Here is a 456,655-nt window from a genome sequence, read left to right as displayed (position 1 = left end):
TCTTTGCGCAATTGGTCCAGCACCTCCCAGGAGGCGGAGCCCAGCAGCCGGATCACGATCTCCCGGTCGGAGAACGAGGTGTAGTTATAGGGAATTTCTCGCAGTCGGGCAGGCTCGGCGGCCTGCGTCTGCAAGGCCGCCAGCGCGATCGGTACATTCATGGGGGTCTACCTGGGGTGGGGGCGCGATTTTAAGCCACCGGCCTACGGCTTGCCGGGCCAGGGCTGCCAGGCTGAGCCGAAGCAGCCCTGCCAGAGCCTCAGAACAGCACGCGGCTGCGCAGGGTGCCACTCACCCGGGCCAGCTTGTCCAGCGCCAGGTCGGACGAGGCAGCATCGATGTCGATCACCACATAGCCGATCTTCTCGTTGGTCTGCAGGTACTGGGCCGACACATTGATGGCGTTGTCCGAGAAGATGCGGTTGATCTCGGACAGCACCCCTGGCACGTTGCGGTGGATGTGCAGCAGACGGTGCTTGCCGGGGTGGGCCGGCAGCGCCACCTCGGGGAAGTTGACCGACGAGGTGCTGGTGCCGTTGTCGCTGTACTTGACCAGCTTCTCGGCCACCTCCAGGCCAATGTTGGCCTGCGCCTCCAAGGTGGAGCCGCCAATGTGCGGGGTCAGGATCACGTTGTCCAGCCCGCGCAGGGGCGACTGGAACTCGTCCTTGTTGGTGCGCGGCTCGACCGGGAACACGTCGATGGCGGCGCCCAGAAGCTTCTTGGCCTGGAGGGCCGCAGCCAGCGCCTCAATATCCACCACCGTGCCGCGCGCGGCGTTGATGAGGATGCCGCCGGGTTTCATGGCAGCGATCTCGGCGGCGCCGATCATGCCCTCGGTGGACGGCAGCTCGGGCACGTGCAGGCTCACGATGTCGCTCTGGCCCAGCAGGTCGTGCAGGTGTTGCACCTGCCGCGCATTGCCCAGGGGCAGCTTGTTGACCACATCAAAGAAGGCCACGTGCATGCCCAGCGCCTCGGCCAGCACCGACAGCTGCGTGCCGATGGAGCCGTAGCCCACGATGCCCAGGGTCTTGCCACGGATCTCGTAGGCGTTGTCGGCGCTCTTGAGCCAGCCGCCCCGGTGCGCCACGGCGTTCTTCTCGGGCACCCCGCGCAGCAGCAGGATGGCTTCGGCCAGCACCAGCTCGGCCACAGAGCGGGTGTTGGAGTACGGCGCGTTGAACACCGCAATGCCCCGCTCGCGCGCGGCGTTCAAATCCACCTGGTTGGTGCCAATACAAAAGCAGCCCACGGCCACCAGCTTGTGGGCCTGGGCAAACACCTCTTCGGTCAGCTGCGTGCGCGAGCGGATGCCTACAAAGTGCACGTCGGCGATCTTGCGCTTGAGTTCCTCGTCCGGCAGCGCACCGGACACCGTCTCGATCTGCGTATAGCCCGCCGCCCGGATCACATCCACTGCGGAGGAGTGGATGCCTTCGAGCAGCAGAAACTTGATCTTGTTCTTGTCGAGCGAATTGGTGGCCATGGCGATGAAGGAGAAGGGGTGAAAGAAGGAAACGTCCGGCGCGCGGCGGCGCGAACGAACCGAGGGTGTCCACGCAGGTGAACAGTCACCAGCATGGTGCATTGCACAAAACCTTGCAAGCCTCGGCAAATGCGCCACACCTTGTCACAAAAAGGTCACAATCGCACCCCTCACGGGTAACCCAAGGGGTTTCCCCGGTTGATGCATGGCGCGAGGTCATGCGACAACGACATATCAATGTCACAAAGGCTGCATAGCATCCGGCCCTTGTGCTTTTCGTCATCCTCGGAGGAAATATTCATGAAAACGAAGCTTCTGGCGGTCTGTGCTGCTGTTGCCATGTCGGTCTGCGTGCCTGCACAAGCGCAGGCTCCCATTGAGATCCAATGGTGGCACTCGATGAGTGCAGCGCTGGGCGACTGGGTCAATGACCTGGCCAAGCAATACAACGCCAGCCAGACCCAGTACAAGGTGGTTCCCACGTACAAGGGCCAGTATGACGAATCGATGACCGGTGCCATCGCCGCGTTCCGCGCCGGCAATGCTCCCCACATCCTGCAGGTGTTCGAAGTGGGCACCGCCACCATGATGGCCAGCAAGGGCGCCATCGTGCCTGCGGCCAAGGTGCTGAACGACGCAGGCTTCAAGTTTGAGCCCACCGAATACGTGTCCGCAGTGGCCGGCTACTACACCGCCCCCAATGGCCAGATGCTGAGCTACCCGCTCAACAGCTCCACCACCATCTTCTATTACAACAAGGACGCCTTCAAGAAGGCCGGCCTGGACGCCGACAAGCCGCCCAAGACCTGGCCCGAAGTGTTTGCTGCTGCCTCCAAGCTGAAGGCCAGCGGCCACAGCTGCCCGTTCACCACCAGCTGGGTGAGCTGGACGCAGCTGGAGAGCTTCTCGCTGTGGCACAACACTCTGTTCGCATCGAAGAACAACGGCTTTGATGGCAACGACGCCCAGCTGCAGATCAATACCCCCCTGCACGTGCGCCACTTCGAGAACCTGGCCAAGGCCTCCAAGGAAGGCAGCTTCGTCTACAAGGGCCGCAACAACACCGCCGATGCATCCTTCCCCTCCGGTGAATGCGCCATGATCACCGGCTCGTCGGGCCTGTACGCCCGCGTGGCCAAGGAAGCCAAGTTTGCCTACGGCATCTCCACCCTGCCCTACTACCCTGACGTGAAGGGCGCTCCCCAGAACACCGCCATCGGTGGTGCCAGCCTGTGGGTGATGGCCGGCAAGAAGCCCGAGGAATACAAGGGCGTGGCCAGCTTCCTGAACTTCCTGAACGACACCAAGGTGCAGGCCGCCAGCCACCAGCGCACGGGCTACCTGCCTGTGACCATGGGCGCGTACAAGCTCACAGAGGCCTCCGGTTTCTATGACAAGAACCCCGGCACCGATGTGGCCGTGACGCAGATGATCCGCAAGGCCACCGACAAGTCGCGCGGCATCCGCTTGGGCAACTTCGTGCAGATCCGCTCGATCATCGACGAGGAAACCGAACAAATCTGGTCGGGCAAGAAGTCGCCCAAGGAAGCCCTGGACACCGCCGTGACCCGTGGCAACGAGCAGCTGGCCCGCTTCGCACGCGCCAACAAGTAAGCACGGTCCACCATCTGTCGATGCCACCTGGCCACCCGGCCGGGCGGCATCGAAAGCCCGCCGCCCCGTCAACCCACTTGGTTCACGGGGCGGCGGGGTTTTCTTTTTGAGAGTTTCGTCATGGAAAAACGCGTACTTTTCCGCTCTGCGTGGCTACCCTGGGTGCTTCTGGCTCCCCAGCTGGTCATCATCAGCGTGTTCTTCTTCTGGCCCGCAGGCCAGGCCCTGGTGCAGTCGTTCCAGATGCAGGACAGCTTTGGCATGTCCACCGAATGGGTGGGGCTGGACAACTTCAAGGCCCTGTTTGAAGACCCGGGCTATCTCGCCTCGTTCAAGACCACGGCCTTCTTCTCGATCCTGGTGGCGGTGGTGGGCATCGGCCTGTCGCTGATCCTCGCGATCTTCGCCGACCGCATCATCAAGGGCGCCATCGTCTACAAGACCGCCCTGCTGCTGCCCTACGCCGTCGCCCCTGCGGTGGCAGGTGTGCTGTGGATGTTCATGTTCTCGCCCTCGTTGGGTGTGGTGGCCTACATGCTGCGCCAGTCGGGCTTTGACTGGAACCACATGCTCAACTCCGACCACGCGATGACGCTGATCGTGATTGCAGCGGTGTGGAAGCAGATCTCCTACAACTTCCTGTTTTTCCTCGCAGGTTTGCAGTCCATCCCCAAATCGCTGATCGAAGCCGCCGCCATCGACGGTGCGGGCCCCTGGCGCCGGTTCTGGAGCATTCAGTTCCCGCTGCTGTCGCCCACCACGTTCTTCCTGCTGGTGATCAACGTCGTGTACGCGTTCTTCGACACCTTTGCCATCGTGGACTCGACCACCCAGGGCGGTCCCGGGCGCGATACCTCCATCCTGGTCTACAAGGTCTACCACGATGGTTTCAAGGCCATGGACATGGGCGGCTCGGCCGCGCAATCGGTGGTGCTGATGGCCATCGTGGTGGTGCTCACCGTCATTCAGTTCCGCTACGTTGAGAAAAAGGTTCAATACTAAAAATGGTCGAACGCAGCCCCTATCTCACAGCGTTCTCGCACCTCATCATGGTGCTGGGCGTGATCATCGTCGGCTTCCCGCTGTACCTGGCCTTCGTGGCCTCCACCCATACCGCACAGGACATCGTTCAGGTGCCCATGCCCATGGTGCCCGGCAGCAACTTCTGGCAGACCTACCACGACGCGCTGTTTGGCGGCGGCGCGGGTGCGGGCTCCACCGCGCCTGTGGCCCGCATGATGTGGGTGAGTTTTGTCACCGCCATGGTCATCACGGTGGGCAAGATCGCCATCTCGCTGCTGTCGGCGTTTGCCATCGTGTACTTCCGCTTCCCCTTCAAGGGCATCTGCTTCTGGCTGATCTTCATCACGCTGATGCTGCCCGTGGAAGTGCGCATCGGGCCTACCTACCAGGTCGTATCCAACCTGGGCATGCTCAACACCTACGCGGGCCTCACGGTGCCGCTGATCGCCTCGGCCACCGCCACCTTCCTGTTCCGCCAGTTCTTCCTGACGGTGCCCGATGAGCTGGTGGAGGCCGCACGTGTGGACGGCGCCGGTCCGATGCGCTTTTTCAAGGACATCCTGGTGCCGCTGTCGCGCACTTCGGTTGCCGCACTGTTCGTGATCCAGTTCATCTACGGCTGGAACCAGTACCTGTGGCCGCTCTTGGTGACCACATCCGAAGACATGTACCCGGTGGTCATCGGCATCAAGCGCATGCTGGCCGGTGGCGACGCAGGCAACGAATGGAACATCGTGATGGCCACGGCCCTCCTGGCCATGCTGCCGCCTGCCTTTGTGGTGGTGGTCATGCAACGCTGGTTCGTCAAGGGCCTGGTGGACACCGAAAAATAAGACAAAACTCCTGCAAGCGCTTGTTCAATAAGCCCCTGTAGCTATCAAATTCATTGCACATATGGCATCCCTCTCTCTCCGCAACATCGTCAAGCGCTACGGCGTGGGCCCCAAGGCCAACCAGGTCATCCACGGCGTGAACGCCGAGGTCAAGGACGGCGAGTTCGTCGTCATCGTCGGCCCCTCGGGCTGCGGCAAGTCCACCCTGCTGCGCATGGTGGCGGGCCTGGAAGAAATCTCCGGCGGCGAACTGCGCATTGGCGACCGTGTGGTCAACGACCTGGAACCCGCCCAGCGCGACATCGCGATGGTGTTCCAAAACTACGCGCTGTACCCCCACATGACGAACTTCGAGAACATGGCCTATGGCCTGAAGATCGCCAAGGTACCCAAGGAAGAGATCAAGGCGCGCGTCGACAAGGCCGCCAAGATCCTCGAACTGGGCCACCTGCTGGAGCGCAAGCCGCGCGAGCTGTCGGGCGGCCAGCGCCAGCGCGTGGCCATGGGCCGCGCCATCGTGCGCCAGCCCCAGGTGTTCCTGTTTGACGAGCCGCTGTCCAACCTGGACGCCAAGCTGCGCGCCCAGACCCGCCTCGAAATCCAGAAGCTGCACCGCGAACTGGGCATCACCAGCCTGTTCGTGACACACGACCAGGTCGAGGCCATGACGCTGGCCCAGCGCATGATCGTGATGAACGCGGGCAACATGGAGCAGTTCGGCACGCCCGAAGAGGTCTACCACACGCCCGCCTCCACCTTCGTGGCCAGTTTCATCGGCTCGCCGCCGATGAACCTGCTCAAAAACGCACCAGGCGCCAAACCGGGCACCATTCTGGGCATCCGCCCGGAGCATCTGGATGTGCGCAGCGAGGGTTGGGCCGTTACCGTCGAAACTGTGGAGTTGCTGGGTGCCGAGCGCCTGATCTACGGCCGCATCAACGGCGAACAGATCATCGTGCGGGTAGAAGAAGGCACCCACGCGCCGCAGCCGGATGCGGTGATCCACGTCGTGCCCCGTCCCGACCGCCTGCACGCTTTCGATGCCACCACCGGTAAACGCATCCCCGACTGAGCCCGTGCAGCCGCCTGAAGCCGCCGGCACCGGGCACGGGGTTCTGGCCACCGTGCCGGTGCTGGCCTCGCTGCACCTGGCAGAGACCCGGCAGTTCTACGTCGAGCGGCTGGGGTTCACCGCACTGCTAGAGATGGATAACTACCTGATCCTGCAGCGCGATGGCTGCGAGCTGCACTTTTGGCCCTGCACCGAGCGCCATATAGCAGAAAACACTTCGTGCTACGTACGTGCAGACACTGGGTTGCTGCATGCGGATTTCACGGCACGCGGCCTGCAACTGGCACCTCCCACTGTCCAGCCCTGGGGCATGAAGGAGATGTATGTCATCGACCCCCATGGCAATCTGCTGAAATTTGGTGAACCCGCATGAGCGCACCCTCGTCTACCCTCGCCCCCTGGCCCTACCCCCGCTGGATCGCCCACCGCGGCGCGGGCAAGCTGGCCCCTGAGAACACCTTGGCCGCCTTCCGGCTGGGTGCCCAATACGGCTACCGCATGTTCGAGTGCGACGCCAAGCTGAGCAGCGACGGCGTGCCCTTTCTGATGCACGACGCCACGCTGGAGCGCACGACCAACGGCCACGGCACCGGCGGCGACCGGCCCTGGACCCAGCTTGCCCAGCTGGATGCAGGTGGCTGGCATTCCCGCAGCTACGCGGGCGAGCCCCTTCCCACACTGGAGAACCTGGCGCGCTACTGCATTGCCAACGGGTTTTTCCTGAACATCGAGATCAAGCCCACACCAGGCCAAGAAGAAGTGACTGGCCGCGTGGTGGGTGAATACGCTGCGCGGCTGTGGCAAGGCCAGGCTGTGCCGCCCTTGTTCTCGTCGTTCAAGCCCGAGGCACTGGCCGGTGCCATGGCCACCGCCCCCCACATACCCCGCGCGCTGCTGATCGACGCGCTGTGGGACGGGTGTTTGGACAAAGCCCAGGCGCTGGGCTGCGTGGCCATCGTGTGCAACCACGCGCTGTGGGACCAGGCCCTGGTGGACCAAGTGCACGGCCTGGGCATGCGTACGCTGAGCTACACGGTGAATGACGACTGGGCAGCGCAGCGCCTCATCGCGCTGGGCACGGACGGCATCATCACCGACCGAGTGGATTTTTTCTCGCCTGCCAAGCCATAGGGCACCACTTCACCAAAACACCCCCCATCCCAATCCAGCGGCCACCGTGGGCCGGCCTCACCGGGCCACCGGTGGTGTCGCGCTTAGCGCCTCAGGGGGTCAATCCATCTTCGCGCCGGACTTCTTGACAGCATCCGCCCAGCGTGGCATCTCGGCGGCCAGGAACTTGGCAAAGTCGTCCGCGCCCAGAAACGCCGGGTCTGCGCCCTGGCTCACCATGCGGTTGCGCACGTCGGGCATCTGCAGCACCTGGCCAAAGGCGTCACTGAGCTTGTTGACCACGTCCTTGGGCGTGCCTGCAGGCGCCAGAAAACCGTAGAAGCCCACCACCTCAAAGCCCTTGATACCGCTCTCGATCACCGTGGGCACCTCGGGCAGCGCGGGGTTGCGCTCCTTGCTGGTCACGGCCAGGGCGCGCACCTTGCCCTGCTTGTGGTACGACGCAGCCTGCGGAATGCTCTCGGCCATGAACTGCACCTGCCCGCCCATGAGGTCGGTGAATGCCGGCGCGCTGCCCCGGTAGGGGATGTGCACCATGAACAGGCCCGTGGCGGTCTTGAACATCTCGGGCACCAGGTGGCTGATGCCGCCATTGCCCGCCGAGCCAAAGTTGACCTGACCAGGCCGCGACTTGGCATAGGCCATGAACTCCTGCAGATTCTTGGCGGGCACGCTGGTGTTGACCAGCAAGGCCAGCGGCTGCATGGCCGTGCGCGCCACGGGCACAAAGTCCTTGAGGGTGGCATAGGGCAGGCGGCTGTACAGCGCGGGGTTGATGACCATCACCCCGGTGTTGGCCAGCATGATGGTGTGGCCGTCAGGGGGCGCTTTCATCACCTCCTGCGCGCCCACGGTGCCACCGGCTCCGGCTTTGTAGTCCATCACCACCGGCTGGCCCAGCACGGTCTGCAGCTTGTCGGACAGCAGGCGCGCATGCTGGTCCAGCGGCCCGCCGGCGGGGAAGCCCACCACGATACGGATGGGCTTGGACGGAAACGCCTGCGCATGCACGGCGGCAGCAAAGGCCAGGCCTGCGGCCAGGGTGATGCAGGTACGCAGCAGCTTCATGGGGTTGTCTCCAGCATTGGTTGTGGGTGTACGGGGGTGTTCGCTAGTTCCGTCAGAGCGGGCCATGGCAACCGTCCTGGAAGGTGTAACGAGGCTATCAGACACCAGGGCGCGACAGCCCTCCAGATCACCTCTCGCAAACCCTCAAAACACGTGACGGCTTGCTGAAAGCTTCAAGCCTTCCAGCCCCGCACCAGCACCCACTGGCAAGTGGCGCAGGCCACCACCAGCGCGGCATAGGTGAGCATCTTGCCGTCACGCCCCCACAGCACCAGCCCTGCCGCGAGCACCGCCACCCCCACGGCAAACAGAATCGCCCACCGCAGCCACACAGACATTGCAGAGGCACTGCGCGAGCCCACCATGCGGCCCGAAAGCAACAACACCAGCGCCATGGCGGCAGCGGGTGCAACAAAGTTGAGAAGGTGGTTGGCGATGTCCAGCGGACCCATGGAATTGACCCAAATCAAGGCTTGAACAAGCAAGGCCGCCTGTTCGGGCCAACAATTTTATAATTGCGGCTTATGGCAGTCTGGGCCCTCGGCATCAACCACACCACCGCGCCGCTCGATCTGCGCGGCCGGTTTGCGTTTGCGCTCGATCAGATTGCGCCCACGTTGCAGGGTTTGCGCCAGTCGCTGGGCAGCAACACCCGGCACCCCGGCGTGGAAACCGCCATCATTTCCACCTGCAACCGCACCGAGATTTACTGCGCTGCCGAGGCATCGGCCATGGACCACACGCTGGGCTGGTTGGCCCAAAGCGGTGGCGTGAGCCCCGCGCTGCTGCGCTCGCACTCCTACACCCTCGAAGACAGCCTCGTCGCCCGCCATGCCTTCCGCGTGGCCAGCGGCCTCGATTCGATGGTGCTGGGCGAGGCCCAGATCCTGGGCCAGATGAAAGACGCTGTGCGCGCCGCCGAAACAGCCGGCGCTTTAGGCACCACGCTCAACCAGCTGTTCCAGCGCAGCTTTGCGGTGGCCAAAGAGGTGCGCACCAGCACCGAGATTGGCGCCCACAGCATCAGCATGGCCGCCGCCGCCGTGCGCCTGGCCAGCCAGCTGTTTGAAGACCTCTCCAAGATCCGCGTGCTCTTCGTCGGCGCGGGTGAAATGATCGAGCTGTGCGCCACGCACTTCGCCGCCAAGAACCCCAAGGCCATCGCCATTGCCAACCGCACGCTGGAGCGCGGCGAAAAGCTCGCCACCCGTTTCGGTGGTGAGGTGATGCGCCTGGCCGACCTGCCCGAGCGCCTGCACGAGTTCGACGCCGTCATCAGTTGCACCGCCAGCAGCCTGCCCATCATCGGCCTGGGCGCGGTGGAGCGCGCGCTCAAGAAGCGCCGCCACCGCCCCATCTTCATGGTGGACCTGGCTGTGCCGCGCGACATCGAGCCCGAGGTGAAAGCCCTGGGCGACGTCTACCTGTACACCGTGGACGACCTGGCCACCGTGGTCCAGACCGCGCAGGCCAACCGCCAGGCCGCCGTGGCGCAGGCCGAAGCCATCATCGACGCCGGTGTGCAAAGCTTCATGCACTGGATGGAGTTGCGTAGCCCCGCGGCGGCCGAGGGCGGCGTGGTGCCGCTGATCCAGCAGCTCAACGCCCAGACGGACGAATGGCGCGCGCTGGAAATCGCCCGTGCCAAGAAGCTGCTGGCCAAGGGCGAGGATGTGGACGCCGTGCTCGAAGCCCTCTCGCGCGGCCTCACGCAAAAGATGCTGCACGGCACCCTGGCCGAGCTGCGTGCGGGCGATGCCGAGATGCGCGCCCAGACGGCCCAGACCGTCTCACGCCTGTTCCTGCGCTCGCAAAGCAAGACCCCCCACAACAACGGCCTGTAGCGGCGCTCGCCCGCTCCGCAGCCGTTCCGATTTGAGTCAAATCGGCCTCAAGCGCTTGATATACAAGCGCTACCAGCTACCAAATCTGTAGCAAATCCTTTTCCCAGAATTCCATGAAACCCTTTCTCCGAAGCCAGCTGGAGCGCTACGCACAACGCCTGGGCGAGCTCGACTTCCTGCTCTCGCGCGAAGACATCATGAGCGACATGGCGCAGTACCGGCGCATTTCCGTCGAACATGCCGAGGTCACGCAGATCGCCGGCCGCTACGCCCGCTACCAGCAGCGCGAGGCCGACTTGGCCGGTGCGCGCGAGATGCTGGCCGACCCCGACATGGCCGAAATGGCGCAAGAAGAAATCACCGGTGCCGAGGCTGAGCTGGTACAGCTGGAGGACGAACTTCAGCGCCTGTTGCTGCCCAAGGACCCTGACGACGCGCGCAATGCCTTCGTCGAAATCCGCGCGGGCACGGGCGGCGATGAATCCGCCCTGTTCGCCGCCGACCTGACCCGCATGTACACCCGCTATGCCGCCACCGAGGGCTGGAAGGTGGAGATCATGAGCGCCAACGAAAGCGAGCTGGGCGGCTACAAGGAAATCGTGCTGCGCGTGGAGGGCGACCACGTCTACGGCGCGCTCAAGTTCGAATCCGGCGGCCACCGCGTGCAGCGCGTGCCCGCCACCGAGACGCAGGGCCGCATCCACACCAGCGCCTGCACCGTGGCCGTGATGCCCGAGCCCGATGAGCACCAGGCCATCACCCTGAACCCGGCAGACCTGCGCATCGACACCTTCCGCGCCAGCGGCGCGGGCGGCCAGCACATCAACAAGACCGACTCCGCCGTGCGCGTGGTGCACTTGCCCACCGGCATCGTGGCCGAATGCCAGGACGGCCGCAGTCAGCACAGCAACAAGGCCAAGGCGCTGCAGGTGCTGCAGGCGCGCATCCAGGAGAAAGAGCGCAGCGAACGCGCCGCCAAAGAAGCCGCGCTGCGCAAGGGCCTGATCGGCAGCGGCGACCGCAGCGACCGCATCCGCACCTACAACTTCCCGCAGGGGCGCCTGACCGACCACCGCATCAACCTCACGCTGTACAAGCTGCTGGCCGTGATGGAAGGCGACCTGGGCGATGTGCTGCAGGCCCTGCAGCATGCCCGCGAGGCCGAGCAGCTGGAAGAGCTGGAGATGGGCGCCACCGGGTGAGCCAGGCCAGAATTTGAGACAAATTGGCTGGTAGCGCTAGAGTCATATGCCTGAAAAGCTATCAAAACAATAGTGAACCACACCACCTCTCCCACCCTCGCCCAGGCTTTGGCGCAGGCCCACACCCTGGGCCTGGCGCGTATCGACGCGCAACTGCTGCTGCTGCACGCCGTGGGTCGGCCTGATGCAGGCCGCGCCTGGCTGCTGGCGCACGACACCGACGCCATGGACGAAGCCGTGCACGCCCAGTTCATCGCCCTGTGCCAGCGCCGTTTGGCGGGCGAGCCGGTGGCCTACCTCACCGGCCGCAAGGAGTTCTACGGCCTGCCGCTGCAGGTGGACGCGCGCGTGCTGGACCCGCGCCCCGACACCGAAACCCTGGTGGACTGGGCGCTGCAGGTGATCGCCCCGCTGGCATCGCCCCGCGTGGTGGACCTGGGCACCGGCAGCGGTGCCATCGCCCTGGCGCTGCAAAGCCAGCGCACCGACGCCCAGGTGCTCGCGGTAGATGCCAGTACCGATGCGCTGGCTGTGGCGCAGGCGAATGCGGAGCGGCTGGGCCTGCCCGTGCAGTTCCAGCCAGCCAACTGGCTGGCGGGCGTGGAGGGCCCCTTCGATGCCATCGTCTCCAACCCGCCCTACATCCCCAGCGCCGACCCGCACCTGGCGGCCCTGACCCATGAGCCGCTGCAGGCCCTGGCCAGCGGCGCAGACGGCCTGGAAGACATCCGCACCATCGCGGCCCAGGCGCCCACCCACCTGCGCCCCGGCGGCTGGCTGCTGCTAGAGCATGGCTACGACCAGGCCCAAGCCGTGCAGGCGCTGCTGGCCACCCAGGGGTTTACGCAGGTACACAGCCGCAATGACCTCGCTGGCATTGCGCGTTGCACGGGCGGGCAGTGGCCTGCGGCGCAGACAGTGAAATAATCCACCCCATCGCGGGCTCCTAGCCCCCCCTGCCCGCCAGCCCCTTTACCAGGAGTTTTCCCCATGAGCGACACCCAACAACGCATCGACGCCCTCGTCAAATCCAGCGATATCCTGCTGTTCATGAAGGGCAGCGCCAGCTTCCCCATGTGCGGTTTCTCCGGCCGCGCCATCCAGATCCTGAAGGCCTGCGGCGTGGACCCCAAGAGCGTGGTCACCGTCAACGTGCTGGAAGACGACGAAATCCGCCAGGGCATCAAGGAATACAGCAACTGGCCCACGATCCCCCAGCTGTACGTGAAGGGCGAGTTCATCGGCGGCTCGGACATCATGATGGAGATGTACGAATCGGGCGAACTCAAGCAGGTGCTGGGCACCGAAGGCTGATCGACGCAGCCGTTGCGCCACCCGCCATCAGGCCGCCTTCGGGCGGCCTTTTTGTTTGCCCGCAACAGTGGCACCAATCAGGGGCTTTTCCGATGGAGCAGCGGGCATGTTGTGTGCTTGAATGATTGCGTGACGTAACCCTCACAGGAGCATGCAATGACCAGCCATAGCCTTGTTCCCCAGTCTCCCGCCCTGCGCCTGCCGGTGGCCCAGATGCGCAACGTGTTCCATCCGGGTGATGTGGAACGCAAGCTGGCCCGGTTGCAAGAGTCGGGCAACCAGCGCGAATACGAAACCCTGCGCACCGTGTACGAACGCATGCTGGAGCGTGGCCCGGAGCGTTTTCAGGTCAAGCCCTCTGGCGTGCCCGACATGGCCAGCCTGTACGAGCAGTTGCCCAACTTCACCGAGGTGCTGGACGATGTGAAGCGCCACGTGGCGCTGGCACAGGACAGCAGCGATGGCCTGGAAGTTACGCCCATGCTGTTGCTGGGCCCGCCCGGCATTGGCAAGACCCACTTTGCACGCCACCTGGCCGAGCTGCTGGGCACGGGCATGAACCTGCTGCCGATGAGTTCCATGACCGCTGGCTGGCTGCTGTCGGGCTCGTCCGCACAATGGAAGGGCGCGCGGCCTGGCAAAGTGTTCGAAGCGCTTGTGGAGGGCGAATACGCCAACCCGGTCATCGTGGTGGACGAGATCGACAAGGCCAGCAGCGATGCGCAGTACGACCCACTGGGCGCGCTGTACAGCCTGCTCGAATACGACACGGCGCAGAGCTTTACCGACGAGTTTGCCGAGGTGGCCATCGACGCGAGCCAGGTGATCTGGATCACCACAGCCAACGACACACGCGGCATTCCCGACCCCATCCTGAACCGCATGAACGTGTTCGAGGTGGAGGCGCCCACGCTGGAGCAGGCCCGCACCATCGCCCGCAACCTGTACCAGGGTATCCGCGCAGGGCATGACTGGGGTCGCCTGATCGACCCCGAACCGCTGGACGACGTGCTCGACCACCTGGCCCAAATGCCCCCGCGCGAGATGCGGCGGGCGCTGATGACCGGCTTTGGCAACGCGCGGCTGGACCGCCGGTCTACCGTGGAGATCACCGACCTGCCCAAGGCGGCCACGGGGCGCAGCCGCATCGGCTTTGTGCAGTAAGTAGCGCGGTCGCCTGCTGGTGCCGCCTCCCCCGCCACGCCAAGCAAAGGCTTGGCGCGGGGTTGGCACCACCCACCCAGGCAGCATCAGCAGGCCGGCGCACAAGGTGCGCAGATACACTTGGTGGCCCGTGCACACACACCGTGCACCGGCTCCACCCTCGTCCCATGACCCTGTCCCAAAGCCTCTTCGTGATCGGGCTGCTGATTGCAGCCAGCGCCTTTTTCTCCATGGCCGAGATTTCGCTCGCGGCCGCCCGCCGCCTGCGCCTGCGCCAGATGGCCGACGAAGGCGACGCGCGCGCGGACCGGGTACTGCGCATGCAAGAGCAGCCGGGCGACTATTTCACGGTGGTGCAGGTGGGGCAAAACGCTGTGGCCATCCTGGGCGGTATCGTGGGCGAAGGGGCATTGAGCCCGCATTTCAGCGAACTGTTTGCGCTGTGGATGTCAGGGCCCACGGCCGAGCGGGCGGGGTTCCTGGCCTCCTTCCTCATCATCACCTCGCTGTTCATCCTGTTTGCCGACCTGTTCCCCAAACGCCTGGGCATGGCCGAGCCCGAACGGCTGGTGATACGGCTGGCACAGCCCATGGCCTGGTGCATGACGCTGTTGCGGCCGCTGGTGTGGTTCTACAGCCGGGGGGCGGATGCGCTGTTCCGCCTGTTGGGCTTGTCATCGTTGCGCGACGACCGCATCACCTCCGACGACATCCTAGCCATGATGGAGGCCGGTGCCCGCGCCGGGGTGCTGGCAGCGCGCGAGCAACAGGTCATCACCAACGTGTTTGAGCTGGACACGCGCACGGTGTCCAGCGCCATGTCGCCGCGCGACCGGGTGGCGTTCTTCCTGCGCGACGAGCCCGACTCGGTGATCCGCCTGCGCATTGCGGCCGAGCCGTTTTCCACCTACCCGGTCTGCGAGGGCGACATCGACCATGTGGTGGGCTATGTGGATGCCAAGGACCTGTTTCAGCGCGTGCTGAACAACCAGCCCATTTCACTGGCCGACGACAGCCTGGTGCGCAAGGTGCTGATCGTGCCCGACCGGCTGACCCTGTCGGAGGTGCTTGAGCAGTTCCGCCAAGTCCACGAGGACTTTGCCGTGATCGTGAACGAGTACAGCCTGGTGGTCGGTGTGGTCACGCTCAACGATGTCATGAGCACCGTGATGGGTGACCTGGTGGGCCCGGCGGACGAAGAGCAGATCGTGCGACGGGATGAGAACTCCTGGCTCATCGATGGGGTCACCCCCATTGAGGATGTGCTGCACGCCCTGTCGCTGGACGAGCTGCCGCACACCGGCGAGTACGAAACCCTGGCGGGCTTCCTGATGGTGATGCTACGCCGCGTGCCACGCCGCACTGACAGCGTGAGCTGGGGTGGCTACAAGTTTGAGGTGCTGGACGTGGACAGCTATCGCATCGACCAGGTCATGGTCTCCAGGCTGGGCGGGGCCCCTGGTGCATCGGCCCCGAGCCCGTCAGCACCGACGGGAACCGCTGTGGAGTGACCAAGGTGCGGCCCGTGTCACAGCCACGCTGATCGTTCTATGCGGCCGGCGACTGCGGCCGATCGGCAAACAGCCACTTGCGCTGCGCTCCAAAGACGGCATCGGGGTAAGGCGACCGGCCGCGGCTGCCGTTGTAGCGGCCCAGGGCCATGAACAAATCGCCCTGCTCACGATCGATGTAGTGACGCAGGATGACGCAGCCAAAACGCAGGTTGGTCTGCATGTGAAACAGCTTACCCGGGTCGCCATCGCCAATCACGCGCGTCCAAAAGGGCATGACCTGCATGTAGCCCCGCGCTCCAACGCTGGACACCGCAAACTTGCGGAATCCGCTTTCTACCTGGATCAGCCCCAAGACCAGGGATACATCCAGCCCGGCGCGCTTGGATTCGTACCAGACCGTCTGCAAAAAATCGCGGCGTACTTCCAGGTCCGGTTTGCGCGGCCGCAGGCGATCACTCTGCGTGCCCAGCCACCGCAGGTAGTGCAGGCGCGCTTCAGTGGTAAAAAACTCCGGCTCGGGCGGCGCCTGGTTGGCAATGGCAGAGCTGAGTGCGGTGCGCACCGAGTCCATCAGGGGCTCCTCCAGCTGCCCGCCAGCGTGCGCCACCTGCGGAGCGCCCAGCCAGGCGGCGGGCGCTGCCAGCGAAGCCAGCGACAACAGGCAGCCGCGCCGCGACAGCCCCGCAGGGCCGCCCGAGGCCGCGGCCGACGGAGCGATGGAGGAGGCGCCGCTCATGCTCATACGGCCATGCGGCCCTTCACATGGGCCAGGATGTCGGCCACGGCCACCTTGGTGGCGGCGGTGTCACGGCGGTGCTGGTACTCGACAACGCCCTCTTTCAGGCTCTTGTCGCCAATGGTCACGCGGTGTGGCACGCCGATCAATTCCCAGTCGGCAAACATCGCGCCGGGGCGCTCGCCACGGTCGTCCAGGATCACGTCCACGCCCGCGGCCAGCAGGTCGGCATACAGTTGCTCGGCCGTGGCTTTGACGGCCTCGCTGCGGTCCATGCCCACGGGGCAGACCACCACCGTGAACGGCGCAATCGCATCCGGCCAGATGATGCCGCGCTCGTCGTGGTTTTGTTCAATGGCGGCAGCGGGCAGGCGCGTCACGCCAATGCCGTAGCAGCCCATCTCGAAGAATGCCGGCTTGCCGTCGTCGCCCAGGAAGGTCGCGTTCATGCCCTTGCTGTATTTGGTGCCCAGGTAGAACACATGGCCCACTTCGATACCGCGCTCGATCGCCAGCTCGCCCTTGCCGTCCGGGGAGCGGTCGCCCGCCACCACGTTGCGCAGATCGGCCACCATGTCAGGCTCGGGCAGGTCGCGGCCCCAGTTGACGCCGGCGATGTGAAAGTCCACTTCGTTGGCGCCGCAGATCCAGTCGGCCATCACAGCGACTTCGCGGTCTGCCACGATCTTCAAAGGCTTCTTCAAGCCGATGGGGCCCAGATAACCCGGCTTGCAGCCAAAGTGGTCCTCAATTTCGCCCAGCGTCGCAAAGCGGAAGCCCGCCAGTCCTGGCACCTTGCCAACCTTGATCTCGTTCATATCGTGGTCGCCGCGCAGCAGCAGCAGCCACACCTGGGTCTTGACGATCTCACCCGCTTCGTTGGTTTCGTCCGTGGCCAGCACCAGTGACTTGACCGTGGTGTTCAGCGGAACACCCAGCAGTTCTGCCACATCGGCACAGGTGCTCTTGCCTGGGGTGGCTGTTTTGGTCAGCGCCTGCGTGGCAGCGCCGCGTGGTCCGGCGGGGGCCAGCGCCTCCGCCTTTTCCATGTTGGCGGCGTAGTCGCTCTGCGGGCAGTAGACGATGGCGTCTTCGCCCGTAGCGGCAATCACCTGGAACTCTTCCGACAGGTCCCCCCCGATGGCGCCGCTGTCAGCGGCGACGGCACGGTAGGTCAGGCCGAAGCGGTCAAAGATCCGCCGATAGGCAGCAGCCATCACCTGGTAGCTGGCCTTGGCGGCCACTTGGTCGCGGTCAAAGCTGTAGGCATCCTTCATGATGAACTCACGTCCGCGCATGAGGCCAAAACGGGGGCGGCGCTCGTCGCGGAACTTGGTCTGGATCTGGTAAAAGTTCTTCGGCAGCTGCTTGTAACTCTTGAGCTCTTGACGGGCGATGTCAGTGATCACTTCTTCGCTGGTCGGCTGCACCACGAAGTCGCGACCATGGCGATCCTGGATGCGCAGCAGCTCGGGGCCCATTTTCTCAAAGCGCCCGGTTTCCTGCCAGAGCTCAGCGGGCTGCACCACGGGCATGGTCAGCTCGACAGCACCCGCGCGGTTCATCTCTTCACGCACGATGGCTTCCACCTTGCGGATCACGCGCAGGCCCAGAGGCATGTAGTTATAGATGCCAGCGCCCAGCTTCTTGATCAGCCCGGCCCGCGTCATGAGTTTGTGGCTGACCACTTCGGCGTCCGCCGGAGCTTCCTTGAGGGTGGAAATGAAGAATTGGGAGGCTTTCATCGGGAATCGATTGCAGGCAGAACGGGGCTGTCCACTTGCTGCGCGCTAGGCGCCGTGCATAATGGACACAGTTTAAAAATTTGGGGTTTGATTATGCTTGACCGGGACGGCTTTCGGCCGAACGTCGGCATCATCCTGCTCAACCAGAAAAACCAGGTGTTTTGGGGCAAGCGCATTCGCACCCACAGCTGGCAGTTCCCGCAGGGTGGCATTGACCGGGGCGAGACCCCCGAGCAAGCCATGTTCCGCGAGCTGCATGAGGAGGTGGGATTATTGCCCAACCACGTTCGCGTGGTGGCCCGCACCCGGGACTGGTTGCGCTATGAGGTGCCTGACCGGTACATCCGCCGCGATGCGCGCGGCCACTACAAGGGCCAGAAGCAGATTTGGTACCTTTTGCAATTGATGGGGCACGACTGGGATCTGAACCTGCGTGCTACCAATCACCCGGAGTTTGACGCTTGGCGGTGGAACGACTACTGGGTTCCACTGGATGTGGTGGTCGAGTTCAAGCGCGGTGTCTATGAGATGGCGCTCACCGAACTGGCCCGCTATCTGCCGCGACACGAGCAGCGCAACCGCTATTTGCGCAGCGGTTTACGCACCCGCGAGGGTGAACATGCGGGCGTCGCCAACATGTTCCGCACAGGCTCCATGCTGGTCAACCCTGGCATGGAACTCCCCCCAGGTGCCAGTTTTGATCCTGATCCTCAAAACAGCATGCCGGGAGAACTCGACGGCATGCCATCGGTATCAGACACACCGCGCTGACCCTGACATCGCACTATGAAAAACGCCTGCATCTGCAGGCGTTTTGTTTTGATGGGCGAATCCGCTCAGTCCTGAATCGACAAGGATTGATGCGCGCACCCAGTCTCTATGCGCCTTGCGCCAACACGAGATTGTCTCGGTGCACCATTTCCGGCTCAGCCATGTAGCCCAGCAGTTTCTCAAACTCCGTCGACGGCTTGCGGCACAGAAGGCGGGCTTCCGCCGCTGCATAGTTGGCCAAGCCGCGTGCAATCTCTGCCCCAGACCCGTCGCGCACGGCAATCACGTCGCCGCGCGAAAAGTCCCCCTCCACCGCCGTCATGCCGATGGGTAGCAGGCTTTTGCCTTCGTCGCGCACCTTGGCCGCAGCCCCAGCGTCCACCACCACAGACCCACGCAGTTGCAAATGGTCCGCCATCCACTGCTTGCGGGCCTGCTTTTTCTGTGTCTGGGCAACCAGCAAAGTACCCAACGCCTCACCACTCACCAAACGGACCAATACGTCGGATTCGCGTCCCCAGGCAATCACGGTCGATGCGCCAGAGCCTGCAGCGCGCTTGGCCGCCAGAATCTTGGTGATCATGCCGCCCTTGCCAATGCTGGAGCCCGCGCCGCCCGCCATCGCTTCCAGAGCAAGATCACCCGCCTTGGCCTCATGCACAAACTGCGCAGACGGATCACGGCGCGGGTCGGCGGTGTAGAGCCCCTTCTGGTCTGTGAGGATGATCAGGGCATCGGCTTCCACAAGGTTGGCCACCAGCGCACCCAGCGTGTCGTTGTCGCCAAACTTGATCTCGTCATTGACCACCGTGTCGTTTTCGTTGATCACCGGCACCACGCCCAAACGCAGCAGCGTGAGCAAGGTGGAGCGCGCATTGAGATAGCGCTCACGGTCCGCCAGATCGGCATGGGTAAGCAGTACCTGCGCGCTGCCCATCCCCTGCTCGCGCAGCTTGGTTTCGTACATCTGCGCCAGCCCCATCTGCCCCACCGCTGCAGCAGCCTGCAGCTCGTGGATTTCCTGGGGTCTTGTGGTCCAGCCCAGGCGCTTCATGCCTTCGGCAATGGCACCGCTGGACACCATCACCACCTCGCGTGGGGCACCCCCAACACCGCGCACCAGCGCGGCCAGTTGGCGACTCCACTCACCGATGGCGGTTTCATCCAGTCCACGCCCTTCGTTGGTCACAAGGCTGGAGCCCACCTTCACCACGATGCGGCGGGCATCTCTCAATACGCTGGAAACCATTTTGATGTCTTTGATGCCGATAGCGCTACTGCTTCATGCCTGAGTAGCTATTAAAAATGTAGCAATTCCTATCCTCTGAGCGCCGATGCGTCAGGCTGGCGCATCGCCGGCGAAACGGGGATCCACCTCCACCGGCTCGTTCTCCGTGCGCTGCTCGGACTGCACATGGCGGAAGATGGCGTGAATCAGCGGCTCGCAGCCCTCACGCGTAAGGGCCGAGATCTCAAACACCGGCCCCTTCCATTTGAAGCGCTTCACAAAATCCTTCACGCGCGCCTCACGCTCATCAGCGGGAACCATGTCCAGCTTGTTCAGCACCAGCCAACGCGGCTTGTTGTAAAGCTGCTGGTCGTATTTCTTGAGCTCGTTCACGATGGCCTTGGCCTGAGCCACCGGGTCCACAGCATCGTCAAACGGTGCCAAGTCCACGATGTGCAACAGCAAACGCGTGCGTTGCAGATGGCGCAAGAACTGGTGGCCCAAGCCAGCGCCCTCAGAGGCTCCCTCGATCAGACCGGGGATGTCGGCTACAACAAAGCTCTGCTCAGGCCCCACTCGCACGACGCCCAGGTTGGGGTGCAGCGTGGTGAACGGGTAATCCGCAATCTTCGGTCGCGCATTTGACACGGCCGTGATGAAGGTGGACTTTCCGGCGTTGGGCATGCCCAGCAAGCCCACATCGGCCAGCACCTTCAGCTCCAGCTTCAAATTCTTTTTCTCGCCCGGCCAGCCCGGTGTTTTTTGACGCGGGGCACGGTTGATTGCGCTCTTGAAACGCATGTTGCCAAAGCCGCCATCACCGCCTTTGGCGATGGTGATGACCTCGCCCGGGGTCAGCAGCTCATACAGAACTTCACCCGTCTCGGCGTCGGTGATGATGGTCCCGACCGGCATCTTGAGTGTGATGTCCGTACCCGCTGCGCCGAACATATCGGAGCCCATGCCATGCTCACCCCGTTTGGCCTCGTGACGGCGCGAGTAGCGATAGTCCACCAGGGTATTCAGGTTGGGATCGGCCACAGCAAACACATGCCCCCCGCGCCCACCGTCACCACCATTGGGACCGCCGAACTCCTTGTATTTTTCGTGCCGGAACGACACGCAGCCATTGCCACCATCACCTGCGGCAATGTCAATAAAGGCTTCGTCGACGAACTTCATGGGGTATCCAGTTTACAAAAGAGGCCGTACTGTCGGCTGCTGACCAATTGTGGCGGAACAGCAGTGGCCATTCCAGGCGCCACAGACCAAATGCGCACCAGCGACGCGTGCAGACCAAACAACAAAGCCCCGACAAAGCGGGGCTTCGATGGTTGCCGGAGGAGTAATCCTCAGGCGGGAGTCACATTGACCGTGGACTTGGACAATGCACCCTTGGTACCGAACGACACGTGGCCGTCCACCAGGGCAAACAAGGTGTGATCCTTGCCAACGCCGACATTGGTGCCGGGGTGGAAACGTGTGCCACGCTGGCGCACGATGATCGAACCAGCGCTGATCAGTTCACCACCGAAGGCCTTGACACCCAGCATCTTTGGCTTGGAGTCACGCCCGTTTCGCGTAGAGCCGCCGCCTTTTTTCTGTGCCATGACTAGCTCCTTCGATTAAGCAGCAATCGCACCGATTTGCAGCTCAGTGAACTGCTGGCGATGGCCTTGGCGTTTTTGATAGTGCTTGCGACGGCGCATCTTGAAGATGTGCACTTTGTCGTGCTTGCCGTGGGCCACGACAGTGGCTTTCACGGTTGCGCCGGACACCAGGGGCGTACCAACCTTCAGTTCAGCGCCGTTGCCGACAGCCAGAACCTGGTCGATCACAATTTCCTGGCCTACGTCCGCAGCAATCTGTTCTACTTTAATTTTTTCGCCGGAAGCAACGCGATACTGCTTGCCGCCGGTTTTTATGACCGCGTACATGTTGACCTCTTGATATGAGTTCTGCAGACGAATTTCCGCAGAGCCCGCGAGTATAGCGCATCTGGCATCACCTCGCCAGCACCACGCGCATCAGTCAATTCGGCGTGACCAACACGCCACCGCACTCGTCAGGCATGTGGCGGGCCTTCCTATAATTCGGGCACTTTCTGTGACCACCATCTTGACTGACCATACCGCCCCCGCAGCTTCCCCCCTCACGCTCGTTGCACAAGACATGCACGAGGTCGACAAGGTCATCGGTCAGCGCTTGACATCGAGTGTCCCCCTGGTGGCGCAGATCTCGCAATACATCATTGCAGCTGGCGGCAAGCGTCTGCGCCCCGCTCTGCTGCTGATGGTGTGCGGAGCCTTGGGCTACCGTGGCACACATCGACACAGCCTGGCGGCAGTGGTCGAGTTGATTCACACCGCAACACTGCTGCATGACGATGTGGTGGATGCATCCACCCTGCGCCGTGGCCGCCCCACAGCCAACGAAACCTTTGGCAACCCTGCCAGTGTTCTCGTGGGCGACTTTCTGCACACACGGTCATTCCAGATGATGGTCGAGGCTGGAAGCATGCGCATCATGGAAATCCTCTCCGAGGCCACGAACGTGATTGCAGAAGGCGAAGTGCTCCAGCTGATGAACATGCACGACGCCTCACTGGATGAAGCGGGCTATCTGCGTGTCATCCGCTCCAAAACAGCCAAACTTTTTGAAGCCAGCGCCCGCCTCGGCGCCATCCTGGCCAACAGCCCCCCCGATGTGGAAGAGGCATGCGCAACTTACGGGCAGGCACTGGGTACAGCATTCCAGATCATTGACGATGTGCTGGACTACGACGGCGACACTGCCGAGATGGGCAAAAATCTGGGTGACGACTTGAGAGAAGGCAAATCCACCCTCCCCCTGATCGCCGCCATGGAACGAGGCACCCCAAGCCAGGCGGAAATCGTTCGCCAAGCCATCGAACAAGGTTCGACCGAACGATTAGAAGAAGTCGTGAGCATCGTCCGCTCGACAGGCGCCCTGGACGTTACCCGCGCCGCAGCCTTCGCTGAAGCGCACCGCGCCATGGCTGCCGCCCGACTATTACCCGCGAATGCCTATTCGGAGGGTTTGCTAGAATTGGCAGCCCAATTGCTGGGGCGGCGAAATTAAAAGACGCACCAGATCACTCGCGGGTGCTTTTACAAGCTGCGGGGTGTAGCTTAGCCTGGTAGAGCGCTACGTTCGGGACGTAGAGGCCGGAGGTTCGAATCCTCTCACCCCGACCATATATCGCAGTATGGTCACCTACCAAAATCCCACCCGTTTGTGGCGCCGTTGCCAATATGCGCCGCTGTACAGCCCATGGTTGATCGGTGATGATAGGATGGTTTCTTTTCCACACCTAACACATTTCCGGTTACATGGCCGCTGTTGATACTGCCCTCAAAGAAGCCTCTGCAGTAGCCCTGCCCGGGCTCGGCCGCGCCCTGATGTCTGCGGGCAAGCTGACTCAGAAGTCAGCAGAAGACATTTACAAAAAATCACAAATAAGCCGTACTAGTTTCATTGCCGAGCTGACGGGCTCTGGAGCTGTTTCTGCAGCGGATCTGGCGCACACGGTATCTGCGGTTTTCGGTGCCCCCCTGCTCGACTTGGACGCCATTGATCCTTTGCGCCTGCCGAAGGAGCTCCTTGATAACAAGATATGCCAAGCATATCGCGTGGTGGTCCTGAGCAAGCGCAACAACCGGCTGATCGTCGCAACAGCCGATCCGACTGACCAAGAAGCTGCAGAGAAAATCAAATTCACCACCCAAATGGGTGTGGATTGGATTATTGCGGAATATGACAAACTCAGCCGGCTCGTAGAAGCCACCACCAAATCCGCCAGCGAATCCATGGATACGCTAATCAGCGGAGGAGGTGACTTCGCTTTCGATGACGTCTCTATTGAAGATGCGCCTGAAGAAGCGGATACAGGAACAACGGAAGTTGAAGATGCACCTATCGTCAAGTTCCTGCACAAAATGCTGCTCGATGCCTTCAATATGCGCGCCTCCGATTTGCATTTTGAGCCTTACGAACACCAATACCGCGTCCGTTTCCGTATTGACGGAGAGCTGCGCGAAATAGCCTCCCCACCGATCGCCATCAAGGACAAGCTCGCGTCCCGTATCAAGGTGATTTCGCGCCTGGATATTTCCGAGAAGCGCGTTCCCCAAGATGGTCGCATGAAGCTCAAGGTGGGGCCGGATCGCGTGATCGATTTTCGGGTAAGCACTTTGCCCACCCTGTTTGGCGAAAAAATCGTGATCCGTATTTTGGATCCGAGCAGCGCCAAGCTCGGGATCGATGCGCTTGGCTATGAACCCGTGGAGAAGGAACGATTGCTCCAGGCGATTGGTCGTCCTTACGGAATGATCCTGGTCACCGGCCCTACAGGCTCTGGCAAGACGGTGTCCTTGTACACCTGTCTGAATCTGCTGAACAAACCTGGGGTCAATATTGCGACGGCCGAAGACCCCTCTGAAATCAACTTGCCGGGCGTCAACCAAGTCAACGTGAATGAAAAGGCCGGCCTGACCTTTGCCGTAGCGCTGAAGTCGTTTCTGCGCCAGGATCCCGACATCATCATGGTGGGTGAAATCCGGGATCTGGAAACTGCAGATATTTCCATCAAGGCGGCGCAGACAGGTCACTTGGTGCTTTCCACGCTGCACACGAACGACGCGCCCACGACGCTCACGCGGATGCGCAACATGGGTATAGCGCCGTTCAACATCGCTTCCAGCGTGATTTTGATCACGGCGCAACGTTTGGCGCGCCGATTGTGCCCCGTGTGCAAGGTTCCCGCCGATATCCCCCATGAGGCTTTGGTGGATGCGGGATACGAAGAACACGAGATTGATGGTTCCTGGGTGACCTATCGACCAGTGGGTTGCTCGGCCTGCAATAACGGCTACAAGGGCCGACTCGGCATCTATCAAGTAATGCCTATTTCCGAGGAGATCCAGCGCATCATTTTGCGCGACGGGAGCGCATTGGAAATTGCAGAGCAGGCACGCAATGAAGGTGTTCGTTCGCTGCGCGAATCCGGGCTTTACAAAGCCAAACTGGGCCTCACTTCTCTAGAGGAAGTTCTGGCCGTCACCAACGAATAGCATCCACGGACGAGGGCATCATGGCGACCGCAGCATCAGCTAAAGATATCAAAGATTTTGTCTTCGAGTGGGAGGGCAAAGACCGCAACGGAAAAATTGTCAGAGGCGAAATCCGTGCCGGTGGAGAAAATCAGGTTCAGGCGACGCTGCGTCGCCAAGGGGTTTTCCCTACCAAAATCAAGAAGCGCCGCATGCGTTCGGGCAAAAAAATCAAGCCCAAGGACATAGCGCTGTTTACGCGTCAGCTGGCGACTATGATGAAGGCTGGAGTCCCGCTGTTGCAGGCTTTCGATATTGTCGGTCGTGGCAATACCAATGCTAGCGTCACCAAACTGCTCAATGATGTTCGGTCCGATATCGAGACTGGAACATCTCTCAACGGGGCATTCAGAAAGTACCCGATGTACTTTGACAGCCTATATTGCAACTTAGTTGAGGCGGGCGAGGCCGCGGGTATTTTGGAAGCCCTGCTGGATCGGCTGGCCACATACATGGAGAAAACCGAGGCGATCAAATCGAAGATCAAGTCGGCCCTCATGTACCCCATTTCCGTGGTGATTGTGGCTTTCGTGGTGGTGACGGTCATCATGATTTTCGTCATTCCAGCGTTCAAGGAGGTCTTCACGTCTTTCGGAGCCGATCTCCCAGCCCCCACACTTTTTGTTATGGCCATCAGCGAGGTATTTGTCAAATGGTGGTGGCTGATATTTGGCGTCATCGGTGGAGGCTTTTTCTTTTTCATGCAGGCATGGCGCCGCAATGAAAAGATGCAGATGTTCATGGACCGGCTTCTGTTGCGGATGCCCGTGTTTGGTGCCCTGATCGACAAATCCTGTGTCGCACGCTGGACCCGGACGTTGTCTACCATGTTCGCGGCGGGTGTACCCTTGGTGGAGGCCCTTGATTCAGTGGGCGGAGCTGCAGGTAATTCGGTGTATTCCCTGGCGACGGACAAGATCCAGCAGGAAGTCTCTACAGGCACCAGCCTCACCGCAGCCATGGGCAATGCCAATATTTTTCCCTCCATGGTGCTGCAGATGTGCGCGATTGGCGAAGAATCTGGCTCTATCGACCACATGCTTGGCAAGGCTGCCGACTTCTATGAAGCCGAGGTGGATGACATGGTGGCTGGCCTGTCCAGCCTGATGGAGCCCATCATCATCGTGTTTCTGGGCACACTCATCGGCGGTATCGTGGTATCGATGTATCTCCCCATCTTCAAGCTCGGTCAGGTCGTGTAATGGTGTTGGACGCGTGGTGGGACGCCGTTTTCGGCGGCGTGATTGGGTTGCTTTTCGGCAGTTTTCTGAATGTAGTTATTTACCGCCTTCCCAAAATGATGGAGAGGCAGTGGGCGGCAGAGCTCGCGCAAGTCGAGGCATCCAACCAGGGCAAAGAGCTGCCCGAGGACACGCAGCCCACCTTTAACCTCATGACACCTCGGTCCCGCTGCCCGGCTTGTGGGCATGTGGTGCGCTGGCATGAAAACATTCCTGTCTTAAGTTATCTGTTTTTGTGCGGACGGTGCTCGTCCTGCAAAACACGCATCAGTCCCCGCTACCCGATGGTCGAACTGGCAACGGGAGCGCTGTTCTTTTTCTGTATCCACCGCTGGGGCGCAACGCCTGCGGGGTTGGCATGGTGCGGCTTTTCGGCGGCCCTGATTGCTCTGGCGTTCATTGACTGGGACACCACGCTTTTGCCCGATGACATCACCTTGCCTTTGCTCTGGGCAGGGTTGCTGGCGTCCGCCCTGCAATGGACGAACGTACCGTTGTTTGCTTCCGTCATGGGCGCTGCGGCAGGGTACCTGTCGCTCTGGCTGGTCTACTGGGGCTTCAAGTTGGCGACAGGCAAAGAAGGCATGGGCTACGGCGACTTCAAGCTGTTTGCAGCATTGGGCGCATGGTTTGGCTGGCAGGCGCTGGTGCCGATCATTTTGATGTCTTCGGTGATTGGCGCCATCATCGGGATCGCAATGAAAACTCTCAGCAGCTTGCGTGAGGGTGGCTACATTCCGTTCGGCCCCTTCCTGGTGGGTGCAGGGCTCACCGCGATGGTGTTCGGCCCCAACGCCATTTTGGGTACAGTGCTCGGTCTTCTGGGGCTCTGACGAACTCTCATGGCAACCCACCGACAGCCCTTGCGCCTGGGTCTGACCGGCGGCATCGGTAGCGGCAAGAGCACCGTAGGCCAGATGATGGCGTCCTTGGGTGCAAGCCTCATCGACGCCGACCAGATCTCCCGGGAGGTGACTGGGCCGGGCGGTGCGGCCATGCCTGCCATTCGAACTACCTTTGGTGAAGCATATGTTGATGCATCGGGTGCGCTGGATCGTGCGCGCATGAGGCAACTGGCCTTCAGTGAACCGCAGGCGCGCAGCCAACTGGAGGCCATCGTGCACCCCTTGGTGGCCTTGCAAAGCCAGCAACGGATTCAACAGGCCATACAGTCTGGCTGCCGATGGATCGTGCACGACATCCCGCTGCTGACGGAGTCCGGGCGGTGGGCGCGCCAGCTCGACGCCGTGGTCGTGGTGGACTGCACAGAGCAGACCCAGATAGCGCGAGTCATGCAGCGCAGCGGTCTCTCTGCCGAAGCTGTGCAAGGCATCATCGCCTCACAAGCTACGCGCCCAGCGCGCAGGGCGGTGGCCGATGTGGTGATTGCCAACGAAGCACATTGCTCCCTGGAGCAGTTACAGGCTGAGGTGCGGCAAGTGGCCACACTGTTCGGGCTATGATGCGTACGAAACCGTTTGTGCTTTCACCCCATGCCGTGCGCCACCGGCGTCAGAATACTCCCTGAGCCTCCAGGAACCCGCCAGCGTGATCCTTTACGAATACCCCTTTAACGAGCGTCTCAGAACCTATCTGCGGCTGGAGCAGCTGTTCCGCCGCTTGGGGGAGTTGATCCCCCGGCCTCACGCGCTGGACCACCATTTCGCCTTGGTGACGATTTTCGAGATCATGGATGTGGCCGCCCGGGCCGATCTGAAGTCGGATGTGCTCAAGGACATCGAAAAGCACAAGCACCAGCTCGACACGTACCGAGGCAACCCCTCCATTTCTGAAGCCGCACTGGACGCGGTGATCAGCCAGTTGGACCGGTGCTTCGTGGCACTCAACACCCAAAGCGGCAAGTCGGGCCATGCACTGACGGAAAACGACTGGCTGATGAGCATTCGTAGCCGCATCGGCATTCCGGGCGGAACCTGTGGCTTTGACCTGCCAGCCTATTACGCGTGGCAACACCACCCCCCGGCGGTGCGTCAGCAGGCCCTGGAGGAATGGGCCTCCACGTTGGCGCCCCTCGCCGAGTCGATCTATGTGCTGCTCAAGCTGCTGCGCGATTCAGGCGTGCCCCAAAAGGTCGCTGCAGAGCGCGGACAGTTTCAGCAGAATCTGCCCCAGGGCCGCACCTTCCAGCTGCTGCGGCTTCGCATCGACCCAGCGCTGAACCTGATCCCGGAAATCAGTGGCAACCGTTTGATTGTCTCGGTGCGGCTCATGCGGCTGGAAGGCGATGGACGCCTGCACGCCTGCAACGAAGATGCGGCGTTTGAACTGACCCTGTGCGCGTAGGCCTTAGCCAGCCCAAGCCCAGAGACTGAATCGCGCCAAAGCCCGCTAAAGATCGGGCGGGTCGACTTGAGCAAGAGGATCACCCCAGGATGCCCCACTCCCCAGCCCCTTCCTCGCAGGCACGCATCGTCACCTGCCCCAGCTGCGGCGGAGATAGCGTGTACAGCGCCGCGAATGTGTACCGTCCGTTTTGCAGCGAGCGTTGCAAGCAGATAGACCTTGGCGCGTGGGCCAGCGAAAGCTTTCGCATGCCCACCGAAGCGCCGCCAGACGACGCCCCCCATGGCGACCCGCGCCAGCAGCATTGACCAAGGTCATAGGCGCCATTCAAGAGCGATTTCGCCAAAAACCAGCGGTAGCGCTAGTGCTGTATGCCTGAGGAGCTACTAATTCAATAGCAAATCAGTCCCACACAGGCGGGAGTCTCACTCCACCGCGGACTGCAGACCCCGCTCCTCAGCCAGCCATTGCAACACCGGATAGGCACCGGGCAGCACCGGGGACACCGTGATCGGCATTTGCTGCCAGGCCATGGCCTGGCCTTCACGCATCTCGAATTCGCCAGTCCACTCCCAGACCTTGCACCAGTGCAGCCGCACCAGTGCGTGGGGGTAATCGTGTTCGGTCACTTTCCAGACGCTGGCCGGGCCGATGGTCACGCCCAGCTCCTCGATCAGTTCGCGGCGCAGCGCCTGCTCCACGGTCTCGCCCGCCTCCAGCTTGCCACCCGGAAACTCCCAGTACCCCGCGTAGGGCTTGCCCGGCGGGCGGGTGGACAGCAGCATCGCGCCGTCTGCGCGCAGCAGGATGCCCACGGCCACTTCGGTGTGTTTGCGTTCGGCAGTGGCCGGGACGCTGTCTGGAGCGAGATGTTCAGCCGCCATGTCGCCCCGCATAGTCACGCGCAAACTGGTACGCCACACGGCCGCTGCGCGAGCCACGCTCCAGCGCCCAGACCAGGGCCTCAGGCCGCGCCTCCTCAATGGCCTGCGCGGGCACACCGAACGACGACAACCACTGCGCCACGATGGTCAGGTACTCCTGCTGGCTGAACGGGTAGAAGCTGACCCACAGGCCAAAACGCTCCGACAGCGAAATCTTCTCCTCCACCACCTCGCCCGGGTGCACCTCGCCGTCTTCGGTGTGGGTGTACGTGAGGTTGTCGGCCATGTACTCCGGCAGCAGGTGGCGCCGGTTGCTGGTGGCGTAGATCAGCACGTTCGGTGTGGCGGCCGCCACCGAGCCGTCCAGGATCGACTTGAGCGCCTTGTAGCCTGGCTCGCCGTCCTCAAAACTCAGGTCGTCGCAGAAGACGATGAATTTCTCGGGCCGGTCAGACACCACGTCCACGATGTCCGGCAGGTCGGTCAGGTCGGCCTTGTCCACTTCAATCAGGCGCAGGCCTTCGGCTGCGTAAGCGTTCAAGCAGGCCTTGATCAGCGACGACTTGCCGGTACCACGCGCGCCAGTCAGCAGCACGTTGTTGGCGGGCTTGCCCTGCACAAACTGCTGCGTATTGCGCTCGATCTTTTCTTTTTGCGGATCGATTTCCTTGAGGTCTGCCAGCCGCATCGCCCCCACGTGGCGCACGGGTTCCAGCGTGCCATGCCCACTGCTGCGCTTGCGGTAGCGCCAGGCAATGGATGCGGACCAGTCGGGTGCTCCCAGCGGCTGGGGCAGCACCGACTCGATGCGGGCCATGAGCTGCTCGGCACGTTCGACCAAGCGTTCAAATTTTTCGTTCATTGTGGCGACATGCGCTAGTGGAATATGCCTCAACAGCTATCACAAAGATAGCAAAACCCAACTCACGAGCGGTAGTCGGCGTTGATGGTCACGTACTCGTGGCTGAAGTCGCAGGTCCACACCGTGTCCGCTGCGGTACCGCGCCCCAGTAGCACCCTCACGGTGATCTCGCTCTGCTTCATCACCCGCTGGCCGTCTTCTTCGCGATAGGCAGGATTGCGCCCCCCTTGCAGCGCCACATGCACATCGTCCAGGTACAGGTCGATGCCGGTCTGGTCCAGGTCTTCAATGCCGGCGTAGCCCACGGCGGCCAGGATGCGGCCCAGGTTGGGGTCGCTGGCAAAAAAGGCCGTCTTGACCAACGGCGAATGGGCAATGGCGTAGGCCACCTTGCGGCACTCGTCGCCAGTCTTGCCGCCTTCGACCCGCACTGAGATGAACTTGGTCGCCCCCTCGCCGTCCCGCACGATGGCCTGCGCCAGCTTTTGTGACACCGAGAGCATCGCAGCCTTGAGGGCCCGGCCGTCCGCGCTGTCGAGCGAGGTCACGGGCGCATGCGCTGCCTTGTTGGTGGCAACGACCACGAACGAATCGTTGGTCGATGTGTCACCGTCAATGGTGACGCGATTGAAAGAGCCGTCAGCCAGATCACGCGCCAGTTGCTGCATGACGGCGGGCGCCACGCAAGCGTCCGTGGCCAGGAAGCCCAGCATGGTGGCCATGTTGGGGCGGATCATGCCCGCGCCCTTGCTGATGCCCGTGATGGACACCGTAGCGCCACCGATCTGCACCTGCGCAGAGAACGCCTTGGGCAGTGTGTCGGTGGTCATGATGCCCTCGGCGGCACGGGCCCAGTGGCCGGGCTGCGCATCGGCGATGGCGGCGGGCAGTCCCGCTTCGATGCGGTCGTTGGGCAGCGGCTCCATGATCACGCCGGTCGAGAACGGCAGGATCTGCTCGGGCGCCACGCTCAGCTGACGAGCGAGCGCAATGCAGGTGGAGCGCGCACGCGCCAGGCCGTCAGCCCCGGTACCTGCATTGGCGTTGCCCGTGTTGATGACCATGGCGCGAATGGGCTGGCCGCTGCTCAAATGCTCACGGCTGATCTGCACCGGCGCTGCGCAAAAGCGGTTCTGCGTGAACACGCCAGCCACGCTGGCGCCCTCGTCCAGCAGGAACACGGTGAGGTCCTTGCGGTGGGCCTTGCGGACACCGGCTTCGGCAACACCGATGCGCACGCCCGCGATGGGGTGCAGATCGGCAGCAACGGGGGCGACTAGATTGACGGGCATGAAGGTCTTTCTCAAAAAACTGCGGCCGATTATCCGGAAAACCGTGGCGCGCCAATGAAAACACGGGCCGAAGCCCGTGTTGTCTGGATCAGGAAATCAAGCCAGCTTGCCGTGGCACTGCTTGTATTTCTTGCCGCTGCCACAGGGACAGGGGTCGTTGCGGCCCACACGCATACCTTCGGGCAGCCCTTGCTGGGCCACGGTCTGTGCATCCACCGTGGTCTCCACCTCGCCAGTTTCGGTGGGTGCGGTATAGGTCACGTTGGCAATGCTCTCGGCGCGCTGTTCCATGTCTTGCGCGGCCTGGTCGAGCTGCGCCTGCGACTGCACCTGCACGGTCATGAGGATCTTGGTGACCTCGTTCTTGACCTGGTCGATGAGCTGGCGGAACAGCTCGAAGGCCTCGCGCTTGTACTCCTGCTTGGGCTGCTTTTGCGCATAGCCGCGCAGATGGATGCCCTGGCGCAGGTAGTCAAGTGCGCTAAGGTGATCGCGCCAGTTGGAGTCAAAGTTCTGCAGCAGCACCACACGCTCAAACTGCGTGAAGTTTTCGCGGCCCACCTGCTCGACCTTGGCATTGAAGGCAGCGTGCGCGGCCTGCAAGACCTTGTCCAGGATCTCGTCGTCGGTGATCGCATTGGCGCCCTGCACTTCCTGCTGCAGCGCGATTGGCACCTGCCATTCTTCTGCGAGCGCCTTTTCCAGCGCGGCCAGATCCCACTGCTCTTCCACCGATTCGGCAGGCACGTACTGGCGCACCAGATCGGTCATGCAGTCTTCGCGCATGGCCGCAATCACATCCGACAGGTCAGACGCGTCCAGGATGTCGTTGCGCTGCTGGTAGATCACCTTGCGCTGATCGTTGGCCACGTCGTCGTACTCCAGCAACTGCTTGCGGATGTCGAAGTTGCGGGCCTCCACCTTGCGCTGGGCCGACTCGATGCTGCGGGTCACGATGCCAGCTTCAATGGCTTCGCCATCGGGCATCTTCAGGCGGTCCATGATCGCCTTGACGCGGTCGCCCGCGAAGATGCGCATCAGCGAATCGTCAAGGCTCAGATAGAAACGCGACGATCCTGGGTCGCCCTGGCGGCCCGAACGGCCACGCAGCTGGTTGTCGATGCGGCGAGACTCATGGCGCTCGGTGGCGATGATGCGCAGGCCACCCAAGGCCTTGACCTTCTCGTGGTCCACCTTCCACTGCTCGCGCAGCGCGGCCACCTTGGCGGCGCGCTCGGACTCGGACAGGGATTCATCGGCCTCGATGGCCGCCACATCCTTCTCGATGTTGCCGCCCAGCACGATGTCGGTACCACGACCAGCCATGTTGGTGGCGATGGTGATCATGCCCTCGCGCCCCGCCTGGGCCACGATGTCGGCCTCACGGGCGTGCTGCTTGGCATTGAGCACCTGGTGGGGCAGGCCTTCCTTGTTCAGCAGCTGGTCGATGATCTCGGAGTTCTCGATCGACGTCGTGCCCACCAGCACGGGCTGGCCGCGCTCATGGCATTCGCGAATGTCCTTGATGGCGGCTTCGTACTTCTCGCGCGTGGTCTTGTAGACGCGGTCCAGCTGGTCGTCGCGCTTGCTGGGCCGGTTGGGTGGGATGACCGTGGTTTCCAGGCCATAGATTTCCTGGAACTCGTAGGCTTCGGTATCGGCCGTACCCGTCATGCCGGCGAGCTTGTTGTACAGGCGGAAATAGTTCTGGAACGTGATGGAGGCCAGTGTCTGGTTCTCGGCCTGGATGTTCACGCCTTCCTTGGCTTCCACGGCCTGGTGCAGACCTTCACTCCAGCGGCGGCCCGACATCAGGCGGCCGGTGAACTCGTCCACGATCACGATCTCGCCGTTTTGCACCACGTAGTGCTGATCGCGGTGGTACAGGTGGTTGGCCCGCAGCGCCGCATACAGGTGGTGCATCAGCGTGATATTGGCCGGGTCATACACCGATGCGCCTTCGGCGATCAGGCCATGCGAGGCCAGAATGCGTTCGGCCGTCTCGTGGCCTTGCTCGGTCAGGAACACCTGGTGGGTTTTTTCGTCTAGCGTGAAGTCGCCGGGCTTGGTCACGCCCTCACCCGTGCGGGGGTCGGCTTCTCCCTCTTGGCGCACCAACAGGGGCACCACCTTGTTCATGGCGATGTACATCGCCGTGTGGTCTTCGGCCTGGCCGCTGATGATGAGCGGCGTGCGGGCCTCATCGATCAGGATGGAGTCCACCTCGTCCACGATGGCGTAGTTCAGCCCGTGTTGCACGCGGTCCTGCGCTTCGTAGACCATGTTGTCGCGCAGGTAGTCAAAGCCGTATTCGTTGTTGGTGCCATAGGTGATGTCGGCACGGTACGCAGCCTGCTTTTCTTCACGGGGCATGTTGGGCAGGTTGATACCCACGGTGAGGCCCAGGAAGTTATACAGGCGCCCCATCCACTGCGCGTCGCGGTTGGCGAGGTAGTCATTCACCGTCACCACATGCACGCCCTTGCCCGAGAGGGCATTGAGGTACACCGGCAGCGTGGCTGTCAGGGTCTTGCCTTCGCCGGTGCGCATTTCGGCGATCTTGCCGAAGTGCAGCGCCATGCCACCCAGCAGCTGCACATCAAAGTGCCGCATCTTCATGATGCGCTTGGAGCCCTCGCGCACCACGGCAAACGCCTCGGGAAGGATGCTGTCCAGCGACTCGCCCTTGGCCACGCGGTCCTTGAACTCCTGCGTCTTGGCCCGGAGCTGCTCGTCCGACAGCTTCTCGTACTCAGGCTCCATCGCATTGATGCGGTTCACCGTCTTGCGGTACTGCTTGAGAAGCCGGTCATTGCGGCTGCCGAATATTTTGGTGAGGAAGTTGGTGGCCATGCGAACAGGACCGCCTGTCCCGCTGCCATCAGCGCGTCAGGCGACCGAAATCCCTAAGATGAATTGAGTTCAGATGGGTCCTGCGACCGGTATTGCAAGCATTGCAACGGCGGGCAGAGAACGCCGGACCCGCGATTTTACCTGCCCGTTGCCGGGGTAGCCGGCTGTCCCGCCAACGGGGAGGGCTGAACGGCGGCGACCTGCGCCCCGGTGGCCGTACCGCCCGCATTCAGAAACTTCTGCGGGTCCTGGAAAACCCCCTGCACCAGCACCTCAAAGTGCAGATGGGGGCCCGTGGAGCGACCGGTGGTGCCAATCTCTGCAATCTTTTGCCCGCGGCGCACGATATCGCCTTGTTTGACCAGGACGCGCGACGCATGGGCATAGCGTGTCACCAGCTGGTTGCCATGGTCCACCTCGATCATGTTGCCGTAAGCGGGGTGGTATTCCTGGGTCACGACCACGCCCCCGGCGGCCGCCAGGATCGGCGTTCCAGTATCTGCCTGGAAATCCAGCCCCGTGTGCAAGGCCGACTGCCCCGTGATGGGATCGACCCGCCAGCCAAATCCCGAACCTGCCACGCGCCCCGTGACGGGCGCATGGGTCGGGATCATCTTCTTGCGGATGTGCTGATCAAACAGACGGGACTCCAGCACCGTCATTAGATCCACACGCTGGTTGGTCAGGCGTTCCAGATCGTCCAGCGTGGCCTGCAATTCTTCCATCGACAGATTGCGAGCACTGACCAGGGCCCCACCGCGCGCATCCTGCTTCGGGATGTCCGCAGGCGCCATGCCTGCCAAACCCAACACACGGTCCCCCAGGGACTCCAGCTGCACCATGCGCGCCTGCATTTCACCCACGCGCCGGGCCATGGCGTCCAGGTTGGCGCGCATGAATCGGTCACGCTCGGCAAACTCATCCTTGACCACAAGGCGCACCAGCGAGCCCACGATAGGCCACCCTTCACGCGCCCCTTTCAGAAAAACCCAGTGGTAGAGCCCTGCAGCCACCACCATCAGGCACAGCGACACAGCAAGCCCCGCCAGGACCAAGCGCGTGCCAGACAAATGAATGGCCCGGCTGCGCGCCAGTCTGGCGTCCGTGATAATCAAATGCACTGCCAATACTCCACGCCCGAAGACGCCACACCATGAATCGCCGCCACTACGCCGTCACCCTGCAGCAAGCCAGCGAGGAATCCCCCACGCTGGCAAAGCTTACAGCGCTGACACGCGACTCCAGTGATCGGCTCAAGGCCATTGAATTGCTGATTCCCGCCGCGTTGCGCCCAGCGGTTCAGGCAGGCCCCATTGACGGGGACAGCTGGTGCCTGCTGGTCAAGAGCAATGCTGCGGCGGCAAAAATACGCCAACTGCTGCCTGCTTTGCAGGCGCATCTGCGCAGTCGGGGGTGGGAGGTTAACGCGATTCGCCTGAAAGTTCAAACCTGACGGCCAGGGCGTCAGTGCCAGGGAATGCAAAAAGCAAGAGAAATGGTGCCGGTTGTCGGAATCGAACTGACGACCTACCGCTTACAAGGCGGGTGCTCTACCAACTGAGCTAAACCGGCGAAGGCAGTATTTTATCCTGTAAAAACCGCCCGAAATTTGAAACTGCAGCTATTTGATGCGCTTCAGCGAGGGGCGTGCTCCACCTTGAGCAGGCGGCGGCCGAGGAGCGTCGCCCCCATCATCCTTGTGGCCATCTTCCACACCCACCAGCTGCACCACACGGTCTTCGGCAGGCACGGCAGCAGTCGCCTCTTCTGTTTGCACCGGCGCGGGGGACGCAGCAGCAGACAGTGCAGAGGGAGCACCCTCCGCAGAAGTCAACAGATCCACCGGTGGCGGGAACGCCATACCTTGACCGTTCTCACGGGCATAGATAGCGATCACACGCCCGACCGGCACCAGAATTTCGCGAGGCTTACCACCAAAACGCGCCTTGAACTCAATGAATTCATTGCCCAGTTGCAGCGCGCTGGTCGCATCAAAACTGATGTTCAGAACGATCTCGCCATCCTTCACATACTCGCGCGGCACCTGCACGGAGTCGTCCACACGCACCGCCACGTAAGGCGTGAGCCCGTTGTCGGTACACCATTCGTACAGGGCGCGAATGAGATAGGGGCGCGTGGAGGTCGATTCCTGTGCGGTCATGGATGGCGGTACTACAGCTGCTATGGAAAGAGGGAAGTCTGCAGGCCGCTGCTTACTTGCGCATGACCTTTTCGGACGGCGTCAGCGCTTCAATGTAAGCCGGGCGCGAGAAGATGCGCTCAGCGTACTTGAGCAGCGGGGCCGCATTCTTGGACAGATCAATGCCGTAGTAGTCGAGGCGCCACAGCAGCGGCGCGATGGCCACGTCCAGCATCGAGAAGTTGTCGCCCAGCATGTACTTGTTCTTGAGGAACACCGGGGCCAGCTGCGTCAGGCGGTCACGGATGTGGGCGCGCGCCTTTTCCAACGCTTTCTCATTGCCCTTGGTCGCACGCGATTCGAGCGTGTTCACATGCACGAACAATTCCTTCTCGAAGTTGAGCAGGAACAGGCGCACGCGGGCGCGGTCCACCGGGTCACCAGGCATCAGTTGCGGGTGAGGAAAACGCTCATCGATGTACTCATTGATGATGTTCGACTCGTACAGGATCAGGTCGCGCTCGACCAGGATCGGCACCTGGCCGTACGGGTTCATCACGCTGATGTCTTCGGGCTTGTTGTACAGGTCCACATCGCGGATTTCAAAGTCCATGCCTTTTTCAAACAGAACAAAACGGCAGCGGTGGGAGAAGGGACAGGTCGTACCCGAGTAAAGCACCATCATGGTGGGAGGCTCCTAAAAATCAAAAGAGTGGGACGCCAAAAGCGCCCACTCTGTAATAAATCCGACGGCACCCCGCAGGGTGCTAGCGATGGATCTGGCGTTTACTTGACGTCCTTCCAGAACGCAGCGTTCAAGCGCCAGGCAATGATCGTGAACACGCCCAGGAACATCAGCACCCAGACGCCCACGCGCCAACGGGTGTTCTGCGCGGGCTCGCCCATCCACTGCAGATAGTTCACCAGATCGCCAATATTTTGATCGAATTGCAAAGGCGTCATCGTGCCAGGCGTGATCTGCTCCCAGCCCTTGAACACATGGGTCTTGTGGCCGTGGCTCTCGTGTTCTTCAAACACGGGACGACGTTCGCCCTGCAACTGCCACAGAACATGGGGCATACCGACGCTGGGGAAAGCCAGGTTGTTCCAGCCGGTGGCCTTGGTGTCGTCGCGATAGAAGGTGCGCAGGAAGGTGTACAGGTAGTCAGCCCCCGTGCCGCCGTGGCCTGCACGCGAACGTGCGATCACGGTGAGGTCGGGCGGATTGGCACCAAACCATTCCTTGGCCTGCTTGGGATCGATCGACGCCTTCATGGTTTCACCCACCTTGTCGGTGGTGAACAGCAGGTTGTCCTTGATCTGCTGCTCGGTCAGGCCGATGTCGCGCAGGCGATTGAACCGCATGTAGGCTGCCGAGTGGCAGCTCAGGCAGTAGTTCACGAACACCTTGGCACCGTTTTGCAGCGAGGCCAAGTCGTTGGTCTTGTTGGGCGCCTTGTCCCAGGCAATGGTGTCGCCACCCGCCGCATGGGCAGCACCGGCGACCAGACCCACAGCGGCGATCAACGTGAGGATGATTTTCTTCATTGTTGTTATCTCCAGGCTCAGTGCGCCACAAAGGTCACGCGGTCAGGCACGGGCTTGGTTTCACCGATGCGGCTCCACCAGGGCATCAGCAGGAAGAAGCCGAAGTAGAACAGCGTTCCGACTTGCGACACCCGCTCGCCGATCGGCGATGGTGGCTGCACACCCAGGTAGCCCAGGATCAGGAAGATGATCACAAACACACCGTACAGGTACTTGTGCCAGTCAGGACGGTAGCGGATCGACTTGACAGGGCTGTGATCCAGCCAGGGCAGGAAGAACAGGATGATCACAGCGCCACCCATCACCACCACACCCCAGAACTTGGCATCGATGGACAGCATCATGGCGATGACCACCACGGCCGCACCGGCGATACCCGCCTTCACGAAGCTGGGCAGCTTGGCCTTGAGCACGCCAAAACCGGCGCCAGCGACCACGCACAGCACGAGCACGTACATCATCTCAGTGGTGATGGCACGCAGCATCGAATAGAACGGCGTGAAATACCAGACCGGGGCAATGTGGGCCGGGGTCTTGAGCGGATCCGCAGGGATGAAGTTGTTGTATTCGAGGAAGTAGCCACCGAATTCGGGAGCAAAGAACACCACAGCCGTGAATGCCATCAGGAACATGCTCAACGCGAAGATGTCATGCACCGTGTAGTAGGGGTGGAAGGGCACGCCATCGAGCGGCTTGCCGTTGGCATCCTTGGGAGCCTTGGGGCCCTTGATTTCCACACCGTCGGGGTTGTTGGAGCCCACGTCGTGCAGCGCCAGCAAGTGCGCTACCACCAGACCCAGCAGCACCAGGGGCACGGCAATCACGTGGAAGCTGAAGAAGCGGTTCAGCGTCGCATCGCCCACCACGTAGTCGCCACGGATCAGCAGGGCCAGGTCCGGTCCGATGAACGGAATGGCGGCAAACAGGTTCACGATCACCTGGGCGCCCCAGTAGGACATCTGGCCCCAGGGCAGCAGGTAGCCCATGAAGGCTTCAGCCATCAGGCACAGGAAGATCGCGCAGCCGAAGATCCAGACCAGCTCGCGCGGCTTGCGGTAGCTGCCGTAGATGAGGCCACGGAACATGTGCAGATACACCACCACGAAGAACGCCGAGGCGCCCGTGGAGTGCATGTAGCGGATCAGCCAGCCCCAGGGCACATCGCGCATGATGTACTCGACCGAGGCAAACGCCAGGTTGGCGTCCGGCTTGTAGTGCATGACCAGGAAGATGCCGGTCACGATCTGGATCACCAGCACGACCAGCGCGAGCGAGCCGAAGATGTACCAGAAGTTGAAGTTCTTCGGAGCGTAGTACTCCGACATGTGCACCTTGTAGGCGTCAAAGGCCGTCGGGAACCGGTTCTCGAACCAGTTGGTGACCTTGGCGCCCGCAGAGGCGTTCGGCGAGATTTCTTTGAATTCGTGGGCCATGTCGTTCTCCGTCAAGCCTTCTTGTCTTCACCGATCAGCAGGCGCGTATCGGACAGGTACATGTGCGGAGGCACCTCAAGGTTGTCGGGTGCTGGCTTGTTCTTGAAGACGCGGCCTGCCATGTCGAACGTGGAGCCGTGGCAAGGACACAGGAAGCCGCCCTTCCAGTCGTCGGGCAGCGAAGGTTGTGCACCGGTCTGGAACTTGTCCGACGGCGAGCAACCCAAGTGCGAGCAAATGCCCACACCCACAAAAATTTCCGGCTTGATGGAGCGCGCCTCGTTGCGGGCGTACTCGGGCGTGAGTTCAGAGGGCTTGCGCTCCGACTTGGGATCGGCGAGCTGGCCGTCGAGCTTGGGCAGCTCTGCCAGTTGCTCGGGGGTGCGCTTAATGATCCAGACGGGCTTGCCGCGCCACTCCACAGTGACCTTTTCTCCAGGTTTGAGGGCGGAGATATCCACCTCGACAGCAGCACCAGCGGCTTTGGCACGCTCTGAGGGCTGGAAAGTACTCACGAAAGGAACGGCGGTTGCCACGCCGCCCACCGCACCAGCACATGCTGACGTGATGATCCACGTCCGCTTGCTGGAGTCGATTGGAGTGTCACTCATGGGGATCCTCGATGAACATCGCTAGATTGGGGTCAACCGCGAATTGTAGCGGAGTGAAAATGGTTATTTCCAAGTGGTTTGCTGCCTTGACAGAGGGGCGAACCGGGCGATACTCGCCCATCACCGTTTTACCAGGAGAAACTACATGGGGATGATGCAAGAGTTCAGGGAGTTCGCGGTCAAGGGCAATGTGATTGACCTCGCGGTGGGCGTCATCATTGGCGGTGCCTTTGGCAAGATCGTGGATTCGGTGGTAGCGGACCTGATCATGCCCGTGGTAGGGCTGGTCTTTGGCAAGCTCGATTTCTCCAACCTGTTCATCGTGCTGGGCAACGTGCCTCCGGGCACGGGCACCACGCTCGACGCCCTCAAAAAAGCCGGTGTGCCAGTGTTTGCCTATGGCAACTTCCTGACCGTGGCGGTCAACTTTGTGATCCTGGCGTTCATCATCTTCATGATGATCAAGCAGATCAACCGCCTCAAGCGCGAAGCCCCTGCCGCCCCCGCCGCGCCGGTGGCCCCTCCCGAAGACATTGTGTTGCTGCGCGAAATTCGCGACAGCCTGAAAAAGTAAACCCTTGGGCCAGCGGCCTTAGTGGCCGCACAAAACGCCACCGCTGCGCTGCCTCCACCAGCCGCCGGTGGCGTTGGCTTTTTTGGGGTCGCGCCGCCCGCACACCCGCGTCCAGGCTGGCACAATTTTCAGCGGTTCATTTGATATCGATCAGCGCTGGGCCCCAAGGCTTCAGCGGCTGACGTCATCCACACAGCGCCCGCGCCATGCGCACCGCCTCGATCAGGCTGGAGGCATCTGCAACGCCCTGCCCTGCAATATCAAACGCCGTGCCATGGTCGGGGCTGGTTCGCACCAGGGGCAGGCCCAGGGTCACGTTCACGCCCTTTTCCACCCCCAGGTATTTCACCGGGATCAGGCCCTGGTCGTGGTACATGGCAACGACCACATCGAACTCGCCCGCGCGCTGCGGGGTGCTGCGCGCGCGCATGAACACCGTGTCAGGCGCAAACGGGCCGTGCACATCCAGCCCCTGCGCGCGCGCCGCCGCGATGGCCGGGGCGATCACCTCCAGCTCTTCGCGGCCAAACAATCCGCCCTCGCCCGCATGGGGGTTCAACCCTGCCACACCCACGCGGGGCATACGGCCCAGGCTGCGCTGCAAGGCGGTGTGGGTGATTTGCAGCGTCTGCAGCACGTTGTCCTGCGTCACCGCCGCAATCGCGTCGCGCAGCGACACATGGATGCTGACGAGCACGGTGCGCAGCTCGTCATTGGCCAGCATCATGCGCACGGGCATCCGCGCCAGCGGCACCCCCTGGTGCGCAGCAGCCTCTGCCTGCAAGAGCTCCGTATGTCCCGGGAAGTCCACCCCTGCGGCCGACAAGGCCTCCTTGTGCAAAGGGGCTGTCACCAGCGCTGCCACCTCCCCACGCAATGCGGCACGCGCCGCCCAGACCACGCTGTCCGCCGCGGCACGGCCGGCGGCGGCGCTGATCTCGCCCCAAGGCTGGGGCCCCGGGATCCCAGGCAGTTGGAGCACGGGGATGCAGCGGGGCGGAGCATCCGCTGCTTCGCCCGGTGACCCAATCTGCGCCACAGGCACACCGGGCACACCAGGGCGCGTGATGGCGTCCGCAGCGCGTCGCACAGTGGCCAAGTCACCGACTACAAAGCAGTGGCGCAGCGCATCGGGCGCATCGCGAAAGGCCTTGGCCACGATCTCGGGACCGATGCCGGCGGGATCTCCCTGGGTGATGGCGATGGGTTGCATGGGTTTGGAGCCAAAAGTGCTTGTAGCGCTAGTTTTTCATGCGCTATCAGCTATGAATAAATGAGCAAAATGGACCGGATATCCGCACGATGTGATTGCTTGCCGTGCGGCGTCTTGCCATGGGCTAGGCGGGGTTGTCGATCTCGATGAACTGGTGGCTCAGCCCGCACTGGTCTGCCACATGCGCCGCCACGGCGGGGGCGCCATAGCGCTCCGTGGCATGGTGCCCGGCGGCAATAAAGCCCACCCCCGTCTCGCGCGCCAGGTGCGCCTGGGGCTCGGAGATTTCGCCGGTGATGAAAACATCCGCCCCTGCAGCAATGGCCGACTCGAAATACCCTTGCGCGCCGCCCGTGCACCACGCCACGCGGCGCACGGGGCGCCGTGCAGCGGCACCACCGCCCACCTCACCCGGCGACACCAGGGTCACGGGGCGGCCGAGCGCCTGGGCAACATGGTCGGCCACAGTCTGGACATTCTCGAAAGCCGCGGGCGCTGCAAAGCCCAGGTCCTGCTCGCCAAACCGCGCATCGAAGGCAAAACCCAGCACCCGGCCCAGCTGTGCGTTGTTGCCCAGTTCGGCATGGGCATCGAGAGGCAGGTGGTACGCAAACAGGTTGATGTCGTGCGCCAGCAGCAGCTGCAGCCGCTGCTTCATCCAGCCCGTGATGCGGCCATCCTGCCCGCGCCAGAACAGGCCGTGGTGCACAAAAATTGCATCGGCCTGCGCGGCAATGGCGGCTTCGATCAGCGCACGGCTGGCAGTGACGCCACTGACCACTCGCCGGATCTCAGCCTTGCCCTCGACCTGCAGGCCGTTGGGGCCGTAGTCCTTGAAGCGCTCGGGTTGCAGCAGGCTGTCAAATGCCTGCAAAAGTTGACTGCGGTGAATGCTCATGCCGCTATTGTGGCGCGCCGTTCGCGCCCCCACATTCGGAGACAATCCTGTGTGAGAGGGAGCGCCCAAGCCGCCACGGCGAACCTGCAGCGTCCACCTCCATCGCCCACACCCTGTACTACCACCGGCAAGCACCTTTCATGAAGCGACTCTGGCTGTTGTTTTCCCAGTCCGTGACGGTCCTCGTTGCGGCCTACTTTGTTGTTGCCACGCTCCAGCCTGACTGGCTGGGCCGGGGCACCACGCGCTCCGGGGCCGGTATTGCGCTGCTGGAGGCCCCTGCCACGCCGCCGTCGCAGCCCGCGGCGGGCAGCTTCAGCGGTGCGGCGCGCAAGGCGGCGCCGGCCGTGGTCAGTATCAACACCAGCAAAGAAGTGCGCCACCCGCGCAGCAACGACCCCTGGTTCCAGTTTTTCTTTGGTGACCAAGGCAGCCAGGCGCAGGCCGGCCTGGGCAGCGGCGTGATCGTGAGCCCCGAGGGCTACATCCTCACCAACAACCATGTGGTGGAAGGTGCTGACGAGATCGAGGTGACCCTCACCGACAGCCGCCGCGCCCGTGCGCGCGTGATCGGCACCGACCCCGACACCGACCTGGCCATCCTCAAGATCGAACTGGACAAGCTGCCCGTCATCGTGCTGGGCAACTCCGACGCCCTGGATGTGGGCGACCAGGTGCTGGCCATCGGCAACCCCTTCGGCGTGGGGCAGACCGTGACCAGCGGCATCGTGAGCGCGCTGGGCCGCAGCCAGCTGGGCATCAACACGTTTGAAAACTTCATCCAGACCGACGCGGCCATCAACCCCGGCAATTCGGGCGGTGCGCTGGTGGACGTGAACGGCAACCTCATGGGCATCAACACCGCGATCTACTCGCGCTCGGGCGGCAGCATGGGCATCGGGTTTGCCATTCCGGTGTCCACAGCCCGCATGGTGCTCGATGGCATCGTGAAGGACGGCCAGGTCACACGTGGCTGGATTGGCGTGGAGCCCAACGAGCTGTCGCCCGAACTGGCAGAAACCTTTGGCGTCAAAAAGGCCACCGAGGGCGTGATCATCACCGGCGTGCTGCAGGACGGCCCCGCCGCCCAGGCTGGCATGCGCCCGGGGGATGTGATCGTGAGCGTGGACGGCAAGAGCGTGGGCAATGTGTCGCAGCTGCTGACCGCCGTGGCGGCACTCAAGCCGGGCCAGGCTGCGGCGTTTGACGTACAACGGGCCGATAGGCGCGTGGAGCTGAGCATCAACCCAGGCGTGCGCCCCCGGCCACAGCGCAATGTGAGGCGCTGAGCCCCTTCAGCGAGCCCGGCTCTGCGCGGTCATCGCCGGGCGGGTACAAGCCATCACCACTGCCGATTGGGGGCGAAACAGGCGAAGGTCGTCGGCTTTGGGGCCCCTCTGCAGGGCCAAGCCGGGGTGAAGAACAGGCCAACCGGAAGGGGCCAGATGCGGGTGAGGAGTGTCCCTTCCTCTGAAGGGCTGCAGCCCTCACAGCACTATAAAAAACATAGCTGCCAGCGCATATCCCACTAGCGCTTGCAGCTATTTTTATTGTTTTCTCTCTCTCGTCGCCCAGGCAGAGCCCCACGGACGCGATCTGTGCATCACCCCCAACGCAACCCCACCAGCCTGCGGGGCTGGCAGGTCAGGATGCGGAAGCGGATTCCCCGGGCTCTTCGGGCGCCTGGGTGTGCTTGATGAAGATCTGCGCGGCCCAGATGCCCACCTCGTACAGCAGGCACATGGGCACGGCCAGCGACAGCTGCGACACCACATCGGGCGGTGTCACGACGGCGGCCACCACAAAGGCCAGCACGATGAAATAGCCGCGAAACTCGCGCAGCTTTTGCACGCTCACGATGCCCATGCGGGCCAGCACCACCACGGCAATCGGCACTTCAAACGCCATGCCGAACGCCAGGAACATGGACAGCACAAAACTCAGGTAGGCCTCGATGTCAGGCGCGGCCGTGATGCTCTTGGGGGCAAAGCTCTGAATGAACGCGAACACCTGGCCAAACACCAGGTAGTAGCAAAACGCCACCCCGATGAAGAACAGCAGCGTGCTGGACACCACCAGCGGCAGGACCAGTTTTTTCTCGTGCGAATACAGGCCGGGCGCCACAAAAGCCCAGATCTGCCACAGCACAAAAGGCAGCGCGAGCAGGAACGCCGACATCAGCAAGATCTTGAGCGGCACCATGAACGGCGAAATCACCGAAGTGGCGATCAGCGTGGCCCCCTTGGGCAGGTGGGCCACCAGGGGGGCGGCCAGAAAGTCGTACAGCGCGCCGGGGCCCGGGAAGAAGAACAGGATCGCCGCCGCAATGGCGATGGCGATCATGGCCTTGACCAGGCGATCGCGCAGCTCCATGAGGTGCTGTACGAACGGCTGCTCGGTGCCGGCGAGTTCGTCTTCTTTGGTGGGGGTTTCGGACATGGTGGGTTTTCGTGGGCGTCAAGGCCGCCCATGCGGCGCAGGGGGCGCGGCAGGCTGCGTCAGTGGAATTTTTGGGGGCGGTAGCGTGCTACGCGGGCTGCGCCAGACTGTGCCTTGGTGCGCACACCGCTGCGCGCCTTGTACCACTGGGGCACCGCGCCGCGCTTGAGGCGCCAGTTCTTGCCAGGGTGCTTGTAGGCAGGCACCACAGCCGCCTGCTCACGCAGATCGGCGTTGCTGCTGGAATCGATGGCTTCGGACCAGTCCTTCTCGAACTCGCTGGCGCTGGTCTGGATGGTGTTGTGCACGTCGCGCGCGGCGTTCTCCACCGTGTCCTTCATCTTCTTGAGCTCGTCGAGCTCCATGGACCGGTTGACCTCCGCCTTCACGTCGGAGACATAGCGCTGCGCCTTGCCCAGCAAGGTGCCGACGGTGCGGGCCACGCGGGGCAGCTTCTCGGGGCCGATGACGATCAACGCCACGGCACCGATCAGCGCCATTTTGGACAGACCAATATCAATCATGGATCAAGCGCCCGTACAAGGCAGGCAAAGGCTGCAGGTCAAAGGCACCCGCTCAGCTCTTTTGCTTGGCTTCGACATCGATGGTGGTCTTGTCGGCAGCCTGGCTGTTGGCCACCTGGCCAGCGGGGGGCGTGGCCGCAGCAGGGGCGTCCGAAGCGCCGTCCTTCATGCCGTCCTTGAAGCCCTTGACGGCGCCGCCCAAGTCGGAGCCCATGTTCTTGAGCTTCTTGGTACCGAACACCATCACAACGATCAACAGCACGATCAGCCAGTGCCAGATGGAAAAAGAGCCCATGAAATATCTCCTAACGAATTGCAATCATTTTAGACGGGGGGCGTGACAGGAGTTCAATGCCGGGACATGCCGGCACCTCTGTATCTGCCCCGATCGTCAGCCTGGTTCAGCCTTTGAGCCACGGGCGGGGGCCGCCCATCACGTGGATATGCAGGTGGTGGATTTCCTGCCCACCTTCAAGCCCCGTGTTTACCACGACGCGAAAGCCACCATCCGGGTACGGGTTGCAGCCCTGCTCCAGCGCCAGCTTCGGCGCCAGCGCCATCATGCGCCCCAGCACCCCGGCATGTTCCGGGGTGACCTGTGCCATGGAAGGGATATGCAGCTTGGGCACCATCAAAAAGTGCACCGGCGCCCACGGGTGAATGTCGTGGAAGGCGAAAATTTCTTCGTCCTCATAAACCTTCTTGGAAGGGATCTGGCCCGCGATGATTTTGCAGAAAAGGCAGTTCGGATCGTGCATGGGGGGATCGGAGCAAAGGGAATCTGGGGTACAGGCGCGGATCAACCCTGAGGGTGCCTCGCGCGCGAGCGAGGGATGTTCTGCATAACCCTCGCGAGTCGGTGTAGTGCGGATCGGGATGGGCCGCAAGGCGTCTTTTTGCAGCCAATAGCTGTGCTATTGGCCAAAAAAGCAACGCAGCGGACCGCCCGAGACCGCGCTATTACGGACCGCAGGGAGTTATGCAGGACATCCCTAGGCATTGTCAGCGATCTTGATGCTGGGGCGCACGCCCACGTCCTTGCGGTGCGCGTGCAGCCACTCCTGCCCCGCTGTGCGGCCCAGCGCAAACAGCTTGCGCACAAAGGCCAGGTCCGCACGCAGCTTGCTGTCGGCCCCGAAGGGCGCCAGCACCGAGCCACCATCGATGCGGTGCATACGCACGCTCTTGTAGCGGCGGGCGTCGAGCTTGCCCTCGGCGAGCAGGCGGCGAACGAACTCGATGGCGCGCAGCTCGGCCAGCAGGCTGGCGTTGAAGGTGACTTCGTTCATGCGCTCCATGATCTCGGAGGCGCTGCTGGGCACGTCCAGATGCTCCACGGGGTTGATCTGCACCAGCAGGATGTCCGAGGTATCGGTCTGGTAGATTAACGGATGCAGCGCAGGGTTGCCGGAATAGCCGCCGTCCCAGTACGCCTCACCCTCGATCTCGACCGCCTTGAACAGCATGGGCAGGCAGGCCGACGCCATCACCGCATCCGCACTAAGCCGGGGCCCAAAAAAAATCTCGCCCCGGCCGGTGCGCACGTTGGTGGCACACACAAACACCTTGGGGCCGACGACGCCGGTGCGGGCGGAGCACAGCAGGCTGAAATCCACTTCGCGCTCCAGCAGCTTGCGCAGGGGGTTGATCCCCAGCGGATTGGTCTGGTAGGGCGAGAACCACTGCGACATCATGCCCACCAGCGGATTGGCGGCAGACAACGGCGTACCCCAGGTCAGGCTGCCCAGCGCGCCCACCCCTTCCCACAGGCGGGTGAGCGATTCGCGGGCCAGGGTGCAGCCTGCGAGGTGGGCGTCTTCGGGGTCCTTGTGCTGCTGCGCTGCCTGCGCAAACCCGTGCGCCAGGGCCACCGCGTTCATGGCGCCTGCGCTGGTGCCACTGACACCATCAAACTGCCACTGGCCGTCCTCCAGCAGCGCATCCAGCACGCCCCAGGTGAGCGCGCCGTGCGAGCCACCGCCCTGCAGCGCCAGATTCAGACGCGGGCGGGGACGGGCAGCTTCATGCATCCACGGCCTGGCTCTTGTTCATGGCGACCATGCCACGCACGATGCGGTAGAGGAACCAGATGGAGATCAGGCCCCAGGCGATCCAGCCGGGCAGGACGAACAGCAGCCACAGCGGCGCAGTGACGATGTAAAGCACGCCCGCCCAAATCACCGTGCGGATGCGCCACGAGAAATGGTTGGCCTGCCAGGTGCCTTCGGCATCGCCCTTTTTCACCAAGTCGATCACCAGCGCCACGATCAGCAGCGCTGCGCCGGGCTGCGCGCCCGGGATGACCGCCCCCAGCGCCACGATCAGGTGCAGCACATAGCTGACCCAGCCGATGGCCTTGAGGTCTTCGGCCTTCTGGTCGTTGGTCTGCACGTCGATGATCTCGCTCACGGTGTACCTTCTTCGGCAGCGCGTTCCGCCACCTTGCGCAGGGCCTTTTCCTCGATGCCGCTGGTGCCTTCGCGGCGCTCCAGCTCGGCCACCACGTCGGCGGGGGTGAGGCCATAATGGGCCAGCGCCACCATGGTATGGAACCACAGGTCGGCCACTTCATAGACGATCTTGGACTTGTCGGCGCCATGGTCCACATCCTTCGCGGCCATGACCACCTCGGTGGCTTCTTCGCCGATCTTCTTCAGGAAGGCATCGGGCCCCTTGTGCAGCAGGCGCGACACGTAGCTGGTGGCCGGGTCGCCGCCATTGGCGGGCTTGCGGCTCTCGATGACGGCGGCCAGGCGCGCCAGGGAATCGTGGGAACTCATGGTCTTGTCGTCCATTGCCATTACTTGTAGATGGATTCGGGGTCTTTCAAGACCGGATCGACCGCGTGCCAGGCACCGTCCTTGAGCACGCTGAAAAAGCAGCTGTGGCGGCCCGTGTGGCAGGCGATGCCGGGCTCGTGGCCCTGCTGGGTGACCTTGAGCAGCACCACGTCGTTGTCGCAGTCCAGGCGGATTTCGTGCACCGTCTGCACGTGGCCGGACTCTTCGCCCTTGAACCACAGCTTTTTGCGCGAGCGGCTGAAGTACACGGCACGGCCCAGTTCAGCGGTTTTCGCCAGGGCCTCGCGGTTCATCCACGCAAACATCAGCACGTCGCCCGTGCCCTGCTCTTGCGCAATCACGGGCACCAGACCCTGCGCATCCCATTTCACTTCGTTGAGCCAGTTCATGGGGGCCATTGTCGGTGATCCGTGTGGCGCACCAGTGCCAACCAGGGCGCGCACCTGCACTTTTCAAGTGTTTTTGACTACAAGCGCAAGTATTACATGCGCTTGCAGCTATCAAATCAGGAGCAAAGCCGATCACATCCGCACGGGGATGCCGCGCTCTGCCATGCGCTGCTTGGCCTGGCCCACGGTGTATTCGCCGTAGTGGAAGATGCTGGCGGCCAGCACCGCGTCGGCGCCGCCGGTCTGGATGCCGTCGGCCAAGTGGTCAAGGTTGCCCACACCGCCCGAGGCGATCACGGGCACGCTGACAGCGTCACTCACCGCGCGGGTCAGTTCCAGGTCAAAACCCGCCTTGGTGCCGTCGCGGTCCATGCTGGTCAGCAGGATCTCGCCCGCACCGCGCTGCGCCATCTCGGTGGCCCAGGCAATGGCGTCCAGGCCGGTGTTCTTGCGCCCACCATGGCTGTACACGTCCCAGCCCGCACCCACGGGCTGGCCGTTGGCGGCCAGGCGTAAGGCGTCCTCGGCCGAGCGGCGCTTGGCGTCGATGGCCACCACGATGCACTGCGCGCCGTACTTGGCCGACACCGCGTTGATCACCTCAGGGTTGGCAATCGCGGCCGAGTTGAAGCTGGTCTTGTCCGCGCCGGCATTGAGCAGGCGGCGCACGTCGTCCACGGTGCGCACGCCACCACCCACGGTGAGCGGAATGAACACCTGGCTGGCCACGGCCTCGATGATGTGCAGGATGAGGTCACGGCCATCGCTGGTGGCGGTGATGTCCAGGAAGGTGAGCTCGTCAGCGCCCTGCGCGTTGTAGCGCGCGGCAATTTCGACCGGGTCGCCTGCGTCGCGCAGCTCGACGAAATTGACGCCCTTGACCACACGGCCTCCGGTGACGTCCAGGCAAGGGATGATGCGTTTGGCGAGCATGCAGTCCTTAGCCGTTCAGTTCGTCGGCACGTGCTTGTGCCGCCGCAAAGTCCAGGTCGCCGCTGTAGATGGCGCGGCCGCAGATCACGCCCTCCACGCCCTCGTCTTCGACGGCGCACAGCTGCTCGATGTCGGCCATGTTGGACAGGCCGCCCGAGGCGATCACAGGGATGCTCAAAGCCTGGGCCAGCTTCACCGTGGCGTCGATGTTGATGCCCGACAGCATGCCGTCGCGGCCGATGTCGGTGTAGATGATGGATTCGACGCCCCAGTCCTCGAACTTCTTGGCCAGGTCCACGACCTCGTGGCCGGTGAGCTTGCTCCAGCCGTCGGTAGCCACCTTGCCGTCCTTGGCGTCGAGCCCCACGATGATGTGGCCGCCGAACGCGCTGCAGGCGTCTTTGAGGAAGCCGGGATTCTTCACGGCCGCCGTGCCGATGATCACGTAGCGCAGGCCGCCGTCGATGTATTTCTCGATGGTGTCCAGGTCGCGGATGCCGCCGCCCAGCTGCACGGGGATGTCGTCACCCACCTCTTTCAGAATGGACTTGATGGCGCTGTAGTTCTTGGGCACGCCCGCAAACGCACCGTTCAGGTCCACCAGGTGCAGGCGGCGTGCGCCGGCATCCACCCATTTGCGCGCCATGGCGGCGGGGTCTTCACCAAAGGTGGTGGATTGGTCCATATCGCCTTGCTTGAGGCGTACGCAGTGGCCGTCTTTGAGGTCGATGGCGGGGATGAGCAGCATGGTGGTGAAGTTCGGGTGAAAAAGGGCGAGACGCAGCTCGGCCCGAACGGGTGGGGGTTAAGGGATCAGGGATTCCAGTGCAGAAAATTGCGGTACAGGGCCAGGCCGTGCTCCGCGCTCTTCTCCGGGTGAAACTGGGTGGCAAAAATATTATCGCGCGCAACCGCGGCAGCAAACAAACCGCCGTAGTCGGCCTGCCCTGCGCAATGGGCAGGATTTTGCGGCACAGCGTAGAAACTGTGCACGAAGTAGAAATAACTGTTGTCCGGCACGCCCGCCCACACCGGGTGCACGCCGCCGCCGTGGTGGGCGTGGGGCATCTGCCGCACCTGGTTCCAGCCCATCTGGGGCACCTTGAAGCGGCTGCCGTCGGGCTGGGTGCGGCCTGCCAGGTCGAACTTGAGCACGTCGCCAGGGATCAGGCCCAGCCCAGGCGTGTCACCCTCGGCGCTGTGGTCCAGCAGCATCTGCATGCCCACGCACACCCCAAACATCGGCTTGCTGGCAGCGGCTTCGAGCACCGATTCCTGCAGACCGGACTCGCGCAACTCGCGCATGCAGTCGGGCATGGCGCCCTGCCCTGGCAGCACGATGCGCTGGGCGGAGCGCACGTCTTCGGGGCGCTGGGTGACGACCACGGTCCAGCCCGTGCCCTCGGCGGCGGCCTGCACGGCCTGCGACACGGAGCGCAGGTTTCCCATGCCGTAGTCCACGACCGCCACTGTTTTTGCTTCCATATTCATAGCTGCTAGCGCATACAAATCAAGCGCCTACGCCTGATTTGGCTGAAAAATTCACAGAGAGCCCTTGGTGGAGGGGATGACACCGGCCGAGCGCGGATCGCGCTCCAGCGCCGCACGCAGCGTGCGCCCGAACGCCTTGAAGATGGTCTCGCACTGGTGGTGTGCGTTGACGCCCTTGAGGTTGTCGATGTGCAGCGTCACGCCCGCGTGGTTCACAAAGCCCTGGAAGAACTCGAACACCAGTTGCGTGTCGAGCTGGCCGATGCTCCCGGCCGTGAACTTTACGTCCATGTGCAGTCCGGGGCGGCCCGAAAAATCGACCACCACGCGCGACAGCGCTTCATCCAGCGGCACGTAGGCATGGCCGTAGCGGCGGATGCCTTTCTTGTCGCCCACCGCGCGCGCAAAAGCCTGGCCCAGGGTGATGCCCACGTCTTCCACGGTATGGTGGCCGTCGATGTGCAGGTCGCCTTCGCAGTCGATGTCGAGGTCGATCAGCCCGTGGCGGGCGATCTGGTCGAGCATGTGGTCAAAGAAGCCGATGCCGGTGTGCAGCTTGGCCTGGCCGGTGCCGTCGAGGTTGATGCGCACACGGATGCGCGTCTCGGCGGTGTTGCGGCTGACCTCGGCAATGCGGTCGGCCATCGGATCGGCCGATGGGGCGGAGGGTACGAGTGCGGAGGAAGTCATAGGGAGGCTTGGAGTGCGGCCAGCATCTGCGCGTTGTCTTCGGCATTGCCTACCGTCAGGCGCAGGCAGTTGGCCAGCAATGGGTGCATTGTAGAAACGTTCTTGACGAGCACCTTGCGGTTTTTCATGCCCTCGTAGGCCTTGGCGGAATCCGCCACACGGATCAGCACCATGTTGGCCTCGCTGTCCCAGCACTTTTCGACCCCCGGCATCTGGCGCAGCGCGGCGATGAGCGTGGTGCGTTCGACACGGATCTCGGCGGCCTGGGCGGCAAAAACCTCGGAATGTTCCAGCGCAAACAGGGCGGCTTCGCAGTTGAGCACGCTCACGTTGTAGGGCGGGCGCACCTTGTCGATCTCGCTCACGAACGCCGAGGGCCCGATGAGGTAGCCCAGGCGCACGCCTGCGAGGCCAAACTTGCTGAGCGTACGCATGAGCAGCACGTGCGCATTGCGCGCAGGCTCGGCACGCATGCGGTCGATCCAGGTGCGGCTGGCAAAGGGCTGGTAGGCCTCATCCATGACCACGATGCCGCCCTGCGCGCCCGCAGCGTCGATGATGCGCTGCACCGCGCCCTCGTCCCACAGCGTGGCCGTGGGGTTGTTGGGGTAGGCGATGTAGGTGATGGCCGGGCGGTGCTGTTCGATGGCGGCCAGCAGGGCAGGCTCGTCCAGCTCGAAATCAAGCGTGAGCGGCACGCCGACAAAGTCCAGGCCCTGCAGCTGCGCCGACAGCGGGTACATCACAAAACCGGGCATGGGTGCCAGCATGGTGGCGCGCTGACCTGTGCCCGGCTGTGCGCAGGCCAGGGCCAGCAGGGTGATGAGTTCGTCCGACCCGTTGCCCAGCACGATGCCATAGCCCTCGGGCATGCCCGCGTACTGCGCTAGGGCCGCCTTCAGGTCAGCAATGCGGTCGCCGGGGTAGCGGTTGAGTGCCACCGAACCCAGGCGCTGGCCCAGCGCGGCCTGCAAATGCGCGGGCAGGCGGAAGGGGTTCTCCATCGCGTCCATCTTGAGCATGCCGGTGGACGGCTGCACGACATAGGAATGCATCGCGCGCACGTCAGGGCGGATGCGGGCCAGGGCCTGGAGGGGGGACGACGCGGGAGTAGTCATTCGGTGGTGTCCAGTTCGTTGGGGGTGACAAGGAAAGGGTTGATGGGGCGCACGGCGTCCATCGGCTGATCGTGCGGCAGTGCCTCGGTCAGCAGGTAGCGGCAGCCTTGCTGGTGGGCGGACGAGAGGATGAGCGCGTCCCAGTAGCCCAGGCGGTAGCGGTCCTGCAGGTCCCAGGCGCCGTCCACGGTGTAGGAGTCCAGGTGCGGCGGCAGCCACACGCGCAGGCGGCGCACCTGGGCGCGCACCTGCTGCAGCACCTGCGGGCCATCAAAACGCTGGATGGCCTGGTTGTACAGCTCGTTGAGCACCTGCGAGCTGATGCGGCCGCTGCGCGTCTGCCAGCAAAAGGCGATCCATTCGCGGGCCCGCGCCTGGCGCTCGGCATCGCGGTCGTCCACGCTGGCGAGCAGGATTTCGGTATCGACAAAGATGGGGACGGTGGCCATGTGTTCTGCCCCGTTCAGCGCAGAAACAGGGTTTCGCGCGGCACATAGGGCCCGCTCGAAGCACCCCAGCTTTCAAAACTCAGCGCCTCGCGCATGGCCTGGGCATAGGCGTCTTCCTGGCGCATCTTTTCGGCCAGCCATTCACCGAGCAGGCGGGACACGCTGCTGCCGCGCTTGGCGGCTTCCACGCGCACCCATTCGGCAACGGTGTCGTCCATGGTCACGGTGATGTTTTTCATGGGTTAAATATTACACGAACTTCGTGCACCACGAACTTCGTGTTGATTAAAACATCACATTCAAGCCGCCTTGCGGGGTGCCCCGCTTTGCAGCATCTGGCACGCCATGTCCCCCACGGTGCGCAGCGCCTCCAGGTGGGCGGGCGTCCAGTCGCCTCCCACGCCGATACGCAGGCAGTTGCGAAACCGTCCGCTGGCACTGAACACCGTGCCGGGTGCGATCAGGATCTGCCGGGCCAGGCAGGCTTCGTGGAGCTGCACGGAATCGAGCGCGCGCGGCAGCTCCAGCCACAGCAGCAGGCCGCCGGGCGGGTCACTCACGCGGGTACCCTGCGGGAAGTGCGCGGCAATCACATGGCGCACCTCGTCCATGCGCGCCGCCACGGCCGCGCGCAGCTGGCGCATGGCGGCGACGTGGCCCGCCTGGGTGATGAGATCGGCCAGCGCCAGCTCCAGCACAGCGGACTGGCCACCCGCCTGCAGGTCCTTGATGGCGCGCAGCTTGTCGGCCCAGCGGCCAACCTCCAGCCAGCCCAGGCGCAGGCCCGGCGCCAGCGTCTTAGAGAACGAGTCGCACAGCATCACATGGCCGGTGGTGTCGTACGACTTGACGGTGCGCCGCATCTCGTCCACCTCGACCAGGTCGTTGTAGATCGCGTCCTCGATCACCGCCATGTCGTGCCGCGCCGCCATCTGCGCCAGGCGCTTGCGCTCGGCCTGGGGCATGCAGCTGCCCAGCGGGTTGCTGAGCGTGGGCACCACCATCACGGCCTTGACGGGCTGGGTGTCCAACGCCAGTTGCAGCGCATCCAGCGAGAGGCCGTTGCGCGGGTGGGTGGGAATCTCCAGCGCCTTGAGGTGCAGGCCCTGCAGCACCTCCAGAAACGAAAAATGCGTGGGTGACTCCAGCGCCACCACGTCGCCCGGCTGCGTCACCGCGCGCAGGCACAGCGCAATGCTGTCCATGCAGCCTCCGGTGATCACGATGTTCTCGGGGTCCAGGCTGCAGCCCAGGCTGACGGCATAGCGCGCCAGCGCGCGGCGCGCGTCCTCATGGCCCGACGAACCGGGGTAGGTGCACAGCAGGTTGCGGTGGCGCTGCGCGGCTCGCACCACGGCGCGGCGCACGCGGTCAGGGTTGAACAGCTCGGGGCCAGGCGTTCCGCTGCTGTACGAAATGATGTCCACCGGCTGGTTGCGCCCCAGGATGCGCTGGCCCAGCCAGTCCACCGACACCTCGCGGGGGCGGCGCATCGGGCGCGGCGTGCTGGGCTCGGGCAGGCTCACCGGCCGCGCCGCCACAAAAAAGCCGGAGCGCGGGCGCGCGGTGATCAGGCGCGCATCTTCGAGCCAGTGGTAGGCCTGCACCACCGTGGTCTGCGCCACGCCGTGCTGGCGCGCCAGCTCACGCACCGAGGGCAGCTTTTCGCCGCGCGCCAGGGTGCCGTTGCGGATCAGCTGCGCGAGCTGTTCGGCGATTTGAAGGTACAGCGGGGGTGCGTCATCGGTGGCCATACTGCATTCTGTACTGGCACTTTGGCCGGCAGACAGTACAGAGACGGCCCAGTGCGTACAGTACAGATGGGCCGGTTCGCTGTTCTGTACTGGGCCAGATCGCACGCGCCTGTGGCTGGTGGCCCACGGCAGCTGGCCGCACAGTGAAGGCATGAACACGCTGCACACCCCCACCCCACCGTCGCCCACGCTGCCCACCCAGCCTGCGGTGCCCCTCACCCTGCAATGGAAGCGCCAGCCCCTGCCGCCACTGCAGGCCGTCCAGGTGCTGGACTTCCGCGCGGGCGAGATCGCCCTGCTCGAAGTCGAACAGGGCCGCGTCTGGGTGACCTGTGATGGTCTGCTGGAGGATTATTTTCTGGAGGCTGGGCAGCGCCTGTCGTTCGCCGGACCGGTGCGGCTGCGCGTCAGCGCCGAAGGCCGCCGACCTGCACGGCTGAACTGGGCGCAGCACCGGGCCGTGGAAGGTGCCGCGTATCCGCCAGCGCCCTCTACAACCGCAGCGCCGGCCGCAACCCCTCAGCCCAGGACAGCAGCCCCCACGCAGGGCGCCCTGCCCCGGGGTGCCATCAGCGCGGCTTGACGGGCGTGGTCAGCCGCATCTCTGCGGCTTGCGCGTGGGCCTGCAGGCCCTCGCCATAGGCCAGCTCGGCGGCGATGGTGCCCAGCACCTGGGCACCGGCCTCGCTCACCTCGATGAGGCTGCTGCGTTTCTGGAAGTCGTACACGCCCAGCGGCGACGAGAAGCGCGCCGTGCCGCTGGTGGGCAGCACGTGGTTGGGGCCTGCGCAGTAGTCGCCCAGGCTTTCGGAGGTGTAGGCCCCCAGGAAGATCGCGCCCGCGTGGCGCAGCAGCGGCTCCCAGCGGTGTGGGGAGGTAGAGCTCACTTCCAGGTGTTCCGGTGCGATGCGGTTGCTGATCGCGCAGGCTTCTTCCATGTCCTTGGTGAGGATCAGCGCGCCGCGGCCGGTGAGGCTCTTGGCGATGATCTCGGCGCGCGGCATGGTAGGCAGCAGGCGGTCGATCTCGCGCTGCACGGCGTCGAGGTAGGCGGCGTCGGGACACAGCAGGATGCTCTGCGCCAGCTCGTCATGTTCGGCCTGGCTGAAGAGATCCATCGCCACCCAATCGGGCGGCGTGGTGCCATCGGCCAGCACCAGGATTTCGCTCGGGCCCGCGATCATGTCGATGCCCACGGTGCCGAACACGCGCTTCTTGGCGCTGGCCACGTAGGCGTTGCCGGGGCCGGTGATCTTGTCCACCTTGGGCACGGTGGCAGTGCCGTAGGCCAGCGCGGCCACGGCCTGGGCGCCGCCGATGGTGAAGGCGCGCGTCACACCGGCCACGTAGGCGGCGGCCAGCACCAGCTCGTTGCGCTCGCCCTTCGTCGAGGTGCCCTCGCCCGTTCCGCCCGTGGCCACGCTGCCGCGCACGGGCGTGGGCACAACCATGATGATTTCCTGCACGCCCGCCACATGGGCCGGGATGGCGTTCATCAGCAGGCTCGACGGGTAGGCGGCCTTGCCGCCGGGCACGTAGATGCCCACACGGTCCAGCGGCGTGACCTTCTGGCCCAGCAGCGTGCCGTCTTCGTCGCGGTAGCTCCAGCTCTCGCCCGAAGCCTTCTTCTGCGCTTCGTGGTAGCTGCGCACGCGCTTGGCGGCGGCCTGCAGCGCGTCGCGCTGGGCCTGCGGGATGGCGTCGAACGCGGCCTTGAAGTCGGCCTGGGTCAGCTCCAGCGCGGCCATGTTGGGCGCAGAGAGGCCGTCGAAGCGGGCGGTGTACTCCAGCACCGCCGCGTCGCCGCGCTTTTGCACGTCGGCCAGGATGTCGGCCACGCGCTGCTCAATGGCCGCGTCGGTGTCAGCAGACCAATGCAGGCGGGCTGCAAAATCAGCCTCAAAAGTGGCCGCAGCGGTGGACAGACGGGCGGGAGCAGCTACCAAAGTCATAGTGTCAGTCGTTGGGTGGAGGTCAGTTCTTTTCGGCCGGTATGGCTGAGGCAAACGCATCGATGATGCGGCGCAGTGGCGCCTGCTTGAGCTTGAGCGCGGCCTGGTTCACGACCAGGTAGGAGCTGATGTCCATGATGCGCTCGACCTCGACCAGGTTGTTCGCCTTGAGCGTGTTGCCGGTGGAGACCAGGTCCACGATCGCATCGGCCAGGCCTGTGAGCGGCGCCAGTTCCATGCTGCCGTAGAGCTTGACCATGTCCACGTGCACGCCCTTGCTCGCAAAAAAGTCGCGCGCAATGCCGGTGTACTTGGTGGCGACCTTGAGGCGCGAGCCCTGCTTGACGGCCTGTGCGTAGTCGAAGTCGTTGCGCACGGCCACGCTGACGCGGCATTTGGCAATGCGCAGGTCCAGCGGCTGGTACAGGCCCTGGCCGCCGTGCTCGATGAGCGTGTCCTTACCAGTCACGCCGATGTCGGCGCCGCCGTATTCCACATAGGTGGGCACGTCGGTGGCGCGCACCAGCACCACGCGCACATTGGGCTGGTTGGTGGGCAGGATGAGCTTGCGCGATTTTTCGGGGTCTTCGAGCACCTCGATGCCTGCAGCGGCCAGCAGCGGCAGGGTTTCGTCAAAGATGCGGCCCTTGGAAAGCGCCAGGGTGATCATGTTGCTGCTGCTCATGCTTTTACTCGTTCGATGTCAGCGCCGATGCCGCGCAGTTTGGCTTCCATGCAGTCGTAGCCACGGTCCAGGTGGTAGATGCGGTCCACCACGGTTTCGCCGTCGGCCACCAGGCCCGCGATGACGAGGCTGGCGGACGCGCGCAGGTCGGTGGCCATCACGGTGGCGCCGGACAGGCGAGGCACACCCTCGATCACTGCCACCTTGCCATCCACCTGGATTTTGGCGCCCAGCCGAACCAGCTCGTTGACGTGCATGAAACGGTTTTCAAAAATCGTCTCGGTCACCGTGGCCGTGCCCTGGGCAATGCAGTTGAGCGCCATGAACTGGGCCTGCATGTCGGTGGGGAAACCGGGGTACTCGGTGGTGCGAAAGCCCTGGGCCTTGAGCGTGGCGCCGCCCGCGCTTTGCACTCGGATGCCGCCGTCCACGGCCTGCACGGTGGCACCGGCCTCGCGCAGCTTTTCGATCACTGCGTCGAGGTGGTCGGCACGGCCATGGCGCAGCACCACATCACCGCCCGTGGCCGCCACGGCGCACAGGAAGGTGCCTGCTTCAATGCGGTCGGCCACCACGCGGTGGGTGCAGCCGTGCAGCTTCTCAACGCCCTGGATGCGGATGCGACTGGTGCCGTGGCCTTCGATCTTTGCGCCCATGGCGATCAGCATCTCGGCCAGATCCGAAATTTCAGGCTCTTGCGCGGCGTTTTCGAGCACCGTCTCGCCCTCGGCCAGCGCAGCGGCCATCATGAAATTTTCGGTGCCCGTCACAGTGACCATGTCGGTGGTGATGCGGGCGCCCTTCAGGCGCTTCCACCCTGCGGGCAGCTTGGCGATCATGTAGCCGTGCTCGACCACGATCTCGGCCCCCATGGCGGCCAGGCCCTTGATGTGCTGGTCCACCGGGCGCGAGCCAATGGCGCAGCCGCCGGGCAGCGACACCGTGGCCTCGCCAAAGCGCGCCAGCAGCGGGCCCAGCGCCAGCACGGAAGCGCGCATGGTCTTGACCAGTTCGTAGGGCGCCTCGGGTGTGCTCAGCGCGCTGGCGTTGATGCGCACCGTGCCGTCGTCAGCCCGCTCCGCCGCCACGCCCATGTTGCGGATCAGCTTGAGCATGGTGCTCACGTCCTGCAGCTGGGGCACGTTGAGCAGCGTCACGGGCTCTGCCGTGAGCAGGGCGGCGCACAACTCCGGCAAGGCGGCGTTCTTGGCGCCGGAGACCAGCACCTCGCCTTGCAAGCTGCGTCCGCCGCGAATCAGGAGTTTGTCCATCTCAAATCACCAAAATAGGGGTCAAAAGTGCCACTTGCGCTAGTGGAATATGCGCCAGAAGCTATCAAAACGTGAGTGCCAGTGGGTGTGCAGGCGCTATGGCGCCTGGGCGGCCCATTCGGCCGGGGTGAAGGTTTTCATCGACAGCGCATGCACCTCGTCGGTGTGCATTTTCGCGCCCAGCGTGGCATACACGCGCTGGTGGCGCTGGATGGCGCGCTTGCCCTCGAACTCGGCCGAGACAATGGTCGCGTACCAGTGGCGGCCGTCGCCTTCGAGCGTGATGTGTTCGCAGGCCAGGCCAGCGGTGATGAGGTCTTTGAGTTGGTCAGCGGTCATGGTGGGGCGCTCGGGATCAATGAGGACTGACGCAAATCGGGATGCAGCAACCGCCTCGCCCTGGAGGGGAGCGCTTGCCTGAACCTTGTTTCGCGTAAGTCATGTCAGTTACGGATTTTGTAGCCCGTGCGCAGCAGGTGCACGGCCAGCGCGCTCACGGCCAGCCAGGCGATGCCCACGATGCCCAGGCTGAGCCAGGGCGAGGTATCGCTCTGGCCGAAGAAGCCGTAGCGAAAGCCGTCGATCATGTAGAAGAACGGGTTGAGGTGGCTCACGGCCTGCCAGAACGGAGGCAGCGACTGGATCGAATAGAACACGCCCGACAGGAAGGTCATCGGCACGATGATGAAGTTCTGGAACGCGGCCATCTGGTCGAACTTGTCGGCCCAGAGCCCCGCAATTAACCCCAGCGTGGCGAGCAGCGCCGCGCCCAGCAAGGCAAACGCCAGAATCCACAGCGGCGCCGCAAACTCGGGCCGCGCAAACGCCAGCGTGACGATGAACACGCCCAGGCCCACTACCAGCCCGCGCACGATGGACGAGCCCACGTACGCGCAGAACCACGCCCAGTGCGATAGCGGCGTGAGCAGCACAAACACCAGGCTGCCCATGATCTTGCTCTGGATGATGCTGGACGAGCTGTTGGCGAACGCGTTCTGCAGCACGCTCATCATCACGAGACCTGGCACCAGGAAGGCCGTGTAGCTGATGCGGTCGTAGACCTTCACATGGTCTTCGAGCACATGGCCGAAGATCAACAGGTACAGCACGGCAGTGAGCACGGGAGCCGCGACGGTCTGGAAGCTGACCTTCCAGAAGCGCAACACCTCTTTGTAGAACAGCGTCTGCCAGCCGGTCATAGCGCAACGCCCTCCAGTGGGATGTTGGACGCCGATGTACCGGACATCACCTGCAGGAACACATCCTCCAGATCGGGTCGGCGAATCTCCATGTCCTGCACCTCGACCCCGGCCACGCGCAACGCAGCCAGGTGGTTTTCGATCTCTGCCGCGTCATGCGCGGGTAATTGCACGATGCGACCGGTGACCCGCGCCACGGCGGCCAGTGCGGGCGGCAGGGCCGTGTCGGTCTTGAACTGCAGCACGCTGCCCGAGGCGGCCTTGAGCAACTCGCTGGTGCGGTTGAGCGCCACCACCTGCCCCGCCTTGAGCATGGCGATGCGGCCGCACAGGGCCTCGGCTTCTTCGAGGTAGTGGGTGGTGAGCAGCACGGTGTGCCCCTCTTTGTTCAGGCGGGCGATGAAGTGCCACAGCGTCTGGCGCAGTTCCACATCGACACCGGCCGTGGGCTCATCCAGAACGATGATGGGCGGCTTGTGCACCAGGGCTTGTGCCACCAGCACACGGCGCTTCATGCCGCCCGACAGCTGGCGCATGTTGGCGTTGGCCTTGTCGGCCAGGCCCAGGTTTTCGAGCAACTCGTCGATCCAGGCGTCGTTGTTCTTAACGCCGAAGTAGCCCGACTGGATGCGCAGCGCCTCGCGCACGTTGAAAAATGGGTCGAACACCAGTTCTTGCGGCACGATGCCCAGCTTGCGGCGGGCATCGGCGTACTGGGCCTGCACATCGCTGCCCTGCACCAGCACGCGGCCGCTGGTGGCACGCGCCAGGCCTGCGAGGATGCTGATCAGGGTGGTTTTGCCGGCACCGTTGGGGCCGAGGAGCCCGAAGAACTCGCCCTCCTCAATGTCTAGGTTGACCTGGTTCAGTGCCTGAAAAGGGCCTTTGGGCGTGGCAAAGGTCTTGGAGATGGCTTGGAAGGAGACTGCGGGCATGAAGCCTTCGATTTTAAGGCCTCAGCCCTCTGCAGGCGGGGCGGCCGCTTCAATGGCCCCTGGCGGGCGCTGTGGGCCCTCAGTTTCATGGCTTGGGTGGGCAAAGCCACCCGGGACCCTGAAAATTATTTCGTATCAAGGTGCGGCGACCAGCAGCGCATCCACCCCATACAACCCAGCCATGCCCGCCAGACCAGCGGGCATGCCTTGCACGGCAAACTGCTTGCCCTCGGACAAGACTTCGCGCCGGCATTCGAGCAGCACGGCGAGGGCCGAGGTATCGAACACCGTCAGCGCATGGGCGTCCACCACCACCGCGCTGTCGCGGTGCACCCGCAGGCCCTGCTTGAGCATGTGCAGGCAGGCGGTAGCTTGGCGGTGGGTGAGTTCGGGAGGCAGCACCAGCATGGCGAGGCGGCCGTCAGCCTTTGGCAGTGCCCGCATTGGTCTTATTGCGGGCGGCCAGTGTGTCGATCAGGCCTTCAATGCCCTTGGCATTGATCTCCTGCGCGAACTGGCCCCGGTAGGTTTCCACCAGCCAGACACCCAGCACATTCAGGTTGTAGATCTTCCAGCCTGCGCCATCACCAGGAGTCTTTTCGAGGCGGTAGTCGAGCTGGATGGGGTCGCCCCGGCCCACGATTTCGGTGCGCACCAGCACGTCCTTGTCTTCGGCCGCCGCGCGCAGGGGCTTGACCTGGATGCTCTGGTCATTGACCTGGGCCAGCGCGCCGGCATAGGTGCGCACCAGCAGGATCTTAAACTCGTCCTGCAGGCGTTTTTGCTGCTCGGGCGTGGCCTGGCGCCAGCCGGGGCCGACGGCTGCGGCCGTCATGCGGCGGAAGTTGACGTTGGGCATCACCGTTTTATCGACCAGGGCGATCACCTTGCTCAGGTCCCCGGCCTGGATGGCCTTGTCGGACTTCACCGTGTTGAGCACATCGGCGGATAGCCGCTTGATCAGCGCATCGGGCGCCTCGTCGGCCGCGAGGGCAGACAATGGCAGGCTGAGCACGGCACTGGCTGCAATGCAAAGGGCGGCACGGCCCAGGGAACGTCGGTTCATCATCTTCTCGGCTTTCATCGGTGCGGGCTTGTGCCCGTCAAATCATTGTGGAGGTGCAGGCCCACTGGCATGCGTCGCAGCGGTTGCGGATTGCAAGCAAGTGCAACAGGGCCAGACCCAGGGCTGCGCATCGGTGCATGTGCCCCGCCCGGCATGCCATCAGCGCGCAGGAGGTTCCTCGGGCAGCACGCCATTGCTGGCGCCGCCGTCGTCCTTGCCGTCTGCATTCGGCGCCTCACCGGCGTGGCTGCGCACCTGCAGGTACACGTCACGCGTAAAGCTGTACTTGTCCAGGGCCGCACTGTCGAGCACAGAGCCCGCGCGCAGCAGGTTGGAGCGCACCTCGACGGCGCGCAGCGCATACAGCGAGTTGCGGGCCGAGACCGGGTCCACATAGCTCACCACGTTGCCCTTCATGTCCACCGGCAGCGCGAATGTGTCGCGCACGGTGGAAGGCCCCAGGATGGGCAGCACCAGATAGGGGCCAGTACCCACGCCCCAGCGCCCTAGGGTCAGGCCGAAGTCCTGCTTGTAGCGGTCGATGCCCAGCTCGCTGGCGATGTCCAGCAGCCCGCCCAGGCCCATGAACGTGTTCACATTGACCCGCATGAAGCTGGACGCAGCGGCTTCACCGCGCAGCTGCAGCACGTTGTTCACAAACGACCAGACGTCGCCCAGGTTCCCGAAGAAATTGCTGACCCCCGTGCGTACCGGTGCGGGCGTGACCTCCTTGTAGGCCGTCGCCACGGGCTTGAGCACCATGGCATCGACCTGTTCATTGAAGTTGGTCATGCTGCGGTTGTAAGACTCCAGCGGATCGCGGGGATCGGGGTTGGCCACCGTGGCGCACCCGGTGAGCAGCACAGCCCCCAGCAACAAGGCCAGGCTGGCTGCCAGGCGGGACATCGACAACCTGCCGCCATCAATGCGGGCGCGGAGTGTATGGAGTGAATGCATCATTTTTTCCCACCTGTCCCTGCAGGTTTTGCGCCGTCTTCGGCTTTGCTGTAAAGAAATTGTCCGATAAGGTTCTCAAGCACCACCGCCGACTGGGTGGACGTGATCGTGTCGCCCGCCGCCAGATTTTTTTCGTCGGCACCTGCCTCGATCCCGATGTACTGCTCACCCAGCAGGCCGCTGGTCAGGATCTTGAGAGAGCTGTCCTTGGGAAAGGCATAGCGGTCTTCCATGGCCAGCGTGACCCGCGCCTGGAAGGTCTTGTCGTCAAAGGTGATGGACTCCACACGCCCCACCACCACACCCGCGCTGCGCACCGCCGCCTGGGGCTTGAGACCGCCGATGTTGTCGAACTTGGCAGTGACACGGTAGCCCGAGTGGAATTGAAGGCTCAGCAGGTTGGCCGACTGCAGCGCCAGAAACACCAGTGCCACCGCGCCCAGCATCACAAAGAGCCCTACCCACAGATCGTTTTTGGAGCGTTGCATATGTTTGATTCCTAGAACTGCCAGCACCGCCAGCGTCAGATACTGAACATCAGTGCGGTGAGCACGAAGTCCAGTGCCAGCACCGCCAAAGACGCCATGACCACGGTGCGCGTGGTGGCGCGCGACACACCCTCAGGGGTGGGTTTGGCTGCATAGCCCTGCAGCAGCGCCACAAAAGTTACCGTGAAGCCAAAGACCACACTCTTGAGCACGCCGTTGCCCAGGTCTTTCCAGACATCCACCCCGCCCTGCATCTGGCTCCAGAACGCCCCGGGGTCAATGCCGATCATGAGCACCCCGACGATCCAGCCGCCGATGATGCCCACCGCACTGAACACCGCGGCCAGCAGCGGCATGGTGATCACCCCTGCCCAGAAGCGAGGCGCCAGAATGCGCTGCACCGGGTCCACCGCCATCATCTCCATGGCGCTGAGCTGCTCCCCTGCGCGCATGAGGCCAATTTCTGCTGTGAGCGACGTGCCTGCGCGACCCGCAAACAGCAGCGCCGTGACCACGGGGCCCAGCTCGCGCACAAGACTCAATGCCACCAGCAGGCCCAAGGCCTCTGACGAGCCATAGCGCTGCAGCGTGTAGTAGCCCTGCAAGCCCAGCACAAACCCAACGAACAGGCCCGACACGGCAATGATGGCCAGCGAATAGTTGCCCAGAAAATGCACCTGGTCGCGCACCAGCGAGGGCCGCATCAAGGTCGCACCCAGGAGCCGCACCAGCCGCCCAAACAACCGCGCGCCCATGCCGATGTCAGCCAGCTTGTGGCGCACAGCAAAACCGACGTCGGAGGGCTTGTACCAACTCACAGCGCACGTCCTCCTGCAGGTCCGAAATCCTCGGCAACGGCCGGGCCGGGGTAATGGAACGGCACCGGGCCAGTCGGCAGAGCGTTGACAAACTGATGCACCAGCGGGTCACGGCTGGCGAGGACCTCCTCAGGCGTGCCCTGCGCCGCCACAACGCCTTCGCCCAGGATGATCACATGGTCCGCCAGGCGGAAAGTCTCCTCCAGGTCATGCGACACCACGATGCTGGTGAGGCCCATGGCGTCGTTGAGCTGACGGATCAACTGCGCAGCCGTGCCCAACGAGATGGGGTCCAGGCCCGCAAAGGGTTCGTCGTACATGACCAGTTCCGGGTCCAGCACGATCGCTCGGGCCAGCGCCACGCGGCGCGCCATGCCACCCGATATCTGGCTGGGCATCAGGTCGCGTGCACCACGCAGGCCCACCGCATGCAGCTTCATCAGCACCACATCGCGGATCAGTTCCTCGGACAAATCGGTGTGCTCACGCAGCGGAAAGGCCACGTTCTCAAACACGCTGAGGTCGGTGAACAGCGCACCGAACTGGAACAACATGCCCATGCGCCGGCGCGCAGCATACAAAGCCTGTACGTCCATGCGCCCTACGTCCTGACCGTTAACCAACACCTGGCCACTCTGGGCCCTGTGCTGCCCCCCAAGCAGGCGCAGCACCGTCGTCTTGCCCCCGCCCGATGCGCCCATCAGCGCCGTGACCTTGCCGCGCGGCACCGCCAGGGTCACGTCGCGCAGGATCACGCGGTCACCGTACGAAAACGTGACGTTGCGCAACTCGGCAAGAAATGTGGACTCGGCCATGCAAGAAATGGATGTCTGATCTGAGGCCTGCCAAAACAGCATCCGCCCCCGGAAAATGGAGCGCAGATGGTAGCCGAAGACACAAACATACATTCATGCATGTTTGTAAAGAAAAAGCACAACCGCCAGCGATCCCGACCGAGCGAGACCGAGGCAAGCCCGGATTGACAGAACCCCTGATTGTGCCAACAAAGCGTCCAGAAGGCTGACGCCCGGCCATTGCCCCACCGTCAAAGGCCCCGTCAACACAAACGGCGCCCGAAGGCGCCGTTGCTTGGAGGGTGCGAAAAACCGCAGGATCAGCGGGGCAGGTCCGAATATCCCATCAGGAACTCGTCCACCGCACGCGCGGCCTGGCGGCCTTCACGGATGGCCCAAACCACCAGTGACTGACCCCGGCGGATATCGCCCGCCGCAAACACCTTGGGCACGTTGGTGGCATAACCGCCGTCAAAGTCCGTGGTGGCGCGGGCATTGCCTCGTGCATCCTTCTCGACGCCGAAAGCCTCCAGCACCGGCGCGACCGGACTCACAAAACCCATGGCCAGCAACACCAGATCGGCTTGGTAGTGTTTTTCGGTGCCAGGAATCTCGACCAGCTTGCCGTCCTTGAACTCGACCTGCACCGTAGTCAGGCTCTTGACCTTGCCCTTTTCGCCCGTGAACTCCTTGGTGGAGATCGCGAACTCGCGCACGCAACCTTCTTCATGGCTGGAGCTGGTGCGCAGCTTGAGTGGCCAGTAAGGCCACGTCAGGGGGCGGTTTTCCACTTCAGGGGGCTGGGGCATCACCTCGAACTGGGTGACGCTGGCTGCACCATGGCGATTGCTGGTACCCACGCAGTCGCTGCCGGTGTCGCCGCCGCCGATCACAATCACATGCTTGCCCGTCGCCATGATCTGGCCCTTGAGCTTGTCGCCCGCGTTGACCTTGTTCTGCTGGGGCAGGAATTCCATGGCGAAGTGAATGCCGTCGAGCTCACGGCCTGGCACAGGCAGGTCGCGCGACTGCTCAGCGCCACCGGTGAGCAGCACGGCGTCAAACTCCTTGTTCAGCTGTTCGGGCGTGACGGTTTCCTTGGCCCAGTTGGTGACCTTGGAATCCTTGCCCAGGCCGTCCTTCGCGGCGCCCACGAATACGCCGGTGCGAATCACCACACCTTCGGCTTCGAGCTGCTTCACGCGGCGGTCGATGTGCGACTTCTCCATCTTGAAGTCGGGGATGCCGTAGCGCAGCAGGCCGCCCACACGGTCGTTTTTCTCAAACAGCGTGACGCTGTGGCCAGCGCGGGCCAGTTGCTGCGCAGCCGCCAGACCTGCGGGGCCGGAGCCCACCACAGCCACCTTCTTGCCCGTCTGGTGCTTGGCGGGGCGCGGCTGCACCCAGCCTTCGGCCCAGGCACGGTCGATGATCGCGTGCTCAATGCTCTTGATGCCCACAGCGTCGTCGTTCACGTTGAGCACACAGGCAGCCTCGCAAGGCGCGGGGCAGATGCGGCCGGTGAACTCAGGGAAGTTGTTGGTGCTGTGCAGCACCTCGATCGCGCTCTTCCAGTCCGCGTGGTACACGAGGTCGTTGAAGTCGGGAATGATGTTGTTCACCGGGCAGCCGTTGTTGCAAAACGGTGTGCCGCAGTCCATGCAGCGCGCGCCTTGCACCTTGGCCTGGCTCTCATCGAGCCCGACGACAAATTCCTTGTAATGCTTCAGGCGCTCGGGCACGGGCTTGTAGCCCTCTTCGATGCGCTCGTATTCCATGAAGCCAGTAGTTTTTCCCATGACGATGTCCTTGTCTATGAATGCTGTGCGAAGGGGGTGGCGACGCCTTACTTGGCGGGGGCCACTTCTTTTTTGGTAGCAGCTACCGCTGGTGTAGCGGACTCCTCTAGCACTTTTCGTTCATAAATTTCAGCCAACGCACGCTTGTACTCGGTCGGGAAGACCTTGACGAACTTGCTGCGCGATGCGGCCCAGTTGTCCAGCAGCTCGCGCGCGCGCTTGCTGCCCGTCCAGCGGTTGTGGTCTTCCAGCAGCTTCTTGAGCTGGGCCTCGTCCGTCTGGCCGTTGTGCCAGATCGAGCGGGGGACCGTAGCTTCCTGCTCGGTGGCGGGCAGGATGCGCTCCAGCGTCACCATCGACAGGTTGCAGCGTGTGTCGAACTGTCCGTCTTCGTCGTACACATACGCTACTCCGCCGCTCATGCCTGCTGCAAAGTTGCGGCCGGTCTTGCCGAGCACCACCACCGTACCGCCAGTCATGTACTCGCAGCCATGGTCGCCCGTACCTTCGACGACGGCCGTGGCACCCGACAGACGCACCGCAAAGCGTTCACCAGCCACGCCACTGAAGAAGGCCTCACCGGTGGTAGCGCCGTACATCACGGTGTTACCCACAATGGTGTTGCGCACCGCCTCGCCCCGGAAGTCGATGCTGGGGCGCACGATGACACGGCCACCCGACAGGCCCTTGCCCGTGTAGTCGTTGGCGTCGCCGATCAGGTACAGCGTGATACCGCGGGTGAGGAACGCGCCGAACGACTGGCCGCCAGTGCCTTCCAGCTGGATGCGGATGGTGTCGTCAGGCAATCCTTCGGGGTGCACACGGGTGACCGCGCCGGACAGCATCGCACCGACCGAACGGTTCACGTTGCGCGCCACCTCGATGAACTGCACGCGCTCACCCTTTTCGATGGCAGGCTTGCTGCGCTCGATGAGCTTGCGGTCCAGTGTGTGCTCGATGTTGTGATCCTGCACGTCCACGTGGAAGCGGGGCACATCGGCGGGCACGTTCGGCTGGGCAAACAGGCGGCTGAAGTCCAGGCCGCGTGCCTTCCAGTGTTCCAGGCCCTGGCGCATGTCGAGCAGGTCGGTGCGGCCGATCAGGTCGTCAAACTTGCGGATGCCCAGCTGGGCCATGATCTGGCGCACTTCTTCCGCGATGAAGAAGAAGTAGTTCACCACGTGCTCAGGCTTGCCCGAGAACTTCTTGCGCAGCTCGGGGTCTTGCGTGGCCACGCCCACGGGGCAGGTGTTCAGGTGGCACTTGCGCATCATGATGCAGCCCTCGACCACCAGCGGAGCGGTGGCGAAGCCGAATTCGTCCGCGCCCAGCAGCGCGCCGATGGCGACGTCGCGGCCGGTCTTCATCTGGCCGTCGGCCTGCACACGGATGCGGCCGCGCAGGCGGTTCAGCACCAGCGTCTGCTGGGTTTCGGCCAGGCCGATTTCCCACGGACCGCCCGCGTGCTTGATGGACGACCAGGGCGAAGCGCCCGTGCCGCCGTCATGCCCTGCGATCACCACGTGGTCGCTCTTGCACTTGGCCACGCCTGCGGCGATGGTGCCCACGCCCACTTCGGAGACCAGCTTGACGCTGATGCCTGCGTGCGGTGCGACGTTCTTCAGATCGTGGATCAGCTGGGCCAAGTCCTCGATGGAGTAGATGTCATGGTGCGGCGGTGGCGAAATCAGGCCCACACCCGGCACGCTGTGGCGCAGCTTGCCGATGTAGTTGGACACCTTGCCGCCAGGCAGTTGACCGCCCTCGCCGGGCTTGGCCCCCTGGGCCATCTTGATCTGGATCTGATCGGCGGACGACAGGTACTCCGCCGTCACGCCGAAGCGGCCCGACGCCACCTGCTTGATACGGCTGCGCAGCGAATCGCCGTCCTGCAGGGGCAGATCGACCTCGACGTTCTCGGCGCCGATCACGCTCTTCAGGGTGTCGCCCTTCTTGATCGGGATGCCCTTGAGTTCGTTGCGGTAGCGTGCCGCGTCCTCGCCACCTTCACCGGTGTTGCTCTTGCCGCCGATGCGGTTCATGGCCACGGCCAGTGTGGCGTGCGCCTCGGTGGAGATGGAGCCCAGCGACATGGCGCCCGTGGCGAAGCGCTTGACGATTTCCTTGGCAGGTTCGACCTCATCAATCGAGATCGCCTTGGACGGATCGATCTTGAACTCGAACAGACCGCGCAGCGTCATATGGCGCTTGCTCTGGTCGTTGATGATCTGTGCGTATTCCTTGTACGTGTTCCAGTTGTTGGCGCGCGTGCTGTGTTGAAGCTTGGCAATCGCGTCAGGTGTCCACATGTGGTCTTCACCACGGGCGCGCCAGGCGTACTCGCCACCGGCGTCCAGCATGGTTTCGAGCACGGGGTCGTCGCCAAACGCGGCCTTGTGCATCCGGATGGCTTCTTCGGCGATCTCGAACACGCCGATACCTTCCACACGGCTGGCGGTGCCGGTGAAGTACTTGCCCACGGTTTCCGTGTTCAGGCCGATGGCCTCGAACAGCTGGGCGCCGCAGTAGCTCATGTAGGTGCTCACGCCCATCTTGGACATGATCTTGGACAGGCCCTTGCCGATGGCCTTGACGTAGTTGTAGATGGCCTTGTCGGCCGACAGGTCGCCGCCCAGGTCCTTGTGCATTTCGGCCAGGGTTTCCATGGCCAGGTACGGGTGCACAGCCTCGGCGCCGTAGCCAGCCAGCACGGCGAAGTGGTGCACCTCGCGCGCGGTACCCGTTTCGACCACCAGGCCGGCCGTGGTGCGCAGGCCTGCGCCCACCAGGTGCTGATGGATGGCCGACAGCGCCAGCAGCGCGGGGATGGCCACCTGCGTGGCGCTCACGGCACGGTCGCTGATGATGAGAATGTTGGCACCGCCCTTGATGGCATCCACGGCCTGCGCGCACAGCGAGGCCAGCTTGGCTTCCACGCCCTCACGGCCCCAGCTCAACGGGTAGGTGATGTCGATGGTCGCGCTCTTGAACTTGCCTTGCGTGTACTTCTCTATGTCGCGCAGCTTGGCCATGTCGGCAAAGTCGAGCACGGGCTGGCTCACTTCGAGCCGCATCGGTGGGTTGACCTGGTTGATGTCCAGCAGGTTGGGCTTGGGGCCGATGAAGCTGTTCAGCGACATCACGATGGCCTCGCGAATCGGGTCGATCGGCGGGTTGGTCACCTGGGCGAACAGCTGCTTGAAGTAGTTGTACAGCGGCTTGTTCTTGCCCGACAGCACGGCCAGCGGGCTGTCGTTGCCCATGGAGCCGATGCCTTCTTCGCCGTTTTTGGCCATGGGCGCCATCAGGAACTTGATGTCTTCCTGGGTGTAGCCAAAGGCCTGCTGGCGATCCAGCAACGGCAGGCTGGCAGCTGCAGGGACCGCGGCGGCTTCGCCCGTCTCGATGCTGTCCAGCTTGATCCGCAGGTTTTCGATCCACTGCTTGTAGGGCTTGGTGTTGACGATGTTGGCTTTCAGCTCGTCGTCGTCGATCATGCGGCCTTGTTCCAGGTCGATCAGGAACATCTTGCCGGGCTGCAGGCGCCACTTGCGCACGATCTTGTTCTCGGGCACAGGCAGCACGCCCGACTCAGAGCCCATGATGACCAGATCGTCGTCGGTGATGCAGTAGCGCGAGGGGCGCAGGCCGTTGCGGTCCAGCGTGGCGCCGATCTGGCGGCCATCGGTGAACACGATGGAGGCCGGGCCGTCCCAGGGCTCCAGCATGGCGGCGTGGTATTCATAGAAGGCGCGGCGGCGCTCGTCCATGGTGGTGTGCTGCTCCCAGGGCTCTGGGATCATCATCATCACGGCCTGGCTGATGGGGTAGCCGGCCATGGTCAGCAGTTCGAGGCAGTTGTCGAACGTAGCCGTATCGGACTGGTCGGCAAAGCTGATGGGGTAGAGCTTTTGCAGGTCAGCAGCCAGCACGGGCGATGCCATCACGCCTTCGCGGGCCTTCATCCAGTTGTAGTTGCCCTTGACGGTGTTGATTTCACCGTTGTGCGCCACATAGCGGTACGGGTGGGCCAGCGGCCACTCGGGGAAGGTGTTGGTGGAGAAGCGCTGGTGCACCAGGCCGATGGCCGAGACGCAGCGCTCGTCGGACAGGTCCTTGTAGTACACGCCCACCTGGTCGGCCAGCAGCAGGCCCTTGTAGACCACGGTGCGGCTGGACATGGACGGAACGTAGTATTCCTTGCTGTGCTTGAGCTTGAGCGCCTGGATGTTGGCGCTGGCCGTCTTGCGGATCACGTACAGCTTGCGCTCCAGCGCGTCCTGCACGATCACGTCATTGCCACGGCCGATGAACACCTGGCGCAGGATGGGCTCCTTCTTGCGCACGGTGGGGGACATGGGCATGTCCACATTCACCGGCACATCGCGCCAGCCCAGCAGCACCTGGCCTTCGGCCTTGATGGCGCGCTCCATCTCCTGCTCGCAAGCCAGACGCGAGGCATGCTCCTTGGGCAGGAAGATCATGCCCACACCGTATTCGCCAGCCGCTGGCAAGGTCACGCCTTGCTTGGCCATCTCTTCGCGGTACAGCGCGTCAGGGATCTGGATCAGGATGCCGGCGCCGTCGCCCATCAGCGGGTCGGCACCCACCGCACCACGGTGGTCGATGTTTTCCAGAATCTTCAGGGCCTGCGTCACGATATCGTGGCGCTTGATGCCCTTGATGTGGGCCACAAACCCGAGGCCGCAGGCGTCGTGTTCGTTACCCGATGAATACAAACCGTGTTGTTGCAGATGCTGGATCTCGGCAGCCGTGGTCATGGCGCACTCCTATATTTTTCGCAGGGGAGCCGAGGTTAGTGCATTGCAGCATATTTTGGCAAGCAATTTAATTGGGGTCAGATTCCTATTAAGCAAACCAGAACTCACACAAGCATATTATTGGGGACATATTAAAATCAATAGCAATGAGGCCAATGATTTCAAGCGCCCTCGTCGGTTTTTGCATGACTTTTTGCCATTCGAGGCCTGCCAGGCATTCCCCGAGTCACGCGGCGCGGGGTCTGCTGTTGCAGGCCCGCAAGAAACTCGGTGTCGCCCAAAGCCCACCCGCTGAGTGCCGAGTCGGTCAACGCCGTTTGCACCGACGCCCCCAAGCCCGCCTGCACCAGTGCGGCATAGGCGGCCTCGCGCGCAAACGGGGTGTTGCCCAAAGCCCAATACAGCGCATGGGGCGTCAACCACCGGTCGTTACGCAAGCCCAACCAGTGTGCGTGGCTGGACCAGGCGTAGTCAGCGGGCTGCTGCACCAATTCGGCCCGTACAGGGTTGAGGTCCAGGTACACCATGCACGCCAGCAAATACCGTTCCGGCTGCAATACCGTGGAACGGTAGCGCCCCTCCCACAAAGTACCAGTGCGGGCATGCCGGCGGTTGAAGTACTGCACATACCGGCGCCCCACCGCCTGCATCATCTGGGGCAGTCCGTCTTGTGAGGCTGGCGTAACCAGCAGGTGAAAGTGGTTGTCCATCAGCACATAGGCATGGACGGCCACGGCATATTTCTGCGCGTTGTCCATCAACAGCGCCAGCAGCGCGTCGAAATCTTCCACTCCGCGGAAGATCGGCTGGCGGTTGTTACCCCGCAGGATGACGTGGTGCAAATGACCCGGCAGGGTCAGGCGTGGCAAACGGGCCATGGGTCTTGATCAGGAATAGGGGAGTTACGATCATAGACCTGTCCCCTATTTCTCGTCGATGCAAGCTGGCAACGCCCATCATCCGCCACGAAGATAGCGAGGCGCGTGCTTGATTCTGGCCTGCCCTTGCGCGCCTTTTGGGCACGCGTCAATGCGTAGCCAAGTTCTCCACTGGGTCTACCACCACACCGATGCCAAACCGCGCCCCCATGACATGTTCCAGGCCAAATTCGCCGAGAAGCGCCCGCAACCGCTCGGCCGCGCTGCGTTTTTTCTGTCCGGTGTAGCGCGCGATGATGAGTTCATTCTTCATGCTGTGCTCCCATCCCACCAGCTCGGTCACAGTGACCTGGTAGCCATTGGCCTCCAGGTACAGGCAGCGCAGCACATTGGTCACCTGGCTGCCGAGTTCGCGGGTGTGCAAGGGGTGACGCCACAGTTCCGCCAGGGGCGTTCGCGCCAACTGCAAGGCCTTGCCTTGGCGCAGGCAGGCTGCCATCTCCGCTTGGCAACAGGGCACCAGAACCATGGCCCGGGCCTTTTTTTGCAGCCCGAAGGCAATCGCGTCGTCAGTGGCGGTGTCGCAAGCATGCAAGGCGGTGACCACATCGATCTGGTCGGGCAACTCACGGGCATCCGCAGACTCGGCCACGGATAGATTGAGAAACGACATCCGCTCAAAATGAAGCCGCTGCGCGAGCGCCCGCGACTTCTCTACCAGTTCCGCCCGGGTCTCCACCCCGTAGATATGCCCGTGGCCCAGCGCCTTGAAATACAGGTCGTACAGGATGAAACCCAGATAGGACTTGCCCGCGCCGTGGTCCGCCAACGTGGGCCCACCGCCTTGGGCGGACAGCTCCGTGAGCAGGGGCTCGATGAAGTTGAACAGGTGGTACACCTGCTTGAGCTTGCGGCGTGAGCCCTGATTGAGACGGCCATCCCGGGTGAGGATGTGCAGCTCCTTGAGCAGCTCTACCGATTGGCCAGGGCGCAGTTCCTGCAGCTCAGCACTCTCGTTCTTGGATTTGCCCGCATCGCGAATTCGCTTGTCGGTCGTCACTGCAGATGGGTTCTTTTTGTTCATAAACCGGGGCCTTGTGCTGGCGGATTGTCATCGCTGGCGGCAGTGGCGGTTATGTTCGCACCGCCTTTGTCATGGGGGCCCACGTCCAGCGCCAGCCAACCGGCCATGCCCATCTCTTCAAGTACTTCCATGTTGCGCTCGAAGATGGTTTCCGCCTCGGGAAAGACCGACACCGCCCGATCGATGCTGGCCTCGCGCAACAAATGCAGCGTGGGGTATGGAGCGCGATTGGTGCAATTGGTCACGTCGTCCGCATCGGTGCCGGCGAACTGAAACTGCGGGTGAAAGCTTGCGACCTGCAGCGTGCCCTCCAACCCGAGAACGTGCACCACGTCCTCCACGTCACCAAGAAAGTCATTGAAATCCAGGAAATCCTGCATGCAATGCGGCATCACCAGCAAGGTGGTGTCCCTGACTTCTGCGGGTGTGTTTGCGAGCGCCTGAAGTTCTTCGCGCAACACCTCCAGCACATCCTCCCCGGTCGTGGCCAAGCTCACCACGTAGTGAATTTGCCCTTTGACATGCACCGACTTGGCAAATGGACAGAGATTCAATCCAATGACGGCTCGCTCCAACCACCGGACAGTGTCCTGGACGTAGGTATCAGTGGATACAAAATGGGGGAGCGCCTTAGCGGCATTGGTGGAGGAAGATGTCATGGGTGCGCGCAGAAGCGCAGGGATAGAGGTGGGATTTTATCGGCGTGAGTTGTTGGCAGATCTAGCGATCGCGGCGGTCCAATCTGGAAGCCTCATGGACTCCTCAGTGCACGCTCACATCGGCGGGAGGGCAGCGGAGGAAAAGAATAGATACGCAAGCCCACACAGCAAATACGCTTCAGGCGGCCACATCTAACGGAGCCTGAAGTCGCGCGACACCAGCGACGCCCCCCCAAAAAAAAAACAACGCATCTCGCTCCACCTCGGAACCGGGCGCTATTCCTGCAGGAGTCGGCGCCCTGTCAGGCGCTCATGCTCCCGCACCGCAAAGCGGTCCGTCATCCCGGCAATGAAGTCGGCCACCGCCCGCGCTCGCCCATAGCTATCGCCCTCCAGGGCTCGCGCGGTAAAGGCAGCTTTCATTTCGTGAGGCTGGGCCATATAGGCATCGAACAACTCACGCACGATTTCTTGGGCATGGCCCGTAGTCTCCATGACCCGGGGATGCCGGTACAGATGCTTGAAGAGGAACCGCTTGAGTATGGTAGAGCGCTCGCGCATCTCACCACTGAAGCTCACCAGAACTGGAAGCTTCCGTACCTCATCGGGATGGGCTGGTGCATGCTCGTGCAGCGCGGCTTTTGTGGTGTCAATGACGTCGTACACCTGCGCACTCAGCATCCGCCGTATCGCCTCATACAACAAGCGGCGCTGCATTGATGGCGTGGCGAGGCCGGGATGCTCCATCTGGGCTGCCGAACGGTACGCATCAAACAAGGGCACTTCTTGCAGCTGCGTCAGAGTAATCAACCCAGAGCGCACGCCGTCATCTATATCGTGTGCGTTGTAAGCAATCTCGTCGGCCAAATTGCACAACTGCGCCTCCAGACTCGGCCGCTCATTGTGCAGGAAGCGGGCACCAACACCATTGGGCTCCTCACTCTCCAACTGCAAAGCATGAGTGCGCGAGCAGTGTTTGAGAATCCCTTCTCGGGTCTCGAATGTGAGATTGAGTCCGTCATACAACGGGTATCGTTCTTCCAGCTTGTCCACCACTCGCAAGCTCTGCAAGTTGTGTTCAAAGCCTCCAAAGTCTGCCATGCAGCCATTCAAGGCGTCCTGCCCTGCATGCCCGAACGGGGTATGTCCCAAGTCGTGGGCTAACGAGATGGCCTCAACCAAGTCTTCGTTAATCTGTAGCGACCGTGCGATGGATCGCCCGAGTTGCGCGACTTCTAACGAATGAGTTAGCCGGGTCCGAAATAGATCCCCCTCGTGGTTGAGGAAGACTTGCGTCTTGTAGACAAGCCGTCGGAATGCCGTGGAATGGACAATTCGGTCGCGATCGCGCTGGTATTCAGTTCGGGTAGGCGCGACCAACTCCGAAAAGCGACGCCCGCGCGTTGCTGCAGCATCGGATGCGCAAGATAACAGGCTAGATTTTTGAATCATTCCTCCCTGCCAAGCCCCGAAAGAGTTTGGACCAGTACTGCCAAGGAAACCGAATTCTCAAGACTCGCGCTCATTCGCAACATGCGTCAATCACTTCGCGCACGAGAGCATCCGGAGCGGCTCGCAGTATCGCGCGACCGACCCCATCAATCAGCACATAGCGGATCTCTCCAGCGTCTGACTTCTTATCAATCCGCATCAACTCCAAATACCGGCCCGCGTTATCTGATGCACTAATAAGGGGTGCAACGGTTGGTAACCCCGCTCGTCGAATCAACGTCTTCAAGCGTGAAACAAAGCTGGCATCCACCAGTCCCAAACGCATAGAGAGTTCTGAGGCCATAACCATTCCCGCCGCCACGCCCTCCCCATGCAGCCAGACGCCATATCCCATTCCGGCTTCGATAGCATGGCCGAATGTATGTCCAAAGTTGAGGATGGCGCGCACACCGGATTCCTTTTCATCCTGGCTCACGATCCCTGCCTTAATCTCACAGCTACGCCGTACAACATGAGCCAGTGCATCCTTATCCTTTGCCAGCACAGCATCTATATTATTTTCCAACCAATTCAAAAAATTTGCATCAGCAATGGGACCATATTTAATTACCTCGGCCAAACCAGCGCTTAATTCACGAGATGGCAAGGTATCCAACACTTCCAGATCACAAAGCACTAATTGAGGCTGGTAAAAAGCCCCTATCATATTTTTACCCAACGGATGGTTTATAGCAGTTTTACCTCCTACAGACGAATCAACCTGTGCCAGCAAGGTCGTTGGAAGCTGCACAAAAGGTACTCCCCGCATATACGTAGCCGCCGCAAACCCAGTTAAATCACCGACAACCCCACCACCAAGAGCAAATAGAACCGTCTTTCGATCACACTCCCAAGTCAAGAGTGCTTCGAATATTTTGTTGAGCGAATCCCAATTTTTGAACAACTCTCCATCGGGGAGTTCGATCACATGAACTTCATCAAACACGCCTTTCAAAGAGTGCACAATTTTATTAAGATGTAATTTCGCAACAATTACATTCGTCACGATAACAGCCACTTTGAATGATATTTTTATATCCCCAAGAGCTCGAGCCAAATTCAATCCAGACCCAACAAAAATATCATAACCTTTATAAGGCAAATCTATTTTAATAGAATTCATTTTGAAAAATCAAAAGGATTTAAAAACAAAAAAAGGCCAATTATTGGCCTTTTTTGAGAGCATATCAGAATTTATGGACAAGCCACAGCGCCACCATCTTTAATGGTTAGCGTCACAGTTTGCTTGACAAGCTTGGAGTCAAAAATATCGATAGCAATTGTTTTGTCAGCAGTGACACAACGTGTCGTTAATGAAGAGGCTGGTACTACAGCAGTTAACGTGTTAGCAGTAATGGAGAGTGTGGTAAAAAATCCTTGATCAGCCGGACTGACCAGTGGAGTATAAGGTGCAGTACCACCTGCAATCAAATAGGTTAACGTAGTAGCTGTTGGACTTTTCTCATCTATCGTCTGATTTGAGGGCGACACCTGCAAAACATTGGAGTTAACGGTGACCGACACGACAACTGACTGCCCAGCAGCATCCGTGATCTTAATATCGGATGTACCCAGAGAAACCAAGCCGACCGATACCGAATTGCCAGAAATGCTTGCCGTAGCAACGGCAGTGTTAGTTGAACTCACAATGTACGGAGCCACGCCACCACTGATAACGACTGTGTTCGAGGTGCCTGCAGGCCCAGTGATTGTTGCAGGAGAAGTTGTCAATGTACTAACCTGCACGGTAACCACAACGCTCAGAGTAGCGCCAACTGCATCAGTGATCAAAACTGTAGCCGTTCCAGCCTTTGGCAAGCCTACGACTGTTACAGCCGAGCCTGAAATAGAAGCACTCACGACGCTTGCGTCGGAGCTATTCACCGAGTAAGGAGCAACCCCACCCCTCACGTTAAATTGCAGCGATTGGTTTGGACGCAATGTAATTGCCGTACCAGCACTGCTCACAAGTGGAACAGCTTTGGCAGTTACAGTAATTTTCACTTGTTGAACAGGCAAACTTTCATCATACACAGTCAGAGTCGACGTGCCGTCACTATTCCCCGAGATAAACAATATCCCATCTGTCGACAACGTGGCGCTCACCGAGGCGTCGGAGCTGATAACTCCATAAGGTCCCTTGCCTCCACGGACCTCAATACCGGTAGAGCCACTTGCCCCCACAGGAAGGCTAATAGTATCGACGGGAGGATAGACCCTCAGAGTGGCCGATGGCCCATTGGGCGTGCCACCGCCGCCGCCACCACCACATGCCACAAGTAGAGCGCTCGCTACGGCAACGAGCATGGATTTAAGAAAGTTTTTCATAATCAATCAAGAGGTTATTGCTTATTTTCTAGGCCCATTGTCAGAGATAACCTTGGGAGTGATAAACACCAACATTTCACGCTTGGTGGACTCTTTTGTTCGGCTCTTGAACAGATTTCCAACAACAGGAACATCACCCAACAACGGAATCTTGTTCTCTTGGTTAGTCTCCTCCATTTCGAAGATTCCACCAATTACCACAGTGCCGCCATTTTCAATTAAAATTTGGGTCTTTACATGCTTTGTGTCAATCGCCACACCTTGGGTCGTGGTCTCCCCTCGACTGTCCTTATTAACATCCAAATCCAATATTATATTTCCTTCTGGTGTAATTTGTGGAGTGACCTCTAGTTTAAGTACCGCTTTTTTGAACGCTAGAGTAGTGGCACCATTGGGCGCCGTGATGGCATAAGGATATTCCGTACCCTGCTCAATCAACGCTTTTGTTTGATCAGCAGTGATGATACGGGGGCTTGAAACAATACGCCCCTTACCATCCGCCTCCATAGCAGACAATTCCAATGTCAAGAACCTATTTGCCGCAGAATTAAAAATAGAAAGTGCAAAACTGCCAACACTTGCCACATTGGATAAGCTAGCAGGTAAATTCACAAAATTACCGCTCGTGTTTGTTACCCCACCAGCTCCGCTTGAAGCAACTGCATTGTTGTAGGAAGTACCAAATGCGACACGATTATCGCCGCCAAGCCCATATCCACCATCACCTCCTCGATTAGCTCGTAAATCTGTAGCTCCCAAGCGCACACCCAGCGAACGCCCGAAAGTGTCGCGAGCCTCAACGATCCTGGCTTCAATGAGAACTTGCCGCACAGCAACGTCTAAGCTCGCCAATAGAAGACGCACCTCTTCCAATTTATTGGGCGTGTCCGTAACAAACAACTGATTGGTTCTTGGCTCGGAGATGGCACTGCCTCGCTCCGATAAGAATCGAGTGCTCGTAACTCCTGCCGCACCATTACTGGTAGTGAGCTGCGTAAGAATATCAGCAGCCTTAGCATAGTTAAGTTGATAGGCCTGCGTCTTTAGGGGTTCAAGCTTTTGAATAGCTTGGGCAGCTTCAAAGTCCTTTTTCGTGCGTGTGTCAATTTCGTCTTTGGGCGCAATCCAGAGCACAGATCCAGTCTTTCGCATTCCAAGACCTTTAGCATCCATGATGATTTGCAGAGCTTGATCCCATGGGACATCTTTTAATCGCAGCGTCAGTGCACCGGTTACCGTATCAGAAGTCACAATATTAAAATTAGTGAAATCTGCAATGACCTGCAACAAAGATCTCACCTCAATGTTCTGGAAATTTAATGATAGTTTTTCACCAGAATATCCAGGGCCTTGCGTTAACTTGCTGAGATCAATTTTTTTCTGTCGAATTTCAACGACAAACTGGTTATCACTTTGATAAGCGCTGTGCTCCCAATCACCGCTGGACTCAATCAACATCCGCACGCGTTCCCCCGACTGCGTCGTAGTTACTGTCTGCACAGGAGTACCAAAATCAGTAACGTCAAGACGACGACGCAACCCCTCAGGAAGGGAGGACCGCATAAAATCCACAACGATACCTTTGGCCTGTTGTTGCAGATCCACCCCTACCTGACTATTATTCAGATTAACTATCACCCTCCCCGCTCCGTCGGAACCACGGCGAAAATCAATATCCCTAAGGGGCAATATATCGACATTTCTATTCTCAGAAAACGCAGGGCTTGGCGCCAATGTGGCCGCAGATACCGCTGCAGTGGATTCCAATGAAAGAAAAAGTGAATTCCCCTTCAATTCGGTTTTGTATGCCGCAGGCACTTTCAAATTCAAAACAACCCGCGACCGCTCAGCAGCCTGTACTATATTAATAGATCTCAGATTGCCAAGATTAACTTCGTACAGAGACTTACCGGAGGAATTGGTCACACCTTGGAGATCTAACGCTATTCGAGCAGGTGATTGCGTTGCGAACCCCGTGGGAGAGATTGCAACAGGTTCAGTAAAATCAATTTTTAATGTTTCGACACCAGCCTGAACGCTGGCGGATACTGCACTAATTGCCCCCTGCGCAGATGCCGCAAAAGATATAAAAATAGCTGAAATGCCAACAGCAGCGCTACGGCAATAAGTCAGAAATTTGCTACTATTTGGTTTCATTTTTTAACCTCTTGCAGATCAAGCGACGTTAAGCGCTCTACCCAGTCCCCAGTTGCATCCTGAGCTATTTCACGCAGCTGAACCGAGCTTTCCGTGATTTTAATAACTTTGCCGTAATTTTGCCCGATATAATTCCCAACTCTTATTTGATAAATCAGATTGTCAACTTTTACCAATGCGGTAGGCACGCCGGATTTATTCAAACTTCCGACCATTGCGATCGAATCTAGTGGAAAAGCCTCTAGAGACTCCTTTCGGCGAGTCATTTCTGGCGCAATCAAAGCAGCATTTGATGCCACTTGATTAGTGTCACGCTTTAGTGCTTGAGTTAACTTGATCTGATTGAACGGTTCTACAGCACCTTCTTGAGTGTAAGGCTCGGGAATGAATTTTTTGGGCTCAGTCAAAGGCTGAACGCTAGGCTTAGTTGTAGCTCTCTGTTCAGCCATCCACGATCTTAATTCATCTTCACCCGAAGGCGCACAACCAGTTAGTGCTAGTGACCAACCCACAAAAAACAAGCTAAGGTGAGCCTTTGTCATTTAGCCCCCCCAGCTTTTTTTTGCGCCTGAATCTCCTCCGGATCCAGATACCTGAACGTTCGGGCAGTTGCATCCATCATCAACATGTCACGAGACCCAGGGGTAATCGATATATTATTGAGCGTTACAATGCGAGACAGATGCGCCACATCCGATGCAAATGCTCCAATATCATGATATTTACCTGTGACTCTTATAGAAATTGGCAGCTCGGCGTAATAATCCCTTGCAACAACTTGACTTGGACGAAAAAGCTCAAACTGAAGACTACGCCCCAAACCAGACTGATTTATATCAGATAATAGTGCTGCCATTTCAGCTTTACTCGGAAGTTGTTTTTCTAGCTGGATCACGTACTGTTGAATCTGCTCTCTCTGCTTCTTTAGAGCATCTAGGCTCACAGCCTTCACAAGTTTCTTCTGGTAGTCCGTTCGCAACGCCACCTCTTTGTTGCGCTCCCCATCCAACTGGACTTCAAAATCTTGCAGAAAGGCGAACCAAGAGACAGCCGCAACGGCACCAGCAATTAAAATACAGAGAATACTTTTTGGTAAGAACGGCCAAGCCGACGGATCTCTACCATCCAGATTCTTAAACTGGCGCTGTATAGCGTCTAACCGCTCAGCTGTACTTATTGATTTTTCTTTTACATTTGCCTTCGCCATGCTATTTACCTCCCGGCAAAGACGCTGCGGCACTCGCTGCAGCTATAGATTTCTGAGCATCACTAGCCCGTACCAACTGAAATCTCAAGTTAAAAGACGAGACTCGCCGTTGATCTCGCTGACTCAAAGCCACAGTACTAGCAGTAATTTCAGCCAACTCCGGTTTGGCAAGCCATGGCGTGTTGCTTGCCAAATTACGCAGTAACTCAGAAACTCGTTCATTGGACTGCGCCATGCCTTGCATGGTAATCGTTTGTCCAGCCTGCCGGATCGCCGTCACGTAAACCCCATCGGGCAGTTGTTTTACAAGTTCGGTGAGCAGATGAACCGGCAAATTTCTATCTGACTGCAGATCTTCAACAGCCTTCTGACGCGCACGTAGTGAGGCAATCTCATCCTCAATCGTGGCAATTTCTTTGATCTGCCCCTCCAACACCTTAATCTCCTGCTGGAGGAAAGCGTTCTTATTCTGCTGATCCGCGATCATAATTTGAAACCACCAATAGATGGCTCCGGCAATAGCGAGACCCAACAGAAACGACGCAAACATCGTCGCCTGGAATGCCTCCTTGCGACGTTTACGCGCCTCTTCACGGTGAGGTAATAGATTGATGAGGATCACTGCAGAAACCTCCGCATAGCGAGACCGCAAGAGGTCAGGTAAGACGGCGCTTCTCGCACCATTTTTTTCAGTCGCACGGAACTTCCGATTTCCATACCGTCAAATGGATTGACAGCACTGCACGCAAAACCGGTTTGCTGGGTGACAGCCTCGGTTAGCCCTGGCAGTGGGGCCGAGCCGCCAGCCAGCATAATATGGTCCACACGGTTGTGGGGCGTGCTGGTGAAGAAGAATTGGAGGGCTCGGCCAATCTCTTGGGCCATGCTGTCAACAAAAGGACGAAGAACCGCTGATTGATAGTCTTCCGGCAAATCACCGCTGCGTTTTTTACTCTCGGCTTCTTCCACAGAGAAACCATATTGCCGAACAATCAGTTGGGTCAGCTGGGCGCCGCCGAAGGCTTGGTCGCGGTCGTACAGAACCTCTTCGTTCCGAATCACCTGCATACTGGTCGTCAAGGCGCCCACCTCGAAAAGCGCCACCATCGCATCGACGCCTTTATTCGGCAGCGCTTCAATGAGACGCCCTGCAGCCAATCGCGATGCATGGGATTCAATATCGACCACCACGGGCTTCAACCCAGCAGCCTCCGCCAAGCCCTGTCGGTCCTGGACTTTTTCGCGCCGGGAGGCAGCAATCAGAACGTCAACGTCCCCGGGCGCGTTTTTGCTGGGACCAATAACGCAAAAATCTAAGCTCACCTCGTCGAGCGAAAATGGGATGTACTGGTTGGCTTCGGATTCGACCTGAACCTCAAGCTCCTGCTCCGTCATTCCACCCGGCAGCGTAATCTTCTTGGTGATCACAGCGGAGGGGGGCAATGCCAGTGCCACGTTTTTGGTTCGAGTGCCGCTCTTCTTGACCAGTCGACGCAATGCGTCGGCCACTTCGTCAAATTTTTCGATGTTGCCATCGGTGATCCAGCCTCGCTCCAGCGGCTCGATCGCGCAACGCTCTAGGACCAGACTACCTGCCTTATCGCGCCCTAACTCCACCAGCTTGACACTGGAGGAGCTGATGTCGATTCCCAGCAGCGGAGCAGACTGGCGATTGAACAAAGACCCCATTGAGATCAAGATTGGTCCCCTGTAACTTGCCAAAATGAGGCAACAAAACTTAACACTTCACATGAATGCTATCAGTAAGATAGTTCTCCGGCAAAGATTTTTCCCCCTGTAACGCCCGAAGAGCGTTGCCAAAAGCAGACGAAATTTCAGAGCACTGCAATACCGCTTGGCTACTACGGGAAGCCTTTCAGCGACACCTTGCCAAGTACGAAATCGGATTTCCAGCCCCAGCGGCGGACATTTTTATAATGGGTGGTCTTACCCCATCGGAGCGATATGCCGCCCTCCCCCTCGAAGTCCTCCGACAAGTCGGACTCCTCTCCTGCTCGCACCCGTCCCAGTTGGCTTCGCTGGTTGGTTCGCATCGCTCTATGGATCACTGGACTGGCGGCGGCCGCGGCCGTGGGCTTGGCGCTCACAATCGCTGTGGCTCTGTCGGTGGCCTACCCCAACCTGCCGGACATCTCTGACTTGGCGGACTACCGCCCCAAATTGCCGCTGCGGGTGTACTCTGCGGAAGGGGCCTTATTGGGCGAGTTTGGAGAAGAGCGTCGCAACCTCACGCCCATCGACGAGATTCCGCAGGTCATGAAAGACGCAGTGCTGGCGATCGAAGACTCTCGCTTCTTCCAGCACGGTGGTGTGGACTACAAAGGCGTGCTGCGTGCGGGCCTCGCCAATCTGGGCCGTGTGAAAAGCCAGGGCGCCTCGACGATCACCATGCAGGTTGCGCGAAATGTTTATCTATCATCAGAAAAAACATTTACTCGCAAAATTTACGAAATCTTACTGACTTTCAAATTGGAGCATTTGCTGACCAAGGATCAGATTCTTGAGATTTACATGAATCAGATTTTCCTTGGCAATCGTGCGTATGGATTTGCGGCAGCCTCCGAGGCTTATTTTGGAAAACCGCTGAAATCCGTTTCCATTGCTGAAGCAGCAATGCTTGCGGGCCTGCCCAAGGCACCATCTGCCTACAACCCCATCAGCAATCCCAAACGTGCCCGCGCTCGACAGCAGTACATCATCGAACGGATGGAAGAGAACGGCTTCATCACTGCGCAACAAGCAGAGCAAGCCAAGAAGGAAGAGTTGAAAATCCGTACGGGGCCCGACAACACGCGCATCCACGCGGAATACGTTGCCGAAATGACCCGCCAGCTAATCTTCGCCCAGTACGGCAACGAGGCCTACACACGCGGCCTTAACGTGTACACCACCCTCAATGCGGCGGAGCAAGAGGCCGCCTATGTGGCCCTGCGGCGCGGGATCATGGACTACGAGCGGCGCCAGCAGTATCGGGGACCAGAGAAGTTCGTCGCGTTGCCCACAGCAGCCCAGGAAGTGGAGGACGCCATTGATGACGCCCTTGCCAACCACCCAGACAACGGAGACGTACTCTCCGCTGTGGTGCTGGAAGCATCCACCAAACGCATCCTGGCCGCACGAGCCAATGGGGACTCACTGGAGATCACCGGCGATGGACTCAAACCAGCGCAGTCGGGGCTCAGCGACAAGGCGCCGCCCAACATCAAGATCCGGCGCGGCGCCGTCATCCGAGTGGTCAAGACACCAAAGGGCGCATGGGAGATTACACAGCTGCCCGAAGTGGAAGGGGCTTTTGTAGCCCTTGACCCCCGCAATGGCTCCATCCGGGCATTGGTAGGTGGATTTGACTTTGACAAGAACAAGTTCAACCATGCAGCGCAGGCATGGCGCCAGCCTGGTTCGAGCTTCAAGCCGTTCATCTATTCAGCAGCGCTCGAAAAGGGCTTCACGCCTGCCACCGTGATCAACGATGCCCCGCTGTTCTTTGATGCGGGTATCACCGGCGGCCAGCCTTGGGAACCCAAAAACTACGACGGCAAGTACGACGGCCCCATGAGTATGCGCACAGGCTTGGCGAAGTCCAAAAACATGATCTCCATTCGGATCCTGCAAGCCGTAGGACCCAAAACCGCGCAGGAATGGGTGGGACGATTTGGATTCGACCCAGAAAAGCACCCGGCCTACCTGACCATGGCGCTGGGTGCGGGCTCGGTCACGCCCCTGCAAATGGCATCCGCTTATTCCGTGTTTGCCAACGGGGGCTACCGCGTCAATCCTTGGCTGATTGCCAAGGTGACTGACCACAAGGGGCGAGTGATTTCAGAAATCACGCCACCGGCGCTCAACGAGCAGCCCCGGGCCATCGACGCACGCAATGCCTTTGTGATGAGCAGTCTGTTGCAGGAGGTGACCCGCACCGGCACTGCAGCGCGGGCCCAGGCCACTCTCAAGCGCCCCGATCTCTATGGCAAAACCGGCACTACCAACGATTCGGTGGACGCGTGGTTCGCAGGGTTCCAGCCCACCATCGCGGCTGTCACCTGGATTGGATATGACACGCCACGCAATCTGGGCAGCCGCGAAACCGGTGGCGGGCTCAGCCTGCCCGTATGGATCAGCTTCATGGAGCGTGCGCTGAAGGGCGTGCCAGTGATGGAGCCTACAGTGCCGCCCGGTGTCGTGAATGTGGGCGGTGAGTGGTTCTACGACGAGTACGCACGCAATGCGGGTGTTTCAAGCGTGGGTGTGGACGACCGGTCCGCGTCTCCCGCAGTAGCGCCCCAAGCACCTCCGCCTTCTGAAGAGCGCAGCCGCATCCTCGACTTGTTCCGAAACTGAGCGCCGCATACTCCGCCGCGCCCCTCCTCAGCTGGGCGGGCGCGGAGTAAGTTACGGGGCAAACTGCAGCGACATCCCGGACTGTTGCGAGGCATCGCGCGTGAGGCATGCAAAAAATTCTCCGGCGCCTTTGGTGTCCTGCCAATGGCTGCCATCAAAACGATAGTGATAGCCGCCAGACCGGGCGGCCATCCAAACCTCGTGCAGCGGTTTTTGCAGATTGATCACGATCTGGCTGCGGTTGGGAAATGTCAAGGTCACCATGCCCCCCGAGCGCTGGCTGTCCACATCGGCATCCGAGGTGTCATTGATGCGATCACAACTGCGTTCGACGGCAAGCAGCAGTTGTTCGGCGTGGTCCATGAATTCGAGGTCGGTCATTACAATTTGCGCATGTTGAAAGCTCCCCAAATTCTAGTCAGGACGCTTGTCCTTGCTGCCAGTGCGGCAGCCCTCGTCGGCTGCGGTCAGCGGGGGCCGTTGTATCTGCCCACCGGCCCTGCGGCAAGCCAGCGTGCCACGCTACCGCAAACACTCACCCCGGGCAACGACGCCAGCAGTGCGCCAACGCCCGCTGCCACCGCCTCCCAGCCACGCTGACGCACCCAGCCGCCTGCGCAGGATCGCCAGGCAATGCGGTTTCGCTTGATTTCCATCAAGCACAAACTCTAGGGGTACTCGTACAGTCTGCGCTTTATTGCACCGCAGGATGGCCATGGCCCTGGAACTCTACCGCGACAAAAATCATGCTTGCCTGATGTTCACCGACCTCATTGAGGAGGATGGGCAGGCCGTGCAGGCCAATCAGTTCTTGATCGTGGACGACGACACCGGCGCGATCATCGACCCGGGCGGTAATCTCGCGTTCAACGAGCTGTTCATGGGGATGACCAAACATTTCCCGCCCCACAAGCTGTCGTACCTGATTGCCTCGCACGCAGACCCAGACATCATCGCCTCGCTGGACCGCTGGATGACCAGCACCAAGGCCAACCTGGTGATCTCGCGCGTCTGGGAGCGCTTTGCGCCGCACTTCACCAAGGTGGGCAAGACAGAAAACCGGGTGATCGGTGTGCCGGACGGCGGCGGCCATCTGCCCCTGGGACGCCATGAGCTGGTGCTGCTACCCGCGCACTTCATGCACTCCGAAGGCAATTTCCACTTCTACGATCCGGTCAGCCGCATCCTGTTCACGGGCGACCTGGGGGTGTCCATGATGTCGGGGGCCGAGGCCCGTGTCCCGGTGACCGACCTCAAGGCGCACATCCCGCGCATGGAGGGCTTCCATCGCCGCTACATGGTGTCCAACAAGATCCTGCGCCTGTGGGCGCGCATGGCCCGGCAGCTCGACATTGCCATGCTGGTGCCGCAGCACGGCGCCCCCATCATGGGCAAGGAAGCCATCAACGACTTCTTTGAATGGATCGAGAACCTGATGTGTGGCATTGACCTGTTCGATGACCGCGCCTACCAGATTCCCACCGGGTACATCGACCCAGTGACCCGGCAAATGCGCCCAGCGCTGCGGGCAGTCAACGGTTAAAAATCAGCCAAATCGGCTGCTAGCGTATTGAAAATATGCGCTGAAAGCTATCAATTTGGTAGTAATCAACCTCAAGACGATCGTGCGGCTGTCCGTCTTGCCGCAGCAACTGCCGGTGTGGCCGACCGCTTGCGCAGTCGTTGCCAAAACCGCCAGCCCAGCAGCGCGCCGAGGATGCCGGCGTAGACCGCCACTTCGCCAAAGTTATTCTTGCCAGCACGCATCCAGAAAAAGTGGAGCACCGCCAACCCGGCCACCGCATACACGGTGCGGTGCAGCGCCTGCCAGCGTTTGCCACCCAGTGCCTTGATCGCACGATTGAATGACGTGGCGGCTAGCAGGGCCAGCAGCACCAGGGCCAATGTACCCACCAGAATGAATGGCCGCTTGGCGATGTCGTGCAGGATGTCCGGGATGTCAAAACCCATGTCGAACCAGCTGTAGCTCAGCAGGTGCAGCACGCCATAGAAAAACACGAACAGCCCCAGCATGCGCCGAAACCGAGCCAGCTGAGGAGTGGAGGTGATGACGCGCAGTGGAGTGATGGCCAGCACCAGGCAGAGCGCCCGCAGCGTCCAGTCACCGGTTGCCCGGATCAATGCCTCCGCAGGATTGGCACCCAGCTGGTTCGCCACCGCCGCATAGACCAGCCATGCCAGCGGCAACAGGCACAACACAAACACCGCCGGCTTGGCGACGGGGTGGAGCAGTAGTTTTCGCATCGCGATCAAGAGAAGACCACAGCCTCATACACCGCCAACGATGGCGGCGAGACCAGGGCCATCAGTAAAACTTCTTGAGGTCCATGCCGGCGTAAAGCTGGCCAACCTGGGCTTCGTAGCCGTTGAACATCAGCGTCTTGCGCTTCTTGGCAAACAAGCCGTCTTCGCCAATGCGTCGCTCGGTCGCCTGGCTCCAGCGGGGGTGGTCCACATTGGGGTTCACGTTGGAATAGAACCCGTACTCCTGCTGGGCCGCCTTGTTCCAAGCGGTGCCGGGTTCCTTTTCGACAAAGCGGATCTTCACAATGCTCTTGGCGCTCTTGAAGCCGTACTTCCATGGCACCACCAGACGCACCGGTGCACCGTTCTGGTTGGGCAGTACCTCGCCGTACATGCCAAAGGCCAGCAAGGTCAGAGGGTGCATGGCTTCGTCCATGCGCAGGCCTTCCACATAAGGCCAGTCCAGCACGCGCGAGCCGACGAATGGCATCGTGGCCTTGTCGGCGAGGGTCACGAACTCGACGTACTTGGCGCTGCCCTGGGGCTCCACCCGCTTGATCAGCTCGGCCAGCGAGTACCCCACCCACGGGATGACCATGGACCAGCCTTCCACGCACCGCAAGCGGTAGATGCGCTCTTCCTGCGCGCTGAGTTTGATCAGGTCTTCAATGCCGTATTTGCCGGGCTTCTTGACCAGGCCCTCGACCTCCACCGTCCACGGACTGGTCTTGAGGGTGTGCGCATTGCGGGCGGGGTCGGCCTTGTCAGTGCCAAATTCGTAGAAGTTGTTGTAGGTGCTCGCGTCCTTGTAGTCCGTGAGCTTCTCCATGGAAACCGCACCTGCCACCGCCGACTTGGCGCCCACCAGAGGCGCCAGCTTGCCGGGACGCGTGACCGCCACCTGCTGCGCCAGGGCCTCACGGCCCGCCCACGCCGCCATTGCCGCACCAGCGGCACCGCCTGCCATCAGCTTGAGCATCTGGCGGCGGTCTTCATAGACCGAGCGGGGGGTGATTTCGGAGGAGTGTGGGTGGTGAAAACCCGAATCGCGCGAGGGGATCAGCATGGTGGCTCCGGTCATGTGGGGTGAGACAGCTGCAGCGGTAGAGCAGAACAACTGTTAGTTCGTTCCCTGGACCGCTCAGGTTACACCGAAGACGCAATAGTTGTTGCGCGCCACCGAATGCCCGACATGCCTGCCGCGCCTGCCAACAATCTCGCGGGGAGTCGTTAGCAGGCCTTGAATCATCACAGCGTGCCGTAGCTGTGCAGGCCGCTCAGGAACATATTGACGCCCAGGAACGCGAACGTTGTCACCGCCAGGCCAACCAGCGCCCACCAGGCGGACACGGTACCGCGCAAGCCTTTCATGAGCCGCATGTGCAGCCACGCCGCGTAGTTGAGCCAGACGATCAGGGCCCAGGTTTCCTTGGGGTCCCAGCTCCAGTAGCCGCCCCAGGCCTCGGCGGCCCACAGCGCACCCAGCACCGTAGCGATGGTGAAGAACGCAAAGCCCACCGCAATGGACTTGTACATCACGTCATCCAGAATCTCGAACGAAGGCAGACGCGCCGCGATGCGCTTGCGCCCCAGCAGGATGCCCGCAACGATCAGCGCAGAAATGCCGAAGTACACCATCCAGTAGCTGCCGCCATTCTCCGTCGCCCCCTGGCGGAACACGATGGGCTCGAAACACAGCACCACGCCCAGCAGCCACAGCGGCGCCAGCTTGTACCAACGGGTTTCGGTGGCCTGCTGCTTGATGAGGTAGGCAAACGCCACCATGGCCGACAGCGCAAACGTGCCGTAACCGATGAAGTTGGCGGGCACATGCAGCTTCATCCACCAGCTCTTGAGCGCAGGGACCAGCGGCTGGATCTCATGCGCTTCGCGCACCACGGTGTACCAGAGCAGGAAGCCCACCGCCGCGCTCACCACCAGCATCACGAAGCCGCCCAGGGCGCGCGTGTCGTATTGCTCTTCGTAGTACAGATAGAACGCGGCCGTCATCCAGCAGAACAGCACGAACACTTCGTAGAGGTTGCTCACCGGGATGTGGCCAATGTCCGGGCCGATGAGGTAGCTTTCGTACCAGCGCACCAGGGTGCCAATGAGCGCCATGGCCACCGCCACCCACGCAATGCGCGAGCCCAGCATGCTCATGGTCTTGCCTTCGCCACGTGCAAACATCCCCACCCAGTAAAACGCCGTGCTGATGAAAAACAGCATGCTCATCCACAGGATGGCCGACTGGCTGGACAGGAAATACTTGAGGCCGAACACCGTGTCGGCCCGCGCCAGGCTGCCTGCCCCATCTTGCTGGTACAGGCCAATGGCCATGAGCGCCACGGCCGCCACCACCAGCATCAGAACGCGCAGCGGGCGCCAGAACCAGCCCAGCCAGATGGTGCTCGGAATGGCGCCCAGCAAAATGCCTTTTTCGTAGACATCCATGAAGGCCCCGTAGCGCTGCAGCGCATACAACGCCCCCACGGCCACGATGGCGGCAAACAGCCAGTCAAACCAGTTGCGGCGAGCGAAGAACCCCTCGTTCAGGGTGATCGTGGTGACGGTCGAGGAAGAAGTCGCGGTATTCATGCGGTGCCTTCGCGGGGCGATGCCCCGATCAGTTTTTGTGCGAGCTGGACAAACTCCTGGTCGCCGTCCATGGTCTTGCGGTTGGTGGACAGGGCCATGGTGGCGTGGGTACGGCCATCCTGCGGGGCCACCCAGACCCACACGCGCCGCTCGCGCACGTAGAGCATGGCAAAAACGCCCAGGATCAGCAAGGCGCAGCCCAGATAGACAACATTCTTGCCAGGGGCTCGTGCCACCTGGAACACGCTGGCCTGGACCTGGGTGAAGTCCTTGAGTTCAAACGCTAGCGGCGCTGGGTAGATCTGCGCATCGCTGAGCGAGAGCACGGCCTGGGTCATAAAACCCCGGGTCTGCTCGTCCTGCGGCAGCGGCGGCAGGCCCTCACGCTGGCGGGTCAACTGGGCCAGCTCGAACAGCGTACCGTTCAGGATGCGCACCAGTACCTCGCCTGCGCGCGACCGCTCCGCCTCGGGCACATTGGCTTCCATGAAGTCCGAGATGGCCTGCAGCCCGCCGGTGGGCTTGCCATCGACCACACCACGCCCCGCGAACAACGCGAGTGCACGCACGGCAGACTGCTGCAGTTGCTCGGCCAGGTCGGGGCGCGAGGCGTCCATGGCCTGCGACACATAGCGGCGCACCGCCTGCTCCCGGGCCTGGGGGTCAGCCAGGGCGGCCTTCATGCGCATGAAACCGTCCATGCTGCCCTTGTCATCCGCCGGTACCCGCAGGTAGCGGAAGGGCTCTGCCGGGGACTCGCGCACCCCCAGCAGGAACACGGGCACGCCGTCGCCAGTGTCCACCGGCAACATGTAGTTATGGAACTCCCGCGCCTGGCCGGCCGCATCACGCAGCTTGTAGCTCACGCTGGGGCCCACGTTGCGCAGTTCTTTTTTGGTGACGGTTTTGTTGGCGGCGCCCAGGCGCGATTCCACCGATTCACGCAGATCCACCTTGCGCACGTCGGCACCGCTGCCGCCCGGGCCAGCGCCGCCAAAGTTCTCCACATTGATGGTGCGCAGCGCCGTGAATTCCAGCGTCAGCGTATCGCTGCCAGGGCCTCCGCCCTTGTTGGTGAGCTGCGTGGAGTTGCCCACCACCCCTTCGACATCGAAAGGCTTGGCCCCCGCCACCATGGGTACGGCGCGCAGCTTGAGGTGCGAGCCGCCGTCGTCAAAGCTCGACTGGTAGATCTCGATGCCCTTGTAGCTGGCCGGGTGGTTTACCTCCACACGGGCGGGCGTTTTCTCACCCGTGGCCTTGTCGTGGATGATGATTTCGCTGGCGAACAGCTTGGGCATGCCCGTGGAGTAGTGCTCCACGATGAACTTCTTGAGCTCGATCGCAAACGGCAGGTCCTGCAGCAGCACGCCATCGGACTGGCTCAGGATGGCGGTGCTCGACTGCGTGCCCTCGGCCACCAGCAGGTTGCCCCGGAAGGTAGGGTTGCGCTCGGACAAGCGGTGCTCGGGCTTCACATCGGCGATCAGCCCGCCCCCGGCGTAGACCGACTTGCCGCCCAGCAGCATCTGCGCCCGCACGATGAGGTCGCCATCCAGCAGCCCCCCCACACACACCAGCACGATGGCGCTGTGCGCCGCGATGTAGCCGATCTTGTTGGCCGCCCCCGCCTTGGCCGCCACCATCCAGCCGGTGCCTGGGCCGGCGGCGGTGTCGCGCTGCTGCAGGCGCACCTTCCACCCGCCCCCCGCCAGCAGCGTGCCAATGCGGCGTGCCTCGGCCTCGGCAGAGTCGCTGAGCGCAGCCTCCGCCTTGTGGTGAAACGCCTTCAGGCTTTGCTCGCGGATGTTCTCTTTGTAGACCTTGAGGTCGGTGAGGATCTTGGGCGTGTTGCGGGCAATGCACAGCGAAGTGCTGATGACCAGAAACGCCAGGATCAGCAGGAACCACCAGGCGCTGTACACCGCGTTGAGCTGGATGGCGCCAAACAACTCGGCCCAGAACGGTCCGAACTGGTTGACGTAGTTGGCCGAAGGTTCGTGCTGCTTGAGCACCGTGCCGATGACCGAGGCGATGCAGATCACCGTCAGCAGCGAAATGGCGAACCGCATCGAAGACAGCAGCTCGACCCCGGCGCGCAGGGCCTGGGAGCCGGACTTCATGCGAAGGCCCTGGGTGTTGTCGGACATGGGTGGGTGCGGTGTCTGCGAAGCGCGAAAGAAAAAGGGCGGGACCATCGCTGCGATGGACCCGCCCTTTTTGGGGTTGTTATTGGCGGTAGGTTCCGTGCCGCCCGGTCAATCAGGCCGGGCCATGACAAATATCAAGCAATCAATCAACGCAGGCCGGCGATGTAGTCCGCCACGGCCTTGATTTCCTTGTCATTGAGCTTGGCGGCCACCTGGGTCATTTGGATGCTGTTGGCGCGCGAGCCGTCGCGGAACATGTTCAGCTGCGACACCGTGTAGTCGGCGTGCTGGCCCGACAGGCGGGGGTACTGCGCAGGGATGCCAGCGCCATTGGGGCTGTGGCAGCCAGCGCACGCGGCGATCTGGCGGTCGGCAATGCCGCCGCGGTAGATGCGTTCACCCATGGCCACCAGGTCCTTGTCCTTGGCAAAGCCGGCCTTGGCGGGCTTGGACGTGAGCCAGTAGGCGATATTGCGCATGTCGTCGTCCGACAGGGCCGTGGCGAAGCCCTTCATGATGGCGTTGTTGCGCTTGCCGGACTTGAATTCCTGCAGCTGCTTGACCAGGTATTCGGGGTGTTGCTGCGACAGCTTGGGGTTGGCCGCGATGGCCGAGTTGCCGTCTGCGCCGTGGCAAGCCGCACACACCGCAGTGAAGCTGGCCTCGCCTTTGACGAGATCCGGCTTGGCCGCTTTGGGTGCGTCACCCGCTGCAAAGGCCGAAAAAACAGGTGCTGCCAGTGCGGCAGCCGTCAGCAATGAGGCGAGCAACTTCATATCGAGGGTGTGTGTTTATGTGCGCAAAACCTCGCGATTCTACAATGATGGTTCTTTCTCTCCCAACTCCCCATGACGACACCCCCCTCTGCGCCAGTTGCTGGCTCTCTCCCGCCCGCACCTGACGCCAAAATCGCCATGGGCTGGATGCACACCGCCAGGTTCCTCACCACGGCGGCGCAGCTGCACCACCTGCCGCCCATCGACGTACCCGAAATCGCTTTCGTGGGCCGTTCCAACGCGGGCAAATCCACCTGCATCAACACCCTCACCCAGCAAAAGCAGCTGGCGTTTGCCTCCAAGAAGCCGGGGCGCACCCAGCACATCAATTTGTTCTCGCTGGGCAAACAGGGGGTGATGGACGCGGTGCTGGCCGACTTGCCCGGCTACGGCTACGCCGCCGTGTCGCGCTCGGACAAGGTGCGCTGGCAGCAGGTGATGGTGAACTACCTGGTCAGCCGCCCCGGCCTCACGGGCATCGTGCTGCTGTGCGACCCCCGCCTGGGCCTGACCGAGCTGGACGAGGCGTTGCTCGAAGTGGTGCGCCCCCGCGTGGAAGAAGGACTCAAGTTCCTCATCGTGCTGACCAAGGCCGACAAGCTCACGCGCGCCGAACAGGCCAAGGTGCTGTCGATTACGCGACTGCACGCCGGCGGTGGCGAGGTGAAGATGTTCTCGGCCCTCAAAAAGCAAGGGGTGGATGAAGTGGCCCAGTTGCTGTGGCAGTGGGCGCACCCGGTCAAGCCCCTCGCCGAAGAGCCCCCTGCGGCTGCGGCCAGTAGCGGCCCCGTACAGCCTTCGCCCACCAGCGAATCCGAGACCAACTAGCCGCAAGCGCAATTGCATCATGCGCTGGCAGCTACAGAATGCATAGCGCCATGATCCAAGATTGCCCTGTTGACCTCCCCCACGGAATCACCTTGCACTGCCGCGTGAGCGGCATCCCCGGGCGCCCGGTGCTGCTGTTCCTGCACGGGTTCCCCGAGGGGGCCTTCATCTGGGACGAACTGCTGCTGCACTTTGCCCGCCCCGAAAACGGCGGCTACCGCTGCGTGGCGCCCTACCTGCGCGGGTTTGGCCCGTCCAGCAGCCCGCAGGCGGTGGACGCGTACCGCGCCAAGCACCTGGTGCAGGACCTGGTGGCACTGATCGCCCACGAATGCCCCGGCAGCGCGCTGGAGTGCCTGATTGCGCATGACTGGGGCGGCGCCGTGGCGTGGAACCTGGCCAACCAGCAGCCCCAGCTGATGAAGCGCCTGGCCATCATCAACTCGCCCCACCCCGGCGCATTTGTGCGCGAGCTGTCGCACAACGCTGCGCAGCAGGCGGGCAGCCAGTACATGCATTTCTTGTGCAGGCCTGATGCCGAGGCCCTGCTGGCCGAAGACGACTTCCGCCGCCTGTTCGCCTTTTTCAACGCCCCGGACGGCAGCGCCCCCGCATGGCTGACCGATGAGGTGCGCGCCCAGTACCGGGCCTTGTGGCAGCAAGGCTTGCAGGGTGCCTGCAACTATTACCGCGCCAGCCCCATCCGCCCGCCGCGCGAGGGCGACCCGGGCGCCCAGGCCATCACCCTGCCCGAGTCGATGTTGACGGTGGACGTGCCCACGCTGGTGTTCTGGGGCATGGACGACCCGGCCCTGCTGCCCGGCCTGCTGGACGGCCTGCCCGGCTGGATTCCCCGGTTGCAGGTGCAGCAGGTAGAGCAGGCATCACACTGGGTCGTGCACGAGCACCCCGAGCGCGTGGTCGCGGAGCTCCAGCGTTTTTTGCTATCCAAACAATAGCTATCAGCGCATGATTTACTAGCGCATCAAGCCATTTTTGCTGATATTTCAGCGGGAATACACGGAGGGCTCGCCCTCCGGGCGGGTCTTGAAGCGCTTGTGCACCCAGTAGTACTGCTCGGGCATGGTGTCGATCACGGTCTGCAGTTCGCGGTTCATACGGGCCGTGTCGGCCTCGGCATCATCGGTGGGGTAGTTGGCCCAGGCGGGCGAAACCTCGGCCACGTACCCGGTGGGTGTCATGCGCGAATACACGCCCACCACCTTGGCCCGGCCCAGTCGCGCAAACCGCGACAGCGACGGAATGGTGGCCGTGTTCACCCCGTAAAAAGGCACGAACACCGAATCATTGCGCCCGTAATCCATGTCGGGCAGCAGGTACAGCAAGCCCCCTTTGCGCAGGCTGGCGATGATGGGTTTGACGCCGTCCGAACGGTTGAGCATGCGCACGTCACCAAAACGCTGGCGCCCGGCCATGAACCAGGCATCCACCGCTGGATCGGGGTGGGTGGCAAAGATGGAGGTGAACGCACGGCCACTGCGCAGCGGCAAGGCCAGCCCCCCCGCGTCCATGCCGTAGAAATGCGGCGCAAACAAAATGGTGGGCATGTCGCCCTCCAGCTCGTGCACCGCGCCCGTCAGGCGCACACGCTGCTCCACCACCGAACGCGGCGCGGCCCACAGCCAGCTGCGGTCCAGCCAGGTCTGGCAAAACGCGACAAAACTGGCCCGGGCCACGGCGCGGCGGCGCGCCTCGCTCCAGTCAGGAAAACACAGCGCCAGATTGCGCAAAGCCACCTTGCGGCGGGGCGCCACCAGCACAAAGGCCACCTGCCCCAGCAGCCAGCCCATGCCGCGCAACACCGGCAGCGGCAGCAGCGCCAGCACCCGCATGAACCCCACGCCCAAACGCCCTGTGAGGCCCTTCATGCTGCGCCCCCTGCAGCAGGCTCCGCCGCAGCAGCCTCGCCACGCGGCTGCTTGTAGCGGCCATAGCCCCACAGGTATTGCTCGGGGCATTGGCGGATGAGATGTTCCATGGCCTGGTTGATTTGCAGCACGGCCTGGTCCATCTGGTCGGACAGCGGCTGGGGCAAGGGCTCGAAATGCGTGACATATCCACGGCCCCATGGCAGACGCTCGCAACGCGCCAGCACCACGGTCGCGCCGGTCTGTTGCGCCAGGCGCACGGCCAATGTCATGGTGTAGGCGTCGCGCCCAAAAAATGGCGCCCACTGGCCCTGCCCCTCGGGCGGCACCTGGTCAGGCAGCAGGCCCACGGCCTCACCCCGGCGCAGGGCCTTGATCATCTGGCGCACACCCGCCAGCGTGGTGGGCACGGCCAACATGCCGGGGCGGTTGCGGGCGGTCTCCATCACCTTGGCCAGCCAGGCCTGGCGCGCCGGGCGGTACAGCACGGTGATAGGGCCACGCTCCGCGCTCCAGCGGCGCGCTGCGGCCTGGGCCGAAAGCTCAAAACAGCCCTGGTGCGGTGTCAGAAACACGATGCCGCGGCCGGCTGCGTACGCCTGCTCCACACAGGCTTCGCCAGTGAGTGCGCAGGGCATCGTCGCGCCCATCCACAGGCGTGGCAGTTCGGCCACCATGCGGCCCGCATGGGCCACGGCAGCGCGCACATCGCCAAACGCATAGCCCGCCAGTGCCGAGTTAGCGAGAAACCGGCGCCGGTAGGTGGGAGACGCCACAAACGCCACCCAGCCCATGGCCGCGCCCATGACGTGCAGCAACCACAGCGGAAATACGGAAAAGAATCGAAAGACGACTGGCATTAAAATAAAGGGGTCGCTGAGTTAAATGAGCAACTTGCAGGGCGACGTTAAAAAAATCTGCTAAAGCGTTCGCCAGATCTCCTTCGGGGTGAGGGCAACGCCCCAAATGCCGGAACACAGGAGTTTATTCAAATGGCGAACGACTTTCTCTTTACCTCGGAATCCGTCTCCGAAGGCCACCCCGACAAGGTGGCCGATCAGATCTCGGACGCGATTCTCGATGCGATCTTCAAACAAGACCCCCGCAGCCGGGTCGCCGCTGAAACGCTGACCAACACCGGCCTCGTGGTGCTGGCGGGCGAAATTACCACCAACGCCCACGTGGACTACATCCAGGTGGCACGCGACACCATCAAGCGCATCGGCTACGACAACACCGACTACGGCATCGACTACAAGGGCTGCGCCGTGCTGGTGGCCTACGACAAGCAGTCCAACGACATCGCCCAGGGCGTGGACCACGCCAGCGACGACCACCTGAACACCGGCGCTGGCGACCAGGGCCTGATGTTCGGCTACGCCTGCGACGAAACGCCCGAGCTGATGCCTGCGCCCATCTACTACGCCCACCGCCTCGTGGAGCGCCAGGCCCAGCTGCGCAAGGACGGCCGCCTGCCCTTCCTGCGCCCGGACGCCAAGTCGCAAGTGACGATGCGCTATGTGGATGGCAAGCCCCACAGCATCGACACCGTGGTGCTCTCCACCCAGCACCACCCCGACCAAAGCGAAACGCAAACCAAGATGAAGGCCTCGTTCACCGAAGCCATCATCGAAGAGATCATCAAGCCCGTGCTGCCCAAGGAATGGATCCAGGACACGCGCTACCTGATCAACCCCACCGGCCGCTTCGTCATCGGCGGCCCACAAGGCGACTGCGGCCTGACTGGTCGCAAGATCATTGTGGACACCTACGGCGGCGCCTGCCCCCACGGTGGCGGCGCGTTCAGCGGCAAGGACCCAACGAAGGTGGACCGCTCGGCCGCCTACGCTGCCCGCTACGTGGCCAAGAACATCGTGGCCGCCGGCCTCGCCCGTCAGTGCCAGATCCAGGTGGCCTACGCGATTGGCGTGGCCGAGCCGATGAACATCACGGTCTACACCGAAGGCACGGGCGTCATCCCCGACGACCAGATCGCCAAGCTGGTGCGCGCACACTTCGACCTGCGCCCCAAGGGCATCATTCAGATGCTGGACCTGCTGCGCCCGATCTACGAAAAGACCGCCGCCTACGGCCACTTCGGCCGCGAGGAACCCGAGTTCAGCTGGGAGAAGACGGACAAGGCTGCTGCGCTGCGCGCAGCAGCGGGCCTGTAAAGGTCCCGAGCGAAGCGAGCTTGTCCGGCTTTCGGCGCAGGCTCATATCGCGCAGCGATGTGAAAGGCCGCAAGGCCCGTGCCGCAGCCAACGCACGGGCAAGGCTGTAAAGCCCGCAGCGCGAGTCGCGCGGTATCGGTCTTCGTGCCCTGTTCATATCGCGCCAGCGATGTGAGCGCAGACCCAAACACCGTCAGAGCCGCCCCGCCTCCCAAGCCGCAACGCCCCGCGTTGCGGCTTTTCTTTTGGCGCCTCACCGCAGCACGCCAGCGGCACTCTCCTACACCTGCCGCCCGCCTGCGCTGACGGCGCACCTCACCGCCCACCGGTATCGTTCCTGCACACCTTCCGCAGCCCCGAGCTGCCTCAACATCCACTGCAAGGAGCGACCACCATGCTGAAGTACGCCATCATTTTTGCCCTGATTTCCCTCGTGGCCGGGGCCCTGGGTTTCAGCGGGGTGGCCGCAGGCGCGGCGGGCATCGCCAAGGTGCTGTTTGTGCTGTTCCTGGTGGTTGCCGTGGTGTTTGTGGTGCTCGCCGCCATTGGCGTGGGCGCAGCACGCAAGGTGCTCAAGTAAGGCCACGCGCCGCCCTCCACACCACTGCACAGCCCACCATGACTGATACCACCAACATCTTCGAAGCCCTGCGCGAAAGCCACGAGCGCCAGCGCGCGCTGTACAGCGCACTCACCAACACCAGCGGCGACACGCCGGAGCGGCGCGATCTGTTCGATCAGCTCAAGAAGGAGCTCGCCGCCCACGCCCAGGCGGAGGACCGCCACTTCTACATCCCGCTGATGGCGCACGACGCAGGCATTGACCTGTCGCGCCACGCCATTTCCGAGCACCACCAGATCGATGAGCTAGTGGAGTCGCTCGAAGAAACCGAGCCCTCCAGCCCTGCATGGCTACCCCTGGCCAAGAAGCTGGCCGAGAAGGTAGAGCACCACCTGAAAGAAGAAGAACACCGCTTCTTCCAGATGGCGGGCAAACTGCTGACGGAAAAGCAGAAAACCGCGCTGGCGGCTGACTACCGGGCGGATTACGAAGAAGCCCTGGCCGCGACGGCCTGACGCCTAACGTCCAGCGCCCGCAAATTAGGCGGCGTTTTCGGCCTGGACCACGCAGTTGCGACCGCTGGACTTGGCCTTGTAAAGCGCCGTGTCCGCACGCTTGATCAGGGCGTGGCTGTCTTCCTTGTGGTCCCAGGTGGCCACACCAAAGCTGGCGCTCACATGGCCCACGGCGTCAAACGGCACACCCGCGATACGGGCCCGCACCGCCTCGGCCATGGCCATGGCGGCATCCACCGGGGTTTCCTTGAGCAGAATGATGAACTCCTCGCCCCCGAAGCGCGCGGCGCAGTCGGACGAGCGCAGCAGTTCGCGCACGCGCAGCGCCGTGTTCTTCAGCACCACATCGCCCGAGTCATGCCCGAAGGTGTCGTTGATGCGCTTGAAAAAGTCGATGTCGAACATGACGACCGACAGCTGGCTCTTCTTGACCCGCGTCTCGGCCATGTCGGCCTCAAGCCGTTCGAAAAACCGGCGGCGGTTGACCAGGTCGGTGAGGAAGTCCTTGGTGGCCAGGTCTTCCAGCTTGCTGTTCAGCCGCGCCATGGGCTCGATCACCAGCGACGACAGCGAGAGGTTCAGGCCGACAAACAACAGCACAAAGCTGCCCACCAGCGCTGCCATCACGGTGTTGAAGGTCTGGCGCGCTTTCTCCAGCGGGAAGTACATCGGCACCTTCACCACCTGGATGCCCACGGTTTCGTTCATGCCCCAGCCAAAGCCGTTCTTGTCGCCATAGACCTTGAGCATGGTGGGGGGCGCCACGGCGGGCGTGCTGTGGCAAGCCATGCACTGGGGCTGCTTGATGGTGATGGGGCGGGCCACGTACATCGCACGGTGCATGCCCTCGCCCACCTCGCCAGTCACTTCTTTCTTGAGGTCAGCCCGGCCTTCGCGGAAGTCACTGATGATGCGCTCTTCCCACTCGTTGGCGCGGTCCCGCAGGTTGGTGGGGTTGAGCACCGCTTCCTTGTACTCATAGCCCGGAAACCGGTTTTGCAGCCGGCGCAGCGTCTCGGTGGCGGCATAGGCGGGCACGGTCTGCGGCAGGAATTTCTCGGCCAGCGTCACATCCAGGTGCGGCTTGACCAGCTCGGTGGTGTAGTCGCGGATGGCCATGGCGGCGTGCATCATGATCTGCGAGTTGTGCTGCACCTCCTCGATGGCCGATTGCTGCAGGAAGCGGTGCACATACGCGCCCGCGCCCAGCACCGCCAGCAGCAGCACGCCCGCCAGCACCAGGTTGAATTTGAGCCGCAAAGACATGGTTCTCCCTCAGGTCCGGCACAGGGCCGGTATTTCAGTGAGGCAGTCCTGGCGCCGGAGCACCCGACCGCGCGCGACCACCGTTCGTGGAACACAAAGTTTGCGTTTGTGCCAGATTTGGGCGCGGCGGTCCAATGTTTTGTGCGCGAGGAGGCCGCGCTACAACCCTCGGGCACTGAGCGACAGCTGCCGCCGGTAGGCCGGGCGCACCCGGTACAGCTGCGCAGGCCGGTGGGCGCCGCCTGTCTGCAGCGCACCGGGCACGGGCTCCAGCATGGCCAGCTCGTCCACCTTGCGGCGAAAACTCACCTTGTTCACCGGCTCGCCCAGCACCGCTTCGTACACCGCCTGCAGCTGCGGCAGCGTGAAGGGCTCGGCGCACAGGTGCACGGGCAGCGACGAATACTGGCTTTTACTGCGCACGCGCAACACAGCGGTATCGATGATCTGGCGGTGGTCGAAAGGCAATGGCGGCAGCGCATCCACCGCCACCAGCTCCACCCGCCCCGCAGCCTGCGCCAGCACGGTGGCGGGCACCAGGGCGCAATAGGTCACCGCCACCGACCAGCCGCGTGGGTCGCGCACCGCACCGGTGAAGGTGGCCAATTGCTCCAGGTACGGGCTTTCGAGCCCGGCCTTGTCCCGCAGCACCCGCGCGGCGCTGGCCTGGGCGTCCACATCGTCCTGTGCATGGATGTAGCCGCCGGGCAGCGCCAGCGCCTGGGCAAAGGGCTCGCGCTCGCGCCGCACCAGGGCCACCTTCAGCGTGGATTGCTCCAGGGTCAGCAGCACCACGTCTACGGTGCAGATCACGGCGGGAATGCTCTCGGTGGTCACGGGGCTTTAGTTCATTGCAACTTTGAACGAACAAGGCTACCACCAAGCCAGTCCGCAGGAAAGCGGCTCGATTCATCCATTACCGTTCTCATCTGAAACATTGGCTTGCAAATTACTTAGTTGCAAAATTAATCTAACAAACCTAAACTGCAGTCACAGCGAAGGAGAAAGACCATGGCCACGCGCACCACCCAGCTTTTGGTGATCGACCCCCAAAACGATTTCTGCGACCTGCCCGCCAGCCACCGCCCCGCATGCAGCACGCCCAGCCTGCCCGTGGCGGGCGCCCACGCCGACATGCAGCGCCTGGCGGCCTTCATCCGGTCACAGGGCGACCAGCTCGACGCCATCACCGTCACACTCGACTCGCACCAGCGTTTCGACATCGCCCACCCCGGCTTCTGGCAGACCGGCGCGGGGGCGGAGGTGACACCCTTCACTCCCATCACCGCCGCCCAGGTGCGTGCGGGCGACTTCATGCCGCGCGATGTGGCCGCCCTGCCCCGCACGCTGGCCTACCTGGACGCACTCGAAGCCCAGGGCCGCTACACGCTCATGGTCTGGCCCGTGCACTGCGAGGTGGGCAGCTGGGGCCACGGCATCCACGCCGATGTACTGGCCGCCTGTGGCGACTGGCAACTGCAGCGCCAGCGCGCGGTGCACAACGTGTTCAAGGGCACCAACCCCTGGACGGAGCACTACAGCGCCATCGAGGCCGAGGTGCCCGATGCGGACGACACCAGCACCGCGCTCAACACCGTCCTGCTGCAGTCGCTGGGCCAGGCCGATGTGCTGTTGATTGCAGGCGAGGCCAGCAGCCACTGCGTGCGCTCGACCACCGAACACATCGTGCAGCACCTGCCCCACCTGGTGCCCGGCTGGCAGGCCAGCCACATCGTGCTGCTGACGGACGGCATGAGCCCCGTGGCGGGATTTGAAGCGCAGCACCAGGCGTTTCAGGACGGGATGCGCAAGGCCGGTGCGCAACTGGCATCCATGCACGAAATCAGCCTGTAGCGCTTTTACTTATTACCCTGGCAGCTATCCATTCAGGAGCAAATCATGGCCCCCGTCATCACCAGCCTGCTCGACACCGACCTCTACAAGTTCACCATGTGGCAGGCGCTGCTGCACCGGCATCCACAGACGCAGAGCGAATACCGCTTCGTCTGCCGCAACCAGCCGATTTACCCGCTGGCCGAGCTGTTGCCCGAGGTGAACGCAGCGCTGGACCACCTGTGCACCCTGCGCTTCAGCGAAGACGAGCTGGCCTACCTGGGCGGCCTGCGGTTCATCAAGAGCGACTTCATCGACTTTCTGCGCATCTTCCAGTTCCAGCGCAGCTTCATCCGCGCCTGGGCCGAGGGTGACAAGCTGCACATCGTGGCCGAGGGTCCGCAAGTGCAAGTGATGGGCTTCGAGATCTTTGTGCTGGCCATCGTGAACGAGCTGTACTTCCACCGCTTCAACGCCAGCGCCGCCCTCGCGAGCGGCCGCGAGCGGCTCACCGTAAAGGTGCAGCAACTGCTGGACCTGGCACAGCAGGCCACGCTGCGCCACCCGTTTGAGCTGTTCGACTTTGGCCTGCGACGCCGCTACAGCGGCGCGTGGCAGCGCGAGGTGGTGCAAACCTTTGCCACGCAGACGCCGCAGTGGTTCAAGGGCACCAGCAACGTGCTGCTGGCGCGCGACCTGGGCCTGGTACCCATCGGCACCATGGCGCACGAATACCTGCAAAGCTACCAGGCACTGGGCGTGCGCCTGCGCGATTTTCAAAAGGCGGCGCTCGAAGACTGGGTGCAAGAGTACCGGGGCGACCTGGGCATTGCGCTGACCGACACCGTGGGCATGGACGCCTTCCTCGCCGACTTTGACCTGTACTTCGCCAAGCTGTTCGACGGCCTGCAGCACGACTCGGGAGACCCGGTGGCCTGGGGCGAGAAGGCGCTGGCGCACTACGCCAAGCTGCGCATCGACGCGCACACCAAGCGACTGGTGTTCTCCGACGGCCTCACACTGACCAAGGCGCTTGCGCTGTACCGCCACTTTGGCGACCGCACGCAGCTGGGCTTTGGCATCGGCACTCACCTCACCAATGACATGGGGGATGCCCCGGAGATGAAGCCGCTCAACATCGTGATGAAGCTGGTGCGCGCCAATGGGCAGCCGGTGGCCAAGCTGTCGGACACGCCCGGCAAGACGCTGTGTGACGATGAAACCTACCTCGCCTACTTGCGCCAAGTTTTTGGCGTGGAAGGCTGACACCATGCTCCGCATAACCATCGCCCAGCTCAACCTCACCGTCGGCGACATCGAAGGTAACGTGGCCCGCATGGTGGCCGCCGCGCAGCAGGCCGCCCGCGAGCAGTCCGACCTCATCGTGTTCAGCGAACTCGCGCTGTGCGGCTACTACCCCGGTGACATGCTGGACGAGCCGCCCTTCCTGCAACGCGTGCAGGACGGCCTGGCGGCGTTGCAGAAGGCATCGGCCGAGCTGCCCGCGCTGCACTGGGTGGTGGGCGCGCCCACGTCCGCCACAGGCCCGGGCAAGCGCCTGCACAACAGCCTGCTGGTGCTGCAGGGCGGCACCGTGCGCCTGCAATACGCCAAGCAGCTGCTGCCCACCTACAACATCTTTGACGAACGCCGCCACTTCGAGCCCGGGCCAGACGTGGCCAAGGTGCTGCGCATTGGCGGCACGCAGGTGGGCCTGCTGGTGTGCGAGGACGGCTGGAACGACCATGGCACCGACTACGCCACCAACCCCTTCGAGCGCCTGCGCGACGCCGCGCCCGATCTGGTCATCAGCATCAACGCCAGCCCCAGCCACGTGGGAAAGCGCGAGCAGCGGCACCAGATCTTTGGCGGCTCGTCGCGCCGCCACGGCCTGCCCATCCTGTACGTGAACCAGGTCGGCGGGCACGACCAGGTGGTGTACGACGGTGCATCGTTCGCGGCCGAACCCGAGGCAGGCATCGTGTTCGAGGCGCCGCGTTTTGTGGAGGACCTGCGTACGCTGCGGTTTGACAACGGCCGCTTCCTCACCGCCGATGGCAACGCGCCAGTGCGTGTGCCCGCCGAAGGCCTGCCCACCATGGAGTTCTACCGCCAGCAGATCCTGCTGGGCCTCAAGGACTACGCACGGCGCTGCGGCTTCAGCCAGGTAGTGGTGGGCAGCTCGGGCGGCATCGACAGCGCACTTACGCTGGCATTGGCTGCGCAGGCACTCGGACCTGAGAACGTGGTGGGCGTGACCATGCCCTCGCGCTACTCCAGCAGCGGCTCGGTCGATGACTCGGTGGCGCTGTGCCAGAACCTGGGCGTGCAGCTGCACACCCACCCGATTGCCGAGCTGGTGGCGGGGTACGCGCAGCAGTTCGAGGGCAGCTTCGGCCAGCCGCTCTCTGGCCTGCCGCTTGAAAACCTGCAGGCCCGCATCCGTGGCACGGTGCTGATGGAATACTCCAACGCTTTCGGCCACCTGCTGCTGACCACGGGCAACAAGAGCGAAATCTCGGTGGGCTACTGCACGCTGTATGGCGACACCAACGGCGGCCTGGGGTTGATTGGCGACCTCTACAAGACCGAGGTGTTTGCCCTCTCGCGCCATGTCAACGAACAAGCGGGGCGCGAGCTGATCCCGCAGGCCATCATCGACAAGGAGCCATCGGCCGAACTTGCCCCAGGCCAGCGCGACGTGGACAGCCTGCCGCCCTACCCCGTGCTGGACGAAGTGCTCAAGCTGCTCATCGAAGGCGAGCGCCTGTCGGCCCCCGAACTGGCCGCCGCACAGGCGTTCGTGGCGCAGCTGCAGACCGACGGCGCAGGCCGCGCCCTGGTGCAGCGGGTGCGCATGATGGTGGCGCGCAACGAGTACAAACGCCGCCAGGCCCCGCCCATCCTGCGTGTGCGGCCACGCGCATTTGGCAGCGGTCGGCAGATGCCCATCGCCGCAAGGTATGTGTGACAACCCCCTGAGCCGCTTCGCGGCTTCCCCCTTCTCTCACGCTGCGCGTGGGAAGGGGGACGACGCCAGCGCGGCGGGGCGGCTCTTGCGCGGCGTCCGCTGGCGGGGGCCGCGCCGGTACCAAGCGGCGCGCCCCATTCCCCAAAGGGATTCACTACTAAAATCGTAGCTATAAGCGCATGATGGACGAGCGCAAGAGGCCAAAAACCTCAAAATTTTGGAGACCCATGTACGACACCGCCCTCCTCATCGGCCGCTTTGAACCCGTGCACAGCGGCCACCTTGCCCTGCTGCACGAGGCCCTGCGCATGGCGCCCCAGGTCATCGTGGTGGTGGGCTCGGCCTGGCAGGCCCGCTCGCCCAAGAACCCCTTCACCTGGGCAGAGCGCGAGGCCATGCTGCGGGATGCACTGCCCCCTGCCGACCGCAGCCGTGTGCGCGTGCTGCCCGTGCGCGACTATTACAACGAAGCCGTGTGGGTGCAGGCCGTGCGCCGCAGCGTGGCGCGGCACACGCAGCCCGGCGACCGCATCGCGCTGGTGGGCCATTTCAAGGACGCGACCAGCAGCTACCTGCGCGCCTTCCCCAGCTGGGCGCTGATCGACCTGCCCCGCCAGGGCAGCATGGACGCCACCACCATCCGCGACGCCTACTTTGGCGCCACGGCCGACACGGTGGACCAAGCCCTGGCGCCACTGGCCGCGCAAATCCCGGCGAGCACGATGGCCCAGCTCCAGGCCTTTGCGCACACCCCGCACTACGCCGCGCTGCAGGAGGAGTGGCGCATGCTGCGCGGCTACCGCCAGGCCTGGTCTGCCGCGCCCTACCCGCCTGTGTTCGTGACGGTAGACGCCGTGCTGCGCTGCCAGGACCAGGTGCTGCTCATCCGCCGCGCCCACGCGCCCGGCAAAGGCCAGCTGGCCGTGCCCGGCGGCTTCATCGAGCAGCGAGAAACCGTGTGGCAGTCCTGCCTGCGCGAGCTGGTGGAAGAAACCCACTGCCACCTGCCCGAGGCCACCATGCGCGCCGCGCTGCAGTCGGTGGCCGTGTTCGACCACCCCGACCGCAGCCAGCGCGGCCGCACCATCACGCACGCACACTACTTTGACCTGGGCGATGCGCCCTTCCCGGTGGTGCAGGCCGATGACGATGCTGCGCTGGTGCAGTGGAGCCGCATCGACCAGCTGGCAGGCCTGGAAGAGGAATTCTTCGAAGACCACTTCCACATGCTGGACCACTTTCTGGGGCTGACGAAGCTGGACTGATCCGCTCCACCCGTTTTTGCATCCAAACGGGCTCAAGCGCTACAGAATCATGCCTCTGCCGCTATATTTTATATAGCACTAGGTGCCAGCCCGCTCCAGCATGGCGTGCAGCAGCACGTTGCACCCGGCCTCGATGTGCTCGGGTTTCGCATCCTCGATCTCGTTGTGGCTGATGCCGTCCTTGCAGGGGATGAAGATCATGCCGCTGGGTGCGAGCTTGGCCATGTAGACGGCATCGTGCCCGGCACCCGAGACGGCGGGCATATGGCTGTAGCCCAGCTTGGCGGCGGCGCGGCCCACGGCCTGCACGCATTCGGGCTGGAAGAGCTGTGCGGGGTAGCTGGACACCATTTCGATGTGGACCTGCACACCGTGTTCTTGGGCCACCTGGTCGGCAAAGGCCTTGACCTCGGCGGCCATGGCGTCCACCAGCGCGTCGGTGCTGTTGCGCAGGTCGATGCTGAACTTGACCCGGCCGGGGATGACGTTGCGGCTGTTGGGGAAGACTTGCACCATGCCCACGGTGCCGCGCCCGTGCGGTGGGTGGCGGTGGGCGGCGGCGACTACGTCTTGCATGATGCGTGTGGCGGCCAGCATCGCGTCCTTGCGCAGGGCCATGGGGGTGGGGCCTGCGTGGGCTTCCATGCCGGTGACGGTGCAGTCAAACCAGCGGATGCCCAGCACGCCGCTGACCACGCCGATGGTCTTGTCGTTGTCTTCCAGCACGGGGCCTTGTTCGATGTGGGTTTCGAAGTAGGCGCCGATGGGATGGTCGCCGGGCTCCTGGTCTCCGATGTAGCCGATGCGCTCCAGCTCACCCTTCACCGTCTTGCCTTCGGTGTCGGTGGCAGCGTAGGCGTGCTCCAGCGTGAAGGCTTTGGCGAACACGCCGGAGCCCATCATCACGGGCACGAAACGCGATCCTTCTTCGTTGGTCCAGAAGGCCACTTCGATGGGGGCTTCGGTTTCGATGCCATGGTCGTTCAGGGTGCGCACGACTTCGATGCCGGCGAGCACGCCGTAGTTGCCGTCGAACTTGCCGCCGGTGGGCTGGGTGTCGATGTGGCTGCCGGTCATGATGGGTGGCAGGTTGTTGTTGCGGCCGGGGCGGCGCATGAAGCCGTTGCCGATCTTGTCGATGGTGACGGTCATGCCTGCCTCGCGCGCCCAGCGGGTCACCAAGTCACGGCCCTGCTTGTCCAGGTCGGTGAGCGTGAGGCGGCACACGCCGCCCTTGGGTGTGGCGCCGATCTGCGCCAGCTCCATGAGCGAGTCCCAGAGGCGCCGGCCGTTGATGCGCAGGTTTTCGATGTTGGGTTTGACTTTGGTGTCCATGGTGTTCTCCAGATGCATTGCAGCGCTTAGCGCGCCACCGCCGAGGGGGCCAGGTCCTGCGCACGCTTTTGCACGGCCTGGAAGTTGGCGCCAAACGCCGGGCGCTTGATGTAGCGGCCCTTGCCCTGCTCGGCCCGCAAGTCGCCATTGGCAAACACCACGCGGCCCTGGCTCACGGTGTGGCTGGGGATGCCGCGCACGGTGCGGCCTTCAAAGATGTTGAAGTCGCCCTTGCTGAACTGGGTCTTGGCCGAGAAGGTCTTGGTGCCTTGCGGGTCCCACAGCACCAGGTCCGCATCGGCACCTTCACCGATGTAGCCCTTGCGGGGGTAAATGTTGAACAGCTTGGCTGCGTTGGCCGAGGTGATGGCCACGAACTCGCTGGGCGTGAGGCGCCCGGTGTTGACGCCGCCGTCCCACAGCGCGGCCATGCGCTCTTCCACGCCGCCCGTGCCGTTGGGGATCTTGGCGAAGTTTTCTTTGCCCATGGCCTTTTGCGCGGCGCAGAAGGTGCAGTGGTCCGTCGCCGTGGTGTGCAGCTGGCCCGACTGCAGGCCGCGCCACAGCGCCTCCTGGTGGCCCTTGGGGCGGAAAGGTGGGCTCATCACATAGGCGGCGGCCTTGGCAAAGTCGGGGTCGCGGTACACGCTGTCGTCCACCAGCAGGTGGCCCGCCAGCACCTCGCCGTACACACGCTGGCCACGTGCGCGGGCACGGGCAATGGCGTCGGCGGACTCCATGCAGCTCACGTGCACCACGTAGATGGGCACGCCCAGTACATCGGCAATCGCGATGGCGCGGTTGGCGGCCTCGGCCTCGACCATGGGCGGGCGCGAGAGCGGGTGGCCCTCGGGGCCGGTGATACCCATCTTGGCGACCTCCTGCTGTAGCAGGTACACCAGCTCACCGTTCTCGGCGTGCACCGTGGGCATGGCCCCGAGTTCGAGGGCTCGCTTGAAGCTGTTCACCAGCGTTTCGTCGTCGCACATGATGGCGTTCTTGTAGGCCATGAAGTGCTTGAAGCTGTTCACGCCCTCTTCCTGCACCAGCGTGCCCATGTCGGCGCGCACCTGCTCGCTCCACCAGGTGACGGCGACGTGGAAGGAATAGTCGGCCGCCGACTTCTCCGCCCAGCCGCGCCATTTGCGGTAGGCGTCCATCAGCGGCTCCTGCGGGTCGGGGATCACGAAGTCGATGATGCTCGTGGTGCCGCCCGCCAGCGCGGCGGCCGTGCCGGTGAAGAAGTCGTCCATGGTGACGGTGCCCATGAACGGCAATTGCATGTGCGTGTGCGGGTCAATGCCGCCGGGCAGCACGTACTGGCCGCTGGCATCCAGCGTCTCTGCGCCCGCAGGGGCCTGGGCCGCAGCGTCCTCCCCCACGGCCACGATGCGGCCATCGACGCACAACACATCGGCGCGCTGTTCACGGTCGGCGTTGACCACGGTGCCACCGCGGATCACAAGGGCTTGGCTCATGGGGGGTCTCCTTCAGGGATACGGATCAATTCAAAAAAACGGAACCTGCACTGGCACCAGGCCCAGGCAGGGTCCAGGGCATCACTTCTTCTTGGCCGTCAGGTAGTAGTAGGTGCCGGCCACCGCCAGGCTGAAGAACCAGCCCGAGTCGAACAACGACAGCCAGATGGGAGGCATGCCCGCCTTGTCCACCACACCCGACACGGCCAGGTAGCCCGGCAGGCAGGGCAGCACGCCCAGTGCAAACGCGATCAGGGCCTGCAGGTTCCAGCCGTTGCTGTACTCGTATTCACCGCCACGGCGGTACAGGTCGTCCACCTTCAGTTCGCTCTTGCGCACCAGGTAGTAGTCCACCAGCAGGATGCCCGCGATGGCGCCCAGCAGCGTGCCGTAGCCGCCCAGCCAAGTGAACAGGTAGCCGCCCGATGTAGCCAGCAGCTTCCAGGGCATGAACAGCAGGCCGATGCCCGCAGCGATCAGGCCGCCCATGCGGAAGCTGATCTTGGACGGCGCGCACTGGCTGAAGTCATACGACGGCGACACCAGATTGGCGGCCACATTGGTCGTGAGGTTGGCGAGCAAGATCACCAGCAGACCCAGGCCTGCGGCCACGCTGCCCATCTGCGTGAGCAGACCATCAGGGAACAGCTGGGCCTTGCCGTACAGGATGGCCGAGGCAGAGAAGCCGATAACGCCCACCATGGAGAACAGCGCCATGGGAATGGGCAGGCCGATGGCCTGGCCCACCACCTGGTCCTTCTGCGATTTGGCAAAGCGGGTGAAGTCCGGGATGTTGAGCGCCAGCGTGGCCCAGAAGCCCACCAGGCCCGTGAGCGCCGCCCAGGTCTTGGGGCCACCCTCGACCACCTTGGCGGGCAGGTTGAAGAGCTGGCCCGAGGGCACCTTCATCATCAGCACCACAACCAGTGCGATGGACGCAATGATCATCAGCGGCGCCGCAATCACCTCCAGCATGCGGATGGACTCCGGCCCCTTCCAGATGAACCAGATGTGCACCGCCCAGAACGCCAGAAAGCAAATGAACTGCGAGGTGCTGATGGTCTGTCCATCGGCCGGTCCCGCCAGATTCATACCCAGGATGTTGAGGAACCCATGCAGCGCCAACGCGCCAAAGTAGCAGTTGATGGAGAACCAGCCACATGCCACCAGCCCGCGCAGCACAGCGGGCAGGTTGGCGCCTTTCACGCCAAACGATGCACGCGCCAGCACCGGGAACGGCACGCCGTACCGGGGCCCTACGCGCCCGATGAGCACCATGGGCACCAGCACGATGCAGTTGGCCAGGAACACCAGCCACACGGCCATCTGCCAGGTAAAGCCCTGGTCCAGCATGGAGCTGGCCATGGTGTAGGTGGGCACACACACGACCATGCCCACCCAGAGTGCGGCAAAGTCCTTCCACGTCCAGTGTCGCTGCGCGGCGGTGGTGGGGAGCAGATCTTCATTGGCGAGCGTGTTGGATGCATCGCCGGGCATCAGCCCCGCCACATGGGCCGCGCTGCCGGTACTGTTGGTCATGCCTGTACTCCTGTCAAAGACGTCGTTGGGGTTGCACACAACCCGCTGTCTGTTCCAGCGCCCTCACGCTGGCAGATGGCGGGCAAAGGGAAGCGAGCGATGCTAGAGATCACGCAAGAACTGCACCAGATGCAGTGCAGCATGCGTTGCAAATCGGCACCACAACGGGTGCTGCCGCAACGCCTTGCGGGGCCTGTGGCGCACGCGCGCAGGGGCACATATCAAGCGGCTGCAGACACGCGCTGCGGGTTGTTGGGGTGCGTGGTCCAGTTCGCGTATTCGCCCGTCACCTTCTTGCCGGTGCGCACGTCCACCTCGCCCGGCTCCAGCGCGCGCATGGTGATGCACTCGGGCACGGGGCAGATCGACACGCACAGGTTGCAGCCCACGCACTCGGCCTCGTTGATCTCGAACTTGCGCACGCCGCCCTCTTTGGTGAAGGTGATGGCCTGGTGCGAGGTGTCTTCGCACACCACATGGCAACGGCCACACTGGATGCAGGCATCCTGGTTGATGACGGCTTTTTCGATGTGGTTGAGGTTGAGGTTCTTCCAGTCCTTCACGGTAGGCACGGCCTGTCCCTTGAAGTCGTCGAGCGTGGCGTAGCCGTGTTCGTCCATGAAGTTGGACAGCCCATCACACATGTCCTGCACGATCTTGAAGCCGTACACCATGGCCGCCGTGCACACCTGCACCGTACCGCAGCCCAGCGCGATGTACTCGGCCGCATCGCGCCAGGTGGTGATGCCGCCAATGCCACTGATGGGCAGGCCGGCGGTCTGTGCATCGCGCGCAATCTCAGCCACCATGTTCAGCGCGATAGGCTTGACGGCAGGGCCGCAGTAGCCGCCGTGCGAGCCCCAGCCGTCCGTGCTCGGGCTCATCACCATGCGGTCCAGGTCCACGCCCATGATGGAGTTGATGGTGTTGATGAGCGACACGGCATCGGCCCCGCCCGCCTTGGCCGCACGCGCCGGGTGGCGCACGTCGGTGATGTTGGGCGTGAGCTTCACGATCACGGGCAGCTTGCTGTAGTGCTTGCACCAGGCCGTGACCATCTGGATGTATTCAGGCACCTGGCCCACGGCCGCGCCCATGCCGCGCTCGCTCATGCCGTGCGGGCAGCCGAAGTTGAGTTCGATGCCGTCGGCGCCGGTGTCTTCCACCAGCGGCAGGATGTTCTTCCAGCTCTCTTCCACGCAGGGCACCATGAGCGAAACGATCATGGCCCGGTCCGGCCAGTTGCGTTTGACGCGCTTGATCTCTTCCAGGTTGGTGTGCAGCGGCCGGTCGGTGATCAGCTCGATGTTGTTCAGGCCGATCACGCGGCGGTCTTGCGACATCAGCGTGGAGTAGCGCGGGCCGTTGACGTTGACCACCGGTGGGTCTTCGCCCAGCGTCTTCCACACCACGCCGCCCCAGCCCGCTTCAAAGGCGCGGGTGACGTTGATCTCTTTGTCCGTGGGTGGTGCGGAGGCCAGCCAGAAGGGGTTGGGGCTTTGGATGCCCAGAAAATTGCTGCGAATGTCTGCCATGGGGTGCTCCCGTGAAAACTGGGGTGAAGGGGTTCAGGCCACTTCAGGCCATCTCAAGCCATCAGTGCGGCGTGGATGGAGACCGCGGCGACCTTGCCGTGCTCCACCGCTTCCACCGTGAGGTCGCGGCCGCCCACGCGGCAGTCGCCACCGGCCCACACACGCGCCAGGCTGGTCTGGCCTTCAGCATCGGTGGCGATGCGCCCGCCCTCCAGTGCAATGCGGCTGCCCACGGGATCGGCCACAAAGGTCTGGCCAATGGCCTTGAGCACCATGTCGGCTTCGAGCGTGAAGGTCTCGCCGGTTTCCACCAGCTTGCCGCCGCTCAGTGCCGTGGCCGCGAAGCGCACACCCTTCACCACGCCGTTTTCGCTCAGCACCTCCTTGGGTGCGGCCCAGTGGCGGATGGTCACGCCATTCGTCTGCGCCCATTGCTGCTCCACGGCCGATGCCGACATGGCCTCGGCGCCCCGGCGGTAGACGATGGTCACTTCTTCCGCGCCCAGCTTGCGCGACTGCACGGCGGCGTCCACCGCCGTCATGCCGCCGCCGATCACCACCACGCGGCGGCCCACGGGCAGGGTGGAGAGGTCGGTGCTCTGGCGCAGCTCGGCGATGAAGTCCACCGCATTGCGCAGGCCGGTGGCCGTGGGTTCGGCCACGCCCAGCGCGTTCACGCCCTGCAGGCCCAGGCCCAAGAACACGGCGTCGTAGGCGCCCAGCAGGCTGTCGAGCGTGATGTCACGGCCCAGTTGCTGGCCGGTGCGCACCTCGATGCCGCCGATGGACAGCAGCCACTCCACTTCCTTCTGCGCGAAGTTGTTGGTGGTCTTGTAGCTGGCCAGCCCATATTCATTGAGGCCGCCGAGCTTGGGTCGCGCCTCGAACAGCACCACGTCATGCCCGCGCACGGCCAGGCCATGCGCACAGGCCAGGCCCGCAGGCCCGGCGCCCACCACGGCCACGCGCTTGCCGGTGGCGGCTGCACGCTGGAACAGCGGAGCACCGGGCTGGGCAAAGAAGGCGTCGGTGGCGTAGCGCTGCAGCGAGCCAATCTCCACGGGCTTGTCTTCGTTGGTGTTGCGCACGCAGGCCTGCTCGCACAGCACCTCGGTGGGGCAAACGCGGGCGCACATGCCGCCCAGGGGGTTGGCCTCCAGGATGGCGCGGGCGGCGCCCCGGTTGTTGTCCTGCGCAATGCGGTGGATGAACGACGGAATGTCGATGCCCGTGGGGCAGGCCGTGGCGCAGGGGGCGTCGTGGCAGTAGTAGCAGCGCTCGGCCTCGATCAGCGCCTGCGCCCGGGTGAGCGGCGGGTGGGCGTCGCCGAAGTTGACGGCGTAGTCGGCCAGGTTCAGGCGTGCGGCATGAATGCCGCAGGCACGGCTTGCGGGTGTGTCCATCAGGTTTCCTCCGAGAGGGTGAGGGTGGGGGTCTGGGCGCCTATAGGGCGTGCAGGCGCACGCCGCGCAGCGCTGGAGCGCCAGCCAGTGGCGCCAACCAATGCGGCACCAGCGTGAAGGCTGGTACCCGCAAACTTCGGAGGTTTCATCGTGGTCCTCGCTGTGGGGTGCAGGTGCCCGCTGCTTTGCGACGGCGGTGCCCTGCGTTGTGGGTCAATTTACCAACCCGTAAAAATTTACCAATTGGTAAAATCCCTACAGCAAACCGCGTGCCAGCCTCCAGCCAGCCAATTGCCAGTTTTCAGGCCCCGGCTTGTTCCACAATGGTGCAATGACTGCAGCCCGCCCGTCCCCTGCCCCCCCGCCCCCGCGTCCCCGCAAGGCGGCCCTCCCGCCCGCCCACGACGAGTCCGCCCCCCGCGCCCCCACGGCCTCGCGGCTGCTCAAGGAGCAGGGCATCCTTACCGAGGCAGAGAATCAGTTTGCGCAATTCGGCTTTGAGGGCGCATCGCTGGAGAGCATTGCCGCCGCCATCGGCATCAGCCGCCACAACCTGCTGTACTACTTCCCGAGCAAGGAAGCGCTGTACCAGCGGGTGCTGGACGATGTGCTCACCCAGTGGCTGGCGGGTATGGAAGACCTGTCGCACAGCGATGACCCCCAGCAGGCGCTTCGGCGCTACATCCGCGCCAAGCTGCACTATTCGCGCACCCGCCCCCAGGGCGCCAAGGTATTCACCAAAGAGGTGATTGCGGGTGCACCACGGTATGGCACGGCCATCACCGAACGCGTGGCGCCGCTGCTCAAGACCGAGGTGCGCACCTTCGAGCGTTGGGCGCGCGAGGGCCGCATTGCCAAGGTCAACTTCACGCACCTCATGTTCATCATCTGGTCGGTGACCCAGGCCTATGCGGAGCAGGAGGCCCAGTTCGCCCTGCTGCTGGGCAAGCCCGCTCTGACCGAGCGCGACTACGAAAAGGCCGAAGGACTGATCGTGCGCATGGTGCTGAGCGCGCTGGCGCCCGATGCGGTGGTCTAAGCCAGCAAGGCGCACCAAACGCTATATAAAAGATAGCTACCAGCGCAATGAATATATGCGCTTGAGTCCAATTTCTCCACTTATTGGCGTCAAGCACCCAATGTTTTCAGCCGCCGGTACAGCGATCGCTCGCTGATGCCCAGCCGCCGCGCCAGGGCTAAACGGCTGCCCTGGTGGGCAGCCACGGCCTGGCGCAGGGCCTCGTCGTCGGGCAAGGGGCGGCGGCGTGGCAGCCCCGCTAACGCAACCGATACAGGCAGCACCCCTGCGCCCTGAGCCACCGCACCCGCGAGTGGGGGCAGACCACAGGCAAGCGCTTGCTGCACATGCTCCGCGCCGATGCTGTCGCCATCGCACAGCAAGGCGGTGCGCTCCAGCAGGTTGCGCAGTTCCCGCACATTGCCGGGGTACGGCTGCGCCTCCAGCAAGGCCAGCGCAGCGCCAGACAACTGCAGCGCACGGGGCGGGGGCGCCACGCGCTCCAGCAGCGCGCGTGCCAGCAAAGCGGTATCCCCCTGGCGTTCGCGCAGCGGTGGCAGGTGGATGGGGAAGGTGCTCAGGCGGTAATACAGGTCTTCGCGAAAGTGCCCTGCGGCCACCATGTGCTGCAGGTTGCGGTGCGTGGCTGACACCACGCGCAGGTCGGCATGCCGCAGCTCGGTGCTGCCCACGCGGCGGTAGGTGCCGGTCTCCAGCAGGCGCAGCAGCTTCACCTGCAGCGGCTGCGGGATGTCGCCCACTTCGTCCAGAAACAGCGTGCCACCGTCTGCCGCCTCCACCAGCCCCGGCCGGGTCTGGGCCGCGCCGGTGAACGCCCCTTTCTCATGCCCGAACAGCTCGGACTCGAACAGCGCCTCGGGCATGCTGGAGCAGTCCACGGGCACCAGCGCCCGCCGCGCGCGCAGGCTACCCTGGTGCACGGCATGGGCCACCAGCTCCTTGCCCGTGCCCGACTCGCCCAGAAGCAACACCGCAGCCCGCGAGGGTGCCACCCGCGCCACCAGCCCTAGCATCTTCTGGAACGCGGGCGAACGCCCAATGAGCCCCCGCGCGGACGGCACCGGCTGCGCCGCCACCGGCAAAGGCACCATCTTTTCCACAAAAAATCCCGTTGTGCCCTCCGCCCCCACCACCGGTGTCAGCTCGATCTGCACATATTCCTCACCCTGGGCCGTGTGGTGCACATGCAGCACCCGTTCGCATTGCCCCGAGGCGCGCGCCTGCGCCAGCGGGCAGGACTCGCCCGCCTGGTCACAGGGCACGCTGGCATGGTGGGACACAGCGTGGCAGGTGCGCCCCACCACGCTGCCACCCGCGCCGCCAGCCGTAGCGAACAGGCGGCGATAGGCGCCATTGGCCGCCAGGATGCGATAGCGGCCGTCCAGCAGGATGTGCGGATCTGGCAGGCCCTCCAGAAAGGACACCAGTTCTGCGGGTGGTGCGGGGAGGTGGGGCATGGAAAAACCTTCGTACATGCAAGGGCCCTGACGGTGCACCGGTTTCGGCAGCGGGCCTTTGATCTATGCCATGCGGACTGCAATGGATGGCAGTTGGCAGCCGGTTTGGCAGACAGGGTGGCAGTGAATCCGGCCGCTGCCGGGCCTGCGGCGCACCTGCCGACCCGACATCGCGCGCGCAACCCATTGAATTCACGAGCTTTTCAGGCAGCACGCGCCATGGCGGGCCGGTCTTGCGGGTGATGGCACGTCGTTTGCGGTAAGGCATGGCGCCCGCAGCGTTGCGAGCGGTGGCCGTCACCCCGTCTAGCCGCCGCTCGGCGCCACGGCTAGTCCTACCTCTCTCTGAAAGCACCCCATGGCCCTCCACCCCGCTACTCCCAATAGCCCCCTTCCAGACACCGACGGCGATCCCTCCGCAGAGCGTCGGCAGCTGGTGCTGCTGACGGCGGCCACAGGCTGCGTGGCGGCGGCAGGGGTCGCCGTGCCCCTGGTGTCCAGCCTGGCCCCCAGCGAGCGCGCGCGGGCCATGGGCGCCGGCGTGGAGGTGGACATCAGCGACCTGCAGTCCGGCGGCGTGAAGACGGTGGAATGGCGCGGCAAGCCCGTGTGGATCATGCGGCGTACGCCCGAGATGCTGGCCGCCCTGCCCCAGCAAGACGCCGCACTGGCCGACCCCGCCTCGCGCAAGGACCAGCAACCCGAGTACGCCCGCAACCCGCAACGCTCCATCCGCCCGGAGGTGTTTGTCACCGTGGGCATCTGCACGCACCTCGGCTGCTCCCCCACCGCCGTGCCCGCAGGCACCTCCAACCCCAGCGTGGGCGACCAGTGGCAGGGCGGCTTCTTTTGTCCCTGCCACGGCTCCACCTTCGACCTGGCGGGCCGAGTCTTCAGGAACAAGCCCGCGCCCACCAACCTGGAGGTACCGCCGCACCGCTACGTGTCCGACACCCGGCTGCTCATCGGGGACGACGCTGCCTGAGCGACAGGCGGCGGCCTGGGGCGGCACATTCCCGGTTCAGCTTCGCGTCACACCTGCTTCTGTTGCCACAGCACATCCAGCACATGCTGGGTGGCGCGCTCCACCGGGCCCGCGCGGTGGGCGATGCCCAGGGGGCGCCACAGCCGGGGCTGCACCGGCAGCATGCGAATGCGCGGGTCCAGCGGCGTGGCGGTGGATGCCTCGTGCGGCAGCAGCGTGGCCCCGTAGCCGGCGGCCACCAGGCTCTTGATGGCATCGTTGTAGTTGAGCTGGATGCGCGCCTTGGGCAGCTCGCCCGCCAAGGCCAGCCAATCGTTCGTCAGGCGTGACAGGCTGGTGCCGTCATCGTTCAGGATCAACGGCTGACCCGCCAGCCACTGGGGCGTGACCCTGCGGGGCGCCGCCCAGGCCGAGGGGACGAACGCCATCACCGGGTCGCGCCGCCACGGCATCACCGTCACCCCGCGCACCGAGGCCATGGGCAAGGCCACCAGACCCACATCCAATGCCCCCAGCGCCAGCCGCGACACAGTCTCCCGCGACGTGAGCACCAGCACCTGCACATCGATGCCGGGGTGGTACTGGCCCAGCACTTCCAGCGCCTGGGGCAGCAGGTGCGCGATGGCGCCGGTGGACGCGCCCAGCCGCACCCGCCCCTCCAGCCCTTGCACCTGGCGCCGCACCAGGTCCATGGCCTCGTCGGCATCGGCCAGCAGACGCCGCGCCCGCTCCACCAGCACCTCCCCCGCGCCGGACGGCCGCACCTCGCCCCGCTTGCGCACCAGCAACGGCGCACCGATCAACGCCTCCAGGTCGGCAATGTGCAGGCTGACCGTGGGCGGCGCCAGGTGCAGCGTGCGGGCAGCTTCAGCGAAAGACCCGAGGTCAGCGATGGTGACCAGGGTACGCAGCCGGTCGAGATTGAGCTCGCGCATAACGTTCAGCGGAACTGATCTTGATGTTTGTGAAATTCAACTTTTCAAAGTTTAGACCGGCGCTGAAGATTCCCACATCCCATCTCCCACCCCTGCCAGGAATCCGCACCATGACCACCCAGCCCCTTGTTTTTATTGACGGCGACCAAGGCACCACCGGCCTGCAAATCCACCAGCGCCTGCACGGCCGCACAGATCTGCAGCTGCTGACACTGCCCGAAGCCGACCGCAAGAACCCCACCTGCCGCGCCGAAGCCATCAACAGCTGCGACATCGCCATCCTGTGCCTGCCCGACGCCGCCGCCCGCGAAGCCGTGGCCGCCATCCACAACCCCTCGGTGCGCGTGATCGACGCCAGCTCGGCCCACCGCACGGACGCGCAATGGGTTTACGGCTTTCCAGAGATGGATGCGGCGCAGACTGCGCGCATCTCCAACGCGCAACGCGTCAGCAACCCCGGCTGCTACCCCACAGGCGCCATCGCCCTGCTGCGGCCCCTGGTGCAGGCCGGCTTGCTGCCCGCCGACCACGCGCTCAACATCCATGCGGTGTCGGGTTACTCCGGCGGTGGGCGTGCCCGCGTGCAAGCGCACGAAGGCCCCGAGGCAGCCCATGCGCCCACCTTCCAGGTCTACGGGCTGCAGCTGGAGCACAAACACACGCCCGAGATCGCGCAACACGCCGGGCTGTCGCAGCGGCCGTTTTTTCTACCCTCGTACGGCGCCGTCCGCCAGGGCATCGTGCTGACCATCGGGCTGCATCTGCGGCAGCTCGCGCCCGGCACACAAGGCGAACACCTGCACGCCTGCCTGCAGCAGCACTATGCCGACGCCACCTTTGTCGAGGTGATGCCCCCCGCCTCCACCGAAGCGGCCGAGCATCTGGACCCGCAAGCCCTGAACGGCACCAACCGGCTGCAGCTGGGTGTGTTCAGCAACGCCCGCCACGGTCAGGTGTTGCTGACCGCTGTGTTTGACAACCTGGGCAAGGGTGCCTCGGGGGCGGCGGTGCAGAACCTGGATCTGATGCTGGGTGCTGCGGCCTGACGGACTTGGACAGAACAGGGAGACAAAGCCTTCGCCCCCATGTTCTGAGGGGGTGTCTTGAAATGGCCACAAATGCCCGTATCATTAGCACTCACCGCAGACGAGTGCTAACACCGCACTCCCTGCTGGCAGTTTGGTGGCCCCGGATGGCCGGGGCTGATTGAGTCCCTCAGCTTTTTACTGAAAACAGGAGCATTGCAATGAACCTTCGCCCTCTGCACGATCGCGTGATCGTCAAGCGTATTGAAAGCGAAACCACGACCGCTTCCGGCATCGTGATCCCTGACAACGCCGCCGAAAAGCCCGATCAAGGTGAAGTGTTGGCCGTTGGCCCCGGCAAGCGCAACGACAAGGGCGAAGTGCTCGCCCTTAACGTGAAGGTCGGTGACCGCGTTCTGTTCGGCAAGTACTCGGGCCAGACCGTCAAGGTCAAGGGCGACGAGCTGCTGGTCATGAAGGAAGACGACCTGTTTGCAGTGGTTGAGAAGTAATTTCTCTCCCCTCTGAATCACTCATCTTTTCATAGCTGCTGGTGCTTTTTGAATAAGCGCCAGCAGCCAATTTGAATCAAATTTTCAGGAGCTCCAAAATGGCAGCAAAAGACGTAGTTTTCGGCGGCGAAGCCCGCGCTCGCATGGTTGAAGGCGTGAACATCCTGGCCAACGCGGTCAAGGTCACGCTGGGCCCCAAGGGTCGCAATGTGGTGCTGGAGCGCTCGTTCGGCGCCCCCACCGTGACCAAGGACGGTGTGTCCGTGGCCAAGGAAATCGAACTCAAGGACAAGCTGCAGAACATGGGCGCCCAGCTCGTGAAGGAAGTGGCCTCCAAGACCAGCGACAACGCTGGTGACGGCACCACCACCGCTACGGTGCTGGCACAAGCCATCGTGCGCGAAGGCTTCAAGTACGTGGCCGCTGGCATCAACCCAATGGACCTGAAGCGCGGTATCGACAAGGCTGTGACGGCCCTGGTCGCCGAGCTGAAGAAGGCTTCCAAGCCCACCACCACCTCCAAGGAAATCGCCCAAGTGGGTTCGATCTCCGCCAACTCCGACGAAACCATCGGCAAGCTGATCGCTGACGCCATGGACAAGGTTGGCAAGGAAGGCGTGATCACCGTGGAAGACGGCAAGTCGCTGGACAGCGAACTGGACGTCGTGGAAGGCATGCAGTTTGACCGCGGCTATCTGTCGCCCTACTTCATCAACAACCCCGAAAAGCAATCCGCGATTCTGGACAACCCCTTCGTGCTGCTGTTCGACAAGAAGATCAGCAACATCCGCGACCTGCTGCCCACGCTGGAACAAGTCGCCAAGGCCGGCCGCCCCCTGCTGATCATCGCCGAAGAAGTCGAAGGCGAGGCCCTGGCTACGCTGGTGGTCAACACGATCCGCGGCATCCTGAAGGTTGTGGCTGTGAAGGCTCCTGGCTTCGGCGACCGCCGCAAGGCCATGCTGGAAGACATCGCCATCCTGACGGGCGGCAAGGTCATCGCTGAAGAAGTGGGCCTGACCCTGGAAAAGGTCACCCTGGCCGACCTGGGCCAAGCCAAGCGCATCGAAGTGGGCAAGGAAAACACCATCATCATCGACGGCGCTGGCGCTGCCGCTGACATCGAAGCCCGCGTCAAGCAAGTGCGCGTGCAGATCGAAGAAGCCACGTCCGACTACGACCGCGAAAAGCTGCAAGAGCGCGTGGCCAAGCTGGCTGGCGGCGTGGCCGTGATCAAGGTGGGCGCTGCCACCGAAGTCGAAATGAAGGAAAAGAAGGCCCGCGTGGAAGACGCACTGCACGCTACCCGTGCAGCTGTGGAAGAAGGCGTTGTGGCTGGTGGCGGCGTGGCTCTGCTGCGTGCCAAGCAAGCTGTGGGCGACTCGATCAAGGGCGACAACGCTGACCAGGACGCCGGTATCAAGCTGGTGCTGAAGGCTGTGGAAGCTCCTCTGCGCGAAATCGTGAACAACGCCGGTGGCGAAGCCTCGGTGGTGGTGAACGCAGTGTTGGCTGGCAAGGGCAACTTTGGCTTCAACGCTGCCAACGACACCTACGGCGACATGCTCGAACTGGGCATTCTGGACCCCACGAAGGTCACCCGCACCGCTCTGCAAAACGCTGCCTCCGTGGCATCGCTGCTGCTGACGACCGAAGCCATGGTGGCAGAGGCTCCGAAGGAAGAAGCCGGCGCTGGCGGCGGCATGCCCGACATGGGCGGCATGGGTGGCATGGGCGGCATGGGCATGTAATTGCCTGGCCCCTGCGCAGCAGCCCCGTGCTGACTGCGCAGCCCACTACACAAAAGCCCGCAGGCCTTACGGTCTGCGGGCTTTTGTTTTTCTATGGGGCCAACTCGGGACACTGGCCTGCCATGGGTTTACTCCCCGCTGGGTTGCACCCACCAGTAAATCAGCACCAGGGTGCCGATACCGGTGAGAGACAGCAGCTGCCACCAGCCCGACCGGCCAATGTCATGCAAACGGCGAGCCCCCACGGCCAGCGCGGGCAACAGCAGGGCCAGCGCGGCAACGCCATACAGCACCTGGCTGATCATGGTGGCAATCACCAGCACCCCGAACTGGAACAACGCAAACCACCAGAACTCGGAGCGTGGCGCACGGCCCGAAAACCCTGCGTACTGCGCGAAGCAGCTTTTGACAGCCGAAACAAAATCCATAGCGAATTCCCTCTCTTGAACAATCGTTGCTCGGTCACGGGGTATCCCCGCGTGGCCATGATAGAAGGGCGTTGCGACAAGTCCAGCCAGCTCGACACACACAGCGGCCACGCTGTGCCGCCCGCGCCACGGACCTGCATAGTCATACGCTCTTATTTTGATAGCTGTCAGCGCATATTGCACTAGCGCATGGGGCGCTTTTTGGCCGAAAACCCAGCGCTAACGATCCCTCAGGCCGCCTTGCGCAATGCCTTGGTGTCGCGCGCCAGCTGGGTGATGCGGGCCCAGTCGCCCGCGCGCACCGCATCGGTGGGCGTAAGCCATGAGCCGCCCACGCAGCGCACATTGGGCAGTGCCAGGTAGTTGGAGGCAGTGGCGTTGGTGATGCCACCCGTGGGGCAAAAGCTCACCTGGCCAAACGGGCTGGCCCAGGACTTGAGCAGCGGGATGCCGCCCACGGCCTCGGCCGGGAAGAGCTTGAGGAACGAGAACCCATCGGCCAGCGCCGCCATGATCTCGCTGGACGTGGCCACACCGGGCAGTAGCGGCAGGTTCAGGCCCTTGCAGGCGCTGCCCACGGCCGAGGTGTAGCCGGGGCTCACGGCAAAACGCGCACCGGCTTCGCTCGCGCGGCGCGCGTCATCGGCGTTGAGTACCGTGCCCACACCCACCACAGCTTCGGGCAGATGGCGGGCGATGGTTTCGATGGCGGGCAGACCGGCAGCGGTGCGCAGCGTCACCTCCAGCACCTTCACGCCACCGGCCAGCAGGGCCTCGGCCAGGGGCAGCGCGTCTTCCACGCGGTCGATCACGATGACAGGGATCACCGGGCCATGGCTGGCGATGTCGAGGGGATTCATGGGGGTGGAAGCAGGGGTTACAGCCATGTGCAGGCTCCTTGTTCGGCACCGCCTGCGTGGCGGCGAAAGTTGGTGAAGAGTTCGCGGCCGAAGCCGATGGGTGATGGGGCGCTGCAGGGCTCCGGGGCGCGTGCGGCCCACTCGGCATCGTCCACCAGCACATCGAGCGTGCCAGCCACCGCATCCACCCGCACGATGTCGCCATCACGCACCTTGGCCAGCGGGCCACCGGCCAGGGCCTCGGGCGTGACGTGGATCGCGGCCGGTACGCGGCCCGAGGCGCCGCTCATGCGGCCGTCGGTGACCAGCGCCACCTGGAAGCCCTGGTTCTGCAGAACCGCCAGCGGGGGCGTGAGCTTGTGCAGCTCTGGCATGCCGTTGGCCTGCGGGCCCTGAAAGCGCACCACCGCCACCATGTCCTGGTTCACCTCGCCCGCGCTGAAGGCTGCGAGCAGGGCTTCTTGCGAGTCAAAAACTCGCGCTGGGGCTTGGACGATGTGACGGTCTTCGGGCACGGCCGACACTTTGATGACCGCGCGGCCCAGACGGCCTTGCAGCAGGCGCAGCCCGCCGGTGGGTGAGAAGGGTTCGCTCACAGACCGCAGCACCGAGGTGTCGCCCGACACGGCGGGTGCGCTCTTGCCGCCATCGGCAATGCCGCCCGCGTTCACGCTCATCACATCAGGGTGCATCAAGCCGCCGGCCAGCAGCTCACGCAGGATCCAAGGCGGGCCGCCTGCGGCCTGGAACTGGTTCACATCGGCATCGCCATTGGGGTACACGCGGGCCAGCAGGGGCACCACCGACGAGAGTTCGTCAAAGTCCGTCCAGTCGATCAGGATGCCCGCACTGCGCGCAATCGCCACCCAGTGGATCAGGTGGTTGGTGGAGCCGCCCGTGGCCAGCAGGGCCACCATGGCGTTGACGATGCAGCGCTCGTCCACCAGCTTGCCGATGGGGGTGAAGCGGTTGCCCCGCTTGCCGATGTCGAGCACCGTGCGCAGCGCCTGGCGCGTGAAGGCCTCGCGCGCCTCGGTGCCAGGCGACTCGAACGCTGCACCGGGCACATGCAGGCCCATGGCTTCGAGCAGCATCTGGTTGCTGTTGGCCGTGCCGTAGAACGTGCAGGTGCCAGGGCTGTGGTACGCGGCCGATTCGGCCTTGAGCAGTTCGTCACGGCCCACCAGGCCCTGTGCGTACTGCTCGCGCACCTTGGATTTTTCCTTGTTCGACAGGCCTGTGCCCATGGGGCCTGCGGGCACAAACACGCAGGGCAGATGCCCGTAGTGCAGCGCGCCGATCAGCAGGCCGGGCACGATCTTGTCGCACACGCCCAGCAGCAGTGCACCATCGAACACATCGTGGGACAGCGCTACCGCAGTGGCCATGGCAATAGCATCGCGGGAGAACAGCGACAGCTCCATGCCGGGCGTACCCTGCGTCACACCATCGCACATGGCAGGCACACCACCGGCCACTTGCACCGTGGCACCGAGCTGGGCGGCCTCATCACGCAGGATAGCGGGGTAGCCCTGGTACGGCTGGTGCGCCGAGAGCATGTCGTTGTAGGCCGTGACGATGCCGATGTTGGGCGCCTTCTCGACCGTGACCTTGAACTTGTCCGAGCCCGGCAATGCCGCGTAGGCGTGGGCCAGGTTCGCACAGCCCATGCGGTCTTGTGCGGGCTTGCGGGCAAGCATGGCGTCAACGCCGGCAAGGTAGGCGCCGCGGGTGTCTGCGCTGCGCTGGACAATGCGCTCGGTCACGCGCGCTACAACTGGGTGCATGGAAGTCTCCATCGGTGGGTGGCAAGGCCCCGGGGCGATGTGCCCGGCGCCTGTTATCTGAGGCCCTAGAATGTAACTCGATAACCACCCCGCTTCAACCCATGTCCCTGCAAACCTTGCCTTTGCCGCCATCCGAACTGGGCGAATCGCCCTTCTGGCACCCCACGGAAAAATCCCTTTACTGGTGTGACATTCAAGGACAAGCGGTGCATGCATGGCACCCCGAAAGCGGCCGCCACTGGCAATGGCGCATGCCCAGCGAGCCCGGCTGCTGCGCGCCAGCGGCGGATGGACGATTGGTAATCGGGTTACGAAACGGTTTCTATCTTCTGGACACGACCAAGGACGGCGATGATCCCACCGCCCTCACCTGCCTGGCCCTGCTGCCGCCGGAGCAGCACGACACCGCGGTCCTGCGCTTGAACGACGGCCGATGCGATACCGCAGGCCGCTTCTGGGCAGGCTCGGTCATCACGCCCCGCACAGCGCCGAATGCCGCGCTGTGGCGCCTGCAGGCCGATGCCAGCAGCGCCACCGGCTACTGCGTGCGCCACATGGCAGGCGACAACTTCACCGCCAACGGACTGGCCTTCAGCCCCGACAACTGCACGATGTACTGGTCCAACACACCCGAACACCGCGTTGACCAGTTCGACTTTGATGTGTCTACCGGCGAGATCACCAACCGCCGCCCCTGGGTGCAGTTCGACCGCAAGGTGGACGGCCAGCCCTACGGCGGGCGGCCCGATGGGGCTGCGGTGGATGTGGAGGGGAACTACTGGGTGGCGATGTACGAAGGCGAGTGTGTGTTGCAGCTTTCGCCAGCGGGTGAGGTGCTGCAGCGCATTGCCGTGCCGGTGCAGTGTCCGACCATGGTGTGTTTTGGAGGAGAGGATTTGCGGACGCTGTTCATTACATCGGCGCGGGCGGGAAGGCCTCTTCAAGAACAGCAGGCAGCGGTTGCAGCGGGGTCGCTGTTCAGCATGCAGGTCGAAGTGGCTGGGCTGCCGGTGAATTTCTTCAAGGTGTGAAAAGCGCCGAGCAACTGCTCACAGTGGGACACAAAGGCCAGCGCTCCATCACCAGCCCGCCAACGCGCCGATCTCCTCGCGCACGATCCGATAGCTGAGGCGGTCACTGACCAACCTTGCACTCAGGCTCTCGTAAAACGCAATGCCCCGGGCGTTGGACGACTTGACCGACCAGTCGATACGGCCACAGCCGTTGTCCAGCGCGTATCGCGCCACCCATTGCATCAAAGCCAAGCCAATACCTTGGCTCCGATGGTGCGGAGAAACAAACAGCTCTTTGAGTACACACTGCCGCTGGTGGGCGGGCTCGGGCTCCACCAACGAATACACCAGGTAAATGGCGGCAAACCCCAACAACTCGCCGCCGAGCTCTGCCGTCACCAGTCGAATCTGAGAGCGGGGTCCGCACAGGTTGTCCAACAGGTGGTTGCGCACAAGGACCCGGTCGAGCGCACGGCCCGGGTGGTAGTGATCATGCAGCGCAAGCAGCAAGTCCACCATCTGCTCCTGTTGCGCCGGGGTCAGCAAACCGACTTCCATGCTTCCTCTCCTGCTGGACCGGATGGTTCCGATGGGGTGAGCTTACGTCGTCAGGGCGACTCGCTGCCGGTCAGCCCTTCTCAGCCCCCAGCCCCAGCGCTCCCAACACGTCATAGCACGCCCCCATGTTGTGATAGTCCACCTTCCCCGCGTTGCTCTTCTCGCGGGTGGTGTTGCGGTTGTTGCGGCGCAGGATGCGAAACCACGCGCCATGTTCGTGGTCCACAAAGTGGGCCCAGCAGTAGGTCCAGATGCGGTCGTACCACTGCCAGTAGCGCGTATCCCCCGTGCGCACAGCAAGCACCGCTGCAGCCGCCATGCTCTCGGCCTGCACCCAGTGGTATTTGCCGTCGTCGCAGATGCTGCCGTCGGGCGCCATGCCGTAGTACAGGCCGCCGTGCTCGGCATCCCAGCCCCCCTCCACAGCGGTATCGAACAGGCGCTGCGCACACGGCAGGTGCCATTCGGCGGGCAGCAAGGCGTCGAGTTGCAGCAGCAGCTTGGCCCATTCGGTCTGGTGGCCGATCTGGTAGCCCCAGGGGCGGAAGATGTTGCTGCGGTCATGGCGGTTGTAGTCCCAGTCCACGGACCAGTCGACATGGAAGTGCTCCCACACCCAACCTTCGGCAGCGGGCGCAAGGGCGCGGGTGGACAACGCGGCCTGCCGCTGGCAGATGCCTTGTGCGAGCTGCTCGGCACGCTCGATGTAACGACGCTCGCCCGTGGCGCGGAAGGCGGAGATCATGGCCTCGCAGGCGTGCATGTTGGCGTTCTGGCCTCGGTAGCTGGTCACCTGCCACTCGGGGCTTGCCTCGTCGGCATACAGGCCTGCGGCGGGCTGCCAGAAGTGCTGTTCGGCAGTTTCAAAAGCCTCAGCCAGCCAATCGCGGGCCTCGGGCACTCCGGCCTCGTAAGCGCGGGCATACGCCAGCATCACAAAGGCCATGCCGTAGCAGTGGCGCGTGGCGTCTTGCACGGTGGTGCGGCCATCCTGCCAATCGATCAGCCAGGCGTAGCCGCCCGTGGCAGGGTCGAGGAACCCGGTGCGCAGGAACGTGAGCGCGTGCCGCATGCCCGCCTGATAACGCGCCTCCCCCGTGGTGCGGTAGAGCATGGCGTGCGTGACCACAAAACGGGTGGCGCTGACGAGATGGCGGGTGTGCGTGTTGTAAACCGTGCCGTCGTCCAGAAAGAAGTGGAACTGCCCGCCGCTCGGATCGGCGGCCACGGGGTCGTAGAACGCCATGGTGTCACGCAGATGCTGGCGCAAAAAGGCAGCGGAGCGGAAGTCCGGATAGGGCGGAATCGCCATGGGGAGTGTCTCCTGATGCGTTAGCTGTCGACCAGAAACTGTGCCGGCTTCTGCCGGCAGGGCGCCCGGTCTTCCGCCAGAGCGACCCCGAGGACTTTGCTGTGCCGTGAAGGTCAGGCAGGGCTGCGCAGCAAGCCCAGCAGGCCAGCGGTGGAGCCATCGAGCCCCGCCACATCACCGCTCTCCAGCCGGGCCTCCAGGTCCTTGGCCAGCACCTTGCCCAACTCCACGCCCCACTGGTCAAAGCTGTTGATGCCCCACAGGCTGCCGCTCACAAACACGCGGTGCTCCTGCAGTGCAATCAGCGCGCCCAGCGATGTGGGGGTGAGTGATTCGAGCAGCATCAGGGTGCTGGGGCGGTTGCCCGGAAAGTGCCGGTGGCCGTCGTCGCTGGCCTTGCCCACCATCAGCGCCTGCGTTTGCGCCAGGGCGTTTGCCAGCAGCTTTTGCTGGTGACCGGGCAGCGGGTGCGAGGCCTTGCGCACGGCCACGATCTCCAGCGGCAGCACATCGGCGCCCTGGTGCAGCATCTGGAAGAACGCATGCTGGCCGTTGGTGCCGGGCTCGCCCCACAGCACGGGCGATGTGACGCAGGCCAGCGTGCTGCCGTCTTGCGCCACGCGCTTGCCGTTGCTCTCCATCTCCAGCTGCTGCAGGTAGGCCGAGTAGCGCCCCAGCGCGGCGTGATACGGCGCGATGCAGCGGCTGGTGAAGCCGTGGAAATTGCGGTACCAGACATCGAGCAGACCCAGGCGCACCGGAAGGTTCTGCGCCAGCGGTGCGGTGCGGAAATGCTCGTCCATGGCGTACGCGCCCGCAAGGAAATCTCGGAAGCCTTGGGCACCGATCGCGATGGCAATCGGCAGGCCAATGGCCGACCACAGCGAGTAGCGGCCGCCCACCCAGTCCCAGAAGCCGAAGGTGGTGGTGATGCCGAGGGCCGCCGCGGCCTCGATGTTGGTGGTAAGCGCCGCAAAGTGGCGGGCCACATCGCGCCCGCCCTGGGCACCAAACCACGCCAGTGCCGAGCGCGCGTTGGTCATGGTCTCGGCCGTGGTGAAGGTCTTGGACGCGACCAGGAACAGCGTGCTCTCGGGCCGCAGGCCCTTGAGCACGTGGTGCAGCTCGTGCCCGTCCACGTTCGACACAAAGTGAAAGCGCTTGCTGGGGATGCGGAACTCTTCGAGCGCGCGCACGGCCATGTGCGGACCCAGGTCCGACCCGCCGATGCCAATGTTCACCACGTCGGTGATGGCGGCATCGCTGCGCACCTGCTCGGCATACTGCAGCATCGCATCAAGCGTGTGGTGCACGTCGGCCAGGCGCTGTGCGGTCTCGGGCACATCACCGGGCAGGGCCACGCCTGCAGGGCGGCGCAGCAGCGTGTGCAGCACTGCGCGGTTTTCGGTGGTGTTGATGGCCTCGCCTGCAAACATCGCATCGCGGTGTTGCACCAGGCCGCAGTCGCGGGCCAGATCCAGCAGCAGGGCTTCGGTATCGCGGTCCCACAGGTTCTTGGACAGGTCAGCAAACACATGCGGAGCCGACTGGCTGAAGGCTGCAAACCGCTGTGCATCCTGCGCAAACGCCTGGCGCATGTCCAGGTGCTGGCCGTGGGAGGCGTAGTGGGCGGCCAACTGGGGCCACAGCGCAGACTGGTCGCAACGGAGAGGCATGGTCATCAAACGGGTAAGGTGAAAAAAGCGCCGAAATAGTAACTTGATTACACGACAAAGTGGCCTATTAACAGGTTCTTTTGGGTTACAAGCAGTAGATACAAGGCACTCCTCTTTAGAAAATCATGTAACGTGATTACAATCCCACGCAACAAAACGAACCACCCCATCACGGAGACACCATGAGTTTTGACCTCGTCCTGTTCGGCGGCACCGGCGACCTCGCCTGGCGCAAGCTCATGCCCGCATTGTTTCAGGCCTTTCGGCATGGCACGCTGCCTGAGGGGGGGCGCATCATCGCGGTGGCACGTGATGACCTGAGCGACGAACAATACCGCAGCCTGATCCAGTCGCGGTTCGACAGCGTGGAGCTGGCCAAGCGCCCCAGCCCGGACGAGTTTGCACGCTTCGCCGCGCTGCTGCACTACCTGCGCATGGACTTGTCCAAAACCCAGGACTACGAGCGTCTGGCCGAGACGCTGAAAGCGCGCGGCGCCGACTCGGTGGTGATGTATGTGGCCACAGCCCCCAGCCTGTTCACCAATGTGTGTGAGCAGATCGCCGCCGTGGGCCTGAACGGCCCCACCACCCGCGTGGTGCTGGAAAAGCCCCTGGGCCACGACCTGCAGTCCAACCGCGCGATCAACGACACGCTGCGCCGCGTGCTGAAAGAAGAGCAGGTCTTCCGCATCGACCACTACCTGGGCAAGCCGTCCGTTCAGAACCTGTTTGCGCTGCGTTTTGGCAACGCGCTGTTCGAGCCCCTGTGGCGCCGCGAAACCATTGCCAACATCCAGATCACGATTGCCGAGGAGCTGGGCGTGGAGTCGCGCGGCGCGTTCTACGACCAGACCGGCGCGATGCGCGACATGGTGCAGAACCACGCGCTGCAGCTCTTGTGCGCGATTGGCATGGAGCCCCCCATCAACTCCAGCGCCAACGCGATCCGCGACGAAAAGCTCAAGGTGCTGCAGTCGCTCAAGCCCTGGACGCTGGAGACCATCGGCCAGCACGTAATCCGTGGGCAGTACGCGGCCGGCAACCACCAGGGCCAGCCCGTGCCCGGCTACGCGCAAGAGAAAGGCGTGGCCGCCAGCAGCACCACCGAAACCTTTGTGGCGCTGCGCACCGAGATCAGCAACTGGCGCTGGGCGGGCGTGCCGTTCTACATCCGCACCGGCAAGCGGCTCGCGGGGCGCGATGCGCACATCGTCATCAACTTCCGCCCCGTTCCCCACCCCATCTTCAAGACGCCCGCAGGCGCCGCCAACCGGCTGGTGATCAATTTGCAGCCCAAGGACGGACTGGAGCTGCACCTGATGGCTCAGGGCGCCGCCCAGCACCAGACCGAGCCCGCGCTGTCGCAGGTGCACCTGAACCTGGACTTTGACCAGCGCTTTGGCACCGAGCGCGTGGGCGCCTACGAGCGCCTGCTGCTCGACGTGATCGCCGGCCGCCTGAACCTGTTTGTACGCAGCGACGAGCAGGAAGAAGCCTGGCGCTGGGTGGAACCCATCCTGCAATACTGGAAGAACGACCCTGCAGGCCCCCGACCCTACCCTGCAGGCAGCTGGGGCCCGCGTGCGGCCAGCGCGATGATTGCGCGCGACGGGTATTGCTGGAGCGAGGAGATGTGAGGCCAGCGGCCGCCTCGCGTCTTGGCTTCTCTTTTCACCGTCACCACCCGCCAATCCGGCGTGGCCCATCCTGCGCCCGACGCACCGGGGCTTGTTGATACCCCTCGCAGGGCCCCGTAGACAGGCGCTTGGCGCGCACTACGCACCCGCCAGCTGCGCCCGGGCTTCGCGCCTGAAATCAGTGGGACGTTGGCCGGTGCGCTTCTTGAAGAAGCGTCCGAAGTAGGCCTCATCCTCAAAGCCCAGTTCGGCCGCAATCTGCTTGACCGAGAGGGATGAATACACCAGCTCCCGCTGGGCCTCATGCACCACGCGGGCGTTGACCACCTCCTGGGCGGAGACCCCCAGCACCTCGCGGCACAGCCGCGAAAGCTGCCCCACAGAGATCCCGAGCGCATCCGCATACGCGTGCACCGGTGTGTGCTGGCGCACGTTCGTGTCCAGCAGGGCGCGAAACCGCTCGATCTGCACCGCCTTGCGCGAGGGCACCGCCTCGGGCAGCGCTGCCGAAGTCTGCGCCAGGCGGGCAATCTGCACGAACAGCGCCACCAGCAGGGGCATGCCTGCAGCGCGCACACCGCCGTCCACATGGGCCTCCTGCCCGATTACCTCGAACAGGGGCTGCAGCGCCTGGGCATGGCGCCCCGCCGGATCCACTGGCAGCACCAGGGGGCGGCGGATGTGCTCCAGCAACTCCGGTGCCGCCAGCGCGGCCAGTGACTCCAGGGGCTTTTGCGCAGCCGTGATCACCGGGCCGTCCGTGCCCGGGTGAAAGCTGAACCCATGCACGGTGCGCGCAGGCACCACCACCAGGCACGGAGGATGAAGCGGCCAGCGTTTGCCATCCATCAGCGCGCTACCGCCTTCACCGCCTGCCGTCAGGTACAGCACCTGAATCAGCCCTTCGTGAAAGTGCAGGTCGATCTCCCAGCCAAACAGGCTGGAGCGCTCCGGCACCCGCTCCAGATGCACCAGATCGGCCCAGGCAGGCGCGGCGTCCTGCGTGCCGTAGAGCGCGAACTGGCGCACGGTGCCGGGTTCGGTTCTCATGGTTTCTACCCATCCTTAATTGCCATCAATGCACGAATTGTCCTGCTCATGGCCCGGTTTGTCGATTGAGGAAGGAGGCATGTTGCGGGATGCTTCACCCCATCACAACAAGGAGACAGCAGCCCATGAACCACAGCGACAACCGCATCGCCCCCGATGACTTTTCTCCCGCGCAAGGCGCTGACTGGCTGGGCCTGAAGGGGCGCGTCTGCGTGGTCACCGGCGCGGGCAGCGGCATCGGAGCGGCTATTGCAGAGTCATTGGCAGCGGTGGGAGCGCGGGTAGCCCTGGTGGACCGCGACGGCGATGCGGCCCGGCAGATGGCCGCGCGACTGGACACACAGGGAGGCCATGCACTCGCCGTGGCCTGCGACATCACCGACGAAAGTGCCGTGTCCGCCGCAGCCGCACACGTGCGCGAAAGCCTGGGGCCCGCCGCCGTGCTGATCAACAACGCGGGCCTGCTTCGTCCGGGCAGCCTCGACAGCGTATCGCTGGCCGACTGGAATGCCGTGCTGGCCGTCAACCTCACGGGTTACCTGCTGTGCTCGCGGGCCTTTGGGCAGGACATGCTGCATGCGGGCCGGGGTTCACTGGTGCATGTGGCCTCGGTATCGGCCCTGCACCCGCAGACCGCCAGCGGCGCCTACAGCGCCAGCAAGGCGGGGGTGCTGCTGCTGTCGCGCCAGTTGGCAGCCGAGTGGGGACCCCGGGGCGTGCGCAGCAATGCCATCTGCCCTGGAATGATCCGCACCGCGCTGTCTGCCCGCTTCTATGAGGAGCCAGGCTTCGAGGCGCGGCGCGCAGCAGCCACGGCCAGCCGCCGCGTCGGCGAGCCCCGGGATATTGCCGAACCCGCGCTGTTCCTCGCCAGCGACCGATCGGCCTACATGAACGGCGCAGAGCTGCTGGTCGATGGCGGCCTGGGCTGCATGTTGATGGACATGGTGCCGCGCCCGGGCTTCAACCGCACACCGGCCCCAGCCACCTGACGCGCACCGCCCCGCACGGCGCCCCTCACCACAACCCACGCACCAAGCGCCACCGGTGCAGGCCGCCGCATGGGCAATGCCCAGCGCCCCCTGCACATACGCCCCTCAACAAGGAGACTGCAACATGAACCCTGCCAACCCTTCCTCCAGCGAGGAACTGACATGCGACCTGCTGGTCGTGGGCTCCGGCGCCGGCGGCCTGTCCACCGCCATCGCGGCCAGGAAACACGGACTGGATGTCATCGTGATCGAAAAGGCAACCTGCTTCGGAGGCACCACTGCCTTCTCGGGCGGGGTGCTCTGGATACCCGGCAACACGCAATGCGCCGCCCCGGACACCCGCGAGGCCATGCGCACCTACATGAAGGACCAGACGGGGCCGTTCTACCAAGCTGATGCGGTCGACGCCTTCCTGGACCATGCGCCCGAGATGGTGGCCTGGTTCGAGCGCGAGACTGCCGTGCGCTTCGTACCCACGCTCTACCCCGACTACCACCCCGACGCACCAGGGGGCGCTGCCATTGGCCGCTCCATACTGGCCGCGCCCTATGACGCGAGCCAGCTGGGTCCAGAGCTGGCACGGCTGCGCCCACCGCTGTCCACGATCACCTTCGTGGGCATGATGTTCAACTCGTCGAACGCCGACCTGAAGCATTTCTTCCGCGCCACCAAATCGGTGGTGTCGGCTGCCTATGTGGCACGGCGCCTGGGGGGCCACCTACTGGACCTGCTGCGCTACCGCCGGGGCGTGCAAGTGACCAGTGGCAACGCCCTGGCTGCGCGCCTGGCCAAGACCTGCTTCGACCTGGGTATTCCGATCCACACCGAGGCCGAAGCGCGCGAACTGCTGCAAGCGGGCGACCGCGTGACCGGCGCACGCGTGCACACGCCCCGGGGCGAACGGCGCATCCGCACCCGCCGGGGCGTGGTGCTGGCCTGCGGCGGCTACCCCCACGATGTGGCCCGCATCACCCAGCGCTACCCGCACCTGGCGAGCGGTGGCGAGCACCTCTCGCCTGTGCCCGCAGAGAACACCGGCGATGGCCTGCGCCTGGGCGCGCAGGTCGGTGGGCAAGTGGATGAGCGCTTTGACGGCGTGGGCGCAGCCGCCTGGATGCCGGTGTCGCGCGTGCCCCTGAGCCAAGGCCGCACGGGGGTGTTTCCGCACCTGCTGGACCGCTACAAGCCCGGCATCATCGGGGTGCTGCGCAACGGGCAGCGTTTCACCAACGAGTCCCATTCGTACCACGACGTGGGCGCTGCCATGATCGAGGCCTGCCGCGACCAGCGCGAGACCGCCATGTGGCTGCTGTGCGACCAGGCCACGCTGTCCAAATACGGCCTGGGCTATGCCAAGCCCGCGCCCATGCCCGTGGGCGGCCTGATTCGCAAGGGCTATCTCTTCAAGGGCCGCACGCTGGCCGACCTGGCCCAGGCCGCTGGCATCGACCCCGAGGGGCTGGAAGCCACCGTGCGCGAGTACAACGCTGGCGCGCGCACCGGCGAGGACCGCCAGTTCGGGCGCGGCACCACGGCCTTCAACCGCTACCTGGCCGACCCCGACCAGCAGCCCAACCCCTGCGTGGCCCCCATCGGTGCCGGCCCTTACTACGCCGTCAAGGTCGTCATGGGCGACCTGGGCACCTTCGAGGGCCTGCGCACCGCCACCGAAGGCCAGGTGCTGCGTGCCGACGGGCAGGCCGTACCCGGGCTGTACGCCGTGGGCAACGACCGCACCAGCATCATGGGCGGCAACTACCCTGGTGCCGGCATCACGCTGGGGCCGGCCATGACCTTTGGCTGGATCACCGGCTGCCACGTGGCGGGCGCATGGCCGCCAGGCCAGCGCACAGCGCCCACCCGCAAGGAGGCCTGCCATGCCGCATGAGCCCTTGGCCAAGCCCCTGGTGGACCACCGCATCTACACCATCCGCCTGCGCAAGATGGGCGAGTTCTTGGAGGTGTTCAACCGCATGGCCATGCCCGTGCTGATGGACACGCTGGCACACCCCGTGGGGTTTTACGTCAGCCAGGTCGGCCCCTTGAACCAGTTCGTGCACCTGTGGGCCTACGAAGACCTGGCCGACTACGAGCGCCGCTGCCAGGCCCGCGACAGCCACCCAGCGTTTCCCGCCTACCTGGCAGCGTCCGAGCACCTGATCGTGGCGCAGGAAACGCGCCTTGTCCGCGCAACGCCCATGCCGGGCTGTAGGACGCACCAGCCCTGAAGCAACACCCGCCCTGCCCCATTTGCGCCCACCAGCCACCACAGACAACATCAACGGAGACAAACCATGCACATCCCATCCCTTCGCACCTTCATCACCCGTCGCAACCTGCTGCTGCGCGCCAGCGCCGCAGCCTGCCTGGCCGCCACCACGGGCGCCAGCCTGGCCCAGCCCCCAGCGTGGCCGAGCAAGCCCATCCGGCTGGTCGTGGGCTTTCCGGCTGGCGGCACCACCGACGTGATGGCCCGCGTCGCAGGCGCGGCACTGAGCAAGTCGCTCGGCCAGCCCGTCGTGGTGGACAACAAGCCGGGGGCCAGCGGCAACCTGGGCGTGATGGAAACCAGCAAGGCCGCACCCGATGGCCACACGCTGATGGTGGCCCCCATCTCGGTGCAGACGGCCAACCCCTTCCTGTTCAAGCCTGCACTGAACCCCGAGCGCGACCTGCGCCCCGTGGCCAGCCTGGGCTACGCCCAGCTCTACCTCGTGGCCAAGAAGGGGCTGCCTGTGCAAAGCGCCAACGACCTGGTGGCCATGGCCAAGGCGGCGCCTGGCAAGCTCAGCTATGCCTCCGGGGGGGCTGGCACCCAGATGCACCTGGTGGGCGAACTCTTCAAGCAGCAGGCGGGGTTTGACGCCGTGCATGTGCCCTACCGGGGCGCGGCACCGGCGCTGCAGGACATCCTGGCCGGGCAGGTGGACTACTACTTCGACCCGGCCACCGGCTTCCAGCACATCCGCGAAGGCCGCGCACGACTGCTGGCCGTGACGGGCACCAAGCGCTCGGCCTTCTTCCCGGAGGCCCCCACCCTGACCGAGCTGGGTATCAAGGGCGTGGAGCTGGGCAACTGGTTTGGCGTGTTTGCGCCCGCAGGCACGCCCAGCGACATCGTGAACCGACTGGCCAGCGAGATCGCCAAGGCGGTCGCCCTGCCGGAGGTGAAAAGCCGCTTTGCCGACCTGGGGGCCGAACCCATCGTCCAGGACGCCACCACCTTCCAGCAGACCATCGGGGCAGAAACGCAGCTCCTGTCAGCGCTCATCAAGGAACGCCGCATCGCCGTAGACTGAGCGCAGGGCAACGAAGGAGAACCTGCACCGGTCAGGCCGGCCCGACCAGCTCAATCGGCAACCCATCCGGGTCGGCAAAAAAAGTGAACAACGCCCCGGTGAACGGGTCCGTGCGCACCGGCTCCACGGCCACGCCATGTGCCGCCAGGGCCGCGACACTGGCCGCCATGTCGGCCACGCGCAGGGCCAGGTGGCGCAGGCCACAGGCCTCGGGGTAGGACGGGCGCGCAGGCGGTTCAGGAAAGGAAAACAGCTCCACCTGCGTGCCATCGGGCAGTTGCAGGTCGAGCTTGTACGACTGCCGCTCGGCGCGGTAGTGCTCGTGCACCACCTGCAAGCCCAGCACCTCGGTGTAGAAGCGGCGGGAGCGGGCGTAGTCGCTGGCGATGATGGCCACGTGGTGCACGCCGGTGGGCCGGAGCATGGGCGGTGGTGCGCTGTTGCTGCTCATGCGTCCGAGCCCGCAATGTCCAGCGCGCGCGATGCGCCAAACAGCGCGGGCGTGGCGCTGGGGTCGATGACCCAGCAGGGAATGGTCGCCAGATAGGACTGGAAGCGCCCTTTGGATTCAAGCCGTGCGCGGAACGGGGACTGGTCAAACCACGTGCCCAGTCGCGGCACCATGCCGCCGCCCAGGTACACGCCACCGCGCGCACCCAGCGTGAGCGCCAGGTTGCCCGCCACACTGCCCAGAAAGCCGCAGAACAGCTCCAGCGCCTCCAGCGCCAGCGGGTCGTTGGCCTGCAGCGCCAGCTCGGTCACCTGCGCGGCGGAGCTGACTTCCTTGCCACCGCGCTGGGCCAGCCGGCGCAGCGCGTGGTACAGGTCCACCAGCCCGGCACCACACACGGCGCGTTCGGCCGACACATGGCCGTAGCGCTCTTGCAGGATGCCCAGCACATCGAACTCGCGCTGGGTCTGCGCGGCCAGCGTGACATGGCCGCCCTCGCCGGACAGCGGCACCCCCAGGCTCGATCCGGGCGGAAACACCAGGCCCGACACCCCCAGGCCCGTGCCCGGGCCCAGCAGCGCAATCGCAGCGCCCGGCACGGCCACACCGCCGCCCACGGGGCGCAGCTGCTCGGGCGTGAGCAGGGGTAGCGCCAGCGCGAGTGCGGTGAAGTCGTTGATGACCACCAGCCGCTCAAAACCAAAGGCCTCGCGCACGGCGCGCTGCGAGAAGCTCCAGCTGTGGTTGGTCATGCGGATGGCGTCGCCCGTGACCGGGTTGGCGATGCCAAACGCCGCCTCGCGCGGGGTGGCGATGTTCACTTCGGCCAGGTAGGCCGCCAGTGCGGCGTCCACCGTGGGGAACTGTGCGCAGGGCAGCACACGGGTGTCGTGCAGGGGGCCATCGGGCTGGTCTTGCCAGGCCAGGCGAATGTTGGTGCCGCCAATGTCGGCCAGCAGGCGCAGGGGTGTCATGCGGTGTTTTTAAGCAAAAACAGCTGCTAGCGCCAGTAGAACATGCGCTAACAGCTATTGTTTCAATAGCAACCAGTGTGCTGTCCCGCAAATAGCTGCACGAAATGAAATCGATGACATCGCGCCCAGAGAAAGGCGCAAACCGCAGTGATAGCCGTCGCTATCGCGAGGATTTGCAACGCAGCCCTGGGGGTGAGGACGCGATTTCATGTGCAGCTATTTGCGGGACAGCACACTACATGCAACGATCCGGCGGCACTTGCGCCGCGCGGCTCATGCCAGCCGATTCTCGCTGCTGGCGTCAAACCAGTGGGCGTTGGCGGGCTCTACCGCCAGGCCCACGGCGTCGCCGGGCTGCACGCGGGTCTGGGCATCGGTGCGCAGCGTGACGCTGCCTGCGGCCGTGTCCACCATCACATAGGTGTCGGGGCCTGTGGGCTCGACCACGCTGACGCGGCCGCGCCACGGGGCCGTCTCCTGCATCACCAGGTGCTCGGGGCGCACGCCCAGCAGCACCTCGTTGGCACTGGCGGGGGCGGCCAGGTTCAACGCTGCGCCCTGGATGCCAAACTGCCCCCCCGTGGCCGCGCCGCGCAGCAGGTTCATGGTGGGCGAGCCGATGAAGGTGGCCACATAGGTGTTGGCCGGGCGGTTGTAGATGTCGTCCGGCGTGCCCAGCTGCTGCACCACACCGCCCTTCATCACCGCGATGCGCGAGCCCAGCGTCATGGCCTCGACCTGGTCGTGTGTGACGTACACGCTGGTGATGCCGCTGGCCTGGTGCAGGCGCTTGATTTCGGCGCGCATCTCCACGCGCAGCTTGGCGTCCAGGTTGGACAGCGGCTCGTCGAACAGGAACAGTTGCGGCTGGCGCGCCAGCGCCCGCCCCATAGCCACACGCTGGCGCTGGCCGCCCGAGAGCTGGCTGGGCCGGCGGTCCAGCAGGTGGCTGATCTGCAGCATGGCGGCCACTTCGTCGATGCGCTTTTGGCGCTCGGCCTTGGGCATCTTGCGCATCTCCAGCGCAAAGCCGATGTTGTCGGCCACGCTCAGCGTGGGGTACAGCGCATAGCTCTGGAACACCATGGCGATGTCGCGGTCGCGCGGGGGCATGCCCACCACGTTCTTGCCGCCAATGCGGATCTCGCCCTCAGTGGATTCATCGAGCCCCGCAATGATGTTGAGCAGCGTGGACTTGCCGCAGCCCGAGGGGCCGACCAGGATGAGAAACTCGCCGGGCGCGACGTGGATGTCCACCTTGCGCAGCACCTCCACGCTCTTGTCGCCCTTGCCAAAGCGCTTGTTGATGCCTGCAATGTCGAGTGATGACGCCATGATTGATGAGAGCCTGTTATGCACTTTTACGTGCCCACGAAAGCCGAGGAAAGGCCCGGCAACTAGGCGCAGGACGCGCCGCGGTATGGATACCGCAAGCGGTCTGCAACAACGTGGCCGGGCCTTTCCCCGGCTTTCCCGAAGGGTTGGGCCCACAGGCCAGCGCTCGCGGCGTTGCAGTCCTTGCCAAGGTCCCGACCTTGGCGGCAGACTGCGCCTTGCGATCACAGGCCTGAGGGCCCAACGTGGGCGCGTAAAAGTACATAACAGGCTCTCCTACCCTTTGACCGCGCCAGCCGTCAGCCCGCGCACAAAAAATTTACCCGCCAGCACATAGATCACCATCGTGGGCAGGCCCGCGATGATGGCGGCCGCCATGTCCACGTTGTAGGCCTTCACGCTGCTGCTGGTGTTGGCCAGGTTGTTCAGGCCCACGGTGATGGGCTTGGACTCGGTGCCCGAGAACACCACGCCGAACAGAAAATCGTTCCAGATGTTGGTGAACTGCCAGATCAGCGTGACCATCACGATGGGCGTGGACAGCGGCAGCACGATGCGCCAGAAGATCTGCCAGAAGCTTGCGCCGTCCATGCGTGCGGCGTTCACCAGCTCCTTGGGGATGGCCGCGTAGTAGTTGCGAAAGAACAGCGTGGTGCCCGCCAGCCCCGCCAGGCAGTGCACCAGCACCAGCCCGGTGATGGAGCTGGACAGCCCCAGCCAGCCCAGCACCTGGCTCATGGGCAGCAGCACGACCTGGAAGGGCATGAACACGCCAAACAGCAGCAGGCCAAACAGCGTGTCGCTGCCGCGAAACTTCCACAGGCTCAGCACATAGCCGTTGAGCGCGCCCCACACGGTGGAGATCAGCACGGCCGGCACGGCCATGGCCACCGAGTTCCAGAAAAACGGGCGCAGGCCGTTGCAGTCCACGCCCGTACAGGCGCTCTGCCAGGCCGTGCCCCAGGCCGACCAATTCAGCGCCGCGGGCAGTGCCAGCAGCGAGGTGCTGCGAATCTCCTCGGCGTCCTTGAACGAGGTGACCAGCATGGCGTACAGCGGCAGCAGAAAGAACGCGGTGGCCAGGGCCAGCACGCCATAGACCAGCAGGCGACCCACGGACGGAAACACAGAGGGCTTAGCGGTCATGGGGTTTGCTCCGCAGTTCGCTGTAAAGGTAAGGAATCACCAGGGCCGCCACGGTGGCCAGCATCATGGTGGCGCTGGCCGCGCCCAGGCCAATCTGCCCGCGCGAGAACGACATGGTGTACATGAAGGTGGCGGGCACATCGGTGGCAAAACCGGGGCCACCCGCGGTCAGCGCCATCACCAGGTCAAAGCTCTTGATGGCCAGGTGCGACAGCACCATGAGCGTGGAGAAGAACACCGGCCGCAGCGCGGGCAGCACGATGCGCCAGTAGATGCGCGGCAGCGAGGCACCATCGACCTGCGCGGCCTTGATGATGCTGTCGTCAATGCCGCGCAGCCCGGCCAGGAACAGCGCCATGGCGAACCCGGCGCTCTGCCAGATGCCTGCGATGACCACGCAGTAGATCGCCATCTCGGTGTCCACCAGCCAGCCAAATTCAAAGTTCGTGAAGCCCCAGTCGCGCACCATCTTTTCGATGCCCAGGCCGGGGTTCAGCAGCCACTTCCAGGCCGTGCCGGTCACCACGAACGACAGCGCCATGGGGTACAGGTAGATGGTGCGCAGCGCGCCCTCGGCGCGGATCTTCTGGTCCAGCAGCACGGCCAGCACCACACCAATCACGAGCGATCCGCCCACATAGCCCACGCCAAAAATGCCCAGGTTCTTCAGGGCGACCCACCAGCGGTCCATCTCCCACAGGCGCTCGTACTGCGCCAGGCCCGCCCATTCGTAGTTGGGCAGCATGCGCGATGCGGTGAGGCTGAGCACGCCGTTCCACACCATGAGGCCATAGATGAAGGCAAAACCCAGCACAAACGCCGGGGTCACCACCAGCCTGGGCAACCAGGTTTCAAAGGAATTCTTCATTGCTTGCGAATCTCTCTTGCGTACGCACTGCACACGCTGCGCGCGCGGTACGCGGTGTCTCGATCAGTCACTGAATCACCGTTTCACTCATTCACACATTCACTTTGTGTCACATGAAAAAAGGGGGGTGCGCACAGAGCACCCCCCAATGAACAAAGTGTCTACCTCAAACTAACTCGCTACTCACGCTCTCACTTAGAACCTGTTCAAAATCTGTTCGGGGATCGCATTGGAGTGCAATCGGGATGAGCGGATGCTTCGGATGCGCTGCATGGGCTCGTGCCCATGCAAGCAGCCGGGGCGTCCAATCGCCCGATTTCACTCCAACCCTTCGGGCAAGTGCCTTGCCGGGCGGTCTGCGGCGTTGCGGCGCTTGCCGATAGCACGGGCTATCGGCTGCGCACCGCGCCTTGCATCCCATCCCGGCAAGGTACTTGTGCGACCCCGAAAAGATCTTGAGCAGGTTCTTACCACCACACCTCGTACTGCACGCCCACCAGCGTGCGCGAGGTCTTGCCATTGGCACCAAAGGTGCTTGCGTTGGCCACAGCCGCCGCCTGGTTCCAGTTGGCCTTCGTCACGTACAGACGCAGCTCAGGACGCGACCAGAAGTCTTCATTCAGTGCCAGGGCACCCGCCAGCGTGACCTTGGACAGGCGCTGGTCCGGACCACTGCCCTTGCGGGTGGTGGTGGACAACTCCACCAGGCCCTTGAAGTTCTTGGTGAACGCGTATGAGCCACGGCCGCCCAGCGAGAAGTCCTTGGTCTCCACGCCGGTCAGGTCAGCCTTGTTGGTCTGGTAGCCAATGAGGGCCTGGCCGCCAAACGGGCCGCTTTGCCAGTTGATGGAGTCGGCGATGCGGGTGGCGCGCTTGCCTGCGCTGGTGCCCTCGATGGCTTCAAACTCCCCGTCGATGCGGGCGTGGCCACGCGATGTCTGCAAGTACAGCGTGTTGGTGATGCTGGGCAGCAGGAACTCCTTTTGCGTGTGCATCAACGAGATGCCAGAGCCCGAGCCACCGCCCACCTGGTTCTTGCCGCCCACGGCGGTCAGCAGCACCCGCAGCTTGCCGCCGGGGTTGGTGTTGATCTCGGACAGGTCGGCGTTGATGCGGTGTGCCTTCACGTTGTTGGGCAGGCCGCCGTCAAACTTGTCGCCAGAGAACACGCCCACGCCCAGCTTCATGCCACCCACAGGCACGTCGGTCACACCGGCGCCGATGTTGTCGCCGTAGTTCAGCAGGAAGTAGTCGACGATGTGCACGTCCTGGATCCGCAGGCGGCGCTGGCCCACCCAGAACTTGGCTTCGGGCGAGAACGAGAAGCCGCTCATTTCCACAAACGCCTGTTCGGTGCTGATGTCGCCACTGCCCCACTTGGCGGGCATGTAGTTCACCTTCCAGTTGATGCCGCCGGCCTCGAAGCCCTTGGCAAAGTTGACTTCGATGCCGTTGTCGCCTTCGTTGCCCAGGCGGTATTTCTGCAGCTCGCCGCCCAGCGTCAGGTTGCCCTTGACGCCGTCGGAGTGGTTGAACACCGGGCCACCGCGGGAGTAGCCGTTGAACTCAAAGCCTGCTACGTCCATAGCAAAGGCGCCATTCGCGCATGCGGCGGCCAAAGCCACCGCCGTGAGGCGGTTTCTTGTCTTCATGATGGGATCCCTCTGGGGTTGGTTTTAGTGCGTGCGGGTGCGTGTGTCGTACACGGCTTACTTGGTCTTCGCGGCGGCCGCGATCTTCTTCATGGCGTCGGCGACGCTCACCTTGTCGTCGTTCCAGAACTGGCTGACGACATCCTTGATCGCCCCTTCGGTGGCAGGCGCAATCGCCATGCCATGTGCCACGCTGGGCACCAGGCCACCGCTCTTGGCAGTGTCGGCAAAGTCTTTGCTGGACAGCTTGGCGCAGTCGTCAAACTTGTCCATCTTCTGTCCGGTGCGCACAGGGATCGAGCCCTTGTTGAGGTTGAACACCTCCTGGAACTCAGGGCTCATGATGGAGCTGGCCAGGTCGCTCTGCGCCTTCTGTGCTGCTGCGTCCTTGAGCTTGAACAGGATGAACGAGTCCACGTTGAAGGTGAACGCGTTGGCCGTGCCCGGTGCCGCTGCACACTGGAAGTCCTTGCCCGGCGCCTTGTTGGCCGCGATGAACTCACCCTTGGCCCAGTCGCCCATCAGCTGGAAGCCCGCCTTGCCCTGAATGAGCATGGCCGTGGCCAGGTTCCAGTCGCGGCCGGGAGCGCCCGGGTCGGTGTAGGTCTTGATGCGGCGGAAGGTCTCCAGCGACTTCTTCATGGTGTCGCTGTTGATGGCCTTGTCGTCCAGTTTGACCAGAGCGTCCTGGTAGAACTTGGCACCGCCCACGCCCAGCACCACGGATTCAAAGGTCGTGAAGTCCTGCCAGTTCTGGCCGCCATGGGCCACGGGGACCAGGCCTGCGGCCTTGAGCTTGTCGGCAGCGGCAAAGAACTCGTCCCAGGTCTTGGGCATGCTGGCAACGCCCGCCTTCTTCAGCGCATCGGAGCTGGCCCACAGCCAGTTCACGCGGTGCACGTTGACCGGGGCAGCCACATAGCTGCCCTTGTACTTCATCACGTCGGCGACCACCTTGGGCAGCACGTCGTCCCACTTCTCGGTCTTGGCCAGCGCATCGACATTGGCCAGCACGCCTTCGGACGCCCATTCCTGGATGGCCGGGCCCTTGACCTGGGCGGCCGAGGGCGGGTTGCCCGAGATCACGCGGCTCTTGAGCACCGTCATGGCGCTGTCGCCACCGCCCCCAGCCACGGCAAAGTCGCGCCAGGTGTGGCCCTTGGACTGCATGATCTTCTTGAGCTCGGCGGCCGACTTGGCCTCACCGCCCGATGTCCAATAGTGCAGGACCTCGACCTCCCCCGCGCTGGCAGACATCGCGGCCGCCAGGCCCACCGCCAATGCGGCGATCTTTGTCATCTTCCACATACCCTTGTCTCCTCGACGTTGTTTTCAGAACCCGTTGCTGCGCCGTGATACCGGTGCCGTTCAGCGCAGTCGGTACTTTAATTACAATAATTAATTTAATTCTCAGGGCTTTCCCTGAGAGTCGCAGCGGCCCCACAGAGGGCCCGTTGCAGGGGCCTTTGTTATGCTCAATCCATGGCCACGATACTGATTGTCGAAGACGACGCCCTCCTGCTCGACGCTCTCACCGGCCAGCTCAAGCAACTCGATTACAGCGTCTGCACCGCCAGCAGCGTGGCGCAGGCCATGGCGCTTTTGCAGACGCAGGCGGTGGACGGCATCATCCTGGACCTGGGCCTGCCCGGCGCCGACGGCATGGAACTGCTGACCTGGGCCCGCGCGCACATTGCCGGCCTGCCCGTGCTGATCCTCACCGCCCGCGACGGCGTCGACGACCGCGTGCTGGGCCTGAACGCCGGGGCCGACGACTACATCACCAAGCCCTTCAACATGCAGGAGCTGCAGGCCCGCCTGCAGGCCATGCTGCGCCGCGCGCGCCAGCCCGCCTTCACCCAGGCCAGCAGCGCGGCGGGTGTTGCCAGCACCACCATCGGCCCGCTGGTGCTGGACCACGCCAGCCATGCCGCGGCCCTGAATGGCGACCTGCTGGAGCTGACTCAGCGCGAATGGGAGCTGCTGGAGCTGCTGGCCCACCGCTGTGGCGAAGTCGTCACGCGCGACGACGTGCTGGCAGCCTGGCGCGCCAGCCCGCCCGAGCCCGGCCAAACCGCCGCCCCGCTGAACTCCAATGCACTGGAGGTGTATGTGCACCGACTGCGCAAGAAGCTCGACCAGTCCAATCTGGTGATCCGCAATATCCGGGGGCTGGGGTACATGCTGAATAAGCCGTAGATGGCACACCCCCCTGAGTCGCTGCGCGCCTTCCCCCCGCTCTCGCTTCGCTGCGCTACGCGGGCAGGGGGACGATGCCCTCGCTGCGGGGCGGCCCTTGCTCGGCATCCCGCGCCCGGGCCGCGTCAGTGTCACGCGTTGCGGGCTTTCACTACCTCCCGCAGTGGGGTTCGCTGACATGCGCCACGTACCTGGGGTCTCTCTTCAACGCAAGCTGCTGCTGTGGCTGCTGCTGCCGCAGCTGGTGCTGTGGTTGTCGGGTGGGTTTCTGGCGTGGCGCATTGCGCTGCAGAACGGCGAGAAGGGCATTGACCAGACGCTGACCCAGTCGGTGCGGGCGCTGGCGCGGCAGATCAAGCCGATTGGCGATGGGCTGCTGGTGGACTTTCCGAAGGCCGCGCAGGACATCCTGGAACAGGACCCGGCCGACCGCATCACCTACATGGTGTCGTCCCCGCCCGGCCGCTTTCTGCTGGGCAACGCGCAGCTGCCAGCACCGCCCGCCCAGGTCGATGTGGCGGTGGGCGAGGCGTTTTTGTACCAAGCCCGAGTGGACGACAAACCGGTGCGCGTGGCCTTGCTGGATGTGGACTACGGCACCGCCTCCACCCGCCAGCGCCTGCGCGTGCAGGTGGCCCAGAGCCTCACGGTGCGCGAGCGCATTGCGCAGGAACTGCTGGAGCGCATGGTGTTCCCCATGGGCCTGATGGGCCTGGCCCTGAGCGCCGTGGTGTACGCCGGCGTGCTGCGCGGCCTGCAACCCCTCAAGCGCCTGGAGGCGCAAATTGAGCGCGCAGGCGCGCAGCCCCACACGGGCACCACGCCGCTGCCGCCCATCGAGCTGACCTCTGCACCGCAGGAAGTGCATTCGCTGGCCAGCACCATCAACCGCCTGCTGGAGACCGTGGCGCGTGGCCAGCAAAAGGAAAAGCGGTTTCTGAACGACGCTGCCCACCAGCTGCGCACGCCGCTTGCCGGCCTGATCGGCCAGACCGAGTTGGCCCTGCATGAGAGCCACGAACCCGCAGTGCAGGCCCGCCTGCAAAAGGTGCTGTCGGCCGCGCAACGCAGCGCGCACCTGGTGCACCAGCTGCTGCAGCTGGCGCGCTCAGAGTCGAACGTGGAGATGCAGTCCATCGACCTCGCCGCCCTGGCCCGCGAGGTGGCCCGCGAATGGGCCGCCCGCGCCCTGGCCCAGGGCATGGACCTGGGCTACGAGGGCGTGGACCACCTGCCCGCGCAGGGCCACCCGCTGCTGCTGCGCGAAGCGTTGAACAACCTCATCGACAACGCGCTGCACTACGCGGGCCCCGGCGCCACGGTGACGGTGCGCGTGGGCCATGAAGAGCCGGGGCATTGGGCGCTGCTGGTGGTGGAGGACGATGGACCAGGCGTGCCGGCCGAGCATCTGGGCGATCTGTTTGCGCGGTTCTGGCGTGGGTCGGACAAGGCGGGGGGGTGCGGACTGGGGCTGTCGATCGTGGAAGAGATCGCGCTGCGGCACGGGGGGCGGACGGTGGCAGAGGGGGTGGTGCCGAAGGGGTTGCGGGTGGGGATGCGGCTGCCTGCGGGGTGATTTTCTGGTGTTTTTGGCTGGGTGCGCTAGTGCTTCATGCCTTGGCAGCTATGATTTTTATAGTGAACTCCAGCACGTCCGGGTGGGAGATTTCCGGTCGACGTTGACGGTCTAACGGACTGTTGTTGGGCGCAGCGCGTCTGTGGAGGCTTGTGTGCTTATCGGGTTGCTTGCCTGGGCTCAGGGCGGAGGCCGGGAGTCGCCCGGCAGGCGAGTAACTTTCTCTTGTCTCGCCAAGAGAAAGTCACCAAAGAGAAAGCGACCCCACTGTCTGCGTCCCCTGCGCTTCGCCACGGGGAAACCTGCGGTGCTCGGGTTTGGCGAGGTCTCGCTCAACTCGCGCCGCTGCGCGTCGCTCAGACACACGCGAGCCCTGATCCGCCTAACCCTGCGCTCCTCGGCGCATCCACAGGGGCACAGGGGACAGAACAGCCACACGGGCCTTTGCTGCGCTCGGCCCCATCTCGCGGGCGCAAGCGCCACGCGCTGCGCGGCCTGGGCCGAGCGCAGCAATGGCCCGTGGGGCTGTTTGGATGTTCGGCTGCCCCACCCCTGCTGGCTGCGCCTGCGGCGGGGCGGTTGCGGGGTGAGCATGGGCGTCGAAGCGCCCATGCTTCGTGAACTGACTCGCCGTGGATGTCAGAGCGGCGCGCGCCAGCGCAAAGCGAGTTCCACGGCGCACCCCACAACCGCCCCGCCGCAGGTTTGCCCCATAGCGAAGCGAAGGGGTCGCAGACTGGGGGTCGCCTTTTCTTTGGTGACTTTCTTTTGGCGAAGCAAAAGAAAGTTACTCGCACGCCGGGCGACTCCCGGCCTCCACCCTCAACCGAGGCATGCTGCGCGATGTGCTCCCCAGAGCCCCCCAAAAACAAAAACGGCCAGCGCCCGCAACCCAGGCACCAGCCGCTCAAAAAAGAAACCCGAGCTCAAGCCGCGAGGATCAGCTTCTCCAGCTTCACAGCGTCCACTGCAAACGCCCGAATCCCCTCAGCCAGCTTCTCGGTCGCCATCGCATCCTCATTCAGCGCAAACCGGAACCCCGCCTCGTCATAGTTCACCGCAGGCAAGTCCATGCCCTTGGCAGCCTCTGCATCCAACGCCCGCTGCAACGGCGCATCACTCGCAGCCAGCTGCGCCAACAGCTCGGGCGCAATGGTCAGCAGGTCGCACCCGGCCAGCGCCGTGATCTGCCCCACATTGCGGAAGCTCGCGCCCATCACCTCGGTGGCAATGCCAAAACGCTTGTAGTGGTTGTAGATCTGCGTGACAGACTGCACGCCCGGGTCGTTGGCGCCTGCGCGCGCGGCCTCGTCCCAGCTCGCGCCTGCCTGCTTTTTGTACCAGTCGTAAATACGGCCCACAAAGGGCGAGATCAGCTGCACCTTGGCCTGGCCGCAGGCAACAGCCTGGGCAAAAGAGAACAGCAGCGTGAGGTTGGTGTGGATGCCCTTGCGCTCCAGCTGGGCGGCGGCCTGGATGCCCTCCCACGTGGCCGCGATCTTGATGAGCACGCGGTCGATGTGGATGCCTTCGGCCTGATACAGCTCGATGATGCGCTCGGCGCGCGTGACGGTGGCGCTGGTGTCAAAGCTCAGGCGGGCGTCCACTTCGGTGGAAACACGGCCGGGCACGTGGGTCAGGATCTCGCAACCAAAACGCACCAGCAGGCGGTCGATCACCTCGTCCATGGCGCGCCCTTGCCACTTGGCGACGGTGTCCTTGAGCAGCGGCGCGTATTCGGGCTTTTGCACCGCCTTGAGAATCAGCGAAGGGTTGGTCGTGGCGTCCTGCGGACGGAACTGGGCCAGTTGCAGAAAGTCGCCGGTGTCGGCAACCACGGTGGTGAACTGTTTGAGGGCGTCGAGTTGGTTCGTCATGGCGCCATTATTCCGCATTGGTCCGGGCGCCTTCGGTACTACCAACCACTGATACGCCGTGGGCACCCAGGCTCAGCTGCACCGCGTCGCCCACAGCCAGCACATCGTCCAGGTCGGACGACACCACAAAGATGTGGCCCAGCGCGGTCTCGAAGGTGTATTCGTACACGGCGCCCAGGTAGGCCCGCTTGTCCAGCCGCGCGGGCAGCAGGCCCTCGCCCTGGCGGTGAATGCGCCAGGCCTCAGGGCGCACCGCCACCTTCACCGGGCCGCTCTTCACCGCCATGCGAGGGCGCAGCACCAGTGGGCCGAGCGCCACCGTGCCGTCAGCGTCGGCCACGGCCGGGAACAGCATGGCCTCGCCCATGAAGCCCGCGACGAATTCGCTGTGCGGGGTTTCATACAGCGCGCGGGGCGAGCCCTTTTGTGCAATCAGGCCCTGGTTCATCACGATGATCTGGTCGCTCACCGCCATGGCCTCGGCCTGGTCGTGCGTGACGTAGGCCACCGTGAGCGACAGGCGCTGCTGCAGCGCACGGATCTCTTCGCGCATCTCGCGGCGCAGGCGGGCGTCGAGGTTGGACAAGGGCTCGTCAAACAGCAGCACCTCGGGCTCCAGCACCAGCGCACGGGCCAGGGCCACACGCTGCTGCTGCCCGCCCGAGAGTTCACTGGGCAGGCGGTCGTCATAGCCCACCAGGCCCACGCCGCGCAGCGCCTCCACGGCCTTGGTGCGCGCCTGCTCCTTGGGCTGGCCCGACATGCGCAGGCCGTACATCACGTTCTCCACCACATTCATGTGCGGGAACAACGCGTAGCTCTGGAACATCATGCTCACATTGCGTTGCGCGGGGCCCAGCGTGGTCACGTCCTGGCCTGCGATGAAGATCTCGCCCGAAGTGGGCGATTCCAGCCCCGCAATCATGCGCAAGGTGGTCGTCTTGCCGCAGCCCGAGGGGCCGAGGATGGTGGTGAGCGTGCCGCGCGGCACCTCAAAGCTGATGCCCTTGACGGCCAGGGCCGCGCTGCTGTCGCTGCCGTAGCGCTTGGTGATGTTGCGGAACACGATGCCCGCGTCATTGTTGTTCATGGCGTGTTTTCTTTTTTGTCAGAGGGGTCAGTGCCCAGCGGGAGCGGCTCCACGGCGGCCCAGTTTGCGGTCACCCACCAGCAGCTGAATGAGTCCGATGGAGGCCGACATAAGGACGATGAGCACCGTGCAGTACGCCAGCGCCACGCCATAGTCGCCATTGCCCACGCGGCCGATGATGTAGGTGGTGGCCAGCTCGTTCTCGGCGGTGACCAGGAAGATCACCGCGCTCACGGTGGTGATGGCTCGCACAAAGCTGTAGACCAGTGCAGCCACCAGGGCGGGCTTGAGCAGCGGCAGCACCACATGGCGCAACGTCTGTACGCTGCCTGCGCGCAGCATGACGGACGCCTCATCGAGCGACCGGTCGAGTTGCTTGAACGCCGCCGTGCCCGCACGCACGCCCACCGGCAGGTTACGGAACATGAAGCACAACACGATGATGAGGGCGGTGCCCGTCAGCTCGAACGGCGGCACGTTGAACGCCAGGATGTAGCTCACGCCCAGCACCGTGCCGGGAATGGCAAAAGCCAGCAGCGCTGCAAACTCGAACGCGCCCTGCCCCCGGAACTCGGTGCGCGCCAGCAGCCACGCAATGCCGATGCCCAGCGTGGCCGTGAGCGGCGCCGAGATGGCGGCGAGCTTGAGCGTGGTGAAGAACGAGTTCCACGCCGTGCCCGCCCACACCACACCAAACTCGCCCCATTCCACGCTGAACGCGGTACGGAAATGCGCCAGCGTGATGGTGTAGTCGCGCCCCCAGGTCTGCACAAAGCCACCGGCCAGCGCAAACAGGTACACGATCAGGGTGAACGCCATCCAGGGCAGTGCAATCGAGTGCACCACGCGGCGCACACCGGTGGGCAGCGGCATGGCGATGCCCGCATCGCCCTTGCCCGAGACGGTGGTGAAGTTCTGCTTGCCCAGCAAGCCGCGCTGGATGGCGAACACGGTGAGCGCAAAGAACGTGAGGATCCAGGCCAGCGACGCGGCACGGCCTTGGTCGTACTGCGCACCCACGATGGCAAAGAAGATTTCGGTGGACAGCACCGAGAACTGCCCGCCCACCACGATGGGGTTGCCGAAGTCGGCCATGCTTTCGATGAAGCCCACCAGGAACGCATTGGCCAGGCCCGGCTTGAGCAGCGGCAGGGTCACGGTCATGAAGGTGCGGTGCGGGCTGGCACGCAGCGTTTGCGCGGCCTCTTCCAGGCTGGGCGCCACGCCCTGCACCACGCCACGCATGATCATGAAAGCAATGGGTGTGAAGGCAAAGGTCTGCGCCACCCACACGCCCAGCCAGCCGTAGAACCAGCGCGACGGCGTGATGCCAAACGCGTATTCCAGAAACTGGTTGAACACGCCTGCGCGGCCAAACAGCAGGATGAGCCCCAGGCCCACCACAAACGGCGGCGTGATGATGGGCAGCAGCGCCACGATGTTCAGCGGCCGCGCATAGCGGCGCGATGCGCGCTCGGCCATCAGGGCCATGAAGGTGCCCAGCAGCGTGGTGCTGGTGGCGGTCATCAGCCCCAGGAACAGCGTGTTCCAGGCCACACCGCAGCGCTGGCCGCCCGCCAGGCACGACAGGCTGAAGTTGCGCTCGTGCGCAATGCGCTCCCACACCACGGCCAGCGAGAACGGGCCGTCCTCCAGAAAAAACGCAGCCGACAGCGCCTTGAGCACCGGGAATACGATGAACAGCGCGAGCAGGCTGCCACAGCCCACCACCGCAGCCGCCACGAACAGATCGCCCTTGAAGAAGCCCCGCCGTGCCACCCCAAAAGACAGCAGCACCAGCAGCGCCGACAGCACCACAAACCCGCCCCAGCCCATGCCGGGCTGGCGCGCGCCCAGTTCGCCCAGGCTGGTGTTCATCCATTCAAACGCCCAGCCGCGCGCACCAATCGCAAAGCCGCTGAGCAGCAGGGCCACCAGCCCCAGCGCACCCCCCGCCACCAGCAGGGCACCCTGCTTGCGCCCGGCGGGCAGGCACGCCCCCAGGCCCGCCACCACCAGCCCGGCGAGGCCCAGCCACAGCCAGGGGCGCCCGAACAAGGCCGCCTGCATCAGCCCGTTGGCCGCCTGCTCGCTGCTGAAGACCTGGCCCACCGCCAACAGGCCATTGGCGTCCTGCTGTGCATACCAGGGGAACACCAGGTACCCCAGTACGCCCATGGCCAGCCAGACCCACAGGGGCCGGTTGACCGAGGCACCGGGAGTCCTGGTCCGGAGGGTTGCGTGCGCCGCCGCTGCTGCCGACACCACCACCCCTTAGCGCGTTGCGTTTTGCACGTCTTTTTCCCAGCGCGCAATCAGGCGGCGACGCTCGGCGCTGGCGCCGTATTTGGCGTAGTCGTAGTTGATGAGCTTCATCTTGGCCGGATCGGTCATGCGCGGGTCTTTGGGCACCTGCGTGTTGCTGGGCAGCTGGAACTGCTTGGCCGCCAGGCCAAACTGCTGACCACCCGGCGTGAGCGCCCATTCATAGAACTTCTTGGCGGCCTCGGTGTTGGGGCCGTTCTTGACGATGCTCATGGAGCCCACCTCGGCGCCGGTACCTTCAGAAGGTGTGACCGAGCCCACAGGGAAGCCATTGACCGCCTCGGTGGTCACGTCGTGCACGAAGCTCACGGACACCGTAGTCTCGCCGCGTGCAACCGCCTTGACAGGCGCCGTGCCTGAACGGGTGTACGCGCTGATGTTGGGGTGCAGGGCCTTGAGGTATTCAAACGCCTTTTCCTCGCCCATGATCTGCACCAGCGTGGCGATCATGGTGTAGGCGGTGCCGCTAGAGGCCGGGTTGGCCATCTGAACCTCGCCCTTGAATTCGGGCTTGAGCAGGTCGGCCCACGACTGGGGCGGGTTGAGCTTGCGCTTGGCCAGCAGCTCCTTGTTGTAGCCAAAACCCAGCGGGCCCAGGTACACGCCCACGGTGCGGTACTTGGAATCGCCCGCCTGCTTTTGTGCCCAAGGGTACAGCTGCGCCAGCTGGGGCGACTTGTATTCGAGCGTCAGGCCCTGCTCGGCCGCCTGCAGATGCGGGTCGCCTGTGCCGCCAAACCAGATGTCGGTCTTGGGGTTGGCGCGCTCGGCGTTGAGCTGCGCCAGCGCCTCGCCCGAGCCCTTGGCCGTCATGTTGACCTTGGTGCCAGTGGTCTTGGCGTACACCGTGGACATCAGGTTGCACCACTCGGCCTGCACCGAGCAGATGATGTTGACCTGGCCCTGGGCCCAGCTGCCCGATGCAGCGGCCACCAGGGCCGCACCGGCCAGAAGTTTTGTCAGCAAGGGTTTGCGCATGGAAGGCTCCTCAGTATCTGGATAACGTGATGGAGGATGCTATGCGTGCAGGGCCCGCCCAGGCCAGGGGGGAAACGCCCAGGGTCGGTGCAAGCAGGTTGAAAGGCAGGGATTGCGCGGACCCCATACCTTTGGGAACCGAGTTACATTAAACGCAGATGGCCCCACCACCGCGCGCACAGCCGGTAGATGAAGCGTCCACCCAAGCCCTTTCCAAGGCCCCCTGCGCAGCCTGCCCTGCCTTCACAGACTGACATGCTCGACCGCATCACCGCCTCCCTGCCCTCGCTGGCCCCCGCCGAACAGCGCGTGGCCAAGCTGGTGCTGACCGACCCCCGCACCTTCGCCCGCCTGCCCGTGCGCGAGCTGGCCGAGCGCGCGCATGTGAGCAAGCCCACCGTGGTGCGCTTTTGCCGCAGCATGGGTTACGACGGGCTGGCGGACTTCAAGCTCAAGCTGGCAGGCAGTGTGAGCGAAGGCGTGCCCTTCATCCACCGCAGTGTGGATGCAGACGACAAGACCGGCGACGTGCTGGTGAAGGTGGTGGACAACGCCGTGGCAGCGTTCCTGCAATACCGCAACGCGGCCAGCACCGTGGCCATCGAACGTGCGGCCGAGGCCATTGCCGACACGTGGAAAAAAGGCAAACGCATCGAGTTCTACGGCGTGGGCAACTCGGGCATCGTGGCGCAGGATGCGCAGCATAAGTTCTTCCGCCTGGGCGTGACCTCGATTGCCAGCAGCGACGGCCACATGCAGGTGATGAGCGCCACCCTGCTGGGGCCAGGCGACTGCGCCGTGATCATCTCCAACTCGGGCCGCACCCGCGACCTGATGGACGCGGCAGACATCGCCCGCCGCAACGGCGCCACCACCATCGTCGTCACCGCCAGCGGCTCGCCCCTGGCCAGCACCTGCCACATCCATCTGGCGGCCGACCACCCCGAGGGCTACGACCGCTACAGCCCCATGGTGTCGCGCCTCATGCACTTGCTCATCATCGACGTGCTGGCCACCTGCGTGGCGCTGCGCATCGGCAGCTCGCTGCAACCGATCCTGCAGCAGATGAAGGAAAACCTGCGGGCCAAGCGTTACGCGTAAATCCTGGCCATCAGGCCAGGCCGGCCCACGCCTTCTCAATCGAGCGTGACACCCGCGTCGCGGATCACCTTGCCCCACTTGGTCGTTTCGGCCGCCAAAAAGGCGTCGCACGCCTCGGGCGTGGTGCCTTCACCAAAGGTGCCCATGGTGTCGAGTTTGGCCTTGGTTTCATCACTCTGGATGATGGCGTTCACGGCGTCCGACATGCGCTTGACGATGTCGCGCGGCGTCCCTGCGGGTGCAATCATGCTGGCCCAGGTACTGCCCAGCATGCCGGGCACGCCTTGCTCGATGAAGGTCGGCACGTCAGGCAACATGGGCAAGCGCTTTTCGCTGGCTACGCCGATGAGGGTGATGCGACCTGCCTTGGCGGGCTGGATCAGGTTGGGCGGAGGGTCGAGGAACAAGGGCACCTGGCCGCCGAGCAAGTCCGTCAACGCCGGGGCTGCGCCGCGGTAGGGAATGTGGACCATGAAGGTCTTGGTCAGTGACTTGAGCAGCTCGCTGGTGAGGTGCGCGGCAGAGCCTGTGCCTGATGAGGCAAAACTCACCTTGCCTGGGTTGGCCTTGGCATAGGCCACGAGTTCCTTCACCGTCTTGAACGGTGCATTGGGCGCCACCGCCGCCACCAACGGAGAAACACCCAGCAGCGACACGCCCATCAGGTCCTTGCGCGGGTTGTAGGGCAGCTTGGGGTAGAGCGTGGTGTTGGCGGTAAAGGCCGGAATGACCACACCAAAGGTGTGACCGTCCGGGGTGGACTTGGCGACGGCATCCACGCCGATGATGCTGTTCGCGCCGGGTTTGTTGTCGATGACAACCGACTGACCGAATTGCTTTTGCAGGCCTACCGTCAGCAGACGCGCCATCTGGTCGGTAAACCCGCCCGCCGTGTACGGCACGATGATGCGAATCGGGCGGCTGGGCCAACTGGTTTGGGCCAGTGCTGGCAATGCCGCACTGGCCAGCGCTGCGCCGGTGGCCTGGACAAGCCTGCGACGGGAAAGGAATGTGGTCATGGTTTTGTCTCCTGCTGATTTATAGGTATAAAAAGCAGCCTCAGCGCTCGTCGAACAAGCGCTAAAAGCTATATTTTTTTTATAGCACTCAGATCCCATCGAATGGGGTGTGCCTGTGATCTGCGGGGCTCAGACGGCCTTGACCAGTTCAGGCACGGCCGTGAACAGATCCGCTTCCAGCCCGTAGTCGGCCACGCTGAAGATCGGTGCCTCAGGGTCCTTGTTGATCGCCACGATCACCTTGGAGTCCTTCATACCCGCCAAGTGCTGGATAGCACCCGAGATACCGGCCGCGATGTACAGCTGCGGCGCCACGATCTTGCCCGTCTGCCCCACTTGCCAGTCGTTGGGCGCGTAGCCCGCGTCCACCGCCGCGCGGCTGGCACCCAGGGCGGCGCCCAGCTTGTCGGCCAGGGGTGTCATGACTTCGTCGAACTTTTCCTTGCTGCCCAGCGCACGACCACCGGAGACGATGATCTTGGCAGCGGTCAGCTCGGGGCGGTCGCTCTTGGCGATTTCGCTGCCCACGAAGCTGCTCTTGCCTGCGTCGGCCGTGGCGGCGGCGGTTTCAACTTGTGCGCTGCCACCGGTGGCGGCCGCGGCGTCAAAGCCGGTGGTGCGCACGGTGATGATCTTGACGGAATCTTGGCTTTGCACGGTGGCAATGGCGTTGCCGGCGTAGATGGGTCGCTCGAAGGTGTCGGCGGCAACCACCTTGGTGATGTCGCTGATCTGGGCCACATCGAGCTTGGCCGCCACGCGGGGGGCCACGTTCTTGCCGCTGGCAGTCGCGGGGAACAGGATGTGGCTGTAGTTGGATGCGATGGCGAGCACTTGGGCGGCGACGTTTTCTGCCAGGCCGTGTTCCAGGCCAGGGGCGTCGGCGTGGATGACCTTGGCAACACCGGCTATTTTGGAGGCGGCTTGTGCGGCAGCGCCGGCGTTGTGGCCGGCCACCAGCACGTGCACGTCGCCGCCGCAGGCCACTGCGGCCGTGACGGTGTTCAGCGTTGCGCCCTTGATGGACGCGTTGTCGTGTTCAGCAATAACGAGTACCGACATTTAGATCACCTTCGCTTCGTTCTTGAGTTTTTCGACCAGGGCGGCCACGTCGGCCACCTTGATGCCTGCGCCGCGCTTGGCAGGTTCGGTCACCTTCAGGGTCTTCAGGCGCGGAGCCACGTCCACACCGAGGTCTTCGGGCTTGACGGTGTCCAGCTGCTTTTTCTTGGCCTTCATGATGTTGGGCAAGGTGACGTAGCGGGGTTCGTTCAGGCGCAGGTCGGTGGTGATGACGGCTGGGAGGGTCAGGGCCAGGGTTTCCAGGCCGCCGTCCACTTCGCGGGTCACGCTGACCTTGTCTGCAGCCAGTTCGACCTTGCTGGCGAACGTGGCCTGGGGCAGGTCTGCCAAAGCAGCCAGCATCTGGCCGGTCTGGTTGGCGTCGTCGTCGATGGCTTGTTTGCCCAGGATGATGAGCGAGGGTTGCTCTTTGTCCACCAGGGCCTTCAGGAGCTTGGCCACGGCCAGGGGCTGCAGTTCCACGTCGGTCTCGACCAGGATGGCGCGGTCGGCGCCAATCGCCATGGCTGTGCGCAGGGTTTCCTGGCACTGGGCCACGCCGCAGGAGACTGCGATGACTTCGGTCACCAGGCCTTTTTCTTTCAGGCGCACGGCCTCTTCAACGGCGATTTCGTCAAAGGGGTTCATGCTCATCTTCACGTTGGCGATGTCCACACCCGTGTTGTCCGACTTCACGCGGACCTTCACGTTGTAGTCCACCACGCGCTTGACGGGAACGAGGATTTTCATGGTTGGGTCTTTCTGAAAAAACAGGAAATCGATCAGTGCGACAGCGCGCGGTGCAGGTCGCGCAGCTCGCGCTTGAGCACCTTGCCAATCGCGCTGCGCGGCAGCTCATCAATGAAATGCAACGCAGCCAGCCGCTGCGTCTTGCCCGCACGGGCGTTGTACCAACCCATGATCTGGGTGGCGTCTTCGGTGGCACCCGGCCGGCGGCATACAAAGGCCACCGGCGTCTCGCCCCATTGTTCGGAGGGTACGCCGGTCACGGCCACGTCCTCCACGGCGGGGTGCTTGCGCAGCTCGGCTTCGAGGTCGCTGGGGTAGATGTTGAAGCCGCCGCTGATGACCATGTCCTTGCGGCGGTCCAGCAGGGTCAGAAAGCCCTGCGCGTCAAACCGGCCCACGTCGCCTGTGCGGATGAAGCGCTTGCCGGTGGCATCAAACCACTCGGCCTCCCGCGTCTTGTCGGGCTGCCGGTGGTAGCCGGTCATCATGCCGGGCGAGTGGCCCACCACCTCGCCGGTGGCACCGGGCGGCAGCTCATGGCCCTCTTCGTCAATCAGGCGGATGTCGCTGGTGGATGCGGGCTGGCCCACAGTGTGCAGCTTGTCCGGGTGCTCGTGCGCCGCCAGGATGCAGGTGCCACCCCCTTCGGTCATGCCGTAGAACTCGTACAGCGCGCCCGGCCAGCGTGCCAGGATGTCGGCCTTCAGCTCGGCACGGAACGGCGCACTGGTGCAGAACTTGGCGCGAAAGGACGACAGGTCGAATTCACCAAACTGCGGCAGCGCCATGATGCGCTGGTATTGCACCGGCACCAGCATGGAATGCGTGGCGCGGATCTGCTGCGCGGTCTGTAAGTAGCGCAGCGCATCGAACTTTGCCATCAACCGCATGCTGCCGCCCCAGCACAGGCCGGGGAAGAACGACACCAGCGTGGTGTTGGAATACAGCGGCGTTGCCAGCAGCGTGACACTGTCCGGGCCGTAGCCCTGCGCCAGGCCGCGCACCAGATGCGCCCAGCGCATGCCGTGCGATTGCACGATGCCCTTGGGATTGCCGGTGGTGCCAGAGGAATAAATGATGTTGAACGGGTGCTCGGGGCCCACGTCCACCGGCTGCGGCACCGCGCCTTCAGGCGCAAGCCACGTGACCCACGGCGTGCCCGCACCCGAGTCGTCCAGCGCCACGAGGACCAGCGCACCGGCGCCTTCCATCACGGCAGGCGGGACCGCCGCCCTGCCCTGCGCATCGGCAAACAGCATGCGCGCCTGGGCATCGCCCAGCATGGACGCCATGGCCTCGGCAGTGACGGAGGGTGCCAGCGGTGCCACTACCACCCCCGCACGCAGGGCGCCCAGGTACACAGCGGCATAACGCACCGACGACGCGGCGCATACGGCCACCACATCGCCCGACTGCAGGCCCGCCTGCTGCAACGATGCGGCCACGCGGTCTACCAGGGCATCGAGTGCAGCCCAATCCAGCGCGGAGTCGTCATCGGCCAAGGCACTGGCCTGCGGGCGCTGCCGCGCGTTGTCACGCAGCAGATCGGAGACCCGGCGGAATGGGGGCAAAGGGGCAGAGGCAGTTGCGTTGGTCATGGCCCAACTTACTCGAAGACAATGCCCTTGTCGCGGATCACCTGGCCCCACTTGGCGTAATCGCCACGCACGCGCTTGGCCATCTGGTCCGGGCCCTGGTGGTTGGCGATGGCACCGGCGTTGAGCAGCTTGTCCTGCACCTCCTTGTCGGCCAGGATGGCTTTGACTTCGGTGCTGATGCGATCAACCACATCCTTGGGCGTACCGAGCGGGGCCATCAGGCCGCCCCACGACACGGCATCAAAGCCCTTGAAGCCCTGCTCGGCAATGGTGGGCACGTTGGGGATCACACCCACGCGCTGCGGCGAGCCCACGGCAATGGCGCGCAGCTTGCCCGTCTGGATATGGGGCAGCGCTGCCACGAGGTCGGCATACATCATGGGCACCTGGCCGCCCAGCGTGTCGGTGATGGCGGGCACACCGCCCTTGTAGGGCACATGCTCCATCTCGAATTGACCCAGCTGCTTGAGCAGCTCCATGCTCAGGTGGCCAAAGCTGCCCACGCCCGAGGAGGTGTAGTTGAGTTGCCCCGGCCGCGCCTTGGCGTGGGTGATGAGCTTTTGCAGATCGGTCACGGTGGGCATCTGCGCCGGGTTGACCACCACCACGATGGGCAGGTCATACACCGTGGCCACCGATACGAAATCCTTGGTGGTGTCGTAGCCCGCCTTTTTGTACAGGTGCGGAGCCAACAGCGTGGGCGTGGCCAGCATCATGAGCGTGTAGCCGTCACCAGGGGTCTTGGCGATCTGCTGCGCGGCAATCGAGCCCGAAGCGCCCGCGCGGTTCTCCACCACCACGGGCTGCTTCAGCCGCTCAGCCAGCTTCTGGCCGACGATGCGCGAGGCCGTATCGGTGGGCCCCCCTGCCGGGAAGGGCACCACGAGCTTGATCATCTTGTTGGGCCAGGCCTGAGCGTGTGCTGGGACCGTGCCCAACAGGCCCATGACCGACACTGCAGCAGCGGCTGACAGCACGGTGCGACGGGAGAAAGCAGCAGGGAAAAGAGATGGTTTGTTCATGGCGAAAACGTCTTGTCTTTCAGTGGTCCTAAGCGCTGCGTAGGCCCACGCCGTCCGAAACTGGCGAGGCCGAAGCGAGAGCAGCCGCGCAAGGGCCGCCCCGCCGCGCTGGCTGCGTCCCCCTGCCCGCATGGCGCAGCCATGCGAGAGCGGGGGGAAGCCGCGCAGCGGCTCTGGGGGTTAAGGCAACGCTGAACAAGTCCTCCCGCGCGGCGCATCCCTGGCTCAAGACGGTCTGCGGCGTTGCAAATACTCGCCATAGCGATGGCTATGGCTGCGTTTTGCGCCTTGCAGCCCATCCCGATCCAGGGCCCGCCGCATCGCGAGGACTTATTCAACGTCGCCTCAATCAAGCTTTGCGCCAGATACTTTCACGACGCGCTCCCATACAGGCGCGTCCTTCTTGAACTGGGCGTTGAACTGCTCGGGGCTGCTGCCCACGGGGATGAAACCCATTTGCTGAATGCGGTCGCGCACTTCGGGTATCGCGATCACGGCCTGCAGCTCAACGCCAAGCCGGGCTACGACTTCGGGCGGCGTCTTCGCGGGTGCGCTCATGCCCACCCAGCCCGTCACCTGGAAGACCTCGTCCTTGATACCCTGCTCGGCCATCGTGGCTACTTTGGGCAACGCGTCCATGCGCTGCGCGCCGGTCACGGCCAGTGGCTTGAGGCGGCCCGATTCGATGTAGGGCCGGGCCGACTGCAGGCTGGCAAACGCCATCTGGAACTGCCCGCCCACGAGGTCCTGCAGCATGGGGGCCTCGCCCTTGTAGGCCACATGGTTCATGTCGGCCTTGTGCTTGTCGGACAGCCATGCACCCGCCAGGTGGGCGTACGAACCCATGCCCCACGAGCCATAGGCGATCTTGCCCTTGTTGCGGTCGATGTAGGCCATCAGCTCCGCTGCGTTGTTGACCGGCAGCTGCGGGTTGACCAGCAGCACCACCGGCGCCAGCGCGATCTGGGTGATGAGGGCCTGGTCCTTTTGCGGCTGGTACGGCAGGCGGTCGTACAGAAACTGGTTGATGAGCATGGTGGTGCCCAGGGACACCAGCAGGGTGTAGCCGTCGGCCGGCGACTTGAGCGCCTGGTCGGTGCCGGTCACCCCGCCGGCTCCGCCGCGGTTGTCCACCAGCACAGGCTGACCCAGACGGGCCGAGAGCTTCTCGCCCAGCGCGCGGGCGGTGATGTCGGTGGCGCCACCGGCCGGGTACGGCACGATCAGCTTGATAGGCTTGGCAGGCCAGGCGTCCTTGCCCGCCTGGGCCAGGGCCGAGCCCAGCAGGCCGGTGCTGATGAGGGCGGCCAGGCCCTGCAGGACCCTGCGGCGGGGAATACGGAAGAAGTTCATGTTTGTCTCCGGATGGCAATAGGAAAAGGTCGATAGCGCTTGTTCCGCAAGCGATTTTCGCTATTATTTTTATAGCTATTAAAGCGGGGGAAGTGTGAGCACACCCTTGTCGCGCAGGGCCTGAAGCTCGGCCTCGGGCAGTTGCAGCAGCTGCTGCAGCACATCGCGCGTGGCGTCGCCCAGGGTGGGCGGTGCGTTGCGGATGGGCAGGCGCTGGCCGTCCAGCCGATAAGGCGGCGCGAACACATGCGTGGTGCCCGCCACGGGGTGGGGCATTTCCCGCAGCAGGCCGCCACGCCGCGTACGCTCGCTAGTCAGCGCCTCATGCAGGCCGGCCACGCGGCCGCAAGGGATGCCTGCAGCGGTCAGGCGTTCGAGCAGCACATCACGCGGGAAGCTGGCAATCAACGCCTTCATCTCGGGCAGCAAGGTCAGTCGATTGCGGGCACGCTCGACATTGGTGGCAAAACGGGGGTCTTCCACGATGTCCGGGCGCATCACCACCTGGCGGCAGAACTTGTCGAACTGGCTGTTGTTGCCCACGGCGATGATGAGCGGACCGTCCTGTGCCTCGAACATGCCGTAGGGCACGATGGACGGGTGGGCGTTGCCGTAGCGCTGCGGGTCGTGGCCCAGCAGCATGGCGTCCAGGCCGTAGTAGCCGGTGATCATCAGACCGCAGTCATACAGCGCCATCTCGATATGGCGGCCCTTGCCCGTGCGCTCCCGCCGGAACAGCGCGGCCAGCACGGCCTGCGCCGCATACATGCCGGTCATCATGTCCACCGCGGCCACGCCAAACTTCAGCGGGGGCTGGCTGGCCTCACCGTTGATGGCCATCAGACCCGCCTCGCCCTGGATCACCAGGTCATAACCGGGGCGCTTGGCCTCGGGGCCGGAGCTGTCGTAGCCCGCCACCGAGCAGTAGATGAGGTCGGGCTTGATGGCCTTGAGCTGCTCGTAGCCCAGGCCCAGCTTCTCGGCGCCGCCGGTCTTGAAGTTCTGGACTACCACGTCGCACTGCGGCAGCAGGTCGCGGATGATCTTCACGCCTTCGGGCGTCTGCAAATCCACCGTGATGGACCGCTTGTTGCGGTTCATGCTGTTGTAGTAGGTGGTCTCGGTCTTGCCGATGCGCATGCCCCAGTCGCGGGTGTCGTCACCCCGGCCGGGGTGTTCCACCTTGATGACGTCGGCACCAAAGTCGGCCAGTACCTGGCCGCACAGCGGGCCCGCAAACACACGCGAGAGGTCGAGCACGCGCACGCCTTCGAGCGGGAAGTCTATGCCCTCGGGCAATGGGGGTGTGGGGGTGGTGGAGGTCATTGCGTAGTGTCTTGTGTACCCGCGCCAGCGGCATTGACCTGGCGCAGGCGGGCGAAATCGGCCGGGCGTTTTTCCAGAAACGCACTAATGCCTTCGCGGGATTCTTCGGTGGCTTGCGACTGCACCATGAGCTGTGCTTCCAACTCCAGCTGATCGTCCAGTGGCTGGACGTAGGCACTGCGGCACAGCGCCTTGATGCGGCCCATGGCCAGGTCCGGCCCGGTGGCCACCTGCGCGGCCAATGCCAATGCCTGCGTCAGCGCCTCACCCGGTTCGGCCAGTCGGTTGACCGGGCCCAGCGCATGCAGTCGCTCGCCAGAGATGCGTTCGCCGGTGAGGCACAGCTCGGTCAGCACCTGGCGCGACACGAACTCGGCCAGGAAGGCAGTGGCGCCGCCGTCGGGCGTGAGACCCACCTTCACATACGCGACCGAAAACACGGCGTTACGCGCAGCCACCAGCATGTCGCAGGCCAGCGCCAGCGACAGGCCCGCACCAGCGGCAGCGCCCTCCACCGCTGCAATCACCGGCTTGCGGCAATCGCGCACGGTGCGGATCAGGTCGTGCAGGCCTTCGAGCTTGGCGCGGCGCTCTTCAATGGGCAGCTCACGGCGCTTGGCCAGCTGGCGCAGGTCACCGCCCGCGCAGAAGTGCCCATCCTCGCCCGTGAGCACGATGGCGCCGACGGTAGGGTCGGACTCGGCCTGCGCCAAGGCCTTGGTCAGCGCCGCGTAGAACGCGGGCGACAGCGCGTTGCGCGCGGCGGGGTTGTTGTTGGAGAGCACGAGCACCGCGCCCTCACGGCGTTGCAGCAGAGGCAGTGGCTGCTCCATGGCTTCAGCTCCGACCCAGCGCGATAAAGCGCGCCAGGTGGTGGTCTTCATCGCCAAACTGGTGGTCCACCATGATGAGGCGCTTGGCGTAGTGGGACAGGGGCAGCTCCCACGTCATGCCAATGCCGCCGTGCAGCTGAATGCTTTCTTCAGCCACCAACGCTCCGATGCGGCCCATGGTGACCTTGGCGGCCGACAGCGCGCGCTCGCGCTCGGTGCGGTCGGTGCTGTCCATCGCGGCCGCTGCGTTGATGACGGCAGAGCGCGCCTGCTCCACTTCCAGCAGCAGGTCGGCCATGCGGTGCTGCAGGGCCTGAAAGCTGCCAATGGGCACGCCAAACTGCTTGCGGGTCTGCAGGTATTCCAGCGTATTTTTCTTGGCGACTTCCATCGCACCCAGCGCCTCGGCACACACGGCCAGAATGCCCCAGCCTACCGCGTGCTCCAGCGTCGCGTAGCCCTGCCCTTCTGCGCCCAGCAGTGCTCCCGCGCCGACATGAACGTTTTGCAACGTGACTTCAGCCACGCGGCCACCATCGATGCGCCCCATGCCACGGCGGCTCAGGCCCGCGGCATCGGCGGGCACCAGGAACAGCGAGATACCCTCTTCATCGTCCACGGCGCCCGAGGTGCGGGCACTGACCAACAGCAGTTGAGCCTGGTCGCCATGCAGCACCACGGCTTTGTGGCCGGTGAGCAACCAGCCGTCGCCACTGCGCACGGCGCGGGTGGTGACGCGGTTGAGCGCATAGTACGCACCGGGCTCTTCATGCGCCGGGGTGGCGACCGTACTCCCGTCGATGATGCTGGCGAGGTGCTCCTTTTGCGCTGCGCTGCCCGCCAGGCCCAGCGCCCGGCCCACCACCAGCGCGCCGACGAAGGGCTCCACCACCAGGCCGCTGCCCAGGGCTTCAAACACCACGGCCACATCAAAGCCTGCGCCGCCGAAGCCGCCATCGGCTTCGGGGAAGAGTGCGCCAATCGCGCCCAGCTCGGCAAAGCGGCTCCACAGCGCCGCGTCCATGCCGTTGTCGCCGTAGGCGATGTGGTTGCGCGTCTCGATCCCGTACTGCTCGGCCACAAAACGATTCAGGGTGTCCGCCAGCATGCGGCGGTCTTCGGTATGTTCAAAGTTCATCGCGGCAGCCTCACAAACCAAGGATCATTTTGGAAATGATGTTCTTCTGAATTTCATTGGAGCCGCCAAAGATCGACAGCTTGCGGTAGTTGAAGTAGTTGGCCGCTGCCGTCGCCGCCTCTTTGGGCCCCACGGGTTCGTCGGCATAGCCTTCGTACTGCGCTTCTTCGATGAAGGGCAGCGCGTACGGTCCCACAGCGCGGCGGATGAGCGACAGGATTTCCTGGCGGATCTCGGTGCCGCGAATCTTGAGCATGGAGCTTTCCGCCCCCGGCACGCCACCACCTGCCACGGCGGCAATCACGCGCAGGTTGGTGGTCTTCATGTTCTCCAGGTCAATCTCGACCTGGGCCATGCGGGCGGCAAACAGCGGGTCCTGGTCCAGCGGCTGGCCGTTCTTCATTACCTTGGCGGCCACCACCTTGAGCTTGGCCAGTGCAGCAATGCAAAAGCCCACGCCTGCAATGCCGGTGCGCTCGTAGGTCAGCAGGTACTTGGCATACGTCCAGCCCTTGTTTTCCTCGCCCACCAGGTTTTCCACCGGCACCTTCACGTCGGTGAAGAACACTTCGTTGACTTCCTTGTCACCATCCAGGGTGCGGATGGGGCGCAGCTCCACGCCGGGCGATTTCATGTCCACCAGCAAAAAGCTGATGCCCGACTGGGCCTTGGCTTCGCGGTCGGTGCGCACCAGGCAGAAGATCATGTTGGCGTGCTGGCCCTGGGTGGTCCAGGTCTTCTGGCCGTTGACGATGTAGTGGTCACCCTGGCGTACCGCCGTGGTCTTGACCGAAGCCAGGTCCGAGCCCGCGCCGGGTTCGGAGTAGCCCTGGCACCACCAGTCCTCGCCGCTCAGGATGCGCGGCAGCCAGTATTTCTTCTGCGCCTCGTTGCCAAACTTGATGAGCACCGGGCCCAGCATGTTCACGCCAAAGGGCACGATGCGCGGGCCACCGGCCAGGGCGCATTCGGTGTCGAAAATGAACTTCTCGACCGCACCCCAACCGGGGCCGCCGTATTCCTTGGGCCAGTGGTTGGCCAGCCAGCCGCGCTCGTTGAGGATGGCGTGCCACTCGTCCTGGTCTGCCTTGGACAGGCGCTGCCCGGCCTTGACCTTGGTGGCGATGCGTTCGGGCAGCTTGGCTTTCAAGAAAGCCTGCACCTCGGCGCGGAAGGCTTCTTCTTCGGGGGTGAAATTCAGGTCCATTGACGGTTTTCCTCAGTCATCCATGGCGCTGTGCGCCTGTCTAGGGCCTTCGCACCGGCGCGCCCCACGCGGGGGACGCCGAGCAAGGGCCGCCCCGCAGCGAGGGCGTCGTCCCCCTCCCGCAGGAGAGGGGGAAGCGGCGCCAGCCGCTCAGGGGGTGTTTCAATAAATTTCGAAGAGGCCTGCAGCGCCCATGCCGCCTGCAATGCACATCGTCACCACGCCGTACTTGGCCTTGCGGCGGCGGCCTTCGAGCAGCAGGTGGCCCACCAGGCGGGCACCGGTCATGCCAAAGGGGTGGCCAATGGCAATCGCCCCACCGTTCACGTTCAGCCGCTCGGACGGAATGCCCAGGCGGCGCTGGCAGTACAGGGCCTGCGAGGCGAAGGCTTCGTTCATCTCCCACAGGTCAATGTCCTGCACCGTGAGGCCGTGGCGCGCCAGCAGCTTGGGCACGGCAAACACGGGGCCAATGCCCATTTCGTCGGGCTCGCAACCGGCCACCGCAAAGCCACGGAACGCGCCCAGGGGCTGCAGGCCCCGGCGCTCGGCTTCTTTCGCTTCCATGAGCACGCAGGCGCTGGAGCCGTCGGACAGCTGCGAGGCGTTGCCTGCGGTGATGAACTGGCCCGGACCTTTCACCGGCTCCAGCTTGGCAAGGCCTTCCAGCGTGGTGCTGGCGCGATTGCAGTTGTCGTGCGTGGCCGTCACTTCGCGGTAGGTGACCTCGCCGGTCTCCTTGTTCTTTTCCATCATGCGCGTGGCGCAGGGCACGATCTCGTCCGCGAACACCCCGGCCTGCTGTGCGGCGGCGGTGCGCTGCTGGCTCTGCAGCGAAAACAGGTCCTGGTCTTCGCGGCTGATGCCGTAGCGGTGGGCCACGATGTCGGCGGTATCGATCATGGCCATGTAGAGATCGGGCTTGTGCTCTTGCAGCCAGGGGTCGATGTCTGCCGGGTTGCCGGGGCGGATGGCCGAGATGCTCTCCACCCCACCCGCCACCATGGCGGGCACGCCTTCGGCCACGATGCGGCCTGCCGCAATCGCCACCGACTGCAGGCCCGACGCGCAGAACCGGCTGGCCACCATGCCCGCCACCGACAGGGGCAAGCCCGCACGCAGCGCGGTCTGGCGGCCGATGTTCTTGCCGGTGATTCCCTCGGGGTAGCCGCAGCCCATCACCAGGTCTTCGATCAACTCGGGGTCGATGCCCGAGCGCTCCACGGCCGCCTTGACGGAAAAGGCCGCCAGCTGCGGGCCGGGTGTGGCGTTGAACTCGCCCCGGTGCGACTTGGTCAGCGGGGTGCGGGCGGTGGAAACGATGACGGCTTCACGCATGATTTGCTCCTGATTTGATAGCTTTTTGCGCTTATTCATAAAGCACTAGAGGCCAATATGACTCGAATACGGTGGACTGATGGAAAACGCTTCGCGTGCAATGCAGGTCAGGCTGTCTCTGCGCTATGCAGCTTTGTTCAGGCTGTCGAAATTGCGCCCCTCGGCCACCAGCTTTTCCAGCAGCGGCGCGGGCTGCCAGAACAGCGGGTCTTCCTGGGCGAACTCGCGGATATCGGCCAGCACCTTGTCCAGCCCCGTCATGTCGGCCCACTTCATCGGGCCGCCACGGTGGCGCGGAAAGCCGTAGCCCGCGACAAAGGTCACGTCCACATCCAGCGGGCGCAGGGCAATGCCTTCGGCCACTACTTTGGCGCCTTCGTTGACCATGGCGGCCATGTAGCGGCGCATGATCTCGTCGGCGCTGAAACTGCGGGGCGTGACGCCTTTCTTGGCGCGCTCGGCATCCACTATGGCCAGCACTTCCGGGTCGGGCTGGCCCGTGCGGGCACCGTCGGGGTACAGGTAGAACCCGCGCCCGGTCTTCTGACCAAACCAGCCGCGTTCGCAGATGCGGTCGGCAATTTCCACGTACCGGGCCTTGGGGTCGCGCGTGGCAGCGCGGCGCTTGCGCGTGGCCCAGCCAATGTCGCCACCGGCCAGGTCTGTCACCTGGAAAGGGCCCATGGCAAAACCAAAGCCGCGCACGGCGGCGTCGATCTCGTAGGGGCTTGCGCCGTCTTCCAGCAGGTAGTCGGCCGCCTGCTTGTAGACGGCCAGAATGCGGTTGCCGATAAAGCCGTCGCACACGCCCGCGCGCACAGGCACCTTTTTCAGCTTGCGGGCCAGCTCGAATGCCGTGGCCACCACGTCGGGCGCCACCTTGGCGGGCACCACGATCTCCAGCAGCTTCATGATGTTGGCGGGGCTGAAGAAGTGCAGGCCGATCACATCCTGCGGGCGGCCGGTGGCAGCGGCAATGGCGTCGATGTCGAGGTAGGAGGTGTTGGTGGCCAGCACGGCACCGGGCTTGCACACGCGGTCCAGCTCGCGGAACACGGCCTTCTTGACCTCGATGTCTTCAAACACGGCCTCGATCACCAGATCGACATTGGCGATGTCGGCATAGCTGGTGCTGCCGGTGTAGCGCGCCATCACGGCGGCCTGGGCGGTATCGGTCATGCGGCCCTTGGCCACCAGGGCGTTGTAGACCTTTTCGACATTGGCGCGGCCCCGGGCGATGGACTCGGCATCGCGCTCGATCATGGTCACCGGCAAGCCGGCATCGAGGGCTGCCACGGCAATGCCCGCGCCCATGGTGCCGCCGCCGATGACGGCAATGCTGGCCACGGGGCGCGGCTGCGCGGCCTGTGCCTCGGGCACCTTGACCACTTCGCGCTCGGCAAAGAAAGCGTGGATGAGCCCGGCGCGTTGGGGGCTGTCCAGGCATTCCATGAACAGGGCGCGCTCGCGGGCCATGCCTTCGTCAAACGGCAGTTGCAGCGCGGCCTGCACGCATTCGATGATCTTGAGGGGAGAGAACAGGCCGCGCGACTTTTTGGCGGTCTCGGCCTTCTGTGCGTCCAGCCAGGCCAGTGCAGCTTGCGGCTCGGCAATGGCCAGATCACGCGTGCGGCGCACGGGAGCGTTGGCCGCCAGCAGTTCCCGCACATAGGCCAGGCCTGCGGCCTGCGGGTCGGTGCCTTCCACCAGCTTGTCCACCAGCCCGGCTTGCAGCGCGGCCTGGGCCTTGAGGGGTTGACCACTGAGCATGAGGGTGGTCGCAGCCTGCACGCCCATGAGGCGCGGGGCACGCTGCGTGCCGCCCGAGCCGGGCAGCAGACCCAGGTTCACCTCGGGCAGGCCCAGCGTGGCGGCGGGCAAGGCCAGCCGGTAGTGGGCCGACAAAGCCACCTCCAGCCCGCCGCCAAGGGCTGCGCCGTGCAGCACGGCCACCACGGGCTTGTTCAGGTTTTCGATGGCGCGGCAGACCTCGGGCAGGATGGGTGCTACCGGTGGCTTGCCGAATTCGCGGATGTCCGCCCCGGCAATGAAGGCCTTGCCCGTGCCCACCAGCAGCACGGCGGCCACGGCGGCGTCGGTCTGCGCCTGCTGCATGGCCGCCAACAGGCCCTGGCGCACGGCGGCGCCCAGGGCGTTGACGGGCGGGTTGTCGATGGTGACGACCAGAACATCGCCATGCAGCGCGGTGGTAACAACGGAAGATGCGGCAGCGGCGGCGTGCATACGGGGAAGTCTCCTGGTCAATGGCTGTGCCTGTTGATGACCGACGGATTGTTGATGCGCGAAGTAATCTTGACAATTACATAGCCCATTGACAGACTGTCAAACTTCTTTTGACAAACTGCGGCAAGCGAGCGTTCAGGCGCCGCCCCACCTATCCCGCCTATGGAACTCACCTCCCTCACCGTGCTGGTCGACATCCTTGATGCCGGCAACCTGAGCCAGGCCGCGCGCAACCTGAAGATGACGCGTGCGAATGTGAGCTACCACTTGCACCAGTTGGAAAAATCGGTGGGTGTGCAGCTGGTGCGCCGTACCACGCGCCGGGTGGAGCCCACTGAGGTGGGCCTGCGCCTGTACGCCCATGGCCGCGCCATTCAGAACGAAATGCTGGCCGCGCGCGAGACGATTGCCACGCTGGGCCAAGGCCTGCAGGGCCGCGTGGGGCTGAGCGTGCCCAGTGGCTACGGGCAGATGGTGATGTCGGACTGGCTGATCGACTTCAAGCGGCTGTACCCCGGAATCGTGCTGGACGTGCGCTTCGAAAACCGGGTGGACGACCTCATCCGCGATGAGGTGGACATCGCCATCCGCGTGATGCCCGAGCCCCCACCCACGCTGGTGGCGCGCGACCTGGGCAGCGTACGCTACATCGCCTGCGCATCGCGCGGGTACGCCGAGGCGCACGGGCTGCCCCAGGACTTCGAGGCTCTGCAGGCTGCGCCAGTGATCACCGCAGGGGTGGTGGGCAAGCAGCTGCGCCTGCGCGGGTACCGGGGTGACCAGCGCCAGGAAGCCATGCTGGAGCCCACCCTCATTTCGGAGCACTTTCCGTTTCTGCGCCAGGGCATCCTGGCAGGGCTGGGCGTAGGGCTGGTACCGGATTACGTGGTGCAGGACGCCGTGACCAGCGGCGAAGTGCTGACCACACTCGACGACTGGCGGCTGAGCATTTTTGGCACCCAGATGTTCATGCTCTACATGCCCAACCGCCACCAGACCCGAGCGGTGCGCACCTGCATTGACTACCTGCTGGGGCGGGCCCTGCCGGTAGCCGGCCAAGGAGTGACTGCGGAGCCAGGATGAGCATCTTCTGCGCGTTTACAAGCAAAAATAGCCGCAAGCGCAGGTATTCATTGCGCTAGCAGCTATTTTATTAATAGCAATCGCTACTGTGCCAGTAGCACTGCGGGATGAGTCCCTCCGCCGCGCGTCAGCACACCCGCGTGGCGGCTGGCATCAGATGCGCCCTTCCTCCACCGCATGGCACGCAATGCGGATGCCGCCAATGCTCAGGAGCTGGGGGCGCTCGGTGCGGCAGCGGTCATTGACATGCGGGCAACGGGGGTTGAACGCACAGCCGGGCGGCGGGTTCAACGGGTTGGGTACCTCGCCCTGTACCGGTGTGCGCGCCTTGCCGGTGTCGTGCATCTTGGGGATGGCATCGAGCAACATGCGCGTGTAGGGGTGACGCGGCGTATCAAACAGCGTGTGTTTGTCGGCCAGCTCCACCAGACGGCCCAGGTACATCACGCCGACCTGATCGCTCACGTGGCGCACCACGGCCAGGTTGTGGCTGATGAACAGGTAGGTGAGCTGCCGTTCGCGCTGCAGGTCCTTCATGATGTTGAGCACCTGGGCCTGCACCGATACGTCGAGCGCGCTGGTGGGCTCGTCGCACACCAGGAACTCGGGTTCGGTGGCCAGGGCGCGCGCAATCGAGATGCGCTGGCGCTGCCCGCCCGAGAACTGGTGCGGGTACTTGACCATGTCCAGCGGCGACAACCCCACGGACTTGAGCAACTCGCCCACGCGGGTTTTGAGCTGTTCCTTGTCGGTGATGAGGCCGTGTTCTTTCAGCGGCTCTCCGATGATGTCCTCCACCAGCCAGCGCGGATTCAGGCTGGCGTACGGGTCCTGGAAGATCATCTGGATGCGGCGGCGCATGGCCTTGGCATCGTTGCCCTTGAAGGCGGCGTGCGCGTCCTGGTTGTCGAAGGTGAGGCCGCCGCGGGTGGGCTCGTACAACCCCACCAGCAGGCGGGCCACGGTGCTCTTGCCGCAGCCGGACTCGCCCACCAGGGCCAGCGTCTTGCCCTTCTCGATCTCGAAGCTCACGCCATCCACCGCATGCAACAGGGTGCGAGGCTTGCGCTCGATCACACGGTTGAGCCAGGGAGCGGAGACGTCAAAGGTCTTGGCCAGGTCGTGCGCCTGGACCAGGGCCTTGCTTTTCGTTGCTGCGGCACTCATGCGGTCACCTCGGCTTGGGTCGCGGCACCAGCGTGCAGCCAGCAAGCAGCGCGTGTAGCGCCTGCATCCATCAGGTCGGGGCGGTCGGTCATGCAGCGGTCAAAGGTCTTGGGGCAGCGGGGGTTGTAGGCGCAGCCACGGGGAATGGCGTTCAGGCGCGGCATGGCGCCGTCGATCTGGTTCAAACGTTCACGGTCCATCGTCATGTCGGGGATGGAGGCCATGAGACCGCTGGTGTAAGGGTGCGATGGCTGATTGATCACATCGTGCACCGGACCGATCTCGGCCACGCGGCCGGCGTACAGCACGGCCACGCGATCACAGGTTTCGGCAATCACGCCCATGTCGTGGGTGATCAGCATCACGGCCGCACCGCGTGATTTGCAGATGTTCTTGAGCAGCGTGATGATCTGCGCCTGGATGGACACGTCCAGCGCCGTGGTGGGCTCATCGGCCACGATGAGTTTGGGCTCGGCCGCCAGGGCCAGGGCGATCACCACGCGCTGGCGCATTCCGCCGGAAAACTGGTGCGGATAGTGGTCAATGCGCTCTTCAGCCGCGGGAATGCCGGTGTCCTTGAGCAACTGGATGGCGCGCTGGCGGGCCTCGGCGGCGTTGACCGGCAGGTGCGCCAGGATGGTTTCGGTGAGCTGTCGGCCCACCGTGTACAGCGGGTTCAGCGAGGTCAGAGGGTCCTGAAAGATGGCGCCAATGCGGCGACCACGGATGTGGCGCATTTCCTCATTGCTGAGGTTGTCGATGCGCTGGCCCTCCAGCAGGATCTGGCCCGAGGCCACACGGCCCGGCGGCTCCAGCAGGCCGATGATGGCCGCGCCGGTGAGTGACTTGCCGGCGCCGGACTCCCCCACCACGCCCAGGATCTCGCCGGGCGCAATGGAGAAGGAAATGTCGTCCAGGGCGCGCAGGGTACCGCGGCGGCCCGGGAATTCGACAACGAGGTTTTTGACTTCGAGAAGGCTCATGGAGATATCGCTTTTCTTGTTCTTGTTGTGGCTCAACGCAGGCGCGGGTTCAGGGCATCGCGCAGCCAGTCACCCAGCAGGTTGACCGACAGCGCAATCAGCACCAGCATGGCGCCAGGAAACACGGTGATCCACCATTCGCCGGAGAACAGGTAGTCGTTGCCGATGCGGATCAGCGTGCCCAGCGAGGGCGAAGTGGGCGGAGCGCCCACCCCCAGGAAAGACAGCGTGGCCTCGGTGATGATGGCCGTGGCCACCTGGATGGTGGCCAGCACCAGCACGGGCCCCATCACGTTGGGCAGCACATGCTTGCGCATGATGCGCAGCGGCGGGACCCCCGTCACACGGGCCGCCTGCACGTATTCCTTGTTGCGCTCCACCAGCGTGGAGCCGCGCACCGTGCGGGCATATTGCACCCAGCCGGTGAGGGAGATGGAGAGGATCAGCACCCCGAACGCCAGCGACTCGTGCGCATTGGGAAACAGCGCACGGCCCACGCCAGCAATCAGCAGCGCGACCAGGATGGCAGGAAAAGAAAGCATCACATCGCACAGGCGCATGAGCACAGCATCCACCCAGCCGCCCCGGAAACCGGCAAGCAGGCCGAAGGCCACACCCACCACCACGGAGAGCAGCACCGAGGCAATGCCTACCACGAGGGAGATGCGCGCACCGTAGATCAGCGCGGACAGGATGTCACGGCCCTGGTCATCGGTGCCCAGGGGGTATTTCATAGAGCCCATTTCGCTCCACGCCGGGGGCAGCCGCGCGTCGCTCAGCTCCAGCGTGGTGAGGTCGAACGGGTTGTGGGGCGCCACCCATCCGGCGAACACCGAACAGAACAGGCAAATCAGCGCAATGGCGGCGGCCAGCATGGCGACCGGCGATGTGCGGAAGCTGTAGCCAACGTCGCTGTCGAACCAGCGGGCAAGGGTAGTTTTCATTGTGGGAAACCAATCAACAGGCAACAACACGCGCAACGGGTAGCTGCAGGTGTTGTTGCGGGCTTGAATCAGCCGGTGGCGTTGTCGTTGTTGTAGTCGTCGTATCGATCAGGCGGGAACAAGCAGGATTACTTGCTCACGGTGATCCACTTGAAAGGCATGTAGTTGTCGGCCATCTGCACCAGCTTGACCTTCTTGCTCACACCCCAGGCCAGCGCCTGCTGGTGCAGCGGCAGGTGCCCCACGTCGGCGGTGTGCACATCGAAGGCTTCCTTGATCATGGCATCGCGCTTGGGCTTGTCGGTCTCGACCAGGATCTTCTTGGTCAGTTCGTCCAGCTTGGGGTTGCAATACGCACCCAGGTTGAACTGGCCCGCTCCGGTCTTGTCGTCGGGGCAGATCATCAGCGCATTCAGGGCGTTGTGCGAGTCGTAGGTGGTGGGGGTCCAGCCCAGCATGTAGAAGCTCGTGTCACGGCGCAGCACCTTGGGGAAGTACGTGCCCTTGGTCTCGGCCGCGAGGTTGATCTTGACGTTGATGCGCGACAGGTTGGCGGCCACCGTCTGGCAGATGCGACCGTCATTCACATAGCGGTCGTTGGGACAGTTCATGGTGACTTCAAAACCGTTGGGGTAACCGGCTTCAACCATCAGCTTCTTGGCGGCTTCGACGTCATAGGGCAGGCGCTTGACATCCGGCTGGAAGCCGTTGATGCCGGGGCCCACCATCAGCGCGGAGGGGTTGGAGGCGCCTCGCATCACAGTCTTCTTGATGCCTTCGATGTCGATGGCCTGGTAGAAGGCCTGGCGCACGCGCTTGTCCTTGAAGGGGTTCTTGCCCTTGACGTTGGAGTACAGCAGCTCGTCGCGCTTCTGGTCCATGCCCAGGAAGATGGTGCGCAGCTCAGGGCCAGTGATGGCGCGGGCATTGGCGCTGCCGTTGATACGCTCGATGTCCTGCACGGGCACAGGCTCCATCACGTCCACTTCGCCCGACAGCAGGGCCGCCACGCGCGTGGCATCGTTGCCGATGGGCGTGAACACAACTTCGGTGGCGTTGCCTTCGATCTTGTCCCAGTAGGCGCCATTGCGCACGAACACCGTGCGCACGTTGGGCTGGCGCTCACGCAGGCGGAAGGGGCCGGTGCCATTGGCGCGGAACGACGCCGCGTTCTCGATGCCCTTGCGGCGGTCTACCGGGGTTGTGGCCTGATTGGTCTCGCACCACTTCTTGCTCATGATGTAGGAAGTGGTGATCACGTCTGGCAGGATGGGCTGGGGAGCCATGGTGTCGATCTCGACCGTGTGGTCGTCGATCTTGCGCACCTGCTTGATGTCGCTGTTGGTGGCCTTCATGTCAGAGCCATCGCCCTTCATGCGGGCGAAGCTAAACACCACATCGTCGGCCGTGAACGGCGTGCCGTCGTGGAATTGCACACCCTTGCGCAGTTCGAAGCGCCACACGGTGGGGGCAATCTGCTTCCAACTGGTAGCCAATGCGGGCGCAAGGCTCAGGTCCTTGTTGCGGCCCACCAGGGGTTCGTAAACGTTGCTGGTCACGCTCAGCTGCAGCGACTCGTTGAGTGAGTGCGGGTCCATCGACAGGGCATCGCCCTGGTTGGCGATGCGAACGGTCTGTGCCTGAGCTACCAAACTCGTCGCAGCCAGCGCAGCGAAGAGAGCGGTCACAGCGACTTTTTTCTGGAATTTCATGGAAATCTCCTGGTAGTGAAAGGGTGGGATGGAAGGGTACGAAGACTTCCGGTGGGTGAGCGGTGTGTGCGTGGAGAAGTCAGACGCCCGCGCCTGATCAGAGCGCGGGCAGCGGCATGGCCTGCTCGATCAGGCTGGCGTGCAGCGCAGCGCCCAGCGGCAGGATGTCATCGTTAAAGTCATACCGACTGTTGTGCAAGGCGCTGCCGCTCGATCCTGTGCCTTGGCCAATGCGCAGGTAGGCCCCCGGCTTGTTCTGCAGCATGAAAGAGAAGTCTTCAGCGCCCATGCTGGGCTCCAGGTCGCGCACCACGTGGTCGGCCCCCAGCAGCGACTCGGCCACATCGCCCGCGAAGATTGCTTCGCTTTCGCTGTTGATGGTGGCGGGGTAGATGCGTTCGTAGTGCACCGTGGCCGTGGCACCGAAGCCGAGCGCAATGGCGCTGCACAACTCCTTGAGGCGCTTTTCCACCATCTCCTGCACCAGCGGGTCGAAGGTGCGCACGGTGCCCACTAGCGTGGCCGTGCCAGGCAGCACGCTGAAGGCACCCAGGTCGCCTGCCTGCATCGCGCACAGGCTGACCACCGCACTGTCGATGGGCCGCACATTGCGCGAAACGATGCTCTGCGCAGCGGTGATGATGTGGGCCGCGACCAGCACAACGTCCACCGTCTGGTAGGCGTGCGCGCCGTGGCCGCCACGCCCAGTGATCTCGACCGTGAAACGGTCGGCGGCTGCCATCATCGGACCGGCATTGATCCCCACGGTGCCGGGTTTCATTGCGGGCCAGTTGTGCATGGCAAAGATGGACTGCACGGGGAAGCGGTCAAACAACCCGTCTTCCATCATCACGCGGGCACCGGCAAAGCCCTCTTCGCCCGGCTGGAACACCAGCACGGCGGTGCCATCGAAGTTGCGGGTTTCGGCCAGATAGCGCGCAGCGCCAATCAGCATGGCGGTGTGACCGTCATGGCCGCAGCCGTGCATGAGGCCCTGCTTGCAGGACTTCCAGGCGAAGTCGTTGTGCTCGGTCAGCGGCAGGGCATCCATGTCGGCGCGCAGGCCCACCATGCTACCGCTGGCGCTGCTGCGCCCACGAATGACGCCCACCACACCCGTGCGCCCGATGCCTTCGTGGATCTCATCCACACCGCAGAGCTTCAGCGCTTCCTTGACGCGCTTGCTGGTGTAGATCTCTTCGAAACCCAGCTCCGGATGGGCATGCAGGTCACGCCGCAGTGCCGTCAACTCAGGGTGGTATTGCGCGATGTGAGCGAAGGCGCGGCCACCAGCTTTCAAACGGGGGCCTTGCATCAATGGCCTCCTGCCTTGCCAACGCGCAGTCGAGGATCGACCGCGAAGTACAGCAGGTCAACCACCAGGTTGATCACCACAAAGATCAACGCAATCAGGCACAGGTAAGCGGCCATCACGGGAATGTCAGCGAAGGTCACAGCCTGGATGAACAGCAGGCCCATGCCTGGCCACTGGAACACCGTCTCCGTGATGATGGCAAAGGCGATCAGGCCACCCAGTTGCAGACCTGTGATGGTCAGCACGGGCACGAGAGTGTTCTTGAGGGCGTGGCCAAAATGGATGGCCCGATTGGACAGGCCACGAGCCCGGGCGAACTTGATGTAGTCGGTGCGCAGCACCTCCAACATTTCGGCCCGCACCAGCCGCATGATCAGCGTGAGCTGGAAGATGGCCAGCGTGATCGCAGGCAGGGTGATGTGGTGCCAGCCCTTGGCCTTGAGCAAGCCGGTGCTCCACCAGCCCAGCTGCACGACCTCACCCCGACCAAAGCTGGGGAACCAGCCCAGGTGTACGGCAAACACCAAAATCAACAAGATGCCGATCAGGAAGGTGGGCAGGGACACTCCCAGCAGGGACAGTGTCATGAACAGCTGGCTGGTGAAGGTGCCGCGCTTGAGGGCGGCATACACGCCCATCGGCACGCCAATGACCAGCGCGAGAAGGGCCGCTACCAGCGCCAACTCGAGAGTGGCCGGGAAGCGCTCGGCAATCAGGCGCGACACCTTGGCACCTTGGCGCAGGCTCAGTCCAAACTCACCCTGCGCTGCATTCACCAGAAAGTGCCAGAACTGCACAAAGAAGGATTTGTCCAAGCCGAGGGCGCTGCGCAACTCGCGGATCTGCTCGGGGGTGGCGTCCTGGCCCAGCAGGAACACCACGGGGTCTCCCACGTACTGGAACAGCATGAAGGAGATGAAGGCCACCGTGACCATGACAATCACAGCCTGTATCAGGCGGCGCAAAATAAAGGCAAGCATCAGAGAGTCGAGTGAGTGTTCGATGGAAGTGCCGCCGCCACTTTTGGTGGCTGAGGCACTGCGGGTCAATACATCGTCAGATATACCAAAGAAAGCAAGGGCCGCACGGCCCTTGCTTTCAGTCTGTCAAGAATAAATCAGTTCACCTTGACCGTGCGCATGTCCACGCGGTTATCGGCACGGTGCACCAGTTCGATGTTCTTCTTCATGGCCCATGGGATCACCTGGTCATGCAGAGGAATGTGGGACACGGTGTCGTTGGACAGTTGCAGCGCCTCGGTCAGCATGCGGGCGCGCACCGGTGCATCGGTTTCGGCCTTGATGCGGTCCACCAGATAGTCCATGCGCTGGTTGCTGTAGCGACCCACGTTGTAGTTGCCGTCACCGCCTTGGCCCACCGTGCGCACCAGCGATTGCAGGCTGTACAGCGCGTCGAATGTCGGCACGCCCCAGCCCAGCATGTAGATGCTGGCTTCGTAGCGCTGGATCATCGGGAAGTAGTTGACCAGCGGCAGCGTGCGCAGCTTGGCCTTCACCCCCACGCGCGCCCACATGGCCGTCACAGCCTGGCAGATGGCTTCGTCGTTGATGTAGCGGTTGTTAGGGCAGGCGAAATCCACTTCAAAGCCATCGGGGTAACCCGCCTCGGCCAGCAGCTTCTTGGATGCATCAACGCTGTATGGGAAACGCTTGCCAACAGCCTCTGTGTAGCCAGCCACTTGCGGCGCAACGATGGTGCCGGTGGGCTTGCCCAGGCCGCGCATGATGTTGCGCGAGATGGTTTCTGCATCAATCGCCTGGTAGAGCGCCTTGCGCACCCGCACATCCTTGAGCGGGTTCTTGCCCTTGATGTTCGAGCCCGGGAGCTCTTCCCGGAACTGGTCCATGCCGAGGAAAATTGTGCGGTTCTCCACACCATCAATCACCTTCAAGTCAGGGCTGGCGCGCAAGCGACCCAGATCCTGGGGTGACGGGTCGAGCACCAGATCCACTTCACCCGACAATAGTGCAGCAATGCGTGTGGCTGCAGACTTGATGGGCGTGTAGACGATCTCGGTCACATTGCCGTCCATCTTGCCCCACCAGTTGGGGTTGCGCTTGAACACCATCTTCACATCAGGCTGCCACGACTCCAGGGTGTAAGGGCCTGTGCCCATGGCGTTGCGGTGGGCAAAATTTTCGTCGGTGCCCTTGATGTCTTTGGGCTCAACCGACTTGTTCTTTTCCGCCCAGGCCTTGCTCATGATGCGCAACTCGGTCATCTGACGCAGCAGAACCGGATTGGGCGAAGACAGGATGACGTCAAAGTTCTGCGCATCCACCTTCACCACTTTGCTGATGCCCTGAACGTAGGGGGTGAAGTTGGACGTTTTGGCCATGGCCCGCTGGATGGAGTACACCGCATCGTCGGTGGTCAGCGGCGAACCATCATGGAACTTCACGCCCTGACGCAGCGTGAAGCGCACCTGCGTGGGGCTGATCTCCTTCCAGGCCGTCGCCAGCACGGGTTCCACATCGAACGTCTTGCTGTTGTAGTACACCAGGCTTTCATACACATTGGCATGAAGGCCGTTTTGCAGCGCATTATTTTGGGAGTGAATGTCCCAGGTCGCGATTTCCCCCTGACTGGCCCATTTGAAGGGCTTGGCCTGCAATGACGGCGCAAACAGCAGCGCGGCAGCAGCAGCCACCGACAAAAGACTGTGGTTGAGTTTCATGGAACCCTCTTGATTAAAAGTTTTACTATGCAGTAAAGGTTGCTCTATAGCCAACGGGAAATCCCTGAATCCCCGATGCCATGAAGGGCCTATAACTGCGCTGGCAACGCTTTCGTCATGCAAGGTTGGTGCCAGCTAAAACTTTGCTTTCGCGAGTACCCATTGGCACTCATGCGGTTGCTCACGAGGGCGATATCGCCTCGGCACCTTTTCAATAAACCATGGGCCGATGTACCGACGTTGGGCCTCCTAACCGCGGTTCTTGAGCCCCTAGTCGCTACGGGAACACCGGGCGCATGGAGGCAACCGGCCGCAAAACACAGCCAAAGCTCCGCATGAGCGTTCCTCCCTGGAACGCCAACCAGGGAGTCAATTGGAATCAACCCAAACACACCGACAAAGGCTCTCTCAGGGACAAAACAAACAAGCAAACAACCCGAGAAATGAAAAAAGCCGCCCGAAGGCGGCTTTTGAGCTTATGTATCAACAACTGGCCAAAGCCAGCTGACGATATTAGAAGCTGTGACGGATACCGAAGTCGTAACCGTTGGAGTTGCTGTTCACACCAGTCACAGCGCCGTTCAGAGCTTGTGCAGCGCCGTTCTTGTTGCTCAGGTGAGCGTACGTTGCGTACAGAGCCGTGCGCTTGGACAGGTTGTGCACGTAGCCCAGAGCCAGCTTGTTCGTACGGGGATCAGCACCAACGGTGTCGATCTTGTAGGTGGAGTAGGCCAGACGAACTTCGCCAGCGCCCACGGGGATCAGACCACCGATCAGGAAGCCCTTGCCGTCGTTGCCGCCGCTGATCTTGTCTTGGTTGTAGTGAGCCATGATCTTAGCCATGCCCAGGTCATATTGACCACCCAGGTTCACAGCCTTGATGTTGCCCGTCAGGAACTTGGTTTCGGAGAAAGCGATAGCGGCGTTGATAGGGCCGTTAGCGTAACCAGCGCGCAGTGCCAGGCCGTTGCCGTCCTTCTTGTTGGCAGCGTTGCTGTTGTTCTCACCCATGTAGTACTGGGCTTGGCCGTAGAAACCGCCCAGGTTGCCAGGCAGGAAGTAGCCGATGGAGTTCGAAGCGCGGATGGTGGTAGGGCCGCCCAGGCTGGAGTTCAGGGTTTGGGTGGTGCCCACGCCGTTCGTGCCGAACGGATCGAACACGGTCAGGTTCCAGAATTGGGGGGTGTAGTCACGGCCCAGACGCACTTCACCGAAGCCGCCGTTCAGGCTGACCGTCGAACGACGGTTGAAAGTCAGGCCGCCGCCAGTGCTGGTAGCTGCTTGGTTGTTGGTGTTGGTAACGCCGCCGGTACCGTTGTCATTGTTCAGACCAGCTTCGAGCCAGAACGAAGCGGACATGCCGCCACCCAGGTCTTCAACGCCGCGGAAACCCAGACGGCTGCTGTTGTAGCCGGAGTTCGTCAGTTGCGACTTGTTAGAGACGCTGCCGGAACCGTAAGCGTAGGTTGCATCAACCACGCCGAACAGGGTCACGGAAGATTGAGCCATTGCAGCGCCGGAAGCAGCCAGCACAGCCAGGGCAATCAGGGATTTTTTCATTGCGAGTTACTCCAAGGTTAAACATCGGGCTCCGGTACGGGGGGTCTATGGTGAAAGCACCTGCACAGTCCCGCCGGTTTCCCGGGCCAACCTCCTGGTGGGGAAGTTGCTCTTATTGCACCAGACCCGGCCGGGTTTCGCAAAGGAATTCACCCACAATCGCCCCGAAAGGGGAAATTCGTTGCAGTGTTGCAACATTTCAGTGCGCACGGGCAAAATCACGATTGCTGCATGCAACTCCTGTGCCTTGCCTTGCGGTTTTTTGTATCCAAGTGCAATTTATGTTTCGACGCCATTGCCATCCGAGAGCTTTCCATGGACGCTTTTTTGACTGCCGCAGACAACGCGCTGCGCACACTGTTTGCCCAACCCCGCGCTTCCGAACAGACACCGGCACACGGCGTGCCCGAGGCGTCGCTGGATCCTGCGCAGAAAAAGCTGGCGGGAGCCCTGATGCGCGTGAACCATGTGGGGGAAGTGTGCGCCCAGGCACTCTACAGTGCGCAGGCGGCCGTCACCCGTGACCCCGCCCTGCGGGACCACCTGCAGGCAGCGGCGCGCGAAGAGACCGACCATTTGGCATGGACACAACAGCGCCTGGACGCACTGGGCGCACGCCCCAGCCTGCTCAACCCTCTGTGGTTCGCAGGGGCTTTTGCGCTCGGGCTGGTGGCTGCCAAGGTCAGCGACCGGGCCAACCTGGGTTTTGTGGTGGAGACGGAAACCCAGGTGGCCGCGCATCTGCAAAGCCACCTCGACAGGCTTCCCGAGCAAGACCAGGCGTCAAGGGCCGTGGTCGCCCGGATGAAGCAGGACGAGGAGCGGCACGCAGACCAGGCCCGCGCCGCCGGTGCGCTGGAATTGCCCGCCCCGGTGCGTCTTGCCATGAAAGGCGCCGCGAAGGTCATGACCACCACGGCGCACTATCTTTGAACCCCAAGCTGGCTCACGCAGGCAGCAGGCGCACCAAAACATACGCGCCGCAACCCGCTCAGCTTGGCAGTCCAGACCACTACACGCCGCCCCCTCAAGCCTCCAGCACTTCGAAGCCGGTGGTGATTTCGGCTGTCTTGCCCAGCATGATGCTGGCCGAGCAGTACTTGTCGTGGCTCATGGAAATCGCACGCTCCACGGCGGCCGGGGGAATGCCCTTGCCCGTGACGGTGAAGTGCATGTGGATCTTGGTGAACACCTTCGGGTCGGTCTCGGCACGTTCCGTCGTCAACTTGACGCTGCAGCCGCGCACGTCATGGCGGCCGCGCTTGAGGATCAGCACCACGTCATAGGCGGTGCACCCGCCCGTGCCCGCCAGCACGGTCTCCATGGGCCGGGGCGCCAGGTTCTGGCCTCCGTTGGCCGGGTTGGCGGCATCGGGAGCGCCATCCATGGTCAAAACATGGCCGCTGCCGGTCTCGGCCACAAAACCCATGCCAGAACGGGTTCCCGCCCCGCCGGTCCAACTGACTGTGCATTCCATTTGTGTTTCTCCTGTGTGACACGTGGTTTTTTTCGCACGGAAAACCGAAACGAAAAGAATTTGATGCGAATTTTGCTGCATCGCAACAAGACTCGCGCTAAACTTCGCCCATGCGCTGCCGCTTTCGAACAGAAAGGAACCGGCAGGCGGCAAGAAGCCCGGAACCCGGCACTTGCCTCGCACCGATTGTCTCCTCCATCTCCTCAAAGGATGGATTAGCCCCAGGCCTCACGGCCCGGGGCTTTTTTTTGCCCGCTCGCACCGACCCACGGCAGGCTGCCGTCCCGGATGCCTCGGCCCCTCGCCAGGGCGACGCCCTATGATGTGGGCCCCCGCCCGCCGCCCTGCCCCGGTGGGGCTCTCCTCCCGCACCTGCCATGACCCAGCACCTCACCCCCGCCGACTACCTCAAGAAAATCCTGACTGCCCGCGTGTACGACGTGGCGGTGGAGTCGGCGCTGGAGCCCGCCAAGAACCTCAGCCGCCGCCTGCACAACAAGGTACTCCTGAAGCGCGAAGACCAGCAGCCCGTGTTCAGCTTCAAGCTGCGGGGCGCTTACAACAAGATGGCGCACCTCACGCCCGAGCAGCTGCAGCGCGGCGTGATCTGCGCCTCGGCCGGCAACCACGCCCAGGGCGTGGCCATGAGCGCCCACCGACTGGGCACGCGCGCCGTGATCGTGATGCCCACCACCACGCCGCAGCTCAAGATTGATGCCGTGAAGACGCTCGGTGGCGAGGTCGTGCTGTTTGGCGAGAGCTATTCCGACGCCTACGGCCATTCCGTCCAGCTGGAAAAGGAACAGGGCCTGACCTTCGTGCACCCGTTCGACGACCCGGACGTGATCGCTGGCCAGGGCACCATCGCCATGGAGATCCTGCGCCAGCTGCAAAGCCTGGGCAGCAACCAGCTCGATGCCGTGTTCGTGGCCATTGGCGGCGGCGGACTCATCTCGGGTGTGGCCAACTACATCAAGGCCGTGCGCCCCGAGATCAAGGTGATCGGCGTGCAGATGAACGACTCGGACGCCATGATCCAGTCGGTGCAGGCCCATGAGCGCGTGACGCTGGCCGATGTGGGCCTGTTCTCCGACGGCACGGCCGTGAAGCTGGTGGGCGAGGAAACCTTCCGCGTGGCACAGGGCCTGGTGGATGACTACATCACCGTCGACACCGACGCCGTCTGCGCCGCCATCAAGGACATTTTTGTGGACACGCGCAGCATCGTCGAACCCGCCGGGGCGCTGGCTGTCGCTGCCATCAAGCAGTACGTGGCCCAGCGCAAGACCAAGGGCGAGACCTACGCGGCCATCCTGTGCGGCGCCAACATGAACTTCGACCGGCTGCGCTTCGTGGCCGAGCGGGCCGAGGTGGGCGAGGAGCGAGAAGCGCTGCTCGCTGTCACCATTCCGGAAGAGCGCGGCAGCTTCCGCCGCTTCTGCGAGGTGGTCGGCGGCCTGCCCGGCGGCCCGCGCAACGTGACCGAATTCAACTACCGCATCAGCGACGCCGCCCGCGCCCATGTGTTCGTGGGCCTGACCACCAACGGCAAGGGCGAATCGGAAAAGATCGCCAAGAACTTCAACCGCCACGGCTTCGAGGCGCTGGACCTGACGCACGACGAGCTGGCCAAGGAACACCTGCGCCACCTGGTGGGCGGGCACTCGGCGCTGGCGCAGGACGAGCGCCTGATGCGCTTTACCTTCCCCGAGCGACCCGGTGCGCTGCTCAAATTTTTGAGCCTGATGCAGCCGACCTGGAACATCAGCCTGTTCCACTACCGCAACCAGGGCGCGGACTATGGTCGCATCCTGGTGGGCATGCAGGTGCCGCCCGAAGACAAGGCGGCCTTCGACGCCTTCCTGGCCACGCTGGGCTACCCCTATGTGGAAGAAACGCTGAACCCGGCCTACCGCCTGTTCCTGCGCTCCAAATAATGCCCAAAATGGCTGCAAGCGCTAGTTGAAAATGCCTTGACAGCTATCAAATCAGAAGCACCAAGCCTCCACTGCAGACCATGCAAGCCCTGCGCCACTACCTGCTGGCCGTGCAGTTCTTCACCCGCATCCCCGTCACTGGGCGGCTGGCGAACTGGGTGGGCTACAGCCCGGCCATGCTGCGGGCCAGCGCGGCGCACTTTCCGGGCATCGGCTGGCTGGCGGCGCTGCTGTCCACGGCCGTGTATGCCGCGCTGCACTGGGCGCTGGCGCCCAACCCGCTGGCCCCGGCCGTGGCCGCAGTGTTCTGCACCATCGCCACGGTGCTGATGACCGGCGGCTTTCATGAAGACGGCCTGGCCGACGTGGCCGACGGCCTGGGCGGCAGCTACGACCGCGAACGCGCGCTGGACATCATGAAGGACTCGCGCATCGGCGCCTTCGGGGCCATGGCGCTGGTGCTGGCGTTACTGGCCAAGCTCAGCCTGTTGGCGCTGCTGGGGGCGCACAGCCTGCCGGTGGCACTGGCGGCCCTGGTCGGCGCACACGTGTTGTCGCGCTTTTGGCCCCTGCTCATCGTGCGCAGCATGCCGCATGTGGGTGACACGGCGCGCTCCAAAAGCAAGCCGCTGGCCGACCAGATCTCCGGCCAGGCACTGGTTGCGGCGTTTTTATGGTGTTTTCCGCCCCTTGCGCTAGTCGGATATGCCCAGACAGCTCTCTTTTTGGTAGCACCCATCGCTCTCAGCGCGCTCTGCGCGGGCTGGATGGCGCGCTGGTTCGCCCGACGGCTGCAAGGCTTCACCGGCGACTGCCTGGGCGCCACGCAGCAGGTGAGCGAGATCGGGTTCTACCTGGGCGCGGCCATCGCACTGCGATGGCTATGACGCCCCCCCCTGCCTCCACCAGCAGCCGCCTGTGGCTGGTGCGCCATGCAGCCCCGCTGGTTCCCCCGGGCACTTGCTACGGCGCGTGGGACGTGCCGGCCGACGCGCAGGCCACCCGCGCTGCGGCAGAGCGCTTGGCAACGGCCCTGCCCTCGGGGGGGCGCGCTGCGTGCGTGGCGTATTCCACGCTACAAAGATGTGAGCTTCTGGCGCATGAATTACAAGCGCTCAGACCGGATTTGACCTTCACTCCCGACGCCCGGCTGCGCGAGATGGACTTCGGCCGCTGGGAAGGGCAAAACTGGGACGCCATCGGCAAAAGTGCCATCGACATCTGGGTGGCCGGGTTCGCCACCCACACACCCGGCGGGGGCGAAAGCCTGGCCCACATGCTGCACCGCGTGGCGGCAGCCCTGCAGACCGCCCAGGCGTGGCGCACTGAACAGGGCGTGAAGGAGGTGGTGTGGATCACCCACGCCGGAGTGGCCCGCTGCGTGGCCTGGTTGCAGGAGCGGGGTGAGAGCGCCCTGCCCCGCTCAGAGGACTGGCCGGTAGTGGCACCGGGCTGGGGGGAATGGGAAATCAGGGAGCTGGCCTGACGCCACGTGCGGCAGGCCAACAAAAAGAACGTCAGTTTTTCAGCGGCATGTCCAGCGTCACCGTGGCAGGCCCGCCCATGCTGGCCCCCAGTTGCGCCTGGCGGGGGCCCAGGGCCTGCAGCACCAGCCCCTCATCCACAGCAGCGCCAACACGGAAGGGCTTGGCGGGCTTGCCGTCCACGGCAATCAGTGCCGCCCCGCCCCCGCTGCTGCGCCCCGACAGCACGCCGATCAGCGTGAACCGGCTTGCGGTAGGCGCCACCGGTGCTGCCACGCCAGGGGCGGCAGGTGCCGCACCCAGCAAACGCGCCAGCGCCTGCGCATCCATGGCCACCGGGGCAGGCGCCACGGCCGGCGCGGTGGATGCGGACGAAGGCGCCGACAGACGCAGCCCCCAATAGACCACGCTGGCGCCGGCTGCTGCCCAGAGCACCAGAGTCCCCAGGCGGACGCCCCATTTGCTGTACGTATTGGTCACCATGCGGAGATTATGATTCAGGCGATTCGACCATCCGAGAGACCGCCAGCAGTGAACACTTCTTTCTCCCTCCTTGTGCGCTCCGCCCCGCGCCGCGTTGCCAAGTCCGTGGCCCGTGGTTTCACCCTCATCGAACTGATGGTGGTGCTGGTGATCATCGGCGTGCTGGCCGCGCTGATCGTGCCCAACGTGCTCGAACGTGCCGACGATGCCCGCGTGACGGCCGCCCGCACCGACATCACCAACATCATGCAGGCGCTCAAGCTCTACCGCCTGGACAACCAGCGCTACCCCACGGCCGAGCAAGGCCTGCAGTCGCTGGTCATCAAGCCCACTGTGGGCCCCGTACCCGGCAACTGGAAGCTGTACCTGGAGAAGCTGCCCAACGACCCTTGGGGCCGCCCTTACCAATACCTCAACCCCGGCATCAAGGGCGAGATCGACGTGATGTCGTTTGGCGCCGATGGCCAGTCGGGCGGCGAAGGCAAGGACGCCGATATTGGCAGCTGGCAGTAAAGAGATGTGGTCCCCACGGTCGTGCACTGGCGTGTCACTCCCTGCTCCCCGCAGCAGGCTCGCCCCGCGCTTCGCTGGTGCATGGGGCTGGGCCTTGCTTGGGGCGGCCCGGCGCTGCGGCCGTGCGCCTGGTGGATGCGCCGTCACCGTTGCGACCGCCCATCGCGCAGCTTCATGAACCGCTCGCGCGGATTCACCCTCCTGGAGCTGCTGGTGGTCATCAGCATCATGGCGCTGGCCACGGCGGGCGTGGGGCTGGCGATGCGCGATGGCGGACAGACGCAGCTGGAGCGGGAAGCCGCACGGCTGGCGGCGCTGCTCGAATCCGCGCGTGCACAGTCCCGCGCAGGGGGCATCCCCGTGCGCTGGCGCGCGCTGCCGGGGGGCTTCCGCTTTGAAGGGCTGCCGCGCAGCGCGCAGGCCGCTCTGCCCAACCAGTGGCTGGACCCCGGCACCGTGGTGCGCGGGCCGGCAGTGCTGCTACTGGGCCCCGAGCCCCTGATCGGCCCGCAGCAGGTGCTGATCACTCACCAGTCCTCCCCCGACCGCACCCTGCGCATTGCCACCGACGGTGTGCGCCCGTTTTCCGTGGATGCGGTGCAGTGAGGATGCGCCGCCCTCTCATCGGCCACCGGGGTTTCACGCTGGTGGAAGTGCTGGTGGCGCTGGCCATCGTAGCCATTGCCCTCATGGCGGGGCTGCAGGCCACGACGGCACTCACGCGCAACGCCCTGCGGCAGTCCGACATCGTGCTCGCGCAGCTGTGCGCGGAGAACGAGCTGGTCAAGGCCCGGCTCTCGCGCCAGATGCCCAGTGTGGGTGACAGCAACCTGACCTGCGAACAGGCCGGGCGCCAGCTGCAGGTGGTGACCATCGTGCGGCCTACGCCCAACCCGAGTTTTCGGCGCATCGATGCGCAGGTGCTGGACGGGGACAACTCCATCCTGCGCCTCTCCACCATCATTGGAAGGTATTGATGCCCCCCCTGAGTCGCTTCGCGCCTTCCCCCCGTGAGGGGGACGCACCCGGTGGCCTGGCAGAGCCAGTTCCACGGGTGCGCTGGCCTCGCGTCGCGCCAGTTTTGAAGGTCCCGCGCGGCTTCACGCTCATCGAGCTGCTGGTGGCCATCAGCGTGATGGCGCTGATTGCCATCCTGAGCTGGCGCGGGCTCGATGGCATGGTGCGGGCGCAGGAGTCCACGCGCCAGCGGGCAGATGAGATGCTGGTGCTGCAGGCTGCGCTGGGGCAGTGGGGTACGGACCTGGACGCCCTGATGCCCGTTGCCAACACCACGCCGCTGGACTGGGATGGCCAGGTGCTGCGCCTCACCCGCCGCAGCAGCGCCGTGCCCGACGAGGGTGCGCTGGTGGTGGCTTGGACCCGCCGCAACAACAACCAGGGCGTGGGCCAGTGGCTGCGCTGGCAGTCGCCGCCGGTGCGCACCCGCGCCGACTGGCGGCAGGCCTGGGAGCAGGCCGCCCAGTGGGCGCGCACGCCGGGCGACGCCGAGCGGCGCTACGAGGTGACGCTGCTGCCGCTCGACAGCTGGCAGATCTTCTACTACCGGGGCGGCGCGTGGTCCAACCCGCAGTCGAGCACGGGCACCCCGTCGGGCGACAGCACCTCAGCCATTCCGGACGGCATCCGCCTGCAGATCACCCTGCCCCCGGGCCAGGCGCTGGCAGGCCAGCTGACGCGCGACTGGGTCAACCCCGTGCTGGGCGGAGGCAGGACATGAGCCCCCACCGGCTCGCGCGTTGGCGGTGCCAGTGGCACAGACGTAAAGAGCACGGCGCCGCCCTGCTCGCCGCCATGCTCACCGTCACGCTGGTCGCCACCTTTGCGGCGGCCGCGATGTGGCAGCAGTGGCGCGCGGTGGAGGTCGAGACGGCCGAGCGCGGCCACGTGCAGTCCACCTGGATCTTGGTCGGTGCGCTCGACTGGTCGCGGCTCATCCTGCGCGAGGATGGGCGCTCCGGCGGGGCCGACCACTTGGCCGAGCCCTGGGCCATCCCCCTGCAGGAGGCCCGGCTGTCCACCTTCCTTGCGGCCGACAAGAACGTGACCCAGGTGGACGATGCCAGCACCGACACCACGGAGGCCTTCCTGTCCGGCCAGATCACCGACCTGCAGGGCCGCCTGAACATCACCAACCTCGCGGAGGGCGGGCAGGTGCAGGCTGTGGCGCTGCGCCAGTTCACCCGATTGTTCGAGCGCCTGGGCCTGCCCGGACAACAACTGAGCACCCTGATCGACGGCCTGCGCCGCGCGCAAGCGGGTGCGGGTGCCGACAACGGCTCCGCCCCCCTTCTGCCGCCCAGCGTGACCCAGCTGGGGTGGCTGGGCCTGACCCCGGCCACGGTGGCGGCGCTCGCCCCGCATGTGACGCTGCTGCCTGTGCGCACCCCGGTCAACCTGAACACCGCCGACATCAACGTGCTGATGGCCGCCATCGACGGGCTGGACAGCGCCACGGCGCAGAAGATCGTGCAGACGCGCGAGGCGCGGCACTTCCGCACCCTCAGCGACGTGCGCGACCTGGTGGGCGCCAGCATCGACATCAACGAAAGCGCCCATGCCGTGGCCTCGTCGTACTTCGAAGTGCGGGGCCGCCTGCGCCTGGGCGATGCGATGGTGGACGAGCGCTCTTTGGTCCGCAAACAGGGCATCGACGTGACCACGCTGTGGCGCGAGCGCGGGGCCTTCGACCGGGAAACCACGCAAACCCTGCAAGGGGCGCAGCGTTGAGAACCTGTTCTGAGGCACAACAACCCTCAACACCGCACCACCCACACCGCCGCCGTGTCACGCCCGCCCCCTAAAATGGCCCGCAAAACCCGCCCATGAGCACCCTGATCCTTTTCCTGCCGCCGGCACGCCCGGGACCCGCCTCCGAGTACGCCTACACGCTCACGGCAGACGGCCATTCCGCCCTCCAGCACGCCACCGCACCCGCTGCCCTGCTGCCCGAGCCCACCCGCCCCGGCGGCGAGGTCGTGGCCGTGGTGCCCGCACGGGCGCTGTCGTGGCAGCGCGTAACCATTCCGGCCGGTGTGCCGCTGGGCGCCGGCCAGCAGACGCCCCGGCTGCGCTCGGTGCTGGAAGGCCTGCTGGAAGACCGCGTGCTGGACGATGCCAGCCAGCTGCACTTTGCGCTGCAACCCGGCGCACAAAGTCGTGCGCAGGCTGGCGAGCCGGTGTGGGTGGCCGTGTGCGACCGCGCCTGGCTGCGCGAACACCTGCAGGCGCTGGAGGCTGCAGGCCGCCGCGTGGCCCGCGTGGTGCCCGAATTTGCGCCCGGCCCCACGGGCAGCGGCCAGCCCGAGCTATGTGCCCTGGGCACGCCCGAAGAGGCCTACGTGGTGCTGACCGGCCATGGCGCCGACCAAGGCGTGGCGGTGCTGCCGCTGACCCCCATGGCCCTGACCCTGGCGCGCGCCGGCCTGCCGACCGCCGACAGTGGTGACGACCCAGCCCTCACGGTCCGCGCCGAGCCCGCCGTGGCTGCACTGGCCGAACGCACCCTGGGCCAGCAAGGCCAACGCATTGCCCTGCACACCACCAGCCAGCGCGCGCTCTATGCCGCCCGCGGCGACTGGGACCTGGCGCAGTTCGACCTCTCCAGCACCAGCAGCACCCGCGCGCTGCGCAAAGTGGGCAGCGCGCTGAGCGCGGCGCTGTATGCCCCGCAGTGGCGTGCAGCCCGCTGGGGCGCGGGCGTGCTGGTGGTGGCGCACGTGGTGGGGCTCAATGCCTGGGCCTGGCAAGAACGGCAGGCGCTGGCCGACAAACAGGCCAGCGTACGCAACACCCTGACCCAGACCTTCCCCAAAGTGCAGGTGGTGGTCGATGCGCCGGTGCAGATGGAGCGCGAGCTCGCCCAGCTGCGGCAGGCTGCCGGCAGTGTGTCGGCGCGCGACCTGGAGCCCCTGCTGGCAGCAGCCGGTGCGGCGCTGCCCGATGGCCGCCTGCCCAGCAGCATCGAATACACGCCCGGCGAGCTGCGCCTGCGTGGCGTGACCCTGGCGCCCGATGAAGAATCTGTGGTGTCTGGCCGCCTGCAAGCCGCCGGCTACCGCGCCCGCATGGACGATGGCAGCCTGTTGCTGCGCACCGAGGTGAGCCCATGACCCGAACCTCCGCCCTCCAGGACCGCTGGAAAGCCCTGGCGCCCCGCGAGCAGAACCTGGTGCTGGTCGCCGGCACGGTGGTGGCGCTGGCCCTGCTGTGGTGGGTGGCTGTCGCCCCCGCGCTCGGCACCTTGCGCGCCGCGCCCGCGCGGCACGCCGCACTCGACGCCCAGCTGCAGCGCATGCAAAGCCTGCAGGCCGAGGCCCAGCAGCTGCAGGCCACCCCCGCCACCAGCCCCGGCGATGCCGTGGGCGCGCTGCGCACCGCCCTCACGCAGCGCCTGGGCAACACGGCACAGCTCAACGTGGCGGGCGACCGCGCCACGGTCACGCTCAAAGGCGCATCGGCCGACGCGCTGGCCCAGTGGCTGGCCCAGGCCCGCAGCAACGCCCGCGCCACGCCGCTCGAAGCACGCCTGACCCGCAGCGCTGCTCCTGCTGCTGCGGCGCCGACTGGCAATGCTCCCGTCACCCTGGGCAGCACGCCCGTGGCCATGCCCCGCTGGGATGGCACCGTGGTGCTGGCCCTGCCCGCCGCACCCGCCCGCTGACCCGCCGCTCCGTCACCGCCCTGAACGACACCCTCCCCACCGTGGCCCGCAACCTCCGTCCGACACGCCCCGCCCCCCGCTCCGCCCCCCGCACCGCGTGGGGCTGGGCATGGGCCGGTGCGCTGGTGGGCGTGCTGCCCGCCGTGGTGGCCTTTGCGCCCGCGCACTGGCTGGCCGGCGGCGTGGCCCGCGCCACCCAGGGGCAGGTGCAGTTGCTGCAGCCACGCGGCACGGTGTGGACCGGATCGGCACAGCTGGTGCTGACCGGCGGCCAGGCCAGCAAAGACAGCGCCGCCCTGCCCGGCCGGGTGGACTGGCAGCTGCGTCCCACCTGGGGCGGTCTGCGCGCCCGGCTGCAAGCGGGTTGCTGCACGGCGGAGCCCCTGCAGGCCCAGGTGCACCTGCGCTGGGCCGGCCCGCAAATCACCCTGGCCGACGGCCAGAGTCATTGGCCCGCCGCGTTGCTGGCGGGCCTGGGCACCCCCTGGAACACGCTGCAGCCGCAGGGCCAGCTGGCGCTGCAGACCCGCGCACTGGCCGTGCAGTGGGCCGCTGGCCGCATGGTGCTGTCAGGCCAGGCCCAGCTGGATGCACGGGCCATGTCCTCGCGCCTGTCCACCCTGCGCCCCATGGGCAGCTACCGGCTGGTGCTGCAGGGTGGCGAGGTGCCCACACTCGCCCTCAGCACGCTCGACGGGGCCTTGCAACTGAGCGGCAGCGGCCAGTGGGTGGGCAACCGCCTGCGCTTTGCGGGCGAGGCCAGCGCCACCCCCGAGCGGGAGGCCGCGCTGTCCAATCTTCTGAACATCATCGGACGGCGCAATGGCGCGCGCTCCATCATCACCGTGGGTTGAATCTATGACTTTCCTGTTTGCTCCACGCCTGCGCTTCACTCTCAAAACCATAGCAGCCAGCGCAATACTTACCTGCGCCAGTGGTCAGATTGGCGCCCAAACGGCGGTGGACACCCGCACCGGCAGCGTGCGCCCCAGTGAACCCGTCACGCTCAACTTTGCCAACGCCGAGATCGAGGCCGTGGCCCGCACCATGGCCACCATCACCGGCCGCAACGTGGTGGTGGACCCACGGGTCAAAGGCCAGCTCAACCTCGTGACCGAGCGCGCGGTGACGCCTGCCGCCGCGTTCCAGCAGTTCCTGGCCGCGCTGCGCCTGCAGGGCTTCACGGTGGTGGAGGCGGCGGGCCTGTACAAGGTGGTGCCCGAGGCCGACGCCAAGCTGCAGGGAGGCAGCGTGAGCGTGGTGCAGGGCAACGCGGGCAGCGCGCCCGGCGGCGGGCAGATCGTCACGCAGATCTTCAAGCTCAACTTCGAGAACGCGGCCAACCTGGTGCCGGTGCTGCGCCCGCTCATCAGCCCCAACAACACCATCAACGTGAACCCTGGCAACAACTCGCTGGTGATCACCGACTACGCCGACAACCTGCAGCGCCTGGCGCGCATCGTGGCGGCCATGGATGTGTCCAACGCCAGCGATGTGGAAGTGATTCCGCTCAAGAACGCGATTGCCAGCGACCTGGCGCCACTGGTGTCGCGCCTGATCGACGGCGGCAGCGCCAACGGGGGCGCCGCCGCTGCGGCCGCGCCCGGTCAGGCCGACACATCGTTCAAGACCACCCTGATTGCCGAGCCGCGCAGCAACTCGCTGATCCTGCGCGCCGCCAACCCGGCCCGCGTGGCCCAGGTGCGCGCCCTGGTGGCACAGCTGGACCAGGCGCCTGCGCCCGGCAGCAGCGCCGCCAGCGGCAACATCCATGTGGTCTACCTCAAGAACGCCGACGCCACCAAGCTGGCGACCACCCTGCGCGCCGCCATGGCAGCCATGGGCGGCAACAATGGCGGTGCGGCCAGCGGCGGGGGTGGTGCCAGCGCGCCCGCACCCAGCACGGGGCTGAGCACCGGCGGCATGCTGTCCACCAACGGCAGCTCGTCCAGCAGCAGTAGCACCGGCGGCCTGGGCTCCAGCGCGAGCGCCATGGGCACCAGCAGTACCAACAACAACCAGCCCTCCACCGGCGGGCAGATCCAGGCCGACCCCACCACCAACTCGCTCATCATCACCGCGCCCGAGCCGCTGTACCGCCAGCTGCGCGACGTGATCGACAAGCTCGACGGCCGCCGCGCGCAGGTGCTGGTCGAGAGCCTGATCGTCGAGGTCTCCGCCAACAAGGTGGCCGAGTTCGGCATCCAGTGGCAAGGCGTTCTGGGCAAGAACGGTGATGGTACCGTGGGCGTGATCGGTACCAACTCCGGCCAGGCGGGCGCCAACATCCTGGGAGTCACGGCCGCGCTGGCCTCGGGCTCCACCACCTCCATCGCCTCGGCGGCCAGCTCGCTGGGCAAGGGACTGAACCTGGCGCTGGCGCCACGCGTCAACGGCCAGTACTACCTGGGCGCGCTGGCGAACTTCCTGCAGAACAGCGGCGACGCCAATGTGCTCTCCACCCCCAACCTGATGACGCTGGACAACGAAGAGGCGCGCATCATCATCGGCAACAACGTGCCCTTCGTGACCGGCTCGTACGCCAACAGCACGGGCAGCAGCACGGTGAACCCGTTCACCACAGTGGAGCGCAAAGACGTGGGCCTGATGCTCAAGGTGCGCCCGCAGATCAGCGAGAACGGCACGGTGAAGATGGCGATCTACCAGGAAGTCTCCAAGATCGACACCGCTACGCTGAGCAACGCCAACGGCCCCACCACCAGCAAGCGCTCCATCGAGTCGAACGTGGTGGTGGACGACGGCAACATCATCGTGATTGGCGGCCTGCTGGAAGACAGCTACTCGCAAGGCCAGGACAAGGTGCCGGTGATGGGCGACATCCCGGTCCTGGGCAACCTGTTCCGCAGCGAGAACCGCACCCGCAACAAGACCAACCTGATGGTGTTCCTGCGCCCCATTGTGGTGCGTGACAACGCCACCAGCGACGCGTTGATGATGGACCGCTACGAGGCCATCCGCGCGCTGCAGCAGACCACCCAGCCCGCGCCCAGCGTGGTGATGAAGTCGGTGTCGGGCGCACCCATCCTGCCCGCACTGCCACAACGCACAGATCCCGGCGCCGCCACCGTGCCTACACAGCCGCTGGCGCCCCTGCCCGCAGAGACCTCGCCACGCTGAAGGGCCGCCACGCATGCGCCACCCCCTGCCCTACGCCTTTGCCCGCACCGCCCAGCTGCTGCTGGAAGACGACGGCCACCAGCTGGTGCTGTGGCACGGCCCCAGCCCCGACGCGGGCGCGCTGTCCGAAGTGCTGCGCAAGCACCCGGTGCAGCAACTGCTTGCGCTCGATGCGCCTGCCCTGGCCCAGCGCATCAGTGCGGCCTATTCGCACAGCGAATCGAGCGCCGCCACCGTGGTGAGCGAGGTTGAGAGCGACGCCGACCTCTCGCGCATGATGCAGGAGCTGCCGGCCGTCGAGGACTTGCTGGAATCAGCCGGCGACGCGCCCATCATCCGCATGCTCAACGCCCTGCTCACGCAGGCCGCGCGCGACGGCGCGAGCGATATCCACATCGAGCCCTACGAGCGCCACAGCAGCGTGCGCTTTCGTGTGGACGGCACGCTGCGCGAAGTGGTGCAGCCCAACCGCGCACTGCACGCCGCCCTGATCTCGCGCCTGAAGATCATGGCCGACCTGGACATCAGCGAAAAACGCCTGCCCCAGGACGGCCGCATCAGCCTGCGCCTGGGCACCCGAGCCATCGACGTGCGCGTTTCCACCCTGCCCAGCGCCCATGGCGAACGCGCGGTGCTGCGTCTTTTGGACAAGAGCGAAAGCAAGCTGAGCCTGGAGGCCGTGGGCATGCAGGGCGACACCCTGCACCGCTTCGAGGGCCTGATCGGTCAGCCGCACGGCATCATCCTGGTCACCGGCCCCACGGGCTCGGGCAAGACCACCACGCTGTACGCGGCGCTGGGCCGGCTCGACGCCACGCGCAACAACATCATGACGGTGGAAGACCCCATCGAATACGAGCTGCCCGGCGTGGGGCAAACCCAGGTCAACAGCAAGATCGAGCTGACCTTTGCCAAGGCCCTGCGCGCCATCCTGCGGCAGGACCCGGACATCATCATGATTGGTGAAATCCGCGACTTCGAGACCGCGCAGATTGCCATCCAGGCCTCGCTCACGGGCCACCTGGTGCTGGCCACGCTGCACACCAACGATGCGGCCAGCGCCGTCACGCGCCTGACCGACATGGGCGTGGAGCCGTTCCTGTTGTCGTCGTCTTTGCTGGGCGTGCTGGCCCAGCGCCTGGTGCGCAAGTTCTGCAGCCACTGCCATGGCGCGGGCTGCGAGCACTGCGGCCAGACGGGTTACACCGGCCGCACCGGCGTGTTCGAGCTGCTGGTGACCACGGACGCGATCCGCGCGCAAATCCACGCCCAGGCGTCAGAGGCCGACATCCGCGCCGCCGCCATGGCCGATGGCATGGCACTGATGCGAGAGGATGGCGAACGCCTGATTGCCGCCGGCATCACCAGCCGCGAAGAAGTGCTGCGGGTGACGCGGGACTGATTTGCTATACATCTGATAGCTGCTAGCGCATGAAGCACTAGCGCTATCAGCCAAAAACACCTGAAATTACCGGATCTGCAACGCAGGTCGGCGCGCCGCCTGGGCGACGGCGGGTGCTGCGGCAACGGGGGTGTTGAACGTGGCCGAGGGCGATGCGCCATCCTGCAGCTTGAACTGGCTGACCGCGCTGTTGAGGTGGTGGGCCTGCTCGCGCAGCGACTCGGACGCTGCGGTGGATTCCTCCACGAGCGCCGCGTTCTGCTGCGTCATTTGGTCCAGCTGGGTGACCGACTGGCTGATCTGGCCGATGTTGTCGCTCTGCTCGGCCGACGAGGCGGTGATCTCCGCAATGATGTCGGACACACGCCGCACGCTGCTCACGATCTCCGTCATGGTCTGACCGGCCTGGCTCACCAGGCGCGAGCCGTCTTCCACCCGCTCCACCGACGAACCGATCAGGCCCTTGATTTCCTTGGCGGCCTCGGCGCTGCGCTGCGCGAGGTTGCGCACCTCGCTGGCCACCACGGCAAAGCCGCGGCCTTGCTCACCGGCACGGGCGGCTTCCACGGCGGCGTTCAGCGCCAAGATATTGGTCTGGAATGCAATCGAATCGATCACGCCCGTGATGTCGGCAATCTTGCGCGAGCTGGTGGTGATCTGGTCCATGGTGGTCACCACCTGCGACACCACGGCGCCGCCGCGTGCGGCCACCTCGGCAGCGGTCGACGCGAAGTCGCTGGCCTGGCGCGAGGCCTGGGCGCTTTGCTGCACGGTGCTGGTCAGCACTTCCATCGACGAGGCCGTCTCTTCCAGGTTGGCCGCCGTCTGCTCGGTGCGGTGGCTCAGATCGTGGTTGCCGCTGGCGATCTCGGAGCTGGCGGTGGAGATGTTGCCCGCCGCGTCCTGCACCTGGCGCACCAGGTCACGCAGCGAGTCCTGCATGCGGCCCATGGCGCCCACCAGCTGGCCCACTTCGTCCTGGTTCATGGCCGCCACATCGCGCGACAGGTCGCCGCTGGCAATGCGTTCGGCCAGCTCTTGTGCCTGCCCGAGGGATTTGGTGATGGAGCGCACGCTGAAGAACGTGAGCGGAATCAGCACGGCCAGTGCCAGCACCAGGCCCACGCCGATCAGCGCGGCCATGGTGGAGGTGCGTGATTCGACGCCCGCACGGGCCTCGTCCATCTGCGCACGGGCCGAGTCCGCGAGGCTGGAGAACAGCTTGTCGGTGGCCTCCATGTGGACCTTCAGGCGATCGGCGTAGGCGCCGCCACCCGCACCGTCCAGCTGCGCGCCTTCGATCTTCTCGAAGATGGGCGAAATGCCGGTTTCGTACTGCTTGATCTCGTCCAGCGATTTGTCGATGGAGGCCACAAAATCGGCATCGCCCGACTGCACCTGGCGCACATCGGCCAGGCGCTTGCGCAGGGAGGTCAGGGTCTTGGCCCAGGACTCGCGCAGGGCAGAGACCTCGACCGAGTTGTTGAAGTTGATGATGATGTCTTTTTCGGTCCGGCGCAGGTCACCCAGGGTGGTGCGCAGCTCGGACATGTCGGTCAGCGTCTGCACGCGCTCTGAAAACAGCACCTGCAGGGTGCCGCGCGTGCGGTCCAGGGCTACGTAGCCCATGGCACCGATGACGACCAGAAGGATCAGGGAGAAGACGGTTCCGAAGTAGAGACGCGTGCGGATGGAGAAGCGGCCGAGAGCATTCATGGCTCTTCCTTACATTTTTTAACAGATAGTCCAGCATAGCAAATTTGGTGCCACACACACCCCCCACCTTCTGGGCCGGGGGTGGGCGGGACTATATGCCGGGCCAGGCCGTCCGCCGCACAGGGTAAGCACGGCCCCGGGGCCCTGTTTCAGGGAATCCTCGGGGCCAGTAGCTGCGCTTATTGCGCCGCTGCCATCACACGGGCTTGAGGGGGATGTACAGCTCGCCGCCGCCCTGCTGGAACTCGGCCGCCTTGGCCTGCATGCCCTGGGCCAGGGCTTCGGCCTCGGCCACGCCCTTTTGCGCGGCAAAGTCGCGCACTTCCTGGGTGATCTTCATCGAGCAGAACTTGGGCCCACACATCGAGCAGAAATGCGCCACCTTGGCCGAGTCCTTGGGCAGGGTCTCGTCGTGGTATTCCTTGGCCGTCTCCGGGTCCAGGCCCAGGTTGAACTGGTCCTGCCAGCGGAAGTCGAAGCGCGCTTGGCTGAGCGCATCGTCGCGCGAGCGGGCGCCGGGGTGGCCCTTGGCCACGTCGGCCGCGTGGGCGGCAATCTTGTAGGCAATGATCCCTTGCTTCACGTCGTCACGGTCGGGCAAGCCCAGGTGCTCCTTGGGCGTCACGTAGCACAGCATGGCCGTGCCCATCCAGCCGATCATGGCCGCGCCAATCGCGCTGGCGATGTGGTCGTAGCCCGGCGCGATGTCGATGGTCAGTGGGCCCAGGGTGTAGAACGGCGCTTCGTGGCAGGTCTTGAGCTGCTCGGTCATGTTGGCCTGGATCATGTGCATGGGCACATGGCCGGGGCCTTCGATCATGGTCTGCACGTCGTGCTTCCAAGCCACCTGGGTCAGCTCGCCCAGCGTGTGCAGCTCGGCAAATTGCGCTTCGTCGTTGGCATCGGACGCGCAGCCAGGCCGCAGGCCGTCACCCAGGCTGAACGACACGTCGTACGCCTTCATGATGTCGCAGATGTCCTCGAAGTGCTCGTACAGAAAGCTCTCGCGGTGGTGCGCCATGCACCACTTGGCCATGATGGAGCCCCCGCGCGACACAATGCCCGTGCGCCGCTGCGCCGTGAGGTGGATGTAGGCCAGACGCACGCCCGCGTGGATGGTGAAGTAGTCCACGCCCTGCTCAGCCTGCTCGATCAGCGTGTCGCGGAAGATTTCCCAGGTCAGGTCTTCGGCCACGCCGCCCACCTTTTCCAGCGCTTGGTAGATGGGCACCGTGCCAATCGGCACGGGCGAATTGCGCACGATCCAGTCGCGCGTGGTGTGAATGTTCTTGCCGGTGGACAGGTCCATCACGTTGTCGGCGCCCCAGCGGATGGCCCACACAAGCTTTTCCACTTCTTCTTCAATGCTCGACGTGACGGCCGAGTTGCCGATGTTCGCGTTGATCTTGACCAGGAAGTTGCGGCCAATCGCCATCGGCTCCACCTCGGGGTGGTTGATGTTGGCCGGAATGATGGCGCGGCCCCGGGCCACTTCGTCGCGCACGAATTCGGGCGTGATGATGCGAGGGATGCTGGCACCCATCGGGTTGCCCATCAGGCGCTTCTCACGGCCTGCGTCGGCCATGTACTGCTCCATCCACTCGCGCTTGCCGTTTTCGCGAATGGCCACGTATTCCATCTCGGGCGTGATGATGCCCTTCTTGGCGTAGTGCATCTGCGTAACGTTGGCACCGGCTTTGGCGCGCAGGGGCTGGCGCTGCAGGGCCGCAGCCTCGGCGCGCAGCTGGGCCAGGCGGGTGGCGTCTTCGCTCTTTTGCCCGTCGTCCAGCGCCACGGGCGCGCGGCCCTCGTAGTGCTCCACATCGCCACGGCCGGTGATCCAGCCGCCACGCACGCTGGCCAGGCCTTGGCGCACATCGATCACGGCGTTCGGGTCGGTGTAGGGGCCCGAGGTGTCGTACACGCTGACCAGCTCGCCGTTGGTGAGCGCGATGTCACGCACGGGCACGCGCAGGTCGGCGTGCAACTGGCCGGGGATATAGGCCTTGCGCGATGCGGGGAAGGGTTCGCGGGTGCGGGCGAGCAGCTCGGCAAACTTTTCAGCGCTGGCCAGTGGGGTGTGAGGGTCGGGGGCGTTCATGGGCAGGTCTCCTGGTTCCGGTGGCGGTGGGGTCTGCTCCGGAATGGACCTGTGCGCCCCTCGGATGGCTGCGCATGGCAGCCCCTGAGGCAAGGCGTGCCCACAGGGACTGCGGGCACGGGGACAAGGAGGTCGGCTCTTCTTCCGCCGGTATGAACCGGATCAAGTTCGTCGGGTTCGCAAGCTCGCCTGAATTCCTTCAGGCCCTTGCATCTCAGCGCATCAGCACACCCCGGAGCAGGCGCGAGTATAGGGCAGAGGAAATAACGGGCCCGCAGAGCCCGCGCATCAGCCGATACATCAGGCCAGGCGGCCGATGAGGATCACTGCAAAAAAGAACACAGCGGCAATCACCGTCCACTTGAGAATGACGAGCCCCAGGCGCTTGTAGCGCGGCTGCCCGGTGCCGGCATAAAACGCAAATGACACGGCGGCCGCCAAAAGCAGCAGCATGGCCAGCCAGCGAAAGATCAACATGGCCAACGGGCCCTACCAGGCACGCGCAGGCTGCGCAAAGCCGGTGGGTGCCTGGCGCTCATCCTCGAAGGTGATCACTTCCCAGGCATCGCGCTGGGCCAGCAACTCGCGCAGCAGCAGGTTGTTCATGGCATGGCCCGAGCGGAACGCGCTGTAGGCGGCCAGCAGCGGCTTGCCGATGAGGTAGAGGTCGCCCATGGCATCCAGGATCTTGTGCTTCACAAACTCGTCGTCGTAGCGCAGGCCGTCACTGTTGAGCACCTTGTAGTCGTCCATGACGATGGCATTGTCCAACCCGCCGCCCAGCGCCAGGCCGTTGGAGCGCATCATTTCCACATCGCGGGTGAAGCCAAAGGTGCGCGCGCGAGCGATATCGCGGCTGTAGTTGCCTTGCCCCAGGTCAAACTCCACGCGCTGGCCGGTGGAGTCCACGGCCGGGTGGTCAAAGTCGATTTCAAAACTGAGCTTGTAGCCGTGGTACGGCGTGAGGCGCGCCCACTTGGCATTGGCACCCTCACCCTCGCGCACCTCCACGGGCCGGGTGACGCGGATAAAGCGCTTGGGTGCGTTCTGCAGCTCCACCCCGGCGCTTTGCAACAGGAACACAAACGAGGCCGAAGACCCATCGAGGATGGGGACCTCTTCGGCCGTGATGTCCACGTACAGGTTGTCGATGCCCAGCCCCGCACAGGCCGACATCAGGTGCTCCACCGTGTGCACCTTGGCATTGCCCACTGCGATGGTGGACGCCAGCCTCGTATCCGTCACAGCCTCGGCACGGATGGGAATGTCCACCGGCTGCGGCAGATCCACCCGCCGGAACACGATGCCTGTGTCCGGCTGCGCGGGCCGCAGGGTCAACTCGACCCGTTGGCCGCTGTGCAGACCCACGCCTACGGCGCGGGTCAGGGTCTTGAGGGTGCGTTGCTGGAGCATCTGCGCATTTTAGTTTCTGCGGCACCGCCCCGCACGTGCCGAGGTCTTGTCGCACCTCAAAGCGACGCGTACGTAGAGCTACCGCCGCGTTTTCACCTACTGTGCAGGCCCCATGGTTCGCCGCACAATTTGGTACAGAGGGCCTTAATAACCACAACATGAACACACGACACCCGCCCCACAGGAGACCCCCATGAGCAAACTCAGTTTCAAGATGAAAGTCATGCTCATGATCGGCACCGCGCTCACGGCGCTGCTGATCATGGCCATCCTGTCGCTCCTCCAGGAGCGACGGCTGATCACCGAGTCCCGCAAGGATCTGCTGACCACCGCCGTCCAGTCCGCACACAGCATCGTGGTCGGTTACCAGGCCAAGGCCGCGAGCGGCGCCATGTCGGTGGAAGACGCGCAGAAGGCTGCCAAGGACGCCCTGCGCATTGCCCGCTACGGCGGCCCCGAGGGCAAGACCGAATATTTCTACATCTGGACCACCGAGGGCATGGGCGTGATGCACCCCTTCAAGACCGAGTGGGACGGGCAGGACATGCTCGGCAAGGTCAAGGATGGTTCGGGCGTGGACATCATCGGCCTGCTGGTCAACGGCATGCGCAGCAGCAAGGACGGCAAGGCCTTTGTACCCACCATGTTCGCGCGCCCCGGCCAGCAGACGCCCGTGCCCAAGCTGCAGTACATCGTCAAAGTGGACGGCTGGAACTGGATGGTGGGCTCCGGGCTGTATACGGACGACGTCGATGCCATGCTGCGCAAGGCCCTGTGGTCGAGCCTTGCACTGGTGGTGGCGGTGTTTGTGGCGGTGGGGGTGATCGGCCTGCTGGTGTCGCGCTCGGTGTTGCGCCAGATTGGAGGCGAACCCACCCACGCCATTGCCATCATGTCCGAGGTGGCCGAAGGCAACCTCGACGCCCAGATCCCAGCCGCCCCACCGGGCTCCATGCTCGACGGCCTGGCCCACATGGTGACCTCGCTGCGCAAGCTGGTGACCGAAGTGCGCTCGGCCACCGACAGCATCGCCACCGCGTCCAGCGAGATCGCCCAGGGCAACAACGACCTGGCCCACCGCACCGAAGACACGGCCAGCAACCTGCAGACCACGGCCAGCAGCATGGAGGAGCTGACCAGCACCGTGAAGCAGACGTCCGACTCCGCGCAGACCGCCAACCAGATGGCCACGTCCGCCGCTGAAGTGGCCGCACGCGGGGGCGAGGTGGTGTCGCAAGTGGTGTCCACCATGCAGGACATCAACGCCAGCAGCAAGAAGATCAGCGACATCATCGGCGTCATCGACGGGATCGCGTTCCAGACCAACATCCTGGCGCTCAACGCCGCCGTGGAGGCCGCCCGCGCAGGCGAACAGGGCCGGGGCTTTGCAGTCGTGGCGGGCGAGGTGCGCAGCCTGGCGCAGCGCAGCGCCGAGGCTGCCAAGGAGATCAAGTCGCTGATCGGCGCGTCGGTCGAAAAGGTCGAGTCCGGCACCGCACTGGTGGGCAATGCAGGCGCCACCATGACGGAGATCGTGGCCAGCGTGCAGCGCGTGACCGACATCATTGGCGAGATCCGTGCGGCCACATCGGAGCAGAGCCAAGGCATCGCGCAGGTCAACACGGCCATGAACCAGCTGGACCAGATGACCCAGCAGAACTCGGCGCTGGTGGAAGAATCCACGGCCGCCGCCGACAGCCTGCGCGAGCAAGCCATGAAGCTCACCCAGGTGGTGGCGCTGTTCCGCGTGAACGGCAGCACCTCCGCGCCCGCCCCGGCCAGCCGCCCCGCAGCCGCGCCCCGCCCCGCCGTGGCCCCTGCCGTGCGTGCGGCAGCGCCCCGCCCGGCTCTGGCCAAGGTGCCGGCAGCCCCTCGTGCTGCTGCGCCTTCACCCGCGCCAGCGGCGGCATTGCCCCCCAAGGCAAGCAGCCCCAAGCCTGCGGCTGACAATAACGATGACTGGGAATCTTTTTGATCACTGAGAGGCCTGGGGCCACCCAGGCCTGAACGCGCGCTGAAGCACGCTACATCAGTAAAAAAGCCCTGCCAGCTTGCGCTGGCAGGGCTTTTTGTTTTACACCCCCATCAAGGGGCGGCGAAGTGCGATCAGCGGGGCTCTCAGTCTGCCTGCTTGCGCAGGAAGGCGGGGATCTCCAGGTCATCCATGCCGCCGGACGACAGGGCATCCACGCGGGCTGCAGCCTGCGTACGGTTGGTGCGCCACACGCTGGGCACCGACATGCTGCCGTAGTCGGCCTGGGCGCTGCCGGCATGGCCGCCAGGAACGCCCACAGCGCCACCCAGCGTGCCCACACCAGCGACGGGCATCTGGTAGGCCATGTTGTCCGTGCCCGTGCGCAGACCACCTTGCACCACCGAGATGGGCTGGCGGCGTGCATTGGCACGCGACAGGCCCGTGGCCACCACGGTCACGCGGATCTCATCGCCCAGGCTTTCATCGTAGGCGGCGCCGAAGATCACATGCGCATCGGTGGATGCGTAGGCGTTGATGGTGTTCATGGCCTGGCGCGACTCGGACAGCTTGAGGCTGCCCTTGCTGGCCGTGACCAGCACCAGCACGCCCTTGGCGCCCGACAGGTCGATGCCTTCGAGCAGCGGGCAGGCAATGGCCTGCTCGGCAGCGATGCGTGCGCGGTCCGGGCCGCTGGCCGTGGCCGTGCCCATCATGGCCTTGCCGGGCTCGCCCATCACGGTGCGCACGTCTTCAAAGTCCACGTTCACCTGGCCGTATTCGTTGATGATTTCAGCGATGCCGCCCACGGCGTTCTTGAGCACGTCATTGGCGTGGGCAAAGGCTTCGTCCTGGGTGATGTCGTCGCCCAGCACGTCCAGCAGCTTTTCGTTGAGCACCACGATCAGCGAGTCCACGTTGGCTTCCAGTTCGGCCAGGCCATCGTCCGCATTCTTCATGCGGCGACCGCCTTCCCAGTCGAAAGGCTTGGTGACCACGCCCACCGTCAGGATGCCCATCTCCTTGGCCACGCGCGCGATCACGGGCGCAGCGCCCGTACCCGTACCGCCGCCCATGCCCGCCGTGATGAACAGCATGTGGGCGCCGGAAATGGCTTCACGGATATCGGCCACCGCTGCCTCGGCCGCGTCGCGGGCCTTCTCGGGCTTGCCCCCTGCGCCCAGCCCGCTGTTGCCCAGCTGGATGACGCGGTGGGCCGAGCTGCGTGTGAGCGCCTGCGCGTCGGTGTTGGCGCTGACAAACTCCACGCCCTGCACGCTGCGGGCAATCATGTGCTCGACGGCATTGCTGCCGCCGCCGCCCACACCGATCACCTTGATCTGGGTGCCCTGGTTGAATTCTTCGGCTTCGATCATTTCGATGGTCATCTTGGAGCTCCTGGTTCTAAATTCGTATGCAATTGCCAATTGAGAGATGGGATCATTTTTCTTGTAGTGCGTGGCGGTCCTGTACATCGCCATCGCTCGCGCGGTATCTGGTGAGGGCTCCCACGCGCTAGCCACAGGGGGTATTTCATGGTCAGAAATTCCCCACGATGAAATCTTTGAAGCGTCCGAACGCGGTCTTCATGGACCCACTCTTCTGAGCCACCTTGAAACCGCGCAGGCGTGCCAGGCGCGCTTCTTCAAGCAACCCCATCACCGTGGCTGCACGGGGCTGGGCCACCATGTCCGCCAGAGCGCTGGAATACTTGGGGATGCCGCGCCGCACGGGCTTGAGGAAGATGTCCTCGCCCAGTTCGATCATGCCGGGCATCACCGAGCTGCCGCCCGTGAGCACGATGCCCGAGGACAACACCTCTTCGTAACCCGACTCGCGCACCACCTGCTGCACGAGCGAGAAGATTTCTTCGACGCGCGGCTCGATCACACCGGCCAGCGCCTGCTTGCTCAGCATGCGCGGGCTACGGTCGCCCAGGCCGGGAACTTCCACCTGCGCCTCGGGGTCCGCCAACAGCTGCTTGGCGTAGCCGCTTTCGACCTTGATGTCTTCGGCGTCCTTCGTAGGGGTGCGCAGCGCCATCGCGATGTCGCTGGTGATGAGGTCGCCCGCGATCGGGATCACCGCCGTGTGACGGATCGCACCACCCGTGAAGATGGCGACATCGGTCGTGCCTGCGCCGATGTCCACCACCACCACGCCCAGCTCGCGCTCGTCGTCGGTCAGCACGGCCTGGCTGCTGGCCAACGGGTTCAGCATGAGCTGCTCGACCTCCAGGCCGCAGCGGCGCACGCACTTGATGATGTTCTCGGCCGCGCTCTGTGCGCCGGTCACGATGTGGATCTTGGCTTCGAGGCGGATGCCGCTCATGCCAATGGGCTCCTTCACATCCTGCCCGTCGATCACAAACTCTTGCGGCTCCACCAGCAACAGGCGCTGGTCGCTGCTGATGTTGATAGCCTTGGCCGTCTCCACCACGCGGGCCACGTCGGCCGACGTGACTTCCTTGTCCTTCACCGCCACCATGCCGCTGGAGTTGAGACCGCGAATGTGGCTGCCCGTGATGCCGGTGTAGACGCGCTGGATCTTGCAGTCAGCCATCAGCTCGGCCTCTTTCAGCGCCTGCTGGATGCTCTGCACGGTGGCATCGATGTTGACTACCACCCCACGCTTCAGACCGTTGCTTGGGGCCACGCCCAAGCCTGCGAGCTTGAGCTCGCCATTGGGCAGAACCTCGGCCACCACAGCCATGACCTTGGCGGTGCCAATGTCCAGCCCCACGACGACGTCTTTGTATTCTCTTGCCATATCAGTCTCTGCCCTTCTCGGTTCTGTCCCGCTGTCCCACCAAGCCCTCACACCGCCCTCTCGGGGCCCACAGCACGCTGCATCCAGTCTGCGTGCTGCGTCTTGCTCTGTCTTGCCTCATGCCATTACCTCTTGCGCACGGCCGTCGCGCCGGTTGCGTCTGCAGTCACTGTGGTCACACCCCGCAGGCGCAGGGCGTAGCCCCCGGCGTGGCGCAGGTCCGCAGACTCCAGCGCGTCCACGCGGCGGCCATACTGCGCGGCCACCTGGGTCAGGGTGCGTACAAAACGCTGCGTGCGCTGCACCACTTCCTGCGGCGTACCGCCTCCCAGCTCCACCACGGCCTCGCTGTCGAGGGTCGCGCGCCAGCCGCCTCGCCCGGTCAGCTGCAGCTCTTCCACGTCCAGGCCCAGAGGTTTGAACACGGGCTCCAGCAGCCCATACATCTGCAGCACCTCGGCCGAGCTGCCTGTAGGCCCCTGCAGGCGCGGCAGGCCCTCCTGCTCCACATCGCCCACATTGGCCTCGAAGACTTCGCCCTGGCTGTTGACCAGCGCTGAGCCGGTGTCCGGCCCCCAGTACGCCACCGCGTCATGCTCCTGCAACTCCACACGCAAGCTGCCGGGGTACACCCGACGCACTTGCGCGCGGCGTACCCAAGGCACCTGCTCGAAGGCCTCGCGGGCGGCACGCAGGTCCACGGTGAAGAAGTTGCCCACCAGATGTGGCGCCACGTTGGCCCGCAGGGTCACCGCGTTGTTGTGCACCAGCTCGCCCTGCACCACGATGCGTGCGATGGCAAAGCCGGGGTAGCGCAGCACCCACCCCACCCCCGCCGCCAGCACGGCCAGGGCGCAGCCCACGAACAGGACCGACGCGGTCAGGTTCATGAGCTTGACGTCCAGGGGTGCGGGCAGCGTCTGATTCATCAGGCAGCCTTTGGTTTTGCGGGCGTGTCGAGGGCCGCATCGGCGAGGATGCGCAGACACAGCTCTTCGTAGCTGATGCCAGAGGCGCGGGCCGACATGGGCACCAGCGAATGACCCGTCATGCCAGGGGATGTGTTCATCTCCAGCAGGAAGGGCTTGCGGTCGCTCGCGCGGATCATCAGGTCGGCGCGGCCCCAGCCCCGGCAGCCAAGGGTGCGGTAAGCCTCCAGCACGATGCGCTGGATCTCGCGCTCTTCGGCCTCGGGCAGGCCGCTCGGGCACTGGTACTTCACGTCGTCGGTGAAGTACTTGTTCTGGTAGTCGTAGGCGCCATCGGGCGCCACGATGCGGATCACCGGCAGTGCGCGCGCGTTGGCGCCCTGGCCCAGCACGGGGCAGGTCACCTCTTCGCCCTCGATGAACTCTTCGCACAACACATCGGGGTCGTACTGGGCAGACAGCTGGACGGCCTCCTGCATGTCCGAATAGCCGCGCACCTTGGTCACGCCGATGGACGAGCCTTCGCGCGGCGGCTTGACGATCAGCGGCAGACCCAGCTCGTCGGGCACGGTGCGCACTACTTCACGCTGTTGACGGTCAGGGGCCAGCCACACGTACCGCGGCGTGGGCAGGCCCTCGGCCAGCCACACCCGCTTGGTCATGACCTTGTCCATGGCGATGGCCGAGGCCATCACGCCGGGGCCGGTGTACGGAATGCGCAGCAGCTCCAGCGCGCCCTGCACCGTGCCGTCTTCGCCATGGCGGCCGTGCAGTGCGATGAAGCAGCGCGCATAGCCGTCGCGCTTCAAGTCGCCCAGCGCGTTCTGTGCGGGGTCAAACGCATGGGCATCCACGCCACGCGAGCGCAGCGCCTGCAGCACGCCGCTGCCCGACATCAGCGACACCTCGCGCTCGGCCGAGTCCCCGCCCATCAGGACGGCGACCTTGCCCAGCGATTTCACATCGATATTCGATTCAGGAAGGGTCATAGTGCGCTCCCTTCATGCGCTTTCAGCTCATTATTTTGTAGCATCTCAACCACCTTGCCGGGCACTGCGCCAATGGAGCCGGCTCCCATGCACATCACCACGTCGCCCGCGCGTGCGTTGTCGGCAATGGCCTGGGGCAGATCGGCCACGTTGTCCACAAACACCGGCTCCACGCGCCCTGCCACACGCAGGGCACGGGCCAGCGAGCGTCCATCGGCGGCCACGACTGGCGCCTCGCCTGCGGCATACACCTCGGTGAGCAGTACCGCATCGGCATGGCCGATCACCTTGACGAAATCTTCAAAGCAATCGCGCGTGCGGGTGTAGCGGTGCGGCTGGAAGGCCAGCACCAGGCGCCGCCCGGGGAACGCGCCGCGTGCGGCCGCCAGCGTGGCAGCCATCTCCACAGGGTGGTGGCCGTAGTCGTCGATGACGGTGAAGGTGCCGCCGTCCTTCGCGGGCAGATCGCCATAGCGCTGGAAGCGCCGGCCCACGCCCTTGAAGCCCGCCAGCGCGCGCTGCACGGCGTCGTCGGGGATGTTCAGCTCCACCGCCACGGCAATGGCCGACAGCGCGTTGAGCACGTTGTGCTCGCCCGCGAGGTTGAGCACGATCTCCATATCGGGCAGCGTGACGCCGTTGCGCCGCTGCACGGTGAAGCGCATCTGGCCCGCCTCGGCGCGCACGTTGATGGCGCGCACCTGCGCGTCTTCCGAGAAGCCGTAGCTGGTGATAGGGCAGGTCACGCTCTGCAGGATGTCGCGTACGGCGGGACTGTCCACACACAGGATGGCCGTGCCGTAGAACGGCATGCGGTGCAGGAAATCGACAAACGCGCCCTTGAGCCGGCCGAAGTCGTGGCCATAGGTCTCCATGTGGTCGGCGTCGATGTTGGTCACCACGGCCATCACGGGCAGCAGGTTCAAGAACGACGCGTCGGACTCATCGGCCTCGACCACGATGTAGTCGCCGCTGCCCAGCTTGGCATTGGCGCCCGCGCTGTTGAGCCTGCCGCCGATGACGAAGGTCGGATCCAGCCCCGCCTCGGCCAGCACGCTGGTCACGAGGCTGGTAGTGGTGGTCTTGCCGTGTGTGCCCGCGATGGCAATGCCCTGCTTCAGGCGCATCAGTTCGGCCAGCATCAGTGCGCGCGGCACCACGGGGATCTTCTTTTCGCGTGCGGCCAGCACTTCAGGGTTGTCCGAAGTGACGGCTGTGGACGTGACCACGGCGTCGGCGCCATCGATGTGCGCTGCCGCGTGGCCTAGGCAGGTCTTGATGCCCAGGTCGGCCAGGCGGCGCAGCGTGGCACTGTCGGCCAGGTCCGAGCCCGAGATGCGGTAACCTAGGTTGAACAGCACTTCGGCAATGCCACTCATGCCGGCGCCGCCGAGGCCTACGAAATGGATGTGGCGAATCGCATGTTTCATGATTGGGCCAACTCCTCGCAGGCAGTCACCACCTCGCGGGTGGCATTGATTTTTTGCATGTTTTTGGCCTTGAGCGCTACATCCACAAGTGTGGGGCGCTCTAATTTCAATAGCATTTCAGACAGCCCTTGCGGCGTCAGGTCGCGCTGCTGCACCAGCCAGCCGCCTCCTGCGTTCACGAGGAACTGCGCGTTGGTGGTCTGGTGGTCGTCCACGGCCGACGGGAAGGGGACAAAGATAGACGCGGCGCCCACGGCGGCGATCTCGGTGACGGTGCTCGCCCCCGCCCGGCAGACGATGATGTCGGCCGCTGCAAACGCGCTGGCGGTGTCGTCGATGAATGGCGTCAGCTCTGCCTCGACCCCTGCAGCGGCGTAGTGGGCGCGCAGGGCATCGATCTGTGCCGCACCGCTTTGGTGGACCACGGTGGGTCGTTGGCCGACCGGCATCAATGCGATGGCCTGGGGCACGATCTCGTTGAGCGCACGTGCTCCCAGGCTACCGCCCACCACCAGCAGGCGCAGCGGGCCACTGCGGCCTGCAAACCGCTCGGCCGGGCCCGGCTGCTGCGTGAAGGCGGTGCGCAGGGGGTTGCCCACCCACTGGCCCTGCTTGAACACCTGGGGGAAGGCGGTGAACACCCGGTCGGCCACACCTGCCAGGACCTTGTTCGCCATGCCCGCCACCGAATTCTGCTCATGCAGCACCAGGGGCTTGCCCGCGAGCACGCCCATCATCCCACCCGGAAAGGTGATGTAGCCACCCAGGCCCACCACCACGTCGGGCTTCACACGGCGCACGACCTGCAGCGCCTGCCAGAACGCACGCAGCAGGCGCAGCGGCAACAGGGCCAGCGTGACGAGTCCCTTGCCGCGCACGCCCGAAAAATCGATGAGCTCCAGCGCAAAGCCGTGCTGCGGCACGATGCGCGACTCCATGCTGCCGGGCGCGCCCAGCCAGTGCACACGCCAGCCGCGTGCGCGCAGTTCCTCGGCCACAGCCAAGCCGGGGAAGATGTGGCCGCCGGTTCCACCAGCCATGATGAGGGCGGTCTTCTGCGTGCTCATACGCGACTTCCCCGCATGAGGAGCTTATTCTCGTAATCGACCCGCAGCACCACCGCCAGCGCCACCAGGTTCATCAGAATCGCCGACCCGCCAAAACTCATCAGTGGCAGCGTGAGCCCCTTGGTCGGCAACGCGCCCAAATTCACGCCCATGTTGATGAAGGCTTGAAAACCGATCCAGATCGCCACGCCCTGCGCCACCAGCCCCGCGAACACGCGGTCCAGCGCAATGGCCTGGCGGCCGATGTGCATGATGCGGCGGGTCATCCACAGGAACAGCACGATGAGCGCAACCACGCCCACCAGACCAAACTCTTCGCCGATCACGGCCATCAGGAAGTCGGTGTGCGCCTCGGGCAGCCAGTGCAGCTTCTCCACACTGCCCCCCAGCCCCACGCCAAACACCTCGCCGCGTCCGATGGCGATCAACGAGTGCGACAGCTGGTAGCCCTTGCCGAGTGCATGCTGTTCGCTGAAGGGGTCCAGGTACGCAAACACGCGCTCGCGGCGCCAGGGCGAGCTGGCAATCATCAGCGCAAAGGCCCCCACCAGCACGCCGGCGATCAGAAAGAACATGCGGGCGTTCACACCGCCCAGGAACAGGATGCCCATGGCAATCACGGCCACCACCATGAAGGCCCCCATGTCAGGCTCGGCCAGCAGCAGCACGCCGACGATGGCCACCGCAGCGCCCATGGGCAACACGGCGCGGAAGAAGCGCTCCTTCACCTCCATCTTGCGCACCATGTAGTCGGCGGCGTAGATCAGCACCGCAAACTTGGCCACCTCGGAGGGCTGGAAGCCCACGGGGCCGATGGACAGCCAGCGGCGCGCGCCATTGACCACCTTGCCCACGCCGGGAATCAGGACCGCCACCAGCATGAGCAAGGCCACGATGAACAACCAGGGCGCCACCCGCTCCCACAGCGCCATGGGCACCTGGAACGCCAGCAGCGCCGCCACAAACCCCACCACCAGGTACATCATGTGGCGTGTCAGGAAATGGGTGGACGCATAGTTGGCAAAGCGCGGGTTGTCCGGCATGGCAATCGACGCCGAATACACCATCACCAACCCCCACGCCAGCAGTGCCACCACCACCCAGAGCAAGGCCTGGTCAAAGCCCAGCACGCTCGCGGGCGTGCTGGACGACTGGCGGTACTCGGTGCCGCCCACGCGCACGGGCAACACATCGGCCGCCTTGCCGGGCAGGCCACCGAACCAGCCGGTCACGCGTTGCAACAGGGTGCTGGCGGGTGCCGTCATTGCATGCCCTCCGCCGACTGGCCCGCATCGTCGGCCATCGCCCGCACGGTCTCGCAAAAGACCTGGGCGCGGTGCTCGTAGTCCTTGAACATGTCGAAACTGGCGCAGGCGGGCGACATCAGCACCGCATCGCCAGAATGGGCGCGCTGCGCGGCCAGTGCAACGGCCTCAGGCAAGGTGTCCGCATCGAGCAAAGGCACGCCAGCGTCCTGGAGCGCAGCGCGGATCAGCGGTGCGTCGCGGCCAATCAGCACCACCGCACGTGCATAACGTGCGACGGGGGCTGCCAGGGGCGCAAAGTCCTGCCCCTTGCCTTCTCCGCCCAGAATGACCACCAAACGCCGCTCCGTGCCCAGCCCCACCAGCGCAGCCGCCGTGGCGCCCACGTTGGTGCCCTTGCTGTCGTCAAAATATTCCACGCCGTGGATGATGGCCACGGGCTCCACACGGTGCGGCTCGCCCCGGTACTCGCGCAGGCCGTAGAGCATGGGCGCCAGCGGGCAACCCGCCGCCGTGGCCAGCGCCAGCGCGGCCAATGCGTTGGTGGCGTTGTGGCGGCCCCGGATGCGCAGGGCATCCGCCGGCATGAGCCGCTGGATGTGCAGGTCCTCTTCGACCTCGTTGCGGCCACGCTTTCGGGTTTCGTCCGCGTCCATGGCGCGCACCAGCCAGGGCATGCCGCTGACCACCTCAATGCCGAAATCGCCCGGACGCCGGGGCATGTCGCCACCAAAAGTGAGGTGCGCGCGCACCTGCGGCTTTTGCAGCTTGGCCTTGACGGGTGGCGGCAGCATGGCCATCACCGCAGCGTCTTCGCGGTTCAGGATCATCAAGCCCGTCTGGCCAAAGATGCGCGCCTTGGCCGCAGCATAGGCCTCGATGCTGCCGTGCCAGTCCAGGTGGTCCTGCGTGATGTTGAGCACCGTGGCGGCTGTGGGTTCGAAGCCCCCTTCACCCCCATTCACGCCATCCAGCTGAAAGCTCGACAGTTCCAGCACCCACACGTCGGGCAAGGTGTCTACATCCAGGTGTTCTGCCAGTGTGTCGAGCAGGGTCGGACCGATGTTGCCGGCCACGGCCACGCGTTTGCCAGAGCGCTCCACCAACTGTCCGGTGAGCGAGGTCACGGTGGTCTTGCCGTTGGTCCCGGTGATAGCCAGCACGGCGGGGGCATACGCGTGCGATGCACGCAGCGCAGCCAAGGCCGTGGCATACAGGCTCAACTCACCGCCAGCGCTGATGTTGCTTGCGCGAGCCGCTTCCAAAACAGGAGCCACTGCCTCGGGGCTCAGCCCTGGCGAACGATAGACCGCGTGCAGGTTCTGCCCCTGCACCAGACTGGCATCGAATGCGCCCGACACAAAACGCACCTGGGGCAGCTCCTGCTGCAGTGCGGGCAGTTGCGGCGGGGCAGCGCGTGTGTCGGCCACGGTAACCTGTGCACCACAACGCACACACCAGCGTGCCATCGCCATGCCCGAGGCGCCCAGGCCCAGGATCAGGATGTGCTGGTCTTGCAGCAGGTTCGCCACGCCTTCGCGCGCCGGGCCTGCAGGCACATCGGGCGAAGTGGGCCCATCGGCCTCAGCGGTCTCGGCAACGTCCGCGCTGTCCGCAGCGCCCGGCTCGGGAGCGGTCACCTCGGCAAAGATCTGCGCCACAAAGTCCGCCGCTGCCTTCGCGGCGGAGACGGCGGGCACGGCCTCGGGGTTCCAGGCGGTGCTGGTGCTTTTGGCTGCGGGCGAAGCGTCTGTGGCCTCCCTGCCTGTCGCGGCAACATCCTGCTGCGGATTCGCCTCAGGCGCTGCGGGCGCTACGGGCAAAGGGGCCTGCATGCCAGGATCGCCTTCGGGAGTGCCGTCCGCACCCACCCCGGCCCCTGCCAACGGGGGCATGGCCTCGGGTGTACCGAGGGGGTCAGGGACAAGAGGATCGTTCGGGTTCATCGCAGTTTCAGCGTGGACAGGCCGATCAGGCACAGCAGCATGGTGATGATCCAGAAGCGCACAACCACCTGCGTTTCCTTCCAGCCGCTCTTTTCAAAGTGGTGGTGCAGAGGCGCCATCTTGAGCAGGCGGCGGCCTTCGCCATAGCGCTTCTTGGTGAACTTGAACCAGGTGACCTGCAGCATCACCGACAGGGCCTCGACCACAAAGATGCCGCCCATGATGGCCAGCACGATCTCCTGGCGCACGATGATGGCGATGGTGCCCAGGGCTCCGCCCAGCGCCAGTGCCCCCACGTCGCCCATGAAAACCTGGGCGGGGTGCGCGTTGAACCAGAGGAAAGCCAGGCCCGCGCCCGCCATGGCGGCGCAGAAGATCAGCAACTCGCCCGAACCCGGAATGTGCGGGAAGAACAGGTACTTGGAATACACCGAGCTGCCGGTGACATAAGCAAACACGCCCAGCGCCGAGCCCACCATCACCACGGGCATGATGGCCAGGCCGTCCAGGCCGTCGGTCAGGTTCACCGCATTGCTGGAGCCCACGATGACGAGATAGGTGAGGATCACGAAACCGAGCACGCCCAGCGGGTAACTCACTTCCTTGAAGAAGGGCAACTGCAGCCCCGCCTTGGGCGGCAGGTCCAGCGAAAAGCCCGACTGCACCCAGCCCACGAACAGCTCCCACACCTTGGCATTGGAGCTTTCAGAAATGCTGAACACCAGGTACAGCGCGGCCATGAGGCCGATCACCGACTGCCAGAAGTACTTCTCGCGCGAACGCATGCCTTCGGGGTCCTTGTTGACCACCTTGCGCCAGTCGTCCACCCAGCCGATGGCACCAAAGCCCAGCGTGACGATGAGCACAATCCACACAAAGCGGTTGGACAGGTCAAACCACAGCAGGGTGGAAATGGCGATCGACAACAGGATCAACACACCGCCCATGGTGGGCGTGCCGCTCTTGGACAGGTGCGACTGCATCGCATAGCCCCGGATGGGCTGGCCGATCTTGAGCGAGGTGAGGATGCGAATCACCTTGGGGCCGGCCACCAGCCCGATGAGCAGCGCCGTCATGGCGGCCATCACCGCACGGAACGTGAGGTACTGGAACACCCGAAAGAAGCCGAACTCGGGCGACAGGCCCTGCAGCCATTGCGACAGCATCAGCAGCATGTGGCACCTCCGGCATAGGCTGGCACCGTACGGGCAATATCAATGCGTTGCGCCATGGTGTCCCTCCCTTGGGTTGATCGGCTTTTGTTGTTGTTCTGGGGGCAGTGCGGCGGCGCTGATCGCCTCGACCACCTGTTCCATCTTCATGAATCGCGATCCCTTGACCAGCACGCTGCCCACCGTGGGCAGGGCGTTGCGCACCGCATCCTGCAGTGCGCTCATATCGTTGAAATGCCGGGCAACACCACCCTGCCCGTCGCCGTACGCCGACGCGGCGTGCACCGACTGCGCGCCCAGCGCAAACAACGTGGGGATACCAGCCTCACGGGCCAGTGCGCCGGCCTCGGTGTGGAACTGTGGCCCCTGGTCGCCCACCTCGCCCATGTCGCCCATCACCAGCAGTTGCGGGCCTGGCAGTTCGGCCAGCACCTGGATGGCTGCGTGCATGGAATCGGGGTTGGCGTTGTACGTGTCGTCCACCACCGTGATGTCGCGGCCCGCGACGGTCACACTGAAAGCGCGCGAGCGGCCCTTGACCGGTGTGAAGTCGCGCAGCCCCTGGGCAATGGCCGCGACGGGTGCACCCGCTGCCAGCGTGCACGCCGTGGCTGCCAGCGCGTTGGTGACGTTGTGGCGGCCAGCGATGTGCAGGCGGGTCGTGATCTCGCCGCGTGGTGTGGCCAGGGTGACCGCCCAGGCGCCGCGCTCCCACGTGGCCTGGGCACAGCGAACATCACCGCCATCACCAAAGGTCACCGTGCGGCGGCCGGGCCGCCCCAGGGCCAGCGACTGCCACAGGCCCGTGTAGGCATCCCCTGACGGGAACACGGCCACGCCATCGGCGGGCAAGCTGGCAAACACCGAGCCGTTCTCGCGGGCCACCGCCTCGACGGTATGCATGAACTCCAGATGCTCGCGCTGCGCGTTGTTGACCAAGGCCGCCGTGGGCTGGGCCATGGCGGCCAGCGTGGCGATCTCGCCAGGGTGGTTCATGCCCATCTCGATCACGGCGGCGCGGTGGCTGGCGCGCAGGCGCATCAGCATCAGCGGCACACCGATGTCGTTGTTGAAATTGCCCTGCGTGGCAAACGCAGCCTCACCCTGCCAGGCACGCAGGACGGACGCGATCATCTGCGTCACCGTGGTCTTGCCATTGCTGCCCGTCACGCCGATCAGCGGCAGGTGGAACTGCGTACGCCAGCCGGTGGCGAGTGCGCCCAGCGCAGCCAGGCTGTCGGGCACTTCGATGCCGGGCAAACCGGCTGCCTCCAGACCACCGTGTGCAATGGCTGCAGCGGCGCCGCCAGCACGGGCATCGGCCAGGAAGGCGTTGGCATCAAAACGCTCCCCCTTGAGCGCCACAAACAGATCGCCCGGCTGCAGGGTGCGCGTGTCGGTGTGCACACGCGCCAGCGGCGTGGCGCCATCGCCCACCAAGCGGGCAGCGGGAATACGCGGCTGCAGCAGTGCCCAGGCTTGCTGCAGTGTCATGACGGGTGCAATGGTGTTCATGCCCATGTGTGGGCTCCTCGGGCCTGCAGCGCAGCCTGCGCATGGGCCATGTCGGAGAACGGCACGCGCACGCCTGCCGTCTCCTGGGTGTCTTCATGGCCCTTGCCGGCAATCAGCACCACATCGGCAGGTGCGGCCTCGGCAATGGCCTGCGCGATGGCGGCCGCACGGTCGGGCTCGGCGCGCACGGTGCCACCGGCAATCGTGCCCTGCAGGATCTGGTGCAGGATGGCGGCCGGGTCTTCGCTGCGGGGGTTGTCGCTGGTCACCAGCACCTGGTCGGCCTGCTGCTGGGCTACGGCACCCATCAGCGGGCGTTTGCCCGCGTCGCGGTCGCCGCCGCAGCCGAACACGCACCACAGCCGCCCGCCACGCTCGGTGGCCAGGGGGCGCAGGGCTTGCAGGGCCTTGTCCAAAGCGTCGGGGGTGTGGGCGTAGTCCACGGCCACCAGGGGTTGGCCCACCGCCACCAGCCGCTGCATGCGGCCCGGCACGGGCTGCAGGCCGGCACAGGCGCGCACAGCGCGGCCCAGCGGCACACCCAGGCTGCGCAGCGTGGCCAGCACCCCCAGCAGGTTCAGCACGTTGTACTGGCCGATCACGCGGGTTTGCAGCAGCTGCCGGTCAGAGCCCTCGGCCACCGTGAAACACAGACCCTGGTCGCCCAGGGTGATGTCCTGCGCCGCCAGGCGCGCAGCCCCCTGGGCCGAGACGCTCCACAGATCCAGGGCACTGCCCTTCAGCTCGCCATGCAATTGGGCGCCTGCAGGGTCGTCCACATTGATGATGGCAGCCTGCAGGCCCGGCCAGTCGAACAGCGCCCGCTTGGCCAGCCAGTAATCGGCCATGCTGCCGTGGTAGTCCAGGTGGTCTTGCGTGAAGTTGGTGAAGATGGCCGCGTGGATGTGCGTGCCGTCGAGCCGGGCCTCGGCCAATCCAATCGACGAGGCCTCGATGGCGCAGGCACCGAGGCCCTGCGCCACAAACTGGGCAAACGCGCGCTGCAACCGCACCGGGTCGGGCGTGGTCATGCCGGTGGAGGTGAGCGCGGGTGGCAGTCCCATGCCCAAAGTGCCCACCAGCGCACATTGATCTTGCCCTGATTGCTCCTCATTCGATAGCGCATTCAGAGCACCTGCGAGCCACCACGCCGTGCTGGTCTTGCCGTTGGTTCCCGTCACCGCCAGCACCTTCAGCTGCTGCGTGGGTTGTGCAAACCATTCGGCGGCGATGGGCCCTGTGGCGGCCTTGAGACCTTGCAGCGCGGCCATGTGGTCGCCCGCAAAAGCGAAGGCCTCGACCCCCGCCTGTTCGACGAGGCAGGCCGTGGCGCCACGCACCATGGCGTCGGCCACATGCGCGCGGCCGTCTGTGGCGGCACCGGGCCAGGCAATAAAGCCGTCGCCGGGCGTGATCTGGCGGCTGTCGGTGTGCAGGGCGCCGGTGACGCGCGTGCGCAGCCATTGCACCGCGTCGCTGGCAGTCTGCAGGGTGTGGAGCGGCGCTTGCATCACAGCGACTCCTCCACGGCATTGGCCACGATCTGCGGCTTGACGGCCATGTCGGGCTGCACGCCCATCATGCGCAGGGTCTGCTGCACCACCTCGCTGAACACCGGCGCGGCCACGGCACCGCCGTAGAACACGCCGTTGCTGGGCTCGTCGATCATCACGGCCACGATGATGCGGGGCTTGTCGATGGGTGCCATGCCGGTGAACCACGCGCGGTACTTGCCCGAGGCGTAGTTCTTGCCCACCTGCTTGCGTGCCGTGCCCGACTTGCCGCCCACGGAGTAGCCCACGGTCTGCGCCTTCTGGCCCGTGCCGCCGGGGCCTGCGGCCATCTGCAGCATCTTGCGCACCTGGTCGGCCGTGCGCTCGGAAAAAACAGGCACGCCCACGGCGGGCTCGGCCGTCTTGAGCATGGTGGCGGGAATCACCCGACCGCCATTGGCAAACACGGTGTACGACCGTGCCATCTGGAACAGGCTGGCCGAGAGGCCGTAGCCGTACGACATGGTGGCCTGCTCCACGGGGCGCCAGCTCTTGTAGGGGCGCAGGCGGCCCGTCACCACGCCCGGGAAGTGCAATTGGGGCTTCTGACCAAAACCGGCGGCCGAGAAGGTCTCCCACATCTCGCGCGCGGGCATCTGCATGGCCAGCTTGGTGGTGCCCACGTTGCTGGACTTCTGGATCACGCCTTCGACCGTGAGCACGCCGTAGTTGTGCGTGTCCGAGATCGTGGAGCCTGTGATGGTGATGCGTCCGGGGTTGGTATCCACCACGGTCTCGGGGCGCACGCGCCCGGTCTCCAGTGCCAGGCCGATGGTGAACGGCTTCATGGTCGAGCCGGGCTCGAACACGTCGGTCAGCGCACGGTTGCGCAGCTGCTCGCCGGTCAGATTCTGGCGCTTGTCGGGGACGTAGCTCGGGTAGTTGGCTAGCGCCAGCAGCTCGCCCGTGTGGGCATCGAGCACCACCACGCTGCCCGCCTTGGCCTTGTGCGCGGCGACCTGGTCGCGCAGCTTCTGGTACGCAAAGAACTGCACCTTGCTGTCGATGGACAACTGCATGTCCTTGCCATCGACCGGGGGCACGGTTTCGCCCACGCTTTCGACCACACGGCCCAATCGGTCCTTGATCACGCGGCGCGAACCGGGCTTGCCTGCCAGCTCCTTGTCGAAGGCCAGCTCCATGCCTTCCTGGCCGTGGTCTTCCACGTTGGTGAAGCCCACCACGTGTGCGGCAGCCTCGCCCTCGGGATACTGGCGCTTGTATTCCTTGCGCTGGTAGATGCCCTTGATGTCCAGGGCGGCGATCTGCTGGCCCACGTCCCAGTCAAGCTGACGCTTGATCCAGACGAAGGTCTTGTCCTCATCCGCCAGTTTTTTCAGCAGGTCGGCCTGCGGCATGTCCAGCAGCTTGGCCAGCTGCTTGAGCTTGGCGCGAACCTCGGGCTTGTCCTGGTCCACGTCTTCGGGGATCGCCCAGATGCTGGCAGCCGGCACGCTGGACGCGAGGATCAGGCCATTGCGGTCCACGATCTTGCCGCGGTTGGCAGGCAGCTCCAGCGTGCGCGCAAAACGCACCTCGCCCTGACGCTGGAAGAACGCGTTGCCAAACACCTGCACATAGGCCGCCCGCCCAGCCAGCCCCAGAAAGCCCAGCCCAATCACCGCCACGATGAACTTGCTGCGCCAGACCGGCGTCTTGCTGGCCAGCAAAGGGCTGGATGTGTAGAGCACGCTGCGGCTCATGGCTGCACCCCGGCGGGTTGCGAAGCGGCGGCCGCTGCCGCTGTAGTGGCAGTTGCGACGCCTTGCGGGTCAGACACGTACTGGGTGATCGCTGGGGTGGCGGTGCGCATGTTCAGCTGCGCGCGCGCGATCTTCTCCACCCGCAGCGGCGTGGCCTGGGCGCGCTTTTCCACCTGCAGGCGCTGGTGCTCCGTCTCCAGACGGCGGGCCTCGGCCACGGCGCGGTCCAGCTCGGTGAACAGGCGGCGCGATTCGTACTGGGTGTGCACCAGATAGATCGCACTGGCCAGCACCGCCAGCAACAGGACCACGTTGAGCCGCGTCATGTCAGACGACCGCCGTGCGCTCGGCCACGCGCATGATGGCGCTGCGCGAGCGGGGATTGGCCTCGACCTCGGCCGCACTGGGCTTGATGCGGTCGAGCGCGATGAACTTCATGGCCTGCGGCGCAGCAAACGGTGCGCGGCGGTCGTAGACCTCCTTGGAATGTTTGGCGATGAACTGCTTGACGATGCGGTCTTCGAGCGAATGGAAGCTGATGACCACCAGCCGCCCACCGGGCTGCAGCACCGAGAGGCTGGCCTCTAGCGCCTGTTGCAGCTCTTCAAGCTCGGCGTTGATGAAAATCCGAAGAGCTTGAAATGTGCGCGTTGCAGGGTTCTGGCCCGGCTCGCGGGTTTTGACCGCGCCAGCCACGAGGTCGGCCAATTCTGCGGTGGTTGCAAGAGGACCCCGTTCTTCGCGCCGAGCAACAATCGCCTTTGCAATGGGGCCAGCAAACCGTTCTTCACCGTAGTCACGTATCACCTCCGCAATCTGACCGACTTCGGCCGTGGCCAACCAATCGGCCACGCTTTCGCCGCGCGTGGTATCCATGCGCATGTCCAGCGGACCGTCAAAACGGAAACTGAAGCCCCGCTCGGGGCTGTCGATCTGGGGCGAGCTCACGCCCAGGTCCATCAGCACGCCCGCAGCACTGGCGGGCGGCAGGTCGGCCAGATGGCGAAAACCTTCGTGCCGAATGGAAAAACGCGCATCGGTGATGCGCGTTGCTTCGGCGATGGCTTCGGGGTCCTTGTCAAAGGCCACCAGGCGCCCCTGGGGGCCCAGCCGGAGCAGGATGAGGCGGGAGTGCCCGCCGCGCCCGAAGGTCGCATCGATCCAGGTGCCGGAAGGCTCCGGGCCTGCGCCGCCCAGGAGAGAGTCCACGGCCTCATTCAGCAGGACGGTGGTGTGTTGCAAGGGGGATGTCACAGTGCGCCTTAGAAGGAAAAGTCCTTGAAGACATCCGGCATCTCACCCTGCATGGCCTTGGCTTCCTGCTCGTCGTAGGTGGCCTTGTCCCAGAGTTCGAAATGGTTGCCCATGCCCAGCAGCATGGTGTCTTTGGAAATACCGGCGGCTTCGCGCAGCTCGGGGGAGACCAGCACACGGCCGGTGGCGTCCATGTCCACATCCATGGCATTGCCCAGGAAGATGCGCTTCCACCACTGGGCGGACATGGGCAGCTGGGCAATGCGCTCGCGGAACTTCTCCCATTCAGGACGGGGAAAGACCATGAGGCAGCCGTGCGGGTGCTTGGTGATGGTGAGCTGGCCCGATGCCGTGGCCGCGAGGACGTCACGATGCCGGGTCGGCACGGACAGCCGACCCTTCGCATCGAGACTCAGCGACGAGGCACCTTGAAACACGGACAGATTCCCAGTTCGGTTTTGCGCCTCGCAGGTCCAGAAACGGACCTTGAGGGCACTTTTCACCACTTAATTGCACTTTTTTGCACTGTAGCAGGAAAAGCACACCGAACAAGGGGGTTGTCCCACAAACTTTTCAATGAAATCAACGACTTAGATGCTTTTTTTCAGACACCAGAACGCTAAAAGTCGTTGAAAAAGAAGCACTTAGAGAGGCCTATGAAAGTGACCTCTCAAGGCTTGACCGAGTGGTCACAGGATGTAGCGCGACAGGTCCTCGTCCTGGCTCAGAGTCTGCAGGCGGGTATCGACGTAGGCGGCGTCGATGGTGATGGTCTGGCCGGCCAGGCGGGTGGCGTCAAAGCTCACCTCGTCCAGCAGGCGCTCCATCACCGTGGAAAGGCGGCGCGCACCGATGTTCTCGGTGCGCTCGTTCACCTCAAAGGCGATGTGCGCCAGGCGTGTGATGCCCTCGGGCGCGAACTCCAGCGTGACGCCCTCGGTGGCCAGCAACGCCTGGTACTGCTTGACCAGCGACGCATGGGTCTGCGTGAGGATGGCTTCGAAGTCCTTGACCGACAGCGATTCCAGCTCCACCCGGATCGGGAACCGTCCCTGCAGCTCCGGGATCAGGTCGCTGGGTTTGGACAGGTGGAACGCCCCCGAGGCGATGAACAGGATGTGGTCCGTCTTGATCATGCCGTACTTGGTGGACACCGTGGTGCCCTCCACCAGCGGCAGCAGGTCGCGCTGCACGCCTTGGCGCGATACGTCGGCGCCACTGCTTTCCTGCCGCGCGGCCACCTTGTCGATCTCATCGATGAAGACGATACCGTTTTGCTCGGCGCTGGCCACCGCTCGGGTCTTGATGTCCTCTTCGTTGACCAGCTTGGCCGCCTCTTCATCGGCGATGAGCTTCAGGGCCTCGGCAATCTTGAGTTTGCGGGTCTTGCGCTTGTCCTGCCCCAGCTGGCTGAACATGCCACGCAGCTGCTCGGTCATCTCTTCCATGCCCTGGGGGCCCATGATTTCGAGCTGGGGGCGGCCTTCGGCCACGTCGATCTCGATCTCCTTGTCATCCAGTGCACCTTCGCGCAGCTTCTTGCGAAAAACCTGGCGGGCCGTGTTGTCAGCGGCGGGTTCGCTGCCTGCCGCTGCGCGGGCCGGGGGGATCAGCACGTCCAGGATGCGTTCCTCGGCGGCATCTTCGGCGCGGGTGCGCACCTTCTTCATCTCGGCCTCGCGCGTTTGCTTCACCGCCATCTCGGCCAGGTCGCGGATGATGGAATCCACGTCCTTGCCCACGTAGCCCACCTCGGTGAACTTGGTGGCCTCGACCTTGATGAAGGGCGCATCGGCGAGTCTTGCAAGGCGGCGTGCAATCTCGGTCTTGCCCACGCCGGTGGGGCCGATCATGAGGATGTTCTTGGGCGTGATCTCCTGGCGCAGGCTGCCTTCCACCTGCTGGCGGCGCCAGCGGTTGCGCAGAGCGATGGCCACGGCACGCTTGGCGCTGGCCTGGCCCACGATGTGGTGGTCCAGCTCGGAGACGATTTCCTGGGGGGTCATGGACGACATACAGGTCTTCCTGGTATCAAATAGGGCCGAAGCGCTGGTGAATCATGCGCCAGCAGCTATAAAAAACAGAGCATTCAGCCCTCGATGCGCTGACCGTGAGGCCAGCGCGGGGCCTGTTCCACCGTCGTACGCTCAGAGCGTCTCGATGGTGTGGTTCATGTTGGTGTAGATGCAGAGTTCGCCCGCAATTTCGAGCGACTTTTTCACGATCTCTTGGGCAGACAACTCGGTATTCACCAGCAGCGCCTTGGCCGCCGAGTGCGCATAAGCGCCCCCCGAGCCAATCGCCACGATGCCTTGCTCGGGCTCCAGCACGTCGCCATTGCCGGTGATGATGAGCGACGCACTGGCGTCAGCCACGGCCAGCATGGCTTCGAGGCGGCGCAAGACCCGGTCGGTACGCCAGTCCTTGGTGAGTTCGATGGCAGCGCGCGTCAGGTGGCCCTGGTGCTTTTCCAGCTTCGCCTCGAAGCGCTCGAACAGCGTGAACGCATCGGCCGTGGCGCCCGCAAATCCCGCCAGCACCTTGCCGTGGTAGAGCTTGCGCACCTTGCGCGCCGTGCCCTTGACCACAATGTTGCCCAGCGTGACCTGTCCATCGCCGCCGATGGCGACCTGGATGCCGGAAGGCGTCTGGCGACGCACACTGAGGATGGTGGTGCCGTGGAACACCGGATGGTTGTCTTGAGATGAATCCATAGCTGCGGCAGATGGGGATCACCAGGCATTTTGCAATGCCGGCCTCGGAACGGATGCCGCGCACGCAGCCTGGCCAACCACGCGACATGCCCTTCCCTACTACCCGCAAGACTGGAATCTGGACCGGAACAGCCCCCCCCAGGAGCGGTGCTGCTAGTTCTTCCGGGGGACCACCCAGGCGTGCTCGTTGATTCCGATCACGTTGAAGAAGATCGCCACCAGCCGCTGCAGGTTGTGGAACTGGATCACATGGCCGTGGCCCTGTTGCTCAGCCGCCCAGTTGAGCACGGAGCCTGCAGCAGCAAAGTCCACCCGGATCAGCTTGTCGCAGGCAATGGTCAGCGGCACGCCGGGCTTGAAGTGCGCCTCGAACGGCTGCAGCAGGGGCGTGGCATCGCCGTCGATATGGCCGCTGAGCTGTGCGACGGGTCCGGTGTCCAAGGGAGCGGGGACCGACGACTCACCGAGATCGGACGCCATGAAATCGCTGTCGGCGGCCAGAGGCGCAGAGCCTGAAGACACACCCTCGTTGTCCGAGTATCCACAACGTGGCGACACCCAGGAGGGCGGAGAGACTTCGTAGGTCACGCAGTAGTCGAGCGCCACCAGTTCAAACTCGTCGGGCTTGCCCATGAGGCGCATGGCTGCCATGCGCAAACGCCACCACTCGGGGCTGTTTGAGCGGTCGCCCGACTGGGTCTTGGCATCGAGCAGGGCATGGAGTTTTTCAACCCCCGAAAACACGATCTGGACATCGCGGTCGGCCCACGAGCTGAACTGGTCAGCCAACAGGGGCACTGCCGCCTCGTCAATCGAAGCAAGGCGTGACCAGGACAGCGTCCAGGGGGACGCCGCACGGGCCAGCGAGGCCTGCAGTGCCGCCACCGAAGAAACCGCCACGGTGGGCGGAGCGTTCCAGCTGAAATCACGGCGCATGGCGGCGGCAGGCTCGGCAGCGGGCGCCACTTCAACGGCCAGGCCCAGTTGCGCCGGGATGGAAAACCACAGCGGCGCCGAGCGGCCATATTGCGCGGCAAAGTCGATGGCCAGGGTGTCAAAACGGTCGTGCTGCCCGGTGGCCCGGTAAAGGTCGAACAGCGTCATCCAGATTTCCAGCTGCTGCGCTGGATCGTCCTGCTGGTGCTGGGCCAGCACCTCCAGCAGGCCAGACTCGGCCCCTGCATGGTCACCATTGGCAAACCGGATGGCGGCTTCTTCAAGATCGGGTTCGTGCACGAATTCCTCCGGTTCGAATGCGGGCGCGGGCGCAGCCGTGGGAGCCGCAGGGCTGAAGGATGCTTCGACGTGTGGGGTGCTGCCGGGCAGCATGGTGGCGTCCGTGCCACCAAAGCGGCCAATGGCCATGCTGTCATCAGCGAACAGAGGCTGAACGGCGGGTTTGGTATCCAGCGGGGCAGACAGGCTCCCGGGCACCGTGGGCGCATAGGCACGGGCTTGCTCTTCCGCAGACGCCTCCGTGCTGGAATCCGGCATCACCCCTGGCTGGGTGGGTGCGTCGGCGCCCTGCTTGCTCTTCCACCACTGCTGGGACATCTGCGCTTCGATCTCGTCGATCTTCTTGAGCGTCACGGCCCGCTCGTCGGGCGATGCCATGCTGCTCTGGAAAAACGAGGGGCGCCCTGCGGCATCTTCCACTCGCTGCCCGTGCAAGACCTCGCGCTGGCGCAGCTTGCGCAGCTGATCGAACTCGCGGCGCCGCACAAAATCGTTGCGGCGCTTGCGCTCGATCATCTCCTTGAGCATCTGCTTGCTGTACTGGCTCTCCCGGTCGTCCTGGAGGGAATCCAGCTCCGTCCAGTTGACGGTCGGATTCTTCACGAACCGCACCACCTTCGATAGCAGGCCGCCAGGGGTGGATTCTTCCTTGCTCATGGCTCAGGGTGCAGAGTGCGCGCGTTGATCAACAGGCGGCTGCCTGCTCAATCCCCAAACATCTTCTGCTTGAGTTCGCGGCGTTGCTGCGCTTCGAGCGACAGCGTGGCGGTGGGACGTGCGATCAGGCGGCCCACACCAATGGGCTCACCGGTTTCGTCGCAGTAGCCGTAGTCACCCGCATCAATGCGGGCAATGGATTGTTCGATCTTCTTGAGCAACTTGCGCTCGCGGTCGCGGGTGCGCAACTCCAGTGCGTGCTCTTCTTCGATGGTGGCGCGGTCGGCCGGGTCGGGCACCACCACGGTGTCCTCACGCAGATGCTCAGTGGTTTCTCCGGCACTGTTGTGGATGTCCTGCTTGAGTTGAACGAGCTTGAGGCGGAAGAACGCCATCTGCTTTTCGTTCATGTACTCGCTGTCGGGCATGGCCATGACTTCAGCGTCGGTCAGCTCGGCGACGGACTTGGTTTTCCAGTTGTTCGCCAGCTTGGGGTCTTTTTTGGCAGCCGTGTAAGTAGGCTGCGCTTGCGCGGTCGTGGGCATGGTGTGTTGATAACTGGCTTTGGCAGCTGTCGAAGCCACCGTCTGTGCCATGGATGGTACGGTCAATTGGGCCAATCGGGAAGAAGGCCGGGTTGTGCGCACGGGTACCTGCGAGCCCGCTTGCAGTGCGGGCGCCGGAGCGGGTGCCGCCACTGCCGGGGGCGCGACCACCTTGGGTGCCGCAGCAGCCTTGGCAGTGGCCTTCGCAGCAACTTTTGGTGCCGCTGGGGCGGCGGCGCTTTTCGCCGCGGCAGGGGTTGCCTTGGTGGCCCCCTTGGATTTGCTGGTGTCGGCTTTCACTTCCTGGTCTCCTCGCAGTACGGGCGGGCCCCAGCTGCATTCGCAGCCAAGGGCGTGTGGCAAGCCTTCCGGGGTCTAGAACCTGTTCACAGGTTCTTGCCGGGGCGCGATTGTATCGACCTGGGCTGACGCAAACGGAAACGTTGCAGATACAACACAAATCGGGCTCCATTGCCCCCTCGGAACCGGCGAACAGGTCAGACCAGGCTTTGCTCCAGCCCCTGCAGGAAGATGTCCTTGGGCAGGTCAATGCCAATAAAGACCATCTTGCTGGTACGCGCCTCGCCCTCGGCCCACTGGGGGCCCAGGTCGCTGCCCATGAGCTGGTGCACGCCCTGGAATATGACCTTGCGTTCAGTGCCCTTCATATTCAGCACCCCTTTGTAGCGCAGCATGCGCGGGCCGTAAATATTGACGATGGCGCCAAGGAAGTCTTCGAGCTTGGCCGGATCGAACGGGCGGTCCGATCGGTACACAAAACTCTTCACATCGTCATCGTGGTGATGATGATGGCCATGGCCGTGCTCATGCTGGTGGGAGGGGTGGCTGCAGTGCTCGCCATGTTCGTGGTCATGGTCGTGGTGGCCATGCCCATCCCCTTCTTCCTTGAGGAAGTCCGGGTCGATGTCCAACTTGGCATTGAGGTTGAAGCCGCGCAGGTCCAGCACCTCCTTGAGCGGCACTTCGCCAAAATGCACGGCCTTGATGGGCGCGCGCGGGTTCATGTGCTTCAGGCGATGGATCAGCGCTTCGGTCTCGTCCTTGGACACCAGGTCGGTCTTGGACAGGAAGATTTGGTCCGCAAACCCCACCTGGCGGCGCGCTTCCTGCCGGTCGTTGAGCTGCTGTGGCGCATGCTTGGCGTCCACCAGCGTGATGATCGAGTCGATGAGGTAGGTTTCGGCGATCTCTTCGTCCATGAAGAAGGTCTGCGCCACGGGGCCCGGGTCGGCCACGCCGGTGGTCTCGATCACGATGCGGTCAAAGTCGATCAAGCCCTTGCGCTTCTTGGCCGCCAGCAGTTGCAGCGTCTCGCGCAGGTCTTCGCGGATGGTGCAGCAAATGCAGCCATTGCTCATCTGCACGATCTGCTCCTTGGACTCGGTCACCAGGATGTCGTTGTCGATGTTTTCTTCGCCGAATTCGTTCTCGATCACGGCGATCTTCTGGCCATGGGCTTCGCTCAAGAGGCGCTTGAGCAACGTCGTTTTGCCCGAGCCCAGGAAGCCGGTGAGGATGGTGACGGGGATCAGTGCCATAAATCTGTCTTTCAAGGGAATCAAATACTTGCGCTGCGCGGCGCAGTGCCCCACCCAGGGGCATCTTTTTCAGTGTACCGAGGCTGTCAAGCCCCTGCTGGCACCGGAAAGCTCACCCCTTGCGCATCACCACCAGCCCCTTGAGGTACTCGCCCTCCGGAAACTCCAGCGTCATCGGGTGGTCGGGCGCGCCGCCCAGGCGCTCCAGGATGTAGCCGTCCACCCCAGCATCCGCTCCGGCCGAGGCCACGATCTTGTGGAACAGGTCGGCGCTGATGCCGCCCGAGCACGAGAAGGTGAACAGCACCCCACCGGGCGACAGCAACTGCAGCGCCAGCCGGTTGATGTCCTTGTAGGCGCGCGCGGCCCGCTCGGCGTGGGCCGCCGTGGGGGCGAACTTGGGCGGGTCCAGGATGATGGCGTCAAAGCGCTGGCCTTCCTTGAGGAACTGGCGCAGCGAGGCATTCACGTCGGCATCGAGGAAGGTGGCCCGGTTCGGATCAAACCCGTTGAGCGCCACATGGGCGCGGGCGCGCTCCAGGGCCGGGCCCGAGGAATCGATGGAGGTCACATGCCCGTCGGCCACAGTGCCCGCTGCACGCATGCCCGCCAGCGCGGCCACGCTGAAGCCGCCGGTGTAGCAAAAGCAGTTGAGCACATGCTTGAAGCCCAGGCGCTGGGTGTAGTCGGCAAACCGCTGGCGGCTGTCGCGCTGGTCCAGATAGAAGCCGGTCTTGTGGCCCTCAGCGATGTTGAGCGTCAGACGCCACTGGTGTTCACGGATCGTGAGTTCGAGCGGCGGCCCCTCACCATCACCTGCCGCACCCGAGGGCCCGCCGCGCAGCCAGCCGGTGGCGGGCTCCAGGCCCTCCAGCGAACGCACGCTGGCATCCGAGCGCTCGTAGAGCTTGGTCAGCCCCGTTTCGCGCAGCAGCGCATCGGCAATCACGCCCTTCCAGCGCTCGGTGCCTGCGCTGGTGAACTGCGCCACCAGCGTATCGCCATAGCGGTCCACGATGAGCCCCGGCAGACCGTCGGATTCGCCGTGCACCAGACGCACGCCATCACTTTGCACATCAAATCGGGCTCTGGCGATGATGGATCGGGCGCAAGCAGCTATAAAAAACGGAGCATCAATGCGCTGTGCTTCGTCAAAGCTCCACACCCGCGCGCGGATGCGCGAGGTCGGACTGAAGGCGGCCCAAGCCAGGAACTGGCCTTCGTGCGATTCCACGCGCACGGTCTCGCCGCTGTCGCCGCCGCCCTTGGCGATGGCCGATTCGAAGATCCAGGGATGGCGGCGCAATAGCGAGCGCTCTTTGCCTGCGCGGAGTCGAAGGGTTTTCATGACCCGGATTGTGCGGGCTGGCGGGCACGGGTGAGCCACCCGCCGATGGAAAACTGCGCGCGAAAGCTACCCACGCCCCTGGTCACACCCCCATCAGGCAGGCCCAGCCAGCCCTTCCCAGCCCGGCAGGAACGCAGCCGATCTGCCTCATTGAAACCGCGTATTTGACAAATATGATTTGCAATCGATAGAATTGCGTAAAGTATCATTTTTATCACAAACACTCCGATGACCACCTCTGCCACACGCCCCAGCATCACCCGCCTGGCCCCCGCGCCCGGCACGGCCCAGGCCGTGATGACCGATCTTCGCGAATTTCTGGCCTTCAAGATAGGCAACGAGGAATACGGGGTGGACATCCTGCGCGTGCAGGAGATCCGGTCTTACGAGAAGCCCACCACCATCGCCAACGCGACCGGTGAGCTTTTGGGCGTGATGAACCTGCGTGGCGTGATCGTGCCCATCCTCGACCTGCGCCTGAAGCTTGGCCAGACCGCCGTGCAGTACGACCACCTGAAGGTGGTGATCGTGCTGCACATCGGCCAGCGGACGATGGGTGTGGTGGTGGACGGCGTGTCCGACGTGCTTACGCTGGAGCGCGAACAGCTGCGCCCCGTGCCCGCCCTGCGCGGCAACGTCAAGCCCGAACACCTGCTGGCCATCGGCTCGGTCGGCCCGCGCATGCTGATCCTGCTCGACATCGAGAAATTTCTGGCCCGCTCCGCGGCAGGCGAAGCCCTGGCCGCCACCCACTGAACGGCCACCCGCACACCCCTACGAACTGGACACACCATGAAATTCAACGACCTGAAGATTTCGACCCGGCTCACGCTGGGCTTTGGCTTGATGGCGCTGCTCATAGGCCTCATGGGCACACTGTCGGTGGTGCTGGCACGCAGCGCTGACAAGGCCTTCCACTCCATCATCGACGACCGCTTCCCCAAGGTGCTGCACCTGCATGTGGCCAAGGAAGACGTGACTGGGGTCGAGCTGGCCCTCACCCAGATGTTGCTGGATACCAGCACCGAAAACGTGCAACGGCACCAGGCCACCATCAACGCCAAGCGACAACAGATCACCCAGCTGTTCGAGACCCTCGCACAGCAGATCACCACCCCCCAAGGCAAGGCAGCGCTGGCCGAGACACTGCGCGCACGCGGCGAGTACGCCGCTCAGTTATTGCGCTACTCCGAACTGGTGGCCGCCGGCCGGATGGACGAAGCACGGGCAGTCCTGACAGGGTCCATGGTGGCGCCGCGCAAAGCCTACTTCGATGCCCTCGACGGTTTGATCGACTTCCAGGAGTCGCTGGCCAAGACGGCACAGGCCGATGCTGTTGCGGCTGTGTCCACACTCAACGTGTCTGTACTGGTGCTCACGGGGCTGGCCCTGGTGGCCGGTGCGGTGATTGGTTTTGGCATCGTGCGCTCCACCACCGGCCCCCTGCGCCGCGCGGTGGATGCCGCCCGCGCTGTGGCAGCCGGTGACCTGAGCCTGCCCATCACCTACCGTGGCACCAACGAAACCGCACAACTGCTGCAGGCCCTGCAGGAGATGCAACAGTCACTGGTGCATCTGGTCGGCCAGGTGCGGACCAACAGTGACAGCGTCTCCTACGCATCGGCCGAAATCGCTCAGGGCAACAATGATCTCTCGGCCCGGACAGAGCAGCAGGCCAGCGCACTGCAGGAAACCGCAGCCTCCATGGAGCAGCTCAACGCCACTGTGCGCCAGAACGCCGAGAACTCCCGCCAGGCCAACCAGCTGGCCCAGACCGCCACCTCGATTGCAGTGCAGGGTGGCGAGGTGGTGGCTGACGTGGTGCGCACCATGAGGGACATCAACGACAGCAGCAACAAGATCTCCGAGATCATTGGCGTCATCGACTCCATCGCATTCCAGACCAATATCCTGGCTCTGAACGCGGCGGTGGAGGCCGCACGCGCCGGCGACCAGGGCCGGGGCTTTGCCGTGGTGGCCACCGAGGTGCGCGTGCTGGCGAGCCGCTCGGCCGAGGCCTCCCGCGAGATCAAGGGCCTGATCGGGACCAGTGTGGAGCGCGTGGAAGCCGGGTCGGCCCTGGTGGACCGCGCCGGTCAAACCATGAGTGAGGTCGTTGCCTCCATCCGCCGTGTCACCGACATCATGGGCGAGATCAGTGCCGCCAGCACCGAGCAAAGCCAAGGGGTGGATCAGATCAACGAAGCGGTAACGCAGATGGACCACGCCACCCAACAAAACGCCGCCCTGGTGGAAGAAATGGCCGCAGCCGCTGCCAGCCTGAACCAGCAGGCGGGCGAACTGGTCCAGACGGTCGCCACCTTCAAGCTGCCTGATTGCCAGGACCAAGCCCAGGTCCCCGTGCAAGAGCCACGCGCTGTCGTGCAACACCGGCCGGTACGCCGCCCCCTGCTGGGTCACGCCCATCTGCCGATGGCGGCCGCCTGAGCGGCGTGACCTGGCAGGCTGCGCCCTCGATGAACCTGGCTACAGCGCCTTGCCAAAGCGCTCCAGGCGCGGCGCCCAGTGGCCCAGCACATCGGCCGACAGCAGCACGCGGTGCGCCTGCCCGATGAGCAGATGGCGTGGCACCAGGCCGATGTAGCGCGAGTCGGCACTGTTGTCCCGGTTGTCACCCAGCACCAGGTATTCGCCCTCGGGCACCTGCAACGGATCGAAGCTGCTGCGCGCAGTCACGCCCTGCAGCCACTGCACACGGCGCTCATGCCCCAGCAGGCGCTCCGTCCAGCGCGTGGCCGTGAGTGTGTGGCCTGGCAGCACCGGCTCCTGCACAGAATCGGGCATCTCGTATTCGGCGGCCTGGCCGTTGATGTAGAGCACCTCGTTGCGCATCTCCACCGTGTCTCCGGGCAAGGCCGCAATGCGCTTGATCAGGCGGGTGCCATCCAGCGGGGACGAGAAGGTGACCACATCGCCGCGCTGCGGATCATCGATGTGCGCCAGGATCATGTCCGTGAGCGGCAGCTTGAGGTCGTAGGCCAGGCGATTGACCAGCACCACGTCCCCCTCCAGCAGCGTGGGCCGCATCGAGCCCGAAGGGATGGGATTCCAGTCGGCCACTGCAGTGCGAAAAACGCCAAAGCACAACAGCAACACGATGAACCACCGGTTCGATTGGATCCATTTCAGCAGCATGAGGACAACTCCAGGGCGCTCCACAGCGGGCGCCACGTTGCTCGGAGGCGCCTGGTTGTCACTTGGTTCCGCCATGCCAGCAGGCGCGCCGCCCTTTGGAGGGACGCCGCACGGCAACTCAGGGGGACTTCTTTCGCGCGCGGGGGTGGGCAGCGTCATACACCTTGGCCAGGTGCTGAAAGTCGAGCCGCGTGTACACCTGCGTGGTCGTGATGTTGGCGTGGCCCAGCAGCTCCTGCACCGCACGCAGGTCGCCACTGCTTTGCAGCAGGTGGCTGGCAAACGAGTGGCGCAGCATGTGCGGGTGCACCGGCGTGGTCAGCCCCGCCTGCTGGCTGCGCTGGCGCAGGCGCAGCCAGATGGACTGGGCCGTGAGCCGTTTGCCGCGCTGGCCCACGAACAGGGCGGTGTCCAGCCGCACAGAGCCCTCGCCCCCAAACGGTGTGGCCCGCAGCTGCAGCCAGGCCTGCAGCGCGGCCGTGGCAGCGGCGCCCACCGGCACGCTGCGCCGCTTGCTGCCCTTGCCGAACACATGGGCCTCGCCGGCTTGCAGGTCCACCCAGCCACGGCCCTGGCGCTGGGTGTCGGCGTTGGGGATGGCATCGAGCCCCGCCAGTTCGCCCACGCGCAAGCCGCAGCCGTACAGCAGCTCCACCATGGCTGCATCGCGCGCCTCGAGCCAGGGGTCGGCGCCGGTGTTGTCGAACTCGGCCAGCCGCACGGCGTCGTCCACCCCCAGCGCCTTGGGCAAAGGCTTGGGCGCCTTGGGGGCACGCACGTCCTGCACCGGGTTGTGCGGGATCAGCCCCTGCCGCCCCGCCCAGATGAAAAAGCCGCGCCACCCCGACAGGATGAGCGCGATGCCCCGCCCGCTGCGGCCGCCGCTGTGCATCTGCGCGACGAAGCGGCGAATGTGAGCGGTCTGCAACTGCAGCATCGGCACATTCACGCTGGCCGCAAACTGCGCCAGTTTTTCGAGGTCGAGGGTGTAGAGCGTGAGCGTGCGCGCGGCCAGCCGCTTTTCGACGCGCACATGTTCCAGATAACGCAGGACGTGGGGGTCGAGCGTGGTGGGTGCCGCGGGCGTTTCAGACATGGGGGCCGTGGCTGAGACGCCGCTGGGTTGGCAATGGCGGCGGGGCTTGCGACTGCTTACTGAAGCCGCAGAAGGGCAGAGCTGGCCAGCTCTGCCATGCGCGACAGGAAGTCGGTGCCCATCGTGGCATCAAAACGCTGCGGGTCGTGCGACCCCAGCACCAGCAGACCAAACGCAGGCGTGGCGCTGTCGATGGCGCCTGCGCGCAGCGGCAGCAGGGCCAGCGACTGTGCAGGCTCACCGGCCTCTTGCGCCAGCCAGCCCGCAGGCTCAAAACCCAGGTTGGGCCCGCAGAACGGCATGGTCAGCGACGACGCAAAGGCCCGCGCGTCCTCGCTCGCGCCCTGGGTGAAGTCGGCGTCGATGTAAGGCGCTGCCACCTCCCACACACGCACCGCCGCCTGGGGCACGTCGAAGAGGGTACGCACGCCATCGACCACGGCCTGGGGCAGGTCGAACGGGTCGCGCACCTGCAGCAGGCTGCCAGTCCATTGGTGCACCTTCTGGGCAATGGCGGCGTTTTCGGTGCTGTTGCGCACCATTTCCATGATGCGATGCTCCAGACCCTTGATCTTCTCGCGCAGCATCTCGGCCTGGCGCTCCTGAAGGCTCACCGCACGCGCGCCGTGCGGGCTGGTGATCTGCACACTGGCCAGCACCTCGGCATGGCGCTCGAAGAAGCCGGGCGTGTTGGTGAGAAACTGGGCGATGTCGTCTTCGGTGATCGGTGGGATGTGGGTAGTCATACGAGCGTGTCGGGAATGTCGATCTGGCCCTCGAACACCGTGGTGGCGGGGCCTGTCATGAAAACGGAATCGGTGTCGGCACCGCTCCACGCAATGGTGAGGCGGCCGCCGCGCGTGTCCACCTGCACCTCGGGGTCGAGCAGCCCCAGGCGGATGCCGCTGGCCACTGCCGCGCAGGCGCCGGTGCCACAGGCCAGGGTCTCGCCTGCGCCGCGCTCGAACACACGCAGGCGCACATGGGAGCGGTCCACGATCTGCAGGTAGCCGGCGTTCACCCGCTGGGGGAAGCGCGCATGGCGCTCGATCAGCGGCCCTGTCTGCGCGACCGGAGCGGTGTCCACGTTGTCCACCAGCTGCACCGCATGCGGGTTGCCCATGGAGGCAACAGCTATCAAAACAGAAGCACCAGAGGCATATTCTTCTAGCGCCAGCGGCCATTTTTGCCCCAAACCCTGCTGCACGGGCGTGAGACCGGTGGTGTCGAACGGCACCTGGGCGGGGTCGAACTCGGGACGCCCCATGTCCACCGTGACGCGGCCGTCGCCCGTGAGGCGGGGCGCGATCACGCCGCTTTTGGTCTGCACGCGGATGGTGTCCTTGCCCGACAGGCCCCGGTCATGCACAAAGCGCGCAAAGCAGCGCGCGCCGTTGCCACACTGCTCCACCTCGCCGCCGTCGGCGTTGTGGATCACGTATTCGAAGTCAATGCCGTCACCAGGAGAAGGCCGCACGGTGAGGATCTGGTCGGCCCCGACACCGAAGTGTCGATCTGCCAGGAAGCGGTATTGGGCCGTGTTCAGCCCCAGGCGGCCCTGGGTCTCGTCGAGCACCACAAAATCGTTGCCCGCGCCTTGCATTTTGGTGAAGCGAATCTGCATGGGATGGGATTATGGCCCCGCCCCTGCGCCAAACCACGTGCGGGCTTACGCTTGGCAGCTTCTCTCGATTCCACCGGCTTTTTCAGGAACCTCGCATGACCGATCTTTCCGCTTTTGCCATCACCCGCAAATGGCCCGCCCGGCACCCCGACCGCATCCAGCTGTATTCCCTGCCCACGCCCAACGGCGTGAAGGTGTCGATTGCACTGGAAGAACTGGGCCTGCCCTACGAGCCCCACCTGGTGAGCTTTGAGACCAATGACCAGACCTCCCCCGAGTTTCTCTCGCTCAACCCCAACAACAAGATCCCGGCCATCCTGGACCCGAACGGCCCGGACGGCCAGCCGCTGGCGCTGTTCGAGTCCGGCGCCATCCTGGTGTACCTGGCCAGCAAGACCGGCCAGCTGATGCCGCAGGACACCGCCGGGCGCTACGAGACCTTGCAGTGGGTGATGTGGCAGATGGGCGGCGTGGGCCCCATGTTTGGCCAGCTCGGGTTCTTCCACAAGTTTGCGGGCAAGGACTACGAAGACAAACGCCCGCGCGACCGGTATGTCGCCGAATCGAAGCGCCTGCTCAAGGTGCTGGACGAGCGCCTGGCGGGCCGCCCATGGGTGATGGGCGACCAGTACACCATCGCCGACGTTGCCATCCTGCCCTGGGTGCGCAACCTCATCGGCTTCTATGGCGCGGGCGACCTGGTGGAGTTTGGCCAGTTCGCCGAAGTGCAGCGCGTGCTCGATGCGTTTGTGGCGCGCCCAGCGGTGGCCCGGGGGCTGGCGATTCCGGCACGTGGCTGACGGCGGGCGCCAGGGCGCCTGGGTTTCTCATCGGCCCTTGATCTTGATCATGCCGCGCAGCCCTGCATCCGGCCGCCACGCACCTACCATGGGCCTCCTCAAAAAAACAGGGAGTGCCCCATGGGATTGACCGTTGATGTTCTTCAGGATCTGGACCTGCACGACCTCCAGGCTGCCGCCCGTGCAGCGCTGCAGGAAACGAACGCCATCGCCTTGATCGAGTTGCTGGAAATGCTGTGGAGCTGCGATGTGGAGGGTGCCAATGCCGTCATCGACGCGGTGCTGGCTCGCCTGCAGCAGCTGCGCGCATTGCGCTAACGGCGGGCCTGCAAGGCAGGCCTGCTCAGCCCAGACGCTCCTGCAGAAAGTCCAGAAAACACGCGATGCGTGCCGCCAGCTGCGTGTTGCGGTAGTACACCGCGCTGATGGGCTGGCGCACCTCCACCGTGTCCTTGGCCAGCACCTGCACCAGGTCGCCACGCGCACGGTCACCGGCCGTCATGAAATCGGACAGGCACACGATGCCCACCCCCTGCAGCGCGAGCTGGCGCAACGTTTCGCCGTTCGACGCGGTGAGGCTGGGCACGATGGGCCAGGCATCGCCATGCTCGCCCCGCAGCGGCCAGTGGTTAAGCGACTCAGGCTGGTGAAAGCCCAGCAGCGTGTGCCGTGCCAGGTCCGCCACGCTCTTGGGCCTGCCCGTCCGCGCCAGGTAGTCGGGACTGGCCAGCACCCGCAGCCGGCTGGTGCACAGGGGGCGCGCATGCAGGCTGGAGTCCTGGAGTTGTCCGATGCGAATGGCCACGTCCGTGCGCCGCTCCAGCAGGTCGATGTACGTTTCGTCCGTGTCCAGTTGCAGCGTGATCTGCGGATACGCCTCGCGAAACGCCGGCACCAGGGGCACCACGGCATGCAGCATGAACGGCGTGGCGGCATTCACCCGCAGGCGGCCTGCGGGCTGTTGGCGGCGCGCAGCCATGTGCTCCTCGGCGTCGTCGATGGAGGCCAGGATGGCGCGCGTGCGCTGCAAAAAGGCCTGCCCCTCCTCGGTCAGCTCAGTGCGGCGCGTGGTGCGGCGAAGCAGCGTGGTGTCCAGCTTTTTCTCCAGCCGCGCCAGTGCCCGGCTGATGCCAGAGACGGTCTGGCCCAGTGCGTCGGCTGCAGCCGTGATCGAACCGCCATCCACCACGGCGACAAAGGCCTGCAGTTCTTCCAGCGTGGTTTTCATGGGTGCTCCTGGCGCTTTGATTGTTGATTTTCAGTCAATTATCAATGGCGACTCACCCTCTTTTTCTGCAAGACCCAAACACCCACACTCCAGAGCCCGAAAGTCTGAAAACTGGAGTGTTCCCATGCCCATTGCCTTGCTCGCGCTGACGCTCAGCGCTTTTGCCATCGGCACGACAGAGTTCGTGATCGTTGGCCTGCTGCCCACCGTGGCGGCAGACCTTTCCATCAGCATCCCCTCGGCGGGCCTGCTGGTCAGCCTGTACGCCCTGGGGGTCGCCGTCGGCGCCCCGGTACTCACCGCACTCACCGGCAAGCTGCCGCGCAAGGCGCTGCTGCTGGCGCTGATGGCGCTGTTCACCGCCGGCAACCTGCTGGCCTGGCAGGCCCCCAGCTACGAGACACTGGTGGCCGCGCGCATCCTCACCGGGCTGGCGCATGGCGTGTTCTTCTCGATCGGCTCGACCATCGCCACCGGCCTGGTGCCGCGCGAAAAGGCCGCAAGTGCGATTGCCATCATGTTCACCGGCCTTACGGTGGCCCTGGTCACGGGCGTGCCGCTGGGCACCTTCATCGGCCAGCACTTTGGCTGGCGCGAGACCTTCCTGGCCGTGTCAACTCTGGGCGCGGCAGCCTTCATCGGCAGCGCCCTCTTCGTGCCGCGCAACCTGGCGCATACCCCGCCCGCCTCGCTGCTGCAGCAGGCCAAGGTGCTGGCCGAGCCGCGCCTGCTGCTGGTATATGCCAAGACGGCCATCGGCTACGGCGGCACCTTCATTCCGTTCACCTTTCTCGCGCCCATCCTCACCGACATCTCGGGGTTCAGCGCGGGTTCGGTGGGCTGGGTGATGCTGGTGTACGGCGTGTCCGTGGCCGTGGGCAATCTCTGGGGCGGCAAGCTGGCCGACCGGCTGGGCCCCATCCCGGCGCTGCGCATCATCTTTGCGCTGCTGGCGGCAGTGCTGCTGCTGCTGCAGTTCACCGCGCCCCACCCCTGGCTGGCTGTGGGCACCGTGCTGCTGTGGGGCGCCGTGGCATTCGGCAATGTGCCGGGGCTGCAGGTGTATGTGGTCAAGCAGGCCGAGCGCTTCACGCCGCAGGCGGTGGACGTGGCCTCGGGCCTGAACATCGCAGCGTTCAACCTGGGCATCGCCGGCGCCGCGTGGGCCGGTGGTCTGATCGTGACGCACCTGGGCCTGCAGCACACGCCGTGGATCGGTGCGCTGGTGGTGCTGGTGTCGCTGGCCCTCACGCACTGGAGCGGTGTGCTGGACCGGCGCAGCGGCATCCCCGTGCGTGCCGCTGGTGTGGTGCCTGTGGGGCACTGAGCCCACGTCAGCCCGCCATCACCCGCACGAAAGCCGGCACCACGCCCAGCAGGTCGTCGCGCCGCTGCACCGCATGCACATCGGCGCGCGGCGCTTTGGCGCCCAGGGGCTTGAACACAACGCGCGGCCCGAACAGCATGCCCAGGGACGAAGGCACCAGGGCCACGCCCAGCCCGGCCGCCACCAGGCTCAGCACGGCGGCCAGCTCCACCGTGGTCTGCGCCACCCGGGGCGCAAAGCCGGCCTGCACGCAGCACTGCACCATGTGCTCGGCATGGGCCGACGAGTCGCGGCGCAGCATCACGAAGGCCTCGCTGCGCAGGTCCTTCAAGGCCAGTGCCTTGCGCGCCGCCAGCGGGTGGCCGGGCGGCAAAGCCGCCACCACAGGGTCGGGCCACAGCAGGGTGCTGGCGAGCTGGTCGTCGTTGACGGCTGTGCGCGAGATGCCCACATCGATGCGTTTGTCGCGCAGGGCCGCCTGCTGCAGCGAAGGCTGCATCTCGTGCAGCACCACATCCACGCCCGGATGGCTTTGTCGGTAGCGCGCCAGCGCCGCCGGAAACGGCCCGAGGAAATGCGAGCCCGACAGCCCCACTTCAATGCGCCCCGCCTGCCCCTGGCCGATGGCCGCCACACGCTGGCGCGCCGTGTCCAGCCGCTCCAGCACCGCGCGTGCATCCACCAGATAGGCCTGGCCTGCCAGCGTCAGCTCCACGCGCCGGCTGGTGCGCACGAAGAGCTGGGCGCCCAGTTCTTGTTCCAGCTGGGCGATCTGCAGGCTCAGCGGCGGCTGCGAGACATGCAGGCGCTGCGCGGCGCGTGTGAAGCTCAGCTCTTCCGCCAGGGCGACGAAGTAACGCAGATGGCGCAGTTCCATTGATACTTTTCAGGTCTTGATCAAGACCAACAATATATTGGACTGCGGATTCGCTTGTTTCCACAATACCTTCACTACAACATCTGGTGGAGACGAACATGACGATCAAGCACAGCCTGCTGGCTGCCACGCTGGCCCTCTCGGGCCTGGCCATGGCGCAAGACAACTACCCCAGCAAGGCCATCACGCTCACCGTGCCCAACCCGCCCGGCGGCGTGGTGGACACCTCGGCCCGCCTGCTCAACGAGCCGTTGGCGCGCGTGATCGGCCAGCCGGTGGTGATCGACAACAAGGCGGGCGGCAGCGGCAACGTGGCCTACGGCGCCGTGGCCCGCGCAAAACCCGATGGCTACAACCTGCTGATCTCGTACTCGGCCTACCACGTGGGCAACCCGGCCCTCACCCCCAGCCTGCCCTGGGAGGCCAAGGACTTCGCCCCCGTCGCGCTGCTCACCGTGGCCACCAACGTGATTGCCGCTCACCCCTCGGTGCCAGCCAACAACCTCAAGGAATTCATCGCCTACCTCAAGGCCAACCCGGGCAAGGTGAACTACGCCTCGCAGGGCAACGGCTCGCTGTCGCACATCGGCACCGAGATCTTCAAGCAGCAAAGCGGCACCTTCATGACCCACATCCCCTACCGTGGCTCGGGCCCAGCGGTGGCCGATGTGCTGGCAGGCCAGGTGCAGGTGTTCATCACCACGCCACCGTCGGTCATGCAGCATGTGGTCAGCGGCAAGCTCAAGGCCTTTGCCGTCACCGGCACCAAGCGCCATCCGGGCCTGCCCAACGTGCCCACCGTGGCCGAGGCCGGCATGCCCGACTTCAAGCTCGAAGCCTGGGTGGGCCTGTTCGCCCCGGCCTCCACGCCACCCGCCGTGGTGGCCAAGCTCACGGCCGATGTGAAGAAGGCGCTGGACATGCCCGAGACGCGCCAGCGCGCCGACGCGGCGGGCATCGAACTGCGCTACCTGCCGCCCGACGCCCTCGGTGAGCTGGTGAAGACCGAAACTGCCTACTGGGCCAAGACCATCAAGGCCGCCGGTATCAAAGCCGACTGACCGGCCCATAGACATCCCCTGCGCGATCCCATTTCCGGCGCTCCGCGCGCCGGGCGGGCAGCGCTTTGCCCATTGACTTCTGAAAGACCACCATGCAACGCACCTACCGCATCGGGCAGATCGTGCCCAGCTCCAACACCACGATGGAGACCGAGATCCCGGCCATGCTGCGCGCCCGCGAGCAGATCCTGCCCGAGCGCTTCAGCTTCCACGCCAGCCGCATGCGCATGCAAAAAGTCACCAAGGAAGAGCTGGTCGCGATGGACCGCGACTCCGACCGCTGCGCACTGGAGCTGTCGGACGGCAAGATGGACGTGATGGGCTATGCCTGCCTCGTGGCCATCATGAGCATGGGCCTGGGCTACCACCGCGCATCCGAAAAGCGGCTGCATGAGGTCACCGTGGCCAATGGCAAGCCCGCGCCCGTGGTGTCCAGCGCAGGCGCGCTGGTCGAAGGGCTCAAGGCCATGGGCACCAAGAAGGTGTCGGTGCTTACGCCCTATATGAAGCCGCTGACCCAACTGGTGGTGGACTACATCGAGCACGAGGGCATTGGCGTGCACGACAGCCTGTCGCTGGAAATTGCCGACAACCTGCAGGTGGGCGCGCAGGACCCCGCCGCCCCGGCCCAGCTGGTGCAACGGCTGGACACGCGCGGCGTGGACGTGGTGGTGATCTCGGCCTGCGTGCAGATGCCCTCGCTGGCGTCCGTGCAGATGGCACAGGACCAGTTGGGCATTCCTGTCGTGTCCGCTGCAGCCTGCACCACCTGGGCGATGCTCAAGCGCCTGGGGCTGGAAACGCGGGTACCCAACGCAGGGGCCCTGCTCTCTGGCGCCTACTGACCTCCCCAAGGGCAAGAGGCCGGTCCGTTGACGAAAGCAGCTGGCGGGCAGGCTGCAGGGCAACGCCGGATAATGGCCCGATGCCCCGCTCCAGCCAACAACTCCACCCCCACCGAGAACCGGTAGCCACCCGCCCCGCTGCCACCGTGCTGCTGCTGCGCGATGTGCCTGGCGGCGGCGGGCTCGAAGTCCTCATGACCCGGCGCTCGGCCACGGCCAGTTTTGCGCCTGGCGCGTATGTGTTCCCCGGCGGTGGCATTGATGCGCTGGATGCAGCACCCGCGACGCACGCCGCCGCCGACCGCCGCCCCACCCAAAGCGACCAGCACCTCACCCAGGCGATTGCCGCCATCCGCGAGAGTTTTGAAGAGCTGGGCGTATTGCTGGCGCGCCATGCAGAAGGCCCCCGCCAAGGGCAGATGGCCGATGCGCAGGACATTGCCGCCATCGACCGCCACCAGCCGTTTGCCGCACAGTGCGCCGCACGCGGACTGCGCCTGGCGGCCGATGGGGTGTACCTGCTGGCCCACTGGACGGCCGACCGTGACCTGGCGCGCCGCTTTGAAGTGCCCTTTCTGGTGGCCCGCATGCCCGACGGCCAGGAGCCCGTGGCCGACGAGGCAGAGCAGTTCGAGCCCGTGTGGGTGCGCCCTGCCGACGCGCTGGCGCGGCACGAGGCGGGGCAGTTCTTCATGATCTTCCCGACCATCCGCACGCTGCAGCGCCTGGCCCAATTTGCCAGCACCCAGGCAGTGCTGGACGCCGTGGCGCACGAGCAGCCCCTGTGGGTCAGCTGCCCGCGCGCAGGCCTGCTGGCAGGCAAGGAAGCGCGCTACATGGAGGACGAAATGCCGTTTGGCGAGCTGGCGCTGGTCTGCCCCGACGGGCAGATCGTGCACCCGCTGGACTGGCAGACCGAGCGCCCCGTGCCGCTGCTGCGCAACGTGATGCGGCTGACCGCGCCCAACCCTGGCGTGATGACCGGCCCTGGCACCAACAGCTATCTGGTGGGCGACCCGGCCACGGGCTTCATCGCCATCGACCCTGGCCCGGCCGATGCCGAGCACCTGGACAAGCTCTGGCGTGCAGCGGGGGGCGACATCCGCATGATTGTGTGCACCCACTCGCACGCCGACCACTCTCCCGGCGCGGCGCCGCTGCAGGCGATGTGTGTGCAGGCCGGCAAGGCGCGCCCGCCCGTTCTGGGCCTGCCGTCGGCCCCCACGGCCCGCGCGGCCAGCCAGTTCGCCCCCGACCGGGCGCTACAAAATAGTGAGCTGCTCGTGCTTGAGGGACTGGCACCTGAAGGCAAAATCACCCACACCCTGCAGGTAGTCCACACCCCAGGCCATGCGGCCAACCACCTGTGCCTGCTGCTGGTGGAAGACGCGCTGCTGTTCAGTGGTGACCACATCCTGAACGGCAGCACCACCGTGATCGACCCGCCGGACGGCAACATGGCCGACTACCTGGATTCGCTGGACCGGCTGGATGCGGTCTGCGCCGAGCGCAGCGTGGAGTTCATCCTGCCCGCGCATGGCTACGTGCTGGGGGGCCCGGTCCTCGGTGCCCGCAATGCCATCGCCAAGCTCAGGGCCCACCGCCTGGCGCGCGAGGCCAAGGTACTGGCCGCCATGCAGGCGCTGCCCCAGGGCAGCATGGACGACTGGGTGCGCCACGCCTATGACGACGTACCGCAGCGCATGTGGCCCGTGGCCCAGCGCTCGCTGCTGGCGCATGTGGAGCGCATACGCTCGCTGCAACCCGGCAACAACTGAGCCACAAGAACACCAAGACCGCCTTCATATTCAATGACCGACAAGAACCCCGACCCCACCCACATCCGCCTGGCCAAACGCGTGGCCGAGCAGCTGAGCTGCTCGCGCAGCACTGCCGAGCAATTCATCGAGGGCGGCTTTGTGAGCGTGGACGGCCAGATCGAGGAAGCCCCCGGCGCGCGCGTGCGCCCCGATCAGACCGTGGCGGTCGCACCCGATGCCAGCCTGCTGGAGCTGACCCCAGTGACCTTGCTGCTGCACAAGCCCGCAGGGTTTGAAGCCGGCCTGGGCCTGCCTGGCTCACCCACCGGGCAGGCGGCCCACGCCAGCCGCAGCCAGGGTGCGCAACAGGCGCTCACACTGCTCAGCGCGGCGTCCCACCTGCCGGAAGATGCCTCGGGCATCCGCGTGCTGCAGCGCCACTTCAAGCAGCTCGAATGCTTCACCCCGCTGCCCACCGAGGCCAGCGGCCTCGTGGTGTACACGCAAGACAAGCGCATCGCGCGCAAACTGGCCGAAGACATCGAGTCGCTGGAGCAAGAGTGCATCGTCGAGGTCAAGGGCGACATCGCGCCCAATGGCCTGCAGCGCCTGTGCCATGGCCTCACGTTCAATGGCCGCCCCCTGCCCCCCATCAAGGTGAGCTGGCAGAACGAAACCAAGCTGCGCTTTGCGCTCAAGGGAATCCGCCCCGGCCAGATCCCGGCCATGTGCGAGGCGGTGGGCCTGACGGTGGTGGGCATGAAGCGCATCCGCATCGGCCGCGTGCCGCTGGCCAAGGTGCCCGAGGGGCAGTGGCGCTACCTGCAGCCTTGGGAGAAGTTCTAAGGCAACGCTGAATAAGTCCTCGCAGTGGCGCGCGCCCTGATTTGGGATGGGATGCAAGGCGCAAACCACAGCGATGCCGTAGCTATCGCGAGGATTTGCAACGCGGCAGACCGCCCAAAGCAGGGGTGCGCGGTGCGCGAGGGACTTGTTCAGCGTTGCCCTAAGGGCTTGCAGGCCCAGCCGCACCCTGCCGATGCGCACCGGACAAGTCAAGCACATATGCTCCTGAAAACATAGCTACCAGCGCTTTTACAACAAGCGCTTCAAGCCTTTTTCATTTGAATTCCTTCGATCCGCACCGCTGCTACACTGCGCAGCACTCTGGAGGGAGTTCATGAACACAAACCAATCGTCTGGCGGCGCTGCGGGGCCGATGTCCACCTTCATGCCGATGAACATCGATGCCCACCCGCTCGAGTTCACGGGTAGCGGGGGCGAGTATTTCCGGGTCTGGATCGTCAACGTGCTGCTGTCCATCGTCACGCTGGGCATCTACACCCCCTGGGCGCGCCGCCGCACCGCCCAGTATTTCTACAGCCACACGCTGGTGGCCGGCAGCCCCCTCGAATTCACCGCGCAGCAGCGCAAGATGGTGATGGGCTTTGTGCTGCTGATGCTGCTGACCATTGCCTACAACCTGGCCGCCAACACCGGGCAGGACACGGCGGTGGGCCTGTTCCTGCTGGCGGGCGCGGCGCTGGCGCCCTTCATCTGGGCCAGCGCCATGCGGTTTCGCCTGGGCGCCACGCGGTGGCGCGGGCTGCGACTGCAGTTCACCGCGAGCTGGAAAGAGGTCTACATCGCCAGCTGGCCTGTGTTTGCGCTGGCGCTGGTGTGGTTTGGCGTGTTTTATGGTCTGCAGCTGCTATCGCCCGACCTGGCCCAGGCGCTGGAGGCCATCGAAGAAGAGGGCAAGAAACAACCCATGCCCCGCTTCACGCCCGCCATGGGCGGCCTGGTGCTGCTGGGCCTGGTGCTGTCGGTGCTGTGCGTGATCCGCACCGAATACAACTTCAAGAGCCTCTTGGTGCTCAAGGCCCAGGTGGGTGCCGAGCGAGGCCGCTGGAAGCCCGTGTACATGGACTTCGTCAAGGTGTGGATGGCCACCGTGGCTGTGTTCATCCTGTGCGTGGTGGGGTTCTCGGCGCTGATCGGCATCCTCGCAGGCAGCTCCATCGCCCTGGTGGCCAGCCAGAGCGACCGCCTGGGCCTGTGGATGTTTGTGGTGATCATCGTGTCCATCATCGCGGGCATCTTCATGCTGATCCTGGCGTCGGCACCGGCCCGCGCATACCGCGAGGCGCGCATGTTCCAGCTGATGTGGAACAACATCGGCGTGAGCCACGTGGCCCGCTTCAAGTGCCACCTCAAGAGCGGCCGCTACGTGTGGCTGCGCATCAAGAACATGCTGCTTACCCTGCTGACGCTGGGGCTGTACCGCCCGTTTGCGCGGGTCAGCGAATACCGCATGAAGTGCGAGTCCGTCACCCTGCACGTCAAGGGCGGCGTGGAGCAGGTGACCGGTGCCATGGTGCGCCAGCAGCAGGGGGGCCTGGGCGATGCACTGGCGGATGCCGCTGGCCTCGACCTCATCGGCTGAACATGTCGGCATCTGCGCACCCAGCCCTCGTCCCCGGGCGCTGGTTCGATGGCCAGAGCAGCAAGGCCCGGCCCGTGGTGGTAAGCCTGCGGCCCACGCCGCAAGGCCCCTCCTTGGTGCTGCACCCGCTCTCACAGCCCGGGGCCGAGCCTGTCGTCTTTGCCTGGAAACAGGTGGGCTGGCCCGAGGCCTGGAACGAGCGCAAGCCGCAGCCCCGCGTGGTCGTCGATCTGCGCGACCATGGCAGCGTGGAGATCGATGCCGTGGCCGAATGGCGCGCTGCCCTGGCAGCAGCGGGCGAGCGCCCCGGCATCGCACAACGCATGCAGACCCGCTGGCCCGTGCTGCTGGGCGTGACGGCCGCCGCCGTCATTGGCCTCACGCTGTTCTACCGCTACGGCACACCCTGGGCGGCCACGCAGCTCACGCGGTTTGTGCCCATCAGCTGGGAGACCAGCGTGGCCGAGAACGTGCTCCAGCAAATGGACAACGGCACCCTGAAGCCCAGCAAGCTGCCTTCGGCCCGACAAGACCAGCTCAAGGCGCGTTTTGATGCCCTGGTGCAGCAGACGCCCCCTGGCCTGCAGCGTTACTCCGGCTACCGGCCGCCTTTGTCCCTGGAGTTCCGATCCGGCATGGGTGCCAATGCCTTTGCGCTGCCCGGCGGCAAGATCGTGATGACCGACGGCATCGTGAAGGCAGCGGCCGACAAGGGCCTGGACGACAACGCCTTGGTGGGCGTGCTGGCCCACGAAGTCGGCCACGTGGTGCAGCGCCACACCACGCGCATGGTGGTGCAGCAGGGCGTGCTCAACATGGGCCTGGGGCTGGCGCTGGGCGATGTGTCTGGCATCGTCTCTACGGGTGCATCCTTGCTGACCGGCCTGGCCTACAGCCGCAGCCATGAGCGCGAGGCCGACTGCTACGCCATCGCCGTCATGCGCCACGCCGCACTGCCCACTGCGCCCATGGGCCAGCTGCTGCTGGCGATTGCGCGCGATGAGGACAACGAAGAGACCCAGAAAAAGGACCTGGGCAAGGGCCCGACCGCCGCAGCATCGGCGCCCTCCTCCGGGGCCAGCACACCCGATGCAGCGCGCCAGCGCAAGGTGGCTCAGGAGATCGGCTCGCACCCTGTCTGGTCGCTGCTGAGCAGCCACCCCGACACGGTGGAGCGTGCGACAGAGCTGGAGCGGGGGCAAGCACCCCATTGCGCAAAAAACTGAACACAGCCCCGCCACAGGGGCGGCGTGCTCACCACACGACCCTTGGCTAGTCAGGGTGAAAATAAAGTGTGAAGCGCGCCGATAAGCCGGATTCTGTGCACCACGGTTGCCCGCAGTGTGACCGCCATTAATCTGGGCCGGGTGTCGCCACCACGGCTCGGTGCTACCTACCCGCCAACTCTGCGGAACCACATCAACGTTGGCCTACTTGGTATTGCTGCGCGTAGAGATTGCCCGTTTCACCCCCAGTGGTCTACCTTGCGGCACTCCCCCGGGACTCGTCTCTGTTGCTCTGATCCTCACCTCACGGTGGGCAGCCGTTAGCTGCTACGCTGTCCTGTGCAGTCCGGACGTTCCTCCAGTGCCTGGTTTCCCAGATTGCACCAGCGGCGGTCTGGCGTGCTTCACGGGTAGGATTATCGCCCAGCGGCCGCGACGCGATCCCAGTCCAGACCAAAGCGCACAAGATACTTGCGCAGCCGGTCCGCGTCATTGACCACCGTGCGCTGCGTGCGCGAGGCCTGGAACAGCAGGCGCCCCGCGTCCGACAAAGTGCGCGATTGGCGGCAGACCTGCAGCACCGCCGCCAGTTGGAGCTGGTCGAAGAGGTCCATGGATTCCACCGCCTCGTCGCCCAGCAGGGCCGCGAGTTCGTCGCGTCCCACCGTCCCTGTTGCAGATGCCAGCCCGCTGCGCGCATCGCTGGCGGGCTGCCACAGCCAGCGCAGGCGGGCGATCTCGGCCTCGACCAGGGGCAGGCCGATGCGACCGCTGTCAGCCAGCGTGGCCAGGCGCGTGACGCTGGCCGACAGGTCGCGAAAGTTGCCGGTCCACAACGCTTCGGGCGACTGGGCATAGCGCAGGTAGGCGGCGCGCGCTTCGTTGGAAAAGCGCACGCTGCGTCCCAGTTCCGTGCCCGCACGCACCAGCAGGTGCTCCACGTTGGGCTCGATGTCTTCGGGTCGCTGGGCCAGGCCCGGCAGCACATAGCTCCAGAGGTTGATGCGCGCAAACAGGTCCTCACGAAAGCGCCCTGCCGCCACCTCGGTGCGCAGGTCACGGTTGGTGCCAGCCACCAGTTGAAAGTCGCTCTCCACCTCGCGGTCGCTGCCCAGGGGGTAGAAGCGTTTTTCCTCCACGGCCTTGAGCAGCATGGCCTGCTCGTCCGGGCCCAGCTCACCAATCTCGTCCAGAAACAACACGCCCTTGTGCGCCGTGCGCAGCAAACCCGCACGGTCGGCCGCAGCGCCGGTGAAGGCGCCCTTTTTGTGGCCGAACAGCGTGGACGCTGCGCCGTCACCATGCAGCGTGGCGCAGTTCACTTCCACGAACTCGCCCTCCACCTGGTGGCGCGACTTTTTCAGCTCGAACATGCGCCGCGCCAGGTGCGACTTGCCCGCACCCGTGGGCCCGGTGAACAGAATGGGCGCACGCGAGCGCACCGCCACGCGCTCCACTTCGTCGATCAGCGCGTTGAAGCGCGCATTGCGCGTGGCAATGCCGCTTTTGAGGAACTGCACCGCATCCTGCTGCTCCGCGCCGAAGCGCTGCGCGATCACGTCGTAGCGCGAGAGGTCCAGGTCGATCAGCGTGTAGCTGCCAGGGTTGCCCATCTGCTGGCGCTTGGGCGGAGAGGTCTGCACCAGCACACCCGGAATGCGGCGCGACTCCACCAGCAGGAACAGGCAGATCTGCGCGACGTGCGTGCCGGTGGTGATGTGCGTCCAGTACTCCTCGCGCTCGGTGTCAAAGCGGTAGGCCTGCGTCCAGTCGTACAGCTGGGCATAGACCTCGCCAAAGTCCCACGGGTCGGCAATGGGCAGCGGCACCAGGTTCACCGTGGTCTCGGGCGAGGCAGTCGCCATGTCAGCGCGCACCTGGTGGGCCAGCTCGCGGTGCGGTGGTGTGTAGAGCAGCTCCAGCCGCTCGATCACCACGTCCTCATGCTGCACCAGCGATACGGTGGGGCGCCATTTCTCCCACCGCCCGGCGCCCCGGCCGGAGTCGAGCTGGGTGCCAAGGAATCCTATGACCACCTTGTTTTTGCGCATTTATTTGTGTCTATTTAACTAGCTTTCATTCTAGTTATTCTGATAAGCGCATACCACACCAATTTCGTAAAACAAAAATATCACCATACAAATCAACAGCTTGCGCAAGTTGAATACCACTCACCACAAGCTGGCACACATCTGGCAATAGAAGAAGCATCCAGCGCAAGCGGTGACCGCTCACAGGCTGGGGTTAGGACAAATGTTCGCCCCACCGGTGCCGGGCGTCCGGGGCCTTCGGGTTCTGTTGATGTTCTGCATGCCGCACATCGCCAACGCTGGGTAGCGGCACGGTCGTGGTGACTACTCCGAAAGGAAGTGTCTGGTTCGACTCCAGGCGTGCCACCACTGGTAGCTCAGTCTGGTAGAGCCCCGCCGAAAGGCGGTTGTCGCAGGTTCGATTCCTGCCCACGGTCGCAAGACATTGTTTGGAAGTACCGGTCGAAAGACCACCCGCCGAACGCGGGGAGAGGCCCTGAGGTTGCGCAGCGACCGCAAGGGATTCACCCCGTCAGCCGGTGGCGGTTTGTGCCAGCGCCCGGCACAGCCCGCGCCCGCAGCCAGCCGCGCTGCCGCCATTCCCGCTGGGGATGGGGGCAGCCACCACGGCGCACTGCACGGCCCAGGCTGCACCCCCTGGCACCCCGCCATCGCTGTAACGGCAACCCGATACGACAACGAAGAAGAGAGAGGAAAAAGAGATGCTGACGAAGATGTTCCAACGCGCCACCGTCAAGAAAAACGAACGCGCACTGCTGCTGCGCAACGGCAGCTTTGACCGCGTGCTGCGCAGCGGCACCTACTGGCTGTTTGCGGGCACCGACCAGTTGCGCGTGGAAACCTTCGCCCTGGAACAACCCGCCTTCACCCACGGCCTGACCGAGTACCTGATGGCGCAAGAGCCCGCGGTGGTGGCCGCCGAGTTTGTGCAGGTCAACCTGTCGGAAACCGAAGTGGGCCTGCGCAGCGAAAACGGCGTGCTGGTCGAGCTTCTGCCGCCCGGCACCCGCCGCCTTTATTGGAAAGGCCTGGTGGAGGTGAGCGTGCACGTGGTGGACCTGCAAGCGGGCGCTGAACTGCCCGCCGCACTGGTGGCGCGATTGACGCAGACCCAGCTGCGCCAGCGCAGCGTGACCGGATTGACCGGTGTGCTGCAGGTGCAGGTGCCCGAGGGCCAGTGCGCGCTGCTGACGGTGGACGGCAAGGTGGAGCGCCTGCTCACGGCTGGCACCTACGCCTTCTGGAAGTACGGCCGCACTGTGGCCGTGGAGCTGGTGGACCTGCGCCTGCAAGCCGTGGAGGTTTCGGGCCAGGACATCATGACCCGCGACAAGGTCAGCCTGCGCCTGAACCTGTGCGCCACCTGCCGCTACACCGATGTGCTGCGCGCTTTTGCCCAATTGCAAAAGCCTGCCGACCACCTGTACCGCGAGCTGCAGTTTGCGCTGCGCGCCGCCGTGGGCACCCGCACGCTCGATGAGCTGCTGGAGAACAAGACGGTGATCGACGACGTGGTGACCGCACACATGGCCGCCAAGCTGTTGCCCTACGGCATGCAACTGGAGAGCGTGGGCGTGAAGGACATCGTGCTGCCGGGCGAGATGAAGACCATCCTGACCCAGGTGGTGCAGGCACAGAAGCAGGCCGAGGCCAACGTGATCCGCCGCCGCGAGGAAACTGCCGCCACGCGCTCGCTGCTCAACACCGCGAAAGTGATGGAGGACAACCCTGTCGCCCTGCGCATGAAGGAGCTGGAGACGCTGGAGCGCGTGGCTGAACGCATCGACAAGATCTCGGTTTTTGGCGGCCTGGACCAGGTGCTCAATGGCCTGGTGAAGATGAGATGAAAGAACCCTATGAAGAAGCAACCGACACCTGTAACCACACCGCTGGAAGCAGCCACACAGGCGGTCTACCAGGCATTTGCCAAATACAGCGCACCAGAGGTGGGCACCCTGGATGTCTGCACTGCCTGCTGCATGGATGCTGACCTGGCGCTGCAAATGAGCCACCTGCCGATGCCCCAACTGACCGAGAAGCACTTCTACCAATACAACGATTCGGCCAAGAGCCAGGTGCAGCCTGCGGATGAAATCAAATACCTGGCCCCACGGCTGCTGGAACTGCTGGCCGAAGGCGCCCGGTTGCACCACTCCACCGAGCTGTACCTGGACCGCTTGGGGCGGTGCGAGCCCGGCTCCTTTTCAGCGACAGAACAGGCTGCGCTGCAGGGCTTTGCGCTGGCGTACTTTGCACAAGGCTTGGAGCAATGGCCTGCGGGCAGCGATTCGCTTTTCCAGGGGGATAACGCCTTCACCATCTTGCTCATGTGGGCCTATGCCCGCGTGCCGCTGGAGCCCTTGCTAGAGCACTGGCTCGATAGCGACAGCGACGCATCGACCCTGCACTTTGTGGACGCGTGCTATTGGGACTATGTGTGGAATGCCAACCAGATGGGCAACGCGTTTGCCGCTGACCAGGCCGAATACAAACGCACCATGGAGGAATGGCTGAACAGGCCAGCCACCAAGGCACGTTGGACGGAAAAGCTCATGCGCCTGGTGGATGCAGGCCCCACCAATTCCTGGTTGCCTGCGGGGGCCGTGGACCATCAGCGCTACCCGCTCCCGGAGCGGATCAGCGCAGTTTTTGACGCGATGACCGCATAACGCCCGTCGCCCTAAAAACGAACAACACAACAAAGAAACAACGAGAAAAGAACTATGACCAATAACTACGAACAACTCGAAATCCCGAACGGTGTGCCCGTAAAGATGTGGACGAACGGCGTGCCTGTGGAGGAAGACGCCAAGAACCAGCTGCGCAACATCGCGCGCCTGCCCATCGTGTTCAAGCATGTGGCGGTGATGCCCGACGTGCACCTGGGGATTGGCGCGACCATCGGCTCGGTGGTGCCCACCCTCAAGGCCATCATCCCTGCTGCGGTGGGGGTGGATCTGGGGTGCGGAATGATGGCGTGCAAGACCACGCTCACGGCCAGCGACCTGCCCGACAACCTGTCAGGCGTGCGAGCAGCCATCGAGCGCGCCGTTCCGGTAGGCATGACGCCCAAGCGCTTTGGCCGCGACAAGGGAAGCTGGGATACGCCGCCCGCTGAAACCGACCGCGCCTGGGCGGGGCTGGTGGATGAGTTCGAGGAAATTTGCGAGGCGCACCCGCGCATCAAGAACACGAACAACTACAAGCACCTGGGAACGCTCGGAACGGGTAACCACTTCATCGAGATCTGCCTGGACGAACACCAGTCGGTGTGGGTGATGCTGCACTCCGGCTCGCGCGGTGTGGGGAACGCCATCGGCACCCACTTCATCGAGCTGGCCAAGAAGGACGCCGAGATGAACCAGCGCAACCTGCCCGACAAGGACCTGGCGTACTTCGAGGAAGGCGCGCAGTACTTCGGTGACTATGTGAAGGCCGTGGGGTGGGCACAGAAATTCGCCGCCGCCAACCGCGAAGTGATGATGGGCCGCGTGATTGCTGCGCTGCGCAAAGTGATCACCAAGCCGTTCGAGACGCACGTGGAGGCGGTGAACTGCCACCACAACTACGTGCAGCGCGAAACGCACTTCGGGCAGGACGTGTTCGTGACCCGCAAGGGCGCGGTGAGTGCCGAGCAAGGCAAGCTGGGGATCATCCCTGGGAGCATGGGGGCCAAGAGCTTCATCGTGCGCGGAAAAGGCAACCCCGAGAGCTTCAACAGCTGCAGCCACGGCGCAGGCCGCACCATGAGCCGCACCAAGGCCAAGAAGCTGTTCACGGTCGAAGACCAGATCAAGGCGACCGAAGGCGTGGAATGCCGAAAGGATGCGGATGTCATTGACGAGATTCCGATGGCGTACAAGAACATCGACGCGGTGATGGCGGCGCAGGAAGACCTGGTGGAGGTGGTTTACACGCTCAAGCAAGTCGTGTGCGTGAAGGGATGAACGTGCAGCAACTGGACTTAGACGGCTCCACTGGCGAAGGCGGCGGCCAGATCCTGCGCACCGGCCTGGCCCTGTCCATGGTCACCGGCCGCCCACTGCACATCACGCGCATCCGTGCGGGGCGGCCCAAGCCGGGGCTGATGCGCCAGCACCTGGCCTGCGTGCAAGCGGCGGTGGCCGTGTGCGGCGGGCAGGCCGAAGGCGCGGAGCTGAATTCGCAAACGCTGGTGTTCACACCCGGCGTGGTGCGTGCGGGCGACTACCGTTTTCAGATTGCCACCGCAGGCAGTTGCCTGCTGGTGCTGCAGACGGTGCTACCCGCGCTGATGCTGGCCGATGGCCCGAGCAAGGTCGAGCTGGCGGGTGGCACGCACAACCCGATGGCGCCGCCGTTTGATTTTCTGGAACGCGCCTTTGCGCCGCTGGTGCGGCGGCTGGGGGTGGGGCTGGAGCTGCAATTGCAGCGGCGGGGCTTCTACCCCGCCGGGGGCGGCGAGCTGGTGGCGCACATCATGCCCGCCACCGCCACCACGCAGCCGCTGGCGCCGGTGGATGTGCTGGAGCGCGGCCCGTTGCAAAACGGCTGGGGCGAGGCACTGGCACCCGGCCTGGCGCGCCACATAGCGACGCGGGAGCTGGAGGCGCTGGGCCAGCGCATGGGTTGGACGTTCGAGGCCGGCCAACTGCGCCAGCCATCCACACGCCAGAACGAGGGCCCGGGCAATGCGCTGATCGCCACGCTGGAGTATGCGCAGGTGACCGAGGTGTTTTGCCAGTTGGGCGAGCGCAGCCTGTCGGCCGAGCAGGTTGCCAAGCGGCTGGCGGACGAAGTGCGCGCCTACCAGCGCAGCACCGGCGCGCTGGGCCCGCACCTGGCGGACCAGTGGATGCTGCCGCTGGCCCTGTCTGTGTGGCGCAGTGGGCAGGCCGCGCGCTACACCTGCACCAAGGTTACGCAGCACACGGTTACCAATGCGCAGACCATCGCGCTAGGCTTGCCGGTTCAGGTTCAGATCACCCCCTCAGAGGATGCAATGCACGTTGAGATATCTCCCGTGCCCTGAAGGGCCAGCGCGGCATGGACCCATACCCTGGCTATATCCATATGACCAGGGCCGTAGAACAAGTGGTTCAGAATGCGCACCACACCCCTTCCCTTTGACCCATCCGACACCTCACAGGAGACGCCATGAAAGTTGACAACATTCTTCAGACCATTGGCAACACGCCCCACGTGCGCATCAACCGCCTGTTCGGCCCCGGCGCCAATGTGTGGGTGAAGTCGGAGCGCAGCAACCCCGGCGGCTCCATCAAGGACCGCATTGCGCTGGCGATGGTGGAAGACGCTGAAAAGTCCGGCGCGCTCAAGCCCGGCGGCACCATCATCGAGCCCACCTCGGGCAACACCGGCATTGGCCTGGCGCTGGTGGCGGCCGTCAAGGGCTACAAGCTCGTCCTCGTGATGCCCGACAGCATGAGCATCGAACGCCGCCGCCTGATGCTGGCCTATGGCGCGCAGTTCGACCTGACCCCGCGCGAAAAAGGCATGAAGGGTGCCATCGCCCGCGCGCAAGAGTTGCAGGCGCAGACGCCTGGCTCTTGGATTCCGCAGCAGTTCGAGAACCCCGCCAACATCGATATCCATGTGCGCACCACGGCGCAGGAGATCCTGGCAGATTTCCCCGACGGCATTGATGTGCTGATCACGGGGGTGGGCACGGGTGGTCACATCACGGGCGTGGCGCGGGTGCTCAAAGCCAAGTTCCCCCAACTCAAGGTGTTTGCGGTGGAGCCCACGGCCTCGCCGGTGATCTCGGGCGGCGCGCCGTCGCCCCACCCCATCCAGGGCATTGGCGCGGGGTTCATCCCCAAGAACCTCGACACCAGCCTGCTCGACGGCGTGATCCAGGTCGATGCCGAACCGGCCCGCGAATACGCCCGCCGCTCTGCGCGCGAAGAGGGCATCCTGGTGGGCATCTCGTCCGGCGCTACCTTGGCCGCCATTGCCCAGAAGCTGCCCGAGCTGCCCGCAGGCGCCAAGGTGCTGGGCTTCAACTACGACACGGGCGAGCGCTACCTGTCGGTGGAAGGTTTCCTGCCGGCCTGATGGCCGCTGGCACGCAGCGCACTCACACCAGGGCCCTTCGGGGCCTTTTTTTTGGGCTGCGCAGCACAAAGCCACGGCCAGCCGTCCTACAGCGGCGGGGCACGCAGGCCAGAACAATCAGTGTTCGCGCCGGCCCACCTCTGCGGTGATTTCGCCGGAGCCCCTTCCAACGATTGCAACTGCCCATGGCCCCGAACTCCGCGACAGACTCTCAGCCTATTGCGTTCAAGGTGCTCACCGTGAACGTGCACAAGGGCTTCACCACCTTCAACCGGCGCTTCATGCTGCACGAGCTGCGCGAGGCCGTGCGCGACGTGGCGGCGGACCTGGTGTTCTTGCAAGAAGTGCTGGGCACGCACCACCGGCACGCCAGCCGTCTGGCCAACTTTCCGCAGGTGCCGCACTACGAGTTTCTGGCCGACTCCCTCTGGTCGCAGTACGCCTACGGGCGCAATGCGGTGTATGACAACGGCCACCATGGCAACGCGCTGTTGTCCAAGTTTCCCATCACGCACTACGAAAATCACGACATCTCGGTGAGCGGGCCCGAACGGCGCGGCATGCTGCACTGTGTGCTGCAGCCTCCCGGGCACCACCTGCCGGTGCATGCCGTGTGTGTGCACCTGGGCCTGCAGGAGTCGCACCGGCAGCACCAGTTGCGCCGCGTGTGCGATCTGGTCAACAGTTTTCCCGCCAATGAGGCCGTAGTGCTGGCCGGCGATTTCAACGACTGGCGCCACCGCGCACACGGCATCCTGCACCGCGAAGCCGGCTTGCAGGAGGTGTTCGTGCAGGCCTTTGGCAGGGCGGTGCGCACGTTTCCCGCGGCGATGCCGCTGCTGGCGCTCGACCGCATTTATGTGCGCAACGCCACCGTGCACTCGCCGCTGGCGCTGCCCAAGAAGCCTTGGGACAAGCTCTCGGACCATGCGCCCCTGGCTGCGGAGATCCTGCTATGAAACGCCTTGCCTTCAGCACGCCCCGCGCCCTGCGCGCACCCCGGTCCTCGCGCTGGGTGCCCGGCAACCATTTTGAGTTGCTGGAAAACGGTGAGGAGTTCTTTCCCCGCGTGTTCCAGGCCATTGCCGACGCCCGGCGCGAGGTGATGCTGGAAACCTTCATCCTGTTCGAGGACAAGATCGGCCAGCAACTGCACGCCGCGCTGCTGGCGGCCGCCCAGCGGGGTGTAGAGGTGCATGTGCTGGTGGACGGCTTTGGCTCGCCCGATCTGTCGGACCAGTTTGTCGGCAGCCTGGTGGAGGCCGGCGTGCACTTTCGCATCTTTGACCCGGGCCGCCGCTTCCTGGGCCAGCGGCTGAATATGTTGCGCCGCATGCACCGCAAGATCGTGGTGGTGGACGGGCACCTGGGGTTCATTGGCGGCATCAACTACTCGGCCGACCATGTGGCCGACTTTGGCCCCGAGGCCAAGCAGGACTACGCCGTGCAGGTGCGCGGCCCCATCGTGGCGCAGATGCACCACTTCACCCGCGAGGCGGTGCTCAGCCGCCAGGAGCGCAAGCGCCACCAGGCTGCCGGCATCACCGGGCGCCCGCACGCGGGCACCGCGCACGCGATGTTTGTGACACGGGACAACCAACAGCACACCAACGACATCGAGCGCCATTACCGCGTGGCCCTGCGCGCAGCGCGCAGCCGGGTCGTGATTGCGAATGCCTACTTCTTCCCCGGCTACCGCTTCATCCGCGAGATGCGGCGCGCCGCGAAACGGGGGGTGGATGTGCGCATCATCCTGCAAGGCCAGCCCGACATGCCCATCGTGAAGACGGCGGCCAGCCTGCTGTATGACCACCTGCAGCGCGCAGGGGTGCGGGTGTACGAATATTGCGACCGCCCGCTGCACGGCAAGGTGGCGCTGGTGGACGAGGACTGGTCCACCGTGGGCTCCAGCAACCTCGACCCGCTGAGCCTGTCGCTGAACCTGGAGGCCAACGTGATCATCCAGGACCGCGCCTTCAACGCCCACCTGCACAGGCGCCTGTCGCACCTGATGGAGCACAGCTGCAAGCAAGTGCAAGCCACCGCGCCCAGCCGCTGGAACGGCCTGCGCCTGCTGCGCAGCTATGCGGTGTTCCACCTGCTGCGCTGGTTCCCCGCCTGGGCGGGCTGGCTGCCCCGGCACGAGCCCAACATCACGCTCGCCAACCCGGGTGCCGCAGAGCCCGCAGGCAGTCCCGCCACCTGAGCGGACAGGCACACACCATGGCCACCCCCACGCTGCACGCGGACACCCAGGTGGGCAGCAACCGGCACACCACCAGTGGCTGGCGCCACTGGTCACAGCAGGTCTGGTGGCCCTGGCTCACGCGGGGGGTCGCCATCGCCTTCTTTGCGGTGGTGGCCGCGCTGATCTTTCGGCAGGCGCGCACGGTGGACTGGCCCGCCGTGCTGCAGGCGCTGCGCGACCTGCCCACCGCCGCACTGGCGCTGGCAGGCGCACTGGCGCTGCTGAGCCACTTCACCTACGGCAGCTTTGACTGGGTGGGCCGCCATTGCAGCGGTCACCGCCTGCCGCGTGGTACCACGCTGGCCATCGCCATGACGAGCTACCCGTTCACGCTCAATCTGGGCTCGCTGATCGGGGGCGTGGGCGTGCGCTACCGGCTGTATGCCCGGCGCGGCGTGGACCCCGGCACCATCGGCCAGGTGGTGGGCACCAGCATCGTGACCAACTGGATGGGCTACCTGCTGCTGGCCGGGGTGTTGGCGTGGATTTGGCAGCCGCCAGCGGTGGCCGGGTGGGCGGTAGCGCCCTGGCAGTGGCGCCTGGGCGGCACGGTGCTGGGCTGCTTGCCGCTGGTTTACCTGGCACTGTGCGCAGTGCGCAGAGGCCGCGCAATCACGCTGCGGGGCCACGCTTTTCCACTGCCGCGCTGGCCCGTGGCGCTGTGGCAAATCGCGGCATCGGCCACCAACTGGATGCTGATGGGCGCCGCACTGTGGACGGTGTTGCAACACCAGGTGCCCTACCCCGCCGCCCTGGCCACCGTGCTGCTGGGGGCCGTGGCCGGGCTGGTGCTGCGCATGCCTGCAGGCCTGGGCGTGCTGGAGGCCATGGGCGTAGCGCTGCTGGCCACCGACGCACTGGGGCAGGAACAGGTGCTGGCGGCACTGCTGGCCTACCGGGCGCTGTACTACTTTGGGCCGCTGGTGCTGGCGGCCTTCGCACTGGGTGTGGCCGAGCTGCGCTGGCGCCAGCGGCCTGCCCAGGAAGCCTAAACACGTCCTGACAACAAAAATTCAGCCAAAACTGCCGAATGCGCTAGTGCAACATGCCTTGATTGCTATCATTTTTATATAGATAGCGCCTCCCACACCCCGGCCGCGTAGGCCGGCGGGGTTCCGCCCGCTGCGCAGACCCCGTATCATCCCGGCCCCACGCCATTGCTTTTCGCCCGATCGACACGGGCCCGCAAGACCATGATCCGACTCTCCGAAATCCGGCTGCCGTTCACCGCTGCCGAAGCCCCCGAGGCGCCCCTCCGCGCCGCCGTCACCCACATCCTGGGCATCTCCGACGCCGACATCGCCCACCTGCACGTTTTCAAGCGCAGCTTTGACGCCCGCAAGGCCGACCTGCTGGCCGTCTACATCGTGGACGTGACGCTGGCCCAGCCCGAGCGCGAGGCCGCGCAGCTGGCCCAGTTTGCAGGCAACCCGCACATCCAGCCCACGCCCGACATGGCCTGGCACCCCGTGGGCCAGGCGCCTGCCAACCTACCCCTGCGCCCGGTGGTGGTGGGCTTTGGGCCCTGCGGCATTTTTGCGGCGCTGGTGCTGGCGCAAATGGGCTTCAAGCCCATCGTGCTGGAGCGTGGCAAGACCGTGCGCGAACGCACCAAAGACACCTGGGGCCTGTGGCGCAAGCGCGAACTGCATGCCGAAAGCAATGTGCAGTTTGGCGAAGGCGGCGCAGGCACCTTCAGCGACGGCAAGCTCTACAGTCAGATCAAAGACCCGCGCCACCTGGGCCGCAAGGTGATGAACGAGTTCGTCAAAGCCGGTGCGCCCGAAGAAATCCTGTACGTCGCCCACCCGCACATCGGCACCTTCAAACTGGTCAAGGTGGTGGAAAACCTGCGCGAGCAGATCATTGCGCTGGGCGGCGAGATCCGCTTTGAGCAGCGCGTGACGGACGTGATCATCGAAGGCCAGGGCGAGCAGCGCCACCTGCGCGGCCTCCAAGTGCTGAACCAGGCCACGGGCGAGACCACCGAGCTGCGCGCCGACCACGTCGTGATGGCGCTGGGCCACAGCTCGCGCGACACCTTTGCCATGCTGTACCAACGCGGCGTGGCCATGGAGGCCAAGCCGTTCTCCATCGGCTTTCGCATTGAGCACCCGCAGGGCGTGATCGACCGCGCCCGCTGGGGCCGTCACGCGGGCCACCCCCTGCTGGGCGCAGCCGACTACAAGCTGGTGCACCACGCCGCCAATGGCCGCGCGGTGTACAGCTTCTGCATGTGCCCCGGTGGCACGGTGGTGGCCGCTACCAGCGAACCCCACCGCGTGGTGACCAACGGCATGAGCCAGTATTCGCGCAACGAGCGCAATGCCAATGCGGGCATGGTGGTGGGCATCGACCCCCGCGACTACCCGCAGGACGCGCAGGCGTTTGAAACCCACCTGGGCCAGACCTATGGCGTGGAAGCCCTGCCCGCCGGGCAGTTCCACCCCCTGTCGGGCAGCGTGCTGCAGCGCCAGCTCGAATCGAATGCGTTTGTGCTGGGCGGCCGTGACTACAGCGCACCGGGCCAACTGGTGGGCGAGTTCATTGCGGGCAAGCCTTCGACCCAGCTGGGCAGCGTGGAGCCCTCGTACAAGCCCGGCGTGGCCCTGGGCGACCTGCACGCCGCCCTGCCCGGCTATGCCATCGAGGCGCTGCGCGAGGCGCTGCCCGTGTTCGGCCGCAAGATCAAGGGCTTTGACATGCACGACGCGGTGCTGACGGGTGTGGAGACACGCACCTCGTCGCCGCTCAAGATTGGCCGTGGCGACAACTTGCAAAGCCTGAACACGCCGGGCCTGTACCCGGCGGGCGAAGGCGCCAGCTACGCGGGCGGCATTCTGTCCGCCGGCGTGGATGGCATCAAGGTCGGCGAGGCCGTGGCCCGCAGCCTGCTGGGCGCAACGGGCTGACCTGCCTCCTGGCGGAGCCGGCCCGTGGCACCGCTTACTTGCGCTGCAAAAAGTCCACGGCCAGCGCCGCCAGCGAGCGGGCGCCCACGGGCAACTGGTCTTCGTCGATGTCGAACAGCGCAGAGTGGTTGGGCGGGGCCTTGGCAAAATCCTTGCCCTTGGGTGGCGCACCCAGGAAGTAGAAGAAGCCCGGCACGACCTTCTGGAACTCCGAGAAGTCCTCCGACCCTGCCACCTTCGGGATCACCATGGTCTTGCCGCCCATGGCCAGGTTCAGCGCGGGCAGCGAGGCCTGCGTGAGCGGCGCGGGGTTGGTGGTCACGGGGTAGGCCACGGGGCCAAAACGCACGCTGGCCTTGGCACCGCTGGCGGCGGCAATCGACTCGGCCGTGGTGGTGATGCGCTTGAGCGCTTCCTGGCGCATGTCTTCGTCAAAGGTGCGCAGCGTGCCCATCATCTCCACCTTGTCGGGGATGATGTTGTAGCGTGTGCCGCCCTGGATCTGGCCGATGGTGACCACCGCCGGCTCCTGGCTGATGTTGAGCTGGCGGCTCACCACGGTCTGCAGGCCCATCACCACCTGGCTGGCGGCCACGATGGGGTCGATGGTGGCCCAGGGCGACGAGCCATGGCCGCCACGCCCTTCCACATGGATGGTGATGTTGTCCGACCCGGCCATCAGCGGGCCGCTGCGGTAGCCCACCACGCCGCCTGGCAGGTTGGAGGTGATGTGCAGCCCGTAGATGGCCTGCACGTCCTTGAGCGCACCGGCTTCGATCATGGCCTTGGCGCCGAAGCTGGGCACCTTGCCGTTGGCGTCGGGCTCCACAGGCGCGCCCTCTTCGGCGGGCTGGAAGATGAACTTGATCGTGCCGGGCAGCTGCGCCTTCATGCCCGCCAGCACCTCGGCCGCGCCCATCAGCATGGCGGTGTGGGCGTCATGGCCGCAGGCGTGCATCACGGGCACTTCCTTGCCCAGGTAGTTGGCCTTGGCCTTGCTCGCAAACGGCAGGCCGGTGTTCTCGGGCACGGGCAGGGCATCCATGTCAGCGCGCAGGGCCACCACCTTGCCGGGCAGGCCCCCCTTGAGCGTGCCCACCACGCCGGTGCCGCCCACGCCGGTCTGCACGTCCATGCCCAGCTTCTTCAGGTGCTCGGCCACGAGCTTGGCCGTGCGCACTTCCTGGCCCGAGAGTTCGGGGTGGGCATGGATGTCGCGGCGCCAGTTGACCATCTTGGGCGCCACGGCCGTCACGGCGGCATCGATGGCCTGCAGGCCGGCGGCGTCCAGGGCCTGGGCCTGGGCGGACGATGCGAACGTCAGCCCGCTGAGAAGCAGGCCGGTGGCCAGCGAGATGGCAGAGAGGGGTTTGTGCATGAGACAGATCCGTGCAGGAAGTGAAAACAAAAAGGAACGCGGCAAAAAGCGCACGTTCATGCTAAGAGCCCACCCCACGCTGCAGACAAGCGAAAATGGCCATCCACAGAGCCAATACCGCCATGCCCCGTTCTTCTGTCCCCTCTGCGACGGCGCCGGTTTTTCGCATCGACATCCCGCTGCTGCCCGAATCGGCGGTGGGCAACGCACTGCAGTTCATCGACCTCTTGCGCAGCGCCAATCTGCTGGCCGGCTTGCGGGGCGGCGCTGGCTCGCCCCGCCTGGCCTGGCGGCTGCTGGATGCCCAAGGCCAGCCGCTGGCGCACCAGCCGGGCCCGCTGGCGGCCTACACGCAGCCCACGGCGGCACCTGCCGAGGGGCCTGCATTCGCCTGGTTCATTCCCTCCTTCCACGCCGCCGACATCCCCGCCATCCGCAGCGTGGCGTCGCGCCACCGCGCCCTCTCGCGCCAGATCGGCATTGCGCTGGATGCCGGGCACAAGGTGCTCACCGTCGGCAACGGGGCCTGGCTGGCGGCGCAGAGCGGGCGCCTGCAGGGCCGCCGCTGCGGCCTGCCGTGGTTCTACCTGGCCGGGTTTGAGCGCGACTTTCCCGACATCGACCTCGATGCAGGCCACGACCTGACCGATGACGGCCCCTGGCTCAGCTGTGCGCTGCCCCACAGCCTGGGAGAAATGGCCATCGCCCTGGTGCGCCACGCACTGGGTGACGCGCTGGCCCAGACCTGCGCCAGCGTGCTGCGGCCCGACCACGAACGCGCCCGGGCTGCGCTGCAGGCCAACGCGCAGCAACACATCCCAGCGACGCGCGACAGCACCCTGGCCCGCGCCATGGCCTGGATGGAGACCCATCTGGACGAGCCCTATTCGCTGGCCCGGCTGGCCGAGGCGGCGGCGGTGAGCCCGCGCACTTTGCTGCGGCACTTTCAGCTGGAGCTGTCGCAGTCGCCGCTGGACCACCTGCACAGCCTGCGCTGCGCACGCGCCAAGGTGCTGCTGGAGGTGACGCTGGAAAGCGTGCCCAGCATTGCCACGGCCTGCGGCTATGCCGACCCGGCGGCGTTCCGGCGCATCTTTGTGCGCTACACCGGCATGGCGCCGGGGGAGTACCGCAAGCGCCACGCCTTGCGCGCGCCGCGAAGGCGCTGGCGGGTGGATCTGACGTGAAAGCCCGGTGTACTCTCGCCTAGCGAGGCAGCGCGTTGCCCGAAGGCAGGCGAAACGCCTCCACCAGCTCGGCCAGCTGCTGCGCTTGCACCCGCAGCCCCTGCGCGGCGGCCGAGGACTCCTCCACCAGTGCGGCGTTCTGCTGCGTCATCTGGTCGAGCTGCGAGACCGCCTCACCCACCTGGCTCAGGCCCGTGGTCTGCTCGCGCGCCGCAGTGCTGATCTCGCCAATGATGGTGGCCACCTGCTGCACCGAGTTCACGATCTCGCCCATGGTGCCGCCTGCCGCGTGGACCAGCTGGGTGCCTTCGTCCACCTGCCGCACGCTGTCGCTGATGAGGCCCCCGATCTCCTTGGCCGCCGTGGCCGAGCGCTGGGCCAGGCTGCGCACTTCGCTGGCCACCACCGCAAAGCCACGGCCCTGCTCACCAGCACGGGCTGCCTCCACGGCCGCATTCAGCGCGAGGATGTTGGTCTGGAATGCAATGCCATCGATCACGCTGGTGATGTCGGCAATGCGGCGCGACGACAGTGCAATGCCGTCCATGGTGCCCACCACGCGGTCCACCGCCTCGCGCCCGCGCTGGGCCACGCTGCTGGCGCCAGTGGCCAGGGTGCTGGCCTGCGCAGCCGCGTCGGCGCTGTGGCGCACGGTGGCCAGCAGCTCCTCCATGCTGGCGGCGATCTCTTCGAGGTTGGAGGCGGTCTGCTCGGTGCGGGCCGACAGGTCGCTGTTGCCTGCCGCGATCTCGCTGCTGGCACCGGCCACCGAGGTGCTGGCCTGGCGCATGCCCACCACCAGCTCGGCCAGCCGTGCCTGCATGCCCCCCAGGCGCGCCAGCAGGGCCTGCAGCTCGTCGCGGTTGCCCGCCTGCGGCGCGGGCACGGGAGAGGTGAGGTCGCCTTCGGCAATGCGGTCGGTCACCTCGGACGCATGGGCCAGGGGCTGCAGGATGGAGCGCGACAGCAGCCAGGCGCAGGCCAGGCTCAGCAGCAAGCCCACCAACGAGCCCGCCGCCAGCAGCGTGATGCCCTGGCTTTCGCTGCGGGCGGCAGCGGCTCGCGCTTCGGCCACACGCTGGCGCTGGTATTCGGCCAGCTTGTCCACGGCAGCGGCGTAGGCGTCTGCCGCAGGACGCAGCTGCTTGGCAATGGCGTCGGGCGGCAAGGCCTCGCCCGCCTTGCGGCGCTTGACGAGGTCGTCCCGCACCGTGCGAAAGCCGTTGCCGGCCTTGTCGATGGCATCGAACAAGGCCTGCGATTCCGGGTCTGCCGCCAGCTCGTCCAGGCGCTTGCGCACTTCGGACGAGCGGGCCGAGGTGGTCTTGCGGTCGGCGTCGATGCGCGCCGCGTAGTCGGGGTTGTTGTCGATCTCCAGCAGCGTTTCGGCGCGGGCGGAGCTGAGCACCACGATGGCGTGCAGCTCCCGCGCCAGCAGCGCGCGCTCGGACGACGCACCGCCCAGGTCGTCCGCAATGTCCTGCAGCCCGGCCAGCCGCCAGATGCCCACCGCCGCCGACAGGGACATGACGAGGCAGACCACACCAAAAGCCAGGGCCAGGCGGACAGCAACACGTGCGTGGGAGATGGACATGGGAGGCTCTCGTGAGGGTGAATGGGGCAACGCGGGACAGCGGCTGGGGGTGGCAGGCGTTGGGAATGTATCGACAAAAGGTTACAAGTCCTTGAGCCGGCCCACAACAGGCCACACCCTGCCGGAGCGCCAAAGCAACAGCCGCAACGCAACAACAAAAAGGCCGCCACAGTGCAAGACTGTGGCGGCCCTCGGTGCCGATCAGGCGTTGCGCCTGAGGCGGTTCGGGTTATTGCTGCTGTGCGTTCTGCAGCGCAGCAATGCGCTCTTCAATGGGCGGGTGGGTGCTGAACAGCTTGCCAATGCCACCGGCGATGCCCATGGCCGCCACGCTCTTGGGCAGCTCGCCGGGGTGCATGCCACCCAGGCGGGCCAGCGCGTTGATCATGGGCTGGCGGCGGCCCATCAGCTGGGCTGCGCCCGCGTCGGCGCGGAACTCGCGCTGGCGGCTGAACCAGGCCACGATCATCGCGGCCACAAAGCCCAGCACGATGTCGAGCACGATGGTGGTCACGTAGTAGCCGATGCCAGGGCCCGAGCTGTTCTCGTCGTTCTTGCGCAGGAAGCTGTCCACCGCGTAGCCGATGACGCGCGACAGGAACACCACGAAGGTGTTCATCACGCCCTGGATCAGCGTCATGGTCACCATGTCGCCGTTGGCGATGTGGGCCACTTCGTGGCCGATCACGGCCTCGACCTCGTCGCGGGTCATGCCCTGCAGCAGGCCGGTGGACACCGCCACCAGGGCGGAGTTCTTGAACGCGCCCGTGGCAAAGGCATTGGGGTCGCCTTCAAAGATGCCGACTTCGGGCATGCCGATCTGGGCCTGGTCGGCGAACTTGCGCACGGTCTCGACGATCCAGCGCTCGTCCGGCGAGCCGGAGCCGTCGATCACGCGCACACCCGAGGTCCACTTGGCCATGGGCTTGCTGATGAGCAGCGAGATGATCGCGCCGCCAAAACCCATGATGAGCGCAAAGCCCAGCAGCGCGCCCAGGTTGAGCCCGTTGGCCGTGAGGTAGCGGTTGACGCCCAGCAGGCTGGCCACCACCCCCAGCACGACAACGACGGCCAGGTTGGTCATCACAAACAAAAGGATCCGCTTCATGGAATGGTTTCTCCGTGGGGTAAACAACAACGAGTGTTTGCTGGCTCAGATGGGGGCCGGGGGCGCCGCTTCAAGCGCCAGTCTCCAGGCGGCGAGGCCGTGGCAGCCCCCCATGGCCGCGATTTCATCGCGCTATGGTAGGTGCAAACCCCGGCCGGGGCCTTATCACACAAGCCTTGGCGGGAATTACGAAACCGCCGCGGCCCGCAAGGGCCGGAACACCTGCGCATCGGCATAGAAGCCCGGCGCTGCATTGGCCGGCCACCAGCCGGGCACGCCCAGCACCGGCAGCGGCGTGAAGGGCTTGCTGGACCATGCCGAGGCCTCCACCTGCCCTGCCAGCCACGCATCCACCTCCGCTATGGAATCAATAGCTGCCGGCGCATGAAATACGTGCGCCACCATGGGTTTTCGCGGAAAAACCAGCTTTTCGAGCAGTGCGTGCCCAAACAGCACCAGCCGGGCCTGGCCCCACAGCGGGCGCAGGTCGATGAACAGGCGCTGCCAGTCCCTCGCCCGGAGCGCATCCCACAGGGCATCCGGCGCCTGCAGCAGCGCGCCGTTTTCATCAAACACCGTGAGTGCATCGCGCAGCGGTCCGCGCACGGCCTGCACGCCATCGGCGGCGATGGCCTGGGCCTGCAGCTGGTTCAGGCGCCGCTTGGTGTGCGGAAACCGCAGCCAGACCAGGCCGTTGAAAAAGTCGTGCAGGTTGTCGCGCGTGGGCACGCGGCGGGTGTCCCAGATGTACTGCTCGTAGGCGGTGCCTTCGGGCAGCGCGGACTGGGGCACAAAGACCACGGGAGCACCCTGCGGCGCTGCGGTCTGCAATGCCTGGTGCACCGATGGGTCATCCTGCAACAGCTGCTGGGCCAGGGGTTGGCCCAGGCCGCGCCACGGCGCCAGCCAGGGGGCGCTCCAGTCGATGGCGTCGAAGGGCGGACTTACACCAGCCGCCACGGCAGGGCTTCACCGGCGCGCAGGGGCTTGAGTTCGGCCTCGCCAAAGGCAAAGCTGTCGGGCGGTGTCCACGACTCGCGGCGCAGGGTGATGGTGCCGGTGTTGCGTGGCAGGCTGTAGAAGTCCGGGCCGTGGAAGCTGGCAAAACCTTCGAGCTGGTCGAGCGCGCCCGCGTTGTCGAATGCCTCGGCATACATCTCGATGGCGGCGTGGGCGGTGTAGCAGCCCGCGCAGCCGGTGGCGTGCTCCTTGAGGTGCGCCGGGTGGGGTGCGCTGTCGGTGCCCAGAAAGAACTTGCTGCTGCCGCTGGTGGCGGCCTGCACCAGGGCCACGCGGTGCGTTTCGCGCTTGAGCACGGGCAGGCAGTAGTAGTGGGGCCGCACGCCGCCGATGAAGATGGCGTTGCGGTTGTACAGCAGGTGGTGCGCGGTGATGGTGGCGGCCGTGAAGCGGTCGGCCTGCATCACGTAGTCGGCCGCGTCCTTGGTGGTGATGTGCTCGAAGACGATCTTCAGCTCGGGGAAGTCGCGGCGCAGCGGGATGAGTTGCTGCTCGATGAAAACGGCCTCGCGGTCGAACAGGTCGATGTCGCTGCTGGTCACCTCGCCATGCACCAGCAGGAGCATGCCGGCCTTCTGCATGGCTTCGAGCGTTTTATAGGTCTTGCGGATGTCGGTCACGCCCGCGTCGCTGTTGGTGGTGGCGCCTGCGGGGTAGAGCTTGCAGGCCACCACGCCAGCGGCCTTGGCACGCGCGATTTCTTCGGGCGGCAGGTTGTCCGTCAGGTACAGCGTCATCAGCGGCTCGAACTGCATACCGGCGGGCACGGCAGCCAGGATGCGCTGCTTGTACGCCAGGGCCTGCTCGGCCGTGGTGACCGGTGGGCGCAGGTTGGGCATGATGATCGCGCGGCCGAACTGGGCGGCGGTGTGCGGCACGACGGTGTGCAAGGGCTCGCCGTCGCGCACATGCAGGTGCCAGTCGTCGGGGCGGGTGATGGTGAGGGTTTGGGGGGCTGCAGTCATGGGTGTGATTGTCCCATTGTGGGCAAGAGGCTCCCAAACGCTCTCATTTTCATAGCTGTCGAGGCATATGAACGTAGCGCTACCGAGCAAAATCGCTCAAAACCGGCGCGCTACGGGCAGGTGGACCGGTTTATTCGGCGGTGATGCCCGCGCGTTTGACGACTGCACCGAACTTCACCATGCGGTCGGCCATCATCTTTTCGAACGCAGCGGGCGGCATCTCTTCCGGCACGATCACGCCACGGTCCTTGAGGTTGGCCACCATGGCGGGCGACGTGGCCACCTGGCGCACGGCCTTGTACAGGGTCTGCACCACAGACTCGGGCGTGCCGGCAGGGGCTGCCAGACCGGTCCAGGAGGTAAGGTTCAGCTCGGGGTGGCCCACCTCGGCCATGGTGGGCACGTCCGGCAGCTGCGGCAGCCGCTGGTCGGCGGCCACGGCCAGGGCGCGCACCTTGCCCGCCTGGATGTGCGGCAGCATGATGACCAGGTTGTCGAGGATGAACTGCACCTCGTTGCCCAGCACGCCCGTGATCAGCGGCGTGCCCCCACGGTAGGGAATGTGCGTGGTGAACACGCCCGTGGAGACCTTGAGCATTTCCACATTGAGCTGGCCCATGCTGCCCACGCCGCCGCTGCCGTAGTTGAGCTTGCCGGGGTTCTTCTTGGCGTAGTCGATGAACTCCTTGAAGGTCTTGAACGGCAGGCTGCTGTGCACCACCAGGGCATTGGGCTGGCGGCCCAGGAGGGCGATGTTTTCAAAGTCCTTGATGGGGTCGTAGCCGATCTTGGGCTGGGTCAGCGGGTTGGCCAGGTGGCTGCTTTGCGACGAGACCACCAGGGTGTAGCCGTCGGCCTTGGAGCGCGCCACATACTGCGCGCCCACCGAGCCCCCGGCGCCAGCGCGGTTTTCCACCACGATCGGCACGCCCAGCACGCGCGACAGCGGCTCGGAATACTGGCGCGCCATGATGTCCACCGACCCGCCGGGCGGGAACGGCACCACCAGCGTGATGGGACGCGAAGGGAATTTGTCCTGCGCCAGGGCGGGCAATGCAGCAAGGCCCGCGAGGCCCAGGCCAGTGGTCAGGAGATGGCGGCGGGAAGTGGTGGCGGTCATGGCAGTCAAGGAACTCAGAAAACGGGTCAAAACAGGTCCAGCAGGTCCAACAGGAACGAAAAGAATCAGGGGTGTGCCAGCACGGCCAGTGCCACGGCTTGTGCGCGGGGCACGAAGGTGGACAGCTCGCAGTACTCGCGTTCGGTGTGCGGGTGGCCGCCCACGGGGCCGGTGGCGCATAGCGTGGGCACGCCCACCGAGGCGGTGAGGCCGCTGTCGGCCGCGCCGCCGGTGAACTCACCTTGCACCTCAAAGCCCAGTGAACGGGCGCCCTGCTGGTACAGCGCCAGCAGGTAGTCGGGCGTGGGCTTCATGGGCAGGGAGCGGCGCGTGGTGGTGATGCGGCCCTGGGTGCGGGGCACGGACTCTTCTTCGACGATGGCGCGCACGCGCTCCAGCAGGTCGTCGGGGTTGGTGTCGGCCGTGAAGCGCAAGTCCACCTCGGCACGCGCGTGAGGGGCCACCATATTGGGCACGATGCCGCCCTGCACCACGCCCACGTTGCAGGTGATGCCCATGGCAGTGTCGGTCAGCGCGTGCAGCGCCAGGGTCTTGCGGGCCAGGGCTTCGATGGCACTGGCGCCAGCGGCGTGGTTGATGCCTGCATGCGCGGCCACGCCCTGGACCTCGAACTCCACCACCATCGAGCCCTTGCGGCTGGTGACCACGTTGCCGCTCACGCGGCCGGGCTCGGCATTGAACACCGCACGCGCGCCCCGCACGCGGGCCATGATGAGGTCACGCGTGGCGGGCGAGCCGACCTCTTCGTCGCACGAGAAGAACAGGTGCAGCGGGGCCTTCAGCCCACCGCAGCGAGCAAGGGCCTCGGCGACAAACACGTTGAGCACCAGGCCCGACTTCATGTCGGCCACGCCGGGACCATAGGCGCGCCCCGCTTCCTCGCGGTAGGGGCGCTTGGCCACCGTGCCATCGGGAAACACCGTGTCCATGTGCCCCATGAGGATGATGGGGGCGCCGCCGGTGTCCGTACCTTCCGCAGGCTTGACCTGCGCGTGCAGCAGCACGCCATAGCCAGGCACGGGCTCGAACTGCACGGGCACACCGGCCGCCTGCAGGCGCTCGGCCAAAGCATGCGCCACCGCCGTCACGCCCGCTTCATTGCGGCTGCCGCTTTCGATGTTGACCACTTTTTGCAACAGGTCTTGCATGGCCTGCTGCTGCCGGGCCAGCCAGTCCAGCACCTGAGCATGCACCGGCAGTCGGGTTTCGTTCGAGGTATTGAGCATCTTTGTCCTTGGGCAATGCCGGGTGGGGGCAAAATTTGGGTCGCAGTGTTGCATGCGACTCCAGGTTTTGCAACGTATTTTGCACGATTGAGTATTTTATGAAATCATCATTGCAAGAAACCACCGCCTTGCTGACGGAGCGGCTGGCCCGCCAGGATGCCGACCTGACCGCGAGCGAACGTGCATTGGCCGAGGCGCTGGGGCGCGACTACCCCCATGCCCTGCTGGAGTCCGCCACCGCCCTTGCTGCGCGCACAGGCACCAGTGCATCGACCGTGGTGCGGCTGTTTGCCAAGCTGGGCTACGGCAGCTATGCCGAGGCGCAGCGCGAGGCACGGGCCGAGGTCACCGCCCTGCTGCAAACGGCCGGGCAGCGCGCCCCCGTCACCATCGGCACCCGGCGCAGCCTGCAGCAGTGCGTGGACGATGCACTGCTACACGACCAGCACAACCTCACCACCACACGCGACGGACTGGACATGGTGGCCTTCGAGGCCATGGTGGCGCGCATCGCGCAGGGCAAGGGCCGCATTTTTGTGCTGGCGCAGATCAACAGCGCCCCGGTGGCCGCCTGGCTGGCGCTGCACCTGAACATGTGCCGCCCCGGCGTGCACGAGCTGGGGGCTGGCGCCGTGGACGCCACCGATCAGCTGCTGTGGATTCAGCCTGAGGACGCCCTGCTGGTCTTCAGCATTCGCCGCTACGCGAGCGGGCCGGTGAAAGTGGCGCAGCGCTTTCGCGACGCGGGCGCCCAGGTGCTGGCCATCACCGACAGCGCCGCAGCGCCCTTGGCCGCGTTGTCTCACCACCGGCTGCAGGTGCGCACGTCCAACGCGTCGCCGTTTGACTCGTACACCGCCGCGTTCTTCCTGTGCAATGCGCTGGTGTCGGCCGTGGCGCAGCTGCGGCACAAGGCGGTGTCCGAGGCGCTGAAACGGCGCGACGACCTGTGGACGGATTTTGAGTCCCAGCTCATCGTGGAAGGCCCCTCGCCAGCCAGTCGGCGGAGCAAGCGCTAGCCTGCGCGCAGCAGACGTTCAGCCCTGGGTGGATTGACCCGTCCTGAATAGCGTTGACACCCAGGACGGTTTAAAACTCCAGCCGGACTATCCGGCCAACGACGCCCGATGCACCGCATCGGGCGTTTGCATTTTCAGCGATAGGTGTGGCCGCTCGCAGTTGTAAATGCGCACCGACTGCTCGACCATGCGTCTGGCCTGGGCGAGATCCGCAGGGCGCTGCAACAAGAGCTCGGTCTTCAGAATGCCGTTGACCCGCTCGGCCAGCGCGTTCTGGTAGCAGTCGTAGCCGTCCGTCATCGAGCAGATCACGCCATGGCGCTTGTGCAGGGCCTGGTAATACGTCGAGCAGTACTGGATACCCCTGTCGGAGTGGTGCACCAGCTGCCGACTGCTCTGTCGCCCCAATAGCGCCATCTTCATGGCCTGCGCCACCTCCTCGGTCTGCAGGCTCTCATGCACGTGCCAGCCGACGATCTTTCTGGAATAAGCATCCGTGACCAGGCTCAGGTAAACAAACTTGCCGTGTGTGGGCAAGTAGGTGATGTCTGCTACCCAGACCTGTTCGCTGGCGCTGGCGCGAACCTGCTGTGGCCCGGCTTTGAGCAGGTTGGGGTGGCGCCTGAAGCGGTGGTGGCTGTCGGTCGTCTTGTGGTACGCCCGCCGGGGCGCCACCAGCAGCCTGGCGTTGCGCAGGACGTCGAACATTGCATCGCGGCCCAAGTCGATGCCTCAGCGCTGCAGCGGCTCCTGCAGCAGGTAGTGCAGCTTACGCGTGCCGATGCGTGGCCGACGCATGCGCTGCTCGCGCACCAACTCCACCACCGCCTGCGCGTTCGCGAGGCGATCGGCCTGGCGGCGCCTGCCCTGGTAATACGCCTGCCGGCTATGGCCCATGTGCTGGCAAGCCCTCTTCACGCTCAACCCTGTGACAAGGTTTTGCGCGAGGACTTGCCCAAAGGCTTTTTTACGACGCGCACCCCGTAGTCCTTGCGCAGCACGTCGATGACGGCTTCGAATAGCCTGGCCTTCTCCTGCGCCTGTGCGAGCTGCACCTGCAGGGCCTTGATCTGCTGCTCGGGCGTGAGAGCCCCAGTGTTCTTCTTGTCTATCGGCATGGCTGCAGATGATGCCGCAGGACTCCAGCCCAGGCGACCGTGCTTGCGCAGCCAGACCAGAACCGTCGAGCGGCCCTGGATACCGTAGCGCTGCTGCGCCTGTTTGTACGTGAGCTCGCCTTTTTCCACCTGCTCCACCGCCGCCAACTTAAAGGCCAGTGTGTAGTCGCGCTGCGTGCGTTTGACACTTGATTCCATGACACATGCCCTTTTTGAAAGGTCCATGTGTCAACGCCGGGTAGGACGGGTCAGATCCATGAAAAAAGCGCTCCGTAGAGCGCTTTTTTTGTAGCCCCCAACCCTTGCGGCACGGGGGTGCAGGCACCGTTCAGTGCTGCAGGATCTTATTGAGGAAGTCCTTGGTACGCGGCTGGCGTGCGTCGGGGTTGTTGAAGAAGTCGTCCTTGGAGCAGTCTTCCAGGATCTTGCCGCCCACGTCCATGAAGATCACGCGGTTGCTCACCTTGCGGGCAAAGCCCATTTCGTGGGTCACGCACATCATGGTCATGCCTTCGTTGGCCAGGCCCACCATCACGTCCAGCACTTCGCCGACCATTTCGGGGTCGAGCGCGGATGTGGGTTCGTCGAACAGCATCACGATGGGGTCCATGCTCAGCGCGCGCGCAATGGCCACGCGCTGTTGCTGACCGCCCGAGAGCTGGCCGGGGAACTTGTCCTTATGGGCGATCAGGCCCACGCGCTCCAGCATCTTGAGGCCGCGCTTCTTGGCGTCGTCCGCGCTGCGGCCCAGCACCTTGATCTGCGCAATGGTCAGGTTGTCCGTCACCGACAGGTGGGGGAACAGCTCGAAGTGCTGGAACACCATGCCCACGCGGCTGCGCAGCTTGGGCAGGTTGGTGCTGGGGTCATGCAGCTTCACGCCATCGACCGTGATCTCGCCCTTCTGGAAGGGTTCGAGCGCGTTGATGGTCTTGATGAGTGTGGACTTGCCAGAGCCCGAGGGCCCGCAGACCACAACCACTTCACCCTTGTTGATGGTGGCCGAGCACTCGTTGAGCACCTGCACCGGGCCATACCACTTGGATACGTTTTTGAGTTCGATCATTTCTTTTTCCTCAATCCAATCTCTTTTGCACCAGCCTCGATCAGCGGATGATCGCGATCTTCTGGTGCAGGCGCTTGACCGCCCAGGACAGCGCATAGCACATGATGAAGTACAGAACCGCAGCGGCCAGGTACGCCTCGATCGGACGACCAAAGTTCTTGCCCGCCACTTCAAAGCCCTTGAGCATGTCGTAGGCGCCAATGGCATAAACCAGCGACGTGTCCTGGAACAGGATGATGGTCTGGGTGAGCAGCACGGGCAGCATGTTGCGGAACGCCTGGGGCAGCACCACCAGCTTCATGTTCTGGCCGTAGGTCATGCCCAATGCCTGGCCGGCGTACACCTGGCCGCGTGGGATGGACTGGATGCCAGCGCGCATGATTTCGCTGAAGTACGCTGCCTCAAAGGCAATGAAGGTGATGACTGCCGACACTTCCGCGCCAATGGGGCGGCCGATGATGGCGGGCACCAGCAGGAAGAACCACAGGATCACCATCACCAGCGGAATGGAGCGCATGCCGTTGACGTAGATGGTGGCGGGCACATCCAGCCACTTCTTGCCCGACAGGCGCATGAGTGCCAGCACGGTGCCGAACAGCACGCCCCCGATGGTGGCCACCAGCGTGAGGATCAGGCTGAAGTACAGCCCCTTGAGCACGAAGTTGGAGATCAGGTCCCAGTTGTAGAAGGAGAAATCGAGATTCATATCAATGCCCCCCTCCGGCCGCGCCACTCACGACCATGCCAGGGATGCGTGCGCGTTTTTCAATGAAGGCCATGATGCGGTTGATCGCAAACGCCGAGATGATGTACAGCGTGGTCACCGCCAGATAGACCTCGATGCCGCGCGAGGTTTCTTCCTGCGCCTGCATGGCGAACATGGTGAGTTCGGCCACCGACACGGCAAACGCCACGGACGAGTTCTTGAAGATGTTCATCGTCTCGCTGGTCAGCGGCGGAATGATGATGCGAAACGCCATGGGCAGCAGCACATAGCGGTAGGTCTGGAAGGTGGTGAAACCCATGGCCATGCCGGCATACCGCTGGCCGCGTGGCAGGGCCTGGATGCCCGAACGCACCTGCTCGGCGATACGTGCCGAGGTGAAAAAGCCCAGCGCCAGCACCACCAGCGCAAAACCGGGAACGCCCCGCAGCACCGGGAACAGGCTGGGCAGCACGTGGTACCACAGGAAAATCTGCACCAGCAGCGGAATATTGCGAAACAGCTCGACCCAGGCATTGCCCAGCCGAACGATCATCGGGCGATCCTGCAAGGTGCGCAGCGTACCGATGAATGAACCCAACACAAGCGCCAGCAGCAAGGCCAGCAGCGAAACGGACACCGTCCAGCCCCAGGCCGACAGCATCCAGTCCAGGTAGGTGATCTCGCCGCCTTTGCCAAAGCAGCCCTGCACCACATCCCGGTCCATGGTGTCCTGGCAGAACACCTGCCAATCCCAACTCATAGGAGCACCCCTTTAATTTTTGGTTTTGCGCTGGGGGACCCACTGGGCCGACCCAACAAAAAAGCCCCTTCAAACCAGCTGGCCGAAGGGGCACAAGCGTTGCAGAGCTTACTTCTTGGCGTAGTCTTCCATGGGCTTGTCGTTAGGCGATGCCCAGGCTGCCTTGGTAGCGTCGGACATCGGCAGGCCGATCTTGGTGTTGGTCGGTGGCACGGGTTGCATGAACCACTTGTCGTACAGCTTGGCCAGCGAGCCGTCGGCGATCTGGCGCTTGATGGAGTCGTCCACAGCCTTCTTGAACGCGGGGTCGTCCTTGCGCAGCATGCAGGCGATGGGTTCCACCGACAGCACTTCGCCCACGATCTTGTAATCGGCAGGGTTCTTGGACTTGGAGATGTTGGCAGCCAGGATGGAGCCGTCCATCACGAACGCGTCAGCACGGCCGGTTTCCAGCATCAGGAAGCTGTCGGCGTGGTCCTTGCCGAACACTTCCTTGAAGTCGATGCCGCCAGCACGTTCGTGCTTGCGCAGGGTCTGCACGGAGGTCGTGCCGGTGGTGGTGGCCACGGTCTTGCCGTTCAGGTCCTTGATCGAGGTGATGCCCGAGTTGGCCTTCACCACGGTGCGCACTTCTTCCACATAGGTGGTCACGGCAAACGCCACGTCCTTTTGGCGAGCAGCGTTGTTGGTGGTGGAGCCGCACTCCAGATCCACGGTGCCGTTGGTCACCAGCGGAATACGGTTTTGCGAGGTCACGGGCTGGTACTTGATATCCAGCTTGGGCAAGCCCAGTTGCTTCTGGATGTCGTGCAGAACGATCTCGCCCATTTCGGTGTGGAAACCCACGTACTTGCCGTTGCCCAGCGTGTACGAAAGACCTGAAGACTCGCGCACGCCCAGCGTCACGCTGCCGGAGGCCTTGATCTTGGCCAGAGTGTCATTGGCCTGGGCAAATACGCTGCCTGCAGCCAAGGCGGTCACGGCAACCGCGAGCAAATGTTTCTTCATAGGGATCTCCTTGTGTTGAAAACGAAAAAGGGGGGGATTTTAGAGACAGGGGCCAGCCGGGGGTAACCGGTCAGGACCGCACTCCAAAAAGGGGTAGCACGCAACCAGGGATATTAGTCAGAACGGGACCTGGTCGGTAGGGTATTTCCAGAAGTCGCGCAACAAGTAACTGACCGGCAGGCTCAGCACGGTGTTGTTGGGCGGAATGGCCTTGTTGAACCACTTGTCGTAAATCGGGTAAATCTCGCGGCTGGTAATCAGGCGGCGCATTTCCTCGTCCACCAGCTTTTTGAACTCAGGGTCGTTCTTGGGCAGCATGATGGCCAGTGGCTCGGTGGTCATGAAGCGGCCCACCACCTTGAGCGCCTTGGGGTCGGGCCGCCCGGCCGCCAGGCCGTACAGCAGCACGTCGTCCATCACAAACGCATCGGCCTCACCCTTCTCGACCATCTCGACCGCCTTGGCATGGTCGGGTGCCTCGACGATGGTGATGCCCATCAGGCGCTCGCGGTTGGCTTGGTCGGCCGCCTTCAGGGGCGTCGTGCCCTTGGTGGACACCAGCTTCTTGCCGTTGAGATCCTCCACCCTGTCGATGGTGCTGGAGGACTTGACCAGCAGCCGCGCGCCGGTGATGAAGTGGGGGATGGTGAAGGCCACCTTCTGGCGCCGCTCGGCGTTGTTGGTGGTGGAGCCACACTCCATGTCGGCCTTGCCCTGCTCGATCATGGCGATGCGGTTGGCCGGCGTGACAGGCACCAGCTCGATCTCCATGTCCTTCTTGCCGGTCTTCTTGCGCACCAGCTCGGCCATGCGCAGGCACAGGTCCAGCGCATAGCCCACGGGCTTGCCCGACTGGCTGTCGATGTACGAGAAAGGCACCGAGGATTCACGGTAGGCAATGACCAGCTTGCCACCGCCAGCCACGCGCTCCAGCACGCTGGCCTGCGCAGACGCACCGACCGCACAGCACAGTGCTGCGAGGCCCCAGGCCAATCCCCAATGCTGAACTTTCATACGATGCCTCTGTGAAGGAATGAACCGGGTTTGCAATCTTCGTGCCACCGTGGGGCCCTGCCAAGGCACACGCTGCTATCCACCGATCCGGCGATGGCGCAGACTGTACGTGTCGTTACGGTGAAATTCCAATGCCGTTTGCGCGCACAACTATGCAAAGTGTTTATGTCCGTATTTACCCTTAGCATGAGGCCGCTTGGGCCTGCAGGTAGGTCCACAGCGCCTGCGCCGTGCCTTTGGGGGTGTCCTTGCCATTGGGCTTTTCGCGGTAGGCACGCACATCCATGGTCATCTGCAGGCCTTCGGTATCGGGGGGCGCGGCGCTGACTAGGCGGCGCGAGCGCAGCTCCTTCTTCACGGCGCTGTGGGGCAAGAAGGCCACGCCATGCCCTTCCAGCGCCATGGCCTTGAGGCCTTCGGCCATATCGGTCTCGTACACGCGCTCCAGGTGAATGGGCGTCTGCGATTGTTTGAGGATGAGTTCGGTCACCCGCCCCAGGTAGGCGCCGGGCGCATAGCCCAGGTAGGGCAGCGGCTGGCCTGCGCGACCGGGCAGGCGGTGCACGGGCTGGCCATCGGCGTCGGCCTTGCTGTAGGGCGACAACACTTCCTGACCCAGGCTGACCATTTCATACCGATCGGCATCGAGCTGAAAGGGCTGCGAGGGGTGGTGGTAGGCGATCAGCAGGTCGCACCCGCCTTCGACCAGGCGCATCACCGCGTCGTGCACATTCAGCGCAATCAGGCGGCTTTTGAACGGGCCGAACTTGTCGTGCAGGCTGGACACCCAGGCCGGGAAGAACGTGAACGCTAGCGTGTGGGGCACGGCGAACTCGATCATGTCCTTGCCTGCGCTGGTGTGCGCGCGCAGCATGGCACGCGTGTTCTGCAGCGACTGGAGCATTTCCAGGGCCTGGTCGTACAGGGTCTTGCCGGCCGGGGTCAGCCGGGTGGGGTAGGAGCTGCGGTCCACCAGATCGGTGCCGGCCCAGGCCTCCAGCGCCTGGATCCGCCGCGAGAACGCGGGCTGGGTCACATGCCGCAGCTGCGCTGACCGGCTGAAGCTGCGGGTTTCCGCAAGACTGACGAAATCTTCAAGCCACTTGGTTTCCATCGGCGCATTATCCGCGCGCGGGCTGGAGCCTGCTGGCCGCAGGCATGAGGGTTTACACAGTGCGGACGCGGCGCACCAATGGTGTGCATGCATAGCAACCCATCGCATAATAGAAAGCGGCGCCTACAGCGCTCCGCGTCGAGGCCCCTGGTGCACAACACTGCCGGGCAGGGCGACCCGCATGCTCCCGTGTTTGTTCTCCTCCTTCCCCTGCCCCATGTCCTCCTCCTCCCCCCAAGGGCCTGCGACCGACGCACTGCCCGGCGCCGCGAGTCCCGAGGCCGAGCCCCGCTCGCTGCGCCTTGAAGACTGGCTCACCGTCATCGTCATGGCGGCCCTCGCACTCATCACATTTGCCAACGTGCTGGTGCGTTACTTCACCAACTCCTCGTTCGCCTGGACCGAAGAAATCTCGGTGTTCCTGATGATCGCGCTGGCGCTCATCGCAGGCTCGGCCGCCGTGGCACGTGACCAGCACATCCGCATCGAGTACTTTGCCGAGGGCGGCTCTGCCCTGCGCAGCAAGCGCCTGTCCATGCTGGGCGCGGCCACTGTGGCCCTGCTGTTTGGCGTCATCGCCGTCCTGAGCGTGCGCGTGGTGTGGGACGACTACAGCTTTGGCGAAACCTCCCCCGGCATCGGCGTGCCGCAGTGGTGGTATTCAATCTGGCTGCCCGTGTTCTCTGCGCTCATCACGGCACGCGCCATTGGGCTGTTCATCCGCCGCAGCCGCGGCGCGGTCAGCGATGCCGCCCCGGCGCACAAGGATGCGCAACCATGATCGCCACGCTGCTGTTTGTGGCCTTTCTGGGCCTGATGTTTGTGGGCGTGCCGATTGGCGCCGCGCTGGGCCTGGCCGGTGCCGCCGCCATCGCGCTGGCCAATGCCGACAGCCAGTGGTTCGGCCTGCTGGCCGTGCCGCAGAACTTCTACGCCGGGCTGGGCAAGTACCCGCTGCTGGCCATCCCCATGTTCGTGCTGGTCGGCTCCATCTTCGACCGCTCGGGCGTGGCGCTGCGCCTCGTGAACTTCGCCGTGGCCATCGTCGGGCGTGGCCCGGGCATGCTGCCTCTGGTGGCGATTGCCGTGGCCATGTTCCTGGGCGGCATCTCGGGCTCGGGCCCGGCCAATGCCGCTGCTGTGGGCGGGGTGATGATCGCGGCCATGTCGCGCGCGGGCTACCCGCCCTCGTTCTCGGCCAGCGTGGTGGGGGCCGCTGCGGCCACGGACATCCTGATCCCGCCCTCGGTCGCGTTCATCATCTACTCGGTGCTGGTGCCGGGCGCCTCGGTGCCCGCGCTGTTTGCGGCCGGAATGATCCCGGGCATCCTGGCGGGCGTTGCGCTGATCGTGCCCGCCGTGTGGATGGCGCGCAAGCACAAGATGGGCGCGCTCGAAGCCACCATGCCCCGCCCCCCATTCTGGAAGAGCCTGCGTGAGGCCACCTGGGGCCTGGCCGCGCCAGTGCTGATCCTGGGCGGCATGCGGGCCGGTTGGTTCACGCCGACGGAAGCCGCCGTGGTCGCGGTGTTCTACGGCCTGTTCGTGGGCATGGTGATCCACCGCACGATTTCTGTGCGCGACCTGTTCCCCATCTTGCGCGAATCGGGCGAGCTGTCGGCGGTGATCCTCATCGTGGTGTCGCTCGCGGGCATCTTTGCGTATTCACTCTCCACGTTGGGCGTGATCGACCCGGTGGCCAACGCCATCGTGAATTCGGGTCTGGGCGAGTACGGCGTGCTGGCGCTGCTCATCGTGCTGCTCATCACCGTGGGCATGTTCCTCGACGGCATCTCGATCTTCCTGATCTTCGTGCCGCTTTTGTTGCCCATCATGCAGCACTACCAATGGGACCCCGTATGGTTCGGCGTGATCCTGACCCTCAAGGTGGCGCTGGGCCAGTTCACCCCGCCGCTGGCCGTGAACCTCATGGTGTCGTGCCGCATTGCCGGTGTGCGCATGGAATCCACCGTGCGCTGGGTGGGCTGGATGTTGTTTGCCATGTTCCTCGTGATGGTGGCCGTGATCGCCTTCCCGCAACTGGCCCTGTGGCTGCCCGCCAAGCTGGGCTACTGACCCCTTGCCGACGAATTTCTAACCAGGAGACTGAAACAATGAAACTGCGCACCTTCCTCACTTCTGCCGTGGCCGCTGCCGCCGCCCTCGCCTTCACCGCCCCAGCCGCCATCGCGCAGACCGCGTACAAGAGCGAGTACCGCATGTCGCTGGTGCTGGGCACGGCCTTTCCCTGGGGCAAGGGCGGCGAGCTGTGGGCCAACAAGGTGCGCGAGCGCACCCAGGGCCGCATCAACATCAAGCTCTACCCCGGGGTGTCGCTGATCCAGGGCGACCAGACGCGCGAGTTCAGCGCCCTGCGCCAGGGCGTGATCGACATGGCCGTGGGCTCCACCATCAACTGGTCGCCCCAGGTCAAGCAGCTCAACCTGTTCTCGCTGCCCTTCCTGTTCCCCGACTACGCTGCCGTCGATGCCGTGACGCAAGGCGACGTGGGCAAGCAGATCTTCACCACGCTGGAGAAGGCAGGTGTCGTGCCGCTCGCCTGGGGTGAGAACGGCTACCGCGAAATCTCCAACTCCAAGCTGGCCATCAAGAGCCCCGCCGACCTCAAGGGGCTGAAGATCCGCGTGGTGGGCTCGCCCCTGTTCCTGGACACCTTCACCGCGCTGGGCGCCAACCCCACACAAATGAGCTGGGCCGACGCGCAGCCCGCCTTTGCCAGTGGCGCCGTGGACGGCCAGGAAAACCCCATCGCCGTGTACCAGGCCGCCAAGCTGCATACCGTGGCGCAGAAGCACATCACCATGTGGGGCTACGTGAACGACCCGCTGGTGTTCGTGGTGAACAAGGACATCTGGGCTTCGTGGACCCCTGCAGACCGCGAGATCGTGAAGCAGGCCGCCATCGACGCCGGCAAGGAAGAAATCGCCATCGCCCGCAAGGGCATGGTCGAGGCCGACAAGCCCCTGCTCAAGGAAATCGCCGCCAACGGCGTGACCGTCACGCAGCTGTCCGCCGCCGAGCGCGACGCGTTCGTGAAGGCCACGCGCCCCGTGTACGAAAAGTGGAAGGGCCAGATCGGCGCCGACCTCGTGGGCTCTGCCGAGAAGGCCATTGCTGCACGCAAGAAGTGACCCTTGAATGGGCCCGTCCGTCACCGGTGCGAGCAATCGCCCGGTGTTTGCCAAAGCCCCGCCATGGCGGGGCTTTTTGTTGGGCGTGCGCGAAAGCGACAGCTGGGGACGCGCCCGCGATTTCACTATCCATTTGATAGCATCCAAGGCATATTGCACTAGCGCTACCAGCCACTTTCACTTTAAACCATCGGGAACTGGGTGCTTGACCGCGTTTTTGCGCAGCTTGTGCTCCACGGCCTCGGCCAGGTCCACGCCCGCGTGGTCCGCGAGCTGCAGCAGGTACAGCAGCACGTCGGCCACCTCATCGGCAATGGGCTCCTTCAGCGCCGGGTCCTCACGCACGGCGAGCGACTGTTCCGGCGTCATCCACTGAAAGATCTCCGCCAGCTCGGCCGCCTCGACCATCAGCGCCATCGCCAGGTTCTTGGGGGTGTGGAACGGCTGCCACTGCCGCTCCGCAGCAAACGCGCGCAACCGGGTCTGCAGCGCCGTCAGATCGACAGACATTCCATTGCTCCTGATTCAATAGCTAACAGCGCATATTCCACTGGCGCTATCGACCTGCACAACCCCAAACCGGTCACACCGGCGTGACCGGCGCCTCACCCGCCAGATGGCGCCGGGCGTTCTCCATGAACCGGTCCACCGAGGCCTGAACGGCCTCGGGCGACCAGCCCGCCACATGGGGCGTGAGCACCACGTTGTCCAGGTCCAGCAGCTCGGCCGGAGGGGCGGGCTCGCTCTCGTACACATCCAGCCCTGCGGCAGCAATGCGGCCGTCGCGCAGCGCGGCGGCCAGGGCGGTGGTGTCGATCACGCTGCCGCGTGCGATGTTGACCACCACGCCCCGCGCGCCGAGCGCCGTCAGCACGTCTGCGTTGACCAGGTGCTTGGTGCCCGCACCGCCCGGCGTGGCGACCACGAGGAAGTCCGCCCATTCGGCCAGCGCGGTGACATCGGCAAAGTAGCGGTAAGGCACATCGGTGCGTGCACTGCGGTTGTGGTAGCCCACCTCGATCTCGAAGCCCAGCGCGCGCTGGGCAATCTTCTTGCCGATGGTGCCCAGGCCGATGATGCCCAGGCGCTTGTACGACACGTTGGGCGGCAACGGCAAAGCGGTGCGCCAGACGCCTGCGCGGGTGGCCTTGTCCAGCGGCAGGATGCGGCGCTGTGCGGCAATCAGCAGGCCCCAGGTGTGGTCGGCCACACAGTCGTCGTTGGTGCCCGCACCCGTAGCCACCACGATGCCCCGGGCCTTGGCGTAGTCCACCGCCACGTTCTCGTAACCGGCGCCCAGCGCGCAAATGAGGGTGAGCGCGGGCAGCGCATCGATCTGCGCCGGGCTCAGGCCCACCGCACCGATGGTGAGCACCACACGCACGCGGCTGCCGTGCTGCGCGATGGCGGTGGCGGCCTGCGGCGCGTCAGGGGCGTAGATCACTTCAAAGGTCTGGGCCATCTGGGCGATGTGCTCTTCAGACAAAAACATGAGGGCGAGAATGACGGGCTTCATGGATGACAAATCGCGAAACAAATGAAAGAGAGAAAGACGCTGCTCAAGCGGCGGCATCACTTTGCTGGAGCGACCACATGCTGGCGTAGCGGCCACCCAGGGCCAGCAGCTGCGCGTGTGTGCCGCGTTCGATGATGCGGCCCGCGTCCATGACCAGGATCTCGTGCGCGTCCACCACCGTGGACAGGCGGTGGGCAATCACCAGCGTGGTCTTGTTCTGCGCCACACCCTGCAGCTCGGCCTGGATGGCGCGCTCGTTGGCGGAGTCCAGCGCGCTGGTGGCTTCGTCAAAGATCAGGATGGGCGGGTTCTTGAGCAACGTGCGCGCAATCGCCACGCGCTGCTTTTCACCGCCCGAGAGCTTGAGCCCCCGCTCGCCCACCATGGTGGCGTAGCCCTTGAGCGTGCTGGCGATGAAGTCGTGGATGCGCGCGGCGCGGGCGGCGGCTTCGATCTCTTCCTGCGTGGCACCGGGGCGGCCGTAGGCGATGTTGTAGGCCACGGTGTCGTTGAACAGCACCGTGTCCTGCGGCACGATGCCAATGGCCTGGCGCACGCTGGCCTGCGTCACGCTGCGGATCTCCTGCCCCGCAATCGTGATGCGGCCCTGCTGGATGTCATAAAAGCGAAACAGCAGCCGCGCCAGCGTGCTCTTGCCCGAGCCCGAAGGCCCGACCACCGCCACGGTCTTGCCCGCCGGAATCTCGAAGCTGACACCGTGCAGGATGGTGCGCCCATCCTTGGGATCGTAGGCAAACACCACATCCTCGAAGCGCACGGTGGGCTGGTCCAGCCCCGCCAGCGGCTGGGCGCCAGGGGCGTCGGCCACCTCGCGCTCCTTGTCCATCAGCGTGAACATCTTGTCCAGGTCGGTCAGGCTCTGCTTGATCTCGCGGTAGATCACGCCCAGAAAGTTGAGCGGGATGTACAGCTGGATCATGAAGGCATTGACCATGACCAGGTCGCCCAGCGTCATGCGGCCATCGACCACGCCCTGCGTGGCGCGCCAGAGCATGGCCACCAGGCCCACGGCAATGATGAGCTGCTGGCCGGTGTTGAGCAGGGACAGCGTGGTCTGGCTTTTCAGCCGCGCACGGCGCAGGCGCTCCAGGCTTTCGTCATAGCGGCGGGCCTCGAAGCCTTCGTTGTTGAAATACTTCACCGTCTCGTAGTTGAGCAGCGAATCCACGGCCTTGGAATGCGCGGCCGAGTCGAACTCGTTGGCCTCGCGGCGGAACTGGGTGCGCCACTCGGTCACCAGCACCGTGAAGAGGATGTACAGCGCCAGCGCCGCCAGCGTGATCCACGCAAACCAGGCGTCGAACTTGATGGCCAGCACCGACAGCACCAGCACCACCTCAACCAGGGTGGCGACCACGTTGAACAGGGTGAACGAGATCAGCGACTCGATGCCGCGCACACCGCGCTCGATGTCACGCGTCATGCCACCCGTCTGGCGCTCCAGGTGAAACCGCAGGCTCAGGGCGTGCAGGTGCTCAAAGGTCTGCAGCGCAATCGAGCGCGCTGCGCCCTGCGTGGCCTTGGCAAACACCAACTCGCGCAGTTCGGTGAACAGCGAGGTGGACAGCCGCAGCGCGCCGTAGGCCACCAGCAGCCCCACCGGCACCACCAGCAGCGCGGCGGGGTCGCCCGGCTTCAGGCTCATGGCATCGACCAGCGTCTTGAGCAGGATGGGCACGCCCACGTTGGCGAACTTGGCGCCCACCATGAAGACGATGGCGGCTATCACGCGCCATTTGTATTGCCACAGGTAGGGCAGCAATCGGTGCAGGGTGACCCAGTCCGACTGGACCGGTGCGGGACTGGCGGCCGTGCCACTGGCGGTGGCACCGGGCGCGCTGGCGGCGGCAGGGGGGGAGGTTTCGCCGTGGTGGCGCATGGGGGACAATTCCGGTTGTTGTTTTTACCGACCTGGCTGATGCCCAGGTGGCTTTTTCAGGGCGCGAGGCCTTGTGAAACCACCGGTTTCCCCAAGGATTGGCTCAGCCCCAACCGAGATTGTGCCCATGTCTGCCGTTTTCAGCCCACCACCCGCCGCATTGCCCACCGACAAGGAGCTGGTGCTCAAGGTCATCCCCATGCCCGCCGACACCAACGGCAATGGCGACATCTTTGGCGGATGGGTGATGGCGCAGGTCGACCTGGCGGGCTCCGTGCTGCCCGCGCGCTACATCCAGGGCCGCATGGCCACGGTGGCGGTCAATGAATTCATCTTCAAGCAGCCCGTGCGCGTGGGCGACATCCTGTCGTTCTTCTCGGCCATCACGCGGGTGGGCAACACCTCAGTCACCGTTGAGGTGGAGGTGTATGCCGAGCGTTTTTCTGCCCAGGGTCAGTATGTGAAAGTGACGGAGGCGCGCCTGACGTACGTGGCCATCGACCACCAGGGCAGGCCGCGCCCGGTGCCCAAGCACAACGCGCCTGCGTAAGCGGATTCGTAGCAGCCCAGGTGGGTGGGCCGCGCCGGGCGGCGCCCACCCGCGCAACGGCCCAGGGCTTGGATCAAGCCGCCAACGCGGCGGGCTCTGCCCTCAATGGCGCTGCGGCGCGCTGTGCACTGCTGGACGAGGAGGTAGAAAACCCAGCCTCGATCTCACCTGCCAGCTGTCCACCCTCTTCCACCACCAGTTTGCCGTAGCGGATCTTGCCGTTGACCTTGCCGGTGCTGTAGATCACCAGCTTTTGCCGCACGGTGAGCGTGCCGTTGAACTCGCCGTGGATCTCGGCAATATCGATCTCGGCCGAGCCCTTGAAGGCGCCGTGCTCGGAGATCTGGATCACGCGCGAATCCATCGTGGCCTCGACCGTGCCTTCGACCACGAGCGTGTCGCAGTCGGTGATCTCCACGCCCTTGAGCTTGATGTTCGGGCCCACCGTGAGCTTGCTGCCCGAGCTGTCGCTGGCACTGGCCGACTTGGGGGCAGACGGAGCAGGCACCGGCTGCGCAGATGCGGCGCTGCTGGCCGCCGTGCCGCCCAATACGGAGCCTGAGGTGGTGCTGCTGCGGGGTTGGAACGACTCGGGTTCACGCTTGCCAAAGAAAGGGTTTTGCACGGCCATCAGATCTCCTTGAAAAGAGAGTCATCGTAGGTTTCGTGCCCCTGGAAAGATGCCTTCGTTACGCAAGAACGGTAACCAAACGGTTCTCTCGTAGCATGCGCTTGCAAGGCTTGCGGGATCACACATCCCGCGCACGGCAGCACGCCCGGATCAAGAAACGATGTACGCCGCAGCCCCCGCCGACATGATCTGCCCATCCGGCCCCAGAAACTCCATGCGTGTCGTGGCGACACGCGATCCCAGCCGCAACACCTGCGCGCGCAGCTCAAAGTGGCTGCCAATGCCCGGGCGCAGGTAGTCGATGCGCAGGTCGATGGTGCCCAGCTTGGCAAAGCGGTGCAGGCGCTGCTCGGGCGGCTCGTCCAGGTGCTTGGCGCCAATCGCAGCCATCACGGCCAGGCCGCCCATGGCGTCGAGCCCCGCACTGATCACGCCACCGTGAATGCGGTTGTAGGCGTAGTGCCCCACCAGGTCGGGCTTCATGTCAATGCGTCCCACCACGCCGTCAGGCGCCAGGGCGGTTACTTTGAGCCCCAGGACCTGGTTGAACACGATCTTTTCTTCAAAGATGGACTTGAGCCCGGCGATGAACTCGGGCTCGAAAGCCTGTGGCTGGGGGGAAATGGTTTTGCTCATGGTGTGCTGTGTGCGGACCTGCAGCGCGCTGCGCCCACCGGTCCGATGACTCCTGTTTTTATAGCTGCTGGCGCTTGATACACCAGCACCTGGAGGCATTTTGGCTTAAAACTGGCCGTGGCGTCCCTGCCCAGCCACAAACCGCGAGGCGCCACGCAGCGCGTCGGCCAGGCATTTGCGGCCACCCGCCCACTCCTGCAGCAAGGCCTGCTGCAAAGGCAAGCCCTCGGCGGCCAGCGCGCTGGCGCGGTCTGCACGCAGGGTGGCCTGCGGGAAGGCGGCCAACTGATGTGCCAGCGCCAGGGCGGCCTCCAGCGCCTGCCCGGCAGGCACCACGCGGTTGCACAGCCCCATGCGCAGGGCTTCGGCAGATTCCACCTTGCGCCCGGTCAGGATCAGGTCGAGCGCGTGCGACAGTCCGACAAGGCGCGGCAGGCGCACGGTGCCGCCATCGATCAGCGGCACGCCAAAACGGCGGCAGAACACGCCCATGTAGGCGTCCTCCGCCATCACGCGCAGGTCGCACCACAGTGCCAGCTCCATGCCGCCGGCCACAGCGGCGCCTTCGATCGCTGCGATCACCGGCTTGGACAGATGCAGGCGACTCGGCCCCATGGGCCCAGGCGGGTGGACCGCATCGGCCGTGAAGTCCAGCGTCTCGGCGAGCGCCTCGGGCGCAACGCCGTCGGCCAGCAGACGCGCGCCCGACTGCAGATCCCAACCCGCACAAAAATGCCCGCCAGCGCCCTGGAACACCGCCACATTGGCGCTTTCATCGCGCTCAAAGGCCAGAAAGGCCGCATGCAGCGCGCGGGCGGTGTGGGCGTCCACCGCGTTGCGCACATCAGGCCGGCGCAATGTCACCAGCGTGACACCGCCTTGCGTTTCAACCTCTACGGACATGCGGCTCTCCTGTGGTCCGGTGCTCAGAACCTGTTCACCCACCCGACGTTACTCCTATTGCGCAGGGTGCAGCGCTGCGTCAATATCCGCCGCTACCCGCTCGCCCACCCCATCAGGGTTAGCCCCGAGTGCGGTATGCACAGCACGCGTGCACCATTATTTATGCAAAGCAATCGCTTTGTAAAAATATTCTGCAGGACCTGCGCAAGCAACGATGCACCTGGCACATGCCCACAAGGCATACGCCCCGCTCTTACCCGCTTTGCGTATCACTTATTCTGGAGAGCCAGTGTGCAATTTGTGCAACTGTTGATCAGCGGTGTCTCCCAGGGGTGCATCTACGGCCTGATCGCGCTGGGCTTCGTGCTCATCTACAAGGCCACGGAGACCGTGAGCTTCGCCCAGGGCGAACTCATGATGCTCGGCGCTTTCTGCGGGCTGGCACTCATGACGGTGCTGGGCTTTCCCTTCTGGGTGGCCGTGCTCGCCAGCATCCTGGCCATGGGCTGCTTTGGCGTGGTGCTGGAGCGCGCCGTGATCCGTCCCATCCTGGGCCAGCCCGCCTTCTCCATCGTCATGCTCACCATCGGCATCGGCTACGTGCTGCGTGGGCTGGTGACCATGATCCCCAACATCGGCACGGAAACTCACACGCTGCCCGTGCCCTACAAGGACTTGTCGTTTCGCCTCGGTGCGCTGGTGCTCAACGCCGAGCAGCTGGTGGTGATCGGCGCCACGGGCGTGTTGTGTGTGCTGCTGTTTGCCATGTTCCGCTACAGCAAGCTGGGCATCGCCATGCAGGCGTCGTCCCAGAACCAGCTGGCCGCCTACTACATGGGCATTCCGGTGCAGCGGCTCAACGGTCTGGCCTGGGGCCTGGCCGCCGCTGTGGCGGCGGTGGCAGGCTTGCTGCTGGCGCCCATTACCTTCGTGCACGCCAACATGGGGCTGATCGGCCTCAAGGCATTCCCGGCCGCTGTGGTGGGCGGCTTTGGCAGTTTGCCGGGCGCCATCGTCGGCGGACTGGTGATCGGCATCGTCGAATCGCTCTCGGGCTTCTATCTTCCCGATGGGTTCAAGGACACGGCCGCGTACATCGTGGTGCTGATCATGCTGATGGTCAAACCCAACGGACTGTTCGGCGAGAAGCTGAGAAAGAAAGTCTGACCCATGCGCTTTCTCTTCAAGACCTCGTACGAGCAAGACATTCGCCTCGCCAAGCATGGCGGGCATGTGTTCTGGTACAGCCTGCTGTGCCTGGCGCTGGTCGCCGCGCCCTGGGTGGCGCCGGAGTACTGGCTGGCGCAGCTCACCTTTGTGCTCATCTACGCCATCGTGGGCCTGGGGCTGATGCTGCTGGCGGGCTTCACCGGCTTGTTCTCGCTGGGGCACGCAGCTTTTCTGGGCGTGGGGGCGTATACGCAGGCGGTGCTCACGGGCATGGGCTGGCCGTTTGCGCTGTCGCTGGCCTGCGCTGCGGGGCTGTCGGCCGCAGTGGGCGTGGTGGTAGGGCTGCCCGCGTTGCGCGTCAAGGGCATCTACCTGGGCATGGCCACGCTGTCGTTCGGGTTCATTGTGGAAGAAGTGTTTGCGCGCTGGGAGTCGGTGACCGGTGGCAACTCAGGCAAGCACCTAGTGCCGCCACAAATCGCGGGCTACTCGTTCGAGACCACGGAGTCGTTCTACTTTTTGTGCCTCGTGATTGCGGTGGTCAGCACGCTGGCCATCCTGAACCTGCTGCGCTCGCCCACGGGCCGCGCGTTTGTCGCCATCCGTGATTCAGAGATCTCCGCACAGAGCATGGGCATTCACCTCGCGCGCTACAAGACGCTGTCGTTCTCCATATCGGCCGCACTGGCAGGCGTCGGCGGTGCGTTGTACGCGCACAAGCTGCAGTTCATCTCGCCCGACCAGTTCAACATCCTGCAGTCCATCGACCTGCTGCTGATGATCGTGATCGGCGGGCTGGGCTCGGTGCATGGCGCCTTTCTGGGCGCAATTTTCCTGATCTCCATGCCACAGCTCATCTCCCTGGGCAAGGACTGGCTGCCGGACTCCATCGGCCAGTCACCCGGCCTGCAGGCGGTGGTGTACGGCGTCGTGCTGATCGCGTTTGTGCTGTTCGAGCCCATGGGTCTGTACGGCCGCTGGCTCAAGGTGCGCACCTGGCTGCAGATGTTCCCGTTCTACCGCAAGGGCTTGTTCAAGCGGCAGAAGTCGTTCCAGAAATCAGATCGCTTGAAATGAAGCCCCCCCTGAGTCGCCTCGCGCCTTCCCCCTCTCTCGATTCGCTGCGCGATTCGGGAGGGGAACGCCCCCAGCGCACGCAAGCGAAGCGCCGCACGCGCGGCTTGGCGGCCCTTGCGCGGGGGCACTGGCCTCGGTCACGCCAGTCGCAAAGGCTGCGGACGGCATTCAGCACACTGGACCTGTGAAATGACCCCAATTGCTGTACCCATGACTGACGAAATCCTGCTCAGCGCCCAGAACCTCAGCGTGCGCTTTGGCGGCGTGCTCGCGGTCAACAACGTGAGCTTTGACGTGCGCCGTGCAGAGGTGTTCACCCTCATCGGCCCCAACGGCGCGGGCAAGACGACGGTGTTCAACCTGATCAGCCGCATCTATACGCCCACCACCGGCACCATCGCCTATGCGGGCCCGGGCGGGGCCCTGCTGCCACTGACCGACCAGCCGCCGCACAAAGTGGCAGGCCTGGGCATTGCACGCACCTTCCAGAACATCGAACTCTTCGAGCACGCGAGTGTGCTGCACAACCTGCTGATCGGCCGCCACACCCGACAGCACAGCAGCCTGTGGGCCGAGATGTTCTTCACGCGCAAGGTGCGCGAAGGCGAAGTTCAGGCCCGGGAGAAGGCCGAGCAGGTCATCGACTTTCTCGATCTGCAGCACTACCGCGACACCATGGTCGCCGGCCTGCCCTACGGCGTGCGCAAGGTGGTGGAGCTGGCCCGTGCGCTGTGCACCGAGCCGCAGTTGCTGCTGCTCGACGAGCCCTCGTCGGGCCTGAACGTGGAGGAGACTGACGACATGGCCTTCTGGATACAGGACATCCAGCACGAGCTGGGCATCACCGTGCTGATGGTGGAGCACGACATGTCGCTGGTCTCCAAGGTGTCCGACCGCGTGCTGGCGATGAACCAGGGCGAGGTCGTGGCAATGGGCACGCCGCGCGAGGTGCAGTCGCACCCCGGGGTGATCGAAGCGTACCTGGGCACCATCGACGATGTGAGCAACCTGCGCCGCCCGGCGGGGTCTCACATGGGGGTTCGGGCATGAGCGCCACGCCGGGCCGCCCCAAGCAAGCTCGCACCGCAGTGCGCAGCACGGAGGTTTCCTAATGAGCGCCGTACTTGCCGCCACCAGCACACCAGTTGCTGCAGCCGCTGACCAGCCCCTGCTGCGCTTGCAGAACGTGGAGAGTGCCTACGGCCCCATCAAGGCCATCCGCGGCGTGAGCCTGCAGGTGCGGCGCGGCGAGATCGCCGCCGTGCTGGGCAGCAACGGCGCGGGCAAGACGACGATCCTCAAAACCATCAGCGGCATCATCGACCCCCGCAAGGGCTCCATCGAATTCCAGGGTGCCGACATCACCGCCAACGATCCGGCGGCCATCGTGCGCCGGGGCCTCATGCATGTGCCCGAGGGGCGCGAGGTGTTTGCGCTGCTCTCGGTGCGTGACAACCTGCTCATGGGCGCCTACACGCGCAGCGATGCCGACGCCGTGGCCCGCGACATCGAAACGGTGTATGGCTACTTCCCCATCCTGAAGGAGCGCGCCGCGCAGGACGCCGGCCTGCTCTCGGGTGGGCAACAGCAGATGCTGGCCATCTCGCGTGCGCTCATGGCCAACCCCGAACTCATCCTGCTCGACGAGCCCAGCCTGGGCCTGTCCCCCAAGCTCACCAAGGAGATCTTCGAAATCGTGGTGCGCATCAACCGTGAGCGCGGCACCACCATCCTGCTGGTGGAGCAGAACGCCAACATGGCGCTCAACGCATCGGACTACGGCTACGTGCTGGAGAACGGCCGCATCGTGATGGAAGACAGCTGCGAGCGCCTGCGCGAGAAGGACGACATCAAGGAGTTCTACCTTGGGATGAAAGATGTCGGCGTGCGCGGAGAGCGGCGCTGGAAGAAGAAGAAGACCTGGAGATAAGCGCAAATGTCTAACCTCTGGGACCTCAATCACATCCAGCCCGCAGGCACCGACGTGCTCGCGGGCGACACCATCGCCGCCATGTTCTGGAACGCCGTGGCCGAGCGCGGCCCGCGCGTGTGGATGCGCCAGAAGGAGCTGGGCATCTGGAAGAGCTGGACCTGGGACCAGACGGCCGAAGCCGTGCGGGAGATTGCGGGCGGCCTGATGTCGCTGGGTTTTGCGCCCGGAGAATGTGCATCCATCCTGTCCAACACCAACATTGAATGGGTGCTGGCCGATCTGGCCGTGCTGAGCTGCGGCGGCGTAGCCAATGGCATTTACCCCACTGACGCGGCGGCGCAGGTGCACTACCTGAGCGAAGACTCTCGCACCACCGTGCTGTTTGTGGAAGACGATGAACAGCTCGACAAGGCCTTGGAAGTGCGCAGCAGCCTGCCCCTGCTGCGCAAGGTGGTGGTGTTCGACATGGAAGGCCTGCGCAGCCTGAACGACCCCGATGTGCTGAGCCTTGCGGGCCTGCGCGAGCTGGGCAGGGCCTGGAATACACAACACCCCGACGCGCTGATGCAGCGCGTCAAGGCCTGCCGACCCGAAGACCTGGCCATCCTGGTGTACACCTCGGGCACCACAGGCAAGCCGAAGGGTGCCATGCACACGCACGCCGCGCTCACCTACACCGTGCGCGGCTACAACACGCTGATCTCGCGCAGCGAGGCCGACGAGACCATGTGTTTTCTGCCGCTGTGCCACATCGCCGAGCGCATGGGGGGTGAATACTTCTCGCTCTATACCGGCGCGCGCCTGAACTTTGTGGAGAACCCCGACACCGTGCCCGAGAACGTGCGAGAGATCGCGCCCACGGTGTTCACCGCCGTACCCCGGGTGTGGGAGAAGTTCTATTCGGGCGTGATGATCGCGCTCAAGGAATCCACACGCATGCAGCAAGCGGCCTATGCCTGGTCGATTGGCGTGGGCACCCGCATAGCAGATCGGGTGCTGGCCGGACAGCCGGTGGGCGGTTTGCTGAAGGCGCAGTTCATGCTGGCGCGCTTTCTGGCACTCAACAATGTGCGCAAGCTCATCGGCATCCACCGTGCGCGCTTTCTGGTCACAGGCGCAGCGCCCATTTCGCCCGATCTGGTGAAGTGGTACCTGGCGCTGGGTGTGCCCATGCTGGAGGTGTGGGGCATGACCGAGACCTGCGGCGCCTCCACCGGTGTGCCTGCCAGCCGCATCAAACCCGGCTCCATCGGCCCCGCGGCCAGCTACAACGAGGTGCGCATCGACCCCACCACGGGCGAAATCCTGGTGCGCGGCCCCAATGTGTTCAAGGGCTATCTCAACCAGCCCGAGAAAACCGCTGAAACCATCGACCCCGAAGGTTGGCTGCACACGGGGGATGTGGGCCTGATCGACGCCGATGGCTACCTTCGCATCACCGACCGCATGAAGGACATCATCATCACGGCGGGCGGCAAGAACATCACGCCGAGCGAGCTGGAGAACGAACTCAAGTTCAGCCCCTACATCACCGACGCGGTGGTGATTGGCGACAAGCTGCCCTACCTCACGGTGATCATCATGATCGACCAGGAGAACGTGGAGAAGTACGCACAGGACAACGACGTGCCGTTCTCCAACTACGCCAGCCTGACCCGCACGCGCGAGGTGCAGGAGCTGATCCAGGGCGAAATCGACCGCGTGAACGCCAAGTTCGCCCGCGTGGAGCAGATCAAGAAGTTCTTCCTGCTCGACACACAGCTCACTGCCGAGGACGAAGAGCTGACACCCACCATGAAGCTCAAGCGCAAGCTGGTGCAGCAGAAGTACGCACCGCAGATTGAGGCGATGTACCGGTAGGTGCGCACATCACGCAACCGCAGGGCACGCCCATCAGGATAGGGAAAGTGCTGGTGCCCCACCCCGGGCATCGTTCTATAACGAGCAACCGATTTCGATCCAACCAAAGGAGACGTGCCATGAAGTTTCATCACATTGCCGCGCTGGCCATCGTGGCCATGGCCGGAGGTGCTGCACAGGCGCAGCCCAGCCAGGGCGTGAGCAAGGACACCATCACGCTGGGTTCCATCCAGGATCTGTCCGGCCCGCTGGCGGGCTTTGGCAAGCAGGTGCGGCTGGGCATGATGCTGCGCGTGGACGAGGCCAACGAGCAAGGCGGCGTCAATGGCCGCAAGCTGGACCTGAAGGTGGAAGACTCGGGCTACGACCCCAAGAAAGCCGTGCTGGCCGCGCAAAAGCTCGTGAACCAGGACAAGATCTTCATGATGGTGGCGCACATCGGCACGGCGCAAAACCTGGCCGCCATGCCCGTGCAGTTCAGCAAGAACGTGATCAACTTCTTCCCGGTGACGGCCGCGCGGGAAATGTACGAGCCCTTCCACAAGCTCAAGTATTCGTTTGCCGCCACTTACTACGACCAGATCCGCCTGGCAGCCCCCAAGCTCATCAAGGAAAAGGGCGCCAAGAAGATCTGCACCATCTACCAGGACGATGAATTTGGCCTGGAGGTGATGCGCGGGGGCGAGGCGGCACTCAAGTCCATGGGCATGGACTTCACCGAGAAGACCTCGTACAAGCGCGGCGCTACCGACTTCTCTTCACAGGTCGCCAAGATGAAGTCGTCCGAATGCGACTTCGTAATCCTGGGCACCATCATTCGCGAGACCATCGGCACGGTCGGCGAGGCGCGCAAGACGGGCTTCAACCCCACCTTCCTGGGCTCCAGCGCCGCCTACACCGACCTCATCCACAAGCTGGGCGGCAAGCCCATGGACGGGCTGTACGCCACCATGACGGTGCAACACCCCTACCTGGATGAAGCCAGCCAGCCCATCCGCTTCTGGGCCAACAAGTACAAGACCAAGTTCAACGAAGACCCCACCGTGTTCTCGGTCTACGGCTACAACGCCATCGATGCCTTCATCAAGGCGGCCCAGAAGGCGGGCCCCAACCTGAGCACCGACAGCTTCATCAAGGCCATGGACACCATGGTGATTCCGCCCGACATGTTCGGCAGCGCCGAGGGCACCTTTGGCCCACAAAAGCGCCTGGGCAGCGATCTTTCTCGCCTGTCGCAGATCACGGACGGCAAGTGGAAGGTGGTCTCCGACTACGTCAAGCCATGAGCGCCTGACCCGCCTCCTTCAAGCCGCCTTCGGGCGGCTTTTGCGTTTCAGGGGGTGCATCCGGGCTCAGTCGGTGGCAGAATTTAACCAAGCAGTAACTTTGCATAAATAAACTGGTTTCCCCACCATGATCGAACGCACCCTCTTCCAGCCCGACCACCAGGCCTTTGCTGACAGCTTTCGCCGCTTCATCGACAAGGAAGTGACGCCCCACCACGCCGCCTGGGAAGACCAGGGCTATGTGGCGCGCGAGGTGTGGAGCCAGGCGGGCGCCAACGGCTTTCTGTGCATGAGCCTGCCCGAGGAGTACGGCGGCGCCGGGGCCGACAAGCTCTATTCGGTGGCGCAGATGGAAGAGCTGGCGCGTGCAGGCACCACCGGCATCGGCTTTGGTCTGCACAGCGAGATCGTGGCGCCGTACATCCTGCACTACGGCACTGAGGAACAAAAGCGCAAGTACCTGCCGCAGATGGCCAGCGGCGCCGTGGTGGGCGCCATCGCCATGAGCGAGCCGGCTGCGGGCAGCGACCTGCAAGGCATCAAGACCACGGCCATCAAAAGTGCGGACGGATCACACTATGTGCTGAACGGCAGCAAAACCTTCATCACCAACGGCTGGCATGCCGACCTGGTGATCGTGGTCGCCAAGACCGACCCGGCGGCCGGGGCCAAGGGCACCAGCCTGTTGCTGGTGGAGCGCGGCATGCCCGGTTTTGAAAAAGGCCAGCGCCTTAAGAAGATGGGCATGAAGGCGCAGGACACGTCCGAGCTGTTCTTCAACGACGTGCAGGTGCCGGTGGACAACCTGCTGGGCGGCCCCGCCATGGAAGGGCGTGGCTTCATCTGCCTGATGGAGCAGCTGCCCTGGGAGCGCCTGCAGATCGCCATCACCGCCGTGGCCGCCGCCCAGGCCGCCATTGACTGGACGCTGGACTACGTCAAGCAGCGCAAGGTCTTTGGCCAGAGCGTGGCGTCATTTCAAAACACCCGCCACACCCTGGCCGAGCTGCAAACGCAGGTGCAGGTGGCCCGCGTGTTCGTGGACAAATGCTGTGAGCTGATCGTGCGCGATCAGCTCGATACCGAAACCGCCAGCATGGCCAAGTACTGGACGACCGACCTGCAGTGCAAGGTGATGGACGAATGTGTGCAGCTGTTCGGTGGCTATGGCTACATGTGGGAATACCCCATCACCCGCGCCTATGCCGACGCACGCGTCCAGCGCATTTATGGCGGCACCAACGAGATCATGAAAGAAGTGATTGCGCGGGCCATGGGCCTGGGCAAATAACGGAATGCACCGCACCGTGAATAACGCAGTGCACAACGCCCTTCACAACGTACCAGTGGGCGCCGAATGCCGCTACAGATACCAGGCGGCGCGGGCTTCTTCGGGACTCAGCGGCGCACCAGGGCGGCGGTCGGTGACATTCAGCCAGGAGCGCACACCCTGGCTGCCGCTCAGCGCGCGCATCAGCAGCAAGCCTGCGCCAATGCCGCGTATGGCCGCCGAGCTGCGGCTGGGCGCCATGAAGGCCGCCACCGCCAGCGCGCTGGATGCTGCCAGCACGACATGGTGCTCCAGCGCAAACCCTTCGCGCGTGTCGTCGTATTCGATGGCGCTGCGAGCGATGCGCTGCAATGCAGGGGATGTATTTCGTTCCATAGCCAGAAATGTAGATAGCAACCGCTGAAAGATAGTGCAAAAACCACTGCACCCGCGTCAGAAAGCACCTTGTAGTGGCGTGAGGCAGCCCAGCTGCTTTATCGCCGCACTGCTTGAAGTTTAGAGAAACCACCGGAGACCATTCATGACCGAAGCCTATGTATTCGATGCGCTGCGCACCCCGCGCGGCAAGGGCAAGAAGGACGGCACCCTGCACGAGGTCAAGCCCATCGACCTGCTGGTGGGCCTGCTGACCGAACTGCAAACGCGCCACCGCTTTGACACGGCGGCGGTGGACGACGTGGTCATGGGTATCGTCTCGCCCGTGGGCGAACAGGGCTCGGTGCTGCCCAAGGTCGCGGCGCTCAAGGCCGGGTGGGACTTTCGCTGCGCGGGTGTGCAGGTCAACCGCTTCTGCGCCTCGGGCCTGGAAGCCGTGAACCTGGCCGCGCAGAAGGTGCGCAGCGGCTGGGAGGACCTGGTGGTGGCGGGTGGCGTGGAGAGCATGAGCCGCGTGCCCATCGGCTCCGACGGCGGCGCCTGGGCGCAAGACCCCGCCACCAACTCCGGCACGCTGTTCGTCCCCCAGGGCATCGGCGCCGACCTCATCGCCACGCTGGACGGCTACACCCGCGCCGATGTGGACGCCTTCGCACTCGAATCGCAGCGCCGCGCCACCGCCGCTCGCGCAGCGGGCTACTTCAAAAATTCGGTCGTGCCTGTGCGCGACTTCATCGGCCAGACCATCCTGGCGGAAGACGAATTCATCAAGCCCAAGACGACCCTTGAAGGCCTGGGTGCGCTCAAGGCATCGTTCGAGCAACTGGGCGGCATGGGCTTTGATGCCGTGGCGCTGCAGCGCTACCCGCAGGTGGAGCGCATCCACCACGTTCACCACGCGGGCAACTCGTCGGGCATTGTGGACGGCGCAGCCGCCGTGCTCATCGGCAACGAGGCCGCCGCCAAGGCACATGGCCTGACGCCGCGCGCACGCATAGTGGCCACGGCGCTCAGCGGCGCCGACCCCACCATCATGCTCACCGGCCCCGTGCCCGCTGCCAAGAAGGCGCTGGCCCGTGCGGGCATGACCATCGACCAGATCGACCTGTTCGAAGTGAACGAGGCCTTTGCCGCCGTGCCCATGCGCTTCATGCGCGAGCTGGGCGTGCCCCACGACAAGGTCAACGTGAACGGCGGCGCCATCGCCATGGGCCACCCGCTAGGCGCCACGGGCGCCATGATCCTCGGCACCTTGATTGACGAGCTGCACCGCCGGGGCCAGCGCTATGGCCTGGCCACGCTGTGCGTGGGCGGCGGCATGGGCATTGCCACCATCGTCGAGCGAATCTGATTGACTGGGAAGGAGACAACAACATGCAAACCATCCGCTACGAACTCATCCCCGCCCAGGGCACCGACGGCGAAGTAGCCGTCATCACCTTTGACGAAACCAATTCCCCCGTCAACACCATGTGCCGCCAGTGGCAGCAAGAGCTGGGCGAGGTCACCGCACAGGTGCTGGGCGACCGCGAACGCCTGGGCACCGCGCTCAAAGGCATCGTGCTGGCATCCGCCAAGACCAGCTTCTTTGCCGGTGCCGACCTCAAGGCCACCATGCGCCTCACGCCCGCCGATGCGCCCAGCGCGTTTGGCGAGATCGAGCGCATGAAGAAGCACTTTCGCACGCTCGAAACGCTGGGCATCCCCGTGGTGGCCTGCCTCAACGGCGCGGCGCTGGGTGGCGGCTGGGAAGTCGCCCTGGTGGCCCACTACCGCATCGCCGTGGCCGACCCCAGGATCCAGTTCGGCCTGCCCGAGGTCACGCTGGGCCTGATGCCGGGTGCCACCGGCGTGACCAAGATGACGCGCCTGCTGGGCCTGATGGGTGCGCAGCCCTACATCCTGGAAGGCAAGCTCTTCAACCCCGCCGAGGCGCTGGAGCTGCAACTGGTGCACGAGCTGGTGGCCACGCGCGATCAGCTGCTGCCCGCCGCGCTGGCCCACATTGCCACCCACCCGCACGCCGTGCAACCGTGGGACGACAAGAACTACAAGATGCCCGGCGGCACGCCCGCCAACCCCAAGATCGCCAGCGCACTGACGGTGGCGCCCGCCATGCTCAAGAAGACCACGCGCGGCCGCTACCCCGCGCCCGAGGCGGCCCTGGCCGCCATGGTCGAAGGCGCGATGGTGGACTACGACACCGCCCTGCGCATCGAAAGCCGCTACCTCGCCCGCCTGATGACCGGCCCCGTTGCGCGCAACATGATCAACACGTTCTTCTTCGACATGAACGCGATCAAGAGCGGCAAGTCGCGCCCAGGCTCGGCCCCACGCTACAAGCCGCAAAAGGTCGGCATCCTGGGCGCCGGCATGATGGGCGCAGGCATCGCCTGGGCCCAGGCGAGCAAAGGCATCGCCACCGTGCTCAAGGACGTGAGCACCGAGAAGGCCGAGGCGGGCAAGGCCTACAGCGCCAAGCTCACCCAGGCCCGCGTGGACAAGGGCCGCATGACGGCCGAGGCGCAGCAGGCGCTGCTCTCCCGCATCACGCCCACCGCCAGCGCGGCCGACTTGGCGGGCTGCGACCTCATCATCGAAGCCGTGTTTGAAAGCCGCGACCTGAAAGCCAAGGTCACACAAGAAGCCGAGCCGCAACTCGCACCCGGCGGCTTCTTTGCCAGCAACACCTCCACCCTGCCCATCAGCGGCCTGGCCACGGCCAGCAGCCAGCCCGAGAAGTTTGTCGGCATCCACTTCTTCAGCCCCGTGGACAAGATGAAGCTGGTGGAGATCATTCGCGGCAAACAGACTGACGACGAAACCGTGGCCCGCGCGTTTGACTACGTGCAGGCCCTGGGCAAGGTGCCCATCGTGGTCAACGACTCACGCGGCTTCTACACCAGCCGCACCTTCGGCACCTTTGTGATGGAAGGCGCCGCCATGCTGGGCGAAGGCATCCCCGCCGCCGCCATTGAAAACGCCGCCATGCAGGCGGGCCTGCCCGTGGGCCCGCTGGCCGTGCTGGATGAAACCGCGCTGACCCTGAGCGTGCACGTGCTGGACCAGACCCGCGCCGACTACGCGGCCGAAGGCAAAACCTACACCGCCACGCCCGGCGAGCTGCTGGTGGAGCGCATGGTCAAGGAACTGAAGCGCCCCGGCCGCGCCGGTGGCGGCGGTTTTTATGACTACCCCGCAGGCGCCAAGAAGCACCTGTGGCCGGAGCTGAAGCCTCTGTTCGAAAAGCCCGGGGTGGAATGGAGCGTGCAGGAGATCCAGGACCGGCTGCTCTACCGCCAGGCCATCGAGACCGCGCTCTGCCTGAACGAGGGGGTGTTGACCAGCGTGCATGACGCGAACATCGGGTCGATCTTTGGGATTGGGTTTCCGGCGTGGACGGGGGGAGCCGCACAGTTCATCTACGGAACTGGCATCGACGCCTTCGCAGCGAAGGCCAAAGAACTGGCTGGGCGTCATGGTCGGGGTTTCGAGATTACCGAGCCAGTGCGAGCCGTGATCGAAAAATTCAAACCGTCCTACTGAAGGGCTCGCGATGTCGGGTCGCCATTCACTCGGTGACCTTGTCCCTGGGCTCCCGCCAGAGCCCAGCGCGTATTGCGGCAAGATCTTGGACCGGCGCCTAGCGCACCGCAATCATCCGAACACCCAGCGCGATGAACACGGTACCGGCTAGGCGGTCGAGCCATTTGCCCAACTGCGGCTTGCGATTGATCCACCCGCCGACGCTGCCGGAGAAGTACCCGAGGACGCCAAACAGCACTGCCGCCTGCGCAGTGAACAGCAGGCCCAGCAGCCCCAATTGCAATTCCATGCTGCCGCGCGAAGCATCGACGAACTGGGGCAGGAACGACAGGAAGAACAGCACGACCTTGGGGTTGATCGCATTGGCGACCAAGCCCTTGGAGAAGGTGCGGCGCAGCGAATCAACCGGTGCCTGACTGTTGCTGCTTCCCTCAATGCGCACAGCGCCTGCGTGGCGAAGGGCCTGGATGCCGAGCCAAATCAGGTACGCACCGCCTGCCCACTTCAGCGCGGTAAAGGCCATGGGCGATGCGACCAAGAGCGCGCCCACGCCAATGACAGCCAGCACGGTGTGGCTGAGGCACCCCAACGCGCAACCCAGTCCAAACGCGATGCCGGAACGTCGCCCCTTGGACATGCCGACGCTGAGCACCATGAGGTTGTCGGGACCGGGCGTGGCGGTCAGCATCACGGCGGTGAGCAGAAAGGCAAGAATTTGGGTGGTGGTCAACATGGGCGGGGTTTGCTGGCACAGCAATCGCATGGGGACGACGGTGCCTGAAAGAAAGGCGGCATCGGGGCTGCTGATGCAAAAAACGCTAACAGCTATCGTACTGATAGCGTACAGCCCTTATGACACAAGCGCTGGCGGGAAAAATCATGGGTATTCTAGGGCTGTGCAGATGGATCGCGCCCCATGCCGCGCCTTACCGATCCAAGGCTACACAGCAGCAGCGCCCCGCGCAAATTGCTGCAATCCCTCCAGTTGCATGACTTCAATCGCGCCATAACGGATGCGCAGTAAACCCAAGTCCGCAAGTTTGTGCAGCTCGCGATTCACGTTCTGACGCGACAGACCGCATAGCCGCGCCAGCTCTTCCTGAGAAATCACCAACTGACGACTGGTTGATGGGTACAGCTGGGGGTTGAACAATTCCGCCAGGCAGTAGGCAACACGCGTGGTCACGTCCTGCAGTCGGAAGCTCTCGACCAGCGCAACGTAGTGGCCCAGCCGGGCATTGAGCTGGTCAATCACCCAGCGGCTGAAGCCACGGCTTTCGTCGATGAGCATCAGGAAGGTGTCGCGCGGCATGAATGCCACGATGCAGTCGCTGATGGAGACCACCGCATACGGACGGTGCTCTCCCTTGAGCGCCGCACCTTCACCAAACCACGCCCCGGCTGGCACACCGGCAAACGTGGTGCTACGCCCGTCCAGGGCGATGGTGTCCACCTTGAGCATGCCGTCGATCACGCCCATCCAGTGCATGGCGGGAGAGCCGCGCAGGCCGATGGTAGAGCCAGCCGTGAAGCGGCGGACCGTTGCGGCATGGCGGACGCTGTCCATCTGCGCAGGCGTGATGTGCATGGCCCAGGGGGATGCATCCAGAAATGCATGCAGGCGGGCGTTCATATCGTTCGTGTCGAGCATGGCCAAGCCATTTTGCGGCAATCGACGCTGCGCGAATGTCTTACAAACAACTTTCAACGGCGCCCCAACTTCCTACCATGCGCCCCTATGAACCGACTTGCACCACCGCCTCCCATGGCTGCCGAGACTTTGCAAAGCGCTGTGGACTGGGCCATCAGCTCTCGGCGTTCCGTTCGCGCTTTTCTGCCCACGCCGGTGTCGCACGCCGAGCTGATCTCCATTCTGGAGGTTGCCAGGTACGCTGCGTCGGGCATGAACATCCAGCCCTGGCAGGTGCATGTGGTTACCGGCGCGGCCAAGCAGCGCTTGTCGGCGCGTATGCGCGCTGCATTTGACGACCCGCAACAGATGTCTGCGATGGATGAACCCTACGCCTACTATCCACGCGAATGGGTGGAGCCCTACGTTGGGCGCCGCCGCGAGGTGGGGTATGGCCTGTACGGCCTGCTGGGTATCGCAAAGGGCGACAAGCAGCGCATGCACGAGCAACACGCGCGCAACCTGCAATTCTTCGATGCGCCTGTGGGGTTGTTCATCACCATCGACCGACTGATGGAACGGGGCAGCTTCATCGACTGCGGCATGTTCATGCAAAGCATCATGGTTGCAGCCCGTGCACGCGGACTGGACACATGCCCGCAGGCGGTCTTCACCACGTTTCACCGCCTCATCGCACACGAACTGGCCATCACCGACGACCAGACCTTCGTCTGCGGCATGAGCCTGGGCCACGCCGATCCGAGCCGACCCGAGAACGCACTGGTGAGTGACCGCATCCCCGTGACCAGCTTCACTCGTTTTCACCACGCTGCCCCTGCCCAGGACTCCATGCCATGACCACCACGCCAACCCATGCCCCTGACACCACCGCCCACATTCCAGCCTCATCCCCCTACGCGAACGGCCTGGACCGCAATGCTGCCAACCATGTGCCACTGACGCCGCTGCGTTTTCTAGACCGCACAGCAGACGTATACCCAGAGCGTATCGCCATCGTCCATGGACGGTTCCGCCAGACATGGCGGCAGACACGGGAGCGGTGCTACCGGCTGGCGTCGGCGCTGGTCCAAACCCTGGGCGTGCAGCCTGGCGACACCGTATCAGTGCTTGCCCCCAACACCCCGGCGATGCTGGAGGCACACTTCGGCGTCCCGCTGTCGGGCGCAGTGCTAAACGCCATCAACTGCCGGCTCGACGCAGATGGCGTGGCATTCATCCTGCAGCATGGGCAGGCCAGTGTGTTGCTGGTAGACCGCGAATTCGCACCCTTGGCGGCACGCGCCCTGAATAGCCTGCCCGCCACAGCGCCACGCCCAAGGGTCATCGACATCCATGACTTACTGGCGCCCGAAGGGCCTTCGATTGGCGACATGGAATACGAGGCCCTTTTGCAAAGCGGAGACCCCGCATTTGGCGGAGTGTGGCCTGCTGACGAATGGATGCCCATTGCGCTGAACTACACCTCGGGCACCACGGGTGACCCGAAAGGAGTAGTACCCAGCCACCGAGGCACCTACCTGATGAGCCTGCTGCAGATGACCGACTGGGCTTTGCCCCGTGGTCCCATCTACCTGTGGACGCTGCCCATGTTCCATGCCAACGGATGGTGCTTTACATGGGCCATTACTGCAGCTGCGGGCACCCATGTCTGCCTGCGCAAAGTGACCGCCGCAAACGTGATGCGCGCCGTCGCTGAGGACGGGGTGGACCACTTTTGCGCCGCGCCTATCGTGATGGCGGGCATTGCCAGCATCCCCGAAGCAGAGCAGAAGCCATTACCACGGCGCGTTCGCGTTCTCACTGCCGGTTCTCCCCCGCCAGCCAGCGTGCTGCAGGCGGTTGGCGCCATGGGCTTTGAAGTCGACCATGTGTTCGGCATCACCGAAATCTCGGGCACCGCTGTGAGCTGCGCCTGGCAAACGGACTGGGACGACTTGTCAGCGGGCGAAAAGGCGCGGCTGCAGGCGCGTCAAGGCGTGCGGGCCGCAGCGCTCGAAGGCCTGAGCGTGGCGGATTCGAACTCGCTCACCCCGGTAGCACACGACGCGCGCAGCGCGGGTGAACTGCTGATCCGCGGGAATACGGTGATGATGGGCTACCTCAAAAACCCCAACGCCACTGCGCAGGCCTTTGCGGGTGGATGGTTCCACACGGGGGATATTGCCGTGGTGTGGCCCGATGGCTACGTGCAGATCACCGATCGATCCAAAGACGTGATCATTTCGGGGGGCGAGAACATTTCATCCATCGAGGTCGAGGATGTTCTGCACCGCCACCCCAGCGTACTGCACGCTGCCGTGGTGGCACAGCCGGACGACAAATGGGGCGAGGTCCCCTGCGCGTTTGTCGAAAGCCGTCCAGGAGCCGACACCGTGGACGAAGCCACGCTCATCGCGTTTTGCCGTGACCAGCTGGCGCACTTCAAATGCCCACGGCGCGTGGTGTTCACGGAATTGCCAAAAACAGCGACCGGGAAAATTCAGAAATACCTCTTGCGCGCGCAAGCCGGCAGCACACAGGCCATCACGCGGCTGGCGCAAGCCACGGCGTCTTGCTAAAGGCCGCTGGCACTGGTCAGGTTACCGCGGAGCACTCGACAAGCCCAGCAAGGTCCGCGCCTCCTGCGGCGAAGCCACCTCCCGCCCCGCGTTGCGCGCGTATTCCGCCAGCTTCTCAATCAACGGCCCGTTCGACTCCGCCTTGGTCCCATCCGGCAGATAGAACGTGTCTTCCAGCCCCGTGCGCAAATGCCCGCCCAGTTCGGCCACGCGCTGGTGCACGGGCCAGATCTCGCTGCGGCCGATGACGGTGGCTTGCCAGAGGGCATCCTTGATTTTCAGCTTGAGCAATATGGGCAGCAGGTCCGGGTCGGCGGGCATGCCGGATTCGACGCCCATCACAAAGTTGTATTCAGGCAGGCGCTCGGTGTACATGCCGGTCTGCACATACATCTCCACGCAGCGGACGATGCCCACGTCGAAGCATTCGAATTCGGGCAGCGTGCCGGTTTCCAGCATCACGTCGATGAAGTCCTTGACCTTGGCGGGCTGGTTGTCGAACAGCATGGGCGGCCAGGCCCAGGTGCCGTTGCTGCGCACCTTCAGGTAGTTGAGCGAGCCGGCGTTGCACGCGGCCATCTCGGGGCGGGTGGCGCGCAGGCAGTCGAGCGGGCCCTGGTAATTGGGGCCGACCACGCCGGTGGTCTGGTTGATGATCAAACCCGGGCAGGCCTCGCGCATGGCTTGCACGCAGTCGCGCGCCACCTGCGGGTCCCAGCTGGGCAGGTGGCCTTTGCCGGGCTCCTGGTTGCGAAAGTGCACGTGGACCACGGCGGCGCCTGCGTCGTAGGCGCGGCGGGCTTCCTTAGCCAGTTGCTCGGGCGTGACGGGCACGTGGTGCTGGCCGGGGTCGGTCAGCACGCCGGTGATGGCGCAGGTGATGATGGCTTTGTTGCTGTGGTCGGTGCTGTGCATGGTGCCTGTCTCCTTCAAATGCCCAGCTGACGCGCAGCCAGGTCTTTCATGATTTCTTCTGCACCGCCGCCGATCATCATGACCTTGACCTCGCGGTAGATGCGCTCGCTGACGGTGCCGCGCATATAGCCCATGCCGCCGAGAATCTGCACGGCCTGGTCGGCGCAGAACTGCATGGTTTGGGTGGCGTGGTTCTTGAGCAGACACACCTGCGCTACCCACTCGGGGCCGGTGCGGCCCGCGTCGGCCTGCGAGGCCACGGTTTCGCACCATGCGGCGGTGGACTGGATGCGCATTTGCATGTCCACCAGCTTGTGGCGGATGACCTGGTGCTCTACCAGCGCGGCGCCAAAGGTCTTGCGCTGGCGGGCCCAGGCCAGGGCTTCGTCGTAGCAGGCCTCGGCAAAGCCCAGGGCCGATGCGGCGAGGCCAAAACGTTCACCGTTGAAGTTGGCCATGATGATGCGAAAGCCCGCGCCCTCTTCGCCCAGCAGGTAGCGGGCGGGCACGCGCACGTTGTCGAAGCGCAGGTGGGCAGTGTCGGAGCACAGCCAGCCCATCTTGTCGAGGCGCGTGCGCGAGAGGCCTGCGCTGTGGCCGGGCATGAGCAGCATGGAGATGCCGCCACTGCCCTTGCTGCCAGCGTCGCCAGTGCGCACAGCCACCGTGATCCAGTCCGCGCGCATGCCGGAGGTGATGAACACCTTTTCGCCGTTGACGATGTACTCATCGCCCTCGCGCCGCGCAGTGGTCTTGAGCTGGGCCACGTCGGACCCGCCCCCGGGTTCGGTGATCGCCAGTGCGGCAATCTGCTCGCCCGCCAGCACGGGTGGGATGACCTCGGCACGCACGGCGTCGCTGCCATGCGCCAGCACGGGCGGCAGGCCGATGTTGTGCGACAGCAGGCTGGCCAGCACACCGCCGCTGGCGCCGTGGCGGCTGAGCGCGCGCCACAGCGGCAGGCGCAAGGCGTAGCTTGCGGGTGTGCCGCCGTGCTGCTCGGGGTAGCCCAGGCCCAGCAGGCCCAGGTCGGCCGCGCGGCGGTACAGGCTGCGGGGGAACTCACCGGCAGCGTCCCACGCATCCACATGCGGTGCGATCTCGGTGCGGGCAAAGCGAGTGACGGTGTCGGTGAGGGCGGTGCGGTCTTCGTCGCTCACAGAACTTGCATCGGTTGTGGCGGTCATGCGGGCGCTCCTTGCTTGGCGGGTGCAAAGCGGGCCAGCACCTGGCCGGGCGACACCTGCTGGCCGGGGGCCACCAGCAGCTCGGCCACGGTGGCGGCGGCGGGGCTGGCCAGGCTGTGTTCGAGCTTCATGGATTCGATGACCACCACGGTGTCGCCCGCCGCCAGCGCCTGGCCTGCGGCCACGGGCAGCGCGACCACCTTGCCGTTGAAGGGGGCGCGCAACTCCGTCGCACCGCCCGCCGCACCCGCGCGCGCAGCGGGTTCCCACGATGCGTCTTCCACCCAGCCATCCACGCCACCGGTTTGCCAGTGCCAGCGCCGGGGGCCCACCGCCACGCAATGCACACCGCGCTGGGGCAGCTGCAAAGTCACAGGCTCTGCCCCGGCCTGTTCCACCAGCAGCCGCCCACCGCCCAGCTCGCGCACGGCAATGGAGTGCACCTCGCCCTGGTGGCGCAGCCGCAGGGGCCTGGCCATCGCACAAGGCAGGTCCGACGGCGTATTTGAAGCAAAAATGGCCGATAGCGCCGAAGGAATATGCACTGATAGCTCACTATTTAATAGCAACCGCTGCAGCTCCTGGGCGTGCTCCGCCAGGAACGGCACCAGCGCCTGCCCACTGGAAAACACCGGGTGCTGCAGGCACGCCGCCAGAAACGCGCGGTTGGTGGGCAGGCCCAGCACGCGGGTGCCCTGCAGCGCGCGCAACAGGGCAGCAATGGCCTCGGCCCGCGTGGGCGCGTGCACGATGAGCTTGCCCAGCATGGCGTCGTAGTGGGGGGTGACTTCGGCGCCCTCTTCCAGCGCGTGGTCAAAACGCAGCACGCCCGGCACGGCCCGCTCAAACGCGATGGCAGGCGGCGCGCTGAAGTGCAGCACGCGGCCCGTGTGGGGGCGGAAATGTGCGTCTTCGGCACACAGGCGCACTTCGATGGCGTGGCCTTGCAGATGCACCTGATCTTGCGTGAGCGGCAGCGGCTCGCCCCGAGCCACTCGGATCTGCCACTCCACCAGGTCCAGCCCCGTGAGCGCTTCGGTCACAGGGTGCTCCACTTGCAGGCGGGTGTTCATCTCCATCAAGAAGAATTCAGCCCCATCCAGAAGGAATTCCACCGTACCCGCCCCCACATAGCCAGCGGCCTGTGCCAGCGCCACGGCGCAGGCGCCCATGCACTCGCGCAGCGCGGCGTCCACGGCGGGGCTGGGGGACTCTTCGATGATCTTCTGGTGGCGGCGCTGTACCGAGCAATCGCGCTCGCCCAGGTGGATGCACGCGCCATGGGCGTCGGCAAAGATCTGCACCTCCACATGGCGCGGCTGCAACAGCGCGCGTTCGATGAGCAGGTCGCCACAGCCAAAGCCCGCCAGTGCTTCGGACCGGGCGCTGGCGAGCGCGGCGGGCAACTGCGACAGGTCGGTGACCAGGCGCATGCCGCGCCCTCCCCCACCCGCCACGGCCTTGACCATGAGGGGCGTGCCGATGCGTGCAGCCTCGGCGGCAAAGCGTTCGTCGCTCTGGTCGTCGCCGGAGTACCCGGGCAAGCAGGGCACGCCGTGCGCATGGGCCAGGGCCTTGGCCCCCGACTTGCTGCCCAATGCGCGGATGGCGGCTGGCGAGGGGCCAATCCAGGTCAGGCCCGCATCGACCACGGCCTGGGCGAAGTCAGCGTTCTCGCTGAGGAAGCCATAGCCGGGGTGCACGGCATCGGCGCCGGTGGCGCGCGCTGCAGCCAGCAGCTTGTCGATGCGCAGGTAGGTGTCGGCGCTGGCCGCTCCGCCCAACGCCACCGCCTGGGTGGCCTCGCGCACATGCAGGGCGTGGGCATCGGGGTCGGAATAGACCGCCACCGTTTCGATGCCCATGCGGTGGGCAGTGTGAATCACCCGGCGAGTGATCTCGCCGCGATTGGCGATCAGTATCTTTTTCATGGCTTCGCACTCCAGGGCGGCGCCTTGCGCGCAGCAAACGCCGCCAGCCCTTGCGGAGCCTCGGGGCCACGCAGCGCCTGCGAAAAAGCAATTGCCGCTTCGTCCAGCAGTGCGGGCAACGGCGTTTCGGCTTGGGCCAGCAACAAGCGTTTGGTAGCGGCCAAGGCCTGCGGCGCTGCGGCGGCGTGGCGTGCGATGGCAGCCCGTACAGCCGCATCCATGTCGCCCTCCACCACGTCATCGACCAGGCCCAAGCGCTGGGCGGCAGCGGCATCCCAGCGCTCGCCGGTCAGCAAACACCGCCGCGCAGCAGACGGGCCAAGGCGCCGCACCACAAACGGTGCGATCTGCGCAGGCAAGATGCCCAGCGTGACCTCGGGCGTGGCGAACTGGGCGCTGGTGTGGGCCAGCACATGGTCGGCGCAGCACACCAGACCAAAGCCGCCACCCATGGCCGCCCCTTCCACCCCCACGATGAGCCACTGCGGCAGCGCGCACAGGGCTTGCAGCAGAGTGCCAAAGCGGCGGTTCATTGGCACCAGCGGGTCGGATGCGTCCGCAGCCAGGGGCTGGCCGATGGTCTTGGCAAAACCGCCCAGGCTTCCGCCCGCACAGAAGTGCCCACCGGCACCTCGTAGCACCACGCCACGCAGGTCGGCATCGGCCGCGGCCCATTCGCACGCGGCCAGCAGGGCGTCCACCATGGCTTCTGACAGAGCATTGCGGCAGGCAGGGTCGTTGAGCGTCCAGGTTTCCACGCTGCCGCTGGCCAGCGGCGCGCGGGTTATCTGTAAAGGCATGTCAGGTCTCCACCGTGCTGCGCGCTACGCACGACATACGAAACTGGCGCGGCCCAGTGCCAGGGCAGCCGAGCAAGGGCCGCCCCGCAGCGAGGGCTGCGTCCCCCTGCCCGCATTGCGCAGCAATGCGAGAGCGGGGGGAAGCGACGAAGTCGCTCAGGGGGGTGTTGCTCATCTTTTGGCGATGCCCATAAGCTTGGCGAGGATGCCCAGCATCACCTCGTCCGCACCGCCGCCGATGGACGCCAGCCGCCCGTCGCGGTACATGCGCGAGACCTTGTTCTCCAGCGTGAAGCCCATGCCGCCCCAGAACTGCAGGCAGGTGTCGGGCACCTCGCGGTTCAGACGGCCGGCCTTGAGCTTGGCCATGCTGGCCAGCTCCAGCACGTCCTGCCCGTTCACGTACAGATCGCAGGCGCGGTAGGTGAGTGCGCGCAGCGCCTCGACCTCGGTCTTGAGCTCGGCCAGCTTGAACTGCACCCACTGCTGGTCGGCCAGCGTGCTGCCAAACAACTTGCGCTCCTGTGCGTAGTCGATGGTCCACTGGATGCAGTGGTTCAGCGATTCGAGCGTGCTGGCGGCGCACCACAGGCGCTCTTCCTGGAACTGCTGCATTTGGTAGATGAAGCCCTGCCCTTCGGCACCGATGCGGTAGCGCTGCGGCACGCGCACTTCGTCAAAGTAGATCAGGCCCGTGTCGCTGCTGTGCATGCCAATCTTGCGGATCTTTTGAGCCACCTCGATGCCCTTGGTGAGCTTGCCGCCCGGGCCATCCCGCATGGGCACCATCACCAGGCTTTTGTTCTTGTGCACAGGGCCTTCGCCCGTGTTGACCAGCATGCACATCCAGTCGGCCTGCAGGCTGTTGGTGATCCACATCTTCTGGCCGGTGATCACATAGTCGTCGCCGTCCTTGCGCGCCACGCTCTTGATGCCCGACACATCGCTGCCCGCCGCAGGCTCGCTCACGCCGATGCAGCCCACCATGTCGCCCGCAATCGCAGGGGCCAGAAAGTTGCGCTTGAGTTCTTCGCTACCGTAGCGCGCCAGCGCCGGGGTGCACATGTCGGTCTGCACACCAATGGCCATGGGCACGCCGCCGCAGTGGATGTGGCCCAGTGCCTCGGCCATGGCCAGGCTGTACGAATAGTCCAGCCCCTGACCGCCGTATTCCTCCGGCTTGCACAAGCCCAGCAGGCCCAGGTTGCCCATCTTCTTGAAGACCTCGTGCGCGGGGAAGATCTCGGCCGCTTCCCACTCGTCCACGTGGGGGTTGATCTCTTCGTCGATGAAACGCTTGAGGGTCTTCTGGATCTCGCGGTGCTCGTGTGTGAACTGCATGGTGCTTGTCTCCTGCTGTTGCGTTTGTATGTTTGTCTGCCTGCAAACCTCGATCACGAAAGCTGAAACTGCCCCAGCGGCTGTGGCCGCCCGTTGAGCACCAGCTCCACCTGGTGCGCGCCGGGGTAGTGGGTGCGTGTGGTCATCTGCTGCAGCGACAGCGTCTTGCCCACCGCCACGGTGGCGCCGGGGGCGATGTCCAGCGTCTGCAGCTTGAACACCTTGGGCGCCGCGCCGCCGTGGGCCTTGACGTAGTGCACCTTCAGGTCCGCAAGCACGCGCTGGGGCAGGGGTGTGGGGTTGTGCAGTTCGGCCTCGATGCGCACCTTGTCGCCGATGCGTGCGCGGGCGGGAAGCACGCGCGCGGACCGCACGTCCAGCGCCACGGCATGGCCCACGCCCAGGGCATCGAGCGCAGCGGCGTCGCCGCGTTTGATGAGAAAGCGCAGGCCGTGACGCACCAGGGCCTCGCGCGGGGCGGGTGCGCCCTGCAGCCAGGTGCGCGCGGTGCCTACGGCGAGGTCGGAGTGGTCCTTGGCGATATCGCCCAGGTGGTTGGCGACCGAGCGGCGCACATAAGACGATGGATCGTCCTTGAGCGCATCGAGCAACGGCAGGGCCAGCTGCGGGTTGTTCTGGAATGCAGGCAAACGCGGCGCCCAGGGCAGGCGGGGCCGCGTGCCTTCACTCACCAGGCGGCGCACATGGGCGTTGCCGTCGTGCGCCCAGTCACGCAGCCGCGCGAGCGTGGCCTGTTGGTGGTGCAGCAGGTAAGGGCGTATGCAGAACTCGGCGGTAAAGCGCTGGGTGAGTGCATGCTGCGCAGCCATCGCTGCCTCGAAATGCGGCAGACCGTGTGTGCCGATGTAGATGCTGTGCGGCAGGTACAAAAAGGCGCTATGGGGGCGGCCACCCGCGTCGGGCTCACCGGCGGCATCGAGGCCCATCGGCGGGTCCATCGAATCGACCAGCACACCCAGCGCGCGCGGCACGTCTTGCGGCAGGTGTGTCTGCAGGGCCTGCGCAATGCGCTGGCCGCGCGCCATCAGCTCCAGCGATTCGTAGCCGGGCTGTACTTGCTGCAGAAACGCGGTGGTGTCGAACTTGCGCCACGCACGGCGCACCATGGCCGCGATGCGCGGGGGCACGGTGTCATTCAGCAAGTATTTGAGAGGCTCGGCCATCGCAGGGGTTGCGTGCGAAGCGCCTACATCCGCGCCACGCCAAAGCTCAGGGGCCGCAGCGTGCGGGCCTGTGCCTCGGCACAGGTGTCCAGGCAAAACGCCAGCACGGCCCGCGTGTCGCGCGGGTCAATCACGCCGTCGTCCAGCAGCAGGCCGCTGGTGTAGAACGCATCGGCCTGGGCCTCGAACATGGCGACGATCTTGTCGAACTGGGCCTGCGATTCGGCCGGGTCGGGCGTGATGCCTTTGCGCGCGAGCGCCGCCTCGGTCACGATCTGCATGGTGCGCGCAGCCTGCTCGCCGCCCATCACCGCTGTCTTGGCACCGGGCCAGCAGAACAGGAAGCGCGGCGCATAGCCCCGCCCACACATGCCGTAGTTGCCCGCGCCAAAGCTGGCGCCGCACTGGATGGTGATCTGCGGCACGGTGGCGTTGGTCACGGCCTGGATCATCTTGCTGCCGTGCTTGATCATGCCGCCCTGCTCGCTGTCCTTGCCCACCATGTAGCCCGTGGTGTTCTGCAGGTAGATGATTGGGTGGCCCAGCTGGCACATCCACTGGATGAAGTGCGTGGCCTTGTTCGCGCCTGCCACGTCGATGGGGCCATTGTTGCTGATGAAGCCCACGGCATGCCCGCCGATGCGGCCCTGCGCGCAAAGAGTGGCCATGCCGTAGCGTGCCTTGAATTCGAGCAGCTCCGAGCCGTCCACCAGCCGCGCCATCACCTCGCGCATGTCCACAGGTTGGCGCAGGTCTGCGGACATCAGGGACAGCAGATCGTCGGCGGGCAAGGTGGGGCCGGGTGTGCTGGTTCGTGGGGGCATATTCCACCCCAGCTGCGCGACCACATCGCGCGCCAGGCCAATCGCCTCGCGGTCGTCCCGCGCCAGATATTCGCCCAGACCCGAGACCGCCGTATGCATCTCGGCACCGCCCAGTTCCTCCTCGGTCGCGATCTCGCCCGTGGCGGCCTTGAGCAGCGGGGGCCCGGCCAGAAAGGCGCGTGAGCGGCCCTGCACCATGATCACCACATCCGACAAGCCGGGCATGTAAGCGCCGCCTGCGGTGCCCGAGCCGTGCTGCACGGTGATCACCGGAATGCCCGCCGCCGACAGCCGCGCGAGGTTGCGGAACAGCGTGCCGCCGTGCACGAAGCCCTCCACCCGGTAGCGCATCAGGTTGGCACCCGCGCTCTCCACCAGGTGGATGAACGGCAAGCGGTTTTGCAGCGCGATTTCCTGCACGCGCAAGATCTTTTCCAGGCCCATGGGCTGGATGGCACCCGCCTCGATGCCCGAGTCGCTGGCCACCACCATGCAACGCACGCCACTGACAAAGCCGATGCCCGCGACCATGCCGCCACCGGGCACGGACTTCTCGGGGTCCTTCACGTCCTGCAGGTAGCCCGCCAGGGTGCACAGCGGCAGCCAGGGCGCACCCGCATCCAGCAGCAGGGCCACACGCTGGCGCGGCAGCAGCTGGCCGCGTTTTTCAAACTGGGGCAGCGACCGGGCCGAGGCGGCGGCGGCACGCTCTTCCAACGCGCGCAGGGCGTCCAGTCGGGCCTGCAGCGCCGCGCGGCGCTGCGTGGCCTCGGCGCTGCCTGGGTTGAATCGGGAAGTGAAGACGGCGCTCATGCGGCCTCGGTCTTGGGGGTGTGGGAAGGCGCAAACACCTGCGGCACCTGCGCGCGGTGAAAGCCGTCAAATGGCCGCACGGCCGGGTGTGCAGCGGCAGTGGCACCAGGCGGTCGCTGCGGCCAGCCCATGCGCACCTGGGGCCGTGCGCCGTCCACCCGCAACGTGGTGCCGCTGATGAAGCTGGCTGCCGGGCTGAGCAAAAAGGTGATGGCCGCCGACACCTCGGCCTCGTTGCCAAAGCGCCCAAGCGGCACCGTGCGCGGCATGGCACGCAGCATGTCTGCCGCCTCGGGCGGGTAGTTGTCCATGCCGCTGGAGGCGATGTAGCCCGGCGCCACGGCGTTCACGCGCACACCGCTGTGCGCCCATTCCAGCGCTGCCGTTTCCGTCAAGCTGACCATGCCCGCACGGGCAGCGCCACTGTGCCCCATGCCCGGCATGGAGCCCCACATGTCGGCCACGATGTTGACGATGGAGCCGCCGTGCTGCTCCATCCACTGCCGATAACACTCACGCGCCATCAGAAATCCGCCCGTGAGGTTGGTGTGCAGCACGGCCTCCCAGCCCTTGGCGCTGATGGATTCGAGCGGCGACATGAACTGCCCGCCCGCGTTGTTGACCAGCGCATCGATGCGGCCCTGCGCAGCGATGATCTGCTGCACCAGCGCCACCACACCTTCTTCGGATCGGATGTCGCACACCTCGCAGGACACGCGGCCGCCATCGGCGGTGATCTCTTCGGCCACGGCCAGCAGCTTTTCTGGCTTGCGCCCGACCAGCACCACATGCGCGCCCAGGTGCGCCAGTTCGTGCGCCGTGCACCGGCCAATGCCCGAGCCACCGCCGGTGACCACCACCACCTGGCCCTGGAACAGGCCCGGAGCAAACACTGACTGGTAGGCGTTGCGCGCGGTGGGGGCCATGGTGACTCTGCCTTGATGGGGTTGTTTGTTATGAACGGATGAACAAGGCGAGTGCCTCGTCGGTGAGCGCGTCGAGCGATTTGCCCTTCTTGGGCGAGAACCATTGCACCGCCCAGTTGAGCGCCCCAAAGATGAACAGCCGCGCCACACCGGGCTCGGCCTGCAGCGCGCCCTGCTGTGCCAGCACTTCCAGCACCGGCATCCAGGTGGCCTCGTAGCTGTCCTTGATGCGGGCAATGCCCTTGCGCTGCGCAGGCGTGAGCGAACGCCACTCGTACAGCATCACCGGGATGAAGCTGCTGCGGGGCCCGAGCAGGATCTCGAAGTGGTGTCGGATGAGCGTGCGCAGCTGTTCGCGTGGTGTGGCTTGGGCAGGTAGCGCATCCAGCGCCTGCTGCTGGCTTTGCGCGGCCATGGTCATACCCTCGCTCATCACGGCGTAGAGCAGCGCGCTTTTGCTTTCGAAGTGGTAGAAGGGCGAGCCGCTGTGCATGCCTGCGGCCGCCGCAATGTCGCGCGTGCTGGTGGCGGCGAAGCCCTGGGTGCGAAAGAGCTTGGCCGCGCCGTCCATGAGCTTGCGACGGCGGTTGCCGTCGTCCAGTTCTTCTGCGGTCTTGCGGGGGCGGCCGCGGGGGCGGCGGGTGGTTTCTTCGGTGGGGGATTGTGTTGTGGTTGCCGAGTTGGCGTTGAGGGGCGCTACGGCCTTGCTGCGGGGGCGGGCCGGGGGCTTCTTGAGAGTGGGGGCGATGGCGCGGGTGCGCGGCACGGGTGAGTCCATGCAGGCACGATAGCAAAACTGTTTATTTTTAGCAAGCAAGTGCTTTGTAAAAATAAATGGCTTGTCTGATCGTGATTGCTACGGGTGCTTTTTGAGGTGAAGCGCCAGTATTGACTACCTGATTTGCTATGTGTTTGTAATCAAACGGCGTGATTGTGCGAAGGGTGGAGGCCGGGAGTCGCCCGGCGTGCGAGTAACTTTCTTTCGCGTCGCCGAAAGAAAGTCACCAAAGAAAGGGCGACCCTACTGCGCGCGTCCCTTCGCTGCGCTCCGGGCAACCTGCGATGCTCGCACAGAGGGTGCGCCGCAGAACTCACTGCGCGCTACGCGCTCCGTTCAAACAACTGCGGCAAGTCAGTGCACGAAGTGCGTGTGTCCTTCGGCACACGCACGCACCCCCTGCCCTGCGCTTCTCGGCACGCGCAGAAGGGAACCCAAAAACGGACATCCACACGGGCCATTGCTTCGCTGCGCTGCGCTCGGCCCCGTCTCGCGGGCGCAAGCGCCACGCGCTGCGCAAACTGGGCCGAGCGCAGCAATGGCCCGAATGGAAGTCCGGCTGTTCGGTTGTTTGGATGTTCGGCTGTCCACCCCCTGCTGGCTGCGCCTGCGGCGGGGCGGTTGTGGGGTGGCATGGGCGTCGAAGCGCCCATGCTTCGTGATCTGACTCGCCGTGGATGTCCGAGCGGCGCGCGCAGCGCAAAGCGAGTTCCACGGCGCACCCCGCAACCGCCCCGCCGCAGGTTTGCCCCTTCGCACAGCGAAGGGGTCGCAGACTGGGGGTCGCCTTTTCTTTGGTGACTTTCTTTTGGCGAAGCAAAAGAAAGTTACTCGCACGCCGGGCGACTCCCGGCTCCCGCACTTCACACGGGCATGCAGTCGCCACCCGCACAAAAGCTTCGACAGGCTCAACCCAAACGGACGGGGCGAGAACGAACTATAAAAACAATAGCTGCCAGCGCTTTATGTACAAGCGCCAGCAGCTCAAAATACCTCAGAACTAGCGAATCAAACCGCGCTGAAATCAGGCTTTCTCTTCTCCATAAAAGCCGAGAACGCTTCCCGCGCTGCCGGCTCGCGCAACATGCGCCCAAAGCTCTCGCCCTCTTCCGCCATCACCTCCAGCACCTTCGCCGTCTGCCCGCCCTTCATCAACCGCTTGGTTTCGATGAGCGACGACAACGGCTTGGCCGCCAGCTTCTTGGCCTGCGCCTGCGCCACTCCATTGCATTCGGTCGGCGGCACCACGCGATTGACCAGCCCCACTTCCAACGCGGCCTCGGCCATGAACGGCTCGCCCAACAGCAAGGCTTCCGCAGCGCGGTGGTACCCCAGCATCTGCGGCACCAGCAGGCTCGATGCGGCCTCGGGGCACAGGCCCAGATTGACGAAGGGCATGGAGAACGCCGCGTTATCGCCCGCATAGACCAGGTCGCAATGGAACAGCATCGTCGTGCCGATGCCCACGGCCGGGCCGCAGACCGAGGCGATCACGGGCTTGGGGAAGGTGGCGATGCCGCGCAGAAAACGGAACACCGGCGAGTCCTGCGTGGCGGGCGGCTGCTGCAGAAAGTCGCCGATGTCATTGCCCGCGCTGAAGATCGCCACATCGCCCTGGAACACCACCACGCGCACGCTGGCATCGGCCTTGGCGGCATCGAGCGCATCGGCCATGGCGGCGTACATGTCGCGCGTGATGGAATTCTTCTTGTCCACGCGGTTGAAGGTGATGGTGGTCACGCCCGCTTCGGAGTGGACGAGGATGTCTTGGGTGGCTTCGGTCATGGTGATGGAGGTTCCGGGTCGGATGGATTGGGACGAGAGGAATGCGGTACGGCGCAGGGCAACAGGCCGACTTCCTATTCCTTGTAGTAAACGATCTGATGGCTGGTGGCCAGCATGGTGCCAGCCTCATTCCACAGCTGCACGGTCTGGTCAAAGAAACCGTTGCGGAACTCCTGCCCGCGCGCCTGGCCGAGCAGGAAGCCCGTGCCCGTGGCCTGCAGCTGCTCTGCCGTGGCGTGGAAGTACACGGTGATCGACACCGTGCCCGCAGGCACCTGGCGCGCACGGCGCAGCCACACACGGGGGAAGAACACATCAGCCAATGCGGACAGCGCCACAAAGTCGAGCGGCCGGGATGGTGTGTCGCGCATCCACAGCTGCGTCAGGCTGTGATCGCCACTGCCGTCCCAGGTGCGCGGGATGAAGCCAGCGATGGGGCGCATCTCATAGCGGTTGAGCCACTCCACAGCGCCCAAGGGGGCGACGATGGCTTTTTGCTCTGCAGGTGGGGGCACCTGCGGCATGGGCACATCGCCCACGCTCCAGGTCTCGCGGCGCACGGCCGTGACGGCGGTGGCGGTGGTGGTGACCACCTGCGCGCCGTCGGCACCAGCCTGCAGGATCGACAGCGTCCAGTGCTGGGTGGAGCGATTGGTGCGAACCGGAGTTGCCTGCACCGTGAACGCACCAGCGGTCAAAGCGCCCGCATAGTTGACAGTGAGCGACAGCGGGTCGCCCAGCCGGTCGGGGTGCTGCAAGATGGCCTGCAGCAGCGTGGCAGCGGTGATGCCGCCAAACGGGCCGACCATGTTCCAGTAGCCGGGGTGGGTCTGCCCTTCATACTGGCCCGTCGCAGCGGACGAAGCCGTCAGTTGCAGCGCCTCGTCCAGCGGGTGGGTAGCGGAGGACGAAGACGCAGACGAAGAAGTGGATGAAGAGGAAGTCATGCTGCAAGTGTGCCGCGAAACGACCGCTCAGGCCGTCGTACCGGAGACTTCGCCGTGGGGCATTCCGCCACCGCCCAGTGCAGCCAGCGCAGCCGCTGCGCGCGGCCACAGGCTTTGGCGGAACTGGTCACGAAAGAAACCAAAGTGCCCGATGCGCCGCACCTGCAGGTCGGCCGGCGTGATGCTCTCCACCCGGCGCTCGGTGTTGGCGTACAGGTTCACCAGGTTGTGCGTGCCGCGCAAGGTCATCAGCTCGTCGTCCGCCATCGACAGCGCCAGCACCGGGAACCGCACCGCGCCATAACTCTGCGCCACCGCAGGCCCCTCAGCCCCCACACTGTAGGCGGGGTCCAGACACCAGCGCCGCCACTGCAGGATCACCCCCGCAGGCAGGTCGCCCACCTTCTTGAGCGTGCGCCCCGGAAAGTACCCGCACAGCCGCGTGGCCAGCGGCACCAGCACCCACCAGAAATACGGAACGATGCGCTTGAGCTGGGGCGCGTTATCGCGCCAGTAGCCGCTACCTGCGGCCACGCTGAGCAGGCCGTCAACCTGCTCGGGCTTCTTCAAGAGACCGGGCAACTGCGCGCCCAGACTGTGGCCCAGCAAATACAGCGGCTGCGACGGCAGTGCGGCCTTGGCGGCTGTGATCACCGCCTCGTAGTCCTGCGCCCAATCAAACAGATCCGCCTTCACATCGCGCATGGCGCCCTGCAGCGAATCGCCGTGGCCTCGGTAGTCAAACGTGGTGACCCGAAACCCCTGCTGCGCCATCCACAGCGCAAAGGCCTCGTAATACGACTGCCGCACCCCCATCGCGCCGCCGATCACGACACTGGCGCGCGGAGCGCGCTCGGGTTCGTAGACACGCAGTGCCAAAGACACTGCCCCGTTGACCTGCAAAGTTTGCTTGTTCATGTCTGTCTCCTTAGCTCAATGCCGATCTGCGCCGGCTTGAATGGAAAACAAAAACAGGCAGTGCACTTCCCCCTGCCTTCACACTCCGCCCTCAGGGGCGTAGCGAGCGGGATCAGCTGCTAGGCGGCCGGAGCGGAGGAACCGGAACGTACTTGAAGTACGTGAGGATTCCGAGCACCGCCCAACGACGCAGATGGCCCGCGCAGTAGCCAGCTAACTCACAAAGCTTCGATGATGCCGGCGGCACCTTGGCCGGTACCTACACACATCGTGACCATGCCGTACTTCAGCTTGTGCCGACGCAGCGCATGCACAACCGTCGCCGCACGGATAGCACCCGTCGCCCCCAGCGGGTGCCCCAATGCAATCGCGCCACCCATCGGATTCACGTTGGCAGGGTTCAGCCCCAGCGTGTTGATCACAGCGAGCGACTGCGCCGCAAACGCTTCGTTCAGCTCATACCAGCCAATGTCATCGCTCTTGAGACCCGCATACCGCAGCGCCGCAGGAATCGCTTCGATAGGCCCAATGCCCATGATCTCGGGCGGCACGCCGCGCGCGGCGTAGCTCACAAAACGCGCCAGGGGCGTCAGGCCAAACTGCTTCACGGCCTTTTCGCTGGCCACGATGAGCGCACCCGCACCGTCGCTGGTCTGCGAGCTGTTGCCCGCCGTGACGCTGCCGCGTGCCGCAAACACGGGCTTGAGCTTGGCCAGGCCTTCCAGGGACGTGTCGGGGCGCGGGCCTTCGTCCAGGCTCACGGTGCGGCGCTTTTCCACCACTTCGCCGGTAGCGAGGTTGGGCGAACGCTCCACGATTTCGAAGGGCGTGATTTCGTCGCTGAACTCACCGGCCTTTTGCGCCTTGATGGCGCGCAGGTGGGATTCGAGGGCGAACGCGTCTTGCGCTTCGCGGCTCACCTTCCACTGCTGGGCCACCTTTTCGGCGGTCAGGCCCATGCCATAGGCGATGCCCACGTTTTCGTCCTTGGCAAAAATCTCGGCGTTGAACGAGGGCTTGTTGCCGCCCATGGGCACCAGGCTCATGGACTCGGCGCCGCCGGCGATCAGCACGTCGGCCTCGCCCACGCGGATGCGGTCGGCGGCCATCTGCAGCGCGGTGATGCCCGATGCGCAGAAGCGGTTCACGGTAACGCCGCCCACAGGGTGGTCGAACGCCAGGCCCACCGCGATGCGGGCCATGTTCATGCCCTGCTCACCTTCGGGGAAGGAGCAGCCAATGATGGCGTCTTCAATCGCCTTGGGGTCCAGCGTGGGCACCTGCAGCATGGCGCTCTTGATGGCGGCGACCAGCAGGTCGTCAGGCCGGGTGTTCTTGAAATAACCGCGGCCCGAACGCCCGATGGGCGTGCGCGTGGCGGCGACGATGTAGGCGTCCTGGACTTGTTTTTGAGCCATGGTGAAACTCCTTCAATTCTTGGGGGGGCGGCTGGAAGGAACCCAGGCCCACGTAAATACACATTCGACCGGCTCCACACCGGCTTCGTCGGTCACGGTGACCTTCACATGCACCTCGCCCTTGTCGCTGGCCAACATGGCGGCGCGCTGCTCGGCGGTGAGCGTGGCCACGGCTTTGAGGCCGCCCGTGGCTCGCTTCTTGAACGCCATGGAGAGCTCCTTGGCCAGCGGCAGGCAGTCGTCGCGCACGTTCATGCCCACGGCCATGCCGGTGGCCGTTTCGGCCAGCAGGTTCATGGCCGAGGCGTGCACGCCACCGATGTGGTTTTGCACACGGTGCTCGTTGGCAAGATGCACTTCGACCCGTTCAGGCGTGAGCGACACGAACTTCACCCCGGCCGTGCCGGTAAAGGGCACGGCCCGGCGCAGGATGATGTTCTGCACGAAGCCGCGCATGAAGGCGGGGGCCTCGTCCAGGCGCATCAGCGAGCGCTGCAATTTGTTGGGGGCGTGTTCGCTCATGTCGGTCTACCGGTTATCCATCGACGTCCGGATCAGTTGCGAACCGGCTTGCCGGTGGACAACATGCCCAGGATGCGCTCGTGCGTCTTGGGCTGGGCGATCAGGTGGCAGAACACCTTGCGCTCCAGCGTGAGCAGGTATTCCTCGCTCACCATCGAGCCAGCATCCACATCGCCGCCACAGACCACCTCGGCGATCATGGCGCCGATCTTGAAGTCGTAGGCGCTGATGAAGCCGCCATCGCGCATGTTCACCAGCTGGGCCTTGATGGTGGCCAGGCCGCTGCGGCCCGCCACGGGGAACAGGCGCTTGTGCGGTGCACGCCAGCCGCTCGCGGCCATGGACTTGGCTTCGTTGATGGCGACGAACAGCAGCTCGTCCTTGTGGGGCACGATCACGTCGCTATCCAGCAGGAAGCCCAGCTTGCGCGATTCGATGGCGCTGGTACCCACCTTGGCCATGGCCGCGGCGGTGAAGCCTTCGGTCAGGAAAGGCAGGATGTCCTTGGATGTGGAAGCTGCCATGTTCTCGGCCGCGCGGCGGGCGATGTAGGTCAGGCCGCCGGCGCCGGGCACCAGGCCCACGCCCACTTCGACCAGGCCGATGTAGCTTTCCATGTGGGCCACGCGCTTGGCCGAATACACGGCCAGCTCACAGCCACCGCCCAGCGCCATGCCATGGATGGCTGCGACGACAGGCACCTGCGCATAGCGGATGCGCATCATCAGGTTTTGCAGCTCCTGCTCGATGCTTTCCACCGCATCGGCGCCGCCGACCATGAAGGCGGGCATCGTGGCTTCCAGGTCCGCACCCACGCTGAAAGGAGCGTCGCCGGACCAGATGACCATGCCTTGGTACTCAGACTCGGCCAGTTCCAGCGCTTCCATCAGCGCTTCCATCACCTCGGGGCTGATGGCGTGCATCTTGTTCTTGATGCTGGCGATGAGTACTTGGCCGTCCAGCGTCCAGGTGCGCAGCGCCTTCGATTCAGCAATCGTGGTGCCAGCGGTGCGCCAGTCGGGCAGGCTGGTTTCGCCCAACAGGGCCTCGGGGAAGATCTGGCGCTCGTACACGGGCAACTGGCGGCGGGGCACAAACTTGTTCTGCGATGCACTCCACGAACCTTGCGCGGTGTGCACGCCACCGGCGTCGGCCACGGGGCCCTTGAAGACCCACTCGGGCAGCGGTGCCTTGCACAGCGCTTTGCCAGCGTCGATGTCTTCCTGAATCATCTTGGCGACTTCGAGCCAGCCGGCTTCTTGCCACAGCTCGAAGGGACCCTGCTTCATGCCAAAGCCCCAGCGCATGGCCTGGTCCACGTCGCGGGCGTTGTCGGCGATGGTGCCCAGGTGCACGGCGGCGTAGTGGAAGCTGTTGCGCAGGATGGCCCAGAGGAACTGGCCGGGCGCGCCTTCGGCATTGCGCAGCAGGCGCAGGCGCTCGGCAGCGGGCTTCTTGAGCATGCGGGCATACACCTCGTCGGCCTTCTGACCGGCGGGCACGTACTCTTCGCTTTCCAGCTCGAAACGCATCACATCGCGGCCGACCTTCTTGAAGAAACCGGCCTTGGTCTTCTGTCCCAGGTTGCCCAGCTCCAGCAGCTTTTTCAGCACGGCAGGCGTGCCAAAGCTTTCGTAGAAGGGGTCGGTCTCAATGCTCAGGTTGTCCTGCAGCGTCTTGATCACGTGGGCCATGGTGTCCAGGCCCACCACGTCGGCAGTGCGGAAGGTGCCGCTGGATGCACGACCGAGCTTCTTGCCCGTGAGGTCGTCCACCACATCGTAGGTCAGGCCGAAGTTCTCGACTTCCTTCATCGTGGCCAGCATGCCGGCGATGCCCACGCGGTTGGCCACGAAGTTGGGCGTGTCGTGCGCGCGCACCACGCCCTTGCCCAGGCCGCTGGTGACGAAGGCTTCGAGCTGGTCGAGCACTTCAGGCTGGGTGGTGGGCGTGTTGATCAGCTCCACCAGCGTCATGTAGCGCGGGGGGTTGAAGAAGTGGATGCCGCAGAAACGGGGCTTGATGCTCTCGGGCAGCACTTCGGACAGTTTGGTGATCGACAGGCCCGAGGTGTTGGACGCCAGGATGGCGTGCTTGGCCACGTGGGGAGCGATCTTGGTGTAGAGGTCGAGCTTCCAGTCCATGCGCTCGGCAATGGCCTCGATCACGAGGTCGCATTCCTTGAGCAGGTGCATGTGCTCTTCGTAGTTGGCCTGCTGGATCAGCGCCGCGTCGTCGGCCACGCCCAGGGGAGCGGGCTTAAGCTTTTTCAGGCCTTCGACTGCCTTGGTGACGATGCCGTTCTTGGGGCCTTCCTTGGCGGGCAGGTCGAACAGCACCACGGGCACCTTCACGTTGACGAGGTGGGCGGCAATCTGCGCGCCCATCACGCCTGCGCCGAGCACGGCGACTTTTTTCACTTGGAATCGGGACATGGGTTGGGTTCCTGGTTGGGGCGTTGCGCGACACCGCAGGGGGCGCGCAAGGCCACGGGAATGGGGTTTACTGGACGCGGATCCAGGTTTGCGTGCGGCCGAACGGGCCAATCGAGCCGCGCACTTCGAGCTTCTTGCCGCCCTCGACGGGGGTCATGCGCAGGGTGTAGTTGCGGCCGTTCTCAGGGTCGAGAATCTTGCCGCCCTCCCACACCTCTTTGCCGTCGGCCTTCTTGGCGCCACGGATGATCTCCAAGCCCACCAAGGGCTTGCCCTTGCGGTCGTCGGAGCACTCCTCGCAGACATCCTCGGGCTTGGCGTCCTTGGACAGGCGCTTTTCCAGCGCTCCGTGCAGCACGCCGCCACCAATGTCGCGGATGCGGATCTCGGCCTTGGCCTCGCCGGTCTTGTCATCGATGTTGCGCCACAGGCCTTCGGGCGTCATCTGCGCCCAGGCCGGCAGCGCACCCGCTACCAAAACAATAGCTGCTACCGCTTTGAACATCTGCGCTCCCTGGCAAAAAGGCTTGAAATCCGCATCCGGCACCGATCAGGCCAGGGCCAGATCGGTGTCCATCAGCACCTTGCTACCGGCACGGGCGGTGCGCATCAGCGTGGCGGTTTCGGGGAACAGCTTGGCGAAGTAGAAACGTGCGGTCTGCAGCTTGGCGCCGTAGAACGGGTCGGTGTTGCCGGCTGCGATCTCGCGCAGGGCGACCTGGGCCATGCGGGCGAACAGGTAGCCGAACACCAGGTGGCCGGCCACGCGCAGGTAGTCCACCGCAGCAGCGCCCACTTCGTCGGGGTTTTGCATGCCCTTGAAGCCGATCTCGGTGGTGAACTTGGTCATCTGGTCGCCCAGCATGGCCACGGGGTTGATGAACTCGGCCATGCGCTCGTTCACGCCCTCTTCTTCCACCAGCTGGCCAATCAGCTTACCCAGCTTTTTCAGCGTGGCGCCGTTGTTGCCCAGCACCTTGCGGCCCAGCAGGTCCAGCGACTGGATGGTGTTGGTGCCTTCGTAGATCATGTTGATGCGGTTGTCCCGCACGTACTGCTCCATGCCCCATTCCTTGATGAAGCCGTGGCCGCCGAAGACCTGCATGCACGCGTTGGTGCTGATGTGGCCGTTGTCGGTGATGAAGGCCTTGACGATGGGAGTCAGCAGGGCCACGAGTTCTTCGGAGTCCTTGCGCACCTTTTCATCGGGGTGGCTGTGCACCTTGTCCAGCAACAGCGTGCAGAAGATCTGCAGCGCGCGGCCACCTTCGGCGTAGGCCTTGGCGGTGAGCAACATCTTGCGCACATCGGGGTGCACGATGATGGGGTCAGCATCCTTGTCCTTGGCCTTGGGGCCCGACAGGCTGCGCGACTGGATGCGGTCCTTGGCGTAGGCCAGGGCGTTCTGGTAAGCCACTTCCGTCAGGCCCAGCGACTGGTTGCCCACCCCCAGGCGGGCGGCATTCATCATCACAAACATCGCGGCCAGGCCCTTGTTGGGCTGGCCCACCATGGTGCCGATGGCGCCGTCCAGCGCGATCTGCGCGGTGGCGTTGCCGTGGATGCCCATCTTGTGCTCCAGGCCCGTGCAGAAGATGGGGTTGCGCTCGCCCAGCGAGCCGTCGGCATTCACGTTGAACTTGGGCACCACAAACAGGCTGATGCCCTTGCTGCCCTTGGGCGCATCGGGCAGGCGGGCCAGCACCAGGTGAACTATGTTGGCGGCCATGTCGTGCTCGCCAGCGCTGATGAAGATCTTGTTGCCGGTGATCTTGTAGGTGCCGTCAGGCAGAGGCTCGGCCTTGGTGCGCATCAGGCCCAGGTCGGTACCGCAGTGGGGTTCGGTCAGGCACATGGTGCCGGTCCATTCGCCGCTGGTCAGCTTGGGCAGGTACAGGGCCTTCTGGGCGTCGGTGCCGTGGGCGTGCAGGGCTTCGTAGGCGCCGTGCGACAGGCCGGGGTACATCGTCCAGGCCTGGTTGGCCGAGTTCAGCATCTCGTACAGGCACTGGTTCAGCACAAAGGGCAGGCCCTGGCCGCCATAGGTGGGGTCGCAGCTCAGCGCCGCCCAGCCACCCTCGACGTACTTGGCATAGGCGTCCTTGAAGCCGGTGGGGGTCTTCACTTCGTGCGTGGTCTTGTTCAGCACGCAACCTTCGGTGTCGCCGCTGATGTTGAGCGGGAAGGCGACTTCGGCAGCAAACTTGCCGGCCTCTTCGATCACGGCATTGATGGTGTCCACATCCACTTCGGCGTGGGGTGGCATCGCCTTGAATTCATCACTGACCTTGAGCACTTCGTGCATGACGAATTGCATGTCGCGCAGGGGCGGCGTATAGGTAGGCATGGGTTTACTCCTTGGATGTGGTGGTTTGGTTGGAAACTTTGCGGCGCGCCACTGTGGGTGCCTTGGCTGCCGCTGTCGGCGCGCTGTAACGCGCCAGAATGTTGTGAAAGCCCACGACAGCTCGGTCGATGGAGCCCGGGGTCTGCAGGAACCGCGCCTCGTAGTGCAGCGCGAGGATCAGGCCGTGGATCTCGAAGAGCATCTGCTCTTCCTTGGTGTCGGCACGCAGTTCGCCCAGTTCCTTGCACTGCTCGATGGCACGGCGCATGGCGGCATGCCAGGTCAGCACCGAACTGGCCAGCGCATCGCGCACGGGGCCGGTACGGTCATCGAACTCGACCGCGCCGCTGATGTAAATGCAGCCCGAGTCGATTTCGATGGAGGTGCGCTTCATCCAGTTGTCGAACAGCGCCGACAAACGCGCCACGCCACGGGGGGCGGACATGGCGGGGTAGAACACTTCCTGCTCGAAGCGGGTGTGGTATTCGCGGATGACGGAGATCTGCAACTCTTCGCGGGAGCCAAAGTGGGCGAAAACGCCCGACTTGCTCATGCCCGTGACATCGGCCAGCGCCCCGATGGACAGGCCTTCCAGCCCGATGTGCGTGGCCAGGCCCAGCGCGGCCTCGACGATGGCCGCCTTGGTCTGCTGGCCTTTTTGCAAGGCACGGCCGGTACCACTGCGAGCGCGCGGGATGCGGGTGACCTGGCGGGATTCGGGGATGGAGGACATGGGCACGAATAAAAACGAACGTTCGTTCTATTCTGCAGCAAATTCCCTGCAGCCCCCAAGCCCCCGGAAAAAATAGGGAGACCCATCCAAACCACCCGTTGCAGCCGCGCCACCCTCGCCGTGATGCGCCGCCTCAACAGCGCGGATCGCTACAACATCAGCGCCAGGCTGGCTTCCAGGTGCTCGGTGGGCAGGCGCCGAAACCCCGAGCGGGCGTAGCACTGCAGGCGCCCGACCACAAAGGCCGTCAACACGCTGGCCGCCACCTGGGCATCGACTGTGGGCGTGCTGGATGCGGCGGTGCTAGCTCGCAGACACTGGCGCAGGGTGGATTCGATGCGGTCAAAGAACTGGTTCATGCGCTGCTGCAAGCGCTCGTGCTCGAACACCAGTGCGTCGCCCACCATGACCCGCACCATGCCCGGGTTGCGCTCGCCAAACTGCAGCACCAGCGCCACGATGCGCGCCGCCTGACGAGCGCCCACGTCGGCAGGCTGTGTGGGGTCAGGCACGTCGCGCCCCGTGATCTGCTGCACCAGTGTGAACACCGACTGCTCAATGAAATCGATCAAGCCCTCGAACATTTGCGCCTTGCTGGCGAAATGACGGTACAGCGCCGCCTCGCTGACCGACAGGCGCGCGGCCAGTGCGGCAGTGGTGATGCGCTCGGCCCCAGGCTGCTCCAGCATGGCGGCCAGGGCCTGCAGGATCTGGACGCGCCGTTCCCCGGGCTTGGGCCGCTTGCGTGCAGCCGCAACATCTCCCGCTTCGGCGGTACTGGCAGGCTCGGGGAGGGGCGAGATTTCAGACATGCAGGACAGGGACTCCGGTGGGGCCCTGCTCCCGGTGCGCATGCCACTGGGCATGGTCGGATCACTGCAGGGCGTGGATCACGATGTCACATCTTGCCGCAGCCAGGAGGGGCCGGGCCGCCACCTGTTTGCACAAGTCAATCGTGTGTGGAAATGATTCTCGCACAGGCCCCTTGTCGGTCCGGACGGCCCGGGGACCCCGCACGACTACAGCGGAAACACCACCGTCACCAGCAGCCCGCGCCCCTGGGGGCCCGTTCCCAGCGTCAGTGCGGCACGGTGTACCCGGGCAATCTCGTCCGCAATGGCCAGGCCCAGGCCCGTGCCCTCGCCTCCCGCGCCGGGCACGCGGTAGAACCGCTGCAACACGCGGGTACGCTCAGACTCCGGCACGCCAGGGCCGTCGTCCTCCACCTCCACGTAGGGCCGGGGCGGGCCCGCGCGCCCCTGGCGCAGTCCGCAGCGGATGGTCACCACGCCCCCCGCAGGTGTGTATTTGATGGCGTTGTCCACCAGGTTGGACAGCAGCTCGCGCAGCAGCCAGCCATGGCCTGTCACATGCACCAACTGGACATCGAGCCCGAGGTCCAGGCCCTTGCCGGTGGCGGCGTCCAAAAATGTTTCCAGCAGCGACTCGCACAGATCCTTGAGGTCCACCCGCTGCGGCGGCTGCGCGTCCAGGCTGCGGGCGTCCGCGCGAGACAACGCCAGCAGCTGGTGCGCCAGCTGAGAGGTGCGGCGCGTGGCGTTGCGCAGCTTCTCGATCTGATCCGCTCCCAAAACAATAGCGCCTTGTGCACGATCTTCATGCGCTAGCGGCATTTTCCGGTCGAAATCCGGGAATGACGTGCGTGGCGGCGCTGCCGCCTTGGCCATCATGGCCCAGGCCTCCACCTGGGCCTGCAAGCCCGCCAGCGGCGTGCGCAACTGGTGCGCCGCGTCGGCCACAAAACGCCGCTGCCCTTCGGCCTGTGCGTTGACCAGCGCAAACAGGCGGTTGAGCGAGTGCACCAGGGGCCGCACCTCGTCGGGCGAGGCGGCCTCGTCGATGGGACTGAGATCGCGGGGAGAGCGGCGCTCCACCGCCTCCGCAAGCCCCACCAGGGGTTTGAAGGCCTGCCGCACCGCCCAATGGATCGCAAAACCCGCGGCAATCAGCAATACGAGGTTGGGCAACAACACCCTCAGGAGCAGTTGCTGCGCCCATTTCTGGCGAGGGTCCGACCCGTCGGCCAGGGCCACGACCAGTTCGCCCGCCCCCGTGCGCCCGCGTTGCGCCGCCACCCGGTACGTCACGCCGCCGAACTCCACGCTGTGGAACTCCGGGGCCTGTGTGGTGGGCACGGCGCCGTGTACCCAGCCCTCTCCGAGCAACAGGCGCCCCGAGGTATCGCGCACGCTATAGGCCGCAAAGCCCGCGTTCTGGCGCAAAAACTCTTCGATGGGCGGCGCCAGCAGCAGCAGCGGTGGGTCGTTGTCGTGGATGGGCGGCGCCAGCACCGAATCGGCCAGCGCGGGCAGCAGCCGCACCAGACGCTGGTCGTGCTGGCCAGCTGCCTCATCGGCCGACCGGTAGTCCAGCCAGACCCCTGCCAGCACCAGCACACACAGGGGCAGTACCAGCATCAGCAGCAGCCGGGTGCGCAGGTCCGATGTCATGGCCCGCAGGCCGGGCCGCCGGGAGGAGTTTTTCCAAAGCATGGCGAGGCGGCGAACTGGGCGTGGAAAATTCCTGCTCAGGTTGCCTGCAGTTCAAGCCGGTAGCCAAAGCCCCGTATGGACCGCAGCGCCACACCGTGGGGTTCCAGCTTGCCCCGCAGGCGCGAGACATACACCTCCACCGCGTTGGGGGTGATCTCCTTGTCCCACCCGGTCAGTGCCTGCAGCAGCTTGTCTTTGCTAGCAGGCTTGGGGGCGTTGATGAGCAGGTATTCGAGCACCGTCCACTCGCGCGGGCCCAGTTCGATGACCTGCTCGCCAGCCGGTGTGCGCATGCTGGCCCGGCGCCCGGCCGTGTCCAGCTCCAGCGGACCAAAACTCAGCACGGCCGTGGTCGCGGCCTGGGAACGGCGCAACAGCGCACGCAGGCGCGCCAGCAGCTCAGGCAGCTCGAACGGCTTGACCATGTAGTCATCCGCCCCCAGATCCAGCCCCTGCACCCGGTCATGCAGCGCGTCACGCGCCGTCAGGATCAAAACTGGCATGGCGGGGCTTGCCATGTCTGGGCGGCGCAGGCGGCGTGTCAGCTCCAGGCCGTCCATGGCGGGCAGCCCGATGTCGATGATGGCTGCGTCAAACGACTCGGCGCGCAGCACCTCTTCGGCCCGCTCGCCACTGCCCACCCAGTCCACCGCATAACCCGCATCGGTGAGCCCCAGCTTGATGCCGCTGGCCACCATCACATCGTCTTCCACCAACAGCAGACGCATGGAGACCTCACGCGGGGTCAGTGAGACCGGATCATGGTGCCGTAGGCCTGGTCAGTCAGGATCTCCAGCAGCATGGCATGGGGCACACGCCCGTCAATGATGTGCACCGCATTTACACCCGCCTTGGCGGCATCCAGCGCACCGGCAATCTTGGGCAGCATGCCGCCCGAGATGGTGCCGTCGGCAAACAGCTCGTCGATGCGGCGGGCTGTCAGGTCGGTCAACAGGTTGCCGGCCTTGTCGAGCACACCGGGGGTGTTGGTCAGCAGCATCAGCTTTTCAGCCTGCAACACCGTGGCCAGCTTGCTGGCCACCACATCCGCATTGATGTTGTAGCTCTCATTGTTCTCGCCAAAGCCAATCGGGCTGATGACGGGAATGAACGCATCGTCTTGCAGCGCCTTCACCACGCTGGGGTCAATGGAAACGATGTCACCCACCTGGCCCACGTCGTGTTCGATGGTGGGATCCTTGCTGTCCACCATCTTGAGCTTTTGTGCGCGAATCATGCCGCCGTCACGGCCGGTCAAGCCCACGGCCTTGCCACCGGCTTGGTTGATCAGTCCCACGATGTCCTGCTGCACCTCGCCGGCCAGCACCCATTCGACCACTTCCATGGTCTCGGCATCGGTCACACGCATGCCCTGGATGAACTCGCCCTTCTTGCCCAGTCGGTTGAGCGCGGTTTCGATTTGCGGGCCGCCACCGTGCACCACCACCGGGTTCATGCCCACCAGCTTGAGCAGCACCACGTCCTCGGCAAAGTCGGCCTGCAGGGCCGGGTCCGTCATGGCGTTGCCGCCGTACTTGATCACCATGGTCTTACCATGGAACTTGCGGATATAAGGCAGCGCCTGGGCCAGGATTTCAGCCTTGTCGCGTGGGGCAATCGAAAGAAGGTCGGTCATGGGGGCGTGCCATCCGGAGAAAACTGTGAGGCGCAAATTGTGCCGCATTCGCCAGGCGCGCGAACACAAGAAGGCTTCAGTGGCGCAGCCAGTTCGGCACTTTGAACCGCACGATGGCCAGATAGGCCATGACATAGCTGACCACAAAAAGCCCGCAAAACGCCATGAGCAGGGGCGTGTTGTTCCAGAACAGCACTGCAGGCACCACCGTCAGGAGCGTAAAGCCCCACAGATAGGGCGACGTACGGTTGTTGCGCATCAGCACCCGGCGGGACTCATCATCGTGAAACACCCCACGAACAATGCGGCGGTAGATGAGCTGGTGAAAATGCAGCGCATCGGCCACGCCCGGTGAAACGCCCCGCACCGCCTTGCGGTAAATGGAGAAAATCGTCTCCCACACCGGGTAGATCAGCAGAAGCATCGGGAACCAAGGCGATACGTCCGCATTGCGCTGCACCAGCGAGATGCTGGCCATGGCAATCACCACGCCCCACACATAGGCCCCCCCATCTCCGGCAAACAACATGCCGCGCGGATAGTTCCAGACCAAAAAACCGCCTGTGGCTGCAGCAGTGGATACCAGCAGCGCAGCCAGCGCCCGGTCACCCACCTGCAGCGCCACGTGCGCCAAGGCGAGGCACACGATCAAGGCAACCATTCCCGCCAGCCCGTTGTAGCCGTCGATGATGTTGAAGGCGTGGGGCAGGCCTGCGACGGCCAGCACGACTATGGCGATACCAAGCCAGGGGGCAATGAGCAACAGGGTATCCAACCAAGGCCACCCCATACGGGGCAAATTGAGGCCCAAAAGCCATACTGACAATGCGCCAGACGCACCGGTCAAAGTAAGGCGGTAGCGTACTGATAACCGCTGGGTCAAATCTTCGGCAACGCCCCCAAGTACAGCCGGTAGTAGCACAACAAGCCACGACACAACCCACGCATCGAGACGCAGTGATGCCGGGTCCCCCCAAAGGGACGATTGCGCCACGCCCAAACCCCAGCTCACCACCATCCCTGCAACCAGAGCAGCACCTCCCACGCGCGGCACATGCCCGTGATGAAAACGCTGGGGCATGGCGTAGCCGTAAGAAGTTGCATGGTCCTTACACCAGCGCACTATCAAACCAGCGGCAAGGGTAGCGACAATAAAACTAACCAGAGACAAGAGAATCATGAAATTTGGTGCCGCTGCAAAGATGCGACCTAGCACCAAGGAACGACATAAAGTTCTATCGCAATAGCGACCAATATGCCCCAAGGATACAAGCTCTTCAGAAGGACAAAGTGTCAAGGCGTAGCAGCGGATCCCGTAGCGACAGCCCTAGATGGCTCATCGTGTGACTTGGCCCTTAAGATATTTGCCATAGCTTCGTAAAGCGAATCCGACCCGTAAGCAACATTTTGAGGGTCAAAAGAGAAGAGGTTGATGCCAGGTTCAAACAGCTTTCCTTTCACCCGCGGCTCCATAAAAAACGAAATAAATTGTGCGCCTTCGGCGTGGTGGCGCATCAAAACCTGATTCAACTCACGCGCCGACATTCCCTTTAGCGGATGAAACTCCGTTACGCCATAAGCCCTGCTGCCCCCATGCGCTCCCACCCCCGCTACCTTGGAGCGGCGCGATCGCAGCCAATCGATCATCTCTGGCCCGTATGTGGCGCGCCCGTAGAGGCTGATGCCAAGCTGCATGCCGGTAGAGTCGCCCAACGAGTCGTCAATGGCGAACCTGGAAGCATCCCATCCGGGGTTAGCGAATGGAACAATCTGATGGGTATACACAGACCCGCTTCCCAGACAAGAGTGCCTCACCAAACTCGCAAAATGCTTCAGATAATCAGTGACCTGCCTCTGTCGGTACTCGTGCCAATGTGGGACCAAGGGGTTGTAGTACAGAGACAACTGATCGCTCGGTGCGTCCAACCAAAAACTTGTGCCTGACCGCTTCGCACTCATAGGTGGCAACGGCGACTGCGGTGCAAGCCTAGGTGGAGCTTGATCTCGCCCCATAACACCCACCCACCGCCCTGCCAAATATTGCATTGGGCCACCATCCGCCGGTTCCAATGCGATGTCGATACGGTGCATTCCCTTCGCGAGTGCAGAGTAGTTCAAGTCGTAACGCCAACCCACATCAGCCGACCCCACAGAAGGAACAGCCGTAAAGACATCTTGCCGAGCTAGATTCGCAGGAACCTTTGCAACGGGCAATCCGTTCACGAAAATGTGAATCCACGGCGCTTTGGCTGATGGCCCGTTTACCTCATGCGCCCAACCCGAAATTGGCAGCACACCGGTGGCATATGAGTCAATGTGGTCCTGATACCGAGATAACCGCTGCGTGCGTATATCCTTTGCCGGAGGTACCACCTCGTCAAATGACCGGTAGTCACCCCCTAATGCTTCGTTAAGAGCACGCACATTGACAAATCGCGCCCGCAAAAACTGACGGAACCCCTGAATTGATTGGTCACTGTAATCTGAGACTTGATAGGAAGTGGACACCCCCATGCCTGACTCAAAGTCTGGAAAAAGATGGTGCAGCTCGCCAAGGACTGTCACTCCGTGAACCTTTTTACGATCTCGCAGCGGTAGCTGGCACACTTGCTCCAACACCGCGTTGATCGCTGTTTCCCTCATGCGGGTCAAACTGTTACTGTGATCCACCACACTCCAAGGATAGATGTCAAGGTGGTAATACCGTCCCTTGTCCATAGGCTGGCCTGTCGGGCCATACGCCAAATTGCGAGGATCGGCACCGAGCTGCTTCTCCAACGCACCTCCGACAGAAAAATGCGTAGAAAACATATACAGCACCATCGGGCGCTCGGATCGGCGAATAGTGTTGGCTACGCGCTTAGCGGCAGCCTCATCTATCACCCAGCGCCCATCTGCGGAAAGTGTGAACAGCCGCAACAACGGGACATTCAGCGTATAGCCAACCTCGTAAATGCCATCTGCACTCCTGCGGGGTCCGAGGGAATTCAAAGTGCCCTCGATCAAGCCCGCCGCCGAGTCAGTATCACCTCCGCAGGTTTCAACGTTGGATGTAGGCCCGCGAGATAGGAGGCAATTGTCCAACGCGCCAATCATGGGTAGCAGCAACAACCGCTTTTGAGCCAAATCGCGTTGCAGATCCACACCCAGCCACGCCAAACATATGAGCAGCGCTAACGCTAAAGCGGCAGCCCATCCCAGGGGCCCACTCACACTATTTCCGTCCTGCGGGAATTGATTCATTCGACTCTCTCTTCGCCGGTCATCTTGGAAGGCTGCTTTGGCCGCTTCTGGTCGATGCTACAAGCCAAACTTATGCAGCAAGCAAGCGCCCCACTGCCTCGCTGACTTTCGCAACAGGAGCGCGTAGCCTTTACCACTCTCGACAACTTGTTGGAGCCTCTCTGCCGCGCGCTGGTCGCGCGACTTTCACGCACCGGATTGCTACGGCGATCAAACAGCATAAGCCTCGCATTATCAACCCTGACGGCATAATCCCCGCATGCCATCACTTGCTGAGCAACCTCACATCTACACGCGCGATATCCAGCCAGACGAGCACACATCGCTGAATTTTCTTACCCAGCACATACCCTCAGACGCCAGTGTTTTGGACTTAGGATGCGGAACGGGTGCTCTTGGACGCTGGCTTGTCGACCGTGGGCACACTGCGCTGGATGGTGTGACATTCAACAGCGCCGAAGCGGAGATTGCACGCAAGCACTATCGGCAGGTTGTAGAGGGAGACCTTGAAACGCTTGATCTGCTGACAGCGTTTGCATCGCGCCACTATGACGTGATCGTGTGCGCGGATGTACTAGAGCATCTCAAGAACCCAGCGGTCGTCTTGGAGCAATGCAAAACCCTACTGTCCCCCGAGGGCCGTTTGCTAATCTCTGTACCCAACGCAGCCTATGCAGGCCTCATCGCAGAGTTGATGCATGGCCAATTCAGATATCGAGATGAGGGCTTGCTCGACAAAACACATCTGCGCTTCTTTACTCGCAGTAGCCTCCTCGATTTTCTGGAGCAAGCTGGCTGGCAAGTCGACTCGACCGAGACGGTGCGTCGCGAGCTTATTGAGTCCGAGTTCTCCCACCCTCTTGACGCAATCCCGCCATCGGTAAGCCGCTACTTGTTGACACAGCCAGATGCCCTGACTTATCAATTCGTGGTCACAGCGCGGCTAAAGAGAAGCGGCGGGGCTGCGCATGTTATCGCTGAAAACTCTTCCGCAGGGCCAGCCAGACCAGAGGCAGCAAAGTTCAGCATGGAGCTTTTCTGGGATACGGGTGAGGGCTACACGCAAGCACAAAAAGTTCATCGCACAGGCGTCATAGGCGAACGACATCAGACTGTTCATTTCAAAGTTCCGCCGTCCCCCGTTTCACCCTATCACGCGCTGCGGCTTGACCCCGCAGACCGGCCCGGATTTCTGCATCTGTTTTCACTGCGCCTGATCGACGCGCACGGCAACATTCTTTGGACATGGAAAGGCTACGACGATTGGGAGCCAGAAGCTATTCGCTCGTTCCCGGCATCGCATCAGATTCATTGGACACAGCTTGGTTTTCCTACTGCCATCCCTCTGCTGTTGCTGCTCGACGATGACCCATGGTTGGAGCTTCCCATTGACAAGGTCAGCCTTGGCATGCTGTCTCTCGAAGGCGGACAACTGGAAGTAACCGCCGGTTGGCCCATGTCTGCAGACTACCTTCAAGCGATCAACGCTGTACGAGACATTCGGAAAGCCTATGCTGAGCAGCGTATGGTTGCTGAAACCCTGGCGGCAGAAAAGCATTCTTTACAAGCTGAATTGCAGCGCGCGCACAAGGAAAATGAGGATTGGAAGGAAAAAATCCGTATTGCGCAGCAGGAGCGCACCTTCTTCATCGAAACCCAAAATCAAACACAGCGCTCATTGGAAGAACTACAAACCCATCTGGAGTGGATCGAAAACTCAACCGTGTTTCGTATCACCCGCCCATTGGTTCGCCTGAAGATGGCAATCAGCAGGTACCTGCCATCAAATTCATGTCCTTCTTCTTCCGCTCTTCAAGTGGCTGAACGAGCACCATCACTGCTACAGCCCATAGACGTTATCGTTCCTGTATACAAGGGTCTATTCGATACGCAGCGCTGCATTACATCTGTCCTCAACAGCACCTGCAAGAGGCCGTGGCGCTTGGTAGTGATCAATGATGCTAGCCCGGAGCCCGAGGTGACGGACTGGCTTCGAAGCATTGCGGCGTCGGAACCACGAATGCTGCTCCTGGAAAACTCAGAAAATCTGGGTTTTGTCGGCACGGTCAATCGAGGCATGGCCGCATCTACCCAGGCAGATGTATTGCTGCTCAACAGCGACACAGAGGTTGCCAATGACTGGCTAGACAGGCTGTGCGCTACAGCCTATTCGCACAAGCTCAACGGAACCGTCACCCCATTTTCAAACAACGCCACCATTTGCAGTTACCCGCGCTTTTGCGAGCCCAACGTACTGGCACCTGGCCACACCACCGCGTCGCTGGATGCTTTGGCAGCCAAGGCCAATCCTAGGGCTGCAGTAGAGGTCCCTACCGGTGTCGGCTTTTGCATGTACATACGGCGCGACTGCCTAGATGCTGTCGGGCTTTTTGATGTACCCAACTTCGGCAAGGGCTATGGAGAGGAGAACGATTTTTGTCGCCGGGCGCATGCTCTCGGGTGGCGTAATCTGCAAGCGCTTGATACTTTTGTCTTGCATGCTGGAGGCGTGAGCTTCGGCGCCAGCAAAAGCCAGCGGGAGCTGGATGCCATGGAAACCTTGAGGCGCCTCCACCCCGACTACGAAGGCGCCGTGATGCGCTTTATCGCTGATGATCCTTCTTTACCTTACCGACGCGCGCTAGATATCGCACGGCTACAGACAAGCACTCGCCCCAAAGTTCTGTGCGTCGTGCATGATCGCGCAGGCGGAACACTACGACACGTGCGCGAACTTGCGACCACCCTCCGGGATACGGCTGAAATACTGACGCTTACTCCTGCGCCCGGCTTGCGTGTGCGCTTGGCTTTAGCCGCTCCCACCGAAGAATTCGCCCTGGATTTCCAAGTGCATGAGCAAATGGATGCCCTGGTATCGATGCTTCGCTCTATTGGGGTATCGCTTGTGCACTTTCATCATTTGCTGGGGCACGTGGATGCAATCAAAAGCCTTCCAAAACGCCTTGGCGTTCCGTTTGACTTCACAGCGCACGATCACTACAGCTATTGCCCACAGATATCGCTTACCGACCATCGCAATCGCTACTGCGGGGAAAAAGGCGAAGAGCAGTGCAAAGGCTGTCTCGCCAAGTCCCCGGCCCCCGGCGGAGTTGACATCGTCACATGGAGGAATAACAGTCGCGACTTCCTACGACAGGCTCGACACATCTTGGCGCCCAGTGCCGACATGTCAGCGCGCATGGAAAGATTTGTGCCTGAGGCGGACGTTCGTCACGTGCCACATCTAGATATAGACAGCTCGCAGCCGTTACCCAACGTCCGCCCCCTGTCTCGCCGCGACCCCAATGAGCCCCTCAAAGTCGTGATTCTTGGCGCGCTTAGCAGTATTAAAGGTGCAGATGTTCTGGAGGCAGTGGCAATCGCTGCGGCAAAGGCCAAAGCCCCTGTGGAGTTTCATTTGTTGGGGTACGGTTATCGCAACCTCAAAACTCAACCTGGAGCGCGCCTCACCGTGCATGGTGAATATACCGATGCAGAGCTGCCCAGCTTACTGGAGTGGCTGCAACCTGATTTGGCTTGGTTCCCCGCCCAATGGCCTGAAACCTACAGCTACACCTTGAGTGCTTGCCTCCAAGCGGGGCTGCCAATCGTTGCCCCCGATCTGGGAGCATTTGCAGAGCGATTGTCCGGGCGTGCTTGGTCATGGGTGCTCCCCTGGGACACGACAACGGACATCTGGCTCGACTTCTTTACGGCGTTACATCGCGACTATCTTGTTGACGACAAGCCTGCGCCCCACTGTCCGCCATTCTCTCCTTCGTGGCAGACGGCGATGCTTCCATGGGACTACACCAACGAATACCTACGCACCAGCACAAGTGGTGCAGAGCCGTCTGAGCACATCGTGGAAGCGGCGCCTCGCATAGACGCGCGCGGGTTGATAGCATTTCTGCCCGGGCGAATGAATACCCCCCCGCAAAGGGCAACGCTCATGCTTCGGCGAGGTTTGTTGACCATTGTGATGCGGCTCCGGTCTAGCCAAGGCTTAAGGCAAGCAGCGCGACGGGTGCCACTTCGCTGGCAAACACGCGTCAAAAACTGGCTAGTGCGTTGACTCAAAAGATCGAGGGTTCGCAAATTGCCTACCTGTGCAGCTCAACAAGTGCGCCCCTTAGTTAGGGGCTTTTGCAGCTCAGAACTCTGTACGCCAAAGCATTGAATATTTGGATGGCCTGCAATCACCTCCCTGGCCTTTTGGGCACGGCGTATTAATCTTTGAAAAAGCGCCGAGCCTCAGACCAGAAATGCCACGCTTCAGGCTCCCGCTGGAGCACGCGCTCCAGTTCAGCAAATACTGTGGTGATGAGCCTGGAGACGTCGTCGTAAACACCCAAAGAAACGATGTTGAGTTGGCGCCTACCGGTCTGAACATCGAAGCCGGTGATGTAGACATACACAGGCACACGCTGATCCACTGCCAAACGATGCAATGCACGCGGCACCGAAGCTACAAGGCCCAGCAGACGTATGTGCTCAGCGCTGCTTGATTGATCAGTAGGCACATCGATAGCAGCGAGCACTTGCCCCCCCGCCCGTAGTGCTTTAATGGCCGGTCGCAAGCTGCCAGACACATCTAAAGGCTCGCAACCCAACGCCTTATGCACTGTGGCTGTTCGCGCACGGGCATACCAACTCAGCACGGTTCGCCCCAAGAAAGGTGCCCCCTCGGTTGAGGCAACCAAAGCGCGCGGAAGCAGCCCCCCCCGCGCAGCATGGCGCAGGCCCCACATGCCCGCGCCCCAGTGAAAAGTGAACAACATTGCAGCTTGGCCTGACGGCGGCCACTCGCCTTGAACATCCAGGTGCATGTTCATCCAGTGGTCCTGCCGAGTCCTGGCAAGGTAATGGTCCGCATGGTCTGTCCAGGTTACCAAACGGCGATGCATGAGCCATGCGCGTTCGTCTGACACCGGAAACAGAGCCTTGTATTCTGCCAACGCTTGTATGGCTGCTCCGCGGTAGGCGGGCAACCAAACCAAGATGCGCCGCGCCACACGGTATGCGACCGACCACGGCAGTACCGCAGCCAACGCGGGTAGCGCCACCAACTCAATGGCATCCTTAAACTCAGTTCTTATCCGTCGAAGGCGACGCAGCACATGCAAGTCCATGCACGTTAGCTCCAGTAGTGAGGGAGTCGCACCAGTCCCGGAGTCTGGGTGGGATAAACAAACGTGAAGGTGGTACACGCCTTCCATTCATCGCACACCACCAGCCCATTTGCATCAAACAGGTACGCGCTGACCACGTATTCGCCGGTGTGCAGCGGCAAGTCGGGGAAGGTGAGCGAGATCTCCCACAGCCCTGCCGCCAACTGACGCGGCGCCGCACCTTCCACATGCGAGGCTAGCGATGTGATGCCCACACCGTGGGACTGTTCCAGCATCACTCCAATGCTTGGTGCGGCGTCGCCATGCGCGGTGCGCGCGCGCACAGTCACTACCAGATCGGACGAGCACAGCATGGGCGGAGCGGATTGGTCAAGGCTGGCCACCTCAACGCTCACGAGATGCGATGACGTTACGGCAGCGCCTGCCCCGGGCACGCCCGCTTGGTTACTCTGACCGTTTTCACCTGCCGTATCACGTGCCTCGACCACAGCGACAATTGCATGTCCATGCTGGCCATCGATTTCGGAGTGGGGGCCACCCGAGGATGCCTCCGGTGTATCGCCTGGCGCTGACTGGTAATCGCCCTTCAAATCAGGGGCGTGCCGCTCCGTCTGAGTGTGCTGGCGCAAGCTGGCTTCGTAGGAGGCGAGTACTGCTTCGGTGTTGCCAAACTGACGTACCTGACCAAGCTCCATCCAGAGGGCTACATCACACAGCTGACGAACGTGGTAAAGACTATGTGAGCAAAACAAGATGGTGCAACCGTTCCGGCGGAATTCCTCAATGCGCTCTACGCACTTCTTCTGAAAGTTTTGGTCGCCTACGGCCAAGGCCTCGTCCACGATCAGTAATTCTGGCTGCACTGCAGTGACCAACGCGAACGCCAAGCGCACCACCATGCCAGATGAATAGGTTTTGACCGCACGGTCTATGGAGTTACCCAACTCCGAAAAGGCAATGATCTCTGGTTCTAGCGCATTGATGGTGTCAGCATCAAGCCCGATCAGCCCCCCCGCAAAGCGCAGATTGTCACGACCTGAGAAGTCGGGATGAAAGCCCGCACCCAGCTCCAGAATAGCGGTGACACGCCCCCTACACTGTGCCGAGCCTTCCGTAGGTTGCAATGTGCCGGCCAGCAGCTTGAGCAAAGTGCTTTTGCCGGCACCATTGTTGCCCACCACGCCCAAACATTGGCCGGGGTACAACTGAAAACTTACGTTGCGCAATGCCCAATGACTGCGGTGCAAAGAGGCGCCCGTGATCAGTGCACGCAGCCGTTTGCGCGGATGGTCATAAAGCTTGTAGCCCTTGCCAATCCCTTTTACATCCAGCACGGGCGCTGAATCGGTGGCTATTTCATGCGCTGCAGCATGCCGGCGGCCGAGTTGATGAGGGTTTTGTGTCACAGCCAGTCCACGAGTTCATCCCGACTGCGACGCAGCAAAGGGGACAACACTGCGCAAGCAGTGCCAAGCCAGACCACTATGCCAACACACGACTGCCAGCTGGGCCACTGGCCTTGCAGCAGAACGTCTTGATAGGCCAACACCCACGCAGTCATCGGGTTTAGCCACAGCAGCCACCGCCAGTCCGCTGGGAACAGCGTTACAGGAAACAAGATGGGCGACAAAAACACGCCCACCGACAGCGCAAACGTGACGATTTGCACCGTGTCTCGCAATGCCGCCGCCATGATGGCCAGCAAGTAAGCGAGAAAAAAGGCCAAAGCAAACTGCGTAACAATCAGCAGTGGCAAGCTCAGTAGAGCCAAGGCGCCACGATGCAATGGTACATACGCCAGCGCCAATAACGCTAGCAGAGGCATATACACAGCAGCACTGGACAGAACGGTGCGCAGCACCATCAACACGGGCGGAATCGCATTTTTTTGCAGCAAATGACCAGAATCAATGAGGCTGCTCGTACCGCGGCCCAGAGCCTCGCAAAACGCCTGCCAAGGCAACATGCCCACAATGAGGAAGGTTCCTACGGCCTTGGTGGGAGCCGCATCACCCAGACGCATGGCGAACACTACGTCGAACACGAGGTAGTACGCTGCCACTGTGAGTAGCGGCTGGGCATAGACCCATACCAGTCCGCCAGCTGTGCCCGCGTGGCGCGCGGCCAGCTCACGCCACACCATTACGCGCAGCATGGCACGCATCGCCCATGCCGCGCGCAAGTCTTGCCACATGTTATGTTGTCTGGTTTTATCTTGAAAAAGCTGGCGCTTGAACCAGCGAGCCCACCTACAGCCCGCTCACCGATTCAGAAGCAGCACATGACAGGCTGTAATGTAGCCCGTCTACCGCCTCACAAAGCTCGCAGTAGTTATTTGCTGCCTGGCTGTTGGCTTGCCACATAGGCGTCCAGAGCCTCGGGATGCGTTTTGGCATGCTGCATGATCTGCTGGCCCGCTTTAATACGCCCCTCGGTCAGTATCTTTTGCGTAACTTCCTGCAGCAAGGTGTTGCGAACTTCATCAAACGGCTGCTTGCCGGCTTCTTTACGGTCTGTCACCTTGATGATGTGATAACCAAACTGGGTTTTAACCAGCCCACTGAGCTCGCCCACCTTGAGTTGGAAGGCCGCCTCTTCAAACTCCTTGGCCATACGACCACGGCCAAAGAAGCCCAAATCTCCCCCCTTTGCACCACTACCAGGGTCTTGCGACCGGGCCTTGGCCAGCTCAGCAAAATCTTTACCGCCTTTGAGCTCGGCCAACAGCTCCGACGCCTTGGCTTCGGCATTTTCCTCGGTGGCCAAAATCAAGATATGGCTTGCCTTGACTTCTTCCGGAATTTCGAAACGCTTGGTCTCGGCACGGTAAACGTCACGGGCGCGTTGTTCCAGCACCATGTCACTGGGACGGTTGATCTTGTCCAGTTCTGCGAGCTGGATATCGGAGAGAACACGGTCTGCTCCCAGCTGCAATGCCGCCTGATTGAAAGGCGTTTTGGCCAGGCCTGCTGCCTGCGCCTGTTTTGCCAGGGCACGGCGCATCACCAAATTGGAGGCCAACTGGGCCAATCTTTCGGGCTGTTGCATGAAGCCGACTCGTACCTCGGGCGGCGCCTTGGCCAGTTCAGCTTCCAGATCCAGCGTAGTGATGCTTACGCCATCAGCTTCAATGACCACCGCCGGAGCAGGCTTGGCGCTCTGCGACCAAGCAGAGTTAGAAACCAATAAGGTGGCCGCGAACAAAACAGCAGGAGAAACTTTGAAGAACCGAGAGCTAGTGATCATAAGAAAAGGAAAAGTGCAGAAAAATCACCGAGCGCAGTTGTCATTACTAAACCACGGCTAGAGACATTTGCATGCCAGGAACAGATTTCATAGATCAAAAAAAAGGCGGGAATGTTCCCGCCTTTTTTGAATGACCACTTGCGTGGTCTATGCGCTTACAACCGAATTAACGGGTGTAGCGGTGGGGCCACATAGCACCGAAGGCGCTGGACTTGGCGAAAGCGCCGCCCAGAACTGGCAGACCACGGTTGGCGAGACCGGACGTACCCAGGCTGATCCAGCCTTCGTTCGACGACACGTTCAGGTTCTGCAGAGCCAACGAAGCCGACAGCGAACCCGAGCTAGTGTTCGTACCGTTGTTGATCGCCAGCACAGACGTTTCGCCGCAGAAAACCACGCTGGTCACAGTGCCGGGAGAGATCACGAAACCGCTGGAGGTCGTGGTTTCTTCACGGTCCCACTGGTTCACACCAGCCGTACCGGTATCAGCCTTCACGCAGATCTTGCCGGAAGAAACAGAAGTGTTGGTGTTATCAAAGTAGTTGTTAGTCCACAGCGAGTAAACACGACCGTCACCGCCCAGAGGGCTGGTGTAAGCGTAGTTCATAGCAACGTTGTAACGACGTGTGGGCATGGAAAACACCCAGTCAGTCGTGGCACCAATGCTGGTGGTCGTCAGATACTCATTGATCACCGACTTAGCGGCCAGCTTAGCTGTCAGTGCCTCTGCATGAGCAAAAGGCGTGTTAGTAGCCGTAGTCAGAGCCAAGTAAGGCGTGGACAGGTCAGGCAGATCGTAGTACGAAGCAGAAATGAACGGAGTGCCCGAACCGGTCGCAGCTGTACCAGTTGCTGGGTTCGTCCGGCTGATGTTACCAGCAGTGGTTTGCAGCAGAGGATCAGCAGACCATGCGTCAACGTTACCGGCAGAAGCATCAGACTGGGGGAAGAACACAACGTTTGCGTTGATTGCTGTGCCCGAACCTGCTGCAACTGCTGTAGCAGCGCCAGAGAAGGTAGCAGTCTTCACCGTGTCGATGATGGTCCAGTTGGCCATCAGCTTGCCAGTGGGGAATGCCATACCCTTGCCCTGAATCGTGGCTGCGCTTGTATCAGCAGCAGCAGCTACATAGTTAGTAGCAGCGGTGAGCAATGGGGACAGGGCAGCAGAGGTGCAAGGAGCCACGCCACCGACGTGCTTGATAGCCGTGTACAGCGGATTGGTCGTAACACCGGAAGCAACCACTTGATTCGTCTGAACAGCCTTTGGAACGTCGGCCATGTTCAGAATTTCGATGTAACCTTCGCGGGTTTCATTTGCCTTCTGCTCAGCGGTCAGCGCCGAATTCAGACGCCCTGTGGGGAACGAATTCTTCTGCGTTGCAACGATCGATGGCAACGTGCAAGTCTTGTCTGCAGTTTCGATTTGCGAACGGCCATCAGCACCCTGGCTAATCTTGGCAGCCCAGACGTCGCCAGGAGACAGCATCAGCGTGAAGTCGAAGATATCGTCAGAGTTCGATGCACCACGGAAGCGAACCTTCACAGCCTTACCGTTGGCGGCATCGGTATTGGTGATGTTCAACAGCGTTGCATTAGTGCCTTGGGTGGTGAAGTAAGGCACCACCAGAATATTCCCGAGACCTGCTTCATTGATAGCCAAGGTCGTGGCAGCTGTTGCATTCGCAAGGTTACCCGCAGCAACCGCAGAGTTTGGATCCACAGCGTCAGAGTACACACCCACTGCAGCGTTAGCCAGGCCAGCAAAGCCAAGGCTACCAATCATGGCAGCAATGCTTGCAGAGAGAATACTTTTTTTCATTGATAACTCCGTTAAAAAAGTTGGTAAGCGCAACTACCAGGATTGTTTACGCTTCGAAATGTTAGCACAGGGTCTTAGGGATTAGGCCGCAGTGCCTACCGACCGCCTTGAGTTGTGCATAAAAAGCAACAGGCGGCTGCATGAGCTTTGAATCATTCACTCGATAGGACGGTCTCCCTTCAGATTGCCTGCGCCAACAAGCAGATCAAGCCCAGCGGCGCGTACCGACCAAGACCGCCTGTACATCAAAACACAGTGCAGCCTTACCATAGTACAACCCACCACTGCCGTAACCGGTCAGGGCTTCTCGTAATAGTACCAGCGGCCACCCTCGTTGAGCCACGTTTCGGTAAAGAAGGTGCTGATTGTGTCGCCTTTGCCACGCCCAAAGGGCGAGGCCACAGTCAGCTCAATGCGCACCTCGCATTTTTCTGCTTCGCAGGTGGTGCTGGCCACTTCGGCACGCTTCCATTGCACGGCGCCTTTGAATTGCGACTGGTATTCGCGCAAATCATGCAGACTGCGATAGGCGGGTGTGAGCATGTCATAAGCTTTTTGCCACTGCCCATCAATGAGGTAGCCCCAGCGCTGGCTGGCCAGCTGGGATGTTTGCTGCTCAGGCGTCATCGCAGTCGTTGCGCAGCCCGACAGAGCCACCATAGCAACCACAAGTACTGCCGCGCCGGTATGGCGCGCGAGAGAAAGCGCGGACGTTGTTGTCATTTCAAAACCTCCTTGTTACCAAATAAATCCATTCGCCACGTGGACAGGCAAGCGGCCCCACACAGCTGAAAACTGGGCGCCGATATGGCCCAGCCCTGAACGGCCAGCAATGCTCGAGTGGACGCTGCTGCCATTGCCCCCGCCGAAGAGCGACGTAAATATGGCGGAGGGCTGCTCCATTTCAAGCACTCCCGAATTCGCCAGCTGCCAAACCGACCTACCCATCGTGCCTGGACATAGCGCACGACCACCACACCCAGCAGCGGGTTGCAGTACCCAGGGGCCCTACATCAACAGACCCAGCCTACTTGGCGGGGACACACCATTGGCGCAAGCAAAACTCCAACTTCGGGATACGCCCCAGAAACTCTCCGAATGGTTTCGTCTCTATTACTGGCGGGTAGCATCACCGCTACTGTCAGACGCCCCGACGCCCGTAGGGGTAGAACGAGACTGCGCGGTACCCACGGCTGGAGCCAAGCCTCGCATGCGATCACGCAGATCCTCACTGACTTCCCGAATGTCAATATCGGTCCGCACCACGCGCGGGGTGATCACCACCAGCAACTCCGTCCGACTGCCTATGTTGGAGGTTGAGCCAAACAAATTGCCCAGAACGGGAATGCTATGCAGGATGGGAACGCCCGATTTAGAAGTGGTGTTGTTACTTTGGATCAAGCCCCCCATCACGATGGACTCGCCAGAGCGCACTGCGAGCTTGCTGGACAACTGGCGCTGCAAAAAGGCCCGCTGGCCGCTGACCTCGTCTTTTTGCCCCACGTCTGTGACGGACTGGTCTACCTGCATGGTGACTACGTTGCCAGAGTTCACAGAGGGCGTCACCATAAGATTGACGCCTGTGTCCTTGTATTGAATGCTGGTGCGCACAATGCCGTCACTGGTTACGGTTTCGCCGGCCTGAATGGGAGTTTGCGTGCCCACGGCAATGGACGCCATATGGTTGTCGAGTACCATCAACGATGGACTGGCAATGACCTTGACCATCGTCTTCTTGGACAGTGCGTTTAGCACTGCACGCACATTGCCAGCGGGATTTTTGAGCGTGTAAGAGAAACCAGCAAGTGCACCGCCCAGCACACCACCCGCGCTGCTGCTCAACGCGCCGCTACCGGTGTAGCCCGTGTTGGCACGGCTGTCGCTAAACGCCCATTGCAATCCGTATTCGAGGTCGTCATTCAATGTGACCTCGACAATGCTGGCTTCGATCAGCACCTGGGTCAGCGGCAGGTCAAGCCGCTTGAGCGTAGCTTCGATCTTTGCGTACTCGGCCTTGGTGCTCCACACGAGCAGCGAGTTGTTCAGCTCATCCGCCATCACCCGTATGCTTCCAAGGGTCGCCACCGCTGCGCCCTGGACTTGCGTTGCTGTAGCGGCCGTGTTACCCAGCGAACCCACGGTGCGACCACCCAATGCACCCACTCCTCCTGCACCTGAGAAAGTGCTGCCGCTGCGTATGCCTGTGCTGTTACCCAGGTTGCTGCCATAAAGGCCTGAGTTGGTACCACCAAAAACATTGTTTGTCGTGGAGGATGCACCAAACCCTGATGTCATGCCAGTCGCATTGGCCAAGCCAGGCGCAACGCCGGTGTTGGTAAATGCGCTGTTCGTTGGTGCTGCAGTGCCGCCAAAGATGCCGCTCAATACCGACGCAAGATGGCGGGCGTTGACGTTCTGCACCTGATAGATGAACAACTGGGGCTCCGCGCTGTTGCCTCCTGGCTGATCCAGCTTGTCAATCCAACGCCGCGCCTCATCCAGGTAGGCCGCACGAGGCGTTACCACCAAAATGCTGTTGAGCCGCTCCATCGGCAGCACACGGAACGCGCCGAAGAGGGGATTGGACTCTGCCATGCCACCAGATGGCACCGCAACACCGGGGCTTGCGCCAGAACGCGCCGTAGCGGTAGGGCTGCCAGCCGCGCCGCCAGATACGGCAGATGGCGAAGCACCAGAGCCCCCTCCCAAAATAGACAGTGCGGCCTCTACCTCTTTGACAGACACATACTTGAGCGGAAACACCCCCACCGACATACCTTTGAGAAGATCAACGTCAAAGGTGTTGACGAGGTCCAACCAGCCCTCGGCCTGCGTGCGGGTACCGGCAAGCACCAAGAGATTTCGCAGGTTGTCCACCCGGACGATGGCCTCGGGCGGCGCCATGGGGCGCAATATGGCAGCCATTTCTGATGCGCCGATGTAGTTGAGCCTCACCACGATGGCGCCACTGCCAGGCGGCAGCGGCGCCCCAGCCACAGCCTGGCGCACCGCCGGAACGATGCCTCGCACTGCCTCCACCTTACCGACATGGTAGGTGCCACGCGTGTCTCGTGCCATGACAAGCCCGTTGGCTTGCAAAGCACTTTCGAGCAGGAGTACGGCCTGATCCGGCGAAATATCGCCATTGGTGGACAGCGTGACAGAGCCCGTCAGTGGCTGATGCAGCACATAGTCGGCTTTGAGCACGTCTTTCAGGACGATGGTTGCAAACTCTGCGATGGGCGCTTCTTCAAACTTGAAGCCCGTCGCGCCCGCAGGCAGTGCCGTGGTGGCGCGCGGGGGGGCTATCACGGAGTCATTGCCGCGCATGATCCTGGGCTCCACGCTGGGAGCCGCATCCGCCGGTTGCGGAAGTTGTTCTGGTGACTGGGCGAAGGTTACGCCCACGTACACAGAAAGGCATGCAACTGCCAGCCGTTTGAATTGATCCATGGTCGACATACTCATTCTTTGACGGGGGGAAGCCCAGCTTTGCGAAACAGTTCGTTGCGTTGACGCAGCCGCTCACGGGCAGCCTCTTGCTCTTGTTGTTGAATGGACACGAGGTCAGGACGGCCACCGATTGACGGCGACGCGGCAACAGGCGGAGAACTACCGGCAACAGCGGGCGGCTGCGGCCCAAACACATGCACCAGCCGGACGCTACGAGTCTCATCACCACGAGCAAAAGTGACTTCTCGTCCCTCGATGGACTGTACCGTCCACTCACCCAGCGGTTCGTTGAGGCGAACCCTGCGAACTTTGTCGTTCACCCGCGCCACGATGCCACTGAAATCAGGGCCTTTAAAAATGCCATACAGGGTCAGCCCAGCCAACGGATCTGGCTTTGGCGCCTCAGGAGCGGCATCAGGGGGAGGCGGCGGGCGCCGGTCGGGCGCAAACAAGGGGCGGTCCAAAATAGCCACATATGCGCCGACCCCAGCACCCTGCTTTGTCTCCAGCCCAGCAGGCAGCTTGGGCGCAGGCATGTCGGGGGTAATCGGCGCAGGAGGAGTCCAGGCATGAGACCGCAGTTGACCAGAAGGCGCCACCCACATCCATGCGAGCCCTCCACTCAAGGCGATCATCAAGACCACCAATGCTCTGAATGCGGTCATGAGCGGACTCGCAGGACGAAGAGATTGACTTGTGCAGCAAGACGCTGCGCGGATTTAGGCTTGACCGCACCGATGGTTTGAATGGACAAGTTGTCCACCCACACCGTTGGCGATTGCTTGTCCAGTAGCGCCATGGCGTTTTGCAGGCCAGCAAGGTCGCCCTCTACCCGCAGCGCTATCCCTATGCGGTCAAAGACCTGCTGCTCTTTGGCCGGCAATACCTGGATACTTCCAATGTCGAGTTTGCTATCGGCGAAAAGGGTGCGTATGCGCTGCTGCGCGTCGTTGCCAGCCTGAACAGCATCCTGTGCGTTTGGATAAGCCTGGCCTGCCAATAGCGCTTTTGCAGATGCCTCGGCCTGTGCCAGGCTGTCTTTGCCCTTTTGCAAACCAGATAACCTGGCAAAGCGGGGCTCCAGTTGTGCCAATTGGTCCTGTGCCCAGCGGTGCTTGTTCCAAAAAAACACCCCCGCGACCACAGGGATCACCAGCAAGATCGCAAGAATAGTCGCCTGCAGTACGGCTATGCGAGGAGGAATTCGGTTCAAGGCTTGGCTCCCGAAGATGCGGCTGGCATCGAGGGTGATGGCGATGCAGAAGCTAACCCACTGGCCTGGGTAAGGTCTACCAGCAGTTCGATGCTGAAGCTCTCTTTGATTGCACCGAGGGGTTTGACTGCCGCTGAAGGGGCCTTGACGTCCTTAAATCCAGGCTGCACGCCCAGTTGTTGCATCAAGGCCGCTGCGTTACCCGTTTGCCCCACCAACAAGACTTTAGGTGGCTTTCCCGGGCCTTCTGGAGCGGACAATTGAAAAGATTGCAACGAGGTGTCGTCAGGGAGCGCGCGGGTAATCATGTCCAGGATTTGGAGCGCCGCCCCCGAGGGAACTGCAGACTCAGGAAGGGCCTGCAGAAAACCTTGCGCCCTGACGTAGGCTTCGCGCTGCTGAATCAATGGAGCAACCTGCTTTTGCAAGGCCGTGTACTGATCGACCGCATCTAGGGCGCGAAGACGCAACTGCAGGGTGGGCGTTACCAGCATCCCTGCCAACAGCAGCACCGTACCGGAACACAACACAGCGTTTACTCGCTGCCACCGGCGCTGGTAAGCAAGGCGCCGAGTCTCCCCAAACCCAGGAAGGACCGCAGGCCGCCCATTCCCCATATCCACCCACACCTCCGGACTGACCGCATTGGACGCTATGGCCTCTGTCGATTGCATGGCTGCAAGATGCGTTTGAACCATGCTGCGCGATGTAAGGACAACAGCAATGCGGCGCCCCTGGCTGAGTGTTGCTTGTCCGGCGTCACGCTCACGATCATTTATGTCACTGCCGACCCATAACAATTCATCCCCAGGAAAAGGGCTCAGGTTCTGCACCTCGAACAACAAGGCCCCCTCTGAAGCAGCGCTGGGCAATGGTGGTAGTTGAACCACGTGGCGCAACAGCAGGTCGTCAGGCACTTCCACCGCTGCGAATCGAGCCGCCTTGGCTGCGGCGGGCGATACACGGGGATCCTTACGCAAACCCCGATAGACCTCGCTTTGCCGATTGGCCCTCAGCCATCGAACTACAGGCTCGGGACGCAGCCATGCGAGAACACGCCAACCCAGCATGCCACGCCACGCTATCTTCAGATCATCCAGCACGCCACTCAGGTCCAGCCCGAACAACCGTGCATCATTTTGAATAGTTGCCATTTAATGCTTATAGCGGATCAATTTGCCGACGACAGGAGTCGCTGGCGCTGCTCAATGACACGCCACGGCAGGCCGTTACGACCAGAAGAAGACAGCGCAACCACCCAGCTGCGTTCAAGCGTTACAGCACCATCTAACGGAACCTCCGCAATGACACTCAGCGGCCCACCCGAGCCGCCGCCCTTGAAGGCGGCATTGAGTGACGTCGTGTCCATGGGAAGGGGCGAGTTTTCACGCTGGGCGTATAGCTGGCTCGCCAGAGCGACGTTACCTTCTGCGAGTACCACCAGCACAGGGAGCGGCGCAGCCTCGGGATTCACCAGCCCGCCCCCTCGCAAGGAGGCCGAGATGAGGTCTTGAATCCTAGCATAGAGGGCATAGTCCACCCCAGGAACAGCCAGCAGGTCTTCTGGCGCATCGAAGCCTATTGGCGTACCACCCGCTGCAGGACGCTTGCGCCATTCCACCACAGCGCGCGCCAGAACCGCAGCATTGGCAGGAGCCACTCCTGCAGCATGCTGAAACAAGGCAGCCAAAAGAGGTTCTGCGGCATTGTTAATGTCTACCAAACCGTTCAGACTTCGCGCTCTTACACGAATCCACCGGCCTCCAAACTCCAACTCAACATGCTCGCTTTTGTTGACTGGTAGAGCGCGCGCAGTGATTTCTTGCAGGACCAACCGATTCGCGGCGTCCCCGAGTGCAGCAGCCTCCACAACCGCGCGGTGGCGCGAAGCCTTGCGAATCTCCAGCTTGGCAGAGTGGATCAGCCCAGTGGCAGCCAGGCTGAGCGCGGCCACAATCCAAAGCACCGCGATAAGTGCAAGGCCTCTATGAGTCGGCACTTCTCGGATCATGACGACCCACCACCGACAGTAAAATCGCCGCCCGAGCCGGAGCCTTGCAACAACGGAAAAATGCCGATAACGGTCGGTGGCCATGCGCCGTCAATATCGGATATCTGCAGGCGCACCCGCTCTGGCAACTGATCCGCGACCGGCCAGCCCTCCACCCACCCCTTTGGCCACGATTGCAACGGAGCGCCAGCTGGGGGCCGCCCTTCAGCCTGGACATTGAATTGCGTCAATTGATGCACCAGCACCCTGCTATCACTTCGCCGCCAATCCGGCGCATCGCCCGCCTCAGGGAGCCACGGCACAAAGCGCAGCACCAACTGGAGTTGACCGGTGGAAGCTTTTTCCACCCCCAGGCGGAAATAATGCCGCCCCCCAACGCCCGGACGAGCAGGCATGACGCCCACCCATTCAATCATGGATGCACTGGCACGAAATTGCACGACCTGACCGGTACCCGATTCGGCTGTTTGCATTTGCAGCTTACGCCCCGATACGCGCGCAATAAGTTGCCGCATGAGTCCTACAGACACACGCATCTCGTCGATGCGTCCAAGGCGTTGGTCCACCCTGGACTCAGTCTGAGCGATGGTCCGCAACGATGACCCCAGTGCCACCATGATCACGGCCAGCAGTGACACGGCCACCAGCATTTCGACCAAGGTGAATCCTTTTTCGGCGGCTTTCACTGCGCAACCTCTCCAGGGTCCGGCTTGCGCTGGGGCAGCAATGTTTGCAGTTCCCATTTCTGCGGCCTGGAGCCATCCATCCAATTCAATGTGATCACTACCTGGTGCAGTCTGGTGACGTTGAGAGATGTGGAGGACGCAGACAGCGATGCAGGCCCCGCGCTTCGGACATAGGGAATACTTCGAACCTGCCACGCAAAGCCAGCGGATTCCCCCGACTCGTTCCATCCATCGGCTGCGACAGACTCTCGGGAGGACAAAAGAGACTCTGCAACCATTGCGGCCTGTTGCTGGTAAACCATTTCCGCCACATTGCGTGCGCTGGACCCCATGCTGCGATACAGCAGACCCAGAGCCATTGCCATGATTGCAAAGGCAACCAACAACTCGAGCAGCGACAGACCGTGTTGCACGGCCCGGAAACCCCTGCGCATGGTCATTGGCTGAATGGCTCCTGCTCCACTCGGCCCGTCAACCAATCAACACGGATTCGAGTGCCGACACCCGAAGGGCGGGCCAGCTCCAGGGTGCCGCCGGTCGCTCCACCGTCTGGCAAGAACAGGATATTCGCTACCTGTCTGTCTGTCAGTTCTTGTTGCCCCACAGTCGCCCGAATTTCCAGCGCAGAAGGGATGGCCCGAAAACGCTCACCCTGCAAACCAAACTCCCTGTGCCGCATATCCATTTGAAACCGGACGGGCGAACCGCCGCTTGCAGCCCGCATGCGCGCACTGCGGAGTTCTGCAACCACGGCACGCACCGTGGTGCGGTACTGGGTGGCCTCCCGCAACTTATCAAAGGCCACAGGGGCCAGACCCACGATCAGCGCACCGATGGCAAAAACCACCAGAAGTTCCACAAGCGTAAATCCCCCGGAACGCGAGTAGCGCCGAAATCTGGCCACGCCCAATGGAGGCTGCGGCATCCGACAAGTCACGGTAATGCCCGCAGTTCGCTATTGCTGGTTGCGCACATCAGCGTTTTCACCATCGCCCCCGGCGACACCATCGGCGCCGAAGGTCAGAATTTCGACCCCCCCACCAGGCGCCGGGCTAGTGTACTTGTAGGGCTTACCCCAAGGGTCGTTCGGAACTGAGCCTTTGATATACGGACCGTTCCAGCCGTTAGCGGATCCGGGCTTTGCGGTGAGCGCCTGCAATCCCTCTTCGGTTGTTGGGAAACGCCCGACATCCAGCTTAAAAAGTTCCAGTGATTTTTCGAGGTCTGCAATTTGCACGGCGGCTGTCTTGCTCTTCGCCCCACCCAGTTGCCCGAGAACGCGTGGCCCCACAAGGCCTGCCAGCAAAGTAAGAATCGCCAAGACCACCAGCAACTCAATCAACGTAAAACCCCGGTGCTTTTGAGCGCGTTCATTCAACATAAAAGGGGACATGGATAAGCCTTCGATAGGGGAGAGTAGCAGCCGCCATCAGGCAGCCAAATCGTTCACTGAAAGGATGCCGAGCAAGATCGACACAATAATGGCCGCAATGAGCAGACCCAACACCAGAATCAGTAGCGGCTCCAGCATGGTCAGCGCGCGCTTGATTCCGGTTTCTACATCACGGTTATAAATATGGGCCAACTCCAGGAGCATAGGACCGATACGACCGGTCTCTTCGCCCACTCTGATGAGGTTGATAGCCAAAGGTTCAAACACCTGGGTCGCACCTAATGCGTCTACCACCTTGGCGCCGTCCTTCACCCGAGGAGCCACATTGGCGAGCGAGGCTCTGAGGCTAACGTTGCCGACGGTCTCAGTCGCGATGTGCAATGCCGAGATCAACGGGACACCATTGCCCAGCAGCGTACCCAGTGAACGCGAGAAGAGCGTCAGATCGTATTTGTGCAGCAATCGCCCCAATACGGGCGTCCCGAGCGCCCTCTTTTGCCACCAAACTTTTCCTTGCGGTGATCGCCACCAGCGGCGCAAAGCCCACCCCACCAGAAAGCTCAGTATGGCAATCGCCCAGCCATATTGCGTAAACGCTTGGCCCAGGTGCATTACAAATCGGGTCGGCGCAGGTAGGGCATCACCCATGTCTTTAAACAAGGTTTCAAACTGGGGCACTACGAAGCCCAACATAGCACCGAGAGACAGTACGGCGACTCCTAGCAAAATCGCCGGATATATGGCTGCAGACACAACGCTCTCACGCAGAGCCCTGAGTCGCTCCATGTGTTCGACAAGTCTCTCGAAGACCGCACCCAACTGGCCACTGGCTTCTCCAGATCTCACCATGTTGATATAGAAGTCCCCAAACAGGTCGCGGTGCCTAGTGAGCGCCTTACTCAAGGAGACCCCCCCTTTGACGTCATCCAAGATCTGGTGGGTTATCTCTGAAACTGCGGGCTTATGACTCATCCCGATAAGCACCCGCAACGCCGTGTCCAAAGCCAAGCCAGCCTTGAGCATTATGGAAAGCTCCGACGTCAGCAGCAGCACATCACCCGCCCCCGCTGTTCCTCCCTGTGATCTGCCGAGCTTCCAGAAGGGCTGTGTGGACTTTGCGGGTTCCGAGACGCCGGTCGAACTCACAGGACTCGCGGCTGAAAGGAGCTCTACGACGCTAATGGGCGTAAGGCCCTGAGCTCGCAGATGACGCAGTACTTGCGCCTGCTCAAGCGCTTCGAGATGACCCTGGGACATCTGCCCTTGGGACGTCGCCGCTTTCCAAAAAAAATCAGGCATCCGACTGGTCCTCGGTCACTCGGAGCACCTCATCCAAGCTAGTTTGGCCTTCTGCTACTTTGCGTAAACCATCGTCATAGAGGCTAATCATTCCGGCCGCCACTGCTTTGGCATGCAATAAGGAAGCATCTGCACCGTCCAGAATTGCGCGCCGCAGCACATCATCGACAACCAGTAGCTCGTGAACTCCCGTTCGTCCGCTGTATCCCGTTCCCCTGCAGTGCTCGCAACCAACAGCCCTGTAGATGGGAGCACCAGGAGCAATAAACCTCCCCAGCCCCGTGGTTTCCAGCACCGAGGCTTCTGGAACATGAGGCTCCCGACAGAGCTTGCAAAGACGGCGAACCAGGCGCTGAGACAAAACGCCATTGACTGATGAAGTAATCAAATACCGTTCAACACCCATGTCGGTGAGGCGAACCACTGCGCCAGCGGCGGTGTTGGTGTGAAGGGTAGACAGGACCAAGTGTCCAGTCAGCGCAGACTGCACCGCAATTTGGGCCGTTTCGCCATCGCGCATTTCACCAATCATGATGATGTCGGGGTCTTGGCGCAGGATCGATCGTAAGGCGCGCGCAAAAGTCAGCCCGATCTGGGCATGCACCTGTATCTGGTTGATCCCCTCCAATTGGTATTCGACGGGCTCCTCGACAGTGATGATCTTGTGCGCGTCTGCGTCAATTTTGGAGAGCGCTGCGTACAGCGTGGTCGTCTTGCCAGACCCTGTGGGTCCCGTGACCAGCAAAATGCCGTGCGGCCTAGCCAGCAGGCCATTGAACCGCTGCAAGGTCGTTCGCGCAAATCCCATGTCCTCCAGGCTGAACAAGACGCTCGAGCGATCCAGCACGCGCATGACCACACTCTCACCATGAACAGTAGGAACCGTTGACACACGGAGGTCTAGTTCGCGGCCCTTGACCCGGGTCTTGATGCGCCCGTCTTGCGGCAAACGACGCTCTGCGATGTCCAGGTGAGCCATGAGTTTCACGCGTGAATTGACCGCAGCGCTATGCCGCGGCGGAACAATTTCTGCCGTGGAAATGACACCATCGACCCGATAACGTACATGCAGTCCGTCATCGAAAGGCTCTAGGTGTACATCCGAAGCGCGCAGATCCGTCACCCGACCAATGATGGCATTCACGAGCCGAATCACGGGCGCTTCGCTCGCCAAATCCTTGAGGTGCTCAACGAAGTCTCCCCCATCGCCCTCAAATATCTCGTGGTCGGGTTCTTCCTCTACTGCCTCTACTTCGGTGGACAACGCTTTTTCCACGTCGGCCGCCAGCGCAAGACACGGATGGATAGCAAGACCCGTGGCAAGGCGCAGCGCCTTGATGACGTATGCGTTTTGCGGAGCCACCATGGCCACTGTGAGCCCCGTGTCATCGAGACGTATCGGCACGATGCCGTGAGCACGCGCAAACTCGGGCAAAAGGCCTGCCACTTCGGGAAGAACCGACGGAAATTGCTCGCCCTGCAGCCAGGGTACAGACAGCTGCCGGGACAGCGCTTGAGCGACATCCACCTCGGATACTAGGCCCAAGCGAGAGAGCACGCTCCCCAGCAGCCCCCCCATTTCCTCCTGGGCCGCCAAGGCGCGCTCAAGATCACGGCCTGACAACTTCCCAGCCGCCACAAGCAACTCACCCAATCGCATGCTTGGTGCGGAGGTTAACGTGGGATCAACAATAGCAATGGTGGAGTTCATGCAGTGGCCGGTAGGGACAGATCGATGGCAGGGACCGAATGGTAACGGTCATCGACCACGCGGGGAGTGGGTCCGAAGAGCATGACGCTGCCGCCAGAATCTCCAGCAGGCAGAGGAAAACCACAGCCGCCACAGGCTCCGAATATGCCAAAGTAAATGGTGCGCATCGCTGCGACTCGCGCGCCGCGCCGTGTGCGTCACACACGCATTTGACACCCCCACCAAGCGGTAGCCCGCCAACTGCAACCGCAGGCAGATGTCGACATCCTCGCAATACATGTGGTAACGCTCATCAAATCCCTGAATTTCGGCAAAGACCTCGGCAGGAAACAGCAATAGCGCGGCACTTACCCAATCGGGAATGTGCACATCTCGCTCGGACGCACTTTTCAACACATGCCTTTTCCATAGCGCCCACGGCGTGGGAAGCAGACGCCGGTAGTCCTGAGGTCGTCCTTTGCCGTCGATTTGTATGGGATATACGCAACCAACCTCCGGCTGACAAGCGCTATCCAGCAAGGCGAGCCAAGGATCTGCACTCCACGAAATATCTGGATTCATCACAACAAAATACTTGGAAGGACTATTTTGCGATCGATCCTTCAAAAAAGCCTGGTTGTGATTTGCACCAAAACCCAGAGGGTGCCTGTTAACGATCAAAAAAAATTTGATTCGCCCGATGCAATACTCTCCATTGACCTGCCATGGTCGAAGACCATCCAATAGCTTTGGCTCTGGCACATTGATGGTGATCCAAATGCGCTGGCACCAAGACAAGTCAGGTGCAGCCGATAGCAGCTGCAAAAGAGCCAGCACTTGCGCACCATGCCCGTGACTAACCACGGAAATACTCACAGACACCCGAAGACCCCGAACATCTATTGATCCAACATCGCAATGAGATCGTCGAGACGAGGAGCATCGCGGTCTTTATTTGATAGCACAGGACTATCGCCAGTTTCTGGCCATGTCACTCCGATGCGCGGATCGTTCCAGGCGATAGAACGCTCAGCCTCTGGCGCATAGTAAGCAGTAGTTTTATACAAAAAATCTGCGGTATCGCTCAACGTTAAAAATCCATGGGCAAAGCCAGGGGGCACCCACAGCTGTTGGTTATTTTCCTCAGTCAGCTCGGCACCAACCCATTGTCCAAAAGAGGGCGAGTTTTTTCGAATATCAACCGCCACATCGAAAACAGCCCCTCTGACACAGCGTACCAACTTGCCCTGCGCCCACGGTCCCAACTGGAAGTGCAACCCCCTCAAAACGCCCTTGGCGCTGCGGCTGTGGTTATCCTGGACGAACTGATGGGACGTCCCCGTCGCTTCGTTAAACACCCGCTGATTGAAGCTCTCAAAGAAAAACCCGCGTGCATCCCCGAACACCTTCGGCTGGATCAGAACGACGTCGGGAATAGCGAGGGGAGTGGCTTGCATACGGGTTCTCAATAAATTTTTTCCTGGGCCACGCGCAGCAGATACTGGCCGTAGCCGTTCTTGGTGAGGGGCATCGCAAGGCGCTTAAGCTGGGCGGCGTCGATCCATTGCTGGCGCCACGCGATTTCTTCGGGGCAGGCGATCTTGAGACCCTGGCGGCGCTCGAGGGTGGCGATGAACTGGCCCGCCTCCAGGAGACTTTCATGCGTACCTGTATCGAGCCACGCATAACCGCGCCCCATGATCTCTACACTCAACTGCCCTTGCTCCAGATACAGACGGTTCAAATCAGTGATCTCCAGCTCTCCACGCGGCGAGGGCTGAAGTTTCTTGGCCATCTCAACCACTTGGTCGTCGTAAAAGTACAGGCCTGTGACCGCATAGCTGCTCTTGGGTTGTGCTGGTTTTTCCTCCAGAGAAAGCACTTTGCCCCGGGAATCGAACTCAGCCACGCCATAGCGCTCAGGGTCCTGCACATGGTAGGCAAAAACACTGGCCCCCACTTCTCGCTGCCGGGCGTTGTTCAGCAGCTCGTGGAAGTCGTGGCCGTAGAAGATGTTGTCGCCCAGCACCAGCGCACTGGGCGCACCGGCCAGGAAAGCCTTTCCGATGATGAACGCCTGCGCCAAGCCCTCCGGACTGGGCTGCACGGCATATTGCAGGTTCAGGCCCCATTGGCTGCCGTCGCCCAGCAGTTGCTCAAACCGCGGCGTGTCCTGCGGCGTGCTGATGACCAGGATGTCGCGGATGCCCGCGAGCATCAGGGTGCTCAGCGGGTAGTAGATCATGGGCTTGTCGTACACCGGCAGCAGTTGCTTGCTGATGGCCAAGGTGGCCGGATGCAGCCGGGTACCGGAGCCTCCGGCAAGGATGATGCCTTTGCGTTGCGTCATGTGAGGGTGCCGATCAGAGGATTTCAGCCAGCATGCGCGCCACGCCCGCTTGCCAGTGGGGCATCTGCAGGCCGAAGGTGGCTTGCAGCTTGCCGGTATGAAGGCGCGAATTGTGCGGGCGCACCGCAGGAGTGGGAAATGCGCTCGAAGGGACGGGCGCGACTTCTTTTGCTTTGATTTGGATAGCAGGTTGCGCAAGCTGCGCCTGCGCGATCACGAACTTTGCGTACTCGTTCCAGTTCGTTTCACCGGCTGCGACACAGTGGTACAGACCTGCATCCTGAGGGCGCTGTAGCAAGTGGCTCAGGGCATGTGCCGTCACGTCGGCCAGAAGATCGGCACCCGTGGGCGCTCCCCACTGGTCGTCGATCACAGTCAGGCGCTCACGCTCCTGCGCCAGGCGCAGCATGGTCTTGGCGAAGTTGCCACCACGCGCCGCATAGACCCAGCTGGTGCGCAGGATCAAGTGCTTTGCGCAAGCCTCTGCAATGAGCTGCTCGCCTTCGAGCTTGGTGCGACCGTACACACTCAAGGGAGCGGGTGTGTCACTTTCGAGCCAGGGGCGGCTGCCGCTGCCATCGAAGACGTAGTCGGTGCTGTAGTGCACCAGCCAAGCACCCAGCTTCGCCGCCTCCTGGGCAATGGCGCCCGGCGTGGTGGCGTTCAGCGTACGGGCGAAGTCGGCTTCGCTCTCGGCCTTGTCCACAGCGGTGTGGGCCGCAGCATTGACAATGATGTCGGGACGCAAGGCACGCACCGTCTCGGCCACGCCAGAGGGGTTGGAGAAATCGCCGCAGTGCTCGGTACTGTCGAAGTCCAGGGCCATGACGGTGCCCAACACCGACAGGCTGCGCTGTAACTCCCAGCCGACCTGCCCCCCCTTGCCAAAAAGAAGGATATTCATACGCGGTCGCCTGAAAGGACAGCAGCCTCTTCATGGTCGTACTGGGTCTGGACCCAATCGCGGTAAGCGCCAGTCTGCACGCTGGCCACCCAGTCGGCATGCTCCAGGTACCACTGAACCGTCTTGCGGATGCCAGTGTCGAAGGTTTCGGCGGGCTTCCAGCCCAGCTCGCGCTCGATCTTGCGCGCGTCGATGGCGTAGCGGCGGTCGTGGCCGGGGCGGTCTTTCACGTAAGTGATCTGGGCCTTGTAGCTTTGGCCGTCGGCGCGGGGGCGCAGCTCGTCTAGCAGGCTGCAGACCATGTTCACGATCTCAATATTGGGTTTCTCGTTCCAGCCACCCACGTTATAGGTCTCACCAGGCGTACCGGCTTCCAGCACGCGGCGGATAGCGCTGCAGTGGTCTTTCACATAGAGCCAGTCGCGCACCTGCTTGCCGTCGCCATACACCGGCAGGTTCTTGCCGGCCAGCGCGTTGACGATCATTAGCGGGATCAGCTTCTCAGGGAAGTGGTACGGCCCGTAGTTGTTGCTGCAGTTAGTGGTGAGGACCGGCAGGCCGTAGGTGTGGTGCCATGCGCGCACCAGATGGTCGCTTGCGGCTTTGCTGGCGCTGTAGGGACTGTTGGGCTCGAAGCCACGTGTCTCGGTGAAGGCCGGGTCAGTGGGTGCGAGCGAGCCGTACACCTCGTCGGTGGATACGTGCAGCAACCGGAAGGCGGCACGTTCGCCCTCGGGTAGCACAGTCCAGTAAGCGCGCACGGCTTCGAGCAGGCGGAACGAACCGACGATGTTGGTCTGGATGAAATCCTCGGGCCCGTGGATGGAGCGGTCCACATGCGACTCGGCTGCGAAATTCACCACCGCGCGGGGCTTGTGCTCGGTCAGCAGCTGGGCTACCAACGCAGAGTCGCAAATATCCCCTTGCACAAAGATGTGCCGCGCATCACCTTGCACACTTTCCAAATTGTGCAGATTGCCCGCATAAGTGAGCTTGTCGAGGTTAACAACGGGCTCACTGGAGGCAGCGAGCCAGTCAAGGACAAAGTTGGCGCCGATGAAACCCGCGCCGCCAGTTACCAGAATCATAGGGGGCTGTGTGTAATGCCCGTTGGGCAAAGCCTGTGATTATCCCTGCCCGCCTGACCTCTGGGTAACAGATTTCAACACGGGCCCCTTGGAGGAAGGCGGCGCAACTTCAGAAGTGGATGCCACGCATCATTTGCTGCAGCGCCACCGCCTCGGCGGACAACTGCGGTTTGGCATCCTTGGCGCCCTTGGCGGCGGTGGAATCCGGGAACATGCGGAAGCTCGTGTTCATGGTGATCTGCGCCACGCGTGGCACCAGCGCGTGCAGCAGCTGGCCGGTGATGCCCAGCCGCGTGGCGATGCGCACCGGCTTGAAGATGCAGGCCTGGGCAATCATGTCCGCCGCCTCCTCGGGGCTCAGCGTGGGCACGTTGTTGTAGATCTTGGTGGGCGCAATCATTGGGGTGCGCACCAGGGGCATGTTGATGGTGGTGAAGGTGATGCCCTGGTCGGCAAACTCGCTCGATGCGCAGCGCGTCCACGCGTCCAGCGCCGCCTTGCTGGCCACATAGGCCGAAAAACGCGGCGCGTTGGTCAGCACGCCGATGGAGCTGATGTTGACCACATGGCCCTTGCGCTTAGCCACCATGCCGGGCAAGAAACCCATCGTCACGCGCAGGCAGCCGAAGTAGTTCAGCTGCATGGTGCGCTCGTAGTCGTGGAAGCGGTCGTAGCTCGACTCGATGGCGCGGCGGATGGAGCGGCCCGCGTTATTGATCAGGAAATCCACACCGCCATGCTTGTCGATGAGCAGCTGCACAAAGCGATCGCAGTCGGTCATGTCGGCGATGTCGGCCGAGTACGCGATGAAGCTGTAGCCTTTCGCCTTTGCCTCGGCACAGGCCTCGTCCAGCTTGTCCTGGTCGCGCCCGCAAATGATGGTGGTGGCACCCGCCTCGGCAAACTTGTGCGCCGCCGCCAGCCCGATGCCAGACGATCCACCGGTGATCAGCACCACCTTGCCCGCCACCGTGCCCTTGAGCGTGCGGTCGATGAACAGCTCGGGGTCCAGATTGCGCTCCCAGTAGTCCCACAGCCGCCAGGCGTAGTCCTTGAGATTGGGGCAGATGACGCCGGAGCCCTTGAGCGCGGCCAACGTTTCGCGGCAATCAAAGCGCGTGGGGTAATTCACGAAGGTGAGCATGTCCTCGGGCAGGCCCAGGTCCTTCATCACCGCGTTACGCACGCGGCGCACGGGCGCCAGCGCCATCAGGCTCTTCTTCACGCTCTTGGGGATGAAGCCCAACAACGCGGCGTTGACGAACAGGTTCATGCGCGGCGCATGGGCTGCGCGGCTGAAGATATCGAGCACATCGCCCACGCGGTAGCCCACTGGGTCCACCAGGTGGTAGCACTTCTTGGTGATGTCCTTCTGGTGGCTGATGACGTTGAGGGCATTGACCACGAAGTCCACCGGCACGATGTTCACGCGCCCGCCTTCCAGGCCCACGGTGGGCATCCAGGGCGGCAGCAGCTGGCGCAGGCGCTGGATGAGCTTGAAGAAGTAGTAGGGCCCATCGATCTTGTCCATCTCGCCGGTCTGGCTGTCGCCCACCACCATGGCCGGGCGGTACACCGTCCAGGGCACCTTGCAGTCTTGGCGCACGATCTTTTCGCTCTCGTGTTTGGTCTGGAAGTACGGGTGGTCCAGGCCCTCGGCTTCCTCGAACATGTCTTCGCGGAACACGCCTTCGTACAGACCTGCGGCCGCGATGGAGGAGACATGGTGGAAGTGCCCGGCATCAATCGCCTTGGCCAGGTCCACCGTGTTGCGCGTTCCCTCGATGTTCACGGCCACCTGGGTTTCTTCGTCAGCAGAGAGGTCATACACCGCGGCCAGGTGGTAGAAGTGGTCGATCTGGCCCTTGAACTTCTTCACGTCGTCTGCCGAGACGCCCAGCTTCTTGGCGGTGAGGTCGCCAAACACGGGGATGGCGCGTGCAGGGCCTACGCCCCAGAAGCTGCGCAGGTCGGCCACCTTGTCCGCACTTTCCTTGCGGATCAGGAAATGCACCACCGCCCCCTTGCGCTCCAGCAGCTTCTTGACCAGCCGCTTGCCAATGAACCCTGTTGCCCCCGTCACGAAATACTGCATGGATAACTCCTCTGAGATAGCTTCATTCTTGCCCAAGGCCTGCACACCCCGATTCAGCAGAAACCCGCGCCGATGCTAGGTGCCCAGCGGGCACGCGGGCTAGATGGCACGCTCTACATTTTTAGGAGCGCGCGCCTACACCTTGCGCACCGTGCGGCGTACAGTGCGGCCATGAGTCGAAGGCAAAATCGCCCCGGCAACCCCAACCAACCGCACCATGGAGGCCTTATGGTCAAGAAACTGCAGAAACTCAGCGCTGACAAGAAGAAGAGCAACGCCCAACTGTCCAGCACCGTCAAGGACTCCGCCCAGCAGATCTGGCTGGCCGGTCTGGGTGCCTTCTCCAAGGCGCAGGAAGAAGGTGGCAAGGTGTTTGAAGCCCTGGTCAAGGAAGGCCTGACCATCCAGCGCAAGACCCAGGCCGTGGCCGAAGAAAAGATCACAGAAGCCACCAGCCGCGTGACCACCATGGCCAGCGACATCGGCTCCAAGGCCCAGGGCCAGTGGGACAAGCTCGAAAACATCTTCGAAGACCGCGTGGCCAAGGCCCTGGCCAAGCTGGGCGTGCCCTCGGCCCGCGACCTGGAAGCCCTGAGCGCCCGTGTGGACGCACTGGCCAAGGGCAGCAAGCCAGCTCCTGCCAAGGCTGCGGCCAAGCCCGCTGCCAAGGCCCCTGCCAAAAAGGCGGCCGCAAAGAAGGCCGCGCCTGCCAAGGCAGCCGCAAAGCCTGCAGCCAAGGCCCCCGCCAAGAAGGCTGTGGCCAAGAAGACCGCAACACGTGCCGCTGCCGACGCAGCCCCCAGCACGCCGTCGGCCAGCTGATCACGGCTTGCCAGCGGCAAGCACCCAGCCCGCACCAAGCGGTCCGCGCGCCACGGCGCCTGGACCGCTTTTCTTTTTTTGGTGAAACCCGTGAAGTGCGCTAAAAGCGATCTGGGAGCGACGCGCGCGCCCTCTTCTCATGTCGCACTGCAGCATGACTGCGTGGGTTAGAGTAGCCATCAGAGACAACGCAACAACGACACACAATGACGCGAAGGGGCCCACACACATGGTGAAGAAAGCGCCACGCCGCACCGCAGAACGCATTCTGGAAGTGACGCTGGACCTGTTCAACCGGTTCGGTGAACCCAACGTCTCCACCACCCTGATCTCGGCCGAGTTGCGCATCAGCCCTGGCAATCTCTACTACCACTACCCCGCCAAGGACGAGCTGATCAACGCGCTGTTTGATCGCTACGAAGGCTCGCTCACCGAGCTGCTGGCCGCAGCAGATGGTGTGCGCAATGTGGAGGACGCCTGGTTCTTCATGCACTCGCTGTTCGAGCTGATCTGGCAGTACCGCTTTCTGTACCGCGATCTCAACGACCTGCTGTCCAAGAACCGGCGCCTGGAGACGCACTTCCAGGCCATCCTCAAGAACAAGACCCGCGCCGTGCGCGCCATGCTCGATGGCATGGGGCGCGCAGACGCGCTGCACATCGACTCGCGCGAGCTGGAGGCCACCGCCACCAGCATGGTCGTGGTGCTCACCTACTGGCTCAGTTTTGAATACGTGCGCGACCCGCGCCGCGCGCTGGAGCCTGAAAGCGCCCAGGCCGCGCTGCTGCGCGGAGCCCACCATGTGCTGAACCTGCTCATGCCCTACCTCGAAAGCGGCCAGCGAGCCCACCTGCTGGAGCTGGTCGGCGCCTACGCCGCAGTGCCTGGCTGATACAGAGACGGCCCACCACAGACACCCAACCACAAGAACTTCCGGAGACACACACCATGGCCAAATGGACCCCCTTCCCCCACGCCGGCGACTACCAGTTCGACGCTGCGAGCGTCAAGAAGCAATGGGCACGACTGCATGGCGGTGATGCCGAACCCTGCCCCAAGGACGCAGCCGCGCTGGAAGCGTGGGCACTGTTCCACAACGGCGACTTTGAGAAAGCGGCGGCTGCAGGCCTGGCGGCCGGTGGAGCGGGCATTACCGCAGCCAACAAGGCCACCTCCATCTACGCCAACTACCTGGAGCCCAAGGAAAAGACGCGGCTGGACCTGTTCATGCAGGTGGCCGAAAGGGCCGAGGCCCAGGCAGCCGCAGAACCGAACAACGCCAACGCCTGGTACTGGCATGCGTATGCGCTGGGCCGCTACAGCCAGGGCATCAGCGTGGCCAAGGCGCTGGCGCAGGGCCTGGGCGGCAAGGTGAAGGAGTCGCTGGAAAAGGCCATCGCCCTGTCGCCCAAACACGCCGATGCGCGCATTGCGCTGGGCGCCTTCCATGCGGAGGTGATCGACAAGGTGGGTTCGCTGATTGGCGGCATGACCTATGGCGCCAAGAAGGACACGGGCCTCAAGCTGTTCCAGGAGGCTCTCAAGCTCAACCCGGGATCGGCCATCGCCATGATTGAGTACGCCAATGCCCTCGTCATGCTGGAGGGCGACAAGAAGATGAAGGAAGCCACTGCGCTCTACGAAAAGGCCGCCACCGCAGAACCCATGGATGCCATGGAGCGGCTGGACGTGGAGATGGCACGGGCGGAACTGGAAGAAGAGTAAGAGGCATCCCCCTGAGCGGCTTTGCCGCTCCCCCCTTCTCTCGACTAGCTACGCCATTCGGGAAGGGGGACGACACCCTCGCTGCGGGGTGGCCCTTGCTCGGTGTCTCTGGCTTGCGCAGCGCCAGTTTTGCACAGAGGTTTTCAGTAGATTGCCGTGTCGCGCTGCTATGGATGCGGAGCTCAAAAGCCCTCAGCCCCCAAACCGCTGCGCGGCAATCTCCAGCAGACCGTCAAAAATCAGGTTGTCCACCAGCTCAAACGGCCGTGTCATGCTGGGCGCCATCTTCCAGCCGGCGCCGCCGGTCATGATGCAGGCAGGCTCCTGGCCGCAGTGCTGCAACAGGTGCTGGTACATGCGCTCCACGGCCCCCGCGATGGCGTAGGTGCCGCCGCTGGTCAGCGCATCGCTGGTGTTGGTAGGGAACGGGCGCACTTCACCCGTAGGCACGTGCAGGCCGGCGGTGCCGGTTTCAAGCGCACGCAGCATGATGCCGTGGCCGGGCAGGATCAGGCCGCCCATGAAGCGGCCCTCGGTGTCGATGCACTCCACCGTCACGGCCGTGCCCACCATCACCACCACCAGCGGCCGTGCAGGGCCGCTTGCCAGCACATGGTGGCGTGCGCCGATCATGGCCACCCACCGGTCCGAGCCCAGGCGCGAGGGGTGGTCGTAGCCATTGGTCAACCCCGCCTCTTGCGCCGATGACACCACCCACGAGGGGGTGACGTCCCAGATTTCCATCTGTTCCTGTACGCGGCGTTTGACGGCATCTCCCGCCACCACACAGCCCAGCATGCGTGTCGGATGGGGCAGCGAGGCCCAGCTGCCTTCGGCCAGGCGGTCGATGTGGTCAAGAAACTCGGCGCCATGCGCAATGGGCGCAGCCCCGGGATGGGGAGCGTCGTACAACGCCCATTTGAGACGGGTGTTACCGACGTCGATGGCCAGAAAAGTCATGCGGCGGATTATCCCGAGTTTTGCGATGCGCCCCTGCCCGAGGGCGACAGCCACTGCAGTACCAACCCTCCCCGGCCCCCAAATTGTGAAAAATCGTGTCGTGCCCCTGTCCGACACGACGCAGCCGCCCGTACCCGCTACAGTGGTCCTTCCTGTTTCTGCAACATTAGGAGGTACGACATGGGTCTTTTCAGTTTCATCAAGGAAGCCGGCGAAAAGCTGTTCGGCGGCAAAGAAGCGCAGGCCGCCACGGCCGCCGCCCCCACGCAGGATGAACTCAACGCCAAGGCGTCCAAGGCCATCGAGACCTACATCGCGTCCCAAAACCTGGGCGCCAGCAACGTACAGGTGGCATTCGACGGCACGCAAGGCAAGGTCACCGTCAAAGGCACCGCGCCCACCCAGGCCGCCAAGGAAAAAGTCACCCTGTGCTGCGGCAACGTGGCCAGCGTGACCAGCGTCGAGAACCTGATGGAGGTGACCAACCCCGAGCCCGAGGCCCAATACCACGACGTGGTGCGCGGCGACACCCTGAGCGCCATTGCCAAGAAGTTCTATGGCGACGCCAACAAGTACCCCGTGATCTTCGAGGCCAACAAGCCCATGCTGAGCCACCCCGACAAGATCTATCCCGGCCAGAAGCTGCGGATTCCGCCACTGACCAAGTAATCTCTCGCGGATTCAAGCCCTCTGAGCTGCCAGCGCTAGTAGAAAAAGCGCTGGCAGCTCTTTTTTTGATAGCGAATCAGCCCTGCTTCCACGGCAGGCCATGAAAGCGCCAGCCACCACGTTTGCCGCGTTGGCCTTGCGCATCCGCATCGCCCTCAAACCCTTCGAGGATGTTGTAAGCGGTGATACCCAACTCGGTGGCGCGGCGCGCGGCGGCAATGGAGCGCACACCGCTGCGGCACAGCAGCACGGCCCGTCCACCCTCGGGCACCGCAGCGCGCATCTGGGCATCAAAGTCGGCGTTCATCGCCATGCCCGGCCATTGCTTCCAGGCCACCGCGGCGGCGCCGGGCACGTGGCCCACCCACTCGCGTTCGGCGTCGCTGCGCACGTCCACCAGCACGGCCTGCCCGGCCTGCACCCATTGCCAGGCCTGTTGGGGCGTCACGTCACCGGCGTAGCCTTCGGCGGGGGAAATCTTGGCTTCGGTCATCGTCAGGGTCCTTCTTCAATCCCACAAGGGGGCGGGTTCGTCACGGAGATGGCTGCGCAGTTGCGCGTAGTCCGGCACCACGGTGGCCACGGTGTCCCAGAAGCGGGGGCTGTGGTCCATCACGCGCAGGTGGGCCAGTTCGTGCGCCACCACGTAGTCGATGATGGCCGGGCGGTAGTGCAGCAGGCGCCAGTTCAGGCGGATGGAGCCGTCGGCCTTGGCGCTGCCCCAGCGGGTGTTGGCGCTCGACAGGCGCAGGCTGGCCCAGCGCACGCCCAGCAGCGGGGCAAAGTGGTCCAGCCGCTCGGTGAAGTGGCGGCGCGCGTCGCGCATCAACCAGGCCTGGACGGCATCGCGGACCTGTGCGGGGCTGGCGCTGTGCGGCAGGCCGATGTGCAGGCCGGGCGTCGTGGCTGCGCCGCCCTGCTCCACCGCTGCCACCAGCGCTCCACCTTTGCCCGCAAAGCCGTGGCTCGGGTCCAGCACCAGCCTCAGCGGCTCACCCAGATAGGGCAGCTCTGCGCCATGGGCCCAGACGATACGACCGCCTTCCATACGCTGCTGGCGCTCGCGCGCCTCCGACAGCTTGCGCAGGATCCAGTCGGACTTCTCGCGCAGCGCGGCATCCACTGCGCCCAGCGTCACCCAGCTGGGGGCCCGCACCGACAGGCCATCGGCCCCCACGGTAAAGCCGATGCTGCGGCGGCGCGCGCGCTGCAGCGCATAGGCCACGACGGCATCTCCCAGCAACACCTCGCGGCTGGCCTGGGGGTGGCGGAATTCGGCGGGCGACAACAGCGAAGGCAGCGGCACCGCTGGCGCCGCAGGCCGGCTCACTATAGTTTTAGGAGCTACCGGCGCTTGATCGACTAGCGCTTGTGGCTGATTGGGCTTGAAACCTGCAGCCACAGGACTGGGGCCTGCTGCAGGGGTCCCGGGCGGGTCGAACAGGTCCAGCGCCAGTTGCACAAGCCGCTGCATCACGGTCGGTTTACTTCCCGCTGGGGGCCGTGATGTTGGCCGCTGGGGCTGGGTAAGCCTCTGGGTCCAGACGACGCATCTCGGCCTCGATCCAGGCCTCCACCTCGCGCATCAGTTCGTCGGGCTGGCGCCCCACGCTGGAGATGGGCTTGCCAATCGACACATCCACCACGCCGGGGCGCTTGACGAACGCCTTGCGCGGCCACACTTTGGCCGAGGTCACTGCGATCGGAATCACCGGCGCACCGGTGTCAATCGCCAGGCGGGTACCGCCGGTCTTGTAGTTGCCCTTCTGCCCCCGCTCGATGCGCGTGCCCTCGGGGAACATGATGATCCAGATGCCCTTGGCCAGCAGGTCCTTGCCCTGCTGCACCACCTTGTTGAAGGCCTGCGTGCGCTGGTTGCGGTCGATGTGGATCATGTCCAGCCGCCCGATGGCCCAGCCGAAGAAGGGCACATGCAGCAGCTCCTTCTTGAACACGTAGGCCAGAGGGTGCGGCATGATCACCGGCATCAGGAAGGTCTCGTACGTGGACTGGTGCTTGACCAGCAGGATCGCGCCTTCGTTGGCGCCCTGCGGCAGGTTCTCCATGCCGGTCACCTCGGCGCGGATGCCCAGAACCACCCGCGCGCCGCTGATGCACAGCGACAGCCAGGCCCGGGCGATGCGGTAAAGGGGCACACCCCGCACGCCCAGCAGCGTGCCCAGCATGATGGCCAGCGCGTAGGGCACCACGGTGATGCCCATCCAGAGAAGGTGAATGACAGAACGGATAAGAGCCATTGGGATGTCTTTTTGGCCGCAAGCGCTAGTGAAATATGCGCCAACAGCTATGAATTAAATAGCATCAAGATGCTGCTGCGCCCCGTCACGACAGCGGCAAGGGCGCTGCGGCCACGGCGGCTGCGGCGCTTGGCACCACCGGCAGCAACTGGTCCACAAAATCTCCGAGGCTGGCGTGCAACTGCGTACCCGCCGGCAACCCCGCAGGCAGCGCCCCGCCCGGCCGCAACGCAGCAGACCGGCCGGTGCACACCAGGTGCAACTGGGCCCCCAGGGCGGCACCCGCCTGCAGGTGGACCTCGCAGCTGCCGACCACGCGGATCTCGTTACGCTCCATGCCGTAGCGGTCGCAAATCTGCTCCAGCAGGCCCGGGGCGGGCTTGCGGCAGCTGCAGTCCTCGTCGGCCGCATGGGGGCAATAGAACACCGCGTCGATGCGCCCGCCCACCGCCGCCACCTGCCGGTGCATCTTGGCGTGGATGGCGTTGAGCGCCACCACGTCAAACAGGCCCCGGCCCAATCCCGGCTGGTTGGTGGCGACCACCACATGCCAGCCGGCATGGTTGAGGCGGGCAATGGCTTCGAGCGCGCCCGGCACCGCCGCCCACTCGTCGGCCGAAGTGATGTATTCATCCCCCATCGGGTTGAGGGTGCCGTCGCGGTCGAGGATGGCGAGTTTCATAGGAGGGGTTTGCCTTGTGAGAACCACCAGCCTACCAGCACCAGGGGTCAGGCCGCCAGACGGGACAAATCGGCCACGCGGTTCATGGCTTCGTGCAGCGTCTTGAGCAGGCCCTGGCGGTTCAGGCGCAGGTCCAGTTGCTCGGCGTTCACCATCACGTCGTCAAAGAACGCATCCACGGGCGCACGCAGCACGGCCAGGGTCTGCAGGCTGGCGGTGTAGTCGCCCGCGTCGAACTGGGCATTGGCCTCGGGCACAAAGCGCTGCAGCGCGGCGTACAGGTCCTGCTCGGCCTTTTCCTGCAGCAGGTTGGGGTTGACGTGGGCATCCACCGGGCCTTCGACCTCGGCCTTCTTGAGGATGTTGCCAACGCGCTTGTTGGCGGCTGCCAGGGCGGGGCTTTCGGGCAAGGCGGCGAAGGCACGCACTGCAGCCAGCTGCTTCTCGACCAGGGCCAGGCGCTGCGGGCGCAGGGCCAGCACGGCGTCCACTTCTTGCGCGCTGTAGCCTTGCTCACGCAGGCTGCCGGCAAGGCGGTCGTAGATGAAGTCGGCCAGAGCGGGCGTGGCATCGGTGATCTTGTCGCCAAAGGCAGGCACGGCACCGGCCAGCAACGCGCTCAAGTCCAGCGGCAGGTCTTTTTCGACCAGCATGCGGATCACCCCCAGTGCATGGCGGCGCAGCGCGAACGGATCGCGGTCGCCCGTGGGCAGGTTGCCGATGCCGAACATGCCGACCAGTGTTTCTAGTTTGTCGGCCAGCGCCACCACAACGCCAGCGGTGTTGCGCGGCAGTGCATCGCCCGCAAAGCGGGGTTTGTAGTGGTCTTCGATCGCGTTCGCCACGGTCTCGCCCAGGCCGTCGTTCAGGGCGTAGTAGCCGCCCATGATGCCCTGCAGCTCAGGGAACTCGCCCACCATATCGGTCACGAGGTCGGTCTTGGCCAGTTGCGCGGCCAGATCGGCATCCTGCACCAGTTGCGCGTCGCCCAGCTGGGATGCAATCGCCTTGGCAATGGCGCGCACGCGCTCCACGCGCTCACCCTGCGTGCCCAACTTGTTGTGATAGACCACCTTGCCCAGGCCCTCGACACGCGAGGCCAGGGTCTTCTTTCGGTCCTGGTCAAAGAAGAACTTGGCATCGGCCAGGCGGGGGCGCACCACGCGCTCGTTGCCGCCGGTCACAAAGCTGGTGTCTTCGGGGCTGATGTTGCTGACCACCAGGAATTTGTTGGTGAGCTTGCCTGCGGCGTCGAGCAGCGGGAAGTACTTCTGGTTGGCCTTCATCGTGAGGATGAGGCACTCTTGTGGCACGCCCAGGAACTGCTCTTCAAACTGGCAGATGACCACGTTGGGGCGCTCCACCAGCGCGGTCACCTCGTCCAGCAGGGCTTCGTCTTCGATGGGGCGGGCGCCGTTGCCCACCTTCGCAGCAGCCGCAGCCAGCTGGCGCGCGATCTCGGCCTTGCGCTCGGCAAAGCTGGCAATCACGGCGCCGTCTTTTTGCAGCGTGGCGGCGTAGCTGTCGGCATCGGCCAGCACCACGGGCGACACGGCGGCTTCAAAGCGGTGGCCGGTGGTGCTGTTGCCAGCGGTCAGGCCCAGCGCCTTCACGGGCACCACGGTGCTGCCATGCAGCGCCACCAGGCCGTGCGCGGGGCGCACAAAGTTCACGCTGGTCCAGCCGGGCAGCTCGCAGTCGGTTTCGAGCTGGTAGCTCATGACCTTGGGGATAGGGAGCTTGGCAATGGCTTCGTCCAGCGCTTTTTGCAAGCCCGCTTGCAACGTGGCACCGGGCACCACGCTGTCGTAGAACAGGGCTTCGGCCTTGCCGTCCTGCGCGCGCTTCAAGGCAGCCACAGCGGCTGCGGGGTTGGACACATCGGCGCCCAGCGCCTGCAGCTTTTTCAGCAGCGCAGGCGTGGCGTTGCCGTCCGCTTGAAGGCCCACGGTCACGGGCATCAGCTTTTGCTGCACGGCCTTGTCGGCGGCCTTGTCGGCCACGGCGGTCACATGCGCGGCCAGGCGGCGGGGCGAGGCAAAGGGCGTGACCACCGAGGCGGCAGACGCCAGGCCCAGGGCCTTGAGCTGGTCGCCCAGCACGGTGGCGAAAGCATCGCCCAGCTTCTGCAGCGCCTTGGGCGGCAGCTCTTCGACAAACAGTTCAACGAGGAGGTTTTGGGTTGTCATCGTCATTTCTCTCACGCAGCCTTCTTCGTCATCTGTTCCACCCACTCGCGCGGCGCCATGGGGAAGCCCAGGCGCTCGCGGCTCTCGTAGTAGCTTTGCGCCACGGCACGGGCCAGGTTGCGGATGCGGCCGATGTAGGCAGCGCGTTCGGTCACGCTGATCGCACCGCGCGCATCCAGCAGGTTGAAGCTGTGTGCGGCCTTGAGCACCTGCTCATACGCAGGCAGCGCCAGCTGCTGCTCCATGAGGTACTTGGCCTGCTTTTCGTGCGCATTGAAGGCCGTGAACAGGAAGTCCGCGTCGCTGTGCTCGAAGTTGTAGGTGGACTGCTCCACCTCGTTTTGCTTGTACACGTCACCGTAGCTCAGTGTGTCGGTCCACTTGAGGTTGTAGACGTTGTCCACGCCCTGCAGGTACATGGCCAAACGCTCCAGGCCGTAGGTGATCTCGCCCGTGGCAGGCTTGCAGTCGATGCCGCCGACCTGCTGGAAGTAGGTGAACTGCGTGACTTCCATGCCGTTGAGCCACACCTCCCAGCCCAGGCCCCAGGCGCCGAGCGTGGGGTTCTCCCAGTCGTCTTCGACAAAGCGGATGTCGTTCTTTTTCAGGTCGAAGCCCAGGGCTTCGAGCGAGCCCAAGTACAGCTCCAGGATGTTGGCCGGTGCGGGCTTGAGCACCACCTGGTACTGGTAGTAGTGCTGCAGGCGGTTGGGGTTCTCGCCGTAGCGGCCGTCCTTGGGGCGGCGGCTGGGCTGCACGTAGGCGGCCTTCCAGGGCTCGGGGCCGATGGCGCGCAGGAAGGTGGCAGTGTGCGAGGTGCCGGCGCCCACTTCCATGTCATAGGGTTGCAGAAGGGCGCAACCCTGCGCGTCCCAGTAGGACTGCAGCTTCAAAATGATTTGCTGGAATGTCAACATGGCGTCTGTGGCTGAGGCACTGGCAAGCCAGGGCCTGGCAAGTAAGGGGAAAAAGAAGAAACCGCGGTGCGCGAGCCAAACCCAGCGCCCGCCGCCCCATGGGCAACAAGGACGGGCATCGCGCGCGCAAACCAGTGATTTTACGGCGCGCAGCCGCGCGTGCTGCGGCAGCGCCAGCAACACCGGCCCGCGCCCATGAAAAAAGGCCGGAGCCCTTTTGGAGCCCCAGCCTTCCCAACCAGTCACGCGAGCTATAAGCCGGTGCGTACCGGTGGCCACACGGGTGTGGCCGTCAACGCATGCATCGCGTCAAAGCATGGCGTTCAAACCTCGAAAACAGGGATCAATACTCCCAGAAAATGCGCTGCAGTTCCTTGCTGTCGTTGGTCTTGGTCAAAGCGACCATGGCCAGGATGCGGGCCTTTTGGGGGCGCAGGTCATGGGCCACCACCCAGTCGTACTTGTCGTCGGGCTGCTCGGCATTGCGCAGCACAAAACCATCGGGCACGCGGGCCGAACGGATGATCTGCACGCCCTGGCCACGCAAGGCCTTGAGCGAATCGACCGCCTGTGCGGCCACCGAGCCGTTGCCCGTGCCGGCATGGATCAGCGCCTTGACGCCGGCCTTGCCGTAGGCCTCGATGCCCGTGGTGTTCATGTTGCCGTAGCCGTACACGATGTCCACGGCGGGCAGCGCCTTGATGTCGTCGATGTTGAACTCGGAGTTGGTCGTGTGGCGCTTGACCGGGGCGCGAAACCAGTAGTTCTTGCCTTCCACCACCATGCCCAGCGGGCCCCACTGGCTCTTGAAGGCCTCGGTCTTGATGTTGATGGTCTTGCTCACATCGCGACCGCTCTGGATCTCGTCGTTCATCGTGACCAGCACGCCCTTGCCGGCGGCGTCCTTGCTGGCGGCCACGGTCACGGCGTCGTACAGGTTCAGCGCGCCGTCGGCCGACAGGGCCGTGCCGGGACGCATGGAGCCGACCACCACGATGGGCTTGTTGGTGCGCACGGTGAGGTTCAGGAAGTACGCGGTTTCTTCCAGGGTGTCCGTGCCGTGGGTGATCACGATGCCATCCACGTCTGCCTGCTTGGCCAGGGCCGACACGCGCTGGCCGAGGCGCAGCAGGTGCTCGTTGGTGAAGCTCTCGGAGGCGATCTGGAACACCTGCTCACCCGACACCTTGGCCACATTGGCCAGCTCAGGCAGGCCTGCCAGGAGCTTGTCCACCGGCACCTTGGCGGCGGCATAGGTTGCGCTGTTGGCGGCCGAGGCGCCCGCACCGGCAATGGTGCCGCCCGTGGCCAGCACCACCACATTGGGCTTGGCAGCCTGGGCCATGGCAACGGCGGAGGCAGCAGACAACAGCAAACCCGCGAGCCAGCGACTGGCGGTGGGGGAGGAAGAAATGCGCATGAAGAAGTCTCCTGATTTTTTTGGGTGGCAGCGCGCGTTGCGCCGCTTTATTCAAAACCGCCGGTGAAGCGGTGCCGCATCCTATGAGAAACCAGAACACAGTCATGCGGAATAATTGACCCACCCTTATGAATTCAGCTCACACCCCTGAACTGCCGTTCGAAGGCCATGAAGTGCCCCTCGGCCACCGCCACAAGACAACTCCGCCATGAACTTGAGACAACTGGAAGTTTTTCAGGCCGTGCTGCAAACCGGCAACATGAGCGCTGCGGCGCGGTTGCTGTGCATCACCCCCTCAGCAATCAGCAAGGCCGTGGCGCACACCGAGCTGCAGCTGGGCTACCGGCTGTTCAACCGCTCGCCGGCAGGCCTGACCCCGACGCCCGAGGCCCAGGTGCTGGCCACCGAGTCCACGGGCATTTACCGGCAGCTGGACGCCCTCAAGCGCACTGCGCGCAACCTGGCCACCAGTGATTCGGGCGATGTGCGGCTGGGCGCCATACCGTCCATCACGCACGAATTTCTGCCGCGCCTGCTGCAGCACCATGCCGAGCAGCATCCGCAGGTGGGCGTGGAGGTGCGCACCATCCACCAGGACCAGATGACCCAGGCCCTGCTCACGCGCAGCGTGGACTTTTGCCTGGGTTTCTACAAACACCCCCACCCACAAATCGCGAGCGATCTGCTGGTCAGTGGTCGCTTGTACCTGGCGGTCGCGACCAGCGTGTGGGCGCGTGCTCCCCGTGCCGCCAGCCCCGGTGCGCGGCTGGCGCAGGTGCCCGTGATCCGCCTGGTGGGCGATGACCCCATGCGCCAGGCGATTGACGAAATCGCACACCGCCTCGGCTCGCCCGCCGGGCCCGGCATCCAGGTGCAGACATCGCGCCTGGCGCTGGAGCTGGTGCGCCGGGGCATGGGCTGGACGGTGGTGGACTTTCTCACCGCCAAGGGGCTGGACCCTGCACAGATGGTGGCACAGGAGCTGCACGAGCTGGCCCCCATGTCGCTGTACAGCTACCACGCGCGCGCCTTTCCGCCCGGTCTGCAGGCCACCCGCATGCTGGGCATGTTGCCCGCCTTGCTGCACGAGGCCCTGCAGCCCAACCCCAAGGCCCGTCAGGCGCTGACGGCCCGATAGATCCCAGGAAAAACGGCCTGCATGTCCAGAGACAGGCAGGCCGTTGCGGTGGGGAGTCCGCGGTCAGTGGTTCCAGCGGCGCAGCACCAGGCTGGCGTTGGTGCCGCCAAAGCCGAAGCTGTTGGACAACACCGTGTTCAGCTGCGCATCGCGCGTTTGCGTGACCAGAGGCATGTCGCCCAAGGCCGGGTCAGGTGTCTCGACATTGGCCGAGCCGGCGATGAAGCCCTTGTTCAGCATGATCATGCAGTAGATGGCCTCCTGCACGCCCGTGGCGCCCAGCGAGTGGCCGGTGAGCGACTTGGTGGACGAGAACGGTGGCACCTTGTCGCCAAACAGGGCACGCATGGCGCGCACTTCCTGCATGTCGCCCACGGGGGTGGAGGTGCCGTGGGTGTTGATGTAGTCGATGGGGGCGTCCAGACCTTCCATGGCCTGCTGCATGCAGGCAATGGCACCGTCGCCCGACGGGGCCACCATGTCTTCACCGTCGCTGGTGGCGCCAAAGCCCACCACTTCGGCCAGGATGGTCGCGCCACGGGCCTGGGCGTGCTCCAGGCTCTCCAGCACCACGGCACCGCCGCCGCCTGCGATCACAAAACCATCGCGGTTGGCGTCATAGGCGCGCGAGGCCTTTTCGGGTGTTTCGTTGTACTTGCTGGACATCGCGCCCATGCCGTCGAACAGCAGCGACATGCCCCAGCTCAGCTCTTCACCACCGCCCGCAAACATCACGTCCTGCACGCCCCAGGCGATCTGCTGCGCGGCCGCGCCGATGCAGTGGGCCGATGTGGAGCAGGCCGAGGTGATGGAGTAGTTGATGCCCTTGACCTTGAAGTTGGTGGCCAGGCACGCAGAAACCGTGGAGCTCATGCAGCGCGTGACCTGATAGGGCCCCACGCGGCGGATGCCTTTTTCGCGCAGCGTGTCGGCCGCTTCGATCTGGTTGGCGGGCGAACCGCCGCCCGAACCCATGATGAGGCCGGTGCGCGGGTGGCTGACCTGCTCGGGCGTGAGGCCTGCTTGCTGGATAGCGTCTTCCAGTGCGATCTGCGCATAGGCCGCCGCATCGCCCATGAAGCGCAGCTGCTTGCGGTCGATGCGCGCTTCGATATCGATCTCCGGGGCGCCGCCCACCTGGCTGCGCAGGCCCAGTTCCTTGAACTTCTCCACGGCCTTGATGCCGCTGGTGCCCGCACGCAGCGAAGCTTCCACGGAGGCCAGGTCGTTGCCAATGCACGAGACGATGCCCGCGCCGGTGATGACTACGCGCTTCTTGGTGGTCATGCTGCGTCCTTGCCGTCTTCCTCGCGCTTGAACAGACCCACGCGAAGGTCGTTGGCCACATAGATTTCCTTGCCGTCGGCCAGCAGGCGGGCATCGCCAATGGCCATGACCAGCTTGCGCTTGATGACGCGCTTGATATCGATTTCGTAGGTGACCAGCTTCACGTCAGGGCCGACCTCGCCGGTGAACTTGACCTCGCCCGCACCCAGCGCGCGGCCCCGGCCCGGCAGTTGCAGCCAGGTCAGGTAAAAACCGATGAGCTGCCACATGGCGTCGAGCCCCAGGCAGCCAGGCATGACCGGGTCGCCCTGGAAGTGGCAGGCAAAGAACCACAGGTCGGGTTTGACATCGAGCTCGGCGCGGATCTTTCCCAGCCCGTGCGCGCCACCATCGCTGTCGATGTGCGTGATGCGGTCAAACATCAGCATGGGTGGCAGCGGCAGACGCCCGCTGTCAGCGCCGAACAGCCGGCCCTCGCCCGAGGCGATCAGTTGTTCGTAGGAAAAGGAATCTGCCATTTTCAGTCGTACTCCAGAACGGCGGATGGCCCGCCTCAAATCATCGTTTTACGCAACACCAGCCCCCGGTTGCGGGCCTCTATTATCAAGGCATAGGGAGCCGCCTCTAAACACGGGGGTGCGCAGGCCCCTGCGCCGCCGGGCGCAATGCCTGACCTGGATCAATTGCCACGCGGCCTGCGGCCCCTGCTGGCGACCATGGCCCCCACCAGCGCCAGAGCCCCCAGCGCCCACAGCGGCCACAGCCCCCAACGGGACACCCACCACGCATAAGGCGTGATGGCCCAGCCACTTTGTGCGTCCAGCCCCCGGCCCTGCACCTCGCCCTTGAGCACGCCGCGCGTGTAGCGGGCCAGCTGGTGCGTGACCACACCCCGGTGGTCGATGATGACGGTGGCGCCCGTGTTGGTAGCGCGCACCATCGGGCGCTCGAATTCGAGCGCACGCATGCGGCTGATGTGCAGATGCTGGTCAATGGCCAGGGTGTCGCCAAACCAGCCTATGTTGCTGAAGTTGACAAACACCGTGGGGGCCTGGGCGGGGTCGATGAATCGCGCCCCCAGCTCCTCGCCGAACAAGTCTTCGTAGCAGATGTTCGGCGCGATGCGCTGCCCCGCCACGGCAAACGACGCCTGGCCCACGGTCCCCCGGTTGAAATCGCCCAGAGGGATGTTCATCATGGCCGTGAACCACTTGAAAAACGGCGGAATGAACTCTCCAAATGGCACGAGGTGGTGCTTGTCGTAGCGATAGGGCTCTGCCTGGGTCGTGGCGCTCATGCCCAGCACGGAGTTGGTGTAGCCCTGCGCTTCATCCCCCAGCGGAATGCCCACCATGGCGGCCTGAGCCCCTTGCGCATAGCGTTGCTGCATGCCCTCCAGATACCCCGGAATGAGCTGCTGCGGCAGCAGCGGTATGGCGGTCTCGGGCGCCACCACCAGGTCAGCCTGGGCGTTGCGCAGGGCCTCGGCATACCACTGCAGGGCCACGGGCACGCCGCTGCCGGATTGGAACTTTTCGTCCTGGGGGATATTGCCCTGCAGCAGCTCCAGGCTCAGGGGGGGCGCTGCGCGCCGTGCCGGGGTGTGGCACAGATTGACCGCGCACAGCCGGTCCACCGTGGCCCAGGCCAGCAGGCCGCCCGCCGCCAGCACCAGCGCCCACCAGCGCACCTTGCGCAGATCGGTGGCACGCACCTGCACCACGCCCATCGCCAACGCCGCAGCCACCGCGCTGATGCCATACACCCCAATGTGGCGGGCCAGCACGGCGAGCGGCCCATCCACATGCGCGTAGCCGCCAGCACCCCACGGGAACCCCGTCCACCAGACGCCCCGTGCCAGTTCGGCCAGCAGCCACAGCGCTCCGAAAAGAAGAGCACTCCCGGCACGATTCATCGGCGCATACCGGCAAAACAAGGCCAAAGCCGCCGCGTAGTAGCTGGCCAGAAAGGCAGCGAGCCCCAGCACCGCTGCCACGGCCAACGGCGCGGGCAGGCCGCCATAAGAATGCATGGAAATGAACAGCCACCAGAAAGTGCCTGCCAGCCAGGCAGTGGCAAACAACCCACCCATTAGCGCACCGCGCCGCCAGGGCGCAGCGACGCGCTGGTGCTCCCCAGCGAAAGGCCGCACCATCCAGGCGAGTGCAGCCATCGAAGCCAGCTGCAGCCACCACAAGGGTTGGCCGCTGCCCGGCCAGGCCAGCGAGGCCGCCTGGGCCAGGCCCGCCGCCAGTGCCAGCAGCAGTTGCGGCAGCAGCGGCCCGCCCGCCATCCGAGAGCGCCGCGACATCAGCCGTCGGAGGGGGTGTCTTCGACCCTGGACACCTTGAACCAGCGCACCGCCCCGCCCTTGGTGTGCAGCACCACAAAATGCAGGCCGCTGAGCTGCAGATGCTCACCGCGCTTGGGCACATGGCCCATTTCGTGGGCAATCAGGCCGCCGATGGTGTCGAAATGCTCGTTGGGGTCGCTACCCACGATGGCCACCTCAAAGGCCTCGGCCACACGCTCGATGGGGGTGTCACCACTCACGCGGTAGGTCCGGTCGGCGAGGCCAAAGATGTCGCCATCGTCTTCGGGGATGTCGAACTCGTCCTCGATCTCGCCGACGATCTGCTCCAGCACGTCTTCGATGGTGATGAGCCCGGCCACGCGGCCAAACTCGTCGATCACGATGGCCAGGTGGTTGCGGTTGCCACGGAACTCGCGCAGCAGGTCGTTCAGGCCTTTGCTTTCGGGCACAAACGCTGCCGGGCGCAGCAACGCACGGATGTTCAGCTCGGGCGCCCGCTGCAGCTTGAGCAGGTCCTTGGCCATCAGGATGCCGATGATGTTCTCGCGCTCGCCCTGGTAGACCGGGAACCGTGAATGCGCGGTGCTGATCACCAGGTGCAGCAGCTCATCGAAAGGCGCGTCAATGTTGACGAGGTCCATGCGCGGTGCTGCCACCATCACATCGCCCGCCGTCATGTCGGCCATGCGGATCACACGCTCCAGCATCACGCGCGATTCGGCGCCGATGACCTCGTTGTCCTCGGCCTCGGCCAGGGTTTCGATGAGTTCTTCCGTGGAGTCCGGCCCAGGATGGATGAACTCGGCCACTTTCTGCAGGAAGGTGCGCTTGTCTTCCCTCTCGGGCGGTCGCCCGGGGTGCGCGGGGTGCGGGTCAGACACTGTCTGGAGTGCAGGACGTGCGGTAGTGAATCAGGCCCCTAGGATAGCGGATTGCCGTGACAGCCGGCCACCACCGGCGTCACGGCCGGGGGCGTGACCGCCATGCATCACTCGGCCGACTGGTGGCGCGCGTGTTGCACGCCGCTGCGCACTTCCTGCACATTGGCCAGAAAGTCCCAGAACTGCTTGGCCTGCTTTTTGAGCTGGTAGTCCACCTCGGCGAACTGCTGCTCGACCATCTCGGTCATGCGCGTGTCGAGGCTGGCGGGTGGTATCTGCAGATAAGCTTCGGCCTCGGACCCGTCGCGGCGCACGGTGGCACCGGCGTTGCGCGCGATCTTGAGCATCGCGGTGTTTTCGGACAGCGCGTGGATGAACACCATGTTCACGCCCTCATTGCGCGCATGCATCACGGCACGCTCAAACAGGCGCGCGCCAAAGCCGCGACCCCGTGCCTGCTTGAGCACGGACACACCGAATTCAGCACACGGCTTGTGTTCGGGGTTTTCCGAAAACGCCAGGTGGGCCATGGCGATGAGCTCAAGGCGGCGGTTGTAGATGCCAAAGATTTCATCGCGCTCGAAGTTGAGCTGCTCGGCGTAGCGGCGGATCTGTTCGTCGTTGGCGGCATAGCCAAAGCGCAGGTAGCGGTCTGCAGGCTCCAGCTGCAGCAGGTGCTGGGTGATCCGCTCCCGGTAGGAGGGGCCCAGGGAGCGGATAGGAACCATCACGGGCGTCTCCTGCTGGTGGATGTGAATGTCAGAGGCAGAAGAGCCGCTGGTTACCGGGCGCAGCAGGTCCCGGCCTGCGTACCAGGATGCCTTGAGCCAGTCTTTGGTTGCGAACATGCCGCCAAATATAAGGGTTTTCCCTCATCTTTTCCAGTCCAAATTGCTGCGCCGCAACAAAATAGTGATCCTACTCAAAATGCGGAAAAATCGGCTCCAAGCGCTGGAAGATCGTGCCTCAATAGCTATCAATTTGAGAGTATTCATGCCCCGGATCTCCTCAGCATGGGTCGCAGACGCGACGGCTGGGGTGGCTGCACCCCCGTCTGCGCCAAGCCTTCTCTGCACGGGGCGGAGCGTAAAGCGCGGACCGCCTTACAGCAACCTCCACCGCATCAACAGACGCCACAGGGAGTCACGCCCGTGACTTGCACAGGCCCTGTCAACGAGTGAAGGCCTGTGTTGGACTACACCGGCACAGCCGTCGTCGCCTTCACGCGGTCGAGCACAAAACTGGTCTTGCAGTCCTGCACGCTGGGGTGCTTGAGCAGCGTGTCCATGATGAAGCGGCTGTAGTGCGCCATGTCGGCCACCACCACGCGCAGCAGGTAGTCCATTTCGCCGGTGAGCGACGCGCACTCCACCACCTCGGGCCAGGTCTGCACGCTGGCGCGGAACAGGTCCATGGGGTTGCGCTTGTGGCTTTCCGTGTGTTTTTCCAGCCGCACGTTCAGGTACGCCGTGAGCCCCAGCCCCACCGCTTCGGGCTGCACCAGGGCCACGTAGCGGTGGATCACGCCGCTGTCTTCCAGCCGCTTGACGCGGCGCAGCACCGCGCTGGGCGACAGGCCCACCTGTTCTCCGATGACGTCGTACGTCTCGCGGCCGTTGTCCTGCAGGCGGCGCAGGATGGCGCGGTCCAGCTTATCGAGTGCGTCAAAGGCTTTCATGGCGCAGGATTTTACGAAGAACTGCGCGATTTCTGCATGGTGCGCCGCACACACGGGTATGTCCCGATAGTGACTCCACGGGCCGAATACAAAAATTGATCTCGCAAAAAAGAACGGTCGTTCGTTTTTGCGAGCATAAGAAACCATACCAACGGAGACAAACACATGACCGGATTTTTCAGCCGCTTTTTGCGACGACTGGTGCTGGCAGCAACGGCGGGGTTGCTGCTGCTGGGCGTGGGCGCGCAGGCGCAGACGGGCTACACCCAGACGCGCTACCCCATCGTGCTGGTGCATGGCCTGTTCGGCTTTGACTCGGCCCTTGGGATCGACTATTTCTACGGCATCCCCGACGCACTGCGCCAGGGCGGCGCCAAGGTCTACGTCGCCCAGGTCTCGGCCGCCAACAGCACCGAGGTGCGCGGCGAGCAATTGCTGGCACAGGTCAAGACCATCCTGGCGCTGACCGGTGCCCCCAAGGTGAACCTGGTAGGCCATTCGCACGGCGGCCCCACCACCCGCTATGTGGCGGGCGTGGCGCCGCAGCTGGTGGCATCGGTCACCTCGATCGGCGGCGTGAACCGGGGTTCGCGCGTAGCCGACATCCTGCGCGGCGTAGCGCCCGCGGGCTCGGTGTCCGAAGCCGTGGCCAGCGCCGCCGCCAAGGCGCTGGTGGGCCTGATCAACCTGACCTCCGGCGGCACCGGCCTGCCGCAAATGCCCACGGCGGCGCTGGACTCGCTGACCACGGCCGGCTCGGCCAAGTTCAACAGCCGCTTTCCGCAAGGCGTGCCCACCTCCGGCTGCGGCAGCGGCGCAGAGCTGGTGAACGGCGTGCGCTACTACTCCTGGACCGGCACCCTGCCCCTGACCAACGTGCTCGATGCCAGCGACGCCCTGCTGGCCACGCTGAGCCTGACCTTTGGCGAAGCCAACGATGGCCTGGTGTCGGCCTGCTCGTCGCGCTTGGGCAAACACCTGGGCGACTACCGCCAGAACCACCTCGACGAAGTCAACCAGCTGCTGGGCCTGCGCGACTGGTTCTCCACCGACCCGGTGACGCTGTACCGCCAGCACGCCAACCGCCTCAAGCAACAAGGCCTGTAAGCCATGGCCCAGCCCTCGCGCACCTGGGCGGTTGCCGCCGCAGTCCTGGCCCTCACCACGGTCGCCGTGGTGTGGTGGCTGGGAGGCTCTGCCGGGTTGGGCGCGGGGGATACCCACCCATCGCCGGCGGGGGCGGCCGCCGCCTCCGCCGGTGCCCAGGTACAACCCTCGCCAGCACAGGGCGCGGACCACAGTTTTTTTGCACGCCGCCGCGCCATCACCACCGACGGCCCGGCCGACCCGCTGCTGGTGCACGGCCTGCGCGACACGCTGGAAGCCCTGCTGATGGAAGCGGGCGACGCCAGCGACCCAGCCACGCTCAAACAGCGCCTGGCCACGCTGGTCAACCGGCATTTCCCCGCCGCCCTGGCCACGCGAGCCCTGGCACTGGCCGAGCGCTACGTGGACTACCGTGTGGCCCTGGGCAGCTTGCGTGCGCCGCAGGACCTGACTGACCCACGCGCGCTGCGCGACGCGCTGGAGGCGCGCCACAAGGTGCGCCTGCAGTTTTTTGACGACGCCGAATACGACGCCCTGTTTGCCCGCGAGGCCGACCTGGACCGCTACACCCTGGCGCGCCTGGAGATTGAGCGCAACACCCAGCTCAGCCCCGAGCAGCGCGCCCAGGCGCTGCAGGCGACCGACAACGAACTCTCCGCCGAGCGCCGCGCCGAACGCAGCGCCGCCACCGAACACATGACCGCCGCCGCGCAGACGGCCGCCTTCAACGCCAGCAACACCGACGAGCGCAGCCGCTACGCCACCCGCAGCGCGCAGTACGGCCCGGCAGCCGCCCAGGCCATGGCGCAGCTGGACCGTGACGAACAGCACTGGAACCAGCGCCTCGACCAGTACAGCCAAGCCCGCACCCAGCAGGGCGAGGGCCCTGGCCTGCAGCAATTGCGCCAGCAACTCTTTTCGCCCGAGGAGCAACAACGCATTGACGCCGCCCTGGCGCTGCGCCGGCTCAACGCGGGCACCTCGGGCTCATAGGGACCTTCTGCCGACCGCGCAGCGCTGCGGCGGCCAGCCCTGCCCGACGCGCCGCCAGACTGCGCGAAATTTTGACCATTCACAAGATTCCTGCAAATCAAAGGCCAAAGCCTCTTGATTTCGCCAGAAACATGAGGCAGGCCGCGCCTACAGTCCATGACATTCATCAACGAATGCCGGAGACACCCCATGAACGCCGCCTTGCCGCAAGAAACCACCGCCCAGCTCGCTGCCTGGGACAACCCCATGGGCCTGATGGGCTTCGAGTTCGTCGAATTCACCTCGCCCCAGCCCGGCGTGCTGGAGGCGGTGTTTGAAAAGCTCGGTTTCACCCTGGTCGCCAAGCACCGGTCCAAGGATGTGGTGCTGTACCGCCAGAACGGCATCAACTTCATCCTGAACCGCGAGCCCCACAGCCAGGCCGCCTACTTTGGTGCCGAGCATGGCCCCTCCGCCTGTGGCCTGGCCTTCCGTGTGAAGGATGCGCACAAGGCTTACAACCGCGCGCTGGAGCTGGGCGCCCAGCCCATCGAAATCCCCACCGGCCCCATGGAACTGCGCCTGCCCGCCATCAAGGGCATTGGCGGCGCACCGCTGTATTTGATTGACCGCTTTGAAGACGGCAAGTCCATCTACGACATCGACTTCGAATTCATCGAAGGCGTGGACCGCCGCCCCGTGGGCCACGGCCTGAACCTCATCGACCACCTCACGCACAACGTGTACCGGGGCCGCATGGGTTTCTGGGCCAACTTCTACGAGAAGCTGTTCAACTTCCGCGAAATCCGCTACTTCGACATCCAGGGCGAATACACGGGCCTCACGTCCAAGGCCATGACCGCGCCTGACGGCAAGATCCGCATCCCGCTGAACGAAGAGTCCAAGCAGGGTGGCGGCCAGATCGAAGAATTCTTGATGCAGTTCAACGGCGAAGGCATCCAGCACATCGCGCTGATCTGCGACAACCTGCTGGACGTGGTGGACAAGCTGGGCATGGCCGGCGTGCAGCTGGCCACCGCGCCCAACGAGGTCTATTACGAGATGCTGGACACCCGCCTGCCCGGCCACGGCCAGCCGGTGCCCGAGCTGCAGTCGCGCGGCATCTTGCTGGACGGCACCACGGCCGACGGCACGCCCCGCCTGCTGCTGCAGATCTTCTCCACGCCCATGCTGGGCCCGGTGTTCTTCGAATTCATCCAGCGCGAGGGCGACTACCGCGACGGTTTTGGCGAAGGCAACTTCAAGGCGCTGTTCGAGTCGCTGGAACGCGACCAGATCCGCCGTGGTGTGCTGAACACGTAAGACATCGGACATCCAGGGTTAACCCTGCACAGGTGCCTATACTGCGCGCTCCCCGGAACTCAAAAGGATCCCGATGTCGCTCCGTAGCACCCTGTTCAGCACCCTTCTGGCCGGCGCGGCCACTGCCGCGCTGGCGCAGAACCCGTCTGCCCCGCTCACCATCGTGGTGCCCTACCCCGCTGGTGGTCCGCTGGACACCTCGGCCCGCATCGTGGCCGATGGTGCTGCAGCCCAGTTGGGCTCCATTACCGTGGAGAACAAACCGGGGGCAGGTGGCAATACCGGCGCCGACCAGGTCGCCAAGGCCGGGAAGACCAGCAACCAGGTGTTGATGGGCGCCGTGGCCACGCACGCGGTGAACCCCTGGCTGCACAAGAACTTCCCCTACAACGCACTCAAGGACTTCAAACCCCTCGTCCTCGTGGCACGCACGCCCAATGTGCTGGTGGTGAACGCGGAGCAGGCGGCCAAGCTGGGCATCAAGACCACGCCCGACCTGGTGCAGTACCTGAAAAAGAACCCGGACCAGACCAAGTACGGCTCGGGCGGCAACGGCAGCATCGGCCACATCTCGGCCGAGATGTTCAAGTCGCTCACCAACACCCGGATGGGCCACACGCCGTTCCAGGGCTCCAAGCCCGCGCTCGCCGCGCTGGAATCCGGCCAGGTGCTGATGGTGTTTGACAACCTGGCCTCGGCGCTGCCGCAGATCCAGTCGGGCAAGCTGCTGGCGCTGGGTGTGACCACCCTCAGCCGCAACGAGGCGCTACCGAAAGTGCCCAGCATCAACGACAGCGTGCAGGGCTTCAACGTGTCCACCTGGTTCGGCCTGTTCGCGCCGGCCTCGCTGCCCGATGCGGACGCACGCCGCTATGCCAACGCGTTCAGCGCCGCAATGCACTCGCCTGCGGGCAAGGAGAAGTTCAAGAAGATGGGTATCACGCCCGAAGAGCTGACGCTCGACGGATTTGCGCAGTTTGTGCGCTCGGAAAACAGCAAGTACGAGTTCTTGATCCGGGCCGCAAAGATCAAGATCGATTAGCAGCCGCGTGGGCTGGTGCGCACCCCCGTCGCGGTGCGCCGACCATGGCGGCAAAGGAGAAAAAATGGGACAAGCCCCTGTCGTCTATGGCCAATCCACCCGCCCACCGCGTGGCGACTACTCGCGTGCCAACGCGGACTACACCTGCCCGCAGGACTACGCGGCCTACACCGCCGCCGACCACGACACCTACCGCCGTCTGTACGAGCGCCAGCGCGCCCTGCTGCCGGGCCTGGCGAGCCAGGCGTTCATCGACGCCCTGCCCTCACTGGGCGCGAGCGACCGCATCCCGCGTTTTGAAGAGGTGAACGAGCGCCTCTACAAAGCGACCGGCTGGGAGCTGGTGGGCGTTCCGGGGCTGATCCCTGAGGTGCCGTTCTTCACCTTGCTGGCCAACCGCAAGTTCCCGGTGACGGACTGGATCCGCAAGCCCGAAGAGTTCGAGTACATCGTCGAGCCCGACATTTTTCATGACCTGTTCGGGCATGTGCCGCTGCTGTTCAACCCAGTGTTTGCCGACTATGTGCAGCGCTACGGCCAGGGCGGGCTGAAGGCGCAGGGGCTGGGGTCGTGCGAGATGCTGAGCCGCTTGTACTGGTACACGATCGAGTTCGGGCTGATCCGTGAGGCGGGGCAGTTGCGGGCCTACGGCGCTGGCATCCTGAGTTCGTCGGGCGAACTGGCGTACTCGGTGCAGAGCCCGGAGCCGCAGCGCATTCCGCTGCAGCTGGAGCGCACCATGCGCACGCGCTACAAGATCGATACGTACCAGCAGACGTATTTTGTGATCGACAGTTTTGAGCAGCTGTTTGAGATGACGGCGGCGGACTTTGCGCCGATTTATGAGCGGCTGCGGGGGTTGCCAGAGTTTGCAGCGGATGAGCGGGAGGCTGTGGCGGCTTGATTTCTGGTGGTATTGGCTGCTAGCGCTAGTGACTCATTCCTTGACAGCTACATATTTAATAGCACTTCTTCTGCATTCAGCAATACCTGACTGAGGTTGTTGGAGCTTGTGGATGAATCGGTCTCTGTGCCTGGTTTGAGGGCGGAGGCCGGGAGACGCCCGGCATGCGAGTCCCTTTCTTTCGCGTCGCCGAAAGAAAGGAACCAAAGAAAGGGCGACCCCACTGTCTGCGTCCCCTGCGCTTCGCTACGGGGCAACCTGCGGTGCTCGGGGAGCAGAACATCCACACGGGCCATCGCTGCGCTCGGCCCCGAATCGCGGGCGCAAGCGCCACGCGCCACGCGCTGCGCAGCCTGGGCCGAGCGAAGCAATGGCCCGTGGGGCCGTTGGGATGTTCGGCTGTCCCACCCCTGCTGGCTGCGCCTGCGGCGGGGCGGTTGTGGGGTGAGCATGGGCGTCGAAGCGCACATGCCTCGTGCTCTGACTCGCCGTGGATGTCTGAACGAAGCTGCACCGCAGCGCAGTGAGTTCCACGGCGCACCCCACAACCGCCCCGCCGCAGGTTTGCCACTTCGCACAGCGAAGGGGTCGCAGACTGGGGGTCGCCTTTTCTTTGGTGACTTTCTTTTGGCGAAGCAAAAGAAAGTTACTCGCACGCCGGGCGACTCCCGGCTCCCGCCCTCAACAAAGGCACGCCACCCAATCAGCGCACAAGAACCAACACTGCAAAATCAATAGCTACCCACCCATATCCCACTAGCGCATCCAGCCCAAAAACCAAAACATTACCCCCGCCCAACCTCCTCCAGACAAGCCTTCATCACCCCGGGGTCAAACGCCATCTGCACATGCGCAACCCCTTCCACCAACCTGTGTTCTGCCCCCGCCAACGCCGCTGTGGTCGCCGGAAACACGATGTTGTCGCAGTTCGAATACCAGCAGGTAAACAACGCAGCCCGCCCCGCAGGCTCCGCCCGCTGCAAGGCCACCACCCAATCCCCCGCCAAGCTCATCTGCCGCCCATTCACCGCCCGGCTGAAACGCCCCAGCCACGTTCCCCCATGCGGCGTGCCCAGCGTCAACACCCGGTGCACCCGCCCATCCGCCTGGTGCGCCCGCAGCCACGCCCGCACCGCCAAGCCACCCATGCTGTGGCACAACAGCACCGGCGCCTGGCCCGTGGCCGCCGTCACTTGGCACACAGCGTCTTCAATGATGTCCGCGTACTCGTCAATCGAGCCCATCGCCGGCTCCAGATTCACCGCCACATAGGCATGACCCCGCGCCTGCAAAGGCGCAAACCACGGCAGCCAGAGCCCCCGGTTGCACATGAATCCATGCACCAGCACCACGCCGCGCTTTCCCGTCGGCTGTGCAGGCAGCCAGTCGGGCACGGAATCATGGCGAAACGGCTGGCGCCAGCAAAACACCATCAACGCCACCCACACCTCGGCCCACCAGGCACCCACCACCTGCGACAGGCGGGCGCGGGGCGCAGCATCGGCACGGTTGGTGATGTGCATCAGCACAAACTCCACCGCCATCACCACCAGGTAAATGCCGAGCGGCACCAGTGCCCCCAGTACGGCACGCAACGGTGAATGGGGCCATTGCCACACCAGCCAGGCGGCCATGGCCAGCAGGATGCACAGGAGAAGGATTCGTTGCCAGCGCGCGATCATGGTGGTGATGGGCAAATGTTGTAATTGACCAGCCGCATTGTGCGGTCTGACCACCGCCCGACACCGCACCCCGCAGAACGCAGAAAGGACCCCGCCCCATGGATGCCGCCCAGACCATCCGCGACTGCATCGCCGACGTGACCGCCCTGCGCCTGCACCGCACGGGCGACCCGGCGCTGGGGGCCGCGGTGGGCAGCGTCAAAAGCCTGCAGGCGCGGCGCTTTCGGGGCACCTATGCGGACCTGATGGACTCGCCCGCGTTCGGACCCGCAGCGCAGTTCTTTCTGGAAGAGCTGTACAGCGACACCGACTACACCGACCGCGATCTGCAGTTTGGCCGCATCGCCGGCACGCTGCAGACCATGTTCCCTCAACCGGTCGTGACCACCGCCGTGGCCCTGGCCGTGCTGCACGCACAGACCGAGGGACTGGACCAGGACATGGGCCGTGCGTGGTTGCTGCACGAAGCCGATGCGGCCAACGTCGCCGCCCGCTACACCACCGCCTGGCGCACTGTGGGCCAGCGCCATGCGCGCCAGCAGCAGCTGCAGCGCGTGCTGGCCATGGGGAATGACCTGGCGCGCCTCACGCGCACCCCCGGCCTGCGGATGATGCTGCGCATGATGCGCGGCCCGGCCAACGCTGCGGGTATGGGCGCGTTGCAGAGGTTCCTGGAGGCGGGGTTTGACACCTTCGGCCAGCTTGCGCGCCAGCGCGGCGGGGTGGAGCAGTTTCTGGCCACCATTGAGCAACGCGAGCGGGCGCTGATGGACCAATTGTTCGATGCCGATCCTGTCACCTGCGGGACCCAGCTCGCCAGCACACTAGGACAAGCCCGATAGCCCGTTACGCGCCCGCCTTCCACAATCTGTGCCCACCTATCAATGGCATTTGGCGAGCACAAGGAAACAAGCGCATGGAAAAGATCTGGCTCAAGAGCTACCCCCCGGGCGTCCCACACGACGTGAAGCCCGAGCAATACCGCTCTGTGGCCCACCTGCTGGAAGAGTCGTTCCGCAAACACGCATCGAGCCCGTTTTCGGTCTGCATGGACCAGTGGATGACCTATGGCGAGCTGGATCGCCGCTCGGCCGCTTTGGGTGCCTATCTGCAAAGCCTGGGGCTGGAGCCGGGTGCGCGCGTGGCCATCATGCTGCCCAACATCCCCCAGTTTGGCGTGACCATGGCCGCCGTGCTGCGCACAGGTTACACCTGCGTGAACGTGAACCCGCTCTATACCGCCCGCGAGCTGGAGCACCAGCTCAAGGACTCGGGCGCCACCGCCATCGTGATCCTGGAGAACTTTGCCCACACGCTGGCTGAGGTCATTGACCACACGGCCGTCAAGCATGTGGTGATGGCCTCCATGGGCGACCTGCTGGGCTTCTGGTTTGGCAAATGGATCACCTTCGCCGTGCGCCACCTGGCCAAGATGGTGCCTGCGTATGACCTGCCGCTGTCGAATGGCCGCAAGGTCGTCACCTTCAAGAAGGCGCTGTCGCTGGGCGAGCACAAGTCGCTCGCACCCAGCCAGGCCACGCTGGATTCGACTGCCTTCCTGCAGTACACCGGTGGCACCACGGGCTTGTCGAAGGGCGCGGTGCTGACCCACCGCAACATCGTGGCCGCCACGCTGCAGGCCGAGGCCTGGTTCACGCCCGCGCTGTCCAAAGTGGGCGACCTGAGCAAAGCCAACAGCATTGCCGCACTGCCGCTGTACCACATCTTCGCGCTCACGCTGTGCCTGCTGGCCATCCGCCAGGGCTCCAGCCTCACGCTGATTCCCAACCCGCGCGACATTCCGAAGTTCGTGGCCGAACTCAAGAAGCGCCCCTTCCACATGCTGCCGGCGGTGAACACGCTGTTCAACGCGCTGCTGCAAAACCCGCAGTTCAAGACGCTGGACTTCTCGCACCTGTGCGTGTCGCAGGCCGGGGGCATGGCGGCCAGCGAGGGCACGGCCAAGCAGTGGCAGAAGGTGACCGGCAGCACCATGATCGAAGGCTGGGGCATGAGCGAGACCTGCGCCATCGGCACCAACAACCCGGTGATCAGCACCACCTTCAGCGGCAACATCGGCCTGCCGCTGCCGGGCATCGATATCGCCATCAAGGACGACGAAGGCAACAGCCTGCCCCAGGGCGAGTCGGGCGAGATCTGCATCCGTGGCCCCAACGTGATGGTGGGCTACTACAACCAGCCCGAAGAAAACGCCAAGGCCTTCACGGCCGATGGTTTCATGCGCACGGGCGATATCGGCATCATGGACCCGCAGGGCTACACCCGCATCATCGACCGCAAGAAGGACATGATCCTGGTGAGCGGCTTCAACGTGTTCCCCAACGAACTGGAGCAGGTCATCAGCCTGTGTCCCGGCGTGGTCGAATGCGCAGCCATTGGTGTTCCCGATGAGAAGCAGGGCGAGGCCATCAAGGTGTTCATCATCAAGAACGACCCGGCCCTGACCGAGGACGAAGTGGCCAACTACTGCCACCAGAACCTCACCGGCTACAAGCGCCCCAAGTACATCGAGTTCCGCGACGAGCTGCCCAAGAGCAACGTGGGCAAGATCCTGCGCCGCGAGCTGCGCAAGGCCTGAGGCCGTTGTTCCTGAGGGCAGAGCGACAAACGCTGTCCTCCATCACCTCCCCCAGGGCGCTTCGGCGCCCTTTTTCTTGGGCGTAAACCCTGCAGATCGCCCCACTGCGCCAGTAATCCAATGTCTGCATCTTCGGGTTTTTACTGATTAGCAAACGTTTGCGCAAACGTTTGCTTTCGTTATCATCCTGATCGCGACAAGGCACCGGGCATCCGTAGCCGCTCCTTTTTGGGGGCGGTGCCGGGGATTTCCCTCCACGCTGTCGGTCGCCTTAGGGCGATGCTGAATAAGCCTCCGCGATGCGGCGAGCCCTGGATCGGGATGGACTGCAAGGCGCAAACCAGAGTGATAGCCGTAGCTATCGCGAGGATTTGCAACGCTGCAGACCGTCCTGAGCCAGGGATGCGCCGGGCGCGAGAGGCTTGTTCAGCGTTGCCTCAGTCCATATTCCAACCTGGAGACAACACCCATGCAGTTCACCCGCCGTTCCGTTCAGACCGCCGCCGCCCTCGCCGTTGTGGGCAGCCTGCTGGCCAGCCCTGCGTTTGCGCAGGACAAGCCGAAGATCGCGCTCATCATGAAGTCGCTGGCCAACGAGTTCTTCCGCACCATGGAAGACGGCGCCAAGGCGCACCAGAAGGCCCATGCCAAGGAATACACGCTGGTGGCCAATGGCATCAAGAACGAGACCGACACGGCGGCACAGATCAAGATGATCGAGCAGGCCGTGGCGCAAAAGGTCAGCGCCATCGTGCTGGCACCCGCTGATTCCAAGGCGCTGGTGCCCGTGGTCAAGACGGCCATCGACAAGGGCATCCTCGTGGTCAACATCGACAACCAGCTCGATGCCGACGCGCTGAAGGAAAAGAACATCACCGTGCCCTTCGTGGGCCCCGACAACCGTGCAGGCGCCAAGCTGGTGGGCGACCACCTGGCCAAGACGCTGAAGGCCGGTGACAAGGTCGGCATCATCGAAGGCGTGTCCACCACCTTCAATGCGCAGCAGCGCACCCTGGGCTACCAGGACGCCATGAAGGCCGCCAACATCACCGTGGTGGGCGTGCAGTCCGGCAACTGGGAGATCGAAAAGGGCAACACCGTGGCCGCCGGCATGATGCGCGAGCACCCTGACCTGGTGGCCCTGCTGGCTGGCAACGACAGCATGGCCCTGGGCGCCGTGGCCGCCGTGAAGGCCGCCGGCAAGACCGGCAAGGTGCAGGTGGTGGGCTACGACAACATCGGCGCCATCAAGCCCATGCTGGCCGACGGCCGCGTGCTGGCCACCGCCGACCAGTACGCCGCCAAGCAGGCTGTGTTCGGCATCGAGCTGGCGCAGAAGGCCCTGGCCGCCAAGACGCCGCAGAACCAGCTGCCCGCCACGGTGAAGACGGATGTGGTGCTGGTGACGAAAGACAGCAAGTAAGCCTCGGAGCGGAGAACAAAGCTCTTCTGGCGTTGTTGCCGTGTCTTGTCGTACTTCCAGTACTGCCTGCGACACGGCGCCTAGCCAGAACCGCTTCGCTGAGCTTTGTTCACCGCTGCAAAATTAAAAACCGCACACACTGCCATGCCCACCAGCCCGTCACCTGACTCACCACGCTCGCCCCTGCTCGCCATCCAGGCCGTGGGCAAGGACTACACCGCCTCCGTGCTCGATGGCGTGAACGTGGAGCTGTTTGCGGGCGAGGTGCTGGCGCTGACCGGGGAGAACGGCGCGGGCAAGAGCACGCTGTCCAAGATCCTCTGCGGGTTGGAACAGCCCACGCGCGGCGGCATGCAGCTGGCGGGACAGGCGTACGCGCCCTCGTCGCGCCGCGATGCCGAGCGCCACGGCGTGCGCATGGTGATGCAGGAGCTGGGTCTGGTGCCCACGCTCACCGTGGCCGAGAATTTGTTGATGGGCCGCCTGCCGCACCGGCTGGGCTGGCTGCAGCGCGATGTGCTGCACGCCGCCGCCCGTGCGCAGCTGGCCAAGATCGGGCTCGACACCATCGACCCCGCCACACCCGTCTCGCAGCTGGGCATCGGCCAGCAGCAGATGGTGGAGATTGCGCGCAACCTGCAGGACGACACGCGCATCCTGGTGCTCGACGAGCCCACGGCCATGCTCACGCCGCGCGAGACCAACTACCTGTTCGAGCAGATCGCGCACCTCACCGCGCGTGGCGTGGCCATCATCTACGTGTCGCACCGGCTCGAAGAACTGCGCCGCATTGCCGACCGCGTGGCCGTGCTGCGCGATGGCCGCCTGGTGGACGTGCGCCCCATGGCGGGCATGAGCGAAGACGACCTGGTGCAGCGCATGGTGGGCCGCGTGGTGAGCGACCTGGACCACCGCCCGCGCCGCCCCATCGGCCCCGTGGTGATGAGCGCTGAAAACCTGGGCCGGGGCACCGCCGTGCAGGACGTGAGCCTGGAGCTGCGCGCGGGCGAGATCTTTGGCATTGCCGGGCTGGTCGGATCGGGCCGCACCGAGCTGGTCCGCCTGCTGTTTGGCGCCGACCGGGCAGACCGTGGCAGCGTGACACTGCACCCGAATTCAGAGCAAAAACCGCCGCAAGCGCTAGTAGATCATGCACCAGCAGCTACACAAAACATAGCAAAACCATCCACTACAGCACCCACCGCCCCCCGCACCTGGCAGCGGGGTTTCGCATCGCCGCTGCAGGCCATCGCCGCCGGTGTGGGCCTGGTCACCGAAGACCGCAAATCCCAGGGCCTGCTGCTGTCGCAGCCCATCCGGATCAACGCCACGCTGTCCGACCTGTCGGCCGTGTCGCGCGGCGGCTGGCTGCAGCGCGGGCTCGAAAGCCGTCTGGTGCAGGGCTTCATCCGCACCCTGCGCGTGCGCTGCCACGGCCCCGAGCAACCCGTGGGACAACTGTCTGGCGGCAACCAGCAAAAGGTGGTGTTCGCCCGCTGGCTGCACCGCGAAGGCCGCGTGCTGCTGCTCGATGAGCCCACGCGCGGCGTGGACGTGGGCGCGCGCGCCGAGCTGTATGGCGAGCTGGACCGCATGGCCGCCGAGGGCCGCGCGCTGCTCATGGTGTCGTCCGACCTGCGCGAACTCATGGCCATGGCCGACCGCATCGGCGTGATGAGCGCGGGCCGCCTGGTGGCCGTGTTCGAGCGCGGCGAGTGGTCCGAGCAATCGCTGCTGGCCGCCGCGTTCTCCGAGCCGGGCGGGCGCACCAGCACCACCCCTTCAACTTCTTCTCCTGTGACCGCATGAACGCCCCCACCACATCTGCCGCGCCCGCTGCGGCGCCCTCCTCCGCCTCGGTCTGGCGCAGCCAGCTGGGCACCTACCTGGGCCTGATGGCCGTGCTGGCGGGCATGGTGGCGCTGTTCTCGTCGCTGTCCGAATACTTCTGGAGCGCCGAGACCTTCATCACCATCGCCAACGAAATCCCGGCCCTGGCCGTGATGGCGGTGGGCATGACCTTTGTGCTCATCATTGCGGGCATCGATCTGTCGGTGGGCTCGGTGATGGCGCTGGCCGCCGCCACCTCGGCCGCCGCCATCCTGCAGTGGGGCTGGACGGTGCCCGCTGCGGCTGCCCTGGCACTGGCCACGGGCCTGGTGTGCGGCACCATCACGGGCATGATTTCGGTCGCGTGGCGGCTGCCCTCGTTCATCGTGTCGCTGGGCATGCTCGAAGCCGTGCGCGGCAGCGCCTATGTGGTGACCGACTCGCGCACGCAGTACGTGGGCGATGCGATCTCTTGGCTGTCGGCACCGTTTTTTGGCGGCATCTCGTTCGCCTTTTTGCTCGCCGTGGTGCTGGTGGTGGTGGCGCAGCTGGTGCTGTCGCGCACCGTGTTTGGCCGCTGCGTGGTGGGCATTGGCACCAACGAAGAAGCGATGCGCCTGGCCGGTGTGGACCCGCGCCCCATCCGCGTGATCGTGTTTGCCATGACAGGCCTGCTTGCAGGCCTGGCGGGCCTGATGCAGTCGGCCCGGCTCGAAGCCGCCGACCCCAACGCCGGCACCGGCATGGAGCTGCAGGTGATTGCGGCCGTGGTGATTGGCGGCACCAGCCTCATGGGCGGGCGCGGCTCGGTGGTGAACACCGCGTTTGGCGTGCTCATCATCGCAGTGCTCGAAGCAGGCCTGGCCCAGGTGGGCGCCAGCGAGCCCAGCAAGCGCATCATCACGGGTTTTGTGATCGTGGCGGCCGTCATTGTGGACACGCTGCGCCAGCGCCGCGCCAAGGTCTGAGAGACTGACCCCGCATCCAGCCTACCACCACCCACGACCTCATTCTTCTTTTTGCATGGCTACTATCAAGGACGTTGCGCGCCACGCCGAGGTGTCGGTCACCACGGTGTCGCACGTGGTCAACGGCACCCGCCGCGTGAGCCCCGAGGGGCGCGAGCGGGTCGAGGCCGCCATCCGCGCCCTGGGCTATGTGCCCAGCGCCATCGCGCGCAGCCTCAAGAGCAACAACACGCGCACGCTGGGCATGTTGATCCCCAACAGCTCCAACCCCTACTTTGCCGAGATCGTGCACAGCGTGGAAGACCGCTGCTTTGGCGCGGGCTACAACGTCATCCTGTGCAACACCAACGACGAGGCGCACCGCCAGGGCACCTACCTGCAGGTGCTGGCCGAGCGGCGCATCGACGGGCTCATCGTGGTCTCCACCGGGCATGACGCCACGCTGGCCACGCAGCTCGCGGGCCTGTCCATCCCGACCGTACTGGTGGACCGCGAAATAGACATCGCCGAGCAACAGCCCTGCGACCTGGTGGAAACCGCCCACATGCAGGGTGGCCTGCTGGCCACGCGCCACCTCCTGTCGCTGGGCCACCGCCGCACTGCCTGCATCGGCGGCCCCGAAGGCATTGCCCCCAGCGAGCAGCGCATTGCCGGCTGGCGCACGGCGCTGGCCGATGCGGGCTGCGGCACGGGTGACGGCCTGCTGTGGCATGGCAACTTCACGAGCCAGGGCGGCTACGAAGCCATGCACGCCGTGCTGCGCGCACCCGAGCCACCCACCGCCGTCTTCGTCTGTAACGACCTCATGGCCATGGGCGCGCTGTGCGCCGCACACGAGCGCGACCTGCGCGTGCCCGAGGCACTGTCCATCGTCGGCTTTGACGACATCGAACTCACCGCCTTCACCAGCCCACCGCTCACCACCGTCGCCCAGCCCAAGCAGCGCATCGGCGCGCTGGCCGTGGACATGCTGCTGGAGCGCATCGACGGCAAGCGCCAGGACGCGCGCAAGGTGATGCTGCAGCCCGAGCTGCGCGTGCGTGCCTCCACGGCCCATGCGCCCGGAGGTGCAGCATGAGCATCAACAACACACCCCGCATCGCCGTCGTCGGCAGCCTGAACATGGACCTGGTGCTGCAGGTACAACACGCACCGGGTCCCGGCGAAACCGTGCTGGCCGATGCCCTGCACCTGGTGCCCGGCGGCAAGGGCGGCAACCAGGCCGTGGCCTGCGCGCGCCAGGGCGCCCAGGTGGCCCTGTTTGGCCGCGTGGGCGACGACGGCTACGGCCACACGCTGCGCGCCGGGCTCGATGCCGACGGCATCGACCACAGCGGCGTGCAGACCGACACCGACACCACCACCGGCGTGGCCGCCATCACCGTGGAAGCCAGCGGGCAAAACCGCATCGTGGTCGTGCCCGGCGCCAATGGCCGCTTTGTGCTGGATGCCGTCGCGCTGGGCGCCGCGCTACAAGGCGCAGGCGGCCTGGTGCTGCAGTTTGAAACGCCCCTGCCCCAGGTGCTGGCCGCCGCCGAGATGGCGCATGCCGCTGGCTGCCCTGTGGTGCTCAACCCCTCGCCCATCCAGCCCCTGCCCGAGGCCCTGTGGCCGCGGGTTCACACGCTGGTCGTGAACGAGGTGGAAGCCACCGCGCTGGCAGGCCAGAGCGTGACCACGCCCGCCGATGCCGCGCAGGCCGCACAGGCCCTGCGCGCCAAGGGCCCCGCCCAGGTGGTGGTGACCCTGGGCGCTGCGGGCGCCGTGGCCGCCGATTCCGCTGGCAACCGCTACCACCCTGGCCTGGTCGTGCAGGCGGTGGACACCACGGCCGCAGGCGACACCTTCCTCGGTGCGCTGGCCGTGGCCCTGGCACGCGGCGAGCCACTGGACGCCGCCGTGCGCGAAGGCATCCGCGCATCGGCGCTGTGCGTCACCCAGCCCGGCGCCCAGCCCTCCATCCCCACCCGCGCCGCCGTGGCGCACAGCCCCCAACCGCCCGCCTGGAGCCCCCTGTGAAACGCACCGCCCTGCTGCACGCCGAACTCTCCCACGCCATCGCCACCCTGGGCCACGGCGACATGCTGGTGATCGGCGACGTGGGCCTGCCCATCCCCAACGGCCCGCGCCGCGTTGACCTGGCGCTCACGCCTGGCATCCCCGCCGTGGCGGATGTGCTGCGGGTGGTGCTGGAAGAAATGCAGGTCGAAAAGGCCGTGATCGCCACCGAAGCCATGGAGCGCAACGGCGGCCAGTTGCCCGCCTGGTGCCAGCTGCCGGTCACGCCCCAGGCGGTTTCGCACGAGGACTTCAAGCGCCTGACGCAGCAAGCCCGCGTGATGGTGCGCACGGGCGAGTGCACGCCGTACGCCAACGTGATCCTGGTGGCGGGCGTGACCTTCTGAGGTTCTGACGTTGTGAAACCCGCCAGGCTCGCCGCAGGCGGGGCGTTGCGGGTTTTGGAGAACGTCTGGCAGGGCGCACCTGGGGTACGCTGGGGCATCACCTATTGCCTGCCCCCATGCCCAGTTCCGAGCCCCACGACCTCCTGCCCCCCGAAATCACCGTCCTCGAACGCGGCTGGCTGTCGGCCAACAACATCCTCTTCATCGGCCAGCACGATACGGCCATCGTGGACACCGGCTACTGCAGCCATGCCGATCAGACCGTGGACCTGGTGCGCGGCACGCTGCAGGGCCGCGCGCTGGACCGCATCCTCAACACCCACCTGCACAGCGACCACTGCGGCGGCAACGCCGCGCTGCAAAAGACCTGGCCCAGCGTGCTCACCGCCATCCCGCCCGGCCAGGCCGACCATGTGCGCCAGTGGGATGCCTACGCGCTGAGCTACACGCCCACCGGGCAGGAGTGCCCACCCTTTCGGGCCGACACGCTGCTGGTGCCGGGCTCGTGTGTGCTGCTGGGCGACAAGCCCTGGCAGGTGCACGCCGCGCCCGGGCACGACCCCCATTCGGTGGTGCTGTTCGAGCCCCAGGGCCGCGTGCTGATCTCAGCCGATGCCCTATGGGAGAACGGCTTTGGCGTGGTGTTCCCCGAACTGGAGGGCGACGATGCCTTTGCCCAGGTGGGTGCCACGCTGGACCTGATTGAGGCGCTGTCGCCGCAGGTCGTGATCCCGGGGCACGGCCCCGTGTTTGCCGATGCGCCCCGCGCCATCGACGGCGCCCGCCGCCGCCTGGACGGCTTTGTGCGCAACCCGGGCAAACACGCGCTCTACGCGGCCAAGGTGCTGCTGAAGTACAAGCTGCTCGAATGGCAGCAGATCGGCATGGCCGACCTCACGGGCTGGGCACAGTGCACGCCCTACTTCGGTATGCTGCACCAGCGCCATTTCGGCGATCAGTCTGAGGGGGAGTGGCTGCTGAGCCTAACGGATGACCTAGTGCGGTCGGGGGCCGCAACGCGGCGAGGGGACATGCTGCACAACCTGTAACTTTGATGCATCGGTAACACTTGGGCCGCACTGGGTCCTGCGGCTCCTGCTACTTACGCCTGAAGCTGCTTGGATAGCTCCGACTTCGGTCCGAACGGTGTGCGTTTGCAGCAGTCTTCGCAGAACGCCTCGAACTCAGCGACTACCTTCTCCGTTTTAACCTTAGGGTCCAGGGCCATGTCGCGGGACACTTCCGCCCGCACGGTGTTGCCAGCAGGGGTTAACAAGAACTTCCAGACCGGCCAGAGGTGAACTCAGTAGCAGATTCGTGCCGTTGTTTTCCGGTCCACCTTCTCAAATGCTTCGCCCTTTACCCGAATATCCATGAACGTTATGCAACCGGACCCGAAGCCGACCGAGATGTAATCTTCATATTCCTTCAATGAGAACTCGATCTCAGGCCGAAGGCCCTCGTTGACGAGCGGTACGGCAAAATCAAGAGCCCGAATCGCAAGCTCCGTGGACATATCGATAGGCAGAGTAGCAGTGATCGTGAAGTCGCGAATGGTTCGCGTTAGCCGGTCTCGGTTGGTGCAATTCCACTTTGCCCCTTGCGCCAGTTCGCACCACCCCAAGCGGTGACGGCGATATCCTGGCCCGGTCTCGAATGCATCGGTTTCAAAATTTGCGTGTGGTGCACTTGACGTGCGGCCCAAGTCGTACACATACACACCGGTGACCGTAACCAGAACGCCTGGCCGAGGCAACGAAATGGCGGCGACCAACCGAGCCATCTCTGCACCATCAAGCGTGATGGGGGTTTTTTCAAGTGGGATTGCGGCCGCACAAAGCCAGGCAAATGCCAGCCATGCAGCGGCCAAAAAAGACCTGAACCCCCGGTTACCCATTGGACCTAGCATACCCATCAATGCTTGAACTGCTTGTCGCAGCCCGTCACGTGGTTCTTGCTGCTGGACATGCACTGGTAAAACGACTTCTTGTTGCCCGATGCGCCCTGGCAGTCGGACACGCTGTATTTGCCCTTGGCTTCGCGGATCTTGGGTGCCGTGGCGTCAAAAGCCGCTTGGGTCATGTAACCGTCCCGCACGTTCTTCTGGCCCACTTCCAGCATCAGGTCGGCCTGGTAGTGGATGTTGTCCACGGCCACAGCGCAGTTCAGGGGGACCTGCTGGCTGTCCACGGTGCCCAGCGATTTCTTGAGCCCTTCGCCAAACTCCTCAACGTCCTTGGAGACCTTCTTGGTGCCATCGGGGTTGTACTGCTGGCCCGCCTTGGCGCTGGTGCCCTTGCTGCCAGAGGAAGCGCCGCTGCCCCCGCTGGTGCCGTTGTTGCTCTGCAGCTTCAGCGGCTCGGCATCCTGCTTGGCGGGCGGGGGCTGCGAGCCGTAGTGGGTCTTGCCCTCGGCGTCCACCCATTTGTACACGGGTTGCGCCTGCGCGCCCACGCTCCACGCCGCTGCCGCGGCCATTGTGGCCACGCAGGCCATCCATGCCAGTTTGCCCATCACACCCTCTCATTTTTGAATAAAACCCGGCTGAGGCGCTAGTTGAATATGCGCCTTCAGCTCCTCTATTGATAGCAATCCAGGTACCTCTCGCCCCCGCATGGCGAGCAACAGGGCCTCAGGGCAAGTCCTTGTTTACCTCGGGCAAGTTCGCGTCGCGGGGGCCAATGGTGCCCAAGCGGCTTTTGAGAGACTGGGGCAGGCCGGTGAGGATGGCTGCGTAGTTGGTGGTGTTGGAGAGCACCTTCTTCACGTAGTCGCGCGTCTCGGCAAAAGGCACGTTCTCGGCCCAGATGGCGGCGTCCAGCACCGGGCCGTTGCGCCAGCTGCGTGGACGGCCAGGGCCCGCGTTGTAGGCGGCCGCGGCCATGGGCATGGAGCCCGCAAAGTCGTCCAGCGCCAGCTTGAGGTAGGCCGTGCCGATGGTGATGTTGGTGTCGCGGTCGGTGATCTGGTCGGGCGTGAAGTTGGTGAGGCCAATCTTCTTGGCCGTCCAGCGGGCCGTGGCGGGCATCACCTGCATGAGGCCCGAGGCACCGACATGCGAGCGGGCATCCATCACAAAACGGCTTTCCTGGCGGATGAGGCCGTACACATAGGCCGGGTCGATGCCGATGCCTTGGGCACGCTCCACCACGGTGCTGCGAAACGGCATGGGAAAGCGCTGCGTGACGTCCACCACGCCCTTGGTGCGTTCGCTGGTGTTGATGCAGCGGTCCCACACCTCGCGCTGGCAGGCGAAGTCGGCGGCGGCCAGCAGTTCGCGGTCGGGCATGCCGCCGCTCTGGTGCAGGTTGGTGGTGTAGTTCCACTCGCGCACGCCTTCGCTGCGCAGACCAAGCAGGATGGCGTACAGGGCGCGGTTGAGCCCCGGGTTGGCGCGGGCGGCAGCCTTTTCTTCGGCGGTGAGGGGCGCGGGAGCGGGGGGCGTGGTGATGCGTTGGCCCAGCTCTTCGAGCGCCAGCTGCTCATAGAAGCCGCGCGTTCCGGCAATGCCTTCGAGCAGTTGCCGGGCTTCGGCGCGTTCGGCATCGCTCACGCGGCCCGCCAGCAGCGAGCGCGCCTTCCAGTACACCCAGGTGCTGTCCTGGCGGCCTTCAGGGCCCATGGCATCCACCGCCTTGCCCACGGCCTTCCACTGGCCGGCGCGCAAGGCGGCACGCACCTTCCAGCCCAGCAGGTCGTCGTTGAGGTCGCTGTCCTTGGTCACATTGGCGAAGTAGCCGTGGGCGTTGCTGGCCAGTTTCTGCGCAGCGGTCTTGCCGATCACGCCCCAGGCCCAGTTGCGCTCTTCGGCCGAGAGGTGCACGCCCCATTTGTTCTCCAGCTGGTAGGCCGCGCCGTCCGGGTCGCTGGTGGCCAGCTTCAACAGGGCGAGCAGCACCAACTCTTGCCGGGCCTTGCCGGCCGCCGTGGCGCGCGAGAGCAGGTATTTGCTGGGCGCATCGAGCACATCCTTGAGCTGCGGCAGCGATTCGGGCGAAACGATCTCGACCGCCGAGCGCACCACGCGGGGGCGGTTGGCCTCCACGCCCAGGCGGGCCTTGCGCCACACGTCCAGGGCCGAGAGCTTCTTGTAGCCATACAGCTCGCGCGCGGCGTGGGTGCAGCCATCGTCGGCGTCGCGGATCGCATACCAGTTGCTGCGCACGTCCTCGGCCACGGTGGCCGGTGCCGTGCCCTTGATCTGGTCGATCAGCAGCGCGTAGCAGCGCACTTCGCGGTCGTCCGACATGCGGTAGCTGGGGTGTTGGTCGGCAAACTGGCCCCAGTCGCGCCGCTGGCCCAGCAGCAGCAGCCAGTCGTTGCGCAGGCGGTCTTCCTGGTAGGTGCCGGCGTAGCGCTGCATGAAGGCCTGAATCTCCGGTGGCGAGGCCTCGCCCAGACGCACGCGCAACTCCCAGTACGCGGCCCAAGGCTCGAGCGCATGGCCGCGTGCCGCAGGTAGCAGCTGCGCGAGCTTGTTGCGGTCGCCCTTGCGGAACGCCTGCTGCATCTCCAGCAGGGTATCGTCACCACGGTTTTGCGCCATGACAAGGGGCGCGGTGGCGGCCAGCAGGGTGGCGGCCACAAGGGGTGTCAGAATCGCTCTGAGAAATTGCATGGGGGAATTATCTGATGGACAAAGCAGCCCTTCGGCGCACATTGATAGAAGAACGCCTCAACCTGCCCGACCGCCTACAGCGGGCCGACCTGTTACAGCAGGTGATGCGCATCTGGCTGGTGAACCGGCCGGATACGGTGATCGGCGCCTACTGGCCCATCAAGGGCGAGTTCGACCCCCTGCCCGCCCTGCACCGCTGGAAGGAAGACGGCGAGCTGCTGGACGAACCCCTGCGCCGCCGCATCGGCCTGCCCGTGGTCAACAAGCAGCACAAGACCCTCACCTTCCACGCCTGGTACCCCGGCTGCCCCATGGAAGAAGACGCCTATGGCATCCCCAAGCCCAAGGACACCGAGGTCATCGTGCCCACGCTGCTGTTTGTGCCCTGCGTGGGCTACGCACCGGGTGGCTACCGGCTGGGCTATGGCGGCGGCTTTTACGACCGCACGCTGGCGACGCTGCAGCCCAAGCCGTTCACCGTGGGCCTGGGCTTCACCCATGGCTACCTGGACGACTTCGAGCCCGAGGAGTTCGACCTGCCACTCGACGCCATCCTGAACGACAACGGCGTGGTCTGGCCCATCTGACCCCCGGCCAGGCAGACCTGCACGATGGCCTGTGATGCCGGCAGCGCATCATTCAGACCAGTTTTTGGCATCGCTGACGCGCCCGGCAGCCGCTAGCATGGCGGGCTGACCTCTTCATCTCAGGTGCCCAACATGCTCAAGCTCTACATCGGCAACAAGAACTACTCGTCCTGGTCCATGCGCCCCTGGGTGCTGCTCAAGCAGGCGGGCATCGTCTTTGAAGAAGTGCGCGTGCGCTTTGACAGCTTCGACGCACAGTCGGAATTCAAGCGCACCATCGGGGCCGTGAGTCCCACGGCCAAAGTGCCCGTGCTGGTGGACGGCGACCTGGTGGTGTGGGACACCCTGGCGATTGCCGAGTACGTGGCCGAGACCCACCCCGACAAAAAGCTCTGGCCCACCGACGCCAAGGCCCGCGCACGCGCCCGCAGCGTCTGCGCCGAGATGCACAGCGGTTTCACCGCCCTGCGCAGCCACTGCCCCATGAACATCGAAGCAAACCTTGCCGACACCGGCGCCCTGATCTGGCGCGACCAGGCCGGCGTGCGCGCCGACGTGCAGCGCCTGGTGGAGATGTGGAGTGCGCTGCTGCAAGAGCATGGCGGTCCGCTGCTGTTTGGCGAATTCACCGTGGCCGACGCCTACTTTGCGCCCGTCTGCATGCGCCTGCATACCTACGCCCTGCCCGTGCCTGCGACCATCCAGGCCTATGTGGATCGCGTGCGCGCCCTGCCCGGCGTGCAGGCCTGGATCGACGAGGCACTGGCCGAGAAGGACTTCCTGGACTTCGAAGAGCCCTACCGCCTGCGCCATACCCAAGGCTGAGCACCACCATGGCCGTCACCATCTACCTGCGCTATGTACTCAACACCAGCAAGCTGAAAGAGTTTGAGCACTACGGAAAACTGTGGATTCCGCTGGTCGAGAAATTCGGCGGCCAACACCACGGCTACTTCATGCCCAGCGAGGGCGCCAACAACATCGCGCTGGCGCTGTTCACGTTCGAGAGCCTCGCAGCCTACGAGCGCTACCGAGAGGCGTCGATGCAGGATGCGGACTGCCAGGCGGCCTTCCGCTATGCCGAAGACACGGGGTGCATCGTGAGTTATGAGCGGAGTTTTTTCAGGCCGGTGTTTGGCTGAAGGGGCACGGGCAGCCGGGCCACGCTACCGAAACTGCTTGCGCAAGAACGCCTTGTGCCGCGCGATGTGCGCCAACTGGGCGGGGGCCATGGAGCCGCCCAGGTCTTCGTCCTCGGTGTTGAGCACCTGGTTCGCGTAGGCCATGGCGCGGGCCACCACATCCTCCTCGCTCACGCCCTGGGTGGCAGCAAGGTCCATCGCCACGCGGCGCATGGCGCGCTGCGACAGCATCCACATCGCGCCGAAGGAATCCCATGCGGCCGCCACCTCCTTGAACTTGTCATGTTCAGCCAGGATGTCGTTGAGCGGCTTGGCCAGGATCTCCTGCAGCGCCTCCACCTGGGCCTTCAGGGCCTCGAATTGCGCCTCGCGCTGCAGGGCCTCGGCGGCCGCGTTGGCGGCGGCGTCAGGCGCCTGGGGCACGGGCACGCTGCCGTCGGGGTTGAGCTGGGCAATGGTGAGGTCGGACGATAGGGACATGGTGGACAGGAATATACGGCCGGGGGCCCGGCCTAAACTACGCCGATGCAAATCTACATGGTGGGCGGCGCGGTCCGCGACAAGCTGCTGGGCAGGCCGGTGAATGACCGCGACTGGGTGGTGGTGGGCGCCACGCCCGAGCAGATGCTGGCGCAAGGCTACCTGCCCGTGGGGCGCGACTTCCCCGTCTTTTTGCACCCCGAAACACGCGAGGAATACGCGCTGGCCCGCACCGAGCGCAAGAGCGGGCGCGGCTACCGGGGCTTTGTGGTGCACAGCTCGCCGGATGTGACGCTGGAAGAAGACCTCTCCCGCCGCGACCTTACTATCAATGCGATAGCTGAAAACATAGATGGGAAGCGCGCAGAAGGCATTTTTGACCCCTATTCTGGTGCCCAAGACATTGAGGCACGGGTGCTGCGCCATGTGACCGACGCTTTCCGCGAAGACCCGGTGCGCATCCTGCGCGTGGCGCGCTTTGCGGCGCGCTTCACCGACTTCACCGTGGCGCCCGAGACGATGCAGCTGATGCGCGAGATGGTCGCGCATGGCGAGGTGGACCACCTGGTGGCAGAGCGCGTGTGGCAAGAGCTGGCGCGCGGGCTGATGGAAGCACAACCCTCGCGCATGTTCGAGGTGCTGCGCGAGTGTGGCGCGCTGGCCGTGCTGCTGCCCGAGGTGGCTCGCCTGTGGGGCGTTCCCCAGCGCGCCGACTACCACCCCGAGGTAGACACCGGCGTGCGCCTGATGATGGTGCTGGACATGGCCGCGCGGCTCTCGGCGCCGCTCACCGTGCGCTTTGCCTGCCTGGCGCACGACCTGGGCAAGGGCACCACGCCCGCCGATGTGCTGCCACGCCACATCGACCACGAAACCCGCAGCGCCGAGTTGCTGAAAGACGTGGCCGAGCGCCTGCGCGTGCCGGTGGACTGCCGCGAGACGGCCGACGTGGTGGCGCGTGAACATGGCCACATCCACCGCAGCACCGATTTGTCTGCCGCTGCCCTGGTGCGCCTGCTGGAGCGCTGCGACGCGATCCGCAAGCCCGAGCGGTTTGCCGAGATTCTGCTGGCCTGCGAATGCGACGCACGTGGGCGGCTGGGGTTTGAAGAGTCTGCCTACCCGCAGCGCCCCCGCCTGCTGGCCGTGCTGGCCGCCGTCCAATCGGTCGTCACGCGCGAGATTGCGGCCCAGGCCGCCGCCAGGGGCCAAAGCGGCCCGCAGGTGGGTGCGCTGATCCACCAGGCACGGGTCGAGGCGGTGGCGCAGTGGCTGCACACCCAGGCGCACGGCGCTACCACCTGACCGCGTGCGCTGCGTCGCCAAGATCGGTCCAACCCTCCCTACAATCCGCGTCCGCTCGCACCCTGGAAAGGGTGCGTCTTTTGGCTATTTTGCGATCACGACGCCGCTATGACCTCTGTGCACATCCGACCCGCCACCCCGGCAGACGCCGACACCATCGCGCCGCTGTTGGATGCCTACCGGCAGTTCTACGAACAGGCACCAGACCTGGCCGGAGCGAGGGCCTTCATTGCAGAGCGGTTGGAGCGCGACGAGTCCGTGATCTTGCTTGCGATGGATGGGGCACTGGCAGCGGTGGGCTTTTGCCAGCTCTACCCCACGTTCTGCTCGGTGGAGGCAGCGCCCATCTACACGCTGTACGACCTGTTCGTGGCGCCCGCAGCGCGCAAGACAGGGGCCGGGCGCAGCTTGCTGCTGGCGGCAGAAGCGACGGCCCGCGCCCATGGCAAGGTGCGCATGGACCTGACCACGGCCCACACCAACACCACGGCGCAAAAGCTCTACGAATCGCTGGGCTGGACGCTGGACACAGTGTTCCGCGCGTACAGCAAGCGTGTCAGCGCCTGAAGCTCCATTCCCCCACCAGCGCTACCAGCGCAGCAGACGCGGCCCCAGTACAGCCCCCAGAGCAGTCGGTATGGCCATGCCCGCCAGATACCACACCGCCAAAAACGGGGTGGCCATCTCGGGGCAATGCAGGGCATACACCAGCGCCCCCAGCGCGCCTGCCAGCAAGCCAGCGCCCGCTCCTGCCCACGCCAGCCGCGTGGGCGCAGCGCCCTTGAGCGCCCAGAAGCCCCCAACGAACGCAGGAACCGACAGCAAGGCGATATTGAAGGGACAAGTCCGCCAGGTGCTGCCCAGAATCAGCGGCACACGCTCCGCCGCAGGCACCTGCCACAGAGCCCCCAGGGCCATGGCCCACAGCACCAGCGGCGGCACCGCCAGCCACAGGGCTGCGAGGCCCAGCGGCATGCCCGGGCGGGCCATGCGGCGCAGCAGCGCCAGGCCAGCGGCTGCCAGGGCGGCCGCAAACACCAGCTTGCCCCAGAACATGGGCAACGCCATGGTCGCCAGCAGGTCAGGGCGCAGACCGAACAGGGCCAGCATCAGCCCCCCGGCACCGGCAATGCCCACAGCGCTAGCGACAGCAAACCGTCGCTCAATAGCGACGGGCTGCACCGGCCGGTCATCGGTGGCCAGCAGGTGGATCAATTCATCGGTTTTCATGCCATTCCCCTGATCTTGGCGGCCAGGGCCTTGAGCCCCCGGTGCACGCCGACTTTGACGGCCGACTCCGACAACCCCGTGAGGCGCGCCGTCTCGACCACCGACAACCCTTCCAGCTTCACATACTCAATGGGCAGCCGCTGCTTGTCTGGCAGCGTGCGCAACAGTTGCCCCAGGTCTCGCCGGGCTTCGGCAGCCTCGCTGTCGCTGATGGCAAACAACTCGTCGGCATCGTCCAGCGGGTCGTTGCGGCCCTCCTTCACGGCATGCGAGCGCAGCCAGTCGATGAGCTTGTAGCGCGCAATCGCATGCGCCCAGGCGGTCACCGGCATCTCGGGCCGGTAGGTGTGGCGCTGGTTGTGCACGGCCAGCAGCGTCTCCTGCACCAGGTCTTCCACCTCATCGGGCCGCTGCGCCAGGCGGCGGCGCAGGAAGGCGCGCAGGTGAGCGCTCAGCTCCTTCAAAAAACGCTGGTAAGAGGCTGCATCGGCATCCAGCCCCCGCATCAGCAAGCCGCGCAGGCGCTCTTCCACTATCTCCATGGTGTCTCCCTGCAAAGAATTCGTATGCCGGGGCCAATGGGTTACAGGCAACACAAAAAATATTTGCGCAACGCCGCCACGATTTTTTGAGCAGTGCTGTAACCCGCCTGCTGCACAGCCCGAATTACAACGCAGATCGGGCCACTCAATGCGACCTCAGTGCCGCAACCCGGTCGGATTCAACCTTTATCCAACCCTCGGAGAACCGTACCATGACCACTCGCACCCTCAGCCTCGGCGCCCTCGCACTCGTTGCCCTGACCTCTGGCGCCGCCATGGCCCAAACCAACGCCGCCCCCATGGACGGCGCCAAGCCTGCCATGGAGAAGTGCTACGGCGTCTCGATGGCTGGCAAGAACGACTGCGCCGCAGGTCCCGGCACCACCTGCGCGGGCACGTCCAAGATGGACTACCAGGGCAACGCCTGGAAGTTTGTGCCCGCAGGCACCTGCACCACCATCAAGACGCCCAAGGGCATGGGCATGCTGACGCCCATGAAGAGCTGACCATGGCATCCCCTCTCACCGCCGGCCTGGGTCTCAAGCCCCAGCACTACGACGAGGCGCTGCGATGCACTGCCCCCGGCCTGTGGTGGGAGGTGCACCCCGAGAACTACCTGGCCGACGGCGGCCCGCGCCTGGCCTGGCTCGAAGCCATCCGCTCGCGCCACCCAGTGGCACTGCATGGCGTGTCACTGTCGCTTGCGGCCGATACACCACCTGATGAGGCCCACCTGGCACGGCTTGCGGCCCTCGCAAGACGGATAGAGCCCGCCATCATTTCGGAGCACCTGGCCTGGTCCACCTGGCACGGGCAATACCTGCCCGACCTGTTGCCGTTTCCGCGCACGCACGCGGCACTGCACCGCATCGCCGGCAACATCGCCCGCACGCAGGATGTGCTGCAGCGCCCCATCGCCATCGAGAACCCCACGCATTACCTGCACATCGACGGCCACGACTGGGCAGAAACCGATTTTCTGGCCGAGCTGGTGCGGCGCACCGGCTGCACGCTGCTGCTGGACGTGAACAACGTGTACATCAGCGCCAACAACCTGGGATTTAGCGCGCAAGCCTACCTCGAAGCTTTCCCCCTGCACGCCGTGGCAGAGATCCACCTGGCAGGCCACCATGCCGACCCGGTGCATGGCAATGCTCTGCTGATCGATAGCCACGATGCGCCCATCGCGCCAGCGGTGTGGGCGCTGTACGAGCAGGTGATGGCGCGCACTGGCCCCGTGCCCACCCTGATCGAACGCGACGACCAGTTGCCTACCTTCAATGAACTGCTGGCCGAGCGGGAGCGTGCCCACCGCGCGCTCACCCATGCACAGCCCCGGGAGGTTGCATGCAGCTGAGCACCTTTCAGGACGGCTTCTCTGCCGCTCTGCTCGGCCATGCTGCAGATGCACCATGGCTGTCCGCATTGGAAGCTCAGCCCGGTTTTGCCGTGTACCGCAACACCGTGCTCAAGGGCTGCATCGATGCGCTGCAGGCCAATTACCCCACGGTGTGCCAGCTGGTGGGCGAAGACTGGTTCCGCGCCGCTGCGGCGGTGTTTGCCCGTGCGCAGCCGCCGCGTGACGGCTTGCTGGTGGACTATGGCGCCGGGTTTGACAACTTTCTGGCCGGTTTTGCACCGGCGGCCGAACTGCCCTACCTGAGCGCCGTGGCAAGCCTTGACCGCTGCTGGACCGCATGCCATCTGGCGGCAGACGCCACCGCCGTGGACCGCCACTGGCTGGCACAGCCGGCCCCTGGCACCGTGCCCCACGCGTCACTGCAGCCGCACCCCGCCGCACGCTGGGCCTGGTGTGAAGACTTTCCCGCCTATGCGCTGTGGCACCACCACCGCGAAGGCCTGGCCCTGCCCGAGGCCTTGGACTGGCACGGCGACGGCGCACTGCTCACCCGGCCCCATGCGGACGTGATATGGCGGCCCCTGTCCCGCGCCGGCGTGGCGTTTCTGGACGCGTGCGCCCAAGGCCTGCCACTGGAGACTGCCGCCACCCGCGCCCTGGTGGCCGAGCCGGCGACCGACTTTGCCGCCCTGATGACCAGCCTGCTCGACGCGGGCGCCTTGACGACCACCAACCCACACACCGCCCACACCGGCTGAGGAGCCCACCATGCACATCCCCAACACCCCGGCCACCCACGTCCACACGCCCCCCGCCACAGGCCCGCGCATGCTGTGGGCCCGCCTGGCCGACACCGCCACCTGGCTCACCCCGCACAGCCTGCTGGCCCTGGTCAACCGCGTGGCCATTGCGGGCATCTTCTGGATGTCGGCACGCACCAAGGTCGAGGGCTGGTTCACCATCTCCGACAGCGCCTACGCGCTGTTCCGCGACGAATACAAGCTGCCCTTGCTGCCACCCGAGCTGGCAGCGCAGATGGCTACCGTGGCCGAGCACCTATTCCCGGTGCTGCTGGTGCTGGGCCTGTTCACACGCCTGTCGGCCCTGGCGCTGCTGGGCATGACGCTGACGATTCAGCTGTTTGTCTACCCGGACGCGTGGCCCACCCACCTGTCATGGGCGGGGCTGATGCTGTACCTGGTGGGGCGCGGTGCCGGCAACGTGTCGCTGGACCGGGCGCTTGGGATTCGTTGAGGAACCCGTCTGCGCGGGATCAATAGCTACTATTTCAATAGCACTCAAGGCATATTCAACTATCGCTTGCGGCCTAAAACGCTTCAAAACCTGCCAAGTCGTTCCCAATCACCCCACCACGGTACGCACCCAGCGCACGATGTCCGCCGCCCCCAGCGCGCCCGAAATGCGCGCCACCTCACGCCCCTGCTGAAACAGGATCATGGTCGGAATGCTACGGATGGCATAGCGCGCCGCAATGGCCTGCTGGTCTTCGGTGTTGAGCTTGGCCAGGCGCACGCGGGGTTCCAGCTCACGCGCAGCCTGCGCAAAGGCGGGCGCCATCTGGCGGCAGGGACCGCACCACGGGGCCCAAAAATCCACCAGCACCGGGATGTGGCTGCGCACCACATGCTTGTCAAAGCTGGTGGCATCCAGCTCCAGCGGCGCCCCAGCAAACAGGGGCTGATGGCATTGGCCACAGTCGGGCGCGCTGCCCAGGTCGGCGCTCTGCACGCGGTTGGTGGTGTGGCAATGGGGGCAGACGATGTGCAGGGCTTCGGTCATGGCGCAGCAAGAGTTAGAGGCAAAAAGCTTGGTGATCATTTGGCGCCGCAGGCGCGCGGTTTCAAGAGTCCGCGCGGCAATCTGCGGCCACTCCAGTTGCAACCGGTCGCAGACCTTGCGCGCGTTTACCAGCCCTGAATCCCCCTGGTGGCCGTGCCTGCATTGCAGCGTCTGCTATGGTTTCGCGCATGCAGCTGCTCCCCACACTGACAACTGCCCATGCGCTTTTTCTCGATTTCGATGGCACGCTCACCGAGCTGGCACCGCGCCCTGAGGCGGTGCGCATCGCATCGGGCCTGATTCCCACGCTGTCATCGTTGCACACCCAGCTGGGTGGGGCGCTGGCCATCGTGACCGGCAGACCCGAAGCCGACATCGACGGATTTCTGGCGCCGCTGCGCCTGCCGCTGGCGAGCGAACATGGGGCCCAATACCGCCTTTTTGACACTTCGGTGCCCGCCACCGCACCACCCGCGCTGGAGTCCGTCTTGCAAGCCGCTCAGGCCCTGGCAGCGCGCCACCCCGGTCTGCTGGTGGAGACCAAGCGTGTGAGCGTGGCCCTGCACTACCGCCAGGCGCCCCACCTCGAATCCCTGTGCCACGACACGCTGGTGCGGGCCATGCGCGAGGTGGAAGGTGTGGAACTGCTGCGTGGCAAATGCGTCTTTGAAGTGAAACCCCGTGGCGTTCACAAAGGCCAGGCCATCGTCGACTTCATGACACAACCACCCTTTGTGGGCCGCACGCCGGTCTTTGTGGGCGATGACGTCACCGACGAGGCCGGCTTTGCCGCTGTGCAGACGCTCGGCGGCTGGGGCATCAAGGTGGGCGAAGGGCCCACCATGGCACAACACCGCTGCATGACATCGGCCGCACTGCGGGGCTGGTTGTCGTCTGCACGCACAACGCTGGAGCGCGAACGATGAACACAGCCGCCACAGCCCCCCAGACGGGCTCGCTCAACCTCGGGATGATCGGCAACTGCGCCATCAGCGCACTGATCGACGACCACGCCCGCATGGTGTGGTGCTGCCTGCCGCGCTTTGATGGCGACCCGGTGTTCAATGCCCTGCTGCAGCCCGGGGATGGGGGCAGCCACTTTGCGATCGAGCTGGAAGACCTGGCATCGGCCCACCAGTGGTACGAGCCGAACACCGCCATCCTGCGCACGCAGTTGTTCGACAAGGCGGGCCACGGCATCGAGATCACCGACTTTGCGCCACGCTTTTACAGCCGGTCACGCTACTTCCGGCCCATGACGCTGGTACGCCGGGTGCGCCCCATCCAGGGGTCGCCGCGCATCCGTGTGGCGCTCAAGGTGCGCTACGACTGGGGCCAGACCACGCCCGAGATCACGCGCGGCAGCAACCACATCCGCTATGTGGGCGAGAGCATGACGCTGCGCCTGTCCACCGATGCACCGGTGTCGCATGTGCTGTCGGGCCAGGCGTTTGTGCTCACGCGCGAACACAACTTTCTGCTGGGCGCCGACGAGACGCTGGTGGACGGTATTGCCGATAACGCCCGCCGCTTTGAACAGGAGACCACGGCCTACTGGCGCAGCTGGAGCCGCGCCCTGGCCATTCCACTGGAATGGCAGGACGCGGTGATCCGTGCGGCCATCACGCTCAAGCTGTCGCTGTACGAAGAAACCGGTGCCATCGTGGCCGCCATGACCACCAGCATCCCTGAGTCGGCCCACAGCGGCCGCAACTGGGACTACCGCTACTGCTGGCTGCGCGATGCTTTTTTTGTGGTGCGCGCGCTCAACAGCATCTCCGAGGTGGGCACCATGGAGGACTACCTGCGCTGGCTGAGCAACGTGGTGGTCGAAGGCGGCGACGGCCACATCCAGCCGCTGTATGGCATCGGGCTGGAGAAAGACCTGCCCGAAAGTTTTGTGCCCCAGCTGGCGGGCTACCGGGGCATGGGCCCGGTGCGCGTGGGCAACCAGGCAGCCGAGCATTTTCAGCACGACGTGTACGGCAACATCGTGCTGGGCGCGGCCCAGGCCTTTCATGACCACCGCCTGCTGCACCGCGCGGGCCTGGCCGAATTCAAGCGGCTGGAACAGGTGGGCGACAACGCAGTGCGTGTGTACGGTCAGCCCGATGCCGGCATGTGGGAGCTGCGCACGCGCGCCCGGGTGCACACCTCGTCCGCACTGATGAGCTGGGCCGCTTGCGACCGGCTGGCCAAGATCGCCGCCACGCTGCAGCTGGCCGACCGTGCCAGCCACTGGCAGCAATATGCCGACCGCATGCGCGCCGAGATCCTCAACAAGTCGTGGTGCGAAGAACGCCAGGCGTTTGCCGAGAGTTTTGGCGGGCATGAGCTGGATGCCAGCGTGCTGCTGATGGCCGAGGTGGGCCTGATCGATCCCAAGGACCCGCGCTTTGTGAGCACCGTGGAGGCCATGGAAAAGAGCCTGTGCGATGGCCCCTACATGCGCCGCTACGAGGCGGCCGACGACTTTGGCAAGCCCGAAACGGCCTTCAACATCTGCACCTTCTGGCGCATCGACGCGCTGGCGCGCATTGGCCGCAAGGCCGAGGCACGGGCCATCTTCGAGACCATGCTGGCCGCACGCAACCCGCTGGGCCTGCTGTCGGAGGACACCCACCCCGAAACCCGCGAGATGTGGGGCAACTTCCCGCAGACCTATTCGATGGTGGGTGTGATCAACGCCGCCGTGCGCCTGTCAGCGCCCTGGGACAGCGTGATTTGAGGCGCTGTCCGACACCGGCCGGGGGCGGTCAGCACGGATGATTGCCCCCATGAGCCGTCTTGTCGTCATCTCCAACCGCCTTGCCGATCCGCGCAAGCCCGCCGCCGGTGGCCTTGCTGTGGCCCTGGGTGAAGCCCTGAACCAGACCGGAGGCCTCTGGTTTGGCTGGAGCGGCACCGTGGTCGAAGACGGCACACCCGGCGAGAGCGAACTGCACACCCGCCAGGCCGGCGCCGTCACCCTGGCCACCGTGGACCTGTGCCGCGAAGACCATGACAGCTACTACCACGGCTACAGCAACAGCGTGCTGTGGCCGGTGTTCCATTACCGGCTGGACTTGGCCGACTTCAACGCCCGCTACATCACCGGCTACCGGCGTGTGAACCAGATGTTTGCGCGCAAGCTGCTGCCCCTGCTGCGCGACGACGATGTGATCTGGGTGCACGACTACCACCTGATCCCGCTGGCCGCCGAACTGCGCGCCATGGGCTGCAAGCAGCGCATCGGGTTCTTTCTGCACATTCCCATGCCGCCGCCGCTCATCATGGCGGCCATTCCGCAGCACGAGTGGCTGATGCGGTCTTTGTTCGCCTACGACCTGGTGGGCCTGCAGAGCGAGGCCGACGTGTCGCATTTCACGCGCTATGTGCGCAACGAGGGCAGCGCCGAAGAAGTGGACGAAAAGCGCGTGCGCGCCTTTGGGGCTACCGTGGTGGTGCAGTCGTTTCCCATCGGCATCGACGTGGACGAATTTACCCGCCTCACACACGCCCCCGACGCGGTGGAGACCTACGAGAACATGCGCGACGAGTATTCGCGCAGGCGCCTGCTGCTGGGCATTGACCGGCTCGACTACTCCAAGGGCATCCCACACCGCGTGCGCGCATTCCGCGAGCTGCTGGATCGTTACCCCGAAAACCGCGACAGTGCGACGATGATCATGATCGCCTCACCCAGCCGCGACGACGTGCACGCCTATGCCGACCTGCGCCAGGAACTGGAGGGCCTGTGCGGCTCGGTCAATGGCGACTACGGCGAACTGGACTGGATGCCCGTGCGCTACATCCACCGCATGGTGGCGCGCAAACGTGTGCCGGGCCTGTGCCGCGCCGCTGCCGTGGGCCTGGTCACGCCACTGCGCGATGGCATGAACCTGGTGGCCAAGGAATACGTGGTGGCGCAAGACCCGGACAACCCCGGCGTGCTGGTGCTGTCACGGTTTGCAGGTGCAGCAGAACAGTTGAAAGAGGCGCTGCTGGTGAACCCCTACGACCCCCAGGGCATGGCCGACAGCATCCAGCAGGCCCTGCAGATGCCGCTGGCCGAACGGCAGGCGCGCCACCAGAAGCTCATGGCGCGCATCAGGGAGCACGATGTGCACTGGTGGCGCAAGGCGTTTCTGGACGCGCTGCAGACGGCGGGCTAGCAGGCGCAGCGGCCGCGGTGATGGCGGCCCTACAACAGCTTGGTGATCAGGCTGACCACAAAGCTCAGCAGCAGCGTGGACGCCAGCGGCACATCCCAATCGCGCCCCAGCCAGCGAAACCGGAAGTCCCCGGGCAACCGCCCAAAGCCCATGCGGCGCAGCAGCGGCGACAGCCAGCTGATGAACATCAGGGCCAGGAGAATGACGAGGAGCCAGCGGAACATGGTGCGCCCAGTGTAGGCGCCACCGCATTCGACTAGGCGATGGCGGTTTCGGCCAGTTGGGCCAGCGCCTGGGCATGCAAATGCGGCGTGGCAGCGGCTACCACCCGCCCATCCGATGCCACCGTGAGCGCGCGGCCCTGCCAGTCGGTAATGCGCCCGCCCGCGCCCTCCACCAGGCAGACCAGCGAGAGGTAGTCGTAGGGCTGCAGCCCCGCCTCCACCACCAGGTCCACATGCCCCCCCGCCAGCTGGGCATAGGCATAGCAGTCGCCGCCAAACCGGCGCAGCGCGCACTGGCGGCTCAGCGCTTCAAAACACTGCCAGTCGGCCGCACCAAAGGCGTCCGGCGACGTGGTGTAGATGCGGGCCTGCGCCAGTTGCTCGCACCCGCTGGCCCGCACGGGCTGGCCATTGCACTGCGTCAGCTGGCCTGCCAGCCCCGTCCAGCGCTCACCCAGCACCGGCAAATCCATGAGCCCCAGCACGGGCAGCCCCTGGTGCAGCAGTGCAACGAGCGTGCCCCACAGCGGCGATCCGGTGATGAAGCTCTTGGTGCCGTCGATGGGGTCGATAACCCACACGTACTCGGCGTCCAGCCGCTCGCGGCCATGCTCCTCGCCCAGGATGCCGTGCGTGGGTGCCTGCGCCTGCAGCACCGCGCGCATCGCAGCTTCGGCCTCGCGGTCGGCAATGGTGACCGGGCTCTCGTCCGCTTTGGTCAGCACATCCAGCGGGGTGCGGAAGTACCGCAGCGAGTGGACGCGGGCCGCATCGGCCAGGGCGTGCGCCAGGGCCAGGAAGGGGGAAACGGGGGTTGGCAAAGTGTTCATGGGAATGTGTAAGGAAAGAGGTCCGGGCTGTGTTTGGGCAATGAAGAAGGGCCTACCGCTCGGCATGAACGGGTTGGCATATTTAGTGCTTGTGTATTTTCGTGCAAAAACAATAATTTGCACAAGTGCAATAAAACGCACAATTTTGGTGAACAAATTCCCTGGCCTGCGGCGACCCCGCACTGTTTTTTGGCAACGCACCGTTCTGGAGAAATTCATGCGCACTAGCTCCTCCCTCTTTGCCGCCCTGCGCCTGCTGCCCGTGCTGGGCGCCTTGGCCTGCGGGCTGACCGCCGCGCAGGCGGGCACCGTCACGGCCTACACCGCGCTCGAAGAAGATGAGATCAAGGAATACCTGGCCGCCGCAAAAAAGGACTTGCCCGATGTGGATGTCAAATTGCTGCGCCTGTCCACCGGCGACCTGGGTGCGCGCATCCTGGCCGAAGCCGCCAATCCGCAGCACGATGTGATCTGGGGCTGGGCGCTGACTAACACGCTGGACCCGCGCATCACCGCCCTGCTGGAGCCCTATAGCCCCAAGGGCAGCGACAAGCTGGCTGCCAAGGACAAGGCCGCCGATGGCAAATGGTTCACCACCACCGGCTACATGGCCGCGTTCTGTGTGAACACCGAGGTGCTCAAGGCCAAGAAGCTGCCCATGCCCACGTCGTGGAAGGACCTCACCAACCCCGTCTACAAGGGCGAGGTCGTCATGCCCAACCCGGTGTCCTCGGGCACGGGCTACCTGCAGATTGCCGCGCTGATCCAGTCGCGCGGCAATGACGAGGGCTGGAAGCTCATCAAGGCCATGGACGGCAACGTGGCGCAGTACATCAAGTCGGGCTCGCGCCCCTGCAAGGCCGCGCGGGCGGGTGAGTTTGCAATTGGCACCTCGCTGGCGTTTGCGGCCATGCAGTCGGTGGACGAGGGCTACCCGGTCAAGATGGTGATCCCCACTGACGGCGCGGGCTATGAGCTGGAAGCCTCGGGCCTGATGGCCAGCTCCAAGAACAAGGCCGACGCCAAGCGCTTTCTGGACTGGACGCTGTCGCCCGGCGCGGCGCAGCTCTACACCAAGTACAAGGAAATCGTCACCGTGCCCGGCGTGCCGCAATCCAAGGCGGCCGCAGCGGCAGGCCTGCCCGCCGACCTCTCCAAGGTGCTCTACCCCATGGACTTTGCCAAGTCCGCCAAGGAACGCGACGCGATCCTGGGCGCCTGGCAAAAGACCATCGGCCGCTGAACCGCTGCACTGAACCTCACTCCCCGAGGACCACACACCATGTCCCTGCAGATCACCGACCTGCACAAGAGCTTTGACGGCCAGGTCGCGCTCGAACGCATCCACCTCGCCGTGGGCGCCTCGGAGTTCGTGTGCCTGCTGGGCCCCAGCGGCTGCGGCAAGACCACGCTGCTGCGCATCATCGCGGGGCTGCTGCCTGCCGATGGCGGCCGCATCACGCTGGGCGGCCGTGACCTGGCCACGCTGCCGGCGCGCGACCGGGGCTTTGGCATCGTGTTCCAGTCGTACTCGCTGTTCCCGCACATGACGGTGGCGCAGAACGTGGGCTACGGCCTGGCCATCCGCCGCACACCGCGCGATGTGGTGCAGGCGCGCACGGCCGAGCTGCTGGACATGGTGAAGCTGGCCGACTATGGCGGGCGCTACCCGGCGCAGCTGTCGGGCGGCCAGCAGCAGCGCGTGGCCATTGCGCGGGCACTGGCGGTGAACCCCTCGCTGCTGTTGCTCGACGAACCCCTGTCGGCACTGGACGCCCGCGTGCGCGCCGACCTGCGCCATGAGCTGCGCGAGGTGCAGCGCCGCCTGGGCATCCCCACCATCATGGTCACGCACGACCAGGAAGAAGCCCTGGCCATGGCCGACCGCATCGTCTGCATGCAGGGTGGGCGCATTGCACAGGCGGGCTCGCCGCGCGAGCTGTACCTGGCGCCGCGCACCCGCTTTGTGGCCAACTTCATGGGGCACAGCAACCTGCTGCCGCCCGCCCAGGCACGACTGCTGCAGCCCGCCCTGGGCGGGGCCCCCGAAGGCATGGAGCCGGAGTCAGCCCTGCTGTGCATCCGCCCCGAACGCCTGCAGCTGCAAGCCAGCGCACAGGGTGCGGGCCGCGTCACCGGCACCACCTTCCTGGGCAGCATCCAGCGGGTGCAGCTGCGCTGGAACGACCTGGACCTGCTGGCCGAATCCAGCAGCGCCAGCACCTGGGAGGCTGGCCAGAACGTGAACATCTCGGTGAGCGCGCAGGACTGCGCCTGGGTGCACGCATGAGCTCCACCACCGCCCCCCAACTGCCGCCCATGCATGCCAGCGAGCGCTGGCTGCTGCGTGCCTGCCTGCTGCTGCCGCTCGCCGCGCTGGTGCTGTTCTTTGGCGTGCCCATGCTGGCCATTGCCTGGCGCAGCCTGGTGCAGGACACGGGCGGCATCGGCTGGGGCAACTACGCCGCGCTGCTCGACACCCCGGGCGTGTGGCGGGCCCTGGCCAACAGCCTGCTGCTGGGCGCCGTAACCACGGCCGTCACGCTGGTGCTGGCCTTTGTGGTGGCGTTTGGGCTGGAGCGCACCGGCATGCCGGGCCGCCGCTTTGTGGCCGGGGCGCTGGCGCTGCCCATGCTGGCGCCCTCGCTGGTGCTGGGGCTGGGACTCATCTTTTTGCTGGGGCGCAACGGCGTCGTGGGCAAGATGCTGGGCGTACGGCCCGAAATCTATGGTTTTTGGGGCCTGCTGATTGCGGACGTGCTCTATGCGCTGCCGCAGGCCGTGCTCATCGTGCGCACCGCGCTGCGCCAGGGCGATGCCCGGCAGTACGACGCCGCCGAGGTGCTGGGCGCCACGCCCTGGCGGCAGTTTTGCGACATCACGCTGCCGCAGGCCCGCTACGGCCTGCTGAGCGCTGGGTTTGTGGTGTTCACCATCACCATCACCGACTTTGGCAACGCCGTGGTCATTGGCGGCAACTTTGCCGTGCTGGCCACCGAGATCTACAACCAGGTCAGCGGGCAGATGAAGTTTGGCATGGGCGCGGTGGTGGGCATGCTGCTGCTGGCGCCCGCCGCGTTGTCGGTGTTCATCGAACGCATGGCCGCACAGCGTGCCGGGGCAGGTGCCGAATCGGCCCTGCCGCCCACGCCCACCCGCCGCCCGGGGCGCGATACCGCATTCTTCATCGCCTGCATGGGCATTGCGGGCAGCATCGTGGCCCTGGTGCTCACGGTGGTGGTGGCCAGCTTCATCCGGCTGTGGCCCTATCGGCTGGACCTCACGCTCAAGCACTACGACATCACCATTGCGGGGGGCTATGCGCCGCTGTGGACCTCGGTGTGGGTTTCGGCCCTGGCCGCCAGCGTGGGCGCGGCGATGCTGTTTGTGCTGTGCTTTGGCATCCGCCGCCTGCCGGGGCGGCTGGCGCAGGCGGCCACAGCGCTATCGGCCTTGCCGGTGGGCGTGCCCGGGCTGGTGCTGGGGCTGGCCTATGTGTTCACCTTCAACACGGCCACCTGGCCCTGGGGCATGCTGTATGGCACGGCCATTTTGCTGGCGCTGTGCAACTACTACCACTACCACACGCAGGGCTTCATGACCATGATGACCGGCATGCGCAACGTGCCCACCACGCTGGAAGACGCCACCACCGTACTGGGCGGCAGCACCGCCCGCGTGCTGCGCGATGTGTACCTGCCCGCGCTGCTGCCTACGTTGCTGGCGGTGCTGGTGTTCTTGTTCATGCGCTCCATGGTCACGCTGTCGGCGGTCATCTTCCTCATCACGCCCTCGCTGCCCATGGGGGCGGTGACGGTGATGCGGCTGGATGAAGCGGGGCTGACCTCGCAGGCGGCAGCGTTCTCTACCTGCATCATGGCGGTGGTGGGGTCGCTGGCGCTGCTGCTGCACTTTGGCACGCAGCGCCGCGTCCGACGCGCCCCAGGCTCCAAGCCCGCCTAACATCGCCCCATGCTGCAAGAAGAACGTTTCCTCCGCATCCGCACCCTGCTGTCCACGCTCTCGCGGGTGAGCACCGAGCGCATTGCACAAGACCTGGATGTGTCCCGCGAAACTGTCCGCCGCGACATCCTCGCCCTGGAGTCGCAGGGCATTTTGCGGCGCGTGCACGGGGGCGTGGTGGCACAGGGGCCAGAGCCCGAACCCCCGCTGGCCGTGCGCCAGGCGGTGCGCGAGCGCGAAAAGCGCACCATCGCCCGCGCCGCCTTACAGCTGCTGCAGCCGGGGCAAACGCTGTTCATTGATGCGGGCAGCACCACCACCCTGCTGGCCGAAGCGTTGTCGAGCCTGTCGGGCCTGACCATCATCACCAACGGGCTGAACGTGGCGCTCAAGCTCGCTGCGGCCGATGCGGGGCGCAACACGCGCAACGACGTGATCCTGCTCGGAGGCCGCACCGACCCTGCCGTGCAGGCCACCCATGGCGACACCACCGTGGCCGAAATCCACCGCTACCGCGCCGATGTGGCCCTGCTCTCGCCCGTGGGCATCAGCGTGCACAGTGGCGCCACCAGCTTTGAACACCACGAGGCCGCCGTGGCCCGCGCCATGGCTGCGCAGGCCAAGGAGCTGATCTTGCTGGCCGACCACAGCAAGGTGGGGCAAGCCAGCCGCGTGACCTATGCCAGCCTGTCCGACGTGGGCACGCTGGTCACCGACGCGGGTGCCCGCACCCTGCCCGCCTTCGCGGCCCTGCAGGCAGCAGGCTGCCATATTGTGGTGGCCTGATCAATTCAGAAGGGGCAGAGCACACCATGGCCTACCAGCACACCATTGGCGGCGAGCGCTGGCAGTTCAGCGACCTGCGCGAGGTGATGGCCAAGGCCACGCCGCTGCGCTCGGGCGACGCCCTGGCAGGCGTGGCAACCACATCGGCTGTGGAGCGCATGGCCGCGCGCCTGTGCCTGGCCGACATTCCCCTGTCGCGCTTTCTGAGCGAGGCGCTCATCCCCTACGAAAGCGACGAGGTCACGCGCCTCATCCTCGACACCCACAACGCCGCCGCGTTCGCGCCCCTCGCCCACCTCACCGTGGGGGACTTCCGCAACTGGCTGCTGGCCCACGGCACCGACAGCGCCATGCTCGCCGCCGTGGCACCCGGCATCACGCCCGAGATGGCGGCGGCCGTGAGCAAGCTCATGCGCAACCAGGACTTGATCGCCGTGGCGCGCAAATGCCGCGTGGTCACGCGGTTTCGCAACACCATCGGCCTGCCCGGCCACCTGGCCGTGCGGCTGCAACCCAACCACCCCACGGACGACCTGCGCGGCATTGCGGCGTCGATGATCGACGGCCTGCTGTACGGCGCGGGCGACGCGGTGATTGGCGTGAACCCGGCCACCGACAGCATCGCCGCCCTGACCGGACTGGTGCACATGCTGGGCGACGTGATCGAGCGGCTGCAGATCCCCACGCAGTCGTGTGTGCTCACGCATGTGACCAACACGATCCAGATGGTGGAGCAAGGCGCGCCGGTGGACCTGGTCTTCCAGTCGATTGCGGGCACCGAGGCGGCCAACGCGAGCTTTGGCATTTCGCTGGCGCTGCTGAAGGAGGCGCGCGATGCTGCGCTTTCACTGCAGCGTGGAACCCTGGGCGACAACGTGATGTATTTCGAAACCGGCCAGGGTAGCGCCCTGTCGGCCAACGCGCACCATGGCGTGGACCAGCAGACCTGCGAGGCGCGGGCATATGGCGTCGCCCGCGCGTTTGCGCCGCTGCTGACCAACACGGTGGTCGGCTTCATCGGCCCGGAATACCTGTACGACGGCAAGCAGATCATCCGCGCGGGCCTGGAAGACCACTTCTGCGGCAAGCTGCTGGGAGTGCCGCTGGGCTGCGATGTTTGCTACACCAACCACGCCGAGGCCGATTCGGACGACATGGACACGCTGATGACGCTGCTGGGCACGGCGGGCCTGACCTTCATCATGGGCGTGCCAGGGGCGGACGACATCATGCTCAACTACCAGAGCACTTCGTTCCACGACGCGCTGTATCTGCGCGAGGTGCTGGGCCTGCAGTGCGCACCCGAGTTTGGCGCCTGGCTGCAGCGCATGCACGTCACCGATGCAGGCGGACGCCTGCTGCCTGCCCACGATCAACACCCGGCGCTGGCACAGATGCGGCAATGGAGGCTGGGCGCATGACACACGAACCAGCGCCACACGGCATCCCTCCCGACCCCTGGGAGGACCTGCGCGCCCACACCCAGGCGCGCCTGGCCCTGGGGCGTGCGGGCGCAGCCCTGCCCACGGCCGAGCTGCTGCGTTTTGGCCTGGCCCATGCGCAGGCGCGCGATGCCGTGCACATCCCGCTGGACGCAGAAGCGCTGGCCGCCCAACTGCAGGCCCAGGGCTGCGCGACGCTCCCCGTGCACAGCGCCGCCCCCGACCGCGCCACCTACCTGCTGCGCCCCGACCTGGGCCGCCGCCTGTGCGACGCCGATGCGCAGGCGCTGCGCGTCCCGGGCGATCAGCACAGCGGCGGCCACCCCGTGGACCTGCTGCTGGTGGTGGCCGACGGCCTCTCGTCCCTGGCCGTGGCGCGGCAGGCGCCACCGCTCATCGACGCGATTTGCCAACAGGCGCCCGCAGGCTGGCAGCTGGGCCCCGTGGTCATTGCCCAGCAGGCCCGCGTGGCGCTGGGTGACGAGGTGGGCGCACTGCTGGGCGCGCGCCTGGTGGCGGTGCTGATCGGCGAGCGGCCGGGCCTCAGCTCGCCCGACAGCCTGGGCATCTACCTGACCTGGCACCCGCAGGTGGGGCGCAACGATGCGCAGCGCAATTGCATCTCTAACGTGCGGCCCGAGGGCCTGCCCCCGGCCGCCGCCGCTGCGCGCCTGTGGTGGCTGTGCCAGGAGGCGCGGCAACTGGGGCTGACGGGGGTGGGGCTGAAGGACCGCAGCGATGCGGTGACTCTAACGGCTGACCAAGGCGGCGACGCAGCGCAGCTGCGTTGAGCCCCCCCCCCAAGGCACACCGCGCAAAGCAGTCCCAAACCGACCGCGAGCCTCTGATCCCGCGCAGCAGCGCCGTCCCATCTCTGCCCTAGAGCAAGACGGCAAGGCCGCCTGCGCCGCCTACAGCCGGTGCGAACGGTCGCCGTGGCTGAACCCCAGCGGCTCCCACGGCTCGCCTGCGCCCACGGCCAGCACCTTGAACAGCTCGCCCATCTCGTGTTCCATGATCAATTTGGCCGCTGTCGCCCGCTGAGCTTGCGGTAGTTGCTCCATTTTTGGTAGCAAACCACAGTTGATGAGGAAATGCGCCTGCGTGGTGTAGCCCAGCACGTTCAGGCCCGCCTCCTGCGCGGCCAGCGCCATGGCGGTGAAGTTGACATGCGCGGTGATGTCCTTGAGCCCCACCGCCACCAGCGGGTCGCCATCGGCCAGATGGCCCTGGTGGCACATCACGGTGCCCATGTGGCGCTGGGGGTGGTAGTACTCGTCTTCGCCAAACCCATAGTCCAGCAAGAAGGCTGCGCCGCGCGTGAGCCGGTCGGCCAGCATGCGCATGAAGCCTTCGCCCTGGGCGTGGATCTCGGTCAGGTAGTCCTGCGGGCCTTCGACGCCGATGGGCGGGCGCAGGTCGGTGGGGCGGTCGGCCCAGGCAAAACTGCCGTCCTGAGCTACCGCCACGCCGCGCTCATGCCACACACCGCCCTGCTGGCCGCCGTGGCGCGCCAGCAGTTGCACGGGCATGGCGTCCAGTACCTCGTTGCCCACCACCACGCCGCTGAACTTTTCGGGCAAGGCGTCCACCCAGCGCAGCTTGTGGGCGTGGGCTACCAGCTTGGCCTGCTGGCGCGCGCGCAGGCTGCCCGACAGATCGACGATGGTGTAGCGCTGCACCCGGTCGCCCAACGCATCCAGCAACTGCAGCGCCAGCGCGCCGGAGCCCGCGCCAAACTCCCAGACCTCGTCGGTCCCGGTGTGTGCCAGCGCCTCGCCCACCTGCACGGCCAGCGTCTGGCCGAACAGTGGGGTCATCTCGGGCGCGGTCACGAAATCGCTGCCTGACTCCGGCATGGCGCCGAATTTGGTGGAATCGTTGGCGTAGTAGCCCAGGCCGGGCGTATACAACGCCAGGGCCATGAAGCGGTCAAAACCCAGCCATCCACCCTCGGCGGCAATGGCCCGGGTGATGTGCTGGTGCAGGGCGGTCGTTAAACTGTCGGGTCTTTGGGTCACGGCCCGCATTGTCCCCCACATGTCCACCCCTTCCCTTCCCCACCGCCCCCGCACCGTGCTGGTGACCGGTGCCGCCAAGCGCCTGGGCCGCAGCATTGCGCTGGCCCTGGCTGCCGGCGGCTGGCAGGTGGCGGTGCACTACCGCTCGTCAGCGCAAGATGCTATCAATACAGTAGCTGAATGTGCAAGATTGACTAGCGCAAGCGCCCATTTTGAGGCCGATTTTGATGACGAAGCCGCCGTGCGCGGCCTGCTGCCCCGCGTGGTGGCGCACTTTGGCAGCGTGGACGCGGTGGTCAACAGCGCCTCCCTGTTCGAGCACGACAACGTAGGGACCTTTGGCTTTGCCGCGCTCGAAAAGCATCTGCGCAGCAACACCGCGGCCCCCGTGCTGCTGGCCCAGGCCCTGCACCAGCATGTGGCCGACCGGGTGGCGGCGGGTGAGGCCGACGCGCAGGGCGCCGTGGTCAACCTGCTGGACCAGAAGCTCTGGAACCAGAACCCCGACTTCATGAGCTACACGCTCTCCAAGGCCGCGCTGGAAGCCGCCGGCACCATGCTGGCGCTGGCCCTGGCGCCGCGCGTGCGTGTGGTGGGCGTGGCGCCCGGCCTCACATTGACCAGCCATATGCTGAGCGACGAAAAGTTCGCCCAGCTGCATTCCCTCAGCCCCCTGGGCCGCTCTTCCACCGCCGAGGACGTGGCCGCCACGGTGAAGTTTGCGCTGGAGAACCGTTCCATTACCGGCACCACGCTGCTGGTCGATGGCGGCCAGCACCTGATGAAGTTTGACCGCGATTTCTCGTTGATGTGAGCCCAGCGCTTGCGCACACAACGAGCCCCCACCATGACACAGACCCCTTCCCAGATGACTGGCACGCAGATCCTGACGCTCACCGGTTTGCGCTTCGATGCCAACCTGGGCATCCTCGACCACGAAAAGACCGACCCGCAACCCATTCAGGTCGATGCCGAACTGAGCCTGGGCGTGCAGCCGCTGGCCCCGCGCGACGACGACATTGGCCATGTGCTGGACTACCGGCGTGTGCGCCAGATCATCATCGACGAGTGCACGGCCGAGCATGTGAACCTGCTGGAGAGCCTGATCGGCAAGCTGGCCAACCGCCTGATGCAACTGCCCGGCGTGCTGGGCGTGCGCGTGAAGATTGCCAAACTCGAAATTTTTGACGACTGCGAAGTGGCCATTCGCGTCGAGACAGGACAGTGGTGACCCCATGAGCACCGTAGTGAACGAAGCCCCGACCACCACCCCCGCCCTCTCCGCCCCCGTCGGCTGGGCCGACGAGCCTGCAGAGGCAGCCGCCAGCGGCGCCGCCCGCATGAAGATCGAGCGCGAAACCCACAAGCTGGAAAAGCGCCTGTGCCGCGAAGTCGGCAAGGCCATCGTCGACTTCAACATGATTGAAGAAGGCGACAAGGTCATGGTGTGCATGTCGGGTGGCAAGGACAGCTATGCGCTGCTGGACATCCTGCTCAAGCTCAAGGCCCGCGCGCCCATTCACTTTGACCTGGTGGCCGTGAACCTGGACCAGAAGCAGCCGGGGTTTCCTGAGCATGTGCTGCCCGAGTACCTGGCCAGCACCGGCGTGCCCTTCCACATCGAGAACGAGGACACCTACAGCATCGTCAAGAAGCTGATCCCCGAGGGCAAGACCACCTGCAGCCTGTGCAGCCGCCTGCGCCGGGGCATTCTGTACCGCGTGGCCGATGAGCTGGGCTGCACCAAGATCGCGCTGGGCCACCACCGCGACGACATCCTGCAGACGCTGCTGCTCAACATGTTCTTTGGCGGCAAGATGAAGAGCATGCCCCCCAAGCTGGTCAGCGACGACGGCAAGCATGTGGTGATCCGCCCGCTGGCCTACGTGGCCGAGAAGGACACCGCCCGCTGGGCTGCGCACCGCAACTTCCCCATCATCCCCTGCAACCTGTGCGGCAGCCAAGAAAACCTGCAGCGCAAGCAGGTGGGCGAGATGCTGCGCGAATGGGAAAAGCGCTTCCCCGGCCGCGTGGAGAACATGTTCAACGCCCTGCAGAACGTGGTGCCCTCGCACCTGCTGGACGGCAGCCTGTACGACTTCAAGAACGCCAAGGCCACCGGCATCGCCAGCGAAGACGGCGACAAGGCCTTTGACAAGGAAGAGTTTGCGGCGCCATCGCCATCGCTGCCCGGCGTACAGGTGGTGCAACTGTCGTGAACCCTGGCGGGCTGCGGCACTCTCACAGAGATCCTTGTTTCAGGACACTCTGACCATGTCACAACGCCGATGGATTCCCGCCCTGCTCCTGGGCCTCACCGTCACCCTGCTCGCAGGCTGCAGCACCACCCGCGTGGTGGAGGGCCAGGTGCAGAGCTTCTCAACGCTGGCGGCCATGCCCGCACCTGCCACGTACCGCATTGAGCGCCTGCCTTCGCAGCAGGCCCCTTCGTTCGACACCATCACCACACTGGCCGAACAGGCCCTGTCGCGCGCGGGCCTGCAGCGCGACGATGCTGCGCCCCGCCTGCTGGTGCAGCTGGGCGTGCAGGCCGACGCCGTGCCGCGCTATGACCCGTTCCGCCCGTACGGCCCTTACGGCCCCGGCCCCTGGGGCATGGGCGGCTGGTATGGACGGGGCTGGGGGGTGCATGGCATGTGGCGTTTTGGCGAGCCCACGCCCCTGCACCGCCGCGCGGTCAGCATCGTGATGCGCGACGCCAGCACCCAGGCCGTCGTGTACGAAACCTCCGCCGTGCACGAAGATGTGTGGGTGAGCGATCCGGCCGTCTATGGCGTGCTGTTCGACGCCGCACTCAACGGCTTTCCGAAGCCGCCCGGGGGGCCACGGCAAGTACGCCTGCCATTGGTTCCGCCCTCACACTGATTCCCTCCACGCCCGTCTATTGCATGCACGCCACCCGCATCGTTGCCATCCGCCACGGCGAAACCGCCTGGAACGTGGACACCCGCATCCAGGGCCACCTGGACATCCCGCTCAACGACACCGGCCTGTGGCAGGCCGCCCAGGTCGCGCAGGCGCTCGTGGGCGAGCCGATTGCAGCCATCTACTCCAGCGACCTGCAACGCGCGCACGCCACCGCCCAGGCCGTGGCCCGCACCACAGGCGCTCCGTTGAAGACCGAGCCGGGATTGCGCGAACGCAGCTTCGGGCACTTTCAGGGCCGCACGTTTGCCGAGATCGAGGCCGAACTGCCCGAGGACGCATTGCGCTGGCGCAAGCGCGACCCCCACTACACGCCCGAGGGCGGCGAATCCCTCGTCACCTTGCGTGACCGCATCGAACGCACCGTGACCGCGCTGGCGCAGCAGCATGTGGGCGAGCAGGTGGTGATGGTGGCGCACGGCGGCGTGCTCGATGTGCTGTACCGCCTGGCCACGCGCCAGGACATCCAGGCGCCGCGCACCTGGCAACTCTCCAACGCCGCCATCAACCGCCTGCTGTGGACGCCTGACGGCCTCACCCTCGTCGGCTGGGCGGACACCCAACACCTTGACCAGATTGTCCTGCGCGATGAAAACCACGCCTGAATTGCAATCCACCATCGGCCAGCGGGTGGACGCTATCGACACCCCCGCTCTGGTGGTGGACCTGGATGCCATGGACCGCAACATCCAGCGCATGGCCGACTTCGCGCGCAAGCACCACGTGCGCTGGCGCCCCCATGCCAAGCTGCACAAGAGCGCCGAACTCGCGTTGCTGCAGCAACGCGCTGGCGCCCAGGGCGTGTGCGTGCAGAAGGTCGCTGAGGCCGAGGCGCTGGCCGCTGGCGGGGTCGATGACATCACCATCACCAACCAGGTCATTGCCATGCCCAAGCTGCACCGCGTGGCGCGGCTGGCGGCGCTGCTGGCGGCACGCGGCGGTCGCCTGGGCGTGGCCGTGGACCACATCGACGGCATCGAACGCCTGGCCGAAGCCATGGCGCAGTACGGCAGCGACGCGGGCATCGATGTGCTGGTCGAGATCGACGTGGGCCAGGGCCGCTGTGGCGTGCCGCCGGGCGAGGCCGCCGTGCCTCTCGCGCTGGCCGTGTCGCGCAGCCCCCGCCTGCGGTTTGCGGGGCTGCAGGCCTACCACGGGCGCGCCCAGCACCTGGCCAGCAGCGTGGGTCGGCGCGAGACCATCGCCGCTGTCGTTCGCGCGGCGGATCACACGCGCCAGCTCATCGAAGCCGCCGGGCTGCCCGTGCCACTGATCACCGGATCAGGCACAGGCACCCTGGTTCACGAGGCCGCCAGCGGCGTGTTTGGCGAGTTGCAGGCGGGCTCGTTTTTGTTCATGGACGCAGATTACGCTCGCAACGAACGCGATCCTGCGCAGCCCGCGTTTGAACATGCGCTGTACGTCAAGACCCAGGTGGTGTCGGTGCGCGACACCCACGCCGTGTGCGACGCCGGTCACAAGAGCCACGCCATTGACTCCGGCCTGCCCACGGTGGCCCTGCTGCCCGCCGACCGCACCTTGCGCTATGCCAACGGGGGCGACGAGCATGGCTTGCTCTACGCGGACGCTCCCGATGCCCGCCTGCCCAGCCTGGGACACATGCTCTGGCTCATCCCTGGCCATTGCGACCCCACGGTCAATCTGCATGACTTTTTGATCGGCGTGCGCGGCGGTTTGGCGGCCGGTACGGTGGAGCGCATCATCCGGGTGGATGCACGGGGAGCGCTGACATAGGCGCAGCCCTCTAAACACCGGGGCTATAGGGGTTCACCTGCCCCGGTGTGAGCTGGCTGCTGGACCACAATCCGGCAACATGAGCCCCAGCCAGATCATCGTCCTTGCCACACCCGTCTTCTTCCTGCTGATCGCCCTTGAGCTGGCCATTGGCTTCAAGCGCCAGCGCAACACCTACCGCCTAGCCGATGCCGTCAGCAGCATCAGCCTGGGCATGCTCAGCCAGACCAGCGCAGTGTTCACGCGGCTGCTGCGCATCGGCATCTACACCGCCCTGTTCGAGCACGTGGCGCTGTGGCGCAACGATGCGTTCTGGACCAGCCTGCCCGGCTGGCTGCTGGCGCTGGTGTTCTACGACTTGTGCTACTACTGGCTCCACCGCATGGGGCATGAATCGGCGGTGCTGTGGGCCGCGCACGCGGTGCACCACCAGAGCCAGGACTACAACCTCAGCACCGCCCTGCGCCAGACGAGCTCGGGCGCGCTGCTGGGCTGGATCTTTTATGTGCCCATGGCACTGGCGGGCGTTCCGCCGCTGGTGTTCGGCGTCGTGGCGCTGATTGACCTGCTCTACCAGTTCTGGGTGCACACCGAGCAGGTGGGGCGCCTGGGCTGGTTCGACCGCTGGTTCTGCAGCCCGAGCAACCACCGCGTGCACCATGCCGTCAACGACGCCTACCTGGACAAAAACTACGGCGGCATCCTGATCCTGTGGGACCGACTGTTTGGCACCTTCAAGGACGAAGACGACCAGGAAAAATGTGTGTATGGCACCCGCGGCCTGCTCAATAGCTGGGACCCACTGTGGGCCAACGCCCAGGTGTACGCGGGGCTGGCGCACGACAGCTGGCACGCACGCAGCTGGCTCGACAAGCTCAAGGTCTGGATCAAGCCGCCGGGCTGGCGGCCTGCGGACGTGGCGGAGCGCTTTCCCAAGCCGGCCTTCAACATGGCGCAGATGGCGCGCTACCACCCACCGATGTCGCGCGCCGTGCAATGGTTTGCACTGGTGCAGTTTGTGCTGCTGCTCGGCGGCGTGGCGGCCTTTTTGTGGCAGGCCGATGCGGCGCCGCTGGCGCACAACGCCGTCTGGTTCGCTGTGCTGCTGACAGTGCAATGGTCGCTGGGCGCTGTGATGCAGGGGCGCCTTCGCATGCTGATGGCGCTGATGCTGCAAAGCGCGGCACTGGCCACGGCCACCAGTGCGCTGGAGTTCACACAATGGCATTGGCTGTTCAAACCGCTGACCATGGCGATTGCTATTATTTTGGTAGCTGCCAGTGCATATTCGACTAGCGCAAGAGGTGCACTAGGTGCAAAAACTCCCTGGGTTTTGCTGATCGCGGCCCTGGGCGGGTCATTGGCGGGGGATGTGTTTCTCATGTTCCAGGGCTTCTTCATCCCCGGCCTGGTGAGCTTTCTGGTGGCGCATCTGTTTTATGTGGCGCTGTTCAAAAGTGGACAGGCATGGTTTCCGCACCGGGGTGCACTAGCGGCCACGCTGGGCATCGGCACGGCCATGTACGCCTTTCTGTGGACGAGTGGCCTGCCACCTGCACTCCGCGCGCCCGTCGCAGCCTATGTGCTGGTGATTGCGTTGATGGCGGCCCAGGCCATTGGCCGCGCCACCGTGTTGCGCGACGCCGCTTCGCCGTGTGTCGCCATCGGCGCCGGGTTTTTCATGCTCAGCGACTCGCTGCTGGCCACCAACCGGTTTGTGACGCCCCTACCCATGGCGCAGGTCTGGGTGCTGGCGACGTATTACGCTGCACAGGCGCTGATCGTGGCAGGCATGCTGCGGGGCACAGCCCGCGCAGAGCCCAGCTCTGCCACGCCCCTCACACCCCAAACAGATCTTGCCCGCTCGCCTTCGGGGGCGTGACCCCCAAGTGGCGGAACGCCGCCAGCGTGGCAATGCGCCCGCGCGGCGTGCGCTGCAGGAAGCCCTGCTGGATCAGGTAGGGCTCGATCACATCCTCGATGGTGCCGGCCTCTTCGCCAATGCTGGCCGCGATATTGTCCAGCCCCACGGGGCCGCCATCGAAGCGGTGGATCACGGCTTCGAGCAGCTTGCGGTCCATCACATCAAAGCCTTGCGGGTCCACATCAAGCATGGCCAGCGCCTTGTCGGCAATGGGTTTGGTAATGCGCCCATCGCCCTTGACCTCTGCATAGTCGCGCACCCGGCGCAGCAGCCGGTTGGCAATGCGCGGTGTGCCGCGCGAGCGGCGGGCGATCTCGAAGCCACCCTCCTCATCCATCGGTGCATGGAGCAACCCGGCACTGCGCTGGACAATGCGCGCCAGCTCCTCGGCCGTGTAGAACTCCAGCCGCGCCACGATGCCGAAGCGGTCGCGCAACGGGTTGGTCAGCATGCCCGCACGCGTGGTGGCGCCCACCAGGGTGAAGGGCTGAAGGTCCAGCTTGATGCTGCGCGCTGCCGGCCCCTCGCCGATCATGATGTCGATCTGGTAGTCCTCCAGCGCGGGGTAGAGGATTTCCTCCACCACGGGTGACAGGCGGTGGATTTCGTCGATGAAGAGAACGTCGTTCTTTTCCAGGTTGGTCAGCAGCGCCGCCAGGTCCTTGGGCTTTTCCAGCACCGGGCCGCTGGTCTGGCGCAGGTTCACGCCCAACTCCGCCGCGATGATGTGCGACAGCGTGGTCTTGCCCAGGCCGGGCGGGCCGAACAGCAGCACATGGTCCAGCGCCTCACCCCGCTTCCTCGCCGCGCCGATGAAGATTTCCAACTGCTCCCTGGCCTTGGCCTGGCCCACATACTCCTGCAAGAGTTTGGGGCGCAGGGCACGTTCGATGGCCTCCTCTTGGGGGGAAACGGGAACTGCGGAGATGACGCGTTTGGCGGGGGCGGGGGTGAAGTCGTCGGTCTGGATGGTCATTGTGTGAGCAGGGAGAGTCTGCGCCTTAGATACTGCGGCACAAACTCACTGCGAAGTCCATGCGTAGTACATGGGGCCCTCATATTGAAAGTCCTTGTGGACCTGAATCACAAAGTCTCGCTCAGCAGCACTGATCGTGTAAAAGTGTGCTCGCGTCTTTGCGTTGTAGAAGCGGTAGATCGGAGAAGACTCGTTGCCCTCAGCCTTCTGTGCATACCAGCTGACGACCTCGTAGCGATATTCAGGAAAATGAGTGATCACATAGTCGCGCTCTTCCACACTGCCCGAGTAAAAATGTGCGCCGCTGGTGGCGTTGTAGAAACGAAACACGGGGTCCTTACCGGAGCTGACATCCGGATAAGCGTAGAACGCGATATTTTCATATCCGAACTCTGGGAAGGTTTTAATCACGAAATCCCGTTCGGCAGCACTGGCCGTGTAGAAATGCGCGCCAGTTTTGCTGTTGTAAAACCGGTAAACAGCTGCGCGACCGCTGCTGACTGCCGATGCCAGCCAGTTCTTCAACGCAGCGTTGTAAGCCACGTCAAAACGGCCATAGAAATCCGATGACGACTTGTTGGTACAGATGGCACTCCCTCCATACAGGGTGCCTACCACCTTGCCGTTCCTGAACAGCGCAGAACCACTGCTGCCCCCCTCGGTAGTGCCTTGGCTCCAGTTAACTCGGTAGTAGTTACCGCTGGTCCCTCCACACGAAAATTGCGTGTCAGAGATCGTGGTGCAAGTCGATTGGCCGACCACTGCCCCATAGCTCAACTTAAGGAGGTCGCCACGGGGATGGTGCAAACCGATGGCAGAGACTCCTGCAGCCACGGCAGATGCATCCCACCCCGCAAAAACCGCTCCTGCGGGAGGCGTGTCGTTGAGCAAGAGAAACGATGTATCGGTATCGGCACTGGCGTAGAGAAGTTTGGCCCCTCCTACCTTCTTGGCACTCGAACTCTGCAGTGCACCACTGTTACAGCTCGACGAACGGAAGAACCAGTCCGTCTGCAAGGATGAAGCCACGGTCTGATCTGAAATGCAGTGGTTGGCACTCAGGAAGTAAGGCTTGCCACTGGAGCTGCCATCGTTGAGCAATGTGCCTGTGCACAGGTAGGCACTCGCTCCTTTAACAAATACCATGCGCGCGACCGCATTGCGTTCGTTGGCGCCGTCGTTGTAGCAAGTGGCGTCCAGGTTACAGGTGTCGGCATCGCCGATGGCTTTCGCATTCTGCTGAATTTGTTCCTGGTATTCCTGCTCGGTGGGCACGGACAAGTTCGCGAAGATGTGCGACAGCTGGGGTACCGAAATTTGCAAGGTACTCGCGGCAATGCCAAGCGGCAACTCCACTTCCAAGGTCGCCTCACCGCCCCCGGTATCAGGTGTCCACCACGTGCGAGCAGCATCCGAACGGTCGCCCGCAGCCTGATTGCGCTCGATGAGTTGGAGAATTTCCTGCCCGGAGATCTCGAACACCTTGTCAGGCGCCGCCTGCGTATACACGCGCACCACTGCGCTGCCCGGAAGCTGCTGAACAAGCACTCCCAGCCGCAAACCATAGGCCCCTTCCGCGCTGAAGCTCACCGCAGCAACCAGGCCACCCGCAGGTGCTTTGCGCCACTTCCACAGGGCTCCCATCGCAGACACAGACTTGGTCGCCTCCACATCACGGCCTTGCCCCACGAGCCGTGGCCCCACCGAGTCCACGGACTGGGTCTTTTCCGTAGCCAGTTCTTCCAACGCGACCACAGCTGCTGACGGCGCTGCAGTGGCACTGCGGGACTTCACTCGAGCAACATCCTGCACGGCTTCTACAGGCTGAACCCTGCTGTCCACCTGAGACAGCAACGGAGCGTTAGGTGCCGCGTCACCTGTGCCACCACCACACGCCACCAGCAGCGCTGCTGCCGAGAAGAGGGCGGGTACCCAACGCACTACGGAAAACTTTTTCATTGTCTGCATCCTAGAAATCGCTAAGACTCACGCTTGCAAGCCTCAAAAGGGTCACCACTAAACCAGTGTGGGGCGAACATTTCGGGGCGATTATCAGCGGGCCAACGCCTTCAACGCCAGCTTAATTCCGTCACTCACCCCCACCTCCGCTGGCAGCGCCTTGAGCGCCGCAGCCGCCTCCTTGTCGCTGTAGCCCAAAGCCAACAGCGCCTGCAGAATGTCGGCTTGCGCATCGCTGGTGGCCGCGCCACGCACAGCACCCATGTCCGCACCCAGCTTGCCCTTGAGCTCCAGCAGCAAACGCTCGGCTGTCTTTTTGCCGATGCCCGGCACCTTCACCAAACGGCCCGCCTCCTGCAGCGAAATCGCCTGCGCCAGGTCGCTCACGCCCATCCCGCTCAGAATGGACAGCGCAGTGCGCGGCCCCACACCGGAGATCTTGATCAGCTCACGAAACGCCTGGCGCTCAGGGGCGGTTGCAAAGCCATACAGCAGCTGCGCATCCTCACGCACGATGAACTGTGTCAGCAGGCTCACACGCTCGCCCACGGCGGGCAGGTTGTAGAACGTGCTCATGGGCACATTCACCTCGTAGCCCACGCCGTGGCAGTCCAGCAGCACCTCGGGGGGATTCTTCTCCAGCAGGGTGCCGGTCAATTTGCCTATCATTGATGTCCTTTGACGACGCGGGCATGACATGCCGCGCCGCCGTTCTTGCTGTTTTCCGTTGCCTGACTGGAATTATCCGCGTGATCCTGCGCCACACCTTCACCCCCCACAACAACACCCGGCTCACCCACCTGTGTGGCCCGGCCGATGCGCACCTGCGCACCATCGAGGTGGCCTTGCAGGTGAGCATTGCGCACCGGCACGAGCAGTTCAAGGTCGACGGCCCCAAGGCCAAGGCCACGCAGGCGATGGAGCTGCTGCAGGCCCTGTATGAGATGGCCGAGCGCCCCATTGGCGAGGACTATATCCAGCTGATGCTGGCGGGCGACAGCGAACTGCTGGAGGCCCCGGACGACGCCATCATCCTCAACACCCGCCGCGCGGACCTGCGCGGGCGCACCCCCACGCAGAACCTGTACCTGCAGAACATCGCCACGCACGACATCACCTTCGGCATCGGCCCTGCCGGCACCGGCAAGACGTATCTCGCCGTGGCCAGTGCGGTGGATGCATTGGAGCGCAGCAGCGTGCAGCGGATCGTGCTGACCCGCCCGGCGGTGGAGGCTGGAGAGCGCTTGGGCTTTTTGCCCGGCGATCTGGCGCAGAAGGTGGACCCTTATTTGCGCCCGCTGTACGACGCGCTGTACGAGCTGATGGGACACGACAAGGTGCAAAAGGCGTTTGAGCGCAACGCCATCGAGATTGCGCCGCTGGCCTTCATGCGCGGTCGCACGCTGAACAACGCGTTCGTCATCCTCGACGAGGCACAGAACACCACGCCCGAGCAGATGAAGATGTTCCTCACCCGTATCGGCTTTGGCGCTAAGGCCGTGGTGACCGGTGACGTCAGCCAGATCGACCTGCCCAAGGGCACCCTGAGCGGCCTGATCGACGCCGAGCGCGTGTTGAAGCGCGTCAAGGGCATCTCGATCACCCACTTCACCAGCGCCGATGTGGTGCGCCATCCGCTAGTGGCCCGCATCGTGGACGCCTACGACGCACCCCGCCGTGCCGCAGCGGCCCGTACCCGCGACTGAACTCCTAAGTTGATAGCTACTTACGCTTATAAATTGGGCACCAGTAGCCCAAAACACTTCAAATGTCCTTAAACCAACTCTCCCTGTCGCTGCAGTTTGGCGCGTTTGACGAAGCCGCCGCCCACCGGGCTGTGCTGCCCCGCCACAAGGTCACGCGCTGGATTCGCCACGCCCTGGCCACCGACGCGGAGATCACCGTGCGCATCGTGGGTGCCGAAGAAGGCCAGCAGCTCAACCGCGAGTACCGCAAGAAGGACTACGCCACCAACGTGCTCACCTTCGACTACACGCAGGAGCCGGTGGTGACCGCCGACTTGGTGCTGTGCGCCCCCGTGATCGAGCGCGAGGCGAAGGAGCAAAACAAGAGCTTGGAAGAACACTACGCCCACATGCTGGTGCACGGCACGCTGCATGCCCAGGGGTGGGACCACGAGACGAGCGAGGCCGACGCCGAGGAGATGGAGGCGTACGAGTCCGACATCCTGCGCGAGCTGGGTTTTGAAGACCCCTACGCAACCTGACCGGATTCAGGATTTCCCCGAGAGCCTGCCGATCTCCCACCTGAAAAACGCAGCCGTGGGCAAAGCAGTCGCACCTTTTACGGTCGCAATTCGGACTCGAAAGCGCGGAATCTCCACCTAACATCGGTGCAATGCCGCGCGCGCAACGCCGCAGCCAAGGAGATACTTTGGATACCGCCCTGCTCGTCACCGCCGCCTTCGTCGCCGGCGCCCTCAATGCCGTTGCCGGAGGCGGCAGCTTTCTGACCCTGCCTGCCCTCGTCTTCACCGGCGTGCCGCCCGTGGTGGCCAACGCCACGGGCACGGTGGCGCTGTTGCCGGGCTACATGGCGGGGGCCTGGGGGTTTCGGGAAGACATGCAACCACCGCCTGGCCTGTCCATGCGGGCAGTGGTGTTGCTGGCCCTCATCGGCGGATCGGCCGGGGCGGCGCTCCTGCTGATCACGCCCGATGCCACCTTCCGCAAGGTCGTGCCCTGGCTGCTGCTGGCGGCCACGGCGATGTTTGCCCTGGGGCCCCGGCTGCGCCAGTGGGCCGGTGCCTCGGCCCATGGCCCCGCCGCGCCGTGGAAGGCGGCCCTGGGCATGCTGGCCGTGGCGGGGTATGGCGGCTACTTCAACGGCGGGTTGGGCATCTTGCTGCTGGCACTGTTCGGCCTGCTGGGGCAAACCCAGCTCAACGCCATGAACGGCATGAAGAATCTGGTCTCTGCGCTGCTCACCGCGATTGCGGTGGCCATCTACGCAGCAGGCGGTATCGTGCTGTGGCCGCAGGCGCTGATGATGATGGTGGCCGCCACCGCAGGCGGGTATGGCGGTGCCCGCGTAGCGCGCAAGCTGCCTGCCAACGTGCTCCGCTGGGGCATCGTGGCTACCGGGCTGGTGATGGCGGCGGTGTTCTTCTGGCGGCAGTGAGCAGCAACGCCCCCGCCCCGTCGTCCACGCAGGTACCCACGCACGGCGCGGCGGGCAGCGGCCGCCCGCCCACCCGCGTGCTGTGGGCCATGCTGCTGGCGCTGCTCACCGGCTTTGCGCTAAGCCAGGCGTTTCGCACCACCACGGGCATGGTGGCGCAGGGGCTGACGGCGGAGTTCGGGATCTCGCCGAGCTCGCTGGGCGCGTTTGCCGGGCTGTTTGGCGTGTCGTTCGGCGTGGCCCAGTTGCTGATGGGTGTGGGGCTGGACCTGTGGGGCCTGCGGCGCACGGTGCTCACCGCCTTCCCGTTGGCGATTGGCGGGGCCGCGCTGTCGGCGGCAGCGCCCGGCTATGCGTGGCTGATGGTGGGCCAGTTGATGATTGGCGTGGGCTGCTCGCCCGCGTTTCTGGCTTGCACGCTGTTCATTGCGCGGCATTTTCCGGCCGACCGGTTTGCCTACCTGTCGGGCGTGGCCATGGGGGTGGGCGGGCTGGGCCTGCTGTTCACTGGCACGCCGCTGGCCTGGCTGGTGCAGCACGGCGGCGGCTGGCGCACGGGCTATGCCGTGCTGGCGGTGCTCAGCGCGCTGTCGTGGCTGCTGATCTGGCTGCGGGTGCACGAGCCTGCCCCGCTGGTGCCGCCCCCGGCCCAGCGCGAAACCTGGGGCCAGGCGCTGCTCGGCTTTGGCCAGCTGCTCACAGTGCCGCACACCTGGGGCATCCTGCTGCTGGGCATGTCGGGCTACGCCGCGTTTTTGTCGCTGCGGGGCCTGTGGCTGGCGCCGTTGCTGATGGAGCGGTACCACCTCACGCTGGTGGACAGCGGCAACGTGGCGCTGGGCCTGTCGTTGATTGCGCTGTTTGCACCCGGTCTGGCGGGCCGGCTGGACCCAGGCATTGGCCGCCGCCGGCGATGGATTGGCAACGCCTCGCTGCTGATGGCCGGGCTGTTCGCGCTGCTGGCATTTTTGCGGGTGCACCCTGCCGCCAGCGTGGTGCTGATCCTGCTGATGGGGCTGCTGTCGGGCTACGGCGTGCTGCAGTACGCCGACGTGCGCGCCTCGTACCCACCCGCACTCACCGGCCGGGCCCTGTCGGCCTACACGATGGCAATGTTCCTGGGCGTGGCGCTGATGCAGTGGCTCACCGGCATCGTGGCCACCGGCGCCCAGCACCTGGGCTGGGATGTCCACACGGCCGTCATGCTCGCGATTGCGGCCTGGCTGGCGCTGGCGTCGGTGGCGTTTCGGGCGCTGCCGGTGTCGTCTCTAGTGATAGCGGAAAAATAAGAGAGAAATTAGGCTGCAGTGGTTATCCACTAAGCGCTGACAGCTCTTCTTTTTCCCCTCCTGCAATACAGCCACTCCACGGCTGACGCGCCCCAGCACGCGGGTGCGCGAACTCGCAAAACAGCTTGCGTTGCGGGACGGGCGCACTGAACAAGGTACCGCAAAATCTGATCGATAGAATTTCTAAAGACCACAATCGCACCATCTTCACCACCAGGAGATACTCATGCCCATCGATCCCATACTGAAAGCACCTCTGAGCCGCAGAACTTTGTCTCTGGTCACCGTCGCCATGGGACTCTCGGCTTGTGGAGGCGGGAGCGATGAACCCACCCCCACCTCTGAACTACCGCAGATCACTGAGCACCCGACTGACGTCACAGCCTCAGCCGGCGAATCTGCAACATTTCGCGTCAAGGTCAATTCCAGTGGGCCGGTGTCTTACCAGTGGCTGCGCAATGGCGCATCCCTTGATCGCGCCACGACCTCAGAGCTGTCGCTAGCCTCCATCGAAACCACCGATTCAGGTAGCAGTTTCTCCGTCAGAGTCACCAATGCCGCAGGCTCCGTTCAATCTAATGCGGCAACACTTCTGGTCCATCCGCGAGGCGGGGAGGAAGGCATTGCCCTGGCTTCTGGCACTCTCGGCGCACTGGGGCGAAGCCGTACGGTCGTCGGCTTCAGCAAGTCTGGCGATTTGTTTGTGTGGGAAAGAGCGGCTCGCCAGCTCACCCGGGTCACAACAGAAGGTCAGACCATTCCCTTACAGGGAGCCTTGCAAGCCCTGAAGTTGGATGTCTCTTGGAAGGTTGCCGTACTGGAGCATCCTGACGGCAATCTCTACGTCACAGAAACCTACTTGGCACCCAGCGGGCAAATCAATACCGAACACGGAGGAGGCGGAAAGCTTCATCGAATCTCAACAGATGGATCGCATGCTGTCCTCTACCAAGCTGTCATCAGCTTTGGAGAGAGCCCGGCAGGAAAGCTAACTCCCATTGGCGTTGCCCAAGGCCCCTCCGGGAATATCTGCACACTGCATTTCAACTCGCCGACTCTTTACAAAATACCGACAACGGTCACCCAAACTACCCCCTCAAAATTTGCAGACCTCTTGGTTGAGCCTTTCGAACAACTGGCAATTGTTCTCCGATACACCGTTTCTCTCAGCTTGACATCTACCTCTTCTGGGAAAATTTTCGCAAGCTCCACGGCAGGGCAGTCTGCCTCCGGAATAGCACCTGTGAAGCGTTATGACGCTTTTGATTACGAGCTCAGTTCTGACGGCACACGCACCCCCATCAAGTTTGGTGCAACGTCAGCATACGACTTGATCGCGCATGGCGAGTACGTGTACGCATTGGTCAAGAACGAGCAAGGCTATATGTGCCTCGTTCGCCGCAGTCCGGAGGGATCCATGCAACTCATTGCAGGAGGCAGCGGGTCGGCGACCAAGCGGGGGCCACTGCCGGGAGGACTCGGCAATTGGGTCAGGCTGGCCGGGGTAACCCCCGAGGGACGCATTATTCTGGGAGATCTTGCACTCGATGAGACAGGCGAATATTTGCAGTACTTTGTGGTGACGCCCCCCGCCATTTGAGCAGATGGGGCCGCCTGCCATGCGGGCCAGCCCCTGCAATGAATGGGTGTTGCCGTCAGGGCGCCCTCATCCGCAGCGGAATCGTCACCGGCCCGTCATTCACCAGGTGCACCTGCATGTCGGCTGCAAACTGACCGGTGGCCACCACGGGATGTGTCTTGCGCGCCTGGGCCACCAAGTAGTCGTACAGCCGCAGCCCTTCATCGGGTGCCGCCGCTTGGGTGAAGCTGGGGCGGTTGCCGCCGGTGGTGTCTGCCGCCAGCGTGAACTGGCTGACCAGCAGCAGGCCGCCACCGATGTCCTGCACGCTCTGGTTCATCTTGCCTGCGGCGTCCGAAAAGATGCGCAGCTTCAGGATCTTGGCCAGCAGCCTGTCGGCTTCGGCCTCGGTGTCTCCACGCTCCGCACACACCAGCACCAGCAGCCCCGCGCCGATGGCGCCTACGGTCTGCCCGTCCACATCCACACGCGCTTCACGCACACGTTGCAATACGCTGATCACTTCACGGCATCCTTCACATCGTCACGGGGGTCATCGAAATGCGCCTCCACATCGGTAGGCAGCAGCTCGATGGTGGCACGCAGGCCGGGCACGGCGGTCATCAGCGCGCGCTCGACCTGGCCGCGCAGCTCGGCGGCGTGCCGCAGGGTCCAGTCGGCGGGCATGTGCAGGTGCATGTCCACAAACTGGCGCTGGCCCGCGCGGCGGGTGGAGACATGGTCAAACCGCACGGCACCGGGCGCCTGCGATAGCACAAACTGCTGCAGCGTGGCGTCGATGGTGGACTGCACCTCGGGCTCCACCGCCGAATCCATGAGGCCCTGGGACGACCGCCACACCAGCTCCACGCCCTCTTTCAGGATGTTCAGCGCCACAGCAATGGCCGCCACCGCATCCAGCCACAACCACCCGGTCAGCGCAGCGCCCGCAATGCCCACCAGCACACCGGCCGAGGTCCACACGTCGGTGACCAGGTGGCGTGCATCGGCCTCCAGCGCGATGGAGCGGTGCTCGCGCGCCGAGCGGAACATCACCCAGGCCAGCAGCCCGTTCAGGGCCGAGCTGAGCACCGACAGGCCCAGGCCCCAGCCCACCTGCTCGATGGGTTGTGGGTCAAACAAGCGGTGCCCGGCCGCCCACAGAATGCCCGCCGACACGCCCATGATGAGGATGCCCTCAAAGCCCGAGGAAAAATACTCGGCCTTGTGGTGGCCGTAGGGGTGGTCGTCATCGGCTGGCCGTGCCGCCACCGTCACCATGGCCAGCGCAAACATGGCGCTGGCCAGGTTCACAAACGACTCCATGGCGTCAGACAACAGGCCCACCGAGCCCGTGACCACCCAGGCCAGCGTCTTGAGCGCAATGGTGACCACCGCCACGGCCACCGAGGCCCACAGCAGGTTGCGGGGTGAAAGCCAGGGGTGGGATGCGGGAGAAGATGCTGACATGGCGGGTGAGCGAAGGAGCGGAAACAGGCGAGTCTGAAATTACACCAGAGCCACCTTAAGAACCTGTTCAGAATCTGAGCGCCGTTTAACAGCAGGCCCCAGCCAAGAGCCTGTTCAACATCTTTTTGGAGTCGCACAACGCCCTTGCTCGAAGGGTTGGAGTGAAATCGGGCCGATGAACTCGGAGTTTTGGCGCCCCGGCTGCTTGCATGGGCACGAGCCCATGCGGCGCATCCAAAGCATCCACTCCTCCTGATTGCACTCCAATGCGATCTCCAAAAAGACGTTGAACAGGCTCTAAGGCCCCCATGCCAGAATCCGCGCATGCTCCCCGCCTGGCGCCGCCTTCTGCCCCGACACGCCCTGCACCTGCCCAGCCTGCTGTTGTGGGTGGCGGTGGCCTGCATCGGTTGCGGCTGGCTGGTGGTGGACCGCCTGCAGCAACTGCACGCGGCGTTTGAGACCGACGCGCGGATCGTGCACCGGCTGCTGAGCCAGCGCGTGGTGCAGCACGACGCCATCATGGCCACGCTGGCGCTGCTGCAGCCAGCCGCTGCGGTGGATGACCTGCACAACGCGGCATCGCCCCTGCCCCGCCTCACGTCGGTGTATCCGCAGATCCTGGCGGTGCTGCAGCGCTCGGCCCACAGCGACTGGCCGCCCGCACTGCAGGCCGAGCTGACAGCCGCCGAGGCCACCTCACGGCGCACCGGTCACGCCGCTACGGCAGGCTTGAACCTGCCCGCAGGCCGTTACTACCTGGTGCTGGCGGGCACGCCGGCCAGCTATGCGCTGCACATCGACCTGCGCACCACCATCCCCGCCGACGAGTGGCCCATGGACATGGCCGCCAGCCCGGTGCGCGTGACGCTGGAGCAGGGCGGCACGGCCTTTGTGGTGCAGCCCGGCCAGGCCGACCAGGGCAGCGGCATCCGCACCTACGACTTTCACAAACTGCTGGCCGCCGCCAGCCAGCCGCTGGACGTGGTGGCCCGCCGCACCGTGGGCATGCACGAACTGCCCTGGTGGCGCATGTTGGGCTGGTGCCTGCTGACCACAGCGCTGTGGGCCGCAGGCCGCGCACTGTGGCGCCAGCGCGTGGCGCGCCAGCGGGCCGAAGAGCTGCTGCGCCTGGGCCAGGTGGCGCGGCTGAACACATTGGGCGAATTGGCCGCTGGCATGGCCCACGAGCTGAACCAGCCGCTGACCGCCCTGCTGTCCAGCACCCAGGCCGCCCAGCGCCTGCTGGCCGACGACCCACCCGACCTCGACACCGCACAGACCGCCATGGCCCGCGCCGTGGAGCAGGCGCGCCGCGCATCCACCGTGGTGGGCCGCCTGCGCCGCCTGGTGGAGCGGCCCGACCTGGCCGGTCAGGCCCAGCCCCTGGCACTGCCCACCGCCGTGCAGGACGTGCTGCACCTGCTGGAGCCCGAGCTCGCACAGCGCGGCGTGGTGCCCGAGGTGCTGGCCGCCGCAGACCTGCCCCCGGTGCTGGCCGAACCCGTGGCCCTGCAACAGATCATCCACAACCTGCTGATGAACGCGCTGCAGGCGCTAGAGCAAGTGCCCCCCGCTGAACGCCGGCTGCACCTTGCAATGGCGCAGGCTGGTGCCGGACAGGTGGCGCTGTCGGTGCGCGACCACGGCCCCGGCATCCCGCCCGAAGCACGCCAGCACCTGTTCGAGCCCTTCTACACCACACGCAACGGCGGCCTGGGCCTGGGCCTCACGCTGTGCGAGAGCCTGGCGCAGGCCATGGGCGCTCATCTGAGCCTGGCGCCCGAAGCCACGCCCCCATCCGCCGCCCAACGGGGGGCTGAGTTTGTGCTGACCCTCAACGTCGCACCACCCACCGATGACCGATAGCGCCCCCTCCCTCTCGCCCCTGATCCACCTGGTGGACGACGATGCTGCCGTGCGCGAGGGCCTCTCCCTGCTCATCAGCACCGTGGGCCTGCGCGTGCAGACCTGGGCCGACCCGCAGTCCTTCATGGCCGGGTTTGACCGCGCCAGCATCGGCGCCATCGTGCTGGATGTGCGCATGCCGGGCATCAGCGGCCTCACGGTGCTGGAGCAACTGCTGGCGCAGGGCGTGGACCAGCCCGTGATCCTGCTCACCGGCCACGGCACGGTGGAGATGTGCCGCCGCGCCTTCAAAACTGGCGCGGCCGAGTTTCTGGAAAAACCGGTGGACGACGAAGTGCTGATCGAAGCCCTGCAAAACGCCGTGCGCCAGCATGTGCGCTCGCGCGAACGCCACCAGGCAGACCAGCAGGCGCGCGAGCGTTTTGCGCAGCTCTCGGCCCGCGAGCGCGAGGTGCTGGGACTGATCGTGGAGGGTCTGACCAACAAGGAAATCGGCCGGGCGCTCGAACTCTCGCCGCGCACGGTGGAGACCCACCGCGCCAACCTGTTTGCCAAGCTGGGGGCCGAGTCGCTGGCGCAGCTGATCCGGCGGTACGCGGCGCTGGTGGACGCGGCCGCGTGAGCTGCCCCTTGGCGGGCCTTCCGTAGTTCTACGGAGGCCCGCGCGTAGCCGCCCGAATGGCCGAAAACGGCGGCCATTTCTACAGTTCTCCCACGGCGCCACAACGGGTGGCACCGACGCCAAAACACCGGAGAACACCATGCAAAGCACCCTCGTCAAAGCTGCCGCCCTCACCCTGTCCTTGATCGCCACCGCCGCCAGCGCCGAAGGCGTGCGCACCGAAAAGAACATGTCGCTGGACCTGGCCACGCAGATCGCCGCGCAAACCGTGGCCACCTGCACCGCCAACGGCTACGCCGTCACGGCCACCGTGGTGGACCGCGCAGGCACCGTGCGCGCCGTGCACCGCGCCGACAACGCAGGCCCCCACACGCTGGAAGCCAGCCGCCTCAAGGCCTACACCTCGGCATCGGCCAAGAACACCACGCTGACCATGATGGAAGGCGCGCAGAAGAACCCTGCGGCCGCCAACCTGGTGAACATTCCCGGCTATCTGCTGCTGGGCGGCGGCGTGCCGGTGAAGGTGGGCAACGAAGTGATCGGCGCCGTGGGCGTGGGCGGTGCGCCCGGCGGCCACCTGGACGAGCAATGCGCCGTGGCGGGCATCGCCAAGGTGCAGGATCTGCTGAAGTAATCACCCGCCCTCACCCGCAACGCACGCCATTGGAGGCCCCATGAAGCCCTGGAACCTTGTTTTTGCCCTCGCCGCCGCGCTGGCCTGCGCCACCCCGGCCCAGGCCCAGGTGCCTCCCACGGCGACTGAAACGGCCGCCTACCAGGGCCTGCATGCGGCGGCTGCGCGGGGCGATGTGCCCAAGCTCACCCAACTGATCGCGGCGCGGGCCGATGTGAATGCCCGCGATGGCTACGGCCGCACGCCGCTGCATGTGGCCACCTTTGCCCGGCAGGCCGACGCGATCCGCGCCCTGACCCAGGCCGGGGCCGACCTGAACGCGCTGGAGAACGACCGCTACGACGCCGTGACCATCGCCGCCGTGGCGGACGACGAAGCCACGCTGCGCATGCTGCTGCAACTGGGCGCCAGCGCCAAGCAGGTGACCAGCCGCTACGACGGCACAGCCCTGATCGCTGCCGCCCACCTGGGGCACGACGGCGTGGTGCGCCAGCTGATCGCGGCCGGGGCACCACTGGACCATGTGAACAACCTGCACTGGACGGCGCTCATCGAGTCCATCGTGCTGGGCAACGGCGGTCCGCGCCACCAGGCCACACTGCAAGCCTTGCTACAGGCGGGGGCCGGCCAGGCACTGACCGACCGGCAGGGCAACACGCCCCTGCAGCTGGCGCGCCAGCGGGGCTTCGGAGAAATGGTGCGGATGCTGGAGGCTGCCGCAGCACGGCGCTGATGCCGCCAGGGCAGGACGCGCCCCTACTATCAAATTGATAGCCATTGGCACATGATTGACTAGCGCATCCGGCGCTTTTTACTCAAAGTCCTGGGTTCCCGTCACCAGGCGGGCCTTCACGGTCTTGCCCTTCACCCGGCCCTGGTTCAGGCGCTGGGCAGCTTGGGCGCCGATGGCACGGTCCACCGCCACATAGGTGGAGAAGTCGTTCACGTTGATCTTGCCGATCTGCTCTCGGGTGTAGCCCATCTCGCCGGTCAGCGCGCCCAGCACGTCGCCCGCACGGATCTTCTCCTTGCGGCCACCGATGATCTGGATGGTGACCATGGGCGGCACCAGCGGGCCGTTGCCGGTCGGTGTCAGGTCGGCCACAGGGAACCAGCGCGACTCTCGGCCCTGCAGTTGCTCGATCTTGCCCACGCTGCCCATCTCGTCCAGGCTGGCCAGGTTCAGCGCCAGCCCTTCGGCATCGCCCCGGCCCGTGCGGCCGATGCGGTGGATGTGCACCTCGGGGTCGGGCGTCACGTCCACGTTGATCACGGCGGCCAGGTTGGCAATGTCCAGCCCGCGCGCGGCCACGTCGGTGGCCACCAGCACCGAGCAACTCTTGTTGGCAAACTGCACCAGCACCTGGTCGCGCTCGCGCTGCTCCAGCTCGCCAAACAGCGCCAGCGCGCTGAAGCCCTGGGCCTGCAGCACGGCCACCAGGTCGCGGCACTGCTGCTTGGTGTTGCAGAACGCGATGGACGAATCGGGCCGGAAGTGGTTGAGCAGCAGCGACACGACATGCAGGCGCTCGCTGTTCTTCACCTCGTACCAGCGCTGCTCGATCTTGCCCTCGGCATGCTGCGCCTGCACGGTGATCTGCTCGGGCGACTTCATGAACTGGGCGCTCAGCTTGGCGATGCCCTCGGGGTATGTGGCCGAGAACAGCAGGGTCTGGCGCTCTTTGGGACACTGCTTGGCCACCACGACGATGTCGTCGAAGAAGCCCATGTCCAGCATGCGGTCGGCTTCGTCCAGCACCAGGGTGTTGAGCACTTCCAGCGTGAGGTGCTGGCGCTCCAGGTGGTCCATCACCCGGCCGGGCGTGCCCACCACGATGTGTGCGCCATGCTCCAGGCTCAGCATCTGGCCGCGCAGCGGCACGCCGCCGCACAGGGTCACAACCTTGATGTTCTCTTCGGCGCGCGCCAGGCGGCGGATTTCGGTGGTCACCTGGTCGGCCAGCTCGCGCGTGGGGCACAGCACCAGGGCCTGTACCGCAAACCGACGGGGGTTGAGGTTGGCCAGCAGCGCCAGCGCAAACGCGGCGGTCTTGCCGCTGCCGGTGCTGGCCTGGGCGATCAGGTCCTTGCCCAGCAAGGCGGGCGGCAGGCTGGCCGCCTGAATGGGCGTCATCGTGGTGTAGCCCAGCTGCTGCAGGTTGGCCAGCATGGCGGGGCTCAGGGCCAGCGCGCTGAAATCAGTGCGGGCTTGGTTTTCTTTGGAGGTCATGGGCCGATTATCCGGTGCGGGGTATCCGGGCAACTACCTTACGCCCCCGTCAGGTGTATCGGCTATAACAAACAGATACGTACCGAGCGGTCCATGCCAGACTCATCCAACGCAGCCAACACGCCAGGTCAAGGGGGTTCCAGCGACTCGCTGCTGCGCCTGATCGCCGACTCGGTCCCGGCCCTGATGGCTTACTACGACCTGCCGGGACTGCGCTGCCAGTTCGCCAACCAGGGCTACGCCGCCTACAACGGCCACAGCACCGAATCCATCTTGGGCCTGACCGTGCAGGAGGCGATTGGCGACAAGGCCTGGCAGGCCATCCAGCCGTACGTGGAGCGATGCTCGCACGGTGAGCGCGTGAAATACACGCGCGAGCAAACCCTGCCCAACGGCGAGGTGCGGATGATCGAGGTCAACCTGATCCCGCATTTTGGCAACGCGGGGCTGCAGCTCGGCTCCTTTGTGCTGATCACCGACATCACCGAGCGTTGGCGCGCCGAGCGCGAGGTACGCCAGAGCGAAGAACGCATGCGCAAGTTCACCGAGGCCACGGACGAGGCCATCGTGTTCCATCGCGACGGCATCATCACCGACGGCAACGAGGCACTGTACCGCTTGACGGGATTTGCGCTGCACGAAGTGCTGGGCCTGTCGATCTTCAACTTCATCAGCCCCGAGTGGCGCGCCACCGCGCTGGAATACACCCGCAGCGGACGGGAGGATCCGTACGAAGTCACCATCCGCCACAAGGATGGGCATCCCATCCCCGTCGAGGTCGTCGGCAAGACCATGCCCCTGCACCATGCCGACTACCGCATCGTGGTGGTGCGCGACATCACGGCCCGCAAACAGGCGCAGGAGCGCGAAGCTTTCATCGCACTGCATGACCCCCTCACACAATTGCCCAACCGGCACTTCCTGATGGAGCAGCTGTCGCAGGTGCTGTCGCTCGCGCGCAGGCGCCACGGCCGCGTGGCCGTGCTGTTCATGAACCTGGACCATTTCAAGACCGTGAACGACTCACTGGGCCACCACGCGGGCGACCAGCTGCTTCGCAACGTGGCCGAGCGCCTGCGCAACGGCGTGCGCGACGCCGATGTCGTGGCCCGGCTGGGTGGCGACGAGTTTGTGGTGGTGCTGACCGACATCCAGACGCCCGATGACGCAGCCATGGTTGCCGACAAACTGCTGGACTCGATGCATGGCGTGTTCACGGTCGATCACCTGCCGCTCACCATCTCCCCCTCCATCGGCATCAGCCTGTTTCCGGACCACGGCGCCAGTGCCGACGTGTTGCTGCGCTGCGCCGATGCGGCCATGCAGCACGCCAAAGAAAGTGGGCGCGGCAACCGCCAGTTCTACGCCGCCAGCATGGACGCCAGCGCCCTCGACGTGCTGCACCAGGAGCGCCTGCTGCGCGACGCCATCGCCCGCAACGACTTCGAGCTGCACTACCAACCACAAATACGCCTGGCCGACGGAACACTGCAAGGACTGGAAGCGCTGGTGCGCTGGCGCCACCCTGTGCGGGGACTGGTCGGGCCGGATGAGTTCATCACCTTCTCTGAATCGCGCGGCCTCATCACGCCCATCGGCCGCTGGGTCATGCGCGAGGCCTGTCGCCAGCTCAAGGCCTGGCACGACGAGGGCCTGGCCCCGGTGCCCGTGGCCGTCAACCTCTCGGCCCTCGAATTCCGCCAACGGGACGTAGCCGCCGAGATCGCCGCCGTGCTGCTCGAAACCGGCCTCGCCCCGCAATACCTGGAGATCGAGCTGACAGAGTCCGTGCTCATGCACCAGACCGGCCAGGTGCTGGACACCCTCAACGCGATCAAGGCCCTGGGCGTGGGCATCTCCATCGACGACTTCGGCACGGGGTATTCATCGCTGGCCTACCTCAAGCGCTATCCCATCGACAAGCTCAAGATCGACCGATCCTTTGTGGCCGACACCCCAGAGAACACCGACGACGTGGCCATCGTCACCGCCATCATCCAGATGGGCCGCAGCCTCCAGCTCCAAACCGTGGCCGAAGGGGTGGAAACGCAGGCGCAAATCGACCTGCTGGCGGGACTGGGGTGTGATTTGATCCAGGGGTTTGCGGTGGCAATGCCCATGGGTGAGGAGTCTACGCGGCGATGGCTGCTGAGGAACAAGACTAAATGATTTACTCACGGATTATTGTGTGCATGTAGTTCTACGCCATCGCTTTCTCGCTTTTGACAGCGCTCATCGCATAAAAATGAAAGTCCTACGCTTTGGGCGATAGGCATCTAAATAAATTAATACTTGTAAAAATAGCTGCCAGGAGGTTGGTCAAGAGGGTTATTGGAAAAAAACTCAACGTAACTCGCCGAAGGCTTTGGGCTTGACAAACAATCCTTGAACCAAACGCGCACTGCGATGCCATTTTTCAAGTTAACAAACTTCTCATCACCCCCAAAAGCAGAATATGCCTCGCCGAGCTCAGAAATACCAATACGCTTCACATTTTGGCTTTTATAGTCTTTGACAACAATCCACCCCACCCCAGTGCTTTTCAAGTATCCCGTGTAATTAGGAGGGGAAACATCTGCTCCACCCATATCAGGCACAGGCAAGTTGCAGGCGGACAAAGCGAGATTTGGGGCGAGTGCAAGAAGTGTCAGCAGACACCATAAAGAAAAAATTTCACAGATTTTTTTACTGATTTCTGGCATTTGTTTTTCCTCCGTTTTCAAGCTCCCCGTTTCTTATGTAGTCGATGGATCTTTCCGGGTTATCATTTTTGAATTGCTCTGATCTTTCGCACAGAGCTTTCACATCCTCGTTTTGAGCCCGCGTACACCCCAAGGTTGGATTCCAACCTTGACGATCTGCGAAGGGATCTTTCAAACCAGATCCGCCGCCGTGGATCCATCTACCTCTATCATCAGTTGTTCTCCATTTGGCAACGCCAAATGCCTTGCTTGATTTTGGATATTCACATTGAGTAAACTTTCCACTGTAAGCCCCCGCGGCCCCACTTTTGGTGGTGCTGGTGACTTGATTGCGTGTTTCCATTTCCATGAGCGTTCGACCGTTAGCATCTAGCATTATCGTTTGCCCATTTGAAATATCTGTGTAAACCAAAGCATTCCCAGTTCCATTACTAACCAGATCGAGCCCTTTTGGATCAATGAGTTGCAATGGACTGACAGACGCATAGAGAAATAAGTTCAATCCCCCAGCTAGCCCAATCGGATCCTGCGTGATGTACTGCCCCACCCTCGGGTCGTAATACCTGAACCGGTTGTAGTGAAGGTTCGTTTCCTCATCGAACTGCTGTCCCTGGAAGCGAATCGGTTGGTGGATTTGATCGGGGTTGTATTCGTCCGCAATTTCGCCCCAAGCTGTGTACCTAGCCACCCAGGCCACTTGCCCTAGTTGTTCTCCGTTCGCATTGACCAACGCAATAGGTGTACCCAGGTGATCCGTGAGCACGTGCCGGATCGTCAGCGGGTGTTCTTCTTGCGTTTGCGCTTGTGCATCCTTGAGCGCCTGGATCGATTCCCGCACCTGCGCCTGCAATTCCTGCGGCAGTAGCCCTGAGAGTTGGTAGCCAGGCTGCAGGGCCTCCTTCAAGGCTTGGTGAAGGAGTTCTCGTTCCTCGCGGGGGAGTTCTCGCTCCAGGGCGTTGCTGGCGTCACTGTTTCCCAGCCCCAGCAAGGTCTTGACGGCGTCGGCCTGCCCCGCGTTCTCTTTGCTTCTCTGCACCTGCAGCAGCGGCACAAAGCTGCCAGGCTCGTACACCGTGTGATGAATCTGCTCTGCGGTCTCCGTATGAACGAGCCGGTCCCCGTCCCAGCCGAAGTGAGTGATCTGGCCTTGCTCGCCTGTTTTTCGGTGCGTCTTGCTCACCCGCCGCCCGAATGCGTCGTAACGGTAAGTGGTCCGGCTTAGTTCCTGCCCTTGGGGGTTGCGTTGTATGGCTTGCCGCAACTGGTGCAGGCTGTCGTAATGCAGGTGGGTAATGCTGCCGTCGCTGTGCAGGGCCTGCGTGCGGTTGCCCCAGCAGTCGTAGCGGTAGTGGGTTGCGCCTTGGTTGTCTGCGTCCTGGCTCCAGCCGATGCGGCTGTCTCGCCAGCGCTCTACGTTCTGGCCCGCGGGGGTGTTCGGGTTTTGGTCAGGCTGCAGCAGGTTGAACTGCGGGTCGTGCAGGTTTTGCTGGACCTGGGCGCTCCAGTCAGCGCTGGCTGCGGTCTTTGCGCCCAGGTGCTGGAACGCCGCTTTGGCGGGCAGGCGGTTGCCTGCCGGGTCCAGGCGCCAGCGGTGGTGGTGCTCCCCCTGGGCGCTGGCGTGCGTCTGGCCGATCAGGCGCTGGCGGTTGTCGTATTGGTAGGCGTTGGCTTCGGTGGGGGTTTGGATGCCGATGAGCTGGCCCAGGCTGTCGTAGGTGTAGCGGCGCTGCTGCAGGCCGCCTATGAGCGGGGCTGCACTTTGGGGTGCGCTGGCGTGTCCTGGCAGTCCTTGCCAGCGTTGGTGCAGCAGGCGGCCTAGAGGGTCCACCTGGCGGGTCTGGGTGATGATGGCCGGTGCGTGTTCGTACGCTGCGCCGTTTTGCAGCAGGTGCAGGCTGCGGCCTACTTCGCGGTACAGCTTGTCGCGCTCCAGGGCCAGCAGGGGGGTTTGGTTGAGCAGCACGCCGTGCACGTGGCCTGAGCCGTAGGTCAGCCAGTCCAGTTGGCCGATGCCTTGCAATTCACTGGTTTGGCGCTCGCCCAGTGCGCCCAGGCGGTGGTGGATGCGGTGTTCGAATTCGGTAGCAAGGGCCAGTTTGTGGGCGCCGCTGGTGTCCGCCTCGGGTACGCAGTAGAGCGTTTGCACTTCGCCGGTGGTACGGCCGAGCGCGTCACGTTGCAGATCTACGCGGCTGCTGGGCTGCAGGTATCGGACTTGCAGGCTTTGCAGCCAGGGGCTATTGGCAAGGGCTTGCGTGTCGTGCTGCTGGTTGAGCACGGTACGCAGTTGTTCAGTACTCAGTTGCAACCAGTCGTTGACCAGCGCGGTGGTCGCCTCTGTGCCCACTTCCCAGCCCTCGGTGCTCAGGAGTTCACCACTGTCGCTGTAGCTGAACTGGTGGATTTGAAGGTCGTTGTCTGGGGCCTCGGCGTTGACATGGGAGATGTCCACCTCGCAGGCCGCACCTGCTTTGGCGGTGATACGGTAGGTCAGGCGCCCGGCGTTGTCGTAGTGGAAGCGGCTGCGCACGGTACCCATGCCTTCGGTCGCAGCGGCCAAGCTGCTGTCTTGGCTGTCGGTCTTTTCGATCAGTTGGCCTGCGGCGTCGTAGCGGTAGGCCTGGCTGCGGCCATCGAAGCCCACTTCCTGGATCAGGCGGTCCTGGCTGTCGTAGGTGAAGCGGGTAGTGGCGTGGTTCTCGTTGAGGAGTTCCGTGACGCGGCCTGCGCTGTCGTAGCGCAGTTGCAGGCTGGCGCCAGCCTGGGTCTGGGCGATGATGCGGCCCCAGAGGTCGTACTCGTAGGTCACGGTGGTGGTGACCGGTGCCAAGCCGGTGTCGCTGGTTCGGTGGGCTACGGCGCCCAGGGTGATGGCTTGGACATGGCCGTTGTCGCCCCAGCGGTATTGCACCAAGCTACCGTCGGCCTGCTGGGTTTGCAGCAGCCGTCCCACGGTGTCGCGCTGGTGGCGGGTGTGATGGCCCAGAGCATCGGTTTCTTCGATGAGTTCACCCCAGGCGTCGTACTGCCAGCGGGTGGTGTGGCCGCTGCAGTCGGTGTAGCGGGTGGGCTGGCCGCAGGCGTTGTAGCCCAGGGTCTTGCGTCCCCCTCGGGGATCGATGACGGCCTGCGGTTGGTCGGCCCAAGCGCGGTTGGCCGGGGGCAGTGTGTGTGGGGCGCCTTCCTGGTATTGCAGCCGTGTGGTGCTGGCCAGTTCGCCTGCGAGGACGGTGACCTCGGTCAGGCGGCCCCATTCGTCATAGGTGTAGAGGGTGTGGATGCCGCTGGCACTGGCGCTTTGCAGCAGCAGACCGTCTTGCGCGGTACCCGGCAAACCCCAGCGTTGCTGGCTGCTACGGCCGTCGGAGCCTTGCACGCCTAGCAGGTTACCTTGGCCGTCGTAACGCCAGTGGATGGTGCGGCCCAGCGGGTCGGTGGCTGCGATGCGCCGGCCTGCGCCGTCGTACTGGAAGTGCTCTTCGCTGCCGTCGGGGTTGATCTGGCGCGTGATGCGCTTGAGACCGCCACGTCCTTCGTGGTGATACGCAGTGGTGCGCCCCAGGCTGTCGCGCACCGTGGTGCAGCTGGCGGCCTTGGGGTCTTGGGGCGCCGCATCCTGGTAGCTTAAGTGGTAGCTCAGGCCTTCTTCGTTGTGGTGTTCGATGACGCGGGCGCCGGGGTGGTCGCCTTCATAGACATAGCTGTGTTCCGGGCCGCTGCGTACGCGGTGGGCGACCATGCGGTGCTGGCTGTCGTAGCGGAACTGGCGCGTGCGTTGGCCATCGCGGGCATGCACGGCAATGAGGTCGCCTTGGGGGCTGTAGTGGTAGCGCACCAGGGGCACGGGGTGGGCGGGGCTGCTGTCGTGCGGGTTGTGAACGCAGTCCACGCCCATCAAGCGCAGCCCGGTATCGATGGGGCCAGCACCGGTGGGTTGGACGTTGCTCGCGTGCTCCGCTGGCCCGCTCTCGCGGTTGTACAGCAGGGCGTAGCGGCGGCCTGCGCCGTCGGTGATGGCAGCCAGCCGCCCGTGTTCATCACGGTGGTATTGCTGGGTGCGGCCGAAGGCATCCATCAGGCCAACGAGGTGGCAGTCTCCGTTGGTCTGGGCCTTGAAGAGCCAGGCTGTGCGGCCCGTCTGCGTGGCGGCCAGGACGTAGCCGGCATCCAATCGGGCGAGGGCGGGGATGTGGGCCCAGCGCTGCTGCTGCATCCAGGGCAGGAGTTCCTGGGCCAGGCTGGCAGAGGTCGCGCCGTTGTAAGCCTCAGTGTCACCGCCGCGCAGCAGCAGGAGGGCTTCGCTGTCGCTTTGCAGGGGCTGGCCTGCGCACAGGGCTTCGTCAAAGGTGATGACGCGGCCACCGGCGTCGTGCAGAAGGGTTTGGGTGGGTTGGAGCTGAAGGCGCAGCTCGTGTGGTAGGCGCCAACCCCATCCCAGAAGGCCGCACTGTGATCCCTGTTCGGAATTGACGTAGCTGCTGTACTGGCGTTGCCAGACCAGGGGCATGGGGCCGGGCAGTGCGAAGTCCAGGTCTTCGGGGCCGAGCAGGACTTTGGCGCCCAGGGTGGGGTTGACGGGGCTGCCAATGGTTTTGCCACCGGGGCAGGTGGAGCACGCTATGCCGCCTTGGGAGCCGATCAGGACCGTGTTGGAGCCCTGGATGATCGGGCCTCCAGATTCCGTCAGGTCTCCTCGCCTGGCAGCATTCTTGCCCATGATGTTTCCCTCGATTGAATATGTTGTTGTTCAGATGCGCGCACCGCCTGAAGCGCAGCAAGGCTGGCAGCGCCTGCACCGCCAAACTCCCCCCAAAGTTCCCACCTAGCAGTTCAGCTTGTCGAGCGGAGAAAGCACTTCGATCTGGCTGGGGGTGAGCCTGATGGTGCTGCTGCCGACAGTGAGCAGGATCTCGTCCTTGGCGTTGAGATGAATCTTCTTGGATTCCATGAAGATCTGGCTGGCGTCGATCTTGATGCAGCTGGGAGCGTCACCGCCACCACCATCACCGGAGCCGCCGCCTGCAGGAGCCACGATGTGATCCACCCCAGCACCTGCAGCTGCAGAGCTCCCCCCCCCTCCGCCGCTCCCCCCTACCTCCAGCACATAGTCCTTGCCCACCGTAGTCTTCTGGCTTTGGCCGACCTTGGTAGTCTGGGTCATGCCCACGATGGTGGACATCATCATCCCGATGTTCTGGCTGTAGGCAACACCGACATTCATGATGCGGACCAGCCCGACATTGAGCATGGACATGATGCCAATGGTGTGTTGTCTGGTGAGGCCGATCTTGACAGTCTCGTTTTTGCCCACCGTTTCTTTACGGTTGTCACCGATGCTGATTTTTTCGTCATGATCCACCCGCTCCGATCGGTTGCTGTGGATCGTGATGGTTTCGTCTCCATCCACTTCTTCCGTGCGCCAGCCGTGGATGGTGATCTTTTCGTTGCGGTCGACCGTCTCGGTGCGATCGCGGTGAATGGTGTTGGTCTCGTCCCGGTCAATGGTCTTCTCCCGGTCTCTCCCCACCCACTTTGTTTCGTCGTTTTCAACCTCGGTCAGCTGGTCCTTCTGAGCGTGTATCCACAGCTGCTCTTCGCCCGCCTTGTCCTCAAACCGGAGGGCATTGGCGTCGCCGGGGCCATTCTTCATACCAGCCCCCGCGGCTCCACCTTTGCTGGACCTGGTGAGGATGCCGCTCTGCGTAGCGTTGGCAGGGAGCGCCCAGGGCGGCATGTTGAGCGCGTTGTAGACGCAACCCGTGAGGATGGGGTAGTCAGGGTCGCCGTTGAGGTGATCAATGATGACTTCCATACCGACGCGGGGAATGAAAACCGCGCCGAACTGCGGTCCTGCCCAACTGGTCGAAACACGTACCCAGCAGCTAGAGTTTTCATCCATCGCGCCGATGCGATCCCAGTGGAACTGGACCTTCACACGCCCAAACTTGTCGGTCCAGATCTCCTCGCCAGGCGGTCCGACGACTACCGCCGTTTGCGGGCCGAGCGCCCGCGGCTTGGGTGTGTCACGTTTGGGACGAAACTCAATGCTGGTGGGCTGCGCCTGAATTTCAAACTGCTGAATGGAGCCCGCCTCGTGCGGATTCTTGGTTGCAGTCGCTCCACCCACCCGGCTGCTGCTGACCTCGGGATTCTCTTCAAAGTGGTAGTGCGTGCTGACGTTCAGGTATTGGCGGTTCTGGTCGTCGCGCGGATAGTTTTCCAGGTTGATGGTGTAACCCGTGGCAAGGTTGCGTTTGTTGCCACGGCCTAGCACCCGGCTGTGCTTTGCCAAGTGCTCCTGCAGACGAAGCTTGGCGTAAGTCTCGCCATCCGGGAACTCGGTATAGCCGCCCGGCCACTCATAAATTTCGTACTTGTCATGCTCATGCCCCGGTGGGTTTTGACGCATGTTTGAGAGGTCGGCACGCGGCTTTTTGAAATCGTAATCATCGTTGTAGTGCCGTCCCGGCTGCACCTCCTGGACAAGCTCCCAGGCGTAAAAATGTTCCTTGTCAGCGATGGCGGCCTTGCCAGGCGGATGAAAAGGCACGACATGGCCACCAGGCAACGGACTGTGCGAGCCTGTGATGTCGTCAGCCAGCACCAGGGTGTGACTCCCGGAACTGTGGGTGAAGTAAAAGTAGGCGCCTTCGTGCTCCAACAAGCGCGCCACGAAGTTGTAGTCGCTCTCACCGTATTGAGTGCAGTACTCCCAGTTTCGGTACGAGCGAGTAAGCTTTTTCTCAATGGGGAAGCCGTACTTCCCGAGTACTTCCATGATGATGTCCGGCACGGTCATGTGCTGGAAAATCTTGAAATCGGTTTTGCGCGTAGCTACCCAAAGCCAGGGCCGCAGGCGCATGCGATAGGAAGCCCAGCGATGATCCTGCCCCCGCATACCGAAGTGCGTGACGAGTCCGCTGAGATATCGCTTGCCCAACCCCTCCGTCTCCACCACCACCGACGCAGCGTTTCCTAGCAGCGCCTTTGGGTCAATGTTTTTACTCGGACTGACCAGATCGACTTCTAGCGAAAACAAATCGCTCAGCGCTTCAGTCCCTTCCAGCTTGCGAAATTGCAGTTGCTCGCCCAGAGGAGTTTGGATAGTGACGCGACGGGTCATGAGAGAAGGTGGAACGAACGTCTGAGTGACTGCAATCCGCCCAGGCAAGGTCACCGGTCAACGACGAAGGGTGGGCACAAAAAGGAGCCGCGCCCACGGACGCGGCTCCTGGTTGCGCGCGCAGGGTGAGCGCAACCGAAGGCCAGCCAATCAGGCTTCCTTGTTTTCCTTGATGCTGAAGCCCATCTGGCTGGTAGCGCCCTTGCCGCCTTGGTTGGTCTGTTCGGAGTACTCCGTCTTGATCTTGGCAGCCTGGAACGCGTAGTTCACAACCACGGTGTCGCCAGAACTGGTGCCGCTGACGGTCACGTTGGTCACCATCACGTCCGTCAGGGTGATCTTGCCGAATTCAATCTGCGTGCCACCCGCCTTGCACATCGAGATTTCCACCTGTCCCAAGTGCTTACCCGTGGCGCAATGCTTAAGCACAGCGGGATAGCACTTGTCGATGTTGGCAACGACATTCAGGTTCTGAAAGTCCGCCTTACCGGCACCGGCACCACCACCAGAGGCCATCGAGTGCGGCTGGGTCACACCCCAAGTAAACGACTCCACGTCCGTCCAATCCTTGTGCGCGGCGTCTTTCGATTCACCGCTAGCACCTTCCACCTTCATAAAAATCGCAACTGTCATTCGGGTACCTCTCCTTGGTTCAAAAATGCGTCGCAGGGCTGTTGCATCAACATCAACAGCACCCGCGCGCTCTCAATTTCCGCAGCGGCACTCTTGCACCCCCACAGAATTCATGACGGAAGGAGAGGTGCGAACCCTCACAGCCCGCATGCGAAACATGCGGAAACACTGCGCATGCATTGCCACTACGCTCATCTTGTAAACGTGTGTTTGTGTGTGCATAGGGCGCTTCGCTTGCTTGATTTCCCCTCCCTCGCAAGCTCATTGGCGGGCGGATGATACGGACGCCCAACAGCTAAAGGGGTATCAAGTCACAGCAATTCAGCGGCTCTCCGCAACATTGGAAACAGTGTGTTTCGGCGCCTCTGAACTAGTGGTTTTGTGACGTTTTTTGCAATTTGTCCACGTTAGACTCGCCCGCCACAAACGCACTGCAAGCAGCTTGCTGATGAACACTCGTCACCAAGATGAGGGTGACTGCGCAGGGCTTTGTGAATGCTGGACGCGAGAAGCCAGGCTCACAAACATGCCGGATCTGCGCCCTATTTCGATAACGATGGAAAGTGTTGAAAGCGTGGTCCAGATCTCCAAGGCGCAGCAGGCTGACGAAGTTCCGCGGTCACGATCGATGGCGCAATGGGGTGCGCTGCGAGGTGAAAGAGCATATTGCAGCCGCCGAGCGCAGCAGCTCCGATTGCAATGGCACTGAAGACCTGCGGACCGCTTAAAAAAGCCGATGAGGCGATGAATACACAGGGAGCCACGTGATGATTGAGACCGCAGGAGGTTCGGCAAACTGCCTCGCGCCGGGCGTCCATATCGGTGAATACCGGCTGTTGGACGTCATTGGAGAAGGTGGCTTTGGCATTGTGTATCGCGCCCGCGATGTGAGCCTTGACAGGGTTGTCGCCATCAAGGAATACATGCCCGCCACGTTGGCGGGGCGTAAATCATCCAACGAAATCCACGTCCGTTCGCAGCATCGCGGGGCATTCGATGCCGGGCTGCGAAGCTTCATCAACGAAGCCCGACTGCTGGCCAAGTTCTCGCATCCAGCTCTGGTACATGTGTACCGATTTTTCGAACTGAACGGTACGGCCTACATGGTCATGCGCCATTACGAAGGGCAGACGTTCCGAGCATTTTTGAATGCCCAACAAGAACGCATGAATCAACGCATGTTGGCCGCCATCGTAGGCCCCATCCTCGATGTCGTCGAGATGCTGCATGCAGCCGATTGCTACCACCGCGATATCGCTCCCGATAACGTATTCCTGCAAAACTCAGGCATGCCTGTACTGCTCGATTTTGGGGCCGCACGGCGAATCATCGGTGACATGACGCAGGCCCTGACGATGGTGTTGAAGCCAGGCTTCGCTCCCATTGAGCAGTACGTAGATGACGGCGCCATGCCGCAGGGAGCATGGACCGACATCTACCAAATTGGCGCAATGCTCTACCTAGCGATCACTGGGAAGCCGCCAGCCACATCGGTCGCCAGAATGATCAACGATCCGGTGGCAGCTTTATCGCCGGCTGACTACCCAGGATACTCAT

At 64.3% G+C, this 456,655-nt stretch carries 415 protein-coding genes, 3 tRNA genes, 1 other RNA gene, 1 pseudogene and 1 riboswitch (2 of these 421 cut by a window edge); of the genes and pseudogenes, 161 read left to right on the top strand and 259 right to left on the bottom strand.

The features are described from left to right. Both C8C95_RS14665 and serA read right to left on the bottom strand, forming a co-directional pair. A protein-coding gene (locus tag C8C95_RS14665) for an FAD/FMN-binding oxidoreductase (RefSeq protein ID WP_116749055.1) crosses the window boundary here: on the bottom strand, window positions 1-161 show its start. Its footprint begins 3,754 nt before the window's first position; 161 of the gene's 3,915 nt are visible here — the first part of the coding sequence; it begins with the start codon at window positions 159-161; its stop codon lies beyond the left edge, outside the window. Between the two features lie 98 nt (window positions 162-259). After that, a complete protein-coding gene (gene serA / locus C8C95_RS14660) occupies window positions 260-1,489 on the bottom strand; it encodes a phosphoglycerate dehydrogenase (RefSeq protein ID WP_116749054.1) in 1,230 nt (409 codons plus the stop codon). A 300-nt stretch (window positions 1,490-1,789) separates the two neighbouring features. On the opposite strand from serA, the gene ugpB reads away from it, so the two are divergent. From ugpB to ugpQ, 6 genes are all read left to right on the top strand, one after another. Beyond that, window positions 1,790-3,103, top strand: a complete 1,314-nt coding sequence (gene ugpB / locus C8C95_RS14655; protein ID WP_116749053.1) for a sn-glycerol-3-phosphate ABC transporter substrate-binding protein UgpB — start codon at window positions 1,790-1,792, stop codon at window positions 3,101-3,103. Window positions 3,104-3,223: 120 nt separating this feature from the next. Then, window positions 3,224-4,105, top strand: coding sequence for a sn-glycerol-3-phosphate ABC transporter permease UgpA (ugpA, locus tag C8C95_RS14650; RefSeq protein ID WP_015012736.1), 882 nt, complete (start codon window positions 3,224-3,226; stop codon window positions 4,103-4,105). 2 nt (window positions 4,106-4,107) lie between these two features. Beyond that, window positions 4,108-4,959 carry a sn-glycerol-3-phosphate ABC transporter permease UgpE gene (ugpE, locus tag C8C95_RS14645; RefSeq protein WP_056060366.1) on the top strand — a complete coding sequence of 284 codons (852 nt, stop codon included), beginning with the start codon at window positions 4,108-4,110 and terminating at the stop codon, window positions 4,957-4,959. Between the two features lie 61 nt (window positions 4,960-5,020). Then, window positions 5,021-6,031: a sn-glycerol-3-phosphate import ATP-binding protein UgpC gene (locus C8C95_RS14640; protein WP_056060362.1), complete on the top strand. Its 1,011-nt coding sequence runs from the start codon at window positions 5,021-5,023 to the stop codon at window positions 6,029-6,031. Between the two features lie 4 nt (window positions 6,032-6,035). Continuing rightward, window positions 6,036-6,404: a VOC family protein gene (locus C8C95_RS14635; RefSeq protein WP_116749052.1), complete on the top strand. Its 369-nt coding sequence runs from the start codon at window positions 6,036-6,038 to the stop codon at window positions 6,402-6,404. After that, a complete protein-coding gene (gene ugpQ / locus C8C95_RS14630) occupies window positions 6,401-7,162 on the top strand; it encodes a glycerophosphodiester phosphodiesterase (RefSeq protein WP_116749051.1) in 762 nt (253 codons plus the stop codon). Before C8C95_RS14635 ends, ugpQ begins: the two co-directional genes overlap by 4 nt. 99 nt (window positions 7,163-7,261) lie before the next feature. On the opposite strand, the gene C8C95_RS14625 is transcribed toward ugpQ, so the two are convergent. Together C8C95_RS14625 and C8C95_RS14620 are read right to left on the bottom strand one after the other, a co-directional pair. Next, window positions 7,262-8,230 carry a tripartite tricarboxylate transporter substrate binding protein gene (locus tag C8C95_RS14625; RefSeq protein WP_116749050.1) on the bottom strand — a complete coding sequence of 323 codons (969 nt, stop codon included), beginning with the start codon at window positions 8,228-8,230 and terminating at the stop codon, window positions 7,262-7,264. A 173-nt stretch (window positions 8,231-8,403) separates the two neighbouring features. After that, complete coding sequence (locus C8C95_RS14620; RefSeq protein ID WP_116749049.1) at window positions 8,404-8,682, bottom strand: hypothetical protein; 279 nt, start codon at window positions 8,680-8,682, stop codon at window positions 8,404-8,406. A 72-nt stretch (window positions 8,683-8,754) separates the two neighbouring features. Between C8C95_RS14620 and hemA the strand changes: the two genes are divergently transcribed. The 6 genes from hemA (at window position 8,755) to C8C95_RS14590 (ending at window position 15,265) form a co-directional block, all read left to right on the top strand. Continuing rightward, window positions 8,755-10,074, top strand: coding sequence for a glutamyl-tRNA reductase (hemA, locus tag C8C95_RS14615; protein ID WP_116749048.1), 1,320 nt, complete (start codon window positions 8,755-8,757; stop codon window positions 10,072-10,074). A gap of 113 nt (window positions 10,075-10,187) precedes the next feature. Beyond that, window positions 10,188-11,276 (top strand): peptide chain release factor 1, encoded by a 1,089-nt coding sequence (gene prfA / locus C8C95_RS14610; RefSeq protein ID WP_116749047.1) that lies wholly within the window; start codon window positions 10,188-10,190, stop codon window positions 11,274-11,276. A gap of 72 nt (window positions 11,277-11,348) precedes the next feature. Then, a complete protein-coding gene (prmC, locus tag C8C95_RS14605) occupies window positions 11,349-12,203 on the top strand; it encodes a peptide chain release factor N(5)-glutamine methyltransferase (protein WP_116749046.1) in 855 nt (284 codons plus the stop codon). Between the two features lie 63 nt (window positions 12,204-12,266). Continuing rightward, a complete protein-coding gene (gene grxD, locus C8C95_RS14600; protein ID WP_015012726.1) occupies window positions 12,267-12,590 on the top strand; it encodes a Grx4 family monothiol glutaredoxin in 324 nt (107 codons plus the stop codon). A gap of 156 nt (window positions 12,591-12,746) precedes the next feature. Then, a complete protein-coding gene (locus C8C95_RS14595) occupies window positions 12,747-13,754 on the top strand; it encodes an AAA family ATPase (RefSeq protein WP_116749045.1) in 1,008 nt (335 codons plus the stop codon). Window positions 13,755-13,921: 167 nt separating this feature from the next. Continuing rightward, the gene (locus C8C95_RS14590) at window positions 13,922-15,265 is read left to right on the top strand and encodes a hemolysin family protein (protein WP_116749044.1); all 1,344 of its coding nucleotides are present in this window, start codon (window positions 13,922-13,924) and stop codon (window positions 15,263-15,265) included. Between the two features lie 37 nt (window positions 15,266-15,302). On the opposite strand, the gene C8C95_RS14585 is transcribed toward C8C95_RS14590, so the two are convergent. Continuing rightward, window positions 15,303-16,010 (bottom strand): lytic transglycosylase domain-containing protein, encoded by a 708-nt coding sequence (locus C8C95_RS14585; RefSeq protein ID WP_207780605.1) that lies wholly within the window; start codon window positions 16,008-16,010, stop codon window positions 15,303-15,305. After that, window positions 16,007-17,749, bottom strand: a complete 1,743-nt coding sequence (locus tag C8C95_RS14580; RefSeq protein WP_116749042.1) for a proline--tRNA ligase — start codon at window positions 17,747-17,749, stop codon at window positions 16,007-16,009. Before C8C95_RS14580 ends, C8C95_RS14585 begins: the two co-directional genes overlap by 4 nt. 93 nt (window positions 17,750-17,842) lie before the next feature. On the opposite strand from C8C95_RS14580, the gene C8C95_RS14575 reads away from it, so the two are divergent. Then, complete coding sequence (locus tag C8C95_RS14575; protein WP_056060325.1) at window positions 17,843-18,520, top strand: RNA pyrophosphohydrolase; 678 nt, start codon at window positions 17,843-17,845, stop codon at window positions 18,518-18,520. 106 nt (window positions 18,521-18,626) lie between these two features. On the opposite strand, the gene proB is transcribed toward C8C95_RS14575, so the two are convergent. From proB to rplU, 4 genes are all read right to left on the bottom strand, one after another. Further along, a complete protein-coding gene (gene proB / locus C8C95_RS14570) occupies window positions 18,627-19,769 on the bottom strand; it encodes a glutamate 5-kinase (protein WP_056060322.1) in 1,143 nt (380 codons plus the stop codon). Between the two features lie 90 nt (window positions 19,770-19,859). Continuing rightward, window positions 19,860-20,930: an Obg family GTPase CgtA gene (gene cgtA, locus C8C95_RS14565; RefSeq protein WP_056747278.1), complete on the bottom strand. Its 1,071-nt coding sequence runs from the start codon at window positions 20,928-20,930 to the stop codon at window positions 19,860-19,862. Between the two features lie 170 nt (window positions 20,931-21,100). Next, on the bottom strand, window positions 21,101-21,358 hold the full coding sequence (gene rpmA, locus C8C95_RS14560; protein WP_005794180.1) for a 50S ribosomal protein L27: 258 nt from the start codon (window positions 21,356-21,358) through the stop codon (window positions 21,101-21,103). 15 nt (window positions 21,359-21,373) lie between these two features. Further along, entirely contained in the window at window positions 21,374-21,685 is a 312-nt protein-coding gene (rplU, locus tag C8C95_RS14555) for a 50S ribosomal protein L21 (RefSeq protein ID WP_005794184.1), read from the bottom strand. A 235-nt stretch (window positions 21,686-21,920) separates the two neighbouring features. Here rplU and C8C95_RS14550 point away from each other — a divergent pair, with 235 nt between their 5' ends. From C8C95_RS14550 to C8C95_RS14515, 8 genes are all read left to right on the top strand, one after another. Then, a complete protein-coding gene (locus tag C8C95_RS14550) occupies window positions 21,921-22,850 on the top strand; it encodes a polyprenyl synthetase family protein (protein WP_108498330.1) in 930 nt (309 codons plus the stop codon). A 39-nt stretch (window positions 22,851-22,889) separates the two neighbouring features. Beyond that, window positions 22,890-22,966: transfer RNA gene (locus C8C95_RS14545), tRNA-Pro, on the top strand. A 135-nt stretch (window positions 22,967-23,101) separates the two neighbouring features. Beyond that, window positions 23,102-24,841, top strand: coding sequence for a type IV-A pilus assembly ATPase PilB (pilB, locus tag C8C95_RS14540; protein ID WP_116749041.1), 1,740 nt, complete (start codon window positions 23,102-23,104; stop codon window positions 24,839-24,841). Window positions 24,842-24,861: 20 nt separating this feature from the next. Then, complete coding sequence (locus C8C95_RS14535) at window positions 24,862-26,082, top strand: type II secretion system F family protein (protein WP_116749040.1); 1,221 nt, start codon at window positions 24,862-24,864, stop codon at window positions 26,080-26,082. Then, entirely contained in the window at window positions 26,082-26,954 is an 873-nt protein-coding gene (locus tag C8C95_RS14530) for an A24 family peptidase (protein WP_116749039.1), read from the top strand. The genes C8C95_RS14535 and C8C95_RS14530 overlap by 1 nt, the downstream gene beginning before the upstream one ends. Window positions 26,955-26,963: 9 nt before the next feature. After that, a complete protein-coding gene (gene coaE / locus C8C95_RS14525; RefSeq protein ID WP_116749038.1) occupies window positions 26,964-27,584 on the top strand; it encodes a dephospho-CoA kinase in 621 nt (206 codons plus the stop codon). An 85-nt stretch (window positions 27,585-27,669) separates the two neighbouring features. Next, window positions 27,670-28,425: a cell division protein ZapD gene (zapD, locus tag C8C95_RS14520; protein ID WP_056060302.1), complete on the top strand. Its 756-nt coding sequence runs from the start codon at window positions 27,670-27,672 to the stop codon at window positions 28,423-28,425. Window positions 28,426-28,514: 89 nt separating this feature from the next. Next, the gene (locus tag C8C95_RS14515) at window positions 28,515-28,733 is read left to right on the top strand and encodes a DNA gyrase inhibitor YacG (RefSeq protein WP_082522383.1); all 219 of its coding nucleotides are present in this window, start codon (window positions 28,515-28,517) and stop codon (window positions 28,731-28,733) included. A gap of 117 nt (window positions 28,734-28,850) precedes the next feature. Here C8C95_RS14515 and C8C95_RS14510 read toward each other — a convergent pair whose 3' ends face one another. From C8C95_RS14510 to C8C95_RS14490, 5 genes are all read right to left on the bottom strand, one after another. Continuing rightward, entirely contained in the window at window positions 28,851-29,309 is a 459-nt protein-coding gene (locus tag C8C95_RS14510) for an NUDIX domain-containing protein (RefSeq protein ID WP_099732210.1), read from the bottom strand. After that, window positions 29,299-30,171, bottom strand: a complete 873-nt coding sequence (locus tag C8C95_RS14505; RefSeq protein WP_116749037.1) for an ATP-binding protein — start codon at window positions 30,169-30,171, stop codon at window positions 29,299-29,301. The genes C8C95_RS14510 and C8C95_RS14505 overlap by 11 nt, the downstream gene beginning before the upstream one ends. 62 nt (window positions 30,172-30,233) lie before the next feature. Continuing rightward, complete coding sequence (argJ, locus tag C8C95_RS14500; RefSeq protein ID WP_116749036.1) at window positions 30,234-31,463, bottom strand: bifunctional glutamate N-acetyltransferase/amino-acid acetyltransferase ArgJ; 1,230 nt, start codon at window positions 31,461-31,463, stop codon at window positions 30,234-30,236. Between the two features lie 96 nt (window positions 31,464-31,559). Then, complete coding sequence (gene secA, locus C8C95_RS14495) at window positions 31,560-34,316, bottom strand: preprotein translocase subunit SecA (protein ID WP_116749035.1); 2,757 nt, start codon at window positions 34,314-34,316, stop codon at window positions 31,560-31,562. 137 nt (window positions 34,317-34,453) lie between these two features. Next, a complete protein-coding gene (locus C8C95_RS14490) occupies window positions 34,454-35,437 on the bottom strand; it encodes a M23 family metallopeptidase (protein ID WP_060987279.1) in 984 nt (327 codons plus the stop codon). 32 nt (window positions 35,438-35,469) lie between these two features. Between C8C95_RS14490 and C8C95_RS14485 the strand changes: the two genes are divergently transcribed. After that, the gene (locus tag C8C95_RS14485; RefSeq protein WP_056060290.1) at window positions 35,470-35,769 is read left to right on the top strand and encodes a hypothetical protein; all 300 of its coding nucleotides are present in this window, start codon (window positions 35,470-35,472) and stop codon (window positions 35,767-35,769) included. A gap of 43 nt (window positions 35,770-35,812) precedes the next feature. On the opposite strand, the gene C8C95_RS14480 is transcribed toward C8C95_RS14485, so the two are convergent. The 6 genes from C8C95_RS14480 to petA (C8C95_RS14455) form a co-directional block, all read right to left on the bottom strand. Beyond that, a tRNA-Thr gene (locus C8C95_RS14480) sits at window positions 35,813-35,888 on the bottom strand. A gap of 49 nt (window positions 35,889-35,937) precedes the next feature. Continuing rightward, window positions 35,938-36,477 carry a ClpXP protease specificity-enhancing factor gene (locus C8C95_RS14475; protein ID WP_108498320.1) on the bottom strand — a complete coding sequence of 180 codons (540 nt, stop codon included), beginning with the start codon at window positions 36,475-36,477 and terminating at the stop codon, window positions 35,938-35,940. A gap of 52 nt (window positions 36,478-36,529) precedes the next feature. Next, window positions 36,530-37,141: a glutathione S-transferase N-terminal domain-containing protein gene (locus tag C8C95_RS14470; RefSeq protein WP_005794209.1), complete on the bottom strand. Its 612-nt coding sequence runs from the start codon at window positions 37,139-37,141 to the stop codon at window positions 36,530-36,532. A gap of 101 nt (window positions 37,142-37,242) precedes the next feature. Beyond that, the gene (locus tag C8C95_RS14465) at window positions 37,243-38,004 is read right to left on the bottom strand and encodes a cytochrome c1 (protein ID WP_099731102.1); all 762 of its coding nucleotides are present in this window, start codon (window positions 38,002-38,004) and stop codon (window positions 37,243-37,245) included. Window positions 38,005-38,021: 17 nt separating this feature from the next. Beyond that, a complete protein-coding gene (locus C8C95_RS14460) occupies window positions 38,022-39,437 on the bottom strand; it encodes a cytochrome bc complex cytochrome b subunit (RefSeq protein WP_015012702.1) in 1,416 nt (471 codons plus the stop codon). Between the two features lie 11 nt (window positions 39,438-39,448). Next, window positions 39,449-40,048: a ubiquinol-cytochrome c reductase iron-sulfur subunit gene (gene petA, locus C8C95_RS14455; RefSeq protein ID WP_056060279.1), complete on the bottom strand. Its 600-nt coding sequence runs from the start codon at window positions 40,046-40,048 to the stop codon at window positions 39,449-39,451. A 145-nt stretch (window positions 40,049-40,193) separates the two neighbouring features. Between petA (C8C95_RS14455) and mscL the strand changes: the two genes are divergently transcribed. Beyond that, the gene (mscL, locus tag C8C95_RS14450) at window positions 40,194-40,622 is read left to right on the top strand and encodes a large conductance mechanosensitive channel protein MscL (RefSeq protein WP_056641077.1); all 429 of its coding nucleotides are present in this window, start codon (window positions 40,194-40,196) and stop codon (window positions 40,620-40,622) included. Window positions 40,623-40,806: 184 nt separating this feature from the next. Here mscL and pdxA read toward each other — a convergent pair whose 3' ends face one another. After that, a complete protein-coding gene (gene pdxA, locus C8C95_RS14445) occupies window positions 40,807-41,835 on the bottom strand; it encodes a 4-hydroxythreonine-4-phosphate dehydrogenase PdxA (RefSeq protein ID WP_116749034.1) in 1,029 nt (342 codons plus the stop codon). Window positions 41,836-41,959: 124 nt separating this feature from the next. Continuing rightward, on the bottom strand, window positions 41,960-42,733 hold the full coding sequence (locus C8C95_RS14440) for a Nif3-like dinuclear metal center hexameric protein (RefSeq protein WP_116749033.1): 774 nt from the start codon (window positions 42,731-42,733) through the stop codon (window positions 41,960-41,962). Between the two features lie 140 nt (window positions 42,734-42,873). Here C8C95_RS14440 and C8C95_RS14435 point away from each other — a divergent pair, with 140 nt between their 5' ends. Beyond that, window positions 42,874-44,022, top strand: coding sequence for a trypsin-like peptidase domain-containing protein (locus C8C95_RS14435; protein ID WP_116749032.1), 1,149 nt, complete (start codon window positions 42,874-42,876; stop codon window positions 44,020-44,022). 355 nt (window positions 44,023-44,377) lie between these two features. Here the strand turns inward: C8C95_RS14435 and tatC are convergent, their stop codons facing one another. The 16 genes from tatC to C8C95_RS14355 all read right to left on the bottom strand — a co-directional run bounded on the left by tatC (window position 44,378) and on the right by C8C95_RS14355 (window position 55,321). Further along, the gene (gene tatC / locus C8C95_RS14430; protein ID WP_056060263.1) at window positions 44,378-45,172 is read right to left on the bottom strand and encodes a twin-arginine translocase subunit TatC; all 795 of its coding nucleotides are present in this window, start codon (window positions 45,170-45,172) and stop codon (window positions 44,378-44,380) included. A gap of 59 nt (window positions 45,173-45,231) precedes the next feature. Beyond that, entirely contained in the window at window positions 45,232-45,696 is a 465-nt protein-coding gene (gene tatB, locus C8C95_RS14425) for a Sec-independent protein translocase protein TatB (protein ID WP_056641061.1), read from the bottom strand. Between the two features lie 52 nt (window positions 45,697-45,748). Beyond that, window positions 45,749-45,991 (bottom strand): Sec-independent protein translocase subunit TatA, encoded by a 243-nt coding sequence (gene tatA, locus C8C95_RS14420; protein ID WP_015012694.1) that lies wholly within the window; start codon window positions 45,989-45,991, stop codon window positions 45,749-45,751. Between the two features lie 106 nt (window positions 45,992-46,097). Then, window positions 46,098-46,454: a histidine triad nucleotide-binding protein gene (locus C8C95_RS14415; RefSeq protein WP_015012693.1), complete on the bottom strand. Its 357-nt coding sequence runs from the start codon at window positions 46,452-46,454 to the stop codon at window positions 46,098-46,100. Between the two features lie 234 nt (window positions 46,455-46,688). Next, window positions 46,689-47,726, bottom strand: a complete 1,038-nt coding sequence (locus C8C95_RS14410; RefSeq protein ID WP_116749031.1) for a patatin-like phospholipase family protein — start codon at window positions 47,724-47,726, stop codon at window positions 46,689-46,691. Then, on the bottom strand, window positions 47,719-48,105 hold the full coding sequence (locus C8C95_RS14405) for a hypothetical protein (protein WP_116749030.1): 387 nt from the start codon (window positions 48,103-48,105) through the stop codon (window positions 47,719-47,721). The genes C8C95_RS14410 and C8C95_RS14405 overlap by 8 nt, the downstream gene beginning before the upstream one ends. Further along, entirely contained in the window at window positions 48,102-48,476 is a 375-nt protein-coding gene (locus C8C95_RS14400; protein ID WP_043566048.1) for a phosphoribosyl-ATP diphosphatase, read from the bottom strand. The genes C8C95_RS14405 and C8C95_RS14400 overlap by 4 nt, the downstream gene beginning before the upstream one ends. A gap of 20 nt (window positions 48,477-48,496) precedes the next feature. After that, window positions 48,497-48,895, bottom strand: a complete 399-nt coding sequence (gene hisI / locus C8C95_RS14395; protein ID WP_082522382.1) for a phosphoribosyl-AMP cyclohydrolase — start codon at window positions 48,893-48,895, stop codon at window positions 48,497-48,499. Between the two features lie 123 nt (window positions 48,896-49,018). Continuing rightward, the gene (hisF, locus tag C8C95_RS14390) at window positions 49,019-49,819 is read right to left on the bottom strand and encodes an imidazole glycerol phosphate synthase subunit HisF (RefSeq protein WP_116749029.1); all 801 of its coding nucleotides are present in this window, start codon (window positions 49,817-49,819) and stop codon (window positions 49,019-49,021) included. 7 nt (window positions 49,820-49,826) lie between these two features. Further along, window positions 49,827-50,567: a 1-(5-phosphoribosyl)-5-[(5-phosphoribosylamino)methylideneamino]imidazole-4-carboxamide isomerase gene (gene hisA / locus C8C95_RS14385; protein ID WP_056060243.1), complete on the bottom strand. Its 741-nt coding sequence runs from the start codon at window positions 50,565-50,567 to the stop codon at window positions 49,827-49,829. Between the two features lie 65 nt (window positions 50,568-50,632). Further along, window positions 50,633-51,310, bottom strand: coding sequence for an imidazole glycerol phosphate synthase subunit HisH (gene hisH / locus C8C95_RS14380; protein ID WP_043565135.1), 678 nt, complete (start codon window positions 51,308-51,310; stop codon window positions 50,633-50,635). 51 nt (window positions 51,311-51,361) lie between these two features. Next, window positions 51,362-52,000, bottom strand: coding sequence for an imidazoleglycerol-phosphate dehydratase HisB (gene hisB, locus C8C95_RS14375; RefSeq protein ID WP_056747259.1), 639 nt, complete (start codon window positions 51,998-52,000; stop codon window positions 51,362-51,364). Further along, window positions 51,997-53,118 (bottom strand): histidinol-phosphate transaminase, encoded by a 1,122-nt coding sequence (gene hisC / locus C8C95_RS14370; RefSeq protein ID WP_116749028.1) that lies wholly within the window; start codon window positions 53,116-53,118, stop codon window positions 51,997-51,999. Before hisC ends, hisB begins: the two co-directional genes overlap by 4 nt. Continuing rightward, the gene (locus C8C95_RS14365) at window positions 53,115-53,567 is read right to left on the bottom strand and encodes a PIN domain-containing protein (RefSeq protein WP_116749027.1); all 453 of its coding nucleotides are present in this window, start codon (window positions 53,565-53,567) and stop codon (window positions 53,115-53,117) included. Before C8C95_RS14365 ends, hisC begins: the two co-directional genes overlap by 4 nt. A 14-nt stretch (window positions 53,568-53,581) precedes the next feature. Next, on the bottom strand, window positions 53,582-53,806 hold the full coding sequence (locus C8C95_RS14360) for a CopG family transcriptional regulator (RefSeq protein ID WP_069103652.1): 225 nt from the start codon (window positions 53,804-53,806) through the stop codon (window positions 53,582-53,584). Between the two features lie 60 nt (window positions 53,807-53,866). Next, on the bottom strand, window positions 53,867-55,321 hold the full coding sequence (locus tag C8C95_RS14355; protein WP_116749026.1) for a PLP-dependent aminotransferase family protein: 1,455 nt from the start codon (window positions 55,319-55,321) through the stop codon (window positions 53,867-53,869). A 151-nt stretch (window positions 55,322-55,472) separates the two neighbouring features. On the opposite strand from C8C95_RS14355, the gene C8C95_RS14350 reads away from it, so the two are divergent. Next, window positions 55,473-55,904: a DUF2917 domain-containing protein gene (locus C8C95_RS14350; protein WP_116749025.1), complete on the top strand. Its 432-nt coding sequence runs from the start codon at window positions 55,473-55,475 to the stop codon at window positions 55,902-55,904. Here C8C95_RS14350 and hisD read toward each other — a convergent pair. The 25 genes from hisD to C8C95_RS14230 form a co-directional block, all read right to left on the bottom strand. Next, on the bottom strand, window positions 55,891-57,273 hold the full coding sequence (gene hisD / locus C8C95_RS14345; protein WP_116749024.1) for a histidinol dehydrogenase: 1,383 nt from the start codon (window positions 57,271-57,273) through the stop codon (window positions 55,891-55,893). The two genes, C8C95_RS14350 and hisD, sit on opposite strands and share 14 nt — an antisense overlap. Before the next feature lie 22 nt (window positions 57,274-57,295). Continuing rightward, window positions 57,296-57,943, bottom strand: coding sequence for an ATP phosphoribosyltransferase (gene hisG / locus C8C95_RS14340; protein ID WP_116750294.1), 648 nt, complete (start codon window positions 57,941-57,943; stop codon window positions 57,296-57,298). Between the two features lie 11 nt (window positions 57,944-57,954). After that, entirely contained in the window at window positions 57,955-59,229 is a 1,275-nt protein-coding gene (gene murA / locus C8C95_RS14335; protein WP_116749023.1) for a UDP-N-acetylglucosamine 1-carboxyvinyltransferase, read from the bottom strand. A 96-nt stretch (window positions 59,230-59,325) separates the two neighbouring features. Then, window positions 59,326-59,568 (bottom strand): BolA family protein, encoded by a 243-nt coding sequence (locus tag C8C95_RS14330; RefSeq protein WP_116749022.1) that lies wholly within the window; start codon window positions 59,566-59,568, stop codon window positions 59,326-59,328. Between the two features lie 104 nt (window positions 59,569-59,672). Continuing rightward, window positions 59,673-60,428, bottom strand: coding sequence for an ABC transporter permease (locus tag C8C95_RS14325; protein WP_056060224.1), 756 nt, complete (start codon window positions 60,426-60,428; stop codon window positions 59,673-59,675). Next, window positions 60,425-61,363 (bottom strand): ABC transporter ATP-binding protein, encoded by a 939-nt coding sequence (locus tag C8C95_RS14320; protein WP_015012675.1) that lies wholly within the window; start codon window positions 61,361-61,363, stop codon window positions 60,425-60,427. Before C8C95_RS14320 ends, C8C95_RS14325 begins: the two co-directional genes overlap by 4 nt. A 135-nt stretch (window positions 61,364-61,498) precedes the next feature. After that, window positions 61,499-61,771 (bottom strand): STAS domain-containing protein, encoded by a 273-nt coding sequence (locus C8C95_RS14315; RefSeq protein WP_043566042.1) that lies wholly within the window; start codon window positions 61,769-61,771, stop codon window positions 61,499-61,501. A gap of 13 nt (window positions 61,772-61,784) precedes the next feature. After that, window positions 61,785-62,432 (bottom strand): ABC transporter substrate-binding protein, encoded by a 648-nt coding sequence (locus C8C95_RS14310; protein WP_116750293.1) that lies wholly within the window; start codon window positions 62,430-62,432, stop codon window positions 61,785-61,787. A 156-nt stretch (window positions 62,433-62,588) separates the two neighbouring features. Next, complete coding sequence (locus tag C8C95_RS14305) at window positions 62,589-63,335, bottom strand: VacJ family lipoprotein (RefSeq protein WP_056747250.1); 747 nt, start codon at window positions 63,333-63,335, stop codon at window positions 62,589-62,591. A 50-nt stretch (window positions 63,336-63,385) separates the two neighbouring features. Continuing rightward, window positions 63,386-63,874 carry an outer membrane lipid asymmetry maintenance protein MlaD gene (gene mlaD / locus C8C95_RS14300; protein ID WP_056060215.1) on the bottom strand — a complete coding sequence of 163 codons (489 nt, stop codon included), beginning with the start codon at window positions 63,872-63,874 and terminating at the stop codon, window positions 63,386-63,388. A 35-nt stretch (window positions 63,875-63,909) separates the two neighbouring features. Then, complete coding sequence (mlaE, locus tag C8C95_RS14295; RefSeq protein ID WP_099731118.1) at window positions 63,910-64,692, bottom strand: lipid asymmetry maintenance ABC transporter permease subunit MlaE; 783 nt, start codon at window positions 64,690-64,692, stop codon at window positions 63,910-63,912. Further along, window positions 64,689-65,507: an ABC transporter ATP-binding protein gene (locus tag C8C95_RS14290; RefSeq protein ID WP_056060210.1), complete on the bottom strand. Its 819-nt coding sequence runs from the start codon at window positions 65,505-65,507 to the stop codon at window positions 64,689-64,691. The genes mlaE and C8C95_RS14290 overlap by 4 nt, the downstream gene beginning before the upstream one ends. Window positions 65,508-65,806: 299 nt before the next feature. Continuing rightward, window positions 65,807-67,285: a glutamate synthase subunit beta gene (locus tag C8C95_RS14285; protein ID WP_056060207.1), complete on the bottom strand. Its 1,479-nt coding sequence runs from the start codon at window positions 67,283-67,285 to the stop codon at window positions 65,807-65,809. Between the two features lie 47 nt (window positions 67,286-67,332). Further along, complete coding sequence (locus tag C8C95_RS14280; protein ID WP_116749021.1) at window positions 67,333-72,066, bottom strand: glutamate synthase-related protein; 4,734 nt, start codon at window positions 72,064-72,066, stop codon at window positions 67,333-67,335. Window positions 72,067-72,227: 161 nt separating this feature from the next. Then, window positions 72,228-72,944 (bottom strand): transposase, encoded by a 717-nt coding sequence (locus C8C95_RS14275; RefSeq protein ID WP_116749020.1) that lies wholly within the window; start codon window positions 72,942-72,944, stop codon window positions 72,228-72,230. 148 nt (window positions 72,945-73,092) lie between these two features. Further along, a complete protein-coding gene (locus C8C95_RS14270) occupies window positions 73,093-74,028 on the bottom strand; it encodes an SAM-dependent methyltransferase (RefSeq protein WP_116749019.1) in 936 nt (311 codons plus the stop codon). Further along, window positions 74,025-74,687 (bottom strand): DUF1415 domain-containing protein, encoded by a 663-nt coding sequence (locus C8C95_RS14265; protein ID WP_116749018.1) that lies wholly within the window; start codon window positions 74,685-74,687, stop codon window positions 74,025-74,027. The genes C8C95_RS14270 and C8C95_RS14265 overlap by 4 nt, the downstream gene beginning before the upstream one ends. A gap of 276 nt (window positions 74,688-74,963) precedes the next feature. Then, window positions 74,964-76,139 carry a deoxyguanosinetriphosphate triphosphohydrolase gene (locus tag C8C95_RS14260; RefSeq protein ID WP_116749017.1) on the bottom strand — a complete coding sequence of 392 codons (1,176 nt, stop codon included), beginning with the start codon at window positions 76,137-76,139 and terminating at the stop codon, window positions 74,964-74,966. A 70-nt stretch (window positions 76,140-76,209) separates the two neighbouring features. Further along, window positions 76,210-77,301 (bottom strand): 3-dehydroquinate synthase, encoded by a 1,092-nt coding sequence (gene aroB / locus C8C95_RS14255; RefSeq protein WP_116749016.1) that lies wholly within the window; start codon window positions 77,299-77,301, stop codon window positions 76,210-76,212. Between the two features lie 71 nt (window positions 77,302-77,372). Beyond that, window positions 77,373-78,506 (bottom strand): hypothetical protein, encoded by a 1,134-nt coding sequence (locus tag C8C95_RS23545; RefSeq protein WP_133246237.1) that lies wholly within the window; start codon window positions 78,504-78,506, stop codon window positions 77,373-77,375. A 21-nt stretch (window positions 78,507-78,527) separates the two neighbouring features. Further along, window positions 78,528-80,663, bottom strand: a complete 2,136-nt coding sequence (locus tag C8C95_RS14250; RefSeq protein WP_116749015.1) for a type IV pilus secretin PilQ — start codon at window positions 80,661-80,663, stop codon at window positions 78,528-78,530. Continuing rightward, on the bottom strand, window positions 80,660-81,205 hold the full coding sequence (locus C8C95_RS14245) for a pilus assembly protein PilP (RefSeq protein ID WP_116749014.1): 546 nt from the start codon (window positions 81,203-81,205) through the stop codon (window positions 80,660-80,662). The genes C8C95_RS14250 and C8C95_RS14245 overlap by 4 nt, the downstream gene beginning before the upstream one ends. Then, entirely contained in the window at window positions 81,202-81,870 is a 669-nt protein-coding gene (locus C8C95_RS14240) for a type 4a pilus biogenesis protein PilO (protein ID WP_116749013.1), read from the bottom strand. The genes C8C95_RS14245 and C8C95_RS14240 overlap by 4 nt, the downstream gene beginning before the upstream one ends. A 1-nt stretch (window position 81,871) precedes the next feature. Further along, window positions 81,872-82,492 (bottom strand): PilN domain-containing protein, encoded by a 621-nt coding sequence (locus tag C8C95_RS14235; RefSeq protein ID WP_116749012.1) that lies wholly within the window; start codon window positions 82,490-82,492, stop codon window positions 81,872-81,874. Then, on the bottom strand, window positions 82,489-83,568 hold the full coding sequence (locus C8C95_RS14230; protein ID WP_015012658.1) for a pilus assembly protein PilM: 1,080 nt from the start codon (window positions 83,566-83,568) through the stop codon (window positions 82,489-82,491). The genes C8C95_RS14235 and C8C95_RS14230 overlap by 4 nt, the downstream gene beginning before the upstream one ends. 267 nt (window positions 83,569-83,835) lie before the next feature. On the opposite strand from C8C95_RS14230, the gene C8C95_RS14225 reads away from it, so the two are divergent. Next, on the top strand, window positions 83,836-86,229 hold the full coding sequence (locus C8C95_RS14225) for a penicillin-binding protein 1A (RefSeq protein ID WP_116749011.1): 2,394 nt from the start codon (window positions 83,836-83,838) through the stop codon (window positions 86,227-86,229). A 51-nt stretch (window positions 86,230-86,280) separates the two neighbouring features. Here C8C95_RS14225 and cyaY read toward each other — a convergent pair whose 3' ends face one another. Then, on the bottom strand, window positions 86,281-86,610 hold the full coding sequence (gene cyaY / locus C8C95_RS14220) for an iron donor protein CyaY (protein WP_056060182.1): 330 nt from the start codon (window positions 86,608-86,610) through the stop codon (window positions 86,281-86,283). Between the two features lie 12 nt (window positions 86,611-86,622). On the opposite strand from cyaY, the gene C8C95_RS14215 reads away from it, so the two are divergent. Together C8C95_RS14215 and C8C95_RS14210 are read left to right on the top strand one after the other, a co-directional pair. Next, window positions 86,623-86,829 carry a lipoprotein gene (locus C8C95_RS14215; RefSeq protein WP_116749010.1) on the top strand — a complete coding sequence of 69 codons (207 nt, stop codon included), beginning with the start codon at window positions 86,623-86,625 and terminating at the stop codon, window positions 86,827-86,829. 115 nt (window positions 86,830-86,944) lie between these two features. Continuing rightward, window positions 86,945-87,772 (top strand): MBL fold metallo-hydrolase, encoded by an 828-nt coding sequence (locus C8C95_RS14210; RefSeq protein WP_056062016.1) that lies wholly within the window; start codon window positions 86,945-86,947, stop codon window positions 87,770-87,772. Between the two features lie 71 nt (window positions 87,773-87,843). Here the strand turns inward: C8C95_RS14210 and C8C95_RS14205 are convergent, their stop codons facing one another. The 5 genes from C8C95_RS14205 to C8C95_RS14185 form a co-directional block, all read right to left on the bottom strand. Then, window positions 87,844-88,494, bottom strand: a complete 651-nt coding sequence (locus C8C95_RS14205; protein WP_116749009.1) for a protein-methionine-sulfoxide reductase heme-binding subunit MsrQ — start codon at window positions 88,492-88,494, stop codon at window positions 87,844-87,846. A 61-nt stretch (window positions 88,495-88,555) separates the two neighbouring features. Further along, on the bottom strand, window positions 88,556-89,560 hold the full coding sequence (gene msrP / locus C8C95_RS14200) for a protein-methionine-sulfoxide reductase catalytic subunit MsrP (protein ID WP_116750292.1): 1,005 nt from the start codon (window positions 89,558-89,560) through the stop codon (window positions 88,556-88,558). Window positions 89,561-89,742: 182 nt separating this feature from the next. Continuing rightward, window positions 89,743-91,092, bottom strand: coding sequence for a c-type cytochrome biogenesis protein CcsB (gene ccsB, locus C8C95_RS14195; protein WP_116749008.1), 1,350 nt, complete (start codon window positions 91,090-91,092; stop codon window positions 89,743-89,745). Continuing rightward, the gene (locus tag C8C95_RS14190) at window positions 91,089-93,242 is read right to left on the bottom strand and encodes a cytochrome c biogenesis protein ResB (RefSeq protein WP_116749007.1); all 2,154 of its coding nucleotides are present in this window, start codon (window positions 93,240-93,242) and stop codon (window positions 91,089-91,091) included. The genes ccsB and C8C95_RS14190 overlap by 4 nt, the downstream gene beginning before the upstream one ends. A gap of 146 nt (window positions 93,243-93,388) precedes the next feature. Beyond that, the gene (locus tag C8C95_RS14185) at window positions 93,389-94,018 is read right to left on the bottom strand and encodes a c-type cytochrome (RefSeq protein WP_015012649.1); all 630 of its coding nucleotides are present in this window, start codon (window positions 94,016-94,018) and stop codon (window positions 93,389-93,391) included. A gap of 72 nt (window positions 94,019-94,090) precedes the next feature. Here C8C95_RS14185 and yihA point away from each other — a divergent pair, with 72 nt between their 5' ends. After that, entirely contained in the window at window positions 94,091-94,846 is a 756-nt protein-coding gene (gene yihA / locus C8C95_RS14180) for a ribosome biogenesis GTP-binding protein YihA/YsxC (protein ID WP_110959758.1), read from the top strand. 50 nt (window positions 94,847-94,896) lie between these two features. Next, window positions 94,897-95,805, top strand: coding sequence for an alpha/beta hydrolase (locus C8C95_RS14175; protein ID WP_116749006.1), 909 nt, complete (start codon window positions 94,897-94,899; stop codon window positions 95,803-95,805). Between the two features lie 48 nt (window positions 95,806-95,853). Here C8C95_RS14175 and C8C95_RS14170 read toward each other — a convergent pair whose 3' ends face one another. Then, a complete protein-coding gene (locus C8C95_RS14170; RefSeq protein WP_116749005.1) occupies window positions 95,854-96,735 on the bottom strand; it encodes a lipid A biosynthesis acyltransferase in 882 nt (293 codons plus the stop codon). Beyond that, entirely contained in the window at window positions 96,732-97,595 is an 864-nt protein-coding gene (locus C8C95_RS14165) for a lysophospholipid acyltransferase family protein (RefSeq protein ID WP_116749004.1), read from the bottom strand. Before C8C95_RS14165 ends, C8C95_RS14170 begins: the two co-directional genes overlap by 4 nt. Before the next feature lie 132 nt (window positions 97,596-97,727). On the opposite strand from C8C95_RS14165, the gene metK reads away from it, so the two are divergent. The 3 genes from metK (at window position 97,728) to C8C95_RS14150 (ending at window position 99,986) form a co-directional block, all read left to right on the top strand. Next, the gene (gene metK, locus C8C95_RS14160; protein ID WP_015012644.1) at window positions 97,728-98,909 is read left to right on the top strand and encodes a methionine adenosyltransferase; all 1,182 of its coding nucleotides are present in this window, start codon (window positions 97,728-97,730) and stop codon (window positions 98,907-98,909) included. Between the two features lie 394 nt (window positions 98,910-99,303). Next, window positions 99,304-99,489 carry a DUF1328 family protein gene (locus C8C95_RS14155; RefSeq protein WP_056060124.1) on the top strand — a complete coding sequence of 62 codons (186 nt, stop codon included), beginning with the start codon at window positions 99,304-99,306 and terminating at the stop codon, window positions 99,487-99,489. Window positions 99,490-99,527: 38 nt separating this feature from the next. Further along, the gene (locus C8C95_RS14150) at window positions 99,528-99,986 is read left to right on the top strand and encodes a hemerythrin domain-containing protein (protein ID WP_116749003.1); all 459 of its coding nucleotides are present in this window, start codon (window positions 99,528-99,530) and stop codon (window positions 99,984-99,986) included. Between the two features lie 24 nt (window positions 99,987-100,010). Here C8C95_RS14150 and C8C95_RS14145 read toward each other — a convergent pair whose 3' ends face one another. Both C8C95_RS14145 and C8C95_RS14140 read right to left on the bottom strand, forming a co-directional pair. Continuing rightward, window positions 100,011-101,252 carry a diguanylate cyclase gene (locus C8C95_RS14145; protein WP_116749002.1) on the bottom strand — a complete coding sequence of 414 codons (1,242 nt, stop codon included), beginning with the start codon at window positions 101,250-101,252 and terminating at the stop codon, window positions 100,011-100,013. A 159-nt stretch (window positions 101,253-101,411) separates the two neighbouring features. Next, a complete protein-coding gene (locus C8C95_RS14140; protein ID WP_207780604.1) occupies window positions 101,412-102,089 on the bottom strand; it encodes an NUDIX hydrolase in 678 nt (225 codons plus the stop codon). Window positions 102,090-102,263: 174 nt separating this feature from the next. Between C8C95_RS14140 and C8C95_RS14135 the strand changes: the two genes are divergently transcribed. From C8C95_RS14135 to C8C95_RS14120, 4 genes are all read left to right on the top strand, one after another. Then, on the top strand, window positions 102,264-103,106 hold the full coding sequence (locus C8C95_RS14135; RefSeq protein WP_116749001.1) for a cysteine hydrolase: 843 nt from the start codon (window positions 102,264-102,266) through the stop codon (window positions 103,104-103,106). A 45-nt stretch (window positions 103,107-103,151) separates the two neighbouring features. Then, on the top strand, window positions 103,152-104,351 hold the full coding sequence (gene pncB / locus C8C95_RS14130; protein ID WP_116749000.1) for a nicotinate phosphoribosyltransferase: 1,200 nt from the start codon (window positions 103,152-103,154) through the stop codon (window positions 104,349-104,351). Between the two features lie 4 nt (window positions 104,352-104,355). Continuing rightward, entirely contained in the window at window positions 104,356-106,056 is a 1,701-nt protein-coding gene (locus C8C95_RS14125) for an NAD+ synthase (protein ID WP_116750290.1), read from the top strand. A gap of 227 nt (window positions 106,057-106,283) precedes the next feature. Continuing rightward, window positions 106,284-107,321: a bifunctional nicotinamide-nucleotide adenylyltransferase/Nudix hydroxylase gene (locus tag C8C95_RS14120; protein ID WP_116748999.1), complete on the top strand. Its 1,038-nt coding sequence runs from the start codon at window positions 106,284-106,286 to the stop codon at window positions 107,319-107,321. A 78-nt stretch (window positions 107,322-107,399) separates the two neighbouring features. Here the strand turns inward: C8C95_RS14120 and C8C95_RS14115 are convergent, their stop codons facing one another. The 5 genes from C8C95_RS14115 to C8C95_RS14095 form a co-directional block, all read right to left on the bottom strand. Further along, window positions 107,400-108,656: a Zn-dependent hydrolase gene (locus C8C95_RS14115; protein WP_116750289.1), complete on the bottom strand. Its 1,257-nt coding sequence runs from the start codon at window positions 108,654-108,656 to the stop codon at window positions 107,400-107,402. A 26-nt stretch (window positions 108,657-108,682) separates the two neighbouring features. Next, window positions 108,683-110,134 (bottom strand): dihydropyrimidinase, encoded by a 1,452-nt coding sequence (hydA, locus tag C8C95_RS14110; RefSeq protein WP_116748998.1) that lies wholly within the window; start codon window positions 110,132-110,134, stop codon window positions 108,683-108,685. Between the two features lie 81 nt (window positions 110,135-110,215). Next, complete coding sequence (locus tag C8C95_RS14105; RefSeq protein WP_116748997.1) at window positions 110,216-111,673, bottom strand: NCS1 family nucleobase:cation symporter-1; 1,458 nt, start codon at window positions 111,671-111,673, stop codon at window positions 110,216-110,218. A gap of 221 nt (window positions 111,674-111,894) precedes the next feature. Further along, window positions 111,895-113,208: an NAD-dependent dihydropyrimidine dehydrogenase subunit PreA gene (gene preA, locus C8C95_RS14100; RefSeq protein ID WP_015012632.1), complete on the bottom strand. Its 1,314-nt coding sequence runs from the start codon at window positions 113,206-113,208 to the stop codon at window positions 111,895-111,897. A gap of 53 nt (window positions 113,209-113,261) precedes the next feature. Then, entirely contained in the window at window positions 113,262-114,611 is a 1,350-nt protein-coding gene (locus C8C95_RS14095; protein ID WP_116748996.1) for an NAD(P)-dependent oxidoreductase, read from the bottom strand. Window positions 114,612-114,942: 331 nt separating this feature from the next. Here C8C95_RS14095 and C8C95_RS14090 point away from each other — a divergent pair, with 331 nt between their 5' ends. Next, window positions 114,943-115,650: a TetR/AcrR family transcriptional regulator gene (locus tag C8C95_RS14090; RefSeq protein ID WP_116748995.1), complete on the top strand. Its 708-nt coding sequence runs from the start codon at window positions 114,943-114,945 to the stop codon at window positions 115,648-115,650. 89 nt (window positions 115,651-115,739) lie between these two features. Here C8C95_RS14090 and C8C95_RS14085 read toward each other — a convergent pair whose 3' ends face one another. Continuing rightward, complete coding sequence (locus tag C8C95_RS14085; RefSeq protein ID WP_116750288.1) at window positions 115,740-117,107, bottom strand: sigma-54-dependent Fis family transcriptional regulator; 1,368 nt, start codon at window positions 117,105-117,107, stop codon at window positions 115,740-115,742. A gap of 358 nt (window positions 117,108-117,465) precedes the next feature. On the opposite strand from C8C95_RS14085, the gene petA (C8C95_RS14080) reads away from it, so the two are divergent. Beyond that, a complete protein-coding gene (gene petA, locus C8C95_RS14080) occupies window positions 117,466-118,092 on the top strand; it encodes a ubiquinol-cytochrome c reductase iron-sulfur subunit (protein WP_116748994.1) in 627 nt (208 codons plus the stop codon). A 47-nt stretch (window positions 118,093-118,139) separates the two neighbouring features. Here the strand turns inward: petA (C8C95_RS14080) and C8C95_RS14075 are convergent, their stop codons facing one another. Further along, entirely contained in the window at window positions 118,140-119,027 is an 888-nt protein-coding gene (locus C8C95_RS14075; protein WP_116748993.1) for a LysR family transcriptional regulator, read from the bottom strand. A 110-nt stretch (window positions 119,028-119,137) separates the two neighbouring features. Here C8C95_RS14075 and argC point away from each other — a divergent pair, with 110 nt between their 5' ends. The 3 genes from argC to groL all read left to right on the top strand — a co-directional run bounded on the left by argC (window position 119,138) and on the right by groL (window position 122,315). Next, window positions 119,138-120,073, top strand: coding sequence for an N-acetyl-gamma-glutamyl-phosphate reductase (gene argC, locus C8C95_RS14070; RefSeq protein ID WP_116748992.1), 936 nt, complete (start codon window positions 119,138-119,140; stop codon window positions 120,071-120,073). 200 nt (window positions 120,074-120,273) lie between these two features. Continuing rightward, window positions 120,274-120,564, top strand: a complete 291-nt coding sequence (locus C8C95_RS14065; RefSeq protein WP_056058492.1) for a co-chaperone GroES — start codon at window positions 120,274-120,276, stop codon at window positions 120,562-120,564. Between the two features lie 98 nt (window positions 120,565-120,662). Next, the gene (gene groL / locus C8C95_RS14060; RefSeq protein ID WP_056058489.1) at window positions 120,663-122,315 is read left to right on the top strand and encodes a chaperonin GroEL; all 1,653 of its coding nucleotides are present in this window, start codon (window positions 120,663-120,665) and stop codon (window positions 122,313-122,315) included. Between the two features lie 128 nt (window positions 122,316-122,443). Here groL and C8C95_RS14055 read toward each other — a convergent pair whose 3' ends face one another. From C8C95_RS14055 to edd, 3 genes are all read right to left on the bottom strand, one after another. Beyond that, entirely contained in the window at window positions 122,444-122,743 is a 300-nt protein-coding gene (locus C8C95_RS14055) for a DUF805 domain-containing protein (protein ID WP_116748991.1), read from the bottom strand. A 230-nt stretch (window positions 122,744-122,973) separates the two neighbouring features. Further along, window positions 122,974-123,630: a bifunctional 4-hydroxy-2-oxoglutarate aldolase/2-dehydro-3-deoxy-phosphogluconate aldolase gene (eda, locus tag C8C95_RS14050; RefSeq protein ID WP_116748990.1), complete on the bottom strand. Its 657-nt coding sequence runs from the start codon at window positions 123,628-123,630 to the stop codon at window positions 122,974-122,976. Next, a complete protein-coding gene (gene edd, locus C8C95_RS14045) occupies window positions 123,621-125,390 on the bottom strand; it encodes a phosphogluconate dehydratase (RefSeq protein ID WP_116748989.1) in 1,770 nt (589 codons plus the stop codon). The genes eda and edd overlap by 10 nt, the downstream gene beginning before the upstream one ends. A 101-nt stretch (window positions 125,391-125,491) precedes the next feature. Between edd and C8C95_RS14040 the strand changes: the two genes are divergently transcribed. Then, window positions 125,492-126,421: an SMP-30/gluconolactonase/LRE family protein gene (locus C8C95_RS14040; protein ID WP_116748988.1), complete on the top strand. Its 930-nt coding sequence runs from the start codon at window positions 125,492-125,494 to the stop codon at window positions 126,419-126,421. 48 nt (window positions 126,422-126,469) lie between these two features. Here C8C95_RS14040 and C8C95_RS14035 read toward each other — a convergent pair whose 3' ends face one another. The 3 genes from C8C95_RS14035 to pgi all read right to left on the bottom strand — a co-directional run bounded on the left by C8C95_RS14035 (window position 126,470) and on the right by pgi (window position 129,955). Next, window positions 126,470-126,961 (bottom strand): GNAT family N-acetyltransferase, encoded by a 492-nt coding sequence (locus C8C95_RS14035; protein ID WP_116748987.1) that lies wholly within the window; start codon window positions 126,959-126,961, stop codon window positions 126,470-126,472. Window positions 126,962-127,031: 70 nt separating this feature from the next. Then, window positions 127,032-128,273, bottom strand: a complete 1,242-nt coding sequence (locus C8C95_RS14030; RefSeq protein ID WP_116748986.1) for an AGE family epimerase/isomerase — start codon at window positions 128,271-128,273, stop codon at window positions 127,032-127,034. Between the two features lie 113 nt (window positions 128,274-128,386). Next, the gene (gene pgi / locus C8C95_RS14025) at window positions 128,387-129,955 is read right to left on the bottom strand and encodes a glucose-6-phosphate isomerase (protein WP_116748985.1); all 1,569 of its coding nucleotides are present in this window, start codon (window positions 129,953-129,955) and stop codon (window positions 128,387-128,389) included. A gap of 176 nt (window positions 129,956-130,131) precedes the next feature. Here pgi and zwf point away from each other — a divergent pair, with 176 nt between their 5' ends. Next, a complete protein-coding gene (gene zwf, locus C8C95_RS14020) occupies window positions 130,132-131,586 on the top strand; it encodes a glucose-6-phosphate dehydrogenase (RefSeq protein WP_116748984.1) in 1,455 nt (484 codons plus the stop codon). Between the two features lie 138 nt (window positions 131,587-131,724). On the opposite strand, the gene C8C95_RS14015 is transcribed toward zwf, so the two are convergent. Then, entirely contained in the window at window positions 131,725-132,636 is a 912-nt protein-coding gene (locus C8C95_RS14015) for a helix-turn-helix domain-containing protein (protein ID WP_116748983.1), read from the bottom strand. Window positions 132,637-132,761: 125 nt separating this feature from the next. Between C8C95_RS14015 and C8C95_RS14010 the strand changes: the two genes are divergently transcribed. From C8C95_RS14010 to C8C95_RS13995, 4 genes are all read left to right on the top strand, one after another. Then, entirely contained in the window at window positions 132,762-133,628 is an 867-nt protein-coding gene (locus C8C95_RS14010) for an SDR family oxidoreductase (protein WP_116748982.1), read from the top strand. Between the two features lie 124 nt (window positions 133,629-133,752). Beyond that, window positions 133,753-135,516 (top strand): FAD-dependent oxidoreductase, encoded by a 1,764-nt coding sequence (locus C8C95_RS14005; RefSeq protein WP_116748981.1) that lies wholly within the window; start codon window positions 133,753-133,755, stop codon window positions 135,514-135,516. Further along, window positions 135,506-135,856, top strand: a complete 351-nt coding sequence (locus tag C8C95_RS14000; protein WP_116748980.1) for an NIPSNAP family protein — start codon at window positions 135,506-135,508, stop codon at window positions 135,854-135,856. Before C8C95_RS14005 ends, C8C95_RS14000 begins: the two co-directional genes overlap by 11 nt. Window positions 135,857-135,922: 66 nt before the next feature. Continuing rightward, a complete protein-coding gene (locus C8C95_RS13995) occupies window positions 135,923-136,927 on the top strand; it encodes a tripartite tricarboxylate transporter substrate binding protein (RefSeq protein ID WP_056744059.1) in 1,005 nt (334 codons plus the stop codon). Window positions 136,928-136,958: 31 nt separating this feature from the next. On the opposite strand, the gene C8C95_RS13990 is transcribed toward C8C95_RS13995, so the two are convergent. The 7 genes from C8C95_RS13990 to C8C95_RS13955 form a co-directional block, all read right to left on the bottom strand. Next, entirely contained in the window at window positions 136,959-137,378 is a 420-nt protein-coding gene (locus tag C8C95_RS13990; protein ID WP_116748979.1) for a VOC family protein, read from the bottom strand. Continuing rightward, window positions 137,375-138,352, bottom strand: a complete 978-nt coding sequence (gene glk / locus C8C95_RS13985; protein WP_116748978.1) for a glucokinase — start codon at window positions 138,350-138,352, stop codon at window positions 137,375-137,377. The genes C8C95_RS13990 and glk overlap by 4 nt, the downstream gene beginning before the upstream one ends. 273 nt (window positions 138,353-138,625) lie before the next feature. Next, the gene (locus tag C8C95_RS13980) at window positions 138,626-139,687 is read right to left on the bottom strand and encodes an ABC transporter ATP-binding protein (protein WP_116748977.1); all 1,062 of its coding nucleotides are present in this window, start codon (window positions 139,685-139,687) and stop codon (window positions 138,626-138,628) included. A gap of 276 nt (window positions 139,688-139,963) precedes the next feature. Beyond that, window positions 139,964-140,833 (bottom strand): carbohydrate ABC transporter permease, encoded by an 870-nt coding sequence (locus C8C95_RS13975; RefSeq protein WP_056744049.1) that lies wholly within the window; start codon window positions 140,831-140,833, stop codon window positions 139,964-139,966. Further along, window positions 140,823-141,701, bottom strand: coding sequence for a sugar ABC transporter permease (locus tag C8C95_RS13970; protein ID WP_015012611.1), 879 nt, complete (start codon window positions 141,699-141,701; stop codon window positions 140,823-140,825). The genes C8C95_RS13975 and C8C95_RS13970 overlap by 11 nt, the downstream gene beginning before the upstream one ends. Before the next feature lie 467 nt (window positions 141,702-142,168). Beyond that, entirely contained in the window at window positions 142,169-143,287 is a 1,119-nt protein-coding gene (locus tag C8C95_RS13960) for a carbohydrate porin (RefSeq protein ID WP_116748976.1), read from the bottom strand. 123 nt (window positions 143,288-143,410) lie between these two features. Continuing rightward, a complete protein-coding gene (locus C8C95_RS13955) occupies window positions 143,411-144,661 on the bottom strand; it encodes an ABC transporter substrate-binding protein (RefSeq protein WP_056058428.1) in 1,251 nt (416 codons plus the stop codon). Between the two features lie 174 nt (window positions 144,662-144,835). Here C8C95_RS13955 and C8C95_RS13950 point away from each other — a divergent pair, with 174 nt between their 5' ends. After that, window positions 144,836-145,552, top strand: a complete 717-nt coding sequence (locus C8C95_RS13950; RefSeq protein ID WP_056058426.1) for a response regulator transcription factor — start codon at window positions 144,836-144,838, stop codon at window positions 145,550-145,552. Between the two features lie 178 nt (window positions 145,553-145,730). Further along, the gene (locus tag C8C95_RS13940; protein WP_056058424.1) at window positions 145,731-147,128 is read left to right on the top strand and encodes a sensor histidine kinase; all 1,398 of its coding nucleotides are present in this window, start codon (window positions 145,731-145,733) and stop codon (window positions 147,126-147,128) included. Window positions 147,129-148,054: 926 nt separating this feature from the next. Here the strand turns inward: C8C95_RS13940 and tal are convergent. The 4 genes from tal to C8C95_RS13920 all read right to left on the bottom strand — a co-directional run bounded on the left by tal (window position 148,055) and on the right by C8C95_RS13920 (window position 153,398). Continuing rightward, a complete protein-coding gene (gene tal, locus C8C95_RS13935) occupies window positions 148,055-149,005 on the bottom strand; it encodes a transaldolase (RefSeq protein WP_116748975.1) in 951 nt (316 codons plus the stop codon). A 7-nt stretch (window positions 149,006-149,012) separates the two neighbouring features. Beyond that, on the bottom strand, window positions 149,013-150,095 hold the full coding sequence (locus C8C95_RS13930; RefSeq protein ID WP_056744043.1) for an ABC transporter ATP-binding protein: 1,083 nt from the start codon (window positions 150,093-150,095) through the stop codon (window positions 149,013-149,015). Window positions 150,096-150,122: 27 nt separating this feature from the next. Continuing rightward, a complete protein-coding gene (locus C8C95_RS13925; RefSeq protein WP_243415696.1) occupies window positions 150,123-152,273 on the bottom strand; it encodes an iron ABC transporter permease in 2,151 nt (716 codons plus the stop codon). Between the two features lie 96 nt (window positions 152,274-152,369). Beyond that, entirely contained in the window at window positions 152,370-153,398 is a 1,029-nt protein-coding gene (locus C8C95_RS13920; RefSeq protein ID WP_116748974.1) for an ABC transporter substrate-binding protein, read from the bottom strand. 255 nt (window positions 153,399-153,653) lie between these two features. Between C8C95_RS13920 and C8C95_RS13915 the strand changes: the two genes are divergently transcribed. After that, window positions 153,654-154,499, top strand: coding sequence for an SIS domain-containing protein (locus C8C95_RS13915; protein WP_116748973.1), 846 nt, complete (start codon window positions 153,654-153,656; stop codon window positions 154,497-154,499). 35 nt (window positions 154,500-154,534) lie between these two features. On the opposite strand, the gene C8C95_RS13910 is transcribed toward C8C95_RS13915, so the two are convergent. From C8C95_RS13910 to C8C95_RS13855, 12 genes are all read right to left on the bottom strand, one after another. Next, window positions 154,535-155,518 (bottom strand): tripartite tricarboxylate transporter substrate binding protein, encoded by a 984-nt coding sequence (locus C8C95_RS13910; protein ID WP_116748972.1) that lies wholly within the window; start codon window positions 155,516-155,518, stop codon window positions 154,535-154,537. A 129-nt stretch (window positions 155,519-155,647) separates the two neighbouring features. Further along, complete coding sequence (locus C8C95_RS13905) at window positions 155,648-156,580, bottom strand: electron transfer flavoprotein subunit alpha/FixB family protein (RefSeq protein ID WP_116748971.1); 933 nt, start codon at window positions 156,578-156,580, stop codon at window positions 155,648-155,650. Beyond that, the gene (locus C8C95_RS13900; RefSeq protein WP_015012599.1) at window positions 156,581-157,330 is read right to left on the bottom strand and encodes an electron transfer flavoprotein subunit beta/FixA family protein; all 750 of its coding nucleotides are present in this window, start codon (window positions 157,328-157,330) and stop codon (window positions 156,581-156,583) included. Window positions 157,331-157,362: 32 nt separating this feature from the next. Further along, window positions 157,363-158,928, bottom strand: a complete 1,566-nt coding sequence (locus C8C95_RS13895) for a class I adenylate-forming enzyme family protein (protein ID WP_116748970.1) — start codon at window positions 158,926-158,928, stop codon at window positions 157,363-157,365. A gap of 8 nt (window positions 158,929-158,936) precedes the next feature. Beyond that, window positions 158,937-159,950, bottom strand: a complete 1,014-nt coding sequence (locus tag C8C95_RS13890; RefSeq protein ID WP_116748969.1) for a tripartite tricarboxylate transporter substrate binding protein — start codon at window positions 159,948-159,950, stop codon at window positions 158,937-158,939. A gap of 345 nt (window positions 159,951-160,295) precedes the next feature. Continuing rightward, window positions 160,296-161,303, bottom strand: coding sequence for a tripartite tricarboxylate transporter substrate binding protein (locus C8C95_RS13885; protein WP_116748968.1), 1,008 nt, complete (start codon window positions 161,301-161,303; stop codon window positions 160,296-160,298). Between the two features lie 78 nt (window positions 161,304-161,381). Then, window positions 161,382-162,629, bottom strand: coding sequence for a CoA transferase (locus C8C95_RS13880; protein ID WP_116748967.1), 1,248 nt, complete (start codon window positions 162,627-162,629; stop codon window positions 161,382-161,384). Further along, the gene (locus C8C95_RS13875; RefSeq protein ID WP_116748966.1) at window positions 162,626-163,462 is read right to left on the bottom strand and encodes an enoyl-CoA hydratase; all 837 of its coding nucleotides are present in this window, start codon (window positions 163,460-163,462) and stop codon (window positions 162,626-162,628) included. Before C8C95_RS13875 ends, C8C95_RS13880 begins: the two co-directional genes overlap by 4 nt. 4 nt (window positions 163,463-163,466) lie before the next feature. Next, window positions 163,467-164,600: an acyl-CoA dehydrogenase family protein gene (locus C8C95_RS13870; RefSeq protein ID WP_116748965.1), complete on the bottom strand. Its 1,134-nt coding sequence runs from the start codon at window positions 164,598-164,600 to the stop codon at window positions 163,467-163,469. 10 nt (window positions 164,601-164,610) lie between these two features. Further along, a complete protein-coding gene (locus tag C8C95_RS13865) occupies window positions 164,611-165,807 on the bottom strand; it encodes an acyl-CoA dehydrogenase family protein (RefSeq protein WP_116748964.1) in 1,197 nt (398 codons plus the stop codon). Between the two features lie 162 nt (window positions 165,808-165,969). Next, entirely contained in the window at window positions 165,970-167,145 is a 1,176-nt protein-coding gene (locus tag C8C95_RS13860) for an acetyl-CoA C-acyltransferase (RefSeq protein ID WP_116748963.1), read from the bottom strand. Between the two features lie 123 nt (window positions 167,146-167,268). Then, entirely contained in the window at window positions 167,269-169,389 is a 2,121-nt protein-coding gene (locus C8C95_RS13855; RefSeq protein ID WP_116748962.1) for a 3-hydroxyacyl-CoA dehydrogenase NAD-binding domain-containing protein, read from the bottom strand. Window positions 169,390-169,551: 162 nt separating this feature from the next. Here C8C95_RS13855 and C8C95_RS13850 point away from each other — a divergent pair, with 162 nt between their 5' ends. After that, complete coding sequence (locus tag C8C95_RS13850) at window positions 169,552-170,472, top strand: LysR family transcriptional regulator (RefSeq protein WP_116748961.1); 921 nt, start codon at window positions 169,552-169,554, stop codon at window positions 170,470-170,472. Window positions 170,473-170,625: 153 nt separating this feature from the next. Here C8C95_RS13850 and C8C95_RS13845 read toward each other — a convergent pair whose 3' ends face one another. From C8C95_RS13845 to C8C95_RS13810, 8 genes are all read right to left on the bottom strand, one after another. Continuing rightward, window positions 170,626-171,639, bottom strand: coding sequence for a dipeptide ABC transporter ATP-binding protein (locus tag C8C95_RS13845; protein WP_116748960.1), 1,014 nt, complete (start codon window positions 171,637-171,639; stop codon window positions 170,626-170,628). Next, a complete protein-coding gene (locus C8C95_RS13840; protein ID WP_108498609.1) occupies window positions 171,636-172,622 on the bottom strand; it encodes an ABC transporter ATP-binding protein in 987 nt (328 codons plus the stop codon). Before C8C95_RS13840 ends, C8C95_RS13845 begins: the two co-directional genes overlap by 4 nt. A gap of 32 nt (window positions 172,623-172,654) precedes the next feature. Further along, entirely contained in the window at window positions 172,655-173,566 is a 912-nt protein-coding gene (locus tag C8C95_RS13835) for an ABC transporter permease (protein WP_056059141.1), read from the bottom strand. Window positions 173,567-173,694: 128 nt separating this feature from the next. Beyond that, a complete protein-coding gene (locus tag C8C95_RS13830) occupies window positions 173,695-175,278 on the bottom strand; it encodes an ABC transporter substrate-binding protein (RefSeq protein WP_056059145.1) in 1,584 nt (527 codons plus the stop codon). Window positions 175,279-175,375: 97 nt separating this feature from the next. Beyond that, the gene (locus C8C95_RS13825; protein ID WP_015012585.1) at window positions 175,376-176,593 is read right to left on the bottom strand and encodes a M20 aminoacylase family protein; all 1,218 of its coding nucleotides are present in this window, start codon (window positions 176,591-176,593) and stop codon (window positions 175,376-175,378) included. Then, entirely contained in the window at window positions 176,593-177,573 is a 981-nt protein-coding gene (locus tag C8C95_RS13820) for an ABC transporter permease (protein ID WP_015012584.1), read from the bottom strand. The genes C8C95_RS13825 and C8C95_RS13820 overlap by 1 nt, the downstream gene beginning before the upstream one ends. A gap of 137 nt (window positions 177,574-177,710) precedes the next feature. Next, window positions 177,711-179,291 carry an ABC transporter substrate-binding protein gene (locus C8C95_RS13815; protein ID WP_116748959.1) on the bottom strand — a complete coding sequence of 527 codons (1,581 nt, stop codon included), beginning with the start codon at window positions 179,289-179,291 and terminating at the stop codon, window positions 177,711-177,713. Window positions 179,292-179,804: 513 nt separating this feature from the next. Next, complete coding sequence (locus C8C95_RS13810; RefSeq protein ID WP_116748958.1) at window positions 179,805-180,851, bottom strand: porin; 1,047 nt, start codon at window positions 180,849-180,851, stop codon at window positions 179,805-179,807. 315 nt (window positions 180,852-181,166) lie between these two features. Here C8C95_RS13810 and coq7 point away from each other — a divergent pair, with 315 nt between their 5' ends. Continuing rightward, window positions 181,167-181,784, top strand: a complete 618-nt coding sequence (gene coq7 / locus C8C95_RS13805) for a 2-polyprenyl-3-methyl-6-methoxy-1,4-benzoquinone monooxygenase (RefSeq protein WP_056646690.1) — start codon at window positions 181,167-181,169, stop codon at window positions 181,782-181,784. A 94-nt stretch (window positions 181,785-181,878) separates the two neighbouring features. Here coq7 and C8C95_RS13800 read toward each other — a convergent pair whose 3' ends face one another. Beyond that, window positions 181,879-182,328 carry an OsmC family protein gene (locus tag C8C95_RS13800; protein ID WP_116748957.1) on the bottom strand — a complete coding sequence of 150 codons (450 nt, stop codon included), beginning with the start codon at window positions 182,326-182,328 and terminating at the stop codon, window positions 181,879-181,881. A 377-nt stretch (window positions 182,329-182,705) separates the two neighbouring features. Here C8C95_RS13800 and ilvA point away from each other — a divergent pair, with 377 nt between their 5' ends. The 3 genes from ilvA (at window position 182,706) to C8C95_RS13785 (ending at window position 185,751) form a co-directional block, all read left to right on the top strand. Beyond that, on the top strand, window positions 182,706-184,265 hold the full coding sequence (ilvA, locus tag C8C95_RS13795; protein ID WP_015012579.1) for a threonine ammonia-lyase, biosynthetic: 1,560 nt from the start codon (window positions 182,706-182,708) through the stop codon (window positions 184,263-184,265). An 80-nt stretch (window positions 184,266-184,345) separates the two neighbouring features. Next, complete coding sequence (cobS, locus tag C8C95_RS13790; protein WP_116748956.1) at window positions 184,346-185,152, top strand: adenosylcobinamide-GDP ribazoletransferase; 807 nt, start codon at window positions 184,346-184,348, stop codon at window positions 185,150-185,152. Continuing rightward, on the top strand, window positions 185,149-185,751 hold the full coding sequence (locus C8C95_RS13785) for a histidine phosphatase family protein (RefSeq protein ID WP_116748955.1): 603 nt from the start codon (window positions 185,149-185,151) through the stop codon (window positions 185,749-185,751). Before cobS ends, C8C95_RS13785 begins: the two co-directional genes overlap by 4 nt. A gap of 31 nt (window positions 185,752-185,782) precedes the next feature. On the opposite strand, the gene C8C95_RS13780 is transcribed toward C8C95_RS13785, so the two are convergent. Beyond that, window positions 185,783-186,232 carry a type II secretion system protein N gene (locus tag C8C95_RS13780; protein ID WP_056646703.1) on the bottom strand — a complete coding sequence of 150 codons (450 nt, stop codon included), beginning with the start codon at window positions 186,230-186,232 and terminating at the stop codon, window positions 185,783-185,785. A 72-nt stretch (window positions 186,233-186,304) separates the two neighbouring features. Between C8C95_RS13780 and gspG (C8C95_RS13775) the strand changes: the two genes are divergently transcribed. The 10 genes from gspG (C8C95_RS13775) (at window position 186,305) to C8C95_RS13730 (ending at window position 195,966) form a co-directional block, all read left to right on the top strand. Further along, a complete protein-coding gene (gene gspG / locus C8C95_RS13775; protein ID WP_116748954.1) occupies window positions 186,305-186,745 on the top strand; it encodes a type II secretion system major pseudopilin GspG in 441 nt (146 codons plus the stop codon). 174 nt (window positions 186,746-186,919) lie between these two features. Beyond that, entirely contained in the window at window positions 186,920-187,351 is a 432-nt protein-coding gene (locus C8C95_RS13770) for a prepilin-type N-terminal cleavage/methylation domain-containing protein (RefSeq protein ID WP_056059165.1), read from the top strand. 2 nt (window positions 187,352-187,353) lie between these two features. After that, complete coding sequence (gene gspI, locus C8C95_RS13765) at window positions 187,354-187,722, top strand: type II secretion system minor pseudopilin GspI (RefSeq protein ID WP_056059169.1); 369 nt, start codon at window positions 187,354-187,356, stop codon at window positions 187,720-187,722. Window positions 187,723-187,826: 104 nt separating this feature from the next. After that, a complete protein-coding gene (locus tag C8C95_RS13760; RefSeq protein WP_116748953.1) occupies window positions 187,827-188,483 on the top strand; it encodes a prepilin-type N-terminal cleavage/methylation domain-containing protein in 657 nt (218 codons plus the stop codon). Beyond that, entirely contained in the window at window positions 188,480-189,493 is a 1,014-nt protein-coding gene (gspK, locus tag C8C95_RS13755) for a type II secretion system minor pseudopilin GspK (RefSeq protein WP_116748952.1), read from the top strand. Before C8C95_RS13760 ends, gspK begins: the two co-directional genes overlap by 4 nt. A gap of 95 nt (window positions 189,494-189,588) precedes the next feature. After that, window positions 189,589-190,875 carry a type II secretion system protein GspL gene (gene gspL / locus C8C95_RS13750; protein ID WP_116748951.1) on the top strand — a complete coding sequence of 429 codons (1,287 nt, stop codon included), beginning with the start codon at window positions 189,589-189,591 and terminating at the stop codon, window positions 190,873-190,875. Continuing rightward, window positions 190,872-191,426, top strand: coding sequence for a type II secretion system protein GspM (gene gspM, locus C8C95_RS13745; protein ID WP_116748950.1), 555 nt, complete (start codon window positions 190,872-190,874; stop codon window positions 191,424-191,426). Before gspL ends, gspM (C8C95_RS13745) begins: the two co-directional genes overlap by 4 nt. Before the next feature lie 41 nt (window positions 191,427-191,467). Beyond that, window positions 191,468-192,280 (top strand): type II secretion system protein N, encoded by an 813-nt coding sequence (gene gspN / locus C8C95_RS13740; protein ID WP_116748949.1) that lies wholly within the window; start codon window positions 191,468-191,470, stop codon window positions 192,278-192,280. 4 nt (window positions 192,281-192,284) lie between these two features. Further along, window positions 192,285-194,564: a type II secretion system secretin GspD gene (gspD, locus tag C8C95_RS13735; RefSeq protein WP_116748948.1), complete on the top strand. Its 2,280-nt coding sequence runs from the start codon at window positions 192,285-192,287 to the stop codon at window positions 194,562-194,564. Window positions 194,565-194,577: 13 nt separating this feature from the next. Beyond that, on the top strand, window positions 194,578-195,966 hold the full coding sequence (locus C8C95_RS13730; protein ID WP_116748947.1) for an ATPase, T2SS/T4P/T4SS family: 1,389 nt from the start codon (window positions 194,578-194,580) through the stop codon (window positions 195,964-195,966). Window positions 195,967-196,032: 66 nt separating this feature from the next. Here C8C95_RS13730 and C8C95_RS13725 read toward each other — a convergent pair whose 3' ends face one another. From C8C95_RS13725 to lpxC, 4 genes are all read right to left on the bottom strand, one after another. Beyond that, the gene (locus C8C95_RS13725) at window positions 196,033-197,682 is read right to left on the bottom strand and encodes a methyl-accepting chemotaxis protein (protein ID WP_060984922.1); all 1,650 of its coding nucleotides are present in this window, start codon (window positions 197,680-197,682) and stop codon (window positions 196,033-196,035) included. Between the two features lie 196 nt (window positions 197,683-197,878). Next, on the bottom strand, window positions 197,879-199,783 hold the full coding sequence (thiC, locus tag C8C95_RS13720) for a phosphomethylpyrimidine synthase ThiC (RefSeq protein ID WP_116748946.1): 1,905 nt from the start codon (window positions 199,781-199,783) through the stop codon (window positions 197,879-197,881). Window positions 199,784-199,905: 122 nt separating this feature from the next. Continuing rightward, a riboswitch (TPP riboswitch) is annotated at window positions 199,906-200,028 on the bottom strand. Window positions 200,029-200,083: 55 nt separating this feature from the next. Then, a complete protein-coding gene (locus C8C95_RS23695) occupies window positions 200,084-200,260 on the bottom strand; it encodes a hypothetical protein (protein WP_015012563.1) in 177 nt (58 codons plus the stop codon). A 12-nt stretch (window positions 200,261-200,272) separates the two neighbouring features. After that, on the bottom strand, window positions 200,273-201,196 hold the full coding sequence (gene lpxC / locus C8C95_RS13715) for a UDP-3-O-acyl-N-acetylglucosamine deacetylase (protein ID WP_116748945.1): 924 nt from the start codon (window positions 201,194-201,196) through the stop codon (window positions 200,273-200,275). A gap of 193 nt (window positions 201,197-201,389) precedes the next feature. On the opposite strand from lpxC, the gene C8C95_RS13710 reads away from it, so the two are divergent. Next, window positions 201,390-203,171, top strand: coding sequence for a methyl-accepting chemotaxis protein (locus tag C8C95_RS13710; protein ID WP_116748944.1), 1,782 nt, complete (start codon window positions 201,390-201,392; stop codon window positions 203,169-203,171). A gap of 143 nt (window positions 203,172-203,314) precedes the next feature. On the opposite strand, the gene ftsZ is transcribed toward C8C95_RS13710, so the two are convergent. From ftsZ to C8C95_RS13605, 21 genes are all read right to left on the bottom strand, one after another. Beyond that, window positions 203,315-204,556, bottom strand: coding sequence for a cell division protein FtsZ (gene ftsZ, locus C8C95_RS13705; protein ID WP_015012560.1), 1,242 nt, complete (start codon window positions 204,554-204,556; stop codon window positions 203,315-203,317). A gap of 151 nt (window positions 204,557-204,707) precedes the next feature. Further along, the gene (gene ftsA, locus C8C95_RS13700; RefSeq protein WP_015012559.1) at window positions 204,708-205,937 is read right to left on the bottom strand and encodes a cell division protein FtsA; all 1,230 of its coding nucleotides are present in this window, start codon (window positions 205,935-205,937) and stop codon (window positions 204,708-204,710) included. A gap of 125 nt (window positions 205,938-206,062) precedes the next feature. Further along, window positions 206,063-206,866 (bottom strand): cell division protein FtsQ/DivIB, encoded by an 804-nt coding sequence (locus tag C8C95_RS13695; protein ID WP_116748943.1) that lies wholly within the window; start codon window positions 206,864-206,866, stop codon window positions 206,063-206,065. Then, window positions 206,866-207,855: a D-alanine--D-alanine ligase gene (locus tag C8C95_RS13690; RefSeq protein ID WP_015012557.1), complete on the bottom strand. Its 990-nt coding sequence runs from the start codon at window positions 207,853-207,855 to the stop codon at window positions 206,866-206,868. Before C8C95_RS13690 ends, C8C95_RS13695 begins: the two co-directional genes overlap by 1 nt. Continuing rightward, window positions 207,852-209,285 (bottom strand): UDP-N-acetylmuramate--L-alanine ligase, encoded by a 1,434-nt coding sequence (gene murC / locus C8C95_RS13685; RefSeq protein WP_116748942.1) that lies wholly within the window; start codon window positions 209,283-209,285, stop codon window positions 207,852-207,854. Before murC ends, C8C95_RS13690 begins: the two co-directional genes overlap by 4 nt. After that, entirely contained in the window at window positions 209,282-210,352 is a 1,071-nt protein-coding gene (murG, locus tag C8C95_RS13680) for an undecaprenyldiphospho-muramoylpentapeptide beta-N-acetylglucosaminyltransferase (RefSeq protein ID WP_116748941.1), read from the bottom strand. The genes murC and murG overlap by 4 nt, the downstream gene beginning before the upstream one ends. Continuing rightward, the gene (gene ftsW, locus C8C95_RS13675; RefSeq protein WP_116748940.1) at window positions 210,349-211,617 is read right to left on the bottom strand and encodes a putative lipid II flippase FtsW; all 1,269 of its coding nucleotides are present in this window, start codon (window positions 211,615-211,617) and stop codon (window positions 210,349-210,351) included. Before ftsW ends, murG begins: the two co-directional genes overlap by 4 nt. Beyond that, window positions 211,614-213,563, bottom strand: coding sequence for a UDP-N-acetylmuramoyl-L-alanine--D-glutamate ligase (gene murD / locus C8C95_RS13670; protein ID WP_243415695.1), 1,950 nt, complete (start codon window positions 213,561-213,563; stop codon window positions 211,614-211,616). Before murD ends, ftsW begins: the two co-directional genes overlap by 4 nt. Further along, complete coding sequence (gene mraY / locus C8C95_RS13665) at window positions 213,560-214,738, bottom strand: phospho-N-acetylmuramoyl-pentapeptide-transferase (RefSeq protein ID WP_015012552.1); 1,179 nt, start codon at window positions 214,736-214,738, stop codon at window positions 213,560-213,562. Before mraY ends, murD begins: the two co-directional genes overlap by 4 nt. Window positions 214,739-214,777: 39 nt before the next feature. Beyond that, window positions 214,778-216,256 carry a UDP-N-acetylmuramoyl-tripeptide--D-alanyl-D-alanine ligase gene (murF, locus tag C8C95_RS13660; RefSeq protein WP_116748938.1) on the bottom strand — a complete coding sequence of 493 codons (1,479 nt, stop codon included), beginning with the start codon at window positions 216,254-216,256 and terminating at the stop codon, window positions 214,778-214,780. Then, complete coding sequence (locus C8C95_RS13655) at window positions 216,247-217,761, bottom strand: UDP-N-acetylmuramoyl-L-alanyl-D-glutamate--2,6-diaminopimelate ligase (protein ID WP_116748937.1); 1,515 nt, start codon at window positions 217,759-217,761, stop codon at window positions 216,247-216,249. Before C8C95_RS13655 ends, murF begins: the two co-directional genes overlap by 10 nt. Next, a complete protein-coding gene (locus tag C8C95_RS13650) occupies window positions 217,761-219,506 on the bottom strand; it encodes a penicillin-binding protein 2 (protein WP_116748936.1) in 1,746 nt (581 codons plus the stop codon). Before C8C95_RS13650 ends, C8C95_RS13655 begins: the two co-directional genes overlap by 1 nt. Beyond that, the gene (gene ftsL / locus C8C95_RS13645; protein WP_116748935.1) at window positions 219,503-219,832 is read right to left on the bottom strand and encodes a cell division protein FtsL; all 330 of its coding nucleotides are present in this window, start codon (window positions 219,830-219,832) and stop codon (window positions 219,503-219,505) included. Before ftsL ends, C8C95_RS13650 begins: the two co-directional genes overlap by 4 nt. A gap of 1 nt (window position 219,833) precedes the next feature. After that, the gene (gene rsmH, locus C8C95_RS13640; protein ID WP_116748934.1) at window positions 219,834-220,760 is read right to left on the bottom strand and encodes a 16S rRNA (cytosine(1402)-N(4))-methyltransferase RsmH; all 927 of its coding nucleotides are present in this window, start codon (window positions 220,758-220,760) and stop codon (window positions 219,834-219,836) included. A gap of 8 nt (window positions 220,761-220,768) precedes the next feature. Then, window positions 220,769-221,197 (bottom strand): division/cell wall cluster transcriptional repressor MraZ, encoded by a 429-nt coding sequence (gene mraZ / locus C8C95_RS13635; protein ID WP_008903734.1) that lies wholly within the window; start codon window positions 221,195-221,197, stop codon window positions 220,769-220,771. 252 nt (window positions 221,198-221,449) lie between these two features. Next, the gene (gene hslU / locus C8C95_RS13630) at window positions 221,450-222,775 is read right to left on the bottom strand and encodes an ATP-dependent protease ATPase subunit HslU (protein WP_056059234.1); all 1,326 of its coding nucleotides are present in this window, start codon (window positions 222,773-222,775) and stop codon (window positions 221,450-221,452) included. Between the two features lie 132 nt (window positions 222,776-222,907). Continuing rightward, entirely contained in the window at window positions 222,908-223,474 is a 567-nt protein-coding gene (gene hslV / locus C8C95_RS13625; protein ID WP_056059237.1) for an ATP-dependent protease subunit HslV, read from the bottom strand. A gap of 153 nt (window positions 223,475-223,627) precedes the next feature. Continuing rightward, window positions 223,628-225,367, bottom strand: coding sequence for an STAS domain-containing protein (locus C8C95_RS13620; RefSeq protein WP_116748933.1), 1,740 nt, complete (start codon window positions 225,365-225,367; stop codon window positions 223,628-223,630). A gap of 47 nt (window positions 225,368-225,414) precedes the next feature. Continuing rightward, complete coding sequence (gene dksA / locus C8C95_RS23850; RefSeq protein ID WP_233193807.1) at window positions 225,415-225,912, bottom strand: RNA polymerase-binding protein DksA; 498 nt, start codon at window positions 225,910-225,912, stop codon at window positions 225,415-225,417. 497 nt (window positions 225,913-226,409) lie between these two features. Then, a complete protein-coding gene (locus C8C95_RS13610) occupies window positions 226,410-227,471 on the bottom strand; it encodes a GTP-binding protein (protein WP_116748932.1) in 1,062 nt (353 codons plus the stop codon). A 112-nt stretch (window positions 227,472-227,583) separates the two neighbouring features. Beyond that, window positions 227,584-228,819: a class I SAM-dependent methyltransferase gene (locus C8C95_RS13605; RefSeq protein WP_116748931.1), complete on the bottom strand. Its 1,236-nt coding sequence runs from the start codon at window positions 228,817-228,819 to the stop codon at window positions 227,584-227,586. Between the two features lie 228 nt (window positions 228,820-229,047). On the opposite strand from C8C95_RS13605, the gene C8C95_RS13600 reads away from it, so the two are divergent. Both C8C95_RS13600 and C8C95_RS13595 read left to right on the top strand, forming a co-directional pair. Further along, the gene (locus tag C8C95_RS13600) at window positions 229,048-229,575 is read left to right on the top strand and encodes a chemotaxis protein CheW (RefSeq protein WP_207780603.1); all 528 of its coding nucleotides are present in this window, start codon (window positions 229,048-229,050) and stop codon (window positions 229,573-229,575) included. Window positions 229,576-229,611: 36 nt separating this feature from the next. After that, window positions 229,612-231,267 carry a methyl-accepting chemotaxis protein gene (locus C8C95_RS13595; protein WP_116748930.1) on the top strand — a complete coding sequence of 552 codons (1,656 nt, stop codon included), beginning with the start codon at window positions 229,612-229,614 and terminating at the stop codon, window positions 231,265-231,267. Window positions 231,268-231,306: 39 nt separating this feature from the next. Here C8C95_RS13595 and lepB read toward each other — a convergent pair whose 3' ends face one another. The 4 genes from lepB to dapF form a co-directional block, all read right to left on the bottom strand. Further along, window positions 231,307-231,975 (bottom strand): signal peptidase I, encoded by a 669-nt coding sequence (lepB, locus tag C8C95_RS13590; RefSeq protein WP_108500196.1) that lies wholly within the window; start codon window positions 231,973-231,975, stop codon window positions 231,307-231,309. 118 nt (window positions 231,976-232,093) lie between these two features. Next, window positions 232,094-233,071, bottom strand: coding sequence for a tyrosine recombinase XerC (locus tag C8C95_RS13585; RefSeq protein WP_116748929.1), 978 nt, complete (start codon window positions 233,069-233,071; stop codon window positions 232,094-232,096). 56 nt (window positions 233,072-233,127) lie between these two features. Then, the gene (locus C8C95_RS13580; RefSeq protein ID WP_116748928.1) at window positions 233,128-233,817 is read right to left on the bottom strand and encodes a DUF484 family protein; all 690 of its coding nucleotides are present in this window, start codon (window positions 233,815-233,817) and stop codon (window positions 233,128-233,130) included. Further along, window positions 233,814-234,695, bottom strand: coding sequence for a diaminopimelate epimerase (gene dapF / locus C8C95_RS13575; RefSeq protein WP_116748927.1), 882 nt, complete (start codon window positions 234,693-234,695; stop codon window positions 233,814-233,816). Before dapF ends, C8C95_RS13580 begins: the two co-directional genes overlap by 4 nt. Before the next feature lie 95 nt (window positions 234,696-234,790). On the opposite strand from dapF, the gene C8C95_RS13570 reads away from it, so the two are divergent. Both C8C95_RS13570 and C8C95_RS13565 read left to right on the top strand, forming a co-directional pair. Beyond that, window positions 234,791-235,495 carry a glutathione S-transferase N-terminal domain-containing protein gene (locus C8C95_RS13570; RefSeq protein WP_116748926.1) on the top strand — a complete coding sequence of 235 codons (705 nt, stop codon included), beginning with the start codon at window positions 234,791-234,793 and terminating at the stop codon, window positions 235,493-235,495. A 120-nt stretch (window positions 235,496-235,615) separates the two neighbouring features. Further along, the gene (locus tag C8C95_RS13565; protein WP_133246236.1) at window positions 235,616-235,813 is read left to right on the top strand and encodes a hypothetical protein; all 198 of its coding nucleotides are present in this window, start codon (window positions 235,616-235,618) and stop codon (window positions 235,811-235,813) included. A 25-nt stretch (window positions 235,814-235,838) separates the two neighbouring features. Here C8C95_RS13565 and C8C95_RS13560 read toward each other — a convergent pair whose 3' ends face one another. Continuing rightward, window positions 235,839-236,723, bottom strand: coding sequence for a LysR family transcriptional regulator (locus C8C95_RS13560; protein WP_116748924.1), 885 nt, complete (start codon window positions 236,721-236,723; stop codon window positions 235,839-235,841). A 124-nt stretch (window positions 236,724-236,847) separates the two neighbouring features. Between C8C95_RS13560 and C8C95_RS13555 the strand changes: the two genes are divergently transcribed. After that, complete coding sequence (locus tag C8C95_RS13555; protein ID WP_056059279.1) at window positions 236,848-238,050, top strand: MFS transporter; 1,203 nt, start codon at window positions 236,848-236,850, stop codon at window positions 238,048-238,050. Window positions 238,051-238,057: 7 nt separating this feature from the next. On the opposite strand, the gene C8C95_RS13550 is transcribed toward C8C95_RS13555, so the two are convergent. Beyond that, window positions 238,058-238,927 carry a LysR substrate-binding domain-containing protein gene (locus C8C95_RS13550; RefSeq protein WP_056059282.1) on the bottom strand — a complete coding sequence of 290 codons (870 nt, stop codon included), beginning with the start codon at window positions 238,925-238,927 and terminating at the stop codon, window positions 238,058-238,060. 98 nt (window positions 238,928-239,025) lie between these two features. Between C8C95_RS13550 and C8C95_RS13545 the strand changes: the two genes are divergently transcribed. The 6 genes from C8C95_RS13545 (at window position 239,026) to C8C95_RS13520 (ending at window position 246,265) form a co-directional block, all read left to right on the top strand. Continuing rightward, on the top strand, window positions 239,026-239,988 hold the full coding sequence (locus C8C95_RS13545; RefSeq protein ID WP_116748923.1) for a tripartite tricarboxylate transporter substrate binding protein: 963 nt from the start codon (window positions 239,026-239,028) through the stop codon (window positions 239,986-239,988). A gap of 92 nt (window positions 239,989-240,080) precedes the next feature. Next, complete coding sequence (locus tag C8C95_RS13540; protein WP_116748922.1) at window positions 240,081-240,833, top strand: Asp/Glu racemase; 753 nt, start codon at window positions 240,081-240,083, stop codon at window positions 240,831-240,833. Window positions 240,834-240,913: 80 nt separating this feature from the next. Continuing rightward, complete coding sequence (locus tag C8C95_RS13535) at window positions 240,914-242,611, top strand: MBL fold metallo-hydrolase (protein WP_116748921.1); 1,698 nt, start codon at window positions 240,914-240,916, stop codon at window positions 242,609-242,611. A 33-nt stretch (window positions 242,612-242,644) separates the two neighbouring features. Continuing rightward, entirely contained in the window at window positions 242,645-243,439 is a 795-nt protein-coding gene (locus C8C95_RS13530) for an rRNA pseudouridine synthase (RefSeq protein ID WP_116748920.1), read from the top strand. Window positions 243,440-243,773: 334 nt separating this feature from the next. After that, window positions 243,774-245,039 (top strand): YjgN family protein, encoded by a 1,266-nt coding sequence (locus tag C8C95_RS13525; protein ID WP_056059294.1) that lies wholly within the window; start codon window positions 243,774-243,776, stop codon window positions 245,037-245,039. 2 nt (window positions 245,040-245,041) lie between these two features. Then, the gene (locus tag C8C95_RS13520) at window positions 245,042-246,265 is read left to right on the top strand and encodes a M48 family metallopeptidase (RefSeq protein ID WP_116748918.1); all 1,224 of its coding nucleotides are present in this window, start codon (window positions 245,042-245,044) and stop codon (window positions 246,263-246,265) included. Window positions 246,266-246,331: 66 nt separating this feature from the next. Here the strand turns inward: C8C95_RS13520 and rnpB are convergent. Next, window positions 246,332-246,671: RNase P RNA component class A (rnpB, locus tag C8C95_RS13515), an RNA gene on the bottom strand. 10 nt (window positions 246,672-246,681) lie between these two features. Continuing rightward, window positions 246,682-248,316: an RNA repair transcriptional activator RtcR gene (gene rtcR / locus C8C95_RS13510; RefSeq protein WP_116748917.1), complete on the bottom strand. Its 1,635-nt coding sequence runs from the start codon at window positions 248,314-248,316 to the stop codon at window positions 246,682-246,684. A 344-nt stretch (window positions 248,317-248,660) separates the two neighbouring features. On the opposite strand from rtcR, the gene C8C95_RS13505 reads away from it, so the two are divergent. From C8C95_RS13505 to C8C95_RS13460, 10 genes are all read left to right on the top strand, one after another. Next, window positions 248,661-248,733 (top strand) — tRNA-OTHER (locus tag C8C95_RS13505). A gap of 296 nt (window positions 248,734-249,029) precedes the next feature. Further along, window positions 249,030-250,163, top strand: a complete 1,134-nt coding sequence (locus C8C95_RS13500; protein ID WP_116750285.1) for a slipin family protein — start codon at window positions 249,030-249,032, stop codon at window positions 250,161-250,163. A gap of 9 nt (window positions 250,164-250,172) precedes the next feature. Beyond that, window positions 250,173-250,985, top strand: a complete 813-nt coding sequence (locus tag C8C95_RS13495; RefSeq protein WP_116748916.1) for a hypothetical protein — start codon at window positions 250,173-250,175, stop codon at window positions 250,983-250,985. Between the two features lie 54 nt (window positions 250,986-251,039). Continuing rightward, complete coding sequence (locus tag C8C95_RS13490) at window positions 251,040-252,263, top strand: RtcB family protein (protein ID WP_116748915.1); 1,224 nt, start codon at window positions 251,040-251,042, stop codon at window positions 252,261-252,263. After that, window positions 252,260-253,327, top strand: a complete 1,068-nt coding sequence (gene rtcA / locus C8C95_RS13485; protein WP_207780645.1) for an RNA 3'-terminal phosphate cyclase — start codon at window positions 252,260-252,262, stop codon at window positions 253,325-253,327. The genes C8C95_RS13490 and rtcA overlap by 4 nt, the downstream gene beginning before the upstream one ends. A 125-nt stretch (window positions 253,328-253,452) precedes the next feature. Continuing rightward, a complete protein-coding gene (cysK, locus tag C8C95_RS13480) occupies window positions 253,453-254,370 on the top strand; it encodes a cysteine synthase A (RefSeq protein ID WP_056059308.1) in 918 nt (305 codons plus the stop codon). A 185-nt stretch (window positions 254,371-254,555) separates the two neighbouring features. Continuing rightward, entirely contained in the window at window positions 254,556-255,329 is a 774-nt protein-coding gene (locus C8C95_RS13475; RefSeq protein ID WP_116748914.1) for an endonuclease/exonuclease/phosphatase family protein, read from the top strand. Beyond that, window positions 255,326-256,576 (top strand): cardiolipin synthase ClsB, encoded by a 1,251-nt coding sequence (clsB, locus tag C8C95_RS13470; RefSeq protein ID WP_116748913.1) that lies wholly within the window; start codon window positions 255,326-255,328, stop codon window positions 256,574-256,576. The genes C8C95_RS13475 and clsB overlap by 4 nt, the downstream gene beginning before the upstream one ends. Window positions 256,577-256,593: 17 nt before the next feature. Then, the gene (locus C8C95_RS13465; protein WP_116748912.1) at window positions 256,594-257,610 is read left to right on the top strand and encodes a lysylphosphatidylglycerol synthase domain-containing protein; all 1,017 of its coding nucleotides are present in this window, start codon (window positions 256,594-256,596) and stop codon (window positions 257,608-257,610) included. A 201-nt stretch (window positions 257,611-257,811) separates the two neighbouring features. Then, window positions 257,812-259,530, top strand: coding sequence for an NAD(P)/FAD-dependent oxidoreductase (locus tag C8C95_RS13460; RefSeq protein ID WP_116748911.1), 1,719 nt, complete (start codon window positions 257,812-257,814; stop codon window positions 259,528-259,530). A gap of 34 nt (window positions 259,531-259,564) precedes the next feature. Here C8C95_RS13460 and C8C95_RS13455 read toward each other — a convergent pair whose 3' ends face one another. After that, on the bottom strand, window positions 259,565-260,908 hold the full coding sequence (locus C8C95_RS13455) for an amidohydrolase (protein WP_056059323.1): 1,344 nt from the start codon (window positions 260,906-260,908) through the stop codon (window positions 259,565-259,567). A 122-nt stretch (window positions 260,909-261,030) separates the two neighbouring features. Here C8C95_RS13455 and C8C95_RS13450 point away from each other — a divergent pair, with 122 nt between their 5' ends. Then, entirely contained in the window at window positions 261,031-262,095 is a 1,065-nt protein-coding gene (locus tag C8C95_RS13450) for a helix-turn-helix domain-containing protein (RefSeq protein WP_116750283.1), read from the top strand. A 19-nt stretch (window positions 262,096-262,114) separates the two neighbouring features. Here C8C95_RS13450 and C8C95_RS13445 read toward each other — a convergent pair whose 3' ends face one another. From C8C95_RS13445 to C8C95_RS13420, 6 genes are all read right to left on the bottom strand, one after another. Next, on the bottom strand, window positions 262,115-263,689 hold the full coding sequence (locus tag C8C95_RS13445; protein WP_116748910.1) for a methyl-accepting chemotaxis protein: 1,575 nt from the start codon (window positions 263,687-263,689) through the stop codon (window positions 262,115-262,117). 229 nt (window positions 263,690-263,918) lie between these two features. Beyond that, window positions 263,919-264,797 carry a protease HtpX gene (gene htpX / locus C8C95_RS13440; protein ID WP_056745306.1) on the bottom strand — a complete coding sequence of 293 codons (879 nt, stop codon included), beginning with the start codon at window positions 264,795-264,797 and terminating at the stop codon, window positions 263,919-263,921. 186 nt (window positions 264,798-264,983) lie between these two features. Continuing rightward, complete coding sequence (locus C8C95_RS13435; RefSeq protein ID WP_116748909.1) at window positions 264,984-265,757, bottom strand: DUF3025 domain-containing protein; 774 nt, start codon at window positions 265,755-265,757, stop codon at window positions 264,984-264,986. Continuing rightward, window positions 265,742-266,782 carry a dihydroorotase gene (gene pyrC, locus C8C95_RS13430; RefSeq protein WP_116748908.1) on the bottom strand — a complete coding sequence of 347 codons (1,041 nt, stop codon included), beginning with the start codon at window positions 266,780-266,782 and terminating at the stop codon, window positions 265,742-265,744. Before pyrC ends, C8C95_RS13435 begins: the two co-directional genes overlap by 16 nt. Window positions 266,783-266,912: 130 nt before the next feature. Further along, the gene (locus C8C95_RS13425; protein WP_116748907.1) at window positions 266,913-267,902 is read right to left on the bottom strand and encodes a tripartite tricarboxylate transporter substrate binding protein; all 990 of its coding nucleotides are present in this window, start codon (window positions 267,900-267,902) and stop codon (window positions 266,913-266,915) included. Between the two features lie 65 nt (window positions 267,903-267,967). Beyond that, window positions 267,968-269,149 carry a M20 family metallopeptidase gene (locus C8C95_RS13420; RefSeq protein ID WP_116748906.1) on the bottom strand — a complete coding sequence of 394 codons (1,182 nt, stop codon included), beginning with the start codon at window positions 269,147-269,149 and terminating at the stop codon, window positions 267,968-267,970. Window positions 269,150-269,247: 98 nt separating this feature from the next. Between C8C95_RS13420 and C8C95_RS13415 the strand changes: the two genes are divergently transcribed. After that, entirely contained in the window at window positions 269,248-270,168 is a 921-nt protein-coding gene (locus C8C95_RS13415) for a MurR/RpiR family transcriptional regulator (protein ID WP_116748905.1), read from the top strand. A gap of 87 nt (window positions 270,169-270,255) precedes the next feature. On the opposite strand, the pseudogene C8C95_RS13410 reads toward C8C95_RS13415, so the two are convergent. The 7 genes and pseudogenes from C8C95_RS13410 to C8C95_RS13380 form a co-directional block, all read right to left on the bottom strand. Next, window positions 270,256-271,484 (bottom strand): annotated as a pseudogene (locus C8C95_RS13410) (IS3 family transposase). Window positions 271,485-271,614: 130 nt separating this feature from the next. Further along, the gene (locus C8C95_RS13405) at window positions 271,615-272,352 is read right to left on the bottom strand and encodes an amino acid ABC transporter ATP-binding protein (protein ID WP_056059339.1); all 738 of its coding nucleotides are present in this window, start codon (window positions 272,350-272,352) and stop codon (window positions 271,615-271,617) included. Between the two features lie 40 nt (window positions 272,353-272,392). Further along, on the bottom strand, window positions 272,393-273,058 hold the full coding sequence (locus C8C95_RS13400; RefSeq protein WP_056059987.1) for an amino acid ABC transporter permease: 666 nt from the start codon (window positions 273,056-273,058) through the stop codon (window positions 272,393-272,395). Window position 273,059: 1 nt separating this feature from the next. Then, window positions 273,060-273,818, bottom strand: coding sequence for an amino acid ABC transporter permease (locus C8C95_RS13395; protein ID WP_056059340.1), 759 nt, complete (start codon window positions 273,816-273,818; stop codon window positions 273,060-273,062). A 108-nt stretch (window positions 273,819-273,926) separates the two neighbouring features. Next, window positions 273,927-274,826, bottom strand: a complete 900-nt coding sequence (locus C8C95_RS13390) for an amino acid ABC transporter substrate-binding protein (RefSeq protein ID WP_056745312.1) — start codon at window positions 274,824-274,826, stop codon at window positions 273,927-273,929. A gap of 117 nt (window positions 274,827-274,943) precedes the next feature. Continuing rightward, window positions 274,944-275,840, bottom strand: coding sequence for an amino acid ABC transporter substrate-binding protein (locus C8C95_RS13385; RefSeq protein ID WP_056059343.1), 897 nt, complete (start codon window positions 275,838-275,840; stop codon window positions 274,944-274,946). A 181-nt stretch (window positions 275,841-276,021) separates the two neighbouring features. Next, window positions 276,022-276,954: a LysR family transcriptional regulator gene (locus tag C8C95_RS13380; protein WP_056745314.1), complete on the bottom strand. Its 933-nt coding sequence runs from the start codon at window positions 276,952-276,954 to the stop codon at window positions 276,022-276,024. 217 nt (window positions 276,955-277,171) lie between these two features. On the opposite strand from C8C95_RS13380, the gene C8C95_RS13375 reads away from it, so the two are divergent. From C8C95_RS13375 to C8C95_RS13365, 3 genes are read left to right on the top strand one after another with little or no spacing between them, the layout of a single operon-like run. After that, complete coding sequence (locus tag C8C95_RS13375; RefSeq protein ID WP_056059347.1) at window positions 277,172-277,735, top strand: TRAP transporter small permease; 564 nt, start codon at window positions 277,172-277,174, stop codon at window positions 277,733-277,735. After that, window positions 277,732-279,030, top strand: a complete 1,299-nt coding sequence (locus C8C95_RS13370; protein WP_056059349.1) for a TRAP transporter large permease — start codon at window positions 277,732-277,734, stop codon at window positions 279,028-279,030. Before C8C95_RS13375 ends, C8C95_RS13370 begins: the two co-directional genes overlap by 4 nt. A gap of 38 nt (window positions 279,031-279,068) precedes the next feature. After that, window positions 279,069-280,106 carry a DctP family TRAP transporter solute-binding subunit gene (locus tag C8C95_RS13365; protein WP_099731254.1) on the top strand — a complete coding sequence of 346 codons (1,038 nt, stop codon included), beginning with the start codon at window positions 279,069-279,071 and terminating at the stop codon, window positions 280,104-280,106. Window positions 280,107-280,283: 177 nt separating this feature from the next. On the opposite strand, the gene C8C95_RS13360 is transcribed toward C8C95_RS13365, so the two are convergent. The 3 genes from C8C95_RS13360 to C8C95_RS13350 all read right to left on the bottom strand — a co-directional run bounded on the left by C8C95_RS13360 (window position 280,284) and on the right by C8C95_RS13350 (window position 283,522). Next, window positions 280,284-280,616, bottom strand: a complete 333-nt coding sequence (locus tag C8C95_RS13360) for a nucleotide pyrophosphohydrolase (RefSeq protein ID WP_108498499.1) — start codon at window positions 280,614-280,616, stop codon at window positions 280,284-280,286. Window positions 280,617-280,689: 73 nt separating this feature from the next. After that, on the bottom strand, window positions 280,690-281,622 hold the full coding sequence (locus C8C95_RS13355; RefSeq protein ID WP_116750282.1) for a 2-hydroxyacid dehydrogenase: 933 nt from the start codon (window positions 281,620-281,622) through the stop codon (window positions 280,690-280,692). 43 nt (window positions 281,623-281,665) lie between these two features. Next, window positions 281,666-283,522 carry an ABC transporter ATP-binding protein/permease gene (locus C8C95_RS13350; RefSeq protein ID WP_116748904.1) on the bottom strand — a complete coding sequence of 619 codons (1,857 nt, stop codon included), beginning with the start codon at window positions 283,520-283,522 and terminating at the stop codon, window positions 281,666-281,668. 127 nt (window positions 283,523-283,649) lie between these two features. Between C8C95_RS13350 and C8C95_RS13345 the strand changes: the two genes are divergently transcribed. Then, complete coding sequence (locus tag C8C95_RS13345; protein WP_015012492.1) at window positions 283,650-284,072, top strand: acyl-CoA thioesterase; 423 nt, start codon at window positions 283,650-283,652, stop codon at window positions 284,070-284,072. A gap of 73 nt (window positions 284,073-284,145) precedes the next feature. Here the strand turns inward: C8C95_RS13345 and C8C95_RS13340 are convergent, their stop codons facing one another. From C8C95_RS13340 to C8C95_RS13330, 3 genes are all read right to left on the bottom strand, one after another. Next, complete coding sequence (locus C8C95_RS13340) at window positions 284,146-284,703, bottom strand: polymer-forming cytoskeletal protein (RefSeq protein WP_116748903.1); 558 nt, start codon at window positions 284,701-284,703, stop codon at window positions 284,146-284,148. Window positions 284,704-284,853: 150 nt separating this feature from the next. Beyond that, window positions 284,854-285,339 (bottom strand): thioesterase family protein, encoded by a 486-nt coding sequence (locus tag C8C95_RS13335; RefSeq protein ID WP_056059361.1) that lies wholly within the window; start codon window positions 285,337-285,339, stop codon window positions 284,854-284,856. Window positions 285,340-285,444: 105 nt separating this feature from the next. Beyond that, the gene (locus C8C95_RS13330; RefSeq protein ID WP_116748902.1) at window positions 285,445-286,242 is read right to left on the bottom strand and encodes a crotonase/enoyl-CoA hydratase family protein; all 798 of its coding nucleotides are present in this window, start codon (window positions 286,240-286,242) and stop codon (window positions 285,445-285,447) included. A gap of 291 nt (window positions 286,243-286,533) precedes the next feature. On the opposite strand from C8C95_RS13330, the gene C8C95_RS13325 reads away from it, so the two are divergent. The 7 genes from C8C95_RS13325 to C8C95_RS13295 all read left to right on the top strand — a co-directional run bounded on the left by C8C95_RS13325 (window position 286,534) and on the right by C8C95_RS13295 (window position 294,859). Continuing rightward, on the top strand, window positions 286,534-287,409 hold the full coding sequence (locus C8C95_RS13325; protein WP_056059365.1) for a branched-chain amino acid ABC transporter permease: 876 nt from the start codon (window positions 286,534-286,536) through the stop codon (window positions 287,407-287,409). A 3-nt stretch (window positions 287,410-287,412) separates the two neighbouring features. After that, complete coding sequence (locus C8C95_RS13320; protein ID WP_057229158.1) at window positions 287,413-288,489, top strand: branched-chain amino acid ABC transporter permease; 1,077 nt, start codon at window positions 287,413-287,415, stop codon at window positions 288,487-288,489. A gap of 210 nt (window positions 288,490-288,699) precedes the next feature. After that, the gene (locus tag C8C95_RS13315; RefSeq protein ID WP_116748901.1) at window positions 288,700-289,539 is read left to right on the top strand and encodes an ABC transporter ATP-binding protein; all 840 of its coding nucleotides are present in this window, start codon (window positions 288,700-288,702) and stop codon (window positions 289,537-289,539) included. Between the two features lie 61 nt (window positions 289,540-289,600). Further along, window positions 289,601-290,419 carry an ABC transporter ATP-binding protein gene (locus tag C8C95_RS13310; RefSeq protein ID WP_116748900.1) on the top strand — a complete coding sequence of 273 codons (819 nt, stop codon included), beginning with the start codon at window positions 289,601-289,603 and terminating at the stop codon, window positions 290,417-290,419. A gap of 6 nt (window positions 290,420-290,425) precedes the next feature. After that, the gene (locus C8C95_RS13305; protein WP_116748899.1) at window positions 290,426-292,282 is read left to right on the top strand and encodes a long-chain fatty acid--CoA ligase; all 1,857 of its coding nucleotides are present in this window, start codon (window positions 290,426-290,428) and stop codon (window positions 292,280-292,282) included. Window positions 292,283-292,401: 119 nt separating this feature from the next. Beyond that, complete coding sequence (locus C8C95_RS13300; RefSeq protein WP_116748898.1) at window positions 292,402-293,568, top strand: ABC transporter substrate-binding protein; 1,167 nt, start codon at window positions 292,402-292,404, stop codon at window positions 293,566-293,568. Between the two features lie 127 nt (window positions 293,569-293,695). After that, window positions 293,696-294,859 carry an acyl-CoA dehydrogenase family protein gene (locus C8C95_RS13295; protein WP_116748897.1) on the top strand — a complete coding sequence of 388 codons (1,164 nt, stop codon included), beginning with the start codon at window positions 293,696-293,698 and terminating at the stop codon, window positions 294,857-294,859. Between the two features lie 72 nt (window positions 294,860-294,931). Here the strand turns inward: C8C95_RS13295 and C8C95_RS13290 are convergent, their stop codons facing one another. Further along, window positions 294,932-295,234 carry a hypothetical protein gene (locus C8C95_RS13290; RefSeq protein ID WP_225581100.1) on the bottom strand — a complete coding sequence of 101 codons (303 nt, stop codon included), beginning with the start codon at window positions 295,232-295,234 and terminating at the stop codon, window positions 294,932-294,934. A gap of 145 nt (window positions 295,235-295,379) precedes the next feature. On the opposite strand from C8C95_RS13290, the gene C8C95_RS13285 reads away from it, so the two are divergent. Then, window positions 295,380-296,585, top strand: a complete 1,206-nt coding sequence (locus tag C8C95_RS13285; protein ID WP_116748896.1) for an acetyl-CoA C-acetyltransferase — start codon at window positions 295,380-295,382, stop codon at window positions 296,583-296,585. Between the two features lie 23 nt (window positions 296,586-296,608). Beyond that, window positions 296,609-298,780, top strand: a complete 2,172-nt coding sequence (locus C8C95_RS13280; protein WP_116748895.1) for a 3-hydroxyacyl-CoA dehydrogenase NAD-binding domain-containing protein — start codon at window positions 296,609-296,611, stop codon at window positions 298,778-298,780. 97 nt (window positions 298,781-298,877) lie between these two features. Here the strand turns inward: C8C95_RS13280 and C8C95_RS13275 are convergent, their stop codons facing one another. Further along, on the bottom strand, window positions 298,878-299,513 hold the full coding sequence (locus C8C95_RS13275) for a LysE family translocator (RefSeq protein WP_116748894.1): 636 nt from the start codon (window positions 299,511-299,513) through the stop codon (window positions 298,878-298,880). A gap of 207 nt (window positions 299,514-299,720) precedes the next feature. After that, window positions 299,721-300,413 carry a Crp/Fnr family transcriptional regulator gene (locus C8C95_RS13270; protein ID WP_116750281.1) on the bottom strand — a complete coding sequence of 231 codons (693 nt, stop codon included), beginning with the start codon at window positions 300,411-300,413 and terminating at the stop codon, window positions 299,721-299,723. 105 nt (window positions 300,414-300,518) lie between these two features. On the opposite strand from C8C95_RS13270, the gene C8C95_RS13265 reads away from it, so the two are divergent. Beyond that, on the top strand, window positions 300,519-301,268 hold the full coding sequence (locus C8C95_RS13265; protein WP_116748893.1) for a nitroreductase: 750 nt from the start codon (window positions 300,519-300,521) through the stop codon (window positions 301,266-301,268). Further along, window positions 301,265-302,989, top strand: a complete 1,725-nt coding sequence (locus tag C8C95_RS13260; RefSeq protein WP_116748892.1) for an AMP-binding protein — start codon at window positions 301,265-301,267, stop codon at window positions 302,987-302,989. Before C8C95_RS13265 ends, C8C95_RS13260 begins: the two co-directional genes overlap by 4 nt. A 21-nt stretch (window positions 302,990-303,010) precedes the next feature. On the opposite strand, the gene C8C95_RS13255 is transcribed toward C8C95_RS13260, so the two are convergent. The 24 genes from C8C95_RS13255 to C8C95_RS13135 form a co-directional block, all read right to left on the bottom strand. Beyond that, window positions 303,011-303,904: a 3-keto-5-aminohexanoate cleavage protein gene (locus C8C95_RS13255; protein WP_116750280.1), complete on the bottom strand. Its 894-nt coding sequence runs from the start codon at window positions 303,902-303,904 to the stop codon at window positions 303,011-303,013. Between the two features lie 14 nt (window positions 303,905-303,918). Continuing rightward, a complete protein-coding gene (locus tag C8C95_RS13250; RefSeq protein ID WP_116748891.1) occupies window positions 303,919-305,091 on the bottom strand; it encodes an acyl-CoA dehydrogenase family protein in 1,173 nt (390 codons plus the stop codon). After that, entirely contained in the window at window positions 305,088-307,022 is a 1,935-nt protein-coding gene (locus C8C95_RS13245; protein WP_116748890.1) for a biotin carboxylase N-terminal domain-containing protein, read from the bottom strand. Before C8C95_RS13245 ends, C8C95_RS13250 begins: the two co-directional genes overlap by 4 nt. After that, window positions 307,019-307,822 carry an enoyl-CoA hydratase/isomerase family protein gene (locus C8C95_RS13240; protein WP_116748889.1) on the bottom strand — a complete coding sequence of 268 codons (804 nt, stop codon included), beginning with the start codon at window positions 307,820-307,822 and terminating at the stop codon, window positions 307,019-307,021. The genes C8C95_RS13245 and C8C95_RS13240 overlap by 4 nt, the downstream gene beginning before the upstream one ends. Before the next feature lie 171 nt (window positions 307,823-307,993). Beyond that, window positions 307,994-309,163 carry an acyl-CoA dehydrogenase family protein gene (locus C8C95_RS13230; RefSeq protein WP_056745356.1) on the bottom strand — a complete coding sequence of 390 codons (1,170 nt, stop codon included), beginning with the start codon at window positions 309,161-309,163 and terminating at the stop codon, window positions 307,994-307,996. 53 nt (window positions 309,164-309,216) lie between these two features. Continuing rightward, the gene (locus C8C95_RS13225; protein WP_116748888.1) at window positions 309,217-310,347 is read right to left on the bottom strand and encodes a DNA alkylation repair protein; all 1,131 of its coding nucleotides are present in this window, start codon (window positions 310,345-310,347) and stop codon (window positions 309,217-309,219) included. A gap of 23 nt (window positions 310,348-310,370) precedes the next feature. Further along, window positions 310,371-311,984, bottom strand: a complete 1,614-nt coding sequence (locus tag C8C95_RS13220) for a carboxyl transferase domain-containing protein (protein WP_116748887.1) — start codon at window positions 311,982-311,984, stop codon at window positions 310,371-310,373. Further along, window positions 311,981-312,910, bottom strand: coding sequence for an SDR family oxidoreductase (locus tag C8C95_RS13215; protein ID WP_116748886.1), 930 nt, complete (start codon window positions 312,908-312,910; stop codon window positions 311,981-311,983). The genes C8C95_RS13220 and C8C95_RS13215 overlap by 4 nt, the downstream gene beginning before the upstream one ends. A 28-nt stretch (window positions 312,911-312,938) precedes the next feature. Beyond that, window positions 312,939-313,688, bottom strand: coding sequence for a TetR/AcrR family transcriptional regulator (locus C8C95_RS13210; RefSeq protein WP_116748885.1), 750 nt, complete (start codon window positions 313,686-313,688; stop codon window positions 312,939-312,941). Window positions 313,689-314,696: 1,008 nt separating this feature from the next. Next, on the bottom strand, window positions 314,697-315,473 hold the full coding sequence (locus C8C95_RS13205) for an enoyl-CoA hydratase (protein ID WP_099731277.1): 777 nt from the start codon (window positions 315,471-315,473) through the stop codon (window positions 314,697-314,699). A 74-nt stretch (window positions 315,474-315,547) separates the two neighbouring features. Beyond that, complete coding sequence (locus C8C95_RS13200; protein WP_116748884.1) at window positions 315,548-316,420, bottom strand: thioesterase family protein; 873 nt, start codon at window positions 316,418-316,420, stop codon at window positions 315,548-315,550. A gap of 27 nt (window positions 316,421-316,447) precedes the next feature. Beyond that, a complete protein-coding gene (locus C8C95_RS13195; RefSeq protein WP_116748883.1) occupies window positions 316,448-317,338 on the bottom strand; it encodes an alpha/beta fold hydrolase in 891 nt (296 codons plus the stop codon). 218 nt (window positions 317,339-317,556) lie between these two features. Next, the gene (locus tag C8C95_RS13190) at window positions 317,557-318,756 is read right to left on the bottom strand and encodes an acetyl-CoA C-acyltransferase (protein WP_116748882.1); all 1,200 of its coding nucleotides are present in this window, start codon (window positions 318,754-318,756) and stop codon (window positions 317,557-317,559) included. 12 nt (window positions 318,757-318,768) lie between these two features. Beyond that, the gene (locus tag C8C95_RS13185) at window positions 318,769-319,278 is read right to left on the bottom strand and encodes a DUF4442 domain-containing protein (RefSeq protein WP_116748881.1); all 510 of its coding nucleotides are present in this window, start codon (window positions 319,276-319,278) and stop codon (window positions 318,769-318,771) included. A 32-nt stretch (window positions 319,279-319,310) separates the two neighbouring features. Further along, on the bottom strand, window positions 319,311-321,713 hold the full coding sequence (locus C8C95_RS13180; RefSeq protein WP_116748880.1) for a 3-hydroxyacyl-CoA dehydrogenase/enoyl-CoA hydratase family protein: 2,403 nt from the start codon (window positions 321,711-321,713) through the stop codon (window positions 319,311-319,313). Window positions 321,714-321,780: 67 nt separating this feature from the next. Then, a complete protein-coding gene (locus C8C95_RS13175; RefSeq protein ID WP_056059410.1) occupies window positions 321,781-322,218 on the bottom strand; it encodes a DUF2147 domain-containing protein in 438 nt (145 codons plus the stop codon). 45 nt (window positions 322,219-322,263) lie between these two features. Then, window positions 322,264-324,060 carry an acyl-CoA dehydrogenase C-terminal domain-containing protein gene (locus tag C8C95_RS13170; RefSeq protein ID WP_116748879.1) on the bottom strand — a complete coding sequence of 599 codons (1,797 nt, stop codon included), beginning with the start codon at window positions 324,058-324,060 and terminating at the stop codon, window positions 322,264-322,266. Window positions 324,061-324,064: 4 nt separating this feature from the next. Then, on the bottom strand, window positions 324,065-324,793 hold the full coding sequence (locus C8C95_RS13165) for a TetR/AcrR family transcriptional regulator (protein WP_099731283.1): 729 nt from the start codon (window positions 324,791-324,793) through the stop codon (window positions 324,065-324,067). A gap of 149 nt (window positions 324,794-324,942) precedes the next feature. Next, complete coding sequence (slmA, locus tag C8C95_RS13160) at window positions 324,943-325,605, bottom strand: nucleoid occlusion factor SlmA (RefSeq protein WP_116748878.1); 663 nt, start codon at window positions 325,603-325,605, stop codon at window positions 324,943-324,945. A gap of 207 nt (window positions 325,606-325,812) precedes the next feature. Further along, window positions 325,813-327,264 carry a sensor histidine kinase gene (locus C8C95_RS13155; RefSeq protein ID WP_056745383.1) on the bottom strand — a complete coding sequence of 484 codons (1,452 nt, stop codon included), beginning with the start codon at window positions 327,262-327,264 and terminating at the stop codon, window positions 325,813-325,815. Window positions 327,265-327,341: 77 nt separating this feature from the next. Continuing rightward, the gene (locus C8C95_RS13150) at window positions 327,342-328,034 is read right to left on the bottom strand and encodes a response regulator transcription factor (RefSeq protein WP_056059420.1); all 693 of its coding nucleotides are present in this window, start codon (window positions 328,032-328,034) and stop codon (window positions 327,342-327,344) included. A 17-nt stretch (window positions 328,035-328,051) separates the two neighbouring features. Further along, entirely contained in the window at window positions 328,052-328,942 is an 891-nt protein-coding gene (argB, locus tag C8C95_RS13145) for an acetylglutamate kinase (RefSeq protein WP_056059422.1), read from the bottom strand. 76 nt (window positions 328,943-329,018) lie between these two features. After that, window positions 329,019-330,122: a glycosyltransferase gene (locus tag C8C95_RS13140; RefSeq protein WP_116748877.1), complete on the bottom strand. Its 1,104-nt coding sequence runs from the start codon at window positions 330,120-330,122 to the stop codon at window positions 329,019-329,021. 113 nt (window positions 330,123-330,235) lie between these two features. Further along, window positions 330,236-332,185 carry a beta-galactosidase gene (locus C8C95_RS13135; protein WP_116748876.1) on the bottom strand — a complete coding sequence of 650 codons (1,950 nt, stop codon included), beginning with the start codon at window positions 332,183-332,185 and terminating at the stop codon, window positions 330,236-330,238. 259 nt (window positions 332,186-332,444) lie between these two features. On the opposite strand from C8C95_RS13135, the gene C8C95_RS13130 reads away from it, so the two are divergent. Then, window positions 332,445-336,260 carry a methyltransferase domain-containing protein gene (locus tag C8C95_RS13130; protein WP_116748875.1) on the top strand — a complete coding sequence of 1,272 codons (3,816 nt, stop codon included), beginning with the start codon at window positions 332,445-332,447 and terminating at the stop codon, window positions 336,258-336,260. A gap of 154 nt (window positions 336,261-336,414) precedes the next feature. Here the strand turns inward: C8C95_RS13130 and C8C95_RS13125 are convergent, their stop codons facing one another. The 23 genes from C8C95_RS13125 to C8C95_RS13025 form a co-directional block, all read right to left on the bottom strand. Then, on the bottom strand, window positions 336,415-337,317 hold the full coding sequence (locus tag C8C95_RS13125) for a hypothetical protein (RefSeq protein WP_116748874.1): 903 nt from the start codon (window positions 337,315-337,317) through the stop codon (window positions 336,415-336,417). Between the two features lie 5 nt (window positions 337,318-337,322). Further along, window positions 337,323-338,672, bottom strand: coding sequence for an ABC transporter ATP-binding protein (locus C8C95_RS13120; protein WP_116750279.1), 1,350 nt, complete (start codon window positions 338,670-338,672; stop codon window positions 337,323-337,325). Between the two features lie 47 nt (window positions 338,673-338,719). After that, window positions 338,720-339,511, bottom strand: coding sequence for an ABC transporter permease (locus C8C95_RS13115; protein ID WP_116748873.1), 792 nt, complete (start codon window positions 339,509-339,511; stop codon window positions 338,720-338,722). Between the two features lie 137 nt (window positions 339,512-339,648). Next, window positions 339,649-340,563 (bottom strand): peptidylprolyl isomerase, encoded by a 915-nt coding sequence (locus C8C95_RS23845; protein ID WP_243415694.1) that lies wholly within the window; start codon window positions 340,561-340,563, stop codon window positions 339,649-339,651. A gap of 166 nt (window positions 340,564-340,729) precedes the next feature. After that, entirely contained in the window at window positions 340,730-342,385 is a 1,656-nt protein-coding gene (locus C8C95_RS23540; RefSeq protein WP_133246235.1) for a cell surface protein, read from the bottom strand. A gap of 297 nt (window positions 342,386-342,682) precedes the next feature. Next, on the bottom strand, window positions 342,683-343,108 hold the full coding sequence (locus C8C95_RS13100) for a hypothetical protein (RefSeq protein ID WP_133246234.1): 426 nt from the start codon (window positions 343,106-343,108) through the stop codon (window positions 342,683-342,685). Between the two features lie 390 nt (window positions 343,109-343,498). Beyond that, window positions 343,499-345,838 (bottom strand): type II secretion system secretin GspD, encoded by a 2,340-nt coding sequence (gene gspD / locus C8C95_RS13095; RefSeq protein WP_243415693.1) that lies wholly within the window; start codon window positions 345,836-345,838, stop codon window positions 343,499-343,501. 11 nt (window positions 345,839-345,849) lie between these two features. Continuing rightward, a complete protein-coding gene (locus tag C8C95_RS23535; protein ID WP_133246233.1) occupies window positions 345,850-346,503 on the bottom strand; it encodes a hypothetical protein in 654 nt (217 codons plus the stop codon). Further along, window positions 346,500-347,051 (bottom strand): type II secretion system protein GspM, encoded by a 552-nt coding sequence (gspM, locus tag C8C95_RS13090; RefSeq protein ID WP_243415692.1) that lies wholly within the window; start codon window positions 347,049-347,051, stop codon window positions 346,500-346,502. Before gspM (C8C95_RS13090) ends, C8C95_RS23535 begins: the two co-directional genes overlap by 4 nt. Then, complete coding sequence (locus C8C95_RS13085) at window positions 347,048-348,205, bottom strand: PilN domain-containing protein (RefSeq protein WP_133246232.1); 1,158 nt, start codon at window positions 348,203-348,205, stop codon at window positions 347,048-347,050. Before C8C95_RS13085 ends, gspM (C8C95_RS13090) begins: the two co-directional genes overlap by 4 nt. Before the next feature lie 17 nt (window positions 348,206-348,222). Further along, the gene (locus C8C95_RS13080) at window positions 348,223-349,062 is read right to left on the bottom strand and encodes a type II secretion system protein GspK (RefSeq protein ID WP_165836541.1); all 840 of its coding nucleotides are present in this window, start codon (window positions 349,060-349,062) and stop codon (window positions 348,223-348,225) included. Then, complete coding sequence (locus C8C95_RS13075) at window positions 349,059-349,748, bottom strand: prepilin-type N-terminal cleavage/methylation domain-containing protein (RefSeq protein WP_165836540.1); 690 nt, start codon at window positions 349,746-349,748, stop codon at window positions 349,059-349,061. The genes C8C95_RS13080 and C8C95_RS13075 overlap by 4 nt, the downstream gene beginning before the upstream one ends. Continuing rightward, window positions 349,745-350,182: a type II secretion system protein gene (locus C8C95_RS13070; protein ID WP_116750276.1), complete on the bottom strand. Its 438-nt coding sequence runs from the start codon at window positions 350,180-350,182 to the stop codon at window positions 349,745-349,747. Before C8C95_RS13070 ends, C8C95_RS13075 begins: the two co-directional genes overlap by 4 nt. Window positions 350,183-350,184: 2 nt before the next feature. Further along, entirely contained in the window at window positions 350,185-350,673 is a 489-nt protein-coding gene (locus C8C95_RS13065) for a GspH/FimT family pseudopilin (RefSeq protein WP_116748866.1), read from the bottom strand. Window positions 350,674-350,703: 30 nt separating this feature from the next. Beyond that, complete coding sequence (gene gspG, locus C8C95_RS13060) at window positions 350,704-351,141, bottom strand: type II secretion system major pseudopilin GspG (RefSeq protein WP_099731299.1); 438 nt, start codon at window positions 351,139-351,141, stop codon at window positions 350,704-350,706. Window positions 351,142-351,177: 36 nt separating this feature from the next. Continuing rightward, window positions 351,178-352,440, bottom strand: a complete 1,263-nt coding sequence (locus tag C8C95_RS13055; protein WP_116748865.1) for a type II secretion system F family protein — start codon at window positions 352,438-352,440, stop codon at window positions 351,178-351,180. After that, window positions 352,433-354,151 carry an ATPase, T2SS/T4P/T4SS family gene (locus tag C8C95_RS13050; protein ID WP_116748864.1) on the bottom strand — a complete coding sequence of 573 codons (1,719 nt, stop codon included), beginning with the start codon at window positions 354,149-354,151 and terminating at the stop codon, window positions 352,433-352,435. Before C8C95_RS13050 ends, C8C95_RS13055 begins: the two co-directional genes overlap by 8 nt. 48 nt (window positions 354,152-354,199) lie before the next feature. Next, on the bottom strand, window positions 354,200-355,006 hold the full coding sequence (locus tag C8C95_RS23530) for a glycosyl transferase (protein ID WP_133246231.1): 807 nt from the start codon (window positions 355,004-355,006) through the stop codon (window positions 354,200-354,202). A gap of 23 nt (window positions 355,007-355,029) precedes the next feature. Then, window positions 355,030-355,587, bottom strand: a complete 558-nt coding sequence (gene rfbC / locus C8C95_RS13045) for a dTDP-4-dehydrorhamnose 3,5-epimerase (RefSeq protein WP_116748863.1) — start codon at window positions 355,585-355,587, stop codon at window positions 355,030-355,032. Window positions 355,588-355,595: 8 nt separating this feature from the next. Beyond that, window positions 355,596-356,480 carry a glucose-1-phosphate thymidylyltransferase RfbA gene (rfbA, locus tag C8C95_RS13040; protein WP_116748862.1) on the bottom strand — a complete coding sequence of 295 codons (885 nt, stop codon included), beginning with the start codon at window positions 356,478-356,480 and terminating at the stop codon, window positions 355,596-355,598. A 13-nt stretch (window positions 356,481-356,493) separates the two neighbouring features. Further along, window positions 356,494-357,384, bottom strand: a complete 891-nt coding sequence (gene rfbD, locus C8C95_RS13035; protein WP_116748861.1) for a dTDP-4-dehydrorhamnose reductase — start codon at window positions 357,382-357,384, stop codon at window positions 356,494-356,496. Beyond that, the gene (gene rfbB, locus C8C95_RS13030) at window positions 357,381-358,472 is read right to left on the bottom strand and encodes a dTDP-glucose 4,6-dehydratase (RefSeq protein ID WP_116748860.1); all 1,092 of its coding nucleotides are present in this window, start codon (window positions 358,470-358,472) and stop codon (window positions 357,381-357,383) included. The genes rfbD and rfbB overlap by 4 nt, the downstream gene beginning before the upstream one ends. Before the next feature lie 109 nt (window positions 358,473-358,581). Continuing rightward, window positions 358,582-360,567 (bottom strand): SDR family oxidoreductase, encoded by a 1,986-nt coding sequence (locus C8C95_RS13025; RefSeq protein ID WP_116748859.1) that lies wholly within the window; start codon window positions 360,565-360,567, stop codon window positions 358,582-358,584. Window positions 360,568-360,795: 228 nt separating this feature from the next. On the opposite strand from C8C95_RS13025, the gene C8C95_RS13020 reads away from it, so the two are divergent. The 3 genes from C8C95_RS13020 to C8C95_RS13010 all read left to right on the top strand — a co-directional run bounded on the left by C8C95_RS13020 (window position 360,796) and on the right by C8C95_RS13010 (window position 363,114). Further along, entirely contained in the window at window positions 360,796-361,389 is a 594-nt protein-coding gene (locus tag C8C95_RS13020; RefSeq protein WP_116748858.1) for a phasin family protein, read from the top strand. Between the two features lie 229 nt (window positions 361,390-361,618). Beyond that, a complete protein-coding gene (locus C8C95_RS13015; RefSeq protein ID WP_056059478.1) occupies window positions 361,619-362,281 on the top strand; it encodes a TetR/AcrR family transcriptional regulator in 663 nt (220 codons plus the stop codon). Between the two features lie 56 nt (window positions 362,282-362,337). Continuing rightward, a complete protein-coding gene (locus C8C95_RS13010) occupies window positions 362,338-363,114 on the top strand; it encodes a hypothetical protein (protein ID WP_056059480.1) in 777 nt (258 codons plus the stop codon). A 192-nt stretch (window positions 363,115-363,306) separates the two neighbouring features. On the opposite strand, the gene C8C95_RS13005 is transcribed toward C8C95_RS13010, so the two are convergent. Beyond that, on the bottom strand, window positions 363,307-364,074 hold the full coding sequence (locus C8C95_RS13005) for a type III pantothenate kinase (protein ID WP_116748857.1): 768 nt from the start codon (window positions 364,072-364,074) through the stop codon (window positions 363,307-363,309). Between the two features lie 180 nt (window positions 364,075-364,254). Between C8C95_RS13005 and lysM the strand changes: the two genes are divergently transcribed. Further along, window positions 364,255-364,743 carry a peptidoglycan-binding protein LysM gene (lysM, locus tag C8C95_RS13000; protein ID WP_056745437.1) on the top strand — a complete coding sequence of 163 codons (489 nt, stop codon included), beginning with the start codon at window positions 364,255-364,257 and terminating at the stop codon, window positions 364,741-364,743. Window positions 364,744-364,819: 76 nt separating this feature from the next. Here the strand turns inward: lysM and C8C95_RS12995 are convergent, their stop codons facing one another. The 7 genes from C8C95_RS12995 to C8C95_RS12965 all read right to left on the bottom strand — a co-directional run bounded on the left by C8C95_RS12995 (window position 364,820) and on the right by C8C95_RS12965 (window position 372,209). Next, on the bottom strand, window positions 364,820-365,236 hold the full coding sequence (locus tag C8C95_RS12995; protein WP_116748856.1) for a rhodanese-like domain-containing protein: 417 nt from the start codon (window positions 365,234-365,236) through the stop codon (window positions 364,820-364,822). Window positions 365,237-365,251: 15 nt separating this feature from the next. Continuing rightward, entirely contained in the window at window positions 365,252-366,217 is a 966-nt protein-coding gene (locus C8C95_RS12990) for a SprT family zinc-dependent metalloprotease (protein WP_116748855.1), read from the bottom strand. A gap of 10 nt (window positions 366,218-366,227) precedes the next feature. Beyond that, window positions 366,228-367,001, bottom strand: a complete 774-nt coding sequence (locus tag C8C95_RS12985) for a lysophospholipid acyltransferase family protein (RefSeq protein ID WP_116748854.1) — start codon at window positions 366,999-367,001, stop codon at window positions 366,228-366,230. Window positions 367,002-367,086: 85 nt separating this feature from the next. Further along, a complete protein-coding gene (gene gmhB / locus C8C95_RS12980; RefSeq protein WP_116748853.1) occupies window positions 367,087-367,683 on the bottom strand; it encodes a D-glycero-beta-D-manno-heptose 1,7-bisphosphate 7-phosphatase in 597 nt (198 codons plus the stop codon). A 47-nt stretch (window positions 367,684-367,730) separates the two neighbouring features. Continuing rightward, complete coding sequence (glyS, locus tag C8C95_RS12975) at window positions 367,731-369,872, bottom strand: glycine--tRNA ligase subunit beta (RefSeq protein WP_116750275.1); 2,142 nt, start codon at window positions 369,870-369,872, stop codon at window positions 367,731-367,733. 11 nt (window positions 369,873-369,883) lie between these two features. Further along, window positions 369,884-370,789, bottom strand: coding sequence for a glycine--tRNA ligase subunit alpha (gene glyQ, locus C8C95_RS12970; RefSeq protein WP_010462637.1), 906 nt, complete (start codon window positions 370,787-370,789; stop codon window positions 369,884-369,886). Between the two features lie 343 nt (window positions 370,790-371,132). Continuing rightward, on the bottom strand, window positions 371,133-372,209 hold the full coding sequence (locus C8C95_RS12965) for a type II asparaginase (RefSeq protein ID WP_099731311.1): 1,077 nt from the start codon (window positions 372,207-372,209) through the stop codon (window positions 371,133-371,135). 208 nt (window positions 372,210-372,417) lie between these two features. Between C8C95_RS12965 and C8C95_RS12960 the strand changes: the two genes are divergently transcribed. Then, entirely contained in the window at window positions 372,418-373,347 is a 930-nt protein-coding gene (locus tag C8C95_RS12960) for a LysR family transcriptional regulator (protein ID WP_099731312.1), read from the top strand. A 63-nt stretch (window positions 373,348-373,410) separates the two neighbouring features. Here C8C95_RS12960 and fabB read toward each other — a convergent pair whose 3' ends face one another. The 6 genes from fabB to C8C95_RS12930 form a co-directional block, all read right to left on the bottom strand. Beyond that, window positions 373,411-374,634: a beta-ketoacyl-ACP synthase I gene (gene fabB, locus C8C95_RS12955; RefSeq protein WP_099731313.1), complete on the bottom strand. Its 1,224-nt coding sequence runs from the start codon at window positions 374,632-374,634 to the stop codon at window positions 373,411-373,413. Continuing rightward, window positions 374,631-375,152 (bottom strand): 3-hydroxyacyl-[acyl-carrier-protein] dehydratase FabA, encoded by a 522-nt coding sequence (gene fabA, locus C8C95_RS12950; protein ID WP_008907199.1) that lies wholly within the window; start codon window positions 375,150-375,152, stop codon window positions 374,631-374,633. The genes fabB and fabA overlap by 4 nt, the downstream gene beginning before the upstream one ends. A gap of 161 nt (window positions 375,153-375,313) precedes the next feature. Then, a complete protein-coding gene (gene lnt, locus C8C95_RS12945; protein ID WP_116748852.1) occupies window positions 375,314-376,945 on the bottom strand; it encodes an apolipoprotein N-acyltransferase in 1,632 nt (543 codons plus the stop codon). Next, entirely contained in the window at window positions 376,945-377,829 is an 885-nt protein-coding gene (locus C8C95_RS12940) for a transporter associated domain-containing protein (RefSeq protein WP_060986846.1), read from the bottom strand. The genes lnt and C8C95_RS12940 overlap by 1 nt, the downstream gene beginning before the upstream one ends. A 107-nt stretch (window positions 377,830-377,936) precedes the next feature. Continuing rightward, on the bottom strand, window positions 377,937-378,677 hold the full coding sequence (locus tag C8C95_RS12935; protein ID WP_116748851.1) for a GNAT family N-acetyltransferase: 741 nt from the start codon (window positions 378,675-378,677) through the stop codon (window positions 377,937-377,939). A 347-nt stretch (window positions 378,678-379,024) separates the two neighbouring features. After that, the gene (locus tag C8C95_RS12930) at window positions 379,025-379,507 is read right to left on the bottom strand and encodes an Lrp/AsnC family transcriptional regulator (protein WP_015012403.1); all 483 of its coding nucleotides are present in this window, start codon (window positions 379,505-379,507) and stop codon (window positions 379,025-379,027) included. Window positions 379,508-379,672: 165 nt separating this feature from the next. Here C8C95_RS12930 and C8C95_RS12925 point away from each other — a divergent pair, with 165 nt between their 5' ends. From C8C95_RS12925 to phhA, 5 genes are all read left to right on the top strand, one after another. Next, entirely contained in the window at window positions 379,673-380,614 is a 942-nt protein-coding gene (locus tag C8C95_RS12925; RefSeq protein WP_099731316.1) for a triacylglycerol lipase, read from the top strand. A gap of 3 nt (window positions 380,615-380,617) precedes the next feature. Then, on the top strand, window positions 380,618-381,607 hold the full coding sequence (locus C8C95_RS12920) for a lipase secretion chaperone (protein ID WP_116748850.1): 990 nt from the start codon (window positions 380,618-380,620) through the stop codon (window positions 381,605-381,607). Between the two features lie 189 nt (window positions 381,608-381,796). Further along, window positions 381,797-382,909: a 4-hydroxyphenylpyruvate dioxygenase gene (hppD, locus tag C8C95_RS12915; protein WP_108499960.1), complete on the top strand. Its 1,113-nt coding sequence runs from the start codon at window positions 381,797-381,799 to the stop codon at window positions 382,907-382,909. Window positions 382,910-382,982: 73 nt separating this feature from the next. After that, the gene (locus C8C95_RS12910; protein ID WP_116748849.1) at window positions 382,983-383,951 is read left to right on the top strand and encodes a tripartite tricarboxylate transporter substrate binding protein; all 969 of its coding nucleotides are present in this window, start codon (window positions 382,983-382,985) and stop codon (window positions 383,949-383,951) included. A gap of 64 nt (window positions 383,952-384,015) precedes the next feature. Continuing rightward, a complete protein-coding gene (phhA, locus tag C8C95_RS12905) occupies window positions 384,016-384,855 on the top strand; it encodes a phenylalanine 4-monooxygenase (protein ID WP_056059511.1) in 840 nt (279 codons plus the stop codon). A 785-nt stretch (window positions 384,856-385,640) separates the two neighbouring features. Here phhA and C8C95_RS12900 read toward each other — a convergent pair. After that, entirely contained in the window at window positions 385,641-386,537 is an 897-nt protein-coding gene (locus C8C95_RS12900; protein WP_116750274.1) for an alpha/beta fold hydrolase, read from the bottom strand. A gap of 98 nt (window positions 386,538-386,635) precedes the next feature. Here C8C95_RS12900 and C8C95_RS12895 point away from each other — a divergent pair, with 98 nt between their 5' ends. The 9 genes from C8C95_RS12895 to C8C95_RS12855 all read left to right on the top strand — a co-directional run bounded on the left by C8C95_RS12895 (window position 386,636) and on the right by C8C95_RS12855 (window position 396,811). Continuing rightward, window positions 386,636-387,379: a hypothetical protein gene (locus tag C8C95_RS12895; protein ID WP_116748848.1), complete on the top strand. Its 744-nt coding sequence runs from the start codon at window positions 386,636-386,638 to the stop codon at window positions 387,377-387,379. A 74-nt stretch (window positions 387,380-387,453) separates the two neighbouring features. After that, window positions 387,454-389,136 (top strand): AMP-binding protein, encoded by a 1,683-nt coding sequence (locus C8C95_RS12890; RefSeq protein ID WP_116748847.1) that lies wholly within the window; start codon window positions 387,454-387,456, stop codon window positions 389,134-389,136. A 469-nt stretch (window positions 389,137-389,605) separates the two neighbouring features. Continuing rightward, complete coding sequence (locus C8C95_RS12885) at window positions 389,606-390,559, top strand: sugar ABC transporter substrate-binding protein (RefSeq protein WP_099731324.1); 954 nt, start codon at window positions 389,606-389,608, stop codon at window positions 390,557-390,559. A 144-nt stretch (window positions 390,560-390,703) separates the two neighbouring features. Next, window positions 390,704-392,368: a sugar ABC transporter ATP-binding protein gene (locus C8C95_RS12880; RefSeq protein ID WP_116748846.1), complete on the top strand. Its 1,665-nt coding sequence runs from the start codon at window positions 390,704-390,706 to the stop codon at window positions 392,366-392,368. Next, a complete protein-coding gene (locus C8C95_RS12875) occupies window positions 392,365-393,357 on the top strand; it encodes an ABC transporter permease (RefSeq protein WP_110961526.1) in 993 nt (330 codons plus the stop codon). The genes C8C95_RS12880 and C8C95_RS12875 overlap by 4 nt, the downstream gene beginning before the upstream one ends. A gap of 55 nt (window positions 393,358-393,412) precedes the next feature. After that, window positions 393,413-394,435, top strand: a complete 1,023-nt coding sequence (locus C8C95_RS12870) for a LacI family DNA-binding transcriptional regulator (protein ID WP_116748845.1) — start codon at window positions 393,413-393,415, stop codon at window positions 394,433-394,435. Then, a complete protein-coding gene (rbsK, locus tag C8C95_RS12865; RefSeq protein ID WP_116748844.1) occupies window positions 394,432-395,376 on the top strand; it encodes a ribokinase in 945 nt (314 codons plus the stop codon). Before C8C95_RS12870 ends, rbsK begins: the two co-directional genes overlap by 4 nt. Then, on the top strand, window positions 395,373-395,762 hold the full coding sequence (rbsD, locus tag C8C95_RS12860; RefSeq protein WP_015015863.1) for a D-ribose pyranase: 390 nt from the start codon (window positions 395,373-395,375) through the stop codon (window positions 395,760-395,762). Before rbsK ends, rbsD begins: the two co-directional genes overlap by 4 nt. A 116-nt stretch (window positions 395,763-395,878) precedes the next feature. Continuing rightward, the gene (locus C8C95_RS12855) at window positions 395,879-396,811 is read left to right on the top strand and encodes an MBL fold metallo-hydrolase (RefSeq protein WP_116748843.1); all 933 of its coding nucleotides are present in this window, start codon (window positions 395,879-395,881) and stop codon (window positions 396,809-396,811) included. A gap of 254 nt (window positions 396,812-397,065) precedes the next feature. Here C8C95_RS12855 and C8C95_RS12850 read toward each other — a convergent pair whose 3' ends face one another. From C8C95_RS12850 to C8C95_RS12840, 3 genes are all read right to left on the bottom strand, one after another. Beyond that, entirely contained in the window at window positions 397,066-397,632 is a 567-nt protein-coding gene (locus tag C8C95_RS12850; protein WP_133246230.1) for a hypothetical protein, read from the bottom strand. A gap of 44 nt (window positions 397,633-397,676) precedes the next feature. After that, a complete protein-coding gene (locus C8C95_RS12845; protein ID WP_116748841.1) occupies window positions 397,677-398,276 on the bottom strand; it encodes a DUF4124 domain-containing protein in 600 nt (199 codons plus the stop codon). A 118-nt stretch (window positions 398,277-398,394) separates the two neighbouring features. After that, window positions 398,395-400,380: a lytic transglycosylase domain-containing protein gene (locus C8C95_RS12840; RefSeq protein ID WP_116748840.1), complete on the bottom strand. Its 1,986-nt coding sequence runs from the start codon at window positions 400,378-400,380 to the stop codon at window positions 398,395-398,397. 14 nt (window positions 400,381-400,394) lie between these two features. Here C8C95_RS12840 and C8C95_RS12835 point away from each other — a divergent pair, with 14 nt between their 5' ends. From C8C95_RS12835 to C8C95_RS12825, 3 genes are all read left to right on the top strand, one after another. Further along, window positions 400,395-400,967 carry a 5-formyltetrahydrofolate cyclo-ligase gene (locus C8C95_RS12835; protein WP_056059531.1) on the top strand — a complete coding sequence of 191 codons (573 nt, stop codon included), beginning with the start codon at window positions 400,395-400,397 and terminating at the stop codon, window positions 400,965-400,967. A gap of 132 nt (window positions 400,968-401,099) precedes the next feature. Then, window positions 401,100-401,792, top strand: coding sequence for a glutathione S-transferase family protein (locus C8C95_RS12830; RefSeq protein WP_116748839.1), 693 nt, complete (start codon window positions 401,100-401,102; stop codon window positions 401,790-401,792). Between the two features lie 8 nt (window positions 401,793-401,800). Beyond that, complete coding sequence (locus C8C95_RS12825) at window positions 401,801-402,109, top strand: NIPSNAP family protein (RefSeq protein ID WP_116748838.1); 309 nt, start codon at window positions 401,801-401,803, stop codon at window positions 402,107-402,109. Between the two features lie 24 nt (window positions 402,110-402,133). Here C8C95_RS12825 and C8C95_RS12820 read toward each other — a convergent pair whose 3' ends face one another. Beyond that, complete coding sequence (locus tag C8C95_RS12820; protein WP_116748837.1) at window positions 402,134-402,589, bottom strand: hypothetical protein; 456 nt, start codon at window positions 402,587-402,589, stop codon at window positions 402,134-402,136. 45 nt (window positions 402,590-402,634) lie between these two features. Between C8C95_RS12820 and C8C95_RS12815 the strand changes: the two genes are divergently transcribed. Then, window positions 402,635-403,894 (top strand): multifunctional CCA addition/repair protein, encoded by a 1,260-nt coding sequence (locus C8C95_RS12815; RefSeq protein WP_116748836.1) that lies wholly within the window; start codon window positions 402,635-402,637, stop codon window positions 403,892-403,894. A 108-nt stretch (window positions 403,895-404,002) separates the two neighbouring features. Beyond that, on the top strand, window positions 404,003-404,461 hold the full coding sequence (locus C8C95_RS12810; RefSeq protein WP_116748835.1) for an N-acetyltransferase: 459 nt from the start codon (window positions 404,003-404,005) through the stop codon (window positions 404,459-404,461). Between the two features lie 21 nt (window positions 404,462-404,482). Here the strand turns inward: C8C95_RS12810 and C8C95_RS12805 are convergent, their stop codons facing one another. Together C8C95_RS12805 and C8C95_RS12800 are read right to left on the bottom strand one after the other, a co-directional pair. Further along, entirely contained in the window at window positions 404,483-405,124 is a 642-nt protein-coding gene (locus tag C8C95_RS12805) for a DUF1109 domain-containing protein (protein WP_099731337.1), read from the bottom strand. Continuing rightward, the gene (locus C8C95_RS12800) at window positions 405,121-405,666 is read right to left on the bottom strand and encodes a sigma-70 family RNA polymerase sigma factor (protein WP_116748834.1); all 546 of its coding nucleotides are present in this window, start codon (window positions 405,664-405,666) and stop codon (window positions 405,121-405,123) included. The genes C8C95_RS12805 and C8C95_RS12800 overlap by 4 nt, the downstream gene beginning before the upstream one ends. Before the next feature lie 212 nt (window positions 405,667-405,878). Here C8C95_RS12800 and C8C95_RS12795 point away from each other — a divergent pair, with 212 nt between their 5' ends. The 4 genes from C8C95_RS12795 (at window position 405,879) to C8C95_RS12780 (ending at window position 408,280) form a co-directional block, all read left to right on the top strand. After that, a complete protein-coding gene (locus C8C95_RS12795; RefSeq protein ID WP_056059544.1) occupies window positions 405,879-406,172 on the top strand; it encodes a DUF2282 domain-containing protein in 294 nt (97 codons plus the stop codon). A 2-nt stretch (window positions 406,173-406,174) separates the two neighbouring features. Further along, window positions 406,175-407,023 (top strand): DUF692 domain-containing protein, encoded by an 849-nt coding sequence (locus C8C95_RS12790; protein ID WP_116748833.1) that lies wholly within the window; start codon window positions 406,175-406,177, stop codon window positions 407,021-407,023. After that, window positions 407,014-407,784 carry a DNA-binding domain-containing protein gene (locus C8C95_RS12785; RefSeq protein WP_116748832.1) on the top strand — a complete coding sequence of 257 codons (771 nt, stop codon included), beginning with the start codon at window positions 407,014-407,016 and terminating at the stop codon, window positions 407,782-407,784. Before C8C95_RS12790 ends, C8C95_RS12785 begins: the two co-directional genes overlap by 10 nt. 70 nt (window positions 407,785-407,854) lie before the next feature. Beyond that, window positions 407,855-408,280, top strand: a complete 426-nt coding sequence (locus tag C8C95_RS12780) for a DoxX family protein (protein WP_116750273.1) — start codon at window positions 407,855-407,857, stop codon at window positions 408,278-408,280. 108 nt (window positions 408,281-408,388) lie between these two features. Here C8C95_RS12780 and trxC read toward each other — a convergent pair whose 3' ends face one another. Continuing rightward, a complete protein-coding gene (gene trxC, locus C8C95_RS12775; protein WP_108498515.1) occupies window positions 408,389-408,826 on the bottom strand; it encodes a thioredoxin TrxC in 438 nt (145 codons plus the stop codon). Between the two features lie 188 nt (window positions 408,827-409,014). On the opposite strand from trxC, the gene otsB reads away from it, so the two are divergent. Genes otsB through otsA form a run of 3 tightly spaced genes read left to right on the top strand, consistent with a single transcriptional unit; the run spans window position 409,015 to window position 412,980 of the window. Next, complete coding sequence (gene otsB, locus C8C95_RS12770) at window positions 409,015-409,752, top strand: trehalose-phosphatase (RefSeq protein ID WP_116750272.1); 738 nt, start codon at window positions 409,015-409,017, stop codon at window positions 409,750-409,752. Beyond that, window positions 409,749-411,554 (top strand): glycoside hydrolase family 15 protein, encoded by a 1,806-nt coding sequence (locus C8C95_RS12765; RefSeq protein WP_116748831.1) that lies wholly within the window; start codon window positions 409,749-409,751, stop codon window positions 411,552-411,554. Before otsB ends, C8C95_RS12765 begins: the two co-directional genes overlap by 4 nt. Before the next feature lie 49 nt (window positions 411,555-411,603). Next, window positions 411,604-412,980: an alpha,alpha-trehalose-phosphate synthase (UDP-forming) gene (gene otsA, locus C8C95_RS12760; protein ID WP_056745889.1), complete on the top strand. Its 1,377-nt coding sequence runs from the start codon at window positions 411,604-411,606 to the stop codon at window positions 412,978-412,980. Between the two features lie 29 nt (window positions 412,981-413,009). Here the strand turns inward: otsA and C8C95_RS12755 are convergent, their stop codons facing one another. Both C8C95_RS12755 and hisN read right to left on the bottom strand, forming a co-directional pair. After that, a complete protein-coding gene (locus tag C8C95_RS12755) occupies window positions 413,010-413,204 on the bottom strand; it encodes a DUF2905 domain-containing protein (RefSeq protein ID WP_056745516.1) in 195 nt (64 codons plus the stop codon). Window positions 413,205-413,236: 32 nt separating this feature from the next. After that, on the bottom strand, window positions 413,237-414,034 hold the full coding sequence (gene hisN / locus C8C95_RS12750; protein WP_116748830.1) for a histidinol-phosphatase: 798 nt from the start codon (window positions 414,032-414,034) through the stop codon (window positions 413,237-413,239). Window positions 414,035-414,251: 217 nt separating this feature from the next. Between hisN and C8C95_RS12745 the strand changes: the two genes are divergently transcribed. From C8C95_RS12745 to eutC, 6 genes are read left to right on the top strand one after another with little or no spacing between them, the layout of a single operon-like run. Continuing rightward, window positions 414,252-415,277 (top strand): ABC transporter substrate-binding protein, encoded by a 1,026-nt coding sequence (locus C8C95_RS12745; RefSeq protein WP_116748829.1) that lies wholly within the window; start codon window positions 414,252-414,254, stop codon window positions 415,275-415,277. A gap of 39 nt (window positions 415,278-415,316) precedes the next feature. Continuing rightward, the gene (locus C8C95_RS12740) at window positions 415,317-416,324 is read left to right on the top strand and encodes an ATP-binding cassette domain-containing protein (RefSeq protein WP_116748828.1); all 1,008 of its coding nucleotides are present in this window, start codon (window positions 415,317-415,319) and stop codon (window positions 416,322-416,324) included. Continuing rightward, entirely contained in the window at window positions 416,321-417,997 is a 1,677-nt protein-coding gene (locus tag C8C95_RS12735; RefSeq protein WP_116748827.1) for an ABC transporter permease subunit, read from the top strand. Before C8C95_RS12740 ends, C8C95_RS12735 begins: the two co-directional genes overlap by 4 nt. A gap of 9 nt (window positions 417,998-418,006) precedes the next feature. Continuing rightward, window positions 418,007-418,783: a DeoR/GlpR family DNA-binding transcription regulator gene (locus tag C8C95_RS12730; protein WP_116748826.1), complete on the top strand. Its 777-nt coding sequence runs from the start codon at window positions 418,007-418,009 to the stop codon at window positions 418,781-418,783. A 26-nt stretch (window positions 418,784-418,809) separates the two neighbouring features. Then, window positions 418,810-420,204, top strand: coding sequence for an ethanolamine ammonia-lyase subunit EutB (locus tag C8C95_RS12725; RefSeq protein ID WP_116748825.1), 1,395 nt, complete (start codon window positions 418,810-418,812; stop codon window positions 420,202-420,204). Next, a complete protein-coding gene (eutC, locus tag C8C95_RS12720; protein WP_116750271.1) occupies window positions 420,201-421,016 on the top strand; it encodes an ethanolamine ammonia-lyase subunit EutC in 816 nt (271 codons plus the stop codon). Before C8C95_RS12725 ends, eutC begins: the two co-directional genes overlap by 4 nt. A 120-nt stretch (window positions 421,017-421,136) precedes the next feature. Here the strand turns inward: eutC and C8C95_RS12715 are convergent, their stop codons facing one another. Next, entirely contained in the window at window positions 421,137-422,255 is a 1,119-nt protein-coding gene (locus C8C95_RS12715) for an SAM-dependent methyltransferase (protein WP_116748824.1), read from the bottom strand. Between the two features lie 10 nt (window positions 422,256-422,265). Here C8C95_RS12715 and C8C95_RS12710 point away from each other — a divergent pair, with 10 nt between their 5' ends. The 7 genes from C8C95_RS12710 to C8C95_RS12680 all read left to right on the top strand — a co-directional run bounded on the left by C8C95_RS12710 (window position 422,266) and on the right by C8C95_RS12680 (window position 428,829). After that, window positions 422,266-423,060, top strand: coding sequence for an SDR family oxidoreductase (locus tag C8C95_RS12710; RefSeq protein ID WP_116748823.1), 795 nt, complete (start codon window positions 422,266-422,268; stop codon window positions 423,058-423,060). 33 nt (window positions 423,061-423,093) lie between these two features. Continuing rightward, window positions 423,094-423,477, top strand: coding sequence for a dihydroneopterin aldolase (locus tag C8C95_RS12705; RefSeq protein WP_192420890.1), 384 nt, complete (start codon window positions 423,094-423,096; stop codon window positions 423,475-423,477). 109 nt (window positions 423,478-423,586) lie between these two features. Then, window positions 423,587-424,465: a tRNA 2-thiocytidine(32) synthetase TtcA gene (gene ttcA / locus C8C95_RS12700; RefSeq protein WP_056060021.1), complete on the top strand. Its 879-nt coding sequence runs from the start codon at window positions 423,587-423,589 to the stop codon at window positions 424,463-424,465. A gap of 55 nt (window positions 424,466-424,520) precedes the next feature. After that, window positions 424,521-425,132 (top strand): DUF4136 domain-containing protein, encoded by a 612-nt coding sequence (locus tag C8C95_RS12695; protein WP_116748822.1) that lies wholly within the window; start codon window positions 424,521-424,523, stop codon window positions 425,130-425,132. 23 nt (window positions 425,133-425,155) lie between these two features. Then, the gene (locus C8C95_RS12690; protein ID WP_116748821.1) at window positions 425,156-425,797 is read left to right on the top strand and encodes a histidine phosphatase family protein; all 642 of its coding nucleotides are present in this window, start codon (window positions 425,156-425,158) and stop codon (window positions 425,795-425,797) included. Continuing rightward, a complete protein-coding gene (locus tag C8C95_RS12685; protein WP_099731351.1) occupies window positions 425,781-426,947 on the top strand; it encodes a DSD1 family PLP-dependent enzyme in 1,167 nt (388 codons plus the stop codon). The genes C8C95_RS12690 and C8C95_RS12685 overlap by 17 nt, the downstream gene beginning before the upstream one ends. 79 nt (window positions 426,948-427,026) lie before the next feature. Then, a complete protein-coding gene (locus tag C8C95_RS12680) occupies window positions 427,027-428,829 on the top strand; it encodes a lysoplasmalogenase family protein (RefSeq protein WP_116748820.1) in 1,803 nt (600 codons plus the stop codon). On the opposite strand, the gene ruvB is transcribed toward C8C95_RS12680, so the two are convergent. From ruvB to ruvA, 3 genes are all read right to left on the bottom strand, one after another. After that, window positions 428,786-429,847 (bottom strand): Holliday junction branch migration DNA helicase RuvB, encoded by a 1,062-nt coding sequence (ruvB, locus tag C8C95_RS12675; protein ID WP_056059575.1) that lies wholly within the window; start codon window positions 429,845-429,847, stop codon window positions 428,786-428,788. The genes C8C95_RS12680 and ruvB overlap by 44 nt on opposite strands. 45 nt (window positions 429,848-429,892) lie before the next feature. Next, window positions 429,893-431,806, bottom strand: coding sequence for a trypsin-like serine protease (locus C8C95_RS12670; protein ID WP_116750270.1), 1,914 nt, complete (start codon window positions 431,804-431,806; stop codon window positions 429,893-429,895). A 93-nt stretch (window positions 431,807-431,899) separates the two neighbouring features. Continuing rightward, window positions 431,900-432,475 carry a Holliday junction branch migration protein RuvA gene (gene ruvA, locus C8C95_RS12665; RefSeq protein ID WP_116748819.1) on the bottom strand — a complete coding sequence of 192 codons (576 nt, stop codon included), beginning with the start codon at window positions 432,473-432,475 and terminating at the stop codon, window positions 431,900-431,902. Between the two features lie 80 nt (window positions 432,476-432,555). Between ruvA and C8C95_RS12660 the strand changes: the two genes are divergently transcribed. The 5 genes from C8C95_RS12660 (at window position 432,556) to C8C95_RS12640 (ending at window position 437,836) form a co-directional block, all read left to right on the top strand. Then, entirely contained in the window at window positions 432,556-433,512 is a 957-nt protein-coding gene (locus tag C8C95_RS12660; protein ID WP_056059579.1) for a PhoH family protein, read from the top strand. 62 nt (window positions 433,513-433,574) lie between these two features. Continuing rightward, window positions 433,575-434,033: an rRNA maturation RNase YbeY gene (ybeY, locus tag C8C95_RS12655; protein WP_056059581.1), complete on the top strand. Its 459-nt coding sequence runs from the start codon at window positions 433,575-433,577 to the stop codon at window positions 434,031-434,033. A gap of 167 nt (window positions 434,034-434,200) precedes the next feature. Beyond that, window positions 434,201-434,947: a sulfite exporter TauE/SafE family protein gene (locus tag C8C95_RS12650; RefSeq protein ID WP_243415691.1), complete on the top strand. Its 747-nt coding sequence runs from the start codon at window positions 434,201-434,203 to the stop codon at window positions 434,945-434,947. Window positions 434,948-435,024: 77 nt separating this feature from the next. Beyond that, window positions 435,025-436,236 (top strand): MFS transporter, encoded by a 1,212-nt coding sequence (locus tag C8C95_RS12645; protein WP_243415776.1) that lies wholly within the window; start codon window positions 435,025-435,027, stop codon window positions 436,234-436,236. Window positions 436,237-436,462: 226 nt separating this feature from the next. Further along, a complete protein-coding gene (locus C8C95_RS12640; protein WP_116748817.1) occupies window positions 436,463-437,836 on the top strand; it encodes an immunoglobulin domain-containing protein in 1,374 nt (457 codons plus the stop codon). A gap of 55 nt (window positions 437,837-437,891) precedes the next feature. Here the strand turns inward: C8C95_RS12640 and dtd are convergent, their stop codons facing one another. Both dtd and C8C95_RS12630 read right to left on the bottom strand, forming a co-directional pair. After that, a complete protein-coding gene (dtd, locus tag C8C95_RS12635) occupies window positions 437,892-438,338 on the bottom strand; it encodes a D-aminoacyl-tRNA deacylase (RefSeq protein ID WP_116748816.1) in 447 nt (148 codons plus the stop codon). Next, window positions 438,335-439,285 carry a cation diffusion facilitator family transporter gene (locus C8C95_RS12630; RefSeq protein ID WP_116748815.1) on the bottom strand — a complete coding sequence of 317 codons (951 nt, stop codon included), beginning with the start codon at window positions 439,283-439,285 and terminating at the stop codon, window positions 438,335-438,337. Before C8C95_RS12630 ends, dtd begins: the two co-directional genes overlap by 4 nt. A 324-nt stretch (window positions 439,286-439,609) precedes the next feature. Here C8C95_RS12630 and C8C95_RS12625 point away from each other — a divergent pair, with 324 nt between their 5' ends. The 4 genes from C8C95_RS12625 to C8C95_RS12610 all read left to right on the top strand — a co-directional run bounded on the left by C8C95_RS12625 (window position 439,610) and on the right by C8C95_RS12610 (window position 443,143). Further along, window positions 439,610-441,154 carry an ATP-binding protein gene (locus tag C8C95_RS12625; RefSeq protein WP_116748814.1) on the top strand — a complete coding sequence of 515 codons (1,545 nt, stop codon included), beginning with the start codon at window positions 439,610-439,612 and terminating at the stop codon, window positions 441,152-441,154. Continuing rightward, window positions 441,144-441,776 (top strand): response regulator, encoded by a 633-nt coding sequence (locus tag C8C95_RS12620; RefSeq protein ID WP_056059589.1) that lies wholly within the window; start codon window positions 441,144-441,146, stop codon window positions 441,774-441,776. The genes C8C95_RS12625 and C8C95_RS12620 overlap by 11 nt, the downstream gene beginning before the upstream one ends. Before the next feature lie 139 nt (window positions 441,777-441,915). Continuing rightward, complete coding sequence (locus tag C8C95_RS12615) at window positions 441,916-442,410, top strand: heme-binding protein (protein WP_116748813.1); 495 nt, start codon at window positions 441,916-441,918, stop codon at window positions 442,408-442,410. Between the two features lie 40 nt (window positions 442,411-442,450). Next, the gene (locus C8C95_RS12610) at window positions 442,451-443,143 is read left to right on the top strand and encodes an ankyrin repeat domain-containing protein (RefSeq protein ID WP_116748812.1); all 693 of its coding nucleotides are present in this window, start codon (window positions 442,451-442,453) and stop codon (window positions 443,141-443,143) included. A 78-nt stretch (window positions 443,144-443,221) separates the two neighbouring features. On the opposite strand, the gene dbpA is transcribed toward C8C95_RS12610, so the two are convergent. Beyond that, window positions 443,222-444,640: an ATP-dependent RNA helicase DbpA gene (dbpA, locus tag C8C95_RS12605; protein ID WP_116748811.1), complete on the bottom strand. Its 1,419-nt coding sequence runs from the start codon at window positions 444,638-444,640 to the stop codon at window positions 443,222-443,224. A 93-nt stretch (window positions 444,641-444,733) separates the two neighbouring features. Between dbpA and C8C95_RS12600 the strand changes: the two genes are divergently transcribed. Further along, window positions 444,734-446,809, top strand: a complete 2,076-nt coding sequence (locus C8C95_RS12600; protein ID WP_116748810.1) for a GGDEF and EAL domain-containing protein — start codon at window positions 444,734-444,736, stop codon at window positions 446,807-446,809. Window positions 446,810-446,925: 116 nt separating this feature from the next. Here the strand turns inward: C8C95_RS12600 and C8C95_RS23525 are convergent, their stop codons facing one another. From C8C95_RS23525 to C8C95_RS12585, 4 genes are all read right to left on the bottom strand, one after another. Further along, window positions 446,926-447,342, bottom strand: coding sequence for a hypothetical protein (locus tag C8C95_RS23525; protein ID WP_133246229.1), 417 nt, complete (start codon window positions 447,340-447,342; stop codon window positions 446,926-446,928). Continuing rightward, on the bottom strand, window positions 447,326-452,059 hold the full coding sequence (locus tag C8C95_RS12595; RefSeq protein WP_116748809.1) for an RHS repeat-associated core domain-containing protein: 4,734 nt from the start codon (window positions 452,057-452,059) through the stop codon (window positions 447,326-447,328). The genes C8C95_RS23525 and C8C95_RS12595 overlap by 17 nt, the downstream gene beginning before the upstream one ends. 105 nt (window positions 452,060-452,164) lie before the next feature. After that, a complete protein-coding gene (gene tssI / locus C8C95_RS12590) occupies window positions 452,165-454,465 on the bottom strand; it encodes a type VI secretion system tip protein TssI/VgrG (protein WP_116748808.1) in 2,301 nt (766 codons plus the stop codon). Between the two features lie 150 nt (window positions 454,466-454,615). Then, complete coding sequence (locus tag C8C95_RS12585; protein ID WP_056059598.1) at window positions 454,616-455,098, bottom strand: type VI secretion system tube protein Hcp; 483 nt, start codon at window positions 455,096-455,098, stop codon at window positions 454,616-454,618. A gap of 767 nt (window positions 455,099-455,865) precedes the next feature. Here C8C95_RS12585 and C8C95_RS12580 point away from each other — a divergent pair. Beyond that, window positions 455,866-456,655, top strand: partial view of a serine/threonine-protein kinase gene (locus tag C8C95_RS12580; protein ID WP_116748807.1) — the 5' end (the start) only. It continues 1,178 nt past the right edge of the window; only the first 790 of its 1,968 coding nucleotides appear in the window; the start codon lies at window positions 455,866-455,868; its stop codon lies beyond the right edge, outside the window.

This window comes from Acidovorax sp. 99 (genome assembly GCF_003096455.1).
GTDB classification, from domain to species: Bacteria; Pseudomonadota; Gammaproteobacteria; order Burkholderiales; family Burkholderiaceae_C; genus Acidovorax; species Acidovorax delafieldii.
Note: the sequence above shows the minus strand (reverse complement) of the source record. Positions and strands in the feature narration are given on the sequence as shown.

Coding starts and splice junctions, on each gene's coding strand:
- serA (WP_116749054.1), bottom strand. CDS start 1,489: ATGGCCACCAATTCGCTCGACAAGAACAAGATCAAGTTTCTGCTGCTC.
- ugpB (WP_116749053.1), top strand. CDS start 1,790: ATGAAAACGAAGCTTCTGGCGGTCTGTGCTGCTGTTGCCATGTCGGTC.
- ugpA (WP_015012736.1), top strand. CDS start 3,224: ATGGAAAAACGCGTACTTTTCCGCTCTGCGTGGCTACCCTGGGTGCTT.
- ugpE (WP_056060366.1), top strand. CDS start 4,108: ATGGTCGAACGCAGCCCCTATCTCACAGCGTTCTCGCACCTCATCATG.
- C8C95_RS14640 (WP_056060362.1), top strand. CDS start 5,021: ATGGCATCCCTCTCTCTCCGCAACATCGTCAAGCGCTACGGCGTGGGC.
- ugpQ (WP_116749051.1), top strand. CDS start 6,401: ATGAGCGCACCCTCGTCTACCCTCGCCCCCTGGCCCTACCCCCGCTGG.
- C8C95_RS14625 (WP_116749050.1), bottom strand. CDS start 8,230: ATGAAGCTGCTGCGTACCTGCATCACCCTGGCCGCAGGCCTGGCCTTT.
- C8C95_RS14620 (WP_116749049.1), bottom strand. CDS start 8,682: ATGGGTCCGCTGGACATCGCCAACCACCTTCTCAACTTTGTTGCACCC.
- hemA (WP_116749048.1), top strand. CDS start 8,755: ATGGCAGTCTGGGCCCTCGGCATCAACCACACCACCGCGCCGCTCGAT.
- prfA (WP_116749047.1), top strand. CDS start 10,188: ATGAAACCCTTTCTCCGAAGCCAGCTGGAGCGCTACGCACAACGCCTG.
- grxD (WP_015012726.1), top strand. CDS start 12,267: ATGAGCGACACCCAACAACGCATCGACGCCCTCGTCAAATCCAGCGAT.
- C8C95_RS14595 (WP_116749045.1), top strand. CDS start 12,747: ATGACCAGCCATAGCCTTGTTCCCCAGTCTCCCGCCCTGCGCCTGCCG.
- C8C95_RS14590 (WP_116749044.1), top strand. CDS start 13,922: ATGACCCTGTCCCAAAGCCTCTTCGTGATCGGGCTGCTGATTGCAGCC.
- C8C95_RS14585 (WP_207780605.1), bottom strand. CDS start 16,010: ATGAGCATGAGCGGCGCCTCCTCCATCGCTCCGTCGGCCGCGGCCTCG.
- C8C95_RS14580 (WP_116749042.1), bottom strand. CDS start 17,749: ATGAAAGCCTCCCAATTCTTCATTTCCACCCTCAAGGAAGCTCCGGCG.
- C8C95_RS14575 (WP_056060325.1), top strand. CDS start 17,843: ATGCTTGACCGGGACGGCTTTCGGCCGAACGTCGGCATCATCCTGCTC.
- proB (WP_056060322.1), bottom strand. CDS start 19,769: ATGGTTTCCAGCGTATTGAGAGATGCCCGCCGCATCGTGGTGAAGGTG.
- cgtA (WP_056747278.1), bottom strand. CDS start 20,930: ATGAAGTTCGTCGACGAAGCCTTTATTGACATTGCCGCAGGTGATGGT.
- rpmA (WP_005794180.1), bottom strand. CDS start 21,358: ATGGCACAGAAAAAAGGCGGCGGCTCTACGCGAAACGGGCGTGACTCC.
- rplU (WP_005794184.1), bottom strand. CDS start 21,685: ATGTACGCGGTCATAAAAACCGGCGGCAAGCAGTATCGCGTTGCTTCC.
- C8C95_RS14550 (WP_108498330.1), top strand. CDS start 21,921: ATGCACGAGGTCGACAAGGTCATCGGTCAGCGCTTGACATCGAGTGTC.
- pilB (WP_116749041.1), top strand. CDS start 23,102: ATGGCCGCTGTTGATACTGCCCTCAAAGAAGCCTCTGCAGTAGCCCTG.
- C8C95_RS14535 (WP_116749040.1), top strand. CDS start 24,862: ATGGCGACCGCAGCATCAGCTAAAGATATCAAAGATTTTGTCTTCGAG.
- C8C95_RS14530 (WP_116749039.1), top strand. CDS start 26,082: ATGGTGTTGGACGCGTGGTGGGACGCCGTTTTCGGCGGCGTGATTGGG.
- coaE (WP_116749038.1), top strand. CDS start 26,964: ATGGCAACCCACCGACAGCCCTTGCGCCTGGGTCTGACCGGCGGCATC.
- C8C95_RS14515 (WP_082522383.1), top strand. CDS start 28,515: ATGCCCCACTCCCCAGCCCCTTCCTCGCAGGCACGCATCGTCACCTGC.
- C8C95_RS14510 (WP_099732210.1), bottom strand. CDS start 29,309: ATGGCGGCTGAACATCTCGCTCCAGACAGCGTCCCGGCCACTGCCGAA.
- C8C95_RS14505 (WP_116749037.1), bottom strand. CDS start 30,171: ATGAACGAAAAATTTGAACGCTTGGTCGAACGTGCCGAGCAGCTCATG.
- argJ (WP_116749036.1), bottom strand. CDS start 31,463: ATGCCCGTCAATCTAGTCGCCCCCGTTGCTGCCGATCTGCACCCCATC.
- secA (WP_116749035.1), bottom strand. CDS start 34,316: ATGGCCACCAACTTCCTCACCAAAATATTCGGCAGCCGCAATGACCGG.
- C8C95_RS14485 (WP_056060290.1), top strand. CDS start 35,470: ATGAATCGCCGCCACTACGCCGTCACCCTGCAGCAAGCCAGCGAGGAA.
- C8C95_RS14475 (WP_108498320.1), bottom strand. CDS start 36,477: ATGACCGCACAGGAATCGACCTCCACGCGCCCCTATCTCATTCGCGCC.
- C8C95_RS14470 (WP_005794209.1), bottom strand. CDS start 37,141: ATGATGGTGCTTTACTCGGGTACGACCTGTCCCTTCTCCCACCGCTGC.
- C8C95_RS14465 (WP_099731102.1), bottom strand. CDS start 38,004: ATGAAGAAAATCATCCTCACGTTGATCGCCGCTGTGGGTCTGGTCGCC.
- C8C95_RS14460 (WP_015012702.1), bottom strand. CDS start 39,437: ATGGCCCACGAATTCAAAGAAATCTCGCCGAACGCCTCTGCGGGCGCC.
- petA (WP_056060279.1), bottom strand. CDS start 40,048: ATGAGTGACACTCCAATCGACTCCAGCAAGCGGACGTGGATCATCACG.
- mscL (WP_056641077.1), top strand. CDS start 40,194: ATGGGGATGATGCAAGAGTTCAGGGAGTTCGCGGTCAAGGGCAATGTG.
- pdxA (WP_116749034.1), bottom strand. CDS start 41,835: ATGCAACCCATCGCCATCACCCAGGGAGATCCCGCCGGCATCGGTCCC.
- C8C95_RS14440 (WP_116749033.1), bottom strand. CDS start 42,733: ATGAGCATTCACCGCAGTCAACTTTTGCAGGCATTTGACAGCCTGCTG.
- C8C95_RS14435 (WP_116749032.1), top strand. CDS start 42,874: ATGAAGCGACTCTGGCTGTTGTTTTCCCAGTCCGTGACGGTCCTCGTT.
- tatC (WP_056060263.1), bottom strand. CDS start 45,172: ATGTCCGAAACCCCCACCAAAGAAGACGAACTCGCCGGCACCGAGCAG.
- tatB (WP_056641061.1), bottom strand. CDS start 45,696: ATGATTGATATTGGTCTGTCCAAAATGGCGCTGATCGGTGCCGTGGCG.
- tatA (WP_015012694.1), bottom strand. CDS start 45,991: ATGGGCTCTTTTTCCATCTGGCACTGGCTGATCGTGCTGTTGATCGTT.
- C8C95_RS14415 (WP_015012693.1), bottom strand. CDS start 46,454: ATGCACGATCCGAACTGCCTTTTCTGCAAAATCATCGCGGGCCAGATC.
- C8C95_RS14410 (WP_116749031.1), bottom strand. CDS start 47,726: ATGCATGAAGCTGCCCGTCCCCGCCCGCGTCTGAATCTGGCGCTGCAG.
- C8C95_RS14400 (WP_043566048.1), bottom strand. CDS start 48,476: ATGAGTTCCCACGATTCCCTGGCGCGCCTGGCCGCCGTCATCGAGAGC.
- hisI (WP_082522382.1), bottom strand. CDS start 48,895: ATGGCCCCCATGAACTGGCTCAACGAAGTGAAATGGGATGCGCAGGGT.
- hisF (WP_116749029.1), bottom strand. CDS start 49,819: ATGCTCGCCAAACGCATCATCCCTTGCCTGGACGTCACCGGAGGCCGT.
- hisA (WP_056060243.1), bottom strand. CDS start 50,567: ATGCTGCTCATCCCCGCCATCGACCTCAAAGACGGCCACTGCGTACGC.
- hisH (WP_043565135.1), bottom strand. CDS start 51,310: ATGAATATGGAAGCAAAAACAGTGGCGGTCGTGGACTACGGCATGGGA.
- hisB (WP_056747259.1), bottom strand. CDS start 52,000: ATGACTTCCTCCGCACTCGTACCCTCCGCCCCATCGGCCGATCCGATG.
- hisC (WP_116749028.1), bottom strand. CDS start 53,118: ATGACTACTCCCGCGTCGTCCCCCCTCCAGGCCCTGGCCCGCATCCGC.
- C8C95_RS14365 (WP_116749027.1), bottom strand. CDS start 53,567: ATGGCCACCGTCCCCATCTTTGTCGATACCGAAATCCTGCTCGCCAGC.
- C8C95_RS14360 (WP_069103652.1), bottom strand. CDS start 53,806: ATGAAAAACATCACCGTGACCATGGACGACACCGTTGCCGAATGGGTG.
- C8C95_RS14355 (WP_116749026.1), bottom strand. CDS start 55,321: ATGGCCACCGATGACGCACCCCCGCTGTACCTTCAAATCGCCGAACAG.
- C8C95_RS14350 (WP_116749025.1), top strand. CDS start 55,473: ATGAACACGCTGCACACCCCCACCCCACCGTCGCCCACGCTGCCCACC.
- hisD (WP_116749024.1), bottom strand. CDS start 57,273: ATGACTTTGGTAGCTGCTCCCGCCCGTCTGTCCACCGCTGCGGCCACT.
- hisG (WP_116750294.1), bottom strand. CDS start 57,943: ATGATCACCCTGGCGCTTTCCAAGGGCCGCATCTTTGACGAAACCCTG.
- murA (WP_116749023.1), bottom strand. CDS start 59,229: ATGGACAAACTCCTGATTCGCGGCGGACGCAGCTTGCAAGGCGAGGTG.
- C8C95_RS14330 (WP_116749022.1), bottom strand. CDS start 59,568: ATGACCGCTGACCAACTCAAAGACCTCATCACCGCTGGCCTGGCCTGC.
- C8C95_RS14325 (WP_056060224.1), bottom strand. CDS start 60,428: ATGACCGGCTGGCAGACGCTGTTCTACAAAGAGGTGTTGCGCTTCTGG.
- C8C95_RS14320 (WP_015012675.1), bottom strand. CDS start 61,363: ATGCCCGCAGTCTCCTTCCAAGCCATCTCCAAGACCTTTGCCACGCCC.
- C8C95_RS14315 (WP_043566042.1), bottom strand. CDS start 61,771: ATGCTGGTGCTGCCTCCCGAACTCACCCACCGCCAAGCTACCGCCTGC.
- C8C95_RS14310 (WP_116750293.1), bottom strand. CDS start 62,432: ATGATGAACCGACGTTCCCTGGGCCGTGCCGCCCTTTGCATTGCAGCC.
- C8C95_RS14305 (WP_056747250.1), bottom strand. CDS start 63,335: ATGTCCCGCCTGGCAGCCAGCCTGGCCTTGTTGCTGGGGGCTGTGCTG.
- mlaD (WP_056060215.1), bottom strand. CDS start 63,874: ATGCAACGCTCCAAAAACGATCTGTGGGTAGGGCTCTTTGTGATGCTG.
- C8C95_RS14290 (WP_056060210.1), bottom strand. CDS start 65,507: ATGGCCGAGTCCACATTTCTTGCCGAGTTGCGCAACGTCACGTTTTCG.
- C8C95_RS14285 (WP_056060207.1), bottom strand. CDS start 67,285: ATGGGAAAAACTACTGGCTTCATGGAATACGAGCGCATCGAAGAGGGC.
- C8C95_RS14280 (WP_116749021.1), bottom strand. CDS start 72,066: ATGACCACGGCTGCCGAGATCCAGCATCTGCAACAACACGGTTTGTAT.
- C8C95_RS14275 (WP_116749020.1), bottom strand. CDS start 72,944: ATGGCCCGTTTGCCACGCCTGACCCTGCCGGGTCATTTGCACCACGTC.
- C8C95_RS14270 (WP_116749019.1), bottom strand. CDS start 74,028: ATGAACAAAAAGAACCCATCTGCAGTGACGACCGACAAGCGAATTCGC.
- C8C95_RS14265 (WP_116749018.1), bottom strand. CDS start 74,687: ATGACATCTTCCTCCACCAATGCCGCTAAGGCGCTCCCCCATTTTGTA.
- C8C95_RS14260 (WP_116749017.1), bottom strand. CDS start 76,139: ATGATTCAAAAATCTAGCCTGTTATCTTGCGCATCCGATGCTGCAGCA.
- aroB (WP_116749016.1), bottom strand. CDS start 77,301: ATGAATTCTATTAAAATAGATTTGCCTTATAAAGGTTATGATATTTTT.
- C8C95_RS23545 (WP_133246237.1), bottom strand. CDS start 78,506: ATGAAAAACTTTCTTAAATCCATGCTCGTTGCCGTAGCGAGCGCTCTA.
- C8C95_RS14250 (WP_116749015.1), bottom strand. CDS start 80,663: ATGAAACCAAATAGTAGCAAATTTCTGACTTATTGCCGTAGCGCTGCT.
- C8C95_RS14245 (WP_116749014.1), bottom strand. CDS start 81,205: ATGACAAAGGCTCACCTTAGCTTGTTTTTTGTGGGTTGGTCACTAGCA.
- C8C95_RS14240 (WP_116749013.1), bottom strand. CDS start 81,870: ATGGCGAAGGCAAATGTAAAAGAAAAATCAATAAGTACAGCTGAGCGG.
- C8C95_RS14225 (WP_116749011.1), top strand. CDS start 83,836: ATGCCGCCCTCCCCCTCGAAGTCCTCCGACAAGTCGGACTCCTCTCCT.
- cyaY (WP_056060182.1), bottom strand. CDS start 86,610: ATGACCGACCTCGAATTCATGGACCACGCCGAACAACTGCTGCTTGCC.
- C8C95_RS14215 (WP_116749010.1), top strand. CDS start 86,623: ATGTTGAAAGCTCCCCAAATTCTAGTCAGGACGCTTGTCCTTGCTGCC.
- C8C95_RS14210 (WP_056062016.1), top strand. CDS start 86,945: ATGGCCCTGGAACTCTACCGCGACAAAAATCATGCTTGCCTGATGTTC.
- C8C95_RS14205 (WP_116749009.1), bottom strand. CDS start 88,494: ATGCGAAAACTACTGCTCCACCCCGTCGCCAAGCCGGCGGTGTTTGTG.
- msrP (WP_116750292.1), bottom strand. CDS start 89,560: ATGCTGATCCCCTCGCGCGATTCGGGTTTTCACCACCCACACTCCTCC.
- ccsB (WP_116749008.1), bottom strand. CDS start 91,092: ATGAATACCGCGACTTCTTCCTCGACCGTCACCACGATCACCCTGAAC.
- C8C95_RS14190 (WP_116749007.1), bottom strand. CDS start 93,242: ATGTCCGACAACACCCAGGGCCTTCGCATGAAGTCCGGCTCCCAGGCC.
- C8C95_RS14185 (WP_015012649.1), bottom strand. CDS start 94,018: ATGAAGTTGCTCGCCTCATTGCTGACGGCTGCCGCACTGGCAGCACCT.
- yihA (WP_110959758.1), top strand. CDS start 94,091: ATGACGACACCCCCCTCTGCGCCAGTTGCTGGCTCTCTCCCGCCCGCA.
- C8C95_RS14175 (WP_116749006.1), top strand. CDS start 94,897: ATGATCCAAGATTGCCCTGTTGACCTCCCCCACGGAATCACCTTGCAC.
- C8C95_RS14170 (WP_116749005.1), bottom strand. CDS start 96,735: ATGAAGGGCCTCACAGGGCGTTTGGGCGTGGGGTTCATGCGGGTGCTG.
- C8C95_RS14165 (WP_116749004.1), bottom strand. CDS start 97,595: ATGCCAGTCGTCTTTCGATTCTTTTCCGTATTTCCGCTGTGGTTGCTG.
- metK (WP_015012644.1), top strand. CDS start 97,728: ATGGCGAACGACTTTCTCTTTACCTCGGAATCCGTCTCCGAAGGCCAC.
- C8C95_RS14155 (WP_056060124.1), top strand. CDS start 99,304: ATGCTGAAGTACGCCATCATTTTTGCCCTGATTTCCCTCGTGGCCGGG.
- C8C95_RS14150 (WP_116749003.1), top strand. CDS start 99,528: ATGACTGATACCACCAACATCTTCGAAGCCCTGCGCGAAAGCCACGAG.
- C8C95_RS14145 (WP_116749002.1), bottom strand. CDS start 101,252: ATGTCTTTGCGGCTCAAATTCAACCTGGTGCTGGCGGGCGTGCTGCTG.
- C8C95_RS14135 (WP_116749001.1), top strand. CDS start 102,264: ATGGCCACGCGCACCACCCAGCTTTTGGTGATCGACCCCCAAAACGAT.
- pncB (WP_116749000.1), top strand. CDS start 103,152: ATGGCCCCCGTCATCACCAGCCTGCTCGACACCGACCTCTACAAGTTC.
- C8C95_RS14125 (WP_116750290.1), top strand. CDS start 104,356: ATGCTCCGCATAACCATCGCCCAGCTCAACCTCACCGTCGGCGACATC.
- C8C95_RS14120 (WP_116748999.1), top strand. CDS start 106,284: ATGTACGACACCGCCCTCCTCATCGGCCGCTTTGAACCCGTGCACAGC.
- C8C95_RS14115 (WP_116750289.1), bottom strand. CDS start 108,656: ATGGACACCAAAGTCAAACCCAACATCGAAAACCTGCGCATCAACGGC.
- hydA (WP_116748998.1), bottom strand. CDS start 110,134: ATGAGCCAAGCCCTTGTGATCCGCGGTGGCACCGTGGTCAACGCCGAC.
- C8C95_RS14105 (WP_116748997.1), bottom strand. CDS start 111,673: ATGACCAACAGTACCGGCAGCGCGGCCCATGTGGCGGGGCTGATGCCC.
- preA (WP_015012632.1), bottom strand. CDS start 113,208: ATGGCAGACATTCGCAGCAATTTTCTGGGCATCCAAAGCCCCAACCCC.
- C8C95_RS14095 (WP_116748996.1), bottom strand. CDS start 114,611: ATGGACACACCCGCAAGCCGTGCCTGCGGCATTCATGCCGCACGCCTG.
- C8C95_RS14090 (WP_116748995.1), top strand. CDS start 114,943: ATGACTGCAGCCCGCCCGTCCCCTGCCCCCCCGCCCCCGCGTCCCCGC.
- C8C95_RS14085 (WP_116750288.1), bottom strand. CDS start 117,107: ATGCCCCACCTCCCCGCACCACCCGCAGAACTGGTGTCCTTTCTGGAG.
- petA (WP_116748994.1), top strand. CDS start 117,466: ATGGCCCTCCACCCCGCTACTCCCAATAGCCCCCTTCCAGACACCGAC.
- C8C95_RS14075 (WP_116748993.1), bottom strand. CDS start 119,027: ATGCGCGAGCTCAATCTCGACCGGCTGCGTACCCTGGTCACCATCGCT.
- argC (WP_116748992.1), top strand. CDS start 119,138: ATGACCACCCAGCCCCTTGTTTTTATTGACGGCGACCAAGGCACCACC.
- C8C95_RS14065 (WP_056058492.1), top strand. CDS start 120,274: ATGAACCTTCGCCCTCTGCACGATCGCGTGATCGTCAAGCGTATTGAA.
- groL (WP_056058489.1), top strand. CDS start 120,663: ATGGCAGCAAAAGACGTAGTTTTCGGCGGCGAAGCCCGCGCTCGCATG.
- C8C95_RS14055 (WP_116748991.1), bottom strand. CDS start 122,743: ATGGATTTTGTTTCGGCTGTCAAAAGCTGCTTCGCGCAGTACGCAGGG.
- eda (WP_116748990.1), bottom strand. CDS start 123,630: ATGGCTGTAACCCCTGCTTCCACCCCCATGAATCCCCTCGACATCGCC.
- edd (WP_116748989.1), bottom strand. CDS start 125,390: ATGCACCCAGTTGTAGCGCGCGTGACCGAGCGCATTGTCCAGCGCAGC.
- C8C95_RS14040 (WP_116748988.1), top strand. CDS start 125,492: ATGTCCCTGCAAACCTTGCCTTTGCCGCCATCCGAACTGGGCGAATCG.
- C8C95_RS14035 (WP_116748987.1), bottom strand. CDS start 126,961: ATGGAAGTCGGTTTGCTGACCCCGGCGCAACAGGAGCAGATGGTGGAC.
- C8C95_RS14030 (WP_116748986.1), bottom strand. CDS start 128,273: ATGGCGATTCCGCCCTATCCGGACTTCCGCTCCGCTGCCTTTTTGCGC.
- pgi (WP_116748985.1), bottom strand. CDS start 129,955: ATGACCATGCCTCTCCGTTGCGACCAGTCTGCGCTGTGGCCCCAGTTG.
- zwf (WP_116748984.1), top strand. CDS start 130,132: ATGAGTTTTGACCTCGTCCTGTTCGGCGGCACCGGCGACCTCGCCTGG.
- C8C95_RS14015 (WP_116748983.1), bottom strand. CDS start 132,636: ATGAGAACCGAACCCGGCACCGTGCGCCAGTTCGCGCTCTACGGCACG.
- C8C95_RS14010 (WP_116748982.1), top strand. CDS start 132,762: ATGAACCACAGCGACAACCGCATCGCCCCCGATGACTTTTCTCCCGCG.
- C8C95_RS14005 (WP_116748981.1), top strand. CDS start 133,753: ATGAACCCTGCCAACCCTTCCTCCAGCGAGGAACTGACATGCGACCTG.
- C8C95_RS14000 (WP_116748980.1), top strand. CDS start 135,506: ATGCCGCATGAGCCCTTGGCCAAGCCCCTGGTGGACCACCGCATCTAC.
- C8C95_RS13995 (WP_056744059.1), top strand. CDS start 135,923: ATGCACATCCCATCCCTTCGCACCTTCATCACCCGTCGCAACCTGCTG.
- C8C95_RS13990 (WP_116748979.1), bottom strand. CDS start 137,378: ATGAGCAGCAACAGCGCACCACCGCCCATGCTCCGGCCCACCGGCGTG.
- glk (WP_116748978.1), bottom strand. CDS start 138,352: ATGACACCCCTGCGCCTGCTGGCCGACATTGGCGGCACCAACATTCGC.
- C8C95_RS13980 (WP_116748977.1), bottom strand. CDS start 139,687: ATGGCGTCATCACTCGACATTGCAGGCATCAACAAGCGCTTTGGCAAG.
- C8C95_RS13975 (WP_056744049.1), bottom strand. CDS start 140,833: ATGACCGCTAAGCCCTCTGTGTTTCCGTCCGTGGGTCGCCTGCTGGTC.
- C8C95_RS13970 (WP_015012611.1), bottom strand. CDS start 141,701: ATGAAGAATTCCTTTGAAACCTGGTTGCCCAGGCTGGTGGTGACCCCG.
- C8C95_RS13960 (WP_116748976.1), bottom strand. CDS start 143,287: ATGGACGTAGCAGGCTTTGAGTTCAACGGCTACTCCCGCGGTGGCCCG.
- C8C95_RS13955 (WP_056058428.1), bottom strand. CDS start 144,661: ATGTGGAAGATGACAAAGATCGCCGCATTGGCGGTGGGCCTGGCGGCC.
- C8C95_RS13950 (WP_056058426.1), top strand. CDS start 144,836: ATGGCCACGATACTGATTGTCGAAGACGACGCCCTCCTGCTCGACGCT.
- C8C95_RS13940 (WP_056058424.1), top strand. CDS start 145,731: ATGCGCCACGTACCTGGGGTCTCTCTTCAACGCAAGCTGCTGCTGTGG.
- tal (WP_116748975.1), bottom strand. CDS start 149,005: ATGACGAACCAACTCGACGCCCTCAAACAGTTCACCACCGTGGTTGCC.
- C8C95_RS13930 (WP_056744043.1), bottom strand. CDS start 150,095: ATGAACAACAATGACGCGGGCATCGTGTTCCGCAACATCACCAAGCGC.
- C8C95_RS13925 (WP_243415696.1), bottom strand. CDS start 152,273: ATGGGCGTACTGGGGTACCTGGTGTTCCCCTGGTATGCACAGCAGGAC.
- C8C95_RS13920 (WP_116748974.1), bottom strand. CDS start 153,398: ATGCGCAAACCCTTGCTGACAAAACTTCTGGCCGGTGCGGCCCTGGTG.
- C8C95_RS13915 (WP_116748973.1), top strand. CDS start 153,654: ATGCTCGACCGCATCACCGCCTCCCTGCCCTCGCTGGCCCCCGCCGAA.
- C8C95_RS13910 (WP_116748972.1), bottom strand. CDS start 155,518: ATGACCACATTCCTTTCCCGTCGCAGGCTTGTCCAGGCCACCGGCGCA.
- C8C95_RS13905 (WP_116748971.1), bottom strand. CDS start 156,580: ATGTCGGTACTCGTTATTGCTGAACACGACAACGCGTCCATCAAGGGC.
- C8C95_RS13900 (WP_015012599.1), bottom strand. CDS start 157,330: ATGAAAATCCTCGTTCCCGTCAAGCGCGTGGTGGACTACAACGTGAAG.
- C8C95_RS13895 (WP_116748970.1), bottom strand. CDS start 158,928: ATGACCAACGCAACTGCCTCTGCCCCTTTGCCCCCATTCCGCCGGGTC.
- C8C95_RS13890 (WP_116748969.1), bottom strand. CDS start 159,950: ATGAACAAACCATCTCTTTTCCCTGCTGCTTTCTCCCGTCGCACCGTG.
- C8C95_RS13885 (WP_116748968.1), bottom strand. CDS start 161,303: ATGAACTTCTTCCGTATTCCCCGCCGCAGGGTCCTGCAGGGCCTGGCC.
- C8C95_RS13880 (WP_116748967.1), bottom strand. CDS start 162,629: ATGACCTCCACCACCCCCACACCCCCATTGCCCGAGGGCATAGACTTC.
- C8C95_RS13875 (WP_116748966.1), bottom strand. CDS start 163,462: ATGGAGCAGCCACTGCCTCTGCTGCAACGCCGTGAGGGCGCGGTGCTC.
- C8C95_RS13870 (WP_116748965.1), bottom strand. CDS start 164,600: ATGAACTTTGAACATACCGAAGACCGCCGCATGCTGGCGGACACCCTG.
- C8C95_RS13865 (WP_116748964.1), bottom strand. CDS start 165,807: ATGGACCTGAATTTCACCCCCGAAGAAGAAGCCTTCCGCGCCGAGGTG.
- C8C95_RS13860 (WP_116748963.1), bottom strand. CDS start 167,145: ATGCGTGAAGCCGTCATCGTTTCCACCGCCCGCACCCCGCTGACCAAG.
- C8C95_RS13855 (WP_116748962.1), bottom strand. CDS start 169,389: ATGCACGCCGCCGCTGCCGCATCTTCCGTTGTTACCACCGCGCTGCAT.
- C8C95_RS13850 (WP_116748961.1), top strand. CDS start 169,552: ATGGAACTCACCTCCCTCACCGTGCTGGTCGACATCCTTGATGCCGGC.
- C8C95_RS13845 (WP_116748960.1), bottom strand. CDS start 171,639: ATGAGTGCCGCAGCAACGAAAAGCAAGGCCCTGGTCCAGGCGCACGAC.
- C8C95_RS13840 (WP_108498609.1), bottom strand. CDS start 172,622: ATGAGCCTTCTCGAAGTCAAAAACCTCGTTGTCGAATTCCCGGGCCGC.
- C8C95_RS13835 (WP_056059141.1), bottom strand. CDS start 173,566: ATGAAAACTACCCTTGCCCGCTGGTTCGACAGCGACGTTGGCTACAGC.
- C8C95_RS13830 (WP_056059145.1), bottom strand. CDS start 175,278: ATGAAATTCCAGAAAAAAGTCGCTGTGACCGCTCTCTTCGCTGCGCTG.
- C8C95_RS13825 (WP_015012585.1), bottom strand. CDS start 176,593: ATGCAAGGCCCCCGTTTGAAAGCTGGTGGCCGCGCCTTCGCTCACATC.
- C8C95_RS13820 (WP_015012584.1), bottom strand. CDS start 177,573: ATGCTTGCCTTTATTTTGCGCCGCCTGATACAGGCTGTGATTGTCATG.
- C8C95_RS13815 (WP_116748959.1), bottom strand. CDS start 179,291: ATGAAACTCAACCACAGTCTTTTGTCGGTGGCTGCTGCTGCCGCGCTG.
- C8C95_RS13810 (WP_116748958.1), bottom strand. CDS start 180,851: ATGAAAAAATCCCTGATTGCCCTGGCTGTGCTGGCTGCTTCCGGCGCT.
- coq7 (WP_056646690.1), top strand. CDS start 181,167: ATGGACGCTTTTTTGACTGCCGCAGACAACGCGCTGCGCACACTGTTT.
- C8C95_RS13800 (WP_116748957.1), bottom strand. CDS start 182,328: ATGGAATGCACAGTCAGTTGGACCGGCGGGGCGGGAACCCGTTCTGGC.
- ilvA (WP_015012579.1), top strand. CDS start 182,706: ATGACCCAGCACCTCACCCCCGCCGACTACCTCAAGAAAATCCTGACT.
- cobS (WP_116748956.1), top strand. CDS start 184,346: ATGCAAGCCCTGCGCCACTACCTGCTGGCCGTGCAGTTCTTCACCCGC.
- C8C95_RS13785 (WP_116748955.1), top strand. CDS start 185,149: ATGACGCCCCCCCCTGCCTCCACCAGCAGCCGCCTGTGGCTGGTGCGC.
- C8C95_RS13780 (WP_056646703.1), bottom strand. CDS start 186,232: ATGGTGACCAATACGTACAGCAAATGGGGCGTCCGCCTGGGGACTCTG.
- C8C95_RS13770 (WP_056059165.1), top strand. CDS start 186,920: ATGAACCGCTCGCGCGGATTCACCCTCCTGGAGCTGCTGGTGGTCATC.
- gspI (WP_056059169.1), top strand. CDS start 187,354: ATGCGCCGCCCTCTCATCGGCCACCGGGGTTTCACGCTGGTGGAAGTG.
- gspK (WP_116748952.1), top strand. CDS start 188,480: ATGAGCCCCCACCGGCTCGCGCGTTGGCGGTGCCAGTGGCACAGACGT.
- gspL (WP_116748951.1), top strand. CDS start 189,589: ATGAGCACCCTGATCCTTTTCCTGCCGCCGGCACGCCCGGGACCCGCC.
- gspM (WP_116748950.1), top strand. CDS start 190,872: ATGACCCGAACCTCCGCCCTCCAGGACCGCTGGAAAGCCCTGGCGCCC.
- gspD (WP_116748948.1), top strand. CDS start 192,285: ATGACTTTCCTGTTTGCTCCACGCCTGCGCTTCACTCTCAAAACCATA.
- C8C95_RS13730 (WP_116748947.1), top strand. CDS start 194,578: ATGCGCCACCCCCTGCCCTACGCCTTTGCCCGCACCGCCCAGCTGCTG.
- C8C95_RS13725 (WP_060984922.1), bottom strand. CDS start 197,682: ATGAATGCTCTCGGCCGCTTCTCCATCCGCACGCGTCTCTACTTCGGA.
- thiC (WP_116748946.1), bottom strand. CDS start 199,783: ATGAACGCCCCCGACCCTCACACCCCACTGGCCAGCGCTGAAAAGTTT.
- C8C95_RS23695 (WP_015012563.1), bottom strand. CDS start 200,260: ATGTTGATCTTTCGCTGGCTGGCCATGCTGCTGCTTTTGGCGGCCGCC.
- lpxC (WP_116748945.1), bottom strand. CDS start 201,196: ATGCTCCAGCAACGCACCCTCAAGACCCTGACCCGCGCCGTAGGCGTG.
- C8C95_RS13710 (WP_116748944.1), top strand. CDS start 201,390: ATGAGCAAACTCAGTTTCAAGATGAAAGTCATGCTCATGATCGGCACC.
- ftsZ (WP_015012560.1), bottom strand. CDS start 204,556: ATGACCATCGAAATGATCGAAGCCGAAGAATTCAACCAGGGCACCCAG.
- ftsA (WP_015012559.1), bottom strand. CDS start 205,937: ATGGCAAGAGAATACAAAGACGTCGTCGTGGGGCTGGACATTGGCACC.
- C8C95_RS13695 (WP_116748943.1), bottom strand. CDS start 206,866: ATGAATCAGACGCTGCCCGCACCCCTGGACGTCAAGCTCATGAACCTG.
- C8C95_RS13690 (WP_015012557.1), bottom strand. CDS start 207,855: ATGACCCTTCCTGAATCGAATATCGATGTGAAATCGCTGGGCAAGGTC.
- murC (WP_116748942.1), bottom strand. CDS start 209,285: ATGAAACATGCGATTCGCCACATCCATTTCGTAGGCCTCGGCGGCGCC.
- murG (WP_116748941.1), bottom strand. CDS start 210,352: ATGAGCACGCAGAAGACCGCCCTCATCATGGCTGGTGGAACCGGCGGC.
- ftsW (WP_116748940.1), bottom strand. CDS start 211,617: ATGACGGCACCCGCCAGCACCCTGTTGCAACGCGTGACCGGCTGGTTC.
- murD (WP_243415695.1), bottom strand. CDS start 213,563: ATGAACCCGAACGATCCTCTTGTCCCTGACCCCCTCGGTACACCCGAG.
- mraY (WP_015012552.1), bottom strand. CDS start 214,738: ATGCTGCTGATGCTGTCGCAATGGCTGCAGGGCCTGTCGCCCGAGTTC.
- murF (WP_116748938.1), bottom strand. CDS start 216,256: ATGGGCATGAACACCATTGCACCCGTCATGACACTGCAGCAAGCCTGG.
- C8C95_RS13655 (WP_116748937.1), bottom strand. CDS start 217,761: ATGCAAGCGCCGCTCCACACCCTGCAGACTGCCAGCGACGCGGTGCAA.
- C8C95_RS13650 (WP_116748936.1), bottom strand. CDS start 219,506: ATGAGCCGCAGCGTGCTCTACACATCCAGCCCTTTGCTGGCCAGCAAG.
- ftsL (WP_116748935.1), bottom strand. CDS start 219,832: ATGACGCGGCTCAACGTGGTCCTGTTGCTGGCGGTGCTGGCCAGTGCG.
- hslU (WP_056059234.1), bottom strand. CDS start 222,775: ATGTCGTCCATGACCCCCCAGGAAATCGTCTCCGAGCTGGACCACCAC.
- hslV (WP_056059237.1), bottom strand. CDS start 223,474: ATGGATTCATCTCAAGACAACCATCCGGTGTTCCACGGCACCACCATC.
- C8C95_RS13620 (WP_116748933.1), bottom strand. CDS start 225,367: ATGAGCAAGGAAGAATCCACCCCTGGCGGCCTGCTATCGAAGGTGGTG.
- dksA (WP_233193807.1), bottom strand. CDS start 225,912: ATGCCCACGACCGCGCAAGCGCAGCCTACTTACACGGCTGCCAAAAAA.
- C8C95_RS13610 (WP_116748932.1), bottom strand. CDS start 227,471: ATGGCACTGATCCCCGTCACCATCCTCACCGGCTTCCTGGGCTCGGGC.
- C8C95_RS13605 (WP_116748931.1), bottom strand. CDS start 228,819: ATGAAAACCCTTCGACTCCGCGCAGGCAAAGAGCGCTCGCTATTGCGC.
- C8C95_RS13600 (WP_207780603.1), top strand. CDS start 229,048: ATGACCACCTCTGCCACACGCCCCAGCATCACCCGCCTGGCCCCCGCG.
- C8C95_RS13595 (WP_116748930.1), top strand. CDS start 229,612: ATGAAATTCAACGACCTGAAGATTTCGACCCGGCTCACGCTGGGCTTT.
- lepB (WP_108500196.1), bottom strand. CDS start 231,975: ATGCTGCTGAAATGGATCCAATCGAACCGGTGGTTCATCGTGTTGCTG.
- C8C95_RS13585 (WP_116748929.1), bottom strand. CDS start 233,071: ATGTCTGAAACGCCCGCGGCACCCACCACGCTCGACCCCCACGTCCTG.
- C8C95_RS13580 (WP_116748928.1), bottom strand. CDS start 233,817: ATGACTACCCACATCCCACCGATCACCGAAGACGACATCGCCCAGTTT.
- dapF (WP_116748927.1), bottom strand. CDS start 234,695: ATGCAGATTCGCTTCACCAAAATGCAAGGCGCGGGCAACGATTTTGTG.
- C8C95_RS13570 (WP_116748926.1), top strand. CDS start 234,791: ATGACCGATCTTTCCGCTTTTGCCATCACCCGCAAATGGCCCGCCCGG.
- C8C95_RS13565 (WP_133246236.1), top strand. CDS start 235,616: ATGGGATTGACCGTTGATGTTCTTCAGGATCTGGACCTGCACGACCTC.
- C8C95_RS13560 (WP_116748924.1), bottom strand. CDS start 236,723: ATGAAAACCACGCTGGAAGAACTGCAGGCCTTTGTCGCCGTGGTGGAT.
- C8C95_RS13555 (WP_056059279.1), top strand. CDS start 236,848: ATGCCCATTGCCTTGCTCGCGCTGACGCTCAGCGCTTTTGCCATCGGC.
- C8C95_RS13550 (WP_056059282.1), bottom strand. CDS start 238,927: ATGGAACTGCGCCATCTGCGTTACTTCGTCGCCCTGGCGGAAGAGCTG.
- C8C95_RS13545 (WP_116748923.1), top strand. CDS start 239,026: ATGACGATCAAGCACAGCCTGCTGGCTGCCACGCTGGCCCTCTCGGGC.
- C8C95_RS13540 (WP_116748922.1), top strand. CDS start 240,081: ATGCAACGCACCTACCGCATCGGGCAGATCGTGCCCAGCTCCAACACC.
- C8C95_RS13535 (WP_116748921.1), top strand. CDS start 240,914: ATGCCCCGCTCCAGCCAACAACTCCACCCCCACCGAGAACCGGTAGCC.
- C8C95_RS13530 (WP_116748920.1), top strand. CDS start 242,645: ATGACCGACAAGAACCCCGACCCCACCCACATCCGCCTGGCCAAACGC.
- C8C95_RS13525 (WP_056059294.1), top strand. CDS start 243,774: ATGAACACAAACCAATCGTCTGGCGGCGCTGCGGGGCCGATGTCCACC.
- C8C95_RS13520 (WP_116748918.1), top strand. CDS start 245,042: ATGTCGGCATCTGCGCACCCAGCCCTCGTCCCCGGGCGCTGGTTCGAT.
- rtcR (WP_116748917.1), bottom strand. CDS start 248,316: ATGCGCAAAAACAAGGTGGTCATAGGATTCCTTGGCACCCAGCTCGAC.
- C8C95_RS13500 (WP_116750285.1), top strand. CDS start 249,030: ATGTTCCAACGCGCCACCGTCAAGAAAAACGAACGCGCACTGCTGCTG.
- C8C95_RS13495 (WP_116748916.1), top strand. CDS start 250,173: ATGAAGAAGCAACCGACACCTGTAACCACACCGCTGGAAGCAGCCACA.
- C8C95_RS13490 (WP_116748915.1), top strand. CDS start 251,040: ATGACCAATAACTACGAACAACTCGAAATCCCGAACGGTGTGCCCGTA.
- rtcA (WP_207780645.1), top strand. CDS start 252,260: ATGAACGTGCAGCAACTGGACTTAGACGGCTCCACTGGCGAAGGCGGC.
- cysK (WP_056059308.1), top strand. CDS start 253,453: ATGAAAGTTGACAACATTCTTCAGACCATTGGCAACACGCCCCACGTG.
- C8C95_RS13475 (WP_116748914.1), top strand. CDS start 254,556: ATGGCCCCGAACTCCGCGACAGACTCTCAGCCTATTGCGTTCAAGGTG.
- clsB (WP_116748913.1), top strand. CDS start 255,326: ATGAAACGCCTTGCCTTCAGCACGCCCCGCGCCCTGCGCGCACCCCGG.
- C8C95_RS13465 (WP_116748912.1), top strand. CDS start 256,594: ATGGCCACCCCCACGCTGCACGCGGACACCCAGGTGGGCAGCAACCGG.
- C8C95_RS13460 (WP_116748911.1), top strand. CDS start 257,812: ATGATCCGACTCTCCGAAATCCGGCTGCCGTTCACCGCTGCCGAAGCC.
- C8C95_RS13455 (WP_056059323.1), bottom strand. CDS start 260,908: ATGCACAAACCCCTCTCTGCCATCTCGCTGGCCACCGGCCTGCTTCTC.
- C8C95_RS13450 (WP_116750283.1), top strand. CDS start 261,031: ATGCCCCGTTCTTCTGTCCCCTCTGCGACGGCGCCGGTTTTTCGCATC.
- C8C95_RS13445 (WP_116748910.1), bottom strand. CDS start 263,689: ATGTCCATCTCCCACGCACGTGTTGCTGTCCGCCTGGCCCTGGCTTTT.
- htpX (WP_056745306.1), bottom strand. CDS start 264,797: ATGAAGCGGATCCTTTTGTTTGTGATGACCAACCTGGCCGTCGTTGTC.
- pyrC (WP_116748908.1), bottom strand. CDS start 266,782: ATGACTGCAGCCCCCCAAACCCTCACCATCACCCGCCCCGACGACTGG.
- C8C95_RS13425 (WP_116748907.1), bottom strand. CDS start 267,902: ATGACCGCCACCACTTCCCGCCGCCATCTCCTGACCACTGGCCTGGGC.
- C8C95_RS13420 (WP_116748906.1), bottom strand. CDS start 269,149: ATGCTCAATACCTCGAACGAAACCCGACTGCCGGTGCATGCTCAGGTG.
- C8C95_RS13415 (WP_116748905.1), top strand. CDS start 269,248: ATGAAATCATCATTGCAAGAAACCACCGCCTTGCTGACGGAGCGGCTG.
- C8C95_RS13405 (WP_056059339.1), bottom strand. CDS start 272,352: ATGATCGAACTCAAAAACGTATCCAAGTGGTATGGCCCGGTGCAGGTG.
- C8C95_RS13400 (WP_056059987.1), bottom strand. CDS start 273,058: ATGAATCTCGATTTCTCCTTCTACAACTGGGACCTGATCTCCAACTTC.
- C8C95_RS13395 (WP_056059340.1), bottom strand. CDS start 273,818: ATGAGTTGGGATTGGCAGGTGTTCTGCCAGGACACCATGGACCGGGAT.
- C8C95_RS13390 (WP_056745312.1), bottom strand. CDS start 274,826: ATGAAGAAACATTTGCTCGCGGTTGCCGTGACCGCCTTGGCTGCAGGC.
- C8C95_RS13385 (WP_056059343.1), bottom strand. CDS start 275,840: ATGAAAGTTCAGCATTGGGGATTGGCCTGGGGCCTCGCAGCACTGTGC.
- C8C95_RS13380 (WP_056745314.1), bottom strand. CDS start 276,954: ATGGAAACCAAGTGGCTTGAAGATTTCGTCAGTCTTGCGGAAACCCGC.
- C8C95_RS13375 (WP_056059347.1), top strand. CDS start 277,172: ATGTCCTCCTCCTCCCCCCAAGGGCCTGCGACCGACGCACTGCCCGGC.
- C8C95_RS13370 (WP_056059349.1), top strand. CDS start 277,732: ATGATCGCCACGCTGCTGTTTGTGGCCTTTCTGGGCCTGATGTTTGTG.
- C8C95_RS13365 (WP_099731254.1), top strand. CDS start 279,069: ATGAAACTGCGCACCTTCCTCACTTCTGCCGTGGCCGCTGCCGCCGCC.
- C8C95_RS13360 (WP_108498499.1), bottom strand. CDS start 280,616: ATGTCTGTCGATCTGACGGCGCTGCAGACCCGGTTGCGCGCGTTTGCT.
- C8C95_RS13355 (WP_116750282.1), bottom strand. CDS start 281,622: ATGAAGCCCGTCATTCTCGCCCTCATGTTTTTGTCTGAAGAGCACATC.
- C8C95_RS13350 (WP_116748904.1), bottom strand. CDS start 283,522: ATGCGCCACCACGGCGAAACCTCCCCCCCTGCCGCCGCCAGCGCGCCC.
- C8C95_RS13345 (WP_015012492.1), top strand. CDS start 283,650: ATGTCTGCCGTTTTCAGCCCACCACCCGCCGCATTGCCCACCGACAAG.
- C8C95_RS13340 (WP_116748903.1), bottom strand. CDS start 284,703: ATGGCCGTGCAAAACCCTTTCTTTGGCAAGCGTGAACCCGAGTCGTTC.
- C8C95_RS13335 (WP_056059361.1), bottom strand. CDS start 285,339: ATGAGCAAAACCATTTCCCCCCAGCCACAGGCTTTCGAGCCCGAGTTC.
- C8C95_RS13330 (WP_116748902.1), bottom strand. CDS start 286,242: ATGTCCGTAGAGGTTGAAACGCAAGGCGGTGTCACGCTGGTGACATTG.
- C8C95_RS13320 (WP_057229158.1), top strand. CDS start 287,413: ATGCGCTTTCTCTTCAAGACCTCGTACGAGCAAGACATTCGCCTCGCC.
- C8C95_RS13315 (WP_116748901.1), top strand. CDS start 288,700: ATGACTGACGAAATCCTGCTCAGCGCCCAGAACCTCAGCGTGCGCTTT.
- C8C95_RS13310 (WP_116748900.1), top strand. CDS start 289,601: ATGAGCGCCGTACTTGCCGCCACCAGCACACCAGTTGCTGCAGCCGCT.
- C8C95_RS13305 (WP_116748899.1), top strand. CDS start 290,426: ATGTCTAACCTCTGGGACCTCAATCACATCCAGCCCGCAGGCACCGAC.
- C8C95_RS13300 (WP_116748898.1), top strand. CDS start 292,402: ATGAAGTTTCATCACATTGCCGCGCTGGCCATCGTGGCCATGGCCGGA.
- C8C95_RS13295 (WP_116748897.1), top strand. CDS start 293,696: ATGATCGAACGCACCCTCTTCCAGCCCGACCACCAGGCCTTTGCTGAC.
- C8C95_RS13290 (WP_225581100.1), bottom strand. CDS start 295,234: ATGGAACGAAATACATCCCCTGCATTGCAGCGCATCGCTCGCAGCGCC.
- C8C95_RS13285 (WP_116748896.1), top strand. CDS start 295,380: ATGACCGAAGCCTATGTATTCGATGCGCTGCGCACCCCGCGCGGCAAG.
- C8C95_RS13280 (WP_116748895.1), top strand. CDS start 296,609: ATGCAAACCATCCGCTACGAACTCATCCCCGCCCAGGGCACCGACGGC.
- C8C95_RS13275 (WP_116748894.1), bottom strand. CDS start 299,513: ATGTTGACCACCACCCAAATTCTTGCCTTTCTGCTCACCGCCGTGATG.
- C8C95_RS13270 (WP_116750281.1), bottom strand. CDS start 300,413: ATGAACGCCCGCCTGCATGCATTTCTGGATGCATCCCCCTGGGCCATG.
- C8C95_RS13265 (WP_116748893.1), top strand. CDS start 300,519: ATGAACCGACTTGCACCACCGCCTCCCATGGCTGCCGAGACTTTGCAA.
- C8C95_RS13260 (WP_116748892.1), top strand. CDS start 301,265: ATGACCACCACGCCAACCCATGCCCCTGACACCACCGCCCACATTCCA.
- C8C95_RS13255 (WP_116750280.1), bottom strand. CDS start 303,904: ATGCACAGCACCGACCACAGCAACAAAGCCATCATCACCTGCGCCATC.
- C8C95_RS13250 (WP_116748891.1), bottom strand. CDS start 305,091: ATGACCGCCACAACCGATGCAAGTTCTGTGAGCGACGAAGACCGCACC.
- C8C95_RS13245 (WP_116748890.1), bottom strand. CDS start 307,022: ATGAAAAAGATACTGATCGCCAATCGCGGCGAGATCACTCGCCGGGTG.
- C8C95_RS13240 (WP_116748889.1), bottom strand. CDS start 307,822: ATGCCTTTACAGATAACCCGCGCGCCGCTGGCCAGCGGCAGCGTGGAA.
- C8C95_RS13230 (WP_056745356.1), bottom strand. CDS start 309,163: ATGCAGTTCACACACGAGCACCGCGAGATCCAGAAGACCCTCAAGCGT.
- C8C95_RS13225 (WP_116748888.1), bottom strand. CDS start 310,347: ATGGCCGAGCCTCTCAAATACTTGCTGAATGACACCGTGCCCCCGCGC.
- C8C95_RS13220 (WP_116748887.1), bottom strand. CDS start 311,984: ATGAGCGCCGTCTTCACTTCCCGATTCAACCCAGGCAGCGCCGAGGCC.
- C8C95_RS13215 (WP_116748886.1), bottom strand. CDS start 312,910: ATGGCCCCCACCGCGCGCAACGCCTACCAGTCAGTGTTTGCTCCGGGC.
- C8C95_RS13210 (WP_116748885.1), bottom strand. CDS start 313,688: ATGGACTCACCCGTGCCGCGCACCCGCGCCATCGCCCCCACTCTCAAG.
- C8C95_RS13205 (WP_099731277.1), bottom strand. CDS start 315,473: ATGACCGAAGCCACCCAAGACATCCTCGTCCACTCCGAAGCGGGCGTG.
- C8C95_RS13200 (WP_116748884.1), bottom strand. CDS start 316,420: ATGACTTCCTCTTCATCCACTTCTTCGTCTGCGTCTTCGTCCTCCGCT.
- C8C95_RS13195 (WP_116748883.1), bottom strand. CDS start 317,338: ATGAACAAGCAAACTTTGCAGGTCAACGGGGCAGTGTCTTTGGCACTG.
- C8C95_RS13190 (WP_116748882.1), bottom strand. CDS start 318,756: ATGGCTCAAAAACAAGTCCAGGACGCCTACATCGTCGCCGCCACGCGC.
- C8C95_RS13185 (WP_116748881.1), bottom strand. CDS start 319,278: ATGAGCGAACACGCCCCCAACAAATTGCAGCGCTCGCTGATGCGCCTG.
- C8C95_RS13180 (WP_116748880.1), bottom strand. CDS start 321,713: ATGTCCCGATTCCAAGTGAAAAAAGTCGCCGTGCTCGGCGCAGGCGTG.
- C8C95_RS13175 (WP_056059410.1), bottom strand. CDS start 322,218: ATGTTCAAAGCGGTAGCAGCTATTGTTTTGGTAGCGGGTGCGCTGCCG.
- C8C95_RS13170 (WP_116748879.1), bottom strand. CDS start 324,060: ATGCCTACCTATACGCCGCCCCTGCGCGACATGCAATTCGTCATGCAC.
- C8C95_RS13165 (WP_099731283.1), bottom strand. CDS start 324,793: ATGTCCTCCATCCCCGAATCCCGCCAGGTCACCCGCATCCCGCGCGCT.
- slmA (WP_116748878.1), bottom strand. CDS start 325,605: ATGTCTGAAATCTCGCCCCTCCCCGAGCCTGCCAGTACCGCCGAAGCG.
- C8C95_RS13155 (WP_056745383.1), bottom strand. CDS start 327,264: ATGACATCGGACCTGCGCACCCGGCTGCTGCTGATGCTGGTACTGCCC.
- C8C95_RS13150 (WP_056059420.1), bottom strand. CDS start 328,034: ATGCGTCTGCTGTTGGTGGAAGACGATGTGATGGTGGCCAGCGGCATC.
- argB (WP_056059422.1), bottom strand. CDS start 328,942: ATGACCGACCTTCTTTCGATTGCCCCACGCGACAAGGCTGAAATCCTG.
- C8C95_RS13140 (WP_116748877.1), bottom strand. CDS start 330,122: ATGATTCTCTTGTCTCTGGTTAGTTTTATTGTCGCTACCCTTGCCGCT.
- C8C95_RS13135 (WP_116748876.1), bottom strand. CDS start 332,185: ATGAATCAATTCCCGCAGGACGGAAATAGTGTGAGTGGGCCCCTGGGA.
- C8C95_RS13130 (WP_116748875.1), top strand. CDS start 332,445: ATGCCATCACTTGCTGAGCAACCTCACATCTACACGCGCGATATCCAG.
- C8C95_RS13125 (WP_116748874.1), bottom strand. CDS start 337,317: ATGGACTTGCATGTGCTGCGTCGCCTTCGACGGATAAGAACTGAGTTT.
- C8C95_RS13115 (WP_116748873.1), bottom strand. CDS start 339,511: ATGTGGCAAGACTTGCGCGCGGCATGGGCGATGCGTGCCATGCTGCGC.
- C8C95_RS23845 (WP_243415694.1), bottom strand. CDS start 340,563: ATGATCACTAGCTCTCGGTTCTTCAAAGTTTCTCCTGCTGTTTTGTTC.
- C8C95_RS23540 (WP_133246235.1), bottom strand. CDS start 342,385: ATGAAAAAAAGTATTCTCTCTGCAAGCATTGCTGCCATGATTGGTAGC.
- C8C95_RS13100 (WP_133246234.1), bottom strand. CDS start 343,108: ATGACAACAACGTCCGCGCTTTCTCTCGCGCGCCATACCGGCGCGGCA.
- gspD (WP_243415693.1), bottom strand. CDS start 345,838: ATGGATCAATTCAAACGGCTGGCAGTTGCATGCCTTTCTGTGTACGTG.
- C8C95_RS23535 (WP_133246233.1), bottom strand. CDS start 346,503: ATGACCGCATTCAGAGCATTGGTGGTCTTGATGATCGCCTTGAGTGGA.
- C8C95_RS13085 (WP_133246232.1), bottom strand. CDS start 348,205: ATGGCAACTATTCAAAATGATGCACGGTTGTTCGGGCTGGACCTGAGT.
- C8C95_RS13080 (WP_165836541.1), bottom strand. CDS start 349,062: ATGATCCGAGAAGTGCCGACTCATAGAGGCCTTGCACTTATCGCGGTG.
- C8C95_RS13070 (WP_116750276.1), bottom strand. CDS start 350,182: ATGCGCAGGGGTTTCCGGGCCGTGCAACACGGTCTGTCGCTGCTCGAG.
- C8C95_RS13065 (WP_116748866.1), bottom strand. CDS start 350,673: ATGCCGCAGCCTCCATTGGGCGTGGCCAGATTTCGGCGCTACTCGCGT.
- gspG (WP_099731299.1), bottom strand. CDS start 351,141: ATGTCCCCTTTTATGTTGAATGAACGCGCTCAAAAGCACCGGGGTTTT.
- C8C95_RS13055 (WP_116748865.1), bottom strand. CDS start 352,440: ATGCCTGATTTTTTTTGGAAAGCGGCGACGTCCCAAGGGCAGATGTCC.
- C8C95_RS13050 (WP_116748864.1), bottom strand. CDS start 354,151: ATGAACTCCACCATTGCTATTGTTGATCCCACGTTAACCTCCGCACCA.
- rfbC (WP_116748863.1), bottom strand. CDS start 355,587: ATGCAAGCCACTCCCCTCGCTATTCCCGACGTCGTTCTGATCCAGCCG.
- rfbA (WP_116748862.1), bottom strand. CDS start 356,480: ATGACGCAACGCAAAGGCATCATCCTTGCCGGAGGCTCCGGTACCCGG.
- rfbD (WP_116748861.1), bottom strand. CDS start 357,384: ATGAATATCCTTCTTTTTGGCAAGGGGGGGCAGGTCGGCTGGGAGTTA.
- rfbB (WP_116748860.1), bottom strand. CDS start 358,472: ATGATTCTGGTAACTGGCGGCGCGGGTTTCATCGGCGCCAACTTTGTC.
- C8C95_RS13025 (WP_116748859.1), bottom strand. CDS start 360,567: ATGCAGTATTTCGTGACGGGGGCAACAGGGTTCATTGGCAAGCGGCTG.
- C8C95_RS13020 (WP_116748858.1), top strand. CDS start 360,796: ATGGTCAAGAAACTGCAGAAACTCAGCGCTGACAAGAAGAAGAGCAAC.
- C8C95_RS13015 (WP_056059478.1), top strand. CDS start 361,619: ATGGTGAAGAAAGCGCCACGCCGCACCGCAGAACGCATTCTGGAAGTG.
- C8C95_RS13010 (WP_056059480.1), top strand. CDS start 362,338: ATGGCCAAATGGACCCCCTTCCCCCACGCCGGCGACTACCAGTTCGAC.
- C8C95_RS13005 (WP_116748857.1), bottom strand. CDS start 364,074: ATGACTTTTCTGGCCATCGACGTCGGTAACACCCGTCTCAAATGGGCG.
- lysM (WP_056745437.1), top strand. CDS start 364,255: ATGGGTCTTTTCAGTTTCATCAAGGAAGCCGGCGAAAAGCTGTTCGGC.
- C8C95_RS12995 (WP_116748856.1), bottom strand. CDS start 365,236: ATGACCGAAGCCAAGATTTCCCCCGCCGAAGGCTACGCCGGTGACGTG.
- C8C95_RS12990 (WP_116748855.1), bottom strand. CDS start 366,217: ATGCAGCGGCTTGTGCAACTGGCGCTGGACCTGTTCGACCCGCCCGGG.
- C8C95_RS12985 (WP_116748854.1), bottom strand. CDS start 367,001: ATGGCTCTTATCCGTTCTGTCATTCACCTTCTCTGGATGGGCATCACC.
- gmhB (WP_116748853.1), bottom strand. CDS start 367,683: ATGAAACTCGCCATCCTCGACCGCGACGGCACCCTCAACCCGATGGGG.
- glyS (WP_116750275.1), bottom strand. CDS start 369,872: ATGACAACCCAAAACCTCCTCGTTGAACTGTTTGTCGAAGAGCTGCCG.
- glyQ (WP_010462637.1), bottom strand. CDS start 370,789: ATGTTGACATTCCAGCAAATCATTTTGAAGCTGCAGTCCTACTGGGAC.
- C8C95_RS12965 (WP_099731311.1), bottom strand. CDS start 372,209: ATGCGCATTTCTTCCTCCCCCACCGCCAGTCGCTGGCTCGCGGGTTTG.
- C8C95_RS12960 (WP_099731312.1), top strand. CDS start 372,418: ATGAACTTGAGACAACTGGAAGTTTTTCAGGCCGTGCTGCAAACCGGC.
- fabB (WP_099731313.1), bottom strand. CDS start 374,634: ATGACCACCAAGAAGCGCGTAGTCATCACCGGCGCGGGCATCGTCTCG.
- fabA (WP_008907199.1), bottom strand. CDS start 375,152: ATGGCAGATTCCTTTTCCTACGAACAACTGATCGCCTCGGGCGAGGGC.
- lnt (WP_116748852.1), bottom strand. CDS start 376,945: ATGTCGCGGCGCTCTCGGATGGCGGGCGGGCCGCTGCTGCCGCAACTG.
- C8C95_RS12935 (WP_116748851.1), bottom strand. CDS start 378,677: ATGTTCGCAACCAAAGACTGGCTCAAGGCATCCTGGTACGCAGGCCGG.
- C8C95_RS12930 (WP_015012403.1), bottom strand. CDS start 379,507: ATGAAAGCCTTTGACGCACTCGATAAGCTGGACCGCGCCATCCTGCGC.
- C8C95_RS12925 (WP_099731316.1), top strand. CDS start 379,673: ATGACCGGATTTTTCAGCCGCTTTTTGCGACGACTGGTGCTGGCAGCA.
- C8C95_RS12920 (WP_116748850.1), top strand. CDS start 380,618: ATGGCCCAGCCCTCGCGCACCTGGGCGGTTGCCGCCGCAGTCCTGGCC.
- hppD (WP_108499960.1), top strand. CDS start 381,797: ATGAACGCCGCCTTGCCGCAAGAAACCACCGCCCAGCTCGCTGCCTGG.
- C8C95_RS12910 (WP_116748849.1), top strand. CDS start 382,983: ATGTCGCTCCGTAGCACCCTGTTCAGCACCCTTCTGGCCGGCGCGGCC.
- phhA (WP_056059511.1), top strand. CDS start 384,016: ATGGGACAAGCCCCTGTCGTCTATGGCCAATCCACCCGCCCACCGCGT.
- C8C95_RS12900 (WP_116750274.1), bottom strand. CDS start 386,537: ATGATCGCGCGCTGGCAACGAATCCTTCTCCTGTGCATCCTGCTGGCC.
- C8C95_RS12895 (WP_116748848.1), top strand. CDS start 386,636: ATGGATGCCGCCCAGACCATCCGCGACTGCATCGCCGACGTGACCGCC.
- C8C95_RS12890 (WP_116748847.1), top strand. CDS start 387,454: ATGGAAAAGATCTGGCTCAAGAGCTACCCCCCGGGCGTCCCACACGAC.
- C8C95_RS12885 (WP_099731324.1), top strand. CDS start 389,606: ATGCAGTTCACCCGCCGTTCCGTTCAGACCGCCGCCGCCCTCGCCGTT.
- C8C95_RS12880 (WP_116748846.1), top strand. CDS start 390,704: ATGCCCACCAGCCCGTCACCTGACTCACCACGCTCGCCCCTGCTCGCC.
- C8C95_RS12875 (WP_110961526.1), top strand. CDS start 392,365: ATGAACGCCCCCACCACATCTGCCGCGCCCGCTGCGGCGCCCTCCTCC.
- C8C95_RS12870 (WP_116748845.1), top strand. CDS start 393,413: ATGGCTACTATCAAGGACGTTGCGCGCCACGCCGAGGTGTCGGTCACC.
- rbsK (WP_116748844.1), top strand. CDS start 394,432: ATGAGCATCAACAACACACCCCGCATCGCCGTCGTCGGCAGCCTGAAC.
- C8C95_RS12855 (WP_116748843.1), top strand. CDS start 395,879: ATGCCCAGTTCCGAGCCCCACGACCTCCTGCCCCCCGAAATCACCGTC.
- C8C95_RS12845 (WP_116748841.1), bottom strand. CDS start 398,276: ATGGGCAAACTGGCATGGATGGCCTGCGTGGCCACAATGGCCGCGGCA.
- C8C95_RS12840 (WP_116748840.1), bottom strand. CDS start 400,380: ATGCAATTTCTCAGAGCGATTCTGACACCCCTTGTGGCCGCCACCCTG.
- C8C95_RS12835 (WP_056059531.1), top strand. CDS start 400,395: ATGGACAAAGCAGCCCTTCGGCGCACATTGATAGAAGAACGCCTCAAC.
- C8C95_RS12830 (WP_116748839.1), top strand. CDS start 401,100: ATGCTCAAGCTCTACATCGGCAACAAGAACTACTCGTCCTGGTCCATG.
- C8C95_RS12825 (WP_116748838.1), top strand. CDS start 401,801: ATGGCCGTCACCATCTACCTGCGCTATGTACTCAACACCAGCAAGCTG.
- C8C95_RS12820 (WP_116748837.1), bottom strand. CDS start 402,589: ATGTCCCTATCGTCCGACCTCACCATTGCCCAGCTCAACCCCGACGGC.
- C8C95_RS12815 (WP_116748836.1), top strand. CDS start 402,635: ATGCAAATCTACATGGTGGGCGGCGCGGTCCGCGACAAGCTGCTGGGC.
- C8C95_RS12810 (WP_116748835.1), top strand. CDS start 404,003: ATGACCTCTGTGCACATCCGACCCGCCACCCCGGCAGACGCCGACACC.
- C8C95_RS12805 (WP_099731337.1), bottom strand. CDS start 405,124: ATGAAAACCGATGAATTGATCCACCTGCTGGCCACCGATGACCGGCCG.
- C8C95_RS12800 (WP_116748834.1), bottom strand. CDS start 405,666: ATGGAGATAGTGGAAGAGCGCCTGCGCGGCTTGCTGATGCGGGGGCTG.
- C8C95_RS12795 (WP_056059544.1), top strand. CDS start 405,879: ATGACCACTCGCACCCTCAGCCTCGGCGCCCTCGCACTCGTTGCCCTG.
- C8C95_RS12790 (WP_116748833.1), top strand. CDS start 406,175: ATGGCATCCCCTCTCACCGCCGGCCTGGGTCTCAAGCCCCAGCACTAC.
- C8C95_RS12785 (WP_116748832.1), top strand. CDS start 407,014: ATGCAGCTGAGCACCTTTCAGGACGGCTTCTCTGCCGCTCTGCTCGGC.
- C8C95_RS12780 (WP_116750273.1), top strand. CDS start 407,855: ATGCTGTGGGCCCGCCTGGCCGACACCGCCACCTGGCTCACCCCGCAC.
- trxC (WP_108498515.1), bottom strand. CDS start 408,826: ATGACCGAAGCCCTGCACATCGTCTGCCCCCATTGCCACACCACCAAC.
- otsB (WP_116750272.1), top strand. CDS start 409,015: ATGCAGCTGCTCCCCACACTGACAACTGCCCATGCGCTTTTTCTCGAT.
- C8C95_RS12765 (WP_116748831.1), top strand. CDS start 409,749: ATGAACACAGCCGCCACAGCCCCCCAGACGGGCTCGCTCAACCTCGGG.
- otsA (WP_056745889.1), top strand. CDS start 411,604: ATGAGCCGTCTTGTCGTCATCTCCAACCGCCTTGCCGATCCGCGCAAG.
- C8C95_RS12755 (WP_056745516.1), bottom strand. CDS start 413,204: ATGTTCCGCTGGCTCCTCGTCATTCTCCTGGCCCTGATGTTCATCAGC.
- hisN (WP_116748830.1), bottom strand. CDS start 414,034: ATGAACACTTTGCCAACCCCCGTTTCCCCCTTCCTGGCCCTGGCGCAC.
- C8C95_RS12745 (WP_116748829.1), top strand. CDS start 414,252: ATGCGCACTAGCTCCTCCCTCTTTGCCGCCCTGCGCCTGCTGCCCGTG.
- C8C95_RS12740 (WP_116748828.1), top strand. CDS start 415,317: ATGTCCCTGCAGATCACCGACCTGCACAAGAGCTTTGACGGCCAGGTC.
- C8C95_RS12735 (WP_116748827.1), top strand. CDS start 416,321: ATGAGCTCCACCACCGCCCCCCAACTGCCGCCCATGCATGCCAGCGAG.
- C8C95_RS12730 (WP_116748826.1), top strand. CDS start 418,007: ATGCTGCAAGAAGAACGTTTCCTCCGCATCCGCACCCTGCTGTCCACG.
- C8C95_RS12725 (WP_116748825.1), top strand. CDS start 418,810: ATGGCCTACCAGCACACCATTGGCGGCGAGCGCTGGCAGTTCAGCGAC.
- eutC (WP_116750271.1), top strand. CDS start 420,201: ATGACACACGAACCAGCGCCACACGGCATCCCTCCCGACCCCTGGGAG.
- C8C95_RS12715 (WP_116748824.1), bottom strand. CDS start 422,255: ATGCGGGCCGTGACCCAAAGACCCGACAGTTTAACGACCGCCCTGCAC.
- C8C95_RS12710 (WP_116748823.1), top strand. CDS start 422,266: ATGTCCACCCCTTCCCTTCCCCACCGCCCCCGCACCGTGCTGGTGACC.
- C8C95_RS12705 (WP_192420890.1), top strand. CDS start 423,094: ATGACACAGACCCCTTCCCAGATGACTGGCACGCAGATCCTGACGCTC.
- ttcA (WP_056060021.1), top strand. CDS start 423,587: ATGAAGATCGAGCGCGAAACCCACAAGCTGGAAAAGCGCCTGTGCCGC.
- C8C95_RS12695 (WP_116748822.1), top strand. CDS start 424,521: ATGTCACAACGCCGATGGATTCCCGCCCTGCTCCTGGGCCTCACCGTC.
- C8C95_RS12690 (WP_116748821.1), top strand. CDS start 425,156: ATGCACGCCACCCGCATCGTTGCCATCCGCCACGGCGAAACCGCCTGG.
- C8C95_RS12685 (WP_099731351.1), top strand. CDS start 425,781: ATGAAAACCACGCCTGAATTGCAATCCACCATCGGCCAGCGGGTGGAC.
- C8C95_RS12680 (WP_116748820.1), top strand. CDS start 427,027: ATGAGCCCCAGCCAGATCATCGTCCTTGCCACACCCGTCTTCTTCCTG.
- ruvB (WP_056059575.1), bottom strand. CDS start 429,847: ATGACCATCCAGACCGACGACTTCACCCCCGCCCCCGCCAAACGCGTC.
- C8C95_RS12670 (WP_116750270.1), bottom strand. CDS start 431,806: ATGAAAAAGTTTTCCGTAGTGCGTTGGGTACCCGCCCTCTTCTCGGCA.
- ruvA (WP_116748819.1), bottom strand. CDS start 432,475: ATGATAGGCAAATTGACCGGCACCCTGCTGGAGAAGAATCCCCCCGAG.
- ybeY (WP_056059581.1), top strand. CDS start 433,575: ATGTCCTTAAACCAACTCTCCCTGTCGCTGCAGTTTGGCGCGTTTGAC.
- C8C95_RS12640 (WP_116748817.1), top strand. CDS start 436,463: ATGCCCATCGATCCCATACTGAAAGCACCTCTGAGCCGCAGAACTTTG.
- C8C95_RS12630 (WP_116748815.1), bottom strand. CDS start 439,285: ATGTCAGCATCTTCTCCCGCATCCCACCCCTGGCTTTCACCCCGCAAC.
- C8C95_RS12625 (WP_116748814.1), top strand. CDS start 439,610: ATGCTCCCCGCCTGGCGCCGCCTTCTGCCCCGACACGCCCTGCACCTG.
- C8C95_RS12620 (WP_056059589.1), top strand. CDS start 441,144: ATGACCGATAGCGCCCCCTCCCTCTCGCCCCTGATCCACCTGGTGGAC.
- C8C95_RS12615 (WP_116748813.1), top strand. CDS start 441,916: ATGCAAAGCACCCTCGTCAAAGCTGCCGCCCTCACCCTGTCCTTGATC.
- C8C95_RS12610 (WP_116748812.1), top strand. CDS start 442,451: ATGAAGCCCTGGAACCTTGTTTTTGCCCTCGCCGCCGCGCTGGCCTGC.
- dbpA (WP_116748811.1), bottom strand. CDS start 444,640: ATGACCTCCAAAGAAAACCAAGCCCGCACTGATTTCAGCGCGCTGGCC.
- C8C95_RS12600 (WP_116748810.1), top strand. CDS start 444,734: ATGCCAGACTCATCCAACGCAGCCAACACGCCAGGTCAAGGGGGTTCC.
- C8C95_RS23525 (WP_133246229.1), bottom strand. CDS start 447,342: ATGCCAGAAATCAGTAAAAAAATCTGTGAAATTTTTTCTTTATGGTGT.
- C8C95_RS12595 (WP_116748809.1), bottom strand. CDS start 452,059: ATGGGCAAGAATGCTGCCAGGCGAGGAGACCTGACGGAATCTGGAGGC.
- tssI (WP_116748808.1), bottom strand. CDS start 454,465: ATGACCCGTCGCGTCACTATCCAAACTCCTCTGGGCGAGCAACTGCAA.
- C8C95_RS12585 (WP_056059598.1), bottom strand. CDS start 455,098: ATGACAGTTGCGATTTTTATGAAGGTGGAAGGTGCTAGCGGTGAATCG.